Here is a 447,804-nt window from a genome sequence, read left to right on the forward strand (position 1 = left end):
CATCCCGCTGATCGGCGTTGCACCCCAAGCGTTGCGCGCCACGCCGACCCCGACCCAATCCCCCGCCAGCCTCGCCGCGCGCGGCACGGGCAGCGTCGCCGAAGCCGCCGCGCTCGCCGCGGCGGGCCCCGGCGCACGCCTGATCGCGCATCGCCATATCTCCCCCGACCGCATGGCCAGTTGCGCCATCGCCGAAAGACTCGATCCATGACCGTCCATTTTATCGGCGCCGGCCCCGGCGCGCCCGACCTGCTGACGCTGCGCGGGCGTGACCGCATCGCCGGGTCGCCGGTCTGCCTCTATGCCGGCTCGCTTGTCCCGCAGGCATTGCTCGACCATTGTCCGCCGGGCGCGCGGATCGTGAACACCGCGCCGTTGTCGCTCGACGCGATCATCGCCGAGATCGCGGCGGCGGATGCGGCGGGCCAGGACGTCGCGCGGCTCCATTCGGGCGATCTGTCGATCTGGTCGGCAATGGGCGAGCAACTCCGCCGGCTGCGCGCGCTCGACATTCCGTTCACGATCACGCCGGGCGTCCCCGCCTTCGCCGCCGCCGCTGCCGCGCTCGAGGCCGAGCTGACGCTGCCCGGCCTGACGCAATCGGTCGTGCTGACCCGCACCCCCGGCCGCGCGAGCACGATGCCGCCTGCCGAGCGCCTGACCACCTTCGCCACAACCGGCGCGACGCTCGCGATCCATCTGTCGATCCACGCGCTTGATCGCGTAGTCGCGGACCTGCTCCCCGCGTACGGGCCGGAGTGCCCGGTCGCGATCGTGTGGCGCGCGAGCTGGCCCGACGAGCGGATCGTCCGCGCGACGCTCGCGACGATCGCCGCGGCGGCGGCGGATGGCCCCGAACGCACCGCGCTGATCCTCGTCGGCCCCGTGCTCGCGGCGGACGATTTCGTCGAGAGCAGCCTCTACGCCCCCGGCTACGACCGCCGCTTCCGCCCGCCGAGCGCCACCTCCCCCTTCAGCGAGTCCAAGGCATGATGCCCGGCCTGATGATCGCCGCGCCCGCCTCGGGCACCGGCAAGACGACAGTGATGCTCGGCCTGCTCCGGGCGCTGCGCGACGACGGCTTGAACGTCCAGCCGTTCAAGAGCGGCCCCGACTATATCGATCCCGCCTTCCACCATGCGGCGAGCGGTCGGCGATCGTTCAACCTCGACAGCTGGGCGATGCCCGAGCCGATGCTCCACAGCCTCGCCGCCAGCGCGCGCGACGCCGATCTCGTGCTGGCCGAGGGATCGATGGGGCTGTTCGACGGCGTCGCGGCGGCAGGCGCGACGGGCAACGGCGCGAGCGCCGACGTCGCGCGGCGGATGGGATGGCCGGTCGTGCTCGTCATCGACGTATCGGGCCAGGCGCAATCCGCCGCCGCCACCGCGCTCGGCTTCTCGCGCTACGATCCCGATTTGCGGATCGCGGGCGTGATCCTCAACCGCGTGGCGAGCCCGCGCCACGACCGGCTCGCGCGCAGCGGGATGGAAGCGGCAGGCATTCGCGTGTTCGGCGCGCTGCCGCGCCGGACCGACCTCACGCTGCCCGAGCGGCATCTCGGCCTGGTACAGGCCGGCGAACATGCCGATCTCGACGCGCGCATCGCGCAGTATGCGACCTTCCTGCGCGAGCATGTCGATCTCGCCGCCCTGCGCGACGCCGCCAGCGCCAAGCCCGACACTGCCGCCGAAGCCTGGCGTTTCGCGCCGCCCGCGCAGCGCATCGCGCTCGCACAAGATGCCGCCTTTTCGTTCACTTACCCGCATATCCTCGATGCGTGGCGTAACGCCGGTGCGGAGATCCTGCCCTTCTCGCCACTCGCCGATCAGGCGCCCGATGCCAGCGCGGACCTCGTCTGGCTGCCCGGCGGCTATCCCGAACTCCATGCCGGTCGCCTCGCCGCCGCTTCGACCTTCCACGCCGGCCTTGCCGAGCATGCCCGCACCCGCGCAATCCATGGCGAGTGCGGCGGCTATATGGCGCTCGGCGAGGCGCTGATCGACGCCGACGGGACCAGTCACCGGATGGCGGGGCTGCTCGGGCTCGTGACCAGCTATGCGAAACGCAAAATGCATCTCGGCTATCGCCATGCCACGCTGCTCGCGCCGATGGCCGGGCTGCCCGGCGGCACGGCGCTGCGTGGCCACGAGTTCCATTATTCGACGATCCTCGACCAGCCCGATGCCGCGCTCGCGCATGTCGTCGATGCCGAGGGCAAGTCCATCGCCGAATCCGGATCGTATCGCGGGCGCGTCTCTGGCACCTTCTTCCACCTGATCGCGCCCGCGCAATGACGGGCTTCGTCTCCTTTGTCGGATCGGGCCCGGGCGATCCCGAACTGCTGACGCTGAAAGCCGTCGCGCGGCTGCAGGCGGCCGATGTCGTGCTGTTCGACGATCTCTCCTCGGGTCCGCTGCTCGGCCATATCCGCCCGGGCGCCGAGCTCGTCGCGGTCGGCAAGCGCGCCGGGCGCGCCTCGCCGAGCCAGGCGCATGTTTCGCAACTGCTGATCGATCATGCCGCGACCGGCGCGCGCGTCGTCCGGCTGAAGTCGGGCGACCCCGCGATCTTCGGTCGGCTCGAGGAAGAGATCATCGCGCTCCGTGCCGCCGGGATCGCGTTCGAGATCGTCCCCGGCGTCACCTCCGCCTCGGCCGCGGCCGCCGCGGCGGCGATCCCGCTGACTCGCCGGCTCAGCGCGCGGCGGGTGCAGTTCGTCACCGGGCATGACGTCACCGGCGGCCTGCCCGGCGCGCTCAACATGGCAGCGCTCGCCGATGCCGAGGCGACCACGGTGATCTTCATGCCCAAGCGGACTTTCGCCGCGCTCGTCGCGCGCCTCGTCGAGCACGGCCTGCCGCCAACCACCCCCGCGTTGCTCGCGGAAAATGTCGGGCATCCCGACCAGCGGCTAATCCGCTCGACGATCGCCGCGCTCGCGGAAAGCCTCGCGACCGACATCGGCACCGCGCCGGCGCTGATCCTCTACGGCCCGCTGATGGAGGAGGAGGCGCCGTGATCGATCTCGATCTGATCGGCATCGGCACGGGCAATGCCGATCACCTCACGCGCCAGGCGGAAGCGGCGATGAACGCCGCTGACCTGATCCTGCTGCCGCGCAAGGGCGACGCCAAGTCGGACCTGATCGACCTTCGCCGCACGCTCTGCGCCACCGCGCTGACGCGGCCGGTGCGAATCGTCGAGTTCGACCTGCCGGTCCGCGCGGCGACCGGCGCGTATCTCGCCGCGGTGGGCGATTGGCACGATGCGATCGCCGCGACCTGGGCGGCGCAGATCGCCGAGCATCTGCCGCAGGGCGGTCGGCTCGCGTTGCTCGTCTGGGGCGATCCTTCGCTCTACGACAGCACACTGCGCATCGCCGATCGGCTGCGCGCCGACGGCATGGCGCTGCACGTACGGGTCATCCCCGGCATCACCAGCCTGCAGGCGCTGACCGCCGCGCATGCGATCCCGCTCAACTTGCTCGGCGCGCCGGTGGTCATCACCACCGGTCGACGGCTGCGCGATCATGGCTGGCCCGAGGCGGCCGACAGTGTCGCGGTGATGCTCGACGGTGATTGTAGCTTCACCACGCTGGCGCCGCAGGGTGTCGCGATCTGGTGGGGCGCATATCTCGGCATGCCGCACGAGGCGCTGATCGCCGGCTCGCTTGCCGACGTCGCCGACGAGATCGTGGAGCGCCGTGCGGCGTTGCGGGCCGAACATGGCTGGATCATGGACATCTACCTGCTGCGCCGGCCAGCTCGGCCATGACGCCACCGGTCTTCGATGCCGCGTTCATCGCGCGCCTGGACGACCTGTTCCGCTGGCGGCGCGACGTCCGGCATTTCGACACGCGGCCGATCCCCGAGCGCGACCTGCACGACCTGCTCGCCACGGTCGCCTTGGCGCCGTCGGTCGGCAATGCGCAGCCCTGGCGGATCGTCCGCATCCGCTCGCAGGCGTTGCGCGGCCATCTTGCCGAGCATGTCGATACGGCCAGCCACGCCGCGGCCGATCGTCTCGCCGATCCGGCGCGCCGCGCGCACTATTCGACGCTGAAGCTCCACGGTCTGCGCGAAGCCCCCGAGATCCTCGCGGTGTTCAACGAGCTCGATCCGCTGGCCGGCCACGGCCTCGGCCGCGCGACGATTGCCGAGACGTTGCGCGACTCCACCGTCACCGCGATCCACACGCTCTGGCTGGCGGCGCATGCGCGCGGCTACGGCCTCGGCTGGGTGTCGATCCTCGATGCCGACGCGGTCACGGCGATGCTCGACGTGCCCGAGACCTGGTCGTTCGTCGCCTTGCTGTGCCTCGGCACGCCGCTTGCCCCCTCGGACATCCCCGAGCTCGAACGCCGCGACTGGCAGGCACGCGAGCCGCTCGCCGATCGCCTGTTCGAACGCTGACGCCGATGCGCGCTTGCTCGCGCGCGGTCGTTTCGATACGCCATCCATCGAGGCGAACGGTCCCAGGATCGCCCGTCTCGTGACTACGCTGGTGTCCCGCAAGGGACTTAAAAGGGAACGCGGTGCGGGGCTTGCCCCAAAACCGAGGCTGTCCCTGCAACTGTAAGCGGCGAGCGCGCTGCACATCGCTCCAGGTCCTTCGGACGGGAGCAGCCACTGGGACGGACACGCTTGCGTGATCGCCCTGGGAAGGCCGTGCAGCGAGGCGGTGACCCGTGAGCCAGGAGACCTGCCGGCGTGGGTCGCTCTTGCCTTGGTCCAGGGGATGGCCGCGGCACGGTGAAGTCCGTCGAGCGACGAAGGTGCGGGGGGCCGCACGAGCAGGCGTGCCGGTCGCGATGGCGTCCGAACGACACGACTGCCGCCGTTGACACGGAAGGCCCGCCGGTTTCGTCCGACGCCGGGGGACTTTTCATGCGATTTCGATCGTTCTGCGCGGATTGGGTAACGACCGCGCACCATTATGGGTCAAGCCAGCGAGCTGCCGGCCGCGCCTCGACGTCGGGAACCGTCCGATGACGGCGCGCGAGCCCCATCGCGGGCGCCGCCTCCGGGCGCGCATCATCGCCTTGTTCACGCTGCTGCTCGCGGCGAATATCGGCGCGTGGATCTGGGCCGGCAGCCTGTTCCACGCCGCCCCCGCGATGCTCGGCACCGCGCTGCTCGCCTGGACGCTGGGCCTTCGCCACGCGGTCGATGCCGATCACATCGCCGCGATCGACAACGTCACGCGCAAGCTGATGCAGGACGGCACGCGGCCGATCAGCGTCGGCCTGTGGTTCGCGATCGGCCACAGCGCGGTGATCCTGATCGCCTCGGTCGCGATCGCCGCCACCGCCAACGCGCTCGCGCAGTTCGAGACGCTCAAGGCGGCAGGCAGCGTCATCGCGACGATCTTCTCTGCCGGCTTCCTCTTCGCGATCGCGGCGATCAACCTCGTCATCCTGCGCTCGGTCTGGAAGACCTTCCGCCATGTGCGCGACGGCGGCAGCTATGACGCCGACGATCTCGACGTGCTGCTCGCCGGCAAAGGGCCCCTCTCCCGCCTGTTCCGGCCGTTGTTCCGCTTGATCACGCGGCCGTGGCACATGGCGCCGCTCGGCTTCCTGTTCGGGCTGGGCTTCGACACCGCGACCGAAGTCGCGATCCTCGGCCTGTCGACCGCGCAGGCGGCGCATGGTTTCTCGTTTGCCGCGGTGCTGGTGTTCCCCGCGCTGTTCGCGGTCGGGATGGCGCTGGTCGATACCGCCGACGCGATCCTCATGCTCGGCGCGTATGAATGGGCGTTCGTCCGCCCGATCCGGAAGCTCTATTACAATGTCACGATCACCGCGGTGTCGGCGCTGGTCGCGGTGATGATCGGCGGGATCGAGACCGCTGCCCTGCTGGCCGACAAGCTCAATTTGTCGGGCGGCGTATGGGACGTGGCGACCGGCCTGGGCAGCCATCTCAATCTGCTCGGCTTCTGGATCATCGGGCTGTTCGCAAGCGCCTGGATCGTCAGCTTCCTGATCTATCGCTGGATGCGCTTCGACGAGATCGCGGTCCGCGAGCCGCCCTCCGCGCTCGCCCCATAGCGAGGCGTCAGGCGGCCTCGCGCGGAACGGCCGCTTCGTCCGCCATCCACGGCGAAAGATGCTGCGCGGCGAGCATCGCTGCGGGCGTGATCCGATCGGCGACGAGCGCGAAGCGATCGCCGTCGACCAGCACCTCGGGCACCAACGCACGGCAATTATAGGTCGAGGCCATCGTCGCGCCGTAAGCACCCGCGGTGCGAAACACCGCCAGATCGCCCGCCGCCACGTCGTCGATGTCGCGACCCATCGCGAAGGTGTCGCCGCTCTCGCACACCGGGCCGGCGATATTGGCGGTCATCCGCGCGCCGCTCGGGCGGACCGCGACGAAGTCGTGATAGGCGTCGTAGAGCGCGGGGCGCGCGAGGTCGTTCATCGCGGCATCGACGATGACATAGGGATCGACCGCGCCGGGTTTGACCCACAGCACTTCGGTCAGCAGCACGCCGGCGTCGCCCGCGATGAAGCGGCCCGGTTCGAACAGCAGCGTCACGTCCCAATCGCGCGTCACGCGCGCGACCATCGCGCCATAGGCTGCCGGGCTCGGCATCACCTCCTCCGGCCGGTACGCGAGGCCAAGCCCACCGCCAAGATCGACATGCGTTATCGCGTGCCCCGCCGCGCGAAGCTCGGCGACGAGCCGGCCGATCCGCGCATACGCGGCTTCGAGCGGCCCCAGATCCGACAGCTGGCTGCCGATATGGATCGCGATGCCGCGCAGGTCGAGCCCGTGGAGCGTCGCCAGCCGCGCATAGATCGCGCCCGCATCCGCGATCGCGACGCCGAACTTGTTCTGCTTGCGGCCGGTCGAGATCTTGGCGTGGGTGCCGGCATCGACATCGGGGTTGACCCGCAGCACCGCCGGCGCGCGCTCACCGCGCGCCGCGGCCATCGCGGCAAGGACGACGCCTTCCTCTTCCAGCTCGAGGTTGAACTGCCCGATCCCGGCATCGAGCGCGGCGGCGAGCTCGCGCCGCGTCTTGCCGACCCCCGAAAAGATCAGGCTGCGCGCGGGCATTCCCGCCGCCAGGGCGTGAAGCATTTCGCCCGCCGAGACGATATCGGCGCCATAGCCTTCGGCGGCGAGCAGCGTCAGCACTGCCAGGTTCGGATTGGCCTTGACCGCAAAGGCAAGCTGCTTGCGCGGCACCGCCGCCAGCCCGGCGCGAAACGCACGCGCGGAGGCGCGCAATGCCGCGGTCGAATAGACATAGGTTGGCGTGCCGACCGCAGCCGCGATCGCGGGCAGCGGCACGTCCTCGACATGGAGGACGCCGTCGCGACAGTCGAAAGGGAGTGGCATAGGCATTCCATAGTGCAGAGGGGCCGCGATAGATCGCGCGGATCAGGCGTCGCCGTCGCCGGGGCGCCGGTGGCGGCGGTCGCGGATCGCCTGGGCAAGCAGGCGGTGGCGGCTGCGCTCGATGCGCAGTGCGGCGGGAACGCGCTTGCCCTGGACGATGAGTACGAGGCCGGCGAGCATCAGGATGAAGGCCGCGAGACCCGCACCGATCTGCGTCTCGAAGCCCTCCGTCATGCGGACGGCGCTGGCCACGACGACAAGCGCGACGCCGAGCCCGCGCCATAAGCGGTCGCGATGCGTCATGCTGCGCGCCGCGCCGAGGCGTGATCCGCAATCACGGCATGCCCTGCGCAGAGCGCCGCGCGTTCGGCGCGGATCGCAGCGTCGTCCGGTGCGCCGTCGGAGCCGTGCCACAGCACGATGTCGGCGGGAAACGCGCACTCCTCGCCCAGCGCCGCGATCGGCTCGCCGCGCTCGAAGACGATGCCAATCGCCGGATCGTGCACCGCGGCTGCCGCTGCGCGCGCGCGGCCGATCAGCGCCGGGGCCGCGTCGATCCCGCGCGCCTCGATCGCGGTGAACCCCAGCGCGCGGGCGAAACGTACCGCGCACAGCAGCAGCGTCCCCGCTCCGCAATCGGCATCGACAATCCGCACGCTGCAGCGCTTGGCGGCGCGTAATGCGGAGAGCGCCGCTGCCACCTCGGGCCAGCGCGTATCGCGGCAGCGCGGGCGGCGGGCGCCCTTGCAGCGCTTGGGCGAGGCCGGGCGTGCGCGGATCGGGGCGTCGATCCCATATTCGGCAACATAGGTCATCGCCCGGCACCCGGGAGCGGGCTGCGGATCAGCGGCGGGCGCATCAGGCGGCCCTGCGATAGTGCTGCGCGGTTTCCCACGGCTGGACCGGCGCGAAGGAGATCGTCGGGACCAGCGGCATTGCCGCCATCACGATCGTGCCGCCGGGAAAGGCATGGAGTTCGCCCCGGGCGAAGCCGATCGCCGCGGTGCGCGACACGAAGCGGCCCTCGAGCGTGCCGCCATCGTTCTGCACCAGCCAATGGCCGGCGCGATCCTGTCCGACCTTGAGGACCGGGCGGGTTGGGTCGGGCTCCGGGTCGAGTGACGCTATCATGGCTACGCTTCCTCATGCTGATCCGCCGTGCTCGCACCGTGAAGGTGTGACGGGGGGACGTGCTTGCAGCGAAGCAGATAGGGCTCGACCGCATAAAGGGGCGATGCGGATTGGCCGCGGGGGACATAGAATCGGCGTAAGGGCTCGCGCACGTCTCGCTGCCCGGCGGGGGCTTCAGCGACCGACCGGGCGCGGCTCACCGCTGGGACAGCCTCACCGCCGGCGCATCCTCGCTGGCCGCCACGGGCCGGTGCCACGCGACCACCGAGGCCAGCACCTGCGCACCGCCCGACGGCTCAGAATACCCGGTCGAAGCCCAGGCGAACGCTGCGCGGCTGCAGCGGGGTGATTTCGTCATGATCGCGCAGCAGGAAGGGCGAGCCAAAGGCGAAGCGGTTGCCGCGCGTGTCGAACAGATTGGTCACCGCCAGGCTGATCCCATGGCGCGGCGGGCCGAGGCGCAGCTCGGTGCCGGTATCCCAATAGCATCCCTGCGGCTTTTCGAGGATCGTGCCGACGCCGAGCGTCGAATGGCCGATATAGCGACCGAAACCCGACAGCTGGAGCGCCGTCGTACCCGCAAGGCGATGCTGGTAGGTCAGACCGATCCGACCGCTCGCATCGGCCACGTTGGGCAAACGGCTCGAATGCAGCGTGACGCCGTCTAAGCCGAGCGCAGCGGGCGAGAATTCGGTCACCCGGCTATCGTTGATATAGAGCGCGCCATCGAACTCGAGCCCATCGACCGGTCGCCATTTCGTCGCGACGCCGAGCGACAGGATGCGCCCGTCGCCGATGTTCGAGGTGGTCGGGAAGCCCAGCCCGTCGATCAGATCGGCCTGGATGCTGGTCCACCTCGTCCACGCCGCGCCAACGCTCGCATCGAGCCGGCGAGTGTGGCGCCGCACGCCCGCCTCCAGCGCGCCGAGTCGATCTCCCCTGAAATGCTCGATAAAATCCTCGCGCAGCCCGACCCCGCCGGGCCGGAAGCCCTGCTGATAGCGCGCGAACAGCGTCGCGCTGTCGTCGATGCGATAGCCGATCGCGGCCGATGGGAGAAAACGCGTCTCGCTGCGCGACGCCCCCGCCCCCGGATCGACGCGCAGCGCCACCAGATCGACGGCATCGAGCGATCTGCCCGACAAGCGTACCGTCGTCAGGCGCCCGCCGATCGTCACCGTCACGCGGCGCAGCGGCGCGACCGTTTTCTCGCCAAAGACCGTCGCTTCCTGTGCCGTGTTGCGGACCCCGGTCAGCGGCGCCGACGCGAAGGCCCCGCCAAGGCCGAGATAGGTCTGGCGATTGAGGCTCGCGCGATTGCTGAGCAGGCTCAGGCCGACGATCCAGCCGGTGCCGTCGCCGCTGTGGCGGACGATGCGCCCCTCGGCCGATATCAGCTCGATCTGGTTCGTCTGCCCGACCGCGGCGATCGTACCGTCGCTCCCGGGAGTGACCGTCGGCCTGGCGAGATCGGCCAGTTCCAGCGCGTCGAAAATCTCCGCCACGCTCTGTCTGCTATAGCTCAACGACGCCGACACATCGAGCGTGCCCGAGCGTCTGCGCGCAACCACCTCCGCCAGGCCGTAACGGTCGTGATAGGGCCGCGCGATCGCGCTGGCGCGGGTCAGGCCATTGCCGCCGCGGTCGGCATATTGCGCATCGTCGCCGTGGATCGCCTGGCCGACGCCGTCGACATCGACGGTCCACCCGTCCCCGGGCTCGATCCGGACGCCAAGCCGCCCGCCAAGCGTGCGCACGCGATTGGTGTTCTTTAGTCCGCGCTGCACGTCATCGATATAGCCGGCATCGCTCGAGGCGAAGACCAGCGCGCGCACCGCCGCGCGACCGGGCAGCACAGGGACGTTGAGCACGGCACCGCCATCGCCCCCCACCCCGCCATGCTGCACCGCCTGGACGCCGCCCCAGATCTGCCCGCCAAGCGTGCTGAGTTCGGGCGCGCGCGGCACGACGCGCACCACGCCGCCGAGCGACCCCGCCCCATAGAGCGTGCCCTGCGGCCCCTCGAGCACCTCCACCCGCTCGATATCATAGAGCCGCAAGCTCGGGTCGGGCGCACTGTAGGTGATGCGGCTGTTGCCCCAATATTGCCCGACGGTCGCCTGCGTCGGCCCGACGAAGCTCGAATCGGCGATGCCGCGGATGAACAGTTTGTCGCGCCCCGGGCCGAGATGCGTCGAGGCGACGCTGGCGAGCAGCGTCTCGAGCAAAGCGTTGCCATGCCCCGCCGCTGCCGCGCTCAGGCTGCGGCCGTCGATGATCTCCACGCCGCCGGGATAGGCACCGAGCGGAATGTCGCGCTTCGATCCCGTCACCACGATATCGCGCGGTTCGGATTCGGCCATCGCGGGCGCCACCGGCGGGCCGGCCACCGGCGCCGAAACGGCCACCACGGGCGCCGCCTCGACCAGATAGGTCGCGGGGGCGACGCGGCGCGCGCGCAGACCGGTGTTCTTCAGCATGCAGGCGAGCGCCTGCACCGCGGTCAGCCGCCCGCGTGCGCGCCGCACGACGATCGCCGCGAGGCGACTATCGTGAAAGCCGATACTGGTCCCGGTCTGGAGGCTCAGCGTGTGGACCGCCTGCGCCAGCGGTGCAGCGGGAACGTCGACCGAGGTGGCGCGGTCCTGCGCCAGTGCGGGGGTCGCGATACAGGCCGCGGCAAACGGCCAGAGCATATTACGGTGCCGCATCGGTCACGGTCATCGCCCATCCCGCTTTCGCGCGGACGAAGCGAACGCCGAGCAACGGGCCGGCCCGCTCGAGCGTCCGTTGCGCGGTGTCGGCCAGGGTCACGGTGCCGCTGAAACGCAGGTCGCGCGCCTGGTCCGACACGCGGATCGGCGCCCCGATATTGCGGCTCAAGTCCCGCGCCACGCGCTCGAGCGGCGCATCGTCGTACGAGAGACGACCGCTGCGCCAGCTCCCGATGCTCTCCGCGCTGGCCCGGCCGACCCGCGGCTGCCCCATGGCGGACGCCCGCGTCAGGCGCGCGCCGGCATCGAGCCGGATATGGTCGGTGTCGGGGGCGTAGACCACCACGCCCTGCGCCACCGTGACGTCGAGCGCGTCGCCGTCGCGGACGACATCGAACACCGTTCCGGCATCGACCAGGCGCGTCCCCCCCACCGTCACGACGAACGGGTCGCGCGGATTGTGGCGGATGGTGAACAGCGCCTCGCCCGCCGCGAGCGTCACCGCGCGTGGCCGGTCCGCGGCAAAGGCGACCCGCGTATTGCCGTTCAGCACGATCGTCGAGCCATCGGCCAGTGTGATGCTGCGACGCTGCCCCGGCCCCGTGGCGATCTCCTGTGGCGCGGCCGCGGGAGCGAGCCAGCTGCCGACGAGCGCGAGCGCAGCCGCGGCAGCCGCCGCCCCACCAACCATCGCCCAGCGCCGACCCGCTCGCGGCCGCGCAAGCGTTTCGACGGCGATCGGCAGCGGCGGCATCCGCAGCACCGCTTCCACCCACGCATCGTCCACCACCGCGGCGTCGTAAGCGGTGAGATGCGCGGGATCGCGTTCGAGCCAGTCGGTCAGGCCGTCCCAATCGGCGAACGCCGCAGCGTGGACGCGGAGCACCCACCGGCGCGCCGTTTCCTCGACCGTTGCGGAATCGGGCGCGCTCATGACCATCTCCCCCCTAAGACGGATTGGTGTCGCTCATTCCGCATCGAGTTTTACCTTTAATGCAGCGAGCGCCCGATAGGCCTTTTGCAGATCCTTCTCGACCGAACTCAGGCTCACCCCCAATGCCGTGGCGATCGACGCCTGGCTCTCGCCCTCGAGCCGGTAGCGCCGGAAGACGCGGTCGACGCGCGGGCCGAGCGCGGCGAGCACCGCTTCGGCCTCGCGCAACCGTTGTCGCGCGATCAGCGTGCGGTCACCGCCCGGGAGATCGGCGGGCGCATCGCCGGCGCTGTGCCAATCGTGGTGTCGGCGCTCGCGGCTGAGATCGGACAGGCGCCGGTCGCGCATCAGATTTTCGGCAGCGCGAAAGAGATACGAGATCGGGTCGGCGATCGGCTGCCCGGTCGCTACGGCGACGCGCCGCCACAGATCCTGGAGCACGTCCTCGGCCTCGTCGCCCGCGCCGCGCGCGGCGAGAAAGCGTAAGAGTCGGGCACGCTCATGGAGGATCAGGAGTTGCAGCCCGCTTTCCTGCCGTTCTGCATCCATTTCGAAAACCAGGGTCCATCGTCATGCTGCGCCGCGCGCCGCGCCAGCCGACGCGCAGCGGATCGGCGCCGACGCTGCCGTCCTGCGTCGGGTGTCCGCGCCTCTAGATCTGCGACACCCGGCTTGCCAAGTCCCTTGCATAACACAAGTCTATAACGAAAATTGGTTTGCTGCATCTGTAGCGAAAAATCTCATTCCTGGGCGGTTGCGCGTGGCGTTACGGGCTGCATGCCGAAGCTGCCGAGTTCACGAGCGCGATCACCGCCAGCGACATGTCGCTAGGACGGCACCCCCGCGTGCAACCCGTAACGCCGCGCCGCTCCGCAGAAGAACGCGACGCCACCAAAACGCTTACGGGTTCGCCGCCGACGCTCCGTCTTCGTCATATCAGCCACCTGCGGATCGAGAAGGATATCGCCTTGAGCATCACCGAAACCCGTATGCTCGCCATGCTGAAAAAGGGCCGCGATGCGTTCGGCGTCGCCATGGTCACGGCCGAATTCGAAGCCGGGACCGCGCAGCCCGGCGAATTTCCCCGCCTTCTCCACCGCGCGCGGCAGCGATGTGACGGATTGCTAGCCGTTTGCCCCCAAGCGCGCGGTCCATCCGCGGCCACCCGTCGCGGTCGGCGGTCGGCCGATGCCGATCGTGCCCGATACGGACGATCTGTCCGCGATGCCCGATGAATCGGTTGCGCACGCAGTAATGGTCCCCGTGCTCGACCCTCTGCCCGCTCCGCAATTATCCCCGGTCGATGTCGTGGACCATCAGGCCGCCTGGAGTATCGGGCGCGTCTACCGCGCGGATCGCGGCTGCTGCCGTGCGCGATCGGCGCCGGCGATCGAAAATCGGCGCCGCGCCGCATTGCAGCGCCTCGATCCCCTATTATATGTCGTCCATCATCTCAAAAATGAAGGACGATCATGAACGGAACCGTGATTGCAGGCTTCGCGCGCACCCCCTTCACCTTTGCGCGCAAGGGTGCGTTGAAAGACAGCCGACCCGACGATCTCGCCGCGCTGGCGATCAAGGCGGTGGTCGCGCGCTCGGGGATCGACCCGGCGCTGATCGAGGATATCCTGATGGGCTGCGCCTATCCCGAGGCGTCGCAAGGCAACAACATCGCGCGGATCGCGGGGCTTCTGGCAGGGCTGCCCAAGGAGGTGGGCGGTGCGACGATCAACCGCTTCTGCGGATCCTCGATGTACGCGATCCACGCCGCGGCGGGGCAGATCGCGATCGGTTCGGGCGACGCCTTCCTCTGCGCCGGGGTCGAGAGCATGTCGATGGTGCCGCAGGGCGGGTTCAATTTCTCGCCCAACCCGCGCTTCCACGGCCCCGATTATCCCGATGCCGAGTTCGTGACCGAGGCCTATGTCGCGATGGGCGTGACCGCGGAGAATGTCGCGCGCCGCTATGGCGTCACCCGCGCGCAGCAGGAACAGATCGCATTCGAATCGCAGCAGAAGGCCGCGGCGGCACAGGCCGCGGGGCGGCTCGACGAGGAGATCGTCCCCGTCACGCTCGCCGATGGCACGGTGGTCGATCGCGACGGCTGCCTGCGCCCGCTCACCTCGCTCGACGGGCTCGCCGCGCTGAAGCCGGCGTTCGGTGCCGACGGCACCGTCACCGCCGGGACCGCCTCGCCTTTGACCGACGGCGCCGTCGCGGTGCTGGTGACCTCCGAGGCGTTCGCGCGGGCGCACGGGCTCGACATTCTCGCGCGCGTGAAGAGCACCGCGATCGCCGGGGTCGAGCCCGAATATATGGGCATGGGGCCGGTTCCCGCGACGCTGAAAGCGCTGGCACGCGCCGGCCTTTCGATCGGCGATATAGACGTGGTCGAGATCAACGAAGCCTTTGGCAGCCAGGCCTTCGCCTGCATCGAGGAACTCGGCATCGACCGCGCGCGCGTCAACATCGACGGCGGGGCGATCGCGCTCGGCCATCCGCTCGGCGCCACCGGCGCGCGGATCACCGCCAAGGCGGCCCAGATCCTGCGGCGCGAGGGCAAGCGCTACGCGCTGGCCACGCAATGCATCGGTGGCGGCCAGGGAATCGCGACCATCCTCGAATCGGTCGAATAACAGCCATGCCCGACGCCGGAGCGGCGGCGGGACAACGACAAGGAAGCACGGTGTACAATCTGGGCACACCCCTCGAGTACGAAACGGCCAGCACGCCGCTCGCCGCGCCGACCCGCGCGGAAATCGCGCTGCTCGATATCTTCGCGCGGCGCTGGACGATGCTCGCGGTGCGCATCCTGCTGGCGGGGCCGCTGCGGTTCGGCGGGCTGTTCGATCAGCTGCCCGGGATCAGCCGAAACGTGCTCACCCAGCGCCTGCTGGAACTCCAGTCGGTCGGCATGATCCGCAAGCGAAGGGTGCCGCCGTCGGGCCGCGTGCAGGTCTATGAGCTGACCGAATGGGGGCATCGCGGCGTGGCGATGTTCCAGGCGCTCGCCGGATGGGCGGACCGGGGCGACGCCGCGCTGACCGAGGGCGTCGTCTCGCCGCAACACGATCCCGGCTGATCCCGCGACAGCGGCGTGGCGCGCTGGCGCAATGCACCCGGTCAGCGCCTTCAGCCGAATCGAGCGCCTCTGCGGCGCCGGCGAGCGGGCCACGCAGGCAGCGCTTCCCCGACGCCGGACCCGAGGGTGCACGAAACCTGAAGCGGAAGATGCAAGGGATCAGTCGGGATGCTGCGCGCTGGGCAGTCTCACCGAAACGCGGCGATTTATCGCGCGCTATGTATTGGAAATGGTGGAGCCGAGGGGGATCGAACCCCTGACCTTTCGCATGCCATGCGAACGCTCTCCCAGCTGAGCTACGGCCCCATCGTATTCTGGAAAGAAGCCCGAAACCGGAACCTCTTTGCGGGAAGGCGTCGCCCCTACCGAGGCGACGCGCCCTTGGCAAGCGATCTGAGTGTCGCTTGCCATAAAAACTTCAATTACCTGTGGATCAATGCTCGTCTTCGCTCTGCGGCGCTTCCACGCCGAGATCGTCGTCGCCGCCGAGATCGACCTCGTCGTCGGGCGAGGGCTCCTCGTCTTCACCGGTGTCGATATCCTCGTCGTCGCCGGCGAGATCGTCGTCCTTCTTGACCAGCTCGGGCTTGGCCTGCTCGAACGGCAGCGGCTGCTTCGACTTCAGGATCGGTTCGGGCTCCCAATGCGCACCGCAATTGATGCAGGTGACGGGATCGTCCTTGCCCAAATCGTAGAAACGGGTGGCGCATTTCGGGCACGTACGCTTCGTGCCCCATTCCGGCTGGATCATATGCCGATTGAACCTTTTTGTTGAGCCGGAGGGCGTTGCGGCCTTGGGCTGATAGGAATTGGGTCTCGCGACCCGCTGGGCCGCAAAGTGGTGCGCGCCTTGCCATAGCGCAAGCGCACTGTCAAAGCGCAGCCCCGATGACACACCCTACGCCTATCGCCCGCGAAATCCAACCATCCGGCCCGCTTACCGGCCGCGTCCGCGTGCCGGGCGACAAGTCGATCAGCCACCGTTCGCTGATGCTCTCCGCGCTGGCGGTCGGCACCAGCCGGATCGAGGGGCTGCTCGAGGGCGAAGACGTGCTCGCCACCGCCGCCGCGATGCGCGCGATGGGCGCGACGATCAGCCGCAGCGACGACGCCGTGTGGAGCGTCCAGGGCGTCGGCGTCGGTGGGCTGCTTCAGCCTGCGACCGCGCTCGAGATGGGCAATTCGGGCACTTCGACGCGCCTGCTGATGGGTCTGGTCGCGAGCCATCCGATCACCGCCACCTTCATCGGCGACGCCTCCTTGTCGAAGCGTCCGATGGGCCGCGTCATCACGCCGCTGTCGCAAATGGGCGCCGACATCACGTCGAGCCCGGGCGGCCGCCTGCCGCTGATGTTGCGCGGCATCTGCCCCGCGATCCCGATCACCTACACCCTCCCCGTCGCCTCGGCGCAGGTGAAGTCGGCAGTCCTGCTCGCCGGCCTCAACACGCCGGGCATCACGCGCGTCATCGAGCCGGTCGCGACGCGCGACCATAGCGAGCGGATGCTGCGCGGGTTCGGCGCGATCGTCACGGTCGAAGCATCACCACAGGGCCGCATCATCGAGATCACCGGCGAGGCCAAGCTCAAGCCGCAGCAGATCGTCGTACCGGGCGACCCCTCCTCCGCCGCCTTCCTCGTCGTCGCCGCGACGATCGTGCCGGGATCGGACGTGGTGGTCGAAAATGTCGGGCTCAACCCAACGCGCGCCGGGCTGTTCACTGCGCTGCGCCTGATGGGCGCGAGCATCGAGGAGCAGAACCCCCGCGAGGTCGGCGGCGAACCCGTTGCCGATCTGCGCGTGCGCCATGCGGCACTCACCGGCATTGAAATCCCGCCCGATCTCGCGCCGAGCATGATCGACGAATATCCCGTGCTGTTCGTCGCCGCGGCATTCGCCACCGGCCGCACGATCGCGCGCGGCGCCGACGAACTGCGCGTCAAGGAATCGGACCGCATTGCGGCAATGGCCGCCGCGCTCGGCGCCGCCGGCGCGCGCGTCGAGGAGGTCGAGGACGGCATGATCATCGACGGCACTGGCGGTGATCCGCTTCCCGGCGATGCGACGATCGCGACGCTGCTCGATCACCGCATCGCGATGAGCATGGCGGTCGCCGCGCTGCATTGCCGCAAGGGGAATGCCGGCGGCGCGATCACGCTCGACGACGCATCGCCGGTCGCAACGAGCTACCCCGCCTTCTTCGACCAGATCGCGCAGCTGCAGAGCGGCGGCGCATGATCGATTCGCATAGCGCCGACCTGATCGGGTTCGTCGGCGCGATCGTCATCCTGGCGGGCTTCGCCTACCAGACGCTGCGCAATGCCGCGCCGAACCTGTTGTCGACCGGCCTCAACTTTGTTGGGGCGTCGCTACTCGCGCTCTCGCTCGTGGTGAACTACAACCTCCCTGCGCTCGCCCTCGAACTGGCCTGGGCGGCAATTGCTCTTATTGGATTGGTACGTATCGTGGCGAGACGCCGATGATTATTGCTGTCGACGGACCCGCTGCATCGGGCAAGGGCACGATCGCGCGTGCGCTCGCCCGCCATTATGGCCTGCCGCACCTCGATACCGGGCTGCTGTATCGCGCGGTCGCGGCGAACGTGCAGCGCCTCGAACTCGACCCGTCGGTCGAGGCCGACGCGGTCGCCGCGTGCGACTTCGACGATTCGCTGCTCGACGATCCGATGCTGCGCAGCGATGCGATCGGCTCGCTCGCCTCGGTCGTCTCGGCGCATCCGCTGGTGCGCGCCTCGCTGCTCCAGCGGCAGAAGCGCTTCGCCCAGCAACCGGGCGGCGCGGTGCTCGACGGGCGCGACATCGGCACGGTGATCGCCCCCAATGCCGAAGCCAAACTGTTCGTGCGCGCCACCCCCAACATCCGCGCCAAGCGCCGCCACGCCGAGCTGCGATCGCACGGGTCGCCAATCAGCATCGACAAGGTGCTCGCCGACATCCGCGCCCGCGACCTGCGCGATTCGACGCGTTCGAACGCGCCGCTCGTTCCCGCCAATGACGCGGCGTTCCTCGACACGAGCTTCCTGTCGATCGAGGCCTCGGTCCAGCGCGCGATTGATATCGTCGAATCGAGAATCGCGCGCGATTGATCAGAGGGGGCTAGACGTCCAATCTTCGTGTCCGTGACGCACCCGCAAGATCAGGATCGCATCCGGCTCCAATCGATAGATCACGACATGCGACTTGTACCGATGCGCCCGCACCGGCGGCACGATCTCGGTTCGCTCCCTCGCTGCGCGCGGATAGGACGCCAAGAACGTGAGCGTCTGCGCCATGCCAGCGCTGTACTCGTCGGCCTGGGCCAAGCCGAATAGCTCCGCCCCTCGGATGTAGATTTCGTCGAGGTCGCGCCTCGCCTGATGCGAGAGCCTATAGGGCATCGCTGCTGCGGCGCGCGAGGAAACGCCCGCGAGCTTCAGCAAACACGTCTTCCGCTGTTAGGTCGGAAACGCCGCTTGCCAGCGCTTCGTCAACCATCCTCTGCATGTTGGCGATCTTATCTAAACGAACCTGCTCCCGCCGGATCAGGTCGCGCACGACATCGCTGCTGTTGCCGAAGCGGCCAGTCGCGGCCTGCGCCTCGACCCAGTCCTTCATCGCATCCGGCAGGGAAATGTTCATCGTCGCCATGTGAGTCTCCGATGTCGAAGGTCTCACATTGCCAATCTTTGTCAATGCCGACGCGACTTGATCGCCCTCTCACCCTAGGCTATAGACGCGCGGTCCGGCGAGCGGTGCTCGCGGAGGCTGGCGCGACAGGCATGTCCTCTCGCGCCCTTTTCGCATTTAGCGAGTTGCCCGCCCCCGCGAACGTCAATCGGCGGATGTCGGCCCGGCATTCGGCTGTTCCGACACATAGGCCAAGACCGCCGGAGACAACCGGCTGGCCGGAACAATGATTTAGGATCTGATCCCTTTATGGCCACTCAGCCAAACCCAACCCGCGACGATTTCGCCGCCCTCCTCGAAATGACTCTCGGCGGTGCCGACAGCTTCGAAGGCCGCGTCGTCAAGGGCACCGTCACCGCAATCGAGAACGACCTGGCCGTCATCGACGTCGGCCTGAAGTCCGAAGGCCGCGTTCCGCTGCGCGAATTCGCGATGCCGGGCCAGAAGGCCGATCTCAAGGTCGGTGACGAAGTCGAAGTGTTCGTCGACCGCGTCGAGAACGTGCACGGCGAAGCGATGCTGTCGCGCGACCGCGCCCGCCGCGAAGCCGCATGGGACACGCTCGAAACCGAATTCGCCAAGACCGCCCGCGTCGAGGGCGTCATCTTCGGCCGCGTCAAGGGCGGCTTCACCGTCGACCTCAACGGCGCCGTGGCCTTCCTGCCGGGTTCGCAGGTCGACATCCGCCCGGTGCGCGACGTCACCCCGCTGATGGATATCCCCCAGCCCTTCCAGATCCTGAAGATGGACCGCAAGCGCGGCAACATCGTCGTGTCGCGTCGCGCGATCCTCGAAGAGACCCGCGCAGAGCAGCGTTCGGGCCTCATCCTGTCGCTCGCCGAGGGCCAGATCATCGACGGCGTCGTCAAGAACATCACCGATTACGGTGCGTTTGTTGACCTCGGCGGCATCGACGGCCTGCTCCACGTCACCGACCTCAGCTACAAGCGCGTCGGCCATCCGTCGGAAGTTCTCAACATTGGCGACACCGTCAAGGTTCAGATCATCCGCATCAACAAGGACACGCAGCGGATCTCGCTCGGCATGAAGCAGCTCGAGAGCGATCCGTGGGAAGGTGCAGCCGCGAAGTACCCGGTCGGCGCCAAGCTCACCGGCCGCGTCACCAACATCACCGAATATGGTGCGTTCGTCGAGCTCGAGCCGGGCATCGAAGGCCTTGTGCACGTTTCGGAAATGTCGTGGACCAAGAAGAACGTCCACCCCGGCAAGATCGTCTCGACCTCGCAGGAAGTCGATGTCGTGGTCATCGAGGTCGATCCCGACAAGCGCCGCATCTCGCTCGGCCTCAAGCAGGCGATCAGCAACCCGTGGGAGGCCTTCGCAGAAGCGCATCCGATCGGTTCGACCGTTGAAGGCGAAGTCAAGAACGCGACCGAATTCGGTCTGTTCATCGGCCTCGACAACGACGTCGACGGCATGGTCCACATGTCCGACATCGCCTGGGGCGTTTCGGGCGAGGACGCGCTCAACCTGCATCGCAAGGGCGAGATGGTTCAGGCCATCGTGCTCGACATCGACGCCGAGAAGGAGCGTATCTCGCTCGGCATGAAGCAGCTTGAGCGTGGTGCCCCTGCAGCAGGCGGCGTTGCAGCCGGCGGCATCTCGGCAGCGGCATCGGGCCTCAACAAGAACGCCATCGTCACGGTCACCGTGCTCGAAGTCCGCGACGCGGGTCTCGAAGTACAGGTCGGCGACGACGGCGCGACGGGCTTCATCAAGCGCACCGACCTCGGCCGCGATCGCGACGAGCAGCGTCCTGAGCGGTTCCAGACCGGCCAGAAGTTCGATGCGATGGTCACCGGTTTCGACCGTTCGAAGAAGCCCACCTTCTCGATCAAGGCGATGCAGATCTCCGAAGAGAAGCAGGCTGTGGCGCAGTATGGTTCGTCCGACTCGGGCGCATCGCTGGGCGACATCCTGGGTGCAGCGCTCAAGGCGCAGGGCGCCGACGCAAAGAAGTAATATTCTGCACAACGGCGGGGCGTTTTCCTTCACAGGAAATCGCCCCGTTTTGCTTTTTTCCGTCGTTTTCAACCTATCCCCGTGCTAGCCTTGCTATAGATCAAGCCGAAGCGGCCATATCGTCCCGATCGGACGGGGCTTGGGGGTAAAGGAAGCGTACGATGATTCGATCAGAACTTGTGCAGACACTGGCTGCCGAAAATCCCGATCTGTCGCTGCGCGACATCGAGGCTCTGGTCACGACCTTCTTCGATGAAATCATCAAACGGCTCGCCTCGGGCGGCCGTGTCGAGTTGCGCGGCTTCGGCGCCTTCTCGACCCGCGCGCGCGACGCCCGCACCGGCCGCAACCCGCGCACCGGAGAACTCGTCGATGTCGACGCCAAACGCGTCCCCTATTTCAAGCCCGGCAAGGAAATGCGCGCCAATTTGAACGTCTGAGCGGGTTGACGCGACGCGTCGGGTGCGCTTGGACGGGCCCCACGCGGACGTGGCGAAATTGGTAGACGCACGGGACTTAAAATCCCTCGCCCTCAGGGTGTGCGGGTTCGAGTCCCGCCGTCCGCACCATTAGAGTTTGAAGGCAGCGGCCACGGATTTTTGCGTTGCCAATGCGTGGCCAGATCCACTGTCTGGCCGCACGAAGTGAGCCGCCATTTTTGTCGATTCCCACCGTGCTCGCAGCGCAGATCACACGCGGCAGGCCAAGGTACAGGCGGCTACCGCTCTCCTGTGGTACAGCGTGAGTGAGCGTGTCGATGTCGACGAGCGCCTTGCCAGAGGGCAGAGACTCGATTTGAACACAGCATATGCCGATCTTCAAGGCAGGACAGCAACGTCCTAGCCCGTCTGCGTGCGATCTCGCAGCCCGTTCCCGAGCGATCGACCGGACCGGCTGGCCATGAAACCCAACCCAATTCGATCGCGGGACAAAGCGGCGGAAAATCGCTTGCACCACAGGCGCGACCGGGCAGTAGGGAGGCTTCCCTCTCTCGCCGTGTCCAGGAGTTCCCATGCGCGTCCGTATCTATGCCGGCCCAAGCTGGAGCGCCGCGATCGAGCACGGCGACTATGAATTCGATCTGCTCCCGGCGATCGGCCACAAGCTCGCGCTCGCGGCGGGTCAGGCGTGGGACGTGGCCGTCGTCCGCGACATTGCGCACCGGATCGTCGATCCCGCCGAGGCCCCCGACATCGCGCTGCTGATGACACCGCCGGTCGCCGGCGGCAGCATGGACGAACCCCTCCCCCTCGCGCTGCTTGATCGAAACCCAGGCGCGGCGAGTGCGAGCAGCATCCCACGCACCGCGAGCCTCTGGGCCAGCGGCAGCTGAGCGACATGCCGCCACGCGACGCCCCGCCGGCGGGCTTGAGCGAGACCAGCCTGTATCCGCCGGTCAAGGCGTTCCTCGAAGCGCAGGGATTCACCGTCAAAGGCGAGATCCGCGGCTGCGATATCGTCGCGGTGCGCGACGACGAACCGCCGCTGCTGGTGATCGCCGAGCTCAAGCTGTCCTTCACCCTCGAGCTCGTGCTGCAGGCGGTCGATCGGCTGCGTGCGGCGGACCAGGTGTATCTGGCGGTGATCGCCAGCCGCCGCGGCCGTGACCAGGACAAACGCGTCCACCGCCTGTGCCGGCTGATGGGTCTGGGCTTGCTGCTGGTCGACCTCAAGCTCGGCAGCGTCGTCGTGGCAACCGAACCCGCGCCGTACAAACCCCGCGCGAACCTTCCGCTGCGCAAGCGCCTGCTCAAGGAGCATGCCACCCGCAAGGGCGATCCGACCAGCGGCGGCTCGACGCGCCAGCCGATCATGACCGCCTATCGCCAGCGTGCGTTAGCCTGTGCCGGCGCGATGCGGTCCGGTCCCGCCCGCCCCCGCGACCTCAAGCATCTCGCGGACGATGCCGGCGCAATCCTGTTGCGCAACGTCTATGGCTGGTTCGAACGCGTCAAACCGGGCGTCTACCAGCTCTCGGCAGCAGGCGCTGCCGCCGCGTCGGATGCGCAACCGCGCGATAGCTGACCGCCCTCCGCCGCCAGGCCTCGGCTTCGTGTTCGGCACCGACACCGCGCCGGCGACCAAACTTCCTCTGCTGGGCCGATCTTTGCGTGTGGGCGCATACCGGGCGAGACGCAGTGCAAAGACCGCGCCCGAATGCCGACCCAACGGACGGGTATGGCGATCGCGACGACGCCCCGCCACCTCAACCGCAGCGTCAACGCCCCCGCTTCGATCGGCGGCGCCCTGTTCAGCGAGGGTCGCGCCGGCTTGAACGCGGTAACCAGCAGCGAGGCCGCTGCGAGCCCCAACGCCCCGAACCAGCCATTCCGAGCAGTGTTGAGCTTCGGACACCCGCCAATACCGACATAGGTCACAATCTACTGCCCGATGTCGGGTGGCGCGCGAACGGCGGAAAAGGATCGAGACCCCGCCGCCACCGTTCTCCCCCCAGACAATCATTGGCGCCCACGGCTCGATGTCCTGCCCCCGAAGATTCACGCGCGGGGCAAGGCAAATATGAAATACGGGTTGAGCATGGGCGGAGCGCCAGCCGCATCGAGGCACGCCTGCTGATCCGCGATCAAGACGCTGCCAGAGGCTCATTGCTATGGGTTGACGCCCCCGATCGCCCGCATCGGCCAGCATTCCGGTCGCGAACCCGTTACCGGTCGAGCCCCGTGCCATCCCCCTCGCACGCCGCCAGCCAGATCATCCGCTGATAGAAATCGAGCGGCGGATCTACGTCGCGGAAGCCCAGCCGCAGATATAGCGCGCGCGCGCGGACATTGTCGTGCGCAACGTGCAGGTCGACCCCATGCGCGCCCGCCGCCACCGCGCAGGCCTTCGTCCAGTTGATCAGCGCGCCGCCAAAACCGCGCTTGCCCGGCAGGAATCCCATATCCATCGCGCGCCACATGCGACCGTGACGATCGAGATAATAGCGGCCGATGGGGATCGGCGCATCGGATCCAGACGCATCCTCGGGTGGATCCGTGCGACGCTCGACGATCCAGTAATCGGCGCGCGGATATTCGCGGAGCAGGTGGCGATGCTGCAGCGCGAACTGGTCGCGGATCACCGCCTCGCGCTCGACCTGACTCCACGGTGCGAGCGCGAAGTCGGGCGCCCGCAACGCCCGGTGGAGCGCGTGCAGAAACGGAAGATCGCCGCGGCGCGCGGCGCGCAAACGCACCCCGCCCGCGACCAGCGCAGGCGGCAGGGCCGGCGGTGCCCGGCGCGGCGCGGGAAAGGACGGCAGCGGCGCGGCGACGGGCTTCGAGATGGTTGCGTCCTTTACATCAGGCGGTACCATGCTCAAGTATCAAGACGTCATGGCGATGATAGGCGCCGCGCAGGGGGAGCATAGGATCATGTATCTGCCGACACCCGAAGATTTCACGCCTTGGCTAGGCAGGTCGGTGCGACTAGCGACAGTGCCCGCCCCAGTGGAAATCACATTGCTTCGGATCGATCGCAAGCCCCATCTTCTCAACGAATTTCGCGAGCCTTTCATCCTCATCTTCGAATCACCCGAGTCGGTGCTTCTGCTTGATGAGACCTATGCGATGGATTGCGGCAGAAACGGTCCCCACGACATCTTCATCAGCCAGCTACAGCCGAAGCCTGGCCATCCTCGGCTGTATCAGGCGGTGTTCGGCTAGGGACGCGTTGGAAAGATGCCCTGCGTCGCGATGATCGTATAGACCGCGACATAGGGATTGAGGACGTTGGTGGGCACGGTACCGCCTGCGGAGCCTATGGTCACCGAACCCTGCGGCGTGAACGGCCCGCCCGTGACGCTCAGTCCGCCGAGATTGACCGGCGTGCCGGCCACGCTGGCGGGCGCATAGAGCGTGATCGTGCTGCCGTTGCCGCTGGTGTCGTAGGCCGTTCCCAGACGGTCGCCGGTCACGGGTGCTTCGGTCTGCTGCGTCGAACCCGCCAGCGGAACCTGCACCGCTTGCAGCGTCCCGCTCGCCGTCGTCGTGCCCTGCTGGCCGACAAAGGTCGCGGGATGCGTGTGCGCGGGCATGTTCGCAGGCAGGATCGTCACGGTGGCGTTGCCGGCCTTTTCCCCCCAGGCGATCGGTTGGAGGCCGGGACCGGTGCCGACGCCCAGCATCACCCGGCCGCGTGTGTCAGGAAGCCCGAACGTCTGTTGGCCGTCGCCGCCAAACGTTATCCCGAGCAGCGTATACAGCGCCGCATTCTGCGAAATGGCCATCAACGACCCTTGCGCGAGCGCCCAGCCGATCGGCGCGAAGTTGAAGCCGACCTGCATGATCTGGCCCATGAATGGATCTGCCATCGTGATGTCCCCTGCGTGCGACTGGTAGCGAAGATCGTTCCCGCCGGACTCGCCGCCCTCGCCCGACGCGTAAATCTCGCATCTCTTCCGCGAACTGACAAGATACTTGCAAGCTCACACCGCAGTTCCGCGCCTTAACCTGCTATGTGTTTACTTTTATACTGTAGCTAAACTACAATTGTCCGAGATTACGAGTGCCGTTATATCGACATCCATGATCCCTTTATCACTCAGCTATGAATAGGATTATATCATATATTATTGACATAATTTTTATTGTTTTTCCTTCCATTCACGAGATGTTATTGATTACTCCTCAGGGTAATAAATGAAAGATTGCCAACAGACGTTGGAGGAAAGGCGTCGGACGAATTTATGAAAATTCCGCGGCGGTTTTTCGCGACGTCGTCTATGTTTGAAAGAGCACTTTAGTAACGCGTATGCGTCGAGCGCCATGAGACTGTCCGGATAAGCGGCAGCGCATGCTCTCAGGCGCGAAGTCGGTTCGGTACGGGCGCGCATCATGTCGCGCTCCGGGAGGGGCGATCGACGGACTGTCCGTCGGCGTCGTGCGGGAGGGGCTCGTGGCATGATGATTGCGGCGCGCGTGCGGGGGCGTTGGTCAGCGTCGACGATGTTTGCCCGCGCGCTGCGCGGTCGGCCTCACGCGCGGACCAGCGCGACGGAGATCAGCGAGGGAGACGTTGGCGGGACGCAACGGCGCCCTCGCCGCGGGCGGATGTCGCCGACCGCGTTCGCCATTGCCGCTGTCGCTGCCGCGGCCGGGTTCGGCGCGACGCCGGCGAGCGCATCGAACGGCTGCACGGCGGTCAACAACGGCACGCTCAGCCATACCTCGACTGTGTCCGATTCGACGTTTCAGGTCGTCACGCGCGCCGTCAGCGCAGGACTGACGACGCAGCAATTCACCGCCGGCGACGTCATCAATTACAGCTACACGATTTCCAATCCCAATGGCGGCGTCCATGCCTATTACCGGCCAACCAACGCCGCGGGCGGCAATGCGGCCTCGTTCGCCTTCGTCGGCACCAGCACGAACGTCTCCTCCGCGGGCGACGTCACGTCGAGCGGGTCGGGCTCCGTCACGCTCCCAGCCAACATCACCGATATCTTCCTGTACGACACGCAGCAAAATGCGGGCACGAGCGCGACGATCAGCTGGACGGTGTCCTGCATCCCGGCCGGGTCGCCGGCGATCACAGCAGTCAGCCCGACCAGCGGCCCCGTCGGCGGCGGCACGTCGGTGACGCTCAGCGGCACGGGCTTCACCGGCATCACCGGGGTCAAATTCGGCACGGTCGACGCCACCGGTTTCACCGTCAACAGCACGACATCGATCACCGCGACCGCCCCGGCGGCCGCGGCGGCGGGTGTGGTCAACGTCACCACGACCGGCACCGGGGGAACCAGCCCTACCGCGGCCGGCAACCAGTTCACTTATGCCGCGCCGACCGTGACCGGCGTCAGTCCGGCGGCGCTGGTCGCGGCGGCGACGGGGTCGATCACGATCACGGGCACCAACTTCGTGCCCGGCAGTACCAGTGTCAGCGTCGGCGGCACGCCCGCAACGGGGGTGAGCTGTGGGTCCGCGACGAGCTGTACCGCCACCGCCCCCGCCCGCAGCGCGGGGGTGTACGACGTGGTGGTGACGACGGGCAGCGTCGCCTCCGCCACCTCGGCGGCCGACCAGCTCGTCTATGTGTCTGCGCCAACGGTCGCGGCGGCGTTCAGCCCGGGCTCGATCACGACCGCGCAGACTACGACGCTCACCGTGACGCTGACCAACGGCAACACCGGCACTGCGCTGACCGGCGTGACGCTCGCGCCCTCGACGCTGCCTTCGGGGCTGACCCTGTCGGGGAGCGGAACCACCTGTTCGGGGACGCTGAGCGCGACGAGCACGGCGTTCGGGCTGTCGGGCGCCGGCCTCGCCGCGGGCGCGAGCTGCACCGTGACGATGACGGTGACCCCGGCGGGAGTCGCCGCGAGCTACCCGCTGACGACCGGCGCGATCTCCGCCACCGGCCCGACCACGCTGACCGGCACCACTGCAGGCGCCACGCTGACCGTCACCCCCTCCCCGCTTCAGACCACCCAAGCCACGCCGAGTGTCGCGGGCACGGTGGGCACCGCGCTGACCGCGGTCACCCCCGTCACCGCGAGCGGCGGCACCACGCCCTATGGCTTTGCGCTCTCGGGCCCGACGCTACCGACAGGGCTTGCCTTCAACGCGAGCACGGGTGAGCTGACCGGTACGCCGAGCACCGCGCTGGCAGCGTCGACATTCACCGTCACCGCCACCGACGCCACCACCCCGACCGCACAGACATCGGCGAAGACATTTGAGCTGACGATCGCGCAAGGCAGCCAGACGATCAGCTTTGCCGCACTCGCCAACGCCTCACTCTCGGCCTCACCGCTGACGCTTGCGGCGACCGCATCGTCGGGGCTGGCGGTCGCGTTCAGCTCGGCGACGACCGGCGTCTGCACCGTTGCTGGCAGCAGCGTCACGCTGCTCGCCACCGGCACCTGCACGATCAACGCCGACCAACCAGGCAATACCGACATCGCTGCCGCCCCGAAGGTCCAGCGCAGCTTCACCGTCACCCCGGCGAGCCTGTCGGTAACCCCGGGAGCCGTGTCCGGCGCCAGCGTGGGCGGCAGCTACAGCCAGGCCAACCCAGCCACAGGCGGCACCGCGCCCTACAGCTATACGCTGGCCGCTGGCGCGCTGCCGGCAGGCACGACGCTCGGGGCGAGCACCGGCACAGTTACCGGCGTTCCGACCAGTGCAGGCGCGTTCAGCTATGCGATCCAGGCAAGCGACAGCCAAGGCGTGCCAGCGACCGCGACCGGCGCGACGGTGTCGGGCAGCATCGCGCAAGGCACCCAGACGATCAGCTTTGCGGCACTCTTGAACGCCTCGCTCTCGGCCTCGCCGCTGACGCTTGCGGCGACCGCGTCCTCGGGGCTGGCGGTCGCGTTCAGCTCGGCGACGACCGGGGTCTGCACCGTTGCCGGCAGCAGCGTAACGCTGCTCACCACCGGCACCTGCACGATCAACGCCGATCAACCAGGCAACGCCGACATCGCCGCCGCCCCGCAAATCCAGCGCAGCTTCACCGTCACCCCCGCGAGCCTGTCGGTAACCCCCGGAGCCGTGTCCGGCGCGAGCGTCGGCGCGAGCTACAGCCAGGCCAACCCCGCCAGCGGGGGCACCGCGCCGTACAGCTATACGCTGGCCAGCGGCGCGCTGCCCGCGGGCACGACGCTTGGCGCAAGCACCGGCACGGTTACCGGCGTTCCGACCAGTGCAGGCGCGTTCAGCTATGCGATCCAGGCAAGCGACAGCCAAGGCGTGCCAGCGACCGCAACCGGCGCGACGGTGTCGGGCAGCATCGCGCAAGGCACCCAGACGATCAGCTTTGCGGCACTCGCCAACGCCTCGCTCTCGGCCTCGCCGCTGACGCTTGCGGCGACCGCATCATCGGGGCTGGCGGTCGCGTTCACCTCGGCTACGAGCGCGGTCTGCACCGTTGCCGGCAGCGGCGTCACGCTGCTCGCCACCGGCACCTGCACGATCAACGCCGATCAGCCCGGCAACACCGACATCGCCGCCGCCCCGCAGGTCCAGCGCAGCTTCACCGTTACCCCGGCGAGCCTATCGGTAACCCCAGGAGCCGTGTCGGGCGCCAGCGTTGGCGCGAGCTACAGCCAAGCCAACCCCGCCAGCGGCGGTACCGCACCGTACAGCTATACGCTGGCGAGCGGCGCGCTGCCCGCGGGCACGACGCTCGGCGCGAGCACCGGCACAGTTACGGGCGTGCCGACCACCGCCGGCGCGTTCAGCTACGCGATCCAAGCGAGCGACAGCAAGGGCGTGCCAGCGACCGCCACCGGCGCGACCGTGTCAGGCAGCATCACGCAAGGCAGCCAGACGATCAGCTTTGCGGCACTCTCGAACGCCTCGCTCTCGGCCTCACCGCTGACCCTTGCGGCGACTGCATCCTCGGGGCTGGCGGTGGGGTTCGCCTCCGCGACGACCGGCGTCTGCACCGTTGCTAGCAGCAGCGTCACGCTCCTAACCACCGGCACCTGCACGATCAATGCCGATCAACCAGGCAACGCCGACATCGCCGCCGCCCCGCAAATCCAGCGCAGCTTCACGGTCACCCCGGCGAGCCTGTCGGTAACCCCCGGAGCCGTGTCCGGCGCCAGCGTCGGCGGCAGCTACAGCCAGGCCAACCCCGCCAGCGGGGGTACCGCTCCGTACAGCTATACGCTGGCCAGCGGCGCGCTGCCGGCGGGCACGACGCTTGGCGCAAGCACCGGCACGGTTACCGGCGTGCCCACCGCCGCGGGCGCGTTCAGCTACGCGATCCAGGCGAACGACAGCCAGGGCGTGCCGGCGACCACGACCGGCGCGACCGTGTCGGGCAGCATCGCGCAAGGCACCCAGACTATCAGCTTTGCCGCACTCTCCAACGCTTCGCTCTCGGCCTCGCCCCTCTCTCTTGCGGCGACGGCATCCTCGGGGCTGGCGGTCGCGTTCACCTCGGCGACAACCGCGGTCTGCACCGTTGCTGGCAGCAGCATCACGCTGCTCACCACCGGCACCTGCACGATCAACGCCGACCGGCCAGGCAACACCGATATCGCCGCTGCCCCGCAGGTCCAGCGCAGCTTCACCGTCACCCCGGCGAGCCTCTCGGTAACGCCGGGAGCCGTGTCGGGCGCGAGCGTCGGCGGCAGCTACAGCCAGGCCAACCCCGCCAGCGGCGGTACCGCACCCTACAGCTATACGCTCGCCGCAGGCGCGCTGCCGGCAGGCACGACGCTTGGTGCGAGCACCGGTACCGTCACCGGCGTTCCGACCAGCGCTGGCGCGTTCAGCTATGCGATCCAGGCGAGCGACAGCCAGGGCATCCCCGCAACCGCGACCGGCGCGACCGTGTCGGGCAGCATCGCGCAAGGCAGCCAGACCATCAGCTTTGCCGCACTCGCGAACGCGTCGCTCTCGGCCTCGCCGCTCTCACTTTCGGCGACCGCATCGTCGGGCCTAGCGGTCGCGTTCAGCTCGGCGACGAGCACGGTCTGCACCGTTGCTGGCAGCAGCGTCACGCTGCTCACCACCGGCACCTGCACGATCAACGCCGATCAACCCGGCAACGCCGACATCGCCGCCGCTCCACAGGTCCAGCGCAGCTTCACGGTCACCCCGGCGAGCCTCTCGGTAACCCCCGGAGCCGTGTCGGGCACCAGCGTCGGCGGCAGCTACAGTCAGGCCAACCCCGCCACTGGCGGCACCGCACCCTACAGCTATACGTTGGCGAGCGGCGCGCTACCCGCCGGCACGACGCTCGGTGCAAGCACGGGCACGGTCTCCGGCGTTCCGACCAGCGCTGGCGCGTTCAGCTATGCGATCCAGGCGAGCGACAGCCAGGGCGTCCCCGTGACCGCGACCGGCGCGACGGTGTCGGGCAGCATCGCGCAGGGCACCCAGACGATCAGCTTTGCTGCACTCGCCCACGCCTCGCTCTCGGCCTCGCCGCTAACGCTTGCGGCGACCGCATCCTCTGGGCTGGCGGTCACGTTCACCTCCGCGACGACCGGCGTCTGCACCGTTGCCGGCAGCAGCGTCACGCTGCTCACCACCGGCACCTGCACGATCAATGCCGACCAACCCGGCAACGCCGATATCGCCGCCGCACCACAGGTCCAGCGCAGCTTCGCGGTGAGCGCCAGCGCGCCAATTGTCGCCGATCGGAGCGGGGTGACGATTGGATACGACAGCACCGGGACACCGATCGATCTCGCGACATCGGTGTCGGGCGCTTTCACGAGCCTAGCGATTGCCAGCCCGCCATCGCATGCCACGGCGACACTCTCCGGCACCGTCATTACCTATGCGCCGACGGCCGGCTATTTCGGGCCTGACAGCTTTACCGTGACCGCAACGGGCCCGGGTGGCACGTCGCCACCCGCCACGGTGCAATTGACGATAGCAACGCCGGCGCCGCCGATCACGACGCCCTTGGCGCAGTCGGTGCCGGTGACGAAGACGATCGACCCACAAGGCGCCGCGATCAACTTATCCGATCTAGTGGCCGGCGTGTTCTCGACGATCGAGATCTCGCAAGCCCCGCAAAACGGCACCGTTGTGCTGACCGCCAGCTCAGCCGCGTCGTCAGGGCTATCCGTACTCGCAGCAGCGTCGCTTCAATTCGTCGCGACGCCGATCATCGCGGTCTATACGCCGCGCCTCGGTTTTGTCGGTACCGATACGTTCCAGTTCGTCGCGGTAGGCCCTGGCGGGCGCTCGGCGCCGGCGACCGTGTCCCTGACCGTCATCGGCACCCGCCCAACCGCGCGTCCGAAGAAAGCCGACGTCGGCGACGGTCAAACGGTGCTCGTCGATTTGACCAGCGATGCCACGGAAGGCCCCTTTACCGGCGCAACGCTCGTGTCGGTCTTGCCAGCCGAGTCCGCCACGACCGCGCTGATCGAAGCGGGGCCTGCCGGCAACCGCACCTATCAGCTTAGCGTGACGACGAAACCCCGCTTTGGCGGCACGATCGCGATTGGGTACACGCTGACCAACGCCTCCGGCACCTCGGAACCTGCGATCGTAACGGTGACGGTAACCGCCCGCCCCGACCCCACCGCCGACCCGACGGTTCGCGCGATCAGCGACGCACAGTCCGAAGTGACGCGTCGCTTTGCACAGGCGCAGATCGGCAATTTCATGCGCCGCAACCAACAATTGCACACGCCATCATCGGGACGCAGCGATCCGCTCGGCTTCAGGTTCAACTCGCGCGATGGTCGGCGCAGGGCCTTCGATAACCGCTTTAATTCGAGCGAGCTTGACGTGCTCGATCGGTTCAGCGGCGGAAATGCAAGCAGAAGCGATGAAATTGGCGGCCCTTCTGCCTCCGGAGACCAAGGCAGCGGGAACTGGGGCACTGGCAGCATCGGCGGGGGCGGTCGCGCCGGGCTGATGGACGGGGCAGAGGGCATCGGTCCCGACAGCGCCCGTTCGAATGCGGCGCCGGCCTTTGGTGCGGTTGGTGATGGATCGGCCGGCCGTCCCGTCGGGGGGCTCGCATTGTGGACCGGCGGCGCACTCGATATTGGTACGCGCGACGCTACGACGCGACGCAGCAAGATCACGGCGTCGACGGCGGGGCTCAGCGGCGGCGTCGATATGCGGATCGGCGACGCCGTGACACTCGGTCTCGGCGGCGGTTATGGCAAGGATCTGAGCGAGATTAATGGCACGGCCGGACGTGTCCGCTCGAATACCAGCGCGATAGCCGCCTATGGCAGCGCACTCCCGATCCAAGGCGTCTTCGTCGACGGTGTATTCGGATATGGCGGTCTGAACTTCTCGACACGCCGCGTGGTGAGCAGCGGGTTTACGACCGGCGAGCGCGACGGATCGATGTGGTTCGGCGCCCTATCCGCGGGGATCGATCGCAACTCGGGGGCGCTGCTGTGGTCGGTCTATGGCAATCTCCAATGGCTCGATGCCGCACTCGGCAGCTATGTCGAGGCCGGTGCCGGTCGCCTGAATCTGCGCTTTGACGAGCGTCGGGTCAGTTCGCTGTCGAGCGTTCTGGGCGGGCGGATCGGCATCGTGCAGAAACTGTCATTCGGATCGGTAGCACCGCAGGTCAGGGGCGAGTGGCAGCATGAGTTCAATGGCGGCTCGGTCCAGTGGCTCGACTATGCCGATATCCTCGAGCCATCGCAGTATGGCATTTCGACCATCGGATGGCGGCGCGATGTCTTCACCCTGGCGCTTGGCAGCAGGTGGGTGCTGCCGAGCGATTGGGGGTTCGATCTCGAGCTCGGTCTCCGCGGTGCGTCGGGTGAGACTTCGGGACAGTTGCGGGGACAGATCACGAAGAAGTTTTAGCGCTGTTTAGGGTGGAGCGGGGCGGCTGGATCGGCTCGACAATATGGGCGGTGGCCCCGCGCAGGAGATGCGGTACGGTGTCGCCGTCGTGAGGTCGAGGCACCGTCTCCTGCCAGATCCGATCCTCAGCTATGTCCGCCGCGTTAGAACGCTGACAACTGGCTTCGACGGGTCGTCATTAAGCTGAAATCACGTCGTCGAGCTTCGTCAGAGCGCGAGGAGCCGCCGCGCCGCGAAATGGCCGTATCCACTTCGCGGCCATCGACGGCGTGTTGACGTTCCCCCGGGCGGCGAGCGCCCCCAGCGCGCGTAAAGCCCTATTTGACGGTCGGCTTGCGCTATCAAGTCGATGGTCGTGCGCCGCCCGCGCTCGCAAGCCTGTCCGGCAGCGGCTCCGGGCTGCTTGCGGACGGGGCGCTGCGGGCGCCCGTCGTCGCGACGGCCATGCTGGGCAGTGAGCTTCTGCTGTCGAAATCGGCCACGCTGTTCGGCGCCGTCAGCGCCGAGAGCGGTGATGCCGATCAACGCGCGGCGGCTCGCGTCGGCGTGAAGGTCGCTTTCTGATAGGGCTGCTTCACGAAAAGGCTGGGCAGCGCTCCGTTCGACACGGGCTGGATCGAGCCCATGATTATCGGGGGGCAACCCGCCCCTCCTAATCCGCTGCCCGTTCGCCGGGCGGCGCTATCGTAACAGTCGCCGCCAACCGTCTGTCAGTCTCTCGCCGAGCGTCGGGCGGAGACGCAGGGTCGTTCGGCGCGCCTGACGATCCAGTCGTTCCAGCTCGACGACAACCAATCGCAGATAGCGACGCTCCGCCAGCGACTCGGCGCCACGAAGTTCGCTGCGGACGGTCGCGATCGCGCCGATCCCTTCGCGTAGGAAGAGCGTCGCGCCCTCCTCTACCGCGAGCTGCCGCAGGAGCCGGTCCTGCTCTGCCGCCGAGCTGATCTGCGCATCGAGACTGAACATGCCGCTTCCCTAGCGGGTGACGCTCCGTGCTGCCACCACAAGCGTGCGCGCGCATTATCGCAGATGGCGGCTTGGCGGAATCTATTCGCCGCATTAAGGCGCGGGTTTCGAAAAGACGCCCGACACCCGAAAGCGCTTCACTTATGCAAATCATCGTCCGCGACAACAATGTCGACCAGGCGCTCCGTGCGCTGAAAAAGAAATTGCAGCGCGAAGGCGTGTATCGCGAGATGAAGCTGCGTCGCCATTACGAAAAGCCGTCGGAAAAGCGGGCCCGCGAGCGCGCAGCCGCGATCAGCCGCGCCAAGAAGGCCGATCGCAAGCGCGCAGAACGCGATAACTGATCGGCTGGGGTTACCCCAGCGCGCTAGGCGCAGGGCGTTCGCTTAGGCCGCCAGGCGTCCACTCCTATACTCGCCGGATGCCCCGAATCACGGCGGGCCGCGACTCCCTGCGCCCGCCGAGCGGGCGCTGACGACGATCTCCGGCCGCAGCGCGAGCGCGGCCGAGAGCGTTTTCGATGCGAAGAATGGTGGCGCCCTGGCTGCCGGTGCCGCCGCGGGCTCGCGTCAGAAGGCGTCCGGCCGGACGGCGGACGCGGCGATCGAGTCTGGCGACCCCGCCGCGCGCTCGCCGGCGTCGTTATACACCGCCTAGGCTCCGGCGCGCATCGCTAAACCTTCAGGAACGCCCTCGCCTAGCCTACGAAGGGCATTCCTCGGGCAATGGCGCCCTCGCCTCCTCCAAGCGGACAGCGCGCGCGATCGAAGCAGCCATTTGAAACCGCCAGTCCGAGCAGCCGGACGCTCGCAACCCCAGCCCTCAGAACGGCTTCACCAAGCCAAGATAGGCGGTGGTCAGCAACAGCAGATAGACCGTCCATACCCACCACCGCGTCCGGTTCATCGTGCGCAGCAGCGGCGCTTCGGTGGTGTCGCTCGATCCCTCGCCCACCAGTCGCACGAGCAGCGGGCCAACGGGCTTGAACGCCACGTCGATCATGATCGCCGCCGCGAAGATGAGCCCGAACATCAGCGCCTTCATCGCGAGCCACGGCGCGGCGAGCGGCGCGGCCTGCACCAACGACACGCCGCCGAGCACGAGGTAAAAGCCGGCCAAAGCGATCTTCAGATAGAATTCGATCCTGCGGTCGCGCTTGGCGCGCGGCGTCTGATCGTGGAGGTGCGCATCCCACACCAGCCAGATCCAGATCGCCCCGATGCCCCACGCGCCGACCAGCAGCGCGTCGGGCATCAGCCAGAATCCACCGAGCCGCACGACCGACAGCGAAATCGGGACCATCAGCGCCCAGGCGGTGCGTGGGACCATATCGACCTCGACCAGCAGCTTCAGCAGCGCGAGCCGCTGGTCGAGCGTGTAGACCGTACGCTTGCGGAAATGCTGCCCCAACACGAACACCCCGACATCGGCGCCGAGCCACAACACGAACAGCAGCAGGTGGACGAACAGCAAGGTGGGATAAGCGAGAGACATGATGTGCTTCCTGTGGCCCGATCAGGCGGGCGTCGCCGAGGCGGTGTCGACGAGTGCGAAACTTCCGGTGCGGGCGGGAAAGCGCGGCCCCGTGGCCGATGGCGGCGCGGCCACGTCCGCGAACTCGGCACCGTCGGCGGCGTCGAAGAAGGCGCGTGAGACCTGCTCGACATCGCCGGTATGCTGGTCGACAAAGCCATGCCCCCAGCCGGGCACGTCGAGGATCCGCGACCGCGCCGCGACACCTGCGGCACGCGGTGTCTGCTGATAGAGATCGTCACCGGTGTTAAGGATCAGCACCGCCAGCTCGACCGAAGCGAGATCGGCGGCGAGATCGTAATTGAAGGCGGCGCGATGCCCCCACCATTCGAGATTGCCGCCGAGCAGCGCCTCGCGGAAAGCATCGTTGACCTCAGCGATCGTCACGCCGGGGCGCAGATGATGATAAAGGAAGCCCTTCCAGCGGCGCAGGATGTGGCCGCCATCCGCCTCCGGCTCGCGGTGCCGGTAATAGGCGCGGAATTCGCGGCGCTCGTCTTCCGTAAAGATCGGCGCCGCCACCATCAGCACGCGCCGCACACGCCCCGGCGCGATCCGCGACAGTGCGACCGCGATCATCGAGCCGGTATGATAGCCCATCAAATCGACCTGACCGGCAATGCCGAGTGCGTCGAGCCCGGCGAGCAGATCGCGGGCATAATCCTCGATTTCCGGCGGCGCGGGTGGCGCATCGGACATGCCGAAACCCGGCGTATCGAACGCGATCGCGATCCGGTCCTCGCCCATCGCGGGGAGCAGGCGTTCGAAGACGCGGCCGCTCATCGGGCTCATATGGATGCACATCAGCGGAGTCGCGCTGGGCGCGTCGGGCAGCGCGATGCGGACATGCATCTGCCCGTGCCGCCCGTCTACATAGCTGCGGACAACCTTGCCCATATCGCCGGATCCTTTATTTGTCCGGACAACTTTGAGCAGCTTTGCTCCTGAGCCGCAACAGGATTCATCGCGGTCTTCGCGCGAGTTCCGCCGCGGCGCGACCGGGCACGCGTCGACCTCCCGCCAGACCTTCCCGGCGGGTAGGGGTCGAGACAGACGGGGCGTGCGGGGCCGCTTCGGCCGGGCGGCTAGCTATCGACGTCGATGTGCATCGAATAGGCGAAGCGATCGCCCGGATGATGGCTGACCGAGATCTCGAACAGCCGGTCGTCGACGTCGTAATAGCAGCGCAGTACGCGCAGGCAGGCGCTACGACGCGGTATACCCAGTTCGAGCGCCACTTCGCCGCTCGCTGGCACCGCCTGGATATCCTGCGTAACGCGCCCCACGGCGATGCCGGTGATCTGCTCGACCTGCCGAAACAGCGTCGCGCCCTCGAGATCGAGCTGCTCGGCCAGAGCGGCCTGGCTGGGATAGATATAGGCATCGACCGCGGCGATCGGCTTTTCCTCGCCCTCGCGCGTGCGCAGGCCGCGATAGTGGAGCCATTCGCCCTCGACCTTGCCCTCGATGCGATCGATCACGCGGCGCGGCACCTTGGTCATGCCGCACGGCGCGTAGCGATTGCGCGTGTCGCGGGCGTATTGCATGATCTCGGCGACGTTGGACAAGGGTTGGTGGAGCGTCCCACCGCGCGCCGAGGCGGCCTTGATCACCGTACCCGACCCGCGACGGCGCGAGATCAGGCCTTCGATCTCCAGCCGGCGCAACGCCTCGCGCACGGTGAAGCGACTGACGCCGTGCGCCTTGCACAGCGCGCTCTCGGTCGGAAAATGCGCGCCGGCGGTCAGCGCTCCCGAATAGATCGCGGTGCGGATCTCGTCTGCCAATTGGACGTAGCGCGGCCTGGATGGCGCGACGCCCGCTTTCGCGGGGCGCGGCTTGCCCGATTTTTGCGGTCCCATCGATTCCTCACCCCGTATAAAACGTTCCCGCCACCCTCAGCACGGTTGGCCGGCGCGGTCGCGCAGCGCGTTCGGAAACGTCGTAAGGTGCGGGGTAGATAACGATATTAAATGGATCAAGCGCAGCGTTGCTTATGCCAGCTCAAATGCACGCCAATCGCGCGAGATGCGGTGTTCCTCGATCGCGGTTCGCGTCTCGATGACCCCGTTGCGGATCCAGTGCCAGGTCCGGCAGCGCGATTGCCCGTCATCGGCGAGCTGGATCATTTCGTAGAGATAGAGGCTCGGATCGCCGGTGCGCTGCCAATAGAGCATCAGCGTGCGATTGTTCTGGTCGAGCTTCACTTCCGCGGCCCAGCCGGTGATCAGCGCGTTGTCCCACGAGATCCGCTGGTCGCGATATGCCGCGGGGAAATCGCGGATCTCGGTCCGTCCGTCTGGCCAGGTGTAATAGTTGGTCTGATGATAGGGATGTGCGCGCTCCTCGTCGATACGGCTGAGCAGCCGCGAGCTGTGCGCGTCGATCTGTTCGCCCGCCGCGTTGTAATGGATATAGTGGCCGTCCCACACGCCTTCGTGGCGCGCGAGCAGCGGCATCGCTTCACGAATTCCCATTGAACACCTCCATCGCGGCACGGGCGACGTGCCATTCGCGTGCCGCGCTCGAGCGAAGCAGCGCGCGATGCTCCAGCGCCAGCCGCGCGGGCACAAGCGTGGCCGGATCGAAATCGCGCGGCGACGCCGCGCTGGGTGCATACCAGGGCGAAAAGAGCCGTGCGGCGCGCACGATCGACCAGGCGCGGGTGAGATAGGCGCCGAAACGATCGGGCGTGAGATCGGGATACAGGCGCGCCGGGTCCCCCGCCGGGAGCGGTTCGTAGGTAACGGTGGTGGCGCCGAGTGTTCGCATCGCGGCGGCGATCACCGCCTGCCACGCCGCGGGATCGGTCGGCGCCGCGCCTGTCCACGCATCGGACAGGCCATGCCCCGGAAGGTCGATCGCCAGCGCCCGCTGCCCGAGCAATTCCAGTGCGCGACCGGGACCGTGCACCAGCAGCGGCGCACTGCGCTCACCGCGCCAGTGAAGGAGACCGTCAAAGCCCGGCGCCTGCACCGCGATGAACCCCTCGTCGGCCACTTCACCGAGCCGATCGGGCATCGGCTCGGGATAGGCGGCAAGGAAATCTAGGCTCGCCTGCTGGTGCGCCTCGGGCGTCGCGACCTTCTGCGCCGCTGAGCCGCTCGGCAGCGCGCCGAGCCGATCGATATGGTCCTGCAGCGGATCGCCGTCATAGGCGGTGATCAGCACCGGCCGGGTGGTGTCGCCGGGCTCGGGCATCTGCCGCGGCGCGCGCAGCACCGCGCCATAGCCGGCGCGATAGGCATCGCCCGAATCGAGCATTTCGCGCACCACCGCATCGACCTTTGTGGGGTCGTCATGCGGGCCCCGCAGGCGCTTGCCGGGCTCGACCGCGAACCATGGGAAGAACCAGCTCTGCTCCAGGATGCGGTTCCAAAGCCAGGTGAGATGCTCGCCGTAAGGCAGCGGCTGGAAGGCCGGGAGATAGGAGTCCGAGAAGGACTGCATCTCATCCGCCGTCCAGATCGCATAGCCGCCGACCGCCAGCGCCGCGAAACGCTCCGGGTGCCGCTTGAGCGCATTCACAAGGATGATGCCGCCCGAATGAAAGCCATAGGCCGGCACGCACTCGAGCCCGAGCGCATCGAGCAGATCGACCAGCGCGTCGGCGAAATCGTCGATCGACGGATCGCCCGGCAATGGATCGGACTGGCCGAAGCCAGGTGAATCCGGTGCGATGCAGGTGAACGTCTCGCCCCATTGCCGCATCAGCGCCGCATATTCGGCCGACGAGCGCGGGCTCTGATGGATCATCAGCAACACCGGCCCCGCCCCGCAGCGACGATAATGACAGCGGCGCGCACCGACATCGACGAAATGGCGGGTAATCTTCATGCTGATAACCAGTCCGGAGAATTGATCGCGACACGCCCGTGGCGCGGCGCCGAGGTGCGTCGCGCGGACCGGCTCAGCGGTCGAGTTCGACCAGCTCGTACCAGGTCTGCATATAGCCGCCGACGCCGCCCTGGACGAAGATCGAATCCTCGTCCGCCGTCACCCACATCTCGTAGGTCGGGTGCGTGACGCCGCCCATGCCGTGTTCGCTGGCATCGATATAGCGATAGTGTCGGCACGCGAAGGTGCCGGCCGCGACCGTGACGGTTTCCTCGCCGATATATTCCATGTCGATCACCACCTCGGCGATCATCGGCGGGGTCGCGCCACGATGATCGGGCGACGGCAGATAGGCGCGGATCGCGCGACGATGCGGGCCCTTCGACAGATCGATACAGCGCGTCATGAAGCCGTCGCTGACGATCGGGTGGGTGCCCATGCCGTCGATCGCACGATCGAACGTCACGGTTTGCGACAGGCGTCCGATCGACGGTCCGAAGCTCTCACATTCGATCGTGCCGCCGGTGTCGCTATGCGTGGCGTTGAACCAGCCCGAACCCATGAAGGTATCGCCGACCATCAAATGGACGTGCAAATTCTGCGGCTTGCCGTCGGGGCCAATCGCGTAGATCACATCGCGCAGCACGGTCGGTGCCGGTTCGTCGATCTCGCAATGCGCCCGGATCACCACCGAGCCGTCGCCATGATGCGTAAAGGCGAACCATTCGCGGCCCCGCTCCTGGTCGAGCATGTCGGGCTTCTTCGAGGTGTAGCGGATTTTGCCACGGATGCTGCGGTGCGCGATCATAGCTCTTTCAATTCCTTGCTGACCTGTTCGACAGGCTTGTCATCGGCCGCCATCGCCTCGACGGCTTGCTGCACGCCGCGCATCACGCGGGCGATATAGGCTTTGGTGGCAACGCCGCGTTCGTAACCGGCGTCGGCGTCGGGCGTGTAACGCTCGATCTCGTCGCGGGTGAGCACGCCCTTGGCTTCGAGCAGCCGCTCGAGCGTGTCGCCGCGCTGCCGCTGGACCGAGACTTCGGCGACCAGCGCCATCACGATCGACAGCAAGCGGTCGACCGCCGGGTCTTCGAAATACTCGGGGCGCTTGCCCTTGGCGCGCTTGCCGGCGAGCGCGATCCAGTCGATGCCATCATCGCTCATGCGTCGGTCCGATCGTTTTTCCACGCGCCATAGGCATGCCAGAAGGCGGCGCGGCCATGATCCTCTTCGCCCTTGCTCTCGACCTGTGGGAACACCTTGGTGTCGACCACGGCGCGCACGCCGGTGGTGAACAGTTTGTCGGGCGAAAAGCCCGCATCGACCATGATCTGCGGCACGTCGAGGCCGTGCATCGCCGACCAGAAGGGCTCATTGTTGTTGAACGCATCCCAGTCGCGGATGAACTGCTCGTAGAGCGGCATCGCGTCGGTGTAAGCGGGCTGCTCGAGGTGGAACATCAGCCCGCCCGGCGCGAGCACGCGATACCCCTCGCGGATGATCCGCGGCAGCGCGCTGCCCGACAGTTCGTGCAGGTACATCGTCGTCTGCACCCAATCGAACGTCCCGTCGTCGAACGCCGCCATGTCATCGGCATTCATCTGGCGGAAGGTCAGGTTAGTAGCGTCGAGCGCCTGCGCGCGGGCATGACCATAGCGCAGCGACGCCGCGGCGGTGTCGATCGCAACGACTTCGGCATCAGGGAAAGCGAGCGCGAGCGGGACGATATTGTGCCCGACCGTCGCGCCGAGATCGAGGATCCGGCGCGGCGTCCAGCCGGGGCGTTCGCGCTTGACCCATTCGACCAGCGCCTGCCCGCCGGCGTCCGACAGCGCACCGAGCCCGCCCGCCGTGGTGGCGAAAATCCCGCAATCGTAATTGGCACCGGCCGAGACGTCGCCCGGTCGCTCCTCGCCATGATAGCTGCCGGGCATGCAGTGGATGTCCACCGCGCGCTGGTAGCGCGGGACTTCGACGGTGGGGTCGAGCTGCAGCGTGTCGCGGCTCTCGTTGAACTGGCGTGCCTTGGCGTCGAGGTCGTCGAGCTGGCGCAACACCATCTGGCGGCCGTTCTGCTGGCGCATCTCCATCGAATTGCGCTTGAGCGCCGACCAGAAGCGATGCCACGGATCGCGGTTCATCGCATGGCGGATCTCGAACCGGTCGGCCGGATCGCGGCCCTGCTCGGCACGAAAGGCAGGCAGCACGCGCGTTTCGTAGGCGCGCGTGTTGCCGACCCCGAGCGTGCCCGAGAGATATTTGTTGAGGTTCGCCAGGAAATCGAAACGCGCGGCCTCGTCATGGCTCGGCTCGGGGAACACCCCGTGGCGCTCGACCGCGGTATAGGGTGGCGGGACGTCGTGCTTCATATCAGGGCCTCCTGAAATACGGTCGATCGTGCCGTGCCTGACGTGGGCGCGGTCACAATCCGAGCGATCCCGGGTTCATCAGATGGCCGGGATCGACCTGCGCCTTGATGCTTTCCAGCAGGGCCCAGGCGGCGGGGTCGCTGCGCGCCTTGAGCGGGTAGGAACGCCCGATCTGGAAATGCGCCGCCTCCATCTCGCCGAAGATTTCGAGCAGCGCGGCGCGCAACCGTACGACCAGCGCGCGCGCCTCGCGGTTGGCGGGGAAGCGCGTGAGCTTGGCGTAATGCGCGGGCTCGATCGCGCGCTCGTGCATCACGTCCATCGCATCGGGCCAGAAGAACACCGGCTCGATCAGGAAGGCCGTCGTGCCGGCGGTGAGGAAGAGATAGCCAGCGCCGATGTCGAAGCGCTCCATCTCGTCGCGGTTCGCCTCGTACAGCGCGATGATCGCCTCGAGCGTCGGCAGCGCGCGACTGTGGCGGACGGCGCCGTGCGTCGGCACCCAGCGCTCGCCCGATGGCCCGACCATCGAATTGACCGGCGGGAACGGATTGGCGCGCATGATCTTCGGGATCGTATTGTCGACCTGCTTGCCACCCGCTGCCTGGACGATCGCGACGATCGCCGCGAGATCGGCATCGGCCGATGCCTGGCTGCGGCCTTCGCTGATCGTGTGGATCGAGAAGCCCGCGTCATCGAGGAACGAGCGGCCCGCGGCGACGACCTTGGCGCCCTCCTTCAGGCCTTTCCAGAAGCCGCCCTGCGCCTTCATCATCCCGACCAGCGCCTTGGCGTCCTTCGTCAGGCTTTCGCGCTTCATGCGCTGCGCCTGCAGGAACGGATCGAAGCCGAAGCATTCGGTGGCGAGCCCCGCGCGCGCGATCGCGCTGGTTGCGGCGAGGAAGGCCGCAGGGTCGTCGAACGCGAAGCTGCCATAAGCGAGCGCGGCCGCTTCGGGGATCAGCGACAGCGTGATGTGCGCCTTGATCCCGAGCGCCCCGCAATCGGCGGAGAACAGACCGGTCAGGTCGGGCCCGAACGGGCGGATCGTGGCGTTGCCGGTCCTGAGGATCGTCCCGTCGGCGAGCACGACATCGAAGCTCAAGGCGCTCGCCGTGATCGTGCCGCGCCCGCCGCCCCAGAACAGCCCGTTCTGGCTCATGCCGCCGCCGACCGTCGCATGGACGCCCGACAGCGTTCCCTATTGCGGCACCCGCAGGCCGAGCGGGCGCAGCGCTGCCGACAAGCTGGCCCAGGTACAGCCGGCCTCGACCACGACGGTCATGTCGGTCGCGTTGATCGCGAGGATCCGGTTCATTCCGGCGGTATCGACCACCAGCGCCCCCGCCTCGGCCGGGAGGTAGCCGCTGGTATAGCTCATGCCCCCGCCGCGCGGGACAACCGGCACGCCGGCGTTGGTCGCCGCCGCGACGCCGCGCGCGAGCTCTGCGATATCGGTCGGGCGGAACAAAGCGAGCGGGGTCTCGCCGCGGCTGAACACGTCCTGCCCGAAGAAATCGAGTTCGGCGGCATCGGTGACGATCGCGTTGTGGCCGACCGCAGCGATGATCGCGGCGAGCGGGGCTTCGCGCGTGGCGAGGAGACTATCCATTCAACTCTTCCTTTACAGGGTAGCGGCCGAGCGTGAGCAGCAGCGCGCCGCCGGTTGCGAACAGGCCGATCGAGGTCGCCAGCATGAGATCGTAATTGCCGGTGCTATCGCGCACCATGCCGTAGAGGATCGGCGAGATCGACGAGCCGATGCCGTAGGGCATGTACAGCGCGCCATAGATCTTGCCGTAATGCCGCATCCCGAAATATTTGGCGGCAAGGAAGGCGATCACGTCCGATTCCGCGCCGGCGGCAAAGCCCAGCAGGAACCCGCCGACCATCAGCGACTGCAAAGCGGTGCCATTCCCCATCAGCAGATAGCAGGCGACCGCCGGGAGCAGCATCGCCGGAAAGGCGACACCCGGCGCCCAGAAGCGATCGAATGCGATCCCGACGAGCACGCGCCCGGCGAGGATGCCGAGCGCGACCACGCCGAGCACGCCCGCCGCGACGCCGGGGGTGAAGCCGTGCAGCACGATGATCTGCACCATATGGATATGCGCACCGCCATAGGCGATCGCGGTCAGCAGGATCGAGACGAGCAGCACCCAGAAGCGATAGCCGCGCGCCGCCTGGCGCAGGCTGAGCCCGACCAGATTGCCGCTCGCATCGGCAAGGCTCGCCGGCCGCTCCTCAGGCCGCGGCTCGCGGAACCATGCGAGCGCGACGGGCAGTGCGACCAGCAACGGCAGCAGCGCGACCACCGGGAAGGCCAGCCGCCAGCCCCCGGCCTGGATCGCGCGATTGGCAATCTGCGGGACGACCATCGCGGCGACGCTCGTACTGACCAGCATGATGCCGAGCGCCAGCCCGCGGTTCTTCTCGAACCACATGCTGACCGCGCGGCTCCAGGTGACCGGGGTCGAGCCGATCCCGATCAGCCCGAGCAGGAACCACGCCGACCACCAGCCGCCTTAATCGACCGCATTGCGCGCGATCTGCGTATCGAAGATGCCGTTGATCCCGCACCAGTGATTGCGCACCGAAAGCTCGCCCGCGCGTGGCGCTTCGAGCGGCAGCGTCGCGATGTCGGCGGCCTCGCGGAACGTTGCGGCAAAGCGTTCGAGCCGGATGGCGCGATACTGTTCGGTCATGAGCGGCTCCTGCGGCGCGATATTTGTCCGGACAAATAGCGGGTGCCCGCCACTCGCACTAGAGCTTTGTGAACACCCTGCGCGTGGCTGGCCGTAGCGCGATCACGCCCGCCCAGCGCGCGATCGCCGGGTACGCCGCCAACGGCTCTGGCCCCAACAATCGCACCGACGAAACGGCGATGGGATAGGCCAGGATGTCGGCCACCGTGAACGCGTCGCCAGCGAGGTACGCGCTTTCCGACAGGCGGTGCTCGAGCACAGCAAGCCCGCGATGCGCCTGATCGGTGAAATAGGCGACCGTCTCGCGAACCACCGGCCGGCCCGTCATCTCGAGCAGCAGTCCGCAATTGGACAGACCCGAAAACGCCGCGCCGATATCGCTCGCGACCAGCGCCATATAGTGCAGCGCGAGCGCGCGTTCGCGGGGGTCCTCCGGAAGCAGGCGGCCGCTCTTCTCGGCAAGGTACAGCACGATCGCCAGCGATTGGCCGAGCGCCAGCGGCGTGCCCCCCGGCCCGTCGGCATCGACGATCGCGGGGATCTTGCCGAGCGGATGCACCGCCAGGAACGCGGCTTCGAGATGCGCGCCACCGACCAGATCGACGTCGTGACGGCGATAGGCCAGCCCCGTCTCCTCGAGCATCAGCGCGACCTTCTGGCCGTTGGCGGTGTCGCTGGTGTAGAAATCGATCATCGCGCCAGGCCGATCAAAGCCGCGCGGCGTCGGGGATGAAGGGGCAATAGTCTTCCTTCTCGACCAGATCGTAGGCGAAGATGAACTTCGCCATGCCGACCAGCACCGCCATGACGAGCCCGAGCTCGACCAGTTCGCCGTCGCTGAAGCTGCGCTTCATGCGGTCGTACAGCGCCTTCGAGACGGCGCCCTTCGCATTGGTCAGCGCCATCACGTCGGCGAGTTCGAGCGCGGCTTTCTGGCGTTCGTCGAACGGACCAGCGCGATAGTCGGCGATGGCATCGATCTCCGCTTCGCTCAAACCGGCGGATAGCGCCGCGATCCGGTCGCTGCGGTTGCAGAAGGCGCAGCCGTGGATGTTCGCCAGCCGCAGCCGCACCAGCTCGAGGATCTTCTGATCGACCCGCCCCGAATGGAAGAGCTGGCGGTAGAACTGATCCATATACCAGCGCGTCGCCTCCGGCGCGTTGCCCATAACCTCGAAAAAGGTCGTGTCGCCGTGCAGCGCAGCCGAATGATCCCACATCGGCTGCAGGTTGGGCGCAAGCGCCTCGCGCGGGACGCGGTTGAACACTGTCTCTGGCTGCATACCGATAATTTGTCCGTACAACTCTAGGGCGTCAAGCCGTATCGCCCGCGCGCGGCGGATAGGCCCATGGCCGCCGCTCAGCATCGACCGCGCGGAAGCTGGCGATCGCATCGCGATGCGTCAGCGTCAGATCGATCGCGTCGAGCCCGGCCACCAGCATCGCCTTGGCCTCGCCGTCTATCTCGAAGGTCCACTCGACGCCCGCCGCAGTCCGGACGGTCTGGTGCGGCAAATCGATCGTCACCCGGCGCGCCTGCGGATCAGGCGACACGTCGGCGGCGATCGTTTCGATCGCGTCGCGCGGCAGTACGATCGGCACGATGCCGTTGCGCACGCAATTGCCGCGGAAGATCGGATTGAACGACGGCGCGATCACCGCGCGGAACCCGTAATCGGCGAGCGCCCAGGCGGCGTGTTCGCGGCTCGACCCGCAGCCGAAATTGTCGCCGCCGAGCAACAGCTCCGCGCCCGCATAGGCCGGCTGGTTGAGCACGAAATCGGGCCGCGGCGCGCGACTTCCGATCGCGACATAGCGCAGGCTGGCGAACAGCCCGACGCCCAGGCCCTGCTTCGACACCGCGGTCATCTCGCGCGACGGGATGATCGCATCGGTATCGATATTGTCGCGGACCAAGGGCGCGGCGACCGCGACGAGCGTATCGAACGGCTGGCTCATGCTGCGGCCCAATCGCGCGGATCGGCGATATGTCCGGCAAGCGCCGATGCCGCGACCGTTTCCGGCGAGGCGAGGTGCGATCGCGTTCCCGGCCCCTGCCGACTCTCGAAATTGCGATTGGTCGAGCTGATCACGCGCTCCTGCGCGCCGAAGCTTTCCCCGCCGGCAAAGAAGCACATCGAGCAGCCCGATTCACGCCACTCGAAACCCGCCGCGACGAAGATGCGATCGAGCCCTTCGGCTTCGGCCGCCGCCTTGACCTGGCTCGAACCCGGCACGCAGATCGCACGGACACCGTCCGCGACATGGCGCCCCGCGAGGATCGCGGCGGCGCGGCGCAGATCGGACAGGCGGCTGTTGGTGCACGAGCCGATAAAAGCCGCGTCGATCGGCAGGCCGATCATCGGGGTGGCAGCCGCCAGCCCCATATAGTCCAGCGCGCGGCCGTGCGCCTCAGCCGTATCGCGCGCGGCGATCTCGGCATGGGCCGGCACCGCGCCCGTCAGCGGCACGGCATGTTGCGGGCTGGTGCCCCATGTCACCATCGGCCGGACCTCGCGGGCATCGACGGTGTAGTCGACGTCGAACACCGCATCGGCATCGCTGTGCAGGCTGCGCCAATGCGCGACTGCCACGTCCCATGCGGCCCCGGCAGGGGCGAACGGGCGGCCGGCGAGATAGTCGAACACGACCTCGTCGGCGGAAATGATCGCCGAGAAGGCCGCGAATTCGGTGGCCATGTTGCACAAGGTCAGCCGCCCCTCGACATCCAGCGCGCGCACCGCCGGGCCGTCATATTCGACGACATGGCCCTTCGCCCCCGAAGCGCCGAACGTGGCGAGCAGATGCAGCGCGAGGTCCTTCGCCGTCACGCCGGGCGCGAGCGCACCCTCGATCGTGATCCGCATCATCTTGGGCTTGTCGATGCGCAGCGTCATCGTCGCGAGCGCATGTTCCGCTTCGGTCGAGCCGATGCCCCAGGCCAGCGCACCGAGCGCGCCTTGCGAACAGGTATGGCTGTCGGGACAGACCAGGGTCAGGCCGGGCAGCACGATCCCCTGCTCGGGCGACAGGACATGGACGATCCCCTGCCCCGGATCGCCGAGATCGAACAGGCGGATGCCCGCGGCGTTGGCGGCCTCGCGCGTCGCCGTGATGAAAGCGGTGCCCGTCGGCATGGTCGTGACGTCGGTGCGCCCGGGGCGCGTATCGACGACGTGATCCATCGTCGCGAACGCCTGTTCGGGGCAAGCGACCGCGCGGCCGGCCGCGGCGAGGCTTTGCAGCGCGACACCGCCGGTGCGCTCGTGCAGCAACACGCGGTCGATCGCGATCAAGGCGGTCGCGCCGCCGAGATCGAGCACGCGGTGCGCCTGCCAGATCTTTTCGAATACCGTCGACGCCATGCGCACCTCGTTTCCCGTCCCCATCTGGGGCACGGCATTTGATATACATGTATATCATAAAAGTCGACTGGCGGTTGCGCTATCTCGGTGTAGCGTAACGTGCGAATGGAGGATGCGTGAAGAACGGAACGACCACGATGCGGCGCGGCGATGCCGTCCCGCTGTATCACCAGATCTTTCTGGCGCTGCGCGACGAGATTTTGTCGGGAACGCGCGCTTATGGCAGCACGGTTCCGACCGAGCATCAATTGTCGGAGCGGTTCGGCGTCTCGCGGATAACGGCGCGGCGTGCGCTCGATGAATTGAGCGACATGGGGCTGGTCGAGCGGCGGCGCCGGATCGGCACGCGCGTCATCCACCGCGCGCGGCCCGCCGCGATCGACGCGGATATCGACCAGACGGTGGAGTCGCTGCTGGCGTTCGGGCGCGATACGGCGGTGCGCGTCCTGGCGTTTGGCGCGGTGCCGGCCGATCCGGGGGTGGCGGAGGCGCTGGGCATCGACCCCCAGATGGAGGTGCTGCGCGCCGTCCGGGTGCGGTACAAGGACGGCGAACCGCTCGGCCGGATCGTCAGTTACACGCCGCTGCGCTTCGCCGACGTCCTGACCGAGACCGCCTTGACCACCGCGCCCCTGCTCGAACTGCTGCTGCGCTCGGGCGCGCGGATCGGCAGCGGCAGCCAGACGATCTCGGCCTTGTCGGCCGATCCCGAACTGGTCGAAGCGCTCGCGCTCGAGCCGCGCGCCGCGGTGCTGCGCGTCGAACGCCACGTCCAGGACGATGCGGGCACGCCGCTGCTGCTCACGATCGCCGATTATCGCGCCGATCGCTACCGGATCAGCGTCGATCTCAGCGCGTCAGGCGGACGACGTTAGCGCCGCGATCTCGGCATCGTCGAAGCCGAGGTCGCGCAGGATCGCATCGCCGTCGCGGCCGATCGTCGGGATGTCGTGGTGCAGGCCCGGGCGTTCGCCATCGAATTCGAGCGGCAACGCCGGCAGCCGCGTCGCCGCTCCGCCGGGGATGGTGACGTCGAGCAGTCCGCCGGCCGCGTTGAGATGCGGATCGTCGAACAGGTCGTCGGGCCGCGCGATCGGCGCGAACGGGAGGCCGATCGCCTCCAGCTTTGCGACCAAGTCGTCGCGCCGCATGCCGGCAAACATCGCACGCACGCGCGGCAGGATCGCATCGCGCGCCAGCACCCGCTGATTGTTGAGCGCAAGCGCGGGATCGCCGCCGAGATCGTCGAGCCCGAATGCGGCGCAGAACGCCGTCCATTGCGCATCGCTGACCACGCCGACGAACAATTGCTCCTCGGGCTGCGCCGTCTCGAACACGTCGTAGATCGCCCAGGCGGAGATGCGCACCGGCATCGGCTGCGCGGCCTGCCCGGTCACCGCCATCTGCGCCATATGCTGCCCGACCAGGAAGGCGGTCGTCTCGAACAGCGAACATTTCACCTCGCCGCCACGCCCGGTGCGATGCCGCCGCTCGAGCGCGGCGAGCACGCCGATCACGCCGAACATGCCGCCGGTGATGTCGATCACCGACGATCCCGCGCGGAGCGGCCGGCCCGGCGGCCCGGTCATATAGGCAAGGCCGCCCATCATCTGCGTGACCTCGTCGAGCGCGGTGCGATTTTCATAGGGGCCGGCGAGGAAGCCCTTGGCCGAGCAATAGATCAGCCGCGGATTGGTTTCCGCCATCGCTTCGTAGCCCAGGCCGAGGCGCGCCAGCGTGCCCGGACGGAAATTCTCGACCAGGATATCGGCACCGGCGACCAGCCGCTTGGCCAGCGCGATGCCCTGTTCGCTCTTGAGATCGAGGCAGATGCTGCGCTTGTTGCGGTTGAACATCGGGAAATAGCCGGCGCCCGAGCCCAGCAGCCGCCGCGTCTGATCGCCCCCGATCGGCTCGACCTTGATCACGTCGGCACCGAGATCGGCGAGGATCACCCCGACAGACGGCCCCATCACCATATGCGTGAATTCGACGACCGTCAGACCCGTCAGCGGCAGAGTTTCCCGGTCCATTCCATTTCCCCGTTCGTACACGCCCTCGACCGGCGCAATTCATTTGATATAGTGTTATGACAATAAAGCCAAGCGGGGCTCGTAGCGGGCTGCGCGCGCAATCATCGCGGTCGATGCGGCGATCGCCAGTGGTGTGCCTGAAGACGACAGGCGGGCTGATCGCGGCGTCGCTCGGCACGCCGCATATCCTGCACGCGCCGGCAGGCTGGCGCCCGATCGCGCTCGCAAAGCTGGAATACGCCACGCCAGCACAGCGCGGAGCGCCATGCCGAACAGATCCACGGTGCCTATGCCTAGGTGGACGGCGAAATCGATTCACAGGGCGGCCGCAGGCTGGTGCTGCAAGTGACGCCTATGTGATGAGCCGGCACTATCCAATCGATGCGTTACAGGCGCTGCTGGCGTGGCTGGCGCGCAAAGCGGAACTTGGCTCGCCTCGACCGCCGATATCGTGTCGATGATTTCATGATACGCGCGGCACAACAGGCGTATGACGGGTCGTCTCACAACGGGCGACGACTTCGCGCGGCGCCCGTCTGGTAACCGACTTCGCGCCGTGGGACGAGTGTCGGGGTACGACACCTTGCGCAACAGAAAGCCGGTGATCGACCCGCCGATGACAAGGCCGAGACCGAGCAGACTATGGCCTTGCGCGACCGTAGCCAGTCAGGCCAAGCGCCTAGACAATCGTCCCATGTCCGACGCCTTGCTCAACGAGACGCGGTTCTTGACGGTACGCCTAGCGCGCTCGATCCTCGGGCACCGAGCGGCCGAGCTCCTCGCTCGACTACGCGGCCCGCCCCACAGCCGTCCGGTTCACAGCGGCAGCCCGACATAATTCTCCGCCACCGCGGTCTGCATCGCTGTCGATCCGGCGAGGTAGGCGAGCTCGGCCGATTGCATGCGGTGCTCGAACGGGCCGTCGTCGGGGAAGCGGTGCATCAGCTTGGTCAGGAACCAGCTGAAGCGTTCGGCCTTCCAGATCCGCGCGAGCGCCTTGGCCTGATAGCCGTCGAGCCCGCTATCGTCGCCGCGCCGGTAATGGCCGATCATCGCCTGGCTGAGATAGGCGACGTCGGACGCCGCGAGGTTGAGCCCCTTCGCCCCGGTCGGCGGCACGATGTGCGCGGAATCGCCCGCGAGGAACAGCCGGCCGTAGCGCATCGTCTCGAATACATACGACCGCAGCGGCGCGATCGACATTTCGAGCGCGGGTCCGCGCGTCACCGGCCCGGCGGCGAGCGGCGCGAAACGCTCCTCGAGCTCGTCCCACAGCCGCGCCTCGGGCCATTGCTCGATCCGGTCGGTCAGCGGCACCTGGATGTAATAGCGGCTGCGCGTCGGCGATCGCATCGAGGCGAGCGCGAAGCCCTTGGGGCCGTTCGCGTAGATCAGTTCGGGGTGGCACGGCGGGACATCGGCGAGGATCCCGAGCCAGCCGAACGGATAGACGCGCTCGAACTCGCGCCGCTCCGCCATCGGGATCGCTTTGCGCGAGGGGCCGTGGAAGCCGTCGCAGCCGGCGATGAAATCGGCCTCGATCCGCTGTTCGACACCGTCGACGCTGAAGGTCACCGCCGCGCGGTCGTCGGTCAGATCATGCAGCGCGACATCCGACGCACCATAGACGATCTCGATCCCGCGGGCCGGCGCCGCATCCATCAGGTCGCGCGTCACCTCGGTCTGGCCGTAGACGGTGACGCGCTTGCCCGTCAGCGCGGCGATGTCGATGCGGATCAGATGCTCGCCATCGGCAAGGGCGAAGCCGTCTTCGACCATCCCCTCGGCCGTCAGCCGCGCGCCGAGCCCGAGCTGGTGGAGCAGATCGGTCGTCCCGCGTTCGAGCACGCCCGCACGGATCCGCCCGAGGACGTAATCGGGCGTCTGGCGCTCGATCACGATCACGTCGATCCCCTCGGCGCGCAGCAGATGCGCGAGCAGCAGCCCGGCGGGTCCGGCGCCGATCACGGCGACCTGGGTGCGGCGCGTGCTCATGACGCGAGCTGACGCTCGAGCTGGTCGAGGATGCGGTAGCACGGCATGACCTGCGCGACGCTCGCATTGGGCTCGCGCCCCTCGCGGATCGCCGCGACGAATTCGCGGTCCTGCAGCTCGATGCCGTTGCTCGACACCGCGACACCCGACAGGTCGATCGGCTCCTCGCGGCCCGTCACGAGATCGTCGTAGCGCGCGATCCAGGTGCCGTTGTCGCAGATGTAGCGGAAGAAGGTGCCGAGCGGCCCATCATTGTTGAAGCTCAGCGACAGCGTGCAGATCGCACCGCTCTCGGCCTTCAACTGGATCGACATGTCCATCGCGATGCCGAGCTCGGGATGAAGCGGCCCGGCAATCGCATTGGCCTGGACGATCGGCCCCGCCTGATAGGCGAACAGGTCGACGGTGTGCGCGGCGTGGTGCCACAGCAGGTGATCCGTCCAGCTGCGCGCTTCGCCCTTGGCGTTCATGTTCTTGCGGCGGAAGAAATAGGTCTGCACGTCCATCTGCTGGACCGCCAGGTCGCCCGCGACGATCTTGTCGTGGATGAACTGGTGCGACGGGTTGAAGCGCCGCGTATGGCCGACCATCGCGACGAGACCGGTCTCCTCGGCTTTCGCCAGCACGGCTTCGCCGTCGGCGAGGCTGTCGCACAGCGGGATCTCGACCTGGACATGCTTGCCCGCCGCCATGCACTGGATCGCCTGCTCGGCATGCATTTGCGTCGGGGTGGCGAGGATGACCGCGTCGAGCCCGGGCTGTTCGAGCGCTTCGCTGAGCTCGGTGCAGGCATGCTGCACGCCATATTTGGCGGCGACCGCCTGGGTCGGCTCGAGCCGACGGCCGACGATCGAAACGACCTCGACTCCGTCGATCTTGGCAAGGGCGTCGAGATGCTTTTCCCCGAAAGCGCCGGCACCGGCGAGGGCGATCTTCATGGCAATGGCTCCAAAACGATGTGGCCGACGGCGGTGTTCGACGCCGGCACGTGATAATGACGGTGCAGCTCGCGCACCTTGGGCCCCAGCGCGCCGCGCATGATGAGCCACATGACGAGTTCGATCCCCTCGCTCCCCGCTTCGCGCAGATAGTCGATATGCGGCATGTGCCGCAGCGCCTCTGGGTCGGCGGTGAGCTTGTCGAGGAAGGCGGTGTCCCATGCCTTGTTGATCAGCCCGGCGCGCGGCCCCTGGAGCTGATGGCTCATCCCGCCCGTGCCCCAGATCTGCACGTTGAGATCCTCGGGGTAACTCGCCACCGCGCGCGCGATCGCCTCGCCGAGCAGCCAGCAGCGGTTGCCCGAGGGCGGCGGATAGGTGACGACATTGACCGCGATCGGCACGACCTTGACCGGCCAGGCGTCGACCTGCCCGAACATCAGCGACATCGGCACGGTCAGCCCGTGGTCGACCGCCATCGCGTTGATGATCGTCATGTCGAATTCGTCGAGGATGCAGCTCTGCGCGATGTGCCAGGCGAGATCGGCATGGCCCTGCACTTCGGGCACCGGGCGCGGCCCCCAGCCCTCGTCGGCGATCGGGAAGCTATCGGCGCACCCGATCGCGAAGGTCGGGATGAAGGTCATGTCGAACGCCGAGGCGTGGTCGTTATAGACCAGAATCACGACATCGGGCTTGGTGTCGCGCTCATAGGTCCGCGCGAACTCGTAACCGGCGAAGACCGGCTGCCAATAGGCCTCGTCTGCCTTGCCGTTGTCGAGCGCGGCGCCGACCGCGGGGATGTGGCTGGTCGTGATGCCGGCGGTGATGCGGGCCATGTCAGTTCTCCGCCGTCGGCGCATTGGGGATTTCGGAGGCGATCTCGGCCACCTCGGCGAGCGCCGCTTGCTCGGCATGCGAGCGCAAGCCCTCGGGCGAGCGCCCGCCGCCGAGCATCATCGCGGCATATTCCTCCTGGCTCATGCCGGTCATCGTGCCGGCGGCATATTGGAAGCTCTTGCCGTCGGTGGAGAAGATCTTCGCCAGGAAATAGATGTTGCCGCCCGCGTCGAGCATCGCATTGTAATCGCGCGCCAGCACCGCCGCCTTCTGTGCGTCGGTCAGCGGCCAGGCGTCGAGATAGGCGCGCTCGTCGGCCTTGAAGCGCTCGCGATTCTCGGCCTGCATCAGGCTGAAGGCGAACTGGTTGAGGTGGAAGCCCTTCCGCGCCCGCGCCGCGGTGTAGACGCGCGTGCCGGGGATCGTCTCGAGCTCGGCGAGATAAGCGTGGATGTCGCGCGGTGCCGTCATGCCCTTGCCTCCTCGGCGGCGATCAGGCGGCGGATGATCTGCCGCGCGCGCGTGCCGCCCTCGTCGATATTGTACGCGTTGAGCTTGAGATCGGGGTTGAGCGCGATTGCGCGCTGCTGCGCCTCGAGGATTTCCTTGTCCTCGGAAAACACCCCCCCCTGCGCGCGCTTGAAGCGCGCGGTGAAGCCGGGATCGTCGACGTCGAAGCTGCGCGCCATCCCCCAGAAATAGTGCATCGTGCCCTCGCTCTCCGGGGTCATGCAATCGACCACCATCCCGCGCACGCCCTGGTCATGGCTCTCGAGCGTCGCGCCCGCGCCGACCGGCGCCACGCCGACGTCGATCATCACCGAGGAGGGCGCGAGGAATTCGCAGATCTGCCAGCGGTCGACCGGCCCCGGCTGCTTGAGCGCGCCGCGCCAGAAGGGCGGCGCATCGACGCCGGGCATCCAGCGCGCGACATAGGCGCGGTCGCCCTCGACGCGGGTCTGGAGCGGCGCTTCCATCAGTTCGGGCTGGCCGATCGAGCCCGAATGGACGTGTGTCTCGTGCGTCAGGTCCATCAGATTGTCGATCATCAGCCGGTAGTCGGCTTCGACATGGTAATAGCCGCCGTCGAAGGTCCAGCCCGGGGTCGAGCATGGCCACAGATCGGGGATCAGCGATTCATCGGCGAGCGCCTTGTCGCCGACCCACAGCCACACGAAGCGATGCTTCTCGGCGACGACATAGGTCTCGGCGCAGACGCGCGTGTTCACGCGGTCGGTCTTGAGCGGCATTTCCTGCGCAACGCCGTCGGGGCCGAGCTTCAGTCCGTGATATTTGCAGCGGATCGAGTCGCCCTCGCGGATTCCCATCGACAGCGGCAGCAGCCGGTGCGGGCAGGCATCGCGCATCGCCACGACCTGCCGGTCGAGCTTGCGATAGAGCATGATCTGCACACCGCAGATCGTGCGCGCGAGCGGCGTGTGATCGACTTCGCTATCCCAGCCGGCGACGTACCAGGCGTTGGTGACCCAGGTGCTCACAGCCCGCGCGCCTTCAGCTTGGCGTCGAGCCGCGGGAAGACGCGGCGCGCATTGCCCGCGAAGATCGCCGCGCGATCCGCCTCGGGGATGGCGAGCGCGTCGATATAGCGCTTGGTGTCGTCGAAATAGTGGCCGGTCTGCGGGTCGATCCCGCGCACCGCGCCGACCATCTCGCTGCCGAACAGGATATTCTTGCTGTCGATCACCTCGGCCAGCAGGTTCACGCCGGGCTGGTGATAGACGCAGGTGTCGAAATACACGTTGTTCATCAGGTGCGTCGCCAGATCGGGCTGTTTGAGCATGTCGGCGAGCCCGCGATAGCGCCCCCAATGATAGGGCACTGCGCCGCCGCCGTGCGGGATGATGAAGCGCAGCGTGGGGAAATCGCGAAACAGATCGCCCTGAGTCAGCTGCATGAAGGCGATCGTGTCGGCGGCGATGTAATAAGCGCCGGTGGCGTGCATCGCCGGATTGCACGATCCCGAGACGTGGATCATCGCGGGCACATCGAGCTCGACCATCTTCTCGTAGAAGGGATACCAGAAGCGGTCGGTCAGCGGCGGCGCGGTGAAGTGGCCGCCGCCGGGATCGGGGTTGAGGTTGCAGCCGATGAAGCCACGCTCGACGACGCAGCGCTCGAGCTCGGCGATCGAGCCCGCCATGTCGGCCTGCGGGTTCTGCGGCAGCATGCAGACGCCGACGAAGGTCTCGGGGTAAAGATCGCAGACGCGCGCGATCAGGTCGTTCGACACCTGTGCCCATTGCAGCGCGATGCTCTCGTCGCCGACATGCGGCGCCATCGTCGAAGCACGTGGGCTGAAGATCGTCATGTCGGCGCCGCGCTCGCGGATCAGCTTGAGCTGGTTCGCCTCGATCGTAGCGCGGATCTCGTCGTCGCTGATCGCAGGGTAAGCCGGGACCGGGGTGCCCGCCTTGAATGCCGCGGTCTGTTCGGCGCGCCACGCGTCATGCTGGGGTGGCGCCGTGGTGTAATGGCCATGGCAGTCGATCACGAGGGTCATGCGGCACATCCGAAAGCAGGAGAAAGCCGCGCATTGAGCAGCGCGAGCGTGGAATCGAGGGTATCGGTGGGGGCGACGCCGAGCGCACCGATCGCGCGCTGCCGCTCGGTGGTAGCGCGTGCCATCGCCGAGCCGGTGCCGAGGGCGTCGAGCGTCTTGACGACTTCGGTCATTTCCTCGGCGCGGCGGCCGCCATGGACGATCATCCGTTCGAGATTGTAGGCGCCACGCTCGGCCCAGGGCCGCACGCGTTCGCTGGCGTCGAGCGAGGCGAGCACTTCTTCGCGCACCCCCGCCGCTTCGGCGGCGAGCAGGCATTCGGCGGTGAGCGCCTCGAGCCCCTTGACCATCACCGAGCGGATCATCTTGATCGCACTCGCCGCGCCGATGGTGGTGCCGACGATGCGGACGTTGGTGAAGCCGATCGCGGTCAATGCTTCGGCGCCAGCCTCGGCATGCGGGCCGGCCACGAGCAGCGGCACCTTGCGGCCGAGCGGATGGACCGGCGCCATCACCGCCACATCGACATAGCGGCCGCCGGCCTGCTCGATCGCCTGCGCGGCGTGGCGCTTGGTTTCGGGGGCGACCGAGTTGAGGTCGCAGAACAGCGCACCGGGCGCGATCGACAGCGCGGTTTCTTCTGCCGCGGCGCGCGCCTGGTCGGCGGTGACGAGCGACAGGATCACCGCCCTGCCCGCTACCGCCTCACGGTTGGTCATAGCGGGCTGCGTCTGGAGTGAGGCGAAGTCAGCCAGTTTGGCGGCGCGCGTCGCCGGACCGGCGAGCTTGCGATCATATCCCGATGCCGAGAGGCCGCCGGCGAAGGCCATCGCCGCCTCTCCAAAACCGATGAAACTGGGATCTTGCGTCGCCATGAGAGCAGGGTGGCGAAGACGCGCCCGCCCCGCCAATCACAATTGCCACCCGCTATCGGTTTTCCGGAAGTCTCGTTTCGCGGACTGCCGCGCGGAGCAGCTGGAGGAAATGCTCCTGCTCGGGCGTCGGACGCCAATTCTGCCGGACCGTCAGCCCGATCGTCCGCACAGCCTGCGCGATCGGATCGCCGATCTGGCGGAGCACGCCGGTCGCGAGCTCGGGCGCGACCTGGTCGGGCGACAGCAACGTCAGGAAATCGCTGTCGCGCAGCACGCCGCGGATCACCATCACCGATCCACATTCGATCGGCGCCTCGGGCACCGCGCCATCGGCAAACAGGCCCTGCCATAACGTGCGCAAGGGCGATCCATGGGGCGCGACGATCCATGGATAGCGCAGCAGGTCGGCGGGTTCGGGCGTGCGCCCGGCGAGCGGATGATCGACCCGTCCGACGATCACCAGGCGGTCCTCGAACAACGGGGCCTGTTCGAGCCCGGCAGGCGCGACCTCGCGCAACGCGCCGATCATCACGTCGATCTCGCCATCGAGCAGCGGCTCGACCAGTTCGCGCCACGATCCCTCGCGCACGTCGACCGTAACGCGCGCCTCGCTCCGCGCGAACGCCGCGATCGCATGCGGCAGGACGAGCGCGCGACACAAAGGCATCGCGCCGATCGCGATCCGCTCGGCAGCGCCCTCGGGCAGCGCCTCGACCAGCCCCGCGGCGAGTTCGAGCACCGCCAGCCGCGCGCCGCGCGCGAGGCGTCGCCCGGCGTGCGTCAATGCCACGCCCCGCCCGCGCCGCTCGACCAAAGGCACGCCATACAGGCTCTCGAGATCGCGCACCGCGCGGTGCACCGCAGGCTGCGACTGCCCTTGCTGGAGCGCCGCCGCCGCGAAGCTGCCGGCATTCGCCAAGGCGAGGTACGCGCGCAGCTGCGTCGCGGTGATCAGCCGTTCGGGCCGTGCAAACCCCCGCGCCCCGCTGCGCGCGCTCGCGCGCGACGCCTCGGCAAGCCGCGCGTAGGCCGCGCGGATCCGCACCACCAGCGCGGCGCCGGCCGCAGTCGCGCTCACCCCGTCGGCGCGTCGATCGAGCAAGGCGACGCCGAGCTGCCGCTCGACCTTGGCAATCCCCTGCGTCAGCGCCGGCTGCGACAGATTCTCCGCCTCGGCCGCAAGGCTGATGCTGCCAAGCTCGGTCGCGGTCGCCAGCGCGTGAAGGTGACGGAGATTGAGGTCGAGCGGATCGTGCGCCATACCCTCCCATAGTATAATCTTATGGCCGTGCACGAGATTTGATTTGGGGGTTTCGGCCGCGCCGGGCACTCCGACGCCGCAAGGAGAGTGAGCATGGCCGGACGCGTGGTACGCGAGATTTCGCGAGTGGAGCAGAGCGTGATCGATGGTCTCGCCCATGCCGGCGTGGCGACCGTGCACGAGGCGCAGGGGCGCATCGGCCTGCTCGCGCATTACATGCGGCCGATCTATTCCGGAGCGCGGATCGCCGGATCGGCGGTCACCATCTCGTCGCCGCCGGGCGACAATTGGATGCTCCACGTGGCGATCGAGCAATTGAAGGAAGGCGACATCCTCGTCCTCGCGCCGACCTCGCCGTGTGTCGATGGCTATTTCGGCGACCTGCTGGCGACCAGCGCGATGGCGCGCGGCTGTCGCGGGCTGGTGATCGACGCGGGCGTGCGCGACGTGCGCGACCTCAAGGAAATGGGCTTCCCGGTCTGGTCGAAGGCGGTGTTCGCGCAAGGGACCATCAAGGCGACGCTCGGCTCGGTCAACGTGCCGATCGTCTGCGCGGGCGCGGCGATCGAGGCGGGCGACGTGATCGTCGCCGATGACGATGGCGTCTGCGTCGTCAAGCGCGCCGATGCGCCAGCCGTGCTCGAAGCGGCGCGCAAGCGCGAGGCGAACGAGGAATCGAAGCGCCAGCGGCTCGCGGCGGGCGAGCTCGGGGTCGATATCTACGATATGCGCGGCAAGCTCGAAGCGCTGGGGCTGCGCTATGAGTGACCCCGCCACTCCGGGCGTGCGCTGCATGTGGATGCGCGGCGGCACGTCGAAGGGCGCGTTCTTCCTCGCCGACGATCTACCCGTCGATCCGGCGGCGCGCGACGCGTTCCTGTTGCGGATCATGGGCTCGCCCGATCCGCGCCAGATCGACGGCATGGGCGGCGCCGATCCGCTGACCTCGAAGGTCGCGGTCGTATCGAAATCCGCGCGCGAGGGCGTCGACGTCGATTATCTGTTCCTCCAGGTGTTCGTCGATCAGCCGCTCGTCAGCGACAGCCAGAATTGCGGCAACATGCTCGCCGGCGTCGGCCCCTTCGCGGTCGAGCGCGGGCTGGTGAGGCCGAGCGGCGACGAAACCCGCGTCGCGATCTTCATGGAGAATACGGGTCAGGTCGCCGTCGCCACGCTGCAAACGCCGGGCGACCACGTCCGCTACGACGGCGATGCGACGATCAGCGGCGTTCCCGGCACCGCCGCGCCGATCCCGCTCGCCTTCCGCGACACCGCCGGATCGTCGTGCGGCGCTTTGCTGCCGACCGGCAACGGCGTCGACACGATCGACGGGGTGCAGGTTACGCTGATCGACAACGGCATGCCCTGCGTCGTTTTCGCCGCCGCGGACGTCGGCGTCACCGGATACGAAGACCGCGAGACGCTCGATGCGAACGACGCGATGAAGGCAAAGATCGAGGCGATCCGCCTGAAGGCCGGCCCGCTGATGAACCTCGGCGACGTCACCGAAAAGTCGGTCCCCAAGATGATGCTCGTGGCAGCCCCCAAGGATGGCGGCGCGATCGCGGTGCGCTCGCTGATCCCGCACCGCGTCCACGCCTCGATCGGCGTGCTCGGCGCGGTCAGCGTCGCGACCGCCTGCCTGATCGAGGGCTCGCCCGCCGCCGCGCTCGCGCACGTGCCCGAGGGCAACACCAAGACGCTCGGCGTCGAGCATCCGAGCGGCGTCACCGAATGCGTCGTGACGATCGACGCTGATGACCAGCCGGTCGAGGCGGGCATGCTGCGCACCGCGCGCAAATTGATGGACGGAGAGGTTTTCGCATGAGCCGCACCAAGACCTGGGTCGATCAGCCGAGCACGCCAAGCTACGCCCCGCCCCCCGGCGCGATCGACGCGCACGTCCATGTCTTCGGGCCCGAGGCCGACTTCCCGTTCAGCCCCAAGGCGAAATACCACCCCGAGGACGCCACCCCCGAAATGCTGTTCGCGCTCCGCGACCAGCTCGGCTTCGCGCGCAACGTGATCGTCCAGGCGAGCTGCCACGGCACCGACAATGAAGCGACGCTAAACGCGATCGCAAAGTCGGGCGGTGCCGCGCGCGGCGTCGCGGTGGTGAGCCCCGACATCGACGATGCCGAACTGCAGAAGCTCCACGACGGCGGCATTCGCGGCGTCCGCTTCAACTTCCTCAAGCGCCTCGTCGACGATGCGCCCAAGGACAAGTTCCTCGACATCGCGCGGCGCATCGCCCCGCTCGGCTGGCACGTCGTCGTCTATTTCGAGGCCGATATCCTCGAGGAACTCGAACCCTTCCTCGCCGCGATCCCGACGACGATCGTGGTCGACCACCTCGGCCGCCCCGACATCGCGCAAGGCCCCGGCGGCGCCGACATCACGCGTTTCGTGCAGCTGCTCGACGATCACCCGAACATCTGGACCAAGGTTTCGGGCGCCGAACGGCTGTCGCCCCAAGGCCCGCCGTTCGACGATTTCGTCGCGGTGATCCGCCCGGTGGTCGAGCGCTTCCCCGATCGCGTGCTGTGGGGCACCGACTGGCCGCACCCCAATATGGAACATCGTATCCCCGACGACGGCACGCTGGTCGATGTCATCCCGCGGATCGCTCCGACTGCCGACTTACAGCGCAAGCTGCTGGTGGACAATCCGATGCGGCTGTATTGGCCCGAGCAACTGGGCTGACCCGCCCGTTGCATTCGGAGCTGCCATGACCTTGCCGACCCGCACGATCGGCCCGTTCACCGTCTCGGCGATCGGGCTCGGCTGCATGAACCTCAGCCATGCCTACGGCGTTCCACCGACCGCCGAGGACGGCGCGCGGTTGCTCAATCAAGCGCTCGATCTCGGCTACACGCTGCTCGATACCGCGGCGCTCTATGGCGGCGGCGAGAATGAACGGCTGATCGGGCGCGCGGTGATGCACCGCCGCCGCGAATTCACGCTGTCGTCGAAATGCGTACTCGACATGATCGACGGCAAGCGCAGCCTCGATGGCTCGCCCGCCGCGATCGCGCGCACGCTCGACGGCGCGCTGGAGCGGCTCGGCACCGACCATATCGACCTCTATTACATGCACCGGCTCGACCGCCGCGTCCCGATCGAGGAGTCGATCGGCGCGCTGGTCCGCGCCAAGGACGCCGGCAAGATCGGCGCGATCGGCCTGTCCGAAATGTCGGCCGCGACGATCCGCCGCGCGCACGCGGTTCATCCGATCGCGGCGGTGCAGTCCGAATATTCGCCCGCCGTGCGCAACCCCGAAGTCGCGGTGCTCGATGCGTGCGCCGAGCTCGGCATCGCGCTCGTAGCCTTCTCGCCGGTGGCGCGCGGGCTGCTCGCTGGCGCGATCCATGACGACACCTATGCCGCGGGTGACATCCGCCGCCCAATGCCCCGCTTCGTCGAGCCGTTGCTGTCGGAGAATCTGAAGCTCGTCGCGGCGTTCGACGCGCTCGCCGCACAGGCCGGCCTCACCCCGGCGCAGCTCGCACTCGGATGGGTGCTCGCCCAGCGGCCCTTCATCATCCCGATCCCGGGTACGACCGACGCACCGCATCTCGCCGAAAACCTGGCGGCGGCATCGCGCCCGCTGGCAGCGGACCTGGTCGATGCGATCGACCAGCTCTTTCCGCCAGGCGCGCTAAAGGGTCCGCGCTACACCGCGGCGATGCAGGCGCAGATCGATACCGAGCTGCTGCCCGACGAGGAAATCGCCGCGCCGGCGGCCTGACCGCCGACGCCGTGCCGCCATCGCTTAAAAGGTCTTGGTCAGCGAGAAGCGCGCGGAGCGGGGTTCGAGCGGATGCTGCTGGAAGCCGGCCACCCCCTCGCTCGGCTCGCCCGGCAGGCGGCTGGTGTAATAATAATCGGCGGCTGCATCGCGGCTGTTGAACAGGTTGAAGATGCCGACGCCGATCTGCCAGCCGTGCGGCAAGGCATAGCCGATGTTGAGGTTCCACTCGCTATAGCCGCGGTCGATCGGCAGCGCGTCGCCGTCGCTCAGATGATGCGTGCCGAGCCGGCGCCACACGAGACTGCCCGACCAGCCGCCGAGCTTGTCGACCAGAATGCCCGCCGAATAGATGAAGTTCGGCGCATCGGCGATGTACGGCCCGGCGAGCCCGTAGGCGGCGAGATCGGCGGTACGATAGCGCGGCTTGGCGAAGGCGAGGTCGGCATTGAGTTCGAGCCAGCGGAACGGATGATATTGGCCCGAAACCTCCAGCCCCGTGCGTCGGCTCGGCGCGCCCGCCTCGTCCTGCCCGGTATCGGCATTGTACCGCAGCTCCGAATCGAAATCCTGCTGGAACACGGCGAGCTGCAGCGACAGGCGCGGGATGATGTTCGACCGGATCCCGATCTCGAAGCCCGTCGTCTGCGCGAGCAACGGCGTGCTGCCGCTGGCGAGCGGCGTGCCGACGGCGGGCACCGTGCCGTACACCCCGCGCACGTCGTTCGAATGGAAGCCGCGGCCGTAGCTCGCATAGAGTTCGGTCTTGGCGAACGGCCCGACCGCGACGCTTGCCTTGGGCTGTGCCAGCCATTGGTCGCCACGCCCGCGCGTGCCGGTGACGAAGCTCACGTCGCTCGCCCGGTAATATTCCTCGCGCAGGCCGACGATGGTGCGCAGCCACGGCGTCCAGTGCAGCGTGTTCTGCACATATGGCGCGATGTCGAGCATGTGGACGCGGTCGGCGGTGCAATAGCCGTTGACCGCGGCATAGGTCAGGATCGGCCCATCGTCCTGCTGCAGGTTGCAATAGTCGAGCGTCGTGGTGCGGCCGCGCGTATGCTTACGATCGACGAACGCGGTGTCGTAGCGCGCCTGCAGCCCGACCACCGTCTCGCTTTGGAGCGTTCCGAAGCGGCTCTGAAAGGTATAGGCCGCCGTCCCGCCGAAGGTATTGCGATCCTCGCTCTGCGACGCCTGATCGCCGTTCACGGGATCATAGAGATAGTGGGTGAAGTTGTTCCACAGCGTCATCGTGCTGTGGATCGCATAGAGGCTGACGGCGAGTTGCCCGGCGCCGACCGGTTTGTCGAGGTGCGCCGACAGGCTGTAGCGGAGCGACTCGCTGTGGTCGGACGGATCGAGCGTGCCGAAGCGATCGATCAGCCCCCCCTCGACCGCGCGCAGCGGCTGATCGGTGATCAGGCCACCACCGCTCTGGTAGAACATTCCCGTCACGCTCAGGCCGTCGGTCGCATTGCCCTGGCTGTAGCGCAGCGTCGCATTGACCTTCTTGAAGTCCTGCGCGGGCTTCCACGGACCATCGTAATACGCGAGGTCGATCGCGGCGAGCAGCCGGCGGTCGTCGCCGAGCCGGACCGTGCCGCCGCCGAACAGCTCCTGATAACCATCGGTGCCGACCGTCACCCGCGCCTGGTTCGGGATCTCGTTGGCGATGCGCGTGTGGGCCGAGGCGACCGAGCCGAAATCGCCGATCCCGGCATAATAGGGCCCCTTGGTATAATCGATCGCGCTGACGATCTGGGGAATGAGGAAATTGAGGTCGGAATAGCCCTGCCCGTGCGTGTTGCTCGGCCGGTTGACGGGCATGTCGTCGACGAAGCTGGCAAAGTCGGTGCCGTGGTCGAGATTATACCCGCGGATGAGATATTGCTGCGCCTTGCCCTCGCCCGAATGGATCGTGACGACCAGCCCCGGAATGCTCTCGAACAGCTGTCCCGGACGGTATATCGGGCGCAGCGCGACTTCCTTCGCGGTGATCGTCCCTTGGCTTGCGGTCGCCGCGCGGCCGAGCAGGTCGAGCCGCGAGGCGGTGACGATGATATCGGTGTTCTGCAGAGCCGGCGTGGCGGGATCGGGCGCGTCCACAGCCGACGGTCCGCCCGCAACGGCCGTCGCAGGATCGACGATCAACGGCGATGCGGCGCGATCCCCGCCCCCTGCCGCGGATTGGGCGGATGCGGGACACGGGTCCAGCAGATACAATCCGGCTACCGATGCCAGCAGCAATGCGCGTCCTATCAAGTCCATCCCTCTCGGCGTCTCTGTTCTCGAGCAAGAGGCTAGCGCGACGGCGGCGATCGCCAAGTTATCAACGGTCTGGAGTACGTTACCGAACCGTACGCGTCCGTTACCGCGGCGCCAATACCGCCTGCGTAACGATGTCAAGGATGGCGCCGGCGCCCGTTCAGCCCGCGCGGACGCGACGCTCGCGACCGCCCAGCGTTCAGCACGACACAACTGACCGCATAGTGCAAATATGACTATCCATTCATTGGCGGCGCGGTATATTCGCGGACGTCCACCACGATCGTGCCGTGCATGCAGAAACGGCAGAACCCAGGGAGAGCATATGGTCGCGATAGCCGCCGACGACGATCGGCAATATAGCAGCGTGCAGATCGGCGATCACGCCCGCTACACGCGGGTGGCGATGTGGCTCCACTGGGCGATCGCCGCGTTCATTCTCTATAACCTCATCAGCGGCCTGCTCATCTGGGACGTCGCCAAGGATTTCTTCAAGACGCACCGCGCGTTTTACGGCTTCGGCATCACGACGCACCTCTCGGCGGGCATGACCGTGCTCGCGCTGAGCGTGGTGCGGATCGTCTGGCGCCTGGCGCACGAGCCGCCGGCCTATTCGGCGGGCATGAAGCCGGTGGAGCGCCATGCCTCGCATATCGTCCATTTCCTGCTCTACACTGCGATGGTCGTGATGCCGCTGCTCGGATGGGCGATCCTGTCCGCGCATCCGCCTGCCGGCTCGCCGGGCTCAAAGGTCGCCAAGCTGCCGATGGCGGCGTCGCCGATGGCCCGTCCCGCGGGTGGCGCGGGTGGCGCGCCCGGCGGTCCCGGCGGCCCGCCGGCACGTATGGGTCCGCCCGGTATCTGGTGGATCGTGCCGCTGCCGATGATCACGCCGATCACCAATATCGGGTTCGAACCGGGCGGCGTCAAACCGCAGCACGAGCTGCATGAGCAGTTTGCCGAATGGCACAAGATCGGTGGCTATCTGATGATCGTGCTGCTGCTGGCGCATATCGCCGGCGCGCTCAAACATCAGATCATCGACAAGGAGCCCCAGTTCCAGCGCATGGGGGCCGGCAGGCGCAGACCGCTCGTCTAAGCGGTCGCGAGAACCAGCAAAGGCCGTCGGCACCGCGCCGGCGGTCTTTTGCATGTGCGACGGGGCTTACTCGCCGGCGCGGTCGGGCTGCCAGATCTTGTCGGCATGGATCGGGCGCACCAGCACGAGCGAACTGCCGAGGTTGAGGTTGCCGAGCGTGCGCACCTCGAACAGCGCCTCGAACGCGCCGCCGCCGCTGCGGGCATCGATCGTGTCGAGCTGCTGCTTGTCGACCGAGACTTCAGCCATCTGCGCCACCGCGGCATCGCGCGTTCCCGCGACGATGATGATCCGGTTGCCCGCCGGACCGGGCAAACTGGCGAGATAGCCATAGTCGCGCTGCGGCACCTTGCCGTCCGCCACCAGCCCCCAGTCCGACTTGAAATGGCGGCCGCTGGCCTTGTCGATCAGCTCGTCATAGTTCGCGCCGATCTTGAAGCCCGAGGCGCGGAACAGCGGCGCCTGCAGCGGACCCAGCCCGCTGAGAAAGCCGACATAGACGACATTGACGGTCTTGAAGAGATCGGCCTCGAGCGTCGATATGGTGGAAATCCGCGGTCGGATGCCGCTCGACGCCGCCGCCGCATCGATGATCGGCAACAGGCTGCCCAGAGCGGGCCCGCTCGCGGTCGGCAGATAATGCAGGTTGAGATCGATGTAGCGCCCCATCTCCTCGGGGTGACTCATCAGATGCGCGTCGAGCTCCTCGCGCGAATTGATCGAGAAGTCGCGCACCAGCCGCGACACCGTGACGCCGTCACTGGCGTCGCCGAAGATATAATAGTCGCCCAAGCGCGATCGCGGTCGGCCGCTTGTTCTGCGCCAGCGGCTGCCACAATTTGTTGAGCACCGGACGGACTTCGGACGGGAGCCGATCGATGAAATAGACCCAGGTCGCGGCATTGACCGCCAGGAGCGCCACCACCGCCACGCCGATCCACGCGCGGCGTTTTGTGCGTCTCGGCTCGGGCGCGGCGACCGCAGGCAGATCGGGCGCCGGGGCCGGTTCCGGCGCGGCGATCCCCGGCTCGGCGAGCACCAGATGATATTCGCCGAGCGGGATCGAGATCCGATTGGCGGCCAGCGGCGCGGCGCGATAATGTTCCTCGAGCTTACGCCGCAGCCGGTGGATATAGACCCGCACCGAGGCGTCGAGCATCATGTCGAAATCGGTCGTCTTGTTGAAGACTTCCTGCGCGATCTCGATTTCCTTGGGGATGCGGCCGGCCAGCGAACGCTCGAGCAGAAAATCGAACAGCCGGATCAACGGCTCCGAGCGACCGAGGCTGCCGCTGTCGCGGATCGACGCGGCTTCGGCGGCCAGGCGCTCGCGATATTCGGTCGGGTCGGGTTTCATGAAATCTTGCAGTCAATCAACCAAGGGAAGGATCGCGCGCACACCACCATAGTTCCTCGCCGTTCGATCCTACGCGGCGTAACGCCAGCCGCAACATGTACGTTACCGTTCGCTGCTGGACCCGCAAAATGCGATCGGTCAAGCGAACAGCCATGATCGGCCACCGAAATTTCATCGCCCGCGTCATAGCGCGACCGCGGACCTGGGGGCTGATCGTCTTCCTGTGCGCGGCAGCCTTGCTGGCAACGCTGATCGTGCGCGCGCAAAGCTCGGCGAGCGTCGTTCGCGCCGACCCCGATGCGATCCTGGCAGACCCCCAGCTCCGCAGCGCCGCGCTCGCCGCCGGCAAGTCCGTCTTCGTGCAATATTGCGCCGGGTGTCACGGCGTGACCGGCAAGGGCGACAAGACGCTCGGCGCACCCGACCTGACCGACGACGACCATCTCTACGGCACCGGCACCGTCGCGCAGATCGAGGACATCGCGCGCTATGGCATCCGCGCGGGCAACAAGCATGGCTGGAACCTCGCGGTGATGCCGGCCTATGCGCAGAAGATCCCCGACGCCGCCGAGCCCTTGCCGCCGCAGACCCCGGCACAGATCGAGGGACTGACCCAGTTCCTGCTCAACTTCACCGGGCGCGCGACCGACCAGGCCGCGGTCGCGCGCGGGCGCGACGCCTATACCACGGCCGGCTGCTGGGACTGCCATGGCCGCGACCTTGCCGGCGACATCGCGATCGGCGCCCCCGCGCTGACCGACGATATCTGGCTCTATGGCGGCAGCCCCGACGACATTCGCCGCACGCTGACCCGCGGCCGCGCCGGGGTCAGCCCGGCCTTCGCCCACACGCTGACCGCAGCGCAATTGCGCAGTGTCGCGGTCTATGTCGCCGCGCTGGCGCCCAATCGACAGGACAGGAAATGATCGAGCAAGCCTCGTCCCCGCCGGCGTTCGACGGGCCGATCCGGGATATTCGCCAGCCGGTAAGCCGCCGCTCGATCCTGCTCGCCGCGATCGGTGCGCTGATCGGGCTCGCACTGGCGGGCTATGGCCTCTTCACCGCGCAGGGGACGCGCACCGCGTCGGTCCCGGCCGAGGATGCCGCGCTGGTCAACAACGTGCCGGTGCTGCGCGCCGACCTGATCGCGCAGGCGACCGCGCTCTACACCCTGCCCTACGGGCAGATCACGCAGGCGCAGAAGCAGAAGGTGCTCGACGGCATGATCCGCGAGGAGCTGTACGTCCAGCGCGGAGTCGAGATGGGGCTGCCCAATGACGATATCGATGTCCGCCAGGCGCTTGTTCAGGCGACCGAAGGACAGATCGCGCAGGACGCGATGACCGCCAAGCCGTCTGAGGCCGAACTCGCCGCCTGGTACGCCGCGCATCGCGGGCACTATGCGAGCGAAGGCATGATGACGCTGCACGAATGGCTGCTGCCGCGCGGCGCCGATGACGCGAAGGTCGTGGCGGCGTTGCGGAGCGGTGCGGCGCCCGCAGCACTCGGCCTCAAGACGACGGGTCGCGTCGACGACGGCGAGGAGTTCTACTTCGCCGCCGAAGAACATCTCGGCAAGCCGATCTTTGCGGTCGCGCGGCGGCTCGCCGACGGGGCGGTGTCCGATCCGATCGCCGCGCCCGACGGGCTGCAAATCGTGCAGATGGTCAAGAACACGCATCCGATCGCTACGCCATACGCCGACGCACGCGATCAGGTGTTGCGCGACTTCCTCGCCGACAAGGTCACGCGGTTGCAGGACGGCAACAAGCGCTTCCTCAAGAAACGCGCCGACATCAAGATCGCCACGGATCTGCGATGATGGCGCACATGATCGGCCGGTTCCTGGCGCTGGCGGCGGCGTTCCTCTCGCTCGCGACCGCGGCGGACGCGCATACGCGCTCCGAATCGCATACGACCTGGCTGGTCGATGGCAGTTCGGTCCACCTCACCTTCTCGGTCTCAGACCTCGAGGCGCGCCGCCTGACGTCCGACCGCCGACCGCCCAACAATCCGCAACTGATTGCCTATCTGGTGCCGAGGCTCGGCGCATCGGCTGACGGCAAGGCGTGCAAGCTGGCGGGCAAGCCTCGCCCGGTCGCGGCGGTCACCGGCTATCGGCGCGTCGAGTTCCTCTTCGACTGCCCCTCGACCGAGGGAATCGTGCTGCGCGACTCCGCATTCTTCGAACTCGTGCCGACGCATGTGAACCTGGCGCAAATCCAGACGGTCAAGGGTGACTTCGCCGAGGAAGTGCTCACCGCCGACGCGCAGACGATCGACATGAGCAAGGCGAAGGGCGGCGAGATCGAGGGGGCGGGCCTGCTCACCTTCGTCAAGATGGGCATCATGCACATCTTCACCGGCATCGATCATATGAGCTTCCTGCTCGGACTGGTGCTGATTTCGCGCCGCTTCAAGGACCTGATCTTCGTCATCACCGGGTTTACGATCGGCCACAGCCTCACGCTGGCGCTGGCCGTGACGGGGGTGATCCGCCCGCATGCCGAATTCATCGACGCGCTGGTCGCGCTCACGATCGCGCTGATCGGCGTGGAGAATCTCGCGGTGCAGGTGCAGCGCCCCAAGCTGTTCGCGCTGTGGACCGCAGGCGTGCTGTTCGCCATGGCCGGGCTCAAGCTGGTCGGGATCGGGCTGCTGCCGTTCACGCTGCTGCTCGGCGCCGGGCTGTTCGCGTCGAACTATCTGATGATCGCGGGCTATGTCCGCGACGCGGGGCGGCTGCGGCTGGTCATCACGCTGATCTTCGGGCTGATCCACGGCTTCGGTTTCGCCGCCGATCTGCTCAACGAAGCGATCCCGCCGGCCAAGCTCGCCGAACTGCTCGTTGGCTTCAATCTCGGGGTCGAGGCCGGCCAGCTCACCGTGGTCACGGTGTTGGTGGGAATCGTCACCGTGCTGCGCCGCCTTAAGCTCGCGCTACCGCGGCCGATCGTGGTCGATGTCGGCGCGTCGGGGCTGATCCTGATCGGCATGTACTGGTTCATCAGCCGCAGCTTTGGATGACGCTCACGAAAAGGCCGCCCGCGCTGGATAGCGCGGGCGGCTTCGAGTGTCAGCGATTGCGGCTATCCGATCAGGCCGGCTCGACCACGCGATGCGAGTTCATCGCGACCCCGATGCCGGGCCCGGTGAACTGCACCATTTCCGCATCGACATATTCGAGCACGTCGAGATCGGCGATGCCATTCACGATCTTGAACGACAGCGGCAGCTGTTCGAACGTGGCAGGGTGCCAGTTGAGCGCGCCCTTGCCGGTCCAGCGGCGGAATTCGAAATCATCGAAATTGATGTTCACCAGCGCACCGCCGCTGCCAGCCGGCGCAGCCGATGTGGTGACATGGGCAACGTCGGCGCCTTCGCGCCCGCCTGGGCTCGTGCGCGGGAAGTACTTATAATACATCTGCGCACCGCCGTCGGATCCGGGCAGCTGCTTCTTGGGGTTCTGCTCCTCGACGAGATCCGACAAGGTGATGTCGAATAAGGTGTGGTCGTACCACCCTGCATCGCAGCTCGCGCGGCCCGCCGCCTCGTCCCAGGCGATCTCGCTGAAGTTCGCGAACATCTTGGGGAAGCCGAGCTCTTCGCGGCCGGTCATGATCGCGTCGGGCAGCCCCTCCCAGATGATCGGGCACAAGGCGCCGTCGAGCTGCTCGGTCTTGCCCTGATAGCTGACCGGGAAATCGACCGAGAGGATGCCGTAGCCGCGCCCGGCGAGCCAATAGAGATCCTTGAACCATGCGCAGCTGACCGAGACGATCGGATCGCCGCGCAGGCTGAAACCGGCGGGCAGCAGCTTCTCGAGCTTCGCCGGATCGGTGCGATAGCTGAGCTTCATCCATTGCGCGGTCATCCGGCCGGCTTCCTCGGGGGTCCACATCCGTCCGTCGGGATGTTGGCGCGGGCCGGGGGCGGGACCGAACATGATCGGCATACGATAACGCGAACCAGGGTTAGGGATGAAAGGCATCGTTTTACTCCAGTGGAAACACGGTTGGTTAGGTCGAATCGTCAGGGCGGGCGGTGGCTGAAACACCGCCCGCGGGCTCAGGTCAGCGCTTGGTCACGCTGCACACCCGATCGGTCTTTCTCGCGCCACAGCGCCTGCAGCTCAGCGGGATCGCCCGTCCCGAAGATGTGGCGATCGGGTCGGATGAGCACGGCCTCGGTCCCGGCCGCCTCGAACCATTGCTCGAGCGGCTCGCTGAAATCGGCCAGCTCGGGCGATGCCAGATCCAGCGTGCGGACCTGCGATGGGGCGTCATCCCCGGAGGAGCGCCGGATCAGCACCGCATCCAGTCCGAACAGCGTATCGAGGTGCGTGCCATCGGCCGCGACTGGCTGCGGGAACAGCGCGCCCGCAAATGGCGTATCGGTCAAATGCCCGCTGACGAGGTCGGGATAGGCGACCGAGACGTCCTGTGCGCCAGAGGCCTTGCGCGCGAGCATGTCGCGATCGCGCGCCGCGGCGCCATGTTCGTCGAGCATGCAGACGATCTGCCCCATCGCGACCGCGGTGGCGATGATCGCGCGAACGTGTGGCTCGCGTTCCTGCTGATAGCTGTCGAGGATCGACTCCGCAGCCTCGCCGCGCACGATCGCGGCGATCTTCCACGCGAGATTGGCGGCATCGCGAATGCCCGAACACATGCCCTGCCCCGCGAACGGCGGCATCTGGTGCGCCGCATCGCCGGCGAGCAACACGCGGCCGTGGCGCCACTGCTCGGCGACCAGCGCGTGGAAGCGATACACCGCCTTGCGCTCGATCTGGACGCGGTCGCCGCATTTCCACGGCGCGAGCAGTTCCTGGATCATGGCGTCGTCCAGCATCTGTTCGGGCGTTTCGCCGGGCTTGAGCATGAACTCCCAGCGGAAGCGCTTGCCGCTCATCGCGAGGTGCGTGACCGGGCGCCGCGGATCGCAGATCTGCTGGCACAGCACCGGCAGGTCGGCGCAATCCTCGATGATCGTGTCGAGCACCAGCCACGGCTCGTCGAACTTGTAATCGTCAAGCTTGATGCCGAGCGCTTCGCGGACGGGGCTCCACGAGCCATCGCAGCCGATCACGTAGCGCGCGCGGATCTGCCGTGCCCCGGCTTCGTCGCGCACATCGACCGTGACGCCGTCCGAATCCTGCACGAGCCCCTCGAACGCTACGCCGAGATCGAGTCGCACCCCGAGTTCGCCGAGCCGATCGCGCAGCACCTGTTCGACCCCCGGCTGATGCAGCGCATAGGTCTCCGCCCAGCCGAAGCGCCCGACCGGCAGGACCGGGAAATCGAGCAGCACCTCGCCGCGGGCGGTAAGGAACTGATAGCTTTCGGGCACCCGGCACAACGGCGCGATCCGCTCGGCGACGCCGATCATCTGGAAAATCCGCATGATCTCATGATCGAACACCGCCGCGCGCGGCAGCGGAAAGAGCGTCGGCGATCGGTCGATCGCGATCACCGAGAGCCCATGCACATGCGCGAGCGCGGCAAGCGCGTCACCGACCGGCCCCAGCCCGACGACCAGCACGTCACAGTCGAACCTGTCGCTCATTCGCCAACGCCCATCAAAGGCCGCGTCGATCTGGCATCGACACGCGCTTTACGCTCACGCCGTGGGCGCGAGCCAATCGTCCTGTCCTGCATTATCCTCTCCACCGATAAACTTGTACTAGACAGTCATGTTTAGACGACTTAGTCAACTAAAATGCAGATGCAAGGCGGAATTGGATCGCTCCGCGAACCGGTCGAGCGACCTGCGCTGGCGCGGCGTTTTTCTGCGCTGCCAGGCAGCTGCAACAAGCAAACGTTGGAGAGAGATGATGACCGCAACGCAGCCCGAACTGACCCTGTTTCACACGCCAGGCGCCTGCTCGCGCGTGACGCTGAACGCGTTGGAGGAGCTGGGGCTCGCGTTCGACGATCGCCCGGTCGACATCTTCAAGGGCGCGCAGTTCAGCCCCGATTATCGCGCGGTCAATCCCAAGGCGAAGGTCCCGGCGCTGGTGGTGGGGGGCGAACTGCTCACCGAAACCCCCGCGATCATCCTCTGGCTGACCGAACGGGTTCCGGGCGAGACGCTGCTCCCCGGCCCGACCCCGCTCGCACGCGCCCAGGCGTTTGCCGATCTGGTGTGGTGCTCCAACACGCTGCATCCGCTCGCGCGCACGATCCGCATGCCCAATCGCGCGACAACCGGCGATCCCGCGCCGGTTCGCGAGGCTGCCATCGCCGCGATGACCCCGTTGCTCGCGTCGATCGATGCCCGGCTCGCACAGCAGCCGTGGTGGTTCGGCGATCGCTGGTCGATCGTCGACGTCTATCTGTCGTGGGTGCTCGGCATGTGCGAGGGCGGCGTCGATACGAGCCAGTTCCCGGCGCTCGTCGCGCATCGTGACGCGGTGCGCGCGCGCCCGAGCTTCGAGCGCGCGCTCGAACGCGAGACGCGCGCGCTTGCCGCCGCCAGGATCGAATTGCCGGGCGGTGGCCGGTTGTAACGCGGCGGAACGCTGTGCAGGGCGGAGTCATCCGCCCTGTACACCGTCGATGCGCCTATTCGAGCGTCGCGCGCGCCGCGGCCTTGGCCGCGATCCCGGCGCTCTCGCTATTGACCCCCAGCGCTTTGAGCACACCGGCCATCAGCGGGATCATCTTGGCGATGAGCCGTTTCACCGACTTTTTCCGGTCGATCGAATCCTGCAGCATGACCAGCATTGCCCCGACCACCAGCAACGTTGCGGAGTCGGCCGGGATCCCCTTGAAATGTCCGGTCTCCATCCCCTCGATCACGATCTCGCGCGCCTTCACGTTGAGCGGGGCCTTGTCTTCGAGCAACTCGGGCGACAGCTTGAGCAGCGCAGAGACGCTCTCGGGGTGGTCGATCGCAAAACGCAGGATGACGAAAGACCCGCGGACGAGCCGCTCAGGCGGGGCGATCCCGTCGTCGATCGCCGCATCGAGCAGTTCGGCGACATGGCTGCGCACCATCCGGAACAGTTCGTCGGCCAAGGCCTCCTTGCTGTCGAAATGATTGTAGAGGCTGCCCTTCGCGACTTCCGCCTCCTTGGCGATGTCGTCGATGCTGACGCCCTCGATCGACCGCTCGGCGAAAAGCCGCTGCGCCGCCTCGAGCAGCGCGAGCCGCGTTCGCGTCGAACGCCGGTCGGACTTCTCGCCAGGATTGCGCGCCGTTTCGAGCTGGCCCAACAGCGACTGCGGGGGTTTCGAACTTTCCGTCAGTCGAGGTCGAACCGCCATTCAAAATCCCATCTCATCTCGGCGACGGGCATGTCACGCCCGCGCCGAACGTCCATCGCCTAAAGTGACCGAACCGTTCAACTGATTTTGCACACTTTAGCCGATCGGTTCAAACGAGCGGATAGGCATAGCCGATCCATCGGCCGAGGAAGATGATGAGGATCCACAGCGAAAGCGAGGTGATCCCGGAGACCCGGACCATCATCGGCGTGGGCAAACGATCGTCCCAATCGACGATCTTGCGGTACGCGGTGACGTGGAAGATCGCCATGTTGATGCCGGCGATCAGGATCGTCAGCAGCTTGAAGCGGAACGGCATGCTTTCATAATAGCCGGTGGCATTCGACAGGAAGAGCAGACCGCCAGAGATGACCGCGAGCACGAACGCGACCCAGGTAAAGGGCAACATGTCGACAATCAGCTGGCGCGCGCCGCGGCGGTGCGCCGCCACGCCGATCAAGCGCAGATCGACGATAGCGATCGTGCCGACGACGACGACGATCATCAGCACATGGATGCTCTCGATCCACGGAAAGAGCGTTCCGCTCTCGCGGATCGCGGTTGCGATCGACGAGTCGTAAAGCGCCTGCATGAGGCCGCCACTGGCGCCTAGAGGTGGCATTCACAGTCTCCCAGATGATCGTATTATTGGTTGTACGCGATCCAGCGACCGCAGAAGATGATCGCGATCCAGATCGCCAGCGACGCCCAGGCGAGCGGCTTGACAAGCTTGGCCGCGCGCGCATGCTCGATGCGATATTCGGGGTGCAGGATCGGGTAACGGAACAGCAGCGTCAGCGTGAAGCCGGTGAGCACCAGCGCCATCTTGATCCAGAACACCGAATTGGTCAGCACGCGGTTGGGTTCGCCGATGCCGAGCACCAGGCCCGACACCAGCAACAGCGCCAATCCCGACCACATCCATGGCAAGTGCCGCTTCACGACGCCGCGCGGGCTCTCGTCGGTCGCCAGCACTCCGGCCAGCCGCAGGTCCATCACGATCGCCGCACCGACCACCGCGGCGATCGCGATGATGTGGATGCTCTGTACGGCCGGGATGATCCAGCTGACTTCACGGATCTCGGTGCTGATCGCGGTCCCATAAAGGCCCTGCGAGAATCTTTCGACGGACATGTCGGTAAATCCTTCGATTCGAAGCTGATTGATTTCCCTGCGGAACGGGCGATCCGCAGTCAGTAGCCGCTGCGATTCCCAGAAACCCGTAGCGAACGGTTCGATCGCATACGGGGCCGCGTTACAGCCACGTTACCGGGGCGACGCCGCGGCAGCGTTCGGCATTTGCGAAGGGCCGGGTGCACCGGGTGGGGGCATCGTCGGCGGGCCGCCGGGCGCGCCGCCCTGCTGCACGTCCCAATGCTCGACCAGGCGCCCGCCGCGCAGCCGGAACATGTTGAAGATGTAGGAGAGCGTGGGCGCACCCGCCCCCTCCGGCGGCATTTCGCGCGCGGTGAGCAGCATCACGCGGTCGCCCTCGGCCATCACCGCTATCGTCTTGGACGGGGGCAGCTTCATCGCCGGCATCGTCTGGAACATCCGCACCAGCCGGTCGCGCGGCGTGCCGGGGCCCGGCAGATTGGCAAAGGCCTCGGCGTGCTGGACATAGTCCGGGCTGATATAGCGCTCGGCGATGCCCTTGATCCGCGTGCTCATCGCGCCGGCAGCGCCGGCATCGTCCAACGCGCGATAGAAATCGAGCACGACCTGCTTGTTGGCCGCCTCGCTCGGCAGGTCATGCGCCAGAGCGGGGGTGGCCACCGCCATCGCGATCATCGCCAGCGCGGATGTGAGAAGTTGCCGCATGTCGATCAATCCTTCGGCTCGGGGACGAGGCCGGCATCGCCGCGCACGCTCGGGTCGCCGACCTGCTCCTCGCAATTATATTCGGCGAAGACCGCCTGATGCGGCGCCCAGGCGAACGAGCGGATCATCGACCAGGGTGCGGTGTAATAGGTCGGATCGATCACCGTGGTGACGATCTCGAGATATGGCACCGCGCCGCCATCGCTCACCTTGCGGATCCGCTGGACCAGCTTGCCGCTGGCCGAGAACGGCGTGCCATCGACATCGAGCCACAGCGCCTGCTTGAAGTCGCTCGTTTCGACGACGAGCGTCCCGCCGTCCCAATGCGCGACCGAGCGGCCCATATACGGGGCGCCTGCGGGCAGCGGCGTGCGCGTGCCGTCCAGCGCGATGTGCCAGCGGCCGTGATATTCCTCGAAGATGAATTCGGCATAGTCGCGCGTCTGGATCACCTGGAACGGGAAGTTCAGGTCGTGCTGCCACGGCGCACCCGGCGGCCGGCAGATCGCCGAGGCGTTGATGAAGGGCTTGCCGACCTTGAGCGAATTGACGCGGCGCGACAGGACCTTCGCGCCCTCCATCGTGTACGGCAGCAGCGCGCCGTACATGTCCTTCTGGTTGCGGAACTCGAGCGCCTTGTCATGCACCCAGGTCCCCTGCAGGTCGCGCGGATCGGCCGATGGCATCACCGCGTCCGCGGGCAGCGGTGGCCGCGGCGGGAGCCCGCCGGGGCCCGGCGGCGGCAAGGCCGCGACGATCTTCTGCGCGGGCGTCAGCTCGACCGGCGGCGGCGCCCCGGGCGGCGGACCGCCCGACGCGCCGGGCGGAAGCTGGAGCCCCGGTGGCGGCCCCTGCGGCGCGCCCGGGGGCGGCCCCGCCTGGCTCGACGCGAGGGTCGGCATGACGGTCAGCGTCACGGCAAGCGCCATCTGCCAGGTCGAGAACGGAATGCGGCGTGTCATTCGGGACGTGCTCCGAATCTGAGGGGAACCGCTCATTTGGGAAAGGCGGGCTGGTGTGCGGCGACCCGGTCGAGGCAGACATCTTCTGCGAAGATGGCGTCGGGCTGGCGCTTGTAGGTGACGACCGAGTCCCACGGCTTGCTGAAGTACGCCGGATCCTCGACCGTGATGCGATCCTCGAGCGTATCGGGATCGGTCAGGCGGAACCGCTCGGTCACCTTCAGGTCGAAGCCATGCGGCACGAGATCGTCGATCAGCGTGCGGTCCGACCCGCCCTCCATCACCGAGACGAGCGTGTCGCCCTCCCAATGCCCCTTCGACTTGCCGGTCATCGTCGGGACGAGCCCCTGCCCCATCAGGTCGGGCTGCAGGGGTACGCCGACATTGATCTGGCGGATCGCGCGGTTCCATTCATAATCGAAGGTCACCACGCCCTGGCGGTACCAGATCTTGAAGCGCATCGGCGTCAACGCCAACCGCGGTACGCCCGGGCTCGAACAGCGCGACAGCGTGATGTCATAGGCGTCGTATGTGCCTGCCGCCTTGAGCTTGCGGTTTGCATCGTAATCCTTGCGGCCCTCCGCCGTAAACGGGATCGGCCCGGACAGCGGCTTCAGCGTGGCGCTCGGCGTGACGATCTTCCATACGCCTTCGAGATTGGGCGCCGCCGTCTGCGCCAGAGCCGTGCCGCTGCCGCCAAGCGCCACCGCGGCCGCGATCGCCCCGATGGCGAGACGGGTTATCTTATGCTCGGTGCCCATGTCGTGCCCTTCAATTGCCGCCGACGCGGGCGGCCTCGGTGTCCGAGAAGGATTTGCCGCTCGCCAGCGTCACGCTTGCCATCGCGCCGCCCGGCTGGCCGCCGGTATTGGGGTGATAGGTGACCTTGACCTTCTCGCCGCGCTTGAAGTCGCGCGGGGTGAGGCCCTGCTTGGCGAACATCAGCGGGCTGCCGCTGATGATCGACATCTCCTTCGCCTTGCCCTTTTCGAGATAGATCAGGACCATCGAGGAGTGCGGTGCACCCCAGCGGAACTCCTTGAGCGTCCCGTCGGTCGCCAGCGTCCGGCTCATGTCATAGGCCGCGAACGAGTGGTGCGCGATCGCCGGCGCCACCGCGCCGCAGAGCGCCGCGACCGCCGCGATCGCCGCCAGCCTGGAAAAAGTACACGCTTTCATCACATCACTCCAAACGAACGGCGAACGGTCGGGATCGCCCGGCCGCCCGCGGATGCGGATCGACCGGACCGCCCGAGCCTCGGGCGCACGCCACATTTCAAAGGGAAAGCTATTGGTCCGGGGATCGTCGAGTTAGATGAATGAATTCATCGCCGTCCCCGCCGACCCCGGCATTACGCGACCGCGCAATAGCCCTCGATCGGCCGCTGCATCACGTCGAACTTCGCCTGCGCCAGGCTTTCCGCAGCCGCGACATCGCCCGCCTGGATCGCCTTGAGGATCCGGCGATTGAGCGCGATCGTCTCGCCGAGATGCGGCGGCACGAGCGGTTCCTTGGCCACGAAGACATTGGCGATCCCGAGCGAGCGCACGACGATCGCGAGCAGCGGATTGCCGCTGAGGTCGAGCAGCAAATTCTCAACCAGCAGCACCTCGATCGGGCCGACGTTCGACGACGGCGCGATCGGCGTGACCGACCCAAGATCGCCGGCGCGGACGCGCCGCGCCGCGAGGACGGGCGCCGCACTGACCAGATTGGCGATCGCTTCGCGCAGGTCGACCGCAACCGTCGCGCTGGCCACCAGACACGGCGCCAGCAAACGGATCGCCCCGGTCGGCGTCGTCGCGGGGGCGAGTTCGGCGCCCTTGCGGCCCTGACGGCAACGGATGATGCCGAAATCCTGCAGGATCCGCCGCGCCTGCCGCACGACCGAATCGGTATAGCCGAGCCGCTCGGCGGTTTCCCACTCGGCTTCCTGCGCGCCGCCGGGGCTGCTGAGTTCGTGCGCCATGCGTGCCGCCAGCGCCATCGCCGACTTGCGTCCCGACAAGGAGAAACTGCGTTCGGCGACGTCGAGCGCGATGGCCGGCGCGCCCTGCGTGACGACCCCCGCCAATGCATCGAGCCTGTCTAAGGCACGCCCCGGATCGGCATCGCGCACCGCCGCGTCGAGCGCCGCATCGTGGGCCGGCGCAGGCTGTCCGCCAAGGACGCGCACCAGCATCTCGGCCAGCCGCGCCAACAATCCCATCGTCGTGTTGCCGGTCTGCTCGGCCAGGTCGACCGCAAAGCCCCAGCCCGTCGCGTTTGCGCCGCAGGGTACCACCCGCCGCTGGATCGCCGCATGGGCGATCATCCGCCAGACCAGCAGCCGGAATTCGGTGACGCAACTATGGGTCTGCCCGTCGAGCGCGAGATACATCAGCACCGCACCCGCGACATCCTCGAGCGCGGGCGCCGCGACGAACAGGCCGCCGCCCGGACCGCGCCGCACATCGAGCATCCCGCGCGCCTCCAGCATGGTCACCGCCTCGCGCGACGCCGGCCGCCCCAGGCCAAGGCGCTTCTGGACCGCCGGCAAGGCGCCGAGCGAGCGTCCGACCGGCCAGCCCTGCCGCAGCAGATCGAGCTCCATCCCGAACACGGCGCCTTGCGCCAGGCTGGCCGGCGCGACCGCACCGATCATACAATCGCTGATGCGCTGCACGTCATCCGTGCCTGTCGTTGGGCGAGGCTTTGCCTTTATCACCGCTCGATATCCTCTCAGATCCGCTCACTCGGGCGAAGCGCCCACCGGCTCTAACGGCCGTTTTCTATCGTCTTATTGTCTGCACCATTCAGTCATAGTTGGACGAGTTGGTCAAGAACTATCGCGCGCGTTTTGCGGAACACGCGCGATAAATCCAGGCCGATCAGGCTTCGTCGACGAACCGATTCTCGATCGCGCCCAACCCTTCGACCGATACCCGTACCACATCGCCCGCCTTCATGAAGCGATCCCCTGCGATACCGACACCGGCCGGTGTCCCAGTTGCGATCAGATCGCCCGGTTCGAGCGTCATCACCTCCGACAGATACGCGATCTGGTCGTAGATGTTATAGATCATTTCGCCCGTCGATGCGCGCTGCCGCTCCTCGCCGTTGAGTTCGAGCGTGATGGTGAGCGCGTGCGGATCGGCGATCTCGTCATCGGTGGTGATCCACGGGCCGATCGGGCCGTGCGTGTCGAACGATTTGCCGAGCGTGAAGGTCGGCGAGCGGAACTGCCAGTCGCGCGCCGTGACGTCGTTGCATACGAGATAGCCGGCGATCACCGACCGCGCATCTTCGCGCGAGACGTGGCGGCAGCGCTTGCCGATGACGACGCCCATCTCGGCTTCGTAATCGACCATGTCGGGGCCGGACTTGGGAACATCGACGTCGGCGAACGGTCCGTTGATGCAGCTGACCTGCTTGTTGAACCAGATCTGCGTCTTGGGGGCGGTCTTGCCGGCGGCCTCGGCCTCGTCGACGTGCGACTGATAGTTCATGCCGATCGCGAGATATTTCAGCGGGTCGGCGATCGGCGCCTCGAGCACCACGTCGGAGAGCGCGAACGACGGCGCGTCCACCGCTTCGATCGCGGCGCGGGCCGAGTCGAGATGCTTGAGCAATACGCGCATCGAGCCCCCGGCTTCGGGGACCGCCGCGCTGATATCGACGACCGTCTCGCCGACGACCTTGCCGAGCCGCGTGCGGCCTTCAACGGTGAATCGCGCTAATTTCATCTGTCAGTCCTTCCAAAACGTCATCCACGCGGCGCTCGCCAACGCATCTTCGGTTGCCGCTGTTCGGTGACGTCGTCATCCTCGCCCGGTCGTAGCGCCTGCAGCAATATGACTAATTGGTTCAAAGATGACTGTCTAGTTTAGAATCTCGCCTGCAGTCGCGTGGCGGCGCTTCACGACGTCGCCATATGCCAAGGCTCGAGCACCTCGGGCGGCGGTCCGCTGATCTCGGCGATGCGGCCGTGATCGTCCAGCACGTAGAGGAGGCAGCCCCGGATCCGCTGAACCTCGCCCTTTTTCAAGGGCCGACCGAACAGCACGCGATCGTCGTGATCCGCGATGCAGCGCACTTCACTGATGACTTGCGCCGCGGCCCCGCTTGCGTCGGAGCAGAAGAAGAGGAGCTCAAGCGTCTCCTGGATGTAGGGACGCTGCGCGGCATAGAATTTCGCGACATTGTCCCTGCCGCGGATGTTCATCACGAAGCGGACGTCGTCGGCATAGAAATCGAGGAAGCGCGGATCGGCGGCATTCATCAGGGCGAGATAGCGCTGATACGCCGCGCGATCGAGCGGCGTCCCCGGCCGGGCGGCACGTGCGCCGAACGGGATCGTCGCGGTCGCGCCGAGCAGCGCCGCTCCTGCCAAGAGGGTTCGACGAGCGGGCTTTGACGGTCCGGAAAATGCCATTGCGATGTCCTCGATCTGCCGGGCCCAACGGTGGCTGGCGACCTCTACGTCGGAGCGCCCGCACGACCTAGGATGGTGGCGTGCCCGACACTGCTTGAGACCGGACCACACCACAAGCCCCGCCTGGTCGTCGACACCGGCGATCACGAAGCACGCGCGGTCACGATGCTGGAACCAGCTCCCGGCGGAAGTTGACGCCAATTCCAGCGCCCGTCGCAGCAGAATTGATGCACCTATCTTGCCGGTTGGAGAATGCTACATTCAGGTTCCATTGAGCCACCGCTATGTGCAACGGGGTCGTATTGCGTTTCCATCAAGGCGATCCGTACGTCACACTTAGACAAAGTTACTAAAACGAAGATCTCATCAGGTCGATACGTCTAAATAGGCGTTTCGACGGTTCTTATATCTCAATAAGTTCGTCTGACGAAAGACGACGTAGGGGAGGATAGATAATGTTCCGGAAACATCTTCTGCTGTCGACATCGCTCTTGGCGGGCATCATCGCCGCCCAGCCGGCCTTCGCGCAGACGACCACGACACCCGAGACGACCGAGCCGGCACCCCCGACGACGTCGAGCCCGATCCTGACCAACACAGGCGCGCTCGAAGACATCATCGTCACCGCCGAGCGTCGCTTCAACACCGCGCAAAAGACCGCCGCGTCGATCAGCGTTCGGTCCGGCGACGATCTCCTGTTGCGGGGCAAATACGAACTGAAGAACATTCTCGAGGATGTCCCCGGGATTTCGGGCGGCGCGTCGGGCACGGTGAACACCTCGCAGGCCGGCGGTACCGACAATCCCGCCGCCGGGTTGGTCATTCGCGGCATTCAGTCGAACTCGGGCGTCGGCGGCAGCGCGACCTCGACCTCGGCGGCAGCGGCGATCTATGTCGATGATGTCTATAACGGGGTCGGCGGCGGCTACGATATCGGCCGGGTCGAGGTGCTGCGCGGTCCGCAGGGTACGCTGTACGGTCGCAGCGCGACCGCGGGCGTCGTCGCCATCCACACCAAGGATCCCGATTCCAAGGATATCGCCGTCGAAGGGACGGCCGAACTCGGAAACTACAATCTGCGCCACTTCGTCGGCGAGGTGAACCTGCCGATCGTTACCGACAAACTGGCGCTGCGCGTGTCCGGCAACTATTTCGAACGCGACGGCTATTACGCCACCGACGGCGATGCGCGCTCGAGCACATCGTTCCGCGCGAAGCTGCTGTGGACGCCAAGCGACACGTTTTCGGCGATGCTCGGCTATGCGCAGGAATTCAACATCTCGCATTCGGGCGGCGTGGCGATCACGCAGGGCAATTCGCCGACCGACTTCGTCTACACGCCACAGGCGGTGGGCACCGGCCGGAACCATTTCCGGCAATATTGGGCCAATTTCAATCTCGATCTCGGCCCCGTCGCGATCACCTACATTCCCGCGTACCGCACCTGGTTCCAGAACGTGACGACCGTCGCCCGCGGTGCCGTCAACATCGACAATTTCGTCTCGACGCCCAAAGACAATTTCATGACGCACGAGTTGCGCATCCACAGCACCGACACCGACGCTAAGTTCAAGTGGCAGGCTGGGTTCCTGTATTACCGGAACGCGCTCAGTGAAGTGAACACGCTGTACAATTTCGATCTGCCCCCGGCCGGCGGATACCTGTTCAAATCGTCGACCCAAAAGACCACGACCGCAGAAGGCGGCTTTGCGGAGGGCACCTACGCCTTCTCGCCCGCGACCCGTCTCACCGGCGGCGTGCGCTACGATCATACCGAGATCGTGGTCGACCAGAATTATACCGGCTTCACCGGCATTACCGCGCCGCTGACCGGTGCAGACCGTTTGGCGACGTTCAATAACTTCACGTACAAGGTCCGCCTGGAACACGACCTCACGCCGCGCAACCTGCTCTACGCGCTGATCGCGACCGGCTTCTCGCCGGGCGACAAATCCCTGACGCAGAACGCGGCGGGTGTGCCGCAGGCGCAGATTCTGCAGGCCGAGACGCTGACGTCGTACGAGATCGGCGCCAAGAACCGCTTCCTCGACAACCATTTGCAGATCAACCTCGCCGCCTTCTACAACAATTATGGCGGGTTCCAGACGGCCGGCATCAACGTCGCACCGCCGGGGCCGCTGCGCATCTTCCAGACGATCACGATCCCCGTGAAGACCTATGGCGTCGAGTTCGAATTGCAGGCGCGGCCCTGGGCCAACGGCACGTTCGGGCTGAACGGATCGTACACGCACGCCCGCTATGGCGATTTCGGGGCCTATGCCGCGTTCTTCTCGACGCACGAGGTGTCCCCTGCCCCGCCGGTTCAGCTGACCGGATCGTATGACCACCGGCTCGAGATCGGCAGCACGACGCTGTCGCTCCGCGGGGTCGTGCGGTACATCTCGGCGCATGACAGCTCGCGCATCACCGTGCAGCAGGCCGCGGATGGGGCCACCCCCTATATCCGCGTGCCGTCGGTCGCGCTCGTCGATCTCAACGCGACCTGGCAGGTCGCGCCCAACCTGTCGATCACCGGCTATGTGCGCAACCTCACCGACAAGCGCTACCTGCCCGACAATTGGAACGTCGCGAGCGTGACCCCGCGCGCCGGCACCACGCCGAGCGTGGTCGTGTCGAGCAACACGCTGAGCGATCCCCGCACCTTCGGCGCGATCGTCAACGTCAAGTTCTGATACGTTTGCGATGGCGGCGTGGCCGGGAATTCCCGGCCACGCCGCCTTTTTGATTCCGACCGTAGAATAGCGCCTGCCCCGGTGCGGTCGGCTTCCCCGGAAAATCAGAGCTTGCGTGGCGAGGTGCTCGCGCCCGCCCACGAAAATGCCCGCGCCGATGGGTTAAACCATCGGCGCGGGCCGTGTTGCCTGCCGGCGACCGCATGCGCGGCCGCCGGATCGTGCTGGCGGAGCCTAGCGGTTCTGCGCCTTGTCCTTGACGTTGACCTCGAGCTTGCCCGTGGTCGGGTCGAGATAGTCGCGGTTATCGGTGCAGGCCCATTCCTGCGGCTCGTTGCGGCGTTCGATCCCGCGGAGGAAGCGACGCGGCGCCAGAGCGTACGGCGTCTTGAACAGCGTGTCGTCGTGCAGCGTCGTCTGGATCTCGAGCGTGTTGAAATCGACCAGCCGCATCCGCTCGACGAGGCGCAGATTGGGTCCGTGCGGGCCGAAGATCACGCTGGCGATCGGCGAATGGTCGCCCTCCTTGAGCGCTCCCTTGCTGAGCGTGCCGAGCTGAAAGACGGTGTCCGGGGCCAGCCCGGTCGTGTCGACGACCAGCGTGTCGCCTTCCCAGTGACCGATCGACTCGCCGAGGTAGGACGGGTTGGGCTGCGCGCTGTGCTGCCGCCCGTCGGTGTGGATGAAGCGCGTCACCCCCGACGATTCGACGTAGATCGCGATCATGCCGGGCGATTGGAAGAACTTCATCGGCATCCCGCCGATGTTCTGGACGAACGGCAGGCCGAGCGGCTTGCAGTTGGTGAACGGGCTGTCCTCGGCCGGCTTGTAGGCCTTGATATAGGCGAGCGCCGAAGGCGTGTAGTCGGGCGACTTGGAGAAATCATCGGCGATCGGGCTGATCGACTGCCAGGTGCCCTGCCAGAGATCGGGTTCCTGCGCGATTTCCTGCCAGGCGCGCGCCTGCTGCGCGGCGGTGCGTGGCACCGCCGTTTCCTGGGCCCGACCGACCTGGGCGATCGCGCCGACGCTGACCAGCAGCGCGCCGGAGACGAACTTCTTAAGCCGCGAGGCGGGTGTCTTGCTCATTTGTAGGGTTGTCCTTGCGGTTTGGCCGGAAGCTTGCCCGGTCCGCTGGCGAGCGCCTGTCCGGTCGAGCCGGCGGGATCGGCCAGCACCTTACCGTTGGCGAGGAAGACCGTCTGCATCGAGCCGATCGCGGTTCCGTCACGCCCCGGATGGACATCGACCGTGACCTTGTCGCCGGGCTTGATGTCGGCGGCGTTCCAGCCCCAGCGGCTGAGCATGTTGGGGCTCGAGGCGACCAGCGACCATTGCTCGGTCGTGCCGTTGGGCTTCTTGACCATGATGATCAGCCAGGTGTGCGGATTGGCCCAGGTGAATTCGCGCACGGTCCCGCTCACCGCGGTCAGCTTCGCCATGTCGAATTTCGCGAACGAATGGTGTGCGTCGGCAACGGGGCCAGACAGCGTCGCGAGCGCGACGAGGGCGAGCTTGAGGGCGGATAGCTTTGGTCTGCGCTGCTGATTCATGAGGAACTCGCTGTCAAAAACATGTTGGGTTTCGGGCGGATCACGGACGTCATCGCTTGACGTCTCCCGCTGGCCGCGACCGGATCGCGTAGCGGCCGGGCGACATGATCCCGTTCGGATCGATCGCGCTCTTCAGCGTGCCGAGGAAGTCGCGCAGCGCGTGATCGTTGTACGAATAGGTATCGAGGATCAGGTCGTAGAACGCGGGCGCGGTGCGATACTCGCCCCAGCCGCGCTCGGCCGACGCCGCGACGAGCTCGCGCACGATGTCGCGCAGCTTTGCATTGACCTTCGCCGAGCGCGTGACCGGCAGCCCGATCGCGAACAGGAAGGCGCGCTCGAAGATCGACGAGGGGACCTGCAGCGGCGGCCCCGGCAATTTATACTTGCGCGCGATGTCGGAGAAGACCTGCATAGCCTCGATCGCCGCCTCGCCCGTCCGCGGGATGACGGGCGAGAAGAAGACGTGGCCGACGACGTCCTCATCGTCGTAGGACACCATCGGCCCGAGGCTGAAGGTGCGCAGCGACGGGATGCCGAACGGCCCGGTGTCGAACATCTTCGCGAGGTCTTCGGCCGGCAGCGGCAGGCTTCGCGGCGGGTTGAGCGCGAAGCTCGCGCCCGGAATCACGCCGAGCGCATCGCGGATGCACTCCCATTGCGCCTCGATATATTTCTTCGGGCCGTAGAGATTGAACTCGCACGCCCAGAACGGCAGCCCGGCGGTATGCGCCGCGGCTTCGAGCTTGGTCATGTCGGTGCCGTGGGGATCGTTGAGGATCACCGCGACCGCCGGATCGATCGGCGGCGGCCCCGCGGCGATGTGTGCGGCATCGCCGCGCGTGCCGGTGGTCGGGCTCGACAGCGTCCACAGCCCCTGGACGATCTTGCTCTGCTCGAGCCGGTTGACGATATCGACCAGCGGGACGATGTCGCGATGCTTCGGCACGGTGACGACGCCGGTCGAGAACGCCTCGGGCGCGGGCAGCAGCCAGAAGCCCATCTTGGTGACGACGCCGTAGTTCGACTGTTTGAACAGCCCGTCGATCTGCGGACCGAAGCCGGGCTTGAACTGCTGCCACGTCTTGGCGCCGGGCATCGCGCCCATGCCGGTGCGCAGCATCCGCCCATCGGGCAGCACCGCCTCGAGGCCGCAATGCGCGTCGAAATGGTTGCGATACGACGCGAGCGTCACGCCCACACCGCCGTCGAGCGCATTGCCGATCACGCTGCCCCAGCCCGGGCTCGGACAATCGATCCAGAGCTTGAGGCCCTTTTCCTGGATATGCGCGTACAGGTCGAAATAGCTGACGCCGGGCTCGACGACGACATAGCCGTTGCGTTCGTCGATCTCGACGATCCGGTTCATCCGCTTGAGGTCGAACACCACACTACCCGCGGTCGCCGGCGCAGCGCCGCCATAGCCGAGGTTCTTGCCGGTCGAAATCGGATAGATCGGGATGCGATAACGGTTGGCGATCTTGACCAGCTCGACGACCTGTTCGGCGGTATCAGGCGCGACCGCGGCCGACGCGACGCGCTCCTCGGCCTCGTCCCACAGGATCGAGTAGGAATCGCGATACAGTTCGAGATCGTCGTCGCTGGTGAAGACCCATTGCGCGCCGACGATCGCGGCAAAGGCTTTGAGCGCTGCCGTAAAATCGGCCTGGCTGACATTCGGGGGGAGTTTCACGATTCAAGCCTTCCCGGCCGCGGAGAACCGCGTACGCGCCGATTTCTGGAGCACCCACAGGTGCAGCGCTCCGTCGCTGTGAGACGGCCGATAGGCGACGGCTTGCGGCGCCGTCGGACGGTGCGCGCCGGCGAGAAAGGCCGCGATGTCCTCGCGCGGCGCGCTGCCGTCGAGGATGCGGTCACTCGCCTCGCTGCGCCCGACGAGCCGGTAGCCGTGATCCCACGCGATCCGCTCGAGACAGAAGAGCGTCGCCCCGCTGCTCAGCCCGAGCACGACACGGCTGTCGGCGAAGACACGATTGAGGCCGGCATGCGATGCCGCATCGAGGTGAATGGCGACGACGGGCACGGTCGCGCTGTTTGCGCTCACGAACTCCGCGATCTGGCGCGGCAGCGCGATGTTGCGGTCAACCAGCAGGGCGTCGAACGCCCCACCCCTGCCCCGCGCCGCCGCGGCCTGGCTAAACCCAACAAGCCCTGTCGCGGCAACCGAGCTGGCGGCGAGGCCAGTGGCGAGGACGGTGCGTCGGTCGATCATCACCGCTTACTTCCCGCCAGCCTTGGCTTTGCCGGGTTTTGCATCACCCGCTGCCGGATGCGCGAGATAATCCGCGACCAGCGCCAGTTCGGCATCGCTGATCTCGGTCTTGCGGAACGACGGCATGAACGAAATGCCGTGCCGCACGACGAGCTTCACATAGTCGGGGTTGAGATCGGTGCGCTGCTCGAGGATGGCGGACGGGTTGCCGTGATACTTCCGCTCGAGCGCCATGCTCCCCGGCCGACCGGGAACGCTGTGGCAATCGCTGCACCATTTGGCGTAGATCCGCTGCGCTTCCGACCGCTGCACGGCGACCGGCCGCGCTGCGGGCGCCGGTGCGATCACCGCCGCCCCAAGCGCCAGGACCAGCACGCCACCGGCCGCGGCTACGCCCAGGCGCTGGAGGGTAGCAGCACCGCCATTACTTGCCGCCGATCACCGTCACACGCTGCAGGATCCGCCACTCGCCGTTCCGCTTTTCGAGCGTATCGGCATAATGGCCCGGCAGGCCGACCGTGGTGATCTTGGTCTTCAAATCGGGATAGACGCTGACGAAATAGCCATAATGCGTCGCCTTGGTCGGCGACTGGAACTCGAAATGATGGCTCAGCGACAGATGCCACGGCTCGGCCCCGGTGCCGATGCCGTTGGTCATCGGCGGTGCGCCGGCTGGACGCGGCGGCGGGCCCGCCGCGGCGGCACGGTACGGCATGGTGAAGCTCTTGCCCGGCTCGGGCTGCGCGACGATCGTCCCCTTGGGCCAGAACGCCCGGTCGAACCGCGCCATGTCGTGGAGCTCGAGCCCCAGCGTATAATTGTCGACCGCGTCGTTGACCGACACCCAGTCCTCGAGTGTCGGCTTGTAGGTCGATCCCGCCGCGCTCGCCGGCGCTGCCTGCGCCTGCGCGCCACCCGCCGCCATCACCGCGAACGCCCCGGCGATCACCGCCAGATATATATTGCTCTTGCTCATTCTCACGCCTCCCCAACCGCCTGCGCGGATTATTTCTGCTCGTTCTGCTTGAGGCCCTTGAGCACCTCGGCCGGGTCGCGCATCACCGACTGGTTGGACTTGGGGTCGAACTCGAGCGGATCGGCGGACGAGCCGCACACCCATTCGGCGGGCAGACCGGCATCGCCGCGGTTGCGCTTGAAGATCTGCGTGTTGGCGATGTACGGCTCGGTCCAGACGGTATCGTCATAGATCGTCAGCTTGATCTCGAGCGTGTCGGGATCGAGCAGATGCATCCGCTCGACCATCCGCAAATTCGGACCGTGCGGGCCGAAGATCGACTCCGGCGGCAGGACGAAGCGCTGCGTGCCCTTGCCGGGGAAGTTGGCGTATTGGAACAGGATGTCGTCGGCGAAGCTGATGCTCTCGACGACCAGCGTATCGCCTTCGTAATGCGCGATCGAATCCCCGAGATAGCTCGGGTTCGGCCGCTCGGCATGCTTCCCGTTGAGCTTGAGGAAGCGCGTCATGCTGCTGTTCTCGATGTACACGGCGATCATGCCGGGTTCGTAGAAGAACTTCAGCGGCGACCCGAGGCGCTGGATCGTCGGCATGCCCGGCGTCTTGCAGTTCGGCCCGGCGAAGGGGATGTCCTCGATCGGCTTGAACGCGTCGGCATAGGCCTTCGCCTTGGGCGTCAGCGGCGTCTTGGGCTCGCGGTCGAGGAACGACGTCACGCTCTGCCAATTGCCCGTGAAGAAATCGGGCAATTTGGTGACGTCGGCCCAGCTCGAGCCGATCGGCTCGGCGGTGGCGACCGATGGCAAGGCCAGCATGGCTGAACACAGCAAGGCCGCGAGCAGGGTTTTCGGCTTGGTCATCGTGCTCAGCCCCTTCACTTGCCGGGTGCCGGCGGAAGACCGAAACCGGGAGGCGGCGCGCCGGCCCCCGCGCTCAGGGTCTTGCCGTTGGGCAATTTGATTTCGCTCAGCAGGCCGACCGGCCGACCGTTGCGGCTCGGGCTGGCAGTAACCGTGACCTTGTCGCCCGGCTTCATGTCGCCCGAGTTCCAGCCGCTGCGCGCCAGCATGCCCGCGCTTCCGGCCTCGAAGCCCCAGATTTCCTGCGCGCCGCCCGGCTTTACGATGCGAACGTAGAGCCACGAGTGCGGGTTCGACCAAACCCACTTCTCGACCGTGCCGCTAACGGTGATCTTCTTCGCCATATCGAACGGCGCCGCCGAGTGGTGCGCGGTTGCGGGAATTGCGACCCCGACCAGCAGGAGTGCCGCCAAAACCCGTGAAATACGGGTCGATCCATGCCCATTCATTGCCATTCGCCTTTCGAACATCATCCTCTGTGCAGCACCCCCCGTTCGAGGTGGCACAGGCTCTGCATAGTCTTCCGTCGCGCAATGCGAGAGCGAAAGTTAGGTGCTACAATTCCGACCGATCGCGCTGGTGCTTGTCGTTAAAAGAAACCCGCGAAATCCGTCGGATGGCGCAGCGTCGTGATCGCCCGGCGCAGTCGGAACAGCGCTGCCGCGTGCTCGCTCCGACCCGGCCGAAGCCACGCTCAATCCTGTCCGGTGAGATGCAGCCCTATCGCCTGCAACGGGGCGATCGCCTGGAGGATCGGCGGCAGGATATGGACCATCTCGATCCCTGCAGTGTAGCGCAGGACGGGATCGGGATCGGTCGCCGCGGCGATCGCCGCGGTCACCACCGGCGTGACATCGTCGGGCGCCTTGGCCTCCATCGCGTCGAACGTGCGGTTGAACGTCTCGGCGATCACCGCGTACGGCGCGCTCGCCGCGCGATCGAGCGACTTTTGCGGGAGCGCGGTCTTGAACGGCCCCGGCATCACGCTGACGACGCGCACGCCGTAGCTGCGCGTCTCGATATCGAGCGCAGCGGTCGCGGCATCGAGCGCATGCTTGCTCGCGCAATAGGCGCTCATCAGCGGCGTTTTGAGCAGCGCGGCGACCGAGGTGACGTTGACGATCCGCCCCCCGCCCTGCACGCGCATCAGCGGCAGCGCGAGCCGGATCAGGTCAAGCGGACCGAACAGATTGGTCTCGAACATCGTGCGCCACTGCGCCTCGGGCGTGTCCTCGAACGTCCCCCGCGCGCCGACGCCGGCGTTGTTGATCAGCAGATCCAGGCTGCCGAAGCGCGTTATGACCGAATCGATCACCGCCTGCCGCATCGCGGCGTCGGTCACGTCGAGCGCCATCAGCGCAACGTCCGCCGGCCGTTCCGCCGCCAGCGCCTTGAGCGCCGCCGGCGCGGCATCGGGCTTTCGCATCGTCGCGACGACCTGATAGCCGCGCGCGGCAAAGGCCAGCGCCATCGCCTCGCCAAACCCCGAACTGCACCCCGTGATCAATGCCACCGGCATTCGCTGTCTCCTCGTCAAATTGTGGTAAGCCAGCGGACGCTGCGTGCGCCGAAGCCGGCTCAGATCGGGTAGTGCCCCGGCTGCGTCTCGATCGTGATCCAGCGGAGCTCGGTGAAGCTGTCGATGCCCGCCTTGCCGCCGAAGCGGCCGTAGCCCGACGCCTTGGTGCCGCCGAACGGCATCTGCGCCTCGTCATGCACCGTGGCGCCGTTGACGTGGCAGATGCCCGACTGGATCTGCCGCGCGACGCGAAGCCCGCGCGCGGTGTCGCGCGTGAACACCGCCGCCGACAGGCCGTATTGCGTATCATTGGCGAGCGCGATCGCCGCGGCCTCGTCGCGCGCCCGGGTGATGCCGACCACCGGGCCGAAGCTCTCGTCGCGGAACAGCCGCATCGCGGGCGTGACATGGTCGATCACATGCGCCGCCATCAGCACGCCGTCGCTCGCCTCGCCGACGACCTTGGTCGCGCCATGCGCCAGCGCGTCCTCGACCAAGGCCTGCACGGCATCGACCGTCTTGCGATCGACCACCGCGCCGAGCGGCGTCTTGCCCTCGCGCGGATCGCCGACGGGCATCGTCAGCACCTTGGCCTTGAAGCGCGCGACGAAATCGTCGGCAACCGCATCGACCACGATGATTCGCTCGGTCGACATGCAGATCTGCCCCGAATTCATGAACGCGCCGAATGCCGCCGCCTTCACGGCTTCGTCGAGATCGGCATCCTCGAGCACGATCAGCGGTGCCTTGCCGCCGAGTTCGAGCAGGCACGGCTTGAGATGCCCCGCGGCACGCTGTGCGATGATCTTCCCGACATGCGTCGAGCCGGTGAAATTGATCCGCTTGACCGCAGGATGGTCGATCAGCGCGCCGACGATCGCGGCGGCATCCTCGGGCGCGTTGCTGACGAGCATGATCGCGCCCTCGGGCAGTCCCGCCGCCTGGAACGCCTCGACGATCAGCGCATGCGTGCGCGGGCATTGCTCGCTCGCCTTGAGCACCACGGTGTTGCCGCACGCGAGCGGCATCGCCACCGCGCGTACCCCGAGGATGATCGGCGCGTTCCACGGCGCGATACCGAGCATCACGCCGACCGGCTCGCGCAGCGCCATCGCGATGCAACCCGGCTTATCGGACGGGATCACCTCGCCCTGGATCTGCGTGGTCATCGCCGCGGCTTCGCGAACGATCCCGGCCGCGAGCATCAGGTTGAACCCCGCCCAGCCCTGCGTCGCGCCGATCTCGGCCATCATCGCCTCGATGAACTGCGGCGCACGCGCCTCGAGCGCATCCGCCGCCTTGTTGAGCAGCGCACGCCGGGCGTTCGGTCCGACCGCGCTCCACGCCGGGAAGGCCGCTGCCGCCGCGTCGCAAGCGGCATTGGCGTCGGCCACTGTCGCGGCGGGCGAGGTCGAAGCGACCTCCCCGGTGAGCGGGTTCAGGCGGGTAAAGGTGGCGGCGTCCGACATGGCTTGGGCCCTCGTCATTTCAATGTTGCGAGATAGGCGATGACCGCCTTGCGCAGCGCCGGGTCGCCGAGTGCGAGCGGCATGCGCGATCCGGGAACGGCTTTTTGCGGATTGGCGAGATAGGTGTCGAGCTGCGCTGGCGTCCACACGATCCCCGAAGCCTTGAGCGCCGGTGAATAGGAGAACTTCGCCAGCGACCCGGCCTTGCGCCCGACGACGCCCGCCAGGCTCGGCGCGACCCCATTCTTGTCGGGAACGACGCTGTGGCACAGGCTGCAGCGTTGCTGGTACACCGTCGCCCCAGCAGGTGCGGCCTGCGCGATCGCAGGCGTGGACCCGAGCATGGCGACGGTGACGAAAGCCGCCGCGGACGGCAGCGCCGACGCGGCAAGGCGCAGAAAGGACATTACAGGTCGCTCCGTGAAACTGGGTACTCGCGGGCCTCGGCCGCCGTCGATCGCGTCGTGACGCGGGCGGCCCTTACGCCACGCTCATCGATCGGCGGGTTGATCCGCCGCCGCGACACGCGCCTCTTCCGATGCAGCGGCGAGCTCGGCGATCTTCGCGTTCTTCATTTCCTCGAGCACCGGATTGGGCGGCCCCCACTGCCCGCCGAGCAACTCGTCGAGCCCGACGATCCCGCCGCCATCGGCGGTGCGCAGCTGGTCGCCGTCGGTCCAATGCTCGATCTCATGGCCCCAGGGGTCGTTCCAATAATCGAACACCTGGCTGCCCAAGATATGCCGCCCGACGCCCCAATGCGCATGCCAGCCCGCGGCCATCAGATGCGCATGGCCCGCCATCAGATCGTCGACATCGGCGACTTCGAACGCCGAGTGCATGAACTGCGCGGGTGCACCGGGGCGCTCGAACAGGAAGACGGTGTGATGGTCGCACGGCTCGTCGCCGCGATCGGCGCGCATGAACGCCCCGATCGCGACTCCGGGCTCCGGCTGGACCTCGTCGGACGTGACGAAGCCGAAGCGTTCCTTGTACCATTGCTCTGACCGACGGAAATTCGAGACGCCGAGCACGCAATGCCCCAGCCGCAGCACGTGCGACGCGCCCTGCTTGACCCGCCGGAAGCGGGCGACGCGCGGGTGCTCGCCGCCATGGTTCCACGGCTCGGGAAAAGGCACCGCGCGGTCGACCGGCGGCTGCTTGGCCTGTTCGGCGACCGCCTCGATCAGGAAGCCATCGGGATCGGTCAGGCGCACGACCAGACCGCCGCCGGGCGCGTCCAGTGTCTCGACCGGAACGCCGTCATGCGCCGCGAGCCGCTCGAGATCGGCGCGATCGCGCACCCAGATGCCCAATGCGACGAAGGCAGGCTCGCCGCGCTCGGTCGCGTGGACGAACGGCCCGCGCCCCGTCCCGCGCATGAACAACCGCTCGGTCTCACCGTCCGGCGTGGCATCGACCATCCCGAAATCGGTGAGGAAGCGCCGCATCGTGTCGAGGTCCGGCACCCGAAAGCGGACGAACGCGACGTCATACGCCTTTGCAATACTCGTCACCGATGGTCCTTCCATAGCGTCCGCGACACGGTCGGGGCGCAGCGGGCGGCGTGGCGACCAGGGTTTTCCTGCAATGCCAACGCGCAACTCCTCTCGCCCCGGATACATCGTCCCGGATGTGTTTATTGAACGAGATAGTCATATCTAGTCGATGCAGTCAACAATAGGATCGCGCCGTGGAGGCGATTTCCGCGGCCGTCGTCGACCCGAAATTTTGCACCTAACTCGTCCCCCGCATTGCCACCAAAGGCGTCGAAACTCGGCTGATGTGTCGGAATTCCCACGCGTCACAAACGCACGGAATCGCGAGAAACCGACGCGATAGGCCTTCGACACGGAACGGTGACACGGCATGAAACTCGCGGCTCTCAAGACTGGCACACCCGACGGCGTGCTGCACGTCGTCTCGCGCGACCTCAGCCGCTCGGTCGCCGCGACGGGCATCGCGGAGACGCTGCAGGCGGCGATCGAGCAGTGGGACCAGGTCGCGCCGGCGCTCGAACGGCTCTACGACAGTCTCAACGCGGGGACCGCACCGGATGCGGCCGACCTCGTCATGACGGATGTCGCCGCGCCGCTGCCGCGCGCATGGCAGTGGCTCGATGCGTCGGCCTTCCACTCGCACGGCGACCTGCTCGAAAAAGTGTTCGGGCTCGAGCCGCCACCGGAGAAGAAGACGGTGCCGCTGATGTATCAGGGCGCCGGCGACGAGCTGCTCGGCGCGACCGACGACGTGCCGCTCCCGTCCGAAGCCGACGGAATGGATTTCGAGGCCGAGCTGGCGGTGATCCTCGACCGCGTCCCGATGGGAACGACCGCGGCACAGGGCGAGCGGCACATCCGGCTGCTCACGCTCGTCAACGACACCAGCCTGCGCGCGCTCGCCGCCAAGGATCTGAAGACCGGCTTCGGCTTCCTCCAGTCGAAGGGCGCGACGACCTTCGGCCCGGTCGCGGTGACGCCCGACGAACTCGGCGCGGCGTGGCGCGACGGGCGGGTCGACCTGCCGATGCACATCCATTGGAATGGCAAAGAATTCGGCCATCCGCACTGCGGCGCGATGGGCTTTTCGTTCGGCGAACTGGTCGCGCATGCGGCGCGGACGCGCAACCTGTGCGCCGGGACGATCATCGGCACCGGCACGATCTCGAACGACACCTTCCGCGAGGTCGGCTCGGCGTGCATCGCCGAGCGCCGCGCGATCGAGCTCACCGACGAAGGCCAGCCGCGCACCCCCTATCTGAAATTCGGCGATCGCGTGCGGATCGAGATGCTCGACGCCAATGGCGCGTCGATCTTCGGCGCGATCGACCAGAGGTACGTCCAGGCCTCCCCAGCGCCGCAGTGACCCTCACCCCCTACCCCACTCTATTCCGACAGGAGACGTTGCGATCGCACGATATCTGAAGCGCGGTGCCACCGCCGAAGCCAAAGCGACCGCCAATCGCCAGATCCGCGACACCGTGGAGACCATCCTCGCCGACATCGAGACGCGCGGCGACGCGGCGGTGCGCGACCTTTCGATCCGCTTCGATGGCTGGGATCGCGAAAGCTATCGCCTGTCCCCGGCCGAGATCCAGGCGTGTATCGATGAACTCTCGCCACAGGCGGTAAAGGACATCGAATTCGCCCAGACGCAGGTCCGCAACTTCGCGCAAATCCAGCGCGACAGCATGCTCGATGTCGAGGTCGAGACGCTCCCCGGCGTGGTGCTCGGCCACAAGAATCTGCCGCTCAATTCGGCGGGCTGCTACGTTCCCGGCGGCAAATATCCGCTGCTCGCCTCCGCCCACATGTCGGTGATCACCGCCAAGGTGGCCGGCGTGAAGCGCGTCGTGACCTGCGCGCCTCCGTTCAACGGCAAGCCCGCCCCGGCGATCGTCGCTGCACAGGCAATGGCCGGTGCCGACGAGATCTATTGCCTCGGCGGGATACAGGCCGTCGCGGCGATGGGGCTCGGCACCCCGTCGATCGCCCCGGTCGATATCCTCGTCGGCCCCGGCAATGCCTTCGTCGCCGAGGCGAAGCGCCAGCTGTTCGGCCGCGTCGGCATCGACCTGTTCGCCGGGCCGACCGAGACGCTCATCATCGCCGACGAGATCGGCTGCGACGGCGAGCTCGCCGCGACCGACCTGCTCGGCCAGGCCGAGCATGGCCCCGACAGTCCTGCGGTCCTGCTCACCACCTCCGAGAAGCTCGCGCACGACACCATGGCGTGGATCGACAAACTGCTCGAGATCCTCCCGACCGCCGACATCGCGCGGCGCGCGTGGGAGAGCTTCGGCGAGGTGATCGTCGCCGAGGACGATGCCGAGATGGTCCGCATCGCCGACGAAATCGCGTCCGAACACGTCCAGGTGATGACGCACGACCCCGATTATTTCCTGCAGCACATGACCAATTACGGCGCGCTGTTCCTCGGTGCGCGCACCAACGTCGCCTATGGCGACAAGGTGATCGGCACCAACCACACGCTGCCGACCAAAAAGGCGGCGCGCTATACCGGCGGGCTGTGGGTCGGCAAGTTCCTCAAGACCTGCACCTATCAGCGCGTGCTGACCGACGAAGCCTCGGCGATGATCGGCGAATATTGCAGCCGGCTGTGCGCGCTCGAGGGGTTCGCCGGGCATGGCGAGCAGGCCAATATCCGCGTCCGGCGCTATGGCCATCGCAACATCCCTTATGCCGGGCAAGCCGAGCCGCGCGAGCTCGCATGACGCTTCCGATCACGCCCAGCTTCCGGCTCGACGGCCGCCGCGCGCTGGTGACGGGCGCCGGCCGCGGGATCGGGCTGGCGTGCGCGGCGGCGCTGGCCGAGGCGGGCGCCGAGGTCGTGCTCGTCGCGCGCAGCGGCGTGGAAATCGCGGCGGCGGCGGTGCAGATCATCGCCGCCGGTGGTGCGGCGCGGGCTGTGACGCTCGACGTCGCCGACCTCGCCGCAGTCCGGCGGTTCTTCGACGAACGTCCCGCCTTCGACGTGCTGGTCAACAACGCCGGCACCAACCGCCCGATGCCGATGACCGACGTCGCCGAGGCCGATTTCGACGCCGTGCTCGATCTCAACGTAAAGAGCAGCTTCTTTGTCGCTCAGGCGGCGGCGCGGCGCATGATCGACGAGGGGATCGCTGGGTCGCTGATCCATATGGGGTCGCAGATGGGCCATGTCGGCGGCATCAACCGATCGCTCTATTGCGCCTCGAAATGGGCGCTCGAGGGGATGAGCAAGGCGTTCGCGCTCGATCTCGGCCGCCACCGGATCCGCTCGAACACGATCGCGCCGACCTTCATCGAGACGCCGCTCACCAAACCCTATTTCGAAGATGCCGCGTTCAAGGCGAGCGTGCTCGACAAGATCAAGCTCGGCCGCATCGGTCAGGTCACCGATCTGATGGGCGCGGTGGTGTTCCTCGCCTCGGATGCGTCGGCGCTGATGACCGGAACGAGCGTGGTGGTCGATGGCGGCTGGACCGCAGACTGAGCCGGCCGCGGTGAATCTTTACACCTAACTCGCGTTTCCGACGCGCAATAGCTTCGGGCCGGCGCCGGCTCCATCCGGCGGCGTCGCAGAAGGAAAGGCTATCGATGACCGTCGCGGAACGCCAAGCCGGCACGTTGCAGGGGGTATTGCTGCTCTTGCCGATCACGATGGCGGTGATGGGGCTGATCATCCTCGTGCCCGTGCTCCCCGGCATGATGGCGCATTTCCGCGACGTCCCCGGCGTCGACTATCTGATCCCGCTGATGCTGACGCTGCCCGCCTTGTGCGTCGCCTTGCTGTCGCCGGTCGCGGGCGTGGTCGTCGATTTCTTCGGGCGGCGGAAGACCTGCATCGGTGCGCTGGTGATCTATGCCGGGGTCGGCATCCTGCCGATCTTCCTGCAGAGCCTGATCGAGATCATCATCAGCCGCGTCGTGCTCGGCGCGATGGAAGCGCTGATCGTCATTTCGAGCACGACGCTGATCGCCGATTATTTCCACGGCCGCGAGCGCGAGAAATGGCTCGCCAACCAGACCGCGGTCGCCTCGCTCGCGTCGATCGTCCTAGCCTTGCTCGGCGGTGCGCTCGGCAGCTTCGGCTGGCGCGCGGCGTTCGCGGCGTATGGCGTCAGCATCCTGTTCGCGGTCGCGCTGATGCTGTGGACCTGGGAGCCGCGCAAGAGCGACGAACCGCTCGACGAAGCCCCCGTCCTGGGCGCGCGCTTCCCGTGGGCCACGATCGCGCCGATCTCGCTGCTCGCGATCTTCGGTGGGGCGATGTTCTTCACCATGCAGATCCAGGTGAGCAGCATGCTGAGCGGCTATTACGACATCCGCTCGCCCGGCGCGATCGGGCTGTACAGCGGCCTGGCCGGGCTCTCGGTCGCGGGCGGCACCTTGCTCTACCGGCAGGTCACCGCGCGCTTGATGATCCCGGTGCAGCTGCTGATCGCCTTCGCGCTGCTCGGTATTTCCTATGTCGCGATGAACCATGCGCCGACCGCGCAGATCTTCACGGGGACGCTGATCGTCAATCAGGTCGGCTCGGGCATGTTGTTGCCCGCGCTCGTCGTCTGGGCGATGGGCCGCCTGCCGTTCGAGGTGCGCGGCCGCGGGACCGGGCTGTTCATGAGCGGATGGTGGCTCGGCCAGCCGCTCGGCAGCCAGGCGGTCGCCTTCCTGCGCGGGCAGAACGACGGCAATCTGCCCGCGACGCTTCAGATCCTCGGCATCCTCTGCCTGATTGCTGCCGCCGTGGCGCTGGTCGGCGCGCTGCGCGGATCCCCGCGGCGCCAGCTCGCGTAAGTCCAGCCCGCCGTGTAGGCCGCGACACGGCAAGCACGCTCCCCGCACAGTTCGCTTGACGGCCAAGCCTGCACCGGCTTGGGTCGCACCTCCGCACCGCTACGGAAGCAAACGCTCATGACGCTGTCAGATCTCCTCGTGCCCACTTACGTGCAGATGCTCGGGGCGGTGTCGAATTGGCTCACCAAGGCCGAGACGCAGCGGCTGGACGGCGCCGCGGAGGCGCTGTTGGCCGCGCGGCTTTCGCCCGACATGTTTCCGCTCGCGACCCAGGTCCGTTTCGCCTGCCGTCAGGCACAAGAGGCGGTGTTCCGTCTTCTGGAACAGGATTTCCCCGCATCGTTGCAAGCGCTGCTCGACGAAGGCCGAAATGGCTGCGAGCAGCCCGGCACCCTCGCCGACGCAAAGGCCCGGATCGCGGAGACGCTCGCGGTAGTCGAGGCTGCTGCGACGACCGGCATCACCATCGACGGTTCGGCGCCGATCGCGCACGCGCTGCCAAACGGCATGACGCTCGACCTGACGGCCGAGCAATATGCGCGCGACTGGGCGCTGCCGCAATTCTATTTCCATGTCGTGATGGCCTATGCGATCCTGCGCGCCGAGGGCATCGACCTCGGCAAAGCCGATTACGCCGCGCACATGTTCGCCTATATCCGCCCGCCCGCGACGGCCTGATACGCGCGCCGGGCGGCTGCCGGGCACCACCCCCGCGGGCGTGAAGGGTAGCGCCGTCAATGCGCGCGCCGGGACGCATGTCGATCGCATCGCGCCCGACACCGTGCTACCCCCGCCGCCGCTGCTCACCCCCGCGCAGCCGGAGGACAAGATCATCGGATCCGCCCAACTCGACGCCGGCGTCTTCGGCCTCAGCCTCACCGCGCCGCGCCTCGGCGATCGATATCCCGCGATCGGCACCGACGGCCGCGAACATCTTGTCCACGCGAAGGGCGACGTCTGATGCCGACGGGAATCGTCAATTGGCGCGACGTCGGCGCGCGCGAGCTTGCCGGGATCGCGCCGGGGCGGATCTTCCGCTCGGGCCATCTGGCGGACGCAACGCCCGAGGATCTCGCCGAGCTCGCGGCGCACGGCATCACAACCATCCTCGACCTGCGCCGTCCGCGCGAGCGCGCGGCCTCGCCGACCCCGGCGCTTGGCCCGGAAGTGACGATCCTCACCTCCGATCTGGGCGACGAGCCCGAACCGATGCTCGTCACCTTCTTACGCGAAGGCGACGTCACCCCCGCCGGCCTCGATGCCTATCTGCTCGACTATTACAGCAACGCCGCCTTCCTGCCGCGGCACCTCGCCTTGTTCGGCGCGATGTTTTCGCGCCTGCTCGAAAGCGATGGCGCGATGCTGGTGCATTGCGCCGCGGGCAAGGATCGCACCGGACTCGCCATCGCGCTCCTCCAGACCGCGCTGGGAGTGCCGCGCGAGCCTATCCTCACCGAATATGCCGCGAGCAACACCGCGTTCGCCAACCCTGACGCGCTTGTCCGCGCGCGGACGCATCTGTGCCGCGTGCTGGGGGAGACCCCGCCCGATTTCGCGATCACCGCGTTTCTGGGGGTGTCCAGCCACCACCTCACCGCGGCGTTCGACGGGATCAACCGGCGCAGCGGATCGACCGACGCCTATCTCGAAGGCTTGGGCGTGGGATCGTCGGAACGCGCCGCGCTGCGGTCCAAATTGGCGGGATAGAGGCTCGAACCCGCGCTCTCGCCCGCGCCCTCGCCCGCACTGTCGCCGCCGAGCACCTGATAGAGCGTGACGCGGTTGCTGAGCGCGGAAAGATCGGTCGCGATCTTGGTCTGGCGCGCGGTGTAATAGGTCCGCTGTGTCACCAGCGCCGAGAGATACGTATCGATCCCCTCGCGATAGCGCGCCTCGGCGAGCACGTTCGCCTGGCTCGACGCGCGGAGCAGATCGGCTTGCGCCGCCTGCTGCCGCTCGATCGTGCCGGCGCGCGCGAGCGCATCGGCGACTTCGCGGAATGCGCTCTGCACCGCTTTCTCATATTGCGCGAGGTACAGGTCGCGCTGCGCCACGCTGTAGGCAAGATTGCCGCGATTGGTGCCGCCGAAGATCGGCACGCTCGCCGACGAGCTCCCCGACCACGAAAACGCGCCGCCGGTGAACAGCGATGACAGCGCAGTGCTGGCAAACCCGACCGCCGAGGTAAGCGTGATCGTCGGGAAGAACGCCGCACGCGCCGCGCCGATATTGGCGTTGGCGCCGATCAGCTGATGCTCGGCCTCGATCACGTCGGGGCGCCGCAGCAGCACCTCCGACGACACGCCGACCGGCACCTTGGCGATCCCAGCCTCCAGCGTGTCGAGCTTGCCCGGCAGCAGCGCCGCCTCGACTGGCGCACCGACCAGCAGTTCGAGCGTGTTGCGGTCCTGCGCGACCTGCGTCGTGGCATTCTCGACGTCGGAGCGCGATTGCGCGTTGGTCGTCTCGATCGAGCGGACATCGACCTTGCCGGTCAACCCGGCATCGTTGAGCGAGCGCGTCAGCCGGAGCGAGCGCGCGGTGCTGGCGACGGTGTCCTGCGCGACCGCGAGCAGATCCTGATCGGCGGCGAGCGTCGCATAGGCCGTGGCGGTCTCGGCGATCAGCGCGAGCCGCGTGTTACGCGCGCCCGCCTCGGTGCCGAGATACGTCTCGAACGCCGCCTTGCTGAGATTCTTCAGCCGACCGAACAGATCGATCTCGAACCCGCTCACCCCGACATCGGCCGAATAGCTGTCGATCCCCCCGGTCGTATTGCCGCCGCGTGACAGCGACGGGCCACCGCTCGCCGAGATCGTCGGCAGCTGCGACGCACGCTGCACGCGATATTGCGCGCGCGCCGAGGCGATATTGGCGACCGCGGCGCGCAGATCGCGATTGTTGGTGAGCGCACGGTCGATGATCGTCCGCAGGCTCGGATCGGTGAAGACATCGCGCCACGCCAGCGGCGTCTGCGTGCCCGATGCCGCGGGCCCATAGGCAGGCCCGGTCGGAAAGCTCGGCGCGACCGGCGGCGCCGGCCGGACATAGACCGGCGCGAGATTGCATCCCGACAGCAGCGTCGCGGTGGCGACGATAAGGAACGGCTGGCGCATCACTTGGTCTCCGGCGCGGGCAAGGCCGGCGCGTCGTCACGGTGGTCCGGATCGGTCTTGTCCATGCCGAACAGGCGCCCGACCAGGACGAAGAACATCGGCACGTAGAAGATCGCGATGGCGGTGGCGGTCAGCATCCCGCCGATCACCGCGGTGCCGATCGCGATCCGGCTCTGCGCCCCCGCCCCCGTCGCGATGGCGAGCGGAACGACGCCGGCGATGAAGGCGAGGCTCGTCATCAGGATCGGCCGCAACCGCACCTTGGCCGCCTCGAGCGCGGCGTCGAGCGCGTTCTTGCCCGCCTTGTGTGCATCCTCGGCGAATTCGACGATCAGGATCGCATTCTTCGCCGCCAGCCCGATCGTGGTGAGCAAGCCGACCTGGAAATAGATATTGTTGTCGAGCCCGCGCAAAGTGACCGCGACCACCGCGCCGATCACCCCGAGCGGGATCACCAGCAACACCGCGATCGGGATCGACCAGCTTTCGTACAATGCGGCAAGGCACAGGAACACGACCAGGACCGAAATCGCATAGAGTTTGGGCGCCTGCCCGCTGGTCAGCTGTTCCTGATACGACAGCCCGCTCCACGCATAGCCGGTGCCCTTGGGCAGCTTCTGCTGCAACGCGACGATCGCCTTCAGCGCATCGCCCGAGCTCGATCCGGAGGCGGCCTGCCCCTGGATTTCGTACGACGACTGCCCGTTGAAGCGCGACAGCGACGACGGCCCCTTGGTCCAGCTCGTCGTGGCAAAGGCCGAGAACGGCGTCATCGTGCCGGTCGACGCCGCGCGTACCATCCAATTGTCGAGATCGCTCGGCAGCGCGCGGAACTGCTGGTCGGCCTGCATATAGACGCGCTTGACGCGCCCGCGGTCGACGAAGTCGTTGATATAGGTGCTGCCCCAGGCCGAGCTCAGCGTCGCGGTCACGTCGCTTTCGGCAAGGCCGAGTGCGGCGAGCTTGGCTTCGTCGATATCGACATGGAGCTGCGGCGTATCGTCGAGCGAACCCGCGCGGACGCCCGCCAGCGTGGGGTCCTTCCCCGCCGCCGCGATCAGCTGATTGCGCAAGTCGAGGAAGCGCGCCTGGCTGAGCCCGCCGGTATTGAGCAGTTCGAAGGTGAAGCCGTTCGACTGGCCGAGCCCCGAGATCGCCGGCGGGGTCAGCGCGAAGACCTGCGCATCGCGGATCGCCATGAGCTTCATCGTCGCGCGCCCGGTAATCGCGTCGGCCGAATTGGCCTTGTCGCCGCGGTCCTTGAACGGCGCGAGATTGCCGAAGGCGAGACCGGCATTCTGGCCAGAGCCCGAGAAGCCGAACCCCTGGATGCTCAGCAGGCTGGCGACGTTCTTCTTCTCGTTGGTGAGGAAGTAGTTTTCCACCTGATGCGCGACCGCATCGGTGCGCTCGGCGGTGGCACCCGCGGGGAGCGTGAACTGCACCAGCGCCTGCCCCTGATCCTCGGTCGGCAGGAAGCCGGTCGGCAGCCGCACGAACAGCACGGCAAGCACGACGCAGATCACCGCATAGACGCCCAAGTGCAAGGCACGGCGCCCGACGACACTGCGAACCGCGCCGACATAGCGCCCGGTCGTGCGATCGAACCAACGGTTGAACTTGCCGAACGGACCCTTGCGCTCGAGCGGATCCTGATGGCTCGGCTTGAGCAACGTCGCGCAGAGAGCCGGCGTCAGGATCAACGCGACGAGCACCGACAGCAGCATCGCCGAGACGATCGTGATCGAGAACTGACGATAGATCACCCCGGTCGAGCCACCGAAGAACGCCATCGGCAGCAACACCGCGGACAGCACCAGCGCGATACCGACCAGCGCGCTGCCGATCTCGCCCATCGACTTGATCGTCGCGTCGCGCGGCGACAGCCCCTCTTCGGCCATGATGCGCTCGACATTCTCCACGACGACGATCGCATCGTCGACGAGCAGGCCGATCGACAGGACCATGCCGAACAACGTCATCGTGTTGATCGAATAACCGAACAGCGCGAGCACGCCGAACGTACCGAGCAGCACCACCGGCACCGCGATCGCCGGAACCAGCGTCGCGCGCCAGCTCTGCAGGAAGACGAACATCACGATCACGACCAGGACGATCGCCTCGAACAGCGTCTTGACGACTTCCTCGACCGACAGCTTGATGAAGTCGGTCGTGTCGCGCGGATAATCGATCACATAGCCGCTCGGCAGGCCGGCCTCGAGTTCCTTGACCTTGGCCTTGACCGCCGTGGCCGTCGCAAGCGCATCGGCGCCCGGCGCAAGCTGGATCGCGATCGCGCCGCCGGGATGTCCGTTGACGCGCGAAACCGTGTCGTAGCTTTCGTTGCCAAGCTCGATCCGCGCGACGTCGGACAGCCGCACGACCGACCCGTCGGTCTGCGCCTTGACGATGATGTTGCGGAACTGCTCGGGCGTCTGGAACCGCGACTTGGCAGTGACGGTGGCGTTGAGCCGCTGGCCGGCCGGCGCAGGCTTCTGCCCGATCTGCCCGGCCGAGACTTCGACGTTCTGCGCGCTGATCGCGGTCTGCACGTCCGACGGCATCAATTTGACCGCGGCGAGCTTGTAGGGATCGAGCCAGATGCGCATCGCATATTGCGACCCGAACACCTGACTCTGCCCGACGCCGTTCACGCGCGCGAGCGGGTCCTGATAGGTGTTGACGAGATAATCGGCGATCGCGGTCTGGTTGGCGCGGTCGGTCTTGTCATAGATCGCGACGATCATCAGGAAGTCGCTGTTCGACTTGGTGACGGTCACGCCCTGCTGCTGCACCTGGTTGGGCAGCCGCGACAATGCCTGCTGGACCTTGTTCTGGACCTGCACCTGCGCGGTGTCGGGATTGGTGCCCTTTTCGAAGGTCACCGTGATCGACGCGCTCCCCGCCGAGCTCGAACTCGAGGAGAAATACAACAGCCCGTCGATGCCGGTCAGCTGTTGCTCGAGGATCTGCGTGACGCTCGTCTCGACCGTCGCCGCCGATGCGCCAGGATAGGTCGCGCTGACCGAAACCGAGGGCGGCGCGACATCGGGATATTGCGCGATCGCCAGCGACATCGCCGAGGCGATGCCCGCCAGCATGATCCCGATCGCCAGCACCCAGGCGAAGATCGGGCGGTTGATGAAGAAATTGCTCATCGCTCAGTTCGCCTTGACGGCGACGGGCTTGACCAGCGCGCCCGGCTTGGCCTTGTCGACGCCCTCGACGATCAGCTTGTCGCCCGCCTTGAGACCGGCCGTGATCAGCCATTTGTTGCCGATCGCGCGGTCGGCGGTAACGGTCTTCTGCACCACCTTATTGTCCGCGCCGACCACCAGCGCGGTCGCGGCGCCGGTCGGATCGCGGCTGATCCCGTCCTGCGGCGCAAGGATCGCATTGGGCACGATCGCCTCGGGCGAGACGATCCGCACGAACATGCCGGGGAGCAGCAGATTGTTGGGATTGGGGAAGCGCGCGCGAATCGTCACGCTGCCGGTGTTCTGATCGACGGTAGCCTCGGCGAACTCGATGCGCCCGACCTGCGGATAGTCGGTGCCGTTCTCGAGCTTCAGCCGAATCGTCGCGCTCGCGGGCAGCGCGCCGCCCGAGGCGAGCGCCTGGCGCAAGGCGATGATCTTCGCCGAGGATTGGGTGATGTCGACGAAGATCGGGTCGAGCCGCTGGATCGTCGCCAGCGCATCGGTCTGGCTCGCCGTGACGAGTGCGCCCTGGGTATAGGCCGAGCGCCCGATCCGCCCGGTGATCGGCGCGGTGATCCGCGTGAAGGCGAGGTTGATCCGTGCGGTGCGCAGCGTCGCCTGTGCCTGCGCGACCGAGGCGCGGGCCTGCCCCGCCGCGGCGATGACGTCGTCCTTGTCCTGCTGGCTCACCGCCTCGATGTCGGTCAGCCGGCCATAGCGCGCCGCCTTCGCGGTCGCCGTCACCGCATTCGCCTGCGCGCTGGCGAGCGACGCGGTCGCCTGCTGGACGGTCGCGCTATAGAGCGACGGGTCGATCTGGTAGAGCGGCTGCCCCGCCTTGACCAGCGAGCCCTCGGTGAACAGCCGTGCCTTGATCAGCCCGGAAATCTGCGGCCGCACCTCGGACGACATGAAGGCGGACGTCCGCCCCGGCAGCTCGGTCGAGAGCGTCACCGAGCCCGTGCTCAAGGTCACGAAGCCGACCTCGGGCGTCGGGAAGGCGGGCGGGCCGGACTTCTTGCCGCATGCGCCGAGCGCGAACAGCAGCGGCACGGCAATCAGGACAGCCGACCGGGCTGGCATCGAACGAGGCATTGTAATCTCCGGGGCAGTCGACCGATCTGGCAATCTGCGCACTGTGCCCTTGCGCTTCCAATGTAGGCGCAAAAAGCCAAAGTTGGTGTCGTGCCTTGTGGATCGGTATTGCCCCGTAGCGCCGCGCAACGGCGTGTATCGACGTGTATCACGCACCCGGATCTGCAGGACTTGGCGAATGTGCGATGCTATCGACGCGCATGGTCCCAAGCCTCGACCCCGCTCCAAGCCGTGTGCTCGTCGTCGATGATGACGAGGATATCCGCGAGCTGATCATCGCGCAGCTCGTGCGTGACGGGCATGACGTGGTCGGCGTCGGCACCGTCGCCGATATCCGCCCGGCGCTCGCCGACCGGCCCGCAGACCTGATCGTGCTCGATCTCAACCTGCCCGATGGCGATGGCCTCAATCTGTGCCGCGAACTGCGCGCGCAGGGCATCACGGTCGGCATCATCATGGTCACCGCGCGCGACAGCGCGATCGACCGCGTGCTCGGGCTCGAGCTCGGCGCCGACGACTATCTGACCAAGCCGTTCGAACCGCGCGAGCTCGTCGCGCGCGTGCGCAACCTACTGCGCCGAACGCGCGACGAAGACGGCGCGAAATCGCGCAACGCGCGCACCGCGACCTTCGGCGGCTGGCGGCTCGATCTGGTGCAGCGCCGCCTCGTCGCGCCCGACGACCGGCTGGTGATGCTGTCCTCGGCCGAATTCCGCCTGCTCAGCCGCTTCACCGAGGCGCCCAACATCGTGCTGACGCGCGAGGAACTGCTCCCCGAACGCGCCGCGACGGTGACGTTCGACCGCTCGATCGACCTGCAGATCAGCCGCCTGCGCCAGAAGATGGCGAGCGTTCCCGGCGGCGACGCGCTGATCCTGACGGTGCGCAACGAAGGCTATGTGCTGGCGAGCGATGTCACCTACGCCTGACCGCCCGACCGCGCTTGTCCGCGCGCGCGCGTTCGTCGGGTCGATGGCCGGGCGGATCTTCCTGATCCTCGCGATCGGCATGTCGGCCGCCTCGATCGGATCGCTCTTCGTCGCCGAACAGGCCCGCCAGCGCGATTTCAAGCATGTCCGGCTCGAGCGCGTCGCGCTCAGCACGGTCGATGTCGTCAAACGCCTGCAGGATTCGCCCGAGGTCTTCGGCAAATTGCTCGCCGAGCGGCGCATCTTCGGCGCGATCCCCGCGCCCGCCACGATCGCGGTCAGCCCCAACCCCGAGCTGTCGGGCATCCTGCGGCAACGCCTGGGCGCAGCGGCGCGGCCCGAGGCCGGGCAGGTGCCGAGCCAGACGTGCCTGCCGCGCCGATCCACCGATATCGGGCGCCTCGCCGCCGGCATCGCCGACCTGCCCGAGCCCGATTGCTGGGTGATCCGCTTCGTCGATCGCGCCGGCGTCTCGCATTCGCTCGCAATCCTGCTGCCGGCGTTGATCCTGCCGCGCAGTTCGACGCTCGACCCGGCCTATCTCTCGATCGTGTTCGGTGCGAGCGCGTTGCTCGCGATGATCGTCGCGCGGCTCGCCGCGGCGCCGCTGCGCCGGCTTGCCGAGGCGGCGCGCGCGGTCTCGATCGCCAGCGAGCCCGAGCCCGTTGCCGAGCGCGGACCGACCGAGGTTCAAGCCGCGCTCCGCTCGTTCAACGTGATGCAGCAGCGCGTGCGCGACGGCGTGCGCGACCGCACGCAATTGCTCGCCGCGATCAGCCACGACCTCCAGACGCCGCTCACGCGCCTCCGCCTGCGGCTCGAGCAGGTCAGCGACGACGCTTTGCGCGAACGCCTCACCGCCGATCTCGTCGCGACGCAGACATTGGTCCGCGAAGGGCTCGAGCTCGCCCGCAGCAGCGAGAGCCGCGAACCGCTGTCGAGCGTCGACATCGATTCGCTGCTGTCGAGTATCGCCGAGGACGCCAGCGAATTCGGGTCCGACGTCACCTTCGTCGGCGGCTGCGGCGCGGTCGCGCGCGTAAAGCCCAATGCGCTGACGCGGACCATCGTCAATTTGGTCGAGAATGCGGTGAAGCATGGGGGCAGCGCGCAGATCGAATGCTTCAAGACGCCCGGCAAGGTGACGATCGCGATCCGCGACTTCGGCAGCGGCATCCCCGAAAGCCGGATCGAGGCGATGTTCGCGCCGTTCGAGCGCGGCGACGCCAGCCGCTCGCGCTCGACCGGCGGGACCGGCCTCGGCCTGACGATCGCGCGCGCGCAGGCGAAGACCTTCGGCGCCGAGGTGTTTCTGTCGAACCATCCCGCCGGCGGCCTGCTCGCCGCGGTGGTGCTTGCCGGGTAGCCGACGCGTCAGCCGCTCACATCAGCGTATCGATGACGCCGCCATCGACCCGCAAGGCGGCCCCGGTCGTCGCCGATGCCAGCGGCGAGGCGAGATAGACCACCATGTTCGCGACCTCCTCGACCGTCGCCGCGCGCTGGATGATCGAGCTTGCCCGATGTTCCTGCACGAACGCTGCGGCGACATCCTCGATCGATTTGCCGGTCTTGGCGCGTTCCGCCTCGAGCATCGCCTCGACGCCTTCGGACAAGGTTGGGCCCGGCAGCACCGAATTCACCGTCACCCCGGTTCCCGCCATCCGCTTGGCGAGACCGCGCGCGAGCGCAACGTCGGCGGTCTTGCTGACCCCGTAATGGATCATCTCGACCGGGATGTTGAACGCCGATTCGGACGCCAGGAACAGGAAGCGGCCCCAGCCGCTCGCTTCCATCCCCGGCAGATAGGCGCGCGCGAGCCGGACGCCGGCCATCACGTTAACCTGCCAGTGCCGGTCCCACGTCGCGTCATCGGTCTCGAAGAAATCCGACGGCTGGAAGATGCCGAGATTGCTGACAACGATGTCCGCCTGCGGCACCGCGGCGAGGAGTTCGTCATGCCCCGCCACACTCCCGAGATCGGCCGCCACCCCGCGCGCGCTGCCGCCGAGACGCGCGACCGCGGCATCGACCTTCGCCTGCGTGCGACCGTTGACGATCACCGTCGCGCCCGCGCTCGCCAGCCCTTGCGCGATGCCGAAGCCGATGCCTTCGGTCGAGCCCGTGACGAGAGCGGTCTTGCCGGTGAGGTCGATGCGCATCGGATGGTCCTTTGATCGAATATGGGCGGGGCGCCGCCAAGCGTGGGAGATACGGTTCAGCGAAATGGTGTCGGGCAGTGAGATCTTGAAGGGGCGATCGTCGCATGACCACCGTAACGCTCCAGGCCAGGGCAAAACCTCGCACTGAAACGGGTTCTGCCCCACTGTGGATCGCTCGACTTCACCCACCGTCTCGGTTAAAATGCCGGTGTTCAGCGTGCGTTAGCCCCGGAGACGACTATGCCAGACGATGTGAATGCAGCGATAGAGCGGTTTCAGACTTTTCTTGGGACTTTCCACGGCGATCTGGTCGACGAGAAAAGCGGTTTTACCGTGAGCGACGGAATGCTGCTTGTCGGGGAAGTCCAGTTATCGCACGCGCATCACGAACCGGACGAACGTCCGTTCGACTAAAGCTACGATCGCACACCGCACCGGCACGATGACCCGGTGGCGCTCCCCCCGGCCGCGTGGCAAGACGGAGCGATGATGCCCGCCCTGCCCCCGCTCGCGCCGATCACTAAGCCGTTCGGACTTGCCGCGCTGCTCGTGCTCGCCGCCTGCTCGCCGCGCGCCGATACTGGCCCGGTCGTGGTCAGCGCGATCGGCGGGGCGCCCGCGCTCGCCGATCCGGCCCGCGATGCGCTCGATACGCCCGCGCGCGTGATGCTCGATGCGACCGCGCAAGGGCTCGTCCGCTTCGACGCGACCGGCCAGGTCGAGCCGGGAATCGCCGAACGCTGGAGCGTGATCGACAACGGCACCAGCTACATCTTCCGCCTGCGCGAGAGCGAATGGGCCGACGGCCAGCCGGTGACCGCGTCCGAGGTCGTCAAGCTGCTCCGCCGCCAGCTCGCGCCGCAATCGCGCAACAGCCTGCGCCCGTTCCTCACCGCGATCGACGAGATCGTCGAGATGACGCCGGAGGTGATCGAGATCCGGCTCAAGCGCCCGCGCCCCGATCTGCTCAAGCTGTTCGCGCAGCCCGAACTCGCGCTCTTCCGCGTCCAGCCGCCGAGTGGCAGCGGGCCGTTTCGCGTCATCGCGCAGCGCCGCCGCAGCGTCACGCTGCGTCCCGCCTTCGATCCGTCGCGTGCGCTCGACGACGAGGTCGCCGAACCGTCGCCCGCTTCGACCGTCAAGCTGATCGGCGAGCGCGCCGCGCGCGCGATCGTGCGGTTCGAACGCGGCGAGGCGGCGCTCGTCACCGGGGGCAGCTTCGATGACTGGCCGCTCGTCATGACGACGCAGATCGCGCCCGCCAACCGCCGGTTCGATCCCGCCGCCGGGGTGTTCGGGCTCGCGGTGGTGAGCCGCGACGGCGTGCTGGCCGATCCCGGCAACCGCGCCGCGATCGCGCGGACGATCGACCGCGCGGGCTTCGTCGCGGCGATCTCGGCCGATTGGCCAGCCGATACGCAGCTCCTCCCCGAACAGCTCGATTCGGCCGCGCCCCCCGCGGTGCCAGCCTGGTCGCAACCGCCCGCCGAGGGCGAGCCGACGTCGCGCGCACGGATCGACCAATGGCGCGCCGCCAATCCCGGCGACCTGCGGCTGCGGATCGCAGTGCCGAGCGGACCGGGCGGGACGGTGCTGTTCGGCTATGTCGGCGCGGCCCTGCTGTCGCTCGGCATCCAGCCCGAACGCGTCGCACTCGATGCCGCCGCCGACTTGCGCCTGATCGACGCGGTCGCGCCCTACGACAGCGGCCGCTGGTACGTCGCCACCGCCTGTCAGCCGTGCAGCGAAGCCGCGACCAACGCGATCGAGGCCGCACGCGAGGCGGACTCACCGCGCCTGCGCGCACAACAGATCGCCGCCGCCGATGCCGCGCTGGCGAGCGACGTCGCCTTCATCCCGCTCGCGCGGCCACTCCGCTGGTCGCTGGTCAGCGTCGGGCTAAAGGCATGGACGGGGAACTCGCGCGCGTGGCACCCGTTGAGTCACCTGCGCAACGATTCCAATTGAGGTGACATGGCCAACACGACCCGCATGACTCCCCCGCCGCTCGGCGACTTTGCCGCACGGTATGCGAGCAAGGATCCCGTTGCGGTGCGCAAGCGGATCGAGGCGATGGAGCACCTGCTTGAGGGCCTGTTCACCATTCCCGGCATCAACCGCAAGGTCGGGCTCGACGTGATCCTTGACCTCATCCCGATCGGCGGCGACGTCGTCGGTGCGGCGATGGGCGCGTGGATGGTGTGGGAGGCGCGCAACCTCGGCATGTCGAAACTGCAGATGGCGCGGATGTTCGGCAATGTCGGGATCGATTTCGTGCTCGGCGCGGTGCCGTTCATCGGTGCGATCCCCGATCTGCTGTTCCGCTCGAACACGCGGAACTTGAAGATCATCAAGCGCCATCTCGACAAGCACCATCCCGCGACCGCGGTGATCGACGGCAACTGATGATGGCGCGGGGCGCCGACGCTCAGTAGCGCCGGCCCCGCCATACCTTGACGCTGTCGGCATCCGCCAGCCCGCCCGATCCGGCGACGCAGCGCGTATAGGCAAAGCGCGTGTCGAGACACAGCCACAGCTCGTCGAGCCAGCCCTTCTTGTTCGCGGTTACCCGTACAGCGCTGGCCGGTACGCCCGGATTGGCCGTGGCGAACGCGGCGGCGAGCTGCCCCGCGGTCAGCGGGCGGCGCGACAGGCGGTCCATGTCGGGATAGCGCAGCTTGCCGTACAGCCCGTTCGAACGCGCGAAATAGGCGTCGGGGGTGATCCCCATGCACGTGCCATGCTTCGACCATTCGTGCTGGAGAAATTGCGGCGACGGCGTCGCGCAGACATGGCGCTTGATCAGCTCGGGCGGCAGGATCGGCGTCGCGGTGCAATATTGCGGCCACTCCTGCCCGACGCCATCGGGCCACAGCCCGTGGAGCGTGAAGCCGAAGCGATTGCCGCCGCCGCATTCGAAGCTCTTCGCGGGATCATTGGCCTTGCTATGGCAATATTCGGGCGCCCAGGTCAGCGCGAGCGTATAGCCCGTGATCGGCCGCACCCGCTGCGGCTGGCTCGCCGAGGCGACATCGGGATGCGGGCTCGGCAGGCTCGCGGGCACGCTGCATTGCAACGCCTGAGCATTAACGACACCCGGCAGCGCGAGCGATGCGACCACGATCGCCTTCGACAGAAGTTTCATCCGACATTCCCCCAACCATATTCGTGACGGAACTCGCGGCACGATGCGCCACGAGTCCGCCCGCTTTTGAAGCGCTTACGCACCAGATTAGCGCGGCTAAATCCGCGCGCAATGCCTCATCCGATCGTCGTGAAATCGAGCCCGATATCGGCGGCCGGCGCCGACTGCGTCAGCCGCCCGACGCTGACATAGGTCACCCCCGTCTCGGCGATCGCGCGGATCGTGTCGAGCCGCACCCCGCCAGATGCCTCGGTCGGCATACGACCGGCGACCAGCGTCACCGCCTCGCGCAGCATCGGCGGCGCCATATTGTCGAGCAGCAGATGCGTCGCGCCCGCCGCGAGCGCGGGCTCGATCTGCGCGATCGCATCGACCTCGACGATGATCCGTTCGATCCCGGCGGCAACGGCGCGCGCCACCGCCGGCCCGACCCCGCCGGCCACCGCGACGTGGTTGTCCTTGATCATCGCAGCGTCCCACAGCCCCATCCGGTGGTTGGTCGCCCCGCCCATCCGCGTCGCATATTTCTCGAGCGCACGCAGTCCCGGGATCGTCTTGCGCGTGTCGAGCAAGGTGGCCCCGGTCCCCGCGATCGCATCGACATAGCCGCGCGTCATCGTCGCGATCCCCGACAGATGCTGCACCGTGTTGAGCGCCGAGCGCTCGGCGGTGAGCAAAGCGCGCGCCAGCCCCTCAAGCCGCAGCAGCGCGGTCCCGGCGGCCACGCGGTCGCCCTCCTCGACCAGCCGCTCAATCCCGATCGCAGGATCGAGCGCGCGAAAGAACGCCTCGGCGATCGGCAAGCCCGCCACCACGATCGCGTCGCGGCTGTCCATCACCCCGGTGAAGCGCGCATCGGCGGGGATCACCGCCGCTGAGGTGATGTCGCCGCCGGGGCCGAGATCCTCGGCGAGCGTGGCAGCGACAAAGGCATCGAGATCGAAGCGATCGAGGGTGAAGCGCATGGCGGCCTCCGGCAGCAGGGGGAAAGCGCGCCGCTATAGGGGCGCAGGGGCGATCATGCCAGAACCCCCGCCGCTATCCATCGGATGTTCCGGGGCCGGAGATGAAGGCGACCGCGTCGCTGAACGCGACGTCGAGCACTGCGACGCCGCGATCGTCGACAATCGAGAGCCGTGTATCGAGATACAGCACCCCGCTCGCTGCATCGGCTGCGATCAGGTCGCGCGCCACCGCGAGGGCACGGGCGCGCACGCCGGCGAGATCGGCAAGCTCGACGCCTTCGGGATCGATCAAGAGATCGCCGGCTTGATAGAGATGGAAATACCACCGAGGCATGTACGCTCCTCGAGTAAGACAGGGACAAATACACGTCCCCAGACGCCGCTGATCGTTGCGTCAGCGTTGGCCACGGCATACCACCGCCCGCTTGCGCGCCCTATCGGAAACTGCGCACGATACTCAAATTATTGATATTTGATAAGCTCAGCCGGAACGATCCACGCTAAAGCGCCCCACTCCGCACGCAGCTACACAGTCCTAGGCGACTGTGATCTGCTTACACCCCGCCCCAGCGGAGCGCCAATGCCTTTCGATCCAATCCTCGAAGCGATCATCACTCGCATGGAATCCCGCTCGATCCTGTTGGAGGACGACCGCAGCGCGATCCGCGCGCTCTCCTACACGCAACGTCAGGTCGAACCGTCGAGCTATCTGGTCCGCGAAGGGACGCAGCGCACGCGCTGCGCCGTCCTGCTGTCAGGCTTTTGCTACCGCCAGAAATTGACGAGCGACGGCGCGCGGCAGATCGTCTCGGTCGAAATACCCGGCGATTTCATCGACCTGCAGCACCTCTTCCTCAACGAAACCGACCATAACGTGCAGGCGCTGACGCGCGCCAGCGTCGCCGAGATCGATTCGGCCGCCTTGCGCACGCTCGCGCTGACACGGCCCGCAATCGGTGCGGCCTTATGGAGCGAAGTGCTGATCAGCGCGTCGATCTTCCGCGAATGGATCGTCAATGTCGGGCGCCGCGATGCGCACAGTCGCGTCGGGCATCTGCTGTGCGAGCTTGCGGTCAGGCTCGAAATCGCGACGGGCGCGAAAGACCGGCTTTACGACCTGCCGATGACGCAGGAGCAGGTCGGCGACGCGGTCGGGCTCACCCCGGTGCATGTCAACCGCGTGCTGCGTGCGCTGACGCAGCGCGGCTTCATCTCGCGCGACCGGCGTCAGATCGCGATCCTCGACTGGGATGCGCTGCGTGACGCGAGCGACTTCAACCCGCGCTATCTGCACCTCAAGCCGTAACCCCGCGCCCGCGCCCGCGCCTTAGCGCGTGGGCGCACCCGTCTCGACCGTCCCGACGACATGGACCGTCAGAACGCGCGCGCCACGGTCATCCTCGACCTGGACGTCGAAGACGATGTCGGTCTTGCCGTCGCGCAGGTCCGACGTCAGGATTTCCCCTGCCGCATCCGATGCCCGAGACCGTGCGACGGCGATCGAACTCAGCTCCGCGCCGACCTCATCGTGAACGTGGGAGGTCTGGTTCAGGACATGGAAGAAATAGCGTGGCATCCCCATGGTCTCGCATGGCCGCGCGGATGCTGCCATAAACTCAATCAGTCGCCGCTGACGCGCAGCGGGCCGAGATCGCCCATCCCCACCGTGCCGCTCGCCATCGCCAGCATCGCATCGAGGCTCTTCTTGGCGCGCAGCCGCAGGCCTTCCTCGATCTCGACGCGCGGCGTCAGGTCGCGCAGCGCGACGTAGAGCTTCTCCATCGTGTTGAGCGCCATGTACGGGCAGATGTTGCAGTTGCAGTTTCCGTCCGCCCCCGGCGCACCGATGAAGTTCTTGAGCGGCGCGGCCTTCTGCATCTGGTGGATGATGTGCGGCTCGGTCGCGACGATCAGCGTGTCGCCGGGCATCGTGTCGGCGAACGCGAGGATGCCGCTCGTCGAGCCGACATAATCGGCATGGTCGAGGATGTACGGCGGGCACTCGGGATGCGCGGCGATCGGCGCGCCGGGATATTGCAGCTGGAGCTTGAGCAGCTCGGTCTCGCTGAACGCCTCGTGGACGATGCACACGCCCGGCCACAGCAGCATCTCGCGCCCCGTCTTGCGCGCGAGATAGCCGCCGAGATTCTTGTCGGGGCCGAAGATGATCTTCTGGTCGAGCGGGATCTGGCTGAGGATCTTCTCGGCCGACGAGCTCGTCACGATGACGTCGCTGAGCGCCTTAACCTCGGTCGAGCAGTTGATATAGGTCAGCGCGATATGATCGGGATGCGCCGCGCGGAACGCCGCGAACTTGTCGGGCGGGCAGCTGTCCTCGAGCGAGCAGCCAGCATCCATGTCGGGCAGCACGACGATCTTGTCGGGGCTGAGGATCTTGGCGGTCTCGGCCATGAAGCGCACGCCACAGAACGCGATGACATCGGCATCGGTCGCCGCGGCCTTTTTCGACAGATCGAGGCTGTCGCCGACGAAATCCGCGAGATCCTGGATTTCGGGCTTCTGGTAATAATGCGCGAGGATGACGGCGTTGCGTTCGGTCCGCAGCCGGTCGATCTCGGCGCGCAGGTCCACTCCCGTCAGGCTTCCGCCGATCCCGTTGCGCGCGTCCATAGTCAGTTCCTCGTCGTGGAGGCCGTCAGATGGACGCACGCGCGCGCTGGATCAAGGCATTCCCGGGAATGGCGGGAAAGCATAGCCCGAGACCGCCGCGCCCGGTGTTCCAGCGACGACCGCCGCATAGAACGCCGCGCCGAGCGGACTGAAGGTGATCAGCTCGACCAGAACCGTCGACCCGACGATCGCCCCGAGCCCCCACCACCATGCCGGATGGACCGTACCCGAGCGACGGATATCGGCGACGATGCCGATCAGCGGGAAGACCAGGACCGCCAGAAAATCGGCCTCATAGGCATAGGGAATGAGCAGCGGCAGCGGCAGCAGGCGGCCGAGCGCAGGACCGAGCAACAGCGCCATGCCGCAATAATGCAGCCGGCGATGCCACTGCGTCGATCGCCGCAGCGCGATTGCAGCGGAGGTCAGTCCGGCGAAGGTCAGGACGAGCACCGGATCGAACACGAGAAACTGGACCGGCGGGAAAACGGGCGGCACACGGCCGAGCTGCGCCAGTCGCATCGTGACAAGCGTGCCGAGCACCACCATCGCGACCACCCAGCCCGCCGCGATCCAGCCGAGCCGTCGGTGCAGCGCAATCGACCCGCGCGCGACCAGCGTGTTCTGCGCGACGTACAGCACCACCCACCCCATGAAGACGAGCGCATGCGCATGCACGATCGGCGGCGCGGCAAAGCTCGACCGTCCCATCGCGAGCGCGACGGAAAAGCCGGTAAAGACGACCAGCGCCATCACATAGGACATGATCAGAAAGAAACGATCGTCGCTTCGCGCGATCGTCTGCGGCGGCGCGATAGTTGCCATGCTCATCCCCCGATGAAACCGACTCGTCGGGGCGGATATTAACACAGTTTTCGAAGCAAGACACGGTGAGTCCCGCCGCGATCCTGCGGATCTACCTAAACTAGATTAGGACCGATTGGCCAAGACCTCGGCGATCGACTTGGTCGTATCCCACACTTCGCTGTTGTCACGGGCTTCGTCGGCGAAGCGCACCTTGACGCTCGCGTCGAGCCCCGCGGCGCGCAGCGGCAGCGCGAAGCTGCGCTCGACCGCGCGGCGCGTCGCATCGCGCGCGAGCCGCATCGGCACCGGCTCGTGCGCCTGCCGCACCAGTTCGCGCTGTCCCGCCGCGCGATTGGCCTGTTCGAGCTTGGCATCGGCATCGGTGATCGTCGAGAGGATGCCGCCCTCGCCATATTCGCGGATCTGCGTCAGGTCGATCTGCGGCGCCGACGCCTCGACCGGCGGAAGCACGACGCCGAGCGTCCGCGTCTTCGCATCCCACGTCACGTCGCGCGCGCTGAGCTTGCCCATGTCGACATGATATTCGACCAGGCCCGGCATGATCAGCGTCTTCTTCGCCTGCAGCCCGAATTGCGATTGCGTCGAGGTCGACACCGCGACGAAGCGCGCGGCGAACGCCGACAGCCGGTTCTGCTCGCGCAACCCCTCGAGCGACCCGCTCGCGATGGTAACCGGATCGGGCCCGGCGAGCTTATGCTCGACCAGCGCGCCGATCCCCCACACCAGCCCGAGGATGAACAGGGCGATCAGCGCCAGCGCAGCGGCGAATTTGGCGACGAAACTCATGCCGTAACGCTCCACAATCCACCCTGCTCGGCGACCCGCGCGCGGTCGCGCAGGTCGATCAGATGCGCCAGCACTGATCGCTCGGCCGCCGGGAACAGCCGCGGGTCGATCCCGACATACATGCGCGAGACCATCTCGCCGATCGTCGCGGGGGCCGCGCGCAAGGTCCGCAGAATCTGCCCCTCGCGCTGCTTGCGATGCCCGAGCATCCCGCGCACCAGCCGCTGCGGGGTCTCGATCGGGTCGCCATGCGCGGGGTAATAGCGCCGCTCGGTCCGCGGCAGCAGCTTTTCGAGGCTCGCCATATAGGCGGTCATGTTGCCGTCGGGCGGCGAGACGATGCTGGTCGACCAGCCCATCACATGATCGCCGCTGAACAAGGCCCCCGCGCCGTCCTGTGCTTGCGGCAACACGAAGGCGATGTGGTTCGAGGTATGGCCCGGCGTCGCAAGCGCGGTCAGCGTCCAGCCCGCCCCGCTCACGCTGTCGCCCTCGGCGAGCACGCGGTCGGGCGCATAGTCCCGGTCGAACGAGGCATCGGCGCGGATCCCGGCGTCATCGAGCGCAAGCGGCGCACAACCGACGATCGGCGCGCCGGTCGCGGCGGCGAGTGGGCGCGATCCGGGGCTGTGGTCGCGGTGCGTGTGGGTGATGACGATCGCCCGCACCGGCCGCCCGTCGATCGCGCGGACGATCGCGTCGATATGCGCGGGGTCGTCGGGGCCCGGATCGATCACCGCGAGATCGGTCGTCCCGACCAGATGGACCTGCGTGCCCGTATGCGTGAAGGGCGACGGATTGGGCGCGAGCAGGCGGGCGACGAGGGGCTCGAGCTGCTCGGGCACGCCGGGAAGTTGCTCGCTCATCTGACCGAGATGGCGGGTCGCGCCGACGAAGGCAAGGGCGCGACCCGTGGTGCGTGCTGCCGGGAGTTACTGAGCGTGCGCGACATCCGATTCGAGTTCGGCGATCGCGGTATCGATTCCGGCCAGCGCGCGCGCTCGCTGTTCGGCGGTCATCGCCGCTGCCGCCATGACGTTCGCGCGCGACCGGCGCAGGCCATCGAGCGCATGCGCATAGGCGTTGCGCTGCATGTCCTTGCTGTTCGCGGCCATCGCGATACCCCGCGCCTTCGCGGCGGCGATCCGATCGCTGCAGATGATGATCCGCTGCTGGCCGGCCGTCCGCTCCTTGATCACCATCCGCCCGTCGGTCCCACGCGGACCGCAATTGCGCGAGGAAATCTGCGGCATCGGCGGCATGGCGGGCATGGCGGGCATGGCGGGCATCCGGGGCATCTGCGGCATCTGCCCGATCTCGCCGACCAATGTCGAAGTGCCGTCGCGGTTGAGCTTCACGTACCGCCCGTAGCGGACGATGCGCTTACCATCCTTGGTCACCGTGACCATCGTCGTCGTCATGCCCGTGCCGCGCGCGCCTGCGACGGGAACGGGTGGTGCGGGCGGTGCGGGCGGAACCGCATCGGCGATGCCCGATGGCGGCAGCGGCGGCTCGGGTGCTGGCGGCAAATCGGGTCCGGCGACGTCTGCCGCCTCGGCAGGCGCGCGGACCCGCGCCAGGCGCGACGGCGCGACGGGGACTGCCGGGGCTGCAGGCGCGACGGCCGGCGCAGGCGGCGCGGCGACAGCCTGGTCGAGCGCGGCGAGATCCATCCCGGTCGCGTCCTCGACAGTGCTGCGCACCTTGGCGGCGGCAGCCGTTCCCGATGCGGTCAGCCCGAGCCCGCCTGCACCGAGCAGGGCAAGCATCCCCGCCCCCGCGATCAACCGACCGCGCGAAGTCTTGTTGGTGGTCAACATCCGGAGTCTCCCTTTGAGGTCGTCGATCGTGTGGAGGTGGCAGGTCGCGGCAACGGTGCCGCCCATGAAGCTCGGATGCGCGGCCTTGAGGATCGCGCAGGCATAGGTGTGGCGGCGCATCGGGTTCATGCCGGCGAGCACGCGCGCGTCGTTGGCGATTTCCTGGTCGGCGCGGAACGCGCGGAAGGCGCGCCAGGCGATCGGGTTGAACCAGTGCAAGGCGAGCACGACCAACGCGACCCAATTGGCAAGCAGATCGCCGCGCGCATGATGGCCGAGCTCATGCGCCAGCGCGAGATCGCGCTCCTCGGCCTCGAACCGCTCGGCGAAATCGCGTGGGAAGGCGACGTAGCGGCGCAGGACCCCGAAGGCGAGCGGACCGCTCGCGGCGCTCGTCTCGATCACGCGGACGCCACCTTGCGCGTCGTGCGGCCCCGCCGCGTCGAGCAGCCGCCGGCAGAAACGGTGATGCGACACCGTATGCCAGACAAGAAACGCCGCCGCCCCGCCGATCCACAGCATCGCAAGCGCCGGGGCGATCCACACCGTGATCGGGCCCGAGGCGACGACGCTGTCGGCAGAGGGGTCGGTCAGCAGCACGCCGACCTGCTCGCTCACGCGCAGCATCGGCGCGACGGCCGCTTCGTGCCACGCGCTCGGCAGCGGCGGCAATGCGAGCCGCAGCACCGGCAGCAGCCATAGCGCATACGCCACGTCCGCCCCGAACGCCTTGCGCACCGGACGCCGCAACAGCAGCACCGCGACCATCAACACGCTCGAAGCGACCAGCGCTTCGATCAGCCAGCTTGGCGAGATCCAGTCGGTCATGCCTTGAGTTCCTTGAGCAGTGCTTCGATCTCGGCGATATCCTGCGCGGTGAGCGCGTCGCGGTCGGCGAGATGCGCGACCAGCGGGCTCAACCTGCCACCGAACAGGCGGTCCATCAATTTGCGCGATTCGCCGGCGACATAGTCTTCCCGCTTCACCAGCGGACGATACAGATAGCGCCGTCCCTCGGCTTCATGCGCAATGATGCTCTTGGCGAGCAGACGGCCAAGCAAGGTCTTGACGGTGTTGGCACTCCAGTCGCGCGTATCGGGAATACGCTCGGCCACGTCTTGCGCGGTGAGCGGACTCTCGTCCCACAACACTTCCATCACTGCATGTTCGGCATCGCTGATGCGTTCGGCCACGAGTCGCTCTCCGTAATGACTACGGATGTAATCGTATCGTTTACGCGTGTAGTCAAGTGCCCGCTTGCTCGCCCCTGCAGGAGGAATAGGCTGCCCGAAAAAACAGGAGCGGATCGATGACCTTCACCACCCTGGCGACCGGGCTGCGCTTTCCCGAAGGCCCCGTGGCGATGCCCGATGGCAGCGTCATCCTGGTCGAGATCGAAGCCGGCCGCATCACGCGCGTCCATCCCGACGGCACGAAGACGACGGTGGCCGAACCCGGCGGCGGCCCCAATGGCCTCGCGATCGGCCCCGACGGCAAGCTCTATTGCTGCAACAATGGCGGCTTCCAGTACGTCGAAACCCCGAGCGGCCTGCTCGTCCCGCACGGCCAGCCCGCCGATTATTCGGGCGGCAGGATCGAACGGATCGACATCGACACCGGCGAAGTCGAGGTGCTCTACAAGGACGGCGACTTCCACTGCACATTGCGCGGCCCGAACGACATCGTGTTCGACGATGCCGGCGGCTTCTGGTTCACCGATCACGGCAAGACCCGCGACCGCGAGCGCGACGTCACCGGCATCTTCTACTCGCACGCCGATGGCCGCCACCTCGCCGAGGTCATCTTCCCGAGCGAGAACCCCAACGGCATCGGCCTCTCGCCCGACGGCAAGCGGCTCTACGCGGCCGAGACCTATACCTGCCGGCTGATGGCGTTCGACATCACCGCGCCGGGCGAAGTCGATCTCACCGCCGGCCTCGGCGGTCCGGGCATCCCGCTCTACCGCCCCGCCGGCTACAAATTCTTCGATTCGCTCGGCGTCGAGGAATGCGGCAACATCTGCGTCGCGACGATCGGCGAGAGCGGGATTTCAGTGATCGCTCCGACTGGCGAGCTCGTCGATTTCGTGGCCACGCCCGATCCGTTCACGACCAACATCTGCTGGGGCGGGCCCGATATGCGCACGGCGTACATCACGCTGTCGGGCACCGGACAGCTCGTCAGCATGGAATGGCCGCGTCCGGGTTTGCGCCTGGCATATTGATCGCCGCCCCTGCGCCGCCTATCGCCTCCCAAAACAAGGAGTCGATGCATCATGAAGAAACTCTATCCCGATGCGGCAGCAGCGCTCGACGGGTTGCTCCATGATGGCATGACGATCTGCGCCGGCGGGTTCGGCCTGTGCGGCATCCCCGACCGGCTGATCGACGCGATCCGCGACGCCGGCACCAAGGATCTGACGATCGCCAGCAACAATGCCGGTATCGACGGCGAAGGCCTCGGCAAGCTGCTCCGCACGCGCCAGGTCAAGAAGATGATCAGCTCGTACGTCGGCGAGAACAAGGAATTCGAACGGCAATATCTGAGCGGCGAGCTCGAGGTCGAATTCTGCCCGCAGGGCACGCTCGCCGAGCGCTGCCGCGCCGGTGGCGCCGGGATCCCCGGTTTCTACACCAAGACCGGCGTCGGCACGCTCGTTGCCGAGGGCAAGGAAGTGAAGGTGTTCGACGGCGAGGAGTTCATCCTAGAGCGCGGCATCCGCGCCGACCTGTCGATCATCAAGGGCTGGAAGGCCGACGAGAGCGGCAACCTCATCTTCCGCAAGACCGCGCGCAACTTCAACGCGCCGATGGCGACCGCGGGCAAGATCTGCGTCGCCGAGGTCGAGGAGATCGTGCCGGTCGGCTCGCTCGATCCCGACTGCATCCATCTGCCGGGAATCTACGTGAAGCGGCTGATCGTCGGCAGCCCGTACGACAAGCGCATCGAATTCCGCACCGTGCGCGAGGCGGCGTGAGCCTAGCATCGACCGCCCCTCTTCTTGCTCCCCTCCCGCTCGCGGGAGGGGCTGGGGGAGGGCCTGAACCACACGCGGCGCTGGACCGGCACGCCCCTCCCCTAGCCCAGTTTCAGGTGAACGATGCCCCGCATCGTTCAGGTCGGTCCGGGGGACCGACCGACCTGAAACTCGCAAGCGGGAGGGGGATCTTGGGTGCGCTCGCGCTGCTGCTGTCGGGATGCGCTACGGCGCCTGCCGCCATGCCAGCGCCGCCACCGCCCGTGGCATCCACCCCCACAATCCCCCCCCGGCATGCAATTCCTCTACGGCTCAGGCGAAGCCGCAGCCCTCGATCACCAGGCCTACAACGTCCTGGTCGACGCCGTCCGCCGCCGCATCGCGAGCGAAAAGGCCGATCCCAAGGCGATGACCGATCGCACCTCCGCGGTCCTGCAACCCGGCACGACGCTCGACCAGCCCGCCACGCTCCCCTGCGGCGACCGCCCGCGCGCGGTGGTGTTCGACATGGACGAGACGCTCGTCCTCAATCTCGGCTTCGAATATGACGACGCCACCCATCCCGGCCTCCGCTACGACGACGCCCGCTGGCAGCAATGGGAACAAACCGGCGTCGATCAGGTCCAAGCCGTCCCCGGCGCGATCGCCGCGGTCAACGCATTGCGTGAGATGGGCGTGACCGTCGTCTTCAACACCAACCGCTCCGCCGCGACCGCCACCTTCACCGAGCAGGCGATCGCCCATGCTGGCCTCGGCGTCGCCAAACACGGCCAAACGCTGTGGCTCAAGGGCGATCTCGGCAGCGGCTCGGGCAAGGACACCCGCCGCCAGGCGATCGCCGCGCGCTATTGCGTCGTCGCGATGGGCGGCGACCAGCTCGGCGATTTCTCCGACCTGTTCACCGGCACCCCGCAGCAGCGCCGCGCCGCGGTGTCGTCGCCCGCGATCCACGGATATTGGGGCCGCTTCTGGTTCGTCCTGCCCAACCCCGTTTACGGCACCGCACTCAAAGGGGGGATCGACCAGGTCTTCCCCGCCGACAAGCGCTGGACGCCCACAAATTCTGGAGAGAAATAAGATGGCCTGGACTCGTGACGAAATGGCAGCCCGCGCCGCGCGCGAATTGCAGGACGGTTTCTACGTCAACCTCGGCATCGGCATCCCGACGCTCGTCGCCAACCACATCCCCGAGGGCGTCACCGTCACGCTCCAGTCCGAGAACGGCATGCTCGGCATCGGCCCCTTCCCGCTCGCGGGCGAGGAGGATGCCGACCTCATCAACGCCGGCAAGCAGACGATCAGCGAGCTCCCGCAATCGGCCTATTTCGGTTCGGACCAGAGCTTCGCGATGATCCGCGGCGGGCATATCGACCTAACCGTGCTCGGCGCGATGGAAGTCGCCGAGAATGGCGACATCGCCAACTGGATGATCCCCGGCAAGATGATCAAGGGCATGGGCGGCGCGATGGATCTCGTCGCCGGCGTCAAGAAGATCATCGTCGTGATGGAGCACAGCTCGAAGAACGGCGACCCCAAGTTCATTCCCGCCTGCACGCTGCCGCTGACCGGCAAGAACGTCGTCGACATGGTCATCACCGATCTCGCGGTGTTCCAGCGGCCCGACCATCAGTCGCCGTTCAAGCTGATCGAAATGGCGCCGGGGGTTACCGCCGACGAGATCGCCGGCAAGACCACCGCGCACTATCTGGTGTAAGGCGATGGGCTACACGCTGATCACCGCGAACCGGAATTATTCGAGCTGGTCGCTGCGGCCTTGGCTGCTGCTGCGCGCGCTCGATATTCCGTTCGAGGATCGGCTCGAGCCCTTCACCCAAGCCGTCAATTACGACGCCTTCCGCGCCTTCTCGCCGACCGGCCAGGTCCCCGTGCTGCTCGACGGCGACCGCACCGTGTGGGATTCGCTCGGGATCGTGCTGTATCTCGCCGAACGCCACCCCGGAATCTGGCCCGAGGACGCAGCGGCGCGCGCTTGGGCACAGTGTGCCACCGCCGAAATGCACGGCGGCTTCGACGCGGTGCGCAATGCCTATACTATGAACGTCGGCGTCCGGGTGAGCCCCCCCGCCCCGACCCCGGCGCTCGCGCGCGAGATCGCGCGGCTCGCCGAACTGTGGGCCGAGGGTCTCGACCGCTTCGGCGGCCCGTGGCTCGCCGGTCCGGCATTCACCGCGGTCGATGCCTTCTTCGCGCCGGTCGCCTTCCGCGTGCGCACCTATGGCCTCGATGTCGGCGCCGCCGGCGCGGCGTGGGTCGCGCGGCTACTCGATCATCCGGCGGCACAGGAATGGGAAAGCGCCGCGCTCGCCGAAAGCTGGCGCGAGGCGGCGCATGAGGCCGAACTCGCCGCAGCAGGCACGATCACCGCCGACTATCGCGCATGATCCGCTGGGTCCTGGCGGTAGTCGCGCTGCTGGTCGTCATCGCCGGTGGATTGATCTACGCGCTCGTCTCGCCACCGGGACAGCTCAGCTTGCTCGACGCTGCGATGGGCGGCAGCACGGGCACCGAACGCCCCGGCACCGCGATCCCCTTCGGCAGCGAAGGCCAGACGCTCGACGTGTGGCGCCCCGCCGGACCGGTGACCAAGCGCCCGGTGCTGATCTTCTGGTATGGCGGCGGCTGGGTAGCGGGCACGCGCCAGGGCTATGCCTTCGCCGCACGCGCCTTTGCGCGAAACGGCTTCGTCGTCGTGGTGCCCGATTACCGCAAGGTCCCGCAGATCCGCTTCCCCGCAATGCTGCATGACGGCGCGCAGGCGGTGAAATGGACGCGCGACCACATCGCTGAATTTGGCGGTGACCCCACGAGGATCGGCGTCGCGGGCCATTCGGCGGGCGCCTATACCGTCGCGATGCTGACGCTCGACCCGCGCTGGCTCGCGGCCGAGCACGTCGACCCCAAGATCATCAAGGCCGCGGTCGGCCTGTCGGGCCCGTACGATTTCTACCCGTTCGACAAGAAGCGCTCGATCGATGCGATGCAGGGCGCGAAAGACCCGCTGATGACGCAGCCGATCCACTTCGCGCGCGGTGACGCCGCGCCGATGCTGCTCGTCACCTCGACCGAAGACACAGAAGTCCGCCCGCGCAATGCGATCCATCTCGCGGCAGCGCTCAAGGCGCACGGCGGCACGGTCGAACTGCGCAATTATCCCGGCATCACCCACGAAAATGTCGCGATGGCGCTGTCGGTGCCGTTCCGCGGCAAGGCCCCGGTGCTCGCCGACAGCGTCGCCTTCCTCGACGCGGCGATGCCCGCGCGCTGACGATCGGCTCCATTTCGGAGCGATTGGCGGCGCCCTCCACTGGCGCAGTCACCCGCCCGGCGCCCATAACCCTCGTTTCGGATCCAACCCTGCGCGCACCGTCGCGCAAGGCCTGTACAGACGGCGCGTGGCTGCTGCAGGACCGTCAAACCCATCGCCGCCACGTGTCGCGTTCCCCGATTTTCAATCGAAGGAGAGTGCAGTGGCAAGCTCGGCAACGGTATTCATTCAGGTCTGGGTCGACATCAACGCGATCCAGAACGGTTCGACGAAAGGCGTCTACGCGGTCGACAATCGGGTCGGCCAGGGCAGCACGGGCGAAGGCTCGACCAGCCTGGCGACGCACGTGACCAACGGTACGACGATCCAATGGAACGTCTACAATATCGATCCGACCAGCACCGTGGTGCCGGCGATCACCGCGATCGGCAACGCCGCCGTGTTCGGCGCCGGTGGCCAGCCGCAGAACGATGGCACCGGCGCCTATGTCGGGCAGGTCCAGCAGACCGGGCAGTCGAGCTACCAGATCACCTTCAATGTCCAGAAGCAGCCGGGCAGCGCGGGGATCACGGTCAACTTCTCGCCGAGCCTGGTGGTGCAGTGATCGCTGCACTCCTCCGCTCGAACCCACTCGAAATCGCAAAGGAATCATCAAGATGATGAACGCATCCAACCTCGTGGTGCTCCAGGCGGCGCTGCTCCAGCCCCAGGCGTCGATCACGATCGCGGTCGATACCGCCTATGTCGCCTCCAAGGGCGGGCAGAACATCTCGAACGGCATCTACATGATGGACAATCAGGTGTCCTATGGCAGCACCGGCGAAGGCACGCTGGAATTGTCCACCGTCGTGCCGGTCGGCTCGCTGATCGGCTTCAACACCGTGCCGATCGACACCAATAGCGGTGACACCGTGATCATTACGGGCTTTACCGTGTCGCAGGGCTCGGTGTTCGGCTCGCAGGGCTATCCGCAACAGCAGCCCCCGATCAACGGAGAGCCGGCCGGCGCCTATTGGATCGGCCAGGCGATCAACGCCGGCAGCCAGACCTATCAGATCCAGATCAAGGTGACGGTCGGTCAGCTGCGGCCGATCTCCTATTACATCAATTGGGACCCCTTCATCACTGCGAAGTGAGGGGTGACGGCTGCGCGTGCCGAACGGCGCGCGCAGCTCCCCGTCGACACGGCATCTCCCCGACAGCGCAACATCCGGCATCCAAAGCTTTGCCTCGGCGCATCTTTCGGCTAGGGCGGCCGCCTTATGGCTAACCAACCCCGTACCTTGTACGAAAAAATCTGGGCCGACCATGTCGTCGAGCAACGCGACGACGGCACCTGCCTGATCTATATCGACCGTCACCTCGTCCACGAAGTGACCAGCCCGCAGGCCTTTTCCGGTCTCCGCGCCAACGGCCGCGCCGTGCGTCGCCCCGACCTCACGCTCGCGGTCCCCGATCATAACCTCCCGACCACCGCGCGCCGCGATGCGGCGGGCCGCCCGCTGCCGATCGCCGATCCCGAAAGCGCGGCGCAGCTCGACGCACTGACGCGCAACACCGCCGATTTCGGCATCGACTATATCGATGCGCTCGCCCCCGCGCAGGGTATCGTCCATGTCGTCGGCCCCGAACAGGGCTTCACGCTGCCGGGCACCACGCTCGTCTGCGGCGACAGCCACACCTCGGCGCACGGTGCACTCGGCGCGCTGGCGTTCGGCATCGGCACCAGCGAGGTCGAGCATGTGCTCGCGACGCAGACGCTGCTGCTCGGCCGGTCGAAGACGATGGAAGTCCGCGTCGACGGCACGCTCGGTTTCGGCGTGTCGGCCAAGGACGTCGCGCTGGCGATCATCGGCAAGCTCGGCGCCGCCGGCGGGACGGGCTACGTCCTCGAATATACCGGCTCGACGATCCGCGAGATGTCGATCGAGGGCCGCCTGACGATCGCCAACATGTCGATCGAGGCCGGCGCGCGTGCCGGCCTCGTCGCGCCCGACGAGACGACCTTCGCCTATTTGAAGGGCCGCCCGATGGCCCCCAAGGGCGCCGATTGGGACGAAGCCGTCGCCTATTGGCGCACGCTGCCGAGCGATCCCGGCGCGGTCTACGACGCCGTCGTCACGATCGACGCCGCCGAGATCGCCCCGCTGCTGACCTGGGGCACCAGCCCTGAGGACGTCGTGCCGATCACCGGCGTCGTCCCCGATCCCGACAGCTTCGCCGATCCCGCCAAGCGCGACGCCGCGCGCAAGTCGCTCGCCTATATGGGCCTCACCGCGGGCACCGCGATGCAGGACGTCGGCGTCGATTACGTCTTCATCGGCAGCTGTACCAACAGCCGCATCGAGGATCTCCGCGCCGCCGCCAAGGTCGCCGACGGCCGCCACGTCGCCGATGGCGTCACTGCGCTCGTCGTGCCGGGCTCGGGGCTGGTCAAGGCACAGGCCGAAGCCGAGGGGCTCGACCACATCTTCATCAGCGCCGGGTTCGAATGGCGCGAGCCGGGTTGCTCGATGTGCCTGGCGATGAACCCCGACAAGGTGCCGCCGGGGCAACGCTGCGCTTCCACTTCCAACCGCAATTTCGTAGGACGCCAGGGACCGGGTGCGCGAACGCATCTGGTTTCGCCGGCAATGGCGGCCGCAGCCGCGGTCACCGGGCGATTGAGCGATGTTCGTAACCTGGTTACGAATTCTTGAGGGGCATAGTATGAAGCGCGTTCTGGTTCTGCTCGTGATGGGCACCATTTTCAGCGGGATGGCCGCCTATGTCGCCGCCGCCAAGACCAACCCCGTCGGCACGCCGTCGGCCCCGACCAAGCGCTAACCGATGCAGCCGGTGACGCACGTTTCGGGCAAGGCCTATCCGTGGGGGCAGAAGAACGTCGACACCGACGTCATCATCCCCGCGCATTGGCTCAAGACGATCACCCGCGAGGGGCTCGGCAAGGGTGCGTTCGAAACGGTGCGCGCGGTCCCCGGCAACATCTTCGACGATCCGCGTTACGCTGGCTCGCCGATGCTGATCGCTGGCGATAATTTCGGCTGCGGGTCGAGCCGCGAGCATGCCGCCTGGGCGCTTGCCGACATGGGCATCCGCGTCGTGCTCGCGCCGAGCTTTTCCGACATCTTCTCGGGCAACGCCTTCAAGAACGGGATCGTCGCGGTCGTGCTGCCGCAGGACGCGATCGACCGCTTGATCGAGGTCGCGCAGGACCAGCCGATCACCGTCGATCTCGAGACGATGACCGTCACCACCCCCTATCAGGATCGCTTCGGCTTCGAACTCGACGCGTTTCGTCGCCAGTGCCTGATGGAAGGGCTGGACGAGATCGGTCTGACACTGGCAAGAGATACCCAGATTTCGAAATACGAAGCCGGGGTAAAAGAACACCGGCCGTGGATGAGCGGAGACCGGGCACATGCGAGCACTTCTGTCGAAAGCGGCGGGCGGACCTGAAACTCTAGTTCTCGACGAGCTGCCCGATCCGGTCGCGGCTGCGGGCCAGGTCGTGGTCGCGGTCAAGGCGTGCGCGATCAACTATCCCGACGTGCTGATCATCGAGGATAAATATCAATTCAAGCCGCAGCGCCCGTTCGCGCCGGGCGGCGAGATCGCCGGCGTGATCGAGAGCATCGGCGAAGGCGTCACCGGCTGGAACGTCGGCGACCGCGTGATCGGCATGACCGGGCATGGCGGGCTCGTCGAGAAGGTCGCGGTGCCCGCCGGCTCGCTCTACCCGCTCCCGCCCGAGCGCGATTTTGCCGAGGGCGCGGCGCTGCTGCTCACCTATGCCACCACCATCCATGCCCTGCTCGACCGCGGGCATCTCGTCGAGGGGCAGAGCCTGCTGGTGCTCGGCGCGGCGGGTGGCGTCGGTTTGGCGGCGATCGAACTCGGCAAGGCGTTCGGCGCGCGCGTCGTCGCGGCGGTGTCGTCCGAGGAAAAGGCGCAGGCCGCGCGCGAGGCAGGCGCCGACGAGACGCTGATCTACGCCCGCGCGCCGTTCGACAAGGACCAGTCCAAGGCGCTCGCCGAACAGTTCAAGGCGCTCGGCGGCAAGGCCGGATACGACGTGATCTACGATCCGGTCGGCGGCGACTATGCCGAGCCCGCATTGCGCTCGATCGGCTGGGAAGGCCGCTACCTCGTCGTCGGCTTCCCCGCGGGCATCCCTAAGCTCCCGCTCAACCTGACGCTGCTCAAGAGTTGCGACGTCTGCGGCGTCTTCTGGGGCGCCTTCGCCGCGCGCGACCCCAAGGCGAACGCCGCGCACATCGCGCGCCTCTTCCAGCTGTGGAAGGACGGCAAGATCGCCCCCCGCGTCACCGAAACCTTCGCGTTCGAAGATGGCGGCAAGGCGATCGCCAAGATGGCCGCCCGCGGCGCGATCGGGAAACTGGTGGTCAAGGTCGCCGACTGAGGCGCCGTCCGTCACCCCGGCCTCGTGCCGGGGTCCACCGGGCCGCATGCGCTTCGTCGGCAGCGCGCGCGGCACGGTGGACCCCGGGACAAGCCCGGGGTGACGACGGATGGAGTGCCGGCCCCAAGCCCTGTAGTTCTCTCTTCTTCTGCTCCGCGTCCTCCGCGCCTCTGCGCGAACCAATCTTCTTTTTTGCGCGCAGAGGCGCTGAGGACGCAGAGAGGTTGCTCTTCGTGTCTTCGCGCCTTCGCGTGAACCAACCTTCTTTTCCACGCGAAGACGCGAAGACGCGAAGACGCGAAAGCGGCTTACGAACTGGCGACGCGCCCCGCCGCCACCCGTCGCTCAGACACCCAAACATAGCCCGCGAACACCACCACCACCGCTGCCATCACCCCAACCCAAACCGGCCCGATCGTCTCCCACAGCAGATAGACGTTGAGCGCCGCGATCACGCTGCAGATCGCGTACCCAACGACCTTCACCCATAGCGGATTGGCATAGTCCCCCATCCGCGCACGGCTGCTCGTCACCATCATCAGCGGGAAGATCGCGAACGGCAGCTGCATCGACAGCACGACCTGCGACACCACCAGCAGCGCGACGGTATCCTTGCCGCCGGTCGCCGAGATCACCACCAGCGCCGGCACGATCGCGATCCCGCGCGTCACCAGCCGGCGGATCCACGGCGCGATGCGGATGCGAAGGAACCCCTCCATCACGATCTGCCCGGCAAGCGTCCCGGTAATCGTGCTCGACTGCCCCGAAGCGAGCAACGCCAGCGCAAACGCCGTCGCCGCCACGCCGCCCAAGGCCGGCCGCAGCAACTCGAACGCCTGCCGCAAATCATCAACGACGATCCCCGAGCGCCAGAATACCGCCGCCGCCAGCACCAGGATCGCCGCATTGACGAAGAACGCCGCCCCCAGCGCAAGCACGGTATCGACCGTATTGAACCACAAGGCCGCCTTGACGTCGCGCTCGCTGCGACCGAACGCCCGCGTCTGGACGATCGAGCTGTGCAGATAGAGATTATGCGGCATGACCGTCGCCCCGAGGATGCCGAGCGCGACCAGCAACGCCGCGGTATTGGGGATCGCCGGCGTGACCGCCCCCAGCGCGACCGCGCTCCAGTCGGGCTTGGCGAGCACGATCGTATAGGCAAAGCACGCCGCGATCGTCGCGATCAGCACCATCACCACCGCCTCGATCTTGCGGAACCCCAGATTGATCAGCAGCAGCAGCAACAGCACGTCGAGACCGGTAACGAGCACGCCCCACACCAACGGCAGCCCCAGCAGCAAATTGAGCGCCACCGCCGACCCGACCACCTCGGCCAGATCGCAGGCGATGATCGCGATCTCGCAGAGCAGCCACAGAGCCACCGCTACCGGCCGCGGATAATACTCACGGCACGACTGCGCGAGGTCGCGCCCGGTGACGATGCCGAGCCGCGCGCAAAGGATCTGCAGGAAGATCGCCATCAGGTTCGACGCGAGGATGACCCACAACAGGGCATAGCCGAACTGGCTCCCCCCCGCGAGATCGGTCCCCCAATTGCCCGGATCCATATAGCCGACCGACACCAGGAACCCCGGCCCGGCAAACCCCAGCCACTGCCGCCAGCCCGCGCGCCGCGCGTCGCCCGTCGCCCACACCTTGAGCGTACGATGCGCCTCAGGCAGCGAAGGCGCCAAATCGTGCTGCGGCGATCGTTCAGGCAAAGTGGCCATCGATGGTCAAAACCCCGGCGTTGACCAACCGGCGGTCGGTCGCGTCTCCCCTGTTCCGTGCCGTTCCAGCGCCGCCCAAGCAAGCGTTTCAGTCACGACAAAAGTGCTTTCGTCGGGCGCGGCGCCTGCGGGCGTTGCGCAAGTCCTGCGGCACGCTTATCTCGGACAGGCTATTTCGACAGGCCCAAGGGGACCGTATATGACCACTTTCGACGATCGCGAGCGCGCTTTCGAGACAAAATATGCCCGCGACGAGGAAGTTGCCTTCCGGATCGTGGCACGCCGAAACCGGTTGCTCGGACAATGGGCCGCGACGCAGATGAAGCTGACCAAGGAAGAATCGGACGCCTATGCCACCGCCGTGGTCCAGGCCGATTTCGAGGAAGCCGGCGACGAGGACGTGATCCGCAAGCTCGTCAGCGACCTGACCGCCGCAGGCGTAGAGATCGACGAGCCGGCGATCCGCCGCGCGATCGAGGAAAAGACCGTCGAGGCGCGTCGCCAGTTGATGGGGTCCGAATAATGCCGATGGCCGCCGACGAGATCGTGTCGTTGATCGTCGCGGGGATTCCCGACGCGCAGGTCGAGATGACCGATCTGGCGGGCGACAACAACCATTGGGCGGCGCGCGTCGTGTCCGAAAGTTTCCGGGGGCTTCCCCGCCTCAAGCAACAGCGCGCCGTCTACGCCGCGCTCGGTGACAAGATGGGGGGCGTGCTCCACGCGCTTCAGCTGACCACCGCAGTCCCAGTCCAGGAGTAAGTATCATGAGCACCGACCCCGACCAGATCCGCATCGCCGAGCTCGTCCAGAAGAGCGACGTCGTCCTGTTCATGAAGGGCAGCCCGCTCTTCCCGCAATGCGGCTTTTCGAGCCGTGCGGTCGCGATCCTTAATCATCTCGGCGCCGAGTTCGACAGCGTCGACGTGCTGCAGGACCAGGGCGTGCGCCAGGGGATCAAGCAATTCTCCGACTGGCCGACGATCCCGCAGCTCTATGTGAAGGGTGAATTCGTCGGCGGCTCGGACATCATGATGGAAATGTACGAGAGCGGCGAGCTCGCCGCGCTGCTGACCGAACAGGGCGTCACCGCCGAGAAGTGAGGATGCCGGGTCGGGCGGGCCGCGCTCTGTAGCGCTGGCCCGCCCTGCTGAAGCGATTACCGCTCGGCATGCACAGAGTGTTGCATCCCGCGTGCCAGTTTCATGAAAGCCCGGTTTCCGGCGGTTTATCTGGTTAACGTCCACAACCGCGATACCGGAGCTGTAAGAACTTCCGACAGATCTGCAGGGAATGCACGGAAGTACCGGATCCGCGGGGGCACGACGGTCACGGTGCCGCCTGCACCGACGGGGTTCGAATCTTCTTCTAAAAGCCCCTCCCCTTCAGGGGAGGGGTTGGGGTGGGGAAGTGACTACTGCCGTCAGTCTCGCTGAGCCTTCCTGGGTGGAGACCCAGGACACCACACGCGTCCCTCAGACCTACCCAAGCCGCCGCACCCCCGCTACAAAATGGGGATGACCACCTCCCCCACCCCCCGCACCGGCGGGCGCATCCTCGTCGATCAACTCGTCGCGCAAGGGTGCGACCGGATCTTCACCGTCCCCGGCGAGAGCTTCCTCGCGGTGCTCGACGCGCTCCACGACACGCCGCAGATCGATCTGGTGGTGTGCCGGCAGGAGGGCGGCGTCGGCTTCATGGCATGCGCCGATGGTGCGCTGGCTGGGCGCCCTGGCGTCGCCTTCGTCACGCGCGGGCCGGGCGCGACCAATGCCTCGATCGGCGTCCATGTCGCGATGCAGGATTCGCAGCCGATGGTGCTGTTCATCGGCGACGTCGACCGCGGTACCAAGGACCGCGAGGCGTTCCAGGAAATCGACTTTCCCGCGATGTTCACGCCGATCGCGAAATGGGCGGCGAAGATCGACGACGCGCGCCGCATCCCCGAATATATCGCGCGGGCGTGGAACGTAGCAATGTCCGGGCGGCCGGGGCCGGTCGTGCTCGCTTTGCCTGAGGACATGCTCCTCGACGAGGTGGTGGCGATCGACCGCCCGCCCGTCGAACGCGTCGTGCAGGCCTGCGATCCGATCCAGATGGGCACGCTCGCCGCAGCGCTGGGCGAGGCCGAGCGTCCGCTCGCGATCATCGGCGGCGCCGGTTGGACCGCCGATGCCGCGCGCGATTTCGCCGCCTGGGCCGAGCGATCGGGCGTCCCCGTCGCTTCGGCCTTCCGCCGCCAGGATGCGATCTCGAACGAATCGCCGGTCTGGGCTGGCAATCTCGGTTATGGTCCCAATCCAGCGCTCGTCGCCCGAATCCGCGAGGCCGATCTGCTGATCGTCGCCGGCCCCCGGCTCGGCGAGGCGACCACCGATGGCTACACGCTGATCACGCCCGATCATCCCGGCCAGCACATCGTCCACATCCACCCCGATCCGAATGAACTCGGCCAGACCTATCGCGCCGATCTGGCGATCTGCGCCGACATGACTTCCTTCGCCGACGCGCTGCTCGCGATCGACATGCCGATGCTCGATTCGGGCGCGGACGCCCATGCCGACTATCGCGCCTGGTCGACGCCCGTCCCGCGCGACGGGGTAACGCTCGACCTCGGCCCCTGCGTCGCCGCGATGCGCGAGCACCTCCCCACCGACAGCATCATCTGCAACGGCGCGGGCAATTACAGCGGCTGGTGGCACCGCTACTGGCGCTATGCCGGCCCCGGCACGCAGCTCGCGCCGACCGCTGGCGCGATGGGCTACGGTGTCCCTGCCGCGACTGCCGCAGCCCTGCGCCATCCCGACCGCACCGTCGTCGCACTCGCCGGCGACGGCTGCTTCCTGATGAACGGCCAGGAACTCGCCACCGCGGTCGCGCATGGCGCGAACATGCTCGTGCTGGTCGTCGACAACAGCACCTACGGCACGATCCGCATGCATCAGGAGCGCGAATTCCCCGATCGCGTCAGCGGCACGGCGCTCTGCAATCCCGATTTCGCCGCGCTCGGCCGCGCCTATGGCTGCTGGGCGGAGACGGTCGAGACCACAGCGCAATTCGCCCCGGCGCTCGCCCGCGCGATGGCCGAGACCGGCGTGCGGCTGCTCCACCTCAAGACCGATATCGAGGCGATCACCGCCGCGACGACGCTGACCGCCATGAAAGCGCGCATGAAAAAGGCCGCCCCGTAACCGGAGCGGCCTTTCCTTACGCTTTACGCAAATGATCCGAAGATCAGATATCGTCGCCGAGCGCGCCCTTGACCTTACCGGCAGTCTGCTGGGCCTTGCCCTTCAGTTCCTGCGCGGCGCCTTCGGCCTGCGTGTCAGGATTGTCGCTGTGCTGCTTGGCCTTGCCAATGGCTTCATTGACGTTGCCTTTGATCTTGTCGACGAACTCGCCCATGATTGTGTCCTTTCAGTGTGCGATGTCGCGAACCGACATCGTCTACTCACACAGGTTCAACGGACTAATCTCGCGCTGGTTCCATGACGTTTGTGTCATTCTGTGGCCGAAACCGTCAGATCAGCCCCGCCAGCGGGCTCGACGGATCGGCATACATCCGCCGCCCCATCCGCCCGGCGCGGTAAGCGAGCCGCCCCGCCTCGACCCCGGCCTTCATCGCCGCCGCCATCATCACCGGGTCCTTTGCTTCCGCGATCGCGGTGTTCATCAGCACGCCGTCGCAGCCGAGCTCCATCGCCTGTGCCGCCTCGGACGCGGTGCCGACTCCGGCATCGACCAGCACCGGCACCTTCGCACCCTCGACGATCAGCCGGATCGTGACGCGGTTCTGGATCCCCAGCCCCGAACCGATCGGCGCGCCCAGCGGCATGATCGCGACCGCACCGACATCCTCGAGCCGCTTCGCCGCGATCGGATCGTCGACGCAATAGACCATCGGCAGGAAGCCTTCCTTGGCGAGAATCTCGGTCGCGCGCAGCGTCTCGACCATGTCGGGATAGAGCGTGCGCGCTTCGCCGAGCACTTCGAGCTTCACCAGATCCCAGCCGCCCGCCTCACGCGCGAGCCGCAGCGTGCGGATCGCCGATTCGGCGTCGAAGCAGCCCGCGGTGTTGGGGAGATAAGTGACCTTCTTGGGATCGATGAAGTCGGTCAGCATCGGCGCATTGCGGTCCGACACATTGACGCGGCGCACCGCGACGGTGACGATCTCGGCGCCCGACGCTTCGAGCGCCGCGGCGTTCTGCGCGAAGTCCTTATACTTGCCCGTGCCGACGATGAGCCGCGACCGGAAGGTCCGCCCCGCGACGGTCCAGGTGTCGGCATCGACCGCGGCGGCATGATCGCCGCCCCCAACGAAATGCACGATCTCGAGCTCGTCGCCATCCTCGACCAGCACCTCGGCCAGCGTCGAGCGCGGCACGACTTCGAGGTTGCGTTCGATCGCGACCTTTTCGGGCATCAGCCCCAAATCCTGCGCCAGCTCGGCGAGCGTCAGCCCGCTGCGCACACGGCGATGCTCGCCATTGACCTGGATGCTGACGGTTCCATCGGTATGCGGCACGTTCGTTCCCCATTCGGGCTGAGCTTGGCGAAGCCCTGTGCTTCCCGCTCGGGAAGAACAGCCCTTCGACAAGCTCGGGGCGAACGGGCTATGGATCTGTCCAACTAGGCCCAGGCCAGGAAGCATTCAACCGCCCACAACCGGAAGTCCCGCGCGATGCCCGAAACCATTTTCGTCCTCAACGGCCCCAACCTCAACCTGCTCGGCACGCGCGAGCCCGCCATTTACGGCCACGAAACGCTCGACGACATCGCCGGCCAACTCGAGGATCGCTCGCGTGAGCTCGGCCTGTCGATCGACCTGCGCCAATCGAATCACGAGGGGCATCTGATCGACTGGCTGCACGAGGCGCAGGCGCTCCCCGCCAAGGCCGTGCTGCTCAACGCCGGCGCCTATACCCACACCTCGATCGCGCTCTACGATGCGATCAAGGCGATCCGCACCCCGGTGATCGAGGTCCATCTGTCGAACCCGCACGCGCGTGAAACCTTTCGTCACATGAGCCGTATCTCCCCCGTAGCGCACGGGACGATCTGCGGTTTCGGCGCGCTTTCCTATATGCTGGCGCTTGAAGCCGCCGCGCGTCTCTGACAGGACGCGCCCCAACAAGGGAGATAAGGGTCGTATGGCCGAAGATACACAGAAGGACGCAATGCGGATCGACGTCGATCTCGTGCGTCAGCTCGCTCAGTTGCTGGACGATACGCAGCTGACCGAGATCGAAGTCGAAGACGGCGGACGGAAAATCCGTATCGCCCGCAAGGCCGCGGCCGTCGCCGGCGCGGTGCAATATGCCCCCGCGCCCGTCGCCAGCGCACCGGCAGCCACCGCGCCCGTCGAGATCGTCGCGTCGCCGGCTGCCGCGTTCAACGCGGTCAAGTCGCCAATGGTCGGCACCGCCTATCTGTCGCCCAACCCCGAGGCGAAGGCATTCGTCAGCGTCGGCGACAAGGTCGCCGCGGGTGACACGCTGCTGATCGTCGAGGCGATGAAGGTGATGAACCCGATCCTCGCGCCGAGCGCAGGCACGGTGAAGGCGGTGCTCGTCGAGAGCGGCCAGCCGGTCGAGTTCGACCAGCCGCTCGTGGTGGTCGAGTAAGCACGTGGCCGAGATCAAGAAGCTGCTGATCGCCAATCGCGGCGAGATCGCGCTGCGAATCCACCGCGCCTGCCACGAAATGGGCATCCAGACCGTCGCGGTGCATTCGACCGCAGATGCCGATGCGATGCACGTGCGACTCGCCGACCAGGCGATCTGCATCGGGCCGCCCTCGGCGACCGAGAGCTATCTCAACATCCCGAACATCATCTCGGCGGCCGAAATCTCGGGCGCCGACGCGATCCATCCGGGCTATGGCTTCCTCTCGGAGAACGCCAAGTTCGCCGAGATCATCGAAGCGCACGGCATCATCTTCGTGGGGCCGAAGCCCGAGCATATCCGCACGATGGGCGACAAGATCGAGGCCAAGCGCACCGCCGGCGCGCTCGGCCTGCCGCTCGTGCCCGGCTCGGCCGGCCCGATCAGCGATCTCGCCGAAGCCAAGGAAATCGCGGCGCAGGCCGGTTACCCGGTGATCATCAAGGCCGCGTCGGGCGGCGGTGGTCGCGGGATGAAGGTCTGCACCTCCGAGGACCAGCTCGAGACGCTGATGCAGCAGGCCGGCAGCGAGGCGAAGGCCGCGTTCGGCGATGCGACGGTCTATCTCGAGAAATATCTCGGCAACCCGCGCCACATCGAATTCCAGGTGTTCGGCGACGGCGAAGGCAATGCGATCCACTTGGGCGAGCGCGACTGCTCGCTCCAGCGCCGTCACCAGAAGGTCCTGGAAGAGGCCCCCTCCCCCGTGCTGGGCGAAGAAGACCGCGCGCGGATGGGCGGCGTTTGTGCGAAGGCGATGGCCGACATGGGCTATCGCGGCGCGGGGACGATCGAATTCCTGTGGGAAAACGGCGAGTTCTATTTCATCGAAATGAACACCCGCCTGCAGGTCGAACATCCCGTCACCGAGGCGATCACCGGGCTCGACCTGGTGCGCGAACAGATCCGCATCGCGGAAGGGCACGGCCTGACGCTCCGCCAGGAAGACGTGCAGTTCCGCGGCCACGCGATCGAATGCCGCATCAACGCCGAGGACCCGCGCACCTTCGCGCCGTCGCCGGGGCTGGTGAAGGCGTATCACGCGCCGGGCGGCATGAACGTCCGCGTCGATAGCGGGCTCTATGCCGGCTACCGCGTCCCGCCTTACTACGATTCGATGGTCGCCAAGCTGATCGTCTATGGCACGACGCGCGCCGGTGCGATCCGCCGCCTGCGCCGTGCGCTCGAGGAAATGGTGATCGACGGCCCGACGACGACGATCCCGCTCCACCAGGCCTTGATCGAGGACCCCGACTTCCAGAAGGGCGACTACACGATCAAGTGGCTCGAGGAATGGCTCGCGCGGCAGGAAAGCTGATCGCACTCCCCCTTGTTATTCCTTGCGAAACCGTAATGATGCGGTGATCGGGGCCATGTCTCGGCGTCGGGGATGACAAGGGGAAGACGGTGCGGACACGCGTCCTCGGTGCAATCGCGGCGGCGATCTTCGCGTCGCTGTTCGTGGTCTTCCTCTACTTTCGCAGCCCCGACACCGATCCGCATGCGATGCGCGCAAAATACGGCGCGGCGCCGTCGCAGTTCGTCGATCTCGGCGGCGGGCTGACCGTGCATCTGCGCGACACCGGGCCCCGCGGCGCGCCGGTGCTTCTGCTGGTCCACGGCTCGAACGCCTCGCTGCAGACCTGGGAGCCTTGGGCGCAGCGGCTACAAGCCCGCTATCGCATCATCCGAATGGATCTGCCCGGCCACGGCCTGACCGGAGCCAGCCCCACCCAGGACTATCGCCCCACCGCTTATGCCGATGTGGTCGAGCGGATCCGTGCGCGGCTGGCGGTCGATCGGATGGTCGTCGTCGGCAATTCGATGGGCGGCGGGGTCGCGTGGCATTATGCGCTGGCGCATCCCGAGCATGTCCACGCGCTCGTCCTGATCGATTCGGTCGGCCAACCCGAACCGGGCGGATCGAACGATGCACCGCTCGCCTTCCGCATCGCGCGCACCCCGATCCTGCGCAACATCGCCGCGATGATCACGCCGCGCAGCCTGATCGCCGACAGCCTGCCGCAGGTGTTCGGGGATCCGCGCCGCGTCGATGCGGCGATGATCGATCGCTATTGGGAGTTGCTGCGCTATCCCGGCAATCGCGTCGCGACGCTCGACCGCTTCGCGCTCCCGCCCGACGTTGCGACCCCGGCGCAGCTCGCCGCGCTGAAGATGCCGGTGCTGATCCTGTGGGGCGCGGCCGATCACCTGATCCCGCTATCCTCGGGCGAATGGCTGCAGCGGCACATCCCGACGAGCAGGCTGATCGTCTATCCCGGGATCGGCCACGTGCCGATGGAGGAACACCCCGACCAAAGCGCCGCCGACCTCGACCGCTTCGTCGCGGGGCTGCGGGAAAAATAGAGATCGATTGATGTGCCCCACGCCGTCACCCCGGCCCTGTCCCGGGGTCCACCGCGACGCGCGTTCTGCTGCTTCCGCACAAGCGGCACGGTGGGCCCCGGACAATGCCCGGGGTGACGAAAAAAGATTGATCCTCCCGAACAGCGGATCACGCCCTGCCTAACCGATTCGGCTTTCGCCCCTAACGCCCTAAACTCGCCCCGATCGCTCCGGAGCCGCCATGACCATGCTCAAAGACCTGCGCCCTGCCCTCTCCGCGCTTATCGTCGGCCGACGGCAGATGAGAGAGTGGCAAGTAAAGCCCCAAACACGGTTCCTAGAAAGGAAAACGCGAACCAAACCGCCAACATCACGACGAGAAATCCGACGTTCATTCGATGATGCGCGGCCAAATCCGCACTTTTGACGCAATAGAAAGCGTAGATGGCCGCGCTGCTCGCGAAAGCCCAACTTACCGCTCCAACCGTCGCGCACCACTCGCGAGAGCGCTTGAAAACACGGTTGAGGCCAAAGGCGGTCAACCAGCAGCCGACCGACCCGATCACCGTCCAGCCCAGGAAATAGAGTGTCATCGTGTCCGGCATGACCTGCAAGCTACATCTGTTGCAACCATTGCTCGACCCCTAACCGCTTGGCCTCCCCCGCCCCGCCCCCTAAGCTCCCCCCGACCGCCCCGGAGCCGCCATGACCCTCATCGAAAACCTCCGCACCCTCACCCCCTCGCAACGCAATTCGATCTGGGCGAGCTATCTCGGCTGGACGCTCGACGCGTTCGATTTCTTCCTGCTCGTCTTCATGCTCTCGGCGATCGCCACCGAGTTCGGCACCGACGTCAAACACGTCGCCGAGGCGACCTTCCTCACGCTCGCCGCACGGCCGTTCGGCGCGTTCTTCTTCGGCTGGCTCGCCGACCGGGTCGGGCGGCGGCCGATCATGATGATCGTCATCCTGCTCTTCTCGCTCTTCTCGCTCGCCTCGGCCTTCGCCACCTCGTTGACGATGCTGCTGATCATCCGCGCGGCGTTCGGCTTCGCGATGGGCGGCGAGTGGGGGATCGGCGCGAGCCTCGTCATGGAATCGATCCCGGCCAAGCTGCGCGGCCCCGTATCGGGGCTGCTCCAGTCGGGCTATCCCTCGGGCTATTTCCTCGCCAGCCTCGTCTATTTCCTGCTGTTCGACCAGATCGGCTGGCGCGGCATGTTCGTCGTCGGGATCGCGCCGGCGATCCTCGTCTTCATCATCCGCTCGCACGTCGATGAAAGCCCCGCGTTCGAAGCGCGCAAGGACGAGGCCAAGCCCAATCCGTTCGTCGAGCTCGCACGCCATTGGAAGATCGCGCTGTATCTCGTTGTATTAATGACCGCGTTCAACTTCTTCAGCCACGGCACGCAGGATCTCTACCCGACCTTCCTGCGCGAACAGCACAAGTTCGACACGCGCACGATCGGCACGCTCACCGCGATCATGAACGTCGGCGCGATCGTCGGCGGGCTCGGCTTCGGCATCTGGTCCGAGACGATCGGCCGCAAGCGCGCGATCATCATCGCCAGCCTGCTCATCCTGCCGGTAATCCCGCTCTGGGCGTTCGCGCAGACGCCGCTGCTGCTCGGACTCGGCGCGTTCCTCGTCCAGGTCGCGGTGCAGGGCGCATGGGGGATCGTGCCGGTGCATCTGAACGAGCTGTCGCCGGCGCTGGTGCGCGGGATGTTCCCGGGGTTCGCCTATCAGCTTGGCAATCTCATCGCCTCGCGTAACGGGCCATTCCAGGCGGGAATCGCCGAGGCACATGGCGGCAATTACGGGTACGCGATGGCGCTCGTCGCCGGGGTCACCGCGCTCGTGCTGGTCGTGTGGACCTGGCTAGGCCCCGAACGCCGCGACGTGGATTTCGTGGCGGAGGCGAAGGCGTAATCCTAAATCCTCCCTCGCGCAGCGGGGGGGGAGGGGGACCCTGAGCATTCAGCGAAGGGTGGAGGGGGCCGCGCCGCAAGCGGAGCGCCCGCGGCTCCCCCCTCCACCACCAGCCTGAAGAAGGCTGGCGGTCCCCCTCCCCCGGTTCCCGGGGGAGGATTTAAAAGTGCTGTCCTACACGCCGCTGCTCTTTCATCTTCCAGACGGTTGCTGTTCAACGTCGCCGCAGGCCGAAGCGCAGGCCATTCCCGCCACGATGGTGCGACTTTCGCGTGACTTTCCGGCAAACCGCCGCGCCACGCGCAAAGATGACGCGACAAGGGTGACGGACGCGCAACCGCCCGCTAAAGGCACACACCATGAGCCAGATCACCCCCGAGATCGTTGCCCAGCACGGGCTGTCCGTTGAAGAATATGAGCGCGTGCTCGTCGCGATGGGGCGCGAGCCGAATCTCACCGAGCTCGGCATCTTCTCGGTGATGTGGTCCGAGCATTGCTCGTACAAATCCAGCCGTATCCACCTCAAGAAGCTCCCCACCACCGGCCCGCAAGTGATCTGCGGCCCCGGCGAGAATGCCGGCGTCATCGACATCGGCGACGGCCAGGCGGCGATCTTCAAGATGGAGAGCCACAACCATCCGTCCTACATCGAGCCCTATCAGGGCGCGGCGACCGGCGTCGGCGGCATCCTGCGCGACGTGTTCACGATGGGCGCCCGCCCGATCGCCAATCTCAACGCCTTGCGCTTCGGGCGGCCCGATCATCCTAAGATGCGCCACCTGATCGCGGGCGTTGTCCACGGCATCGGCGGGTACGGCAATTGCGTCGGCGTCCCCACTGTCGGCGGCGAGGTCAATTTCCACCCGGCGTATGACGGCAACATCCTCGTCAACGCGATGACCGTCGGCGTCGCCGAGCAGAACAAGATCTTCTATTCGGCCGCGAGCGGAATCGGCAATTCGATCGTCTATGTCGGCTCGAAGACCGGCCGCGACGGCATCCACGGCGCGACGATGGCCTCGGCCGATTTCGGCGAGGATTCCGAATCGAAGCGCCCGACCGTCCAGGTCGGCGATCCCTTCACCGAGAAGCTGCTGATCGAGGCCTGCCTCGAACTGATGGCCTCGGACGCGATCGTGGCGATCCAGGACATGGGCGCCGCCGGCCTCACCTCCTCGGCGGTCGAGATGGCGAGCAAGGGCGGCGTCGGGATCGAGCTCGACATGAACGCCGTGCCGCAGCGCGAGACCGGCATGACGCCGTACGAGATGATGCTGAGCGAGAGCCAGGAGCGCATGCTCATGGTGCTCAAGCCCGGCCGCGAGGATTTCGCCGAAGCGATCTTCAAGAAGTGGGAACTCGATTTCGCGGTGATCGGCAAGGTCACCGAGACCGGCCACATGGTGCTGAAGTTCAACGGCGAGACGGTCTGCGACATCCCGCTCGCCCCGCTCGCCGACGAAGCCCCGCTCTACGATCGCCCAGCCGCGTCGAAGGAAGAATATCAGGCCTGGGCCAAGGTCCCGCCGCTCGGCGCCACGCCCGAGGCGAGCGACATCGCCGCCGACCTGCTCAAGCTGATGGCCTCGCCCGATATCGCCTCGCGCCGCTGGATCTGGGAGCAGTACGACACCCAGGTCGGCGCCGACACCGTCCAGCGCCCCGGCGGCGACGCCGCGGTGGTCCGCGTCCACGGCACCCAGAAGGGCCTCGCGATGAGCACCGACTGCACGCCGCGCTATTGCTATGCCGACCCGTATGAGGGCGGCAAGCAGGCGATCGCCGAATGCTATCGCAACCTCTCCGCGGTCGGCGCGACCCCGCTCGCGGTCACCAACTGCCTCAACTTCGCCAACCCGCAGCGCCCCGAGATCATGGCGCAGCTCACCGGCTGCCTCGACGGCATGGGCGATGCGTGCCGCGCGCTCGACTTCCCGATCGTCTCGGGCAACGTCTCGCTCTACAATGAGAGCAAGGCGACCGGCGGTGGTTCGGCGATCCTGCCGACCCCCGCGATCGGCGGCGTCGGCCTGCTCGCCGACTGGTCCAAGTCTGCGACGATCGCCTTCAAGGGCACCGGCGACGTCATCGTCCTGATCGGCGACCGCCGCGGGCATCTCGGCCAGTCGCTGTGGCTGCGCGAAGTCCATGGCCGCGAGGAAGGCCCGCCCCCGCCGGTCGATCTCGAAGCCGAGCGCCGCAACGGTGAGTTCGTGCGCGCGCACATCGCCACCGGCGCGCTGACCGCAGTGCACGACGTGTCCGACGGCGGCGTCGCGGTGACGATCGCCGAGATGGCGCTCGCCGGCAATGTCGGCGCGATGCTCCACGCGCCGCTGCCGTGCGGCGTGGCGTGCTCGCTGTTCGGCGAGGATCAGGGCCTCTACGTCGCGACGATCGCCGACCACCTGCTGCTCGAGACGCTGACCGCGGCCGATGCCGCCGGGGTCGAGATCGAGCGGATCGGCCGCACCATCGCCAACCGGCTGATCTTCGAACTGCCCGACGACGACCATGTTGTCACGCTCGACGCGCTGCGGACGGCGCATGAAGGCTTCTTCCCCGCGCTGATGGGCGACGCCGCCGCGCTGGTCGCCTGATCGGGGGCGGCCGCTGCGGCCGCCCCTCACCCGGCGTGGATGATCGAGACGATGGTCCCCGGGCCGGCGTCGGCGGTCGCGACCTTGGCCCCGAGCTTTTTCGCGAGCGCGTCGACGATCGTCGTGCCGAGCCCGCTGCTCGTCGGGTCGGTGACGCCCGGCATGCCGATGCCGTCGTCGCGCACCGACAATGTCCAGTCAGCGCCGTCTGCAACATACGCCACCGTGATCGTCCCGCCGCGTGGCTCGGGAAAGGCGTGCTTCAGCGCGTTGATCACGAGTTCGGTGACGATCAGCCCGAGACTGACCGAGACCTCGGCCGCGGTCTTGCTGTCGTCGACCTCGACCGAGATCGCGATATGCGCGTGATCGCGGATCATTGAAGCGCCGATGCTGCGGCACAGATCGCCGAGATAGCCACGCAACCCGACCTCCTCGTCGCCCGCGACGGCCAGCTGGCGTTGCAGCGCGGCGATCGACATCACCCGGCTATGCGCATCACGGAGGTGCGTGCGGCTTTCGTCCGAACCGACCCGCTTGGCGCTTTGCAGCAGGACGCTGGCGATGATCTGCAGGCTGTTGGCGATGCGGTGCTGCAGCTCCTTGAGCAGCACCGCCTTGTCGCGCACCAGATCATCTTTGACCTGTTCGGCGATCCGCGCGTCGGTGACGTCGGCGATCGCAAGCAGGACGCGGACATTCGCCGGATCGGCATAATCGAGCTTGCGCGCCTTGAGCACAAGATCGCGCCGCGCGACCCCGACGCGAACGAGCGCCATCTCATAGGCATCGACCTGTGCCGTCCCGTCCGCGGTGGCGGCAAGCAACGCGGCCAGCTGCGGCACGTCCCATTCCCCGTCGCCAACGTCCTTGAGCGCATGCTGCGCGGCCGCCGCGGGATCGATCGCGAACGCCGCGCAGAACGAATCGCTCGCCACCAGGATCGTCGCATGCGCGTCGAGCAGCAGCAGCGGGGTGTCGGACGAAGCGATGACCGCACGCATCAGGCTGTCGGCCGCAGCCGTGTCGATGGAAGCTGCGGTGGGCATCAGGATCCCCTTTCTGGGGACCGGAGACTCGCGAAGCGAAAGCCATACCCGGACGGGGACGCGCCGGCAGCGCCGGAACGTCCACCCCATGCGGCGTAGCATGGACGCTCCGGCTTGCCTAACCGCCGGTCGCTGCGGGAACTACGCCATTGCGCCTTCGGGCAACGACTGCCCGTCCCGCATTTCGCTACGGCTCAGGCGGGTTTCGCCTCGCCCAGATGGTGCCACGCGACGACGGTCTGCCGCTGCGTTCCGAGCCCGGTGATGCCCAGCTCCATCACATCGCCGGCCTTCAGATAGATCGCCTCGGGCTTCTTGCCCTCGCCCACGCCCGGCGGGGTCCCGGTGATCAGCAGGTCGCCCGGGTAGAGCGTCACATATTCGCTGACATAGGAAATCAGCTGCTTGAGCGTGAAGATCATCGTCTTGGTGTTGCCGGTCTGCATCCGCGTTCCGTTGACGTCGAGCTGCATGTCAAGCGCCTGCGGATCGCCGACCTCGTCGGGAGTGACGAGCCATGGGCCGACCGGGCAGAAGGTGTCGTGCCCCTTCCCCTTCGACCATTGGCTGCCGCGCTGCTTCTGATTGAAGCGTTCGGACACGTCGTTGACGAGGACATAGCCGGCGATCGTGTCGAGCGCTTCATCCTCGGAGACGTAGCGGCACGTCTTGCCGATGATCACGCCGAGCTCGACCTCCCAGTCGCTATGCGTCGACCCTTGCGGCAGGACGACATCGTCGTTGGGCGCGTTGAGGCTCGACAGCGCCTTCATGAACATCACCGGCTCGGTCGGGATCGGCAGGTTCGATTCGATCGCATGGTCGCGATAGTTCAGCCCGACCGCGACGATCTTGCCGACGCCCGCGATCGGCACGCCGTAGCGCGGCGTCCCCTCCACCACCGGCAGCGCGGCGGGGTCGGCGGCGAGCGCCTGCGGCAGCGTCGCGACCGTCAGTTCGGCGATGACGCCCGACAGATCGCGGATCGCGCCGTCGGTGTCGACGATGCCGGGCTTTTCCTCGCCGGGCTGGCCATAGCGGCAGAACTTCATGAGCGGGCCTTTCGAACGGAATAGAAGAGGGCAACGTCGCGCCTGCACTTCCCTGGGGAAAGGCGCTGCGTTCGAATTATCGGATAAATCCGTACGGGCCGAGACCCGCCTCGTCAAACGCCAGCATCTGATCTGGTCGAAGGCTGCGTCAGGCCGTACCGGAAACAAGCGCGAGTGGTTTCGTTATGCGCCCGTCTTCCCACCGCTCGACAGGACATACGCAATGCAGACCCGCAAACTCGGCCAGCACGGCCTCGAAGTCTCGGCGCTGGGGCTCGGCTGCATGGGCATGTCCGATTTCTACGGCAGCCGCGACGAGGCCGAATCGGTCGCCACGATCAACCGCGCGCTCGATCTCGGCGTCACCTTCCTCGACACCGCCGACATGTACGGCGTCGGCGCGAACGAGGAACTGGTCGGCCGCGTTGTGCGAACGCGCCGCGAATGGGTCGTCGTCGCGACCAAGTTCGGGAATGTTCGCGGCGCCGACGGCAGCCATCGCGGGATCAATGGGCATCCCGATTATGTCCGCTCGGCATGCGATGCGAGCCTCAACCGGCTCGGGCTCGATGTAATCGACCTCTATTATCAGCACCGCGTCGATCCTGCCGTACCGATCGAGGATACCGTCGGCGCGATGAGCGACCTCGTGGCGGCCGGCAAGGTCCGCTATCTCGGCCTTTCCGAAGCGGCGCCCGAGACGATCCGGCGCGCGCATGCGGTCCATCCGATCTCGGCATTGCAGACCGAATATTCGCTATGGAGCCGCGATGTCGAGGCCGAGATCCTGCCGACGGTGCGCGAGCTCGGGATCGGCTTCGTGCCGTACAGCCCGCTCGGCCGCGGCTTCCTGACCGGACAGTTCGCGCGCCCCGAGGATCTCGTCGACGGCGACAGCCGCCGCGCGCATCCGCGCTTTCAGGGCGATGCGTTCGCGAAGAATCTTGAGCTCGTTACGGCGATCAAGACGATGGCGGCGGACAAGGGCTGCACCCCGGCACAGCTCGCGCTCGCCTGGGTCCTGGCGCAAGGCACGGACGTGGTGCCGATTCCGGGGACAAAGCGCCGCACCTATCTCGAGGACAATCTCGGCGCGGTCGATGTGATGCTCGACGCGGCCGATCTGGCGCGGATCGACGCGGTGCTCCCGCCGGGCAGCGCGGTGGGGCAGCGCTACCCCGAAGCATCGATGGCGACGGTCGACCGATGAGCGACGCTCGCCCACCGCTGTGCGTCGCGATCGGCACCTATCGCGGCGGCGGCGGCGCTGGGGTCGCGGCGCTGTGCCGACGCGAAGATGGAAGCTGGCAGCTCGGCGAATCCTATGCCGATGCGCCCAACGCCTCGTTCAGCGTCTATGGGACGCGCCACGGGCTGCATTACATCGTCGATGAGGCGGAAGCGGGGCGCGTCGGCGTCCATCGCCATGCCGACCAGCGCTGGTCGAAGCTCGCGTCGGTCGAAGTCGAGGGTGCCGCGCCATGCCACATCGCGCTCGATCCGACCGAGACGCTGCTGGCGGTGGCCAACTATGCCAGCGGCAGCGTCTCGCTGCTACGGCTCGACCCCGATACCGGCCTGCCCGCGGGCGCCGTTCAGGTCAGCGCCAATCACGGTTCGGGGCCCAACCCGGCGCGGCAGGAAGCGCCGCACGCGCATTGGGTCGGGTTCAGCCAAGACGGTCGCTGGCTCTACCAGACCGATCTCGGCACCGACGAGATCCTCGCCTTCGCGATCGATCCGGCGGGCACGCTGCAACCGCCGCAGCGCGCCTACCGCGCCGCACCCGGCTCGGGGCCGCGCCATCTGCTGCTCCACCCAAGGCTCGCGCACTGCGCCTATCTCATCGGCGAGCTCGACAATCGGCTGAGCGTGCTCGATCGCAACGACGCCAGCTTCACGCTGCGCGACAGCATCTCGACGCTCCCCGAAGGCTGGCACGGCGAGTCGATCCTCGCGCACGTCGCGATCAACCAAGCGTGCGACCGGCTCTACGTCTCCAATCGCGGGCATGACAGTATCGCCGTGTTCTCGCTCGACGATCGCGGTCTCCCGACATTGCTCGGCCACACCGCGACCGGCGGCGCCTCGCCGCGCCACTTCCTGCTGCTCGAGGCGGCACGCTGCGGGATCGTCGCGCATGAGAAAGCGCAGACCGTGACGACGCTCGCGATCGAGCCGGACGGGCGTCTTAAGCCGACCGGCGTGTCGATCGCGGTTCCGGGCGCGGCTTACGCCTTCTGCCCAGACCCGGCCGGCTAGCCGACGCGCCCGCGTCTCAGCGGTTGCGCCCGACGCCGAAGCTTTGAATAAGCGCGCCACGATGGCGCGCCGACCGACCCCCTCCCCCCGGCGTGCCGGTGCGCGCAGCGCGGCGCGCGATGCTGCCGCGGAAACGTGGCTGCTGCTGCTCGGCTGCGTCGCCGCGGTTCTCCTCGTCGCGACCTTCCTCTATCCCACGCCCCCGGCCGAACGCGACACCGGGCGCGCCAAGCGGCTGACCATGGCGCAGGCCCGCGCGTCCAACCGCGCTGTCCCGATAGAGGCGCGCCTGCGCGTGCCCGCCCCGCGCTACCGCTTCGCCGGCGGACCAGCCGAACGCGAGCAGGCGACCGAATGCCTGGCCACCGCTGCGCTCTACGAAGCGGGCGACGATCGCGAGGGGCAAAAGGCGGTGATTCAGGTCATCCTCAACCGCGTCCGCGCGCCGGGCTTTCCGCGGACGATCTGCGGCGTGGTCTATCAGGGCTATAGCCGCGCGATCGGCTGCCAATTCTCGTTCACCTGCGACGGATCGTTCGACCGGCGCCCGGTGCATACGGGATGGTCGGCAGCGCGCCGCGCCGCCCGGCGTGCACTGGCGGGCCGCGTCTTCGCCGATGTCGGCGGCGCGACGCATTATCATGCCGACTGGATGGTGCCCTATTGGCGCGATTCGCTCGTCAAGATCGCGCAGGTAGGCTCGCACATATTCTATCGGCGCCAGACCGGGCATGACGGGTTCCGCCGCGCCAGCTATGACGCCCGTCGCAATATCCGGACGCCGGTGGATAGCTGACGCGCCCCGAACGTTGCGCCCGCTCACAGCAAGGATATCCGGCATGAAGGCGATGGTTCTCAAGGCCCCGATCGGGCTCGATCGCATGACGTTCGAAGACCGCCCCGATCCCGGCGCGCCCGGCGCGGGCGAGATCCGCGTGGCGGTGCATGGCAGCTCGCTCAATTTCCACGATCTCGGGGTCGCGACGGGCCGGATGCCGACCGCCGACGGCCGCATCCCGCTCGCCGATGGCGCGGGGACCGTCGAGGCGGTCGGCGACGGCGTCACCGAGTTCGCGGCCGGCGACAGCGTCGTCTCGTGCTTCTTCCCCGATTGGCAGGACGGCACCGCGACGATCGGCGATTTCAGCCGCACCCCGGGCGACGGCATCGACGGCTTCGCCCGCGACTATGTGGTGTTGCCCGCCACCGCCTTCACCCACGCGCCCAAGGGCTATGACGCGGTCGAGGCCGCGACGATCACCACCGCTGGCCTCACCGCCTGGCGCGCGCTCGTCGTCGATGGCAAGCTAAAGGCAGGGGACACCGTTTTGCTGCTCGGCACCGGCGGCGTCTCGATCTGGGCGCTGCAGATCGCCAAGGCGATGGGTGCGACCGTCGCCATAACCTCGTCATCGGACGAGAAGCTCGAGCGGGCGAAGCGCCTGGGGGCGGATTTCACGATCAATTACCGCGAACAGCAGGCTTGGGGCCGCGCCGTCGTCGACTGGACGCAGGGCCGCGGCGTCGATCATGTCGTCGAGGTCGGCGGCCCGGGCACGCTCGCGCAGTCGATCGAGGCGGTGCAGGTCGGCGGGCATATCTCGCTGATCGGCGTGCTGACCGGCGCGTCGGGCGAGGTGCCGACCGCAGCGCTGATGGCCAAGCAGGCACGCCTGCAGGGCCTGATCGTCGGCAGCCGACGCGAACAGCAGGAGTTCGTGCGCGCGCTCGATGCCACCGGGATCCGCCCGGTGGTCGACCGCCGCTTCCCGCTCGAGGCACTGGCCGATGCCTTCCGCTACGAGATGGGCGCTGGCCATTTCGGCAAGATCGGGATCGAATGGTAGCCTGGGATCCGATCGCGGCGGTCCTATGACCGCCGCGATCGGATGGCGAGCAGCGCGCGATCGAGCACCATCAGCAGCAAAGCCGACGCGCCGAACAGCGGGAGCAGCAGGCCGAGCAGCACGAGCACCGCGACAAGCGACCGTGGCGGCGCCCCGGCCCGGGGCGGCGCGCCGACTTGACCGCGGGGTCGCCGCTTCAGCCACATCGCGACCCCAAGCGCGCTGATCGCAACGAGCGATATCGCCGTCGCGACGCCGATCAGTTGGTTCGCGAGGCCAAAGAGCTGTCCCTCGTGCCAGGCGACCCCGGTGTTGACGATCCGGTCGATCACATGCTGGTCGGCAAAGCCCGATCGCCCGGTCTCGGCCCCGCTCACCGGATCATAGGTCACGCGCCGGTCGAGCCAGCGATTCTGCGCCTCGGATTTCACCGTCCAGACGTTCGCGGTCGGCGGCCCGAACTTCTGCACCGCATGGGGCGGCAGCACCAGCACGGGAAACGCCATCCGCTCCGCCACCGCCTTGGCGACGAACGCCGACAGCGGCAGACCTGGCGGCTCGGCCCGGACCACCATCGGCATGGCGTCCATCGCGCCATGATGCCCGGCATGACCGCCCTCGGCGCCGATCCTCCAATCCTGCCGCCCCTTGACCAGCCCGAGCTCGGTGCGCACCCATTTGAACCTCCCGCCCCACGCCCCCGCCCAGGGCAGGCCGCTTGCTAGCATCACCAGCACGAGCCCGGCCACCCAAAAGCCGGTGACGCGGTGCAGGTCCCTCAGCAGCGGACGCCCGCGCAAGCCAAGCCGCGGCCACACCGTCCCCGCCAGCCGGAACGGGCGTGGCCACCACAAATACAGGCCCGACACGAGCAGCACGATCGTCCAGCTCGCGGCGAGCTCGACCAGCCGATCGCCGAGCGTCCCAATCAGCAGCGAGCCGTGGATCCGCGCGACCACCGCCTCGATCCGCGCCTCGGGGTCGAGGCTGCCGAGCACCCGCCCCTGCGGCGAGACATAGATTTCACGCGGCTTTGCGTCGCGACCGAGCAGCTGGATCATCGCCGCATCGCCAATCTGGCGCGGGAGCCGATAATGGTTGAAGCGCATCGCCGGGTTGGCGGCCAGCGCCGCCGTCGCCTGCCGCTCGGGCGACACCGCACCCTGCGTGCCAAGACCGCTGAACGCGCGCTCCTCCCATTGCTCGATCTGCGGCTTGAACAAATAGATCGATCCCGTGACCGACAGGATCAGGATGAAGGGCAGCACGAACAGCCCGGCATAGAAATGCCAGCGCCACACCCAGCGATAGCCACGCTGTGCGGAGTCCCCACGCCGCACCGTCTCGATCGCCGCCATCAGAAGGTCACCTTGACGTCGGCCGCGAAGCTGCGCCGCGGGAAGAGATGGAAGAGGAAGTATCGGTCGTTATTGACGTTATCGACGCCGATTCCGAATTCGATATGCTCGGCGACGCGGACCTGCGCACGCAGATCGACGACGAAATATTTGTAGAAGCCTTGATAGGTGTTGCCGACCACGTCGCTATTGTCGAGCGAGCCGTAATTGCGGCTGGCGTAGCGCGCGGCGGCGGTCAGCGCGACGCCATCGATGGGCCGCCACGTCGCCACCGCGGTCGCCTTCCAGCGTGGCACGCTCGGCAGCAGCTTGCCAACCGCGGCCGGAAGCACCGCATTCTTGCTGGTGATCGCGTCGGCATAGGTGACGCTGCCCGAGACGTCGATGCGCCGGACGATATTGGTCCGCGTCACAGAGACCTCGGCGCCGCGTGCGCGCGTCTCATCGACATTCTGGACGTAGGTGCCAACCTGGACCGGGGTCACCGCGAGCGGGCCGGTCTGCGAGATCAGCGCATCCTTGATCACCTCGTTGAACAGAGCCAGCCGCAGCGTTCCCCGGCTGTCCTGCCGTTCGAGCGCGAGTTCGAGCGAGCGCGCGCGTTCGGGCCGCAGGGTGGGATTGGGCACCGAAGCGACCGGCGTGGTGACGATCTGATAAAGCTCGCCGACGGTCGGAAAGCGCCACGCCTGGCCGAACGACAGCCGTGCCGTCAGATGCGGGTCGATCGCATAGGCCAGCGCCGCCTTGGGCGAGACCTTGTCGCTGCGCAGCGTCGGCTGAACGACCGGGCCGATCGCGGGTGACTGCGAGAAATTGACCCCGCCATAGGCGCGCCACCATTCGTAGCGGCCACCGAGGGTGAGCGTGAGCGGCGGCACGATCCTCCACGCATCCTGCGCCCATAGCGCATAGGTGCGCGTCTTGCCGCTGCCCTGCAGGTTCAACGTACCCTTCGGCCCGCTTACCCAGTCGGTCGTACTGTAGCGGTTGCTGTCGAGTTCGTACCAATCGGCGTGCGCACCAAAGCTGATCGTGTGCGTCGCCGCCGCATCGGAGCGCCACGCGCCCTTGGCGTCGAGCGTCTTCCATCCAGTCCCGGCGAGGTCCGTGATGTACCCCGCCCCGCCCGCCTGCCCGGCCGGCAGCGCCGTGTTCGAAACGCGCTGCTCGTCCTTGGCGACATCATAGAGCGTGCCGATCACCTGCCAATCGAACCGGCTGCCGCTGCCGGTCAGCGAGAGGCTGTGCGACCATTGCCGTTGCTCGGTGCGATAGACGCTCCCGGCAAAGGCGCTGGCGGCCAGCGTGTAGACCTGCCCACTGTTGCTCGTCGTCCCCGCGTAGAACGGCAAGCCCGTCGCGGCGTTGGTGAGGTAACTCTCGACGGTCGAATCGGTGGTGTTGCGGAACAGGCTGCCGACATAGGTCAGGCGCAGCGCCGCCGAGAGATCGAGCGCCGCCTTGAGCTTGACGCGATCCTGCACCTGATGCTCGAAGGCCGTCGCGCCGACCACGCGGATCGCGCCGCCGGTGCGGCTGAGATCGTCATAGCCGCCGGTGGTCGGCGTGCTGGTCGCGCTGCGTGTCGCGGTCGCGCTGGCGAAGCCGATCGGCTGGCTGCGGCTGTCGACGTGATCGACGCTGGCGAAGAGCGCCAACGGCCCGAACCGATCGCCGAGCGTGCCGCCGAGCTGATAGGCCGGCAGCGTGCGGTGCGTGCCGTACAGGTCGAACTGCTGGACGGTCGTTCCCGCGACCAGCGTTCCCTCGAACCGATCGGGCAGCCGGGTCGTGATGTTGACGACGGCGCCGATCGCATTGCCGGGATAGGCGGCGGAGAACGGCCCGTAGAGCACATCGACGCGCGCGATCTCTTCGGTCGAGACGAGGTTCCAGCGCGGACTGGCCGAGGTGTTGTTGTTGCCGATCAACGCCGAGAGGATCGCGCCATCGGCATAGATCAAGCTGCGCGCGCTGGCTCCGAGTCCCGAGGTGCGCGTCGCAAGCGGCGCCTGGCTGTCGCCGATATGGCGTTTGCGCACGACGAGGCTCGGCAGATATTTGAGCGTATCCTCGACATTGCGCGCGTTGATCGTCGTCGCGATCGTCGCGGCATCGATCGAGGCCCTGGATGCGGGCGCGTTCTCGATCGTCGCGGTGCGGCGTTGCGCGGTGACGAGAATGTCCTCCTGCTCCGCTTCGGGCGCGGGCGGCGGACGCTCTTCGGCGAAGGCCGGCGCGGTGGCGTATGCGAGGATCGAAATAAGCGAGGTGACGCCGAGCAGAGCTGTGCGGCCGTTCATGAAAATGTCCTGTTCGATGCGAAGAAGCGCAGCGGCCCGCACGGGTGCCCCCGGTGCGTCACGCTCGGCTTCGCGGTCCCGATGGCCGATCGACGCGCAGCGACGCGCCTCGATCGACGGCAACTCGCCACAGTAGGAACGGTGTCGGAAAGTCGGGCGCTATTGGCACCGGCCGCCAGTCGCTACGACCAGACGCCCGAAGATGCCACGCTTGCTATTCCTTGCGCCCAGAACCCGGTTCCGTCCGCCATCGCTCACCCGTTGGGCGAGGATTCAAGCCGATGCGGGTGGTCCCCGCAACGGCGGCCGGAGCGCATGACGATAGGGGACCACGACACGGCACAGCGCCACCCGCCCCAGCGCGAGCACGAACAGCACCGCGATCGCGAGCAGCGCAGCATCGGCTCCGGCGAGATGCGGCGCCGTGAGACCCGCAAAGGTGCAGGGGCTCTCGACCTTGCCGCCTTGCTGGCCATGATGTTGGCCCGCCATGTCGGGCCCGACCATGCCGTGATCGACCATGCCGGGCATCGCCATTGGCGACGGCATCGGCTCCATCCCGGAACAGAGTTCGAGCACCAACCCGTTGCCCGTAGCGACCGGCATGAAGCCCGTCGGAATCACGATCTTGGCGAACAGCACAAGCGCGAACAGCAGGGCGACAAGCCGCCGATGCGTTCGGAACAGGGTGCGAAGGGCGGCCATCGCGCGAAGGACTAGAGGCGCCTCGCCGTCATGTCATCCCCGATGCGGGGTCAATCGCCACCATATCGACCCAAACGCCTTAAGTGCCCGCAATCCCTCAGGGACGCTCGCAGGGAAACGCCGCCTTCAGCGCATCGCGAATGACGAAGGTCGGCGCGCTGCTCCAGCTTTTCTTGTGCGTGCGGAGATATTTGCGTGCGACCGTCACGACCTTGACGGTCGATGCGCTCGCCGCCGACGGGCAAATCTGGTGCGACAGCGACAGGGCGTCGAATGCGCCGAGAATGTATCCCGTGCAGAAGCTTGCGGTCGTGTCGGCGTCCTTGCCGCGGCAGGCATCGGCGATTTGCGCGGTCTCCAACGGGCTTACCACCACGGGTGGCGCGGCAGTTGCGGCGATCGCCGCGGCAAGCAAGATCATGGCACGTCCTTTATCCGGGGCCGACGAGAGTCTTAATCCTGAGCGGATGGCTGTGCAGACGGCGCTCCAGGCGCGAGATACGGCAACAGGCGCAGCCGCGGGAAGACGCTATCGAGCGGCTTGGTATCGGGCAAGATATAGACGACCCCGCCCGCCTTGAGGAAGCGCGAGCGGATCTGCTTGGTGTAGAAGCTCGTGCCGACATTGATGCAGCCAAAGCTGATGCGATTGTCGTCGGGCGTCGGCGACAGCAGCCGCTCGACGCGCCGTTCCTTCTTGTGCGTGGTGATCACCGCGTGGAGCGCGACCGAATTGGCATAATCGACCCACAGCACGCGCTGGTGCCCGAATGCGCGGCCGAACTTGGCGACGAAGCGCCCGGCGGGCGTCGTGCGTTCGGCCGGCCCGATCTCGGCCAGGTCCTTCGAGCCCACGCCCGGGGTCGAATCATCGCCGACGCCGATGCCGAGCAGCACCGGGGTTTCGCCAAGGAAGGTGCCGGCGGCATCGAACAGCGAGAGCGACGCCGCCTGCTTGTCGATGACGATATAGGGCAGCGTGCCATTGTCGTGCGACGAGGCGACCCAGGCGATCACGCGATTCGCCGCTTCGGACCGTACCGGCTCGGGAAGCGGTGGCGTGTCCTTCGCCTTGACCTTGGCCGCCGCGCGGCGCGCGGCGGCGGTTTTGGCCCCAGTTTTAGGCGGGGCCTTGGCCGAAGCCTTGGCCGGGATTTTACCCCCGGCCTTTGCGGGCTTCCGGCTGGACGGCTTCGCTACCGTGGACGACGTCGTCGCCTTGTCGGACAGCGGGGCACGGCCGAGCGCTGCCGAGGGTCCGATCGCACCTGCGATCAGACCCAGCACCGCTGCGGCCATGCCCACACCATGACGCAGAGAGAACGGCCTAGTTGGCACTTCGACTTGGTTCAGCAATGCGTCCGGTCACTATGAGAGGAATGCGGTAGTACGATCAGCCGCGCGGCCGGCGCTGCGCGCGCTGTGCCTGCTGCTGGAGTTGCTGGTCGAGCCCGTCGACGCGACCGCTGATCTGGTCGATCCGCTGCGCGTTCTGCTGTGCCTGGCCGGCAGCAGCCTGTGCCTGGGTGAGCGCCTGGCCCGACACGCCTTCGACCGTGCGGACGCGGCCGTCGATGCCGTCGATGCGCGTGTTCACGGTGGCGATCTGGCGGTTGACATAACCCTTGGTCGCGCAACCGCTGACGCCGATCGATCCGGCCAGGATCATGGCTACTGTTGCGGTCTTCACAAGATTCGAATGCATATACTTACCCTTTTGAAATGGCGTGGCGCGGTTCACAAGCGCAGCCCCGCCCGGATTGGCAACCGCTATCCGGCAGGCCGTGGCGGTTCCACGGCAGGGAGAATGCGCGCTATGCCGCAGAAATCCGCCAAAATGCCTATTCTGAACGCTTGCTGAAAGGCGGCAGGAAACACGACAGGCAGCGTTTGGCGCGCTGGTGCGTTGAGCTGGAGTGTTCCCCAAGGTGCAGACCACCAAGTAAAGGCGTTCCTATGCTACAGTCTCCGATCCGCTTCCGTCCCGACGTCGAGCAGCCGCAGCCCGATGAGCGAGCAACCATCACAGATCTCACCAAAACATTCGATACAATCCTCGAGCGGACCGCCGAGGAATATGGCCATGCGGTGCGATCGGTCCACGCCAAGTCGCACGGACTGCTCGAAGGCGCGCTGACGATCGATTCGGACTTGCCCGCCGAGCTGGCCCAGGGCCTGTTCGCGCACGGGGGAAGCCACAAGGTGCAGATCCGCCTGTCGACCAATGCCGGCGACATCCTGCCTGACGTGATCGGCCTGCCGCGCGGCCTCGCGATGAAGGTGTTCGATGTCGCGGGCGAACGGCTGCCCGGCTCCGAGGGCACCGCGCAGGATTTCGTGATGATCAACGGCCCCGTCTTCCAGGCGAAGACCGCCGATAAGTTCCTCGGCAACCTCAAGCTGCTCGCCAAGACCACTGATCGGCTCGAAGGGGCCAAGAAGGTCGTGTCGGCGGCGCTGCGCGGCGTGCGCCATGCCTTCGAAGCGGTCGGCGCCGAGCCCCCCGCCGCGGTCAACGCGCTCGGCGGCGCGCCCAATGTCGAGCCGCTCGGGGAAACCTATTACAGCGCGACCGCCTTCCGCTTCGGCGACTATATCGCCAAGTTCAGCATCGCACCCGTAGCGCCGGCGATGACCGCGATGACGGGCAAGGAAATCGCGATCGACGGTCGTGAGGACGCGATCCGCGAAGACGTCCGCACCGAGATGCGGACTCTCGACGCCGAATGGGAATTCCGCGTTCAGCTCTGCCGTGATCTCGAAGCGCAACCGGTCGAGGATGCGACCGTGCTGTGGGACGAGGCCACGAGCCCGTTCATCCGCGTCGGCACGATCCGCGCCACGGCACAGGACAGCTGGAGCGACGCGCATGTCCAGCAGATCAACGAAGAAACGCGCTTCAGCGTGTGGACCGGGATCACCGCGCATCAACCGCTTGGCAATATCAACCGCGTGCGGCGCGATACCTATCGCCACTCGGCCGACTTCCGCGCGCGGGTGAACGGTTGCCCGTATCACGAGCCGACCAACTGATCCGACGATATCGGGAGAGGGTCGCTTAAGCGCCCTCTCCCACCCCATCCGGCCTTGCCAGAAACCGTAGGCGCGGCTACCCGACGGCCTCGATGCAACCCTCCGATCACCGCCCCGCCTCGCTCATCCCGGGCCGCGCCGTGTTTCCGCACCGGCACCTCACCGGCATCGAGGGATTGCAGCCGCACGAAATCGTATTCCTGCTCGACGAAGCCGATGGCTGGGTCGCCGCCAACCGGACGCGCGCGATCAGCGACAAGCGGTTGGGCGGCCTCACGCTGATCAACGCCTTCTTCGAGAATTCGACCCGCACGCTGCTGTCGTTCGAGATCGCGGGCAAGCGACTCGGGGCGGATGTGATCAACATGCATGCGGCGCAAAGCTCGGTGAAGAAGGGCGAGACGCTGATCGACACCGCGATGACGCTCAACGCGATGCGCGCCGATGTCATCGTCATCCGCCATATGAGTTCGGGCGCGGTCCGGCTCATCGCTGGCAAGGTGGATTGCCCGGTGCTCAACGCGGGCGACGGGCAGCATGAACATCCGACACAGGCACTGCTCGACGCGCTGACGATCCGCCGCCGCCGCGGCACGATCGCCGGGCAGCGCGTCGTGATCTGCGGCGACATCCTGCACAGCCGCGTCGCACGTTCGAACATCCTCGCGCTGACCGCGCTCGCCGCCGAAGTGCGCGTCTGCGCGCCGGCGACCTTGATGCCAGAGGGGATCGAGCGGATGGGCGTGACGCCGTTCACCGATTTCGACACCGCGCTCGAAGGCGCCGATGTGGTGATGATGCTCCGCGTCCAGAACGAGCGGATGGCAGGCGGCTTCATTCCATCGAACCGCGAATTCCATCTGCGCTACGGGCTGACGCTCAAACGGCTCGAACGCGCCGGGCCCGATGCGCTGGTGATGCATCCCGGGCCGATGAACCGCGGCGTCGAAATCGATTCCGCCGTCGCCGACCATGCGCGCTCGGCAATCACCGAACAGGTCGAGATGGGGGTCGCCGTCCGCATGGCCTGCCTCGATGTACTGACGCGGCGCTCGCGCGGCGTGGCGGGCTGGGCATGAGCCGGATGCTCGCCTTGCTCAACGCGACCTTGGTCTGCCCGGTCGCGGGCGTGTCGCAGGGCGGCGTGCTGATCGAGAACGACCGGATCGTCGCGACGGGGCTGATCGACGTGCCCGCCAATAACGAGACTATCGATTGCGGCGGCGCGACGCTTGCCCCCGCGATCGTCGATCTCGGCGTGTTCGCGATCGACCTTCCCGCCTTCCATGCAGGCGGCATCGTCCGCGTCGGGCTGATGCCCGATCAGTCGCCGGTGCTCGATGATCCCGGCATCGTCCAGCGCGCTGCGCTGATCGGACGCCCTGGCCTATGGATCCATCCGATCGCCGCGGCCACGCGCGGTCTTGCCGGCACCGACCTCGCTGAAATGGCGATCAATCGCGATGCCGGTGCGCGCGCAGTCGGGACCGGCGCGCGCTGGATCGCCGACTCGGGCGTGATGCGCAAAGTGCTCGCCTATGCCGGCGACCTAGGCCTCGCTGTCATCACCCATGCCGAGGATGGTGGCGTCACGGCGGGCGCGGTCGCCACCGCCGGCGAGACCGCGACGCGGATGGGGCTTCCCTCAGCGCCAGCGATCGCCGAGGCGCTGGCGATCGCGCGCGACCTGATGCTCACCGAGGAGACCGGCGCGACGCTGCACATCCGCCAGGTGACGACCGCCGCCGGGTTCGAATTGATCCGCGCTGCCAAGCGCCACGGCGTGCGCGTCACCTGCGGGATCACCCCTGCGCACCTATTGCTGTCCGATATCGCGATGACCGATTTCCGCACCTTCGCGCACCTCTCACCGCCGCTGCGGAGCGAGAGCGACCGCCAGGCGGCGGTCGCCGCGATGGCCGACGGGACGATCGACGTGCTGTGCTCGGGCCACGATCCGCGCGGCCCCGAAGAGAAGCGCCTGCCGTTCGCCGATTCGGCCTCGGGCATGGCGGGCGCGGAAACGCTGCTCGCGCTGGGTCTGGGGCTGGTCCGCGACGAGACGATTTCGCTCCAGCGGCTGTTCACGCTGCTCGCCGCCAATCCGGCGAAGGTGCTCGGGGTCGATGCCGGATCGCTCAGCGTCGGCGCGCCTGCAGACCTGTTGCTGCTGGCGCCCGATGCGCCGTGGCAGATCGCGGGTGACCGGCTTTATGCCAAGGCCGGCAACACGCCGTTCGACGGGCTGCCGGTACAGGGCAAGGTGCTGCGGCTGTTCAAGGGCGGCACCGCCCTCCCCGTCCCCGCCTGACGTCGGCTTAGCGCGACGCCAGTTCGCGCCCCTTCGCCCACATCGCGACCTGATCGCCAGCGCCGGCGCGGACGAAGCAATTGCCGCCACGGCTACGATAGTTCTGGCACAGCGATACCGCGTCGGCGCGCGCGAAGCCGCCGACCGACAGACGGTAGAATTGCTTGCCGCCGCGCGAGACGCTCATGCCCTGCGGCGTGTGGCTCGCAAAACCGGCATAGCTGCGCGTCGCCCGCGTCCAGGCATCATGCGCAACGCCGGCCGTGTCATAGGCGCCGAGCTGGACGAAGAAGCTGCCGCGCGTGACCGGCCGGGCTCCGACCGGCGCCAGCACGGCCCGCGGTGGTGCGACGACGCTCGCGACCGCAGTCCGCGAAGTGACATTGCGCTGCTTCGTGGCGACCTTTGCATAGGCGACCGGCAACGGCTGGACGACTTCCCGGCGCTCTGCGAAGACCACCCCGGCAATCGTCGGTCCGACCGCAGCGACTTGCTGCGCAGCCGGCGCGGCGACGTCAGCCACCGCAACGGCCGCGGGCTGCGCCGCGGGTTGGGCGGAGGCCTGACCCGGCATGTACGTGTCGATCGGCGGCTCGGCCTGCGCAAGCGCGGTCGTGCCGCGGTTGAGCGCAAGCGCGACCGGGCGGCCGGGATCGACCGCCGGCGTCACGCCGAGCAAGGTCGCAACCTGATCCGACGCCGAGTTGGGCCGCGAGAAGGTCGACCAATCGAGGATGCGCCGCGCGACATCAGCCGGGGCGACGTCCATCGCCACCACCGTCTGCGCTTCGCGCCAGCGCCCGGCGAGCGCGAGGCTCAGCGCATAATTCTGGCGGACCTTGGCATCGGCATCGGGCGCACGCGCCGCAGCGCCGAGCATCTCGACCGCAGTTGCCGGGTCACCCGCCAGCGCCGTCGCGAGGCCGCGGTCGCTGACCGGGATCGTCGCGGCATTGGCGTCGAGCGTCTTGCGCGCGCCGGCCCAGTCGCCGGTGGCGATCTGCGCGAGCGCGAGGTTGAGCGCAGCCTTGCCATTGCCCTGCGCGAGGCTGAGCGTGTCGGCAAAGGCATCGCGCGCCGAGGCGAAACGCCCCGCCTTGAGATAGCTCTGCCCCAGGATCATGCGATAATCGGCAGCGTCGGGCTGATCCCCGACGGCGCGTTCGGCATGGGCGATCGCCTCGGCGAAACGGCCTGAGCGCAACGCCTGCTGCGCCGAGGCGGCTTCGGTACGTGCTTCCTTCTCGGCACGCGATTGCTCGCGGGCGCTGGCGGCGGCGATCGTCGAGACCGCGGTGGCCGCGATCGTGCCCCCCAGCATGAGGAGCGAAAGCCCCAGGGTCAGGGGGCCGAAAGTGATGGCGGACCGGGTCTTCATCGTAACGCCCTCCTCGGGGTCTATCGCTTCGCCCGCGTCGGCAACTGGCGCACCAGGTCGTCGACTTCGGGGAGAGTTTGCAGGAATTGGTCGAGCGCCTCGGTGACCAGCGACTGGGCCGAGGCATTGTGCAGCGCGCTGGCGAGGCGGAGCCGGAGGTGCCGGTCTTCGTCGAGCCGCAGCGTGAAGGCGGATTTGGGACGTGTCTTGTTGTGCTTCTTGCTCGTCTCGCGACCGATCCGGGTCGCGGTGGCGACCGATACGGATTTGGGCGCGGCGCGCACGGGTTCGGGCTCGTGTTCGGGTTCAGCGGCGGCCTCAACGGGCTCTTCCGCTGCGACGGGTTCCGGTGCGGCGACGGGCTGCGCGAATTCCTCACGCAGCACTTCGCGCTGGACCAGCACCGGCGGCATGGGGGCGACCGGCGCCACCTCGCCCATGTCGTTCCAGCCGAGATCGTCCTGCGCGCCCGGCATCGTGCCGAAGCCGCCAAAGCCCTGCGGCCGCATCGCGGGCTTCGCCATGCCCTTGCGCGCGAGCAGCGTCGAGGAGAGCGACGCAGTGGCCTTGGGGGCGGTCGGTTTGGGGTTCCCGAACATGCTCATCTCAGCTCACCACGCGGCGGCCGAAACCACCTCCCGCGGCGGGGCGCGGTGCGCCGAAGCCGTTGACCGAGGTGGGCGTCGCGAACACCGTGCGGCGGAAATTCTTCTCGAGCCGGTCGGAGATATAGGTCCACAGGTCGCGCACCTCCTGCGCCGAGCGGCCCTTGCCATCGACCTCCATCACCGTCCGCCCATCGATCATCGACGCGGCGAAATCGGTACGGTGGTGGATCGTGATCGGGGCGACCGTGCCATGCTGCGACAGCGCGACCGCGGCTTCCGAGGTGATCCGCGCCTTGGGCGTCGCGCCATTGACGACGAACAGCAACGGCTTGCCCGCACGCTCGCACAGATCGACGGTAGCGCCTACCGCGCGCAGATCGTGCGGGCTCGGGCGCGTCGGGATGACGATCAACTCGGCGACCGCGATCACGCTCTGGATCGCCATGGTGATGGCCGGCGGGGTGTCGATCATCGCCAGCTTGAAGCCCTGCTGACGCAGCACCTCGAGATCGGCGGCGAGCCGCGCGACGGTGGTCTGCGCGAAAGCGGGAAACTCGCTCTGCCGCTCGTTCCACCAATCGGACAGCGAGCCCTGCGGATCGATGTCGATCAGCACCACCGGCCCCGCCCCTGCGAGCTGCGCCTGTACCGCCAGATGGCCGGACAAGGTTGTCTTGCCCGAGCCGCCCTTTTGAGATGCCATCGCTAGAACGCGCATGAGCCCCTTTCGCCCCTTTAATCGAGGCAACCGACTGCCATAGGATCGGTCAAGGAACGGTTAACGCGGCGGCGTTAGCGTGCGCTGCGACCGATATGCATAACGAAATCTTTGCCAAACCGGCGATAGTCAGCATGGTTGGGCGATACAGCCGGACGAGACGGGACGATGATCATGCGCACGCGAGTATGGATGGCGCTGGCGGGAACGCTGCTTTTGATGAGCCCCGCGGTGGCGGACGTGCGCGACGGCGTCGATGCCTGGGGCCGCGGCGACTATAAGAAGGCGATCGCCGAATGGCGCCCGGCGGCGAATGCCGGCGACGCCGATGCGCAGTTCAACTTGGCGCAGGCCTATACGCTCGGACGTGGCGTACCGACCGATATTGCGGTCGCGGAAGGCTGGTTCCGCAAGGCCGCGCTGCAGGGCCATATCGCCGCACAGGCGAAATACGGGCTGATCCTGTTCGATCAGCACAAGCCGAACGACGCCGCACCCTGGCTCGAAAAGGCGTCGCTGCGCGGCGAGCCACGCGCGCAGCTCGTCTATGGCACGATGCTGTTCAATGGCGACGGCGGCGCGAAGGACTGGCCACGCGCGTATGCCTTTATCGTCCGAGCCGCCGCCGCCAACACGCCGCGGGCGTCGGAGGTCCAGGCGCAGATGGACAAGGCGATCCCGACCGACCAGCGCCAGCAGGGCCTCGAACTCGCCCGCCGCTACGAGGCCGAGGCGCAGCGGCCCGAGCTACCCCCCGAAATCACCGGCAAGCCGCGCAGTGTCGGCATGCGGGGCACCGATCTGCCGCCGTCCGATTACGACCCAGCCGCTCCGCGCAAGCCCGAGGTTATGGCCCTGGCGCCCGAACGGCAGCCGACACGCGCCCAGCCGCCCAGGGTGCGCGCACCCGCGCCGGCGCCGACCGCTCAGCCTGCCCGTTCGGCCGCGCCGACCGCTCAGCCGGCCCGCGCGCGCGCGCCCGCCGCGATCGCGACCAGCCGGGGCGGTTGGAAGGTGCAGCTCGGGTCGTTCGGCGACCCCGCCAATGCTCGGAAGCTGTGGGGACAGGTCGGCCGGCGGTTTGCCGGCGCCGACGTGCAATATGCCAAGAGCGGCGCAATGACGCGCGTGCTCGTCGGTCCATTCGCATCGAAGGGCGCGGCGCAGGCGGCATGCGGGTCGATCAAGCCCTGCGTGCCCGTCGCCCCCTAAGCGACGCGTCCGCCGTGCGTTACGCCGTCACCCAATCCGCGCGCGCGATGCCCTGCACATAGAGCAGCGCCGACAGATCGCCATGGTCGATCCGCGCCGCCGCAGCAGCGGCGACGATCGGCTTGGCGTGATAGGCGACGCCCAGCCCCGCTTCCTGCACCATCGCCAGATCGTTCGCGCCATCGCCCACCGCGAGCGTCTCTTCGGGCAGCAGGCCGAGCTCGGCGCGCGCCGCCCGCAAGGTCTGCAGCTTGGTGTCCGAACCGACGATCGGCTTGGCTACCGTGCCGGTCAGCGCGCCGTCGGCCAGCTCGAGCCGGTTGGCGATCGCCCGGTGGAAGCCGATCCGCTCGGCGACCGGATCGGCAAACCGCGTGAAACCGCCCGAGACGAGGATCGCGGTCGCGCCCCGCGCCCGCATCGTCTGCACCAGCGCCACGGCGCCGGGCATGATCGTCACGCGCTCGGCGAGACAGCGCTCGATCACGGCCTCGTCGAGCCCCTTGAGCAACGCTACGCGCGCATCGAGCGCACCCTCGAAATCAAGCTCGCCGCGCATCGCCGCCTCGGTGATCGCCGCGATCTGCGGCTTGATCCCGGCATAATCGGCGAGCTCGTCGATGCATTCGACGGTGATCATCGTCGAATCCATGTCGGCGACGAGCAGCTTCTTCTCGCGCCCCTGCGCCGCCTGCACGACGACATCGACGCCGTCGAACACGCCCTCGAGTGCCTTGCGTGCGGCGTCGGGTGAAACCCCGAACAGGATATCGACCGCCTTCTCGGGCTCGATCCACGCCGAGGTCGCCGGTGCGCAGCCCACCGCAGCGATCCGATCGATCGCTGCAGAAAGATCGCCTGCACTGAGCGTTTCCGATGCTATCAAGGTGGCAATGAACACTGTGAATCTCCCGCAGGTCGCGCTCATCGCAGGGCCGACCGCGAGCGGCAAGTCCGCACTCGGCATCGCGGTCGCCGAACGTCACGACGGAATCGTCATCAACGCCGACTCCGCGCAAGTCTATCGCGACCTGCGCGTGCTGACCGCGCGCCCGAGCGAGGCCGATGAAGCGCGCGTCCCGCACCGGCTGTTCGGGCATGTCGACGGGGCCGATAGCTATTCCGCCGCGCGCTGGGCGGACGAGGCGGGCGCCGAGATCGAGCGCGCCCAAGCGCTCGGCAAGCTTCCGGTGCTGGTCGGGGGCACCGGCCTGTACATGCGCACGCTGCTCGACGGGATCGCGCCGGTGCCCGAGATCGACCCGGCCGTCCGGGTAGAGGTCCGCGCGCTTCCCGTCGCGCAGGCGCATGCAGCCCTCGCCTCGGTCGATCCCGCCGCCGCCGCGCGCCTCGCCCCCGCCGACACGACGCGCGTGGCGCGCGCGCTCGAAGTGGTGCGCTCGACCGGCAAGTCGCTCGCGGGCTGGCAGGCCGAGCGCAGCGGCGGGATCGGCGAGCGGATCGCGCTCGCCGCAATCGTCCTGCTGCCCGATCGCGACTGGCTGATGGCGCGCTGCGACAGCCGCGCGGCTACGATGCTAGCCGGCGGAGCGCGCGAGGAAGTGCGCGCCTTGCTCGCGCGCAGCGACATCGCGCCCGAAGCGCCGATCCGTCGCGCGATCGGCGTCAGGGAAGTCGCCGCCACGTTGGCCGGAGAAACCTCACAAAAACAAGCGATTGATGCGGTCGCCCTGGCCACGCGGCAGTATGCCAAGCGTCAATATACGTGGTTCCGCAATCAGCCCCCGCCGAGCTGGACTCGCACCCCTGCGTTAGAAAACGGCGAAAGAAGCGACTATTTCGACACATTATTACGTCGATAGTCGTTGACACGCACATTTCGTTTCTCTAGCAGCGCCGCTCCAACGCTGCTAATCCCTGGCGGCGCGATGGGAGACGAGACGTGACCGAGAAAAGCGGAGCAGACATCCTGATCGAGGCGCTGTGCGATCTCGGCGTGGAGGTCGTCTTCGGCTATCCGGGCGGTGCCGTCCTGCCGATTTACGACGCCCTGTTCCGCTCCGGGCGGATCAAGCACATCCTGGTGCGCCATGAGCAGGCCGCGACGCATGCCGCCGAGGGCTATGCCCGCTCGACCGGCAAGCCCGGCGTGGTGCTCGTCACCTCGGGGCCGGGCGCGACCAACGCGGTCACCGGCATCACCGACGCGCTGATGGATTCGATCCCGATGGTGGTGATCACCGGCCAGGTGCCGACCGCCTTGATCGGCACCGACGCGTTCCAGGAGGCCGATACGGTGGGCATCACGCGCCACTGCACCAAGCATAATTACCTGGTGAAGGACCCCGCCAAGCTCGGCGACACGATCCACGAGGCGTTCTACATCGCCACCTCGGGCCGCCCCGGCCCGGTGGTGATCGACATCCCCAAGGACGTCCAGGTGGCGACGGCGCGCTACACCAAGCCTGGTCCCATTCGCCACAAGACCTATCGCCCGCAGATCAAGGCCGACCAGACCTCGATCGAGCAAGCCGTCGACATGCTCGCCGCGGCCGAGCGCCCGATCCTCTACACCGGCGGCGGCATCATCAATGCCGGCCCGGCGGCGAGCCAGTTGCTGCGCGAACTCGCGCGGATCACCGGCGCGCCCGTCACCTCGACGCTGATGGGCCTCGGCGCCTATCCGGCGAGCGGCGAGCAGTGGCTCGGCATGCTCGGCATGCACGGCACATACGAAGCCAATCTGGCGATGAACAAGGCCGATTTGATCGTCTGCCTCGGCGCGCGCTTCGATGACCGCGTGACCGGTCGGCTCGACGCGTTCAGCCCGTTCTCGCGCAAGATCCACGTCGATATCGATCGTTCGTCGATCAACAAGAACGTCCGCGTCGATCTGGCGATCGTCGCCGATGTCGGCCATGCGCTCGAGGACATGGTCCGCGTGTTCAAGGCGCGGCGCCATCCCAAGCCCGATCTTGCTGCCTGGTGGCAGATGATCGGCGAGTGGCGCGCCAAGAAAAGCCTCGATTTTCCAGAGGTCGATAGCGACATCATGCCACAGCGTGCGATCCGCGCCTTGTGGGAGGCGACGCACAAGCGCGCACCGATCATCACCACCGAGGTCGGCCAGCATCAGATGTGGGCGGCACAGCATTTCGGCTTCGACGCGCCCAACAAATGGCTGACCAGCGGTGGGCTCGGCACGATGGGCTATGGCCTGCCCGCCGCGATCGGCGCGCAGCTCGGCAATCCCAAGGCGCTGGTGATCGACATTGCGGGCGAAGCCTCGATCCAGATGAACATTCAGGAGCTGGCGACGGCGAGCCAATACCGGCTGCCGGTCAAGATCTTCATCCTCAACAACGAATATATGGGGATGGTCCGCCAGTGGCAGGAGCTGACCTATTCGAGCCGCTATTCCGAGAGTTACAGCGATTCTCTCCCGGACTTCGTGAAGCTTGGTGAGGCCTATGGCTGGAAGGGCATCCGGATCGAGGGGCTCGGCCAGCTCGATGACGGGATCGCCGCGATGCTCGACTATGACGGTCCGGTGATCGTCGATTGCCGCGTCGCCAAACTGGCGAACTGCTTCCCGATGATCCCATCGGGCGCCGCGCATACCGAGATGCTGCTCCAGGCGAGCGAAGTGTCGGGCGAAATGGACGACGAAGCGAAGGCGCTGGTGTGATGGGTGCAGTTTCCGTCGCCCCGGCGCAGGCCGGGGCCGCTACGCTATCGCGCGCATCCACCGTTTCACTCCCCAACGGAGCGGCCCCGGCCTGCGCCGGGGCGACGAGGTAATCATGCACATCACCAAGGAAAAAGCGTCGCGCCACACTCTGGCGGTGATGGTCGACAACGAGCCCGGCATCCTCGCCCGGATCGCCGGCCTGTTCACCGCACGCGGCTATAATATCGAGAGCCTGACAGTGTCCGACGTCACCGCCGACAAGGCGGTCAGCCGGATCACGATCGTGACCTCGGCGAGCGATGCGACGATGGAGCAGATCCTCGCGCAGCTCGACCGGCTGATCCCGGTCCATTCGGTGACCGATCTCACCGCGCTCGGCCCGCATGTCGAGCGCGAGCTGGCCCTGCTCAAGGTGTCGGGCGTCGGCGATCACCGGATCGAGGCGCTGCGCCTCGCCGACGTCTACCGTGCGCGGGTCGTCGATGCGACCACCACCAGCTTCGTGTTCGAAGTGACCGGCGGGCGCGAGAAGATCGACACCTTCGTCACGCTGATGCGCGAAGTCGGGCTGTGCGAGGTTGCCCGCACCGGGATCGTCGCAATGGCCCGCGGGAACGCGGCGATCTGACATCACGCGTCGCCCCGGCGGAGGCCGGGGCCGTCCCGTTACAGCGGACAGCGCCAGCAACGAAGCGACCCCGACCTCCGCCGGGGCGACGAATTTTGAAAAGGGAAATACCATGCGCGTTTATTATGATGCCGATGCCGACCTGAACCTGATCACCTCGAAGAAGATCGCGATCGTCGGTTATGGCAGCCAGGGCCATGCCCACGCCCAGAACCTGCGCGATTCGGGCGTCACCGACATCGCCATCGCGCTGCGCGAAGGCTCGCCTTCGGCACAGAAGGCGTATGGCGCCGGCTTCAAGGTGATGACCAACCAGGAAGCCGCCGCCTGGGCCGACATCACGATGATCCTCGCCCCCGACGAGCATCAGGCCGCGATCTACGCCGACGATCTCCACGCCAACCTCAAGCAGGGCGCGACCATCGCGTTCGCGCACGGTCTGAACGTGCATTTCGGGCTGATCGAGCCGCGCGCCGACCTCGACGTCATCATGATCGCGCCCAAGGGCCCCGGCCACACCGTGCGCAGCGAATATGTCCGCGGCGGCGGCGTGCCCTGCCTGATCGCGATCCACCAGGACAAGAGCGGCAACGCGCACGACATCGGCCTGGCCTATGCAAGCGGCGTCGGCGGCGGTCGCTCGGGCATCATCGAGACCAACTTCCGCGAGGAATGCGAGACCGACCTGTTCGGCGAGCAGGCAGTCCTCTGCGGCGGCGTAACCCACCTGATCCAGGCCGGGTTCGAGACGCTGGTCGAGGCCGGCTACGCGCCCGAAATGGCCTATTTCGAGTGCCTGCACGAGACCAAGCTGATCGTCGACCTGCTCTATGAGGGCGGCATCGCCAACATGCGCTATTCGATCTCGAACACCGCCGAATATGGCGACATCACCACCGGCCCGCGGATCATCACCGACGAGACCAAGGCCGAGATGAAGCGCGTGCTCGCCGACATCCAGTCGGGCCGCTTCGTCAAGAACTTCGTGCTCGACAACCGCGCCGGCCAGCCCGAGCTCAAGGCCGCGCGCAAGCAGGCCGAGGCGCATCCGATCGAGAAGGTCGGCAAGGAACTGCGCGCGATGATGCCGTGGATCGGCGCCAACAAGCTGGTCGACCAGACCAAGAACTGACCGTGCCTTAAGCCCCTCCCCTTCAGGGGAGGGGTTGGGGGTGGGGCCGTGCCTCGCAGAGAGCGCGGCGTTTGGAACTTCCCCACCCCAACCCCTCCCCTAAAGGCGAGCGGCTTTACCTTGCCCCGAAACGGTTCGTTGCCGAAACGGGGTTTGACGCTGCGGAGCGGGCATCGCACTTGGGTACATCTTAACAGGAGTGTCCCCATGCGCCTTACCCACCTCTACGCCGCCACTGCCGCAGCGCTGCTGATCGCCGCCCCCACGCTCGCGCAGACCACCCCGCCCGAAATGCTGCACGGCGCCGGCACCGCCGCCGAGGTCAAGGCCGGCACCTACAAGGTCGAGCCGAACCACACCCAGGTCACCTTCAGCGTCAGCCATTTCGGCATCTCGCCTTATGCCGGCACCTTCTCGGGTGCGTCGGGCAGCCTCCAGCTCGACCCGGCCAAGCCCGCCGCGACCAAGCTCGACGTGACGATCCCGATCGCCAGCGTCCAGACGACGAGCGATGTGCTGACGGGTGAGCTCAAGGGTGCCGACTGGTTCGACGCCGCCAAATTCCCGACCGCGACCTTCCGCTCGACCAAGGTCGCGCAGATCGCCCCCGACGCGGTTGAGGTCGATGGCACGCTCACGCTACACGGCGTGACCAAGCCCGTCAGCTTCCGCGCAAAACTGTTCGGCGCGGCGACCAACCCGATGAGCAAGAAGGCCTCGATCGGCTTTCTCGGCCGGATGGTGATCCATCGTTCGGACTTCGGCGTAACGAAGTACGTGCCCGTCGTGTCGGACGAGACCGTGCTCGTCATCAACGCGGCGTTCGAGCTGCAATAACGTGCCGTGCCGATGGCGACACACGTCGCCATCGGCGCCCGCCGTCAGGCCGGCACCAGCGCGCGAAAATACTCCGCTGTCTCGCGCGACACGCCCAGCAACAGGCCGTGCAGCCGCCGGTCGAACGAATCGACGCTCTCACGCCGCTCGCGATGCACCATCATCCAGTCGCCGAATTCCCGCTCGTCGGTCTGCCGGTCGATCAGGACGCGCAGGTCGCGATGGCGCGGATCGGCCTTCAGGCTTGCGAGCAGATCGGCAACGCTGTCGTCGGGGCCCTCGAGCGCCTGCAGAAATTCCGCATCCTGCGAATAGAGCAGGCCGGTAATCCCATCGAGTCCGTTCCGCACCGCCGCTTGCCGCAGGATCGGCACGCAGTCGTCCTGGGCACGACCGCTCGGATTGGTCGTGACGCTCGTATAGATCAGTTGTCGCATGTTCGCGTTTTACCCCAAGTTCGGCCTTCCGTAATTGATTTGGCTCAAGCGCTACCCCCGTTGCGGTTCGGGCTGGACAGGGACGCGACCCGCGCGCTATTCGCGGTGCGTGACTTGCTTTCTAGCCCTCGGCTCGCTTCGACTTACGCGCCCTTAGGCGTGTACACTGCCGCGCGCCGATCGAGGCCAGCGCGGCGCGCCTGAGGATCCTCCGCCCCTAGCGGACCGCGCCCCTAGAAAACCGCGCCGCTGTAAAACCGCGATTGCCGAGCGAGACCGATCATGCTGCGTGACCCTTCGACCAAATACCGTCCTTTTCCCACCATCGACCTGCCCGATCGCCGCTGGCCGTCGCAGACGATCACCAAGGCGCCGCGCTGGCTCTCGACCGATCTGCGCGACGGCAACCAGGCGCTGATCGATCCGATGGATGCCGAGAAGAAGACCCGGATGTTCGACCTGATCGTCAAGGTCGGGATCAAGGAGATCGAGGTCGGCTTTCCCGCTGCGGGCGCGACCGAGTTCGATTTCATCTCAGGCCTGGTGCGCGATGGGCGCATCCCCGACGACACGACGATCCAGGTGCTCACCCAGTCGCGGCGCGACCTGATCGAGACGAGCTTTGCGTCGCTGCGCGGCGCACCCAGGGCGATCGTCCATCTTTACAACGCCGTCAGCCCCGCGTGGCGCAAGATCGTGTTCGGCATGAGCCGCGCCGAAGTGAAACAGATCGCGATCGACGGCGCGATGATCCTGCGCGATCAGGCCGCCGCGCAGCCCGACACCGACTGGTTCTTCGAATACAGCCCCGAAACCTTCTCGACCGCCGAACTCGATTTCTCGCTCGAGGTTTGCGAAGCGGTGATGGACGTGCTGCGCCCGACGGCCGACCACAAGCTGATCCTGAACCTGCCCGCGACGGTCGAATGCGCGACGCCCAACGTCTATGCCGACCAGATCGAATGGTTCAGCCGCAACATTCGCAATCGCGACACCGTCGCGCTCAGCCTGCATCCGCATAACGACCGCGGCACCGGCGTCGCCGCCGCCGAGCTCGGCCTGATGGCGGGCGCGGACCGCGTCGAGGGCTGCCTGCTCGGCAATGGCGAGCGCACCGGCAATTGCGATCTGGTGACGGTCGCGCTCAACATGTACACGCAAGGCCTTGATCCCAAGCTGGATTTCTCGGACATCGATGCGGTCGTCAACACTGTGAACTATTGCACGCAGCTGCCCGTGCATCCGCGCACGCCCTATGCCGGCGACCTGGTCTTCACGGCGTTTTCGGGCAGCCATCAGGACGCGATCAAGAAGGGCTTCGCCGCGCAGGAAGCCAAGAACGACCCGCTGTGGGAAGTCCCCTATCTGCCGATCGACCCGGCCGACCTCGGCCGCTCGTACGAAGCGGTGATCCGCGTCAATTCGCAGAGCGGCAAGGGCGGCGTCGCCTGGGTGATCGAGCAGGACAAGGGCCTCAAGCTCCCCAAGCGGCTCCAGGCCGATTTCAGCCGTCACGTCCAGCGCCTCGCCGACGAGACCAGCCGCGAGATGAACGCGAGCGATATCTGGGGGCTGTTCGAGGCGACCTATCTCGCGCGCGGCGAGGATCGCTTCCGTTTGCTCGATTATACCGAGAGCGGCAGCGTTGGGGATCGCCTGTTCGTCGGGCATGTCGCGGTCGATGGCGAGGAACGCTCGATCTCGGGGCGCGGCAACGGACTGATCTCGGGCGTGATCGCGGCGCTGAGCGACACGACCGGGCCACAGCTCGATGTCGTCGACTATAGCGAGCATGCGATCGGGCATGGCGCCGATGCGCAAGCCGCCGCCTATGTCGAATGCCGTTCGGCCGATGGACGGACGGTGTTCGGGGTCGGGATCGACGCCGATATCGCGACCGCTTCGGTCCGCGCGGTGCTCAGCGCGGCGAATAGAACCTGATCCTCCCCGGCACGGCGAGGTGGCATGCGCAGCATGACGGAGGGGGGCCGCCGCGAGCGCTCGGTTTGCGGCCCGCCCCCTCCGTCAGCCTTTGGCTGCCACCCCCCCCCGTGCCGGGGAGAATAAGCATCACCGCTCGCGGACGATCTCGCACCCCACCGCCGCATCGGGATAAATATCGGGCTTCGACGTTCGCACCGTCACGCGCTCGACGCGCGAATCGCTAAGGCACAAGGCCGCGATCGCCTCGCACAGCGTCTCCTGCAGGTGGAAATGCCGCTCCGCCACGAGCGCATGGATCCCTGTACGCACGAAATCGTAATCGAGCACGGCGTCGATCCGGTCCTCGTTCGGCGGCGTGGGATAGACCACGTCCATCCGCACCGAGACGATCACGCGCTGCGCTGCGGCGAGTTCCGACGGGTGGATGCCGAGCCCCATCATGACCTCGAGCCCCTCGAGCACGGTCGTGAAGCGCGCGCTCATGCCCGGCCCTCGAACATCACGTCGCGGTCGCGCTTAAGAAAATGCTGGCCGCAATCGACGAACAGATTCTGTCCTTCGAGCCCATCGGCCTCGAGCAGGAACCCGACCGCGCGCGCGATATCGGCTGGATCGACAGGGCGTTGCAGCAGGTTTTTCGATGCTGCCGCGACGAATTCCGCCTCGCTCTGGTCGGCGCTCGGCAGCGACAGGCCGGGCGACACGGCATTGACGCGAACCCGCGGGCGCAGCGCCTGGGCGAGCATCGTCGTCGCGCCGGTTAGCGCGATCTTGCCACAGCTATACGAGAAGAAGTCGGGATTGAGGTTGGCGACCTTCTGGTCGAGGATGTTCACCACCGCCCCGGCAACGAGATCATCCTGCGCCGCAAGCGCGCTCGCGAGCAGGACCGGCGCCTCCAGATTGACCACGCCATGCGCGCGCAGCGATGCGGCGGTAATCTCGGGCGGCGTATCATAGTCGAACAGCGACGCGCTGTTGACGAGCGCCACCAACGGCCCACCGAACGCCGCACGCGCCGCTGCGACCAGCACCGCCGGCACCTCCGGATCGGCGAGATCGCCGGACAGGACGGTCGCGCCGGGGAGCTCGGCCGCGAGCGCGTCGGCATCGTCGGCAGAATGGTGGTGGTGGATCGCGACCCGCCACCCCTGCCCCGCCAGATGGCGCGCGATCGTCGCGCCGAGCCGGCGCGCGGCGCCGGTCACCAGAACGGTTCGCGCAGCGCTCATCCGCGCCCCATCAGCGCGAGCACTTCCTTGCGGCTGCGTTCGTCGTCGCGGAAGACGCCCATCATCCGGCTGGTCACCATCGTCACGCCTTGCGTGCGCACGCCGCGCGCGGTCATGCAGGCATGGCTCGCCTCGATCACCACCGCCACGCCGACCGGCTTGAGGTTGTTCCAGATACAGTCGGCAACTTCGGCGGTCAGCCGCTCCTGCACCTGCAGGCGCCGCGCAAAGGCCTGCAGCACGCGTGCCAATTTGGAGATGCCGACGACATAATTGCCCGGCAGATAGGCGATGTGCGCCTTGCCGATGATCGGCGCCATATGATGCTCGCAATGCGACTGGAACGGGATGTCCTTGAGCAGCACGATCTCGTCATAGCCACCGACTTCCTCGAACACGCGCGACAGATGCTTCGCGGGATCGTCGGTATAGCCCGCGCAATATTCCTTCCACGCCCGCGCGACTCGCGCCGGCGTATCGCGCAGCCCCTCACGCGTCGGATTGTCCCCCGCCCAGCGGATCAGCGTGCGGACCGCCTCGGCGACCGCATCGGGCACCACGACCTTTCCGTCGGCGCCGATCTCGGCAACGCCGAATTCCGTCTTATTCCGTCCGTCCACGCTGCTTCCTTCGCAATCCATCCATGCGGCAACCGTACGGCCGACCAGTTTCGCCGTACTGCAACATGGAATTAGTCCTAATTTATAACGCTACCGCCTTCGAATTATCCGGCACTAGTCCCAGTCCAAGGTAATTTAGCCCATTGACTATGCCCCATCATTTAACGAACCTGATCTTCGAAAACCGTCATCCGGCATAGACTGGAGGCGGCGGAGCTAGGGGATGCCATCATGAAGAAATTCGAACTGCTCGCTGCATCGGCGTTGGTTTCGCTCTACGCGTGTCCAGCGCTCGCGCAAGATACGCCGCCGACTACCCAGGCACAAGGCGCGCCCGCCGCGACCGCCGCCGCCGCGCAGCAGGTCGATTCGCGCAGCAGCGATGGCGACGACATCATCGTCACGGCGACCAAGCGCGAACAGACGCTGCAGGACGTCCCCGTCTCGGTCGCGGTGACCGGCGCCGATACGATCAAGAAGGCGCGTATCCTGGACCTGATCTCGCTCCAGGCGAGCGTGCCCTCGCTCAAGGTCTATCAGTTGCAGAGCTCGGGCCAGACCGGCTTCCAGATCCGCGGGTTCGGCAACGGCACCGGCAATATCGGCGTCGAGAGTTCGGTCGGCGTGTTCATCGACGGCGTCTATCGCTCCCGCTCGGCCTCGGCGATCGCGGATCTGCCCGATCTCGAGCGGATCGAGGTGCTGCGCGGTCCGCAATCGACGCTGTTCGGCAAGAACGTGTCGGCGGGCGCGATCTCGATCGTCACCAAGCGACCGCAATTCAGCTGGGGCGGCGGCGCCGAAGCGACGACAGGCAATTTCGGCAATATCGAAGCGCGCGCCTCGGTCACCGGGCCGATCTCGAAGACGCTCGCCTTCCGGCTCTATGGCAGCGTCAACCAGCGCGACGGGTATTACACCAACCTCGTCAACAAGGTGCAGGTCAACGGGCGCGACCGCTATTCGCTGCGCGGCGACCTGCTGTTCGAGCCGTCGTCGGACTTCTCGGTCCGCATCATCGCCGATCTCAACCATATCAACGAAGTCTGCTGCGGCGCGGTGACGATCTTCAACGGGCCGGTCACGCAGTTGATTGGCGCCCCGCGCGCGTTCGGCGGCGTCGGCGCGGTGATCGGCAACCCCGCGACCGCGTACAACCGCGAGGTCGTGTACAACACCTCGCCGAACAACCGACTGACCGGCAAGGGCATTTCGGGGCAGATCGACTGGAATGTCGGCTTCGCCAAGCTGACCTCGATCACCGCCTATCGCACGCAGACCAACGATACGACGCTCGACGTCGATTTCACCGGTGCCGACATCTCGAACCAGACGACGTCGGACAGCATCAAGACGCTGACCCAGGAATTCCGCCTGGCGTCGGACAATGCAGGGCCCTTCAACTGGCTGCTCGGTGCCTTCTATTCGGACGAGAAGATCCGCAGCGGGCGCAACATCCTCTACGGCGCCGATGCGCGTGCCTTTGCCGATGCGGTGACGATCACGCGCGGCGCCAACGGCGCGCCCGCGGCCGGCGCAGTGCCGCCGATCCTCACGCTCGAATCGCTGCAGCGCGCCGCCGGCAATACCAGTGTCGTGCCGGGCCAGACCTATTTCGCGCAAGGCACCGGGATCTTCGATAATTACACGCTGAACGACCAATCGTTCTCGGTGTTCGGGCAGACCGATTTCAAGCCGTTCGAGCGCCTCACGCTGACCGTCGGCGGCGCCTATCTGCACGATCGCAAGGCCGCGGTGTCGAACGTCGTGCTGACCGACCGCTTCTCGCAGCTCAACCTCAACAACGTGACCGAACTCGGCTTCCTGCCGCTGGCGATCATCGCGCCGGGCGCCCCGGCGGGCGCACGGATCCCGACCAATCTCTTCGCCGGCCTGAACGCGGTGCAGTTCTTCTATGCCGACACCGCCAATCACGGACCGGTCAACTTTCCCAATGCGACCGAGAACGGCATCCTGAAGGGCGACAAGTTCACCTATCTCGCCCGTGCCAAGTTCGACATCAACAGCAACATCAACGTCTATGCGAGCTACTCGACCGGGTGGAAGGCGGGCGCCTACAATCTGTCGTCGGACAGTCGCCCAGCGACCAACGGCGTCGGCCGCACCGCCAATCCGGAAAATGTCGAAGTCTATGAAATCGGCGCCAAGGCCCGATTCCGCGGCGGCTATCTCAACATCGCGGTGTTCGACGAGAAGATTAAAGGCTTCCAGTCGAACGCCTTCACCGGCACCGGCTTCGCCTTGGTCAACGCCGGCAGCCAGTCGGTCCGCGGCGTTGAGGTCGAGGGATCGTACAAGCCGTTCCGCGCGCTGGTGATCAACGCGTCGGGCACGTATCTCGACCCGAAATACGACTCCTTCACCCGCGCGCCGTGCTTCTCGTTCGATGCGCGCTGCCAGGTTCCGGCCGGATCGCCCGCCGGCACGCTCCCACCGCAATTCCGCGATCTGAGCGGGACGACGCCGGCGGGCATCTCGAAATGGTCGGCCAATGTGAACGCGATCTACACCCAGACGATCAGCGATCGGATCAGCGCCTATGTCCGCGGCGAGTTCGTCTATTCGAGCAAGACCCCGCTGACCGACACGGTGCCGGCGTCGATCGCCAGCGCCGAGGTCAAGACGGTCAACGCCAGCATCGGGCTCAACCTGCCCGACCAGTTCGAGATCCAGGGCTGGATCCGTAATCTCGGCAACGACAATTACTTCATCGGCGCCTTCGCCACGGTGGTGCAGAACGGCAGCTTCAGCGGCTATATCAATGAACCGCGGACCTACGGCGTGACGCTACGCAAGGCGTTCTGACGCTCCGCGGCCGCGGGCGACGGCCATAGTGATCACCGACCGCGGCAAAGCGATGCAACCGAAACGCCTCGCCATGCGCTCCTTCCCCGAACGACAGGAGCGCAGGATGAAGGATCCCAAGGCCGGTGACCATGTCACCTGGAAATCGCATGGCGGAACGGCGCACGGCGTGGTCGAGAAAAAGCAGACCAAGCCGACCACGATAAAGGGGCATAAGGTCGCCGCTTCGCCCGAGAATCCCGAGTTCATTGTTAGGAGTGACAATGGCGGAAAGGCAGCGCACAAGAGCGCAGCGCTAACGAAGGCGTGAAACCGATGTCGGTTTTAACGGCACACCAGGAAGGACTATTTATGGCCAAGACCCCAACCGCAAAGAGCGACGCACCCAAGACCGGCGGCATCTTTGCGCCCATCACCCCTTCGGCCGATCTCGCCGCAATCGTCGGTGCCGACAAGCTGCCGCGTAGCGAAGTGATCAGCAAGGTCTGGGCGTACATCAAGCAGCACGATCTCCAGAACCCGGAGAACAAGCGCGAGATCGTCGCCGACGAGAAGCTCAAGAAGATTTTCGGCAAGGACAAGGTTACCATGTTCGAGATGAACAAGCACCTTGCCGGCCACATGAAGGCCTGATCCGTTACGGGTATGTCGACACCATGACACCGGCACGCCTCGCGGCGTGCCGGTTTCGGGCGTTCTGATACCCTGGAATTACGCGGGCGTTCAGCCGGCGAGTTTCGCCGCAGCGTTCACCACTGCCCGTGCCGCGGTCGCCTCATTCGCCTCCGCCATGGCTTCCCACGCATAGGCCGACCGCTCGTGCATTTCGCGGCGATTGGCGAGCGTAGTCTTTTGCGCGGCTTCACGTTGCGCAGCGGCGTTGGCGCGGTAGGTTTCGCTGGGTGTCATAGGATTTCACGATTCCGCGGGCGGCGATCCGCCCGTCTCATTGGGTTGCGGCAAGCACGGGGAATATGGCAGGCATTCTGCTATCGCAGCATTTCCAATCCCCGTCGGACGACAATGGTGCCCCCGAGTGGATTCGAACCACCGGCCTGCGGTTTAGGAAACCGTCGCTCTATCCACCTGAGCTACGGGGGCTCCGGGGATGTCCGTAGTTTTGCATCGGCCCCAGGTCAATCTCGATGATGGCGGCATGCGCCAACTCTGCGGCGCAAGCAACGGCTTCAGCCGCTCAGTTGACCGATCGTGGCGGCACAACCGGCAGCGGTAGCGCCGCGATTCCGACGCCGTCTTCGAGCAACGCCTGCGCTTCGGCGAGCGTCGTCTCGCCGTGGATCGGTGCTGCGGCGGTTTCGCCGACATGCATCGCGCGCGCCTGGTCGGCAAATGCGCGACCGACCCACTGCGAGGGTTTGAGCATCTCCGCCTGCGCCGTGGCGAGCGCGCTGAGTGCCGCCTTGATCGCCTGCGGCGTCGTGGCGGGCGTCTGCGGATCCGGCCGGCTCGCGACCACCTCACTGCGGCTATTGCCCTTAGCACCAACATTGGGCGCCATCACCGCTTTGCCGATCGCGCGATCGCCGCAGATCGCACAGCTGAGCAATCCACGCTCGCGCTGCTCCTCGAACGCGCTGCTCGATCCGAACCACGCTTCGAAGACGTGCGCCTGCGAACAGCGCAGATCGAACACGATCACGCCGACGCGACCTCCGGGATCGCGCGGCGGTGCGCCAGGACCGGGATCCGCGCACGCACATCGGCGACCCGCGCCGGGTCGATCTCGGCATAGCCGAGGCCAGCCGCCTCGCCCATGTCGAGGATCACTTCGCCCCACGGATCGACCACGAGCGAATGGCCGTAGGTCGCCCGACCATCGGCATGGACACCGGTCTGCGCCGCCGCGACGACATAGGCCCCCGCTTCGATCGCCCGTGCGCGCAACAGGACATGCCAATGGGCAAGGCCGGTCGGGCGCGTGAACGCGGCAGGAACCGCGAGGACCGTGGCGCCGGCATTGCTCAAGGCGCGATAGAGATCGGCAAAGCGCAGATCGTAGCAGATGGACAGACCCAGCGCGCCCGCGGGGGTATCGACCACCACGGCGCCTTCGCCTGGCGCATAGCTCGCCGATTCCCGCCAGCTTTCGCCGCTCGGCAAATCGACGTCGAACAGATGGAGCTTGTCGTAGCGCGCGCGGATCGCGCCGTTATCGTCGATCACGAATGCCCGGTTGGCGAGCCGCCCATCGGCGCCATGCACCGCGAGCGATCCGAGATGCACCCACAGCCGATGCTCTGCCGCAGCCGCGCGGACCGCTGCAAGTACGATGTCGTCGTCCTCACCGCGCAGCACCTTGGCGGCACGATCGCGATCACGATCGACCAGACCCGACATTTCGGGCGTGAACAACATCGCGGCGCCGGCGCCAGCCGCTTCCGCGATGGCCGCGACGATCGTTCTGGCATTGGCGGCGGGGTCGATCCCGCTCGTCAGCTGCGCCAGCGCGATCTTCATGCCGCCAGCAGCGCGTCCAGCTTGCCCGCGCGCTCGAGCGTGGCAAGATCGTCGGACCCGCCGACATGCTGCCCGCCGATGAAGATCTGCGGAACGGTGGTACCGCCATTGGCGCGCTCGAGCATCTCGGCGCGCTTCGGCCCGCCCATCGTGATGTCGAACTCTTCGGGGGTGGCGCCCTTCGACGCGAGCAACTTCATCGCACGCGCGCAATAGGGACAAAAGGCTTTGGTGTAGATTTCGATCTTTGGCATCGATCAAAGATGTGGACGCAGGCGGCGCTTGTCAATCAGCCAGCGTCGAGCGCGTCGTCGAGTACGCGCACCCAACACAGGATCGAGACGCTGGCCGCACCTGCGCGCAGCAGCACGCGGACACAGGCGTCGGTCGTGGCGCCGCTGGTGTAGATGTCATCGACGAGGACCACCGCCTTGCCCTGCAACCGTTTCCGCGGATCGACGACGCGAAAGACACCGGCAACCGTGCGGGCGCGGGCTTTGGCGCCCATCCCGCGGAGCGGCGGCGTCGCCCGGATGCGCCGCAAGAGCAGCGGGTCGTTCGGCACGCCGCGTGCGCGCGTCACGGCCTGGGCGATCAACGCAGCCTGGTTGAAGCCGCGCGACCATAAGCGCCAGCGGTGCAGAGGCACCGGGACCAGCAGCTCGGCGTTGGGTGGCAAGAGCCGCGCCATCTGCCGTCCGACGGTCTCGGCAAGCGCCGTGCGGCCGCCATATTTAAGCCGCAGCGCGACCCCCCGCGCGACGTCGCCATAGGCGACCGCGGCATGGATCCCGGCATGGTCGGGCGGGTCGGCAAGGCATTGCGCGCACCGCGCGTCCTGCCCGCGGTCATGCGCGAACGGCACGGTGCAGCCCGCACACCAGGGCGGCGCAAGGAAGCGCAACTTGCCCCAGCAATCGGCGCAGAAGAGATGGTCTGCGCCGGTCACGCCGCCGCAGCCGGGGCAGCGCGGCGGCAGCGCGAAATCGGCGACGAAGCGCAAGGGAACGAGCCAGGGCGACACGCCGACCCTTGTCGCTTGGCCTCGCCAGCGGCACAAGCGCGACGATGAGCGTTCCAGACATCTTCGACCGCGAAGCGCGCCGCCGGCGCCGCGACCGCGCCGCCCCCGGCTTTGCCGAATTCGACTTCCTGCGCGCCGCCATGCTCGACGGGATCGCCGAGCGTCTGGCGAGCGTGACCCACCGCTTCACCGACATGCTCGACCTCGGCTGCTTCGACGGAGCGCTGGAGGTTCCGGCGGGAGCGACGGTCGTGCGCTGCGACGCCGGCGCGGCGTTCGCGGCGCGGGTCGGCGGCGTGCAGGCGGATGAGGATCGCCTGCCCTTCTCGGCCGGCGCGTTCGATCTGGTGGTTTCTGCAGGCGTGCTCGACAGCGTCAACGATCTGCCGGGTGCGCTGACGCTGGCGCGGCGGGCGCTGCGGCCCGACGGGCTGTTCCTGGCGGCGTTTTGCGGAATGGGGACGCTGTCGACGCTGCGCGCGGTGCTGCGCGAGGCGGAAGGCGACCGTCCTGCGGCACGGATCCACCCGCAGATCGACGTGCGATCGGCGGGCGACCTGTTGATGCGCGCCGGATTTGCGCTCCCCGTCGCAGATATCGAGCCGCTCAGCGTGCGCTATCGCGGCATCGGTGGGCTGCTCCGCGATCTGCGCGGCATGGGCGGCACCAACATCCTGCGCGACCGTACCCCGCTGCGGCGCGACACGCTCGCGCGGGCGGCCGATCTGTTCGCGGCGCGCGCCGATCCCGACGGCAAGACCGCCGAGCAGTTCGACATCGTCTATCTCACCGGCTGGTCCCCTGCCCCGTCGCAGCCCAAACCGGCGCGGCGCGGCAGCGCGACCGCATCGATGGAGGGTGTGCTCGGACGGCCGGCCGGCAGCGCGCGCTCAGCCGATCATCCCGTCGCCCAGCCCCTTGGCGAGCATCCGTCCGATCGCATCGAACAATGAATCCATCGCAACGGGCTTGAACAGCACTTCGTCGGCCCCCTCGGCCAGACACCGCTCGCGCAGATCGACCGCGGTATCGGCGGTCAGCACGATCACCGGCAGCGTTGCCTTGGCATCGCCGCGCGCGCGGATGTGCCGCAACGTCTCGAATCCGTCCATTCCCGGCATGCGCAAATCGAGCAGCACGATCACGAAATCCTCCAGCTCGATCAGCTCGAGCCCGGCCTCACCGCTCTCTGCTCCGGTCATGCTCGCACCGGCTACGTCGAGCATATCCTTCACGACGCGGCGATTCATCGGATCGTCTTCGATGAACAGAATATTCATCACACGGTCGCCAGACGTTTGAAGGGGAAGGACACATACGACATTACGGAAATCTCTATTTCATGCCGCTTGCGTGACACGGGTTAATAGGCTGCGATTATCATCGGGCGCGCTGTCGAACAACACCGCGGCGAGTGCAACGCCCGCAATCGGTTTGGCGACGAGCTGATCGATCCCCGCGACGGAAAACCGGGCGCGATCGGCGTCATCAGGCGCCGACCATAGCAAGGTCGATCGAATGGGATACGCGCCGAGCGTGGCGAGTGCCGCATCGAGATCGGGCTCGGCTTTGATCGTACTGTCGTCGATCAGCAAGCGCGCAATACCGCCCTCCCCAATCCGCGACACCGCTTCGTCGAGCGACGATGCGAACATGATCTCGCCTGCACGCGCTGCGAGCACGGCCCGCAACATGCTGCGGGAAATGGGGTTGCGGTCGAGGATGAGCAGCGCGGTGGCTGGCGCCGCATCGTCCTTCAAAATCGCTTCCGGAGCAGCCGCGAGCCGCAGCGGCAGTTCGAGCGTGAAGGTCGATCCGTGGCCGACCGTGCTTGTCACGACGACCGCGCCCTCCATCGCCTCCGCCAGGTTCTGGCAGATCGCGAGCCCGAGGCCCGTGCCGCCGAACTGCCGGGTCGTCCCGGCATCGACCTGCCGGAACGATTCGAAGATGATGCCGAGCTTGTCGGCAGGAATCCCGATCCCGCTGTCGCTGATCGCGATGGCAAGCGCCGAGCCCCGCGCCGATGCGGCCAGCCGGATCTCCCCGGCCGCAGTGAATTTGAGGGCGTTCGACAAAAGGTTGAAGGCGATCTGCCGTACGCGCGCGGCGTCCCCAACGACATGATCGGGGCACGTATCGAGATCGAGCACGAAGGTCAGCCCCTTGGCGCGCGCTTGCTCTTCCCACAGCCGCGACACCTCGCGCAGCGTGGCCTTGAGGTCGTACGGTACGTCTTCGAGCGTGAGGTTGCCGGTCTCCATCTTCGCGACGTCGAGAATATCGTCGACCAGCGCGCGCATCGTAACGCCCGCGCCGTGGACGACCCCGATCCGGTCGCGCAGGGCCTCGGTCAGCGTGCGGTCGGCGAGCATGACCTGCGTCATGCCGAGGATACCGTTGAGCGGGGTGCGGATCTCGTGACTGGTGGTCGCGAGGAACTCGGTCTTGGCGGCGAGCGCCTTGGCGAGCGCGGCGTTGGTCTTGCCGAGATCGACGTTGGCGGCGCGGACTTCGTTGCGGCTGCGGCGGATCGTGACCAAGCCAAAGGCGAGCAGGCCCATGATGATCAGCGTTGCAATCGCAGCACCACCGAAGATCGTCTGCTGCGTCCGCGCGCGCAGTTTGGCATCATCGATGTTGCGCTGGAGTTGCGCGCGCTTGAGCTTTTCGATGTTGAGCTCCTGCGTCGCGAAATCGAAACGCGCGGCGGCAAGTGCCGTGTTGGCCGAGGCTGCGAGCTCCGAGGTCTTATCGTCGAGCGCCTTGAGCGCTTCGAGATGGACGAGCGCCTGTGCCTGGTTGCCGGCCTGTTTGAAGATGTCATACGCGGTCTGATGCGCCTCGCGCACGTCGAGCGTCGGGGCATCGGGATCGACATTGGCAAAGGCACGCGTGATGAGCCGTTCGGCGAGCGGCAGATGATCGCGCAGCCGGGCGGACCAGGCCGAGAGGACGAGGAAGTGGTTCCGCACGGACGCCGCCTCGTCAACGTTCGAAACCGCCATTCCCTGCGCTACCGATCGGTCGGCCTCGATCGGCTGTCCCGCGAGCAACTGGCCGCGCGCGATGTTGCGGAGCGTCTGCGCTTGCATTGACGGGCTTGCCAATTGTCGCGCAATGGCAAGAGCCTTACGAAACTCGATCTGGGCCTCAGGAATACGCTGCAGTTCCTGCAGGGAAATGCCACGATTGTTGTAGACCGAGACGGAGATCTGCGGATCTCCCTGATAGACATCGAGCGATTTCGCGAAATATTTGAGGGCCTGCTCTTGATTGCCGGCCTCCTGATAGAGAACGCCGATAAGGACGATGGCAATTGCTTCGCTTCGTAACTCTCCCGTCGCATGAAACACCTCATGCGCGCGTTGATATGCTGCCAGGGCACCCGCGACATCGGCCTTAGCTGTCTTCAAGCCGCCGAGTGAGAGCAAGAGATCGCCGTAAAGCTTGGTCGGCGGACCACCCGTTGCCACGAGACCGATCGCGTGGGTGATGAGCGGCTTTGCCTTGTCCAGATCGTTCAGACGAACATAGGCCTCGCCCTGAAGCCATTGCGCTGTTGCCACCGCAATGATCTTGTCGCGCCCGACCATCGACGCGCTCGTCCGTTCGGCCGTCTTCGCCTGAAGGATCGCCTTGGGTGGATCCGTCATCATTTTGGCTTTGGCGTCGGCGATCAACGCCTCATAGCTGGCCGCTGGCGGTGATTGGCTTTGCCCCGACGCGGCATCGGCCGCCGCAAGCGGTGCCGAGCATGCGATCGCTATACAGGTAATTGTCCGAAGGAGCGTTCGCCACATGACGCTCTCTTGCAGCCGAACCTATTAAAGCGACGCTAACCCCGGGGTCGGGGAATGCCCTCAGGCACTCTTCCAGAATGCCGCCGGCCGCTGGAACATCGACTTGCGCGGATCCTCCGCCGGACGCGCGCGATAGTCGTGCAGGAAACGACGGAACGCATCGATCGAGATCGGACGGCTGATCAGATATCCCTGGATCATGTCGCAGCCCATCACCGAGAGCAGCGCCATCGCCGCCTGCGTCTCAACACCCTCGGCGGTGACCTCCATGTCGAGGGCATGCGCAAGATCGATCGTCGATCGCACGATCAACGGATCACGGTTGCTGCTGGTCAATTGCAGCACGAACATCTTGTCGATCTTGAGTTCGCGCGCGGGCAATTGCTTGAGATAGGCGAGCGACRACAGCCCCGCGCCGTAATCGTCGATTGCGATCACGATTCCCTGATCGGCCAGCACCTGCAGATTGGCGATCGCGGAATCGGGGTCGCGAATGACTGCGGTCTCGGTGATCTCGAAGCCGATCTTGACGTCGCCGGCGCGTACCGCTGCGCATGCCGCCTCGACGAAATTCCGGTCACCCAGCAATTGCCCGGAGATGTTGATGAAGATCGTAAGATCGTGGCCGTCGGCAGCGAGCGTCCGCTGATCGCGGATCACCTCGTCGATCGTCCACAAGGTCAGCGCCGAGATTTGCCGCGCCTCTTCGGCAACGGTGATGAAATCGCCCGGCAGGATCAACCCGCGGGTCGGATGCTGCCAACGAACCAGCGCCTCCGCGCTGTTGATTTCCTGCTTTCGAACATGGACTTTCGGCTGATACTGCAGGAACATCTCGCCACCGGCGATCGCGCGCGGCAATTCGCGCGTGAGTGTCAGCCGATCGAATGCGGCCGTACCTGCCGAGAGGTCACGCAAGACGGTATCCTGCTCGGCATGGGTATCATCCAGCGCACCCTCGGCTTCCTCGACCAGGCGCACATCTTCGGTCGTCCCGTGTGGCGCGCCGGCCGCCCCGACCAGGATTTCGAACGCGTGCAATTCCGTATCGATGTCGAACGGTCGCGCGGTCGCCTCGCGCACACGGGCAACCGCCGCCTCAAGTGCTGCAAAGCCGTCGCCGATGAAAGCAACCTCGATCGTTGCCCGGCCAATCGCTAAAGTCGATGCGTCGGGTAAGGTAACGGCAATCCGCGCTTCGAGTTCGCGCGCCAGGTCTTCGGCGCGCGTCGGGCCGAGATGCCGACGCAGTGCGGCGAAGTTCCCGATCTGCACCAGACAGACGAACTGCCAGACATTCCCGCCAAGGTCAGCGTTGCCCCGCTGTGAACTGCGTTGCGCAGTGGCACGACGCGACCGCGCCGGGGGCGGCAGGTTCGCGGCGCCATCGGCAGCAGCTCTTGCCGACATACCTCGCGCCGGGCGGCGGAGAGGGAACTGTGGTTGCAGGATACGCGCCATAGCACTGCGCTAACCGCCAGCATTGAAAGAACAGTTAAGGCGCGCGTGGCCATCGCCCCGCCCCCAAAAGCGCGATTGCTTCATGCTTAACAGTCTATTAAGGATGTTTGACACCCAACTGGGTGTAACATGGGAGAAAAGTAATGCTGCGTTTTGTCCTCGCATTGATCTACGGCGAATCGATGCGCCCTTTCTAAACCTCGATCCGGCCCGGCACGAACGAAAATAGCTCCGGTTTGGAGGCTGTTATCGGGAGTGTCGGGTCAAACTGTGGCGCACACCCGTCCAGGCGCGCGCGATTGAGCAGACGAGGTGGTCGCCCTCTCTGTACCCCGCTTGACTTCGACGCCCCAAATATTGCGCCCTGTTCCGCGGGACTTCGTACTGGCAACTTTTTTTCGCAGAGCCTTAGCGCATCGCCTCGATCAGGCGCCGCATGAACGCCGCGCCTCGCTCGAACTGAGCTATCCCCAGATACTCATCCGCCTGATGCGCCTGCTCGATCGAGCCCGGCCCGCAGATGATCGTCGAAAACCCCGCCCCCTGAAACTGCCCAGCCTCTGCCGCATACGGCACGACGCGCGCCGGTCCGTTGTCGCCCGCGAGGCGCCGAGCCAACGTCTCGGCGGCACCCCCCGGCTCGGGCGCGAACGACGGTGTCGCCGAACGTCGCGCGATCGCAACGCCGGCATCCGCAAAACGCCCCTTGAGCGCACGATCCTCGGCCGCACAGGCCGCGAGGAACGGCGCCATGATCTCGTCGGGGTCCTGCCCAGGCGGAGTCCGCAAGTCGAAGCTGAAGCCACATTCGCGCGCCAGGATGTTCACCGCGGTACCGCCATGCATCAGCCCGACCGTGAGCGTCGCATGTGGCGGATGATAGAGCGACGCCGGGTCGGGATGCCGCTCGAACGACTCGGCGAGAGCGCGCAGCTGCGCCATCAACCCGATCGCCACCATATTGGCTGAAACACCGAGATGCGTCAGGCTCGAATGCGCCTCATGCCCCGTCACGGTGACGCGCCAAGTTGAGATGCCCTTATGCCCGCTCACCACTTCCATCTCGGTCGGCTCGCCGACGATGACAGCGATCGGCGCGGGGAGTTCGGACACCAAGGCGCGGATCATCGAGGGCGCGCCGAGGCAGCCCACCTCCTCGTCATAGGAAAACGCCAGATGCAGCGGCCGCGCCGTCTCGCTGCGCGCGAACGCGGGAACCGCCGCCAGAGCCAGTGCGAGAAAGCCCTTCATGTCGCACGTCCCGCGACCGTAGAGCCGCCCCCCACGCCGCGTCAGCGCGAATGGATCACTCGTCCACGCCTGCCCATCGACCGGCACCACATCGGTATGGCCCGATAGCACCACCCCGCCCGGCACGGCCGGCCCAATCGTCGCATACAGATTGGCCTTCGACCCGTCGGCATTGGCGACTCGCCGCGACGCGACGCCGAAGTCGCCGAGGAACGCCTCGACATATTCGATCAGCTTGAGGTTCGAATCGCGCGATGTGGTGTCGAAGCCGATCAGCGCTTCGAGATGCGTCAGCGCGGCCGCGGGCAGATCATCGGGAAGGTCCATCACCCGATCTTAGACGCGCACGCCGCCGCTTGCCAATCACCCCGCTTTGGGCTGCTCCCAGCCACCGCCGATCGCCTTGAACAGCGCGGCGGTGTCCTGCCGCAGCTGCGCATCACTTGCGACGAGTTGTTCGCGCGCGCTGAGCACGGTGACCTGCGCGTCGATCAGCGAATTCTGCGCGACGAACCCCGTGCTATACTGCGCATAGACCGCATGGTTGGTGGCCTCGGCATCGGCGACCGCGCGGCGCAACGCCGCATTGCGCCGCCGCTCCGCATCGAGCCGCGCGAGCGGATCCTCGACATCGCGCAACGCGCCCAGCACGGTCGCCTGATATTGCAGATACGCCTGTTCGCGATCTTCCTTGCGGACGCCAACCGTTGCGCGCCGCCGTCCCCAATCGAGCAGCGGGAAGGTCACCCCCGCCACGCCGGTCGCCTGGATGCTGTCGCGCGAAATGAGCGAGGCGAGCGACGTCGATAGTAGCTCGGCCATCCCGGTGAGCTGGAATTTGGGATACAGATCGGCGACGGCGACGCCGATATCGGCGGTCGAGGCCGCCAGGTTGCGCTCGGCCATTCGGATATCGGGGCGGCGCCGCAGCAGATCCGATGGCAGCCCCGCGGGTACGATCGGCACCGCCTGGAGCGGCGGCAACGGTGCGGTCAGTTCGGCGGTAAGGCTTTCGGGCTGGGTGCCGAGCAGGATGCCGATCGCATGGATCCGCACGCGGGCATCGGCGCGCAGCGGCTCAAGCCGCGCCTCGAGCGTGGTGATCTGCTGCTGTTGCCGCGTCACGTCGATCTGCGGCGAGAGCCCGACCTTCGCGACATTGCCCGCGATCTGCAGCGAGCGGCGCTCGCGGCCGAGTTCGTCCTCGACCACTGCGATTTGCGCCTGGTCGAGCCGCAGCGCGAAATAGGCCTGAGCGACCTCCGCGCCGAGCGTCACCGCCGCATCGCGCTGCGACCAGATCGCCGCATCGGTCCGCGCGAGCGCACCCTCGACGCTACGGCGTCCGCCGCCGAACAGGTCGATCTCCCAGCTCGCGTCGAACCCCGCAGCATAAGTGGTGATCCCGCTACCGGGCAGCGCGATCCCGCCCGTGCTGTTCGAGCTGCCCGAGAACAGGCTGGCGAGTGACGACAAGCCGGAATTCTTGCTGAACTCGACATGCGTCACATTGCCCTTCGCATCGACCGTCGGCTTGCCGATCGCGTGCGCGGCGATCTCCTGCAGCCGCGCCTGGCGGACGCGCGATCCGGCGATCGCGATCGTCGGGCTGTCCTTCAGCGCACGCTCGACGAGCGACGTCAGCGTCGCGTCACCGAACGCGGTCCACCAATGCGCCGGGTCGATCGTCGCCCCCGGCGCGGCGGGCTGCGCTTCGGCAAACGCGGGCGGCACCGCCATTTCGGGCGCATGATAGTTCGGGCCGACGGTACAGCCGGCGAGCAGCGTCGCGCCAAGCAGCGCGGTCGTGACGAGAGAGCGGGTCAATGGGCCATGCCTCCACCGGAGCCACCGGACTTGCCGGAGCGCATAAAGAAGACGACCGGGGCAACGCACAGCACCACGATCATCAAGGAATGAAACACGTCGAGGAAGGCGAGCATCGCCGCCTGGCGCTGCACCGTCTGATACAGCACCGCGAGCGGCGTCGTCGTAGGGTCCCCAACCCCGCCGAACGCGCTGCCAGCCTTGGCGAGCCACTCATTGTAATTGGGGTTTAGCGGACTGAGCCCGTTGACGAGCTCCGACTGGTGCCGCTGCAAGCCCGAGGCGAGCAACGTCTGCGCCGACGAAATGCCGATCGAGCCACCTAAATTACGCGCGACGTTGAGCATGCTCGATGCCTGCGCGGTCTTGTTCTGCGGCAGCCCGACATAGGCGACCGCGCTGATCGGCACGAACAGGAACGGCAGCCCCATCGCCTGATAAAGCCGCGCCACCCCGGCATCGAGGAAGGTGATGTCAGCGTTGAGATGCGTCATGTTCCACAGCGCAAATGCCTGGACGAGCAACGCCGGGAACAGCAGCAGCCGGACATCGACCACCCCCGACAAGCGCCCGGCAAACGGCACCATGACGAGTGTCGCCACGCCGCCGAAGGTCAGCGCAAGGCCCGCCTGGAACGAGGTGTAGCCGAGCACCTGCTGCAGCATCTGCGGGATTAGCTGCGTCGTGCCGAACAGGATCATCCCGGTCACGCCCATCACCAGCAATGTCAGCGAAAAGTTTCGGTTCTTCAGAAGCTTGAGATCGAGCACGGGCTCGGGATGATTGGTTTCCCAGAATCCAAGCGCGATCAGCGAGAGCGCCGAGATCGTCGCTGTGGCGATGATCAGCCCGCTCGAGAACCAGTCCTCGCGTTCACCACGATCGAGCGTCAGCTCGAAGAAGCCGAGCCCGAGCGCGATCAGGATGATGCCGATATAATCGACGCGGATGCCGCGCTTGAGCAGCTTGGCGCGGTCGTCCTTGATCGCCTTGGGCTCGTCGACGAACAGATTGACGAGGAACAGCGACACGATGCCGATCGGCACGTTGATCAGGAAGACCCAGTGCCAGCTCGAATTCTCGGTGATGTAGCCGCCGAGCGATGGCCCGAGCACCGGCCCCACCACGACCACGATCGCGAACGCCGCAAACGCCATGCCGCGCAGCCGCGGCGGGAAAGTATCGGCGAGCATCGATTGCTCGACCGGCGCGAGGCCACCACCGCCGATCCCCTGCAGCACGCGTGCGATGACGAGGGTCGAGAGATTGGGCGCGAGGCCGCACATCAGCGACGACAGCGTGAACAGGCCGATCGAGATCATGAAATAGCGCTTCCGCCCGATCACGTCAGACAGCCAGCCGCTGATCGGGATGATGATCGCATTGGCGACGAGATAGCTCGTCAGCACCCACGTCGCCTGGTCGTTCGACACCGACAGGCCGCCCGCAATATGATCGAGCGCGACGTTGGCGATCGAGGTGTCGAGCACCTCCATGAAGGTCGGAATCGAGATGATCGCTACGATCAGCCACGGGCTATAGCTGCCCGCGGCCGAGCGTGTCGGATCCCATCCATCCGCGCGTTTGGCCGCGCTGGCCATCTCAGCGGACCTTGACCGTCGGCACGACCGACATGCCCGGCCCCAGCGGATATTTGCGCGGATCCGGCCCGTTCTTCAGATCGAACTCGATCCGCACCGGCACGCGCTGCACGACCTTGACGTAATTGCCCGTCGCATTCTGCGGCGGCAGCAGCGCGAAGGCCTGGCCGGCGCCACGCTGGATCGAATCGACATGGCCCTTGAACTTGACGTCGGGATAGGCGTCGACCTTGATCTCGACCGGCTTGCCGATCGTCATCAACTGCAGCTGGGTTTCCTTGAAATTGGCGGTGACCCAGATGTGATCGGGCACGATCGCCATCAGTTGCGTGCCCGGCCCGACATAGGAGCCGACATTGACCTGACGGTTGACGACCTGGCCCGCGACCGGCGCGATCAGGCGATTGTCGCCGAGCGTGACATTGGCCTGACGAACCGTCGCGCGACGCGCTTCGATCACCGCCTGCGCGGCCGTCACCTGGCGCCGGGCGACCGTAATATTGGCAGCGGCGCTGTCGATCTGCTGACGCGCGGCGGCGGCGTCGGCGGCGGTCGAGCGCGCGGTGGCGCGTGCCGCATCGAGTTGCTGCGCCGCGACGGCGTTCGGGTCGATCCGCGCCAGCGCAACATAGCGCGCAAGATCCTGCTGCGCCTTGGCCGCGGTGGCGAGCGGCGCGCGCGCCTGGGCGGCGGCCTGATCGCGTGTCGCTTGCGCCGCGGTGACCTGCGCGCGGGCCTGTTCGAACTGCGCCTGCGCCTGCTTCACATTGGCGTCGGCCTCGGCAACCTGCGCCTCGGGGCCCGATCGCTCGATCACCGCGAGCACGCGGCCCGCCTCGACATGGCGGTTGTCGATATCGGCGACCGCCTTGAGCGTGCCGGCGACCTTCGGCGAGATGCGCACGATATGCGCATCGACGAACGCATCGTCGGTCGACTCATACTGCCGCGCGTCGAGATAATAGAGCGTCCCGCCGATCACGAGCGCCGCGACGACGACGATCAGGATGATCCAGAACAGCGGCTTGCTGAAGAGCGACGGCTTTTTGGGCTTGTCGTCCGAATCGTCATCGCCCTTCGACTCGTCGCCGTCCTTGGACGCGCCATCGCGCTTGCCATCGGCGTCACCTTGCCCGTCCTTGGGCTTGCGATCCTCGGTGTCGTCTGTCTTGGCGGCGTTGCTCTGGTCTTCGCTCATGGAAGCTCCTGTCGTTCGGCAATCAGTTGGTCGAGAATGGCGTCGGTATTGGCGGCGATGCGCGCCGCCAGCAGCGCGATCGCTTCGGGATCGATATCGGGGCGCTGCAGCAATTTGAGCACCGTCGCGCGTGAGGCGCGCAGCACGATCACCTGCCCCATCAGCGTGATCGCGGCGACTTGCGCGGCGGTGGCGTCGCGCCGTCCGGTCGCGACGCAGATCAGTTCGACCAGAACGGAAAGCATCCCGCCCATCAGGCCGCCATAGATCCTCTCGAAGGCTTCGGTCGGCTCCATCTGCTCGCGCATGATGAACAGCGAAAACATCGCGCTCTTCCGCCCCGTCATCGTGTCGATGAAGCGCCGGACCATGTCATGCAGCAAGGCGCGCGCCTGTTCGGGGGTCGTCCCCGCAGGGACCCCATCGATCGGGCCGTCGGGGGCCATATCGCTGCCGATCTGCGCGGCGATATAGTCGGCGGCGGCGAGGTAGAGCCCTTCCTTACCGCCGAAATGATAGGTGATCGAGGACATCGCCGTCCCCGCCTTGGCCGCGATGCTGCGCGTACTGGCACCCTCCAGCCCCTTGCTGGCGAATTCCGCAATCGCGATTTCAAGGAGCTTTTGCTGCAGCACAGCGCGCGGTTAGTTCGTTCGAACGAACAGCGCAACGGCAAACTTTCGTTACATTAGAACTCGACCGATTGAATGCGGTTCCGGGCCTAGGCGGCGATTTTCGCGCCAGGCTTGGCCGGCGATGGATTGGAGAAGACCATCGCGTCATCGACCGAGCCGAAGCGCAGCGTGAGCAGATCGCGCGCATAGTTCTGATGGAGCCGCCACGGGGATTTGTCCCCCTGCTTCGGGAACTTCTCCATCGCGCGCGTGACATAGCCCGAGGTGAAATCGAGGAACGGCTTCGCCTCCGGACGGTCTCCAGCGAGCGTCGGTGTCGCCTGGCGCACGCCACGCTTGGTCATGGTGTTGAGCAGACGGCAGACATAGCCGCAGGTCAGGTCGGCCTTCAGCGTCCAGGATGCATTGGTATAGCCGAACGACGACGCCATGTTGGGGACGCCCGAATACATCATGCCCTTGTAATTGTACGTCTCGGCCAGATCGACCGGCGTGCCGTCGACGCTGAACGCGACATCGCTGAGCAGTTGCAGTTCGAGGCCGGTCGCAGTGACGACCACGTCCGCCGGCAATTCTGCGCCCGAGGCGAGGACGATACCGTCGCGCGTGAAATGCGCGATCGTATCGGTGACGACCGACGCCTGGCCCTGCTTCAACGCGGCGAACAGGTCGGCGTCGGGCACGAGACACAGCCGCTGGTCCCACGGATTGTATCGCGGGGTGAAGTGCGTCGCCACGTCATAGTCTGGCCCGAGTTCGGTCTGCACCATGTCGATCAGCCGCTGCTTGGTCTTGGCGGGGCGTTTGCGCGCCAGGTTGAAGAACGCCATGCCGAGCAGCACGTTGCGCCAGCGCACGAGCCGATAGGCCAGCATCGCCGGGAGCTTGCGCCGCAGCCAGTTCGCTGCCGCATCCTCGGCCGGGCGCGACACGACATAGGTCGGGGAACGCTGCAGCATCGTGACGTGCGACGCGGTCTGCGCCATCGCGGGGACGAGCGTCACCGCGGTCGCACCGCTGCCGATCACGACGACCTCCTTGCCGCTATAGTCGAGGTCGCTCGGCCAGAATTGCGGATGGACGATACGCCCGGCGAACTGTTCGGTCCCGGCCCATTCGGGCGTGTGGCCGCGTGCGTAATTGTAATAGCCGCTGCACATGAAGAGGAAATTGCAGGTCAGGCTGGTCGGCCCATCGGGTCCGTTGGCGGTCACCGTCCACCGCGCGTCCGACGTCGACCAGCTCGCGGTCTGGACGTGATGATCGAAGCGGATGTGTCGATCGATGCCATAGTCGCGCGCGGTGTCGCCGACATACTGTAAAATCGAGGGGCCATCGGCGATGGCCTTCGCTTCGGTCCACGGCTTGAACGCATAGCCGAGCGTGTACATGTCCGAGTCGGAGCGGATGCCGGGGTAGCGGAACAGGTCCCAAGTCCCGCCAAGTGTCGATCTACCCTCGAGGATGACGTAGCTGCGGTCGGGACACAGCGTCTGCAGGTGATACCCCGCGCCGATTCCCGATAGCCCCGCCCCGACCACCACCACGTCGAAATGTTCTGTGCGCATCGTCACTCTCCGGGATACCGGATATTCGATTTTTGCAGAGAGCGAAAGCGGAAGTGCGAGGCGGCGCGGGCGCCGCCTCAGAAGTCCCGCTTGTAGCGCACCGTCAGGTTCGATCCGCCGAACGACCCGGCCTGCGACAGCACGCTCAGCGCCTTGGTCAGCGACACTTCGAGCTGGGTGGCGGTGAAGCCGCGCGCATCGGTGATCACTTCGACATAGATGTTGTTGGTGATGTATTTGCCGGCCGCAAGCGAGGTGCTTTGCCCCGTCGCGGAGTCCGCCCCGAGGATCCGCAGCCGATCGATCCCGGCGACGCTGCGCAGCTTGCCGAGCGGATTGAGCCCGCCGCCCGATCCGCGCAGCGAGTTGAGCGCCGACGCCAGCTGGATCGCCTGGATCGCCGACAAATTCGTCACCGAGCTGCCGAACAACAGTCGGCTGAGCACTTCGTCCTGCGGCAGCGTCGGAGTCGAACTGAACGCGATCTGCGGCTTCTGGCCGGTGCCGGTGATGTCGATCACGACGGTGATGTCGTTGGTCGTCGTCGTCGCGCTGATGTTGATCTCGGGATCGACCAGCGCACCGCCGGCAAAGCGGACGTCACCCTTGGTCACGTCGAAGCGCTTGCCCGCGAACGAGTAGGTCCCGCGAACGATCTGCAACCGCCCAAGGATCTGTGGCGCGGCCGAGGTTCCGGCGACACGCATGTCGGCCTCCCACTCGGACTCGAGCCCCATGCCCGACACGAACAACTGGTTCTCGGCGCGCACGCGGATGTCGAGCTTGAACAGACCCACGGGAGCCTCGGCGGTGGGTTGCGTGGCGGCCTTCACCAAATCGCTCTTCCGGCGGACGCCGGTCAGTTCGGCGACTTCGGCCTGGCCCTGACGAATGATCTCGTAGCGTGCATTCGGGATGCGGATGTCGCCGGTGATCAGGCCGCCCTTGGCCTTCCTGTTGCTGACCGACACGGTGCCCGTCGCGGTCGCGCCGAGCGCGTCGCTGCTGGCGAGCCGCGCATTGTTGAGCGTCGCCTTGACGTCGATCGGGAACCCCGCCGCCGCCGAGAAGCCGACCGAACCCTGCGCCTGCACGGTTCCCTCGCCCGCCCGCGCCGACAATTGCGTCAGGTCGAAGCGATCGTTGGTGAAGCGCCCGGCGATCTTCATCTGGGTCAGCCGCGTGCCGTAGGTTTCATTGTCGTAGGTCAGCGCATCTGCACGGACCAGGCCGGTCAGTTGCGGCGCGTCGACGCGCCCGCTGAAATCGGCGGCGACCGCGATCGGCCCCGACAATTGCTGCTTGGCCAAACCAGCGAGCGAGAACAGCACGCTCGACGGACCGTTATACCGGATCCCGCCCGACAAGGGCGCGGCGAACAAGCGCTGCGTCCAGCTGTCGCCGCCGCCCAGCGGCTGCAAGGTTGCTACCAGCCGACCGACGGTCGTGCCGCCGCGCTGGATCAACGCACGCGCGTCGCCGCCCGCATTGGTCAGCCCGACCTGCGCGATCACATCGACCGGCTGCGACACGCTCGCCAGGCTCGATCGCGTGAAGTTCTTGATCCGGAACTGGCCAGCGATCTGCGGAACCGAGGCACCTTGCGGCTGGGTGTAATCCAGCGAACCCGTCGCGGTACCGCCGAGGCCCAGATCGGGAACGATCGCATTGGCCACCGACACGTCGAGCGAGTCGAGCCGCAGCTTCGCCGATAGCCCCTTGCCGTATTCGCCCGCGATCCGCGCACTGCCGCCCGCGCTGTTCGCGCCCGCGCCGAAATCGATCCGCGTCGGCTGCAGGCGATACACGCCGCTGCCGATGTCGATCCGTGCGGGATTGCCGGTCTTGAAGGCGATGCCATTGGCCTGCCCCTGCGTCGCGACGAGCCACATTTTGGGGCTGAGCCGCGCATTGGCGGCGACACGGAAAGGTACGCCGTTCGACCCCGTCGCAAGCAGCTGCGCGGTGCCGCTGCCGTTGACGTAATTGACCTTGCCGCGTGCTGCCGACAGCACGGCGGCGCCATAGCGCAAATCCGCGACCTGCGCGTCGGCGACGATTTGCGGCGCATTCGGATAGAGCACGGCCTGTGCATTGATGATCGCGCGCCCGATCGTGAAGTCGGTGGCGCCGGGAATCTTGGCGTTGCTCGCACGTGCGGCGACATCGACGCGCTGGACCTTGCCTTGCGCGGCGAGCAGCGCGGCGCCGCTGATGCCCGACCCGGCAAAGGTGATCCGCCCGCCGAACGGCCCGGCGGCAAGCTGCTCGACCCGCCCCTTGAAATCGACGCCGGCAAAGCGCGCGTTATGGATATCGGCGGTCAGGCGCGGCGACGGCGTCACCAGCACATCGGCGGTGAACGGCCCGTAATTGGTCCCGCCCTTGGCGAGCACCGCATAGGACGTGCCGTTACCGCGCACCTGCGCCTCGAGATTGACCAGACCGATGCCGACGCCCGGCCGCGCGGCGCGGAGCAGGACGACGGGCTTGGTCGCGGTCCCCGTCACGCGCGCGGTCAGCGGGCCGTATTGGTTCGAATAGGCGTCGGCATCGACCAGCAGCGGCCCCTTGGGATCGTAACGCCCCTGCCCGCGCGTCACGCGGAACTGCGGTGCTGCGAGCCGCAGGTTGCGGAAGGTGATGATGCCGTTGGGATCATAGCCGACATCGGCGGTGACCGCGGCGTTGCCGCCGAGGAAAGTGCGCGCGCCCTCGTTGAAGATCTGCGACGTCTTGGCGGCGACATGCGCGGTGATGCCGAAGCCACCGCTCGCGACCGTCACCAGCTTGGCGTCGGTGCGCAGCGAAACGATGCCGAAGCCATCGACCTTGTAATCGTTGACGCGCCCGTTGAGCGCACCGCGATACAGACCGGTCGCGAGATCGGCGACGACAACCGCGGTCGCATCGATCTTGCGCGACCGGATCTTGAGATTGTCCGACAGCAATTTGCCGTTGGCAATCGCGAAATCGCCATTGATCGCGACGTTGTCGAGCAGACCACCAGCGGCCGCGTTCAACCCGGTGACGCGGGCGGCGCGCGCCGAGACTGGCACGACGATATGATCGGCATTCACACGAGCCAGGCCCGACGCATAGAGCTTCTCGACGCGTGTCTCGCCAAAGCCGAGCACGCCGGCCGTGATGACGTAATTGACCGTGGGCGTCGCAAACTTGCCGTCGAGCACGACACGCGCGGCGACATCGCGCCCGTTGAGGTTAGGCGCGATCGCGCCGGGGGTCAGCAGCTTTGCGTCGACCGCGAACTGCCCGAAGCTGCTCTGCGCGAGATCGATCAGGCCCTTGGCGTCGAGCGCGAGCGCGTCCGACCGCAAGGTCGTCGTCAGATTGACCTTGCGCTGATCGAGCGTCGCATCGACCGCGACCTGCAGCGCCGGCGCGGCCAACCGCGCGATCGGGTTGACCGGCGTCGCCTTGTCCTTCGGCGCGCCGCCGGGATAGAGTCCCGGATTGGTCGTGCCGCGGACCTTGAAGGTGCCGCTATGCGCCTCGAGCGAAAGATCGGCGAGCGAGGCTCCGCCGAGCGTCCCCGTTGCCTTGCCGACCCAGGCCTTCCAGCCGCCCTTGCCGGCGACGGTGAACTCGAGCGGTGCTTTGAGCCCGCTCATCCCCGCGACGACGCCGTTCGCCGGCGCCGTCACGCGTGCGTCGAGATCGAGTTTGTCCTGATCGGGCACCGCGTCGAGCTTGACCGTCATCCGGTCGCCGCCAGCGATGCCGGGGCCGGTCAGCGCGGCGACATCGGCAGTCACCTGCGCGCGCTTATCGGCGATGTGCGTCGCGCCGTCGATGCGGATGATGTGCGGCTGGCCCGAAACGGCCTTGCCGATGATGAAGCGATCGATCGTCAGCTTACCGATGTCGACATCGAGATCGGGCAGGATCGGCGCATTGGGATCGGTCGGCGTCGGCGTGAAGGCGGGCGAACGCGTCATCGTGATCAGCGCGGCCTGCGCCGAGCGCACATCGATATGGTTATGCAGATAGTCGAACGGCCGCCAGTCGACCGCGATCCGCGGCGACGACAGGAACACGCCCTTGGGGTCGCTGACCCGCACGTCGGTCAGCACCATCGCGCCGTAGATCGATCCATCGATCCGCCCGACCTTGATGTTGAGCCCCGAGGCGGTCTTGTACTCGCCGAGATAGTTGGCGATCACCCGCCGCCCGGGCGCGGTGTTGAGCCCCAGCACGACCAGCCCGACGAGCACGATCAGCCCGACCAGCGTGATCGCCACCCATTTGAGAATACGCTGCCACAACGGACGACGCACGACGACGACCTCTTCCTCGGCCATCAAAAGGCTTGTCCGATCGAAATGTAGAGCGCGACCTTGCCGTCGCCCTTACGCGGGTTGAGCGGGGTGGCGACGTCGACGCGCAGCGGCCCGAAATTGGTGTAGAAGCGCCCACCGATGCCCGCGCCATAGCGCAGGTCGGTGCCCTTGGGGATCGGGCCTTCATAGGCGTTGCCGCCGTCGAAGAACGGCACGATGCCGTAATTGCCGAAGCGATAGCGCGCCTCGAGCGCGAATTCGTTGAGCGAGCGCCCGCCGACCGGATTGCCCTGCGGATCGAGCGGCCCCAGCCGCTGATAGCCGTAACCGCGCACCGATCCGCCGCCACCGCCATAATAGCGCCGCGACGGCGCGAGATCGTCGCGGCTGGTGCCGTCGATCGAGCCTGCGCGCACGCGCCCCGCGAGCACGATGCTGCTCCCGATCGGATAATAGCCGCTCGCCTCGATCAGCGTGCGGACATAGGGCTGCACCGCGCCACGCACCGACGTCTCCGGGCTGACGCTCAGCTTGAGGCGATAGCCCTTGGTCGGGTTGAGCAGGCTGTCGGAGCGGTCGAACAGCACCTGCCCGGGGAGCGCGACGATGAAATAGGTGCCGCGCTTGCGGTCGCCCAAGCCGAAATCATAGACGCTCTCGTTGGTGCCTACCAATTCGAAGCCATAGGCGTAGCTGAATTTCTTCTGCCACAGCGGCGTCGAATCGTACGAGACCTTGCCCGACAGCGTCGCTGTCAAAGCGTTGTACGCGTCATAGCTGGTGCGATCGGCCGACGCGGTGAGCGTCACAGTCCGGTCGCGCTTGCCGGCATTCGAGCGACGGAAGGTCGCGCTCGCCCCCTGCTCCTGCGTGCCCCCGACCGCGGTGACGATCAACGCACCCTCGGGCTGGAACAGGTTGCGGTTGGTGAACGAGCCTTCGAGCCGGACGCCCTGCCCCGTGCTGTAGCCGCCGCTGACGGCAAGCGACCGCTGCTTGCCGCGCTCCTGCTTGACCAGCAGGTTGACCTGCTCGGTGCCGTCGGGGTTGATATTGCCGGTTCGGACGGGCTCGACCGAGACGGTCGAGAACAGACCGGTCGCCACAAGCGCGGCACGAAGATCGTCGGTCAGGCGGTTGTCGTAGAGTTGCCCCGGCTTGAAGCGCGTCAGCACGCTGACATGTTCGGCGCCGAAGGCGAGCCGCCCCTCGGTGGTGAAGGTGCCGAACGACGAGCGCGGCCCGGTATCGACCGGCAGGGTATAATCCCCCAGCCCCGTCACGTCATCGAGCAGGATATCGCGCTGGCCGACCTTGGTGAAGGGATAGCCGCGCTGCGGCAGGATCAGCGCGACGTTCGCTTCGGCACCCTGCACGCGGTCAGCCTCGATCGCGTCGCCGACCTTGAGCGGAAGCTGGCTCTCGACTAGGCCCGGCGGGGTGGTCGGCTCGGCCTTCACGGTGATCGTGCCTAGCTTGTACTGCTTGCCCGGCGTCGCCGAGACGATCGCGCGCAGCTTGGTCGTATCACCCGGGATCGGCTCGATCGTCGAGACGGCGGTGCCATCATAATAGCCGAGCGACTTCATCAGCCGGATCGCCAGTGCTTCATCCTCGCGCCCACGCGCCGCCACGACCGTCGCGTTGGCAGCCTTCCCCTTGCCGCCGCGAAGCGCCGACAGTCCGTTGAACTGGCCCTTCACCTTGAGCGCATCGAGCCCGCGCACTTCGGTATCGTAGCGAATTTCCGGCGACTTGGTGTCCTTGAAGGTCGCATCGACCAGCGGAGTCGAATCGAACCCTTGCAGCGCCGGCAGAGGCTGCGTCAGTTCGGCCGGAGCGGTTTCCGCCGGCGCTTGTGCGGCGGGGAGCATCGGCTCGAGGGGGGCGTTGATATCGTTCGACAAAGCCGGGAGCGCCTTGTCGAACTCGGGGTCGGGAACGATCTGTGGCTCGGCCGCCTGTTGCGCCGAAACCGGCGCCGCAACGGGTGCAATCGGGGGCTGCGCCTGCTGCATTCCTGCGGCGGCGACAGCCAATATCCCACTCGAAAACCCCGATACGCTCAACGACCAAATTCCCCGCATTTTCGCGGGAATCTCGCGCGAACGGCCCCGACTTGCCCCACCAACGCACGAGACTGCATTGGTTTCCCTAGTTTTGTTTGAGCATCAAACGATAGGTGTGCAGCAGGGGTTCGGTATAGCCGTTGGGCTGCGCGCCGCCATCGAAAACCAGCGCGCGCGCCGCCTGCAGCGCGAGGCTTTCGGGGTGCCCGTGCATCGGCCGATACAGCGGGTCGCCGGCATTCTGCACATCGACCTTGGCCGCCATCCGGTCGAACGCAGCATCGACTTCGTCGGGCGTGGTCACGCCGTGGAGCAGCCAGTTGGCGATGTGCTGCGAGGAAATGCGCAGCGTCGCGCGATCCTCCATCAGCCCGATATCGTGGATGTCGGGCACCTTCGAACAGCCGACCCCCTGATCGATCCAGCGCACGACATAGCCGAGAATGCCTTGCGCATTGTTGTCGAGCTCGGCGCGGATTTCATCGGGCTTCCAGTTGCGCCCCGGCGCGACCGGCACCGTCAGCAAAGCGTCGAGCGACGGGATCGCTTCCCTTGCGATCTCCCCCTGGCGCGCAAAGACGTCGACCTGGTGATAGTGCATCGCGTGCAGCGTCGCCGCGGTTGGCGAGGGAACCCAGGCGGTGTTGGCACCCGCCTGCGGATGCGCGATCTTCTGCGTCATCATATCGCCCATCCGGTCGGGCGCGGCCCACATCCCCTTACCGATCTGCGCCTTGCCCGACAGGCCGGCGGCAAGCCCGATGCGGACGTTGCGGTCCTCATACGCCTTGATCCAGGCGCTGGTCTTCATCTCGCCCTTGGGGATCATCGGCCCGGCGCGCATCGCGGTGTGCATCTCGTCGCCGGTGCGATCGAGGAAGCCGGTGTTGATGAAGACGATGCGGTCCTTCACTGCCCCGATGCAAGCGGCGAGGTTGGCCGAGGTGCGGCGCTCCTCGTCCATCACGCCGACCTTGATCGTATGGCGATCGAGCCCGAGCAGATCCTCGACAGCGTCGAACAAAGCGTTGGTGAACGCGCATTCGGCCGGCCCGTGCATCTTCGGCTTGACGATATAGACCGAGCCCGTGCGGCTGTTCTGGAACGCGCCGAGCTTGCGCAAATCGTACAGCGCGATCGTGCTGGTCAGGATCGCGTCGAGGATGCCCTCCGGCGCATCGCTGCCATCGGAAAGGCGCAGCGCGGGCGTCGTCATCAGATGCCCGACATTGCGGACGAACAACAGGCTGCGGCCCGGGAGCGTCAGGCCATTGTCATAGACGCGATCGGCATTGAGCCGGCGCGTGATCGTCTTGCCACCCTTGTCGAACGATTCCTCGAGCGTGCCGGTCATCAGCCCGAGCCAATTGGCATAGGCCGCGACCTTGTCCTCGGCATCGACCGCGGCGATCGAATCCTCGAGGTCGCAGATCGTCGTCAGCGCCGATTCGAGGATGACGTCGGCGATGCCCGACGGATCGTCGCGTCCGATCGGGTGGTCGCGGTTCACCACAACTTCGATGTGCAGGCCGTTATGGACGAAAAGCCACGACTCGCCCTTGCGGCCGACGAGTTGCGCGGGATCGCGCAGCACCGGCTCCTTGTCGGCAAGCTCAGCCCAGGGGCGGTCGGCAAGCGGCACCGCCTGGTCGAGGAACGCCTTCGCGGCGACGACGACTTGGCGCCCGCGGACGGGATCATAGCCGCCCGGCACCGCCATCCCCGGCAGCGCGTCGGTGCCGTAATAGGCGTCGTAGAGGCTCCCCCAACGCGCATTGGCGGCATTGAGCAGGAAGCGCGCGTTGAGGATCGGCACGACGAGCTGCGGCCCGGCCATCGTCGCGACCTCGGGATCGACGTTCTCCGTGGTGATCGTGAAGGACGCAGGCTCGGGCACGAGATAGCCGATCTCGCGCAGATACGCCTCGTCGACCGCCCCGCCCGCCTGATAGCGTGCATCGATCTTGGCCTGGAGATCGTCGCGCACCTGCAGCAGCGCGGCATTTTGCGGCGCGAAGCGCGCATAGATCGCGGCAACCCCCGACCACCACGCGCCAGCTTCGATGTCGAGCCCGGGCAGGACGCGTTCCTCGACAAAGGCGGCGAGCGGTGCCGCCACCGAAAGGCCGGCGCGGTCGAGCATGTCGGGCATGAAGGTCCTCCTGGAAAAACACGGTTCGCCTGGGGAGGGCCGAGTCCGCTTAGGCCAGGGAAGGCCCTGCTATCAACCCTGCTCCGGGTCGAACGGTGCGGCAGATGCCTCGATCCGGTCAAGCATCGCGCGGAAGGTCGCGATCTCCTTTGGCGAAAACCCCCCGAAAACGCGCGCTTCTAGTTCGAGCGCCTTGGGCGCGACATCGTCGTACAGCGCCCGTCCGGTCGTGGTCAGCGCGAGCATGTGCGAGCGCTGATCGCCCGGATTGGGCTGGCGCGCAACCAGCCCGCGCTCGACCAAGGCGGCGGCCGCGCGGCTGACGGTGACCTTGTCCATGCGCGTCGCGAGGCCCAGCGCCTGCTGCGTCATCCCCGGCCCTTCGGCGATCACCGCGACAAGCCGCCACTCCGAAATCTTGAGCCCGAACAGCGCCTGATAGGCGCTGGCGATCGCGGCCGAGACACGGTTCGACGCGATCGACAGGCGATAGGGCAGGAAGTCGTCGAGTTTGAGCGTTGCCATGGACAATCGATACGGGATGGACCGCGGTGCGCAAGCCCGCTATATCGTTTCATCTGAAACCAGTTGGAGCCGACCGATGACCGCGCCAGACACCAAGCCTGCAAACCCGATGGGCCTGAACGGCTTCGAATTCGTCGAATTCACTTCGCCCAACCCCGAGGCGATGGCCGACCTGTTCGTCAAGATGGGCTTCACGCACGTCGGCAACCACAAGTCGAAGAACGTCCGCCGCTATGCGCAGGGCGACATCAACTTCCTGCTCAACATGGACGACGCCGGCCAGGTCGCCGGCTTCCGCGACACACACGGCCCATCGGCCAATGCGATGGCGTTCCGCGTCGCCGATGGCGAAGGCGCACTGAAAATGGCGGTCGAGCGCGGTGCGGTCGCGGTGAAGGGCGCAGTCGGCCCGGACGAGCTCGACCTTCCCGCGATCGAGGGCATCGGCGGCGCGAACCTGTATCTGGTCGACGAGAAGTCGCGGATTTATGAGACCGACTTTACGCCGGTCGAAGGCGCGGGCGTCGACGACCACAGCGTCGGCCTCCACACGCTCGATCACCTCACGCACAATCTGCAGCGCGGGCGGATGAGCTATTGGGCGGATTATTACGAGCGGATCTTCAACTTCCGCCAGATCCGCTATTTCGACATCGAGGGTCAGGCGACGGGTCTCTTCTCGAAGGCGATGACTGCGCCCGACGACAAGATCCGCATCCCGCTCAACGAAAGCCAGGACGAGCATTCGCAGATCGAGGAGTTCATCAAGGACTATAAGGGCGAAGGCATCCAGCATCTCGCGCTCGCGACCGACGACATCTTCAAGACGGTCGACACGCTGCGGGCGAACGGCGTGCGCTTCCAGACGACGCCGCAGACCTATTTCGACCTGATCGACAAGCGCCTGCCCGGCCACGACCACGACGTCGAGGAAATGCGCAAGCGCGACATCCTGATCGACGGCGCACCCGAGACCGGCGGCGGGCTGCTGCTGCAGATCTTCACCGAGAATATGGTCGGGCCGATCTTCTTCGAGATCATCCAGCGCAAGGGCAATGACGGCTTCGGCGAGGGCAATTTCAAGGCGCTGTTCGAGAGCATCGAGCTCGACCAGATCCGCCGCGGCGTGGTGCCGGGCGCGGTCGAGGCGTAAGGCAACAAAGCCCCTCCCCTTCAGGGGAGGGGTTGGGGTGGGGCTGTAATGGACTCAAGTCTCTGCGAGGCTCCCCCCACCCCTTACCCCTCCCCCGAAGGGGAGGGGCTGGAGAGCGAGATGAGCGACGTCCCTTACATGACCGGCTTCGGCAACCATTTCGCCAGCGAAGCCGTCCCCGGCGCGCTCCCGATCGGCCGCAATTCACCGCAGCGCCTGGCGTTCGGCCTCTACGCCGAGCAACTCAGCGGCACCGCCTTCACCGCACCCCGGCACGAGAACAAGCGCTCGTGGCTCTACCGCCTGCGCCCGTCCGCCGCGCACCCCGCCTTCACCCCATATGAGGGCGCCCCCCTCTTCGCGCCCGGTGTCGCCACCGCGCCGCTCGCGCCCAACCGTTTGCGCTGGAAGCCGCTCGACACGCTCGCCGAGGCTGACTGGCTCGACAGCCTGACGACGATGGTCGTCGCGGGCGACGGCCCCAAGACGCAGACCGGCGTCGCGATGCATATCTACCGCGCCACCAAGGACATGGAAAACCGCGCCTTCGCCTCCGCCGATGGCGAACTGCTGATCCTTCCAGAGCAGGGCGCGCTCACGCTGCTCACCGAGTTCGGCCGGATCGACGTCAAGCCCGGCGAAGTCGCGCTGATCCCGCGCGGCGTCCGCTTTCGCGTAACCCTGCCCGACGGCACCGCACGAGGCTATGTCGCGGAGAATCACGGCCAGCCCTTCCGCCTTCCCGATCTCGGCCCGATCGGCGCCAACGGCCTCGCCAACCCGCGCGACTTCGAGACGCCCGTCGCCTGGTTCGAGGATGTCGAGGGCGAGTATGAGCTGGTCCAGAAATTCCTCGGCAGCCTGTGGACCACCGAGCTCGGCCGTTCGCCGCTCGACGTCGTCGCGTGGCACGGCAATTACGCGCCGTGGAAATACGATCTGAAACGCTTCAACACGATCGGCAGCATCAGCTTCGATCATCCCGACCCGTCGATCTTCACCGTGCTGACGAGCCCAAGCGACGTGCCCGGCACGGCCAATGTCGATTTCGTGATCTTCCCGCCGCGCTGGCTGGTCGCCGAAGACACTTTCCGCCCGCCCTGGTTCCACCGCAACACGATGAGCGAATGTATGGGCCTGCTCTACGGCGCCTACGACGCCAAGGCGGACGGTTTCGTGCCCGGCGCCTTGTCGCTGCACAACCAGATGAGCGGGCACGGCCCCGACGTGGCGAGCTGGCAGGGCGCGAGCGCGGCGGACCTCAAACCGCACAAGCTCGACGGCACGATGGCGTTCATGATCGAGAGCCGCTGGGTCTTCACCCCGACGGATTTCGCTTTGGAAACGAGCGCGTTGGACGCCGACTATGATCAGGCATGGAGCGGTTTTCCCAAGGCACAGCTTCGCTAAATGCTTGATTAGGATCAGCGAGGAATCTTGGAACCTTCGGCCGATGGAACCGTCTTGTCGGACATGCCCATGCCCGCGACCCCGCTCTTCCCTTGGCGCCACCGCGCGCAAGGCGATTTCCAGGCCCTGCTCGACGCGCATGTCGCGGCGGCAGACTTTCCGTGCGTCGGCGCCAAGGCGGCGCTCGCCAAGGGGACGCTGTCGGTGCTCGCCTGCGACAGGATCGACAGCGCATGGGACGATCTGCGCATTCATGACGGGCTGATGCATTTTGCCGCCGACTATCGCGCCGATCCGGGGCTGTTCCGCAGCTTCGCGGTGATCTTCGACGGCCCCGACGGGCTGAGCGAGGACGCGTTCGAAACGGCGCTGTGGCAGCGCGCGCAATCGATCTCGGACAAGGACGTGTGGCGCGGCCAGGGTTATGACAAGGGCGTCAGCGCCGATCCGGAGAGCCCGCATTTCTCGCTGAGCTTCGGCGGCGAGGCATTCTTCATCGTCGGCCTGCATCCCAATGCCAGCCGCCCCGCGCGACGCTTCGCGCAGCCGACGATGGTGTTCAACCTGCACGACCAATTCACCACGCTGCGCGATCAGGGCCGCTATGAGGGGATGCGCGAGAAGATTCTGGTACGCGACGAGGCGCTCGCAGGCAGCCGCAACCCGATGCTCGCGCGCCACGGCGAAATGAGCGAGGCGCGCCAGTATAGTGGGCGCGTCGTTGGCGCCGAGTGGAAGTGCCCGTTCAATTACGCTGGTACGCCCGAGTGAGCGATACGATCGAGATCCCCGAGCGCAGCGGCACCGCGTTCCGCCTGGCGCGGGGCGAGACCCTCACCGTGATCGACCCGCGCGGCCGCCAGGTCGCCGATCTGCTCGCATTCAATGCCGAGGATATCGACGAGGTCATCTCGTCGGGCCGGACGCTCGATTATGCCGAGACGATCTTCCTGACGACCGGGCACCAGCTTTATTCGAACCGATCGCACCCGATGCTCGAGATCGTCGCCGACACCGTTGGGCGGCACGACTTCCTGCTGACGCCGTGTTCGTACGACACCTTCCACCATTTCTATCCCGACCTGCCGCCGCATCGCGGCTGCTTCGGCAATCTGGCGGCGGCGCTCGAACCCTATGGCGTGACGCCAGACCGGATCCCGGTGGCGTTCAACTGTTTCATGAATGTGCCCGTCGATGCCGCGACCGGCAAGCTGTCGGTACTCCCGCCGATCAGCCAGGCGGGCGACCATATCGTCTTCCGCGCGGCGATGGACCTGGTGATCGGCCTCACCGCCTGCTCGGCGCCGGCGAGCAATGGCGGGAGCTTCAAGCCGATCCACTATCGGATTGATGCGGCCGATCAGGGCAAGATCTGACGGTACAACCTTTTCGTCACCCCGGACCTGTTCCGGGGTCCACCGTCACGCACACGCTACTGCCGCAGTGCTTGCGGCCCGGTGGACCCCGGGACGAGCCCGGGGTGACGGTTAGAGGGGGAAGCTTCTCCCCGCCTATTTCATCTGCCGCTTGATGCTCGTCCACGTCGCCTTGCCATAAGGCGGCTTGAGCCCTGCGAGCTTCGCGACGTCGAGCTTGGCCTGTTTGAATACAGCCTTGGCGTGGCTGAAGGTCTTGAAGCCGTCGCTCCCGTGATACGACCCCATTCCCGAAGGTCCGATCCCGCCGAAGGGCAATTCCTCCATCGAGACGTGAAACACCACGTCGTCTAGCGTCACGCCGCCCGAGATCGTCCGGTCGAGCACGCGCCGCCGTTCGTCCGCATCGGGCCCGAAATAGTAGAGACCGAGCGGCCGGTCGCGGCGATTGACCTCGGCGATCGCCGTGTCGATCCCGCTATAGCGGCGCACCGGGAGGATCGGCCCGAACAGTTCCTCCTGCATCACGATCATGTCGTCGGTCGCGTTCCGGACGATGTGGAGCGGCATCTTGCGGCTGTTCGAGCCCGCGAAATCCTCACCCGCCGGATTGACCGTTTCGACCGTCGCGCCCTTGGCACGCGCATCGGCGACCCAGTCCTGCAGGCGCTGGTGATGCCGGTCGTTGATGATCGCGGTGTAATCGGGATTGGCGAGCAATGTCGGATACATTGCCGACACCGCCGCCTTGAGACCATCGACGACCGCCTGCTCCTGCGCCTCGGGCACGAGCATGTAATCGGGCGCGAGGCAGATCTGCCCGGCGTTGAGCATCTTGCCGATCGCCACGCGCTCGGTCGCCTTGGCGATGTCGGCATCCTTGCCGACGATCACCGGCGACTTGCCGCCGAGTTCGAGCGTGACCGGCGTCAGATTGTCGGCGGCGGCGTGCAGGATGTGGCGCCCGATCCCGGTCGCGCCGGTGAAGATCAGATGGTCGAAGGGCAGTTCGGAAAACGCCTTGCCGACCTCTGCCCCGCCACTGAAGAAAGCGAGCTCGTCCGGCGCGAAATAGGTGCCGCAGACAGCTTCGAACAGCGCCGCCGTGCGCGGGGTGAATTCGCTCGTCTTGACCATCGCGCGGTTGCCCGCGGCGAATATCCCGGCGATCGGCCCCATCACCAGATTGACCGGAAAATTCCACGGCGCGATCACGCCGACCACGCCCTTGGGCTGATATTCGACCCAGGCGCGCGCGCCCAACAGCCCGAGCGGAAATTGCACCGGCCGCGTGTCGCGGCGCATCCAGCGCTCGACCGATTTGAGCGCGTGGCGGATCGGCGCGATCGACGATGCGATGTCGGTCAGCATCGACTGCTCGCGGCTGCGATGCCCGAAATCCTCGCTCAGCGCGTCGCAAAAGGCGTCGGCATTGTCGGCGATCATCGCCGCGGCACGATTAAGGCGATCCTTGCGAACCGCAAGGCTGACGGGAAGCTCGGCCATGAAGGCAGCGCGCTGGCGGTTCAACACGTCGTGCATCGTCATCGCAATCCCCTCAAACGCAGCCGATCAGCCCCGCCACCGGCACTATCACCGAATCCTGCCCTGCCTGGTCGATCTCGAGCAAGCCCTCGGGCACGACCGCGCCCGCGCTGATCGACTCGCGCGTCTCGACCTTCATCGTCAGTTTGGCGACGAGGCTGCCGCTGCGATATTCGGCCTTTTCGGGAAAACCGAAGCCGCTCGCGCCGACCTGCGCGGTGCGGTCGAGATCGGTGATCTTGCCCTGGAGCGACACGCGCAACCGTGCCGGATCGGCCCCCGCCATCGCGATCAGCGCGCGCGTCCCGCTGGCGGTCCAGAGATAGGCGGCGCACCCATGTGCCGGCAGCTGCTGCTTGGGGATCGCACCGATCGGCAGGCCATCGACCGAAACCAGCGGCGGCGCGGGCGCGACCGGCGTCGCCTGCGGGGCAGCGGCGAGCAGCACGGGCGCGAACAAGAGGAGCGCTTTCATGGCAGCGAGCCTAGCAGGAACAGCCAGGCCGGGTAAGCTGCGATCGCGAGCAGCGCCCCGAACGGCATGCGATCCCCCAGCCCCGCACCCCGCCCGCGCAACAGCCCGGCCAGGACGATCGCCAGCCCGGTCAGCGCGGCAAGGAAGACCACCGCCGGCAGCAACCGCCAGCCGAGCCACAGCCCGATCGCGCCGAGCAGCTTCGGATCGCCCCCGCCCAGCCCCTCGCGATGCCGAAGCCGTTTGTACGCCGCACCGATCGCCCACAGCACAGCAAAGCCGCCGACGCCGCCAATTATCCGATCGCCAATCGACGGCGCGACGCCGAGCACTCCCGTGACCACCCCCGCCCCGGCCAGCGTCGCGGTCAGCGCATCGGGCAACCAGAATTCGGCGATGTCGAGCGCGGCGAGGGCCAGCAGCAGCCAGCCGAACACGGCGCCCGCCAGTCCGACCGGCCCCGGCACCGCCCACCCCGCCAGCACGCCGATCACGATGCACCCAAGCTCGATCTGCCAATGCCGCCCGTCGATCGCAACTCCGCAGGCCCGGCAGTGCCCGCGCGCCAGTGCGGCGCTCAACAATGGCACCAGATCGCGCGCGCCGAGCGCAACGTCGCAGCCGTCGCAGTGCGAGCGCCCGCGCATCACCGATCGCCCCTCGGGCCAGCGGATCACCAGCGTCGCGAGAAAACTCCCGATCACCGCGCCGAGCAAGCCGAGCAGGCTCGGCCAAAGGAGCAACTCTACCATGCGCCCCCTTACCGCCATTCGCGCAGCAGCGAGAAGACCCGGAACCGCCACCGGTTTGTAAATCGGCCGACTCCGTCCTAGATCGCACGCATCCGTTTGCTATGCGAAAGTGCGCCCGTGTCCGCTGATCCCGTCGTCATCGTTTCCTATGCCCGCACGCCGATGGGCTCGTTCCAGGGCGCGCTGACCGGCGCCACCGCGACCGAACTCGGCGCCGCCGCGGTCGGTGGCGCGGTCGAGCGCGCGGGCGTTTCGGGCGAGGCGATCGAGCGGATCTATATGGGCTGCGTGCTCCCCGCTGGACTCGGCCAGGCCCCTGCCCGTCAGGCCGCGCTCAAAGCCGGTCTACCCGATCATATCGAGGCGACCACGGTCAACAAGATGTGCGGCTCGGGCATGATGGCGACGATGCTCGCCGCCGATGCGCTCGCCGCCGGATCGGCCGACCTGATCGTCGCGGGCGGGATGGAGAGCATGACCAATGCGCCGTATCTCTCGCTGCGCCACCGCAGCGGTGCGCGGATCGGGCACGACGTGCTCAAGGATCACATGTATCTCGACGGGCTCGAGGATGCGTATCAGCCCGGCAAATTGATGGGCAATTTCGCCGAGGATACCGCGGCGGTCTATCAGTTCACGCGCCAGCAGATGGACGATTACGCGATCGAATCGCTCCACCGCGCGCAGCGCGCGCAGCAATCGGGCGCGTTCGACCGCGAAATCGTCGCGGTCGAGGTGAGCGGTCGCAAGGGCCCGACCACCGTCAGCCTCGACGAGCAGCCCGCCAAGGGCGACGTCGCCAAGATCCCCACGCTCAAGCCCGCCTTCTCGAAGGACGGCACGATCACCGCGGCGAACGCCTCGTCGATCTCGGATGGCGCCGCGGCGCTGGTGATGACGCGTGCCTCGGTCGCCGAGAAGCTCGGTCTCACCCCGATCGCGCGGATCGTCGCACAGGCAGCGCACGCGCATGCCCCCGAACTGTTCACCACCGCGCCGGTGTTCGCGATGCGCAAGGCGCTCGCCAAGGCGGGCTGGTCGGTCGGCGATGTCGACCTGTTCGAGGTCAACGAAGCCTTCGCCGTCGTCGCGATGATCGCGATGCGCGATCTCGGCATCCCGCATGACCGGCTCAACGTCCATGGCGGCGCGTGCGCGCTCGGCCATCCGATCGGCGCGAGCGGCGCGCGGATCCTCGCAACGTTGCTGTCGGCGCTGCAGACCAGCGGGCAGAAGCGTGGCCTCGCCTCGCTGTGCATCGGCGGGGGCGAAGCGACTGCAGTCGCCATCGAACTGATGCACTAAACCGCGCAGACCGTTGCAACCCTTCCCCGAAGCCCGGGGAAGGGTGTCAGGCGAGCGCCAGCGTGTAGTACCGACTGAACGTACGGTCGCTATAGTCTGCGAACTGGTCGCATTCGACGAACCCTGCGCGCTCGTACAGCGCGTGCGCCGCCGCGAATGGCGCGTTCGATCCCGTCTCGAGGCTCAGGCGCCGGTACGCGCGATCGCGCGCCTCGGCGATGAGATAGGCCAGCATCGCGCCCGCCACGCCGCGCCGGAGTTGCCCGGGCGCAGTGCGCATCGACTTGATCTCGCCATGCGTCGCATCGAGCTGCTTGAGCGCTCCCATCCCGAGCACGGTCGCGCCTTCCCACAAAGTCCAAAGCGTCACCGCCGGATCGCGCAAACCGCTGAGGTCGAGCGCAAAGACGCTGCCCGGCGGCGAATTCTCGTGCGCGCTGCGCAAATGCAGGTCGAGCAGCGCGACGACCGCGGGATGCGACAGATCGTCGCGGACGATCCGCCACTCGCTCACGGCAACTCTTCGGTTGGCTCGACGCCCCACAGATGGTTCGCCTCGACGAAGCCGCCGCGCCCGCGCACGTCGAAATGGCACCAGCCGCGCGAACATCGGCTCAGCCGCCCGACGACGCCCGGTGCCGCACGCCACAGGATCCGCCCGCCGTCGCGCGGCGAATCACGCAGCTCGGCGACCATTCCCATCACCACCGCGGTGCGTTTCTCGCTCACCAGCGTGCCCATCATCCAGCCCTGCGTACCGCCCGGATCCTCGACCTTGTACCACGCGCCATGATCGTAGACGTCGAGCACCTTCACCGGCAGGTCGGCGCGCTGGTACAACCAGCTCGACGGATAGGTGCGCGCAGGGCCGGTCCGCATCCGCGCCTTGCCCGGCGAGATCGAGGCGAAATAGGGCGGCTTTTTCTGGACGAGCCCCGCCAGCGCCGGCGCCACCGCGCCCACGCCGAGCGTGATCGCCATTGCCGCCAGCAAAATCCGCGCCCTGTTACGCATACTCTTTCCCCGTCTGTAAACGCGCTCGTTTATCGCGGTTCGCGCCGTCGCTTCAACACCGTTGACGAGGCCAAAGCGCTCGGCCAAGCCATGTCCATGCCCGAAACGAGACGCGTGCCGAACCCGAAAGTTGCCGTGACGCGCGAATTGCCCGACGCGGTGATGGAGCGCATGACGCAGCTGTTCGACACGCAGCTCCATCGCGGGCCGGTCGGCATGACGCGCGAGCAGCTCGCCGCCGCGATGGCGGAGTGCGACGTGCTCGTTCCCACCGTTACCGACGAGATCGATGCCGAGCTGATCGCCGGCGCCGGTCCCCGGCTCAAGCTGATCGCCAATTTCGGCGCGGGCGTGAACCATATCGCGCTGAAGGCGGCGCGCGCGCGCGGCATCATCGTCACCAACACCCCCGGCGTGCTGACCGAGGACACCGCCGACATGACGATGGCGCTGATCGTCTCGGTCCCGCGCCGCCTCGCCGAGGGCGAGAAACTGGTGCGCTCGGGCGCGTGGCAAGGCTGGTCGCCGGGCGGGATGCTCGGCCACCGGATCGGCGGCAAGGCCCTCGGCATCCTTGGCATGGGCCGGATCGGCCAGGCGGTCGCTCGGCGCGCGCGCGCCTTCGGGCTGTCGATCCATTATCATAACCGCCACCGCCTGCCGAAAGTGGTCGAGGCGGAATTGCAGGCGCAATGGCATCCCAATCTCGACGAGATGCTCGGCGCGATCGATATCCTGACGATCCACACCCCGCGCAACGCCGATAGCGAGGGCTTGTTGGATGCGGACCGGATCGCGCTGCTGCGTCCGCACGTCTATCTCATCAACGCTGCGCGCGGCGGGATCGTCGACGAGGATGCGCTGATCGATGCGCTCGAGGGCCAGCGGTTGGCGGGCGCTGGGCTCGACGTGTGGAAGCACGAGCCGCAGATCGACCCGCGGCTGCTCGCGCTGCCCAACGTCGTGATGACGCCGCATATGGGATCGGCGACCTATGAGGGGCGGATGGCGACCGGCGAGAAAGTCATCGCCAACATCCGCATGTGGGCCGATGGGCATCGCCCGCCCGACCAGGTGCTCGAGGGCTGGGCCTAGCTCCGGCCTACCCCCATTCTACCACAGCACGCCCTGCGCATCGGCGCGGAGCGGCTCGGGCGCGGGATCACCGATCGCCTGCAGCAGATCGATCTCGATCGTCCGGCACATCGCCGACAACGGAACGTCGTGAACGGTATTAGCGAACGGATCGACCAGATCGTCGCCGATCGCGAGCACGACGAGGAACATCAGGCCGGCGATGCTCGACCCGAGCGGCGTCGCGAAGCCGAGCGTGTCGACCAGCCCGATCGGCAGCAAGATGCACAGCAGATGCGTGAAGATCGTCGGGAAAAAGCGGTACTGGCTCGGCAGCGGCATGTTCTTGAGCCGCTCCATCCCGCCCTGCGCATTGGCGATATCGACGAGGATGCTCTCCATCGACGCCTGCTGGATCGTGTCGATCCAACCCTCGGCGCGCGCGCCGTTGATCCGGCGGCCGGTGCCATCGACGATCCCGTTGGCGACATTGACGCGACCGAGCGCGAAATCGGCCTCGCCGCGCGACAGGAAGCGCAGCACCTCGCCGTCCGACGGCTGGCGCCGCAACTGGCAGCGCAGCGCGTTGACATAGGCGATCTGCCGCAGGACGATCGTGCGCTTCAGGTCCTTCGCTTCGTCGGGCAGGTAATTGCGCGCCTGCCGCGCGAGGCTGCGACTTGCGTTGATCATCTGCCCCCACAGCACGCGCCCTTCCCACCAGCGCTGATACGCCGAGTTACTCCGGAACCCGAGGAACAGCGCGAGCGCCGTGCCGAACAGCGTCAGCGGAAGCGATGGCGCGGTGAACGGCACGACGTAATAGGTGACCGTCACGATCACGTCCCAGACGAACAGCAAGGCAGCAGGCCGCCAGATCTCGCGGAAGATGTGGCGATAGCCGGGCGTGTTGGTGACGATCATCGTATCTCGGGGCTTTCAAGGACGCGATTGCGCGATAGGGCCGAATCGTGCCCTCGGCAAATGGAAGCGGTTACGGCGTGATGTCCGCCGCGGCTGCGCCGACCCGCGCCGTCTCATGCGTATCGACCGGCTTTACCGATGCCTTGGCCAGCGCAGCAGCCGTGCCCGATGCCGGGCGTAGGACGAACCATTGCGGGCGATCGATCGCGATCAGGAATGCCAGCAATGCCAGGCCAAAGCCCAACAGGGACAGCGATGCTTGCGCCGTCGGGCTGATCTTCGAACGCTTGGGGGATTGCGGCGTCTGCATAACGGAACTCCTTCTTTCCAACGCCGCCAAGCTGGGAAATGGCCACATCTCGCGTGTTAGCGGACGATGACATATTATTGCTGCAACGCACCATGAAAGTGAGAGCCAGCAAAGACAAAGGGATAGCGCGCCGCCGTCGCCGCGAAAAAATCCAGCTTTCGCGCCTTGAACTTTCCGATTGACGCCTACGCGGCGACGTTGCAGCTTCATGACAATTAAAAAAAGGTGGAGAGTGATAATGGATCGAATGGGGTCGTTTGCCGTGGTCGCGGCGCTTGTCTTGGTTTCGGCTTTGCACATCATTAGTGCGCCGGCCTATCTGAACATCGTTCCTGCCATGCTGCTTGTCGTCGGTTTCATCCGCCTGGTCAGCCATTCCGAGCCTGCCGAAGCCGTCGCGAGCGACGATCTCTCGCTCGCCCCCACCGCCGAAGCCTGATCCCGAATTCGCAAGGCGGCGGCGCGGTCGATCCGACCGCCCGCCGCCTTCAGCGTGCGTGGAAGAAATCGTAGAGCTGCTGCGCCACTGCGGCACTCACCCCCGGCGCCTTCTGCAGATCCGCCAGGCTCGCCCCCCGCACCGCGCGCGCGGTGCCGAAATGCATCAGCAGCGCTTTCTTGCGCGCCGGGCCGATCCCCGGAACATCGTCGAGCGGTGACGCGCCGATCGCCTTCGAGCGCTTGTCGCGATGCGCGCCGATCACGAAGCGGTGGACCTCGTCGCGCAGGCGCTGGAGGTAGAACAGCACCGGCGCGTTGACCGGCAACTGAAACTCGCGCCCGTCGAGCAGGTGGAACACCTCGCGCCCATCGCGGCCATGCATCGGCCCCTTGGCGACGCCAACCAGGCACACGTCCTCGATCCCCATCTCCTCGAGCACCGCCTTGGCGGCATTGAGCTGGCCGCGCCCGCCGTCGATCAGCACGAGATCGGGCCAGTCTCCGGCATCGCGATCGGGGTCTTCGCTCTGCGCGCGCGCGAAGCGGCGCTGGAACACCTCGCGCATCATGCCGAAATCGTCGCCGGGGATCGTGTCGGGGTTCTTGATGTTGAACTTGCGATACTGGCCCTTGCGGAAGCCCTCGGGGCCCGCGACGACCATCGCGCCGACGGCGTTGGTCCCCTGGATGTGGCTGTTGTCGTACACCTCGATCCGGTCTGGCGGTTCGGCCAGATCGAACAGTTCGGCAACCTCGCGCAGCAGCTTGGCCTGCGTCGTGCTCTCGGCGAGGCGGCGGTCGAGCGCTTCCTCGGCATTGCGCTTGGCCTGGTCGAGCAGCCGCCGCCGCGTGCCACGCTGCGGCATCGACAGCGTCACCTTGAAACCGACCCCGGCCCCAAGCGCCTCGCCGAGCAATTCGCCCTCCTCGAGCTCGCGATCGAGGAAGATCGTCTTCGGCGGCGGCACTTCCTCATAAAATTGCGCGAGGAAGCCGGTGAGGATCTCGTCCTCGGGCACATCGGCGGTGTGCGCCGGGAAGAAGCTGCGATGCCCCCAATTCTGTCCGCCGCGGATGAAGAAGGCCTGGATGCCGATCACGCCGTTCTTGTTGGCCATCGCGAAGATGTCGGCATCGCCCAGCCCCTCGGCGTTGATCGCCTGGCTGCCCTGGATGAAGGTCAGCGCGCGTAACCGGTCGCGCAGGATCGCCGCGAGCTCGAAGTCCATCGCCTGCGCCGCGGCTTCCATCTGGCCGCCGAGCTTGGTCTGCACCTGCGTCGATTTGCCGCCGAGGAACGCCTTGGCGTCGCCAACCAGCTCGGCATAGCCCGCCTCATCGATCCGCCCGACGCACGGCGCCGAGCACCGCTTGATCTGATAGAGCAGGCACGGCCGGTCGCGGTTGCGGAAGAAGCTGTCGGTGCATGAGCGCAGCAGGAACAGCTTCTGCAGCGCGTTGAGCGTATTGTTGACCGAGCCCGCGCTGGCGAACGGCCCGTAATAATTGCCCTTGGCGCGTCGCGCACCACGATGCTTCTGGATCCGCGGGAATTCATGGTCGGCGCGCAACAGGATGAAGGGGAAGCTCTTGTCGTCGCGCAGCAGCACGTTGTACGCCGGGCGATAACGCTTGATCAGCTGCGCCTCGAGCAGCAGCGCCTCGGCCTCGTTATTGGTCGTGACGATCGTCATCGAGCGTGTCTGCGCGACCATCCGCTGGAGCCGCTTCGAAAGACGATCGACCTGCGTGTAATTGGTCACGCGGTTCTTGAGCGCCTTGGCCTTGCCGACATACAGCACGTCGCCGCGCGCATCCTGCATGCGATACACCCCGGGACGGATCGGCAGCGTGGCGAGCACGTTGCGGATCGCGGCGACTCCCGCGGCGAGATCGGGCGTGTCGCCGCCACCGCGGACGGCAAAGGTGGATTTCTCTTCGTTGAAACGATCAGGCGCATTGGGCGAGGACATGCGATTGATCTAGGGAGTCCGCGCGGCGGATGCCACGGTTTTGCGCATCCCCGCGCACGCGCCCGCGATGGAGAAGATCCGCAATGTATGTCTCGATCACCGGCCTGAAGCCGAAAAGCCTGTTCCAGGCCCCGCGCTTCTGGTGGCACGCGATCCGTTCGATGCAGCAGGCGCAGCGCGCACCGGGCAATCTGTCGGTCGAGGCGCGGACGATCGCCGGCACACACCACACGATGTCGCTGTGGGAGGATCGTGCGGCGATGCGCGCCTATCTCGCCGCCGGCGCCCATCTGGGCGCGATGCGCGCGTCACGCAGCATCGGAACCGGCGCGGTGCATGGGTATGAGAGCGATGCGGCGCCCGCTTGGGCCGACCTGCCCGCTTTGCTGCGAGCGCATGGCCGAATCATCTGATGCTGCGGTGGCGGTGCGCGAGCACCGCCACCGTCCGCGCCTTACTTGATCGCTTCGAGGTCGGCCTTGACCTTGGCGAGCGCAGCGTCGGTCAACGCGCCCTGTGACATCGGCTGGACCTGCGCGAGCGACATCGACTTGAACTGGTCGTACATCGGGTGCGCGGTGATGTTCTGGAGGTCGGTGTCGAGCACCGCCTTGCCCTTGGGATCGGCCGCGATCGTCTCGATCGGCGTGTCGAGCGTGAATTTGGCTGTGGAGGCGGTCGTGGTCGTCGGGATCGCGGTTGCGGCGGGCGCAGGCGCGGTCTGGGCAGCGAGCGGCGCCGCGGTCAGAGCGACCAGCACGGGCAGAAGGACAGACTTCATGGGAGAGCCTCTTTCGAAAGCGAAAGCGGCGCGAATCGCCGCTGACCAAGCTCTACCCCGGCCAGTGGCGAAACGAAATGGATTGGATCAAGCGGACCCACGCGGAATTGCTCCGCGTGTCTCCGACGGACGCTTAGTTGAGCCGTCCGAGCCCGGCGATCGTGCGATCGACCAGTGCCTTGTCGGCATCGACGCCATGACGCTCCGCCAGGATGGTCGCTGCGGCGCGCGTCGCGGCATCGGCCGCCAGCGCACGAACTTCGGCAATCGCACCGCGCTCGGCGGCAGCGATCTTGTCCTCGGCCATCGTCTGACGACGCGCGACCAAATCGGCGAGATCAGCCTCGGCCTTGACCAGCATCGCTGCTGCCTCGGCTTGCGCATGCGCGACGATCGCGGCGGCATCGCCGGCGCTCGCCGCATTGCGCGCCTTGGCTTCGGCGAGCTGCGCCTCGGCTTCGGCACGCAGTTGCGAGGCTTCGTCGAGCTGGGTGCGGATCGTCGCGATGCGCGAATCGAGCGCGCCCGCGATCATCTTGGGCACCTTTTTCCAGATCATCAGGCCGATCACGACCAGCATCGACAATGCGACGAAGCCCGGGGCGGTGATGCCGAAGACGGAGGGTTCGTGATGGAGTTCGACCACGCCGGTATGCTCCACGGTCTTGACTGCGCTTGCCTCAGCCATGTGCCAGTTCCGCCTTCACGCGCGTTTCGATCGTCGCACGATCGACCGCCACGCCCGAAAGCTTGGCGACGATCTGCTCGACCGCGTCGGTGGTCGCGGTCTCGATTTCGGCGAGCGCCGCGGTCTTGGAGGATTCGATCCGTCCGGTGGCCGCGTGCAATTGCGCGGCCAGACCTTCGTCGCTCGTCTTGAGTTTGGCCTCGGTGCTGGCGGTTGCCTGCGCCTTGGCTTCGCCGATTGCGATCATCGCCTGCGACCGGGCTGCTTCGAGCCCGGCCTGATAATCGCGCTCGGACGCCAGCGCGGTCGCCCGCGCCGCCTCCGCCGCGGCGAGGTCGCCCGTGATCCGGCCGTTACGATCTTCGATCGTCGCCTCGATCTTGGGGACCATCGCCTTGCCGATCCCGAAATAGATCAGCGCGAAGACGATCGCGAGCCAGAACAGCTGCGACGCGTAGATCTCGCCAATTTGGGATAGCTGCGGCATTGGCTGGTTTCTCTTCTTACTTGACGACGAAGAGGATGAGGATCGCGACAACGAACGCGATCAGGCCGAGCAGCTCCGATGCCGCGAAGCCGATGAACAGGCGACCCTGCTGGCCGTCTGCTGCGCCCGGGTTACGGAGTGCGCCTTCGAGGAACGAGCCGAACACGTTGCCCACGCCGAGCGCGGCGAGACCGACACCGATCGCTGCCAGGCCGGCACCGATGTACATTGCACCAAGATCAGTCATGATAAGCTCCCTAGGAATACGTAGATTGGGTTATGGAAATTCTAGTGCAGATGCACTGCGTCGTGCAGGTACAGCGACGTTAGCAGAGCAAACACATAGGCCTGGATCGCGCACACCAGCAACTCGAGCGCGCTGACGCCGATGATCATGATGAAGCTGAGCACGCCGACCACCGTGCCGAGACCGCCGCCGGCGGTGAAGCCCTGGACGACGAAGCTGCCGAACACTTCGAGCAGGATGTGCCCTGCGGTCATCGCGACGAACAGTCGCAGTGCCAGCGAGAAAGGCCGCACCATGAACGAGACGAACTCGACCGGGATGATCACCGGCATCAGCCACGCCGGCGCGCCGTGCGGCACGAACAGCGTGAAGAACTTGAGGCCATGCTTCCAGAAGCCGACCGCGAGCACGATCGCGAACGAAAGGAAGGCGAGGATCGCGGTCACCGTGATGTGGCTCGTCACCGCGAAGGTGTGGAGCCCCGGCAGGATCGCCAGCGGCATCACGCCGATCAGATTGGCGAACAGGATGAAGTAGAAGAGCGAGAAGATGTACGGCGCGAACTTCTTGCCGCCGCTGCCGATGTTGACCGACACCATATTGTCGATGAAGCTCACCGCGTCCTCGGCGGCAACCTGCCAGCGACCGGGCACGAGCTGGCGCTTGAGGCCACCCGAGATGAAGAGCGCGAGCAGCACGAACACGACGACCATGAACAGCGCCGAGTTCGTGAAGGACACGTCATAGCCGAACAGGTTCAAATGGCGGCCCAGGACGGGCTCCACCATGAACTGTTCCATCGGATCGATTTTGCCGGCGCTCACTCTGCGCGCTCCTTCGAAATCTTCATGATGTTGAGGAACGCCCCGATGATCGCAAGCGTAAGCACGATCAACAGCGCCCAAGGCGACGTGCCGAGCCACTGATCCAGCGCCCAGCCCATGACACCGCCACCAAACAGCGCGCCGAGCAGCAGCGCAAGGACCTTCGATCCCTGGCCATAGCCCTTCGCCTGCGCGACCGGACCGGACCCACGCGACTGGCCAGCCGCCTTTGCCGAAGCAATGCGGGCATCCAGATCGTCGTTGGGGCGATTCTCAGCCAAGCGGCGTGTATCCTGATAAGAAAACGCCGCCGTGCATTGAGCACCGCGACGATGAACGGCGGGGAATTGGAAGCAAGCCCCCGCTTCACGGGCCGTTTAGGAAGCTGTCTTGAGAGTGTCAACTCTTGTGGCCAAAGCGGCCGTGCTGCGCCGTTGCGCGCGGGCGATACGGGGATTATCCCGTACTGTGATGAGCGCGCCCCTCCCCGATCACGCCGGACACCGCGCGCGGCTTCGTCAGCGGCTTATCGAGCAAGGCGGCGACGGGCTGCTCGATTATGAACTCGTCGAATATCTGCTGACGCTGGCGATCCCGCGCCGCGACACCAAGCCGCTCGCCAAGGCGCTGCTGGCCGAATTCGGCGGATTGGGCGGGCTGTTCAGCGCCGACGCCGCCGCGCTGATGCGAATCCCCGGCATGGGCGAGACCAGCGCGGCGGCGATCAAGATCGTCCAGGCCGCGGCGCTGCGCCTGCTTCAGGTCGAGGCGAAGGCGCAGCCGGTGCTGGCGAGCTGGCAGGCGCTGATCGACTATCTCCATGCCGACATGGCGCATCGCGGCACCGAGCGGGTGCGCGTGCTCCATCTCAACACGCGCAACATGCTGATCCGCGACGAGGTGATGAGCGACGGGTCGATCGACGAAGCCGCGGTCTATGTCCGCGAGGTGATCCGGCGCGCCATCGATCTCGGCTCGGCGGCGATCATCCTGGTCCACAACCATCCGAGCGGCGACCCGAGCCCGAGCCGCGCCGACATCGACATCACGCGCAAGGTCGCCGAGGCGGGCCGGCGACTCAACATCGCGCTGCACGACCATATCATCATCGGCGCGAACGGGCATTCGAGCTTGCGGGCGATGGGGCTGCTCTAGCCTTCTCGCGCCGACAATGCGGGCGCGGTCAGCCCTGCTGCGAGAGGAACGCCGTCAATTCGGCCTTGGTCACCGTCTTGCTCTTATCGGCATCGGCCTGCGCGAAGGCTTCGGCGAGATAGGTCTTCATTGCCGGCGAGGCCGCATCGGTCGTCGGGTCGCTCGCCTTCTTGAGCGCGACCATCCAGGCATCGAATTCGGCCACATTCAGAACGCCGTCGCCATCCTTGTCATAGCTCCCGAACTCGGCGTTGATGATGTCGGCCGCTGGCGTGCCGGCAGCTGCAGGCTTGGCGGCAGCCTCGGCCTCGGGCGCGACGATCGATGCCGGGATCGCGGCATCGCGCGCGGCATTGCTCTCCGGCGCCGCCACCGGCCCGGCCCGATCGACCGTCGTCGGCGCGGATTGCGGTGCGGGCGAGGTGGCGGGTGGTGCGTCCTGCGCCAAAGCGGGGCTGGCGAGCGCGATCGCGCTCGCGAGCAGGGCAAATTTCACCATCGGTTTCTCCTATACGAATCGATCGCGTCGTTTCCCCAACGCACCGAACCGCGCGACGCTCCACGCGTGTCCGTTTGAAGGGGCGGCTGGTCCCTGCTAACGCGCGCCTCATCGTCGATCGCGGCGATTCCGTGCTCGCCCGATCTCAGCTTTTCGAGGAATTCCCATGGTCCCCCGCTATTCCCGCCCCGACATGACCGCGATCTGGACGCCGGAGAATCGCTTCCGCATCTGGTTCGAGATCGAAGCGCACGCGACCGACGCGCTCGCCGAGCTCGGCGTCGTGCCGAAGGAAGCCGCCGCAGCGCTGTGGGCGTGGTGGAACACCAACCCGGCGATCGACGTCGCCGCGATCGACGCGATCGAGGCGGTGACCAAGCATGACGTGATCGCCTTCCTCACCTGGGTGGCGGACAATGTCGGCGACCAGGCGCGCTTCATGCACCAGGGGATGACCAGCTCGGACGTGCTCGACACCGCGCTCGCGGTGCAGCTGGCGCAGGCGAGCGACCTGCTGATCGCCGACATCGACGCATTGCTCGTCGTGCTCGAGCGCCGCGCCCGCGAGCACAAGATGACGCCGACGATCGGCCGCAGCCACGGCATCCATGCCGAGCCGGTCACCTTCGGGCTCAAGATGGCGCAGGCGCATGCCGAATTCGCCCGCAACCGCGCGCGGCTGGTGGCGGCGCGCGAGGATGTCGCGACCTGCGCGATCTCGGGCGCGGTCGGAACGTTCGCCAATATCGATCCGGTGGTCGAAGCGCATGTCGCCGAGAAGCTAGGCCTGACCGTCGAGCCCGTCTCGACCCAGGTCATCCCGCGCGATCGCCATGCGATGTTCTTCGCAACGCTCGGCGTGATCGCCTCGTCGATCGAGCGGCTCGCGACCGAAGTGCGCCATCTGCAGCGCACCGAAGTGCTCGAGGCGGAGGAATTCTTCTCGCCCGGCCAGAAGGGCTCGTCGGCAATGCCGCACAAGCGCAACCCGGTGCTGACCGAGAACCTCACCGGCCTCGCCCGCATGGTGCGCGGCTATGTCACCCCTGCACTCGAGAATGTCGCTTTGTGGCACGAGCGCGACATCTCGCACTCCTCGGTCGAGCGGTACATCGGCCCCGACGCGACGATCACGCTCGACTTCGCGCTGCAGCGGCTGACCGGCGTGATGGACAAGCTCGTCGTCTATCCCGCGCGGATGGAGAAGAACCTCAGCAAGATGGGCGGCCTCGTCCATTCGCAGCGCGTCCTGCTCGCGCTCACCCAGGCGGGCGTGAGCCGCGAGGATTCGTATCGCCTCGTCCAGCGCAACGCGATGAAGGTGTGGGATTCGGACGGCGCGCTGTCGCTGATGGAGCTGCTCAAGGCCGATCCGGAAGTCACCGCGGCGTTGTCGGTCGCGGAGATCGAGGACAAGTTCGACCTCGGCTATCACCTGAAACACGTCGACACGATCTTCGCGCGCGTGTTCGGCAACAGCTGATCGACAAATTTGCACAACTCAACGTGCAAATGCTGCACCTGCGAATGCGCGTAATAAAATTGCGCGCATAAGCAACAATCTCCACATGCCTCCTCGCCGGGACAAGCCCGGTATCGGAGACACCTACCATGCGCATCCTTCAAAGCCTTGCCGGCGGCCTTTTTGCCGTTGCGGGCGTCGCGCTGGTGGTCGAGGTTCTCATCCTCTGACCCATCGGCCCACCCGCCCCTTCTTATGACGGGGCGGCCAGGGCTGTGGGGGTTTAGCGTATAGCGTTGCCCAGTTGCGTATTCCGGCGTCATCCCAAGCCGCGAGGACGTTATGGAAGCCTGCATCGCCGCGCCGACCCATGTGCCGATCTTCGAATCCCCGTCCGGAGCGCCATCCGTCATGGCGATGCTCCGCTACGCGATCTCCGACCCCGCACGGGTCATCCCGGCCAGCATCTTCGACGACTGGTCCTATGCCTTGCCCGGACCGCGCTCCCCGATCGTGATCGCCGAGCCCGACGCCGTCCGCCAGGTCCTGCTCGACACCGGCGAGACGTTCGGTCGCAACCGCCCGTTGCAGACGCTGATGCGACGAGCCTGGGGCACGGGGCTCGCCGCGGCCGAAGGCGAATCCTGGGCCGCGCAGCGCCGCGCCGCGGCGCCGGCCTTCAGACCCAAGGCGATCGACGCCGCTACCCCCATCATGGCCGCCGCCGTCAGCAGTGCCGCCGAGCGATGGCCGTGCGGGGACAGCGTCGACCTGCAACCGGTGATCGGCAAGATCGTCGCGAGGATCGTGCTGGAGACGTTGCTGTCGGGTGTCCGGAGCTTCGATACCGACGCCATCGCGGCCGACATCCCGGAGGTAATGCGCGACGTCGCGCGCTTTGGTCTGCTCGAAATCGCCCCCATCCCCGCCGTCTGGCTGGATCGCCTGCGCCGAACCGGACGCAGTAGCGCCGAGATGCGGCTGCGCCACATCGCCCGCGACATTGCGGGGCGCGGCGCGACAGAGGACCATCAGCTTGCCGCCTTGCTGCGCGATAGCGGGCCGCTGGCCGACAACATCTTCGGCTTCATGATCGCAGGGTTCGAAACGAGCGCACTCGGCGCGGCATGGGCCCTGTACCTGCTGGCGCTGCATCCCGAATGGCAAGCGGCGGTCCGGGCCGAGGCGGCAAATGCGCAGGACGAAACGAGCAGGCCGGTCGCCCGCGCTGTGGTGCAGGAGGCGCTGCGGCTCTACCCGCCGGGCCCCCTGCTCGTCCGCGCCGCAACGCGCGATACCGAGCTCCTGGGGCACCGGATCCGCCGGGGACAAGCGGTGATCATCCCGGTTTACGCCATCCATCGCCATCGGCAGCTGTGGGAGCGGCCCGACATTTTCGACCCTGGCCGCTTTCAAGCCGGGCGAACTTACAATCGCGGCGCCTATCTGCCGTTCGGTGCTGGCCCGCGGCTGTGCATCGCCGCGGGGTTCGCGACGGCAGAGATCACGACGATCGTCTCCGGGCTGGTACGCGGCTTGAGCTTCACGCCCACGGACCCCGCACCCGAGGTCAGCCTCAAGGTATCGACGCATTCGCCGACGGGGCTGCACGTCGTCGCGCATCGCGTGACTTAGCGTCCAGCCATGTCCGCGGACGTCGGTTGCATGTGCACGCGCCTTCGTCGCCCCGGCGGAGGCCGGGGCCGCTCGAGTGCCGGGCAAACGGCCAGCCGCGCACTTTACACCCTAGCGGCCCCGGCCTTCGCCGGGTCGACGTGGAGGCTTAGCCCCAGGCGCTCTTCATCTTCTTGAAGAAGCCGCTTGTCTGCGGGCATTCCTTGCCCGTTTCGGTCGCGCGGAATTCCTCGAGGAGTTCGCGCTGGCGGGACGTGAGGCTGGTCGGCGTCTCGACCTCGATCTGGATGACGAGATCGCCACGACCGCGCCCCTGCAGCACCGGCATCCCCGCGCCGCGCTGGCGAAGCTCGCGCCCACTCTGCGTGCCCGCCGGGATCTTGATCTGGTGATCGACGCCGTCGGGCCCCGCGATATGGACTTCGCCGCCAAGCGCGGCGGTGGTGAAGCTGATCGGCGTACGCGCGAACAGCGTCGTGCCATCGCGCTCGAACAGCGGATGCCGCGCCACGTGGAGGAAAATGTAGAGATCGCCCGCCGGCGCCCCGCGCAGGCCCGCCTCGCCCTCGCCGGTCAGACGAACGCGCGTGCCCTCGTCAACGCCGGGCGGAATGTTGACGGTGCGCGTCTTGGTCTTTTCGACGCGGCCCTCGCCATGGCAATTGCCGCAGGGATCGGCGATCGTCTGGCCGGCGCCGTGGCAGGTCGGGCAGGTCCGCTCGACCACGAAGAAGCCCTGCTGCGCGCGGACCTTGCCGTGGCCCTTGCACATCTGGCAGGTCTTGGCCGCGGTGCCCTTGGTCGCGCCCGAGCCGTCGCACACCTCGCAGACGCCCGACACGTCGATCGTGATGTCGCTCGCCTTGCCGTGGAACGCTTCCTCGAGCGTGATTTCCATGTCGTAGCGCAGATCGGCGCCGCGCTGCGGTCCGCGCGAGCCACCGCGCTGGCCGCCCATGAATTCGCCGAAGATGTTCTCGAAAATGTCGGAGAAGCCGCTGAAATCCTGCGCGCCGCCACCGCCGCCGCCCTGCTGCTTGAACGCGGCATGGCCGTAGCGATCGTACGCCGCGCGCTTCTGCGGATCCTTGAGGCAGTCATAGGCCTCGCTGATCGCCTTGAAGCGCTCCTCGGACTCGCCGCAGCCCGGATTCTTGTCAGGGTGATAGCGCATCGCGAGGCGGCGATAGGAGGATTTGAGCGTGCCATCGTCGGCAGTGCGCTCGCATTCCAGCAATTCGTAGAAATCGACTTCGGTGCTCATCTTGCGCCTCTAGGCCCCGTCCCGAAGCGGGAGAGGTTTGGGAGAGGGGAATGATGAGGAGGCCGCGATGCGCTTTTCAGCACGGCACGGCCCCTCTCCCCGACCCTCTCCCCGCCAGCGGGGAGAGGGAGACTTTAGCTTACGCCTTGTGGTCGTCGACTTCGGAGAATTCCGCGTCGACCACGTCTTCCTTGGGCGCATCGGCTTCGGCGGTGGGCGAGGCATCGGCCTGCGCCTGCTTCTCGTAGATCGCCTGGCCGAGCTTCATCGCGACCTGCGCGAGCGCCTCCGACTTGGTCTTCATCGCCTCGGGATCGCCACCTTCGACCGCGGTCTTGGTCTCGGCGATCGCCGCTTCGATCTCGCCCTTGAGCGACGCGTCGACCTTGTCGGCATTGTCGGCAAGCTGACGCTCGGTCGTGTGGATCAGCGATTCGGCGTTGTTCTTCGCCTCGGCCGCTGCACGGCGCTGCTTGTCGTCCTCGGCAAACTGCTCGGCATCGCGCACCATCTGCTCGATGTCGCGATCCGACAGGCCACCCGAGGCCTGGATGCGGATCTGCTGCTCCTTGCCGGTGCCCTTGTCCTTGGCCGACACGTTGACCAGGCCGTTTGCGTCGATGTCGAAGGTGACCTCGATCTGCGGCACGCCACGCGGTGCCGACGGAATGCCGACCAGATCGAACTGGCCGAGCATCTTGTTGTCCGCCGCCATTTCGCGCTCGCCCTGGAAGACGCGGATGGTGACAGCCTGCTGGTTGTCGTCCGCGGTCGAATAGGTCTGCGACTTCTTGGTCGGGATCGTCGTGTTGCGATCGATCATGCGGGTGAACACGCCACCCAGCGTCTCGATGCCTAGCGACAGCGGGGTCACGTCGAGCAGCAGCACGTCCTTCACGTCGCCCTGCAACACGCCGGCCTGGATCGCTGCACCCATCGCGACGACCTCATCGGGGTTGACGCCCGAATGCGGCTCCTTGCCGAAGAAGTCCTTCACGACCTGGCGGACCTTGGGCATGCGCGTCATGCCGCCGACGAGGACGACTTCGCTGATCTCGCTCGCCTGGACGCCGGCGTCCTTCATCGCCTTCTTGCACGGCTCGAGCGTGCGCTGGATGAGATCCTCGACCAGACGCTCGAGATCGGCGCGCGAGATCGCCTTGACCAGATGCTTCGGACCGGTTGCGTCGGCCGTGATGAACGGCAGGTTGACTTCGGTCGTGGCAGCCGACGAGAGCTCGATCTTCGCCTTTTCGGCCGCTTCCTTCAGACGCTGGAGCGCCAGCTTATCCTTGGTGAGGTCGATGCCCTCGGCCTTCTTGAAGTCGTCCGACAGGAAGTTGAGCAGCTTGTTGTCGAAATCTTCGCCGCCGAGGAAGGTGTCGCCGTTGGTCGCCTTCACTTCGAACACGCCGTCGCCGATCTCGAGGATCGAGATGTCGAAGGTGCCGCCGCCGAGGTCATAGACCGCGATCGTCTTGTTGGTGTCCTTGTCGAGGCCGTACGCCAGAGCAGCAGCGGTCGGCTCGTTGATGATGCGAAGCACCTCGAGGCCGGCGATCTGCCCGGCGTCCTTGGTCGCCTGACGCTGCGCGTCGTTGAAGTAGGCCGGAACGGTAATGACCGCCTGCGTGACCGTCTCGCCGAGATAGGCCTCGGCGGTTTCCTTCATCTTCTGCAGCGTGAACGCCGAGATCTGCGAAGGCGAATATTCCTTGCCGCCGGCGCCGACCCAGGCGTCGCCATTGTTGCCGCGCACGATGTGGTACGGGACCAGCTCGGTGTCCTTCTTGGTGATCGGATCGTCGAAACGACGGCCGATCAGACGCTTCACCGCGAAGATCGTGTTCTCAGGGTTGGTCACGGCCTGGCGCTTTGCCGGCTGGCCGACCAGTCGCTCGCCATCCTTGGCGAACGCGACGATCGACGGCGTGGTACGCGCGCCTTCGGCATTCTCGATCACCTTGGGCTTGCCGCCCTCCATCACCGAGACGCAGCTGTTGGTCGTGCCGAGATCGATTCCGATTACTTTTGCCATTGGTCCTCTGGGGCCCCCGTCTGTCAAAAAATTGCCATTCAGCCGCGCCCTTAGGATAAGCAACGCGACACTTCACTCCGGCGATATAGGGGGGCTTTCGCTTGTCGCAAGATTGCTCCGCACGTACAGCGTCACAAGTTGTTCCCGAAGCAGGTGAGTTTCGTATGCGCAGGTCTTGGGTTCTGGTTGCGGCGCTTGCGCTGGGCGCGTGCAGCGATGGCCCGCCCAAGCTTTCGGTCGACAAGGCCTATATCCGGCTCGCCGCGGTGCCGAGCCGACCGGCAGTGGCCTATTTCACGATTCATGGCGGCACCGCCGACACCGCGCTGATCGCGGTGAGCAGCGAGGTCTCGGTCAAGAACGAGCTCCACGAATCGATGCAATCGGGCGGCCTGTCGGCGATGAAGCCGGTGGGCGACGTGCCGATCCGCTCGGGTTCGACCGTGGTGTTCGCGCCGGGCGGCAAGCATCTGATGCTGTTCGACATGAATCCGGGGATCAAGCCGGGTCGCGCCGTCACGCTGACCTTCACCTTCGCTAACAATCAGCGGATCGCCTTCGACGCGCCGACGATCGCCGCGGGAGCGCCCGCGCCGGCGCCGTAAGAGAAACGGGCTAAGCCGCCAGCGTCTGCTCGGCCTTGGGCGCGAGCGCGAGTGTCAGCAGGGCATAGGCCCCCTTCCCCACGCCTTCGCTTTCGAGCCGCAGCGATCCGTGCATCGCCGCCATCGAATTGGCGCACCAGTGCAGCCCCAGGCCGCCCGATTTGTGCTTGCGCGTCGAAAAGCCGCGCTGGAACAGCGTCGGCGCGTGCTCGGCGGCGAAGCCCTCGCCATCGTCGCGGATCGCGATCACCGCGCTGCCCTCGGTCTCGGTGATCGAGACGGTGATCGATCCGCTCGCCGTGCCCGTCGCGGCGATGGCATCGGCGGCATTCGAGAAGAGGTTGCCGATCACCTGGCTCAGGATGATCCGGCTCGCCAGCACATGGCACGGGTGCGCCGGGAAGCTGAACGCGATCGACACGCTGCCCGAATAGCGCGCGATCGTCGCATTCTTGGCGAGGATCTCGGTCACGTCGCAAGGCGCGACCTCGGGCCGCTCGTGCGCCGCACTTTGCTGCTCGCCGATGATCTCGAGCACATGGCTCATCGCCTCGCGGCCGATCTGCAATTCGCGCTGGCGGTCGGCGCGGTCCTGCGCTTCGGCCTCGACCGCCGCCGCCACGAAGGCGAGCAGCTTGGCCTGCCGCGCCGCGGGCAAATCGTCCTTGCCGAGTTCTGCGATCGCGCGGTCGAGCACCGTGCGATCGATCGGCGGGGCCTGCGCGATTCCCTTGCTGAGGATCGTGCTGATCGGGTTGAGCGCGTTGCGGACATTGTGCATCACCGCGACTGCACTCTCGCTCTTGCCGAGCGCGAAGCTCTGCACCTCGAGCTGTTCGCGCAGATCCTTCAATTGCTCGAGCATCGCGTTGAAACTGCTGCGCAATGATCCGATTTCATCCTTGCGCGGTTCGTCGGGCAACAGCCCCAGCGAGCCCGACGTGCGCACCATCTGCATATGGCTTTCGACGCGTGCCAGCGGGCGCAGCACGAGCATCGAGATCATCCGACGCAGCATCGCGAGCACAATCAGCAGCAACAGCGTCGATCCGGCGACCGCCAACAGCAGCATGCGTTGGCCAAGCAGCGAGAGATCGCGCGTCACGCTGAACGCGGCGCTGGCGACGGCATGGCCGTCGGCGCCGCGGATCGGAACCGCGATCCGCATCGTCGAGCGTGCCGAGACGATCGCATCGGTATCGGGACGGTTGGTGAAATCGATCGCCGCGGGAAGCTGCAGCACATCCGACAGCGTCTTCGAGGTGATTCGCCGCGCCATCAGCACATAGCCGCGCGGATCCCCCGTACCGTCGCTGCGCCGCACTTCGGCGACACCGACCGCGACGAGCTCGTTGCCGAGCCGCAGATAATAATGCCCCGAGCTTTGCCGCCCGAGCACGCGCTTGAAATCGGTCTGGCCAAGAGAGGCCACGAACTCGGTGCGCCCCGGCGGATCCCGCCAGCGCGCGATGACAATCCGACCGTCCTTGCCGACATAGGCCATGCCGTCGACGTTGAGATTGACCATCGCGAGCGTCGAGAAGCTCTCCTTCTCGAACTCGGGCGTGGGGTGCGCCATATAATCGTAGCTGGCGGTCCAGTCGCCATAGTCGCGCACCGCGCCTTCGACCTTGGCGGCGAAATCCCCGAGCGCGGCGCGCGTCCGCTCGACATGCGCGGCGACCGACTTGTCCTCGAGCTGGTTGAAGCTCGGCACGATCAGCGCGGCAAGCAACGCGGTCAGCGCGACCGAGCCGATCAGCCCGATCCCCATCAGGATCACGACGAGCTTGGCGCCGAGCGAGCTCGGCTCGCGCAGCGCCTCGATCCGGCCGCGCGCGGTGCGCGAGGGCCGGCGCATCAGCCGTGCGTCCCGTTACCCGGTTCGACGGCGTCGGCTGCCGCGGGATCGAGCATGTAGCGCGCCTGCGCGATCTCGCACGCGACGTCCTGCGTCACTGGCCGCGAGAAGAAATAGCCCTGCATGTGGCTGCAGCCGGCGACGCGCAGCGCCTGCAGCTGCGCCTCGGTCTCAACCCCTTCGGCGATCACGCCGAGCCCGAGCGCATGGCCGAGATGGATGATTGAATGGACGATCGCCGCCGATTCGCGCTCGCGGCCCATGCCGTCGATGAAGCTGCGGTCGATCTTGAGGCAATCGAGCGCGAACTTGCGAATGTTGTAGAGGCTCGAATAGCCCGTGCCGAAATCGTCGAGCGCGATGCGGAAGCCCATCTGGCGCAATTTGTAGAGCGTGTCGGCGGCGCGATCGGCATCGTCGAAGATCGCGGTCTCGGTGATCTCGATCTGGACGCGGCGCGGGTCGATCCCGGCGCGCTGCACCGTCTCGACCAGCCGCGCGACGAAATTATGGCGGCGGAACTGGCGCGGCGAGAAATTGACCGAGACGTACTGGCTCGGCCATTCGGCGAGCACCTTGAGCGATTCGCCGAGCACCCAGTCGCCGAGTTCGTGGATGAGGTTGGTTTCCTCGGCGATCGGGATGAACACCGCCGGGCTGATCGGCCCGTGATCATTGGTGTTCCAGCGCAGCAGCGCCTCGAAACCGATGACTTCGAGTTCCTCGCGCGCGACGATCGGTTGATAGACCAGGCTCAGTTCGCCCTTGGCGATCGCCTGCGACAGGCCGCCCTCGATCGCGCGGCGCAGGCGGATATTCTCGTCCATGCCTTCGTCGAACAGGCGCACGACACCGCGGCCCTCGCGCTTGGCGTCGTTGAGCGCGAGATCGGCGCGACGCATCAGGTCGGTCGGGTCGCGCGTCTCGCCGGGCTCGGTGACGATCAGGCCGAACGACGCGCCGCCCTGGACAGAATTGCCGAGCACCTTGAAGGTGCCCGTGCAGGCCTTGAGGATGCGCTGGCATTCCATTTCGGCGGCTTCGGCGCCGGGCGTGTCGAACAGCAACCCGAACTCGTCGCCCCCGAGCCGCGCGACGAGGCCGCCCGCCGGGATCGAGGTCTGCAGGATGTCGCAGATCGTGCGGATCAGTTCGTCGCCGGCGAGATGGCCGAGCGTGTCGTTGACCAGCTTGAAGCGATCGAGATCGACCATCGCCACCGCGAACTGCCCCGAAAGCTGCGCGCGATCGGTCAGCGCGCGGCGGAAGGCGAGCCGGTTGGGTGCCTCGGTCAGCGAATCGTGGTTCGCCATGTGGATCGCGCGGCTTTCGTTCGCGGCGAGCTCATGACCCTGTTCCTGCAGCTGGACGACCTGCGCGGCGAGCGTCTCGCGTGCTTCCGCGAGTTCGCGGTCGCCACGCCAGCGATGCGCGAGCGCGGTCGCCATCTGCGTGACTTCGGCGACTTCGAACGGCTTGGCGATGTAGAAGATCTTGTCGGCGGGGCCGGCCGCCTTGGCGATCTCGATCGGCGAAAAATCGGAATAGCCGGTGACGATGACGAGGTTGATATTGGGATCGAGCTTGCGGATCCGCGTCGCGGTTTCCTTGCCGTCGATGCCGGGGGGCATGCGCACGTCGATGAAGGCGACGGCATAGGGCTCGTCGGACGCCAGCGCGGCCTCGACCGCCGCGACGCCGTCGAGCCCCTGCATCGCATGCGTCAGCGCGAAGTCGATCGCGTCGTCGGGTGTCGCATCGGCCGAGTCGTCGCCGAACAGTTCGGCCGCCATCGCCTCGAGCGCGCCGGTATCCCCCGCCGCCGGTGCGAAGCTGCGCCGATAGCTGTCGTGCATGGCCGGTTCGTCGTCGACGATCAGAATTCGCATAGCCACCCGCCCGTAAGATATTTGGCATTTAAGCCCGTTGCGAACTCGTATGCCAAGGCGGTTAATGCGTCGTAAACGACGATCTGAAACTCAGCCGCGTTCGAGTGCCAGGACCCCGAGCTGCACCGCACCGAGCGGCCCCGCCATCCCCCCGAGCCCGGCGGGCACGACGAAATCGTCGATCGGCAGCAGAGCCGGGGCCGCGACATAGCCGCCGAGACTCGCGACCAGCCGGGTGCGAATCTCGGGCAGCAGGTGCGGCACGCCGACCACCACGCCGCCGCCCATCACGATCCGTCGCGGAATGCCGGTCAGCACGAGCGTGTGGCAAAGCTGCGCGAGGGTGTGTGCGACGGTCTCCCATACCGGATCGCGCGCCGCCAGATCCTGCGCTGCGGTCCCGGTGCGGGCGCGGATCGCCGGCCCCGAGACGAGGCCTTCGACGCAATCGCCATGGAACGGGCAACTCCCGGCCCAGCCGTCACCCGCCATTCGGACCGGGCGGACATGGCCGAGCTCGGCATGCGTCATCCCCGAGACCGGTGCCCCGCCGAGCACCAGCCCGACGCCGACGCCGGTGCCGACGGTCATATAGGCATGATCCGCGACATCATGCGCCGCACCCCAGCGCCCCTCGCCGAGCGCCGCGCCGTTGACGTCGCTGTCGAAGCCGAGCGGCACGCCTGCGACCGTCGCCAACCGCATCGCGACATCGGTGTCGGACCAGCCGGGCTTGGGCGTCGAGGTGATGAAGCCGTAGGTCGCGGCGCTGCGGTCGAGCGACACCGGGCCGAAGCTGGCGATGCCGAGCGCATCATAGCCCGACCAGCGCCGCAGCACGTCCTCGACCGCGCCGAGCGTCTCGTCGGGCGTGGTGGTCGGGATCTGGACGCGGTCGCGGACGTCGTTGGGTCCGCTCGCGAGGACGCAGATGACCTTGGTCCCGCCGAGCTCGACGCCCGCGATCAGCGGTGCGCTCACTCGACCGTCACCGACTTTGCGAGGTTGCGCGGCTGGTCGACATCGGTGCCCTTGATCACCGCGACATGGTAGGCCAGCAGCTGCACCGGCACCGCATAGACGAGCGGCGCGATCAGCGGGTGGACCTTGGGCATGGTGATCGTCGCCATACAGCCGTCGCCCGCCGCCTGGATGCCGTCATAATCCGAGATAAGCACGACCTTGCCGCCGCGCGCCTGGACCTCCTGCATGTTGCTGACGGTCTTGTCGAACAGCGGGCCCGAGGGGGCGATGACGATGACCGGGACGTTCTCGTCGATCAACGCGATCGGGCCGTGCTTCATCTCGCCCGCGGCATAGCCTTCGGCGTGGATGTAGCTGATTTCCTTGAGTTTGAGTGCGCCTTCGAGCGCGAGCGGATAGTCGGTCCCGCGGCCGAGATAGAGCACGTCGCGCGCGCCCGCGATGTGGTGCGCCATCGCCTCGATCGCCTCGTCATAGGCGAGCGCGCCGTTGAGCGCGGCGGGGGCTTCGGCGAGATGCTTGACGATCATCTTCTCCTCGGCGGCGGAGAGCTTGCCCTTGGCGCGCGCGAGGTTGGCGGCGAGTGCCGCGAGCACGGCGAGCTGACAGGTGAACGCCTTGGTCGAGGCGACGCCGATCTCGGGGCCAGCATGCGTCGGCAGCAGAAGATCGGCTTCGCGCGCCATCGAGCTGGTCGGCACGTTGACGACGACCGCGATGATCTGCCCCTCCGAGCGCGCATGGCGGAGCGCGGCGAGCGTGTCGGCGGTCTCGCCCGATTGGCTGATGAAGAGCGCGAGCCCACCCTCCTCCATCACCGGCGCGCGGTAGCGGAATTCGGACGCGACATCGAGGTCGACCGGCACGCGCGCGAACTGCTCGAACCAATATTTGGCGACCATGCCGGCGTAGAAGCTCGTCCCGCACGCGACGATCGTGACACGCTTGATCGTCGAGAGGTCGAACTCGGGGATCGGCAGCGTGACGCGCTCCTCCATCCGCTGCAGGTACGAGCGCAGCGTCTGCGCGACGACGATCGGCTGCTCGTAGATCTCCTTGAGCATGTAATGCTTGTGGTTGCCCTTCGACACGAGGTCGCCGGTGACGCCCGAGATCGTGATCGCGCGTTCGACCGGCGTATTGGCGCGGTCATAGACCTGCGCGCCCTCGCGGGTAAGGACGACCCAGTCGCCTTCGTCGAGATAGGCGATGCGCTGCGTCAGCGGCGCGAGCGCGAGCGCGTCGGAGCCGAGATACATCTCGCCCTCGCCATAACCGACGACGAGCGGCGAACCGAGCCGTGCGCCGATCAGCAGGTCGGGATGCTGGCGGAACAGGATCGCGAGCGCGAACGCGCCGTGCAGGCGCGGCAGGACCTCGCGTACGGCATCCTCTGGCGCGAGCCCGGCTTCGACCTTCTCGCTGATGAGATGCGCGACGACCTCGGTGTCGGTCTCGCTGGTGAAGGTGCGGCCGCGGGCAATGAGTTCGTCGCGCAGTGGCTTGAAATTCTCGATGATGCCGTTGTGGACGACCGCGACCTCGCCGGTCGCATGCGGGTGGGCGTTGTTGGTGGTCGGGCCGCCATGCGTCGCCCAGCGCGTGTGCGCGATGCCGGTCTTGCCGGGCAGCGGATGCGCGGCGAGTTCGTTGGCGAGGTTGACGAGCTTGCCCGAAGCACGCCGCCGCTCGATCGCGCCGTCGAAATCGGTGGCGATGCCGGCCGAATCATAACCGCGATATTCGAGCCGCTTCAAACCGTCGAGCAGACGGTCCGCGACGTCTTGGGTGCTCAGGATGCCAACGATGCCACACATGGAATGTCGTCCGAATTAGAGGTAATAGGGTACACGGACCCCCGGCATGTTCGCCGGAAAATCCTTGGTGTTGCGGGTCACTAGCACGCGGCCGTGAACTTGGGCTGACGCGAGGATGATCGCATCAGGGGATTTGAACCGCGGGCGCTCTCGCCGCAACGCCGCCGCGCGTGTTGCGATCGCTTGGTCGATATCGTCGATCCCGAAGCCCGCCATGAACAATTCCGCATTTTTCAGGCGGTTTCCCGCGCCCTTCGACAAGACTTCGATCCAGACCATTCGGCTGATCCAGGCGCGCGATCCATCGCTCGCGGCGCGTCGGATCTCGATGAGCGCGGGTTCGAACCCGGCGAGCGCATCAATGATGATGTTCGAGTCGAAGGTGTAGCTGCTCACCGGTTTGGAGAATATTTGGGCTCGGGATATTTACCCACGAGCATATCGAGATAGATCTGCCGCTGCCGATCGTCCTCCGCATCGAACAGATCGGGGAATTCCGCTTTCGTGTCCTCATAATCATCGTCCCACGGACGGGTCGAGGATGCGCGTTCGCGGCGCTGCCACTCGACCGAATCGCCGATATCGACACGATCCTTCCAGGCCCCGAAACCCGCCTCGAGCCAATCCTTGGGCGCCTCCGCACGATAGGCGGACACCGCCTCGCGCAAAACCGACGCGCGCGACTTCCCTTGTTCAGCAGCGCGCGCATCGAGCCACCGGATGTCATCATCGGGAAGATCAGCAAGAATCCGCGCCATCCGAAAATGATATCACGCAGGTATATCACGTCAAGCCTTGGCCTTCTTCGCCTTCATCGCGTCGCGGAAGCGCTTGGCCCAGCCGGCGCGCGCCTCCTGCTTGCCGCGGCCGAGCGCCAATGCATCGGCCTCGACATCGGCGGTGATCACCGATCCCGCACCGACAATCGCGCCCGCGCCGATCGTCACCGGCGCGACCAGCGCCGAGTTCGATCCGATGAAAGCGCCTTCGCCGATGATCGTCTTGGCCTTGAAGAAGCCGTCGTAATTGCAGGTGATCGTCCCCGCGCCGATGTTCGCCCCCGCGCCGATCTCGGCATCGCCGAGATAGGTCAGATGGCTCGCCTTGGCGCCGGCGCCGAGCACGGCCTTCTTCATCTCGACGAAATTGCCGATCTTCGACTTCTCGCCCATCACCGCGCCGGGGCGCAGGCGGGCGAACGGGCCGACTTCGGCCTTGGCGCCGATCTTGGCGCCCTCGATATGGCTGAAGGCGTGGAGCACCGCGCCGTCACCGACGGTCACGCCGGGGCCGAAGACGACGTTGGGCTCGATCACGACGTCGCGGCCGATCGCCGTGTCGTGCGCGAACCAGACGGTTTCGGGGGCGATCAGCGTTGCGCCGTCGGTCATCGCCTGCGCGCGGCGCTGCGCCTGCCACGATGCCTCGACCACGGCGAGTTCGCCACGGCTGTTGACGCCCGCGACTTCGGTCGCGCCGGTCTCGATCACCGCCGAGCGGCGGCCGTCGGCGGCTGCGAGCATGACGATGTCGGGCAGGTAATATTCGCCCGCGGCATTGTCGTTGCCGACGTGCGCAAGCAACGCGAACAGATCGGCGCTGCGGACCGCCATCAGCCCAGAATTGCACAGATCGACCGCGCGCTCGGCGGGGGTCGCGTCCTTATATTCGACCATCTTGGCGATCACGCCGTCCTCGGCGATGATCCGGCCATAGGCACCGGCATCGGCGGGGCGGAAGCCGAGCACGACCGCCACCGGCGCGTCTTCCGCGTTCAGCCGGTCGAGCATCGCCTGCATCGTCTGCGAGGAGACGAGCGGGACATCGCCATAAAGGATCAGCACATCGCCGACGAACCCGGAGAGCGCCGCCTCGGCCTGCGCCACAGCGTGCCCGGTGCCGAGCTGTTCGGCCTGCAGTGCGGTCGCGATCCCGAGCGGCGAGACCGCCGCCTCGACCTGCTCGCGCCCCGCGCCCGTCACGACGACGGTCCGCACCGGAGCGAGCGCGGCGACGCTTGCCGCCAGGTGCAGCAGCATCGGTCGCCCGGCGATCGGGTGGAGCACCTTGTGCAGGTTCGATTTCATCCGGGTGCCCTTGCCGGCAGCAAGGATGATGGCGGCGATGGGGGGGCGAGAGAGGCTATCCATGGCGTCAGCCCTGCCACGCCGGACTTGCCTTTTCCATACCAACCCTGCCAGGCGGGAGCGCATGACGACGAATTCATTCAAGATCGTGGGGTTCGACCTCGACGGCACCTTGGTCGACAGCAGCGGCGATCTCACCGCCGCGGTCAACGATGCACTCGCCTCGGCCGGGCGCCCTACGCTCACCGTCGCGCAGGTCAGGACGATGGTCGGCGGCGGCGCGAAGCATATGCTGGCACAAGGGCTCGAGGCGACCGGCGGCTGCACGCCTGAGGAATTTCGTCCGATCTACAAGCGGATGCTGGCCTATTATGCCGCGCACATTTCGGTCCACACACGCCCCTTCCCGGGCGTAATCGAGGCCCTCGACCAGCTCGACGCGCGCGGCATCAAGAGCGCCGTCGTCACCAACAAATTCGAGAGCCTCGCGCTCACCTTGCTCGCCGATCTCGGGCTGACCGAGCGCTTCGCCTGCATCATCGGCGGCGACACGATGGGGCCCGGCCTGTCCAAGCCCAACCGCGCGCCGATCGACGAGATGATCCGGCGCTGCGGCGGCGGGAAAGCCGCGTTCGTCGGCGACTCGATCTACGACATCATGGCGGCGAAGAACGCCGAGATCCCCGGCATCGCGGTCAGCTTCGGCTTTTTGCTCGAGCCGATCGAGCAGATGGGCGCCGACGCTATCATCGATTCGTTCGATCAGCTCCTGCCGACGCTCGAGCGCCTCTCAGCCTGAGGCGGGCCCGGCGCCGCCCTTGCGCCACTTGGTCCACAAATGCCGCGCGAGCATCGCGGGCGGCATCCGCAGCCAGTGCGAGCGGATGTAGAACGCCATCCGCGTTACCGGGCGTGTCGCCCGCCCCCATCCATCGCGCGCTGTGACGCGGCGAAGGTAAAGGCGGTCGGACCAGCGCTTGTTCAGATCGATCCTGATCGGCGAGGTGTAACCGACAGCGGGCGTATCATAGAGCTGCCAGCACAGCCGCAGCGCGCGCTGGACCTGAGCGGACAAGCCCTCCTCCGAGGCGCGCTCGTAGAGACTCACATAAAAGTCGGGCTGCGTCACCGCGAACTGGCGGCAAAGCTGATCGATATCCCACAGGTTGCGGATCCCGCCCGCCAGATCGCCATCGGCGAACAGATGCGCGGCGGCATGGACAACCATGTCCTCGGGCGACAGCGCCCACAGCCCCGGCGCGACCTCGACCGCATCGGCGAGCAGCGCCGCCGCATTCGGGGTGATCCGCGCGGTGAGCGGGAGGATCGTGTGATGGACGTCGATCATCCGGTCGCGGTCGCGGTGGATCAGCGGGGGGAGCTCGTGCATCCACTGCCGGTAGTAAGCGTCGTCATACGGGTCGGGCTTGACCCACTCCCATCCCGCGTCGAGCAGCGCCGCCTCGACCCTATCCAGCGCTGCGCGCGGCACCAGGATGTCGAGATCGCCGATCGACCGCCCCTGCCCTGCCCGCAAATCGGCAGCGACGAACGCGGTGCCCTTGAGCAGGACAATCCGCTCGCCGAGCGGCGCCAGCGCGCGCCGCGCGGCCTCGGCCTCCCACAAAGCGACGACGCGGCCCTGCTCGGCCGAGCGCGCCGCATCGCCGAGGATCCGCCCGACCGCGGGCGGGACCGCCACCTCGCCAAGCCGCCACGCCAGCGTCCCGAGCATCTGCTCGGCGCGCGCGATCGCGAGCAAGGCGGTCCAGCCTTCGGCGTCCAGCTCGAGCGTGCTTTCGGGCAGGCGCAGCGCACGCGCCAGCAGCCGGCCGTCGGGCGCGCGGAACATCAACGCGCGGCCCACGCCGCCTCCACTTGCGCGATCGCGCTGGCGGTATCGGGATAATCGATCGCCCGCGCCGGGACCGAGGTCACGAGACGCGTCAATGCGTCGAAGCCTCGCTCGCCAAGCGCGACATAATTGGTCGAGGCCTGGGTCAGCCGCACGAACACCTCGCTCGGCGACACATCGCGTGCGGCGGGTTCGAAGCCGAAGCTCGGAAACAGGATCAGCGCCGGGCACGCCGGCTGCGTCATCGTCGTGATCGCCTGCGCATCGGGGACGAAATGCCGGATCGTGCCCTTAGGGGTTCCCTCCAGCAGCGGGCCGAAGCGATCCTCTGCCGCCTCCGCCGCGACGGTCGCGATGCTCGCATTCTTGAGGCTGACGAGGCGCGGAAAGGCATAGAGCTGTCCCGTTTCGGGATCGAGCAATGCAAATTCATCGCCCATCAGCCGCCATCCACGCAGCGACAGCAACGCCGCGAGTGTCGATTTGCCCGCGCCCGACACACCCGTCATCACCAGCGCCTCACCATCGCGCTCGACCACCGAGGCGTGGAGCAGCAGATAGCGGCGCTGCCCGAGCGCCATCTGCAGGTTCATCCCCATCTCGGCGGCGAGCAGCCCCTGCGCGAGCGGAAGCGGCGCCGCTTCGGGCAGCACGAAATCGCCGCCGATCATCACCGACGGACGCAGCACGCGCCGCCACGGCCGCGCGGCAAACAACCGCACGGTAAAATCGGGAACGTCGCCGGCGGGCTTGGGATAGGCGCCATACAGCGTCTCGAGCTGCGCGATCGGCGCGCGCCAGTCCGAGCCGATCCGGAACCCAACCGGCCCGATCGCGACACTAAAGACATGCTTCATGCCCGCGACACCAAGCCGGTCGCGACGAGTTCGTCGAGCCGCTCGCGCAGCACCTCGGCATCGGCATCGCCCAGCGCATAGTCGCGCGCGAGCCGCTCGAGCAGCGCGACGCGCGTCATCCCCGCCTCGCCCAAAGTCGCGAGAATCTCGGGCGCTGGCGCGGTGATAAGGTGGGTGATGCCAGACGCGCGGTGATACACCGCGGCGAAACTGTCGAGATGGACGATGCTCAGGCTTTCGGCCCGCGCCATGCGGTAGAGGACGGTGTCGTCCGCCGGATCCACGGCCTCAGCCGCGCGGCATCTGCAACGACGCGAAGCAGGTGAAGCCGCTCGTCCCCGATTGCAGCCGCCGGATGTAATTGGTGTAGGCGCGGCTCTGCTGGTAGTTCGTCCCCGGCAGCTGCCCGCCGGCGAGCGCAGTCTTGACCTCTTCGCCCTTGAACGGCCGCCCCGGCGGCGCGAACGCGCCCGGGGTCCGCGCGGGCACGGTGGTGCCGTCGGCGGCGATGTAACTGCCCGCCCGCCCCGGATCGGGCACCGGGATCTCACAGGTCGAGATCGACGCGGTGGTCGCGGCGAGCGCCGGACGGATCGAAACCACCGCGGCGGCACCGGCCGCGCCTAGCATGAGCGCGCGGCGACGCGTTGCATTGGGGCTTTCGGGCGGAACGTCGGTCATGGTGACAGCCATTTCACATTCGCAAATCGCTGGCAAGCAAGGCTATCGAGCTTAAGCATCTTTGGGCTAAGGCAGCCAAATGCTCCAAGGTTTCGGTTCTCGTACGATCACGGCGATCGGCCTCATCGTCGTCGCAGCGATCGCGGTGTTTCTGCTCGCGGGCGATCTGCAGCCGGCATTGGTCACGCTGGTCGGCGGGATCGCGGCGGCGCTCGTCGCGACGGGAACCGGCGACGGCCCGATCGAGACGCCCCGCCCCGTCCCCGCACCCGCCGTGCTCGTGCCGCCCGAGACCCAGGACGTGATCGAGGCAATCGTCGAACCCGTGCTGATCGTCGCCGAAGGCCGCGTCACGCACGCCAATGCGGTGGCGCTCGGGCTGCTCGGCAAGCATATCGTCGGCGAGGATGTCCGCGTCGCGATCCGCCACCCCGGCGCCGCCGAGCGGCTCGCAGGCCCCGCCGGAGAGACGTCGCAAGGGCCGATCAACCTGGTCGGACTCGGCACGCTCGACCAGCATTGGGAAATGCACGTCAGCCCGGCAGCGCGCGGGCAGCGCATCGTCCAGCTGGTCGATCGCACCGGCAATTACGCCGCCGAGCGGATGCGGGTCGATTTCGTCGCCAATGCCAGCCACGAACTGCGCACCCCGCTCGCCTCGATCCTCGGCTATATCGAGACGCTCGGCGACGACAAAGCGGGCGAGGACGCGCAGGTCCGCGGTCGCTTCCTCAAGATCATGTTCGACGAAGCGCGGCGGATGCAGCGGCTGGTCGAGGATCTCATCTCGCTCAGCCGGATCGAGGCGGAGAAATATCGCCTGCCCGATCGCGCGGTCGATGTCGGCGCGCTGATCGGCGAAGTCCGCTCCGAACTGCTCGACGCGCAGGACAAGCGCAGCAGCGACATCGTCGCCGATATCGACCTGAGCGTCCCCGCAGTCGCCGGCGACCGCGCGCAGTTGAGCCAGGTGCTCCACAATCTCATCGGCAACGCGATGAAATATGGTCGCGCTGGCACGCCGGTGACGGTCAAGCTTTGGCGCGATCCGGCGGGGATGGTGCGGATCAGCGTGACCGACGAGGGCGAAGGCATCGCGCCCGAGCATCTGCCGCGCCTCACCGAGCGCTTCTATCGCGTCGATCCCGGCCGCAGCCGTGCGGCCGGCGGGACCGGGCTCGGCCTCGCGATCGTCAAGCATATCATCGAGCGGCACCGCGGCCGCTTCGACGTGGCGAGCGTCGTCGGCACGGGAACAACCGTGACAATTCTGCTTCCTGCACACGGTCAGACGGGCACTGTCATCAAACGGTAACGACAGTGTCACACAGGCTGCCTGTCGCACTGCTATCGCGACTCTACGGACCATCCGGTCCGAGGGGAGATTCCATGAACCGGAAACGCGCGATCATCGCTCTTGCCGCCTGCGGTGCGGCAGCGTTGGCACTGAGTGCCTGTCAGGATCAGGCGAATGGCGGGGGTGCGGGTTCGCGCGACCATATCACCGTCGTCGGTTCGTCGACGGTGTTCCCCTTCACCACGATCGTCGCCGAGCAGCTGATCAACAAGACGCCGGGCATGAAATCACCCGCGATCGAATCGACCGGCACCGGCGGCGGGATGAAATTGTTCTGCGCCGGAGTCGGTGCGGCGCATCCCGACATCGAGGACGCCTCGCGCCGGATGAAGGCGAGCGAATATCGGCTGTGCAAGGACAATGGCGTCGATGCGATCCTGGAGGTCCAGGTCGGGCTCGACGGCGTCGCCTTCGCCGAATCGAAGAACGGCCCGAAGCTGCAGCTGACCGCGGTCGATCTCTACAAGGCGCTCGCCGCCAGCCCGATGGGCCAGCCCAACACCGCCAAGACGTGGAAGGACGTCAATCCGGCGCTCCCGGCGATCCCGATCCAGGTCTACGGCCCGCCCTCGACCAGCGGCACGCGCGATGCGCTGGCCGAGCTGATCCTCGCCAAGGGCTGCGACGCGATCAACCCGGCGCTCGCCGAAAAGAAGGAGAACGATGCCGCTGGCTATGCCAAGAGCTGCACCGCGATCCGCGAGGACGGCGCCTATATCGATGCCGGCGAGAACGACAATCTGATCGTCCAGAAGCTCCAGTCGAACCCCAATGCGATCGGCATCTTCGGCTATTCGTATCTCGAGCAGAACAAGGACAAGCTCAACGGCGTGCCGATCAACGGGGTCGAGCCGACCTATGAGACGATCGCGCGCGGCGCCTATCCGGGCTCGCGGCCGCTCTACCTCTACGTCAAGAAGGCGCATCTCACCGCGATCAAGGGCCTGCGCGAATTCCTCGCAGTCTATGCGCAGTCGTGGGATCCCAAGGGTCCGCTTGTCGCCAAGGGGCTGATCGCCGCGCCCGACGACGTCCGCAAGCGCAGCGCGCAGATCATCAAGGCCGAAGCGACGCTGGATCCCTCCAAGCTGCTCTGATCGCCTTTTCCTCACCTCGAACACGAAGTCGAAACACCCGCTTTGTCGATTCTTACTCTATCCCTCGTCATCGCGGGGCTCGGCCTGATCGGCTGGCTGACGGCGCGGATGCGCGCCGTCGGCTTTCGCCGCGGCAGCACCGCGCGGTTCAGCTCGCTGCCGTCGCATTTCGGCGGCTATGTCGCCTTGTGGACGGTGTTGCCCGCCGCGTTGTTCCTGTGCGTCTGGGCGTCGACCTCGCCCGCGCTGGTGACCGACCGGGTGTTGCACGACCCCGCCGCAGCGCAACTGCCGCCGCCGGGGTTCGATCGCGCCGCGATCCTGTCCGAAGCGCGCAGCCTGGCCGCGGGCAACAGCTTCGGTGCGTTCAACCCGCTGTCGCAGAAGCTCGCCCCGGCCTATGCCGCCGCGCAGAACCGCAACGACTGGATCGGGTCGGCGGTCGCCTTGCTTCTCGTCTTCGCGACGGGCGGATTCGCCTATACCCGCGTCCGCCCCGATTTCCGCGCGCGCAGCAAGATCGAGCGCGTCGTGATGGCGTGCCTGCTCGCCGCCTCGCTGATTGCGATCGTGACCACGATGGGGATCGTCGCGTCGCTGCTGTTCGAATCGTGGCGCTTCTTCAGCGTCGTGCCGATCGGTGATTTCCTGTTCGGAACGCACTGGAGCCCGCAGGTCATCGACCCGGCCGATCCGGGCAAGACGCTCGGCGCGGTGCCGCTGTTCTGGGGCACCTTCTTCATCGGCGCGGTGATCGCGATGCTCGTCGCGATCCCGTTCGGGCTGATGAGCGCGGTGTACCTCACGCAATATGCGACGCCGCGCGCGCGCCGCTGGATGAAGCCGATTCTCGAGGTGCTCGCGGGCGTGCCGACCGTCGTCTACGGCTATTTCGCCGCGCTGACGGTCGCGCCTGCGGTGCGCGACGTTGCGGTGTCGCTTGGCATTACCTGGGCGAGTTCGGAAAGCGCGCTCGCCGCAGGGCTGGTGATGGGGGTGATGATCATCCCGTTCGTCTCCTCGATGGCCGACGATTCGCTTGCCGCGGTGCCGGGTGCGATGCGCGACGGGAGCCTCGCGATGGGCGCGACCTCGTCCGAGACGATCCGTCGGGTGCTTCTCCCCGCCGCCCTGCCGGGCGTCGTAGGCGGCGTGTTGCTGGCGGTCAGCCGCGCGATCGGTGAGACGATGATCGTGGTGATGGCCGCGAGCGGAGTCGCAACGCTGACGCTCAACCCGTTCGCCAGCGCGACCACCGTCACCAAGCAGATCGTCGATCTGCTCACCGGCGAGGCCGAGTTCGACAGCCCGAAGACGCTCGCCGCCTTTGCGCTGGGGCTCACGCTGTTCGTCATCACCCTGCTCCTCAACATCGTCGCGCTGACGGTCGTGAAACGGTATCGCGAAGCTTATGAGTGACGCCCCCACCCTGAGCGGACTCGTCCCCGGCGTCGCGACCACCGCGCCCGCCCAGCCCGAACGCGCGCCGACCGATTGGCGCACGCAGTCGATGCAGCGCCGCATCCGCAAGCGCTACGCATCCGAGCGCCGCTTCCGGCTGCTCGGGCTTGCCGCGGTCGTGCTGTCGGCGGGGTTCCTCGCGGTCTTGCTCGTGACGATGGTCTATAACGGCGCGAGCGGGTTCCTGCAGACGCGGATCGCGCTGCCCGTCGATTTCGCGCATTCGGGCCTGCTGCTGACGCCGGCCGAACTGCGCGGACCCGGCGCCGATCTCGCGCTGTCGACCGCCAATATCGAGGGCCTGACCGACAGCTCGGCCCGGGCCGCATTCGGCCCCGACGGCGATCGCTGGGTGTCCGACGGCGGCTGGCTGCGCGTGCGCCAAGCGTTGAAGCACGACCCGGCGCTGCTCACCGCGCGCACGACGATCTGGGTGCCCGCCGCGGATACGCTCGACGTCGCCGCCAAGCGCCAGGGCGATCCCGCAGCTGAAGCGATCGTCGCGAAGTTGCAGGCGCGGCACGCGATCTCGACTGGTTTCAACCTCCCCTTCCTCACCGCGTCGGATTCGAACGATCCGACGCGCGCAGGGATCTGGGGCGCGTTCAAGGGGTCGCTGTTCACGATGCTCGTGACGCTGCTGATCGCCTTCCCGGTCGGCGTGCTCTCGGCGCTCTATCTCGAGGAATATGCGCCGCGGAACCGCTGGACCGATCTGATCGAGGTCTCGATCAACAATCTCGCCGCGGTGCCCTCGATCATCTTCGGCCTGCTCGGGCTCGCGGTGTTCCTCGGCACGTTCGGTCTGCCGCGCTCGGCGTCGATCGTCGGTGGCCTGACGCTCGCGCTGATGACGATGCCGGTGATCGTCATCTCGGGCCGCAACGCGATCAAGGGCGTCCCACCCTCGATCCGCGATGCAGCGCTCGGCGTCGGCGCGAGCCCGATCCAGGTCGTCTTCCACCACGTTCTGCCGCTCGCTTTGCCCGGCATCCTCACCGGCACGATCATCGGCATGGCGCGCGCGCTCGGCGAGACCGCGCCGCTGCTGATGATCGGCATGCGCGCCTTCATCGCCTCGCCGCCCGCGCGGCTGACCGATCCGGCGACCGTGCTGCCGGTGCAGATCTTCCTATGGTCCGATCAGATCGATCGCGGCTTCGTCGAAAAGACCAGCGCGGCGATCATCGTCCTGCTCGCCTTCCTGCTCGCGATGAACGGCTTCGCGATCTACCTCCGCAACAAATTCGAGACCCGCTGGTGACCCTGACCAACCATCCCAAGATATCCGCGCAGCACGTCACCGTCTGGTACGGCGCGAAGAAGGCGATCGACGACGTGTCGCTCGATTTCGGGTCGGATCACGTCACCTCGCTGATCGGCCCTTCCGGCTGCGGCAAGTCGACCTTCCTGCGCACGCTCAACCGCATGAACGACACGATCGCGGCGGCGAAGGTCGAGGGCGACATCACGCTCGACGGCGAGGACATCTACGCCCCCGAGATGGACGTCGTGCAACTCCGCGCCCGCGTCGGCATGGTGTTCCAGAAGCCCAATCCGTTCCCCAAATCGATCTTCGAGAACGTCGCCTACGGTCCGCGCATCCATGGCCTCGCCGGCAACAAGAGCCAGCTCAGCGCGATCGTCGAGCAATCGCTGCGCCGCGCCGGCCTATGGGACGAGGTCAAGGACCGCCTCACCGACAGCGGCACCGCGCTGTCGGGCGGCCAGCAGCAGCGGCTGTGCATCGCGCGCGCGATCGCGGTCGATCCCGAAGTGATCCTGATGGACGAGCCGTGCTCGGCACTCGATCCGATCGCCACCGCCAAGATCGAGGAACTGATCCACGAACTCAAGGGCCGCTATGCGATCGTGATCGTCACGCACAACATGCAGCAAGCCGCGCGCGTTTCGCAGCGCACCGCTTTCTTCCACCTCGGCAGCGTGGTCGAATATGGTGCGACGTCGGACATCTTCACCAATCCTCGGCAGGAACGTACCAAGGATTACATCACCGGCCGGTACGGTTGAGAGGACATGCCATTGAACGATCATACGGTTAAGGCTTTCGACGCCGATATCGGCCAGCTCCGCGGTCTCATCGCGCAGATGGGCGGAATGGCCGAGCATGCCATCGCCGGCGCGATGGAAGCGCTGCGTCGTCACGACCTCGAAGGCGCGCAACGCATCATCGCGGGCGACAAGAAACTCGACGCGCTCGAGCTCGAGGTCGAACAGCTCGCGGTGCGGATCATCGCCTTGCGCGCGCCGCTCGCCGACGATCTGCGCGAAGTCGTCGCCGCGCTGAAGATCGCCGGCGTGATCGAGCGGATCGGCGACTATGCCAAGAACATCGCCAAGCGCATCCCGTCGATCGAAAGCCATGGCGAGATCGAGCCGCTGTCGGTGCTCCCCGCGATGTCGGCGCTGGCGGTGCGGATGGTGCACGACGCGCTCGACGCGTTTGCCGCGCGCGATGCCGATGCCGCGGTCGAAGTCTGCCGGCGCGACCGCGAGGTCGATGATTTCTACAACAGCCTGTTCCGCGTCCTCGTCACCCACATGATGGAGAATCCGCGGACGATCGGCCAGGTCACGCAACTGCTCTTCATCGCCAAGAATCTCGAACGCGTCGGTGACCACGCAACGAACATCGCCGAGATGATCTACTACGCCGCAACCGGTACGCACATGGTCGAACGTGACCGTGGCGCCCTTCCCAGCCTGACGGAGTAAACGATATGGCCCGCGCCAAAATGCTGCTGGTGGAAGACGATGCGGCGCTCGCCGAGCTGCTGATCTGGCACTTCAAGCGCGAGGATTTCGAAATCGCGCAGACGCCCGACGGCGAGGAGGCGTTGCTGCTCGCCAAGGAGAACACGCCCGACATCGTGCTGCTCGACTGGATGGTCGAGGGCCTCTCGGGGATCGAAGTGTGCCGCCGCCTGCGCCGGATGCCCGAGACCGCCAACGTGCCGATCATCATGCTGACCGCGCGCGGCGAGGAAGAAGATCGCGTCCGCGGGCTCGAGACCGGTGCCGACGACTATGTCACCAAGCCCTTCTCCCCGCGCGAACTCGTCGCGCGTGTCGGCGCGGTGCTGCGGCGCGTGCGGCCCGCGCTGGCGGGCGAGCAGCTCACCTATTCGGACATCGAGATGGACACGGTCGGCCACAAGGTCCGCCGTTCGGGCGAGGTCATCCCGCTCGGGCCGACCGAGTTCCGGCTGCTCAAGCATTTCCTCGAACATCCCGGCTGGGTGTTCTCGCGCGAGCGGCTGCTCGATGCGGTGTGGGGGCATGACAGCGACATCGAGAGCCGCACCGTCGACGTCCATATCCGGCGGCTGCGCAAGGCGATCAACCGTGGCGACCGGCCCGATATCATCCGCACGGTGCGCTCGGCGGGGTACGCACTCGATTCGGGAGCGTAAAGATTATTGGGACCCATGCGGCACAATGTGCGTTGGACCGGACGAGCAGCACACAAGGCTGCCCGTTCGCAGGAGACCCCGTATGAAAATCATGATGTTCGCGGCGCTCGCCGCTGCCGTCGCCATGCCCGCTCTGGCGCAGACCACGCCCGCCCCGGCGACCCCCGACACTTCGATGAGCCAGCCGGCGCAGCAGCCCGCCCCCGGCCAGCCCGCTCCGGCCGCCGACCCCGCAATGGCACAGCCCGCCGCCCCGGCCGCTGATCCGGCAATGGCGCAGCCCGCGCCTCAGGCCGCGCCGGCTGCTCCCGTAGCGGCAGCGCCGATGGCCGCGACCGGCGACTATCCGCCCTGCTCGCGGACGCTGAAGGATGGCTGCACCGAGCGTTCGAACGCGGCTGGTGCGCGCGTCCATGGGAAGCGCATGCACAAGCGCTGAGGCCGCGCCGGATTCTTCCGGCAGCAGCCTGTAAGACTTGACGTTACGGCCGGCGTGCAGAAGCTCTGCACGCCGGCCTTTTCGTATCTGCAGTATGCCGATCGCGGCTTGCACGCGCCGCGCAAATGCCTAGGACGCGCCTCAAACCACCTAGAGGAGTCCATCCATGTCCATCCGTTTCGATGATAAGGTCGCCATCGTCACCGGCGCCGGCGGCGGTCTCGGTCGCGCCTATGCGCTCGAGCTGGCGAAGCGCGGCGCGAAGGTCGTGGTCAACGATCTCGGCGGCTCGCGCGATGGCACCGGGCATAGCGACGCGGCGCTGAAGGTCGTCGAGGAAATCAAGGCCGCCGGCGGCGAGGCGATCTCGAACGGCGGCAGCGTCACCGAATATGAGCAGATGGTCGAAATGGTCGCCAAGGCCAAGGAGACCTGGGGCGGCGTTCACATCCTGATAAACAATGCGGGCGTGCTGCGCGACAAGAGCTTCGCCAAGATGGAGCCGGCAGATTTCAAGTTCGTCATCGACGTGCATCTCAACGGTTCGGCCAATGTCACCAAGGCGGTGTGGGACACGATGCGCGCGCAGAATTACGGCCGCATCCTGATGACCGCGTCGTCGACCGGGCTCTACGGCAATTTCGGCCAGGCGAATTACGGCGCGGCCAAGCTCGGCCTCGCGGGTCTCACCAAGACGCTCGCGATCGAGGGCGCGAAGAACAACATCAAGGTCAACACGATCGCGCCGACCGCGGGCACGCGGATGACCGAGGATCTCTTCCCGGCAGAAGCCTTCGCCGCCTTCGCACCCGAGAAGGTCGCCCCCGCTGCGCTCTATCTCGTGTCGGAAGAGTCGCCGACCAACATGATCATCGGCGCTGGCGCTGGCGTGTTCCAGGCGGCCTATGTCACGCTGACGCAGGGCAAGCTGCTCAGCGGCGACGATCTCTCGCCCGAGGGCATCGCGGCGCATTGGGCCGAGATCACCGACCGTGCGGGCGAAATGACCCCGCAGAACGGTGCCGAGCAGTCGATGAGCATCCTCAAGAAGCTGCAGGGCGGCTGACCGTACTGTCGCCTCGGCCGTCGTGGCCGGGGCGACATTTGCCTGCCCCGCGATCGGTTAGTCGACGATCTTCATCAGCCGCCGCTCGACCGGGGCGAGTACCGGCCCCAGTTCGGGGCCGCGCTTGAGCACCATGCCGTGCTCGCCGATCAGCGCCCACATCCCCTGCTTGTTGCGCAGCGCCGGGCGCTTCTCGATCCGGAACTCGGGGCGCTCGGCGGCGCGGCGGAACGCCGCAAAGACCGCCGCTTCATAGCCGAGATCGATCGCATAATCGCGCCACAGCCCGGCGGCGACCATGCGCCCGTAAAGATCGAGGATGCGGTTGAGTTCGAGCCGTTCGAAGCCGATCTGCAGCGGCGCGCCGCGCGGCCCCGGAAAGGGCGTGATCGTCCCCATCAAGCCCGATCGCGCACGTCGTGATTTTCCACCAGCAAGGCGTCGAGCCGCTTGCGCATCGTCTCGAGCTCGCAGCGCAGCAATTCGACCTTCTGCGTCGCGGGGTCGAACATGTCGCGGCACGGCGTGCCGTACGCCAGGAACTCGACGGGCTTCTGCCCGCCCTCGACCATCGTCGCGCGGGCGGGGATGCCGACCATCACCGCACCCTCGACCACGTCGCGCGTCACCACCGCATTGGCACCGACCCGCGAGCCCTTGTTGAGCGTGATCGGCCCGAGCACCTGCGCGCCCGAACCGATGATGACATTGTCGCACAAGGTCGGGTGGCGCTTGCCGGCCACGCCATTGTCGGGGCTGGTGCCGCCGAGCGTGACGCACTGATAGATGGTGACGTTGTCGCCGATATCGGCGGTCTCGCCGATCACGACGAAGCCGTGGTCGATGAAGAAATTGCGGCCGATCGTCGCACCGGGGTGGATGTCGATCGCGGTCATGAAACGCGAGAAATGATTCACCGCGCGCGCCAGGAAGAACAGCCGCGCCTTGAACAGGCGGTGCGCGATACGGTGATAGCCAAGCGCCCACACGCCGGGATAGGTCAGGATCTCGAGCCGCGAACGCGGGGCGGGATCGCGGGCCTTGATCGAATCGAGATAGGCGATCAATCGTCCCATCATTGCGGTTTCCCCTTCATCTGCGCGGTATCTAGTCCTTCGATCGGTCGAATTAAAGGCGCATCCGGTCGCCAACTTTATCGAACAAAACCCCATCTTTCTTGTGGGATTTGGAAAAAGGCGCGATCTGCTGATGATGCCAGACCTTGCGACCCTAGATTTTCCCGCGATTTTCGCGACCATGTTGCCCTTTATCCTGATCGGCTTCGCCGCGCAGGTGGTCGATGGCGCGCTCGGCATGGCGTTCGGGGTGATCAACAATACGCTGCTCGTCGTGCTGCTCGGGATGCCACCGGCGCTCGCCTCGGCGAGCGTCCATGCGGTCGAGACCTTCACCACCGCGGCTTCTGGGATCAGCCATATTGCGCATCGCAACGTCGATTGGCGGCTGTTCCGGCGGCTGGTGATCCCGGGGATGATCGGCGGCGCGCTCGGCGCCTATGTGCTGAGCAATATCGACGGCGCGGTCGCGCGGCCGTTCGTGATGGCCTATCTCTCGCTGATGGGGCTGTATCTGCTCTACCGCGCCTATCGCGGGCCGGTGACGCCCAAGCGGCCCAAGATCATCGAGCCGCTCGGCCTGGTCGGCGGTTTCCTCGATGCCGCGGGCGGCGGCGGCTGGGGTCCGGTGGTGACCTCGAACCTGCTCGTCCAGGGTGCTGCGCCGCGCACGACGATCGGCACGGTCAATACGTCGGAATTCTTCCTGACCGCGACGATCTCGGCGACCTTCATCGCGACGCTCGGGCTGAAGGCCTTCACGCTGCAGACGCTCGGCATCCTTATCGGCGGGCTGCTGGCGGCGCCGATCGGCGCGGTGGTTGCCAAGCGCGTGCCCGCGCGCAAGCTGATGGCGATGGTCGGCGGGCTGCTGACGGTGACGAGCGCCTATTCGGTGTGGTCGGCGCTCGCAAAATGAGGAGCAAGCCCCTCCTTTAGGGCAGGGGTTGGGGTGGGGCTGGAACGGGCACCCCATCTCTGCGAGGCACTTCCCCACCCCAAACCCCTCCCCTGAAGGGGAGGGGCTTAAGAACGGTCAGTTGATCGCCGAATGGACCGTCGCGACGGCCTTCATCACCGCACCGATCCGCACCGCGGTCTGGATCGCCTCGGCGGTGGCGCCGGCTTTCTTGAGGATCTGCTCGTGGCTGTCGATGCACATGCCGCAGCCGTTGATCGCCGAGACGGCGAGGCTGAACAGCTCGAAATCGACCTTCTCGATGCCCGGCTGGCCGATCACGTTCATCCGCAGCTTGGCAGGCATCGTCTGATATTCGGCATTCCCGGCGAGATGCGTGAAGCGATAATAGACATTGTTCATCGCCATCACGGCAGCAGCGGCGCGGGCGGCGTTGGCGGCCTCGGGCGACAGCTTCGAGGCGACTTCCGCTTCGGTCACGTCGACCAGCGGCTTGTAGCCGGTGGCGTGCGCGCAGCACAGGAACAGGCCGAACTTCTGCTGGTCGGGCAGATGCGCCTCGTTGAGCAGCGAGCCGACGTTGAGGCGGATGTCCTTGGCGAAATCCGGGAGCGTCCCGGCGAAATCCTTGAGCGACATTGGGTTCTACTTTCTTGCTCCCCTCCCGCTTGCGGGGGGGGGCTGGGGGAGGGCCTGACATAGAAAAAGGGGCGTCCGTATCGCGGCACGCCCCTCCCATCGACCACCATGCGGGGGTCGAGATGCGCCCCGCGCATCTCTAAATCATGCGGGGCATGATTTACCCCCGCATGGCGGTCGATCCCCTCCCGCAAGCGGGAGGGGAATTTGGATCGCTTACGCTGCGACCTGGAGGACGTCGTCGCCCTTGTTCCAGTTGCACGGGCAGAGCTCGTCGGTCTGCAGCGCGTCGAGCACGCGGAGCGTCTCGGCGGGGTTGCGGCCGACGTTCAGGCCGTTGACCTGGACCGCCTGGATGATGTTGTCCGGATCGATGATGAAGGTCGCACGGAACGCGACATGCTCGTCCTTGTCGAGAATGCCGAGCTGCGACGCGAGCACGCCACCGTTATCCGCCAGCCACGGGAAGTCGGCTGCGGCGAGATCGTGGTCAGACTTGCGCCAGGCGAGGTGGACGTGCGCGGTGTCGGTCGACGCGCCGATCAGCACGGCGTCGCGATCCTCGAAGTCACCCTTGAGGCCGGCATAGCCGACGATCTCGGTCGGGCAGACGAAGGTGAAATCCTTCGGCCAGTAGAACAGCACCTTCCACTTGCCCGGGAACGCATCCTGGCTGAGCGTCTCGCCGGCGGGGAGCGCGGACACGCCCTGCTGGACGGGAACGGTAAAGTCGGGGAGCTTGTCGCCGATGGTCAACATGTCTTGGGCCTCCTGGAAGAAATGGGGCCTCGTCGGACATCCTCACGCGCGGCGTTGCATGCCGTCTCGTTACGCTCCCCATATAGGGACTGTTCTTATCGATCCAATGGGTTATTTAGCGCCCAGTGATCGATTGGAACGATGAATGGCGACCTACCTCCCGACCTTGAAGCAGTTGCAATATCTCGCGGCGCTGCAGGACCATGGCCATTTCGGCCGCGCGGCCGAAGCGTGTTTCGTCACGCAATCGACGCTGTCGGCGGGGATTCGCGAGCTCGAGACGCTGATCGGCGTGACGCTGGTCGAGCGCACCCGCCGCGTCGTGCGCTTCACACCGCTCGGCGATCGCATCGCCGACAAGGCGCGGCGCGTGCTGCGCGAGGCGGAAGAGCTGGGCGACATGGCGCGCGCCGCGGGGCGCCCGCTGTCGGGCGAGATGCGGATGAGCGTGATCCCGACGATCGCGCCGTTCATGCTGCCGCGCATCCTCCCGCGGCTGCGGCGCGATTATCCCGATCTCAAGCTGTTCCTGCGCGAGGAGCCGAGCGGCGCGGCGTGCGAGGGGCTGCATCATGGCCGCGCCGATTGCGTGCTGCTCGCCCTTCCCTTCGCCTGTGGCGAGGTCGCCTCGCAGGCGCTGTTCGACGATCGCCTGTTCGTCGCGGGGCAGCCGGGCGAAATGGGCAATATCGACCGTGCGATGCCGCCATCGGAGATCGACGAGACGCGGCTGCTGCTGCTCGAGGACGGGCATTGCCTCAAGGATCATGCGCTGTCGGCCTGCGCACGGCCCGAACTGCGCGCCGAGGCGACAATGCTCGGCACCTCGCTCCACACCATCGTGCAGATGATCGACAATGGCCTGGGGCTGACGATGCTGCCCGAAATGGCGCTCAATGCCGGCATTCTCGACCATACCAGCCTCGTCGCGCGGCCGCTCGACGCGGCCAATCCGTCGCGCAAGATCGCGCTGGTCTGGCGGCGCGGATCCCCCCGCGAAAAGGACTTCCAATTGCTCGCCACGGCGCTCGCCGAAGCCGTGTGACGAAACCATTTCGGCTCTGAACCGTATTTATGACACGCCGTTCATCGAGCGCGCGTCCCAATCGAGTGGAGAACCGGGATGACCTTCAAGACCAACCTTTATCTTTCGGCGATGGCCGGAGCACTGATCGTCGGCGCTGCGGCAACCGCACAGACCGCCCCAGCCCCTGCCGCCCCTGCCCCCGCAACGGCCGGCACGCAGACCGCGCCGACCGCGGGCATGCCCGCAACGGGCCAGACCGCCCCGGCAACCGCCGCACCCGCAGCGGGTGCCAACCCGACCGTCGGCGGCGCCGTGATGGATGCGACCAAGCCGATCGCCGTAAACGCCTCGGCAGCGCCGAACCTCAGCACGCTCGTCACCGCGGTCAAGGCCGCCGGTCTCGCGACGACGCTGTCGGGCCCCGGTCCGTTCACGGTATTCGCGCCGACCAATGACGCCTTCACGCGCCTCGCGCCCGGCACCGTCGCCACGCTGATGAAGCCCGAGAACAAGGCGACGCTCGCCAAGGTGCTGACCTATCACGTCGTCCCCGGCACGCTCACGCTCGCCGATCTGCAGGCTAAGGTGACGGCCGGCGGCGGCAAGGCCTCGCTGGTCACGGTCGAGGGCGATCCGCTGGTGGTCGAGACGGTCGGCAGCGCGGTGCAGCTGACCGACGTCAACGGCAACAAGAGCTATATCGAGACGGCGGACGTCAAGCAGTCGAACGGCGTCGTCCACGTCGTCAACGGCGTCGTGCTTCCCAAACTCGGCTAAGAACGTGCGCGCGGCATCGATCCGTCGATGCCGCGCGCCGATCGCTCAATCCATATATTTCAGACCGGCGCGCAGATAGTCCCAGCCGGTCATCACCGTCAGCACGGCGGCGAGCCACAGCGCGACCAGACCGACCTGCCCGACGAACGCATATTGCGGAACCGCGCCGCCGAGAATCAGCGCGCCGAGCGCGACGAGCTGGATCGTCGTCTTCCATTTCGCGAGCTTCGACACCGGCACCGAGACTTGCAGCTGCGCCAGAAACTCGCGCAACCCCGACACCGCGATCTCGCGGAGCAGGATGATCAGCGCAGCGATCTGATGCACGCCCTGGATCATCGCGGGATTGCCGTCGCGCGTGCCGACGAGCAGCAGGATGACGGCGGCCACCATGATCTTGTCGGCGATCGGATCGAGGAACACGCCGAGCTTCGACACCGTGCCCTGCGCCCGCGCGAGATAGCCGTCGAAATAATCGGTGATCGCCATCAGGCAATATAAGGCGAACCCGGCACCATAGCCGTCGGCCCAGCCTGGCCACCACAGGAACCAAGCGAGCAAGGGCACCGCGACGATCCGCGACAGGGTGAGCAGGTTGGGCAAGGTCAGCACCACCTCGCTCTACCCGTCGGATCGCCGCCTTGAAACCCCATCCGAACGCCCCAAAAACCAGAAGCAGGTTGCTGGCGCCATACCGCCTAGTCTATGGGCGGCCCTTATTCTGCCACATCGAGGCCGTGAACACACCATGCTCAACGCGCTCGGCTTGCTGAAAGAGCGCCGATTTCTGCCCTTGTTCGTCACCCAGTTCCTGGGCGCGTTCAACGACAATCTCTTCAAGACCGTGATGGTGCAATTCGCGATCTACAAGATTTTTGCAGACCCCAAGCTCGAACAGAATTTCACCGCGTTCGCCACCGCGATCGGGATCCTGCCCTTCTTCCTGCTGTCGGCGCTCGCCGGCCAGTTGGCGGATACGCACGACAAGGCCAAGATCATCCGGATCGTCAAGCTGGCGGAGATCGGCATCATGATCATCGGCGCGGCGGGCCTGATGATCGCGTGGGGCGGCTACACCATCCCCGGCCTGATCCTGATGCTGGCGGCGGTCCTGTTCCTGGGCGTGCATTCGGCGTTCTTCGGCCCGATCAAATATGCGATCCTGCCGCAGCATCTGCATGAAGACGAAGTGCTCGGCGGCACCGGGCTGGTCGAATCGGCGACCTATATCGCGATCCTGATCGGCACCGTGCTCGGCGGCTTCATGGCGGTGCAGCATGCCGCGATCGTCGTGCTGATCGTCGCCGTGATCGGCTGGATCGTCTCGCTCCAGGTCCCGCCCGCCTTGCGCGAAGGCAAGGAACTGGTGGTAAGCTACAACCCCTTCACCTCGTCGTGGCGGCTGATCTCGGGCACGATGCACATCCGGCGCCTGTTCCTGGCGATCTGCGCGATCAGCTTCTTCTGGACGATGGGCGCGGTCCTCATCATCGTCTTCAACCCGCTCGCCAAGAACGTGCTGACCGCCGACAAGCACGTGCTCACGCTGATGATCGCCCTGTTCTCGATCGGCGTCGCGGTCGGCTCGGTGCTGATCAACGCGCTGCTCAAGGGCCATACCTCGGCAAAATACGGGCCCGCCTCGGTGCTCGCGATGGGCGGCTTCATCGTCGCCTTCTCGTTCCTGTGCCGCTCGTGGCCCGCGGCGCCTCCGGGGACGCTGTACGACGTCATCACCTTCATCGAGACGCCACGCGCCGCGCTCGTCATCGCCTCGTTGATCGGGATCGCGGTGACCGGCGGGATGTTCGTCGTGCCGCTCTACGCCTTCCTCACCACCACCGTGGCCAAGGACCAGACCGCGCGCACCGTGGCAGCCAACAACGTCGTCAATGCCGGTGCGATGACGCTCGGCGCGATCGGCGTGCAGGGTCTCGCGATCGCGGGCGTGTCCCCCGAGAACACGCTGTTGGTGGTGGCGGCAATGTGCCCGATCTCGGCCTGGCTCGCCTACAAGCTCCATCTCGCCTGCGACTGAGTCGCCGCGCGGCGAACCTTCAGAAGATGAAGGTGTAGAAGCAGATGAAGAAGGCGGCGAAGCTCAGCGCGAACAGCCGCACGTCGCTATCGTCGCGAGTCCGCGCGCGCGCGATCCGCGATTCGACAAAGGCCTGACGGAAGGGATGGCGTGCGCTGGGCGCGACGAGACTCGTATCGTGCATGACGGTAGTTAACGCGCCGTTTACGATTCCGACGCACGAATCTTATGGTTAGCAGTGTCTAAATGCGGGACGCCGCGCCAGTCCTGACTACCGCGTCTCGTAGAGTTCGAGCGGCAGTCCGTCGGGATCGCTGAAGAAGGTAAAACGCTGATCGGTATAGGGATCGATGCGGATCGGCTCGACCGCGACACCGGCCGCCTCGAGCCGTGCGACGACCGGGTCGAGATCGGCGACGCTGAACGCCAGATGCCGCAGACCGCTCGCTTCCGGGTAGGATGGCCGCGCGGCGGGTGCCGGGAACGAGAAGAGTTCGAGCTGCGCCGTGCCGATCCGCAGATCCGCCTTCCACGACTGCCGCTCGGCGCGATACACTTCGTGGATCAACTCGAGCCCGAGCAGTTCGACATAGAAGCGGCGCGACCGATCGTAATCGGTGCAGATCAGGGCGACATGGTGGAGCGCATCGAGCATGCGCGGGCTCTACGCCGGGTGATGGTGAGCACCAAGCCTGGAGTGTGGCGACGGATGGTGGGCCGGCCGGACGCTTCCTGCCGCTATGCGTCCCGTTCTGTCACGCCGGAAGCGCCTTGACCCGCCGCATTCCGCCACCGCCCACGTAGAGGCCGTTGGGCTCGGTCGGGCGGCTCACGACAGTCCCCGCGGCGATGACGCAGCCGGGTGCGATGTCGCAGCCGGGCAGGATGGTGCATCCCGCGCCGACCCACGATCCGCGACCGATGACGACCTGCAAGACGGTGTTGCGCGAATGATCCGACCGACGGTCGGGGTCGCTGCCAACGGCGTGCGTCTTGGTGATGATCGTCGCGCGAACGGCCACCCGCGCGCCTTCTTCGAGGACGAGCCATTCACTTCCATCGACGAAGGCATAGGCGTTGAGGATCGTGCCCGCGCCCATGCGCAGATTGCTGCCGAGATGACATCCGCGCTCGACGATGGCGGTCGGATGGATGTCCGCCCCCGCAAGGTTGAGCATCAGCCGCCGCAGGCCCGGCCGGATCAACGACGTCCCTTGCAGACGCAGAAGGAGGATGGTCAGCCCACGCCGCGCGATATTGGGCATTACCGCTCAATCCGATACGGCTCGGCGATCGTGGCCGCGTGATCGGTGTGGGTACCACCCGAGCGCAGGCCGATGTCGCAACCCCGTTGACCAACCGACCCCGCATCGCCGCGTGCGGTGATCGATGACGATAAGCAAGATGGGTTTGCAAACGAGATACGGTGGTGTTGGTTCGTCATATCCTCGGCGACAGACGCTATGACCGTCATACTGGTGTGAGTGTAGCCGGTGCCGAGACCTGATAGGTCGCATCGCAACGCTTGGCGTGAATGCCTCTATTGGGGATGTAGACTTAAGTAACCAACATCGCTTCGAACACGCCAGCTGAATCCGCTGGCGCTCCCGTTGAGCACGCTGTCGATCCCGTTGTCAAAATGTATTTGGGCACCCGTGCTGCCTCATATCCGCTTTTAAGGTCGGTTATACTTAATTTCGCTATCGATATGACCTCCGAATGGGTTGTTCGTATACTTAGCAGATATCAACCTGCCGACACCGCGGTGCGAACCCAGCCTGTGTCGTCTTCGGTCATGCGGCTTCCGTACAGCCGGTCGCTGGAAGCGGATACGCCTTCGGCTGGTCTGCACAGGCGCTAGTCAGCGCGACAGATTGTCAGTAGGGGGCGCCTTCCATTTCAGAATGAAGGTGTCGATCCATGAACAATTCCGACCTCGTAGAGAAGATCGCCGCGTCGAACGACCTGAGCAAGGCCGATGCCAAGAGCCTGGTCGATGCCGTGTTCGCGGCAATCGCGGATGCAGCCGTTGCCGGCGAGGAAATCTCGCTAAACGGCTTCGGCAAGTTCAAGATCAAGGACAGCGCCGCGCGCGAGGGCCGCAATCCGTCGACGGGCGAGACGATCCAGATCGCCGCATCGAAGAAGATCGGCTTTACGCCGGCAAAGGCGCTCAAGGACCGCGTCAACGGCTGATCGCCACTCCTACGGTGATAACCATGCCCCTTGCGACGGCCACCCTCCCATAGGGTTGGTGGCCGCCGCAAGGCTGGCGGATGACGTGACGCGGCATCCTGCCTGCGGACTCGATCAGGCCCGGCAAACCTAAGGTACTGCGCGAACAGGCCAAACATACGGATGCACCCGAGCGGTGCTCATCGTTGCACCAAAGCTCCTGCACCGCAGCGACATCCAAACATGGGCCTACAACGTCAACAATATTGCCCGGCTATGCTGGTGCGGGCGCCGTCCAAGTCATTACGTAATTCTTCTGATCGGATCGTAGCCACCGCAATAGCTGGCGGCCGGATGCCCATACCTAGGTATTGGGTCGTATTTCTCCGCTAGCTAAGCGCCGCCAATAGCGTCATTGATCGAAGGAAGCCTTGCAGCGCGGAGCGGCGATCTCTCGTCTTTCTCGTTAAGCACGTCAGCCTGAACCGCATTTCGGACGCGAAGGAAGGGACTGTGCAGCAGACATCCGCAGCCCCTAAAGCGCAAACCGTTATCGGAATCATCGACGACGACGCGGACGTGCGAAGTGCCGTTGCGGCTTTGGTCGCGAGCATCGGGCTCAAATCGGAGATGTTCGAGACCGCCGACGCCTTGATGGCGTCAGGCCGCCTGAGCTGTCTCGACTGTGTCGTAACCGACCTGCAGATGCCCGGAATGAACGGGCTCGCGCTCGCTCGCCATATCCAGTGCACGCGGCCACTGCCGGTTATCCTGATCACCGCATTTCCGGCTCCCGGGCTCGACGACCAAGCAGCGACCGCTGGGGTCCGCTGCCTTCTCCGAAAACCGTTCGACGCTCTAGCCCTTATCGATGCGCTCGAATCGATCGCACGCGGCCGCAGCTAAAGAGCGCACGAACCGCCACGAAGCCCCCCCTATCCCGTGCCTCGGCACAGGGATGGGCAGACCTCCGTATTGTTCCCTCGGCCGCAGCCTCGGACCAGAGTGCGATCGATGGAGGATCTGCGCGATGATGATTTTAAACGGTGAAGGCGCCGGACGTCGCCCGGCTCCGTCCGGACACGAAGGCGTCGGGCACCGCGAAGCCGATCATCGGATCGCAAACAGCCTTCAACTGCTGTCGTCGCTGCTGTCGGCGCAGGGCCGCGAAACCACCGATCCCGACGCGAGAGCCGCGATCGAGACGTCGGTCCAGCGCATTGGCGCCATCGCCGGCGTCCACCGGCACCTGTACGGGTCGGATGGCGCGAACGGCGTCGATCTGCGCGCCTATCTCATGGATCTGCTCGGCGGGTTGCGGGGCAGCTTCAGCTGCGAGAACCGCGACATCCACCTCGAGGCCGAGCCGGTCGCCGCGCCGAGCGATTTTGCCGGTGTCATCGGGATCATCGTCACCGAGATCGTCATCAACGCGTGCAAGCACGCCTATGCGCCGGATCAGCCGGGCCCGATCGAAATTGTGCTGGGCAGCGATGCCGCGCGCGGCTTCACCCTCGAGGTTCGCGACCGAGGCCGCGGTCGGTCGGACGACGGGCAAAGCGGGCAAGGCCTCGGATCGCGGATCGTCGACCTGATGTCCCGCAAGCTCAACGCAGATGCGCGGTATGTCCCGGTCGCGATCGGCACGTCGTTCGTGATGACGGGCGAACTGCCGGCGGCATGAGCGCAGCATGCCGCGAGCGCCATTGCCGCTAGTCGGCGACGGGCATGGCGATTCGCTCGGGTTCGACGATCGCGGGGATCGCACCCGCCTTTCCGGATACGGCGCGCGGAGCCGCCTCGTGGGGGCAATCGCCCTGCAGCGCCGGCAGGTCCTGCTGCTCGCGTCGGTAGCGCTCGCCCCAGTCGCGCAGGCTGAGCATGACCGGCGCCAGGGTCTTGGCAAGCGGAGTCACCGTATACTCCACCTTTGGCGGCACCTCGGCATAGACATGCCGCGTCAGGAGCCCATCGGCTTCCAGCTCGCGCAGTTGCAGCGTCAGCATCCGCTGCGTCGCGCTAGGGATAAGCCGCGACACTTCCATGAAGCGCTTCTTACCGCCGAGCAGGTGGAAGAGGATCAGGGGTTTCCAGACACCACCGATGATCGACAGCGTGAGCTCCACGGCGCACCCACTTTTGGGATCGAGACGCTTCGGCCGCATCGGACTGCTCCAATTCCAATAGTATCATCAATGATAGTATCAGCGATACTTGTGCGTTCTTACGAAGATCGCCAGTCGCTCCTATTCCACACGACAGACGTCTTCAAGAAAGGAGCCCGTCCTGTGGCATTTCGAGCGATTCTCGCGACCCGAACCGACGGCGCGATCAGCGCCTCCGTTACGACCGTCGAGGACGATGTTTTCCAAGACGGCGATGTTTCGGTCGCGGTCGAATGGTCCAACGTAAACTATAAGGACGCGCTTGCCTTCGTCAGCCCGCAGATCATCCAGACCTTCCCGTTGATCCCCGGGATCGACTTTGCCGGAACGATCGAGCGGTCGTCCGATCCCCGCTTCGTTGCTGGCGACAAGGTCGTCGCCACCGGATGGGGGCTGAGCCACACGCACAATGGCGGCTACGCGCAGCGTGCGACGGTCAAGGCTTACTGGCTCGTCAAGCTGCCGGACGCGATCGGCACGCGCGATGCGATGGCCATCGGCACGGCTGGCTTTACCGCCATGCTCAGCATCCTGGCGCTGGAAGACGGCAAGATCACCCCACAGCGCGGTGACGTCCTCGTCACCGGAGCCTCTGGCGGCGTCGGATCGATCGCGATCGCCGTCCTGGCCAAGTTGGGATATCGCGTCGTCGCGTCCACCGGCAAGACGTCCGAGGCGGCGTATCTGCAGAGCCTTGGCGCCGCGGAGATCCTCGACCGCGAGACCCTCTCTGGCGAAGCCAAGCCACTGGGCCAGGAGAGATGGGCGGGCGCAGTCGACAGCGTCGGTGGCCGGACGCTGGTCAACGTTCTGGCGCAGACCCAATATCGAGGCGTGGTCACGGCGTGCGGCTTCGTCGGTGGGTTCGAGCTGTCCGCGACCGTGCTGCCGTTCATCATGCGCAACGTGACGCTGGCCGGGATCGACTCGGTCAACGCGCCGCAGGTCGTGCGTGAACGCGCGTGGCAGCGCCTGGCAACGGATCTCGATCTCGACAAGCTCGCCCTGACGGTGAACGAAATCGGCTTGGACGATGTCCAGGCCGTCGCCAGCGCCATGCGCGCTGGCAAGACCAAGGGGCGGTCATTCGATCAACGGCTGCAACGGACCGGTCGTGATCAGCGACGTGGCGTAACAGCAGTTTCCGACACTGCGCGTATAATCGCCGATCAGATGGATCGAGACAGAAGGTGCGGGGTCGAGCAGCAGCTGGACCTTGGCCGCCCGCGTCGTGTCGTCGTTCACGCGGCGCCCCCGCGTCACATCGCGGAAGAAGCCGTCGGTATGGGTTATCACCCCGGCAACGCGGATCGCCGCCCTTTCGGAAAGCGGGATGTTCTCGGCGGCACGAAGGGTGAGCGCGTTATAGCTGCCATAGCTCGCGTCCACGAAGCCGGCCGAACGGTCGGTCGATGGACGTTCCGACGACAGCAGCACCGCGCCGCCGGTCGTGTTCTTGCCAAACAGCGTTCCCTGCGGTCCGCGCAGCACCTGCACCTCGCCGATATCGACGAAGGTCTGCAGGGCGGCAGCGGCGCGTGTGCGATAGACGCCGTCGATAAACACGCCGACCGACCCCTCGAAGGTCCGATTGCTGCCCGTTGTCCCAAGACCGCGGACGATCAGATTGGCGGTCGAGCTACCGATATTGGCGGCACTGAACGTGACGGACGGGTCGATCGCGCCAAGATCGGCGATCATATCGACATGCGTTCGCGCCAATGCGGCGCCATCGACGGCCGTGAGCGCGATCGGGGCGGTCTGCCGACTCTCATCGCGCCGCCGCGCCGTCACCAGGATCTCGTCCGATGCCGGTTCCGGAGGAACGGCCGATCCGAACGGCAACGCTTCCGGGCGAGCGACCTGCGCGAACGCCGCCCCCGCCGGCAGCGCGCCGGCGCAGGTTGCCAGAGTGATAAGACTCGCGTGCCACTTCCCCATCAGCACTTCCCCGTCGCCCTCGTGCGTCCCCGATCAGCCCGTCACTTGCCCCGCGCCCTGCTGCGTTCAAGGCATGACGGCCGGCAGGCTGAACGTGAAAACGGCACCCCCGCCCGCCCGGTTGGCTGCCCGCATCTCGCCGCCCAGTCGCTGGATTGCCGAGATACAGATCTGCAACCCCAGACCGATGCCCCCCGCCTTTGTCGTGAAGAACGGCTGAAAGAGCTTGTCGAGATCGTCGGGGGCGATCCCGGTGCCGCGATCGGCAACCGAGACTTCCACCTGTCCGCCCGACCTTTGCACCATCACGGCGATCGACTTGCCCGCGCCATCCATGTCGCGCATCGCATCGCGCGCGTTGTTCATCAGGTTGATCAGGATCTGCTGGACGTCGACGAAATCGCCGAGCACCAGCATTGCGGGCGCTTCGTGTTCGAGCGTGACGTCGATCCCATTGGCGCGCATCTCGCGATCGAGCAGATCGCAGGTTTTGCGGGCAAGCACGGCGAGATCGATCTGCTGCGAGTCGCGCTGCCCCCCGCTGATCTGGTCCCGGGTGTGCTGGACGATCGTCGTGATCCGCTGGATGGTCGACGAAATGCGCTCGAGTTGGCGGATCCCCGCCTCGATGTCGGGCTGATCGCGCCGCAACAGCCGCAACCCGGTCCCCGCATCCATCTGCGCCGAAGCGATCGGCTGGCTCAGCTCATGCGCGATCGATGCGGAAAAGGCCCCCACGGTCGCGACGCGATTGGCGCGCGCCAGTTCCTCCTGCACCGCCAGCCGCATTTCTTCGATGCGATCCTGGCGGCTGATGTCGATCATGCTGGAGAGCTGACGCTCGTCGGCCAGCCTGGTGACCGAATAGAAGGCCGGCACGCGGCGGCCGTTGCTGCCGATCAGGACGACGCGTCCCTCGACATTGTCCCAACCATAGAAAATCATCTCGAACTGGCGCAGCAACACGCTTTCGATATCGTCCGCCGTCCGTTCGACCGGCCGATCCACCGCCCCATCGACGGTGTCGAAACCGAGCATCCGCACGCAGGCCTCGTTGACCGACACGGTCTTCACGGCCGCCACGCACCGCGTCAGCAATTCGGGATGGTCGGCCATATGGCGCGCAAGATCGGTCACGCCGTTGATCTTCAGCGCATGGAGGATCCGCGCCGCGTCCGCCATTTCCTGCTCGGCAAAGGCGATCTTGCTCACCGCGAACAGGCTCGCATAGCGTGTTTCGGTGCGCGACAGTTCGGCGGTCTGCCGATCGACGCGCTCTTGCAGCGTCGCATTGAGGTCACGAACTTCCGCTTCCGCGATCACCTCGGCATGGATGTCGGAGGCGCCGCCATACCAGCTCGCTGCATCGTCCCCGTCGGCGGCGTCCGGGCGCCGCGCAACCAGCAGCATCCATCGAAAGGTGCCGTCGGCATGCCGCAAGCGGATCTTGCTGCGTACCTCGGTGCCGGCGCCGCGCGCAGCGGTGAAATCGTCGCGAAGCCGCGCCGTATCGTCGGGGTGAAGCGCGTTGAGCCAGCCTTGCTCCACGCCCAGTTCGACGGGATCATGTCCGGTAAGCTCGGCAAACCTGCGATTGAGGAACTCGAACCGACCGTCCGGCGCGGCACGGAACAACAAATGCGGAACGGCGTCGGCGAAATTCGTAGACTGAGCCGCCGCGCCGTCGGAAGTCGCGGGCAGACGCGACACGCGCTCGGGTGTCGGTCTCAATGCCGCTCGCTTCGAAGCGGGGATCACGTCACCGATACTCCCCAGTGCGGACAGCGCATGCAAGACCCACCGTCTCGATACCGCCATCCGGATCCATCTGGCGTGCCTGAAGGCAGGCTATAGGGGTAAGTCGCAGAGGCACAAGCGATGGAGTACATGAGTTCGCGCTCTAAGACTTTGATCTGATTTAATCGATAGGCCGCGATGAAGCAGAGATTTTCTGCTAAAGAGCGCGCAGCAGCGCTTAGTCTTAGGGCTGAAGGATCAGATCCAGTTGTGACCTGCCGTGGACAAGACAGTCGCGATCGCCCGCCTCCCTTTCTTTGGGACGAGGGACCGCTGGAATTCCAGCGCAGGGTCGTGATGGTGGGCCCGGCAGGACTTGAACCCGCAACCTAGCCGTTATGAGCGGCCAGCTCTAACCAGTTGAGCTACAGGCCCCCCGCCCGCTCGTTAGCGCCCTGCCCCCGAAGCTGGCAAGCCCGCAGCGACAATCACCGCGTCGAGCGACGCGGGCTGGACGCCGCGCCGCGCCAGATCCGCGAACACAGCGTCCCACCAGGCGTAGAACCGCGCGAGATCGGCGGCATCGCGGACATAAGGGGTATGGCCGGGTGCCAGCGAAGGGGAATGAAAGGCGAAATTGAGCAAGCGCAGCCCCTCCCCGATCGCCACCGCGATCGCCTCGAGCGCATCGCGCAGCGGCATGTCCTCGGGCGTCAGCGCGACGCGCGACAAGAGACCCGCGCGCGCGAACAGCCCACGCCCCTTGGGCAGCGCCCCCAGCGTGCGATACAGCCGGGTCCCGCCACGGCGCAGCCAGCCGGTATGGATCGTCGTCAGCGGCAGTTCGAGGATCCCGCCGCCGGGTCCGGTGCGGAACGCGGCATTGCCGATCTCGGCGAAATCCGGACCGCCGTCACCCGAATAGGCATAACGCGACCGCATCGAGCTATCGACACGGTACCCGCGCTCGGCGAGCAACCGCAGCGTGTTCGGCCCGATCCCGTAGCGCCCCGCGCGATAGGCGATCGGCCGCGTGCCGATCCCGCGCGTGATCGCGTCGGTCAGCGCGTCGATCTTCGCAGCCTCGAGCTCTTCGGGGAGATTGCCGGCATAGCTGTTCGCCGGACTGAGCGTCTCGTCGAACGGCGGATTGACCCACGGATGCAATTGCGTGCCGACCGCCGACACGCCGTCTTCGAGCACCGCTGCCAATGTCGCGATCGCACGCGGATCGGTCGCGATCGGATAATCGACCATATAGGTCAGCGGAACGCCGTGCTCGGCAAAGCGTCGATGCGCCGCGGGCAGCGCGGATATCGCCGACACGCCGTGCGCATCGCGCGCCAGCGGCGCGTGCCAGTCGAATTCTTCCTCGGTATCGACGAGGACGACGAAACGCGTGCCGAACGCCGCGGGCCACGCCACCAGGTCGCGCGGCTCTGGCGCGCGCGGGCGATGCGCGGTGGGTGGCATGGGTGCAGCCACGGTCAGTTGCTGGACGCCTGCTCCATGTCGGCAGAAAAGGCGACCGGCAGCCGCAAAGTCAAGCTCTGCTCGCCGATCGTCAGGCTCCCGCGCAGTTCGACGGCGAGATTGCGCGCGAGGCGGAGCGCGAAGCCGGTGCCGAGCAGCGGCCCCCCGCCGGTCTCGTCGGCGCGCTCGGCCTCGGATTCGGCGTCGATCGTCAGCAGCGTTTCCTCGGCATACGCCGCGAGCGCGCGGGGACGGTCGAACCCGATCACGACCGCGCCCTCCTCGCGCCGGACGGCGACACCGATCCGCTCGCGCGCGCCGCCTGCGGCCACCAGCGTCGCGAGCAAGCGCGCGATCAGCCGCTCGACCGCACGATCGTCGCCGCGGATCGCGACTGCGGGGTCGGCCACCGCCAGATCGAGGACGACCCCGCGCAGCGTCGCGAGCGGCGCGAGATCCTCGGCGATCCGCACGAGCAGCGGCTCCAGCGGCACGTCGCCAGCGCGCAGGTCGAGCGCATGCGTCTCGATCCGCGCGGCCATGTCGATATCGTCGATCGCGGTGAGCAGGCTGCTCGTCTGGGTGCGGATCACGCCGGCCTGCTCGCGATACGGCGCGGGGACCGGGCCGAGCATCTGCGATTCGATCATCTCGGCGAAGCCCGCGATCGCGTTGGTCGGCGTGCGCAGTTCGTGGGCGAGCTGGCGGAGCGCGTCGGCGGCGGGACTGCGCATTTCACGCGCCGGTGCCGCGGTCTCGTCGGCGCGCGGGCGCCGCGCGCTGCCGCGATAGCCGGTGAAGCGGCCGGTCGCGCGGTCGAACACCGGGATGCCGGTGATCCGCCACTGCCCCGCCGCGTCCGAAGTCCCATCGACCACCAGCCGCGCATTGGTGAACTCGGCGCGGCGCCGGAAGGCACCCGCGGCACCGCCATCGACCGGCGACCCCAGCGCACCATGATCGAGCGTCAGCCCGATCAGCGGCGCGCGCGCGGCACCCTCGACCCAGCGGACCACGCCGCCGGCATCGGTTTCGAAGCGGAAGCTCTCGGCGTGGCGCGGCTCGATGACGAAAAGCTCGGGCTGGATAGCGGGCGGCGGCGTCGGCGCCTCGGCGCGCTGGCGCTGATAGGCGTCGATCCGCGCGACGAGCTCGGCGATCGGGAAAGTCCCCGACTGCGATTTGGCGGATTGCGGCGTGGCAGGCGTCGCTGCGCCGGTCGTACCATCTGCCGCCTGTTCGGCGCGACGTCGCGCCTCGGCGACGACCGGCATCGACGCCGCGACCGATGCGATCGACAGGAAGGGCGAGACGGGCGCGATCGTCTCGGGAATGACGAAGGGCTCGGGCTCTGCGATCGGCGTGGCGGGCGTTTCCACGACAGCCGCGGTTACAGGCACCGCGACTTCGTCCACGACGGGCTCGTCCACGAAGACCTCGGATGCAACGGGCTCGGGCGCGCCGAGCACGAAATCGACGCTGCCAAAGCTCTCGAGCGCGCGCGTCACCCCGTCCGCCAGGTCGCGCCGATGGCGCAACACCGAACGTCCGGCGGGCGAAAGGCCGGGCAAAATCGCGACCCATTCGGCGATCGACAGGGTCGCACTGCGCAACACCGGTGCGGCGATGGCGAGGTCGTCCTGCGCGAAGAAGGCGACGAGCGCGGCTGGCGGTGTGGCGAAGGCGAGCGCGCGGGCGCTCGCGGCGCGGATCGGCGGGGGAACGTCGCGGCGGATCTGCGCAAGCCGCGCGATCGCCGGCGCGTCCGCCGCAGCCCGTCCGCGGCCGATCAGATCGACCAGCTGCCGCCAGGCCGACTGCGCGCCGAACGCGGTCGACATGTCTGCCGAAAGCACCGTGTCCAGGCTATCGTCGAAGCGCACGTCGCGTCGTCCCCTTGGTCGCCCATCGCGCCGTAAGATTTTCTTAACTGGGCACGCGACTCCGTGGAAGCCCAAGATTTCGAGACGTCGCATTGTGGGACAATTGCGTTCGCCGGCAATTATCTTATGCTGGGGGCAGAGCATGCGACGCGAAAGACGCGTCGTAGGGGAGCTGCACGTAATGAGCTTTGATTCGATCGACCGGCGGATTCTGGAACTGCTCCAGGACGACGGACGGATGACCAACGTCGAACTGGCCGAACGCGTCGGGCTGACCGCCCCGCCCTGCCTGCGGCGGGTCCGCGCGCTCGAGGAAGCTGGTGCGATCCGCGGCTATCACGCCGAAATCGACGCGGCAACGCTCGGCTTTCCGATCACGGTGTTCGCGATGGTTTCGCTCCGCAGCCAGGCCGAGCATGATCTTGCCGCGTTCGAGGAGCATGTCGCGACGATCCCCGAGGTCCGCGAATGCCATATGCTCAATGGCGAGATCGACTTCATTTTGAAGATCGTGGCGAGCGATCTCAAGAGCTTCCAGGAAATCCTGATGACGCATCTGACGCCCGCGCCCAACGTGGCAAGCGTCAAGACATCGCTGACGATCCGTACCGCCAAGGCGCTGCCGGGCATCCCGATCCGCGGGGCGTAAGCGGGGCGTAAGAGAAGCGGGGGACCTGCCGGCGGTAAAATGAACGGATGGCCTTGCGGACCTGTTCGGCCTAGTCGGCAGCGATGCCTGATACATCGACCGCCCGGACCATGTCGCAACGCGAATTCGTCGCCTTCGTCGCCGCGCTGATGGCGGTCAACGCGCTCGGCGTCGATCTGATGCTCCCCGCGCTCGCCGATATCGGCCACCGCCTGGCGATCTCCACCGCCAACCAGCGGCAGTGGATCATCACGATCTACATGCTCGGCTTCGGCTCGGGGCAGCTCGTGTACGGCCCGCTCGCCGATCGCTACGGGCGGCGGCCGATCTTGCTGATCTCGCTCGTCGGGTTCGTCGCGGCGAGCATCTTCGCGGGTGGATCGCAGACCTTCGCGGCGCTGCTCGGCGCGCGCTTCCTGCAGGGGCTGATGTCGGCGTCGACGCGCGTGCTCGCGGTGGCGATCGTGCGCGATCGCTTTTCGGGGCGGCAGATGGCGCGGACCTTGTCGGTCGCGCAGATGATCTTCTTCCTCGTGCCCATCCTCGCGCCGAGCCTCGGACAGGTATTGCTCGCCTTCGGGCCGTGGCGCTTCATCTTCTATGCGCTCGCCGCCTTCGCCGCGTTCGTGCTGAGCTGGACCTTCTTCCGGCTCGGGGAATCGCTGGCGGTTTCGCGGCGCTCCCCGCTGTCGCTCGCCGCGCTCGGCCAGGCCTATCGGCTGACGCTGACCAACCGCTTTTCGGCCGGCTATGCCGTAGCGGCGTCGATGACGTTCGGCGCGATCATCGCGTTCGTCTCCTCGTCGCAGCAGATCTTCGTCGAGGAATTCCATGCCGGCGAACGCTTCACGATCCTGTTCGCGATCTGCGCTTTCTCGATGGGCTGCGCGGCGTTCGCCAACAGCCGGCTGATCGAGCAGCTTGGTACGCGGCTGATCTCGCAGACCGCCCTGCTCGTGCTGATCGCGCTGTCGGTGCTGCACATCGCGGTGATCGCTGCGGGGGCCGAGTCGCTCGTCACCTATATGGTCTTCCAGGCGCTGAGCATGACCTGCATCGGCCTGTGCGGATCCAATTTCGGCGCGATGGCGATGGAGCCGGTCGGGCATATCGCCGGGACGGCCTCGTCGATCCAGGGCTTCATCACCAGCGTCGGCGCGGTCGTGGTCGGGTCGCTGATCGGACAATCGTATAACGGCACGACCTATCCGCTCGCGATTGGGTATCTCGCGATCGGGCTGGTCGTTCTGGCGATCGTCTATTGGGTCGAAGGCGGCCGGCTGTTCCACGCGCACCACGCGCGCTGACACCGGCGCCAGGGATCGGTCGGCGCAGCAATGCGTCGGGCCGAGCCGGTTGCGCTTGCGGTGACCCAAAAAGAGCAGAGGATGGACACCCAAACGGGCGGCCGCTGCGGCACGACCCAAGCATAGGAGCATCACGATGGACGCGAGAGCCGGTAAGGAAGTCCATGACCTCATCAGTTTCGTCGGATTGCGCGCGCATGCCACCGCGGTCGGCTTGCTCCAGTTGTCCGCCGAACTGGTCAAGGCCGGCGTGCTGAAGGAGGATGCAATTACGCGGATCAAAGCGGCGATCGCCGACGAGCTCGAACTCTCGCGCCCGTCGACCGTGTCGAAGGCGGAATTCGATCGCACGACGCGCCGGCGGCTCGACCGGCTCTTCTCCGGCGAGGAAAAGCTCGCGCCCGGGCCCGATCAGGACGACGCGGCAGACACTGGCGCCCACGCGGCCGAACGTTCGTCCTGATCGAAGTTAATCGCCGAAGAAAGCTGTGCTTTTCGCGGGACCAAAATCGCGTTTCCGCCCGTTAGGACCCACCTGACGCCGGGAGAGACTGCTGCGATGACGTGCCGATCATGAGCGAAGACGAGCGTGCGGCCTCCACCGCGAAATCCGGATTGGGACACCGCCGTGCTGCTCGCTGACGCCGCACCGCCCGCCGGCAGCCGCACGACGCCGCGCGACGCTACGATCGGGGTCGTCGCGACCAAGCTCGCCGAAGCCGCCGCCACGCACGACATCCTCTACATCGCCACCGACGAACAGCGCGCTGAGGCCGTCGCCGCCGCACTGGCGTGCGCCGCGCCCGACATGCTGGTGGTGCACAGCCCCTCAAGCGACGCCCTGCCGGGCGACACCGCTCCCGCCTCGCCGACCAATGTCGGGCGCCGCATCGCCGCGCTGCGACGGCTGCGCGTCGCGCTGACCGAGCGCCAGCGGGTCGCCTTCATCACCACCGCCGAGGCTGCAGCGGCCGCCTACCCGCGTCCCGCCGCCTTCGACGACGCGCCCCCCACGCTCGCCGTCGGCGACCCGGTCGACATGGCGGTGCTCGCCGAGATGCTCGGCGAGATCGGCTACGCCGCCGACGACCGGGTCGACGAACCCGGTGAGATGGCGCTGCGCGGACAGGTCGTCGACCTGTTCCCGGCCGACGCGGTGGCGCCGGTGCGGATCGAGATCGTCGACGCGGCGATCGCTGCGATCCGGCTCTACGATCCGATCTCGCAGCTCGGCACCGAAGCGATCGACACGATCCAGATCGGCCGCGTCTCCGAGCCGCCGCTCGGCGCCGACTGGGTATCGGTGTTCGACCATGCGCCCGACGCGGTCATCGCGGTCGACCCCGAAGGCGATACGCGCCGCGACCGCTATGTCGGTCTGGCCGTTGCTGCGGCCAAAGCGCGCGGGATCGACACGCTGCCGATCGTCGATCGCAAGCGCCAGAGCAAAGCGCTGAAGGACCGTAAGACGATCGACGTCGCGAGCGCCGACGAACAGCCAGTCCCGCGGTTCGTCGAGCGCAAGGCGCCGGGGCGGGCGTTCGCGCGCTTCGCCAAGGCCGCGCTGGCGCAGGGCGATCGGCTCGTGCTGCTCGGTGCGGCGCGCGACGTGCGCTTCCTCGCGCCGCGGCTCGCCAAGGCACAGGGGATCGCCTTTACCAGGATCAGCCACTGGACCGAGGTGGCGGCGCTCGATCCGGGCAGTGCGGCGATGCTCGACATGCCGATCGAACACGGCTGGCAGGCGCCGGGCCTCACCGTCATCGCCGCCGCCGATCTGCTCGGCAGCCGCGTCCAGGCGACGCACGCCACGAGCGATGCCGCGGCGACCCTGCTCGGCGACATGGGCGACATCCGCATCGGCGATGTCGTCGTCCATGAGGATTTCGGGATCGGGCTCGTCGCCGGGGTCGAACCCGTCGGCGTCGATGCCGATGGCGGCGATGCGATCGTGCTCGAATATGCCAATGCTGGCCGGCGGCTGGTGCCGGTCGAGGATGCCGATCGCATCTGGCGTTACGGCGCCGATCAGGACGCGGTCGCGCTCGACAAGCTCGACGGGTCGAGCTGGGAGAAGCGCCGCGGTGCGATCGACGCTGCGGTCGCCGAGAGCGCCCGCGGGCTCACCGCGCTCGCCGCCGAACGCGACCGCAGGACCGCGGTCGTGCTCGAGCCCGAAGTCGATGCCTATGAGCGCTTCGCCGCCGAATTCGCCTTTACCGAAACCCCCGATCAGGCGCGCGCGATCGCCGCGACGCGCGCCGATCTGGCGGCGGGCAAGCCGATGGATCGCCTCGTCGTCGGCGATGTCGGCTATGGCAAGACCGAGGTCGCGCTGCGCGCTGCCGCGCTCACCGCGCTCGCCGGCAAGCAGGTCGTGATCGCCGCGCCGACGACGGTGCTCGTGCGCCAGCATATCGAGCTGTTCGCCAAACGCTTTGCCGCGACCGGCCTCGCGGTGGCCGGACTGTCGCGGCTGTCGAGCCCGGCCGAGAAGAAGGCGGTCAAGGCCGGCCTCGCCGACGGATCGATCGCGATCGTGATCGGCACCGGCGCGGTGGCGGCCAAGGGCGTCGCCTATCGCGATCTCGCGCTGGTCGTGATCGACGAGGAGCAGCGCTTCGGCGCGGCGGACAAGGCGAAATTGCGCGCGCTCAAGCCCGACAGCCATGTCCTGACGCTCACCGCGACGCCGATCCCGCGCACGTTGCAGGGCGCGCTGGTCGGGCTGCAGCAGGTCTCGGTGATCGCCACCCCGCCGGCGCGGCGCCAGCCGATCCGCACCAGCATCGACAGCTTCGATCCGGTAACCGTCCGTACCGCGCTGCTGCGCGAACGCGAGCGTGGCGGGCAAAGCTTCGTCGTCGTCTCGCGGATCGAGGATATCGCGCCGATGGCCGAGCGGCTGGCCAAGCTCGTTCCCGATCTCACGATCCGCCAGGCGCACGGCAAGATGCCCGCGGCCGAGATCGACACCGCGATGGTCAGCTTCGCCAATGGCGATGGCGACGTGCTGCTCGCGACCAATATCGTCGAGGCGGGGCTCGACGTGCCGCGCGCCAATACGATGATCGTGTGGCGCGCCGATCGCTTCGGCCTGTCGCAGCTCCATCAGCTGCGCGGTCGTGTGGGGCGCGGCGGGCGGCGCGGGCAGATCCTGCTGCTCACCGATCCCGACACCAAGGTCGCCGAGGCGACACTCAAGCGGCTGCGCACGCTGGAGGCGCTCGATACGCTCGGCGCCGGCTTTGCGATCAGCGCGCGCGATCTCGACATGCGGGGCGCGGGCGACCTGCTTGGCGATGCGCAGGCCGGGCACATGAAGCTGATCGGCGTCGATCTGTACCAGTATCTGCTCGAATCCGCGTTGCGCACCGCGCGCGGCGAACATGTCGAACGCTGGACGCCCGAACTCCATCTCGGCATCGCGGGCAATCTCCCGTCCGACTGGATCCCGGAGGACGATGTCCGCGTCGCGCTCTACGGTCGATTGTCGCGGCTGAACGACATGCCCGCGCTCGACGCGTTCGAGGCCGAGCTCGAGGATCGCTTCGGCAGCTTGCCGCCCCAGGCGCACGCGCTGGTCGCGGTTGCGCGGCTGCGCGTGCTCGCGCTCGGCGCACGGATCGCGCGGATCGATGCCGGGCCCGCGGCAATCGCGCTGACCCCCCGCCCCGATTTTGCAGGCGACACGGCAGGGCTCGAAGCGAAGGGCGATCGGCTGTTGCTGCGGGCCGCGCATGACGACGCGATCGAACGGCTGGGCGTCATCGAAGCGCTGCTCGAAGGGCTGGCCACCGACGCCTGACGCCGATCCGAATCCTCCGCTCGCACCGGCCCTGCCTATTCCGTTCGACGCCGTGAACCAAAGCGACCAGTTGAGCGTTCGGATGCGACGGATTATAGGTTGGCGCGTCAATTCGGCGCCGGCGGGGCAATGGCCGGAAGGCCGTTTCAAACAGAGGACGTTCGGTGGATATCAAGAGCGAGACAGCGGTGTCGCGGCGCGGCGTTCTGGTGGGCGGGGCGATGACGGCCGGGCTTGCCGCGATCCCGGCAGCGGCAGCACCAGCGCCGGCACAACAGGAGCGGCCCATGACGATGCCCGTGACCCTCACCGTCAACGGCAAGAAGCAGACGCTCGAGGTCGATACGCGGACGACGTTGCTCGACACGTTGCGCGAGCATCTGCACCTGACCGGCACCAAGAAGGGCTGCGACCATGGCCAGTGTGGCGCGTGCACCGTAATCGTCGACGGCAAGCGGATCAATTCCTGCCTCAGCCTGGCGGTGATGCATCAGGGCGACAAGATCACGACGATCGAGGGGCTCGGCACGCCCGACCATCTCCATCCGATGCAGGCGGCGTTCGTCAAGCATGACGGCTATCAGTGCGGCTATTGCACCCCCGGGCAGATCTGCTCGGCGGTCGCCGTTCTCGCTGAGATCAAGGCCGGCACGCCGAGCCACGTCACCGCCAGCCTCACCGACGCGCCACGCGCCACCAATGCCGAGATGCGCGAGCGGATGAGCGGCAATATCTGCCGCTGCGGCGCCTATTCGAACATCCTCGACGCGATGACCGAAGTTGCGGAGACCAACGCATGAAGCCGTTCAGCTATGCGCGCGCAACGTCGCCCGCCGAAGCGGCCGCCGCGGTTGCACGCACCCCGAATGCCAAGTTCATTGCGGGCGGCACCAATCTGCTCGACCTGATGAAGCTGCAGATCGAGACCCCGGCGCATCTGATCGATGTGCAGGATCTCAAGCTCGACCGGATCGAGGAGACCAAGGACGGAGGCCTGCGCATCGGCGCGTTCGTCAGCAATTCCGATCTAGCGTCGGACGCACGGGTGCGGCGCGATTACGGCGTGCTCAGCCGTGCGATCGTCGCGGGCGCGAGCGGACAGCTGCGCAACAAGGCGACCACCGCGGGCAATCTGCTCCAGCGGACGCGCTGCCCGTATTTCTATGACACCAACCAGGCGTGCAACAAGCGCAAGCCCGGCTCGGGCTGCGCCGCGATCGGCGGGTTCAGCCGCCAGCTCGGCATCATCGGCACGAGCGACGCGTGCATCGCCACCTATCCCGGCGACATGGCGGTCGCGATGCGGCTGCTCGATGCGACCGTCGAGACGGTCCGACCCGATGGTGCCGCGCGCGCGATACCGATCGCCGATTTCTACAAGCTGCCCGGCAGCACGCCGCATATCGAAACGGCGCTGGTGCCCGGCGAGCTGATCACCGCGGTCACGCTGCCCAAGCCGATCGGCGGCACGCACATCTATCACAAGGTGCGCGACCGCGCGTCCTACGCCTTCGCGCTCGTCTCGGTCGCCGCGATCGTCCAGCGCGATGGCTCGGGCCGCGTCGCAGTCGGCGGGATCGCGCCGAAGCCGTGGCGGGTCGAGGCAGCCGAAGCGGCATTGCCGCAAGGCGCCGCCGCGGTGACGCCGAAGCTGCTCGCCGGCGCCAAGCCGACGCATGACAATGCCTTCAAGGTCACGCTGGTCGAGCGTACGCTCGCCGCGGCCCTGATCGAAGCGAAGGGCTGAACGCCATGAAGTTTGATACACCCGCCGGCCAGAACCCGATCGATCAGCTCAAGCATGTCGGCAAGCCGATCGATCGCATCGACGGCAAGTTCAAGACCACCGGCACCGCCCCCTACGCCTATGAGCGCCACGACGTCGTCGCCAATCCGGCGTACGGCTATGTCGTCGGCGCGGCGGTTGCCAAGGGGCGGATCAGCCGGATCGACATGGCCGCCGCCAAGGCCGCGCCCGGCGTGCTGACGATCGTCACCGCCGAGAGTGCAGGGCCGCTCGGCAAAGGCAATTTCAACACCGCCAAGCTGCTCGGCGGGCCCGAGATCGACCATTATCACCAGGCGATCGCGCTGGTAGTCGCCGAGACCTTCGAGCAGGCGCGCGCCGCCGCGGCGCTGATCGTGATCGACTATGCGCGCACCGCGGGCCGCTTCGATCTCGCGAAGGAGCTGAAGGGCGCGCCGCTCCACAGCGAAAAGGGCAAGCCGCCCGTCACCAAGATCGGCGATTTCGACGCGGCGTTCGGCACCGCTCCGGTCAAGCTCGACGCGACCTACACCACGCCCGATCACAGCCATGCGATGATGGAGCCGCACGCCACCACGGCCAAGTGGGACGGCGACAAGGTCACGCTGTACACCTCGAACCAGATGATCGCCTGGAGCAAGGGCGACGTCGCCAAGACGCTCGGCATTCCCAAGGACAATGTCCGACTGGTCTCGCCCTATGTCGGTGGCGGCTTCGGCGGCAAGCTGTTCATCCGCGCCGACGTGATCCTCGCGGCTTTGGGCGCGAAGGCAGCAGGCCGTCCCGTCAAAGTCACGCTCACGCGCCCGATGATGTTCAACAACACGACGCACCGCCCCGCGACGATCCAGCGGATCCGCATCGGCGCGGGCCGCGACGGCAAGATCACCGCGATCGCGCATGAGAGCGGGTCGGGCGATCTGCCCGGCGGTGGCCCCGAGACCGCGGTCAGCCAGACGCGCCTGCTCTACGCCGGCGCCAATCGCCTGACCTCGATGCGGCTCGCGGTGGTCGATCTGCCCGAGGGCAATGCGATGCGCGCACCGGGCGAGGCGCCCGGGCTGATGGCGCTCGAGATCGCGATGGACGAAATGGCCGAGAAGCTCGGCATGGATCCGATCGCCTTCCGCGTCGCCAACGACACGCAGGTCGATCCTGAAAAACCCGAGCGCCGCTTCTCGCAGCGCCAGCTCGTCCAGTGCCTCGAACAGGGCGCCGATCGCTTCGGCTGGAAGCAGCGCAGCGCCAAGCCAGCGCAGCGACGCGACGGCCAGTGGCTGGTCGGCATGGGCGTCGCGGCGGGCTTCCGCAACAGCATGGCGATGAAGTCGGCCGCGCGGGTCGCGCTCGACAAGAAGGGTATCGTCACCGTCTCGACCGACATGACCGATATCGGCACCGGCACCTACACCATCATCGCGCAGACCGCGGCGGAGATGATGGGGGTCGATATCGACAAGGTCGTCGTCCAGCTCGGCGATTCGGACCACCCGGTCTCGGCCGGGTCGGGCGGACAATGGGGCGCGAACAATTCGACCGCGGGCGTCTATGCCGCATGCGTCAAACTGCGCGAGGCGATCGCGCAGAAATTGGGCTTCAATTCGGCCGACGTCACCTTCGCGGACGGCAAGGTGCGCTCGGGCAATCGCAGCTTCGCGCTGACCGAAGCCGCGGGCGATGCCGGCCTCGTCGCCGAGGACGCGATCGAATATGGCGATCTGGGCAAGACGTACCAGCAATCGACCTTCGCCGGCCATTTCGTCGAGGCGGCGGTCCACAGCCTGACGGGCGAGGTGCGCATCCGCCGGATGCTCGCGGTCTGCGCGGCGGGCCGCATCCTCAACCCGAAATCGGCACGCAGCCAGGTGATCGGTGCGATGACTATGGGCGCGGGTGCGGCGCTGATGGAGGATCTCGCGGTCGACACGCGCTTCGGCTTCTTCGTCAATCACGATCTCGCGGGCTACGAGGTGCCGGTGCATGCCGACATCCCGCACCAGGAGGTGATGTTCCTCGACGAGGTCGATCCGACGTCGTCGCCGATGAAGGCCAAGGGTGTCGGCGAGCTCGGCCTGTGCGGGGTCGGCGCGGCGATCGCCAATGCGATCTACAATGCGAGCGGCGTGCGCGTGCGCGAATATCCCGTCACGCTCGACAAGCATCTCGCGCACCTGCCTCCGGTGGCGTGAGATATCGGGTCGCTGGCGGCATGGCATTCGTGCCGCCGGCGTCCTAAATGGTGTCGCGTACCGTCGTCTGTTCCCGTTCGCCGTCTTTCATGAGTTGCCGCTGTCCGATGTCGAACCTCCGTCCCGACACTGCCCCGCCCCGCCCGCTGACCGACAGCTTCGGCCGCCGGATCACCTATCTGCGCCTGTCGGTGACCGATCGCTGCGATCTGCGCTGCCGCTATTGCATGAGCGAGGCGATGACCTTCCTGCCGCGCAAGGAAGTGCTGACGATCGAGGAAATGGGCGCGGTCGCCGATGCCTTCATCGCGCGTGGCGTGCGCAAGATCCGGCTGACCGGCGGCGAGCCGCTGGTGCGGCGCGGGATCGACGAGCTCGCGCGGCACATCGGCCGGCATATCGAAACCGGCGCGCTCGACGAGATGACGCTGACCACCAATGCGACGCGACTGTCGCAGCATGCCGAGACGCTGTTCGCGGCGGGCGTGCGGCGCGTCAATGTCAGCCTCGACAGTCTCGATCCCGACAATTTCCGCCACATCACGCGGACGGGCAATCTTTCCGAAGTGCTCGACGGGATCGCCGCGGGCAAGGCGGCGGGCCTTTCGATCAAGATCAACATGGTCGCGCTGAAGGGCGCGAACGAGGACGAGATCGAACCGATGATCCGCTGGTGCGGCACGCATGGCTTCGACCTTACGCTGATCGAGACGATGCCGCTCGGCGTGGTCGATGAGGACCGCACTGACCGCTACCTCCCGCTCGACGTCGTCCGCCGCCGGCTCGAGGCGCGCTTCACGCTCGACGCAGACGATCACCGCACCGGCGGCCCGGCGCGCTACGTCAGTGTGCGCGAGACGGGAACGCGGCTTGGCCTGATCACCCCGCTCACCAACAATTTCTGCGAAGGCTGCAACCGCGTGCGGCTGACCGCATCGGGGCGGCTCTATATGTGCCTCGGCCATGACGACAAGATGGACCTGAAGCAGGTGCTGCGCGAGGGCGGCCCGACGGCGCTCGACGCCGCGATCGATGCGGCCTTGCTCACCAAGCCGCTGCGCCATGCCTTCGAGATCGTCGACCGCAACGCCGCGCCCGCGGTCGGGCGGCACATGAGCGTCACCGGGGGCTGAGACGCGATGGCTGACAACGAAACCGCGCTCGCCGCGTTCCGGACCTGGCAAGGGGCGCCGCTCGCACTTGCCACCGTGATCTCAACCTGGGGATCGGCACCGCGTCCGCGCGGCAGCCATATGCTCGTCCATGCCGATGGTCGGCTCGAGGGCTCGGTCTCGGGCGGGTGCGTCGAGGGCGACGTGCTCACGCTCGCCGCCGAAGTGCTTGCGAGCGGCAAGCCCGAGCGCCGCCAATACGGCGTTGCCGACGGCTCGGCCTGGGAAGTCGGCCTGCCGTGCGGCGGGACGATCGAAGTGCTCGTCCAGCCGGTGTCCGACGCTGGCTTCCCACCCGCCGTGTTCGACGCGATCGAGCATGCCCAGGCGTGCGGCCGCGGGGTAACGGTCTACACCGACCTGGCGACCGGACGCAGCAGCCTCGCGCCGATGACGGGCGACGGCATCTTCGCCAACACCTATGCCGCGCCGCGCCAAGTGCTGATCGTCGGCGCGGTGCAGATAGCCCAGGCGCTTGCGCAGATCGCCGCGACGCTCGGCGTCAAGGCGACCGTGATCGACCCGCGCACGCGCTTCCTGACCGAGGAGCGCTTCCCCGGCGTCACGCTCGACGATCGCTGGCCCGACGAAGCGGTCGCGGCGTACAATCCCGGCCCGTCGACCGCGGTGATCACGCTCAGCCACGATCCCAAGATCGACGACCCGGCGTTGATCGCGGCGCTGTCGGCCGAGACCGGCTATATCGCCGCGTTAGGCTCGCGCCGCAGCCATGCTGCGCGGCTCGAGCGCTTGGCCGCGGCGGGCTTCGGGCAGGAAGACCTGGACCGGATCGACGGGCCAGCCGGGATCGACATCAACGCGATCGGCGCGAGCGAAATCGCGCTCTCGGTCGCCGCGGGTATGGTCAAGGCGCTGCACGACCGCGGATAGCGATGCAGGACGTCCGCCTGCGGGGAAAGTTTTTCGAAGCACCCCGCCCCGCATGCCCGTGTCTTTGGTTTAGGGCGGCCCCACGATAATTTCCGTTCGTCACCCCGGCCTTGTGCCGGGGCCCACCGTGCCGCGTTCGCAACGGGCGTAGTACGCGCATCCCGGTGGACCCCGGGACCAGCCCGGGGTGACGGCTTGGGGACGAAGGCGCGAGACTGGAAGCCGGGGGATCGCGGCAAGAGACCGTAGAAACCCGCCCCCAGGCCCGTCCCTACAGCAGCTTGTCGAGCGTGATCGGCAGATCGCGAACGCGCTTGCCGGTCGCGTTGAACACCGCATTCGCCACCGCCGCCGCGACCCCAGTGATCCCGATCTCGCCGATGCCGTGTGCGCCCATCGGGGCGTGCGGGTCGGGAATGTCGGTCCAGATCACGTCGATCTCGGGCACGTCCATGTGCACCGGCACATGATATTCGGCGAGGCTCGGGTTCATCACGCGTCCGGTCCGCTCGTCGAACTGCGTCTCCTCCATCAGCGCCATGCCGAGCCCCATGATGATCCCGCCGCGGAACTGGCTCGTCGCGGTCTTGGGGTTGAGGATCTTGCCGCAGTCGAACGATCCGAGGAAACGGCTGACGCGGACTTCGCCGGTCACCGCATTTACGCGCACCTCGGCGAACATCGCGCCGTACGAGTGCATCGACCAATGCTGCGTCTCGAGCGGTGCCGAGCCCGCCGCCTCGACGCTGACCGCATCGCGCTGCGCGCGCGACAGGATCGACACATAGCTTTCGCAGGCGCTCGGATCGTCGAGCTTGCATAGGCCGCCCTCATAACCGCCGACCTCGCTCGGCTTTAGCCCGGCGAGCGGCGAGTCATTGCCGGCCAGCTTGAGCAATTCGGTGAACAGCGCATTCTGCGCCGCGATCACCGCAGCGCCGATCGACGCGGTCTGCTGCGATCCGCCGGCGAGCACGACCCCGGGCATCTTCGAATCGCCATAGAGGAAACTGACCTTGTCCATCGGCAGTCCGAGCCGTTCGGCGAGCACCATGGTGTGCGTCGTCGCGGTCCCCATCCCCATTTCGTGCGCGGCGATCTCGACCGTGGCGTGGCCGTCCTTGGTCAGCGTGAGGCGCGCCGCGCCGCCGGGCATGCGGTAATAGGGATAGGTCGCGGTCGCGCAGCCCATGCCGACCAGCCACTCGCCCTCGCGGCGCGTGCCGGGCGTGGCGTTGCGCTTGTCCCAGCCGAAACGCTCGGCGCCGCTGCGATACGCCGCGACGATGTTGCGCGAGGAGAAGGGCGTGCCCGTCGTCGGGTTGGTCTCGGGCTCGTTGGTCTCGCGCAGCGCGATCGGATCGACGCCGAGTTCGACCGCCAATTCATCGACCGCGCTTTCGAGCGCGAAGGTCCCGACCGATTCGCCCGGCGCGCGCATGAAGGTGTTGGCGAGCATGTCGAGCTTCACGGCATCGACATTCAGGAGGAAGCTGCCTGCCGCATAGGCGGACTTGGACGGCAGGATGAACGGCTCGGGCATGCTGTTGTGCGGCGTCATCGCCACCACGCCGGTGTGGATCAACGCATCGAAATGCCCATCGGCCTGCGCGCCGATCGCGACGCGCTGCTCGGTCAGCGTGCGCCCGCCGACCATCCGGTACACGCCTTCGCGCGACAGCATGATGCGCACCGGCCGCCCGGCGAGCTTGGCGGCGGCGGCCGCGAGGATCTGGTGGTTCCACAGCGTCTTGCTGCCGAAACCGCCGCCGACATAGGGCGAGGTGACATGGACCTGCGCCTCATCGACGCCGAACACCTGCGCGAGCGTCCAGGCGACGTGCGCGACGCATTGCGACGCGTCGTGGAGGATCAGCTCGTCGCCCTGCCAGAACAGCGTCGCGCCGTGGAGCTCGATCGGATTGTGGTTGTGGCGCGGCGTGCGATAGGTGCGGTCGACGCTGTGCGGAGCGGCGGCGAGCGACGCCTCGGCATCGCCGATCTCGATCAGCATCGGCGCGCCCATGAACGACGCGGCCGCGCGATCGGGCTTGGCGTCCTCGAACCGCGTCATCGCGATTTCGGTCTCATAGGTGACCGCGATCAGCGACGCGGCATGATCGGCCTGCTCCTGCGTCTGCGCGAGCACCACGGCGACCGGCTCGCCATTCCAATGGATACGGTCGTCCTGCATCACGGGGAGCTGGTCGCCGCCGATCGCCTTCGGCGCGGTCAGCATCGCCGGCGTCGGGTTCAGCCGCGGCGCATTCTTGTAGGTCATGACCAGCACGACGCCGGGCAACGCTTCGGCTGCCGCAACATCGATCGTCGCGATCCGGCCCTTGGGGATCGTGCTGTAGGTCAGCGCGGCATAGACCATCGTCTCGAGCGGAAACTCGGCGGCAAAGCGCGCCGCGCCCGTCACTTTCAACGGCCCGTCGAGCCGCGCCACCTGCGTGCCGACCAGCCCATGCTTGTGCTGGATCAGCGGATCGGGGACGCCGCCGGGGATCCAGCTGTCGGGCGCGAGTTCGACCGCTTTCTTCATCACTGCCTGGAGCGCGCCTTGCGCAAGCTGCGTGGCGTTTTCGACGATGCTCATGCCTGCTCTCCGCTCAGTTCGGCGAGGGTCGCGACGATCGCGCGCTTGGCCAGTTCGATCTTGAAGCCGTTGTCGCGAAGGCCCGCGGCATCGGCCAGTTCCAGCTCTGCCGCGGCGCGGACGTTGGCTTCGCTCGGCGCCTGGCCGCGCAAAGCGGCTTCGGCCTTGAACGCACGCCACGGCTTGTGCGCCACGCCGCCGAGCGCGATGCGCACGTCCTTGATCGCGCCGTTCTCCAGCTCGATCCCCGCGGCAACCGAGATCAACGCAAAGGCATAGCTCGCCCGATCGCGGACCTTGCGGTAGGTCGAGTGCGCCGCGAACGGCAGCGCGGGCAGCTCGACCGCGACGACCAGCTCACCCGGATCGAGCACCGTGTCGCGCTCGGGGCTGCCACCCGGCAGGCGATGCAGATCGACCAGCGCGATCGTCCGCTCGCCGTCCGGCCCCGCAACGCGCACTTGCGCATCGAGCGCCGCCAACGCGACGCACATGTCGGAGGGATGCGTCGCGACGCACGACGGCGACGCGCCGAGGATCGCATGGATCCGGTTGAACCCGTCGATCGCATCGCAGCCCGCACCCGGCTCGCGCTTGTTGCAGCGCGCCGCGTCGTCATAGAAATAGCCGCACCGCGTCCGCTGGAGCAGATTGCCACCAACAGTCGCCACATTGCGAATCTGCGCGCTCGCGCCCGCCAGGATCGCGCGCGACAGCATCGGATAGTGCGTACGGATCGTCCGATCGGCGGCGAGCGCGGTGTTGGTCACCCCCGCCCCGATCACCACGCCGCCATCGGCACCGACCGTGATCTCGCGCGACAGGCCGGTCACATCGACCAAAGCCGCCGGCCGCTCGATCGTCTCGCGCATCAGATCGACCAGATTGGTCCCGCCGCCGAGATATTTCGCGTCCGGTGTCGCCACCGCGAGCGCGATCGCGCCCGGAACATCATCGGCGCGCGCATAGCTGAACGGCGTCATGCCGCTTCCTCCTGCCGCGCCGGCGCCGAGGCATAGGTCTCCGCGATCGCCGCGACGATGCCGTTATACGCGCCGCAACGGCACAGATTGCCGCTCATCCGCTCGCGCAATTCGTCATGGTCGAGCGCGATCGTCTCGGCGGTGAGGTCGCCGGTGACATGGCTCGGAATCCCGCGCGCCATCTCGTCGGCCATCGCGACCGCCGAGCACAGCTGGCCCGGCGTGCAATAGCCACACTGGAAGCCGTCATGCTCGATGAACGCGCGCTGCAGCGGGTGGAGCCCTTCGGCGTCGCTCAGCCCCTCGACCGTGGTGATCGAGCGCCCCTGATATTGCACCGCCAGCGCCAAGCACGAATTGATCCGCTCGCCCTCGACCAGCACGGTGCAGGCGCCGCACGCGCCCTGGTTGCAGCCCTTCTTGCTCCCCGTCAGGCCGAGATTTTCGCGGAGCAGATCGAGTAGCGAGGTCCGGAGATCGACCTCGACCTCGACGGGCCGGTCGTTGATCGTAAATTGCATGCAGCACCTCGCCTCAGGATCCGGGCGACGGCTGTTCCGCCGACGCCCGGCCGATCGGGATCACCGCGTCGGGCGCAGCGAGTCATCGGCAGCGCCTCTGTACGGCATCGGACTCGCTCCCGTCACGCAATCTTGCAGCGCGTGTGACGGATGTAGGCTTATTTCGGACCGGGCGCGCGCCATGCCGCTGCGGCGGCGTCATCGGCGGCGCGTGGCTCGACCCAATGCGCCGCGCCATCGCCATGCCATTCCTTCTTCCAGAACGGCGCTGCGGTCTTTGCCCAGTCGATCAGGAAGGCGCACGCCTCCATCGCCGCGCCACGATGGCGCGAGGCGGTGGCGACCAGCACGATCCGCGCACCGACCGGCAACCGCCCGTAGCGGTGGATCATCGTCACGCCGAGCAGCGGCCAGCGTTCGGTCGCGGTCTGCGCGATCGCGCGCAGCGCCTGCTCGGCCATCGCGGGATAGGTTTCGAGCTCGAGCGCGACGGTGTCGCTCGCATCGGCGCGAACGATGCCGGTGAAACTCGCCACCGCGCCGCCGCCGAGCGCCTCTAGCCGTTCGAGTTCGGTCGAGAGCGAAAAGTCCGCCTGCTGGACGCCGATCAGGATGCTCATCCGCCCGTCACCGGCGGGAAGATCGCGACTTCGCGCGCGCCCGCGATCGACGTCGAGAGCGGGGCGAAGGTCTGGTCGATCGCGCAGCGCAGCCGCCCGGTCTCGGCGAACACGGCGTAGCCCTCGCCGCGCGCCGCAAGCCAGGCGAGCAGATCGTCGACCGTCGCGACGTCGCCCGGCACTTCGACGACTTCGCCGTCATGGCCGACCGCTTCGCGCACCCAGGAAAAATATAACAGATCGAGTTTCATGCCAGTCCACCACCAGCGCCGCATCATCGGCACGGCGCGTGCCCAAGGCGCTCACCTAAGCACGAAGGCGGCGTCATGCCACTGCCTTCGACAGAAAGCGCGCGCCCCGGAGAAATGGGTTTCGCTCACTATATTCGACGGTATACAGAGAGTCGAAATCGCGGGAACGGCTGCGTGTTGGGGATTATCGCATGCGACTGTCGATCTTGGCCGCGACCATCTCGATGACGGCACTGTGTGGGGCCATGCCGACCGCCGCTTGGGCGGCTGACGACGCCCCCGCGGCCAACAGCAGCGCAGATGGCGCGCCCGACATCACCGTTACGGCGCGCCGCCGCACCGAGGATCTCGAGAAGGTCCCGCTCGCGGTCTCGGTGGTCGACAGCGCGCTGCTCGGACGGTCGTACACCGTCAACACCAACCAGCTGAGCTTGCTCGTCCCGGCGCTCAACTACAGCTCGGCCAATCCGCGCAACACCGCCTTCACGATCCGCGGGCTCGGCAGCAGCGTCGTCGCGGTGAGCCAGGCGAATGACGGGCTCGAACCCGGCGTCGGCTTCTATGTCGATCAGGTCTATCACGCCCGCCCCGCCACCGCCGCGTTCGACTTCTCCGACATCGCGCAGATCGAGGTGCTGCGCGGTCCGCAAGGCACGCTGTTCGGCAAGAACACGACCGCAGGCGCGATCAGCATCACCAGCAAGGCGCCGACCTTCACCCCCGAGGCGAGCGAGGAGCTGTCGGTCGGCAGCTACAATTTCGTCCAGGCCAAGGCATCGGCATCGGGCCCGCTGATCGGCGACACGCTCGCCTTCCGCATCTCGGGGCTGACGACGCGGCGCGACGGCGTGATCGACAATGTCCGCACAGGCGCGAAGGAAAACGGCATCGGCAACCAGGCGGTGCGCGGCCAATTGCTGTTCAAGCCGACGACCGATTTCCAGCTCCGCCTCACCGCCGACTTCACCAATTTCGAGAGCGAATGCTGCACCCAGGTCTATCTCCGCGTCGGCCAGAGTCTCCGCGCCGCGACGCGGCAATATGCCGGGCCGACCGGGCTCGCCGCGCAATTCGGCTATGCGCCGCCGAGCACCAATCCGTACGACCGTAAGACCAACATCGACGCGCAACTCGGGGTGAACACGAACGAGGGCGGCGTCTCGGCGATCGCCGACTGGAACCTCGGGAAGATCGGCACGCTCACCTCGGTCAGCGCGTGGCGCTTCTGGAACTGGGACGCGGCGAACGACCGCGACTATACCGGCATCCCGGTCCAGATCACGCAGCACATCCCCTCGCGCCAGGACCAGTTCAGCCAGGAATTGCGGCTCGCCTCGAACGGCGACCACGCCCTCGGCTATGTCGCCGGCCTGTACTTCTTCGACCAGAAGATCACCGGCGAGCCGATCAGCATCTACGGACCCGCCGCGGCGCGCTATCTGATCGGCACGACCACCGGAACCGGCGCGGCGGCCGTCGCGGTGCCGGCGAACCTGCTCGACGGCTATGGCACCGACGGAAGCACCCGACTGAAGGAAGACAGCTACGCCGCCTTCGCCGAGCTCAACTACAAGCTCCTGCCGCGCCTGACGCTGACCGGAGGCTTGCGCTACACCTATGAGGTCAAGGACGGCAGCTACAGCGCCTACACCTTCGGCGGGCCGACCGTCACCAACGCGGCGCTGCTTGCGGCGCAGCTCGGCGTGCTGCGCGGGCAGAGCTATTCGGGGCACGACAAGGAAAGCAACCTGTCGGGACGCGCGAATTTAGCCTGGCAGGCGACCGACCAACTGCTCGCCTATGCGAGCTATGCGCGCGGTTTCAAATCGGGCGGGATCAACCTGTCGGGGCTGCCGCTCAACACCGCCAACCAGCCGGTGCTGACCACCGCAGTGATCCGGCCCGAGCTCAACACCACCTATGAGGCCGGGCTCAAGACGGCGCTGTTCGACAGGCGCCTTACTCTCAATCTCGCGGGCTTCTACACCGACGTCCACGATTTCCAGGCGACGATCGTCGACAGCTCGCAGACAGTAGCGCTGCGCGGCTATCTCTCGAACATCCCCAAGGTCACCGTGAAGGGCGTAGAGGCCGACGTCACCACGAATCTGACGCCGCGCTTCCAGCTGCGCGGCAATCTCGCTTATGCGCACGGCACCTATTCGAACTATCCCGCCGGCCCCTGCCCGCTCGAGGTGCAGACCGCGGCGACGACCGCGTGCAATCTCACCGGTCGGCCGCTCGCCGGGCTGCCGAAATGGTCGGAGACGATCGGCGGCGACTACACGCTGCCGGTCGGCAAGCTGGCGGTCATCCTCCATGCCGATTCGAGCTGGCGGACCAGCTATTACGGCGACCCCAGCCTGTCGAAATACACGCTGATCGACGGCTACAACGTCACCAACGCGAGCCTGGGAGTGCGAACCCGTACCGGCCTCGAAGTCGCGATGTTCGTGCGCAACCTGTTCGACGCCAACTACATCCAGAACCTGACGATCCAGGCGGGCAATTCGGGCCTCATCCTCGGCACGCCGAGCGATCCGCGCGTGATCGGCGTGACCCTGCGCGCGCACCAATAGATGGCTCAGGTCAGCGGATAGACGCGGCCACGCTCGCCCTCGGGCGTCGCGTCGGCGACGACCCAGCAGTTTGCCGCGATCAGCGGGCGCAGCGTGTGCGATCGCTGATCGGCAAGGATGCGGATCGTGCCACCGGGCTCACGGACGGCCTTGAGGAACACCGTCGTATCGGGGCGAGATTCGGTCTCGATCGCGACCGTCTCGCCCCGCTCTGCCGGCAGACCACTCATCGCGCGCAGCGCCGCGCCGACGAAAAACCGCGCGCCGAGCAACGCCGCGACGGGATTGCCCGGCAGACCGAAGAACAAGGCCCCACTCGGCAGCGTCGCGAACAGCAGGGGCTTGCCCGGCCGCATCCGCACGCCGTGAAAATGCACTGTGGCGCCGAGCCGCGCCAGCGCCTGGCCGAGATGGTCATGGTCGCCGCCCGACGCGCCGCCCGTCGTCACGACGATCGCGCTGTCCGACGCCGCCGCGATCGCATGCTCGAGCTGAGCGGCATCGTCGCTGACCGGCGCAGCGCGCAGCGGCTCGAGCCCCTGCGCGCGGAGCAATGCCGTGATCATCACGCTGTTGGCATCGAAGATCGCGGCAGGTCGGTCAGCGCTCGGCTGCGCCAGCAGTTCGTCGCCGGTCGGCAGCAGCGTGATCGAGGGCCGCCGCGCTACCTCCAGCGTCGCGACCCCATAGCAGGCGAGCGCCCCGATGATCTCGGGCGTGACCCACGTCCCCGACGACAGCACGCGCGCACCGGCGGCGGCATCCTCTCCACGACGCCGGACGTTCCGCCCGGCGGCTAGCGCTTGGTCCAGGGTCAGACGGTCTTGCTCGACCCGCGCTTCCTCATGCGGCAGGACATAATCGCACCCGGCCGGGACCGGCGCGCCGGTGCTGATCCGGCTAGTCGTGCGCGGCGCATGAGCGGTCGGATGGATGCCCGCCCGTACCGATCCCACGATCGGCAATCGCGACGGCTGCTCCGGCGTGGCGTCCGCCGTGTCGGCCGCGGCGAACGCAAAGCCGTCCATCGCGGCGGCATCGAAGCGCGGATAGTCGCTCGCGGCGGTTACGTCGCCCGCCGTCACGCGGTGCAACGCATCGAGCAGGCCGACGGTCTCGCGCCCGAGCGGCGCAGACCGCTCGCGGATGATCGCCAGCGCCGCATCGAAACTCGGCCGCTCGGGGCGTGGTGCGCCGCTCATTCGGCCCGGTCCGCCAGCCGCGCGAGATCGGCGACGTGATTGATATTCGGCAGATCGCCCCCCGCGTCGATTGCAACCGCACCGGCACGCGATGCCCAGCGATAGACGGCGCGATCCGCGCCCTGCGCCAGATGCTGCGAGAGTCCCTCCGCAAGCGCGACGGGCCAATAGCCGATGATCGGCGCTTGCCGCAGAAACCGTGCCTCGCCGCCCGCCACCAACCGCTCAACTAGCTCGCTCGGCAGAAACGGCGTATCGCACCCGATCGACAGCACGCCGTCATGCCCATGCGCCTCGGCATGACGCAACGCGGCGCACAGGCCACCGAGCGGCCCGAGGTCTGGTGCCGGCCAGTCGGGCACCGCAGCGATCCCCTCGGGGCCCGCCGCGCGCCCGCAGACGATCACCGCATCGGTCGCCGCCCGCAATGCCGCCGCCGCATGCGCGATCAACGTTTGCCCGTCGAGCAGCGCCAGCGCCTTGTCGCTCCCGAAGCGCGTCGCCTGTCCACCGGCGAGGATCGCACCGAGCACCGTCATGACGTTTCGGGATCGCCTTGCGCCGCAAGCACCGCATCGCTGCGCGCTAGCATCACCACGCGCAGGCCGCACGAGGCCGCACGCCGCAACGCGAGGTCGGTCGCCGCCGAGATCGTCACCAGCAACGGGCAATTCGCCAACGCCGCCTTCTCGACCAGTTCGTACGAGCAGCGCGACGAGAGCAACGCAAACCCGCCATCCCAGTCCCGCCCCTCGCGCGCCATCGCGCCGATCAACTTGTCGAACGCATTGTGCCGCCCAACATCCTCGCGGACGAGCAGCACCTCGCCCTCCGCCGAGCACAACGCCGCGGCATGGACCGCGCCGGTCGCGCGATTGAGCGGCTGGAGCGGGCGCAGGGTGTTCAAGCCGCGGAACAGCGCAGCGCTATCGGCGCGGCTCTGCGCTGTCACGGTGGGCAACGGGCGCAGCGCCTGTTCGAGATTCTCGATCCCGCACATCCCGCACGACGATTCGGAGACGCGGTGCCGCACACGCTCGAGCAGACCCGGCGCGCACTCGGGCGTCAGCGCGACGCGCACGACATCGCCGTCGGCGCGCGAATGCACGTCGATCCCGAGCACCGCCTCGACACCCGGGATCAGCCGCTCGCTCAAGGCGAAGCCCGTCGCGAAATCCTCGAGGTCGGTCGGCGACGCCATCATCACGGCATAGCCGATGCCGCTGAATTCAAGCGCGATCGGCCGTTCGACCGCAACCGCGCGGGTGATCGCGCTGTGCGTGCCATCAGCGCGGATCTGCGCGAACGTCTGGTCGAGGGCGGCATCCGTCATCGCACCGCCCTAGCCGATCCGTCCCCATCGCCAAATGCGCAATCGCGCACGGCAAGACCGTTTCGCCCGATCGCATGCCTCCCAAATTTCTGCGTGAACCAATTGGTTGGGCTATCGTTCAGCAGCGAAGCCCGCATCGCTACGCGGGTCATATGCGGGAACGATCATGGTCAAGCAAAAGTCGGACGCCCCTGAAATCGAGCCGTTCGAAGGGCCCGCCGGAGGCTGGGGATCGGTCCGGTCGCTCGCCGAGATCCTGCCGCGCGAGCGTGTCGGCCCCGAGGCGCTGCGCGAGCTCGTCCGCCAGAACAAGCCCGACGGCTTCCAGTGCGTCAGCTGCGCCTGGCCCAAGCCAAAGCATCACCATCCCGCCGAATTCTGCGAGGAAGGCGCCAAGGCGACCGCGTGGGAGCTGACCAGCTATCGCACCACGCCCGATTTCTTCCAGCAGCACACGCTAACCGAATTGCGCGACTGGAAGGATTACGACCTCGAGCAGAACGGCCGCCTGACGCATCCGATGCGCTACGACGCCGCGACCGACAAATATGTCGCGTGCAGCTGGGACGAGGCGTTCGCCGAGATCGGCGCGACGCTCCGGCCGATGGATCCCAAGTCGGTGGTCTTCTATTCGTCCGGCCGGACCAGCCTCGAGGCGTCGTACATGTACGGCCTGATGGCGCGGATGTACGGCAACCAGAACCTGCCCGACAGTTCGAACATGTGCCACGAATCGACCTCGGTCGGGCTCAAGGCGGCGATCGGCGTGCCCGTCGGCACGACGCGGCTCGAGGATTTCGAGACATGCGACATGATCCTGTTCTTCGGGCAGAATGTCGGGTCGAACGCGCCGCGGATGCTCCATGACCTGCGCAGCTGCCGCAAGCGCGGGGTCGAAATCGTCACCTTCAACCCCTTGAAGGAACGCGGGCTCGAGCGCTTCACCGATCCGCAGAACCCGATCGAGATGGCGACGCTCGGCGAGACCAACATCTCGACGCAATATCACCAGGTGAAGGCGGGCGGCGATCTCGCGGCGATGATGGGGATCGCCAAGTTCCTCGTCGAATGGCACGACGCCGCGATCGCCGCGGGCCAGCCGCCGGTGCTCGATACCACCTTCATAGCCGAGCATACCCACGGCTTCGACGCGTTCGTCGCGTCGGTGCGTGCCGCCGATTGGGATGCGATCGTCCAGGAATCGGGCCTGCCCAAGGCGGAACTCGAGGAATCGGCGCGGCTCTATGCCAAGGCCAAGGCGGTGCTCGCGATCTACGGCATGGGTCTGACCCAACACGTCAAGGGCGTCGAGAACGTCCGCATGGTCGTCAATTTGCTCCTCATGCGCGGCAATATCGGCAAGCCCGGCGCGGGCCCGACCCCGGTGCGCGGCCATTCGAACGTGCAGGGCCAGCGCACCGTCGGCATCACCGAGAAGACCGAGCTCGTGCCCGTCGAGCGACTCGAGAAGCAATACGGCTTCACCGCGCCGCGCGAGAAGGGGCTCAACACCGTCGAGGCGTGCCGCGGGGTGATCGACGGGTCGGTCAAGGCGTTCGTCGCGCTCGGCGGCAACTTCCTGCGCGCGGTGCCCGAGACCGAGCCGATGGAAGCCGCCTGGACCAAGCTCGACGTGTCGGTTCAGATCGCGACCAAGCTCAACCGCAACCACCTCTTCCCCGGCAAGGTGACCTATCTCCTGCCCTGTCTCGGCCGGATCGAGAGCGACGTGCAGGCAAGCGGCCCGCAGATCGTCACGGTCGAGGATTCGACGAGCTGCATCCACGCCTCGCGCGGCAAGGCGCATCCGGCGAGCGACCATCTGCTGTCGGAACCCGCCATCGTCGGTGCGCTCGCCAAGCAGCTCCTGCCGCCCAATCCCAAGATCGATTGGGACGCCTGGGTCGCCGACTATGCGTTGATCCGCGATGCGATCGAGGAAACCTATCCAAAGATATTTCCCGACTTCAACAACAAGCTGTTCAAGCCCGGCGGGTATTGGAAGGGCAACAAGGCGTCCGAGCGGATCTGGCTGACCGAGAGCGGCAAGGCCGAATTCCTCGCGCCGAGCGGGCTATGCGCAACGGGCTTCGACGATGCCGAAGGGCGTTTCCGCCTAATGACGCTGCGCTCCAACGACCAGTTCAACACGACGATCTACGGCTATCACGATCGCTTCCGCGGCGTGAAGGGCACGCGCGACGTGCTCTTCATCCATACCGAGGACATGACCGCCGCCGGGCTTTCGGACGGTCAGATCGTCGCGCTCGAAAGCGATGCCGGCGACGGGATCACCCGCCGCCGCGACGGACTGATCGTCACGCCGTACGACATCCCGCGCGGCTGCCTCGGCGCCTATTACCCCGAGTGCAACGTGCTGATGCCGGTCGAGCATTATGCAGAGGAAAGCTTCGTCCCCGCGGCGAAATCGGTGCCGGTAAAGATCGTCGCGGGCTAACCCTCCCCCGTCACCCCGGGCTCGTCCCGGGGTCCACCGCGACCCGAGTGCTGCCGCCGAAGTGGGCGGGGCATGGTGGGCCCCGCCACAAGGCCGGGTGACGAATTCGCTTCAAGCGAGGATCGCTTAAACCGACCCCATCTCCACCACAGTCGTAGCCAACCGATCGACCTCGCCCCGATCATGGCTGACATACAAAATCGGCAGCCCCACCTCGTCGCGCACGCGCTCGATCAACTCCATGATCTCGCCCCGCCGCGGTCGATCGAGCGAAGCGAGCGGTTCGTCCATCAGCAGGAACGCCGGGCCCGACAGCAGCGCCCGCCCGATCGCGACGCGCTGCGCCTCGCCGCCCGAGAGCGTGCGCGGCCAGCGATCGAGCAGGTGCGCAATCCCCAGCAACGCGCTGACCTCGTCGAGCGTCATCCCCGCCCCCGCCGCACGCCCAGCGCCGTACAACAGGTTGGCGCGCACGCGGTAATGCGGGAAGAGCCGCGCATCCTGGAAAATATAGCCGCAGCGGCGCTGCTCGGCGGGAACATTGGTGGTGCGATCGAACAGGGTCCGACCCGCGACACGGACATGCCCGGCATCGGGCCGCAGCAACCCGGCGATCATCGCCAGCGCGCTCGTCTTGCCCACGCCCGACGGCCCGAACAGCGCGGTCAGCCCGGCCCCGCTCTGGAACGCCAGCGCCGCCACGGTGCCCGAACGAAAGCGATGCCGCACATCGACGTCAAAAGACATGATCGACGCCCCCACGGCGGCTCAGCCATTCCGACAGCAAAAGTGCGGCGAGCGACAGCAGCACCGAGATCACCGCCAGCCGCGCGACCATCGGGTCCGACCCCGGCACCTGCAGCGCCGAATAGATCGCGATCGGCAGCGTCTGCGTCTCGCCCGGAATGTTCGAGACGAAGGTGATCGTCGCGCCGAACTCGCCGAGCGAGCGCGCGAAGCCGAGCACCGCTCCCGCCGCGATCCCCGGCAGCGCGAGCGGGATCGTTATCGTCCGCCACACGCGCAGCCGCGACGCGCCGAGCGTTCGCGCGGCGCCCTCGAGCCGCGGGTCGACCGCTTCGATCGACAGCCGGATCGCGCGGACCATCAGCGGCAGCGCCATGATCCCCGCCGCCACCGCCGCCCCGGTCCAGCGAAACAGCAGCGACACGCCGATCGCGGCAAGTGGCGCGCCGAGCGGGCCGTTGGGTGCGAAGGCCAGCAGCAGCAACCAACCCGTCACCACCGGCGGCAACACCAGCGGCAGATGGACCAGCCCGTCGAGCAGGAACTTGCCCGGAAAGCGCACCCGCGCCAGCAACATCGCCAGCACAAACGCGATCGGCAGCGTCACCAGCACCGCCACGAGACTGATCTTGAGCGACAGCCAGACGATGGTCCACAGGTCAGGCGTCATCGATCCGCTCAGCGCGCCACGAAGCCGTAATGCCGGAAGATCGCCTTGCCCGCACTCGACACCAGGAAACGCCGGAACTGCTCACCCGCCGCCGCCGAGGGCGCCGCCTTGAGCAACGCCACCGGATAGGTAATCGGAGGATGGCTCGCCGCAGGGAACACCCCGACGATCCGGACCGCCTTCGAGGCAAAGGCGTCGGTCGCATAAACGATGCCGTACGGCGCCGCGCCCCGCTCGACCAGGGCGAGCGCCGAGCGCACGCTGTCGCCGCGCGCGACCTTCGGCGCGACGGCACCCCAGACGCCCAGCGCCGTCAGCGCCTGCTGCCCGTATTTCCCCGCCGGGACCGCACTGTCCGCCATCGCGAGCCGTCCGCTGCCGAGCCACTGCGCCAGCGCGAAACCGCGCCTGATCGTCACCGGTTTCGCCGCCGCCGCAGGCGCGACGAGCACCAGCCGGTTGCCAAGGAACGTCACACGGCTCGCCGGCACGATCGCGCCCTTCTTGGCCAGCGCGTTCATCCAATCCTCGTCGGCCGAGACGAACAGATCGGCGGGCGCACCCGCCTCGATCTGCCGCGCGAGCGCCGAGGAGGCGCCGAACGAGATGACCGGCCGCTCATGATGCCGCGCCGCCCAGGCATCGGCGGCGGCGTTCATCGATTCCTGCAGGCTCGCCGCCGCGAGCACGAGCGGCCCGCGCGCGAGCGCCGGAGCAGCGGCAAGCAGCGCGACAGCCACGGTGATCGCTCGAAAGAGGGGGCGCATCGTCAAACTCCTACGGCCGAAATCGTGCATGGCGCGCTCCGTGCGGCAGAGCAACCCGGTCCGGCACCCGCCTAGAAGTCGATCACCGAGACCATGCTGCCAGCCGGCGCCGCAGCGGCATGGGGGAGCCGTCGGATCAGCACATCGGCCTCGGCCAGCGCGCGTTGCAGCCCCGAATCCTGGTTGCCGAGCGGCGCCACCCCGTCGCCATCGAAGCGCGCGCGCACGAAGGTCTCGCGCGCGCTCACCGCCTCGAGCGGCGCGGTCAGCTCTGCGCTACGCCAGCGCAGCGCCGCGGACGGCGCGCGCCCGCTCAGCCCTGCGAGCAACGTCGTCAGGAACAGCCGCGCGGTGACCATCGCCGAACTCGGATTGCCCGGCAGCCCGAGCACGAATTGCGCGCCGCGTCGCCCGAACCAGACCGGCTTGCCCGGCATGATCGCGATCCGCGAGAACAGGATCTCGGTCCCGAGCGACACGAAGATCTGCTTGGCATAATCCTTCTCGCCGACAGACGCGCCGCCGGTGACGACGACCACATCGGCTTCGTCGAGCGCCCTGGTCGCGCCCGCGGTCAGTTCGGCAATGTCGTCGCGGAGCCGATAGCGGTCGATGATCTCCGCACCCCACGCTTCGCCAAGCGCCGCCGCGCCATAAGACGCGCTTTCAGGGATGCTGCCGGCGCGCCCGCGCGCGTGACCCGGCTCGGCCAGTTCGTCGCCCGTGCTGATCACGCTAAGCCGCGGACGCCGCCACACCGGCACCGTCGCGACATCCGCCCCCGCCGCGGCGACCAGCGCACGCGGGCCAAGCACGGTCCCCGCCTCGAGCAAGACCTCGCCGACGCGGAAGTCCGAACCATGCGGACGGATATAGCGTTTGCCCGAAAGCGTCCCCACGACGCGCATCGTGTCGCCCTCGCGCGCGACGTCTTCCTGCACGACCACGCGGTCCGCGCCTTCCGGCAGCGGCGCCCCCGTGAAGAGCCGCACGCACGCGCCTTGTTGCACCACGCCGTCGAACCGCGTGCCCGGATAGGCCACGCCGATCACGCGAAACGGCGCGCCGAGCGCAAGGTCGGCATCGCGCAATGCATAGCCGTCCATCACCGAGATATCGCTCCGCGGCGCATCGACCTGCGCGACACACGGCTCGGCCAGCACGCGCCCCTGCGCCGCGCCGAGCGTAACCGTCTCCGCCGCAAGCGGCTGCGCCTCGGCGACGACGATCGCCAGCGCTTCGTCGAACGAGATCACGCCGCGTCCGCCTGCCAGACGCCCGAGCGGCCACCCGACTTCGCCGTCACCTGGATCCCCTCGATCCGCATCGTGCGATCGACCGCCTTGAGCATGTCGAACAGCGTCAGGCAGGCGACGCTGACCGCGGTCAACGCTTCCATCTCGACCCCCGTCTGGCCCTTGGTCTTGACGATCGCTTCGACGCGGAAACCCGGCAACGTCGCATCCGCTGTAATCCGCACCTTGATGCTCGTCAGCAGCAGCGGATGGCACATCGGGATTAGCGTGCTGGTCTGCTTGGCGCCCATCACGCCGGCAAGCTCGGCGGTCTGCACCACCGCGCCCTTGGGCGCTGCGCCGCGCTCGACGATGTCGAGCGTCTCGGCGGTACAGAGCAGCCGCCCCTCGGCGGTGGCGACGCGCGCGGTGTCGGCCTTTTCGCTGACATCGACCATATGCGCACGGCCTGCGGCGTCGATATGGGTCAGCCCGTCCGCAGTGTCAGCGGTCGGAGTTTCGGGATCGGGCATGGTCTGTCCCACTGCTGGCGTCGATGGCACCGCTCAGCCCTCGTCGATGTCGAGGAACGGCACGACGTCATTGTCGGTCGCGAACCACAGCCCCGCCTGGACATCCTCTGGCTGCTGCCGCGCGACCACGATAGCCTCGGCCAGGGGGCCGTAGAACAGCGTCTGGGCGACGGGATCGCTCTCGTCGAGATGATAGAGCCGCACGCTCGCGGTCGAGGAAGTGGTGCGCATCGCACTGCTTTGCCGCCGCCGGACGGCGGCGGCAAGGCCTCACGGTGTCACCCGTCTAGCGTTGCACGCGGCCCAGGCCGCTTGCCTTGGCCATGCCCGATCGCACGACGCTATAGTCGGCGGCGGTCATCGGATAGGAATCGGGCAGCGACCATTTCGCGCGATACGTTTCGGGCGTCAGCCCATGTCCCGACAGATGGCGCTTGAGCGCCTTGAACCGCGCACCGCATTCCAGGCAGGCGATCGAATCGGGGCGAACACTCGCGCGAACCGAAACCGCCGGCGTCGGTGCTTCCTCTGCTGCAGCAGGCGCTTCGCCAAGCTGCGTCATCGAAGCATAGACCGACTTGATCAACTCTGGCACTTCGCCGGTGCCGACACGATTGGCGCTGACCTGCGCGATAACGATATCCCCAACGAGCCGTAACATCTTCAAATCCACGAACATCTTTCCTTATATACGCTCTTTTCGGGCCGCGGCTTGAAACGAGCAGGCGAATAAAAAGGATATAGTCCCAGAAAAGCCAAAAGGTTGCGCGAGTGCAGCAAATAGAGTTGGGACGGCGATCGTGGCGGACCGTGGAACAACTGGCTCCGTCGCCACTTCCCGCTATAGGTCGCGCGGATATCGTGATGCGGCAACGGCGTTAGATGGACCATGATCGACCACATTCCCTCCCGGCAACGTTCGATCGATCCCGCAAGCCCGACGGCCATCGCGTGATCAAGGTCGTCAGCTACAATATCCACAAGGGCATCGGACTCGATCGCCAGCGCGACCCGCGCCGCATCCTCGATGTGCTGCGCGAGATCGACGGCGACGTCATCGCCCTGCAGGAGGCCGATCGCCGGTTCGGCACCAAGGCGCGCGTCATCCCGCAGCATCTGATGGACGAGCACAGCCCATGGGCGCCCGTGACGATCGGCCATGACCGCGCGAGCATGGGGTTCCACGGCAACGCGCTGCTGGTCCGCAAGGGCAGCGCGGTGCAAAGCTGCGCAACGCTCCACATCCCAGCGCTCGAACCGCGCGGCGCGATCCGCGCCGATGTCGTCGCCGGCGGCACGCCGATCCGCGTGCTCGGGATGCACCTCGATCTCTCGGGCCTGTGGCGCCGCAAACAGGCGCGCGCGATCCTCGCGCATATCGACGCCTGCCCGGCACGCCTGCCGACGGTGTTGATGGGCGATCTCAACGAATGGACCCCGGCAGGCGGATGCCTGCACGATTTCGGGCGCGACTATCCGAGCGTCCCGACCGGCCCGAGCTTCCACGCGCGCCGCCCGGTCGGGCGGCTCGACCGGATCATGACGCGCGGCTTCCGCGTGGTCGAATACGGCGTCCATGCGAGCGCCACCGCCCGGCGCGCCTCGGATCATCTGCCGATCTGGGCGGTGCTGGAACCCGAGTGATGCGCGAAAAGGAACTGCGCCTCGCGCTCGTCTGCTATGGCGGGATCAGCCTTGCGGTGTACATGCACGGCATCACCAAGGAGATCTGGCGCCTCGCGCGCGCCAGCCGCGCGTTCCACGCGGGCGACCCTGCAGCGGCGACTGGCAGCGAGGCGGTCTATTTCGCCTTGTTCGAGGAGATCGAGGCCGAGACCGGGCTCCGCTTGCGCGTGCTGGTCGATATCATCGCCGGCGCGAGCGCGGGCGGGATCAACGGCATTTTCCTGGGGCAGGCGATCAGCACCGGGCAGAGCCTCGAACCGCTCACCCAGCTCTGGCTCGATTCGGCGGACATCGAGGCGTTGGTCGATCCCAAGCAAGCGCCGACGCATCGCTTCACCAAGGTCTGGGCGCTGCCGCTCGCCTGGATGGCGGGGCGGCGCGACGGCGATGATATCGACCAGACCGTCGAGCCCGGCGAGCGCGAGGAAGTCCGCGCCAAGCTCTCGCACTTCATCCGCTCGCGCTGGTTCGAGCCGCCCTTTGGCGGCGAGCGCTTCACCGGTCTGATCCTCGACGCGCTGGCGGCAATGGCGGCGTCGCCGCGCGCGCCACGTCTGCTCCCCGCCGGCCAGCCGCTCGACCTGTTCGTCACCGTCACCGATTTCCGCGGCCATCCCGAACGCCTGACGCTCCATTCCCCGCCCGAGGTGATGGAGACCGAGCACCGCGTCATCGTGCCGTTCAGCGACCATGGCATCGCCGGCGAGACGCTCGCCGACCCAGCCGAGCTCGCCTTTGCCGGACGCGCGACGTCGAGCTTCCCGGGCGCCTTCCCGCCCTTCATGGTCGGCGAGCTCGACCGCGTGCTCGAAACCCGCAAGTCGAGCTGGCCCGGCCGCGCCGCCTTCCTCAAACGCATCCTGCCGCGCCAGTTCGCCGCCAATGCCGCCGAGAGCGCGGTGCTGATCGACGGTTCGGTGCTCAACAACGCGCCCTTCCGCCCCGCGATCGAAGCGCTGCGCGAACGCCCGGCGCGTCGCCAGGTCGATCGCCGCTTCGTCTATATCGACCCCAATCCGCGCGGCGCGCTCGTGTTCGGCGCGACGCGCAGCGAAGTCCCCGGCTTCTTCCAGACGATCCTCGGCGCGGTCACCGAACTGCCGCGCGCGCAGCCGATCCGCGACAATCTCGAGGAGATCGCCACGCGCTCACGCCAGATCGAGCGGATGCGCGCGATCGTCGCCGGAATTCGGCCCGAGGTCGAAAAGCAGGTCGAGGGGCTGTTCGGCTACACGCTGTTCCTCGATTCACCGACCGCGGCGCGGCTCGCGACCTGGCGCCGCCGCGCGCAGGCCGCCGCCGCCAAGAGCGCGGGCTATGGCTATGCCGCCTACGGCCATCTCAAGATCAACGGCGTGGTCGAGGGGATCACCGACCTGCTCCACCATGCCGGCGGCGAGCCCGGCGGGCAGCGCTGGCGCCGCATCCGCGGGCACATCGCGCAAGCGGTCAGCGCGCGCGGGTTCGACGAAATGCAATCGAGCTTCGCCGGCGGCGCGAGCCGCGCGACGATCGGCTTTCTGCAGACCTTCGACCTCGGCTTTCGCCTGCGCCGGCTGCGCCTGCTCGCGCGCCGCATCACCGATCTCGAAGGCGACCAGCCCGAGGCCGAGCTCGCCCCGATCCGCGAGGCGATCTATGAGAGCCTCGCCGCATATCTCGAATGCAAGCGGACCGATCGCTACGCCGCGCTCCGCGACGCCGTCCAGTCGCTCAGCGGCGATGCCGGACCGCTGCTCGATACGCTCGGCGCGGCGATGGACCTGAAGGCGCTCGACATCCGCACCGAGGAGCGGCTGGCAGGGGCGTTCGCCCGGCTCAGCCGCGACATCAAGCGCCCGATCCTGCTGACCTATCTCGGCTTCCCCTATTTCGATGTCGCGACGCTGCCGCTGTTGCAGGGCGAGGGGCTCGACGAATTCGACCCGATCAAGGTCGACCGGATCTGCCCCGACGATGCCGCGAGCATCCGCAGCGGCGGTGCCGAGGCGAGTTTGAAGGGCATCCAGTTCAACAGTTTCGGCGCCTTCTTCAGCCGCGCCTATCGCGAGAACGACTATCTCTGGGGCCGGCTGCACGGTGCCGAACGGATGATCGACATCGTGCTGTCGGCGCTCGAACCGGGGATGACGCTCAAGGCCGGCCGCACCGCCGCGATCAAGCGCGCGGCGTTCCTTGCGATCCTCGACGAGGAAGCCGAGAAGCTGACCGCGGTCCCCGGCCTGTTCGAGACGCTGCGCCGCGAGATCGGCTGACGCGGGGACGACGCGGCAGGTTGGCAACCCACCGCATTGCCATTACGCTGCCGTCATGCAGTTCCTCAAAATCCTCTTCTGGTGTCTCCTCGCGTTCATCGCGGCGGTCTTCACGCTCGGCAACTGGACCAGCGTGCCGATCAAATTGTGGGGCGGGATGGAGGCGCTGGTGAATCTGCCGCTGCTGCTGCTGCTCACCTTCCTCGCCGGATTGGTGCCGACCTTGCTGTGGCATTCGACGCTGCGCTGGCGGCTGCGCAACCGCCTCGCCGCCGCTGAGCGGGCGTTGCACGATCTGCGCGTCACCGCCGCCCCCGTGCCGGTCTCGACGCTAAGCCCGGATCCGGTCATCGTCACTCCGCATGCGGTCGACCCGGCATGAGCAACCGCATCTACGTCGCGCTCGACACGCCCGATCTCGCCAAGGCCCATGCGATGGCGGGCAAGGTCCGCCGCCATGTCGGCGGGATCAAGCTCGGGCTCGAATTCTTCATGGCCAATGGCCGCCCGGGCGTGCGCGAGATGGCCGAGCTCGGCCTGCCGATCTTCCTCGACCTCAAGCTGCACGACATTCCCAACACCGTCGCCAAGGCGATCATGGCGCTGCGCGAACTCGCCCCGGCGATCCTGACGGTCCATGCCGCAGGCGGGCGCGCGATGCTCGAGGATGCCAAGGCCGCCGCACCCGCAGGCACCAAGGTGGTCGCGGTGACGACGCTGACCAGCCTCGACGGGACCGACCTCAAGTCGATCGGGTGCATGGGCGATCCGCACGAACAGGTGCTGCGCCTGACCGAACTCGCCCGCGATTCGGGTGTCGATGGCGTGGTCTGCTCGGGCGAGGAAGTCGCCGCCGCGCATAAATTCTGGCCCAAGGGCTTTTTCGTCGTGCCCGGCGTCCGGCCCGCCAATGGCGTGATCGGCGACCAGAAGCGCGTCGTCACGCCGCGCGCCGCGATCGACGGCGGCGCGTCGATCCTGGTGGTCGGCCGCCCGATCACGCAAGCCGAGGATCCCGACACCGCGGCGCGCGAGATTGCCGCGACGCTTTAGAGCAGAAAGTTTTCGATGCACAAAACGATCGTTTTGCTGATGTCCCTGTTGCTCGCTTCCGCGATCCCGGCTGTTGCGCATGCGAGCGAGGATACGGCGCCGGTGTCTGCCTCGGTCGATCAGGATGTGTTGAATTTTCTGAATCTGCTACGGAGTGGTAATGGGTCAGACGCCGTAACCGGTTTGCTGTCGTCGCCATTATGGGCCTCCAAGGCGGGAGCCCGCGAGTCGATGATCGGCCAGATTGACGCAGCAATCCGTGCGTATGGTCCCGTCCAATCATACGAAAAGCTTTCGACGAACCGTCTCGGGACGCTGGTCGTTCGGGAGTACTACCTGGTGCAACATCGCGATATGGTCGTCAGATGGGAATTTGACCTCGTGAAGTCATCGAGCGTTTGGCATGTGGGGTATTTCGGATTCACCGACCAGCCGAACGCGTGGTTTTAACACTTCGCGGGTGGCAGCATCGTCATGAAAGCAGCATAGCAAGATCATGACCACGACTGCCAAGATCTGTGGCCTGTCCACCCCCGAGACGCTAGACGCCGCGATCGACGGCGGGGCGAGCCATGTCGGCTTCGTCTTCTTCGCGCCTTCGCCGCGCACGCTGTCGCGCGACCGCGCGGCGCAGCTCGCCGCGCGGGTGCCGGCGCATGTCCAGCGCGTCGGCGTGTTCGTCGATCCCGATGACGCGCTGCTCGATCGCGCGATCGCCGCCGGGCATCTCGACGTGCTCCAGCTCCACAAGACCGCGCCGGCCCGCAGCGCCGCGATCAAGGCTCGCACCGGCCTGCCGATCTGGAGCGCGGTCGCGGTGCGCACGCGCGCTGATCTCGCCGAGACGGCAACGTACAGCGGCGTTGCCGACCGGATCCTCTACGATGCCAAGACGCCGCCCGGCGCGGCGCTTCCCGGCGGGATGGGCGTGCGTTTCGACTGGAGCCTGCTCGAGGGCTTCCGCCATCCGCTGCCGTGGTTGCTGTCAGGTGGGCTCGATCCGGTCAATCTGCGCGAGGCGGTAGCGATGACCGGCGCGACGCTGGTCGATGTATCCTCGGGCGTCGAGAGCGCACCGGGGATCAAGGACGCAACCAAGATCCGCGCATTTCTCGAGGCGGTGCGAGACATCTAATCGTGCGCAAGCCCTCTCCCATCCTTCATGGGAGAGGGTTGGGTGAGGGTCTTCTTTCTGCTTCTGCCGCGCATCAGCAATGAAGAAGAAGGCCCTCACCCAACCCTCTCCCGCGAAAGCGGGAGAGGGCTTTACGCCGCATCCGCTCGACACGCCCGACCGAGATGCTAAACGCCTCCCCATGAACGCCCCCAACTCCTTCCGCACCCAGCCCGACGACCGCGGCCATTTCGGTGACTTCGGCGGCCGCTATGTCGCCGAGACGCTGATGCCGCTCGTGCTCGAGCTCGACACCGCCTATCGCGCCGCCAAGGCCGATCCGGCCTTCAAGGCGCAGTTCGACGATCTGCTCGAACATTATGTCGGTCGCCCCAGCCCGCTCTATTACGCCGAACGCCTCACCGAAGCGCTGCGTGAAGGCGCGCCCGAAGGCAAAGGCGCAGAGATCTGGTTCAAGCGCGACGAACTGAATCACACCGGCGCGCACAAGATCAACAATTGCATCGGGCAGATCCTGCTCGCGATGCGGATGGGCAAGACGCGGATCATCGCCGAAACGGGCGCCGGCCAGCACGGCGTCGCCACCGCGACGGTCTGCGCGCGCTTCGGGCTGCCATGCGTGATCTATATGGGCGCCAAGGACATCGAGCGGCAGGCGCCCAACGTGTTCCGCATGAAGCTGCTCGGCGCCGAAGTCCGCCCGGTGACGAGCGGTTCGCATTCGCTCAAGGATGCGATGAACGAGGGCATGCGCGACTGGGTCGCCAACGTCCACGACACCTTCTACATCATCGGCACCGCGGCGGGCCCGCATCCCTATCCCGAAATGGTGCGCGATTTCCAAAGCGTGATCGGCATCGAGGCGCGCGCGCAGATGCTGTCGCGGATCAACCGCCTGCCCGATCTGCTGGTCGCCGCGATCGGTGGCGGATCGAACGCGATCGGCTTGTTCCACCCCTTCCTCGACGATGGTGACGTGATGATGCTCGGCGTCGAAGCGGCGGGTCGCGGGCTCGACAAGGAACATGCGGCCTCACTCGCGGGTGGCGCGCCGGGCATCCTCCACGGCAACAAGACCTATCTGCTGCAGGACGAAGACGGCCAGATCACCGAGGCGCATTCGATCTCGGCGGGGCTCGATTATCCCGGTATCGGGCCGGAGCATAGCTGGCTGCACTCGATCGGCCGGGTGGAATACACCTCGATCACCGACACCGAGGCGCTCGACGCGTTCCAATTGCTGTGCCGGACCGAAGGCATCATTCCCGCTTTGGAACCGTCCCACGCGATTGCCGCCGTGGCGAAGCGCGCGCGGGAGATGGACCGCGATCAGATCATCCTCGCCAATCTGTGCGGGCGTGGCGACAAGGACATCTTCACCGTCGCCGAAGCGCTGGGGGTAGCGATATGATCACTTCCCGTCGCCCCGGCGAAGGCCGGGGCCGCTGCGCTATGACGCGCATCGTCCGTCTCGCGAACACCCAGCCGGCCCCGGCCTCCGCCGGGGCGACGCTTGTGGTGGGAGCGACCGCATGACCCGCCTCGCCGCCGCCTTCGCCAAGGGCCACCCCGCGCTCGTCGCCTTCGTCACCGCGGGTGACGGCCCCACCGCCGCCATCCTCGACGCGCTCGTCGAAGGCGGCGCCGACGTGATCGAACTCGGCATGCCCTTCACCGATCCGATGGCCGACGGCCCCGCGATCCAGGCCGCCAACATCCGCAGCCTGCTGGCCGGCACGCGCACCGCCGACATTCTCGCGATCGCCAAGAGCTTCCGCGCGCGCCACCCGGAAACCCCGCTCGTCCTGATGGGCTATGCCAATCCGATGACGATCCGCGGCGGCGACTGGTTCGCGAACGCCGCGCACGACGCCGGCGTCGATGGCGTGATTTGCGTCGATATCCCGCCCGAGGAAGACCCCGAACTCGGCCCGGCACTGCGCGAAAAGGGCATCGCGCCGATCCGCCTCGCCACGCCGACCACCGACGCAGCGCGTCTGCCGACGGTGCTCGATGGCGCGAGCGGGTTCCTTTATTACGTCTCGGTCGCCGGCATCACCGGCCTGCAGCAAGCCGCGCAGACCTCGATCGACGCCGCGGTCCAGCGGCTCAAGGCGCATACCGACCTGCCCGTCGCGGTCGGCTTCGGCGTGCGCACGCCCGATCAGGCCGCCGCGATCGCCAAGGTCGCCGATGGCGTCGTGGTCGGCTCGGCAATCGTCGAACTGGTCGCGCAGCACGGCGCGGCTGCACCCGACGCGGTGCGCACCTATATCCAGTCCCTGTCGGCGGCGATCCACACCGCCCGCGAAGGAATTCCCGCATGAGCTGGCTCACCAGCGTCCGCAACGCGCTCGCCTATGTCGTCCCCGCCAAGAAGGAGACGCCCGACAATCTCTGGCACAAGTGCAAGGGCTGCGGGACGATGACGTTCCACAAGGAGCTCGAGGACAATCTCCACGTCTGCCCGCATTGCGACCATCATGATCGCATCGGGCCGCTGCTGCGCTTCGCATATGTCTTCGACAAGGGCAGCTACACGATCGTGCCGCTCCCCAAGGTGCCCGACGACCCCCTCAAGTTCCGCGACACCAAGCGCTATGTCGACCGCATCAAGGCCGCGCGCGTCGCGACCTCCGAGGGCGACGCGCTGATCACGGCGCGTGGGACGATCGAGGGCCGCAAGGCGGTGATCGGCGTGCAGGACTTCGCCTTTATGGGCGGATCGATGGGTCTTGCGGTCGGCGAGGCGTTCATCCGCGGCGTCGAGACCGCGATCCAGGAGAATTGCCCGTACATCATCTTCACCGCCGCCGGTGGCGCGCGGATGCAGGAGGGCATTCTCAGCCTGATGCAGATGCCACGCGCGACCGTGGCGATCGCGATGCTGCACGATGCCGGCCTGCCCTATATCGTCGTGCTGACCGATCCGACGACGGGCGGTGTGACGGCGAGCTATGCGATGCTCGGCGACGTGCAGATCGCCGAGCCCGGCGCGCTGATCGGCTTTGCCGGCCAGCGCGTGATCGAACAGACGATCCGCGAAAAGCTGCCCGACGGCTTCCAGCGTGCTGAATATCTGCTCGAACATGGCATGATCGACATGGTCAAGCACCGCCGCGACATGCGCGCGACGCTGGCCAGCCTGATCGATTATCTGGGCGGCGAAAGAATCGCTGCGTAACTTCTTCTTCCCCTCCCGCTTGCGGGAGGGGACGAGGGGTGGGCTCGCGCCCTCAACACGTGTTGCGCTATCGGATAGCGCGCGCCCACCCCCTAACCCCTCCCGCAAGCGGGAGGGGAGGAGTTGAAATGCCCGATCACGCAACTTCACAGAACCCCGCCGTGCAAACCCAGCTCGACCGTCTCTGGTCGCTGTCCCCCGGCGCCGACATTCTCGGCCTCGAGCGCATCACGGCACTGCTCGACCGGCTCGGCAACCCACACCACCGCCTACCCCCGGTGATCCATGTCGCGGGCACCAACGGCAAAGGCTCGACCTGCGCCTTCCTGCGCGCGACCGTGGAAGCTGCGGGCCTTACCGCGCATGTCTATACCAGCCCGCACCTCGTCCGCTTCAACGAGCGGATCCGGCTCGCCGGCACGCTCATCACCGATGACGCGCTCGCCGCCTTGCTCGAAGAGGTGCTCGACCACGCGGCCGACCTGACGGCGAGCTTCTTCGAAGTCACCACCGCCGCCGCCTTCCTCGCGTTCAGCCGCACGCCCGCCGACCTGTGCATCATCGAGGTGGGGCTCGGTGGCCGGCTCGATGCGACCAACGTGGTGGCGGCCCCGCTCGTCACCGGCATCGCGCAACTCGGGATCGATCATCAGAGCTTTCTCGGCGACACGCTCGGGGAGATTGCGGGCGAAAAGGCCGGGATCGCCAAGCCCGGCGTCCCGCTCGTGACGATGCGCTATCCCGAGCCGATCGCGGCACGCGTCGCGGCGGTCGCTCGCATGGCCGGCGCCGAGCCAGCGCCCGCCGGTGACGATTGGCGCTTCACGGTCGAAGCCGATCGCCTGCTTTATGCCGACGCCAGCGGTACGATCGAAACCCCGCTCCCGCGCATGGCCGGCCCGCACCAGCCCGAAAACCTTGCGCTCGCCATCGCGCTGCTCCGCCACCAATCCGCGGTGACGATCCCGGCCGATGCCTATCGCATCGCCGCCGAGACGACGCACTGGCCCGCGCGGATGCAGCGCCTCCACCCCGGCCCGTTGCTCGATCAGCTTCCCGCGGGCAGCCAGCTCTGGCTCGACGGCGGTCACAACCCCGCCGCGGCACAGGCGATCGCCGCAGCGCTCGACACGATCGCGCATCCCGGCGTCGGGCGCAGCGAAGTGCATCTCGTGCTCGGCATGCTCGCGAACAAGGATCCGGTCGGACTCCTCACGCCGTTCGCGCGGTTGGCGACGACGCTCCATGCGGTGCCCGTCCCGAATCACGAGCATCACGCTCCGGCAATGCTCGCAGCGGTCGCGCATGACCTCGGAATCGCAGCGCACACCAGCGGCGACATCGCGGGCGCGTTGCGCGATATCGCGACGATCGCGGACCCGGCCGAACCGCCGATCGTGCTGATTCTGGGCTCGCTCTACCTCGCGGGCGAAGCGCTTTCGGCCAATCACGAGGCACCCGACTGACACCGAAACCGACTCAACTTATTGCGATTGACTTGCAATAGCGAATACCAGAGGATGCCGTCAGCAACGGAGCATCCCTAATGAATCACACGCCCGCCCCTTCGCCCGCCCCCGCACAACGTCCCTCGGCGCTCGCGAGCAGCCTGCCGAACGCGATGCCGGAAGATCCCAACGCGCGCCTGCTGCTGTTCGCGTTCCGCCGGCTCGGCGCGCACGGGCTCAACGATGCGCATACGGCGCACGCCTTGCTCCAGGCGTTTGGCGGTGGATTCCGACGCCCCCTGCTGCTGCTGCGCGCGATGATGGCCGATCTCGCGCACACCGCGACCTGCCCGATCGCGATCGCGCCGTGCTGCTGCATGCGGATGACCGGCGCGGAGGCAACGATGCTGACGATCGTCGCGCGCGCCGAGACCGCCCCCGACTCGGCGCGACTACTGCTCGGCGACTTGATCGGCGTGCGCCAGCCCGACGGCGTGCTCGCCAGCGTCACCGCGCTGGCGCAGGCGTTCGCCGATGCCGGGCGACCGATCGTGGCGTAGCGCGCCGGGCGCTCACCGCTTGGCGCGCAACTCCGCGAGCCGCGCCATCGCCCAGCGATACATCTCCGCCTCGGCCGCGCGCTGGTGGCGATTGAGCAGCTTCATCCGCGCCTCGACTTCCTCGAGCACGGTTCGCGCCTCGCGCTCCGCGCCCTGCTCGAGCAACAGCGCGGCATAGCGGCACCGCCCCTCCTCGCCCGGCAGGCGGGTAACGAGATCGGCATACAGCGCACGCGCTTCATCGCTGCGCCCGACGCGATCAAGGATGCGCGCGCGTAGCAATCCGATCCGGTCGCGATCGCTCTGCGCCGACGTCGCCGGCGCGGCGTCGAGCGTCGCCAGCGCCGCCGCCGCATCGTCGGTTTCGAACTGCGCGCGCGCCAGCTTCTCGGCGCTGCGCAGATCGACCGGGCCAAGCGTCGTCGCCTCGCGATACAGGGGCAAGGCCTCGCCATGCTTCCCCTGTGCGACCAGCGCATCGGCCAGCCGCATCCGATTGGCGATGGTGTCGGCAAGCTCGAGCGCGGCGCGGGCAGCGCGGACGTCCTTGTCGGGATCGAGCGTCGCGACGACATTGGCGTGCGCCGACCGTACATGGCGATTGCTTTGGAAGCGCGGCAAGACCTCGATCACGACCTAGGCGATCGTGCTCGCGACCGGCAGGAAGATCAGCGCCATGATCCACAACTGGTTGCGCCCGTTGCGGATCACGTCGATCACGCACACCGCTTGGATGGCGATCGTCAGCAGCCAGATCATGCCGGCTGCACCGTGTCCCCGGTCTCGCCGACCGAGGCATCGATCAGCCCGGCGCGGCTCATCCACCAGAACAGCAGCACGCCCGGAAGGGCTGCCACCGTCGTCATCAGGTAGAAGTTCACATAGCCCATCGCGTCGATCAGGCTCCCGGCGGTAGTGCCCGTAACCGCGCGCCCGACGATGCTCGTCGCGGCCGAGATCAGCGCATATTGCGCCGCGGTGAAGCGCGAATTGGTCAGCGCCGAGAAATAGGCGACGACGGTCACGCCGCCGATACCGCTCGAGAAATTCTCGAAGCCGATCGCGCCCGCCATGCCGAGGTTGGAATGCCCCGCCATCGCCAGCCCGGCAAAGCTGAGGTTCGACACCATCATCAGCACGAGCGAGATCAGCACCGAGCGCTTCATCCCCAGCCGCGTGTAGAGCAGCCCACCGATGAAGATCCCGACGAGATAGGCGAGGAAGCCGACCCACACGTCGTAAAAGGCGATCTCGTCATTGGTGAATTTGAGCGAATCGAACAGCAGTCGGAAGGTGAGATTGGCGAGCGTGTCGCCGATCTTGTGGATCAGGATGAACAGCAGGACGAGCAGCGCGCCCTGCCGCTGGAAGAACTGCACGAACGGCCCGATGATCGATGCGCCGAGGTTGGCCATCCCGCCGCGCTTGTCGGGCTCACGGTGCCGCTCCGGCTCGCCGTAGAGCAGGCCGGCCAGCATCGCCGGCAACGCGAACAGCCCGCACAGCAGATAGGCGTTCGACCAGCCGAAACGCGCCGCCACGACCAGCGCAAGCGCGCCTGCGCCCGCCGAGCCCAGCCGCCAGCCATATTGCGACATGCCCGAGCCCACGCCCAATTGCCGCGGCTCGAGGATCTCGATGCGATACGCGTCGATCACGATGTCGAAGGTCGCCCCCGCCGCGCCGACCAGGATCGCCGCGATCGCGGTGGCATAGATGTCGGCCGTGGGATCGACCAAAGCGAGGTTGGCGACCGCGGCCATCACCAGCAGCCCGGCGACGATCAGCCACGACACGCGCTGCCCGAGCCGCCCGATCAGCGGCAGATGCACGCCATCGACCACCCACGCCCAGATCCATTTGAGATTGTAGACGAGGAAGGCGAGGCTGAACGCGGTGACGGTCGATTTGGTGATGCCGCTCTGCGCCAGCCGCGTCGTCAGCGTCGCGCCGATCATCGCGAACGGGAAGCCCGACGAAATCCCCAATGCCAGTGCGGCGAGCGGTGCCTTTTCAAGATACGGCCGGACACCGTCCCACCAATTCGGGTCGCGCCCGGTCACCGCATTCATTCGTCACTCGCCCTTTGGTCGTTCGGGCGCAGGGTAGCGGCAAATTACCGCAGAGGAAGCGCTTTGCGGCTAAAAAGGCTCAGGTTGTCGTCGCGAACAAACTGAACCCGGGCGGCATCCGCTTGGGCTTCTTGCCCTCGAGCACCGCCTCGATCGCCGCGATCGCGGCGAGCAAGTCGCGCTGCGCATAGGGTTTGGCGAGACAGCCCACCGCGACCTCGCGCCCGCCCTCGGGGCACGATCCGGTGACGAACAGCACCGGCACGCCGGCCCCGTGCGCGGCGCGCGCCACGTCGAGTCCGCTGCCATCGGCCAGACTGATGTCGACCAGCACCAGATCGATCTCGCGATCGCCCCCGATGACGCTGAGCGCATCGGCGACGCGATCGACCGTCGCGATCACCGCATATTCGGCATCGCGCAGGAAGTGTTCGGTGTCGAACGCGACCAGCGGCTCGTCCTCGACGAGCAAGAGGTTGGAAATCCGCCGCTTCTTCTTCGCGAAAAGCATCGCAGGAAATACCTGTCTGTTCTGTCTCTGCCGGAATAGCAGCGTGCGCACCGCCCTCGTTACGCACCCGCGCCTTAACGCGCGGCTACGAGATTGGGCACACATTATTTTGTGCGCACAATCTAGCGTAAATTGGGTATCAGGGCACGGTGTCCACGCCCCCTACCCCAAAAGACCGCTCGAACGAGCCCCCGCGACCTTCGACGCGCCCCAAAGACGACCAGAGGATCGCCAAGCTGCTCGCGCGCGCCGGCGTCGCGTCTCGACGTGAAGTCGAACGCATGATCGCCGAGGGCCGAGTCGCGCTCGACGGTGTCGTGCTCGATACCCCCGCGACGATACTGCAATCGCTCAACGGCGTGACGGTTGACGGCGAGCCCGTCGCCGCGCCCGCCGCCGCGCGATTGTTCCTCTATCACAAGCCGCCGGGCCTGCTCGTCACCGAGCGCGACCCCGGCGGGCGCAAGACGATCTACGACCAGCTGCCCGACGATCTGCCGCGGCTTGTGCCGGTCGGCCGGCTCGATCTCAACACCGAGGGCTTGCTCCTCATGACCACCGACGGCGAGTTGAAGCGCCAGCTCGAGCTGCCCGCGACGGGCGTCGAGCGCGCCTATCGTGCCCGCGCGTACGGCCCGATCACGCAGGAGCAGCTCGAGGAGCTGATCCACGGCGTCGAGATCGAAGGCATTCGCTACGGCTCGATCAACGCCAATCTCGAGCGCCGCACTGGCGCCAACGTCTGGATCGAGATGATCCTGACAGAAGGCAAGAACCGCGAAGTGCGCCGCGTGCTCGAATATCTCGGGCTCAAGGTCTCGCGGCTGATCCGCACGCGCTACGGCCCGTTCCTGCTGGGGGATCTCGCGGTCGGCGAGATTGGTGAGGTCAAGCAACACGACGTCGTCAGCTTCCGCAAGGACCCGACGCGCAAGGGCGGCGGCGAAGCCCCCAAGCTGGTCGAGAAGCCGCGCCCGCAACAGCGCGGAATGCAGCAGATTCCGTCCGCGCCCAAAGCCCCGATACCCAAGCCGCAGCCCGCGCGCCGCATCACCAAGACCTCGGCCAACCGCGCGGACAAGGCGGCGTTTGCCGAACCGACGCGCCAAGCGCAGCCCGGCCGCGATCCGGTCGTGCTGACCAAGGCCACCAAGGTGAAGCGCTTCTACGACGCCAAGCCGAAAGCTGGCACTGGGGCCGGCACCGAGCCGGTCGCGCCGCGCGCGATCGCGCCGGGCCAGCGCCCCAAGGTGTTCAGCCCAGAGCTCGGCCGCAACGTGCGCGCCAAGCCGGGCCGCACCGCCACGCCGACCGAGGCCGCCGAGCGCAAACCCGCCAAGGCGACGCCGCGCACCGCGGGCAAGGCGCGCGCCGCGCCGTCCAAGCCTGCGCGCGTGAAGATCCACAAGAGCCGGACCAGGAAGTAAGATGCGCATCATTGCCGGAAAATGGCGCGGCCGCCCGCTGGTCGCGCCCAAGGGTGAAGCGACTCGTCCGACTGCCGACCGCGTGCGCGAGGCGTTGTTCTCGATGCTCGCCAGCCGCGTCGGGAGCTTCGAGGAGTTGGCGGTCGCCGATTTCTTCGCGGGGTCAGGCGCGCTCGGGATCGAGGCGCTGTCGCGCGGTGCCGCGTCGTGCATCTTCGTCGAGCAGGACAAGCCCGCGCTCGACGCGCTGCGCGTGAACCTGACGAAATTGGGCGGCGCGAAGGAAATCGGCGCCGATGTGCGGGCGCAATCGGTGCTCGCGCTGGGGCTTGCCGCCAAGCCGCTCGACCTGATCCTGATGGACCCGCCCTATGACAGCGGCGCGGGCGCGGTGGCGCTCGACAAGCTCAACCGGCTCGGCTGGATCGGCGAAGCGACGTGGATCAGCATCGAGACCGCCAAGCCCGAGCTGGTGGAAGTGGCCGGGTTCGTCGAGGATGTCAGCCGCGTCCACGGCAAGGCGCGGATCACGCTGCTGCGGCGGGGCTAACGCCACACCTCCCTGGCCGAGACTCCCCTCCCTGGAAGGGAGGGGTTGGGGGTGGGTTGCTCTCAGGGGGAACGTCACGCTCGACCAACGGGCCGACCCACCCCCAGCCCCTCCCTTTCAGGGAGGGGAGCAACACTAACGCCGCGCCGCGGTAAACCTCAAACGTGGTGCGAAAGCCCGAACAGCGTCAGCATCAGCCAATACAGCCCGCCCGACAGCGCCATCGCCGCGGGGAGCGTCAGCACCCACGCCAGCGCCATATTGCGCAGCGTGGCGATCTGCAGCCCCGCGCCATTGGCGACCGAGGCACCCGCCACGCCGCTCGTCAGGATGTGCGTCGTCGACACCGGCACCGCGATGAAATCGGCCCCCGCGATCGTCGCCGCCGCGACGATCTCGGCGGCAGCGCCCATGCCATAGGTCAGGTGCGTCTTGCCGATCCGCTCGCCGACCGTGACGACGATCCGCTTCCAGCCGATCATCGTGCCGAGCCCGAGCGCGATCGCGACGATGATCTTCACCCAATACGGAATGTAGCGCGTGCCATGCTCGAGATTGGTGGCGTAGCTGTTGATCGCCTTGAGCTCGGCCGGCGCGAAGGTCTTGGCCGCCTTGTCCTTGTCCTTGACCGCGAGCTTGATCGTATCGAGCGCGAGATACATGTCGTTGCGCAGATTGGGCGTCGCCGCGGCGGGCACCTTCTGCAGCGTGCCATAGCCCTCGATACGCTGGCTGACGTCGCGCGACAGCGTGTCGATCGCGCCGAACACCTGCGGCGAGGCGACATCGCGCGCGCGCAGCGCCGTGGTCAGCGTGGTCCGCGCCGCCTCGACCGATCCGCCCGGGCTGTCGCCCGCATGGGCGCGAAACGCGCCGGCCGCCTGGTTGGCCGTCTGGACGAACGCGGGCATGTCGCGCTCGGGCATCGTGCGATTGAGCGCATAGGCGGTCGGCGCGCAGCCGATCAGGATCAGCATGATGAGACCCATGCCCTTCTGCCCGTCATTGCTGCCGTGGAAGAAGCTGACCGCGGTGCAGGTCCCGATCAGCAGCGCGCGGATCCCCGGCGGCGGCGGCGTCTGGCCCTCGGGCTCGGAATAGAGCTTCGGGTTACGGATCACCCGCTTCATCACCCACAACAGCGCGAGCGCACCGAAAAAGCCCATCAGCGGGCTGAAGAACAGGCCCTTGAAGACGTTGAACGCCTGCGACCAGTCGACCCCCGACGTGCCGCCGGTGCCCGAGGCGATCAGCTGGTTGGCGAAGCCGACGCCGAGGACCGAGCCGATCAGCGCATGGCTCGACGAATTGGGGAGGCCGACATACCAGGTGCCGAGGTTCCACAGCACAGCCGCGAACAGCAATGCGAAGATCATCGCGAAGCCGGCATTGCTGCCGACGTGCAGGATCAGATCGACCGGCAGCAGCGTGACGATCGTATAGGCGACCGCCCCGCTCGACAGCAGGACGCCGAGCAGGTTGCAGCACCCCGACCAAACCACCGCGACCGGCGCGGGCAGCGAGTGCGTATAGATCACGGTGGCGACCGCATTGGCGGTGTCGTGGAAGCCGTTGACGAATTCGAAACCGAGCGCGATCAGCAGTGCGAGCGCGAGAAAGGCGAAGGTGCCGAGCGCGAGCCCCTCCCCCACGTTCGCGGTGTCGGAGACGATGCTGTACCCCGCATAGACCAACCCAGCGAGCAGCACCGCGAAAAAGACCCAGGGGCCCGCGGGATGCAGTTTATGGTCGAGCCGTGGCCCATGCGATGCGTCCGTCGCCGAGTCGGGGGACGCGAGTAAGGTGGTAGCCATGCCGTTTAGGGCCTTCGCTGGGTTCTGTTACGGTATGATGACATTTCGGTCGCGTCATGTGCCGTCGGCGTCTCGCCGTGGCGGGCCCCCTGTCAAAGAAAGCGCTTCACTTCAAGCGCCACGTCGCGGTGGCGGCCCTGGTGTGGGACGGGGAACGCGGCCGCATACGCGCCGACACCGCCCGAATCCGTTACCGCTACCGAAGGCGCCACGCGGTCAGCGTGAAAAGCGCGCGCAGTGCGGCCGCGGCATCGGCTATGCACGGCCCCGGTATCGTCGCGGCCCAGCGCCCGCCGGAAATAAAATTCCGCAAAATCATGCCGCTGCCCGCGGCGTGGCACCGCATCGATCGACCGCTTCGGCGCGGCCGCAGCGATCGCGCCCGCCACGAGATGCGAATTGCGTGCGACAGCCCGTCCCTCTAAGACACATCGGCCGTGACCGGGGGGCGCGCAGGAGAGATACGGGTGGGGACGGCATTCATCGCTGCGCGGCAAATCGACGGTGTCGAGCCTCCGCTGATCCCCGTCTCGCTTGCGCCGATCCAGAGTCCGCCCGCACCCCGGCCGCTGCGAATTCTGACCTATCTCTATAGTTTTGCGCCGGGCGGCGTCGAACGCGTCGCGGCGCGGCTGCACGCCGCGTGGAGCGGAGCGGGCGTCGATACGCAGATCGTCCTCGCCGATGCCAGCGTCGCGCCGCCGCAACCGGTGCGTGCGATGCGACAGGTCGGCCCGCGCGCCCGGAAGAGCCGTTTCGCCGGCTTCGTCGCGCTCGCGCGCGGGCTCCCCGCGGTGATCGACGCCGACCGGCCCGATGCGCTGTTCTGCGCTGGCAACACCTATACCGCGCTCGCGGTCGTGCTGCGGCTAATGCTGGGTCGGGCATGCCCGCCGATCGTCGCGAAGATCAGCAATTGCCTCGTGCGCCCCGACATGCCCCCGCTCCTGGGCCTCTTCTACAAGATCTGGCTGCGCATCCAGGGCCGCTATATCGACCATTTCGTCGCGATGGCGCCCGCCATGCGCGCCGAAATCGCGCAGCGCACCGGCGTGACGCGCGACCGTATCAGCGTGATCCCCGATCCGGCGCTGTCCGCGGGCGATCTTGTTCGGCTCGCCAGCGCGCGCGACGCTGTGGTGCGCGATCGCCCCGGTCGGCACTATCTCGCGGTCGGCCGGCTCGCCCCGCAGAAGAATTTCTCCTTGCTGCTCCAGGCGTTCGCGCAGGCGGCAGTCGAGGGCGACACGCTGACGATCCTCGGTGACGGCGTCGAACGCGCGATGCTCGAACAGCGCGCGGCCACGCTCGGGATCGCGCATGCGGTGCGACTGCCGGGCCATACCGACCCGCTCGACAATTGGCTGGCGCAAGCCGACGTGTTCGTGCTGTCCTCGATCTATGAGGGCGTCCCCGCGGTGGTGATCGAGGCGCTTGCCGCCGGCCTGCCGATCGTCGCGACCGATTGCTGCGTCGCGATGCCCGATCTGCTCGGTCACGGCGCGCTGGGGACGATCGTGCCGAACGGCGATTGCGCGGCGCTCGCGCGCGCGATGACGACGATCGCGCTCGACGACGCCGTGGTCGTCGCTGCGCGGCGTGCGTCGGCTGCGGCGTTCACGGTCGAGCATGCCGCGGGCGCCTATCTCGACGTGATCCGCGCGCTTGCCAGCGCGCGCCAAGCGTCGGCACGCGACGCGATCGCAGTACGCGCGCTCGCCGCGCCATAAGCGAAACGCTTGCCCGCACGCGCGCCGTTCCCTACCTGTTCACCGATGAGTCTCCCCGTTCCCCAAGACGCGCTTGCGCCCGCCGATCCGCCCTATCTGCGCGGCCTCAACGAACCGCAGCGCGACGCAGTGCTCACCACCGAGGGCCCCGTGCTGGTCCTCGCGGGCGCGGGTACCGGCAAGACCGCCGCGCTCACCGCCCGCCTCGCGCACCTTTTGAACACGCGGAAGGCCTGGCCGAGCGAGATCCTCAGCGTCACCTTCACCAACAAAGCGGCGCGCGAGATGCGGCACCGCGTCGGGATGCTCGTCGGCGACGTGGTCGAGGGGATGCCGTGGCTCGGCACCTTCCACGCGATCGGCGCGAAGATGCTGCGCCGCCATGCCGAATTGGTCGGGCTGCAGAGCAATTTCACGATCCTCGACACCGACGACCAGCTGCGCTTGCTGAAGCAGCTGATCCAGGCCGCCGATCTCGACGAGAAACGCTGGCCGGCGCGCTCGCTCGCCGGGCTGATCGACGGCTGGAAGAACAAGGGCCTCGTCCCTGCGCAGATCGATGCCGGCGAGAGCGAGCTCTACGCCAACGGTCGGGGGCAGGAACTCTACGCCGCCTATCAGGCGCGGCTGGTCGCGCTCAACGCCTGCGATTTCGGCGATCTGCTGCTGCACATGCTCGTCATCCTGCAGCGCGACCGTCATGTGCTCGCCGATTACCAGCGCCGCTTCAAATACATCATGGTCGACGAGTATCAGGACACCAACAGCGTCCAATATCTCTGGCTCCGCCTGTTGGCCCAGGAGCGCAAGAACATCGCCTGCGTCGGCGACGACGACCAGTCGATCTATTCGTGGCGCGGCGCGCAGGTCGAGAACATCCTGAAATTCGAGAAGGATTTCCCGGGCGCGAAGATCATCCGGCTCGAGCAGAATTACCGCAGCACGCCGCACATCCTCGGCGCCGCCTCGGGCGTCATCGCCAACAATAGCGGCCGCCTCGGCAAGCAGCTCTGGACCGAGCTCGACGCGGGCGAGAAGGTCAAGGTGCTCGGCGTGTGGGACGGCCCCGAGGAAGCCCGCCGTGTCGGCGAGGAAATCGACAGCTGCCAGCGCACCGGCAAATCGCTCGACGAGATCGCGATCCTCGTGCGCGCACAGCACCAGACGCGCGAGTTCGAGGACCGCTTCATCGCGACCGGCATCAACTACCGCATCGTCGGGGGTTTCCGCTTCTACGAACGCGCCGAGATCCGCGATGCGCTCGCGTACCTGCGCGTCGTCGCACAGCCCGCGGACGATCTCGCCTTCGACCGCATCGTCAACGTGCCGAAACGGGGCCTCGGCGACAAGGCGGTCGCCAAGATCCACCAGCTGGCGCGCGCACAAAACGCCCCGCTCGTCACCGCCGCCGCGCGACTGCTCGACACTGACGAGCTGAGCGGCGCAGCGCGCAAATCGCTCGGCAATCTCGTGATCGACATGGCGCGGTGGCGCGCGCAGGTGACCGAGCTGCCGCATGGCGAGCTCGCGCGCATCATCCTCGACGAGAGCGGCTATACCGCCGCGCTCCAGGCCGAGAAATCGGTAGAGGCGGCCGGCCGCCTTGAGAACCTCACCGAACTCGTCCGCGCGATGGAGGAATATGAGACGCTCGGCGCCTTCCTCGAGCATGTCAGCCTCGTGATGGATAATGAGGCCGCCGCCGAGGAGCCCAAGGTCACGATCATGACGATCCATGCCGCCAAGGGCCTGGAATACGATACGGTCTTCCTGGTCGGCTGGGAGGAAGGGCTGTTCCCCTCGCAGCGCTCGCTCGACGAGGGCGGCACCAAGAGCCTCGAGGAGGAACGCCGCCTCGCCTATGTCGCGATCACCCGCGCACGGCGCCGCGCGATCATCCTCCACGCCGCCAACCGCCGCATCTACGGCCAGTGGACGAGCAGCATCCCGAGCCGCTTCGTCGGCGAGCTCCCGCCCGAGCATATCGAGGCCGAATCGAGCATGGCGGGCGGCGAGAGCCTGTGGCGCGCCAATTGGTCCGAACGCGCCGATCCCTTCGCCGATGTCGCCCGCGGCACGGGTCGCGGCCCCGGCTGGCAGCGCGCGGCGGGCGTCGATACCGCGAAGCCCGGCGGCGGCTACACCAGCCGCACCTTCACCCGCGAGCCATCGCGCGTCCAGGAGTCCCGTGCCTCGGCGGTGAGCCTCGGCAACAAGGGCCGAGCGGACGTTTCGGTCGGGATGCGCGTGTTCCACCAGAAGTTCGGCTATGGCGCGATCGCCGAGATCGAGGGCAACAAGCTCGAGATCGACTTCGAGAGCGCTGGACGCAAGCGCGTGATGGATACTTTCGTGACGGTGGAGGCTTAGGCGGGAACCCCAGCGTCAATGCCGAACGGTCGACGCAAACCTAGCCGCCGGGGCCTCCGGATTGGGCGCGAGACGCTCGAATAGAGCGAAGCAGTCAGCGCCCTACTTCCAGCCGTTCCATCGCATTGGCCCGAGCCCGCCGCTTCACACGGACCGGGCAAGCACCGCGCAACAGCGCCTAGCGCGCCACCGCCCGCACCGGCACCATCACGTTACACAGATCCGTCGCGCCCGCCGGCACCGTGAAGAACGGCCCGCCACGATTGGCCCGCGCCTCGAGCGTCGCGGCAAAGACCGGCGCGTTAGGGCGCAGATATTCAAACGCCGGCCGCTCCGCTGCCGGCAAATCCGCCACGATCGCGATCCGCTTGATCGGCACGCGCTGCTTGGGATCCTCGTAAAGGCCAAGCCCCCCGCCCGTCCCGCGCGGCAAGGCCGACAGCGCGCCCATCCCGTCGATCACGCGCCCGACCAGCGCGATATTGCGGTCGAGATGGCGCGGTGCATGGCCGATCACGGTATAGAGATCGCCCCCCGTCCCGGTATCGGGCGCCAAATCGCGCGCCACGCCGACCATGCCATAGCAATGCGGCAGCCATTGCCGCGTGCCATCGCCCGCCACCGCCCAGCCGTTCGGCGTGAAGCCGGTCCGGCTGGCATAGGCATCGCGGTACGGATTGGCGACGGCCACGCCATGCGCGTCCCACGCCCATTCATATTCGGCCGGCGGTCGCCGATCGATCCCGGCGGCGGGCGCCTTCTTCTCGGTCGCATCGCCCCATTGCGTGACGTAATTGTCCTGCACGCGGTAGACGGTCGCGTCGTTCCACCAGCCGCTGCGCGCGATCGTGCGGATATTGGCGACATGCGCCGGCGCGAAGGCGGACGCGAGCCAGATCACGCTGCGATGCCCGTCGGCAAAGTCGATCAGCAGCAGATCCTGCGCGTCGATCAGCCCCCAGGCCGACGCCGGCGCGGCAGCCGCCAATTGCGCCGCGGTCGGCTTTGGGGCGGGCGCAGGCGCGGCCTGTGCGGCGGCGAGCAGGGCGAAGAACGGGAGGAGCATCGGCATCGTGCGAGACTGCCCGCTCGCGCCGGGATCGGCAATCCCCTCGCCGACGCAGCAGAGTGCTTGCGCAGCGGACGACGACGCTCTAGGGCGACCCTCCTGTCCAGGACATGCGGAGCGGTGGCCGAGTGGTCGAAGGCGCTCGCCTGGAAAGTGAGTATACGTCAAAAGCGTATCGAGGGTTCGAATCCCTCCCGCTCCGCCACTACCATCACCCCCGCGCGCCCATCACGCCTCACCCCCGCCGGTGCCGCCACAGCGCATGCACGCCCGCCACCATGTCGTACGGAATCGCTGCCAGCTCGCGCGCCCACATCTTCGCCTGGAGCGGCTTTGGACCGCGCGCGACCATGCGCACCGGGCGGCTGGCAAAGCCCATCACGCCGAACAGCATACGCACGCGCGGCTGGTGATAGGCATCGGTGCAGGTCCGGATCGCGGCATAACCGTGACGACGCGCATAGCTCGCTGCCGCCCGGACCGTCTGGAGCGTATCCGCGCTGACCTCGTCGAGGATGAGCCGATCGGGCGAAACCGCGTGCTGCAACAACTGCGCCATCACCGCCGCCTCGGAGGGTGGATGGGTCCCCACCCCGCCCGACAGGAACAGATCGACGCGCGGATCGGCCTGGGCGTCCGCGGCGGCATATCCGACGCGGCGTGCCAGCGCCGGGCTCGCGCTCCCGTCAGGCCGTACCGCCGCGCCGAACACGACGAGCAGGGTGCGACGGTTCGTCACAGCTTTATCGGGGGTCATCGATCCTCCGCTCCTGCTCCGCGCGCCCATCCGTCCGCCGCGGGCTCGAGCGTCGCGAGGAACATCCGCGCACTCGCGCGATAGGCATCGCGCACTTCGGGCTGCATCCGGTTCCACGTCGCATACATGTTGGCCATGCGGCGATTGCGACCGAAACGCGCTTCGTGCCGCGCCAGGAAATCCCAGTAGAGCGCATTGAACGGGCATGCGTCGGGGCCGACCTTCTTCTTCACGTCGTAGCGGCACTTCGCGCAATGGTCGGACATGCGGTCGATATAGGCCCCGCCCCCGGCATAGGGCTTGGTCGCAAGCCGCCCGCCGTCAGCGTGCTGGCTCATGCCGATGACGTTGGGCAGTTCGACCCATTCATAGGCATCGGCATAGACGACGAGGAACCAGTCGGCGACTTCCTGCGGGCGCACCCCGGCGAGCATCGCGAAATTGCCCAGCACCATCAGCCGCTGGATATGGTGGGCGTACGCGTTGTCGCGCGTGTTGCGGACCGCCTCGGCCAGGCACAGCATCGGCGTGTCGCCACTCCAGTAGAATTCGGGCAGCGGCCGCGTCGCGTCGAGCGCGTTGGCGCTGGCGACATCGGGCATCTCGAGCCAATAATAGCCGCGGACATATTCGCGCCAGCCGATCACCTGACGGATGAAGCCTTCCGCGGCGTTGAGCGGCACGGTGCCGGCGGCATAGGCGTCGGCGGCGGCCTGGGCGACCTCGAGCGGGGTCAGCAGGCCGAGATTGAGCGCGGGGCTTAGCCAGCTATGATAGAGCCAGTCCTGCCCCGTCACCATCGCGTCCTGATAGGTGCCGAAATCGGGCAAGGCCGTCGCGACGAAATGCGCGAGCGCGCTTCGCGCCTGCGCGGCGGTGACCGGCAAGGCGAACTTCTCCAGCCGCCCGAAATGGCCGGCGAAGCGCTCGACGACCAGCGCCATCACCGCCTCGGTCGTCGCGTCGGGCGCGAAATGCAGCGGCTCGGGATAGTTGAGTCCGCGCTTGGGCGGCGCGCGATTGTCCTTGTCGAAATTCCACTGGCCGCCCTCGGGCTTGCCGTCGGCGGTCATCAACAGCCCGGTCTTGCGGCGCATCTCGCGATAGAAATATTCCATCACGAGCTCGCTGCGCGCCTGCGCCCAGGTCTGGAACTCGAGGATCCCGCAGACGAAGCGGTCGTCGATCAGCATTTCGACCGGGAGACCGAAACGCTCGGCCCAGCCATCGATCATCCGACGGACGCGCCACTCGCCCGGCTCGACGATCCGGATCGCCCGCGGGCGATGCCGCTCGATCGCACGCGCGACCTCTCCGGAGAAGCTGCCGGTGTTGGCGGGATCGTCGAGCGCGACGTACTCCACGCTCCAGCCCGCGGCGCACAATTCGTCGGCGAAGTGGCGCATCGCCGAGAAGATCAGCGCGATCTTGCGTTTGTGGTGCCGGACGTAGGTCGTCTCGTCGGCGACCTCCATCAGCAGAATGACGGCGTCGCCTTTCGCGACGCCCTGGAGCGATGCGAGGTCGTGCGAAAGCTGGTCGCCGAGGATCGGAATGAGGATGGTCATCGCGCTCCAACGCCCGGCGTCGCGCCGGGATGCACCGCGGCTAGAACAGCGTCGTCAGCAGGTAGAACGCTGCCCCGACCAGCGCCGAGGCCGGGATCGTGATGATCCATGCGACCAGCACGTTCTGCGCCACGCCCCAGCGCACCGCCGACGCACGCCGCGCGACGCCCGCGCCGATGATGCAGCCCGTGATCGTGTGCGTCGTCGATACCGGAATACCGAGCAGCGACGCCGCGAACACCATCACCGACCCGCCGAGCGAGGCGCTGAACCCCTGATGCTGCGACAGCTTGGTGATGCGCGATCCCATCGTCTCGATGATCTTCCACCCGCCGGTCAGCGTGCCGAGCCCCATCGCGATGTAGCAGCTGATCGCCACCCAATGCGGCACTTCGAATTCGCCGTGCAGATAGCCGGTCGAAAAGAGCAGAACGGTGATGATCCCCATCGTCTTCTGCGCATCGTTGAGCCCGTGGCTAAGCGAATAGGTGCCCGACGAGATCAAATGCAGCGCGCGGAACGATCGCTCCGCGGTGCGATGCGTCGCGCGACGGAACAGCCAGCTCGAGACCAGCATGATCAGCATCGACAGGATCATGCCGAGCACCGGCGACAGCACGATCGCGATCAGCGTCTTGTTGAGGCCGCTCCACTGCACGCCGGTAATGCCCGCATGCGCGACCCCCGATCCGATCATGCCGCCGACCAGCGCGTGGCTCGACGAGGAGGGAATGCCCTTGAGCCAGGTCACGACGTTCCAGAACATCGCGCCGACCAATGCGCCAAACACCACCGCCGGCGTCACCAGTTCCTGCGCGATCAGCCCCTTCCCGATCGTCGATGCAACCGCGTGCAGGCTCGGAAAGGTGATCGTCAGGAAATAGGCAGCGAAGTTGAAGAAGCCGGCGAACAGCACGGCATGGACGGGCTTGAGCAACCGCGTCGAGACGACCGTCGCGATCGAATTCGCCGCATCGTGCAACCCGTTGAGGAAATCGAACGCGAGCGCGACGGCGATCAGGCCGATCAGCAAGGGCAAGGCTAAGGTGTACATCGCTCTGGTCAGGCGTGATCGATGACGATGCCATCGATTTCGTTCGCGACATCCTCGAACGCGTCGATGATCCGTTCGAGATGCTTGTACACCTCGCGCTGGACGATGAAGCCGAGCGTATCGCTCGCGCCGAGCTCCTTGAAGGCACGCTTGACGCCGTTGGTGTGGATCTCGTCGGCCTGGCTCTCCATGCGGACCATCCGTTCGGTCAGCTCGTGCAGCCGCGCGCCGTTGCGTCCGACATCGCGCAGCAGCGGCATCGCCTCGGCGGTGAGCCGCGCGGCATCGACGATGATCGCGGCCATGTCCTGCATTTCCGGGGTGAAGCTGCGCACTTCGTACAGGTCGATCGCCTGGACCGCGGCCTGCATCTCGTCGATCGAATCGTCCATCGCGCCGATCAGGCTGGTGATCGCACCGCGATCGAACGGCGTCAGGAACGTGCGGCGCACCGTCAGCAGCATTTCGCGGTTGATGTCGTCGGCATCGTGCTCGCGCTCGATCACCTCGCGGATATGGTCTGCAGCGGCGCCGGGGCCGGTCTGCAGCAACCGCGCGACCGCGTCGGCGGCGGCGCCGATCGCGACGGCATGCGCTTCGAACAGTTCGAAGAAGTTGCCGGTGCGGGGCAGGAGGCGCTGGAACCAAGCGAACATCGGGCTGACTTTCGTAGTTTTGGCGACGGCCGCCAGCACACCCTTGCGCTGTGCGGCGGTTTTGAATTCGGCGGGGCCGAACGATCGGATGAGATCGCGCAGGTCGCTCTCATCGACGGCCTTTGCCGCATCGGGGAGCGAGAACCAGCGGCGCTCGCGCTGCGACTGTTCCTTCCACGCGCTCAGTTCGTGGGTCACCGCCAGCGGGAAGACGTCGACATCGAACATCAGCGACGCGCCGTTGCCCTTGCGCTTGCGATAGCGATACGATCCGAGCGGCGTCGGGCAGACGAGCCCGCTGACGCCGGCCTCTTCCTCGGCCTCGACCGCGGCCGCGGTGTGGGAGGCCATGCCCGCCATCGGATTGCCCTTGGGAATGACCCATCGCTTGCTCTCCCGCGACGTGACCAAAAGCACGCGGACGGGTGCATCGATTCTGGTCCCCTCGGTGCGATAGGGCAGTGCTGCGATCTGGCGGATGATATGGCTCCCTGTATCGCCCTCCCGTATCGGAGCGGCACCGCGCCGCCAATACCCCTGTTCGGGCATGGTGCCTCGACCACTGCTGCACCGGTATGCGATCGGAGGCTTGCGTCGCGCGCCCGGTCCGGCGATGTCAGGGCAAGCCGTTGGTCGGAAGCGGTGCAGGATCAGAGCAGCGAACGATGCGAATCTTATGACGGCGCGTCCCCTATCGCCTTCTGAACCTGCCATATTGTTTCGGTCTCGCGCGGAATGGCCCGACGAGATCGAGCGCTCCGTGCGCGAACAAATCGGCGACGGGCCGTTGGCCAAGATGGTGCGCATCGCGATGACCGATCCCGACGACGAGCTGTGGCGCTATTCGATCAGCGTTGCGGGGCATGTGATTGCCGGCAAAGCGATCGGTGCGCTGGCCGTAAAATAACCTGCGTAGGTCGGTGTCGGCTAGTCACGTGCGCTAGCGCCGTGTTTGCAGATTGACGCAGTGCAGCATCGCACCTACCAGCGCGCGCTCCAACCCCCGCTAAGCCCGATCAGGCGCAGCTTTGCTCAGCGCCGGAGGCGCCGCGTGCCCATGACCATGACTTTCGCCGATCTCGCGCTTGCGCCCTTCCTGCTGCGCAGCCTCGCCGACCTCGGCTATGCCAAGCCGACGCCGATCCAGGCGGGCGCGATCCCGCTGTTGCTGCAGGGGCGCGACATGCTCGGCATGGCGCAGACCGGCACCGGCAAGACCGCCGCCTTCGCGCTGCCGCTGCTCCACCGCCTCGCCGAGGCGCCCCGCCCTGCCCCGGCGCGCGGCGCGCGCGTGCTCGTTCTCGCACCGACGCGCGAACTGGTGTCGCAGATCGCCGCCGGGTTCGAGAATTTCGGCGGCGAGCTGTCGCCGCGAGTCACGACGATCTTCGGCGGGGTCAGCGCGTTCCACCAGATCAAGGCGCTTGACGCGGGCGTCGATATCATCGTCGCGACGCCGGGCCGCTTGCTCGATCTGATCGAGCAGGGCGAATGCGACCTCTCCACGCTCGAGGCGCTGGTGCTCGACGAGGCCGACCAGATGCTCGACATGGGCTTCGCCAAGCCGATTGCGCGGATCGTCGCGACGCTGCCGGTCGAGCGCCACACGCTGCTCTTCTCGGCGACGATGCCGGCATCGATCACCGCGCTCGCCGACAGCCTGCTGCGTGATCCCGCGAAGGTCGAGATCGCCCCGCCCTCGACCACCGTCGAGCGGATCGCGCAATCGGTGATGTTCCTCGATGCGGCAAACAAGAAAGCCGCGCTGCTCGAACTGCTGCGCACGCCCGACATGGGCCAGGCGGTCGTCTTCACGCTGCAGAAGAACATCGCCAACGAAGTCTGCGCGTTCATCACCGAGGGCGGGATCACCGCCGAGGCGCTGCACGGCAACAAGTCGCAAGGGCAGCGCGAGCGTGCGCTTGACGCGTTTCGTGCGGGCACGGTCCAAGTTTTGGTGGCGACCGATATCGCCGCGCGCGGCATTGACGTCGATACGGTCACGCACGTCTTCAACCACGATCTGCCGAGCCTGCCCGAAAGCTATGTCCACCGCATCGGCCGCACCGGCCGCGCCGGGCGCAGCGGCCACGCGATCACGCTGTGCGACGCCGAGCAGCGCGCCTGGCTCCACGATGTCGAGCGCGAGATCGGCCAGACGCTGACCGTCCAGGACGATCACCAATGGCATTGCGAACTCGCCCGCCACTCGACCAAGCGCGCGCCCGTGCTCGGCGGTGGCCCGGTCAAGCAGGTCAAGGCGCCCAAGGAGCGCGAGCGCAAGGTCTGGACCGAAGAGGAAAAGGCCGCCGCGCGGATGGCGGCAAAGGCCGCCTGATCCGGAGGGCTCGTCCGGCACTGTGTGCCCGGACAGAGCGCAACGCCCCCGGGATGCGCCCGGGACCCAGATCCCAATCGATGCGATTCACGCCCCAGGCCGCGCCAGCCATGGCACATTTGACCGATGCGGACCCTTTCTGTCTGAACTCGTGTTTAGTCGACGCCAACGCCCGCGTCGCTAACGGGGGCGGCTCGGACTGAAGGAGCGATCATGCGGAATCTTGCCCTGGCGGTGGCGCTCGCTGCCACGCCGACGATCGCGGCGGCGCAGGAGGCGACGGGCCTGTCGCTCGACCGGCTCGCGCAGGACGTCATCACCAACAATCCCGAGCGGCAATTCTACCAGCGCCAGATCGAGACCGCCGGCGTCGAACGCGCTGCGGCGGGACGGTGGGCGGATCCCGAAGCGGTGGTCGAGTTCGGTCAGCGGAATGCCAACGACCGCAATACCGGGGCACTGCTCGGCGACGGGCAGACCTATGCCGTGTCGATCGTCCAGCCGATCGAGTTCGGCGGCCGGATCGCGCTGCGCCGCGCGATCGCCGAACGGCAGATCGACCTCGCCAAGATCGGCCTCCAGCAATTCGACGCTACACTCGCCGCGCGGGCGCGGTCGCTCGGCTACGGATTGTTCGCCGCCGACGAAAAGGCCGCCACCGCGCGGACCGTGGCGGCGCGGATGCGGGACCTTTCGCGCGTCCTCGTCGCACGCGATCCCGCCGGCCCTGCCCCACGGCTCGAAGCGGCGTCGCTCCAGGCCGGCGCGATCACCGCCGAGCGCACCGCGGCGATGGCCGACGCGGAGGCGAATTCGGCACTGTACGAACTCAACCAGTTGCGCGGGGCGCCGTTTACGTCGCGGATCCGGATCATCCGCCCCGACATGCGCTTGCCCGATCTTCCCTCGGGTGCAGCGCTCGCGGCGAGTGCGACCGCGAACAATTTCGAACTGAAGTCGCTGCGCGCGCAGTTCGAGCAGCAGGGCCTGCGCGTCGATCTCGCGCGCAAGTCGCGGATCCCGATCGTCGGCGTCGGCCCCTATTACGACCGCGCCCGCTCGGACATTCGCGAGACCAATTACGGGCTTCGCCTGTCGACCACGCTGCCGGTGTGGAACCGTCAGGCGGGCGACGTCGCCGCCGAGCAGGGCCGTCAGGCGCAGGCCAATGCCACGCTGATCAACGCCGAGCGCCGGATCGAGCGCGACGTGTTCGACCAGGCGGCGCAATATGAGGCCAAGCGCAAGGCGCTCGGCCAATGGTCGGGCAGCACCCCGCAGGGCTTTGCCGACGCCGCCGCCGATGCCGATCGCAACTATCGCCTCGGAGCGATTCCGCTGCAGGTCTACATGCAGATGCAGCAATCCTATATCGAGGCGACCAACGCCGTGCTCGATACGCGGCGCGAGGCACTCGAGGCGTTGCTCCAGCTGCGCGCGCTCAACGGCGGGGCCGCGCTCGCGCGATGATCGGCTGGTTGCTCGCCGTGGTGACTCGTCACCGGCTCGCGGTGGCGGTCGTCACCGCCGTGATCGCCATGATCGGCATGGGCGCTTATTCAGCGCTCAAGATCGATGCGATCCCCGACATCACCGGCGTCCAGGTCCAGATCAACACGATGGTCCCCTCGCTCGCGCCCGAGGAGATCGAGCGGCTCGCCACGCTGCCGATCGAACGCGCGATGGCGGGCCAGCCGGGCCTGCAGGAAACGCGTTCGCTGACCAAGACGGGGCTGAGCCAGGTCACCCTGCTGTACAAGGACGGCACCGACCAGTTGCGCGCGCGCCAGCTCGTCTCCGAGCGGATCCAGGCGGTGCGCGATCAGCTCCCGCCGGGCGCCTCGCCGCAGCTCGCGCCGATCACGACGGGCCTGGGCGAAATCTATTATTACACGCTCGAATGGAAGACCCCGCCGAAGGACTATGACGCGCAGCGCCAGCTGATGGAGCTGTACGAGGCGCAGGAATATACCGTGCGCCCGATGCTGCGCGCAGTGACTGGCGTCGCCGACGTCAATTCGAACGGCGGGATCGAGCAGCAATTCGTCGTCCAGCCCGACCCCGCACGCCTCACCATGCATGGCGTGACGGCTGGCGAGCTCGCCGATGCGGTCGGCAAGAATGTCGAGAATGCCGGCGGCGGGATTATCGTGCGCGGACCCGAGCGCTTCACCGTCCTGACCAAGGCGCGCGTCACCAATGCGACCGAGATCGGCTCGATCCCGGTGAAGTTCGCGGCCGGCGTGCTCCCGCTGCAGGTCCGCGATCTGGCGAACGTCGTGATAGGCTCTGCGCCGCGCCAGGGTGCCGCGACGCAGAACGGGCGCGAGACCGTGCTCGGCACGGTGATGATGCTCGTCGGGCAGAACAGCCGCGAGGTCGCGCTGCGCGTGCAGGATGCGCTGCCCGACATCCAGGCGGCGCTGCCCAAGGGCATGGTGCTCGACCGGCAGTACAGCCGCGCCGATCTGGTCGACCGCGCGATCTCGACGGTCGAGCATAATCTCGGCGAAGGTGCGCTGCTCGTCGCGCTCGTGCTGCTCGTCGTGATGTGCAATTGGCGCGCGGCGCTGATCGTCGCGCTGGTGATCCCGCTGGCCTTCCTTGTCACCGTCTCGGGCATGACCGCGATCGGCGTTTCGGGAAACCTGATGAGTCTGGGCGCGCTCGATTTCGGGCTGATCGTCGACGGGGCGATCGTGGTGGTCGAGAACAGCCTGCGCCTGCTCGCCGAGCGTCGCGGCGACAAGGGCGAGGATCTCACGCCCGAGGAACGCCGCCAGACCGTCGCCGATGCGGCACGGATGGTCGCGCGCCCGACGCTGTTCGGGATCGTGATCATCGCGCTGGTCTATGTGCCGGTGCTCAGCCTCGGCGGGGTCGAGGGCAAGCTGTTCCAGCCGATGGCGCAGGCGGTGATGCTTGCGATCTTCGCCGGGCTGATCTGGACCTTCACGATCGTCCCCGCGCTCGCCGCCTGGCTGCTGCGCGCATCCGCTGGCGAAGCTGGCGACGGCCGCAAGACGGGGCTGATCGGTTATGCCGAACGCGGTTACGTGCCCGTGCTCGAGCGCGCGCTCGCGCATCCCAAGCTGCTGGTACTGGGCGCGCTGATCCTGCTGGCGGGGACGTTCCTCGTGTTCCGCACGCTCGGTTCGCAATTCACGCCTCAGCTCGACGAAGGCTCGATCACCGCGATGGTCTATCGCCCGGTCGGCATGTCGCTCGACCGCAGCCTCGCGATCGAAGCGGAGACCGAGCGCCAGATCCGCCGCCAGTTTCCGCAGGTGACGCACACCTTCTCGCGGATCGGCACGAGCGAAGTCGCGACCGACCCGATGCCCCCGAACGAGAACGACCTCTACATCTTCTATGCGCCGCTGAAGGATTGGCCGACCGGCGAGGGCAAGCCCAAGACCAAGGAGGAGCTGGTCGCGGGGATCGAGAGGATCGGGCGGAAGGTCTATAAGGGCCAGACGTTCGAATTCGCGCAGCCGATCGAGATGCGCTTCAACGAGATGCTCGAGGGCGTCCGCGCCGACGTCTCGGTCAAGGTGTTCGGCGAGGATTACGACGTGCTCGAAAAGGCCGCGAAGCAGGCCAAGGCGATCCTCGAGAAGCAGCCGGGCACGGCGGGGGTCGAGTTCGAGACCGCCGGGCGCCCCAAGAGCATCGTGGTCGAGCTCGACCATGCCGCGCTCAACCGGCTCGGGCTCGACACCGCCGAGGTCAACAAGGCGATCACCGATGCGATCGCGGGCACCGAGGAGGGCTTCATCCCGCACGAGGAAGCGCGCCACATGATCGTCGTGCGGATGAAGGAGGATCTGCGTGCGGATACCGCTTCGATCCTCGCCCTCCCCCTGCGTGTCGGCGAATATGGAATGGTGCCGCTGTCGCGCGTCGCGCACCTGCGCACGATGCGGGCGGTCGAGCCGATCTTGCACGATGGCGGCAAGCGCCGTGCGGCGTTGATGGTCAATCTCAAGACCAGCGATCTCGCCGGTTACGTCAAGAAAGCGCGCGCCGAAGTCGAGCAGCAGGTCAAGCTGCCGCCGGGCTATCGCATCGAATTCGGCGGGCAGTTCCACCAGCTCGAGGCAGCGCAGAAGCGGTTGTCGATCGTCGTGCCCGCCGCGCTGATCCTGATCTTCCTGTTGGTCTATGCCGCGCTCGGCAGCGTCAAGGAGGCGGCGATCGTCTATACCGGTATCCCGTTCGCGGTGACCGGCGGCGTGCTGGCTTTGTGGCTGCGCGGAATGCCGTTTTCGATCACCGCGGCGATCGGGTTCATTGCGCTGTCGGGGATCGCGATGCTCAATGGGCTGGTGCTGATCGACCATATCAACAGCCTGCGCGATGGGCGCGACGGCGATGTGCTCGAGGTCGACGACGCGGTCCGCCAGGGCGCGCACGACCGGTTGCGGCCGGTGCTCTCGACCGCGCTGGTGGCCTCGATCGGCTTCGTGCCGATGGCGATCGCGAGTGGCGCAGGTGCAGAGGTTCAGCGCCCGCTGGCGACCGTGGTGATCGGCGGGATCGTCACTTCGACGCTGCTGACGCTGGTGCTGCTGCCGAGCCTGTATCGCTGGCTGGTGCGCGATGATGGCACGGCGAAGCGGAAGGACGAGGTGGCAGCCGACTGATCCCACCCCCCGGCCGTCACCCCGGCCGTCACCCCGGCCTCGTGCCGGGGGCCACCGTGATCCACATACTGCCGGTTCAGCGTACGCGGCACGGTGGGCCCCGGCACAAGGCCGGGGTGACGGCGGCGATGGCTACATCTCATCCCGCCGCGTCGGGAACACCGGGCCGCGGACCGTCATCCGCTCCGCCGGATACGGCCGCTGCAGCGCGACGACATCCTCATAGCTCCCGCGCAGCCAGCGCTCGTGATCCTCGGGCGCGAGGATCGTGACCATTGCCTTGGGATGGATCGGCGCGACCAGTGGATTGGGGTCGCACGTCACCATCGTGAAGCCGTTGCCCTTCGCTGTGCGCTGCCAGAAGCCCGCAACGCAGAACAACGGCTGGTCCGTCACCTGAAACCACATCTCGCCCTTGAGCGGCTTCTTGCCGTCGCCGAGATCGTGGGCATCCGGCGTCCATTCGCAGATTTCGGTGAGCGGGACGAGGCAGCGGTTCTCCGGCTGGGCGGCGAGCGCGCGCCATTGCGACATCCCGAGATTGCGCACGTTGGTCATCGGCCACGCCGCAGCGCCGCCGAGCACATCCCACGCCATGATATCGAGCCCGCGCCGCCCGTCTTCCTCGCGAACGACATAGGCCCGCCCCCGCGGCATCAGCTCGCGCGGGTTGAAGCGATTGTCGAGCGGCCGCTCGGTCTCGAACACCGTCGCGAGATCGGTGCGGAGCGTTTCAGGCTCGTAGCTCAGGCGCGCGCGGTTGCACATCGCCGGTCAGCTGGCCGGGCTGCCAGGCTTGGCGCGCCACTCCGCGCTGCGTTCGGGCGAGGCCCGATCAAGCGCCTCGCGCAAACCGGCCTTGGGCAGGTCCGCGCCATACGCCGGCGTGCCGGGCTGCTGGCGCCACGACCGCGCGATCGTGCCCGTGTCGACCGCGTCGAAGCCAAGTTCGTCGATCACCGCGATGACCGTAGCCTTGGTCGCGGCATCATCACCCGAGACCGGCAGCGCGATCCGGTCCGGCGTTCCGGCGGCCGCGCCGCTGCCGAACAGATGCTCGGCATGGATCGAGTTGAACGCCTTGATCACCGGGTGTCGCAGATGCCGCTCGACCCAGCCGCTCTCGGGCTCGCCCGCCTCGATCTCGGCGATCAGGCCGTCGCGCTGCTGCGGGTAGTAATTGCTCGTATCGACCAGCACCGGCACATTGGCGAAGATCGCAGGGTCGAGATCGGGGATGCTGCGCAGCGGGATCGCGACGATGACGAGCTCGCGATCCTGCGTCACCGCCCCGATCGCGACGGCGCGCGCTCCGGTTTCGACGGCGAGGTCGGCAAGCGATTCGGGCCCGCGCGAATTGGCGACCAGCACGTCATGGCCGAGCGTGCGCAGCCGCCGCGTCAATGTGCCGCCGATATGTCCCGACCCGATAATCCCGATACGCATGACGATACTCCTTCAGGACGAATGTAGGGAGCCGGCGCGCGCGATAAAGCCCGATCGCCATTCACCTCATCGGCAAACACCGGGCGTGCCGGCGCGCAACGTCCCTTTTCATATCAGGGCCGAAACATCCTCGCGTCCGCCGCGCTTTTTTTACCCGATCGTTACGGATGCTGTACAAGAGCGAGCTATGGCCGATCTCACCTCACCGCGCGAATCTCTCGTCGTGCCGCGCGCGTCGCACGCAGAGGCGTCGCCCGAGTGGTGCGTTCGCGCCGATCAGTTGGTTGCTGCGCAGCGCAGCGTGACGATCGCGTTGCCGATCAACATCTTGCTCACCCTCGTCTGCGCGGCCGTCGCCTGGCACGCAGGCAACACGCGTGTGGCGCTGTTCTGGCTGCTAGCGTCCGCGAGCGTGAATGCCGCCCGGGCGCTGCTACAATGGTCGACGCGCGGCCACCGCAGCGCAGCAACCTCACCCGTCGAGCCCGCCGCGGTCGAGCGGCAGCTGCGCGATCTGTGGCGGATCACGCTGGCATCCGGGTGCGTCTGGGCGATGCTGCCGCTGCTCTGCGGCTTGTATACCGCGCCCGAAGCGCTGTTCTTCCTCGCGGTCGGTTGCGGCATCACCGCCGGCGCGGTGTCGCATGGCGGCGCCTATGCGCGCGTGCCGATCGCGTTCATCACCCCGCCGATCGTCTCGAGCGCGGTTGCCCTGATCGCGGTCGGCGGGTTCGATCGTTCCATGCTCGCCGCGACGATGGCGATCTATCTGGCGGCGTTGGTCCTCACCGCACGCCGCGCCGAGGCCGCCTTCCGCCACGCCAGCGCGCTCGGCCATTGCATGGCGGTGCTCAACACCTCGCTCGAAACCGCGCATGCCAGCGCCCAGAGTACCGCCGAGGAAATGCGGTATCACGCCGATCATGACCATCTGACCGGCTTGCTCAACCGCGCCGGCTTCCTGCGCGCCGCCGCGGGCAGCACGCGGGACACGCGCGCGCCGACCTGCCTGATGCTGCTCGATCTCGATGGGTTCAAGGCGATCAACGACGTGTTCGGCCATACCATCGGCGACGAAGTACTGGTCGAAGTGGCGCAGCGCCTGCGCCGCGAATTGCCCGACGACGTGCTGATGGGCCGCTGGGGTGGCGACGAGTTCGCCGTGCTGCTTGCGGCGACCCCGGACGACATTTCGACGGTCGACCTCGCCGATCGGCTGATCGCCGCCGTCGCCGCGCCCTACCCGACCTTCGGGACGGTCGCGCGCGTTGGGATGAGTGTGGGGGTACATGTGTCACACGCCAGCGACATGCCCGAAATGCTGGCATGCGCCGACCTCGCGCTCTACGCCGCCAAGTCGGCGGGGCGGAACCGCTGCACCGTATTCGGCGACGATCTGCGCGATGCGCTCGACCTGCGGCGCGATATCGAGCGCGATCTGCCTGCGGCACTCGGCACGGCCGAGGTGTCGGTCTGGTTTCAGCCGATCTTCGGCGATGGCGGAACGCGCATCTTCGGGCTCGAGGCGCTCGTGCGCTGGCAGCATCCCACGCTCGGCTGGATCATGCCCGCCGACCTGATGGCGACCGCCGCTAAGGCCGGTTTCGCGCGGCCGCTGATGGACCTGATCCTCGACCGCGTTTGCGCGATGATCACCGCGCTCAGCGTGCGCGGGCTCGACCACATCACCGTTGCGATGAACGTCTCGCCGCGCGAAATGTCGCAGCTCCCGGTCGATCAAATGGTCCTGGCAGCACTCGCCGAGCGCAATCTCCCGCCTGCCGCGCTAGAGATCGAGATCACCGAGGAGACCGCGCTCGACACCGCCGATTGCGCGCGCAAGCTGCAGGCCTTGTCGCAGGCCGGCATCCGCATCGCGATCGACGATTTCGGGATCGGCTATTCGTCGCTCTCGCTGCTGCGCACGCTCAAGGTCGACAGCCTCAAGATCGATCGCTGCTTCGTCTCGGGGCTGACCGATTCCGCCGGTGATCAGGTGCTGGTCAAGGCGGTGCTCAATCTCGGCCAGTCGCTCCGCATCGACGTGACCGCGGAAGGGGTGGAGAGCATCGAGGATCTGCGGATGCTGCGGACCTTCGGCTGCCAGATGATGCAGGGGTATCACCTCGCCCGGCCGATGCCGATGACCGAGTGCCTCGCCTTCATCGCCGATGCCGAAGCGCAGTCGCTGCCACCGGGCACTGACGGCTTCCAGCGGGCCGCCGGGTAACGCGCTAGGCGACCTCCGCCTCGGCGGTCGCGAGAACGCCGACCAGATGCTGCACCGTCGCCCGCAGGTCGGCGAGTTCGTCCGCGGACAGACCGAGCCCGCCCGCCAATGTCGCCGGAACGGCGCGCGCGGCGTCCTTGAGCGCCGCGCCCTGCGCCGTCACGCCGACCAGCACGCGGCGTTCGTCGGTCGCGTCGCGCTGGCGCGTCACCAGTCCGGCCGCCTCCATCCGCTTGAGCAACGGCGTCAGCGTCCCGCTGTCGAGATGCAGCCGCTCGCCGAGTGCGCCGACGCTTTGCGGCGCCTGCTCCCACAGCACGAGCATCACCAGATATTGCGGATAGGTGAGCCCGAGCCTGGCGAGCACCGGGCGATAGAGCCGGCCGAACAGGTTCGAGGCGGCGTAAAGCGGGAAACAGACCTGCAGATCGAGCCGCAGGAAATCCATGTCGTCGCGCATTGCCGCCCCTTCCCCGCTCACTTGGTGGTGACGGTGATCTTGACGTCGATATTGCCCTTTACCGCGTTCGAATAGGGGCACACCGCATGCGCTTCTGCAACGAGCGCCTCGGCAGCGGCCTGGTCGAGTCCGGTGATAGTCACGTCGAGCGCGACCGACAGCACGAAGCCACCCGAAGCATTGGGCGACAGGCCGACTTCGGCGACGACGAGGATGTCGTCATCCTTGATCTTTTGCGGCTTGCTGCGGCCGACATGGATCACAGCATTCTCGAAGCAGGCAGCATAGCCCGCGGCGAACAGCTGCTCGGGATTGGTCGCCCCGCCTTTGCCGCCGAGTGCGGTCGGCATGGCGAGCTGCAGATCAAGCAGGCCGTCGTCGCTGCGGATCGTGCCGCTGCGGCCGCCGACCGCGGTTACCTTGGTGCTGTAGAGCGTGCTCATCATGGTTCTCCTGAAACGAGGATCGAAGGGAGCTTTTATATTGTGCGCAATTTAATTGAAAACAAGTAGTTCCCGACCCGTGTATTTCCGGCGCCCAACCCCCACATCGCTCTCCGACCCAATAGCTGCAGGTGATGCCTCATGCCCAAGCCGATTAAGATCGATTTCGTTTCCGACGTGTCCTGCCCGTGGTGCATCATCGGCCTGCGCGGGCTCGAGGAAGCGCTCGCGCGGACCAGCGACGTGGTCGCTGCCGAGATCACCTTCCAGCCGTTCGAGCTCAACCCGCAAATGGGCAAGGACGGGCAGAATATCGGCGAACATATCGCCGAGAAATATGGCGCGATGCCCGAGCAGTCCGCCGCCAACCGCGCGACGATTCGCGAACGCGCGGCCGATCTCGGTTTTACGATGGCGACGGGCGCTGACAGCCGCATCTACAACACGTTCGACGCGCACCGCTTGCTCCATTGGGCCGAGCTCGAAGGCAAGCAGGCCGCACTCAAGCGCGCCTTGTTCCAAGCCTATTTCACCGATCAGCAGGATCCGTCGGACCATGACGTCCTGGTCGCGCTTGCCGAGAAGGTCGGGCTCGATCCCGTGCGCGCCGCCGAGATCCTGGCGAGCGACACCTATGCGCACGAGGTCCGCGCCGCCGAGCAGCTCTGGCAGTCGCGCGGCATCACCTCCGTCCCCGCGATTGTCATCAACGATCGCCACCTGATCTCGGGCGGCCAGCCGCCCGAACTGTTCGAGCGGGCGCTGCGCGAAATCGCCGCCGCCTGATCCCCTCACCGACCGAAAGAGACGTCCCTATGACTACCCTGTTCGACAGCTACACGCTCGGCGCGATCCCGCTCGCCAACCGCATCGTGATGGCCCCGCTTACCCGCAACCGCGCCGCGGCGGGTTTCGTCCCCGGCCCATTCGCCGCCGATTACTACGCGCAGCGCGCCACCGCCGGCCTGCTCATTGCCGAGGCGACGCAGGTCACGCAGCAGGGCCAGGGCTATCAGGATACGCCCGGCATCTACACCGAGGCGCAGGTCGAGGGCTGGCGCGTCGTGACCAATCGTGTCCACGCCGCAGGCGGCAAGATCTTCCTGCAATTGTGGCATGTCGGACGCATCTCGCATGTCGATCTGCAGGAAAACGGCGGCGCCCCCGTCGCGCCCTCCGCGATCCGCGCCGAGGCGAAGACCTTCGTCGGCAACGCCTTCGTCGACACCTCGACGCCGCGCGCGCTCGACCTCGACGAGATCCCCGGCGTGGTCGAGGATTTCCGCCGCGCCGCCGCCAATGCGATCCGCGCTGGCTTTGACGGGGTCGAGGTGCACGGCGCGAACGGCTATCTGCTCGACCAGTTCGCCAAGGACGGCGCCAACCACCGCACCGACGCTTACGGTGGCAGCATCGAGAACCGCGCACGGCTGATGCTCGAGGTGACCAAGGCGGTCGTCGCCGAAGTCGGTGCCGATCGCACCGGCATCCGCATCTCGCCGGTCTCGCCCGCGAGCGGCATCTCGGACAGCAACCCACAGCCGCTGTTCGATTACATCGTCGATGTGCTGAGCGCGCTCGACCTGGTGTATCTGCATGTGATCGAGGGTGCGACGGGGGGCGATCGCGATTTCGCGCCGTTCGATTATACGTCGCTGCGCCGCCGCTTCGCCAACACCTATATGGCGAACAACGGCTACACGCTCGAGCTCGCGACCACGGCGATCGAGTCGGGTGCTGCCGATCTGGTCGCGTTCGGGCAGCCGTACATCGCCAATCCCGATCTGGTCGAGCGCTTCAAGCAGCACGCGCCGCTCAACACGATCGATCAGGCGACGCTCTATGGCGGCGGGGCGAAGGGGTACACCGACTATCCGGCGCTCGCCGAGCAGACCGCCTGATCGGTGGCGGGGCCGGCCCAGTGCCGGCCCCGTTTGCGTTTAGGAGAGCGAGCCGGTGCGGATCAGGTCGCAGACGTCGTCCGCGACCTGGTTGTTCGCGCCGAGCCGCTCGATCAGCTGCGCCGCGCGGCTGCCGCGCAGGCCCGCGATGGTGAGCGTCTTGTCGCGGACATAGGTATAGACTCCGCTCACGGCGAATGCCGAGGCATAGGCGATATGCGCCTTCTGACCGTCGATCGTCGCGCGGAACGCCTCGGTTTCAAAGAACGCGCGCCGCGTCATCGGTGTCTCGAAGGCGATCTCGACCACGGCAATGAGCGACCGCTCGGGCGGGACGAGATGGTCGACATTGGGCGCGGGCGGTGCCGGCTCGGCATTGTCATAGGCCTCGGGCAGATGCAGCCGCAGCTTGAGCACCGCTGGCTCCGCCGCGAGCGCCTCTGCAAAGCCCGTCATGAAAGCGCCGAACGCCTCCGCGTCGGCCCCCGCCGCTCCGAGATGCACGTGGATGCGATCGATCCCGTCATTGCCATTCGGGACCGGATCGGGCGAGCGATCGACCAAGGTGCGCGAGCCGTCGGGCAGCGCATAAGCGACCGTCGCCGCGAACATGTTCTGCTCGTCGGCGAAGAGGATCGAACTCGCGTCGTTGAACACGCTCTGGTCGTCCGCCGAGGCGAAGCCGATCTCCACGCCACCGTCGAGCTCGTAGTCGGGGAACGAAGCAATCCCCTCGATCGCGGGCCAGAGATGTGCATCCTGCTCGCGGTCGAAATGGTTCTGGACGTACCAGGCGAGCCCATGAATGCGCGAACACAGCGGACCGTGGACGTCGCGCCAATAGGTCGCGAACACGTCGTGCGGCACGCGGGGGCGGCGCAGCACGGTGGTGTAGCTGTTGATCACGATGCTGGCATCGCGCGCGGCGTAATCGGTGGTGATCGAAACTTTGCTCATGGGAAACTCCTATAACGGGCAAACGCGCAAGGACGCGATATGGCTAGGCGGCGGCACTCACGGGCTTGAGCCGACCGACCAGCGCCGCGACGATCGCGGCAAGCACGGCGATCGCGGCGGCGACATAGCCGACCGTGCCGAGCCCCAAATGCTGGATCACCGACCCACCGATGATCGCGCCAAGCCCGATCCCGGCATTGGCCATCGACACGTTGAGCGTTCCGGCGAGCGCCTGCGCATGGCTCGCCGACTGCATCACGCGCACCTGGCAGATCGGATAGAGCGCAGTATTGGCGATACCCCACACCGCGATCGCCACCGCGAGCCAGATATGCGTGCCGGCGACGAGCGTCGTCGCTGCCATGCCGATCGCGAGCACCAACGACGTCACCGCCGTCACCATCAACGGCCCACGCCCGACGAACTGCCCGCCGAGCCAATTGCCGCCAAGCCCGACGATGCCGAAGCCCATCAGCCACCAGCCGACCTGCCCGACCGGGATCCTGGCGACCTGCTCGAGCGTGTCGGCGAGATAGGTGTAGGCCGTGAACATCGCGGTGAAAACGATCACCGACAGCACGACGTTGCCGAGGAAATACGGGTCCTTGAGGATCCGCGCCTGCTCGGCGAGCTTGACCCGCGCCGGCCGGGCGAGCGTAGGCATCACCACGAACAGCAACACCGCCATCACCAGCGACAGCCCGGCCAGCCCCCAAAAGGTCCCGCGCCAACCAAATGCGGTCGAAGCGAGCGTGCCGATGGGAATGCCGAGCACCATCGCACCCGAAATCCCGAGATAGACATTGGCAACCGCCTTGCCGGCCTTTTCGGGCCCGGCGAGCTCGCCCGCGGTCTCGCTCGCCGTACCCCAGAACACCGGCAATGCGAGGGCCGGAAGGAAGCGCGCAAGACCCAGCACCCAGATATCGGGCGCCGCCGCCGCCAGCGCATTGGCGCCCGCGAAGATCACCAGGATCGTGACGAACAGCCGCTTGCGCTCGAAATGCGACAGCAACGCCGTCAGGAACGGTCCCGCCAGCATCACGGTGAAGGCGAACAGCGTGACGAGCTGCCCCGCGGTCGAGATCGAGATGCCGAGGTCACGCGAGAGGCTCGGCAGCAGCCCGACAATGATGAATTCGGTCGTGACGATCACGAAGGCGGAAATCGCCAGCAACAGCACCGCGAGCCCGCGCCCCGCGGTTCCGGCGGCCGGCGGCGCGGCATGAAGGGGATGGACGGACGACATAGATGGGGCTCCTGTTGAGCCGCCTGTAACGCACGACGGAATTTCGGGCCGCACGGCATTTTTTCGCCTATGGTGCGACATAAATTCCAGAATGGAGCGCCAGCGTGATCCCATCCGAACGCCTCAAGGGCATCGAAGCCTTTGTCTGTGCGGCCGATGCCGGCAGCTTCACCGCCGCCGGCGCCCGCCTCAACCTGACCAACTCGGCGGTCAGCAAGAGCGTCGCGCGGCTCGAGGCGCGGCTCGGCAGTCGCCTGTTCGACCGCACGACGCGGCGGCTCGCACTGACCGATGCCGGTGCCGCCTTTTACGAAACCTGCGCACGCGTGCTCGGCGACCTCGCCGACGCCGAGGCGGTGCTCGCCGCGCAACGCTCGGAAATCGTCGGGCGGCTCAAGCTCGATGTGCCCGTGGCGTTCGGGCGGATGCAGGTGATGCCGGTGCTGCTCGCCTTTGCCGAGCAGCATCCCGGTGTCCGCCCGGTCGTGACGTTCACCGATCGCGTCGTCGACATCGTCGAGGAAGGCGTCGACGTCGCGATCCGGATCGGCGGGTCGGAGGCCTGGGCGGACAATCTCGGGCATCGCTATCTCGGGCGCGAGCGCGTGATCTTCTGCGCCGCACCCGGCTATCTCGAGCGCCGCGGGACGCCGGCTTCGGCCGAGGCGCTCGCCGCGTTCGACTGCATTCTCTACGGCCGCACCGATGGCAGCACGATCGACTGGCGCTTCGCCGATGCCGCGGGCGCGATCGCGCAGCGCACGATGGACGGGCGGATCGTGCTCGGCAGCGCCGAGGCGCAAGTCGGCGCGGTCAAGGCGGGGTTCGGGATCGCGCAGCTGGCAACCTGGCTGATCAAGGACGAGCTCGCGCGCGGCGAGCTGGTCGAGATCCTGCCCGGGCTGGCGACGGCCGGGCTCCCGCTGCACCTCGTCTGGCCGCGCAGCCGCCAGCTCAGTCCAAAGGTCGATGCGCTGCTCGAGGCGCTTACGACGCGCCTCGAGATTGCGTGACCGGCGCAAGCCGCGCCGCCAGGAAATCGACGAACACGCGCACCCGCGCGGGCAGATTGCTGCCACCGACGAACACCGCATGGATCATTTCGACATCGCCGGGATTATAGGGCTCGAGCAAGGCGACCAGCCGCCCCGCCGCGATGTCCTCGACCACGCTGAACGCCCCCACCCGCGCGATCCCGACCCCCGCCGCGGCGAGTTGCCCGAGCGTCTCCCCATTATTGGCCTCGATATTCCCCTTCACCGACAGCGCGAAATCGCGTCCGTCGCGACGGAACGGCCAGACCGGTTCGACGCGGCGGAAATTGAAATTGAGGCAATTGTGCTCGTGGAGCTGTTCGGGCACGATCGGGGTGCCGTGTCGCGCGAGATAGTCGGGCGAGGCGACGATCCTGCGGCCGGTTTCGCCCAGCTTGCGCGCGGTCAACGCGCTGTCGGCAAGCGGACCGAAGCGGATCGCGACATCGGCCTGCCCCGCCGCCACGTCGATCAGCGCATCGGACAATGCGATGTCGATCAGGATCTGCGGATAGGCCTGCGCGAAGTCGCCCAGCAGCGGAACGATGCACAGCCGCCCATGCGACAGCGCCGCACTGATCCGCAGCCGCCCACGCGGTGCGCCCTGATCGGCGATCTGCTGCTCGGCATCGTCGAGATCGGCGAGGATCCGCCGCGCCGTCTGGAGATAGGCGACTCCCTCGGCGGTCGGCGTGAGGGCGCGCGTCGAGCGCAGCAACAGGCGCACGCCGAGCCGCGCCTCGATCCGATCGACCGCGCGCGCCACCGCCGACGGTGTCAGGCCGAGCGCCCGTCCCGCACCTGAAAAACTGCCCTCGCCCATAACCGCAGCGAACACTTCGAGCGCGCGGGCACGATCGGCACCGGCAGCCATCTTTGCTTCCATGTCAAAAATCCTTCGCGACATCTGCTCCTAATCAACTGCCCCCGCCGGGTCCACTTAGGCGGCTCACACAACAGGGACACGGACATGGCCAATCGGCACGCCGCAGTATCGGCTCCGCACGCCACATCCGCTTTGGGACTTTGATCCGATGAAATACAATCTCGGGCTACTCGCTCTCTCCGTCGGTGCGTTCGCGATCGGCGTGACGGAATTCGCGCCGATGGGGCTGCTGCCGGTGATCGCCGGCGATCTCGGCGTGTCGATCCCGTCCGCGGGTCTGCTGATCAGCGCCTATGCGCTCGGCGTCGTGATCGGCGCGCCGATCATGACGCTGACGACCGGGCGTTTGCCGCGGCGCACGCTGCTGATCGTGCTCGCCGGGATCTTCACGCTCGGCAACCTGCTCGCGGCGCTGTCGGACAGCTATGGGATGTTGATGGCGGCGCGGGTGCTCACCTCGTTCAACCATGGCGCGTTCTTCGGGGTCGGGTCGATCGTCGCGGCGAGCCTCGTTGCACCCGAGCGCCGCGCGGGCGCGGTCGCGGCGATGTTCATGGGGCTCACGATCGCCAATGTCGTCGGCGTGCCGCTGGCGACCTGGGCGGGTGCTGCACTCGGCTGGCGCGCGGCGTTCTGGGGGATCACCGGGCTCGGCGTGGTGACGATGGTCGCGCTGCGGTCGACACTCCCCGCTTTGCCTGCGCCCACGGGTGGCAACGCAATGGCGGAGCTGCGCGTGCTGCGCCGCGGTGTCGTGCTCGGTGCGCTCGGCCTTACCGTCGTAGGGGCGAGCGCGATGTTCACGGTATTCACCTATATCACGCCGATCCTGCGCGATGCGACGCATGCCTCGCTCGGCTTCATCACCGCGATGCTCGTCACCTACGGCGTCGGGCTGACGCTCGGCAATTGGCTCGGCGGGCGCTTCGCCGATCGCTCGGTCGATCGGACGCTGATCGTCACGCTCGCCGCGCTGACGCTGATCCTGATCGCCTTCGCGCTGCTGATGCCGTTCAAGGCCCCCGCCGCGATCCTGATCTTCGCGTGGGGCGTCGCCAGCTTTGCGCTCGTGCCGCCGCTGCAAGTGCGCGTGATGCACGCGGCGGCCGATGCGCCCAACCTCGCTTCGGCGGTCAATATCGGCGCCTTCAACCTGGGCAATGCGATCGGCGCGGCGCTGGGCGGTGGGGTGATCGCGCTCGGGCTCGGCTATCCCGCGGTCGCGCTGGCAGGCGCTGCGTCATCGGCGCTGGGGCTGATCGCGGTGATCGTCAGCGTCCGCCAGAGCGGCGGCGTGGCGGATGCCGGCCCCGCGATCGCACGCGGTTAGCAACGCCGCAAAGGTCTGCTTGCCGCGATCGTAGCAATTCTTTCATACCCTATCCGAATGATAGGATATGCTCGGTCGTGGAGGCAGCAATGACGACCAGGTCCGCATTTTCGTATCCGCCTCAGGCCGTGCCGGCCGCATCGTCACCGGTCGGTGACGCTGTCGCCGATCTGCGCGCCGCGCGCGATGCGTGGCGCGGGCGGCAGGACGAAGCGCGCGACACGGCGAGCTTCCCGTCGCGCGCCGCGCTCGAACAGGTCGTCGCTTTGTTGTCGGCCGCGCTCTATCCGCGCCGGCTCGGCCAGTTCCGCGGGACCGCCGACGCGGAAGACGGATTCGTCGTCGCCAAGCTGCTCGCCGCGCTGACCGCGCTCGAACGCGAGATCGGCGCCGAAATAGGCTATTGGCAGCACGAAGCCGGCGCGTTCGAGCCCGACCATGCCGCGACGATCGCGCGGCTGTTCGCCGCCACGCTCGGCGATATCCGCCGCCTGGTCGATAGCGATGTCGAGGCCGCGTTCCTCGGCGATCCCGCGGCGCGCAGCGTCGATGAGATCCTCGTCTGCTACCCCGGCGCGATCGCCAGCCTCCACCACCGCATCGCGCACGAACTCCACAATCTCGGCGCACCGATCGTCGCGCGCGTCCTTTCGGAGATCGCCAACGAGCGCACCGGGATCGACATCCACCCCGGCGCGACGATCGGCGAGAGCTTCTTCATCGATCACGGCACCGGCGTCGTGATCGGCGAGACCGCGATCGTCGGCGCGCGCGTGCGGCTCTATCAGCATGTCACGCTCGGCGCGCGCAGCCCGGTCGGGCTGACGCACGACGATGTCCGCCAGCGCCACGCCCGCCACCCGATCATCGGCGATGACGTCGTGATCTATGCCGGCACGACGATCCTCGGCCGCGTCACGATCGGCGCGCGTTCGACGATCGGCGGCAATGTCTGGCTGCTGTCCGACGTGGCCGAGGACAGCGTCCTGGTGCAGCCCGAGGCGGTCCGGCTCGATCACGCTGCGGGCCTCGACCTGCGCGACGTGCTCCAGCGGGCAGCGGCACAGTGACCCTGCCACGACCCCAGAGCGGCCTGCCCCGCCCGGCCCCGCGTCCCGTCATCGGGCTGCTATGCTGTAACGAGGCGCTTGGTCGGCCGGTCCAGACCGTCGCCACACGCTTCATCGCGCCGCTGTCGCGCTTTTCCGAGGCTGCGGTGATCCTCGTCCCCGCAGTGCGCGACGATGCGACGATCGCCACGCTGACGCCGCTGCTCGACGGGCTGTTGCTGACCGGTTCCCGCTCGAACGTCTCACCCGAACGCTATGGCGGCGCGCCGCTCCCCGCCGATCAGTCGAGCGACCCCGATCGCGACGCGGTCGCGCTCGCGCTGGCCGAGGCGATGATCGAGGCGGGCAAGCCCGTGTTCGGCATCTGCCGCGGACTGCAGGAGATCAACGTGCTGTTCGGCGGAACGCTGTCGAGCGCGGCATGCCGTGGGGAGCATCATCGCGGCTCGTGGGATGGCTGCTACAAGGAGATGTTCGGGCATTGCCACGATGTCGAGCTCAGCGCCGGCGGCCTGCTCGCGGAGTCGCTTGGGCGGCGGCGGATGTCGGTCAATTCGGTCCACGAACAGGGCATCGACCGACTCGGCGCCGGGCTGCAGGTCGAGGCGACCGCCGACGATGGGCTGATCGAAGCGGTGCGGGCCCGACCATGCGGCGCCGACGTGCTCGGGGTGCAATGGCATCCCGAATGGGACGTCGAGCAGTCACGCGAGAGCCGCGCCTTCTTTTCCCTGATCGGTACGTCGCTGCGCAGTGCGGCGGCTGCCCGATGAACGCCTTACCACCAAAGAAAGGGTAATAATGCGCAAGTCTCTCCTGCTGGTTCCCATGCTCGCCACAGCACTTCTGGCGGTCTCCGCCTGCGCCAAGCATGACGATGCCGCGAACACCGCGATCGTCAACGAAACCGACCTGAACGCCACCGCGCTCGACGCCAATAGCGGAACGGTCGACGGCTTCGGCAACGATTCGCTCGCCAGCAACGGATCGGCACCGCTCGACGCCGCCGATAACGGGAGCAACGCGCTCTAGAGATTCCACGCCACCGTGGACAACCGACACGCAGGGTAAGCTCCCGCGCGCACCTCGGCCCGGCACTTCGGTGTCGGGCCACTTTTATTAAACCGCCACAACGCATTTCTTTGCGCCACACGCGCGCGTGATCTGCCAGAGGGCCGTCACAAAAGCGTCATAACGCTGTGTAGCTTCGCATTGACCAAAGGGACCCGACCATGACCAATCTCCGGCCGCTCTTCGCCGTAGCCGCCTCCACGCTCGCCATCGCCACGGCGGCATCGGCGCACGCGCAGGCCGCCCCGACGCCCGCCGCCGCGGACGCGACACCCGCCGCAAGCGAGCCGAGCGACATCGTCGTGACCGGCACGCGCACCAGCGGCCGCACCCGGCTCGGCAGTGTCTCGCCGATTGACGTGCTCAGCGCGACCACGCTCCAGCGCCAGGGCACGACCGAGCTCGCCGCCTCGCTCGCCGCGGTCGTCCCGTCGATCGATTTCCCGCGCTCGGCCGCGGTCGATGGCACCGATTCGATCCGTCCCGCGACGCTGCGCGGCCTGTCGCCCGACCAGACGCTCGTGCTGATCAACGGCGTGCGCGCGCATACCTCGGCGCTGCTCAACACCAACGGCTCGGTCGGCCGTGGCTCGGCGGCGGTCGATCTCAACACGATCCCCTCGGTCGCGCTCGACCGGATCGAAGTGCTGCGCGATGGCGCGGCGGCGCAATATGGCTCGGACGCGATCGCCGGCGTCGTCAACCTGCGGCTGCGCGAAGCGCGCACCGGCGGCGGCGCGACGGTCACCTATGGCCAGACGATCACCGACGTGACGACCGCGCGCGGACAACGCAGCGAGCATGACGGCAAGACCGTGACGGCATCGGGCTGGCAGGGCATCGGGCTGGGCTCGGACGGCTTCCTCACCGTCTCGGCCGAATATCTCAACCGCGGCGCGACCAGCCGTGGTGATTTCGATCCGCGCAAGACGCCGATTCGCGTGCGCTCGCGCTTCGGCGATCCCGCGGTCGAGCAATATACCGGCTTCGTCAACGCAGCGAAGCCGCTCGGCGACAGCGGCTGGACGCTCTACGGCTTCGGCGGATACCAGCATCGCGACAGCGTCAGCGCGGCAACTCCGCGCATCAATGGCGGGACCGATGCCAATGCCAGCGCCGCCGCGCTCGCCAGCCTCTATCCCGACGGCTTCACCCCGCTGATCGCAGTCGAATCGAACGATCTCACCGCAACCGGCGGCATTCGCGGCGAACTGTCGGGCTGGAAAGTCGATTTCAACGTCTCGTACGGCCGCAACCAGCTCAATTTCGAAACGCGCAACTCGGGCAACGCGACCTACGGCGCCGCGTCGAAGACCAGCTTCTACGACGGTAAGCTGACCTACGACCAGTTGGTCGGCGGGATCGACGTGTCGCGCGAGCAGCCGCTCGGCCAGGGCACGATCAACATCGCCTGGGGCCTCGAATATCGCCGCGAGGGCTTCCGCATCGGCGCGGGCGAGCCGGCCTCGTACAACCGCGCGCCCGGCGCGAGCTCGACGCTCGGCGGCGGCGCGCAGGGCTTTCCCGGCTTCCAGCCGTCGAACGTCATCAGCAAGCACCGCGACAATGTCTCGGGCTATCTCGATCTCGAGGCCAAGCCGATCGACCAACTGACGATCGGCGCGGCGGTGCGCGGCGAAAGCTATTCGGACTTCGGCGAGACCGCGACCGGCAAGCTCAGCGCGCGCTATGATTTCGCGCCGTGGATCGCGCTGCGCGGTGCGGCCTCGACCGGCTTCCGCGCACCGTCGCTCCAGCAGCAGTTCTTCACCTCGACCTCGTCGGTGCTCAACACCGGCGGGGCGATCGTCGAGACCGGGCTGTTCCCCTCGACCAGCGCGGTCGGCCTCGCGCTCGGCGGCAAGCAGCTTCAGGCGGAGAAGTCGCGCAACCTGTCGGCGGGCATCGTGCTGCGCAGCGGCGGGTTCGATCTGTCGGTCGATGCCTATCAGATCAAGCTGCGCGACCAGATCGCGCTGTCGGAAAATCTCAGCGGCACCGTCGTCGCGGCGCTGCTCGCGCCGTACAACGTGTCGGCCGGGCGCTTCCTGCTCAACGGCATCCGTTCGACCACCAAGGGCATCGATATCGTCGCGCACTACCGCAAGGCGACCCCGTCCGCGGGCACGTTCGACCTAACCGCCGCGGCGAATTTCAACGACATCAAGGTGACCAGTTTCCCGGGCAACACCACGATCACCGCGCTCGTCAACGGCGTCTCGACCAGCTCGACCCAGGCGCTGTTCACGCGCCAGCGGATCGTCTCGATCGAACAGGGCACCCCGCGCGAGAAGGTCGTCGGCACGATCGACTGGTCGCTGGCGAAGCTCGGGCTCACCGCGCGCGCGTCTTATTATGGCGACGTCACGCAGCCGAGCAGCGGCAATGGCCTGGCAGCGAACGACATCCATACCGGGCGTCACACGATCTTCGATCTCGAGGCGCGCTATCAGGTGATCCGCAACCTCAACGTGGCGGTCGGCGCGAACAATCTGTTCGACACCTATCCCGACTATGTGAAGGTGACATCGTCGGTCGGAACGGCGCTCAACAGCACCGGGCTGGTTGGCTTCCCCTATTATTCGCCGTTCGGCTTCAACGGCCGCTACGTCTACGGGCGCATCGGCCTGACTTGGTAACCCGCTGGCCGGGGAGCGGCGATCCGCTCCCCCGGTTGGGCCGGGCGCCATCTACGGCGCAAACAAAAAGGGCGGCCCGCGGGCCGCCCTTTTCGCTTCACGTCTTGGACGTCGTTATGCAGCCGTAGGCGGCGCATCGACGAACACCGTCCACAACCGCGCGATCGCCTTGTTGGGCTCGGCCGAAACCTTGGCGAGCGTCGTCTTGGCAGCGGCACGATCGCCCGACAGCGCAAGCGCCATGCCGAGGTGGAGGTTGTTGCGGTCGGCGTCAGGCGCGCCCTTGGTCTCGCACAGGCGATACATCTCGATCGCCTTGGCGTAGTTGCGCGTGCCGAAATAGGCATCGCCCGCCTGCTGCGCGAGATCGCCCTTCGGCGCGCCCATCGCGTTCTTTTCCTTGATGGCGAGCGAGGAGCTGCCCGCGATCCCGGTCTTGGCGCGCGTCAGCAGCTCGGTCCCGGTGACGTTGCCCTTGGGGATCACGCCCGATGCGAAGCCTTCGTCGATCACGGTCTTCGCTTCGTTCGGCAGGCCGATCGTCAGCGCGGCATCGGCATAATCGATATATTCGCGCTGACCGGCCTGGCTCTTGGTCGCCCACAGCAGGCGGAACAGATCGATCCGGTTCTTGCTGTACTTGACCGCCGCCGGGCCCTGGAAGCCGAAGGTGTAGATCGCGCCGCGCCAGTTCGGGGCGGTGCCATATTCGGTCAGCCAGGCCGCGGTCCAGGCATCGGCCTGCTCGGTCAGGCCGGCCTTGGTCAGGCGCGTGAAGGCGTATTTGTACCAGGCTTCAGGGGCCTTTTTACCCGCGGCCTTCTCGGCCTTGACCGCGGCTTCGAGATCGTTGGCGCCGCCCGCGACGTCACCCGATTCGACCTTCGAGCGGGCGATGTTCAGCTGCAAATCCTCGTTGGTGAAGCCGAGGTCGCGCGCCTTGGTGTAATATTCGACCGCGCGCTTATAATCCTTGGTCGCATAAGCGAAGCCGGCGCGCTCTTCGTAGCGGATGCCGAGTTCGGTCTTCGGCGTCGCCGGGTTAGCGATGATCGCGTCGAGCGGCGGCGTCAGCGCGGCGACGCGCTGCGTCTCGGGCTGGCCGGCAGTCTGCGCATTGACGAGCGAGAGGCGCAGGCCCGAGGCGAGATACTTTTCATAGTCGCTCTTGGCGGCGGCATCGAGCGCGTCGAGCGCGGCGGCGGCCTTGACCAGATCCTTCGGCGTCGCGCCAAGCGCGGTCTGCGCATCGACGGCGGCGGCGCGCGCTTCCTTCGACAGGCTCGGCGTAGCTGCCTCGGCAGCCTTTTCCTTCTTGGCGAACGCGGGTGCGACGAGCGCGGCGCCGTTCATGCCGACGACGAGCGTGGCAGCCAAAGCGATTTTCGAGACCATCTTCATTGTCGAACTCTCCTATTGTCGCGCGGCCCCGCGCGGCGGATTGCTGCCGCCGCTCTAACGCCACGCATCATACCGTCAAGCGACGGCGATAGCGTCACCGCGACTGAACACCGCTTGAACCCGATATATCCCTGTCGCGAGACTCTTTGACGCATTCGCGGCGGAGGCTTAACGGCGGGGGCGATGATCGCCCTGCTCTCCCCCGCCAAGACGCTCGATTACGAGAGTCCGCTTCCCGCCCTCACCCCGACGACGCCGCGCTTTGCGGCCGAGGCCGAAAGCCTCGCCAAATCGGCGGCGAACCTGTCGCAGAAGCGGCTGTCGGAGCTGATGCATATCTCGCCCAAGCTGGCGAAGCTCAACGCCGACCGCTTCGCCGGTTTCGCCGACGCGCCCGAGCGGCCGGCTTTGTTCGCCTTTGCGGGCGACGTCTATACCGGGCTCGAGGCGCAGACGCTCGACGAGCCCGCGATCGCCTTCGCGCAGGATCATGTGCGGATGCTGTCTGGGCTGTACGGCCTGCTCCGCCCGCTCGACGCGATGAAGCCGTATCGTCTCGAGATGGGCACGCGCTGGGCGCCACGCCGCTCCAGCCTCTACGAATGGTGGGGCGACCGCATCGCCGCTGCCGTGCGCGAAGAGGTCGCCGAGGAGGGATCGGGCGTCGTGCTCAACCTCGCGAGCCAGGAATATTTCGGTGCGGTGCTCGGCAAGCTCGACGGCGTGCGCGTGATCGACGTCGATTTCCGCGAGCCCGGCCCAGACGGCCCGCGCTTCGTCAGCTTCCACGCCAAGAAGGCGCGCGGTCTCGTCGCACGCTGGCTGTGCGAGCATCGCATCACGCAGATCGAGGACATGAAGGGCTTCGACACCGACGGCTATCGCTTCGACAAGGCCGAGAGCACGCCCGATCGCTGGCGGTTCGCGCGGTCATGAGCGGCGCGGCGGTCATCATCGGCGCGTCGGGCGGGATCGGCGCGGCGTTCGAGGCGGCGCTGATCGAGGAAGGGGCGTATGACGTCGTCCACGGTTTCGCGCGGTCACGCTCGGGCGCGCAGCATCTCGACCTCACCGACGAGGCGAGCATCGCGGCGGCGGCAGCTTATGTCGCCAAGGGCCCTGCCCCAACGCTGGTGATCGTCGCGACCGGCATCCTGCATGACGATGCGCACGGCCCCGAAAAGGCGTTGCGCGAGCTCGATCCGGCGTGGCTGGCGCGCGTCCATGCGATCAACGCGATCGGTCCCGCGCTCGTCGCCAAGCATTTCCTGCCGATCACGCCCAAGACCGGGCGCAACGTCTTTGCCGCTTTGTCGGCGCGGGTTGGCAGCATTTCGGACAACAAGATGGGCGGCTGGCACGGCTATCGCGCGTCGAAGGCCGCGCTCAACATGCTGGTGCGCACCATCGCGATCGAGGAGAAGCGCCGCAACGACCGCGCGATCGTCGTCGCCTTGCATCCCGGCACGGTCGACACCGCGCTGTCCAAGCCGTTCCAGGGCAATGTCCAGCCCGGCCGGCTGTTCGATACCGAGCGCGCCGCGTTGCAACTGCTCGACGTGATCGAGGAACTGAAGGCCCCCGATACCGGCAAGCTGTTCGACTTCGAGGGCAAGGAAGTCCCCTTCTGAGCACGGCTCGATGACGAACTTGTCATCGTCAAACCATTGAAACGGTCGCAGATCGGCCGCATCCTTTCCGCCATCGCGCATCAAGCCCGAAGGTTTTTTGAGGGGATCGTCATGATCAGACACGCATTCGCCGCCATCGCCCTGTTGTCGGGCACCGCTGCACTCGCGCAGACGCCGATCGCGACCAAGACGACGACCAAGACCGCCGCCGCGCCGACCAGCAAGACCGTGGTGACGACCATCAAGACCACCCCGCCCGCCACGACGGTCAAGGCCACCACCGTCGCGCATTCGCGCACCACCAAGACCACCACGACAGGCGGACGGATGGTCCAGGCGAAACTCGCCAACGGCAAGACGGTTACCTACAATTGCTCGCTTGCCGGCAACAAGACCAAGACCGCCTGCAAGTAACCCTTTTTCCCGCCCCTGCGCGCGCCATCGGAACATGCGCAGGGGTGGCATTTGCCGCCGCGCCGGGCTAGGGTTGTCACGACCCCGTAACACAGCCGAAGGCACCGCACATTGACCGACGAGACCGTCCTCGCCGACCCTTCCGATATTGCGCCGATCTCGATCGTCGACGAAATGAAGTCGAGCTATCTCGACTATGCGATGAGCGTGATCGTCGCGCGCGCGCTGCCCGACGTTCGTGACGGCCTGAAGCCCGTCCACCGCCGCATCCTGTGGTCGGCGAGCGAAAGCGGCTTCGTCTACAATCGCCCGTACCGCAAATGCGCGCGCATCGTCGGTGATGCGATGGGTAAGTATCACCCGCACGGCGACAGCTCGATCTACGACGCCTTGGTCCGCATGGCGCAGGATTGGTCGATGCGCGTCACGCTGATCGACGGCCAGGGCAATTTCGGCTCGATGGACCCCGACAAGGCCGCGGCGATGCGCTACACCGAGGCGCGTCTCGCCAAGGTGACGAATTCGCTGCTCGAGGACATCGACAAGGACACCGTCGATTTCACGCCGAACTACGATGGCTCGGAGCGCGAGCCGTCTGTGCTCCCGGCGCGCTTCCCCAATCTGCTCGTCAACGGCGCCGGCGGCATCGCGGTCGGCATGGCGACCAACATCCCGCCGCACAATCTCGGCGAAGTGATCGACGCGACGCTCGCGATGCTCGACGCGAAGACCGGTGCGCGCGAGCCGCTCACCACCGAGGAACTGCTCGAGATCGTCCCTGGTCCCGATTTCCCGACCGGCGCGATCATCCTCGGTCGCTCGGGTGCGCGCTCGGCCTATGAGACGGGCCGCGGCTCGGTGATCATCCGCTCGCGCTACGTCGTCGAGGAAGGCCGCGGCGATCGCCGCTCGATCGTGCTGACCGAAATCCCCTACCAGACCGGCAAGAACGGCCTGGTCGAGAAGATCGCCGAAGCCGCCAAGGACAAGCGCATCGAAGGTGTCAGCGACATTCGCGACGAATCGAGCCGCATGGGCGTGCGCATCGTCATCGACCTCAAGCGCGATGCGACCCCCGACGTCGTGCTCAACCAGCTGTGGCGCCACACCCCGGCGCAATCGAGCTTCCCGGCGAACATGCTCGCGATCCGCGGCGGCCGTCCGGAACTGCTCAACCTGCGCGACATCCTCGAGGCGTTCGTCGGCTTCCGCGAGGAAGTGATCACGCGCCGCTCGAAGTTCGAGCTCGCCAAGGCGCGCGAGCGGGCACATCTGTTGCTCGGCCTCGTCATCGCGGTCAGCAATCTCGACGAGGTCGTCAAGATCATCCGCGGTTCGTCGAGCCCCGCCGCGGCGCGCGAGGCTTTGCTCTCGCGCGACTGGCCGATCGCCGACATCGCGCCGTACATCCGGCTGGTCGAGGCGGTCGATACCGAGGTCACTGGCGCGACCTACCGTCTCTCGGAGCTGCAGGTCCGCGCGATCCTCGACCTGCGCCTGCATCGCCTGACGGCGCTCGGACGCGACGAGATCGGCAACGAGCTCCAGGGCCTCGCCGATTCGATCGCCGAGCTGCTCGAAATCCTCGCCAACCGCGCCAAGCTGTACGCCGTGATGCGTGAAGAGCTGGTCGCGGTCCGCGCCGAATTCGCCACGCCGCGCAAGACCGAGATCGCCGCTGCCGCCGACGGCATCGACGACGAGGATCTGATCGAGCGCGAGGACATGGTCGTCACCGTGACGATGCAGGGCTACATCAAGCGCACCACGCTCGACACCTTCCGTGCGCAGGCACGCGGCGGCAAGGGCCGTGCTGGCATGGCGACCAAGGACGAGGACGCGATCACCAACCTGTTCGTGACCTCGACCCACACGCCGGTGCTGTTCTTCTCGACGCTCGGCAAGGTCTACCGGATGAAGGTCTGGAAGCTGCCCGAGGGCGGTGCCGCAACGCGCGGCCGGCCGATGATCAACCTGCTTCCGCTGGCCGAGGGCGAGGTCATCTCGACCGTGCTCGCGCTGCCCGAGGACGAGGCTGAATGGGCCAAGCTGCACGTGATGTTCGCCACCGCGAACGGCAGCGTACGCCGCAACTCGATGGACGCCTTCGCCAACATCCCGACCGCGGGCAAGATCGCGATGAAGTTCGAGGGGATCGACGAGGACGATCGCCTGATCGGCGTCGCGCTGCTCAGCGAAGAGGACGACGTCCTGCTCGCGACGCGCGCGGGCAAAGCGATCCGCTTCGCGGGCCACGAGGTGCGCGAGTTCCAGAGCCGCAACTCGACCGGCGTGCGCGGCATGGCGCTCAAGGGCGACGACAAGGTGATCTCGCTGTCGATCCTCCACCGCGTCGGCGCCACGCCCGACGAGCGCGAGGATTACCTCCGCTTCGCGCCGTGGAAGGGCGAGAAGGACGGCGAACCGACGATGGAGCCCGCGCGCTATCAGGAGTTGATGGAGCGCGAGCAGTTCGTGCTGACCGTCTGCGAGAACGGCTATGGCAAGATCTCGTCGGCCTATGACTATCGCCGCACCGGCCGCGGTGGCCAGGGCATCACCAACATCGACAACATCCCGCGCAACGGCCCCGTCGTCGCCAGCTTTGCCGCGACCAAGGGCCATCAGCTGATGCTCGTCACCGACCAGGCGAAGGTGATCCGCACCACGCTCGGCTCGATGCGCGTGATCGGCCGCAACTCGGCGGGCGTGAAACTGTTCGACGTCGGCAAGAACGAGCATGTCGTCTCGGCCGCGCGGATCGAAGAGTCCGAGGGCGATGCCGAGGCCGACGTCCGCGACCTCACCGCAGTCGAGATCGCGCCCGACGATACCGCCGATACCGGCGATGACCTCGCCGCGGGCCCGGAGAATGGCGAATGAGCGACATGCCGCTGACCGCGTACAAGGTGCTCACCGCCGAACAGATGGCGACGCTGGAGACCGAGGAATCGTTCGCCGGCGCGCCGGTCGATCTGGCCGATGGCTATATCCACCTCTCGACCGCCGAGCAGCTGACCGAGACGGTCGACAAGCATTTCGCTGGGCAGAGCGACCTGCACGTCGCTGCGGTCGATCTCGGGTCGTTCGGTGCGGGGCTGAAATGGGAAGAGTCGCGCGGCGGGCAGCTTTTCCCGCATCTGTACGGCGGCCCGCTGCTGCTCGAGACGGTGATCGCCTACGGCCCGCTCGAGCGGGATGCCGACGGAACGGTCAAACTCCCGGTCGCCGGCTGACCCAGGGTCAACCGCGCATCGCGACGGCTTTGGTCAGCGTGTTGCGATTGGGCAGATAGGGGTTGCTGCGAACGACCGCGAGCGGCGCGATCGGCTTGTGGAAGTTGATGCCGCACGACGTCCCGTCGCTCCACACCACCGTCCCGACCACTTCGAGCTCCTCCGCCAGGAGGACGATCTCCTCGCCGCGCTTGGGCAGATCGACGCCGCGCACGCAGGCGCCGACGCAAGAAATATCCGCAATCTCGACCGGATGCGGTCGGCGGTCGACAATCACCGTGCCGGCGAACCGGGTCGGATAGCGCTGTTCGCGTCGGGCAGTCTGAAGATCCTTGATAGTAGGCACGCCCATAATCCCAAGTGTCCGGCTATCGGCACTAGGAAGATAACAGATACGACTTCGCTTCGTTCCTAATTTTGATCGCTAACGAAGCGTTACGGCGATCAGGCATACAGGTCGATAACTTCGGCATCGGCAGCTTCGGCGTCGAGCAGCAGCGTGCGATGGCAATGCGCCGGGTCGCGCTCGAAGCAGAGCAAGGCGCTCGGCTTCTCCGCCGCGAGCTCCAGCATCAGGGTGGTTTGCGCCTGCGCTTCGGGCAGGATGAGCTGCTCGGCATAGACCGCCTCGAGCGTCGCGACATCGCCCTTCTTCGCCGCATCACGCCCGCGCTTGGGCGTGCCGAGGGCTTTCAGATGGACATAGTCGATCCCCGCCTCGGCGAGCGATGCGGCAAGCGACGTCTTCGAAAACCCCGGCCGACGCGACAAAGGCAGCGCACGAACGTCGATCACACGGGCAACGCCCGCCTTGGTCAGCGCGTCGATGAACGCGCCCATCGTCGTGGCTTCATAGCCGATCGTATAGATTTTCATGGCAGCTCCTCGCCCGCTATGTCGGGACGAGCCCTCGCGCGATCAACGCGCGGCGTGCTGCGCCGATCCGGCCGCCGCCAGCAGCGTCTGCGCGACGGTCTTTTCGGGCGAATCATAGCCGCCGTAAAGCACCGGAATCAGCACCTGCCGCGCGAGATCGGCATGGCCCTGCCGCAGCAATTCGCGCGCGAGTGCGACCCGGGGCCCCGGCGCGGCGGGCACGGCTTGCGTCACCTTGACCAGCCCGAGCACCGCTTGGTCCGGAACGGGATCGCCCGCCTCGGCATAGCTGTTGAAGAAAGCGAGCAGCGGAAGCGGCGTGTCATTGTCGATCCGCAGCGCGCGGACGATCGGCACACGCGCCGCCTTGAGCCCGCGCACACGATCGCTCGCCGGCCCCGCCAGCGCCTGGTGCGTCAGCGCGATGCCCTTCCACGCCAGCGCGCGGATATTGTCGGGCGTCTTGGCGAGCACGCGCTCGGCCGAATCAAGACACGCGTCGTTCTGCCCGGCACGGCATTCGACCTCGGCCTCTGTCAGCAGCGCTTCGGCATTATAGGGCAGGTCCGCGACGGTGTCGTGGAGCTGCGCCACCCAGGCACTGTCCGCCGCACCGCCGGCGAGGCGCGTGCCAAGCTCGAGCCGCGCCTCGATCACCGCCGCACTGCTGCGCGATACGACGTTGATCGTAGGATCGCCGCCCGGTGGCGGCACGGCGTCGGCGCGGGCATATTCGGTGCCGCGTTCCTGATAGACATCGAGATCGTGCTGGACCCGCTTGAGATCGCCGAACACCTTGGCCGCCTCGGCCAGCGGCACGCCGCGCCCGATCTCTGCCATGTAGCGCTGGAATTGCTGGCTGCGCTCGGGCTTGAGCTGCGAGAAGAGGAAGAAATGCGTCAGCAGCCAGGCATGATACGGCGTCCAATGCGCCTTGCCCGCGTCCCCTTCGAGATATTCCCCGGTCAGGATCGGCCGCACCCGAAGCGAGCCATACGCGTAGAACACCTGTCGATAATCGAGCGGATCGCGCGCATAGTCGACCTTGCCGTCGCGCCGGACATCGAACGTCGAGAATAACGCGCCAACGCCGTCGAGATACCAGCGCGGATAGGCGGCGGGCATGTAGGTCAGCAGGAAATGCTGCGCGAACGCCGAATAGAGCACCGCCTCCCATTTCCGCGCGATCGGCGGGCGGTTGGCGGTCTCGGCCATACCGGTGCCCATGCTTCCTTCGGAATCGATCGATCCTGAAGCGTCCTCGACATCGCGATCCTCGGCGAGCGCGGTGGAGAGCTTGATCACCTGGTCGGTCCGCGCGACGGCGAGGACGGGACCGTCCTCGCGCGGATCGTAATAGCGCTCGCCCGCAAACGTCGCCGCATAGGGGCCTTCTTCCGAGCGCAGGTTGCGCAGCTTCATCGCCTGGAAGAAATCGGCCGAATCGACGAGCGTCACTTGCAGCTTGACGGTGTCGTCGGCGGCATCGGTGCGGTGATAGAGCCGCGCCATCAGGGCGTAGAGCCGCTCGAGAGCGTTGGTGACGCGCTTGAGCTCCGCCTCGCTCCCCTTGCTCGTGACGATGACATGCGCCGACTCGGCGCGCCGCCACGCGCTCGGCGCATCGACCGCACCCTGGACGACGATGTCGGGCCCGGTCTTGGCCTGGACCGGCGGCTGTTGTGCCGCTGCGGGTGTCGCGACACTCCACCATATCGCCGCTGCAGCAAGATACCGGCCGATCGCCATGACACGACTCCGTAGGTGGCAGGAAATGTTTGCCAAGCGCAACCATATCGCGCGGCGGACGCGGGTGGTAGAGGGCGAGCGCACTAAGCCTCTAAATTCATGTGTGAAGTTTATGTCATGTGGCCGAGGCATCCGCGGTGGCACGGGTCCGCCGATCGCTCCGAATGCACGCCCTTTGCCACCCCGCGCCGCACCCGCTATCAGCCAGCGCATGACACATGACGTACACATTATCGGCGGAGGCCTAGCGGGCTCCGAAGCCGCCTGGCAGCTCGCCGAGGCTGGCTTCAAGGTGAAGCTTTCGGAAATGCGCGGATCGGGCGAGATGACGCCGGCGCACCAGACCGACGGCCTTGCCGAACTGGTCTGCTCGAACAGCTTCCGCTCGGACGATGCGACGAGCAACGCGGTCGGGCTGATCCACCAGGAGATGCGCACGCTCGGCTCGCTCATCCTGCGCGAGGCGGACGTCCACAAGGTGCCCGCTGGCTCCGCGCTCGCGGTCGATCGCGATCGCTTCTCCGAGGGCGTCACCGACTCGCTGATCGCGCACCCCAACATCACGGTGGTGCGCGAACGCGTCGATGCCCTGCCCGAGACCGGCATGACGATCGTCGCGACCGGTCCGCTCACCGCGCCCGCGCTCGCCGAGACGATCGGCACTGCGACCGGCAAGGACGCGCTCGCCTTTTTCGACGCGATCGCGCCGATCGTCCATTTCGACAGCATCGACATGGAGACCGCCTGGATGGCGTCACGTTGGGACAAGGGTGATACGAAGGATTACATCAACTGCCCGATGACGAAGGACGAATATCTCGCCTTTCACACCGGGCTGATCGACGGCGAGAAGACCGAGTTCAAGGAATGGGAGGACGTCCCCTATTTCGAGGGCTGCATGCCGATCGAGGTCGCGGCGTCGCGCGGGGTCGACACGCTGCGCTACGGGCCGATGAAGCCCGTCGGGCTCGACGATCCGCGCACCGGGCGCTGGCCCTATGCGGTCGTGCAGCTGCGCCAGGACAATGCCTCGGCCACGCTGTGGAACATCGTCGGCTTCCAGACCAAATTGAAGCATAGCGAGCAGGTCCGGCTGTTCCGCACGATCCCCGGGCTGCAGAATGCCGAGTTCGCGCGGCTCGGAGGTCTGCACCGCAACACCTTCATCCGCTCGCCCGAACTGCTCGATCCGACGCTGCGACTGAAGGCACGGCCGAACATCCGCTTTGCCGGGCAGATCACCGGCTGCGAAGGCTATGTCGAGAGCGCGGCGATCGGGCTGCTCGCCGGGCGATTCGCCGCGGCCGAACTCGGCGGTGCGGCGATGCCCCCGCCCCCGGTGGAGACCGCGCTCGGCGCCTTGCTGCATCACATCACCGGTGCGGCGGTGGCCGAGACGTATCAGCCGATGAACGTCAATTTCGGCCTGTTCCCGCCGATCGCTGGCCGCACCAAAAAGGCCGATCGCAAGAAGATGTACACCGATCGCGCGCGCGACGCGCTCACCGCCTGGATGGCCGCGTAACGCCAGCGATCAGCTGTCCTCACCGTTCGCCGGCGCCTCGTCCTTGGCCGCCGGCGGACAGTCGCGCCGCACGCGTGGCGGCTTGCGCTTGACCGCGGTCTTGGCAAATTCGACCGGCGTCATCGCGCCCGATTTGTCGGCATCGGCAAGCGCAAACTTGCCCTCGGCCTTCACCGCCCATTCGTCGAACGCCAGCGTGCCGTCATGGTTGACGTCGAGCTTGGCGAACGCCTTGCGCCGCGCGGCGAGATATTCCTCGCGCGTCACCGTGCCGTCGCGGTCCTTGTCATAGCGGTCGAAGCGCTTCTGCTCACGCGTGGCATCGCTCGCCTCTGGAACGCTGTCGGGGAGCGCCGCCGCAGCGCCCGCCTGCGCCGACGCGGGCGGCGCCAGCGGCAACGCGGCGACCGAGCGCGCGTTGCGATTGAACACCAGGATCCCCGCTGCGACCAGCGCCAACGTCGCCAGCCCACCCACCAGATAGCGCCACATATCGTCCCCCCACGACTGTCGCAGCAGGATAACCCATTCTAACGCATTGTGAAAGTCTATCGTCCGGTGACGCGGTGCAACGCCAGACGCGCAACCCGCCGCGGCGCGCCATGCGCGATCGGCGTATCGAGCGGCACCGCCAGATCCATCCGCGCAAGCTGCGCCAGCGCACCGAGCGCGCGTCCGGCACGGCTCCAGCGCACCGCCGTCGCCGCCGCGATCGCGCCGGACGCGGCGGTGGCGATTCGGCGCGCGCTCTCGGGGTCGCGCACGTTGCGCGCGAGATCGGCCAGCGCCCATCCCTCCCCCGCGGCTTCGACCGGATCGCGCGGCGCGCCACCCACCAGCGCCTGCGCTGCAACGAACAGGCCACGGCCGCGCGCCGCGGCATGAAGCTGCAGCGCGGTCGTGTCGATCGCCTCGGCCTCGAGCAACGCCTCCCAGCCATCGATCATCGCGGCGAGCCGCGCCCCACTGACACCGTTTCGAACCACGTTGTCCGCAAGCGCCTGCAACACCGGCTGCGCGGGCGGCGGTGCGCTATCGAGCGCGCTCAGCGCGCTATGCCACCACGTCAGCCGCATCTGCCCGACCATCGGCTCGCGCGTCGTGCGCAGGATCTGGCCAAGCGTATCGTCGAGCGCGAACAGCGCGGCGAGCGAAGCCCGCGCGGCTTCGGGCGCATAGCTTAACGCCAGCGCCCGTTCGGGGCCGGTTTGATACGTAACCATGTTATTAACCTAGCAGCTTTAATGGACATTACAGGATGGCGCGGCATGCGCGACGTTTGAGGTCGGAAGCGAGCGATGCGGGACGGGTGGATGGCGAAGGCAAATAGCGTGCGCACGATGGGAATCGCGCGTTTGCTCAGATGTCTCTCGTGCCTGCGCCGCGACGTCGCCGGCAACGCGCTCGCGATCATGGCGGCCGCGCTGATTCCGATGGCGGGCATGGTCGGCGGCGCTATCGACATCAGCCGCATGTATATCATCAAGACCCGCATGCAACACGCCTGCGACGCCGGCGCGCTCGCTGGCCGCAAGCAGATGGGCGGCGGCATTTGGGGCACCGACGACAATACGGTCGCGGAGAAATTCTACGACGCGAACTTCCCGGCGAACGGCTATGGCAGCACCGGGACGACCCGGTCCTTTGCGGAAAGCGGCGGGACGGTAACCGGCACCGCCACCGCAACGGTCCCGATGACGCTGATGCGCGTGCTCGGCGTCAACACGCAGTCGCTCGCGGTGTCGTGCGATTCGGAAATGCGGCTTCCCAATACCGATGTGATGTTCGTGCTCGACGTGACGGGTTCGATGAACTGCACCGCGACCTCCACCACCTGCACCAACAATAACGGCGTCCCGGCGACGGGATCGAAGATCGACGGACTCAAGACGGCGGTCAAATGCTTCTTCGAAATCGTCGCTCGCCTAAAGACCAACGCGACCTGTGCGACCACCAACGCGACGGGGGGTACCGGGAACCAGGTGCAGATCCGCTTCGGATTCATGCCCTATGCCAGCAACGTCAATGTCGGCTACCTACTGCCACCGGCCTACCTCGCCGACAGCTGGAGCTACCAGTCGCGCAAGTTCGTCAGTTCCTCCTGGAGCGCATGGAGCGCCTATAGTCAGTCGAACAGCACCCAGAATGGCACCTGCACCGTCGCCAGGTCGGATACCGCGACGACGCAATATAAGGTCGATAAAACGAGCTCGTCATCGTACTCCGGGACGAACTATTATTGCACCCAATCGTACAGAACGCTGACAGTCACGTGGCATTACGGCAAGATTGCCCAGCCTGTCAGCGCGCTGAAAAGCGGTTCCACTTGGAATACCAGTCTCACCCTTCCAATCGGTGCGGGTGGCGCTGATCGGTCGATCACGTGGGATGGCTGCATCCAGGAACGCCCGACGGTCGCAACCACCAATTACACGCCGATCCCCAGCACCGCCTACGATCTCAACATCGATCTCGTCCCCACGGCGGGCAACAGCAACTCGCTATGGGGTCCCTCGCTGCCTGACGCGATCTACCTTCGCAACATCTCCAATAGCTACAATCAGGCGACGAACACGGAAAGCGACTCGACCAACGACTATTACAACTCGAGCGACGATTATTGCCCGACCGCTGCGAAAAAGCTGCAGAGCTGGAGCGATGCGGCTTCGTTCGACCAATATGTCGACAGCCTGGTCGCCCAAGGCAACACCTATCACGACATCGGCATGCTGTGGGGCGCGCGCTTCATGTCGCCGACGGGAATCTTCGCGCCGGAAAATGCCGTTACCCAGCCAAACGGGAGCTATAGTGGCGGCGCTGACATCCAACGCCACATGATCTTCATGACCGACGGCGATTCGACATCGAACCCGTGCGACTACAACGCCTATGGCGTCCCCTTCTACGATCAGAAGCAGACGACCGACGTCGGCCTGGCGCAGAATTGCGGGACCAATCGACAAACCTTGATCGACCAGATCAACCTGCGCCTCGCGGCGTTGTGCACGTCGGTGAAGAACAAGAACATCACGCTGTGGGTGATTTCGTTTGGTAACGGCACCAACACCGATACCGAGAGCCGCCTGCAAACCTGCGCGACATCGCCGTCCTACTATTTCAAGGCGGCCGATTCGGCCGCGCTGCAAACGCAGTTCGCCGCGATCGCGAACAAGATTTCCGCGCTGAGGCTCACCAAATGACGCCGCGGGCTCTACGTGCGCCTTGCCTGTATCGCGACACCCGTGGTGCGGCGCTGATCGAGTTCGCGATTGTCGCGCCGGTCCTGTGCCTGCTGTTAATCGGTGGGTTCGATATTGCCCATACGCTGTACACGCGCGCCATCCTGCAGGGCATCGTGCAGAAGGTCGCACGCGACGCGAGTCTTGAAACGGGAACCGACGCGCAGGTCTCCGCCGCGCTCGATGCCCGCGTCACCGCGCAGGTCTCCGCGCTGACCAAGAATCCGCAGATCGTCTTCACGCGGCGCTTCTACCGCACCTTCAGCCTGGCGGCCGCCGCACAGGCCGAGTCGTATACCGACACCAACAAGAACGGCACCTGCGACGCGGGCGAGCCGTATGTCGATGCCAACAACAATACGGTGTGGGACTCGGACGGCGGCGACGCTGGGCAAGGCGGTGCGAAGGACCGGACGCTCTACACGGTGACGGTCGCCTATCCGCACATGTTCCCGCTGTGGAGGTTCCTCGGGACGTCCAGCACCACCAATCTGGTGGCGACGACGATCCTCCAGAACCAACCGTATTCGGACCAGGCAAGCTATGCCGCCGCGACCGTGAGAAACTGCCCATGACCCGCTTCTCGTCTTTCGTGATCGAGCGCGCGAAGCGGCTCGACCAGAATCGCAGCGGCGTTGCGCTGATCGAATTCGCGCTGCTGCTGCCGGTCTTCATCGTTCTCAGCCTGACCGGCGCCGAGATCACGAATTTCATCACCACCAAGATGCGCGTCAGCCAATTGGCGCTGCAGCTCGCCGACGATGCCGCGCGGATGGGAACGGGCAGTCAGCTCTCGGCCAAGACGATCAGCGAATCCGACATCAACGACGTCTTTATCGGCGCGAACCTGCAATCGGGCGAACTGAAGCTGCAGACCAACGGGCGAGTCATCCTCACCGATCTCGAGCCGACCGCGAACCCGAATACGGCGAACACCTACAAGATCGGGTGGCAGCGCTGCTACGGCGCGCAGACCAGTTACGTGCCGCTCTATACGACCAGCACGAAAACGGGCCTAACCGGACTCGGCCCAACGGGGCGGCAAGTCATAACGCCCGACAACAACGCGACCATGTTCGTCGAGGTCTATTATCTCTACACACCACTCGTGAAGACGTCGCTGTCGCCGAGCACGTATATCGTCGAATATGCCTCGATGCTCGTCCGCGACGCGCGCGATCTTACCGGCGGCAATAGCGGGGTCTATCCGGTGGCCGGGGTGACCGCCTCGAACTGCTAACCTACGAAAAGGGCCTCTTTCCACTAGGAAGAGGCCCTCTTTGCTTTAGCGGTACGTCACCTGCTTCACGGCGGCGACGATCTTGTCGGCGTTGACCAGCATCAGCTTCTCGAGGTTCGCCGCATAAGGCATCGGCACGTCCTCGTTGGTGACGCGCAGCACCGGTGCGTCGAGGTCGTCGAAGCCCTGCTCCATGCACAGCGCCTGGATTTCCGACGCGATCGAACAGGTCGGCCAGCCTTCTTCCGCCACAACGAGGCGGTTGGTCTTCTTGAGGCTCTTGAGCACCGACTCGGTGTCGAGCGGGCGGAGCGTGCGCAGGTCGAGCACTTCGGCGTCGATGCCTTCCTCGGCCAGCTTCACCGCGGCTTCGAGCGCGAGCCCGACGCCGATCGAATAGCTGACGATCGTCACGTCCTTGCCCTCGCGCATGATCCGCGCCTTGCCGATCGGCAGAACGTGATCGTCGAGCTTGGGCACGTCGAACGTACGGCCGTAGAGCAGCTCGTTCTCGAGGAACACGACGGGATCCTCGGTGCGGATCGCTGCCTTGAGCAGGCCCTTGGCATCGGCCGCGTCATACGGTGCAATCACGATCAGGCCGGGCACGCTCGCATACCACGGCGCATAGTTCTGCGAATGCTGCGCACCGACGCGGCTTGCCGCAGCGTTGGGGCCGCGGAACACGATCGGGCAGCGCATCTGGCCACCCGACATGTAATTGGTCTTGGCGGCAGAGTTCACGATGTGGTCGATCGCCTGCATCGCGAAGTTGAAGGTCATGAACTCCACGATCGGACGAAGCCCGCCCATCGCCGCGCCCGTGCCGATGCCGGCAAAGCCATATTCGGTGATCGGCGTGTCGATTACGCGCTTGTCGCCGAATTCCTCGAGCAGGCCCTGGGTGACCTTGTAGGCGCCCTGATACTGCGCGACTTCCTCGCCCATCACGAAGATGCGCTTATCGCCACGCATTTCCTCGGCCATCGCGTCGCGCAACGCTTCGCGCAGCGTCAGCTTGACCATCTCGGTCCCCTCGGGGATCGCGGGATCGCTGACTTCGGCCTTATGCTCGGCGGCCTTCTCGAGCTGGTGCGTGCCGGTGTCGACCTTCTTGGCCTCGGGCTCGGGCGTCGCCTCGGCCTTCTGCTCAGCGGGCTGATCGGCCGCGGGCGCGGCGGCTTCGGACTTGCCTTCGCCGGTCGCGGCGGGCTCTTCGCCCTCGGCGGTCAGCGTCGCGATGACGGTGCCGACCTTCACATTGTCGGTGCCCTCGGCGACGAGGATCTTGCTGATCGTCCCTTCGTCGACGGCTTCGAATTCCATCGTCGCCTTGTCGGTCTCGATCTCGGCCATGATGTCGCCGGACTTGACGACGTCACCTTCCTTGACGAGCCATTTGGCGAGCGTGCCCTCCTCCATCGTCGGGGAAAGCGCGGGCATCTTGATTTCGACGGACATCAGTATTTTTCCACCAGAATGTCGGTGTAGAGTTCGGCGGCCTCGGGTTCGGGCGCCTGCTCGGCAAAGTCGGCGGCTTCGTTGACGATCTTGCGGATCTCCTGGTCGACCGTCTTGAGCTCGGCCTCGGTCACGCCCTGCGCGTCGAGCAGCTTCTTGACGTGGTCGATAGGGTCCGACTTGTCGCGCACGGCCTGGACTTCGTCGCGCGAGCGGTACTTGGCCGGATCGGACATCGAGTGGCCGCGATAGCGATAGGTCTTCATCTCGAGGATGATCGGACCCTTGCCGGCGCGGACCCAGGCGAGTGCTTCCTCGGCGGCACCGCGGCACGCCAGCACGTCCATGCCGTCGACCTGGATGCCCGGGATGCGGAACGATTCGCCGCGGCGGAAAAGCTGGTCCTCGGCCGACGAGCGATTGACGCTCGTGCCCATCGCGTATTCGTTGTTCTCGATCACATAGATGATCGGCAGCTTCCACAGCTCGGCCATGTTGAAGCTCTCGTACACCTGGCCCTGGTTCGACGCACCGTCGCCGAAATAGGCCATGGCGACGCCGCCATCCTCGTTATATTTGTGCGCGAAGGCGAGGCCCGTGCCGAGCGACACCTGCGCGCCGACGATGCCGTGCCCGCCGTAGAACTTCTTCTCGGTCGAGAACATGTGCATCGAGCCGCCCTTGCCGCGGCTGATGCCCGCGCCACGTCCGGTCAGTTCGGCCATGATCACCTTGGGATCGATGCCATAGGCGAGCATGTGGCCGTGATCGCGATACCCGGTGATGACCGAGTCCTTGTCGCCATCGAGGCCCGACTGCAGGCCGACCGCCACGGCTTCCTGGCCGATATAGAGGTGGCAGAAGCCGCCGATCAGGCCGAGGCCGTACAGCTGGCCGGCTTTCTCCTCGAAACGGCGGATCAGCAGCATCTGTTTGTAGAATTCGAGCAGTTCCGCCTTCGATGCCTCGTACGCTTTGGGCTCGTCGGGGCGCTCGCGGTTGGGCACCGGGGGTAGTGCCTTTACGGCAGCGGGGGCTTTTGCCACGTCTGGAAGACCTCATGACCTAGGGAGAGGGACGCGAGCCTATAGGCGCGATGTTGCGCCGATATCAATCGCTGCTGTCAAAAGGATGCGTGGCGGCGATGTTTCCCGCAACCCTGCTCCGTCATGCCGGACCTGATCCGGCATCCATGCGAGCGGCTTCCCACCGAGTGACGGGATCCCGGATCGAGTCCGGGATGACACGGGAACAGTGCAAGTTTCTGCGTACCAAGCACATCCTCGATTGCCCCGCCCGCCGCGCACCGCTTAAGGCTGACCGCGATGACCGCTGCCCCCCACCCGCTCCGCATCGCGCAATTCCGCTCCTATTGGGCGGCGCGTTTCGCGATGACGATCGCGCAAAATGCGATGATCATCGTGATCGGCTGGCAGACCTACACCATCGCCCGCACCACCATGTCGCCCGCCGGAGCCGCCGCGCAGCTCGGGCTGATCGGGCTGCTGCAATTCATTCCGCTGTTCGTCACGACGCCGGTCAGCGGCTGGGTCGCCGACCGATTCGACCGGCGGTTGATCACGCGCTGTACGGTGACGTTGCAGGCGCTGTGCGCGCTGACGCTCGCGCTGGTGACATATAGCGAAGGGATGACGCTGCCGGTGCTGTTCTCGGTCGCGGTGCTGCTCGGGCTCGGTCGTGCCTTTGCCGGGCCGGCGTTCGGCGCGCTCGCCCCCAATCTCGTGCCCCGCGAAGTGCTGCCGACCGCGATCGCGCTCAGCTCGATCTCGTGGCAGGTCGGGACGATCATCGGGCCCGCGGTCGGCGGCTTCGCCTATGCAGCCGCGCCGTGGGGCGCCTATGCGCTGGCGACGGTCCTTTTCTGTATCGCCCTGGCAGGGTTGCTGACGATTCCCCCCGTCCCGCGGACGATCGTGCCGAGCAAGGCGCATCCGATCCGCCAGATCATCGATGGGCTCGCCTATGTCGGTGAGAACAAGCTCGTGCTCGGCGCGATCACGCTCGATCTGTTCGCCGTGTTCCTGGCAGGGACGAGCGCATTGCTGCCGATCTACGCGCACGACATTCTGAAGGTCGGTCCGCAGGGTCTGAGCCTGCTCGCCGCCGCGCCTGCCGCCGGGGCTTCGGTGGTGGCTTTGTTCTTCTCGTTCCGCCCGATCAAGACCAATGTCGGGCCCAAGATGCTCGGCGCGGTGCTGGTCTATGGCGTGGCGACGGTGGCGTTCGGCCTGTCGCAGATCATGGCGCTGAGCCTCGCCGCGCTGGCGGTTGCGGGCGCGGCGGACATGTTCTCGGTTTATATTCGCCAGTCGCTGATCACGCTGCACACCCCCGACGACAAGCGCGGGCGCGTCGGCGCGGTGTCGCAGCTCACCATTTCGGCATCGAACGAGCTGGGCGAGGCCGAGTCGGGCTTCCTCGCCGCGGCGCTCGGGCCGGTCGGTGCGGTGCTCGTCGGCGGCGGCGGCGCGATTGTGGTAACGATCCTGTGGACCTATCTCTTCCCCAGCATCCGCAATGCCAAGACTTTCGATCTGCCCAAAAGCGCGCAAGATTCCCGCGATCTCGAACTGGAGGCCACGCCATGAAAGCCAACACGATCCTCGACACGATCGGCAACACGCCACACGTCCGCGTCCAGAAGCTGTTCCCCGGCGCCGAAGTGTGGATCAAGTCAGAACGCTCGAACCCCGGCGGCTCGATCAAGGACCGCATCGCGCTGGCGATGATCGAGGCGGCCGAGCGCGACGGGCATCTCCAGCCCGGCGGTACGATCATCGAGCCGACCTCGGGCAACACCGGCGTCGGCCTGGCGATGGTCGCCGCGGTCAAGGGCTACAAGCTCGTGCTCGTCATGCCCGAGAGCATGTCGCTCGAACGCCGCCGCCTGATGCTGGCGTACGGCGCGACCTTCGACCTGACGCCGCGCGAGAAGGGCATGAAGGGCGCGATCGAGCGCGCGCTCGAGCTCGTCGAGCAGACGCCGAACGCGTGGATGCCGCAGCAGTTCGAGAACCCCGCCAACATCAACGTCCATGTCCACACGACCGCGCTCGAGATCCTCAACGATTTCCGCGATTCGCCGATCGACGTGATCATCACCGGCGTCGGCACGGGCGGGCACATCACCGGCGTGGCCGAGCGGCTCAAGCAGGATTGGCCGAACCTCAAGGTCTACGCGGTCGAACCCGCCGCCTCGCCGGTGATCTCGGGCGGCTCGCCCGGCCCGCATCCGATCCAGGGAATCGGTGCAGGCTTCGTGCCGGCGAACCTCCACACCCAGGCGATCGACGGCGCGATCAAGGTCGATGCCAGCGTCGCCAAGGACATGGCACGTCGCTCGGCGGCCGAGGAAGGGATGCTCGTCGGGATCAGCTCGGGCGCGACGCTCGCCGCGATCCTGCAGAAGCTGCCCGATCTGCCCGAGGGCGTGCGCGTACTCGGCTTCAACTACGACACGGGCGAGCGCTATCTGTCGGTGCCGGACTTCCTGCCCGAGAGCTGAGCGCGATCGCGATACGCGCGCCCGACACGTCACAAACACTAGTTCGTCACCGCGGGCTTGTCCCGAGGTCCACCATGATGGACGCGCTCGCGTCGTTAGGAGTGCGGCACGGTGGGCCCCGGCACGAGGCCGGGGTGACGGATGGGGGACTGGCTCCCAACAGCGCTCGATCGCCGATGGCGCTGCCAGGGCAGTCATTTCGCATTCGCGCGGGATTGGGGTAAAGGCGCTGGCCCAATTCGGTCAGGAGCCGTTCGTGCCCCCGTTGCCTCTAAATCCCCGACCTTGATCGCATGACCCCCGTCCGCCCTCCCAGCGCCACGTTGCGCGCGATCGTCTTGGCGATCGCACTGCTGGCGATCCTCCTCCCCCTGCTGCTGATCCGCTTCGCCCCTCCGCTCGTGCGCCACCATGTCGCGCGCGCACCGGCGCAACGCGTCGTTCCCGCCGCCGAGCTGCCGCCGGTCGAGCCGGTCGCCTTCCAGGATCTCGACCCCGACGATGCGCGCGCGTTCAACGCGAGCGTACCGTTCGTCGATGGCCCCAACCCCGCCGCGCGGCCGTTCAAGCTCGCCGGCGATCCGATCCAGCGCGCGCGCGCGATCGACTGCATGGCCGCCGCCGTCCTCTACGAAGCAGGCGACGATCCGGTCGGGCAACGCGCCGTCGCGCAGGTGGTGATCAACCGCGTCCGCCACCCCGCCTTCCCCAAGACGATCTGCGGCGTGGTGTTCCAGGGCGCCGAGCGCTCGACCGGCTGCCAGTTCACCTTCACCTGCGACGGCGCGCTGGCCCGCCATGGCTGGCTCGACGTGCAATGGACGCGCGCGCGAGAAACCGCGACCGCGGCGCTGACCGGCGCGGTGTTCAAGCCGGTCGGCTATGCGACGCATTACCATACCAATTGGGTCGTGCCCTATTGGCAGTCGAGCCTCGACAAGATCGCCGCGGTCGGAACGCACCTGTTCTTCCGCTGGACCGGCTGGTGGGGCACCCCGCCCGCCTTCAATCGCCAGGTCTCGCCCGACGAGCCGATCATCGCGCAACTCGCCACCTATTCGGACGCGCACCGCGACGGGCCTTCGATGGTCGCGACCGAGGCGATGTATGTCGATCCGGTGGCGGCGGCGACTCCACTGCCGACCGAGCTTGCCAGCGACGACGGAAGCTTCCTGCTAACGTTGGATGCCAAGAAGATGACGCCCGACGGCTTCGCCCAGCTCGCCACGCGGACCTGCGGCGACCGCGCCTATTGCAAGGTGATGGGATGGAGCGACAAGGCCAAGCCCCCCACTGCGCTGCCGCTGCAGCCGACGCAGATCGCCGCTCTGTCGTTCAGCTATCTGCGCGACCGGGCGCGGGGCTATGACAAGGCGCTATGGAACTGCACCGAGTTCAAGCGCGCCGATCTGTCGCAGTGCATGAAGCAGCAGGTCTATCTGCCTGCGCAGCGCGTGTCAGATGGGCTGAAGCCGGAGGCTCTGCCGGCTGCGACGCGCACGCCTGGGGCGGTCCAGACCGTCCCCGATGCGTTGGTCGGGGTGCGGCGCAAGGCAGACGCCGCGCCGCCGGCCCAGACGTTCGAAGCACGATAAACGCGAACGCCCCCTCCCGCGTGATGCGGGAGGGTGCGAGCGCAACGATCAGGCCGCTACGAACATCTCGGGCGGGATCGCCATCAGAGCTTCGGCACCAGCCTCGATCTTGCGGCGCAGCGCGCCCGCCTCGGGCATGATCCGCTCGGCGAAGTAGCGCGCGGTCATCAGCTTGGCGTCGAGGAACGCGGCATCGCCCTCGCCCGCTGCCTTGAGCTTGTTCGCGGCGGTCGCCATCCGCAGCCACATCACGCCCAGGCCAACGATGCCCATGATGTGCATGTAGCTGTGCGCGCCGGCGCCGACATTGTCGGGGTTCTGCATGCCGTTCTGCATGAACCACATGGTCGCTGCCTGCAGTTCGCCATTGGCCTTTTCGAGCCGGGTCGCGAAATCGGCGGTTGCCGGATCGGCCTTGCCCGCGGCCACGTCGTCGGCGACGACCTTGAAGAACGCCTGCACCGCGCGGCCACCGTTCTGCGCGAGCTTGCGCCCGACCAGATCCATCGCCTGGACGCCGTTGGTGCCCTCATAGATCATCGCGATGCGCGCATCGCGAACGTACTGCTCCATGCCCCATTCGGCGATGTAGCCGTGGCCGCCATAGACCTGCTGCGCGTTGGTCGCGACGTCATAGCCCTTGTCGGTGCCGTAGCCCTTGATGACGGGCGTGAGCAGGCCGATCAGGTCCGAGGCGAGCTGGCGCTCTTCCTCGGTCGCACCGGCATGTTCGAGATCGACTTGGAGTGCGCCCCACAGGCACAATGCACGAAGGCCTTCGGTCAGCGCCTTGGCTTCCATCAGCATGCGGCGGACGTCGGGATGGACGAACAGCGTGTCGGCCTTTTCGTTCGGCTCCTTGGCGCCGGTCAGCGCGCGGCCCTGGCGGCGGTCGTGCGCGTATTGGACGGCATTCTGATAGGCGACTTCAGCGACGCCCAAGCCCTGCAGGCCGACGCCGAGGCGCGCGGCGTTCATCATGATGAACATCGCGGCGAGACCCTTCATCTCCTCGCCGACGAGCCAGCCGATCGCGCCGTCATAGTTCATCACGCAGGTCGAATTGGCGTGGATCCCCATCTTGTGCTCGATCGAGCCGCAAGTGACGGGGTTGCGATCGCCGAGCGAGCCATCGTCGTTGACGAGGAACTTCGGCACGACGAACAGCGAAATGCCCTTCGAGCTTTCCGGCGCGCCCGGCGTCTTCGCCAGCACGAGGTGGATGATGTTCTCGGTCAGGTCATGCTCGCCCGACGAGATGAAGATCTTGGTGCCGGTGATCGCATAGGAGCCATCGGCCTGCGGCTCGGCGCGGGTGCGGATCAGGCCCAGATCGGTGCCGCACTGCGGCTCGGTCAGGTTCATCGTGCCGCCCCATTTGCCGCTGACCATGTTCGGGACGTACTTCGCCTTCTGCTCGTCCGAGCCCTTCGCCAGCAGCGCGGCGATCGCGCCGTGCGACAGGCCGGGATACATGGCGAACGCCATGTTCGACGAAATCATGAACTCCTGGAACGCGGTCGAGACGACGTGCGGCATCGCCTGGCCACCGAACTCTTCCGGCGCGCTGAGCGTGCCCCAGCCCGATTCGACGAACGCGTCATAGGCTTCCTTGAAACCCTTGGGCGTCGTCACCGAACCGTCGTCGTGGCGCGTGCAGCCTTCCTGGTCGCCCGAGGCATTGAGCGGGAACAGCACTTCGGCGACGAACTTGCCGCCTTCGTCGAGCACGGCATCGACCACGTCGGGGGTCGCGTTCTGGAAGTCGGGGTGGTTGGCATAGTTTTCGAGGCCGACGACATGCTCGAGCACGAAGCGGACGTCGCGAACGGGGGGCGTATATTGGGGCATCAGGCTTCCTTCGGGTGAGTCTGTTCGACGAGCTCGATGAACTCGTTCAATTCGGCGATGGCGGCGTCGATGTCGCGCTTCTGCGCGTCGAGCAGAGCGACTCGGCTGCGGCAGCGCTCGATCGTGACGGCGCGCTGCGCGCGGCGTCCGTCGCCGATATCGTAAAGGTCGATCATCTCGCGGATCTCGGACAGCGAGAAACCGACGCGCTTGCCGCGCAGGATCCAGGCGAGCCGCGCACGATCGCGCTGCGAATAGATCCGCGCGGTGCCGCGGCGTTCGGGGGCGATCAGCCCCTCATCTTCGTAGAAGCGCAACGCACGCGCCGTGACGTCGAACTCTGCCGAGAGATCGGAAATCGAGAAATGATCGCGGTCGGGATGACGCTCGATCAGGGCATAGGCGGGACCGGTAGACATGCCACACAAATAGTTGCCGCTTACGTGAACGTCAAGCCTATCCACCGCTCCCGCAGAGCAATCGACCGCGCGCATCGCGCAGCGTCGCGGCCTCGGCCGCCGACTCGCTCAACCGCGTGACGTCGAGCGCTGCGATCGAGGCGCGCCCGCGGCAGATTTGCTGACAGGCGTCAGGCACGCGCGCCGGAAAAACGATGCGATCGCCTTCGAAGCGGGCGTCGAAGCTGCACCCCGACGCATCGCCGCCCGCGCCGAGCGTAACGCGAAGCGTATCCCCGCTGCGCGACACCTCGCCCGATCCACCACAATTCTGCGTTTCGTCATAATCGACGAACACGCCGATGCGATACGCCTTGGCGCTGGGAACGATGCACAGTCGGTCGTTCTCGGTGGCGTACACGCCCGTCAGATCGGTGCTCGCCGGATCGGGAATCACGCCAGCCTGGATCGCTGCGGCTTCGAGCCCCTGCGGCGTCGGCGAGGCGGCCGGGTCGGGTGTTTCGCTATGGCATGCGGCCAGCGCGACCAAGGCGAGCAGCGCGCAAGCCATCTGCCCCCGCCCCCGCACGGCGCGACCGGGCATGGCGGCGTGCGGCGTCATTCCGCTGGGACCAACCGATCGCCCGCGATGCGGCGGTAGAAGCAGCTCCGCTCGCCGGTGTGGCAGGCGGGGCCGGCAGGATCGACGATCAGCCACACCGCATCCTGATCGCAATCGATCCGGATGTCGGCGACGTGGAGCACATGCCCCGAAGTCTCGCCCTTCTTCCACAGCGCCCCACGGCTGCGCGACCAGAAATGCGCTTCTTTGGTCTCGACCGTCAGCCGCAGCGCTTCGGCATTCATGTGGGCCAGCATCAAAACCTCGCCGGTCGTGCGGTCGGTCGCGACGGCGGTGATCAGGCCAGAGGCGTCGTATTTCGGGTCCAGCGCTAGGCCGGTTTCGCGGGGATCAGGCATGCCCTGCCAATAGCGCCGCTCCCCCCATCCGTCACCCCGGCCTTGTGCCGGGGGTCCATCGCGCCGCACGCGTGGCGCCAGAAGCCAGAGCCTGCGCTCGCCGCCTGGTGGACCCCGGCACAAGGCCGGGGTGACGGACCGGATTTTAAGCCAGCTCCCTCAACCCTTTCGGATTGCCTTCGCCAATTCGGCCTTGGTCATTTTCGAACGCCCGGCGATGCCGATCCGGCGCGCCTCCTTCATCAGATCGTCCTTCGTGCGATCCTCAAGCTCGGTCGAGCGATGATCGAGCGTCCCTGCCGCCTTGGCATTGGCGATTCGCGCCGCTTTTCCCTTGGAAGCACCGTCGCGGCGCAAATCGTCGTAAAGCGTGTCGTCCTTGACGCTCGGCCCATGATCCTTCGCCATCGCCACCTCCTGCAATCCGCCGAAAACGGGCGATGCGACCAAACGCTCCGCCTCTTGTGACAAAAGCGCGACAAACCGACGCGTGGTCCCTATATGCCCCGCGAGCGCTACCCCCGAAGGGCGATATGCTGACCACGAATCCACATGAAGACGACACGCTGCACGAAGAGTGCGGCATTTTCGGCATTTCCGGCGCGACCGACGCGGCGCGACTGGTGGCGCTGGGGCTGCACGCGTTGCAGCACCGCGGCCAGGAGGCGGCCGGGATAACCAGCTTCGACGGGGTGGAATTCCACACCCATCGTGCGATGGGCCATGTCGCGGGCAATTTCGACCGCGAGGACATCATGGTCCCGCTGCGTGGATCGGTCGCCTGCGGCCACGTCCGCTACTCGACCACCGGCGAGACGGCGCTGCGCAACGTGCAGCCGCTCTATGCCGATCTCGCCTCGGGCGGGTTCGCGATCGCGCATAACGGCAACATCTCGAACGCGATGCGGCTGCGGCGCGATCTCGTCCGGCGTGGGTCGATCTTCCAGTCGACCAGCGACACCGAGACGATCATCCATCTCGTCGCGACGTCGAATTATCGCACCACCGTCGACAAGTTCATCGACGCGCTGAAGCGCGTCGAGGGCGCCTATTCGCTGATCGTGATGACGCCCGAGGGCATGATCGCCTGCCGCGATCCGCTCGGCATTCGGCCGCTGGTGATGGGCAAGATCGATGGCCCCGATGGCGGGTCGATCATCTTCGCCTCGGAGACCGTCGCGCTCGACGTGGTCGGCGCGACCTTCGTCCGCTCGATCGATCCGGGCGAGCTGGTGATGGTCAAGGGGACCGAGATCACCTCGCACCGCCCCTTCCCGCAGGTCGCGGCGCGGCCGTGCATCTTCGAATATGTCTATTTCTCGCGCCCCGATTCGATCTCGGAGGATCGCAGCGTCTATACCGTGCGGAAAGCGATCGGCGCGCAGCTGGCGATCGAGAGCCCGGTCGATGCCGATCTCGTCATCCCCGTCCCCGATTCGGGCACGCCGGCGGCTTTGGGTTACGCGCAGGAGTCGGGCATTCCGTTCGAGCTCGGCATCATCCGCTCGCATTATGTCGGGCGCACCTTCATCCAGCCGAGCGACAAGGTCCGCCACCTCGGCGTCAAGCTTAAGCACAACGCCAATCGCGCGCTGATCGCGGGCAAGAAGATCGTGCTGATCGACGATTCGATCGTGCGCGGGACAACCAGCCTCAAGATCGTCGAGATGATGCGCGAGGCGGGCGCGGCCGAGGTTCATATGCGCATCGCCAGCCCGCCGACGCGGCATTCGTGCTTCTACGGCGTCGACACGCCCGAGCGCGCGAAACTGCTCGCCGCGACCAAAAATCTCGAGCAGATGGCGGATTATATCAAGGCCGACAGCCTCGCCTTCATCTCGATCCACGGCCTGTACAAGGCGCTCGGCGAGCCGCAGCGCAACGCAATCAGGCCGAGCCACTGCGATGCCTGCTTCACCGGCGATTATCCGACCAGCCTGACCGACCAGGACGACGTGTCCTCGGTCGATCAGTTCGCTTTGCTGGCGGAACGGGTCATTTAAGAGACTTAGCCCCTCCCCTTTAGGGGAGGGGTTGGGGTGGGGCAGTAACGGGCGCTCGTTCTCTGCGAGGCACTCCCCCACCCCCAACCCCTCCCCTGAAGGGGAGGGGCTTTAAGGAGAGAGAGCCCCGCATGACCGACAAGCCCCTCGCCAACCAAATCGCCCTCGTCACCGGCGCCAGCCGCGGGATCGGCGCCGCCACCGCGCTCGCGCTCGGCGCGGCCGGCGCGCACGTCGTGATCACCGCACGCACCGCCGCGGGGCTCGAGACGGTCGAGAACGCCATTTTCGACGCCGGCGGTTCGGCGACGATCGCCCCGCTCAATCTGACCGAAACCGACAGCATCGCGCGCCTCGGCACCGCGATCGGCGAACGCTGGCCCGCGCTCGACATCATGGTGCTCAACGCCGGGATGCTCGGGCAGCTGTCCGCCGTCCCCGCGATCGACCCCAAGGAAATGGCGCAGGTCCTCACGCTCAACGTCAGCGCGCAGGCCGCGTTGATCGCGGCGTTCGACCCGATGCTGCGCAAATCGGCGCACGGCCGGGTGATCGGCCTCACATCGAGCGTCGGGCGCAAGCCGCGGGCCTATTGGGGGATGTACGGCGCGTCGAAGGCGGCGTTCGAGACGCTGCTCGCCGCCTATGGCGACGAGATGGAGCTGATCAGCAAGGTCCGCACCGCGATCATCGACCCCGGCGCCACGCGCACCGCGATGCGCCACAAGGCCTATCCGGGCGAGGACCCCAAGTCGGTCAAGGATCCTTCGGTCGTGGCGGACCGGATCGTCGCGCTCCTGACCGAGGATTTCGCGACAGGGCACTTCGAACGCGTCGACTAAAATCTCCCCTCCCGCTTGCGGGAGGCAGCACTAAAAACTCCCCTCCCGCGTGCGGGAGGGGCTGGGCGAGGGAAGTGCCGGAGAGCGCGGCGTCCGCGGCACGCCCCTCCCCTAACCCAGTTTGAGGTGAACGATGCCCTGCATCGCTCTCCTCAAACTCGCAAGCGGGAGGGGGGACTCTTAACCAGCGTCACATGCGCGACATCGATCCCGCCGCCGCGGAAGCCCCCTTCGCAATACATCAGATAATAACGCCACAAGTGGATGAAAGATCGGTCGAACTTAGCCGGCAAGCGTCCTCCCGCCACCGCCGCATCGAACGTCTCGCGCCAGCGCCGCAGCGTTTCGGCATAGTGCAGCCCGAAGGTGTAATTGTCCTGCCACTCGAGCCCTTCCGCTTCGGCCAGCGCGCGAAAGCGGCTCTCCGACAGCAGCATCCCGCCGGGAAAGATGTAGCGCTGGATGAAGTCGACATTCTCGGCATAGGCCGGGAAGATCGCGTCATCGATCGTGATATATTGCAGCGCCGCGCGGCCGCCGGGCTTGAGCGCGCGCGCGACCGCGGCGAGATAGGCTGGCCAATATTCCTGCCCGACCGCCTCGACCATCTCGATCGACGCTACCGCGTCATATTCGCCGGTGATGTCGCGATAGTCGATCCGCGACACCGTCACATCGCTCAGCCCCGCTCGCGCGATCCGCTCCTGAACCGCCAGCTCCTGCTCGGCCGACAGCGTGATCGCATCGACCGTGAGCCCGCGCCGCGCCGCCGCCTCGGCAAACGCGCCCCAGCCACAGCCGATCTCGAGCACGCGCGCGCCCGGCGCCACCGCCAGCCGGTCGAGGATCGCGTCGATCTTGGTCGCCTGCGCCGCCTCGAGGCTCTCCGCATCCGAGACGGGCTCCGCGAACAAGGCGCTCGAATAGGTCAGGCTCGGGTCGAGCCAGACGCGGTAGAAATCGTTGCCGAGATCGTAGTGAAACTCGATGTTGCGTCGCGCGCCGACGCGCGAGTTGCGCCGCCGGCTGTTGGCGACACGCCGCAGCGCACGGATCACCCCGCCCGATCGCGCGGTCCCGCCGAGCGTCACGCGGTTGCGCATGAACAGCTCGAACAGCACGGTCGGATCGGGGCTCGACCACTCCCCCTTCGACCAGGCCACATACCAACCGGCCGAGCCGCCCGTCGCGAGCCGCAGCAACGCGCGCCAACTGCGCAGATCGACCACCGCTGCCGGCCCCGGTACACGCCCGCCGAGCAGCCGATCGCGCCCGTCGGGAAGCCGCGCGGCAAGCGAACCCGCGACCAGACCAGCATCAATCCGGTCGAGCAGGCGGTGAAACAATTTCGAGAAGACCCCAAGCATCGGGCGCCCCCTCGCATCCATGCCCGTGCGCCGCAACGCTATTTTCAGCGCGCCTGACGCGCCGCCTCGAGCGCACGCTCGCGCGCCTCGCGATGGCCGATGATTTTTGCGGGGTATCCGCGCGGACGGCAGCCGGCCTCCTCGGGGTCGTGAATCGCCTCGCCGGTGATGTCGGCAAGCTCTGGCACCCACTCGCGGATATAGGCGCCCGCGTCGAACTTGGGCGACTGCACGAGCGGCGCCATGATCCGGACGAACATGTTGGCGTCGATCCCGGTGCCGGCGGTCCATTGCCAATTGACCGAATTCGAGCCGTAATCGGCGTCGACCAGGCAATCCCAGAACCAGCGCTCGCCTTTGCGCCAGTCGATCAGCAGATGCTTGATCAGGAAGCTCGCGGTGATCATCCGCACGCGATTGTGCATCCAGCCGGTCGTCCACAGCTGGCGCATCCCCGCATCGACGATCGGATAACCGGTGCGGCCCTGCTGCCACGCCTCGAGGTCGGCATCGGCGGCCTTGCCCGTCCGCCACGCGAGCGTATCGAGCGCGTCGCGGCCGTTCTTGGTGCCATAGTCAGGATATTGCCCGATCACGGTCTGCGCATAATCGCGCCAGCCGATCTCGCTGAGGAAGACATCGACCGAGCCCCCCGCATCGGCGACCGCGTGCCACACTTGCGCGGCCGAGACTTCGCCGAAATGCAGGTGTGGCGACAGCCGCGAGCTGCCCTCGACCGACGGCAGGTTGCGCGTCTCGTCATAGCGGTCGGCGTGTTCCTCGAACGCCTTCAGGCGTTTGTGCGCGCCCTTTTCGCCGGGCGTCCATTCCTTGCCGAACCCTGTCGACCAGTCAGGCTTGGTCGGCAGCAGATCCCAGTCGGCGAGCGAATCGCTCTTCGGCCAGTGCGCCGGCGCCGGGATATGCGCCGGCACGCGCGTCGGCTCGGGCGGCGGCAGCGTCGCCTTGAGTGCGCGCCAGAACGGCGTGAAGATCTTGTACTGCCCACCCGAGCCCGTCGTCACCGAGCCCGGCGGCGCGAGATAATTGCCGTCGTGGCACTCCAGGTCGAGCCGCTTGGCCACCGCGCGCTCGGCATTGCGCCACCACGGCTCGAAATGGCGGATCGCATGGACCCGTTTTGCGCCGGTTTCCTCGGCGAGCTTGGCCAGTTCATCCGCGCTCTCGCCGCGCCGCAGGATCAGCCGCGATCCCTTCGCGCGCAACGAAGCATCAAGGCTCTCGAGGGTGTGGTGCAGCCACCAGCGCGACGCGCCGCCCATCGCATAGTGTTTCGGCGTGTCGTCATCGAGGATGTAGACCGGGATCACCGCCCCGTCCTCGATCGCGGCGAGCAAGGCGGGCTGGTCGGCAAGCCGCAGGTCGCGGCGCAGCCAGAGAAGAACGGGATCGGTCAAGCGCAGCCTCACAAACGAACGGGAGCGGCGCCTCTTTAGGCACCCTGCCCCGCTTCCGTCATGCTCAACTTGAACCGGCCGCCATCGTTCCCGGAGCGAGCAGCTGAGCGCGTGCCGCATGATACGCCCGCCCCAAGGTCAGGATCACCTCGACATGCGTCGCGGCGAGCGCGCGGACGTCATCGCCGTAGCCGCCCCCAACCGTGCTCGCGAGCGCGATCCCGCGCGTCGCGGCGGCTTCGGCGATGAAGCGGTCGCGCGCGACGAGACCGTCGGGCGTCAGCGCGAGCCGCCCCAGCCGGTCGCCCGCCAGCGGGTCGATCCCCGCCTGATAGAGGATCAGCTCGGGCCGATAGTCGTCGATCAGCGGCAGCAACGTCGCGGCGAGCGTCGCGAGATAGGCAGCATCGCCGATCCCGTCGGCGAGCGGCACATCGAGGCTCGAGCGGGCTTTCCGCGCCGGGAAGTTCTTCTCGGCATGGATCGAATAGGTCGCGATCCCCGGACGCCCAGCGGTGAGCGCCGCGGTACCGTCGCCCTGATGCACGTCGCAATCGACGATCAGCACGCGCGCGACATCGCCCTCTTCGACCAGCCGCACCGCCGCGATCGCCAGATCGTTGAACACGCAATAGCCCGCCCCGGTCTCGGCCAGTGCGTGATGGCTCCCACCCGCACTGTTGGCGGCAAACCCACGATCGAGCGCGAGCCGCGCCGCGAGCCATGTCCCCGCGGGCACCACTTGCGCACGGGCGGCCACTGTCGGCGTCACCGCAAAGCCGATCCGCCGCTCTTTCTCCCGCGGCACGCGCGCTTCGAGCACTTCGGCGACATAGTCGGGATCATGCGTCGCCTCGAGCCAGTGGAGCGGCATCGGCTCCGGTTCGTGCCAGTCGATCGCCGCGCCGTGCGTGCGCAGCAGGTCGCGGATCGCGGCGTTCTTGCTGAGCTGGCTGGGGTTGGTCGCTTGCCCGGGCGCGACATAGGCTGGGTGATGGACGACCGCGATCATCCTCCCTAGGTAGGAGCAAACACGGCATAGACCAGATGGAGAGACGCGTGACCGATCCGTATGTCCGCCCCGATGTCGCGGGCTTCCTCGCCTTTCTCAACAGCGTCCCCGGCCCCAAGGTGCACGAACTCGCGCCGCCCGCCGCGCGCGCGACCTATGCCGCGATGAAGGACATCGCCGATCCGCCGGTGGGCGATCTGGCGACGATCACCGACCTGACGATCCCCGGCGCGGCGGGCGATATTCCGGCGCGGCTGTTCGACACCGCCGCGACGCGCGCGGCGGGGCCGCTGGTCGTGTTTTTCCACGGCGGCGGCTTCGTGATCGGCGATCTCGATACGCATGCAAGCTTCTGCGCCGAGGTCTCGCGCACGCTGGACCTGCCGGTGCTGGCGGTCGATTATCGTCTTGCGCCCGAACATCGCTGGCCCGCCGCGCCCGACGATTGCGAGGCGGCGGCACGCTGGGCGGCAGCAAGCCCCGCCTCGCTCGGCCGAACCGTCACCGGCATCGTCGTCTGTGGAGACAGCGCCGGCGGCAATCTCGCGATCGTCACCGCGATGGCGCTGCGCGATGCGCCGGCCGCGGTGCCGGTGATCGCGCAGCTGCCTTTCTATCCCGCGACCGACACGAGCCGCGAATATCCCTCCTACTCCCAGTTCGCCGATGGCTTCCTGCTCACGCGCGACAGCATGGAATGGTTCAACGCCGCGTATCAGGCCGAGGCCGAGCATATCCGCACCTCGCCGCTCAAGGGCGATCTCGCCGGGATGCCACCCGCGGTGGTGGTGACCGCGAGCCTCGACCCGATCCGCGACCAGGGCCGCGCGTATGCGGCGGCGCTGGCGCAGGCGGGGGTGCCGGTGGTGTTTCGCGAGGCGGTCGGCAACATCCATGGCTTCATCACGCTGCGCAAGGCGATCCCGTCCTCCGCGGAGGATGTGGCGGGTGCTCTAGCCGCTGCCAAAACGCTGATCGCAGAAGCCCCTTAATCCTCCCCCGGGAACCGGGGGAGGGGGACCGCCCGGCTTCTTCAGCCGGGTGGTGGAGGGGGCCGCCACAAGCGTAACGCCCGTGGCGGGCGCCCCCTCCACCCYTCGCTGAATGCTCAGGGTCCCCCTCCCCCGCTTCGCGAGGGAGGATTTTATAACGAAAGCTCCCCAATGACCGACCCCAAGACCCTGCCCTATCGCCCCTGCGCCGGGATCATGCTGCTCAACGCCGACGGCCTCGTCTTCGTCGGCCAGCGGATCGATGCCCAGGTCGAGGCCTGGCAGATGCCGCAAGGCGGGATCGACGATGGCGAGGACCCTGAGGCCACCGCGATCCGCGAGCTCGGCGAGGAAACCGGTATCGCGCCCGAGCATGTCGAGCTGATCGCCGCCGCGCCGCACGAACTGTTCTACGATCTCCCCGAAGAGCTCGTCGGCCGCGTCTGGAAGGGCAAGTGGCGCGGGCAGCGGCAGCGCTGGTTCCTCTACCGCTTCCTCGGCAGCGACGCCGATATCGACATCGCGACCGAGCATCCCGAATTCAAATCCTGGCAATGGATCCGCCCCGAGACGCTCCCCGAGGTCATCGTCCCCTTCAAGAAGGTCCTTTACGAGGAAGTCCTCGCCGCCTTCGCGCCGCATCTGTCCTGACGCGGCGGCGGGGGTGGAGCGTGCCGCGCAGACCGGCTAGACCCAGCACATGGTCGGAATGACAGAAATAGACCGCGCGGCCGTCGCCCATGTCGCGACGCAGCCGATGGTGGCACAGGTCGAGGCCTGGTCGGTGATCAACAGCGGCACGCGCAACCTCGCGGGGCTGGCGGCGGTGGCGGAACAGCTCGCCGCGGCGTTCGGCGCGCTGCCGGGCGACCTCGCGCTCGTCACGGGCGACACCGCCGAGAGCGTCGCGGCCGACGGGACCGTCACCACGCTCGATCACGGCAAGCATCTGCATCTCGTCGTCCGCCCGGAAGCACCGGTACAGCTCCTGCTGACCGGCCACATGGACACGGTCTATCCGGTCGATCACCCCTTCCAGACGCTGACCTTCCTCGACGATGGCACGCTCAACGGCCCGGGCGTCGCCGACATGAAGGCCGGGCTCGCGGTTATGCTCGCCGCATTGAAGGCGGTCGAGGCGAGCCCGCTCGCGGCGCGAGTCGGCTATGAAGTCGTCATCAACTCGGACGAGGAAACCGGCTCCTTCTCCTCCTCCGCGCTGATCGCCCGCGCCGCGCGCGGCAAGCTCGCCGCGCTGACCTACGAGCCCGCCCTGCCCGACGGAACGCTGGCGGGCGCCCGCGGCGGGACGGGCAATTTCTCGATCGTCGTTACCGGCAAGAGCGCGCACGCCGGCCGCAATCCCGAGGAAGGCCGCAACGCAATCGTCGCGGCGTCGGACCTCGCCGTGCGCCTGTTCGCGGTCCGCTCGCCGACGCTGGCGGTCAATCCCGCGCGGATCGAGGGTGGCGGGCCGAACAATGTCGTCCCCGATCACGCCGTGCTGCGGATCAACTTCCGTCCCGCCGACCATGCCGAAATCGCGCGCGCCCAGTCCGCGATCGACCAGATCGTCGCCGAAGTCGCCACGGCACACGACGTGACGATCGCGGTCCACGGCAGCTTCAACCGCCCGCCCAAGCCGATCGACCCAGGCGCCGCCAAGCTCTTCGCGCTCGTCAAGGAATGCGGCGCCGCGCTCGGCCTCGATATCGCGTGGCGCGCGACCGGCGGGGTGTGCGACGGCAACACGATCGCGGCGTGCGGCGTCCCCGTGGTCGACACGATGGGCGCGCGCGGCGGCGCGATCCACTCGACCGACGAATTCCTGATCATCGACTCCCTCCCCGAACGCGCCGCGCTCTCGGCGCTGACGATCCTGCGCCTTGCCGAAAAGGGCTCGCTTTGACTCAGTTTGCCGCGACTCACGTGATCCGCGCCGCGCGCGACAGCGATCTCCAGCCGCTCTACGAGATGGCCAAGCTCACCGGCGGCGGCTTCACCAACCTCCCGCCCGATCGGACCGCGCTCAAGGCCAAACTCGATCGCAGCGCGGCCGCCTTTGCCCGCGTCGAGGACGACAAAGCCGACGATCTGTTCGTGCTCGTGCTCGAAAACGTCGCAACCGGCGAAGTGCGCGGCACCTGCCAGATCTTCACGCATGTCGGGCAGAGCTATCCCTTCTACAGCTACCGCCTCGGCACGCTGACGCAGCACAGCAAGGAACTCGGTCGCACCTTCCGCGCCGACATGCTCGGGCTGACCACCGATCTAGAGGGCTGCAGCGAAGTCGGCGGGCTGTTCCTCCATCCCGGCGAGCGCGCCGGCGGGCTAGGCATGCTGCTCGCACGCAGCCGCTATCTGTTCATCGCGCAACACCGCGCGCGCTTCGCCGACCGTGTGCTCGCCGAGCTGCGCGGGATCATCGACGAAGCCGGCGGCTCGCCCTTTTGGGACGGGCTGGCGGGGCGCTTCTTCGGGATGAATTTCCAGGACGCCGACCAGTTCAACGCGGTGCGCGGCCATCAATTCATTGCCGACCTGTTCCCCAAGCACCCGGTCTATATCGCGATGCTCCCCGAAACCGCGCGCGCGGTGATCGGCCTGCCGCACCCATCGGGCCGCGCGGCGATGCGGATGCTCGAGAATGAGGGCTTCGCCTACGAGAACTATGTCGATATTTTTGACGGTGGCCCGACGATGATCGCCAAGACCGATCAGGTCCGCACCGTGCGCGACGCGCAATCGTCGCGGATCGTCGCGCTCGACGACGATGGCGGCGAGCCCGCGCTGATCGCGCACGGCCGACTCGCCGACTTCCGCTGTGCCTATGGCGGAGTGCGCGGCTGCGAGGGCGGCGTGGTGCTCGATCGCGTCACGGCCGAGGCGCTGCGCGTCGGCGAGGACGCCATCGTCAGCCATGTCGCGCGGACCTGACGCCACCGGTCCGAATGGTGTCAGAGGGTGGTGCAACCGTCGGGTTAACTAACAGATAACCATATATGGCAACGAAAACCCCAGCAAATCCGGGCTTGGCCCGGCCCTTGCTTAAGGGTTCTGCATGTGGACCAAATTCTCAAGTCTGTTCGTCATCAAGACCAAGTTCGAGGCGTTTGCAGTCATTTATGCGCTCGCGCTCGGCGCGGTCGAGCGTGGGGTGCATTATCTCACGCAATATCCCGGCGTCGGTGGCTGGCTATTGTTCGCGGTCTGCCCGATCGCGGTGTTCATGGCGGGGGCACGCATTCTCGATTCGGTCGAGCGCAACGCGGAGCTGTGAGCGCGCTTTAGACGCCAACAGGATAAGTTGATCGCGCGCTCGCGTTTCTGCACTATCTGCAACGCAGCATGACGACCCTGACCCATCTCCAACGGCTTGAGGCCGAGAGCATCCACATCCTGCGCGAAGTCGTCGCCGAGGCCGAGCGCCCGGTGATGCTCTATTCGGTCGGCAAGGATTCGGCGGTGATGCTCCACTTGGCGCGCAAGGCCTTCTTCCCCGGCAAGCCGCCCTTCCCGCTGCTCCATGTCGACACGACCTGGAAATTCCGCGCGATGTACGATTTGCGCGAGCGCGCGGCGGCCGCGGCGGGGATGGAGCTGATCGTCCACAAGAACCCCGACGCGGTGGCTCAAGGCATTAACCCGTTCGACCATGGCAGCCGCCACACCGACATGTGGAAGACCGAAGGACTCAAGCAAGCGCTGACGGAGGGCGGCTATGACGTCGCCTTCGGCGGCGCACGCCGCGACGAGGAGAAGAGCCGCGCCAAGGAGCGGATCTTCAGCTTCCGCTCGGCGAGCCAGCGCTGGGATCCCAAGGCGCAACGCCCCGAATTGTGGCACCTCTACAACGCCAAGAAAGCGAAGGGTGAGAGCATCCGCGTTTTCCCGCTGTCGAACTGGACCGAGCTCGACATCTGGCAATATATCCTTGCCGAGCAGATCGAGATCGTCCCGCTTTACCTCGCCGCCCCGCGCCCGACGGTCGAGCGCGACGGGATGCTGCTGATGGTTGATGACGAGCGCTTCCGGCTCGAACCCGGCGAAGTCCCGGTCGAGCGCTCGATCCGCTTCCGCACGCTCGGTTGCTATCCGCTGACCGGCGCGGTCGAGAGTGAAGCGACGACGCTGCCTGAGGTGATCCAGGAAATGCTGCTCACCACCACCTCCGAACGCCAGGGCCGCGCGATCGATCACGATCAGAGCGCCAGCATGGAGAAGAAAAAAGCCGAGGGGTATTTCTGATGGCGACCAAACCAGACCTCGTCGCCCCGGCGAAGGCCGGGGCCGCCGCGTTGGAGCGCCAAACGCCAGCCACCACGCCGCCGTCCGGCGACCCCGGCCTTCGCCGGGGTGACGAATACGCTCCCGACGCGCTGATCACATCGGACATCGACGCGTACCTCCTGCAGCACCAGCACAAATCCCTGCTGCGCTTCATCACCTGCGGCTCGGTCGACGACGGCAAATCGACCCTGATCGGCCGCCTGCTCTACGATTCGCGCGCGATCTTCGCCGATCAGCTCTCCGCGCTCGAGGCCGACAGCAAGCGCGTCGGCACGCAGGGGCAGAACATCGACTTCGCGCTGCTCGTCGACGGCCTCGCCGCCGAGCGCGAGCAGGGCATCACGATCGACGTCGCCTATCGCTTCTTCGCGACCGAAAAGCGCAAGTTCATCGTCGCCGACACGCCCGGCCACGAGCAATACACGCGCAACATGGTGACCGGCGCCTCGACCGCCGACGCCGCGGTGATCCTGATCGATGCGCGCAAGGGCGTGCTGCCCCAAACCCGCCGCCACAGCTTCCTCGTCCAGCTGCTGCGGCTGCGCCATGTCGTGCTCGCGGTGAACAAGATGGACCTGATCGATTACGACCAGTCGGTGTTCGACACGATCGTCGCCGACTATCGCGCCTTCGCCAGCGCGATCGGGATCGAGCAGTTTACCGCGATCCCGATCTCGGGCTTTGCCGGCGACAATGTCGCAAGCCCGTCGGCGGCGATGCCGTGGTACGACGGCCCGACACTGATCGAGCATCTCGAAACGATCGACGTCGAAGCCGACGCCGCGCAGGCGCGCCCGTTCCGACTGCCGGTGCAATGGGTCAACCGCCCCGACCTGGATTTCCGCGGCTTCTCGGGCCTGATCGCGAGCGGCAGCGTGCGCCCGGGCGATGCGGTCCGCATCCTGCCCTCGGGCCGCACAACCACGGTCGCACGGATCGTGACGATGGACGGTGACCTGCCCGAAGCCGTGGCCGGCCAGTCGGTTACGCTCACACTCGCCGACGAGGTCGATTGCTCGCGCGGCGACGTGATCGCGCTTGCCGATGCGCCGCCTCAGGTCGCCGACCAGTTCCGCGCGACGCTCGTCTGGATGTCCGAAACGCCGCTGCTGCCGGGGCGCAGCTATTGGCTCAAGCTCGGCACGCAGACCGTCGGCGCGACCGTCCAGGAACCGCGCCACGCGATCGACGTCAACACGCTCGCCGAGCTCTCGGTCAAGACGCTCGGGCTCAACGATATCGGCGTCGCCGAGGTCTATACCGACCGCGACATCGTGTTCGAACCTTTTGCCGATGGCGCCGATCTCGGCGGTTTCATCCTGATCGACCGCGCGACCAACGCGACGGTCGCCGCCGGAATGCTCGATTTCGCGCTGCGCCGCGCGCAAAACGTCCATTGGCAGGCGGTCGACATCACCAATGCCGCGCATGCCCAGCAGAAGGGGCAGGTGCCGCGGCTGCTGTGGTTCACCGGCCTGTCGGGCTCGGGCAAATCGACGATCGCCAATCTGGTCGAGAAGAAGCTGTTCGCGCTCGGCCGCCACAGCTTCCTGCTCGATGGCGACAATGTGCGGCACGGGCTCAACAAGGATCTCGGCTTCACCGACGCCGACCGGGTCGAGAATATCCGGCGGATCGGCGAGGTCGCCAAATTGATGACCGATGCCGGGCTGATCGTCCTCACCGCCTTCATCTCGCCGTTCCGCGCCGAGCGCGACATGGTGCGCGCGATGCTGCCCGAGGCGTTCGTCGAGATCTTCGTCGACACCCCGCTCGCCGAAGCCGAGGCGCGCGACGTGAAGGGTCTGTATGCCAAGGCGCGCGCGGGGACGATCGCCAACTTCACCGGCATTTCGAGCCCGTATGAGGCGCCCGAACACCCCGATATCCGCGTCGATACGACCCGAGAAAGCCCCGAGGCGGCCGCCGAGCGCATCGTCGAACATATCATGGGCGTCTGGACCCACGACCTGTGAGCGACCAGACCGACGCCCAACTCGCCCGCTCGGTGGCGCTCGCCGCGGCCGAGGTCCTGCGCGACCTGTGCGTGGCGGGCGCCTGCCCGGATACCGAACTGGGCGACCGCGGCGACAAGGATGCCAATGCGCTGATCCTCCGCCTCCTCCATGCGGCACGGCCCGACGATTATGTCCTGTCGGAAGAAGCCGCCGATGACGGCCTGCGCTGCGCCGCGCGACGCGTCTGGGTGGTCGACCCGCTCGACGGCACGCGCGAGTTCCGCGAACGGCGCGAGGATTGGGCGGTGCATATCGGCCTCGCGATCGACGGCGTGCCCGTCACGGGCGCTGTCGCGCTACCTGCGGCGCACCGCGTCTTTGCGACCGACGATGCGCCACCGGCGTTCGCCCCTGCCCCCCAGCGCCCGCGGATGGTCGTCAGCCGCTCGCGCGCGCATCCGATCGTTCTGGCGGTCGCCGAGGCGATCGGCGCCGAGCTGGTGCCGATGGGTTCGGCCGGCGCCAAGGCGATGGCGGTGGTGCAAGGCGATGCCGAAATCTACCTCCACGCCGGCGGGCAATATGAATGGGACAATTGCGCGCCGGTCGCGGTCGCGCTGGCGGCCGGCCTGTTCGCGTCGCGAATCGATGGCAGCGCGCTGGTCTATAACTGCCGCGACCCGCTGCTGCCCGATCTGCTGATCTGCCGCCGCGAATATGCCGAGCAGGTGCTGGCGGCGGTCGCCGCGGCGACGCACCTGCTGCCCTAACCCCGCTACGTCACCCGGGGGTCGTCCCGGGCGCCGCCGAGACACACGGCGGGCCAGCGAAGCCCGCGCTTTCGTAGCGCTACACCTCACCCAACTTCGTCACCCCGGGCTCGTCCCGGGGTCCACCGTGCCGCACAGCATGCCCGCGAAGCTCGCGTGGCACGGTGGACCCCGGCACAAGGCCGGGGTGACGGTCGTAAGCGCTGCACGGAGCCGACACCCCCAAAACGCAGAAAAGCCGGGACATTTCTGTCCCGGCTCATCGCCCGCCATTCGGCGGAAAAGGTTGGTGCACCCAGAGCGATTCGAACGCCCGACCCTCAGATTCGTAGTCTGATGCTCTATCCAGCTGAGCTATGGGTGCAGTGGAGTGGCGCTGTTAGCGGCGTCTTTCGGGGGACGCAAGGGCGTTGCGTCACCTTTCTTGCCAGCATAGAGAAATTATCGATGACCCAGCCGCTTTTGCCCGCCCGCCCCGCCGCTTTTGCGCTGGTCCTGACCGCGATCCTCGGGGGGTGCGCCGCGCAGACCTCGATGCGCTACCCCTCGCTGCTGCCGCGCGCGATCGAATCGCGCAGCGATGCCGAGCCCGAAACGGCGGTCGCGCTCGCCGATCCCGAGCCCTCGACCGATTCGGCGCTGGCCGAGCTGCACAAGACGCTCGACCGCACCGCCGCCGATTTCACCCCCGCTGCGGCACGCGCCGAGCGGCTCGCCGATGCCGCAAAGGGTGACGCACCCGGCGGCGAGCGCTGGATTGCCGCGCAGACCGCGCTCGCCGAGCTCGACGGCTATCGCGCGACGACTTCGGCCACGCTCTCCACGATCGATACGATGGCCTCGGACCGCATCACCGGCGGCAAGCCCGACTATCCGGCGATCGCGACGCTCCAGAGCGCGGCACAGGCCGCCTTCGAGGCGCAGAGCGCCCGCATCGCCGCGATCGGCGCGAAGCTGCCCGGCGCCTAGTCCCTGCCGCTAGCGCACGCCCCTCGAACCTAGCGCAGCCCTTTGAGCAGCGGCAGGATCGTCGAATAGTCGTCGCTCCATGGCGTGAAGCCCGGACGCAGGGGCACGGCGCGCCACGCAGCATTGCGCTGCTGCAAGGCGGCGATCACGCCCGCATCGTGCGACAGCGCGACCCATTGCGACTTGGTCGCGACGGCGCTGTCGGCCCCGGCCGGATTGTAGAAGAGCTGTACCGCGTGCCATCCGCCGCCCGCCGCCGCTGCCGCGACGACAGGCTCGAGATCGAGAAAGCGGTTCGAGATGTGGACCATCAACAGGCCGCGTGGTGACAGCACACGCGCGTAACTGGCGAACGCCTCGCGCGTCATGAGGTGCATCGGCACCGAATCGGACGAGAAGGCATCGAGCGCGAGCAGATCGAGCGATCCGCCGGCTGCGCGCGCGAGGTTGAGCCGCGCGTCGCCGAGCACCACCGTGGCACCCGGCAGGCAGCGCGACAGGAAGCTGAACCGCGTCCGCGCGATCTGGACGATCGCCGGATCGATCTCGTAGAAGCGCCAGTCCTGGCCGGGCCTGGCATAACAGGCCAGCGTTCCCGCCCCCAACCCGACCACGCCGATTCGCGCGCCGGGCCCATAGAGCGCGGGAGCCGCCAGCATCGCCTGGCCGACGCCCGAACCCGGCACGTAATAGGTCGTCGGCGTGCGCTCCCGCGCGGGCGAGCCGAGCACCTGCATGCCGTGGACCGTCGTGCCGTGCGCGAGTTGCCGCTCGTGCGGATTCCCGCGGACGGTATAGATGCCGAAATAGCTGCGTGTACGCGCATGCGGTTCGAGCGAGATCACCACCGCGCGATAGCCCCCGAACGCGATCAGCGCGCCGAGCACGGCGATCCCGAAGGCGCGGCGCGAGCCCATCGCAAGCACGCCGACGCCCACCATCACCAGCAAGGCGACCTGCTGCATCGGCCCGGGCCGTTCGACCGAGCTCGGATAGCTGAGCACGAGCGCGACGAGCGCCAGCACCGCGATCGCGACGACATACAGCAGGATCCGCTGACGCTGCGCATTGCCGTCCCACAGCCGCGCGATGATGCCGAGCACGGCCTGTTGCGGCGTCAGCAGCGCGGCCGCGAGCAGCAGGATCGGATATTCATAGGTCCAGTCGAACAGCAGCGGCGCGAGCAGCGCCGAGAATACGCCGCCGAGCGCCCCGCCGACCGACATCGCCAGATAGAAGCCGGTCAACCGGTCGGGGTCGGGCCGCAACCGATACAAGGCGGTGTGCAACGCGACCGACACGAGAAACAACAGCGCCAGCGCCATGATCGCGCCGAGCATCGGCATCCCGGCCATCCCGCCGACGAGCAGCCCGCCGAACAGCAGGATCGCCACCGGTGCGATTCGCGTCTGGAGGTCGGCGGTGGTGCGGTCGCTGGCAAAGGCGATCGTGAAGCTCAGCAGGTACAGTCCGAGCGGGAGCACCCACAAGAGCGGCATCGCGACGATATCGGTGGTGATCAGCGTCGACGTCGCGAGCATCAGCCCCGACGGCACCATCGCCAGCGCGATCCAATGCACGATGCGCCACCGTCCCGGCGCGGGCGAGGTCGCGCGCGGCGCGGCCTCGACGCTCGGGCCGCGCTGCGGCATGGTCGCCGCGCACAACGCCACCAGCAGGCCGACCAGGATATAGCCGCTGCTCCACAGCGCGCGCTGGCCGTATAAAGCGAGGCCGGGCTCGACGAACAAGGGGTACGCGATCAACCCGGCAAAGCTCCCGAGGTTCGACGCGGCATAGAGCGCGTAAGGGTTGTCGCCGTGGCGCGTCAGGCTGAACCAGCGCTGCAGCAGCGGCGCCTGTGCCGAGATCGCGAAGAACAGCGGCCCGATCGACAGGCCGAGCAGCCACGGCACCCAGATCGCGGGCTGCGCGGTCGGGCTCGGCTGGAGCGACGTCAGGCCGATCGGCAGCCATAGCCCCGCGACGAGCAGAACGCCGAGATGCGTCATCGCCTGCCCGCGCGGGGTCAGCCGGCCGAGCCAGTGCGCATAGCCGTACCCCGCCAGCAGCAGCGCCTGATAGACGAGCATCGCCGAGTTCCACACCGCCGGCGCCCCGCCGAGCCGCGGCAAGGCCATCCGCGCAACCATCGGCTGAACGAGGAACAGCAGGAACGAGCTCGCCAGGATGGTCAGCACGAACAAGGGCCGCGCAAAGCGCGCGGGAGCTCGGAGGGTCGTCATGCGGTCGGCCGATCGATGCGATAGAGGATGTGGCGCCGGAGCGGGTCGCCCGCGGCCAGGTCGGGATGGTCGAAATCGGCGTCGGCGACGCGCGTCATGCCGAGGCGTTCCATGAGGCCCCAGCTTCGCGTATTGGAGGGGACAGTGATCGCGACGATTTCGTCGAGCGGCGTATGCGTCCACGCCCAGTAAAGACACGCCAGCGCGGCTTCGCGCGCATACCCTTGCCCCCACCGTGCATGAGCGAGCCGCCAACCAATATCCGTTCGGCCAGCGATCGGCATCGGCGGCCGCTGCAGTTCGAGCCCGCAAAAGCCGATCACCTGCGCCGTCGCGCAATGCTCCATCGCCCAGTAGCAATAGCCGTACTGCGCCTGATCAGCCTGCTGGCGCGCCATCGCGGCCGCGACCTGGGCCTCATCCTGCGGTGGTCCAATCGTTGCCATCACGCGCGGGTCGCGGCAGATCTCTAGCAACTCCGGTAGGTCGTCCCGACGCCAAGGCCGGAGGATCAGTCGCTCGGTTTGGATCATGGCCGGTCGATCGCATAGACGATCATGTCGCCGATCGGATCGTCGCTCTCGAGAAAGCGCGGATGGCGAAAGTCGAGATCGGGCCGGCGCGTCATGCCGATCCGAAACATCAGTCCCCAGGACGGCGCATTGCCGGGATTGGTCCAGGCGGCGATCGTCCGCGCCGGCGTGTTCGCCCAGCCCCAGTCGCGGCTCGCCTCGGCCGCCTCGCGCGCGATGCCCTGCCCCCAATAGCGCTCGGCGATCCGCCAGCCGAGTTCGTACATGCCGTCGACCGGCGTGTCGGGATGGCCCCCGATCCGCAGCCCGCAAATCCCGACAAGCGCGCCGTCGCCCCTGGTCTCGACCGCCCACATACAATGGCCGTCCGCGGACTGCTTCGCCATCTGCGCGTCGATCAGCGCATCGATTTCGACGCGGGGACGGACACCGCCGAAATGCGCCATCATGGCAGGCGTGTTGACGAGACCCGCGAACGCCGGCTTGTCGTCCTCCCGCCAGGCGCGCAAACGCAGACGCGGCGTCTCGATCATGCGCGCGGACGGTCGATCACATACACCACGCTGTCGCGCAGCCGATGTCCCTCGGCAAAGGCGGGATGCTCGAAATCGAGCGCAGGCACGGCGTGCATGCCGATCCGCTCCATCAGGCGCTGGCTCGCGATATTCACCCGCGCGGTGATCGCGACCACCTGAGCGTCGCGGCAGTTCGGCCACGCCCAGGCGAGCACCTCGGCGGCGGCCTCGCGCGCATAGCCCTGCCCCCAATGCGCCGCGCCGAACATCCAGCCAATCTCGAGCGCGCCTGCCAGCGGCGTTTCCGGGTTACCGCGTTTCAGCCCGCAAAAGCCGAGCGGCACACCGTCCAGTGTGCGCTCGACCAGCCAGAAACCGAGACCTTCGCTCCGATAGCCATCGTGCCGTGCGATCGATGCGTCGGCTGCGGCTTCGTCCATATCGGGGGCGAGATCGGCCATCACCTGCGGATCGCCGAACCAGCCATGCAGCGTCGCGCGGTCGCCCGCGCCGGGGACGCGCAGCCGCAACCGCTCAGTCTCGACGACCGCGTCGATCACGCGTTCAGCAAGCGCGCCGCATGCGCCGCATGATAGGTCAGCACGCCCGAGCAGCCCGCGCGCTTGAACGCCATCAGCGTCTCGAGCACCATCGGGTCGCGCTCGGCGGCGCCGGCCGCGACCGCGGCCTCGATCATCGCATATTCGCCGCTAACCTGGTACGCGAACACCGGCACTTCGAACGCCGCTTTCACGCGCGCGACGATGTCGAGATACGGCAGCCCGGGCTTGACCATCACGCTGTCGGCGCCCTCGGCAAGATCGAGCGCGACCTCGCGCAGCGCCTCCTCGGCATTGGCCGAGTCCATCTGGTAGGTCTTCTTGTCGCCCTTCAAAAGCCCGCGCGAGCCTACCGCATCGCGGAACGGACCGTAGAAGGCGCTCGCATATTTGGCCGCGTAGGACATGATCTGAACGTTGTGGTGCGAGTCTCCTTCGAGCGCCTCGCGGATTGCGCCGATGCGCCCGTCCATCATGTCCGACGGCGCGATGATGTCCGACCCCGCCGCCGCCTGGTTGAGCGCCTGCCCGACAAGCGCGTCCGAGGTCGCGTCGTTAAGCACATAGCCTGCCGCATCGAGCAGCCCGTCATGGCCGTGGCTGGTATAAGGATCGAGCGCGACATCGGTCAGCACGCCGATCTCGGGCACCGCATCTTTCAGCGCGCGAACGGCCCGGCACATCAGATTGTCGGGGTTGAGCGCTTCCTCGCCCATCTCGCTGCGCAAATGGCCCGGCGTGTTGGGGAACAGCGCGATGCACGGGATGCCGAGATCACGCGCTTCACGCCCCCGTGCGACGATCCCGTCGACCGACCAGCGCGACACGCCGGGCAGCGAGGCGATCGGCTCCTCGACGCCCGAACCCTCAGCGATGAACAGCGGCCAGATCAGATCGGCCGGGGTAAGCACGGTTTCGGCATAAAGCCGCCGACTCCAGTCGGATGCACGAGTGCGACGAAGGCGAAGCGCAGGATATTGAGCGGTCATGCCCCGCGTTCTGGAACCTCGCGCGGACGGGTGCAAGCGCCTAAGCGCGCCCAGCGTTCTGCACGCCCGGCCTTGCGGCGCAGCACCAGCCAGAGCCCCGCGATCCCGACCAGGAACAGCGCCCAGGTGGCTGGCTCGGGGATCGCCGTCGGCGTTCCGCTTGAGGGTGCGGTGTTGGCCGGCGGGTAATAGGTGCCGGTATAGGTGCCCTGCTGCATCGCGCCGTTCTGCACGAGATTGCCGAACACCGCCGATCCCTGGACCGCGTTCGACATCGTGGCGTTGGCCTTGGGCGCCAGCACCGACCCGCCCCAGGCGGTCGTCAGCGCCAGCGCCGTCGCATCGGCGAAATTCCAGATGACGTGCTCGCCCAGCCCCTGCGTGCCGCCAAGGAAATTGTCGTTGAGCGTGACCGCGCTGCCGCTGACGTTGACGATCGCGGTGTCGGCACCGTTCAGATTGAAGGCGATCTCGCCGATTTTATCGAGCTGCGCCGAGGTGATGTTGAACACCGCGACGCCGCTCGCATCGGGCGTCGCCGAGAACACGCCCTTGTTGCCGCTGATCGTCATGGCGCTGTTCGCCGTAAGCCCGGCGAGCGATCCCGACAGATCGGTCAGGCTGCTCGCGAGCACGCTCTTCTGCTGGTTGAGATCGGCCGAAAAGCTGCCGCTCGCGCTGAGCCCCGACGTCACGGTGTTCTGGTTGACGTTGGTGTTGCTGATCGTCCCGCCGACCTGCACGCTTTGCACCGTGCCGTTCAGGTTGAAGCCGCTCGTGACGTTCCCGCCGACCACCGCGCCCGCGCCGTTGTTGAGGTTCTTCGTGCCGCCGGTGACGTTCCCAACCACGATCAGCCCCGGCGTATCCGCCGCCGGGCTCGTCGGCGTGGCGTTCTGATAGTTGGACGAATTGCCCGTGAGGTCACCCCCGACGAAGGTCCGCCCCGCCACTTCCGACGACGATTCCAGATTACCGAGCACGACCAGATTGTAGGTGCGCAGCGCATCGGTGCCCGTCACCGTCTTGGCGATTGCCGCGGCGGACAGGCACAGCAGCGATGCGCCCACCATCAGGCGGGCGGCAGAACATGGGGTGCGCATCGCGTTTCCTTGTTGAAGGAGTCGTGCGTGGACCCTGTTGGACGCGATAGATAGGCGTAATATGGACCAATCAGCCCGACGGGTGCAGCCGCCCCGCCGGTTCGGCCGAGCTCGGCACCTGCTCTTCGGCACGTTCGGCCGGCACGACGAGCCGCTCGCTGCGCCAGCCACCATAGCGATAATACCACAGCCCCATCACGAAATTGGCGCACGAACCGAGCGGGAAGCTCCACCACAGCGCATCCGCCCCCATCGTCGGCTGGAACAGCAGCGCAAAGCCGATCCGCACCGGATACATCGCGACGAACAGCATGATCAGCGGCGCCCACACCGCGCCGTTCGCGCGCACCGTCGAGAACAGCACCATCGTCATGCCGAAGACGATGAAGTTCCAGCTCGCCAGCACCTGGATATGCCGCGCGATCGGGATCGCCGGGCTCTCGCTGCCGAGGAACAGCCCCATCACCGGCCGGTCGAACGCGATGATCGCGACCACCATCGTCGAGGTCAGCACCGCGCTGAAGATCAGCCCCGCGCGCGTGATCCGGTCGACCCGGTCCCAGAAGCCCGCGCCGATATTCTGCGCCGCCATGCTGCTCACCGCCGCGCCGACTGCCAGCGCCGGCATCTGGATATAGGCCCATAGCTGGAGCGACACGGCGTACGCAGCCGTCGTCTCGATGCCGTAGCGGTTGACGAGGCCGGTCATCGTCAGCGCGGCGACCGACATGACGAGCATCTGCGCCCCCATCGGCAGGCCCTTCGACAGGATCGTCCGCGTCAGCGCGAGGCTTGGGATCAGGTAGGACAGCTCGTGCCCGCGCAACCGGATCGGCAGGTCGCGCAGATAGACATAGGCGAGCAGCCCGAGTGCTGCGACATGCGCCGAGATCAACGTCGCGGTCGCCGAACCGGCGATCCCCATCGCGGGCATGCCGAACCAGCCGCGGATGAATACGGGGTTGAGCCCGCTGTCGAGCAAAACGCTGAGCAGCGTGAACCAGAGCGGCGTGATCGAATCGCCGATCCCGCGCAGCGCCATGCTGAGCAGCACGAGCAGCATCGAGGCGGGCAGCCCGAGGAAGATCACGCGCAGATAGGCGAGCGCGAGCGGCATTACGGTCGGCGGCGTCGCCAGCACGCGCAGGATGTCGGGGGTGAAGATCCAGCCTAGCGCCGCGACCACCACCGCGCCGCCCATCACCAGCCCGATCGACGCACCGAACGCGCGGCGCGCCGCCTCGACGTCGCGCCGGCCCATGCTCTGGCCGATCAGGATGGTCGAGGCCATACCGAAGCCGAACACCAGCGCGAACATCAGGAACATGATCGTGTTGGCATTGGCGGTCGCCGCGACCGCGCCCTCGCCGAGGAAGCGGCCGACCCAGATCGTGTTGATCGAGCCGTTGAGCGACTGGAGGATGTTCGAGCCGAGCGTCGGCAGCGCGAAGGCGAGCAGCGTCATCGCGATCGGCCCGGTGGTCAGGTCGCGCTGACCGCGGCGCGTCGGGGAGCTTGCCATCGTCGTCTCTACTCCCCTTCGTCACCCCGGCCTTGTGCCGGGGTCCACCGTGCCGCGAGAGCAACGCTGCCCGCTCGTGCGTCACCGTGGACCCCGGCACAAGGCCGGGGTGACGACTATCCGATTTCAGCCCAGCCGGTGCAGCGCCGCCGTCAACCGCTCGGCCTCGGCGGACTTCTCGGCATGATCGGCCCGCGCCTTCTCAACCGCCTCGGGCTTCGCGCGTTCCACGAAGCTCGCATTGCCGAGCCGCCCGGCGAGCGCATCGCGCTCCTTGGCGGCCGCGGCGATCGCCTTGGTCAGGCGGTCACGCTCGGCACCGAGATCGATCACGCCTTCGAGCGGCAGCACGAAGGTCGCGCCATCGACCACCACCTGCAACGCGCCACCACCGGGCGCATCCTGCACCACGCTCGCCCGCGCCAGCCGCGCGATCGCCGGCGCCTGCCGCTCGAGCCGCGCGAGCGTTTCCGCATCGGCGTCCCGGACATGCATCTGCATCCGCGTGCCCGGCGCGATGTTGACCTCGGTCCGCGCCGCGCGGATTTCCGACACCAATCGGATCAGCCAGTCGATCTCCTTGCTCGCCGCCGGATCGAGCGAGCGCGCATCCGCCATCGGCCATTTGGCGACGATTAGATCGTTCTCGCGCGGGCCCATCGCGTGCCAGAGTTCCTCGGTGATGAACGGCATGAACGGGTGGAGCAGCACGAGGATCTGGTCGATCACCCAGCCCGCGACCAGCTTGCTCTCGGGGTCGATGCTGCCCTTTTCGTCGCCGTCGAACACCGGCTTGATCAGCTCGAGATACCAGTCGCAGAAGCGGCTCCACACGAACTGATAGACCGCATTCGCCGCACCATCGAAGCGCAGGTCGGCAAGCGCGAGGTCGACCGCCTGGACGCACGCGATCGTCTCGGCGATGATCCACTTGTTGACCGCGAGCTCGGCCGCGGGCGCTTCCATGTGCGTACTCGCGACGATGCCGTTCGACTGGGCAAAGCGGCACGCGTTCCACAGCTTGGTAGCGAAGTTGCGATAGCCCTCGACGCGCTTCTCATCCATCTTGATGTCGCGGCCCTGGCTCTCCATCGCCGCCATGAAGAAGCGCAACGCATCGGCGCCGTACTGGTCGATCAGCCCGAGGGGGTTGACGACATTGCCCTTCGACTTGGACATCTTCGCGCCATCGGCAGCGCGGACCAGACCGTGGAGGTAGAGCTTCTTGAACGGCACATCGCCCATGAAGTGGATGCCCTGCATCATCATGCGGGCGTCCCAGAAGAACAGGATGTCGAAGCCGGAAATGAGGACGTCGTTGGGATAGCGGCCGTGCAGCGTATCCCTCCCCTCCCGCNATCCATCTTGATGTCGCGGCCCTGGCTCTCCATCGCCGCCATGAAGAAGCGCAACGCATCGGCGCCGTACTGGTCGATCAGCCCGAGGGGGTTGACGACATTGCCCTTCGACTTGGACATCTTCGCGCCATCGGCAGCGCGGACCAGACCGTGGAGGTAGAGCTTCTTGAACGGCACATCGCCCATGAAGTGGATGCCCTGCATCATCATGCGGGCGTCCCAGAAGAACAGGATGTCGAAGCCGGAAATGAGGACGTCGTTGGGATAGCGGCCGTGCAGCGTATCCCTCCCCTCCCGCWMGCGGGAGGGGAGAAGAAGAGTCGGGCCAGCCCATCGTCGCGAACGGCCACAGCGCAGAGGAGAACCAGGTGTCGAGCACATCGCTATCCTGGCGCAGCGCTACGCCCTCCCCGGCCTGCGCCTGTGCTTCGGCCTCGGTCAGCGCGACATAGATCGAGCCATCCTCGGCGAACCACGCCGGGATCCGATGCCCCCACCAAAGCTGCCGCGACACACACCACGGCTGGATATTCTCCATCCAGTTGAAGAAGGTCTTCTCCCACGTCTTGGGCACGATCTGGATCGCGCCCGAGCGCACCGCCTCGATCGCCGGCTTCGCCAAGGTCACCGCATCGACATACCATTGGTCTGTCAGCCACGGCTCGATCACCACGCCCGAGCGATCGCCATACGGCGTCTGGATCGTGCGCGGCTCGGCGTCGTGCTCGACGCCGTCCTTGTCGACATGCGCGATGAGGAAGCCCTCGGCGTTCAGCTGCGCGACGACCGCCTTGCGCGCTTCCGCGGTCGTCAGCCCGAGCAGCTCGGCCGGGATCAGCCCGTCGGACACCTGCACGACCTGCGCCTTGGCATCGAGCATGTTGAGCATCTCGCCCGCCTTGATCCCTGCCCGCTTGCCGACCTCGAAATCGTTGAAGTCATGCCCCGGCGTGATCTTGACCGCGCCAGACCCCAGTTCGGGATCGGCATGGTCGTCGGTCACGATCGGGATCAGCCGCCCGGTGATCGGCAGCTTGATCTGCTTGCCGACCAAATGCGTGTAGCGCTCGTCCGAAGCGTTCACCGCGACCGCCATGTCGGCGAGCATCGTCTCGGGCCGCGTCGTCGCGACCTCGATGAAACCCGATCCATCCGCCAGCGGGTAGCGCAGGTGCCAGAAGCTGCCCTTGATCTCGCGCGTCTCGACCTCAAGGTCGCTGATCGCGGTGCCAAGGCCCGGATCCCAGTTCACCAACCGTTTGTCGCGGTAGAGCAGGCCTTCCTTGTGCAGGTCGACGAACACCTTGAGCACGGCCTTGGAAAAGCCCTCGTCCATCGTGAAGCGCTCGTTCGCCCAGTCCATCGAGCAGCCCAGCCGGCGGAGCTGCTGCGTGATCTCGCCGCCGCTCTCTTCCTTCCATTCCCAGACCTTCGCGACGAATTCCTCGCGGGTGAAGTCGGTGCGCTTCTGTTGGGCGGAGGCCATCTGGCGCTCGACCACCATCTGCGTCGCGATGCCGGCATGGTCGGTGCCGACCACCCACAACGCGTCCTTGCCCTGCAGCCGGGCATGGCGCGCGAGGATGTCCTGCAGCGTGTTATCGAGCGCATGGCCGATATGGAGCGAACCCGTCACGTTGGGCGGCGGGTTGACGATCGTCCACGGCTCGGCACCGGGGCGGTCGGGGCGGAACAGCCCGTTGGTTTCCCAATGCGCGTACCAGCGCTGCTCGAGTTCGGCGGGGTCGAAGGTTTTGGAGAGCTCGGTCATAGCCTGCAGGCTTTAGCCGCGATGCCGCAAAAGAAAAGGGCGGCCCGTAAGGACCGCCCTCTCCGCTGCATCGGGACGCGCGTCAGACCGCGTCGTGCGGGACGGTCTTGGGCGCTTCGATCGCCTTGGCGGGCTTGGGCGCGGCCTGGAGCTGCCCCGCCTTGCTGCAATCGCCGCTGGTCTGCGAGACGACCTTGGGCTCGGCATTGCCGTAGGCGGTCATCTGGTAACTCTGCGTGCAGCCGCCGTTGCTCGAGCTGTACGAGGTGACCGAATAGCTGCTGCCGGCCGGCATCGACTTGAGTGCGGCCTGGTCGATCTTGCCGCCCGCCGGCGCCGCCGCCTGCAACGCCGCGGCCTGCTGCATCATGACCGCCGCCTGGCGATCCATCTCGGCGAACATCTGGTCGAACCCGCCGAAGGGCGAATCGAGCAGCGCGACGGGGATGGTGCGCTCGACCGGCACGAGTTCGAGCTTGGGCGCGACATCGCCCTGATAGATCACGTGCGCGACCGAGCCGTCGGGGAGCGCGACGTTCATCCGGTGGAATTCGCGATCCGCGGCATAAGCGGTCCCGGCAAGCGTGCAGGCCGCGGCACCGGCCAGCGCGATCTTGGACATCAAACGCATGGGTTTCCTCCTCGTGGCAGTGAATGAGGAGGGGAAATCTACGCAGCGAAGCTGAACGGCAGATGAAAGCCTTACCCCTCTCCCTTTGGGAGAGAGCGCCGGGTCGGTCATGCCCCCGGCATGACCTGGACAGCGCGGGGCGCTGTCCACCCGCCGCTGGGCCCGCTCGGCGGAGCCGAGTGGGAGGGTGAGGGCAGCATCCAACCACCGCCCTGCCCTCACCCCGCGGCGCATCCGCGCCTGCCCCTCTCCAATAGGGAGCGGGGAATAGGGTCACCCGCCCTTTCGGCCCGATGCGCCCACCACGGGCTCCGCCACGTCGCGCCCGGTCCACTTACCCATCCACCCCAGCACTTCGCGATACCATTGCCGGCTCTCATTGGGCTTCTGCACCCAGTGGCTGCCGCCCGGATACACCACCAGCCGCGAGGGAATGTCGCGCCGCTGCAGCGCGGTGAACGCTGCGATCCCCTGCGTGTACGGAATGCGATAATCGCCCTCCGAGGTGATGACGAGCTGCGGCGTCTTCCACGCGGTCACATGGTTGACCGGGTTCCATTTCTCGAACGCCGCCGGGTCCTCGAAATAGGCCTTGCCGCCATGTTCCCACTCGTCGAACCACAATTCCTCGGTCTCGTACGCCATCGCGCGGGCGTCGAACACGCCGTCATGCTGGACGATGCACTTGAAGCGGTCGGGCCAATTGCCCTCGATCCAGTTCATCATATAGCCGCCATACGAGGCACCGAGCGCGCAGGCATTGTCGGCGTCGAGCCAGCCGAACTTGGCGGTCGCCGCGGCGAGGCCTTTCTGCAGATCCTCGAGCGGCCACCCGCCCCAATTGTTCCGGATCGCATCGGTGAAGGCCTGGCCATACCCGGTCGACCCATGGAAATCGACCGCGACGAGGCCGTACCCCGCCCCCGCGAACACCGCCGGGTTCCAGCGATACGACCAGCTGTTGTTGCTCGACCCCTGCGGCCCGCCATGCACCATGTACGCGACGGGGACCTTGCCGGTGCTGCCCGCAGGCTTCACCGCATAGCCCCACACGGTGTCGGCGTTCGCGCCGGTGAAGCTGAACTTGGTCACGCTCGGCATGTCGATGCCGGCAAGCTTGGTCGCGTTGACAGAGGTCAGCCGCGCGGTCTTCTTGCCCGTCAGCATGTAGAAGTCGTCGGGCGCGGTCAGCGAGTTCATCGCGAAGACAATGCCCTTGGCGGTCGGCAGCACCGCGGTGACGTTGCCCGCCTGCGTCAACCGCGTGACCTTGCCGCTGACCGGGGAGACCGACCAGATCGGGTTCTCCTGCGTATCCTCGGCCGTGACGAGGATCGCCTTGCCGTCGAGTGCCCAGGCGATCGATCCGATCGAGCGATCCCAATCCTCGGTCAGCGCCCGCACCTGCCCGCTCGCCAGATCGCGCAGCATCAGCACCTGGCGGTCGGCTTCGTAGCCAGCGCGCTTCATCGCCACCCAGGCGAGCGACTTCCCGTCGGGCGAGACGGTCGGGAAGGTGTCGGTCCCTTTGTTCGCCGCAGTCAGATTGGTCGGCGCGGCCGACCCATCCGCAGGCGCCGCGAAGATGTCGAGATTGGTCGAGAGCGGCTCGATTCGCCCCGCCTCGCGCAGCGCAAAGAACACCGTCTTGCCGTCCGCGCTCCACGACACTTCCTCGCCGCCACCGAACGGCTTGGACGGCGCATCGCCGACGAGCGCGCCTTCGATCGGAACGCCGTTCCCCGTCGCGCCCGTCGCGCTCAGCGGCAGCACGAACAGTTGCGAGCGGGTCCCGTCGGACCAGCTCGCCCAATGCCGCACGAACATCTTGTCGAACACGCGGCCGTTGCCCGCATTGGCATCCTTCTTGACCATCGCCGGCTCGAGGCTCGGCGCGCCGGGACGGCGATCGGCCCAGACGAGCAATTTGTCGTCCTGTGGCGAGACCTTGAAGCCGCCCATCCCGCCCTTGAACTGCGTCAGCCGCGTCGCAGCACCGCCCGCGATCCCGATCGACCAGACCGCATCGTCGCCGCCCTTGTCCGACTGGAAATAGACGGTCTTGCCGTCGCTCGAGAATTGCGGCGCGGTCTCATTGACCTCGGCCTCGGCGGCGAGCCGCTCCGGCGCGGCGCCCTTGCGCGCGAGGTCAAGCCGCCACAAGTCGAAGCGCCCACCATCGATCGTGAGATCGGTCTCGCGCTGCTGCCACACGAGCCAGCGCCCGTCGGGCGAAACCGCGGGCGCCGAGACGCGCGACAGCGCGACGAGATCGTCGATGGTGAGTTGGCGGGCAGCTGCGGGAACAGCAACGAAAGCGGCGCTCAGGGCGGTCGCGGCAAGAAGCATCTTCATGGCCGCAGGTTACAGCAGAAGCCGCAAGCTGCCGCAATCGGTCTTACCGGGCAGTCTTACCGGGCGATGTTACTTGCCCGTGATCCGATCGATCTCGCGCGCGACCATTGCCTCGACCATCGTCGGCAGATTGGCATCGAGCCAGTCGCGCAACATCGGCCGCAGCATCTCGCGCACGACGCCCTCGAGCGTGTCCGACCCGGTCACCTCGGGCTTGACGACGAGCCGCGACAGCGCGTCGAGCGGGCTGCGCGAAGCTTCGGCGGTACGCGCCGACAGCAGCGATTCGGGCGTCGGTTCGGGCGCGACGGGCGCAGGCGCAGGCTTGGCGGCCACGGCTACAGGCTCCGCTGCGGGTGCAGCCGCAGCTGCAGGACGGGGGGCAGGCTCGCGTGCATATTCCGGCTCATGGACGGGCTCGCTTAGCTCGAGGATGTCGTGGTCGAAGGGTTCCGAGTCGGAGCGCGGCGGAAGCTGACGCGGCGGGCGCTTGCTGCGACCCGGCGTTGCGTCATTTTCCTCGGCGATGATGCGCTTAATCGACGAAAGGATGTCTTCCATCGATGGCTCCGCGCTCAGATCACCCATTGCCGCTTCCTAAATTATGCGTCGATCCGATGGTTAACGGTTCTTCGTCGCATTACCTGCAGTGATCGGCGCACTTCTGTCAACTGGTGCATCGAGAATTGGATCGAGTGGCTGCGTCATCTTCGCATTTTGCGGGCGCGTGGCGTTGGTCCGGGTGCCGGTGATCGCGGGGTCGGGATCCGACGACCAGTCCCAGATCCGGTGCCGGACGCTGGTATAATGCGCGACCGGATCATAGAGCGCGCCACCGTCGAGCCCGAGATTGCGCGCTTCCGCCTCGCCCATCGCAGCCAGCAAAGCGAAGCCCGCGACATAGGCGTCGCGCTGCGCACTCACGAGCGTGACCTGCGAGTTGAGCAATTCCTGCTCGGCATTGAGGATGTCGAGAATCGTGCGGTTGCCGACGCTGTTCTCGGCGCGGACACCCTCGAGCGAGAGCTTGTTGGCGTTGACCGCGACTTCGCTCGACGCGATCGTCTCGAGCGAGGATTTCCACACCGCATAGGCCGAGCGCGCCTGCGCGATGACGGCGCGTTCGGTCTCGGTCACCTGCTCGATCGCTTGCGCGCGCGCATCCTGTGCGCGGCGGATCTGCGCGGCGGGACGCCCGCCCTGATACAGCGGCAGCGTCAGCCCCAGTCCGACCGTTGCCGACTTGCCGCTTTGCCCGACCGCAACCCCGGTACCCGAGCCCAGCGACCCGAGATAATTGTAATAGTTGCCGCCGAGATTGACGGCGAGCTGCGGCAAGCGGTTCGCACGCGCCACGCCGATATCGTACCCCGCCGCATCGCGCGCTTTGGCCGCAGCGAGCAAGGTGGGGTTGTTCTTGAGCGCGACGTCGACCGCGGCATCGGGTTCGGCGGGCAGATTGGGCAGTTCGGGCGGCGTATCGAGCCGGCCGGGCTCGGTGCCGACATAGCGGATATAGCTTTCGCGGCTGGTGATCAGCTGCGCCTGCGACGATTGCAGCTGGCTGCGCGCGACCGCTAGCCGCGCCTCGGATTGCGCGACGTCGGTGCGCGTCAGGTCGCCGACCTGGAAGCGATCGCGGCTGGCCTGGAGGTTGACCTCGAGCACGCGGACGTTCTGCGTGTTGAGCCCGACGATCGCCTCGTCGCGGATCACGTCCATATAGGCGCCGACCACGGTGGTGAACAGGCTCGCCTCGGTGCCGCGCAGGCTGAGCTGCCCACTCTCGACGCGCGTCTGCGCCGCACGAACGCCGTTGCGGACCGCGCCGCCACTATAGATCGGCACGGCGAGCGACACGCTCGCCACCGCCTGGCGGTCGGGCGAGACGAAGCTGTTCGCCGCCTTCACCGCGTTTTCGGTATAGCTGCTTTGCAGCTGGACGCTCGGCAGCCCCTGCGAGCGGGTGATCGGCACGTTCTCGTCGATCCCGCGCAGGCTGGCACGCTGCGCCGCCAGCGTCGGGTTGGTATTGTACGCCTTGACCAGCGCCTCGCGCAGCGTCTCCGCCGATAGCGGCGCGGCCACCAAAGCGAGCAACGCTGTACCGGTGACGAAAACGTATGCGCGCATGGATCGGCGTTTCTTTCTGGTCAGAACGTGAAGCTGCGCGGCCGCGCGAAACCCGGCAGCGGAACGCAATCGATGTCGGCAAAGTCGAGCAAGGCGAATCCGCCCGCGGTCTTGCGGCCCGAGGTCAGCCGCGTGACGCCGCGATCGGCGATCCCGGTGACGACCCGCCCGCCAACCGCAAGCTGTGCGATCAGCGCGTCCGACACCGCCTCGACAGCACCGTCGATGACGAGGACGTCATAGGGTGCGCCCGCGTCGTGACCGGCCTCGAGCGGCCCCTCGACCACGGTGACCGTGGGGATGTCGGCCAGCGCGGTGCGCGCCGCGGCGGCGAGCGCCGGTTCGGATTCTAGCGCGACGACCGAGGCGACGAGATGCGACAGCACCGCCGCGGTGTACCCGCCTGCCGCGCCGACGAGCAGCACGCGGTCGGTCGCGCGCAGTTCGGCCTGGGTCAGCAGGCGCCCGGTCGCGATCGGCACGTTCTGCGCGCGGCCATGGCCGAGCGGCACGGCGGTATCGCGATAGGCGATCGCCTGCGCGTCGGCGGGCACGAAGGCCTCGCGCGGAACGCTGTCCATCGCCGCCACCACGCGCGCGTCGCTCACCGCATTGGTGCGCAGCTGGCTGGCGACCATTGCGTGGCGCATCGCCACCATTTCGGATTCATGCGTCATCACTGTCATCGAGCCACACCCTTGTCGGACACCAGCTTTGCACAGCTGTTGTAGCTGTGCAATACACTTGTTTGCTGCGCTTGCTTCTATCGTGATGGAAAGCCTACGCCAAGCGACGCGTATCGGCATTTTTGCATGCGCGCGGTTGACAGCGCGCCCCCACCCTTGCATCAGCGCGCCTCCCCGAAGCGCTGACACGCGTCTCGTGGCCCGATGGCGGAGTGGTGACGTAGAGGACTGCAAATCCTCGCACCCGGGTTCGATTCCCGGTCGGGCCTCCAACCCTTCTTGAAAGACGCGGCGCTTTCAGCGCTCGAGCACGATCTGCTCGAGCGCGGTGATGAACGGCAGATCCGCCGGTGGCATCGCCAGGCTGCGCAATTCCGTCGGCGCGTGCCAGGCGAGCGCGGTCGCGTCGAGCGCCTGCGGCACCCCACCCCATTCGCGACAGACATAGAGCAACAGCAGCAGATGGCGGCCGGGCAAGCCGGCGCTGGCGAAGGTCAGCGGCGACAGCGAATTTTCGGCAACCAATATGCCCAGTTCCTCGGCCAGTTCGCGCACCAGCGCCGCCTCGGGCGTCTCGCCCGGCTCGATCTTTCCGCCGGGAAACTCCCACAGTCCCGCCATCGCCTTCCCAGGAGCGCGCAATTGCACCAGCACACGCCCGTCGCGATCGATCATAGCGGCCGCGACGACCGGCATCAGCGGCTTTACGGGGGCATCTTCGACACACTTAGCCATTCGTTAACGATCCTCAGGTATTGCAGAATCTGTATCAGGCTCGGGGGATATCGCCATGATCGTCCGACTGCTGAAATCTGTGCTTGGCGACAACCGCGGTGCCACCGCCGTCGAATATGGGCTGATCATCGCGCTCATCGTCATTGCGATGGTCGTGTCGCTCACGGGGCTTGCCAATACCACCATCGGCATGTGGGGCAACGTCAATACCAAGGTCACCACCGCAACCGCGGCGAAGTGACCCGCTTTCACCCGCGCCAGCCTTAAACTTTTATCAACTCTGGTCTTCTACAAGGTGAGCGTTGGTCCGGGGTCCCGGTCCGACCGGGTACTGAAGCATCATCCACGGAGACCGGAATCATGAAGACCATCCGCAATTTCATCAAGAACTCGAAGGGCGCGACCGCCATCGAATACGGCCTGATCGCAGCGCTGATCGCCGTCGCCGCGATCGCCGCGATGCAGGGCCTCGGCAACTCGCTCAAGACCACGTTCACCAACGTGTCGGGCACGCTCGGTAAGGCTGCTACGTAAGCTTTAGCGCGTATCGACGAAAGGCGGGCGGCAAGACGATGGTCTTGCCGCCCGTTTTCGTTTGGCTCCAGCGACGATGCGTTGCCGGGCTATGCGCGATTTTTCTGGCCCCGCATCCGCCTCGTACTCCGTCCAATCTATAAGGATTGTCAGGGAGACGTGCGATGCGACTGCTGGGCAGGCTATGGCATAATACAAAAGGCGCGACTGCGATCGAATATGGTCTCATCGCCGCACTGATCGCGGTTGCCGCGGTCGCCGCGATGTAAGGCCTGGGCAATCCGCTTGCCGTGACCTTCACCACCGTGTCGGGCATATGAAATCCAATTGACGCCGGGGGGCGGACGCGCCGCCTAGAGCCGCCCCATCGCCAGAAACTTCTCGCGCCGGCTGCGGCGCAATTCTGCCGCGGTCTTGCCGTCGAGCTTGACCAATGCCGCCTCGATCGCATCGCCCAGCGCGGCGATCGCCGTGGCCGGATCGCGCTGCGCGCCGCCGAGCGGCTCGGGCACGATCGTGTCGATCACGCCGAGACCCTTGAGATCCTGCGCGGTGATCTTCATCGCCTCGGCCGCCTCGGGCGCCTTGTCGGCGGTGCGCCACAGGATCGACGCGCAGCCCTCGGGCGTGATCACCGCATAGATGGCGTGTTCGAACATCATCACGATATTGCCGGCCGCAAGCGCGATCGCGCCCCCGGATCCGCCCTCGCCGACCACCGCCGCGACCATCGGCACGCCGAGCGCAAGGCACGCCTCGGTCGAGCGCGCGATCGCCTCGGCCTGGCCGCGCTCCTCGGCCTGGATGCCGGGAAAGGCGCCGTTGGTGTCGACCAGGGTCACGACGGGCAGGCCGAAGCGATCGGCGAGCTGCATCAGGCGAATCGCCTTGCGATAGCCTTCGGGCTTGCCCATCCCGAAATTGTGCTTGAGTCGGCTGGCGGTATCGTCGCCGCGCTCGTGACCGATCACGAGGATGCGGCGCCCTCTGAACGTCGCGAAGCCGCCGAGGATCGCCTGGTCGTCGCCGAACGCACGGTCGCCCGCGAGCGGCATGAAATCCTCGAACAGCCCGGCGACATAGTTCTTGAAATGCGGCCGGTCGCCGTGACGCGCGACTTGCGCCTTCTGCCACGGGGTCAGCCTGGCATAGGTGTCGCGCAGCAGCTTGTCGGACTTTGCCTGGAGCTTGCCGACTTCCGCGGCGATATCGACGGTGCCTTCGGACGCGGTCTCGCGCAGCTCGTCGATCCGCCCCTGGAGCTCGGCGATCGGTTTTTCGAAATCGAGGAAACTTGCCATAGCCAGCGGCGGTTAAGCCCCGCGTCGCTTGGCGTCAACGCGCGCCGCCAAACGATCTTGCGCCTCGCCCAGCGGATGCCGGGCATTGACGAGCTCGACCAGCCGGCTCGCATCGACATGCGTATAGATTTCGGTGGTGGCGATGTCGGCGTGGCCGAGCATCGATTGCAGCGCGCGCAGATCGGCCCCGCCCGCGAGCAGATGCGTCGCAAAGGCGTGCCGCAGCACGTGCGGGCTGACCCGATCGGGCGGAATCCCCGCCTCCGCCGCCAGGCCCTTGAGCAGTTGATAGAGCCGGATCCGGCTGAGATGGCTCTTGCCCGAGGGGAAGAGCCACGGGCTCTCCTCGGCAACATGCTGCCGCCACACCGCCACCGCCGCGCGCGCGCGATCGGACAGGGGGACGAGCCGCTCCTTGCCGCCCTTGCCGCGCAGGATGAGGTACGGCCGGTCGGGCGCCACCGCGCGCCGCGGCAGCGACATCAGCTCGGTCGCACGCAGCCCCGACCCATAGAGCAGCTCGACCAAGGCCGCGAGCCGCAGGTCGTTGGGATCGGGCGGGTCGCGCGCGATTCGCGCGGCGATCGCTTCGAACAGCCGGTCGATATCGGCATGGTCGAGCACCTTGGGCAGGCCGCGCGATGCGCCGGGACGCGGCAGCGCGGCCCCGGGATCGTCGCTGCGAAACCCCTCCTCCGCCAGGAAGGCGAAAAAGCGCCGCAACGCCGCCGACTTGCGCGCCACGCTCGCCTTCGACAGCGCGAGCCATTCCGCACCGAGCCGCGCGAGATCGTCGGCGCCGGCATCGCACAACCGCCCCTCGAGAAAACGCGAGGCGAGCTCGAGATCGCTGCGATAGGCGAGCACGGTATTCTTCGCCGCGCCCGATTCGGCGGCCATCATCTCGAGAAACCGCCCGATCAGCGCGCGATCCCCGCCCGCTGCGGACACTTCGGTCAAAGCCGGCTCATCGCCTCGACGGCGACCATCTTGGCCTCGCCCGGCAAACCGACCGCGCGCAGCGCCCGCACGATGTGATACAGCGCTTCGGGCGAAACGCCCCGCCACAGCCGCGTCTGCATCCCGACCGCCGACAATAAGGCGACCGTCCCGGGCTCGCGATCGACCGCCGCCGTGTTGAGCGCACGCGTCCAGCTGTCCTCCCGCCCGACGCGCACGCCGAGCGTCCGCGCGCCGCGCTCGACTTCGCTCGCCGACATCCGGCCGAGCCCCGCGAGCCCGGCAAAGAACATCCGCCGCTTGAGCCCGTCCGAATCGTTCGCGCCGGCATAGGCGCTGACCTCGTCATAGCTCGTCACCGGCTCGGACGGGTCGACCAACGTCAGCAGCGCCCAGGCGTTGCTGCCGCGCTCGGCCTTCTCGCGCCAGCGCATCGCGCGCGGGTCGAGCCCGGCGCTCAGGATCGACGCGACGATCCGGTCGGTATCGGGCTTTTCGAGCGTCTGCGGCAACCGTGCCGCCGCACCCGCGGTCAGCACGAGCCGAGCGTAGCGGCCTTCATAGGTCTTGGGTTCGTCCCACAGCCGCTTGAGCGCATCGGCGCGCGCCGCGACATCGCTCGCGTCGTAACCGGCGCGCAGGTCGCGGGCGATGCCGGCCTCGGCGATCGACTGGTCGTCGCCCGCGTCGATCGCGCTGTACAGGTCGATCAGCGCCGCGCTCGACAGGATGCCGCGCGCCGTGGCGAGTTCGGCCGCCGCCGCGCGGACGCCCGGCGCGAGCGTCGGCGCCAGCGCACGCCAGCCATCGACCGCAGGCGTGCCCGTCGCGAGCAACGTCGCGGGGATCTCGACCCCCGACGCCATCGCGAGACCGTAGCGCCACGACGTCAGTTGCGAGACATCGTCCCACTCGATCGTCACCGCCTGGCGGCCGCTCTGCCCCGCCCCAGCGACCTTCTGCGCGAGCAGCAGATCGACGCCACCGGCCAGCCGCGAGCGCCGCGCCTGGGTCAGCAACGGCTGCACCTTGGCGGGCATCCCCGACAGCCCCGCGCAGATGGCCCGCGCGAGGATCCAGCCACGCTCTGCACCGAGAGTCGCGCCCGCCTCGACCGCTGGGCACAGAGCTGCGGGATCGCCCGCCGCAAGCGCGGCCTGCATCGCCGCGACGAACATCTTGGGCGTATAATCTTCGGTATCGACCGCCTGGACCATCGCGCGGGCAGCAACCGATTCGCCCATCCGCACCAGCAACCACGCGCGTTCGGCGGCGAAATCGGCGCCGTTGACGCCGCGCGGGGTATCGACGCGCGCGAGCAGGGCGCGGCGCAGCGCGATCGAGACCCAGCGCGACGCGACCGGCGGGTTCAACCGTCGCATCAGCGTCTCGAGATAGCGACCATCGGCGCGACCGAACGCATCGGCCGCCATAGCGCCCTGTGCGGGGCCGACGACGCCGACCTGCGCCAGCGAGCGGCGGGCATACGCCGGCATGTCGGCGCGAACGAATGCGGCGAAATCGGTCGCGGCAGGCGGGGTTGCGGTCGGGGTCGGCGTTTCGAGCGGCGTCGGCTCGGCATCGGGCGCGTCAGGCAACGTCGGCGCGATGACCGGCCCGACCGGACGCGCCACCGGCGTGGCGGCCGCCTCGGGCCGAATCGGCTGGACGGCGCGCGGACGCGGTGCGCTCGGCGCCGGCGTCGGATCACCGAAGCCGGGCGGAAGAATCGATTCGGGCTTGTCCTGGCCTAAAGCCGGGATCGCCAATGCTGCGGCAAGCGCAGCCAGCGCGACCTTACTTCTGGAGATTCGCAAGCGGGACGGCCTTCTCGACATGCTTCAGCGGCTTTTCGTGCGACAGGCGCGACAGGCCGAACAGCAAAGCGACCACCACCACGAGGACGACGATGAGAGCGACGATCGAACGGGGCATGGGCTCACAACCTGCAACAAACTGAAAATGGGCAACGACCAAGCTTTTGCCCGAGACGCAGGTGCGCTGTATAGCGCTCGCTTCGATGTTGCAAAGCCCCGCCCCCACCCCGCCCGAACCGCCCCGCTGGAACGGCCAGCCGATCGTGCTGGTCGGATTGATGGGGGCTGGCAAATCGACCGTCGGACGCAGGCTTGCGACCCGCCTCGGCCTGCCCTTCGTCGATGCCGACACCGAGATCGAGATCGCCGCCGGGATGGCGGTGGCGGAAATCTTCGAGCGATTCGGCGAAGCGCATTTCCGCGACGGCGAACGCCGCGTCATCGCGCGGCTGATGGATGGCGAGCGCCGCGTGATCGCCACCGGCGGCGGTGCCTTCGTCGATCCCGAAACCCGCGCCGCGATCCTGTCGAACGGCTTTGCGATTTGGCTCGATGCCAAGCCGGCGGTGCTGGTCGAGCGCGTTTCGCGCCGCGACACGCGCCCGCTGCTGCGCAACCGCGACCCGCTCGCGGTGCTCGAAGAACTGGCGCGCGTCCGCAACCCGTTCTACGCGACCGCGCATCTCCGCGTCTCCAGCCACCGCGCGCCGCATGACGCGACGGTCAACACCATCCTGAAAGCGCTCGGCAAGATATGACGACCATTCCCGTGGCGCTCGGTTCGCGCAGCTATGACGTAGTGATCGAAGCCGGCGTGCTGGCGCGCGCCGCCGAGTGGCTGAAACCGCTGTCGCGCGGGCGGCGGATGGCGATCGTCACCGACGAGAACGTGCTGCAGCATCTGGCGACGCTACAGGCATCGCTCACCGCGGCCGGCGTCGAAAGCGAGGCGATCGTGCTGCCGCCGGGCGAGGGCACCAAGAGCTGGGCGATGCTCGAACAGCTCACCGACCGGCTGATCGACCTCGGCATCGAGCGCGGCGATCATGTCGTGGCGCTGGGTGGCGGCGTGATCGGCGATCTCGTCGGCTTCGCGTGCAGCATCCTCAAGCGCGGCTGCGGCTTCGTCCAGATCCCGACCACGCTGCTCGCGCAGGTCGATTCGTCGGTCGGTGGCAAGACCGCGATCAATTCGCGCGCCGGCAAGAACCTCGTCGGCGCGTTCCACCAGCCCGCTTTGGTGCTGATCGACCCGGACGTGCTCGACACGCTGCCGCTGCGCCACGTCCGCGCCGGCTATGCCGAGGTCGTCAAATACGGTCTGATCGACGATCCCGCTTTCTTCGACTGGTGCGAGGCCAATGCCCCGGCACTGCTCGCTGGCGACTCCGCCGCGCGCGCCTATGCCATCGCGCATTCGGTCGCCGCCAAGGCGCGGATCGTCGCCGAGGACGAGCGCGAGACGACCGGCAAGCGTGCGCTGCTCAATCTCGGCCACACCTTCGGCCATGCGCTCGAGGCCGAGGCCGGCTTCTCCGATCGGCTGCTCCACGGCGAAGGCGTCGCCGCCGGGATGGCACTGGCGTTCGGCTATTCGGCCGCGCACGGCCTCGCGCCGGCGATCGACGCCGAGCGGGTCGCGGCACATCTGCGCGCGATCGGCCTGCCCGACGACGTGGCAACGGCGGGGATCGCGGCGGACGGCGAGACGCTGGTGGCGCACATGCTCCACGACAAGAAGATGGACGCGGGCACCCTCCCCTTCCTGCTCGCACGCGGGATCGGCGCGACCTTCCTCGACACATCGGTGGATCTGGCCGACGTGCGGGCGTTCCTCGACGCCTAAGACGTAAAAAGGAGGCGTCCCCAATGCCCCAAGGCATCGCCAAGGCGAACCTGCCCGAGAAGATCTGCCCGGTCTGCCAGCGCCCCTTCGCGTGGCGCAAGAAATGGGCGCGCGACTGGGACAACGTCGTCTATTGCTCGGACCGCTGCCGCCGCGCCAGCAAGAGCGGGTGAGCGCGCGGGACGATCGGGGTGACGTGCTGGAGATGCGGGGGGCGGCACCAGGTGCGCGTTTCCGTCGTGTCCGCCTTCGACACGGCAGGTCGCGATAGGCGACGCCGCAGGCCATTTCCGACTTTCCCGAAAAGGATGCTCGAACGGGACGTTTAACCACAACCGGCCGTTGACGAGCGTACGCTCGGACGACATATGCGCACCAACGGCGATGGATTTCCGCCGGGCCATTCGGCCGAACCGCCCTCGCAAGGGCCGATGATTCCTACCAGGCGCCGTAAGGCAGCAAGGAGGAAACGTGCGCGCGACATTTCGCAATCTCTTCGACGACCTGAATGTGGCGGCGTTCGTCCGCAATCGGCACGGCCATGCCGTATCGGTGCTGCGCTGGGCGCTTATCCTGGTGCCGATGGCAGCCACGGTCGGCACGCTGTGCGCCGCCTTCCTGTGGAGCCTCGACGCCGTGACACGGGTGCGGTTCGCCGCTCCGTGGCTGCTGTACCTGCTGCCCGTCGGAGGCTTTGCGGTCGGGCTGCTCTATCACTTGAGCGGCCGCTCGGTGGAGGGCGGCAATAACCTGATCGTCGAACAGATCCACGAACCGGGGGGCGGCGTGCCGCTGCGCATGGCGCCGCTGATCTTTTTCGGCACGGTGGTGACGCATCTGTTCGGCGGATCGGCCGGGCGCGAAGGCACCGCCGTCCAGCTCGGCGGGAGCATTGCCAGCGGCTTCGGCCGCGCGCTGAAGCTCGATGCCGAGAATACGCAAGTCCTGCTGATGACCGGGATTGCTGCCGGGTTCGGTGCCGTGTTCGGCACGCCCATCGCTGGCGCGGTGTTCGCGCTCGAGGTGCTGGCGATCGGGCGCGTCGAATATCGCGCGCTGGTGCCGTGCTTAGTCGCCGCACTGGTCGGGGACTGGACCTGCCTTGCCTGGGGCATCCACCACGGCGTGTATCGCATCGATGCGGTGGTGCCAGTCGATGCGCTGCTCGTCGCCAAGGCGGGGATCGCGGGCGTGGCGTTCGGACTGGTCGGCCTTGCCTTTGCCGAAGCCAATCATGCGCTCGGCGGATGGCTCAAGCGGATCGTGCCCTATGGTCCGTTGCGTCCCGTTATCGGCGGCGTTGCGGTCATTGCGCTCGTCTATCTGGTCGGCACGCGCGATTACCTTGGCCTCGGCACGCTGGCGGCGACGCCCGGCGGCCTCACCATCTTCAGCTTTTTCGGCCCCGACACGCATCCGTGGAGCTGGGCGCTCAAGCTGCTCTTCACCGTCGTCACGCTGAGCTCGGGCTTCAAGGGCGGCGAGGTCACGCCACTGTTCTTCATCGGCGCAGCGCTCGGCAACGCGCTGGCCCCGATGTTCGGCGTGCCGACCGGCGTGTTCGCCGCGATCGGTTTCGTGGCGCTGTTTGCGGGCGCGGCCAACACCCCGCTCGCCTGCACCTTCATGGGGATCGAGCTGTTCGGCGCGGCCTATGCCGTCCCGATCGCGGTCGCCTGCTTCGTCGCGTACCTCTGCTCGGGTCACACCGGCATCTATTTGTCGCAGCGCGTCGCCGTGCCGAAGGTGCCGGGGGGTGGCCTTGCCCCCAACGCTACGCTGCGCGACGCGCGGACCGATCGTGCAGCGCGCCGTCGCACGCGTCCCTGATCCCCATCCTCATCGAAAGCACGCCCGAGGCGCGATCGCTTCCCAGCGAAGGCAGATGGCATCATCAATGCCGTCCCGCAGCACATCCATCTCCGCTTCAGCCACCACAGACCGATCGCACGTCGGGAAGGTCGATCGGGTCAACCGACCCGCGCGCTGCTCAGCCCCGCGCCGCCCATGCCAGCCACAGCCAGCCGGCGATCAGCGCCGCGCCGCCGATCGGCGTGATCGCACCGAACCAGCGCGGCGCGCCGAGCGCCATCAGATAGAGCGACACCGCGAACACCGCCCCGCCGACGAGAAACAGCCACGCCGGCCCGCGCGCTTCCATCCGCAGCGCGACCAGCGCCGCGACCGCGTGGATCAGCTGGTAATGCGCGCCGGTCTTGAGCCACTCGGCCGCTTCCTTGCCAGCACCATGCGCCCCGAACGCCCCGGCACCGATCGCCAGCGCACCCGACAGCCCCGCGATGATCGCGATCCAGTTCATCGCGGTTCCTCCACCGATGCTTCATCCTCGGGCAGCGCCGATTCGCGCTCGTCCTGCGTGATGATCGTATCGCGCGCGACGCGGATGTCGCCCGCGGCGACCTGCGCGCGCAGCCGCTCCTTGTCCTTGCGGCGATAGGTTTCCTCGGTGCGATCGATCTCGGCCTGGTCGACGCCGATGCTCTTCAGCGCCATCCGTCCCATCTTCACCGCCGATTCGAGCACTTCGCGCACCACGCCATCAAGCGGTGCGCCCTTGAGCTTGATCACCGCGCGGCGATCATAGGCGCGGACGTAGATCGAGGCTTGCGGGAACGCTTCCTTCACGCCTTTGACGAGATCGGCAGAAATCTGGTCGCCGTCCATGCAGAACATGATGAGCTCAGCCTCGCCTGCCCCCGCCTGGCGCAGCAGGTCCATCCGCGTCCCGTCGCCATAATAGACCTTCGCGCCGAACTCGGAGGCGATGTCGATCATCTCGATATCGGTATCGATCAGCGTCACCGGCACGCCCTGCGCGATCAGCATCTGCGCGACCGTCTGGCCAAAGCGCCCATAGCCGACGATCAGCGCGTTCGCACCGTCGGCGGTCGGCCCGTCGCGCTCGCCGGCGATGATCGGCTCCTCGCGGATGCGCTGCGTGATCATCATCAGGAACGGCGTCGTCGCCATCGACAGCGTGACGATCGCGCCGAACAGGCTTGCCGCCTCGGGTGCGATCAGGAAGGCGTGCTGCGCCTGCGCAAACAAGACGAAGCCGAACTCACCGCCCTGGCTCAGCAACAGGCCGAGCGCGAGCGCGGCGCGCCACTTCATCTTGAACAGCATGCCGATGCCGAAGATGATCAGCGCCTTGGTCGCGATCAGCGCGAGCGCCATGCCGATCACGAAGAACGGCCGCTCGGCGATCGCGTGGAGATCGAGCATCATCCCGACCGCGAGGAAGAACAGCCCGAGCAGGATCGAGCGGAACGGCTCGACATCGGCCTCGAGCTCATGCCGATACGGGCTGTCGGCGAGCATCACGCCCGCGACGAACGCGCCGAGCGCGGTCGACAGGCCGAGCGATTCCATGATCGCCGCCGCACCGATCACGGTGAAGAGCGCGGCGAACACGAACATCTCGCGCTCGCCGAGATTGCCGATGATGCGGAACAGCGGCCGCAACAGGAAACGCCCGGCGGCGACCAGCCCTGCCACCGCACCGACGGTGTAGAGAAAGAGCAGCCATCCCGGCGGTCCGCCGGCGTCGGCTGGATTGCGCGACAAGACGGTCACGAGCGTGATCAGTGGGACGATCGACAGATCCTGGAACAGCAGGATCGAAAAGGCGCGCTCGCCGAACGGCGTGCGCAGCCGCCCGGCGGACTGCAGCATCGGCAGCACCTGCGCGGTCGATGACAACGCCAGCGGCAGGCCGAGCACGAGCGCGGCGGCCCAGGTGAAATGCGCCGCCGATCCGCCGAGCCGCGTCGAAAGCCATACAACCCCCGTCACGGCGAGCCCGCACAGCACGACCTGCATCAGGCCGAGCCCGAAAATCTCCTTCTTGAGCGCCCACAGCCGCGTCGGATTAAGTTCGAGCCCGACGATGAACAGCAGCAGCGTGATACCGAGCTCGGCGATCCCCATCTTCGATTCGGCATTGCCGACGAGATGCAGCACCTGCGGCCCGACCACCGCGCCCGCGACGAGATAGCCGAGCGTCGCACCGAGCCCGAAGCGACGGAAGATCAGGACGAAGACGAGCGCGAAGCCGCCGAGGATGACCCCGTCGAGCAGCAGCGACTCGTTCATGCCGGCGCCTTTGCGGCGGCGGTCTGTGCGGCTTCGGCGGCGGCCTCGAAGGCGAGCCGGATCGACGCGTGCCGCGCGCTGTGCGGCAAGGCCGGGGTGAAGAGCTCGAACCCCGGCCAGTCCGGAAGCGCGCCGTCACCCGCCAGCCAGGCGGCAAGCGCATCGCGCGCCGCGGCGATCTCGGCGGGGGTCTTGCCGATCACTTCGGCGCCCATCAGCGACGCTGATGCCTGCCCCAGCGCACAGGCGCGCACGAGCATCCCGAGCTCGGCGATGCGGCCGTCGCGATCCATATTGACGTCGACCGTCACCCGGCTGCCGCAGATCGGCGAGCGCTTCTCGGACGTGCCCATCGGATCGGGCAGGCGCGCGTGATGCGGGATCGTCGTCGAGAGGCGGAGGATCTCGGTGGTGTAGAGCGGCGCGGTCATGCCGCCTATGTAGGCAAGACCGCCGCGCGCGTCACCCCGCCGCGCTCAATCGGATGCGGTGTTCGTTTCGGCGTCGCGCTTGGGGGAGGCATAGTTCGGGCCGAACACCGGCTCGCCCCGGCGGCGGCGATCGACGAAATCGGCGATGCTCGCGCTGGTCGTGTTGAGCAACGGATAGACCTTGGCCTGGGTCAGCCATTCGGGCCGGTGCGTCGGGCCGCCGCTCATCGTGTCGGTCATCAGCACGACGAGCAGGAAGGCGAGGCTCGCGAGGATCAGCCCTTTCAACGCGCCGAAACCGAAGCCGAGCGCGCGGTCGACCGGGCCGAGGATCGAATCGCGCGTCCGCGCGCCGATCGCATTGGCCACCATCCGCCCGCCGAAATAGGTCACGCCACCGAGGATCGCGAACGCCAGCACCGCGGCGCCGGTCGTCGTGCCGACCATGCCGGTCAGCGCGTGCGTCAGCGGCAGATGGAACAGCTTGACCGCGAAGACGATCGCCACCCACGCGAACAGCGACAGCACCTCGGTAACGAACCCACGCACCAGCCCAAGCGTGGCCGATCCGCCGACGGTGAGCAGGACGAGGATATCGAGCGCGGTAAGATGCATCTTCGCGCCTTATCCGCGAGCGGTGGCAGAAGTCGAGGGTCTGTTAGCGCCCGAGCATATGCTCGACGAAACTGCCGAGCGTGCGGAAGCCGGTCAGCTTCAACCCGCTCTTGTCGTCCTGCACCGCAGCGGGCAGCAACGCGCGCTCGAAACCGAGCTTGCCCGCCTCCTTCAAGCGCAACGCACCATGCGCGACGGGTCGCACCTCACCCGACAGCGCAAGCTCGCCGAACACCACCGCATCGGCGGGCACCGGCCGTTCGGACAAGGCCGAGATCAACGCCGCCGCAACCGCGAGATCGGCCGCGGGATCCTGCACGCGGTAGCCACCGGCGATGTTGAGATAGACCTCACTCGTCGAGAAACTGAGGCCACAGCGCGCCTCGAGCACCGCGAGCACCATCGCCAGCCGACCGCTGTCCCAGCCGACCACCGCGCGCCGCGGCGTCGCGCCGCTTGCGAGGCGCACGACCAGCGCCTGGATTTCGATCAGCACGGGCCGCGTTCCCTCGAGCGCGGGGAACACCGTCGTCCCCGTCACGCCCTCGTCGCGCTGCGTCAGGAAGAGCGCCGAGGGATTGCCGACCTCGGACAAGCCTTCCGCCACCATCGCGAACACGCCGATCTCGTCGGTGCCACCGAAGCGGTTCTTGATCGCGCGGAGAATGCGATATTGGTGGCTGCGCTCGCCCTCGAAGCTCAGCACGGTGTCGACCATATGCTCGAGCACGCGCGGCCCGGCGATCGACCCGTCCTTGGTGACATGGCCGACCAGCACCACCGCCGTCCCGCGCTCCTTGGCGAAACGGATCAATTCCTGCGCCGACGCGCGCACCTGGCTGACCGTGCCCGGCGCACCTTCGATCAGGTCGCTGTGCATCGTCTGGATCGAATCGATCACGAGCAGAGCGGGCGGCTGCCCCTGCCCCAGCGTCGTCAGGATGTCGCGCGTCGAGGTCGCCGCGGCGAGCTGCACCGGCGCGTGCCCCAGCCCGAGCCGCCGCGCGCGCAGCCGTACCTGGTCGGCCGCCTCCTCGCCCGAGACATAGGCGACGCGGAGGCCCGCGAGCGCCATCTTCGCCGCCGCCTGGAGCAATAGCGTCGATTTGCCGATGCCGGGATCGCCCCCGATCAGCGTCGCCGAGCCCTCGACGAACCCGCCGCCGAGCGCGCGGTCGAGCTCGGCGATCCCCGACGTCATCCGCTCGGGCAGCGCGATATCGGCGTCGAGCCCGACCAGCGTCATCGTCCGCCCGCCCGACTGGAGGTTATGCTTGGCCTGGAACGGCGTGACGGTTCCGCCACCGGCCTCCTCGACCAGCGTGTTCCATTCGGCGCAATCGGCGCACTGCCCCTGCCAGCGGTGCGAGACCGATCCGCACGCCTGGCAGACATAGCGTTTCTGAGGTTTGGCCATGCGTCAGCCCATAGCCAATTCGGAACGAGAGGGGAACAGACTTTCGGTACCGCGGCGCTTGATCGCGCGTTCGCTCAGCAATTAGATGATCGAGATCAATCACCCAGCAATATTAACCCGCTCTTTGCATCTGTCGCGGGAAGAAGGGACGTCCCCCGGAGTTCCCTTATGCGCCGCCTCATCTACATCAGCAGCACCCGAACCACCTTCACGGCCGGTGACCTGGAAGAGATCCTCCGCATATCACGGCGCAACAATGCCGCGGTCGGTGTGACGGGCTTGCTGGTCGCCGGCGGCAGACGCTTCCTGCAAGTACTCGAGGGCGCCGAGGGCGCGATCGACGCGGTGTTCGAGCGGATCAAGCAGGACCCACGGCATCACGCCGTCGTCGTCCTGTCGCGGACCGACATCGCGGCGCCGAGCTTCGGCGAATGGTCGATGGGCTATGCGCGCGGCGGTGCGGTGCGCGGCGACGCGACGCTCCCCGAAACCGTCGCGCAACTGCTCGCGCCGGTCACCGACCCAAGTCTGCGCGGCTATTTCGAGGGCTTCGCACAGGTCCACGCCGCCGCATGATGGCTATGGCCGCGCGGGAATATGCAGCCCGCGCTGCACCGCCGGCCGCGCGAGCCCGCGCGCCAGCCACGCCTTGACGTTGGCGAACGCGTCGAACCCGACAAGCTCACCCGCGCCGTAAAAATTGACCAGCCCGTTGACCCAACCAAGCATCGATATGTCGGCGATCGTATAGGCGTCGCCCAGGAACCAGGTCTTGCCGGCAAGCGCGGCGTCCATCACCCCGAGCAGCCGCTTGGCCTCGGCAACATAGCGATCGCGCGGGCGCTTATCCTCGAAGTCCTTGCCGGCGAACTTCACGAAGAAGCCGACCTGCCCGAACATCGGGCCGACGCCGCCCATCTGGAACATCACCCACTGGATCGCCTGCAGCCGCGCGACCGGATCGCTCGGCAGGAACTGTCCGGTCTTCTCGGCGAGATAGAGCAGGATCGCGCCCGATTCGAACAAGGCCAGCGGCTGGCCGCCGGGGCCGTTCGGATCGAGGATCGCCGGGATTTTGCCATTGGGGTTGAGCGATTCGAACTCGGGACTTTTCTGATCGTCCTTCGCGAAATCGACCAGATGCGCTTCATAGGGCAGCCCGGTCTCTTCGAGCAGGATCGACACCTTCACGCCATTCGGGGTCGGCAACGAATAGAGTTGCAGCCGCTCGGGATGCTCAGCGGGCCAGCGCTGGGTGATCGGGAAAGCGGAGAGATCGGACATAGGGAAATCCTTGAGCGCGGCGCGATGCGGTACGGGAGATAGTCACGAGCCCCGCGCTTCGCTATGGCGCCATCCGATGCAAGCTTCCGATCTCCGTGTGGCGCTGTTCAGCGGCAACTATAATTATACGCGTGATGGTGCCAACCAGACGCTCAACCTGCTCGTCGGCCATCTGCTCAGCCGCGGGGTCAAGGTCCGCATTTACGCACCCACCAGCCGCACCCCGGCCTTCCCGCCGACCGGCGATCTGGTCAGCGCGCCGTCGATCAAGATCCCGCTGCGCGGCGAATACAAATTGACCCGCGGCATGGGCAATCGCGTGCGGCGCGATCTCGCGGCGTTCAAGCCCAACCTCATCCATCTCTCGGCACCCGATCGGCTCGGCCACAAGGCGCTCGACTATGCCGAGAAGCACAATATCGCGTGCGTCGCCTCGTACCATACGCGGTTCGAGACCTATATGAGCTATTACGGGCTCGGTTTCCTCGTGCCGATCATGATCCGCGCGCAGGCGCGCTTCTACAGCCGCGTCGACGAAGTGCTCGCGCCGAGCCAGATGATGGGCGAGATCCTCCAGGACTGGGGTGTGCCGACGCCGGTCACGCGCTGGTCGCGTGGGGTCAATCACGATCGCTTCAACCCGGCGCGGCGCGATCTCGCCTGGCGGCGCAGCCTCGGCATCGGCGATGACGAAATCGCGGTCGGGTTCCTCGGCCGGCTGGTCAAGGAAAAGGGCCTCGATGTGTTCGCGCAGGCGCTGCGCGTGCTCGACCAGCGCGGCGTCAAGTATCGCACCTTCGTCGTCGGCGAAGGGCCCGCGCGCGACTGGTTCGCGCAGCAGGCGCCCAATGCGGTGTTCGCGGGCTATCTGACCGGCGACGATCTCGGCCGCGCGGTCGCGTCGATGGACGTGTTCTTCAATCCGAGCCTGACCGAGACCTTCGGCAACGTCACTTTGGAAGCAATGGCGGCGGGCGTGCCAGTGGTCGCGGCGCGTGCCTCGGGTGCGGTCGGGCTGATTGCCGATGGCGTGACCGGGCTGATCGTCCCGCCGACCGATATCGAAGGCTATGCCGACGCCTTGCAGCGCTTCTGCGAGGATGACGCTTTCCGCCGCAGTGCGGGCGCGGCAGGTCATGCCGAGGCGGCGACCTATCAGTGGGAGCGGATCAACCAGGTCGTGCTCGACACCTATCTCAAGGTGCTGGAACGCCGCGCTGGGACGGCTCAGACCAGCGTTGCGCAAGCCGCCTAGGGCGCAGACCCATAAAATGCTCTCTACTTACGCGTGGGCTGAACGGCGAAACGTGGTGGGAAGAAGTTGTTAAACTTTTTCGGTCAGCACCTTGCGTCAAAGGGACCGAGCAATGTCGTTTACTGAAGCTGAAAAGAGAAGATCGCACGCCGACAGGCGGGAAGGACGCGTAGCCGAAACTGGCGATCGAAACGCGCCTTCGGCAACCTGCGCCCACTGTGTCATCGCTCTTCCTTCGGGATCGGGTGATAGCAGTTTTCCGCTATGCGATGCGCGCGACGAGTGACGGCTTGGCGGATGCCCAGCCATAAACGCCTGCGCTCTCTGGACGAGTTTGAGCCACCAGCTTGGCACCGAAGGCCAAAGCCGAGAGTGCTGACGGCTCCGATGATGCTTGCAATCTTATCGATGACAGTCATCGGCGTGGCTCTTGGCTTAAGCGTCTAACGGGCCGCTGCCACAGAAACGAGTGGCGGTGATTGGGCGTAAGCGGAATAGCCGCCTTTTGAGTCTACGACCTCGCAGGGTCGCTTGCGGCTACTTGTCCGGAGACGAAAAGAGGGAGGCGATACAGGCCTCCCTCCATCCAGTACCCGCTGGTGATCGGCGCAATCAGCCCCAGTCGTATGCCAAAGGCGCCTCACGGAACGCGAAGCGATCGACATGGCGCGCGACCGCGCCCTTCAGTCCCTCGAGCTGCGCCTCCGACGTCGCGTCGATCCGCACCTCGAGCGTATCGGGATGCGCATCGAAGGTGACGGTGGCATCGCCGGGATGATCGGCGCCGCGCGCGTCCTTGGGGAAGACGATCGTCCCGTGTTCGGGGGTGAACGTCACCGCCAGATTATGCTCCCAATGCTTGCACGTCTGCTGGAGGTATTTGCTCGCCGACGCGGTCGGCACGCGCGCTGTCGCCACATACGCCATCACAGCCGCTCGATCCTCTGCGCGGCGTCGTCGATCAGTGCGACGAGCTGGTGGAGCGTTTCCTTGTCGAGCTCCTCGGCGCGCAGCTTGTGCATCAGCACCTCGCGCAGATTGCCCATCGCGCGACGGACCGAAGCGCTGTCGGTCCGCGCCCGCTCGGCGCCGACCTCGGCGAGCCGGGCGAACAGCGCCTCGACCAGTTCGGCATTGTCCGCGAGATGCGCGGTGCCGGTGGCGGTGATCGCGAAGCGCTTCTTGGCGCCCTCGGCCTGGCCGACCTCGATCAGCTCCATTTCGTCGAGCAGGGTGAGCGTGGGATAGACCACCCCCGGGCTCGGCGCATAGGCGCCGCCGGTCAGCTCCTCGATCGAGCGGATCAGGTCATAGCCGTGACGCGGCTCGTCGGCGATCAGCTTGAGCAGCACGAGCCGGAGCTCGCCGCCGTCGAACATGCGCCGGCCGCGGGGACCACCACGGCCCTCGCCCTCGCCTCGACCATGGCCACGCCCGCCGCCGAAGCCGCGATGCATGCCCATGTGATGATGCCCGTCCATACGGTGACCGGCGCGTTTGTGCATTCCAAACATATCGTTCCTTTCTAGTGATTCGATAGCGCTAAGATATATCTTCGTTTTGATCGTTCAAGATATATCTTGGAAAAAAGTTCGTCGCCCCGGCGCAGGCCGGGGCCGCTCGATGTCCCTGCGCTGCCCCCGCGCTGCCAACGCCTCAAACCGCAGCGGCGCCGGGGCGACGCGTGACTTCCGCTCCGCACACCCTATCTTCCAGACATGCCCGATCTCTTCGCTGCCTTCGATCCACCCGCCGCCGAGGCGGTGAGCGCCACAGCGCCACTCGCCGACCGCCTCCGCCCCACCACCCTCGCCGAGGTGGTCGGACAGGAGCACATCACCGGGCCGGAAGGCGCGATCGGGCGGATGGTCGCCGCCGGGCGGCTGTCGTCGATGATCCTGTGGGGCCCGCCCGGCACCGGCAAGACGACGATCGCGCGGCTGCTCGCCGATGCGGTGGGCCTGCGCTTTCTGGCGATCTCGGCGGTGTTCTCAGGGGTCGCCGATCTTAAAAAGGCGTTCGCCGAGGCGCGCGACCATGCGCGGATCGGCAAGCGCACCTTGCTGTTCGTCGACGAGATCCACCGCTTCAATCGCGCGCAGCAGGACGGCTTCCTGCCCTATGTCGAGGACGGCACCGTCACGCTGGTCGGCGCGACCACCGAGAACCCGTCGTTCGAGCTCAACGCCGCGGTGCTCAGCCGCGCGCAGGTGCTGATCCTCCACCGGCTCGACCACGCTGCCCTCGGCAAATTGCTCGATCGCGCCGAGCAGATCGAGGAGCAGCCGCTCCCGCTCACCCCGCAAGCGCGCGATGCGATGATCGCCAGCGCCGATGGCGACGGCCGCTTCCTGCTCAATCAAGCCGAAACGCTGTTCGCGGTGAACCTGCCCGAGCCGCTCGACCCCGCCGGCCTCTCCGCCTTCCTGCAACGCCGCGTCGCGGTGTACGACAAGGATCGCGAGGGGCATTACAACCTCATCTCCGCGCTCCACAAAGCCGTGCGCGGATCTGACCCGCAGGCGGCGCTCTATTATCTCGCGCGGATGCTCACCGCGGGCGAGGAGCCGCTCTATCTGCTGCGGCGGATGATCCGGATGGCGGTCGAGGATATCGGCCTCGCCGATCCGAACGCGCTGACGCAATGCCTCGCCGCCAAGGATGCCTATGATTTCCTCGGCAGCCCCGAGGGCGAGCTCGCGATCGCGCAGGCGTGCCTGTATCTCGCGACCGCGCCCAAATCGAACGCCGCCTACAAGGCGCAGAAGGCCGCCTGGAAATCGGCGCGCGAGACCGGATCGCTGATGCCGCCCGAGAACATCCTCAACGCGCCGACCAAGCTGATGAAGGACATCGGCTACGGCAAGGGCTATGCCTATGACCACGATACCGCGGAGGGCTTTTCGGGGTCGAACTATTGGCCCGCCGAGATGGAGCCGCAGACCTTCTACGTGCCGACCGACCGCGGCGTCGAAAAGCGCATCGCCGAGCGGATGGCGTGGTGGGCGAGCCTGAAGGACGGGCAATGAAGGATTGGGACTCGCTCGTCGCCTTTGCACTGACGTTACCCGACACGATCGCCGCGACCTATTATGGTGGCCCGGCGGTCAGCGTCGCGTCGAACGGCCGGGCCTTCGTCTCGACGGGCCGTGAGGCGGGATCGTTCGTCCTGTCGATCGACACCGATACCAAGGCGCTGCTGCTCGAGACCGACCCCGCCACCTTCTGGCAGACGCCGCATTACGAGGGTTGGCCCGCTTTGCTCGTCCGCTACGACAACGAAGATCCGACGCGCGTCGCCGAGATGGTCGCACGCGCGCGCGACCAGGCAGCCGCGCGCAAGCCGAACAAGCCGCGCAAAAAGGCGTGATCCCGACCCATTTCACCCGCTTCGCCGCGATCGACTGGTCCGGGGCCAAAGGCGCGCGCCACCCCGGCATCGCGCTGGCGCTGTGCGAAACGGGCACGGCGGCGCCAATTTTGGTCACGCCGCCGCGCGGGCTGTGGTCGCGCGCCGAGATCCTGCAGTGGCTGCGCGACCAGTCGGATACGCCGCTGCTGGTCGGCTTCGACTTCAGCTTCGCGCCGCCCCACATCGCGCGCGGCGCCTATCTTCCCGGCGAGCCCACGCCGACGACGGCGCGCGCCTTCTGGGCCTATGTCGATGCGCAGAGCGGCGATGCCGATCTCGGTGCCGCCTCGTTCCTCGAGGCGCGCCGCGGCACGCATTTCTATCTCGGCGCGGCCGACGGCACCAAGGCCGATTTCCTCCACTTCCGCGCGTGCGAGGCGCACCACACCGCCGCCGGCTTCGCCAAACCCTCGACCGTCTATGACGCGATCGGCGCGGCGCAGGTCGCCAAAGCGAGTTTCGCCGGAATGCGGCTGCTCCATCATCTCGGCCCCGCCCTCCCCGTCTGGCCGATCGACCCTGTCCCGCACAGCGGCGCCTGCGTCGTCGAGATCTACACGACGATCGCCGCGCGCGCCGCTGGCGTGCGCAAGGGACGGAGCAAGCTGCGCGACGCCGCCGCGCTCGACGCGGCGCTCGCTGTGCTCGGCAGCCGGGCGCATCTCCCGCTCGCCCGCTATAGCGACCATGCGACCGACGCGATCCTCACCGCCGCCTGGCTCCGCGCGAATGCCGCGCGCGCCGATTTGTGGCAGCCAAATGCGCTGACGCCCGAAATTGCCCGCACCGAGGGCTGGACCTTCGGCATATCCTGACGCATTTAGCGTCCAAGTGCCGGCTTAGCTCAGTTGGTAGAGCGCCAGTTTTGTAAACTGGATGTCGCGGGTTCGATTCCTGCAGCCGGCACCACTTCGAATCCTCGAGATTCGGACCGTAACGCATTGATCCGGAAATCTTAAAGTCGGCTGAAGGGTTCGCCCGATTTAGATCCGGCTAGACTCACTTGGACAGGTCTTGTGACCTGTTTTGGCTTGTTTGTGTCCCGATTTGTGACCTGGTTATTCAGCGTGTCGGCTGTTCGCCGGAAACTGCGCGCCTCTGCAACGGCAGCGGAGGCAGTAAGTTCGGCAAACTCCGATGGACGAATCATTCGTGAACCACTCTCAGCAGCGACCGTCCACGAGCTCCGCTCTTGGAACAAGGGCGGCGTCCTGGGTACAAAGCGCGCACGTAATCCGCAGCAAGTTTAGGCAACTCGCTGCTGGCTTGACCAACACCGGCACCTGCGAAATCGAGCGCTCTTCGATTTCGCGGTCGACAGCAAGCTGCGCAGTTTCGATGTCGTGAAGGATCGCATTGGCGACATCGGCGCCGGAGGCCGCAATCGGGATCGCGCGATCGTGATGCAGCAGAAGACGAAACCAGATGGCCGAACGCGCCTGTGTCTGAGACGACCCAAAAGGCGACATCTGATCCGACATCGCCGCTCCCCGAAACCGGAAATTCGTTCAGGTCCAAAGTTCTTGCCAAACCGGCCCTAGGGCGACCGAAGGGTTTCGGGGATCGGCGCCGGTATGGCCGCCGCCTCTGCCACACAGAAAGCACTGACCGTCCGGTGGAAGCGAAAATGTGGTGGCCGCCGAGGCGCTTGACCCATAAACGCTGAGACCCTGTAAGGGGGGAACACGAAGGGGTCCGCGAAGACTCTCGGCAATTCTGGAGGGACGGCATGACACAGGCACATCAGATCACGCGACGCACCCTCATGGGCTCCGTCGCCGCGTTCGGCGCCGTAGCCGCCCTCCCCGCCTTTGCGAAGGATTTCGGTTCAGCGACCACTGTCGTCGCGACGTCCAACGGGCCGGTGCGTGGCCGGTTCGAAGCGGATGGCGTGCAGGCGTTCAAGGGCTTGCGCTATGCCGCACCGCCGCTCGGCCCGCTGCGGTTCCGCGCGCCACAGCCGTTGGCGAAATGGTCCGCGGTGGTCGATGCCGCCACGTTCGGCAATGCCGCGATCCAGAGCGCGGGCCAGCCCGACGCGCCGTTCGATGAGACCCAAAGCGAGGACTGCCTGTTCCTCAACGTGTGGACCGCAGGCGCCTTGACCGCGAAGCGGCCCGTGATGGTGTGGCTGCACGGCGGCGGATTTGCGAGCGGGGCGGCCGGTCGACCGACCTATTGGGGCGACCATTTCGCGCGCGACGGGGTCGTGCTGGTGTCGCTCAACCATCGCCTCAACGTGTTCGGCTTCACCCAATTGCCCGACAGCTGGGGCCCCGACTATGCGTCCTCGGGGCTGGCGGGAATGCTCGACATCGTCGCCGCGCTCGAGTGGGTCAAAACCAATATCGCGCAATTCGGCGGCGATCCCCACAATGTCACGATCTTCGGCGAAAGCGGCGGCGGCGCGAAGGTCTCGCTGCTGCTCGGCATGCCCGTCGCCAAGGGGCTGTACCACAAGGCGATCATCCAGAGCGGCGCGGCGCTCGATGCCGCCCCGCGCGCCTATGCCCAGGCGTTGGGCGGCGCGCTGACCGAGGAACTGGCCGTCATACCGGGCGACGTCGCCGCGCTCGCTGCGGTGGCCCCGCAGAAGGTCTTCGCCGCGCAGGATGCGGCGATGGCGAAGGTCAGCAAGCGTGCGTCGCACGGCTTCCTGATCGACGGCTTCGTGCCGAGCATCGACCGGCGCGCGCTTCCGCGCGGGCCGTTCAGCCCCGATGCGCAGGACATGGTCGCCGACGTCCCGCTGATCATCGGCACCAATCGCGACGAGGGCACGATGTTCGCGCTCGGCAATACGGCGCTCGCCAGCGAGACCGACGCGGGTTTCGAACAGTTCGTGAAAGAGAAATATGCTAAGCAGCCCAACAGGATCGCGGCGGCGCTGCGCGCGACCTACCCCGGCTACGCGCCGGGGGACCTGGTGACCGCCCTCAACGGCAACCAGATGTTCTGGGTCGATTCGATCAAGCTCGCCGAGCGCAAGCTGCGCCAGCGCGCGCCGGTGTGGATGTACCGGATGGACTGGGAAGCGCCGGCCGCCGGCGGTCGGCTCAAGGCCGGGCATGCGGTCGAGCTGTCCTTCGTCTTCGGCACCTATGCGAACGTTCCCGATTTCGTCGGGACCGGGCCCGGTCCGGCGCGGATGGCGGCGCAGATGCATCCCGCCTGGGTCGCATTCGCCAAGACCGGCAATCCGCAAACCGCCGCGACGCCCGCCTGGCCGCGCTACGACCTTGCCCGGCGCCAGACGATGATCTTCAATTTGGAGAGTCGCGTGGAGAGCGATCCGCACGCCGACCTCCGCAAACTGCTGGTCGCGTAACCGTCACGCGGCGCGCGGTATCGCACCGGCGCGCCGCGGAATCACCGCACCGTATCGTTCGCCATGATGGCGATACGATTGTCGCTCGCTGAGCCCAGCCAAAGGCTGTCGCCGACCTCGAGCGCCGTCGTCGCATCGGTAAAACCAGTGCCGTCGCCCCTCGCGAGTTCGACGACTTTCATGCGCTTCACGTCCAGCCGCGCGACGGTCCACGCCACGCGGCAGGGCGCGGGCTGGCAGGGCTCGAGAAAGTGGGCGAGGTCGCGTCGCTGGCCGGCGATCAGGATATTGCCGTTCGCGTCCCAGCGTAGATTGTCGGGCAGGAAATCAACCGGCACCGACGTGGTGCACATATGCTGGCCGCACCGACGCAGCCGGATAATGGCATGTCCGCCCCACGCCGCGACGAACATCGTGCCGCGCGGATCGACCAGAATGCCGTTGTCGCCCGCAAATTCAGTCTCGGGAACCGCGCGAATGCCCTGCCCCGGCGCCCAGCGATACACGCGCCCGGTCGGCCTGCCCGAGCGCATCTTTGGCCAGCGTTCGGGATCGGTACGGTCGAGCAGATTGGTGACGACAAAGCCGCCGTCGGGGGTTGCGGCGACGCTGTTCAGGAACAGCTTCGACGCAAAGGTCACACATCCGAGCCAGCGTAGCCCCACCCTGGCGCGCGTCGCCGAGATTTCGAACATCTCGACCGATTCGCGCACAGCATGATTGACGGCGTAAAGCGTCGGCTTTCCCTGCCGCCCCGGCCCGATCGCGAGACCGTGCGCGCCAAATTGGGTGGGCGGCGCCGGGCACTCCGCCGTCGCGCGATGGGCGGGCGCGGCGAGATCGACTGCGATCTGCTGAACCGACCGCGTCGTGACATCGATGGCGTAGAGCGGCGCGGGCTGCCCGCCGTTCGGCGAGACGATGAAGCTGCTCGCGATCACCCAGCGCGTGCCAGGCACGCGGACCAGATCCTCGGGATGGGTAATGCCGCAAACGAAGGTAAGCCCGTCGCGCGGCGCACACGCTGCGGGCGAGGCACGGCGTTCGTGCACGGGCGCGGGCTGCGCGCCGACGGACGCACCCGTCGCCATCGACAGCAAACCAATTCCGGCGATCGCCACAACGGTCGAGGCTCGGACGGCGTGTCCCATGGCGCTCTTCCTTCGATCCCGCGCGATTACGCTCGATGGCACAGCGCTATGGGTCCCTTGGATACTTTCGCGTGCAGCCAGTCGCTTCAGAAGGCCAATTCCGGTCGCCCACAAAGCGGATCGACCGGCGACCGCCCGGGAAAACCCGCTTCTCCCGTCAAGGCCGCGACCAGCGCCCGCTGCACGGGCTCGATCGCGCTATAGGCGTTGACGAAGGTGCCGATCCACGGCGCGTCGTACAGCAGATACGGATGGCCGAACGCCACCATCAGCGTGGGGATGCCGAGGTGCCGCCGCATCGCCTTCTTCGCCGAGCCGTGCAGCGACGCCCAGTCGATCTGCGCCGATGCAATCACCGGCGTCGCCTCGCGCCCGACGACGTAGAGCAGCAGGTCGCTATCCTCCCCCGTCGGCGGCTGATCGGGGTCATAGGCGCGCACGTCGAATCCGGCCCGGACCAGCGCATCGTGAAGCGGTGCGAACGAGCGGGGTGGAGCGCCATCGATGAAGACCGCCTGCTCGCGCTCGGCCGCAATGACGATCCGTCGATGGCGCACCGGCGACAGCGGCAGCAGGCCCGGCACGTCTTTGACGAGCGTCAGCGATTTCGCCGCGGCTTCATCGGCCGATGCCCGCGACCCAGCGCTGCGCAGCGAGACATCCGGCAAGCGATCGTCGATCTCGCTCCGGTGCAGACCCAACAGCGCCTTCAGCGACAACACGCGCGATACCGCTTCCTCGACACGCGCTTCGGACAGGCGACCGGTGCGCAATCCGTCGCGCATCAGCGCGACGTCGCCCACGGGATCGCGACTGAACAGCAGCATGTCGCAGCCATTCTCGATGATCGCCGGAACGGCTTCGGCGCGGTCCATCCAGCTGGTCAGCCCGCCCATCACGCTCGCGTCGCTGACGAGCAATCCGCGAAAGCCGAGCTCGCCGCGGAGCAGATCGATATTGAGCGCGGCGCTGACCGAAGCCGGCGCATAGGCGCTGCGATCCCGCACCGCGGCATAGGCCGGCAGCGCGATATGGCCCGCCATGATCGTCATCACGCCGCGCTCGATGAGTTCGTGATAGATGTGCCCGAAGCTGGCGCGCCAGGCGTCCATGTCGAGCGGGTTTACGGTGGTGAGCAGATGCTGGTCGCGGTCGTCAAAGCCCTCGCCGGGCCAGTGCTTGGCGCAGGCGGCGAGGCCCGCATCCTGCGTCGCGGCGATGTGCGCCGACGCATGGGCCAGGATGCGCGGTACGTCCGACCCGTAGGAGCGCGTGCCGACCACCGTGCTGCGGAATGCTGCATTGATATCCACCACCGGCGCAAACGACCAGTCGCAGCCGATCGCCCGCGCTTCCTCCGCAGCGATACGGGCGAGTTGGTAGGTCAGCGCGGGATCGTCCGCCGCCGCGATGCCGAGCTGGTTGGGCAGCGCCGTTGCGAAGCCGAAGCTGACCTCACCCCCCTCGATATCGCCGCTGAGCAGCGGCGGGATCGGCGATTGCTCGAGCAGCGCACGGGTGACGTCGCGCGCATGGGCCAGATCGGCGCCCGGAAAGCGATGGAAGGCACCCGCGCCAAGGCCGCGCACCGCCTCGATCGCTTCGGGATCGTCGTTCACCGCGAAATTGAACAATTGCCCGATCCGCGCCTCCGCACTCAGCGACGCGAGCGTCCGGTCGACCCACGCCTGTTCCTCCGTGGTCAGGTCACGCCAACGCGGCGCGGGAATGTGGGGGTCAAGCATGCAAAGTCTCTGCGTGTTCTGTCGCTTCGAGGCGGGCGAGCGAGGCGGGATGGCGCTTGAGCGCGACGGCGATGCACAGCAGCGCGAGCGGCGACGCGACGCCGGCGACGATCGCGATCGACTTGTACAGCGCCTGCGGATCGCCGAAGCCGCGATCGGTGATGAGCGCGATCGCCGTCGGCCCGATCCCCGCGCCGATCAGGTTAACGCCGAGCATGTAGCAGGCGGCGATCTGCGCGCGCATCCGATTGGGCGTGATCTCCTGCAGCGCCGCAAATCCCCCGCCGAACGGAAAACCGGCGAAAAAGACCATGAACGCGATCGTCACCAGCGCGGATTGGCCGGTCGGCATCAGCGGGAAGGCGATCGTCAGGGGGATCAGGATGACAAATCCGAACGTCGCCGCCAGCAGATTGGCGCGCACCAGCCCGCGGCGGCGCAGCGCGCTGGCGGCGAAGCCCCCCGCAAGCGTGCCCGCAGTGCCGCTGACCAGCATGACGAGACCGTAATTGAGCCCGATCTCGCTCGTCCCCCACCCGAACTTGCGCGCGAAGAAGGCGGGGATCCACGCCGCGCTGCCCTGCCCGACCAGAATCATCAGCGACAGGCCGAGGATGATGCCGACATAGCTGCCGAGCGAGCCACGGACATGCGCCCACATCGCACCCAGCGGCATCGTCGCGGACTGGCCCGCTACGCCGTGGCGCTTGGGCTCGCGGATCGTCAGCGCCAGCGACCCGAGCAGCACGCCCGGCGCGCCGACGATGAAGAACGTCGCCTGCCACGGCTGCACCACGCCGATGATCGGCAGATCGATCAGGACCAGCTTGGTGAGTTCGTAGATCACATAGCCGCCCAGAATCAGCGCCATGCCGTTGCCGAGATAGATGCCCATCGAGAAGATGCCGAGCGCGATCGGCAGCTTGTCCTTGCCGAAATAGTCGGCGAGGATCGATTGCGCGGACGGCGTCAGCCCGGCCTCGCCCGCGCCGACGCCGACGCGCGCAGCGAACAGCATGGCGGCCGAGCGCGCCACGCCGCAGATCATCGTCATGACACTCCACACCACGATCGAGCCGACGATGATGTTGCGCCGGTTCGATCGATCCGCGAGCCGCGCCATCGGCAATCCGATCAGCACGTAGAACAGGGAGAAGCTGAAGCCGTGCAGCAGGCTGATCGTCGTGTCGGAGATATGCAGGTCGTTCTTGATCGGCTGCACCAGCAGCGCCAGGACCTGCCGATCGACAAAGGCGAACGAATTCGCCAGCGTCAGTACGATCGCGACATACCAGGCGTAGCCCGCGCTGAAGGACGGCGCGTCACTCGTTTTCATGGCTTTACCTCGACGAGCACCCGGCGATAGCGCGTGATCGGCATCGTGCCGGAATCGGTCGCTTCGAGGATGAGATGATAGGTGATCGGGACCGAACCCTTGGGAACGGTGAAGGCCGCTTTCGCGTGCGTTGCATCGGCCACCGGCGACGCCGCCATCCAGGGGGACCCGGAAGGCTCGGGATACTGCCACCAGCGGTAGGACAGCGTATCGCCGTCGGGATCGCACGAGCCCGCCGCATCGAGCGCCACGGTTTCGCCCGGTCTGGCCGCCACGCGCACCGGCGCGAGGCCGCCCTGCCCGTTTACGCGGAGCACGGGTGCGTGATTGGCGCGCGTATAGTCCGGGGTCAGCGTCCAGCCGATCCGTGCCGCAAAATCGCGCTGGAACGCGTCGCGCCAGCGAAAGACGCCGGCCTGGTTGCTGCGATAGGAACGGCCGTCGGGGAATGTCACGGAATCGACCGCATCGGCGCGTGACCCGGCGCCGGGCTGGGCCTCGACATAGCGTCCACCCCAGCTGCCATAGTCTGGATGTTCGGTGTCACCCAGCCCGTTGGGCATGAGATACAGCAACGCGGGCGTATCGCCCTCCATGATATACGTCCGCTTGGGATAGACCGCGCCGAGCGGTCCGCGCTCGATATGCTCGGCGCGCCAGGCGTCGCTGACCATATCGGCATACGGCCATTTCGGTTCGCGGTTCAGATCCCCGGAAATGCCGTACCAGCTCGCCATCTGATACTGGTTCCAGCCATGCAGGCTGGCGATCCAGAACAGTTGCGGGAAGGTTCGGCGCAACCACGGCCCGGCATCGTCCTGGTCCGAGATCGAATAGACGCGCAGCTTTGCCAGAAACGCAGCGAGCTCGGGCTGCGTGCGCGTCGCCCGCACCGACCAGATCGCCTGGGCGAGATCGGCCGCGCCACCCCAGACCGAGATCTGCAACGGCCGCGCGTCGGCTTTGTCGACGGCCGCCACGATCAGCCGCGAGGCTTCGGTATCCTTCCCGTCGCCGACCCCGGCCATGCCATAGGCGGCGACACCGCTGCGGATCAGCCCGGCGAGCTTCGCTGCCTCCGGATAGCCGGATGCGTGCTGCTTCAGATTGGGCAGCGCTACGCGGTACGCCTTGACCCGCTCGGCAATCAACGCGGGCTGCACCGTGTTACGCTGCCAGACCGAGGTCGTCGCCACCAACCCTTCGATATCGAGATCGTTGGCATAGCTCAGCAACCGCACCATCGATTGCGAATCGTCGGGCTCGTTCCCGATGTCGCTCAACACGATCACGCGGGGTTTATGAAACGTCGGAGCGGCGCACCGAGCCGGCGCCGGTGCTGGCGTGGCGAGGGCGGCTGCGGCCAGGATCAGGAAGCTCATGCGATGCGTCACCCGGCGTGGAAGGAAGAGTCCGGAACCACCGCTGGCAGCCCCGGACAACTCGTCGTCAGAACTTCGCGCCGACGCGAATACCGCCGTAGCGATGCGCATCGCGGCTATACCAGCCGGTGATCGCCGCCTGATTGCCCCAGCGGCCGCTATAATCGGTGATGTTGGACACGTAGCTCTTGTTGGTCACATTGTTGACGAACGCGGTGATCGAATAGCGCCCGTTCTGATTGTTGAGCCCCGCCGACAGATTGAGGATGCCATAGCCGGCCTGCACCGCACGCGGGCTGTGGTTAGGATCGAAATTCGTCTTGCTCTGATAGTTGAACGTCGCGTTCAGATCGAGGCCCCAATCGGTGCTCAGATCCAGCGTCTTGTCGACGGCGGCATTGAATTTCCAGTGCGGCGACCGCGGCAGATCGACGCCCGACAGATCCTGCGACGACGCGCCGTTCACCGTCGTGCAGCCCTGCGCTGCCGTCTGGCCCGAATAGCAGACCGCGCCCTTGAAGTCGTTGAAGTGCGAATTGACGTACGCACCGCTGAACGTGATGTTCAGCCCTGCCGCGGGGCGCAGCGTGCCATCGACTTCGACACCGCGCGTGGTCGCCGCCGCCGCGTTGCGCACGTCGAAGGTCGTGGCGCCCAGCGGGTTGCTATAGTCGAGCGACTGTACCTGAAAATTGTTGTATTTGGTGTAGAACGCCGCGACGTTGAGCGTCAGGAAACGATCGAAGAAATCGCCCTTCATGCCGAGTTCGAAGCTGTTGACCTTCTCCCGGCCGACCGGCTTAAAGGTGTTGGTCGGGGTGACGGCGCCGTCCAGGTTCCAGATCTCGGGCTTGTAGCCGCGCGAATAGGTCGCATAGATGTTCGCGCGCCGACCGATCTGCTGCTTCAGCGTCGCGTCGCCGACCAGCGTGTTCTTGCTGCTGCTGTCGCTGCGCGTGAAGTCGATCAGGTTCGGGCCGTTCGGCTGGGCGATCTGCTTTTGATACGTGTAGGCAATCACGTCGCGGTTGATGCGCAGCCCGGTGATCAGCGTCGTGCCTTCGGTCAGCTTCCAATTGACGCGCGCATAGGCGGCATAGGTCTTGTTGTTCGGCGGGCGATAGGCCGAGAACAACAAGGGGTTGAAACCGAAGGTCTTGCGGTCGAACTGAAACCCCGATTTCTGCTGGTCGAAATACAGGCCTGCGATGAAGCGCGCGATCCCCAGATCGGGCGACGCGACCTTGAATTCCTGGCTGTAGCCCGAAATGTCCAGGTCCGAGGTCTGGATGTTGTTGAACGTGTTGGTGCCGCCCGAGACGACCTTCACGAAATCCGCCGCTTCGATGTACAGATCCTGGCGGTAAAAGCGCTTCTCGGCCTGGTGCGCGGTGATCGAGCTGAGCGTGAAGTCGCCGACCCGCCAGTCGACCGTCATACTGTACAGCTGGTCCTTCACGTCCTGCCCGGGGGTGGTGATCGTCGCATAATCGGTGTTCCCACGCTGCGCGGTAATGCCGGGCAGCGCCGCCGATTGCGCGATGATCCCGCGGAACTGTGCGGTCGGCGCCACGCCGATATAGGCCTGGAACGCGCCGTCATCCTTTGTGTGGACGTAGGTGGCGGCCAGCGTGATGTCGAGATTGTCGGTCGGCTGCAGCAGCAGCTTGCCGCGCACACCCTCGGAGGCAGAGGTATCGTGCTTGCCGGTGGTCAGGTTGCGCGTGAGGAACGTCGTCTTGCCGGCAAAACCGGACAGCGCGAACGACACGCCCTTGGTGATCGGGCCGGTGATGAAACCGGATCCGCGATATTCGTTGTCCGTGGTCGCGGTCGCGGAGACATTGCCCTCGAGACGGTTGGCGTTCGGCTTTCTGGTGACGATGTTGATGACGCCGATCGAGGCGCTACGGCCGCCGAGCGTGGACTGCGGCCCGCGCAGCACTTCGACATTCTGGACGTCGGAAAGCTGCTTGGCGGCAAACGATTCGGGCGCGATCGTGACGCCGTCGACCATCACCGCCACGCCGCTCGGCGTACCGATGCTGAGCACGTCGGTGCTGACGCCGCGGATCGCGAAGCTGGGGCGCAGCGTCGAGTTCGACGGCAGCGCGGTCAGCGAGGGAACGGTCTTGCCCATGTCGTCGAGCGTGGTGACGCCGGACTTCCGCAAGCTGTCGGAGGTGACGACCGCGACCGAGACCGGCGATTCACGCAGCGACGTGGTCTGCTTCTGAGCGGTGACGACGATGTCGTCGCCTTGCGTTTCGACCTGCGCCTCGACCGCGGCCGTCGTGGGCGCAGCGACATTGGGGCCAGTCGTATCAGCTGCGCCGAGCGGCGTGGTCTGTGCAAACGCGGGCGAAGCGAGGCCCAGCAGAAGGGCCGGCGCACTGACCATCACGGTCGAAATCGTCTTCTTCATCAGTCATCCTCCGGAAGAGAGCGGGCCTGCCAGCCCGTCGAGCAAAACCGAAACTCCCGTCCGGCTTGGTTTAGCGTTAATCTTAGCAGCTCCGTTATGTCAATCGCAGCCCGACAGATTGTCGATAATGTGGTTTTTGAGTAACACTCGGCCACTCCCGAGGTCGCGCAAGCTCATATTCCTTCGGCGGAGCGACAGAGGATACCGCTAAACCGCCAGCAAGCTCGTTTGCGGGCGAGGTCGCATCAGCCCCGTCTGGCGCAAGACGAGGCGGCCGAGCACATACGCTCGGCCACTCACGGCAGGCGCGCAGTCGACTCCCGCTCGATGAGTTCATACGGCAGATATTCGGCCTGAGGCAGCGTCGTGTCTGCGTTCGCAGTTCGGAGACCCTGCAGAACCAAGGTCGCCGCGCGCGCGGCGATCCGCGCGACGGGTTGGCGCATCGTCGTCAGCGGTGGCCAGATCTTCACCGCGATCGGACTATCGTCGAAGCCCGCGACCGACAGATCCTCGGGCACGCGGATGCCGCGACGATGCGCGAGCGACACGACCGCCGCCGCCATGTCGTCATTGCTCGCGAAAATCGCCGTCGGCCGTTCGGCGAGCCCCAACAGATGCTCGGCAGCCACCAGCCCGGATTCGAAGGTCAGGTCGCCATAGGCCGCCAGATCACGATTCCAGCTCAACCCCGCTTCTTCGAGCGCGGCGCGATAGCCGGCCTGCCGGGTGTGGCTGATGATATGCGTTTCCGATGCGCGGATGAAGCCGACCCGCCGGTGCCCCAGGCCAATCAGGAACCGCGTCATGTCGCGCGCCGCCGCGAAATCGTCGATGCCGACCGAGGGCATGTTGGGTAAGGCGTCGCCCGGCGACATCGCCATCAGTGGTACCTGCGTAGTGCTGACGAACCCACTGCGGCTGATCGCCTCGCAATACGGCGGCGCGATCAGGATCGCACTGACACCGCTGGCGGCGAGCCGCTCGATCTCGTCGAGGATCTCGTCAGACCGGTCCACCGGCACGCGCCGCAACAGCACCTGCGCACCAAGTGCGGTGGTCGCATCCAGCACCCCGACGAGAATCGAACTGAGAAAGGCGCTTTCGGTTGTGCTGCATAGCAAGCCGAGCCGGATATTGCCCGCGCTCGCCAGCGCCTGGGCAGCGACGTTGGGCGTGTAGCCGAGCTCCTGCACCGCCGCGAGCACTGCCTCGCGCGTCGTTTCGCGGACCTTTCGCCGGCCACTGACGACGTTTGAGACCGTCATCGCCGATACGCCGGCGCGTTCGGCGACCGCCTGGATATTGACGCCCTGGTTGGCGCGCCGTGATGCTCGTGCCATGCGGACTCTCGTTCCCTCCGCGGGCCACAGGGGGATAGTCATCGTGGCCGCCTGCATCCCCATATAAGGCATCGCGAAACTTGACAGCCATTTCGCGAGATGATTTAGCGATAAACAAGATTTCTAGCCCGCAATTGCCGGGACATAAGAAACACTGGAGAGCAAGCGTGGCGCATTCGATGCAGAATCTCCGCGCATGAGCCGGCCGTTGCGCATGGCGCTGATCGGCGGTGGGCTTGGCTCGTTCATCGGCAAGATTCATCAGATGGGCGCCGCGCTCGGCGCCGGTATCGATCTCGTCGCCGGCAGCTTCAGCAGCGATCCGGAGCGCAGCCGCGCCGCCGGTGCCAGCTACGGGGTTACGACCGACCGTTGCTATGCCGATCACGACGCGCTGTTCGCTGGCGAGGCCGCACGCGACGACGGGATCGACCTCGTCGCGATCGCCACGCCGAACCATCTCCACCTTCCCGCGGCGCTCGCGGCGATCAAGGCCGGCGTCCACATCATGTCCGACAAGCCGGCGACCGCGACGCTCGCCGAAGCGCTCGACCTGCAAGCCGCATTGCGGCAGGGCACATCGCTCTATGCGCTGAGCTACAGCTATTCCGGCTATCCGATGGTCCGCGAAGCGCGCGCCCGCGTCGCCGCCGGTGAGATCGGCACCGTCCGCAAAGTCGTCGTCACCTATCAGCAGGGCTGGCTCTCGGCACCCCTGGAACAGAACAATGCGCGCGCCGCCTGGCGAACCGACCGTTCCAAGTCGGGCGTCGGTGGCGCGAGCGCGGACATTGGCGTGCACGCATTTCACCTCGCCGAATATGTCAGCGGCCAGCGTGTGGCGGAGCTGCTCGGCGACGCCCGCGGGCTGGTTTCGGGCCGCGCGCTCGACGACGATTGCAACGCGTTACTGCATTTCGACAACGGCGCCTCTGGCGTGCTGGTCGTGTCGCAGATCGCGTTCGGCGAACGCAACGGCCTGTCGATTCAGGTGTTCGGCGACGCGGGTGCGCTGCACTGGGCGTTCGACACCGCCGATGTGCTGACGATGATCAACGGCGACGGTAGCACCGTGATCCTTCGCCCCATGTCTCCGGGCCTGCTCAGCAGCACGCCGCTCGCGCCCGGCCTCGGCAACGGGCTGATCGTACCGTTCGCCGTGCTCTATCGCGATTTCGCCGCGGCGATCGGCGGCGACATGACCCGAATCGGCAGCGTTCTGCCCGGCATCGACGAAGGCGTACGCAGCATGCGCTTCATCGAACGGGTCGTGGACAGCAGCGCGAACCCCAGTGGCTGGACGACGCTCGCCTGAACTACCGACATCGGAGAAGATCATGACGGACAGGCTGACGATCGGATTCCTCGGCGGTGGCCCAGTGACGCAGGCGATCCATCTGCCGGCGCTCGCCACGATGGGGGATCGCTGGCGCGTCGCCAAGGTGATGGACATCGATCCCGTCACCGCGGCGGCGGTCGCCGATCGCTGCGGCGCGCAAGGCGTCACCAGCGCCAAGGCCGTCATCGACGATCCGGCGATCCATGTCGTCGCGGTGTGCAGCCCGAACGGCTTCCATGCCGAGCAGGTGATCGCTGCCTGCCGCGCTGGCAAGAAGGCGGTGTTGTGCGAAAAGCCGCTCGCCGTCTCCCGCGAGGAAGGCGCGCAGATCCTGGCGGTCGCGCGCGAAACCGGCACCGCGATCATGGTCGGGACGATGCATCTCTACGATCCCGGCTTCCGCGCCGGGCTCGACGCGTGGACCGCGACGGGCGACACCGTGCAATCGGTCAAATCGCGCATCTTTCTGCCCGCCAATGCGATCTTCACCGACTACGCCACGCAGGACGTGCCCTCGGACAAGCCGCCCGCCGGCCCGCCGCCCCCCGCCCCCAATCCGGTGCGGCTGCGCAACACGATCCTCGGCCTCGCGATCCACCACGTGCCGCTCGTGCGCGCCTTCTTCCCCGATGTCGGCCAGGTCCTGTCGGCGCGCCACGTCCCCGGCTTCGGCTATACGATGTTCCTCGCCGACGGCGCGAGGTCGGCAGATCTGCAGGCATTCATGCCGGGCAATTGGCCGCCCGCCTGGACCTTCGCGGTACAAGGCGCCGACCATCGGCTCGAGGTGGATTTCCCGCCATCCTATGTGATGGCGGGTTCCGGCAGCGCTACGATCGCCGACCGATCGGGCACGCGCGGCTTCGTCTATGACGAGAATGGCTACCAGGCGCAGTGGCGCAACCTGCACGACGTGCTGACCGGCAAGGCCGCCCCGCTCGCCTCGCTCGAGGATGCCGTCGCCGATCTCGAATTCGCGCTCGACCTGGTCGACCGCGCCGTCGCCTGCCTGGAGGCCACCGCATGACGCTCAAGACCGTCTCGATCGTCGGCAGCGGCCCGGATGCGCAGACGCAGCGCGCGATCCTCGCAACGCTTCCGAATGCATACCGCATGGTCGATGGCGAAGCTGATGTAGTGCTCGTCTCGGGCAAAGACGGGAATGCCGATGCAGCGCTGGATCGTGCGGCGCGCGGGTCCAAGACGGTGTTCGTGACGTCGCCCAGCTTCCTTGACGCCGCGCAGCTGACGCGGCTCGACGATCCGGCGTGGCGTGTCGCGATCGCGCTTGCGTACGGGGCTGCGTCGTTCGCCACGCACCTCGCGCATGACGAGCCGCCGGCGATCCTCGATTTCAGCGCGACCGTAGCGAATGCCGGCATTGACGATCTCCGCGAGGCGCTGCTCGCGCAGCTAGCGCTGAGCCGGGTGATCATGGGGGAGCCCGCCAAAGTTCGGACGTTGCTGAATTCGCCCGCGACCCTTGTTCTCGAGCTGTCGGCCCCATCCGGGCTCGCGTGGCGCCTGTCGGCGCATCGCGGTCTTCGCAACAGCCTCGCGATCGACCGGGTCGCGCGCGGCGTGCGCCACCACGTCGCCATCGCCTCCGGCGCACACGCACGCCCGGCCACCGTCAGCACCTACACTTCAGACGGATCCGCCACCGCCTGGCCAATGTACCAGGATCATTATCGCAGCATGTGGGCCGCGCTTGCGGGGATTGGCAAGGTCGCGCCCTATACCTTGGCGATGCTGGCGCACGATGTGGCGGCATTGCCTGGAACCAGAACGATTCTGCCAAAGCCAGGCGGTAGTCAAACCATAGCATCAGAGTTCGAGGCAACGCGAAATTTATAAAGGACGATCTTTGTGGGCGGCCCCCTGCGTTGCAGGGTCAATTGGATTTCTGACGCCGGTGAAGACCAGCTGGCCCGGTCGTTGGCCCCCACTCTCTTCACCAGGCTGTGACACTTCGGACCGACAGCAGCTAGGGCTGCATACTCATCCGCTCAACACGCCTGCCGTCCGATCCAGGCGGCGACCCCGTCCAAAGTCCTAAACTCATCGACACTGCGCGCGTCCAGAGCGGGGTACGCCCCGCGCGCCATGTCGGCGATCGCGCTGCCCGGGCCGAGCTCGAGGACCTGGCGGACGCCGCGCTCCACCAGCGCTTCGAGCGTAGCCGCCCAGTCGATCGTCGTGGCGATCTGTGCGGCAAGACCCGGCACGCCGCGCATACCGCTGACGATCGATGCGTCGGCCGCGCCGATCAGCGTGACGCCGGGATACGGCCGTCGGGGCGCCGACGCATCGAGCGCAGCGCGAAACGGCGGTACCGCGCCCGACAATCGCGGCGTGTGCGAGGCGATATTCACCGCGATCGGACGGGCCGCCACCGCCCCCTCGTCGAGCGCCGCCGCGCAGCAGCGCGCGACCTGCGCGCGCGCGCCGCCGATCACGAAGAGCAGCGCCGGATTGATGATCGCAACCGCACACTCGAACCGCGCGACCAGCGCATCGACGCGCTCGCGCGCAAGCCCGCGGACGAAACCGAGCCCGTCCTCTGCGCCGCTCGCCGCGTCCATCGCCTCGGCGCGGGCCGCGGTCAGCCTGAGCGTCTGCTCGGGTGTCCAGACCCCCGCCACGCCCCACGCCGCCATTTCACCGACGCTATAACCTGCGACGAGGTAAGGCCTGGGGGGCGCCAAGCACGCCGCTGCGACCAAGGCGCGCGCGACGCACAGGATCTGGCTGGTGCGATTGGCATAGAGCTCCGCCTCAGATGCGTCGCGCAGGAGCGCCCCCACCTCCTGCCCGAGCAACGCGCCAGCTTCGGCGAGGATCGGCGCCGCCGCGGGCTGGCCGGCGAACAGGTCGAACATCCCCCGATCCTGCCGCCCCTGCCCCGAGCACAGCAAGGCGAGCGTCATGCCGCGAGCGCCTCGGCGAACAGCGCCATCGCCAGCAAGTCCGCGCAGCCTCCCGGGCTCAACCGCCGCGCCGTAAACGCCGCGTGGATCGCGATCGCACGCGGGCGCCAGTTCGCCGCCGCCACGCTTCCCGCAGCAAGGAACGCGCGCGCCTCTGCCTGCGCGAAGGCGAGCCCCTCGGCTCCGCCGCGATACAGCAGGTTGGTATCGGCCACGCCGACGATCAGCGCCATCAGCGCGTGGACGCGCCGCGCTTCCTCCCCCGCAGCAAGGCATCGCCCCTCGATCAGCGCAGGCAACGCGATGCGGTACAGCGACGGAAAACCGGCCGCGGCCTCCGCCCGGGCGCCCCCGGTCGCATGGCGACGCGCGACTGTGCTGCCGTGACTGTGCAACGCGACCGGACCGCGCAAAATCTCGGCACCCCAGCGATGCGCGACGATCGCACCTAAAGTCTGCGGCACCGCATAGCGCGCGCGGAACCCCGCGGCGGCGCAGAGCAGGCCCATCCCGAAGATCGCGCCGCGATGCGTGTTGATCCCGCCGGTCGCCGCCATCATCGCGGCTTCCGCCGCAATGCCGATCGCGCGCAGCCGGTCCATCCCTGCCCCTGCGGCCCCCGCCTCCGCCAGAGCCGTCAGGAACGGCGCCAGCGCGTCGGCACTGCGATCCATCAGCGCCGCATCCATGTCGTCGTGCGCGCCGCTGTCGACCGGGCTGACCAGGCCGGGCTTGGGATAGGTGGCGATCTCGAGCTTGAGACAGGCGGCGGCGGTGCGCCCGATCTTGGCGCTCGTCGCAACCGGCGCGGCGCGGACGAGCGCGCTCACGCGAACACCGCCGCGCGCGCGATCAAGCGGTTGCCGTCGCTGGCCTTCGCCAGCAGTTCGGGCGCGTCGGACGCCCATTCGCGCCACTGAATCGCGAACCCCGTCGGGGTGACGAACTCGCCATCCAGGCGCATCGGCGCCGCCGCATCGATGTGCGCCAGGGCCCCCAGACGCGCCGCCTCCGCCGCGTTCGCCACCGGCCACACGAGATCGAGGTCCGACGTAGCCGACAGATAGGGCAACCCCGTCAGATAGCCCCACGCGAGACTGCCGAAGCAGCGCGTCTCGGGCGCGAGCGTAAGGATTGCGGCGATGGTGGGCTGCCAGGACGCCGGGGCGCTCTGCAGCGCATCGGCAAGCAAGGGCGGCGGCGTGTCCGAGACGATCGCCTCAGGCGCGACAGCGAACGCCAGGCGCTGCTTGCCGAGCGACGGCGGCAGCGGCAGGCCCAGCGGGACCAGCCCTGCCCCATCGCCACACGCCGCGCGCCGCGCGACGAGCGGACGCCCCGCATCGACCCACCCGCTGATTTCGGAGATGCCTCGCGCTGCCGGATGCGACGCGAGGATCTCCGGCCAGCGCGCCGGGTCGAGCTGGACCATGCGATGCCGCTCGAGCTGCATCAGCGTTGCGCGGTTGCGAGGATCTCATCGGCGATCGCAGCCGCCTTGGGCCGCCCGCCGCGCGCTGCGCCGACCGTCGCGCGATCGTCCCCGCTCCGCGAATGCGCTAGCAGCGCGGTGAGCTGGTCACCCAGGCTCCGCCCAACGTCCCACACTTCGGCAATCCCGCCGACGCGGACGAGATTGTCGAGCCCCGGCGCGAAGACTGGGGTCGCCTTGGCCTTTTCCTCGAGCAGTTCGATCGGCAGCTTGGTGACCCGCGCCATCGACGGCAGGTCCATCACTTCGGGATGCGCGCCGGGAAGCGCCACCAGCGTCCCGCAGGCAAGCGCGGTCGCGATGAACGCACCCGCCGCGCTGCCGCCGTAGAGCAGCCCGATCGTGCGATGCCCCTGCGCCTCGGCCAGCAGCAGCGTTTTGGCCAGATGCGCGAGATATTCGCTGAGGCCGAGCAATTCGTCGCGCCGGCTCATCCGCTGGCTCGCGGTATCGACCAGGAACAGGAGCGGCGCGGCATCGTCGGAACCCGCGACTTCGAGCACACGCGCGGACAGGCGGATCGCCTGATCGATCCCGATCGGCGCGCCGCCGGTGGCGCCGATGACATGGACCATGCCGTCCCCCAGCGTCGCGCGGCCGAACAGCAGATCGCCTTCGCTCGTCACGGCATGGCCGGCGGGGAACAGCGAATCGAGGATCTCAGCGGGCGTCATCGGCGCTCTCCCGGTACTGGGCGGCAAGGTCTGCGAAGCCGGCGGCGGGCATGTCGGGGATCGCCTGCGGATCCGCGATGCCGAGGCCGCGCCAGATATCGGTCGCGTCTGGCGCATCGCCGAACCGCGCGATGCGCCGCTCCAGCCGCGCCTGTTCGGCCGAAAGCATCGCCGCATCGAGCCCGGCCGGCCGCGCGAGGGCGGCACGCGCCGCTTCGCGAAACGCCGTGGCGTCGTCATCGACGAACACGTCCGCGCCGCCAATCAGCGTGCGATGCTTGCCCCCCATCGTCCGCCAGACGAAGCCGCGATCGCGCGAATCGAATTCCTCGACGCCCTTGTTGGTCTCGATCACTTCGGGGCCGCTGACGCTGATGCGCCCCTGTTCCGACACGATCAGCGTCGAACAGCACCCCGCGATCAGCCCGCCGCCGCCATAGCAGCCGGCGCGCCCGCCGATCAGCCCGACGACGCGCGCCCCCGCCATCCGCGCCTCGGCCACCGCGCGCATGATCTCGGCGATCGCGATCTCGCCGGCATTGGCCTCCTGCAACCGGACGCCGCCGGTATCGAACGCGATCACGACGTCGCGCCCGAGCGCCTTGGCGGCGCGGAGCAGCCCGGTCAGCTTGGCGCCGTGCACTTCGCCGAACGCGCCGCCCATGAAGCGGCCCTCCTGCGCAGCGACCAGCACCGGCGTGCCGTCGATCGCCGCGGCGCCGACCACGATGCCGTCGTCGAACTGCGCGGGCAGGTCGAAGATGCTCAGATGCGGGCTGATCTCGCGGCGTTCGGGGCCGATGAACTCGGCGAAGCTCGCGGCATCGACCAGCGCGGCGATCCGCTCGCGTGCGCCGGCCTCATACCAGCTTTGGCGGACGTTGCTCATGCCTCGGGCTCCTCGATCATCCGCACGCCTTGCGCCAGACGCAGCGACACCGTGTCGGGCCGCGCGCCGCCATCGTTGATCGCGATCCGCAAGCCCCCCGCCGCACGCCGCGCGACGAAATCGGCGGTCACCGCATCCCACAGATCGCGAAAGCCATGCGCCGCGGTGGTGACCTCGATGACGCACCGGTCGCTCACGTCGCTGCGTTCGAGCAGCACCTCGAGATTGCCCGAGGCGACGACGCCGACCAGCGCCATCGCGCGCGTGCCGGTCGCCGGCGTCGGCGCGGCGATATCGAAATGGAGAATTTCCATGGAAGCGTCTCCTTACCAGTTCCGGAACCGGCTCGGCGGCCGGTACAGCCCGCCCGACGCGAGCATGAGATCCTTGATCGAGCGCGCCGCCAGCATGTTGCGGTTCGCGTCGAGCGGATCGATGCCGAGATCCTCGGGCCGCTGGATGATTTTCCGCGCGCGCAGGCGCTCGACCATCGCCGTGTCGCGACCGCGACCGATCTCGGTGAACCCGGCGACTCCGCGGATCGCCTGTTCGCGCTCGTCCGCAGTGCGGCAAAGCAGCAGGTTGGCGATGCCCTCCTCGGTGACGATGTGCGTGGTGTCGTCGGCATAGACCATGATCGGCGCCAGATCGAGATCGAGCTTCTCCGCCAGTTCGAGCGCGCCGAGCTTCTCGACGAACAGCGGGGCATTGCCCTCGCCGAAGGTCTCGCCGATCTGCACGACGAGTTTCCGTCCGCGCCGCAATGGCGCCGCGGTGTCGGGATCGGCCTCCGCGCCCGCCTGCAACCACGGTGCGCTCGGATGGCGCCGACCGCGCGCGTCCGAGCCCATATTGGGCGCGCCGCCAAAGCCCGCGATGCGGTTCGCGGTAATTGTCGAGCTGTGCCCCGCCAGATCGATCTGCAGCGTCGAGCCGATGAACATGTCGCAGGCATACAGCCCGGCGGTCTGGCTGAACGCGCGGTTCGACCGCAGCGAACCGTCGGGGCCGGTGAAGAAGATGTCGGGCCGCGCCGCCAGATAATCCTCCATCCCGACCTCGGACCCGAAGCAGTGGACCTGCTCGACCCAGCCCGCCTCGATCGCGGGGATCAGCGTCGGGTGCGGGTTGAGCGCCCAATGCGTGCAGATCTTGCCCTTCAGGCCGAGCTTCTCGCCATAGGTCGGCAGCAGCAGTTCGATCGCCGCGGTGTTGAAGCCGATGCCGTGGTTGAGGCGGCGCACGCCGTACGGTTCGTACAGCCCCTTGATCGCCAGCATCGCGGTCAGGATCTGCGTTTCGGTCATCGCGGCGGGGTCGCGCGTGAACAGCGGCTCGACATAGAAGGGCCGCCCGGCATCGAGCACGAAATGGACCTGGTCGCCCGGGATATCGACGCGCGGCAGCGTATCGACGATCTCGCCGACCTGCGCGATCACCAGCCCGCTGCCGAAGCTCGTCGCCTCGACCACGGTCGGCGTGTCCTCGGTATTGGGGCCGGTATAGAGATTGCCGTGGCGATCCGCGCTCACCGCCGCGATCAGCGCGACCTGCGGCGTCAGGTCGACGAAATAGCGCGCGAACAGCTCGAGATAGGTGTGGATCGCGCCGAGCTCGATCTTGCCGCCGAACAGCATCTTCGCGATCCGCGCCGATTGCGGCCCCGAATAGGAAAAATCGAGCCGCTTCGCGATGCCGGTTTCGAAGATGTCGAGATGTTCGGGCAGCACGACGCCCGACTGCACCATGTGGAGATCATGGATCCGCGCCGGATCCACCGCGGCAAGCCCGCGCGCGAGCACGTCGGCCTGTTTCTGATTGTCGCCCTCGATGCAGACGCGGTCGCTCGGCCGCAGCACGGCCTCGAGGAAATCGACGAGTCGCGCGGGATCGATCGTCTTGCCCGTGGCGAAGGCGCCGCCGGCCGCGATCCGCTCCTCGCGCAGCGTTTTGCGCGTATTCCATTGCCGCATAGCATCGTCTCCTGACGCTCATTTTCGGAGCCCCTTGTATTCCCTATTGCCCTGAATGCAAGCCTGTGCATACTTAAAGGCAGAAACGGCGACAGACCGAATACATTGAGAGGATCTACGATGGCCGTCCTGCTACCCTCCTCCCGCTTCGCAACGGATCCCCGCGCATGATCGCCGGCGTTGCCCTGCTCGCGATCTGCACGCTGATCGGTCAGCTGCTCGGCGAATGGCTCGGCGTCCTGCTGGGCGTGAAGGCCAATGTCGGCGGCGTCGGTATCGCGATGATCCTGCTGATCGTCGCCCGGATGTGGCTGAAGAGCCGCGGACGGTATCAGGAGGGCGTGTCGCGCGGGATCGGCTTCTGGGCCGCGCTCTATATCCCGATCGTCGTCGCGATGGCGGCGCAACAGGATGTCGTCGCCGCGGTTGAAGGCGGGCCGGTCGTCCTGATCGCCGGCGTCGGTGCGCTGCTGGTCTGCTTCAGCGCGGTCGCGCTGATCAGCCGGCTGTCGGGCACATCGGAGACGATGGACGAGATCGAGGCACGCGAAGCCCGCGAGGCCGAGCGTGCCGCGCTCGCGGCCAACCCCATCGTCCACCCCGCCCCCCACCCCGCCCCGCAGCGCTGAGGATCAAGACATGGACATGATCACCAAGGTCCTCACCGCCAATGCGCTGGTCACCGCGTTCGCGGTCATCGGGATCGTCATGTGGCTGTCGAACCAGCTCTCGGCCAAGCTCACCATGGGCCGCGTCCATGGCTCGGCGATCGCGATCCTGATCGGCCTCGCGCTCGCTTTCTGGGGCGGCCTGGCGACGGGCGGGCACAAGGGTCTGGCGGATCTGCCGATGCTCGCCGGGATCGGCCTGATGGGCGGCGCGATGCTGCGCGACTTCGCGATCGTCGCGACGGCGTGCGAGGTCGATGTCGCGCAGGCGAAGAAGGCCGGCCTGATCGGCGTGGTCGCGTTGCTGCTCGGCACGCTCTTGCCCTTCATCGTCGGCGCGGTCGTCGCGGCGGCGTTCGGCTATACCGACGCCGTCTCGATGACGACGATCGGCGCGGGCGCGGTGACCTATATCGTCGGCCCGGTGACGGGCGCAGCAATCGGTGCGTCGTCGCCGGTGATCGCGCTGTCGATCGCGACCGGCGTGTTCAAGGCGGTGATGGTGATGGTCGGCACGCCGCTCGTCGCGGGGCTGATCGGGCTCAACAACCCGCGCAGCGCGATGGTGTTCGGCGGCTTGATGGGCACCGTCAGCGGCGTGTCGGGCGGGCTCGCGGCGACCGACCGCCGGCTGGTGCCGTACGGCGCGCTGACCGCGACCTTCCATACCGGACTCGGCTGCCTGATCGCCCCGTCGCTGCTATACCTCATCGTCCGTGCGATCGTAGGAGGCTGAGCATGGCTGACACCGACCTCGACGATACCGGATTGCTCTCCGACCGGATCCGCAACGCGCTGACCGACGCGATTTCGTCGGGCGAGCTCGCGCCCGGCACGATGCTCGA

General features: G+C 67.0%; 440 protein-coding genes, 8 tRNA genes, 4 pseudogenes and 2 riboswitches (2 of these 454 cut by a window edge). Of the genes and pseudogenes, 200 read left to right on the forward strand and 252 right to left on the reverse strand.

The genetic code is table 11. The annotated features are described in order from the left end of the window. The 7 genes from EAH76_RS05905 to EAH76_RS05935 all read left to right on the forward strand — a co-directional run. Positions 1 to 211, forward strand: the 3' portion of a protein-coding gene (locus tag EAH76_RS05905; RefSeq protein ID WP_241659571.1) for a cobalamin biosynthesis protein. 170 nt of this gene lie to the left of the window's left edge; only the last 211 of its 381 coding nucleotides appear in the window; its start codon lies off the left edge, out of view; the stop codon is at positions 209 to 211. Beyond that, on the forward strand, positions 208 to 993 hold the full coding sequence (gene cobM / locus EAH76_RS05910) for a precorrin-4 C(11)-methyltransferase (RefSeq protein ID WP_140849117.1): 786 nt from the start codon (positions 208 to 210) through the stop codon (positions 991 to 993). Before EAH76_RS05905 ends, cobM begins: the two co-directional genes overlap by 4 nt. Further along, positions 990 to 2,297 (forward strand): cobyrinate a,c-diamide synthase, encoded by a 1,308-nt coding sequence (locus tag EAH76_RS05915; protein WP_140849119.1) that lies wholly within the window; start codon positions 990 to 992, stop codon positions 2,295 to 2,297. The genes cobM and EAH76_RS05915 overlap by 4 nt, the downstream gene beginning before the upstream one ends. Continuing rightward, the gene (cobA, locus tag EAH76_RS05920; protein ID WP_140849121.1) at positions 2,294 to 3,022 is read left to right on the forward strand and encodes a uroporphyrinogen-III C-methyltransferase; all 729 of its coding nucleotides are present in this window, start codon (positions 2,294 to 2,296) and stop codon (positions 3,020 to 3,022) included. Before EAH76_RS05915 ends, cobA begins: the two co-directional genes overlap by 4 nt. Continuing rightward, on the forward strand, positions 3,019 to 3,777 hold the full coding sequence (cobF, locus tag EAH76_RS05925) for a precorrin-6A synthase (deacetylating) (RefSeq protein WP_140849123.1): 759 nt from the start codon (positions 3,019 to 3,021) through the stop codon (positions 3,775 to 3,777). Before cobA ends, cobF begins: the two co-directional genes overlap by 4 nt. Continuing rightward, entirely contained in the window at positions 3,774 to 4,415 is a 642-nt protein-coding gene (gene bluB / locus EAH76_RS05930) for a 5,6-dimethylbenzimidazole synthase (RefSeq protein WP_140849125.1), read from the forward strand. Before cobF ends, bluB begins: the two co-directional genes overlap by 4 nt. A 72-nt stretch (positions 4,416 to 4,487) precedes the next feature. Then, a riboswitch (cobalamin riboswitch) is annotated at positions 4,488 to 4,726 on the forward strand. A gap of 264 nt (positions 4,727 to 4,990) precedes the next feature. Continuing rightward, positions 4,991 to 6,052, forward strand: coding sequence for a HoxN/HupN/NixA family nickel/cobalt transporter (locus EAH76_RS05935; protein WP_140849127.1), 1,062 nt, complete (start codon positions 4,991 to 4,993; stop codon positions 6,050 to 6,052). 7 nt (positions 6,053 to 6,059) lie between these two features. Here the strand turns inward: EAH76_RS05935 and lysA are convergent, their stop codons facing one another. From lysA to EAH76_RS05975, 8 genes are all read right to left on the reverse strand, one after another. Beyond that, complete coding sequence (lysA, locus tag EAH76_RS05940; RefSeq protein WP_140849129.1) at positions 6,060 to 7,352, reverse strand: diaminopimelate decarboxylase; 1,293 nt, start codon at positions 7,350 to 7,352, stop codon at positions 6,060 to 6,062. 42 nt (positions 7,353 to 7,394) lie between these two features. Beyond that, a complete protein-coding gene (locus EAH76_RS05945) occupies positions 7,395 to 7,655 on the reverse strand; it encodes a hypothetical protein (RefSeq protein WP_140849131.1) in 261 nt (86 codons plus the stop codon). Continuing rightward, entirely contained in the window at positions 7,652 to 8,167 is a 516-nt protein-coding gene (locus EAH76_RS05950; protein WP_140849133.1) for an SAM-dependent methyltransferase, read from the reverse strand. Before EAH76_RS05950 ends, EAH76_RS05945 begins: the two co-directional genes overlap by 4 nt. A gap of 43 nt (positions 8,168 to 8,210) precedes the next feature. Beyond that, positions 8,211 to 8,483, reverse strand: coding sequence for a hypothetical protein (locus EAH76_RS05955; protein ID WP_140849135.1), 273 nt, complete (start codon positions 8,481 to 8,483; stop codon positions 8,211 to 8,213). Between the two features lie 296 nt (positions 8,484 to 8,779). Then, a complete protein-coding gene (locus EAH76_RS05960) occupies positions 8,780 to 11,194 on the reverse strand; it encodes a TonB-dependent receptor domain-containing protein (protein ID WP_140849137.1) in 2,415 nt (804 codons plus the stop codon). Then, positions 11,181 to 12,131: a FecR family protein gene (locus tag EAH76_RS05965; RefSeq protein ID WP_161988977.1), complete on the reverse strand. Its 951-nt coding sequence runs from the start codon at positions 12,129 to 12,131 to the stop codon at positions 11,181 to 11,183. The genes EAH76_RS05960 and EAH76_RS05965 overlap by 14 nt, the downstream gene beginning before the upstream one ends. Positions 12,132 to 12,164: 33 nt before the next feature. Beyond that, on the reverse strand, positions 12,165 to 12,680 hold the full coding sequence (locus EAH76_RS05970) for an RNA polymerase sigma factor (RefSeq protein ID WP_140849140.1): 516 nt from the start codon (positions 12,678 to 12,680) through the stop codon (positions 12,165 to 12,167). 278 nt (positions 12,681 to 12,958) lie between these two features. Further along, the gene (locus EAH76_RS05975; RefSeq protein ID WP_140849142.1) at positions 12,959 to 13,228 is read right to left on the reverse strand and encodes a hypothetical protein; all 270 of its coding nucleotides are present in this window, start codon (positions 13,226 to 13,228) and stop codon (positions 12,959 to 12,961) included. 91 nt (positions 13,229 to 13,319) lie between these two features. Between EAH76_RS05975 and EAH76_RS05980 the strand changes: the two genes are divergently transcribed. From EAH76_RS05980 to EAH76_RS05990, 3 genes are read left to right on the forward strand one after another with little or no spacing between them, the layout of a single operon-like run. Continuing rightward, positions 13,320 to 13,607: a hypothetical protein gene (locus tag EAH76_RS05980; RefSeq protein ID WP_140849144.1), complete on the forward strand. Its 288-nt coding sequence runs from the start codon at positions 13,320 to 13,322 to the stop codon at positions 13,605 to 13,607. Continuing rightward, a complete protein-coding gene (locus EAH76_RS05985) occupies positions 13,604 to 14,767 on the forward strand; it encodes a thiolase family protein (RefSeq protein ID WP_140849146.1) in 1,164 nt (387 codons plus the stop codon). The genes EAH76_RS05980 and EAH76_RS05985 overlap by 4 nt, the downstream gene beginning before the upstream one ends. A gap of 5 nt (positions 14,768 to 14,772) precedes the next feature. After that, a complete protein-coding gene (locus tag EAH76_RS05990; protein ID WP_161988978.1) occupies positions 14,773 to 15,213 on the forward strand; it encodes a winged helix-turn-helix transcriptional regulator in 441 nt (146 codons plus the stop codon). A gap of 230 nt (positions 15,214 to 15,443) precedes the next feature. Here EAH76_RS05990 and EAH76_RS05995 read toward each other — a convergent pair. Together EAH76_RS05995 and EAH76_RS06000 are read right to left on the reverse strand one after the other, a co-directional pair. Then, positions 15,444 to 15,519, reverse strand: a tRNA-Ala gene (locus EAH76_RS05995). A 127-nt stretch (positions 15,520 to 15,646) separates the two neighbouring features. Beyond that, positions 15,647 to 15,964 (reverse strand): FYDLN acid domain-containing protein, encoded by a 318-nt coding sequence (locus tag EAH76_RS06000; RefSeq protein ID WP_133191968.1) that lies wholly within the window; start codon positions 15,962 to 15,964, stop codon positions 15,647 to 15,649. A gap of 137 nt (positions 15,965 to 16,101) precedes the next feature. Here EAH76_RS06000 and aroA point away from each other — a divergent pair, with 137 nt between their 5' ends. Genes aroA through cmk form a run of 3 tightly spaced genes read left to right on the forward strand, consistent with a single transcriptional unit; the run spans position 16,102 to position 18,319 of the window. Next, a complete protein-coding gene (gene aroA / locus EAH76_RS06005) occupies positions 16,102 to 17,451 on the forward strand; it encodes a 3-phosphoshikimate 1-carboxyvinyltransferase (protein ID WP_140849150.1) in 1,350 nt (449 codons plus the stop codon). Continuing rightward, the gene (locus EAH76_RS06010; RefSeq protein ID WP_194150942.1) at positions 17,448 to 17,696 is read left to right on the forward strand and encodes a CBU_0592 family membrane protein; all 249 of its coding nucleotides are present in this window, start codon (positions 17,448 to 17,450) and stop codon (positions 17,694 to 17,696) included. Before aroA ends, EAH76_RS06010 begins: the two co-directional genes overlap by 4 nt. Further along, positions 17,693 to 18,319 carry a (d)CMP kinase gene (gene cmk / locus EAH76_RS06015; protein ID WP_140849152.1) on the forward strand — a complete coding sequence of 209 codons (627 nt, stop codon included), beginning with the start codon at positions 17,693 to 17,695 and terminating at the stop codon, positions 18,317 to 18,319. Before EAH76_RS06010 ends, cmk begins: the two co-directional genes overlap by 4 nt. On the opposite strand, the gene EAH76_RS06020 is transcribed toward cmk, so the two are convergent. Together EAH76_RS06020 and EAH76_RS06025 are read right to left on the reverse strand one after the other, a co-directional pair. After that, positions 18,320 to 18,652, reverse strand: coding sequence for a type II toxin-antitoxin system RelE/ParE family toxin (locus EAH76_RS06020; RefSeq protein WP_241659572.1), 333 nt, complete (start codon positions 18,650 to 18,652; stop codon positions 18,320 to 18,322). It lies immediately after the preceding gene. Then, a complete protein-coding gene (locus EAH76_RS06025) occupies positions 18,600 to 18,860 on the reverse strand; it encodes a type II toxin-antitoxin system ParD family antitoxin (protein WP_140849156.1) in 261 nt (86 codons plus the stop codon). Before EAH76_RS06025 ends, EAH76_RS06020 begins: the two co-directional genes overlap by 53 nt. A 288-nt stretch (positions 18,861 to 19,148) precedes the next feature. On the opposite strand from EAH76_RS06025, the gene rpsA reads away from it, so the two are divergent. From rpsA to EAH76_RS06050, 5 genes are all read left to right on the forward strand, one after another. Continuing rightward, the gene (gene rpsA / locus EAH76_RS06030) at positions 19,149 to 20,882 is read left to right on the forward strand and encodes a 30S ribosomal protein S1 (protein WP_133188650.1); all 1,734 of its coding nucleotides are present in this window, start codon (positions 19,149 to 19,151) and stop codon (positions 20,880 to 20,882) included. Between the two features lie 161 nt (positions 20,883 to 21,043). Beyond that, positions 21,044 to 21,322 (forward strand): integration host factor subunit beta, encoded by a 279-nt coding sequence (locus tag EAH76_RS06035; protein WP_140849158.1) that lies wholly within the window; start codon positions 21,044 to 21,046, stop codon positions 21,320 to 21,322. 43 nt (positions 21,323 to 21,365) lie between these two features. Further along, a tRNA-Leu gene (locus EAH76_RS06040) sits at positions 21,366 to 21,451 on the forward strand. Positions 21,452 to 21,894: 443 nt separating this feature from the next. Continuing rightward, complete coding sequence (locus EAH76_RS06045; protein ID WP_140849160.1) at positions 21,895 to 22,215, forward strand: hypothetical protein; 321 nt, start codon at positions 21,895 to 21,897, stop codon at positions 22,213 to 22,215. A 5-nt stretch (positions 22,216 to 22,220) separates the two neighbouring features. Beyond that, positions 22,221 to 22,907, forward strand: a complete 687-nt coding sequence (locus EAH76_RS06050) for a DUF2161 family putative PD-(D/E)XK-type phosphodiesterase (protein WP_140849161.1) — start codon at positions 22,221 to 22,223, stop codon at positions 22,905 to 22,907. A gap of 640 nt (positions 22,908 to 23,547) precedes the next feature. Here EAH76_RS06050 and EAH76_RS06055 read toward each other — a convergent pair. Then, positions 23,548 to 24,198 carry a GNAT family N-acetyltransferase gene (locus EAH76_RS06055; protein ID WP_140849163.1) on the reverse strand — a complete coding sequence of 217 codons (651 nt, stop codon included), beginning with the start codon at positions 24,196 to 24,198 and terminating at the stop codon, positions 23,548 to 23,550. Between EAH76_RS06055 and EAH76_RS06060 the strand changes: the two genes are divergently transcribed. Further along, positions 24,197 to 24,547: a DUF6916 family protein gene (locus tag EAH76_RS06060; protein ID WP_241659573.1), complete on the forward strand. Its 351-nt coding sequence runs from the start codon at positions 24,197 to 24,199 to the stop codon at positions 24,545 to 24,547. The two genes, EAH76_RS06055 and EAH76_RS06060, sit on opposite strands and share 2 nt — an antisense overlap. On the opposite strand, the gene EAH76_RS06065 is transcribed toward EAH76_RS06060, so the two are convergent. After that, the gene (locus EAH76_RS06065; protein WP_140849165.1) at positions 24,544 to 25,194 is read right to left on the reverse strand and encodes a phage tail protein; all 651 of its coding nucleotides are present in this window, start codon (positions 25,192 to 25,194) and stop codon (positions 24,544 to 24,546) included. The genes EAH76_RS06060 and EAH76_RS06065 overlap by 4 nt on opposite strands. Positions 25,195 to 25,933: 739 nt before the next feature. On the opposite strand from EAH76_RS06065, the gene EAH76_RS06070 reads away from it, so the two are divergent. Further along, positions 25,934 to 33,136 (forward strand): putative Ig domain-containing protein, encoded by a 7,203-nt coding sequence (locus EAH76_RS06070; RefSeq protein ID WP_140849167.1) that lies wholly within the window; start codon positions 25,934 to 25,936, stop codon positions 33,134 to 33,136. Positions 33,137 to 33,457: 321 nt separating this feature from the next. After that, positions 33,458 to 33,700, forward strand: a complete 243-nt coding sequence (locus EAH76_RS06075) for a hypothetical protein (protein WP_140849169.1) — start codon at positions 33,458 to 33,460, stop codon at positions 33,698 to 33,700. A gap of 117 nt (positions 33,701 to 33,817) precedes the next feature. Here the strand turns inward: EAH76_RS06075 and EAH76_RS06080 are convergent, their stop codons facing one another. Further along, entirely contained in the window at positions 33,818 to 34,105 is a 288-nt protein-coding gene (locus EAH76_RS06080) for a hypothetical protein (protein ID WP_140849171.1), read from the reverse strand. A 143-nt stretch (positions 34,106 to 34,248) separates the two neighbouring features. Here EAH76_RS06080 and rpsU point away from each other — a divergent pair, with 143 nt between their 5' ends. Then, the gene (gene rpsU, locus EAH76_RS06085; protein ID WP_140850385.1) at positions 34,249 to 34,449 is read left to right on the forward strand and encodes a 30S ribosomal protein S21; all 201 of its coding nucleotides are present in this window, start codon (positions 34,249 to 34,251) and stop codon (positions 34,447 to 34,449) included. Positions 34,450 to 34,927: 478 nt separating this feature from the next. Here the strand turns inward: rpsU and EAH76_RS06090 are convergent, their stop codons facing one another. The 16 genes from EAH76_RS06090 to EAH76_RS06160 form a co-directional block, all read right to left on the reverse strand. Next, positions 34,928 to 35,599 (reverse strand): hypothetical protein, encoded by a 672-nt coding sequence (locus tag EAH76_RS06090; protein WP_140849173.1) that lies wholly within the window; start codon positions 35,597 to 35,599, stop codon positions 34,928 to 34,930. 21 nt (positions 35,600 to 35,620) lie between these two features. Beyond that, positions 35,621 to 36,535 (reverse strand): alpha/beta fold hydrolase, encoded by a 915-nt coding sequence (locus tag EAH76_RS06095; RefSeq protein WP_140849174.1) that lies wholly within the window; start codon positions 36,533 to 36,535, stop codon positions 35,621 to 35,623. Positions 36,536 to 36,723: 188 nt separating this feature from the next. After that, complete coding sequence (locus EAH76_RS06100) at positions 36,724 to 37,500, reverse strand: GntR family transcriptional regulator (RefSeq protein WP_140849176.1); 777 nt, start codon at positions 37,498 to 37,500, stop codon at positions 36,724 to 36,726. A 132-nt stretch (positions 37,501 to 37,632) separates the two neighbouring features. Then, a complete protein-coding gene (locus EAH76_RS06105; protein ID WP_140849178.1) occupies positions 37,633 to 38,115 on the reverse strand; it encodes a DUF3598 domain-containing protein in 483 nt (160 codons plus the stop codon). After that, positions 38,102 to 39,475: an alpha/beta hydrolase gene (locus tag EAH76_RS06110; protein ID WP_140849180.1), complete on the reverse strand. Its 1,374-nt coding sequence runs from the start codon at positions 39,473 to 39,475 to the stop codon at positions 38,102 to 38,104. The genes EAH76_RS06105 and EAH76_RS06110 overlap by 14 nt, the downstream gene beginning before the upstream one ends. A gap of 73 nt (positions 39,476 to 39,548) precedes the next feature. Next, entirely contained in the window at positions 39,549 to 40,283 is a 735-nt protein-coding gene (locus EAH76_RS06115; protein WP_241659574.1) for a hypothetical protein, read from the reverse strand. After that, entirely contained in the window at positions 40,280 to 40,642 is a 363-nt protein-coding gene (locus EAH76_RS06120; RefSeq protein WP_140849182.1) for a hypothetical protein, read from the reverse strand. The genes EAH76_RS06115 and EAH76_RS06120 overlap by 4 nt, the downstream gene beginning before the upstream one ends. After that, positions 40,639 to 41,847: a class I SAM-dependent methyltransferase gene (locus EAH76_RS06125; RefSeq protein ID WP_140849184.1), complete on the reverse strand. Its 1,209-nt coding sequence runs from the start codon at positions 41,845 to 41,847 to the stop codon at positions 40,639 to 40,641. Before EAH76_RS06125 ends, EAH76_RS06120 begins: the two co-directional genes overlap by 4 nt. Before the next feature lie 52 nt (positions 41,848 to 41,899). Next, the gene (locus EAH76_RS06130; RefSeq protein ID WP_241659575.1) at positions 41,900 to 43,009 is read right to left on the reverse strand and encodes an FAD-binding oxidoreductase; all 1,110 of its coding nucleotides are present in this window, start codon (positions 43,007 to 43,009) and stop codon (positions 41,900 to 41,902) included. A gap of 39 nt (positions 43,010 to 43,048) precedes the next feature. Then, positions 43,049 to 43,459 (reverse strand): FAD-binding oxidoreductase, encoded by a 411-nt coding sequence (locus EAH76_RS24420; RefSeq protein WP_241659576.1) that lies wholly within the window; start codon positions 43,457 to 43,459, stop codon positions 43,049 to 43,051. Beyond that, positions 43,452 to 44,348: an MFS transporter gene (locus tag EAH76_RS06135; protein ID WP_140849186.1), complete on the reverse strand. Its 897-nt coding sequence runs from the start codon at positions 44,346 to 44,348 to the stop codon at positions 43,452 to 43,454. Before EAH76_RS06135 ends, EAH76_RS24420 begins: the two co-directional genes overlap by 8 nt. 24 nt (positions 44,349 to 44,372) lie before the next feature. Further along, the gene (locus EAH76_RS06140) at positions 44,373 to 44,552 is read right to left on the reverse strand and encodes a hypothetical protein (protein WP_140849188.1); all 180 of its coding nucleotides are present in this window, start codon (positions 44,550 to 44,552) and stop codon (positions 44,373 to 44,375) included. Positions 44,553 to 44,610: 58 nt separating this feature from the next. Next, entirely contained in the window at positions 44,611 to 45,246 is a 636-nt protein-coding gene (locus tag EAH76_RS06145) for a glutathione S-transferase family protein (protein WP_140849190.1), read from the reverse strand. 13 nt (positions 45,247 to 45,259) lie between these two features. Then, a complete protein-coding gene (locus EAH76_RS06150; protein ID WP_161988979.1) occupies positions 45,260 to 45,835 on the reverse strand; it encodes a carboxymuconolactone decarboxylase family protein in 576 nt (191 codons plus the stop codon). Positions 45,836 to 45,866: 31 nt separating this feature from the next. Next, entirely contained in the window at positions 45,867 to 46,511 is a 645-nt protein-coding gene (gene leuD / locus EAH76_RS06155; RefSeq protein WP_140849194.1) for a 3-isopropylmalate dehydratase small subunit, read from the reverse strand. Next, positions 46,508 to 47,923, reverse strand: a complete 1,416-nt coding sequence (locus EAH76_RS06160; protein WP_431357984.1) for a 3-isopropylmalate dehydratase large subunit — start codon at positions 47,921 to 47,923, stop codon at positions 46,508 to 46,510. Before EAH76_RS06160 ends, leuD (EAH76_RS06155) begins: the two co-directional genes overlap by 4 nt. A 110-nt stretch (positions 47,924 to 48,033) precedes the next feature. Here EAH76_RS06160 and EAH76_RS06165 point away from each other — a divergent pair, with 110 nt between their 5' ends. Next, the gene (locus tag EAH76_RS06165) at positions 48,034 to 48,792 is read left to right on the forward strand and encodes a GntR family transcriptional regulator (protein WP_241659577.1); all 759 of its coding nucleotides are present in this window, start codon (positions 48,034 to 48,036) and stop codon (positions 48,790 to 48,792) included. Here the strand turns inward: EAH76_RS06165 and EAH76_RS06170 are convergent. The 9 genes from EAH76_RS06170 to EAH76_RS06210 form a co-directional block, all read right to left on the reverse strand. Then, positions 48,775 to 49,950, reverse strand: coding sequence for a CaiB/BaiF CoA transferase family protein (locus tag EAH76_RS06170; RefSeq protein WP_140849198.1), 1,176 nt, complete (start codon positions 49,948 to 49,950; stop codon positions 48,775 to 48,777). The two genes, EAH76_RS06165 and EAH76_RS06170, sit on opposite strands and share 18 nt — an antisense overlap. Before the next feature lie 816 nt (positions 49,951 to 50,766). Further along, positions 50,767 to 51,945: a 4-hydroxybenzoate 3-monooxygenase gene (gene pobA / locus EAH76_RS06175; protein WP_140849200.1), complete on the reverse strand. Its 1,179-nt coding sequence runs from the start codon at positions 51,943 to 51,945 to the stop codon at positions 50,767 to 50,769. Continuing rightward, complete coding sequence (locus tag EAH76_RS06180; RefSeq protein WP_140849202.1) at positions 51,942 to 52,883, reverse strand: Gfo/Idh/MocA family oxidoreductase; 942 nt, start codon at positions 52,881 to 52,883, stop codon at positions 51,942 to 51,944. The genes pobA and EAH76_RS06180 overlap by 4 nt, the downstream gene beginning before the upstream one ends. Beyond that, positions 52,880 to 53,722 carry a class III extradiol dioxygenase subunit beta gene (locus EAH76_RS06185; protein ID WP_140849204.1) on the reverse strand — a complete coding sequence of 281 codons (843 nt, stop codon included), beginning with the start codon at positions 53,720 to 53,722 and terminating at the stop codon, positions 52,880 to 52,882. The genes EAH76_RS06180 and EAH76_RS06185 overlap by 4 nt, the downstream gene beginning before the upstream one ends. A 1-nt stretch (position 53,723) precedes the next feature. Then, positions 53,724 to 54,194, reverse strand: coding sequence for a protocatechuate 4,5-dioxygenase subunit alpha (gene ligA, locus EAH76_RS06190; RefSeq protein WP_140849205.1), 471 nt, complete (start codon positions 54,192 to 54,194; stop codon positions 53,724 to 53,726). After that, the gene (locus EAH76_RS06195) at positions 54,191 to 55,222 is read right to left on the reverse strand and encodes an aromatic ring-hydroxylating dioxygenase subunit alpha (RefSeq protein WP_140849207.1); all 1,032 of its coding nucleotides are present in this window, start codon (positions 55,220 to 55,222) and stop codon (positions 54,191 to 54,193) included. The genes ligA and EAH76_RS06195 overlap by 4 nt, the downstream gene beginning before the upstream one ends. Then, positions 55,219 to 56,244 carry an amidohydrolase family protein gene (locus EAH76_RS06200; RefSeq protein ID WP_140849209.1) on the reverse strand — a complete coding sequence of 342 codons (1,026 nt, stop codon included), beginning with the start codon at positions 56,242 to 56,244 and terminating at the stop codon, positions 55,219 to 55,221. The genes EAH76_RS06195 and EAH76_RS06200 overlap by 4 nt, the downstream gene beginning before the upstream one ends. Then, on the reverse strand, positions 56,241 to 57,119 hold the full coding sequence (locus EAH76_RS06205; protein WP_140849211.1) for an NAD(P)-dependent oxidoreductase: 879 nt from the start codon (positions 57,117 to 57,119) through the stop codon (positions 56,241 to 56,243). Before EAH76_RS06205 ends, EAH76_RS06200 begins: the two co-directional genes overlap by 4 nt. 52 nt (positions 57,120 to 57,171) lie before the next feature. Continuing rightward, complete coding sequence (locus tag EAH76_RS06210; RefSeq protein WP_140849213.1) at positions 57,172 to 58,380, reverse strand: LysR family transcriptional regulator; 1,209 nt, start codon at positions 58,378 to 58,380, stop codon at positions 57,172 to 57,174. 93 nt (positions 58,381 to 58,473) lie between these two features. Between EAH76_RS06210 and EAH76_RS06215 the strand changes: the two genes are divergently transcribed. The 4 genes from EAH76_RS06215 to EAH76_RS06230 are packed head-to-tail and all read left to right on the forward strand — an operon-like array spanning position 58,474 to position 62,128. After that, the gene (locus EAH76_RS06215; RefSeq protein WP_140849215.1) at positions 58,474 to 59,148 is read left to right on the forward strand and encodes a 4-carboxy-4-hydroxy-2-oxoadipate aldolase/oxaloacetate decarboxylase; all 675 of its coding nucleotides are present in this window, start codon (positions 58,474 to 58,476) and stop codon (positions 59,146 to 59,148) included. Continuing rightward, positions 59,141 to 60,208, forward strand: a complete 1,068-nt coding sequence (locus EAH76_RS06220) for a 4-oxalomesaconate tautomerase (protein WP_241659578.1) — start codon at positions 59,141 to 59,143, stop codon at positions 60,206 to 60,208. The genes EAH76_RS06215 and EAH76_RS06220 overlap by 8 nt, the downstream gene beginning before the upstream one ends. Next, positions 60,205 to 61,083 (forward strand): amidohydrolase family protein, encoded by an 879-nt coding sequence (locus tag EAH76_RS06225; protein ID WP_140849217.1) that lies wholly within the window; start codon positions 60,205 to 60,207, stop codon positions 61,081 to 61,083. Before EAH76_RS06220 ends, EAH76_RS06225 begins: the two co-directional genes overlap by 4 nt. Positions 61,084 to 61,108: 25 nt before the next feature. Continuing rightward, positions 61,109 to 62,128: an aldo/keto reductase gene (locus EAH76_RS06230; protein WP_140849219.1), complete on the forward strand. Its 1,020-nt coding sequence runs from the start codon at positions 61,109 to 61,111 to the stop codon at positions 62,126 to 62,128. Between the two features lie 24 nt (positions 62,129 to 62,152). On the opposite strand, the gene EAH76_RS06235 is transcribed toward EAH76_RS06230, so the two are convergent. Next, positions 62,153 to 64,237 (reverse strand): TonB-dependent receptor, encoded by a 2,085-nt coding sequence (locus EAH76_RS06235; protein WP_241659579.1) that lies wholly within the window; start codon positions 64,235 to 64,237, stop codon positions 62,153 to 62,155. A 484-nt stretch (positions 64,238 to 64,721) separates the two neighbouring features. Here EAH76_RS06235 and EAH76_RS06240 point away from each other — a divergent pair, with 484 nt between their 5' ends. Beyond that, complete coding sequence (locus tag EAH76_RS06240; protein ID WP_161988980.1) at positions 64,722 to 65,495, forward strand: cytochrome b; 774 nt, start codon at positions 64,722 to 64,724, stop codon at positions 65,493 to 65,495. A 66-nt stretch (positions 65,496 to 65,561) separates the two neighbouring features. On the opposite strand, the gene EAH76_RS06245 is transcribed toward EAH76_RS06240, so the two are convergent. Together EAH76_RS06245 and EAH76_RS06250 are read right to left on the reverse strand one after the other, a co-directional pair. After that, on the reverse strand, positions 65,562 to 66,287 hold the full coding sequence (locus EAH76_RS06245) for a hypothetical protein (protein ID WP_140849225.1): 726 nt from the start codon (positions 66,285 to 66,287) through the stop codon (positions 65,562 to 65,564). After that, on the reverse strand, positions 66,253 to 66,852 hold the full coding sequence (locus EAH76_RS06250) for a helix-turn-helix domain-containing protein (RefSeq protein WP_140849227.1): 600 nt from the start codon (positions 66,850 to 66,852) through the stop codon (positions 66,253 to 66,255). The genes EAH76_RS06245 and EAH76_RS06250 overlap by 35 nt, the downstream gene beginning before the upstream one ends. A 152-nt stretch (positions 66,853 to 67,004) precedes the next feature. On the opposite strand from EAH76_RS06250, the gene EAH76_RS06255 reads away from it, so the two are divergent. Genes EAH76_RS06255 through EAH76_RS06265 form a run of 3 tightly spaced genes read left to right on the forward strand, consistent with a single transcriptional unit; the run spans position 67,005 to position 69,879 of the window. Then, positions 67,005 to 67,778: a c-type cytochrome gene (locus EAH76_RS06255; RefSeq protein WP_140849229.1), complete on the forward strand. Its 774-nt coding sequence runs from the start codon at positions 67,005 to 67,007 to the stop codon at positions 67,776 to 67,778. Further along, complete coding sequence (locus tag EAH76_RS06260) at positions 67,775 to 68,674, forward strand: peptidylprolyl isomerase (RefSeq protein WP_140849231.1); 900 nt, start codon at positions 67,775 to 67,777, stop codon at positions 68,672 to 68,674. Before EAH76_RS06255 ends, EAH76_RS06260 begins: the two co-directional genes overlap by 4 nt. 8 nt (positions 68,675 to 68,682) lie before the next feature. Then, positions 68,683 to 69,879: a HupE/UreJ family protein gene (locus EAH76_RS06265; RefSeq protein WP_241659580.1), complete on the forward strand. Its 1,197-nt coding sequence runs from the start codon at positions 68,683 to 68,685 to the stop codon at positions 69,877 to 69,879. A 70-nt stretch (positions 69,880 to 69,949) separates the two neighbouring features. On the opposite strand, the gene EAH76_RS06270 is transcribed toward EAH76_RS06265, so the two are convergent. Together EAH76_RS06270 and EAH76_RS06275 are read right to left on the reverse strand one after the other, a co-directional pair. Next, complete coding sequence (locus EAH76_RS06270) at positions 69,950 to 70,798, reverse strand: acetoacetate decarboxylase family protein (RefSeq protein ID WP_241659581.1); 849 nt, start codon at positions 70,796 to 70,798, stop codon at positions 69,950 to 69,952. 122 nt (positions 70,799 to 70,920) lie between these two features. After that, positions 70,921 to 72,417 (reverse strand): bifunctional 3-(3-hydroxy-phenyl)propionate/3-hydroxycinnamic acid hydroxylase, encoded by a 1,497-nt coding sequence (locus EAH76_RS06275; protein WP_140849237.1) that lies wholly within the window; start codon positions 72,415 to 72,417, stop codon positions 70,921 to 70,923. 268 nt (positions 72,418 to 72,685) lie between these two features. Here EAH76_RS06275 and EAH76_RS06280 point away from each other — a divergent pair, with 268 nt between their 5' ends. After that, positions 72,686 to 73,360, forward strand: coding sequence for a glutathione S-transferase family protein (locus EAH76_RS06280; protein ID WP_161988981.1), 675 nt, complete (start codon positions 72,686 to 72,688; stop codon positions 73,358 to 73,360). A 55-nt stretch (positions 73,361 to 73,415) separates the two neighbouring features. Here the strand turns inward: EAH76_RS06280 and EAH76_RS06285 are convergent, their stop codons facing one another. From EAH76_RS06285 to EAH76_RS06330, 10 genes are all read right to left on the reverse strand, one after another. Further along, positions 73,416 to 74,120: a TetR/AcrR family transcriptional regulator gene (locus EAH76_RS06285; RefSeq protein ID WP_140849241.1), complete on the reverse strand. Its 705-nt coding sequence runs from the start codon at positions 74,118 to 74,120 to the stop codon at positions 73,416 to 73,418. 109 nt (positions 74,121 to 74,229) lie between these two features. Then, complete coding sequence (locus EAH76_RS06290) at positions 74,230 to 74,742, reverse strand: DUF6644 family protein (RefSeq protein ID WP_140849243.1); 513 nt, start codon at positions 74,740 to 74,742, stop codon at positions 74,230 to 74,232. 23 nt (positions 74,743 to 74,765) lie between these two features. Continuing rightward, entirely contained in the window at positions 74,766 to 75,254 is a 489-nt protein-coding gene (locus tag EAH76_RS06295) for a DUF6644 family protein (RefSeq protein WP_140849244.1), read from the reverse strand. A 132-nt stretch (positions 75,255 to 75,386) separates the two neighbouring features. After that, positions 75,387 to 75,941 carry a nuclear transport factor 2 family protein gene (locus EAH76_RS06300; protein ID WP_140849246.1) on the reverse strand — a complete coding sequence of 185 codons (555 nt, stop codon included), beginning with the start codon at positions 75,939 to 75,941 and terminating at the stop codon, positions 75,387 to 75,389. Positions 75,942 to 75,946: 5 nt separating this feature from the next. Then, a complete protein-coding gene (locus EAH76_RS06305; protein WP_140849248.1) occupies positions 75,947 to 76,903 on the reverse strand; it encodes a hypothetical protein in 957 nt (318 codons plus the stop codon). Between the two features lie 32 nt (positions 76,904 to 76,935). Further along, entirely contained in the window at positions 76,936 to 77,664 is a 729-nt protein-coding gene (locus tag EAH76_RS06310) for a hypothetical protein (protein ID WP_140849250.1), read from the reverse strand. Positions 77,665 to 77,674: 10 nt separating this feature from the next. After that, entirely contained in the window at positions 77,675 to 78,082 is a 408-nt protein-coding gene (locus tag EAH76_RS06315; protein WP_241659582.1) for a DUF6152 family protein, read from the reverse strand. 173 nt (positions 78,083 to 78,255) lie between these two features. After that, positions 78,256 to 79,569, reverse strand: coding sequence for a hypothetical protein (locus EAH76_RS06320; protein WP_140849251.1), 1,314 nt, complete (start codon positions 79,567 to 79,569; stop codon positions 78,256 to 78,258). 205 nt (positions 79,570 to 79,774) lie between these two features. Then, positions 79,775 to 80,629 (reverse strand): fumarylacetoacetate hydrolase family protein, encoded by an 855-nt coding sequence (locus EAH76_RS06325; protein ID WP_140849253.1) that lies wholly within the window; start codon positions 80,627 to 80,629, stop codon positions 79,775 to 79,777. A gap of 173 nt (positions 80,630 to 80,802) precedes the next feature. Then, positions 80,803 to 81,318, reverse strand: a complete 516-nt coding sequence (locus EAH76_RS06330) for a nuclear transport factor 2 family protein (protein ID WP_140850390.1) — start codon at positions 81,316 to 81,318, stop codon at positions 80,803 to 80,805. 455 nt (positions 81,319 to 81,773) lie between these two features. Here EAH76_RS06330 and EAH76_RS06335 point away from each other — a divergent pair, with 455 nt between their 5' ends. Then, entirely contained in the window at positions 81,774 to 84,011 is a 2,238-nt protein-coding gene (locus tag EAH76_RS06335; protein WP_140849255.1) for a TonB-dependent receptor, read from the forward strand. Between the two features lie 234 nt (positions 84,012 to 84,245). Here EAH76_RS06335 and EAH76_RS06340 read toward each other — a convergent pair whose 3' ends face one another. From EAH76_RS06340 to EAH76_RS06395, 12 genes are all read right to left on the reverse strand, one after another. After that, on the reverse strand, positions 84,246 to 85,100 hold the full coding sequence (locus tag EAH76_RS06340; protein ID WP_140849257.1) for a hypothetical protein: 855 nt from the start codon (positions 85,098 to 85,100) through the stop codon (positions 84,246 to 84,248). Continuing rightward, a complete protein-coding gene (locus tag EAH76_RS06345; protein ID WP_194150943.1) occupies positions 85,097 to 85,564 on the reverse strand; it encodes a DUF6152 family protein in 468 nt (155 codons plus the stop codon). The genes EAH76_RS06340 and EAH76_RS06345 overlap by 4 nt, the downstream gene beginning before the upstream one ends. 49 nt (positions 85,565 to 85,613) lie before the next feature. Beyond that, positions 85,614 to 87,257: an FAD-binding oxidoreductase gene (locus EAH76_RS06350; protein WP_140849259.1), complete on the reverse strand. Its 1,644-nt coding sequence runs from the start codon at positions 87,255 to 87,257 to the stop codon at positions 85,614 to 85,616. Positions 87,258 to 87,260: 3 nt separating this feature from the next. Next, on the reverse strand, positions 87,261 to 87,797 hold the full coding sequence (locus tag EAH76_RS06355; protein WP_140849261.1) for a hypothetical protein: 537 nt from the start codon (positions 87,795 to 87,797) through the stop codon (positions 87,261 to 87,263). A gap of 6 nt (positions 87,798 to 87,803) precedes the next feature. After that, complete coding sequence (locus EAH76_RS06360) at positions 87,804 to 88,172, reverse strand: c-type cytochrome (RefSeq protein WP_206667847.1); 369 nt, start codon at positions 88,170 to 88,172, stop codon at positions 87,804 to 87,806. Positions 88,173 to 88,221: 49 nt separating this feature from the next. Then, entirely contained in the window at positions 88,222 to 88,773 is a 552-nt protein-coding gene (locus EAH76_RS06365; protein ID WP_161988982.1) for a nuclear transport factor 2 family protein, read from the reverse strand. Between the two features lie 29 nt (positions 88,774 to 88,802). Continuing rightward, entirely contained in the window at positions 88,803 to 89,633 is an 831-nt protein-coding gene (locus EAH76_RS06370; protein ID WP_140849265.1) for a hypothetical protein, read from the reverse strand. A 14-nt stretch (positions 89,634 to 89,647) separates the two neighbouring features. Continuing rightward, positions 89,648 to 90,046, reverse strand: coding sequence for a DUF6152 family protein (locus EAH76_RS06375; protein WP_241659583.1), 399 nt, complete (start codon positions 90,044 to 90,046; stop codon positions 89,648 to 89,650). A gap of 281 nt (positions 90,047 to 90,327) precedes the next feature. Beyond that, the gene (locus EAH76_RS06380) at positions 90,328 to 91,152 is read right to left on the reverse strand and encodes an SDR family NAD(P)-dependent oxidoreductase (RefSeq protein ID WP_140849269.1); all 825 of its coding nucleotides are present in this window, start codon (positions 91,150 to 91,152) and stop codon (positions 90,328 to 90,330) included. Between the two features lie 59 nt (positions 91,153 to 91,211). Further along, positions 91,212 to 92,621 carry an aldehyde dehydrogenase gene (locus EAH76_RS06385; protein ID WP_140849270.1) on the reverse strand — a complete coding sequence of 470 codons (1,410 nt, stop codon included), beginning with the start codon at positions 92,619 to 92,621 and terminating at the stop codon, positions 91,212 to 91,214. Positions 92,622 to 92,635: 14 nt separating this feature from the next. Further along, a complete protein-coding gene (locus EAH76_RS06390; RefSeq protein WP_194150944.1) occupies positions 92,636 to 93,028 on the reverse strand; it encodes a c-type cytochrome in 393 nt (130 codons plus the stop codon). Positions 93,029 to 93,112: 84 nt separating this feature from the next. Then, positions 93,113 to 94,138, reverse strand: a complete 1,026-nt coding sequence (locus tag EAH76_RS06395) for a VOC family protein (RefSeq protein WP_241659584.1) — start codon at positions 94,136 to 94,138, stop codon at positions 93,113 to 93,115. Positions 94,139 to 94,490: 352 nt separating this feature from the next. Here EAH76_RS06395 and EAH76_RS06400 point away from each other — a divergent pair, with 352 nt between their 5' ends. From EAH76_RS06400 to EAH76_RS06430, 7 genes are all read left to right on the forward strand, one after another. Next, positions 94,491 to 95,486 (forward strand): fumarylacetoacetate hydrolase family protein, encoded by a 996-nt coding sequence (locus tag EAH76_RS06400; protein ID WP_140849274.1) that lies wholly within the window; start codon positions 94,491 to 94,493, stop codon positions 95,484 to 95,486. Between the two features lie 55 nt (positions 95,487 to 95,541). Next, positions 95,542 to 96,855, forward strand: a complete 1,314-nt coding sequence (gene hisD / locus EAH76_RS06405; RefSeq protein ID WP_277754275.1) for a histidinol dehydrogenase — start codon at positions 95,542 to 95,544, stop codon at positions 96,853 to 96,855. Further along, on the forward strand, positions 96,852 to 97,616 hold the full coding sequence (locus tag EAH76_RS06410) for an SDR family NAD(P)-dependent oxidoreductase (protein ID WP_140849276.1): 765 nt from the start codon (positions 96,852 to 96,854) through the stop codon (positions 97,614 to 97,616). Before hisD ends, EAH76_RS06410 begins: the two co-directional genes overlap by 4 nt. A gap of 104 nt (positions 97,617 to 97,720) precedes the next feature. Next, a complete protein-coding gene (locus tag EAH76_RS06415; protein ID WP_140849278.1) occupies positions 97,721 to 98,920 on the forward strand; it encodes an MFS transporter in 1,200 nt (399 codons plus the stop codon). A gap of 117 nt (positions 98,921 to 99,037) precedes the next feature. Continuing rightward, positions 99,038 to 99,598: a DUF1993 family protein gene (locus tag EAH76_RS06420; RefSeq protein WP_140849280.1), complete on the forward strand. Its 561-nt coding sequence runs from the start codon at positions 99,038 to 99,040 to the stop codon at positions 99,596 to 99,598. 40 nt (positions 99,599 to 99,638) lie between these two features. Beyond that, a complete protein-coding gene (locus EAH76_RS06425) occupies positions 99,639 to 99,881 on the forward strand; it encodes a hypothetical protein (RefSeq protein WP_140849282.1) in 243 nt (80 codons plus the stop codon). Beyond that, positions 99,881 to 100,627 carry a tyrosine-protein phosphatase gene (locus EAH76_RS06430; protein ID WP_140849284.1) on the forward strand — a complete coding sequence of 249 codons (747 nt, stop codon included), beginning with the start codon at positions 99,881 to 99,883 and terminating at the stop codon, positions 100,625 to 100,627. The genes EAH76_RS06425 and EAH76_RS06430 overlap by 1 nt, the downstream gene beginning before the upstream one ends. On the opposite strand, the gene EAH76_RS06435 is transcribed toward EAH76_RS06430, so the two are convergent. The 3 genes from EAH76_RS06435 to EAH76_RS06445 are packed head-to-tail and all read right to left on the reverse strand — an operon-like array spanning position 100,561 to position 106,331. Beyond that, positions 100,561 to 102,036 (reverse strand): efflux transporter outer membrane subunit, encoded by a 1,476-nt coding sequence (locus EAH76_RS06435; RefSeq protein WP_140849286.1) that lies wholly within the window; start codon positions 102,034 to 102,036, stop codon positions 100,561 to 100,563. The two genes, EAH76_RS06430 and EAH76_RS06435, sit on opposite strands and share 67 nt — an antisense overlap. Beyond that, positions 102,036 to 105,194, reverse strand: a complete 3,159-nt coding sequence (locus EAH76_RS06440) for an efflux RND transporter permease subunit (protein ID WP_140849288.1) — start codon at positions 105,192 to 105,194, stop codon at positions 102,036 to 102,038. The genes EAH76_RS06435 and EAH76_RS06440 overlap by 1 nt, the downstream gene beginning before the upstream one ends. Before the next feature lie 3 nt (positions 105,195 to 105,197). Further along, positions 105,198 to 106,331, reverse strand: coding sequence for an efflux RND transporter periplasmic adaptor subunit (locus tag EAH76_RS06445; protein WP_140849290.1), 1,134 nt, complete (start codon positions 106,329 to 106,331; stop codon positions 105,198 to 105,200). A 200-nt stretch (positions 106,332 to 106,531) separates the two neighbouring features. On the opposite strand from EAH76_RS06445, the gene EAH76_RS06450 reads away from it, so the two are divergent. Together EAH76_RS06450 and EAH76_RS06455 are read left to right on the forward strand one after the other, a co-directional pair. Further along, positions 106,532 to 107,260 (forward strand): response regulator transcription factor, encoded by a 729-nt coding sequence (locus tag EAH76_RS06450; RefSeq protein WP_140849292.1) that lies wholly within the window; start codon positions 106,532 to 106,534, stop codon positions 107,258 to 107,260. Then, complete coding sequence (locus EAH76_RS06455; RefSeq protein ID WP_140849294.1) at positions 107,244 to 108,626, forward strand: ATP-binding protein; 1,383 nt, start codon at positions 107,244 to 107,246, stop codon at positions 108,624 to 108,626. The genes EAH76_RS06450 and EAH76_RS06455 overlap by 17 nt, the downstream gene beginning before the upstream one ends. Before the next feature lie 16 nt (positions 108,627 to 108,642). On the opposite strand, the gene EAH76_RS06460 is transcribed toward EAH76_RS06455, so the two are convergent. After that, on the reverse strand, positions 108,643 to 109,422 hold the full coding sequence (locus EAH76_RS06460; RefSeq protein ID WP_140849296.1) for an SDR family NAD(P)-dependent oxidoreductase: 780 nt from the start codon (positions 109,420 to 109,422) through the stop codon (positions 108,643 to 108,645). Positions 109,423 to 109,662: 240 nt separating this feature from the next. Here EAH76_RS06460 and EAH76_RS23895 point away from each other — a divergent pair, with 240 nt between their 5' ends. The 3 genes from EAH76_RS23895 to EAH76_RS06470 all read left to right on the forward strand — a co-directional run bounded on the left by EAH76_RS23895 (position 109,663) and on the right by EAH76_RS06470 (position 111,828). Further along, positions 109,663 to 109,836: a hypothetical protein gene (locus tag EAH76_RS23895; protein WP_161988983.1), complete on the forward strand. Its 174-nt coding sequence runs from the start codon at positions 109,663 to 109,665 to the stop codon at positions 109,834 to 109,836. A 75-nt stretch (positions 109,837 to 109,911) separates the two neighbouring features. Beyond that, entirely contained in the window at positions 109,912 to 111,390 is a 1,479-nt protein-coding gene (locus EAH76_RS06465) for an ABC transporter substrate-binding protein (protein ID WP_140849298.1), read from the forward strand. A gap of 24 nt (positions 111,391 to 111,414) precedes the next feature. Then, positions 111,415 to 111,828, forward strand: a complete 414-nt coding sequence (locus EAH76_RS06470; protein WP_140850394.1) for a DUF4112 domain-containing protein — start codon at positions 111,415 to 111,417, stop codon at positions 111,826 to 111,828. A gap of 22 nt (positions 111,829 to 111,850) precedes the next feature. Here the strand turns inward: EAH76_RS06470 and EAH76_RS06475 are convergent, their stop codons facing one another. From EAH76_RS06475 to EAH76_RS06485, 3 genes are all read right to left on the reverse strand, one after another. Beyond that, positions 111,851 to 112,567, reverse strand: coding sequence for a ribonuclease T2 family protein (locus EAH76_RS06475; protein WP_140849300.1), 717 nt, complete (start codon positions 112,565 to 112,567; stop codon positions 111,851 to 111,853). A gap of 116 nt (positions 112,568 to 112,683) precedes the next feature. Next, complete coding sequence (nadC, locus tag EAH76_RS06480; protein WP_140849301.1) at positions 112,684 to 113,532, reverse strand: carboxylating nicotinate-nucleotide diphosphorylase; 849 nt, start codon at positions 113,530 to 113,532, stop codon at positions 112,684 to 112,686. 73 nt (positions 113,533 to 113,605) lie between these two features. After that, positions 113,606 to 113,866 (reverse strand): DUF6894 family protein, encoded by a 261-nt coding sequence (locus EAH76_RS06485; protein ID WP_140849303.1) that lies wholly within the window; start codon positions 113,864 to 113,866, stop codon positions 113,606 to 113,608. Positions 113,867 to 114,112: 246 nt separating this feature from the next. Between EAH76_RS06485 and EAH76_RS06490 the strand changes: the two genes are divergently transcribed. After that, on the forward strand, positions 114,113 to 114,838 hold the full coding sequence (locus EAH76_RS06490; protein WP_140849305.1) for a Crp/Fnr family transcriptional regulator: 726 nt from the start codon (positions 114,113 to 114,115) through the stop codon (positions 114,836 to 114,838). A 21-nt stretch (positions 114,839 to 114,859) separates the two neighbouring features. Here EAH76_RS06490 and EAH76_RS06495 read toward each other — a convergent pair whose 3' ends face one another. From EAH76_RS06495 to EAH76_RS06525, 7 genes are all read right to left on the reverse strand, one after another. Next, on the reverse strand, positions 114,860 to 115,108 hold the full coding sequence (locus tag EAH76_RS06495) for a DUF6894 family protein (protein ID WP_140849307.1): 249 nt from the start codon (positions 115,106 to 115,108) through the stop codon (positions 114,860 to 114,862). Between the two features lie 44 nt (positions 115,109 to 115,152). Then, positions 115,153 to 116,163, reverse strand: coding sequence for a quinolinate synthase NadA (nadA, locus tag EAH76_RS06500; protein WP_140849309.1), 1,011 nt, complete (start codon positions 116,161 to 116,163; stop codon positions 115,153 to 115,155). 51 nt (positions 116,164 to 116,214) lie between these two features. Then, entirely contained in the window at positions 116,215 to 116,988 is a 774-nt protein-coding gene (locus EAH76_RS06505; protein WP_241659586.1) for a hypothetical protein, read from the reverse strand. A 105-nt stretch (positions 116,989 to 117,093) separates the two neighbouring features. Next, positions 117,094 to 117,777, reverse strand: a complete 684-nt coding sequence (locus EAH76_RS06510) for a DUF4230 domain-containing protein (RefSeq protein WP_140849311.1) — start codon at positions 117,775 to 117,777, stop codon at positions 117,094 to 117,096. Beyond that, complete coding sequence (locus EAH76_RS06515; protein ID WP_140849313.1) at positions 117,774 to 118,643, reverse strand: MBL fold metallo-hydrolase; 870 nt, start codon at positions 118,641 to 118,643, stop codon at positions 117,774 to 117,776. The genes EAH76_RS06510 and EAH76_RS06515 overlap by 4 nt, the downstream gene beginning before the upstream one ends. Positions 118,644 to 118,709: 66 nt before the next feature. Continuing rightward, positions 118,710 to 120,425 carry a M56 family metallopeptidase gene (locus tag EAH76_RS06520; protein WP_140849315.1) on the reverse strand — a complete coding sequence of 572 codons (1,716 nt, stop codon included), beginning with the start codon at positions 120,423 to 120,425 and terminating at the stop codon, positions 118,710 to 118,712. Next, positions 120,422 to 120,790: a BlaI/MecI/CopY family transcriptional regulator gene (locus tag EAH76_RS06525; RefSeq protein ID WP_140849317.1), complete on the reverse strand. Its 369-nt coding sequence runs from the start codon at positions 120,788 to 120,790 to the stop codon at positions 120,422 to 120,424. The genes EAH76_RS06520 and EAH76_RS06525 overlap by 4 nt, the downstream gene beginning before the upstream one ends. 116 nt (positions 120,791 to 120,906) lie before the next feature. Here EAH76_RS06525 and EAH76_RS06530 point away from each other — a divergent pair, with 116 nt between their 5' ends. The 11 genes from EAH76_RS06530 (at position 120,907) to EAH76_RS06580 (ending at position 130,283) form a co-directional block, all read left to right on the forward strand. Further along, on the forward strand, positions 120,907 to 121,821 hold the full coding sequence (locus EAH76_RS06530) for an SMP-30/gluconolactonase/LRE family protein (protein WP_140849319.1): 915 nt from the start codon (positions 120,907 to 120,909) through the stop codon (positions 121,819 to 121,821). A gap of 51 nt (positions 121,822 to 121,872) precedes the next feature. Further along, positions 121,873 to 122,574, forward strand: coding sequence for a CoA transferase subunit A (locus tag EAH76_RS06535; RefSeq protein ID WP_140849321.1), 702 nt, complete (start codon positions 121,873 to 121,875; stop codon positions 122,572 to 122,574). A 294-nt stretch (positions 122,575 to 122,868) separates the two neighbouring features. Further along, positions 122,869 to 123,651 carry an HAD family acid phosphatase gene (locus EAH76_RS06540; RefSeq protein ID WP_241659587.1) on the forward strand — a complete coding sequence of 261 codons (783 nt, stop codon included), beginning with the start codon at positions 122,869 to 122,871 and terminating at the stop codon, positions 123,649 to 123,651. 1 nt (position 123,652) lies between these two features. Beyond that, on the forward strand, positions 123,653 to 124,288 hold the full coding sequence (locus EAH76_RS06545; protein ID WP_140849323.1) for a 3-oxoacid CoA-transferase subunit B: 636 nt from the start codon (positions 123,653 to 123,655) through the stop codon (positions 124,286 to 124,288). A gap of 4 nt (positions 124,289 to 124,292) precedes the next feature. Beyond that, positions 124,293 to 124,976, forward strand: coding sequence for a glutathione S-transferase (locus EAH76_RS06550; protein WP_140849325.1), 684 nt, complete (start codon positions 124,293 to 124,295; stop codon positions 124,974 to 124,976). After that, the gene (locus tag EAH76_RS06555; RefSeq protein WP_194150945.1) at positions 124,973 to 125,860 is read left to right on the forward strand and encodes an alpha/beta hydrolase; all 888 of its coding nucleotides are present in this window, start codon (positions 124,973 to 124,975) and stop codon (positions 125,858 to 125,860) included. The genes EAH76_RS06550 and EAH76_RS06555 overlap by 4 nt, the downstream gene beginning before the upstream one ends. A gap of 202 nt (positions 125,861 to 126,062) precedes the next feature. Next, a complete protein-coding gene (locus tag EAH76_RS06560) occupies positions 126,063 to 126,464 on the forward strand; it encodes a hypothetical protein (RefSeq protein ID WP_140849327.1) in 402 nt (133 codons plus the stop codon). Between the two features lie 52 nt (positions 126,465 to 126,516). Beyond that, entirely contained in the window at positions 126,517 to 126,996 is a 480-nt protein-coding gene (locus EAH76_RS06565; protein ID WP_140849329.1) for an AidA/PixA family protein, read from the forward strand. A 126-nt stretch (positions 126,997 to 127,122) separates the two neighbouring features. Then, on the forward strand, positions 127,123 to 128,559 hold the full coding sequence (gene leuC / locus EAH76_RS06570) for a 3-isopropylmalate dehydratase large subunit (protein ID WP_140849331.1): 1,437 nt from the start codon (positions 127,123 to 127,125) through the stop codon (positions 128,557 to 128,559). A 130-nt stretch (positions 128,560 to 128,689) separates the two neighbouring features. Further along, complete coding sequence (leuD, locus tag EAH76_RS06575) at positions 128,690 to 129,319, forward strand: 3-isopropylmalate dehydratase small subunit (protein ID WP_140849333.1); 630 nt, start codon at positions 128,690 to 128,692, stop codon at positions 129,317 to 129,319. Continuing rightward, the gene (locus EAH76_RS06580; protein ID WP_140849335.1) at positions 129,282 to 130,283 is read left to right on the forward strand and encodes an NADPH:quinone oxidoreductase family protein; all 1,002 of its coding nucleotides are present in this window, start codon (positions 129,282 to 129,284) and stop codon (positions 130,281 to 130,283) included. The genes leuD (EAH76_RS06575) and EAH76_RS06580 overlap by 38 nt, the downstream gene beginning before the upstream one ends. A gap of 308 nt (positions 130,284 to 130,591) precedes the next feature. Here the strand turns inward: EAH76_RS06580 and EAH76_RS06585 are convergent, their stop codons facing one another. Then, a complete protein-coding gene (locus EAH76_RS06585; RefSeq protein ID WP_140849337.1) occupies positions 130,592 to 132,016 on the reverse strand; it encodes an Nramp family divalent metal transporter in 1,425 nt (474 codons plus the stop codon). A gap of 199 nt (positions 132,017 to 132,215) precedes the next feature. Between EAH76_RS06585 and EAH76_RS06590 the strand changes: the two genes are divergently transcribed. From EAH76_RS06590 to EAH76_RS06605, 4 genes are all read left to right on the forward strand, one after another. Continuing rightward, on the forward strand, positions 132,216 to 132,539 hold the full coding sequence (locus EAH76_RS06590; protein ID WP_140849339.1) for a DUF1476 domain-containing protein: 324 nt from the start codon (positions 132,216 to 132,218) through the stop codon (positions 132,537 to 132,539). Beyond that, positions 132,539 to 132,778, forward strand: a complete 240-nt coding sequence (locus EAH76_RS06595) for a BolA/IbaG family iron-sulfur metabolism protein (protein WP_133188702.1) — start codon at positions 132,539 to 132,541, stop codon at positions 132,776 to 132,778. The genes EAH76_RS06590 and EAH76_RS06595 overlap by 1 nt, the downstream gene beginning before the upstream one ends. Positions 132,779 to 132,783: 5 nt before the next feature. Then, positions 132,784 to 133,119, forward strand: coding sequence for a Grx4 family monothiol glutaredoxin (gene grxD, locus EAH76_RS06600; protein ID WP_140849341.1), 336 nt, complete (start codon positions 132,784 to 132,786; stop codon positions 133,117 to 133,119). A 414-nt stretch (positions 133,120 to 133,533) separates the two neighbouring features. Further along, positions 133,534 to 135,207: a thiamine pyrophosphate-binding protein gene (locus tag EAH76_RS06605; protein WP_140849343.1), complete on the forward strand. Its 1,674-nt coding sequence runs from the start codon at positions 133,534 to 133,536 to the stop codon at positions 135,205 to 135,207. Between the two features lie 43 nt (positions 135,208 to 135,250). On the opposite strand, the gene EAH76_RS06610 is transcribed toward EAH76_RS06605, so the two are convergent. Continuing rightward, positions 135,251 to 135,421 carry a CsbD family protein gene (locus EAH76_RS06610; RefSeq protein WP_010187197.1) on the reverse strand — a complete coding sequence of 57 codons (171 nt, stop codon included), beginning with the start codon at positions 135,419 to 135,421 and terminating at the stop codon, positions 135,251 to 135,253. Positions 135,422 to 135,536: 115 nt separating this feature from the next. After that, the gene (gene thiS, locus EAH76_RS06615) at positions 135,537 to 136,544 is read right to left on the reverse strand and encodes a sulfur carrier protein ThiS (RefSeq protein ID WP_140849346.1); all 1,008 of its coding nucleotides are present in this window, start codon (positions 136,542 to 136,544) and stop codon (positions 135,537 to 135,539) included. A gap of 156 nt (positions 136,545 to 136,700) precedes the next feature. Here thiS and aroQ point away from each other — a divergent pair, with 156 nt between their 5' ends. From aroQ to EAH76_RS06635, 4 genes are all read left to right on the forward strand, one after another. Further along, positions 136,701 to 137,135, forward strand: a complete 435-nt coding sequence (gene aroQ, locus EAH76_RS06620) for a type II 3-dehydroquinate dehydratase (RefSeq protein ID WP_140849348.1) — start codon at positions 136,701 to 136,703, stop codon at positions 137,133 to 137,135. A 34-nt stretch (positions 137,136 to 137,169) separates the two neighbouring features. Then, a complete protein-coding gene (gene accB / locus EAH76_RS06625; protein WP_140849350.1) occupies positions 137,170 to 137,643 on the forward strand; it encodes an acetyl-CoA carboxylase biotin carboxyl carrier protein in 474 nt (157 codons plus the stop codon). A gap of 4 nt (positions 137,644 to 137,647) precedes the next feature. Beyond that, positions 137,648 to 139,000 carry an acetyl-CoA carboxylase biotin carboxylase subunit gene (gene accC / locus EAH76_RS06630; protein WP_140849352.1) on the forward strand — a complete coding sequence of 451 codons (1,353 nt, stop codon included), beginning with the start codon at positions 137,648 to 137,650 and terminating at the stop codon, positions 138,998 to 139,000. 89 nt (positions 139,001 to 139,089) lie between these two features. Continuing rightward, the gene (locus EAH76_RS06635) at positions 139,090 to 140,049 is read left to right on the forward strand and encodes an alpha/beta fold hydrolase (RefSeq protein WP_140849354.1); all 960 of its coding nucleotides are present in this window, start codon (positions 139,090 to 139,092) and stop codon (positions 140,047 to 140,049) included. Between the two features lie 260 nt (positions 140,050 to 140,309). Here EAH76_RS06635 and EAH76_RS06640 read toward each other — a convergent pair whose 3' ends face one another. After that, entirely contained in the window at positions 140,310 to 140,633 is a 324-nt protein-coding gene (locus EAH76_RS06640) for a hypothetical protein (RefSeq protein WP_140849356.1), read from the reverse strand. Between the two features lie 100 nt (positions 140,634 to 140,733). Between EAH76_RS06640 and EAH76_RS06645 the strand changes: the two genes are divergently transcribed. Continuing rightward, positions 140,734 to 141,960 (forward strand): MFS transporter, encoded by a 1,227-nt coding sequence (locus tag EAH76_RS06645; protein ID WP_140849358.1) that lies wholly within the window; start codon positions 140,734 to 140,736, stop codon positions 141,958 to 141,960. A 359-nt stretch (positions 141,961 to 142,319) separates the two neighbouring features. After that, on the forward strand, positions 142,320 to 144,560 hold the full coding sequence (purL, locus tag EAH76_RS06650; RefSeq protein ID WP_140849360.1) for a phosphoribosylformylglycinamidine synthase subunit PurL: 2,241 nt from the start codon (positions 142,320 to 142,322) through the stop codon (positions 144,558 to 144,560). Positions 144,561 to 144,586: 26 nt separating this feature from the next. Here purL and EAH76_RS06655 read toward each other — a convergent pair whose 3' ends face one another. Together EAH76_RS06655 and EAH76_RS06660 are read right to left on the reverse strand one after the other, a co-directional pair. Next, a complete protein-coding gene (locus EAH76_RS06655) occupies positions 144,587 to 145,609 on the reverse strand; it encodes a sensor histidine kinase (protein ID WP_140849362.1) in 1,023 nt (340 codons plus the stop codon). A 194-nt stretch (positions 145,610 to 145,803) separates the two neighbouring features. Beyond that, positions 145,804 to 146,661, reverse strand: a complete 858-nt coding sequence (locus tag EAH76_RS06660) for a fumarylacetoacetate hydrolase family protein (protein ID WP_140849364.1) — start codon at positions 146,659 to 146,661, stop codon at positions 145,804 to 145,806. A gap of 223 nt (positions 146,662 to 146,884) precedes the next feature. On the opposite strand from EAH76_RS06660, the gene EAH76_RS06665 reads away from it, so the two are divergent. From EAH76_RS06665 to EAH76_RS06680, 4 genes are all read left to right on the forward strand, one after another. Next, positions 146,885 to 147,871, forward strand: coding sequence for an aldo/keto reductase (locus tag EAH76_RS06665; protein WP_140849366.1), 987 nt, complete (start codon positions 146,885 to 146,887; stop codon positions 147,869 to 147,871). After that, positions 147,868 to 148,923: a lactonase family protein gene (locus tag EAH76_RS06670; protein ID WP_140849368.1), complete on the forward strand. Its 1,056-nt coding sequence runs from the start codon at positions 147,868 to 147,870 to the stop codon at positions 148,921 to 148,923. The genes EAH76_RS06665 and EAH76_RS06670 overlap by 4 nt, the downstream gene beginning before the upstream one ends. Before the next feature lie 61 nt (positions 148,924 to 148,984). Then, positions 148,985 to 149,719 carry a cell wall hydrolase gene (locus EAH76_RS06675; RefSeq protein WP_140850397.1) on the forward strand — a complete coding sequence of 245 codons (735 nt, stop codon included), beginning with the start codon at positions 148,985 to 148,987 and terminating at the stop codon, positions 149,717 to 149,719. A gap of 43 nt (positions 149,720 to 149,762) precedes the next feature. Continuing rightward, positions 149,763 to 150,770, forward strand: coding sequence for a zinc-dependent alcohol dehydrogenase family protein (locus tag EAH76_RS06680; protein ID WP_194150946.1), 1,008 nt, complete (start codon positions 149,763 to 149,765; stop codon positions 150,768 to 150,770). 23 nt (positions 150,771 to 150,793) lie between these two features. Here the strand turns inward: EAH76_RS06680 and EAH76_RS06685 are convergent, their stop codons facing one another. From EAH76_RS06685 to EAH76_RS06710, 6 genes are all read right to left on the reverse strand, one after another. Beyond that, a complete protein-coding gene (locus tag EAH76_RS06685; protein ID WP_140849370.1) occupies positions 150,794 to 152,128 on the reverse strand; it encodes a PepSY-associated TM helix domain-containing protein in 1,335 nt (444 codons plus the stop codon). Then, positions 152,128 to 154,434, reverse strand: coding sequence for a TonB-dependent receptor (locus EAH76_RS06690; RefSeq protein WP_140849371.1), 2,307 nt, complete (start codon positions 154,432 to 154,434; stop codon positions 152,128 to 152,130). The genes EAH76_RS06685 and EAH76_RS06690 overlap by 1 nt, the downstream gene beginning before the upstream one ends. A gap of 273 nt (positions 154,435 to 154,707) precedes the next feature. After that, positions 154,708 to 155,139, reverse strand: a complete 432-nt coding sequence (locus tag EAH76_RS06695; RefSeq protein WP_241659588.1) for a hypothetical protein — start codon at positions 155,137 to 155,139, stop codon at positions 154,708 to 154,710. 97 nt (positions 155,140 to 155,236) lie between these two features. Continuing rightward, on the reverse strand, positions 155,237 to 155,560 hold the full coding sequence (locus EAH76_RS06700; RefSeq protein WP_140849373.1) for a Rap1a/Tai family immunity protein: 324 nt from the start codon (positions 155,558 to 155,560) through the stop codon (positions 155,237 to 155,239). Positions 155,561 to 155,592: 32 nt separating this feature from the next. Continuing rightward, a complete protein-coding gene (locus EAH76_RS06705; protein ID WP_140849375.1) occupies positions 155,593 to 156,438 on the reverse strand; it encodes a hypothetical protein in 846 nt (281 codons plus the stop codon). Between the two features lie 94 nt (positions 156,439 to 156,532). Then, positions 156,533 to 156,844 carry a hypothetical protein gene (locus tag EAH76_RS06710; protein ID WP_241659589.1) on the reverse strand — a complete coding sequence of 104 codons (312 nt, stop codon included), beginning with the start codon at positions 156,842 to 156,844 and terminating at the stop codon, positions 156,533 to 156,535. A 251-nt stretch (positions 156,845 to 157,095) separates the two neighbouring features. On the opposite strand from EAH76_RS06710, the gene EAH76_RS06715 reads away from it, so the two are divergent. From EAH76_RS06715 to EAH76_RS06725, 3 genes are all read left to right on the forward strand, one after another. Further along, complete coding sequence (locus EAH76_RS06715; protein ID WP_140849377.1) at positions 157,096 to 158,172, forward strand: catalase family protein; 1,077 nt, start codon at positions 157,096 to 157,098, stop codon at positions 158,170 to 158,172. Between the two features lie 92 nt (positions 158,173 to 158,264). After that, positions 158,265 to 159,251 (forward strand): aspartate carbamoyltransferase catalytic subunit, encoded by a 987-nt coding sequence (locus tag EAH76_RS06720; protein ID WP_140849378.1) that lies wholly within the window; start codon positions 158,265 to 158,267, stop codon positions 159,249 to 159,251. Then, positions 159,248 to 160,483: a dihydroorotase gene (locus EAH76_RS06725; RefSeq protein ID WP_140849380.1), complete on the forward strand. Its 1,236-nt coding sequence runs from the start codon at positions 159,248 to 159,250 to the stop codon at positions 160,481 to 160,483. Before EAH76_RS06720 ends, EAH76_RS06725 begins: the two co-directional genes overlap by 4 nt. A gap of 7 nt (positions 160,484 to 160,490) precedes the next feature. Here EAH76_RS06725 and EAH76_RS06730 read toward each other — a convergent pair whose 3' ends face one another. The 3 genes from EAH76_RS06730 to EAH76_RS06740 are packed head-to-tail and all read right to left on the reverse strand — an operon-like array spanning position 160,491 to position 163,187. Further along, the gene (locus tag EAH76_RS06730; protein WP_140849382.1) at positions 160,491 to 161,861 is read right to left on the reverse strand and encodes an SPOR domain-containing protein; all 1,371 of its coding nucleotides are present in this window, start codon (positions 161,859 to 161,861) and stop codon (positions 160,491 to 160,493) included. A 20-nt stretch (positions 161,862 to 161,881) separates the two neighbouring features. Further along, positions 161,882 to 162,466 carry a hypothetical protein gene (locus tag EAH76_RS06735; RefSeq protein WP_140849384.1) on the reverse strand — a complete coding sequence of 195 codons (585 nt, stop codon included), beginning with the start codon at positions 162,464 to 162,466 and terminating at the stop codon, positions 161,882 to 161,884. A gap of 1 nt (position 162,467) precedes the next feature. Then, a complete protein-coding gene (locus EAH76_RS06740; protein ID WP_140849386.1) occupies positions 162,468 to 163,187 on the reverse strand; it encodes a ParA family protein in 720 nt (239 codons plus the stop codon). Between the two features lie 174 nt (positions 163,188 to 163,361). On the opposite strand from EAH76_RS06740, the gene EAH76_RS06745 reads away from it, so the two are divergent. Continuing rightward, a complete protein-coding gene (locus tag EAH76_RS06745; RefSeq protein WP_241659590.1) occupies positions 163,362 to 164,399 on the forward strand; it encodes an SPOR domain-containing protein in 1,038 nt (345 codons plus the stop codon). A 19-nt stretch (positions 164,400 to 164,418) separates the two neighbouring features. On the opposite strand, the gene serB is transcribed toward EAH76_RS06745, so the two are convergent. Further along, positions 164,419 to 165,300: a phosphoserine phosphatase SerB gene (serB, locus tag EAH76_RS06750; protein WP_140849388.1), complete on the reverse strand. Its 882-nt coding sequence runs from the start codon at positions 165,298 to 165,300 to the stop codon at positions 164,419 to 164,421. On the opposite strand from serB, the gene miaA reads away from it, so the two are divergent. The 5 genes from miaA (at position 165,293) to EAH76_RS06780 (ending at position 170,648) form a co-directional block, all read left to right on the forward strand. Beyond that, complete coding sequence (gene miaA, locus EAH76_RS06755) at positions 165,293 to 166,222, forward strand: tRNA (adenosine(37)-N6)-dimethylallyltransferase MiaA (RefSeq protein ID WP_140849390.1); 930 nt, start codon at positions 165,293 to 165,295, stop codon at positions 166,220 to 166,222. The two genes, serB and miaA, sit on opposite strands and share 8 nt — an antisense overlap. 80 nt (positions 166,223 to 166,302) lie before the next feature. Continuing rightward, positions 166,303 to 168,048 (forward strand): acetolactate synthase 3 large subunit, encoded by a 1,746-nt coding sequence (locus EAH76_RS06760; RefSeq protein ID WP_140849392.1) that lies wholly within the window; start codon positions 166,303 to 166,305, stop codon positions 168,046 to 168,048. A 115-nt stretch (positions 168,049 to 168,163) separates the two neighbouring features. Next, complete coding sequence (gene ilvN / locus EAH76_RS06770) at positions 168,164 to 168,679, forward strand: acetolactate synthase small subunit (RefSeq protein WP_140849394.1); 516 nt, start codon at positions 168,164 to 168,166, stop codon at positions 168,677 to 168,679. Positions 168,680 to 168,791: 112 nt separating this feature from the next. Beyond that, positions 168,792 to 169,811 carry a ketol-acid reductoisomerase gene (gene ilvC, locus EAH76_RS06775; protein WP_140849396.1) on the forward strand — a complete coding sequence of 340 codons (1,020 nt, stop codon included), beginning with the start codon at positions 168,792 to 168,794 and terminating at the stop codon, positions 169,809 to 169,811. Between the two features lie 207 nt (positions 169,812 to 170,018). Then, positions 170,019 to 170,648: a YceI family protein gene (locus tag EAH76_RS06780; RefSeq protein ID WP_140849398.1), complete on the forward strand. Its 630-nt coding sequence runs from the start codon at positions 170,019 to 170,021 to the stop codon at positions 170,646 to 170,648. 44 nt (positions 170,649 to 170,692) lie between these two features. Here EAH76_RS06780 and EAH76_RS06785 read toward each other — a convergent pair whose 3' ends face one another. Then, positions 170,693 to 171,085: a BLUF domain-containing protein gene (locus EAH76_RS06785; RefSeq protein ID WP_140849400.1), complete on the reverse strand. Its 393-nt coding sequence runs from the start codon at positions 171,083 to 171,085 to the stop codon at positions 170,693 to 170,695. Between the two features lie 282 nt (positions 171,086 to 171,367). Here EAH76_RS06785 and leuA point away from each other — a divergent pair, with 282 nt between their 5' ends. Then, positions 171,368 to 173,026, forward strand: a complete 1,659-nt coding sequence (leuA, locus tag EAH76_RS06790) for a 2-isopropylmalate synthase (protein WP_140849402.1) — start codon at positions 171,368 to 171,370, stop codon at positions 173,024 to 173,026. 129 nt (positions 173,027 to 173,155) lie between these two features. Here the strand turns inward: leuA and EAH76_RS06795 are convergent, their stop codons facing one another. Genes EAH76_RS06795 through folE form a run of 3 tightly spaced genes read right to left on the reverse strand, consistent with a single transcriptional unit; the run spans position 173,156 to position 174,902 of the window. After that, complete coding sequence (locus EAH76_RS06795) at positions 173,156 to 173,512, reverse strand: dihydroneopterin aldolase (protein WP_140849404.1); 357 nt, start codon at positions 173,510 to 173,512, stop codon at positions 173,156 to 173,158. Beyond that, positions 173,509 to 174,261, reverse strand: coding sequence for an SDR family oxidoreductase (locus tag EAH76_RS06800; protein ID WP_140849406.1), 753 nt, complete (start codon positions 174,259 to 174,261; stop codon positions 173,509 to 173,511). The genes EAH76_RS06795 and EAH76_RS06800 overlap by 4 nt, the downstream gene beginning before the upstream one ends. Further along, positions 174,258 to 174,902, reverse strand: a complete 645-nt coding sequence (gene folE, locus EAH76_RS06805) for a GTP cyclohydrolase I FolE (protein WP_431357975.1) — start codon at positions 174,900 to 174,902, stop codon at positions 174,258 to 174,260. Before folE ends, EAH76_RS06800 begins: the two co-directional genes overlap by 4 nt. Before the next feature lie 210 nt (positions 174,903 to 175,112). Here folE and EAH76_RS06810 point away from each other — a divergent pair, with 210 nt between their 5' ends. From EAH76_RS06810 to EAH76_RS06820, 3 genes are read left to right on the forward strand one after another with little or no spacing between them, the layout of a single operon-like run. Next, positions 175,113 to 177,707, forward strand: a complete 2,595-nt coding sequence (locus EAH76_RS06810; RefSeq protein WP_140849410.1) for a TonB-dependent receptor — start codon at positions 175,113 to 175,115, stop codon at positions 177,705 to 177,707. Positions 177,708 to 177,735: 28 nt separating this feature from the next. Then, positions 177,736 to 178,017 (forward strand): DUF2945 domain-containing protein, encoded by a 282-nt coding sequence (locus EAH76_RS06815; RefSeq protein WP_241659591.1) that lies wholly within the window; start codon positions 177,736 to 177,738, stop codon positions 178,015 to 178,017. Positions 178,018 to 178,058: 41 nt separating this feature from the next. Further along, entirely contained in the window at positions 178,059 to 178,340 is a 282-nt protein-coding gene (locus EAH76_RS06820) for an SWIB/MDM2 domain-containing protein (protein ID WP_010186189.1), read from the forward strand. 90 nt (positions 178,341 to 178,430) lie between these two features. Here the strand turns inward: EAH76_RS06820 and EAH76_RS06825 are convergent, their stop codons facing one another. The 6 genes from EAH76_RS06825 to EAH76_RS06850 form a co-directional block, all read right to left on the reverse strand. Further along, a complete protein-coding gene (locus EAH76_RS06825; RefSeq protein ID WP_010186188.1) occupies positions 178,431 to 178,616 on the reverse strand; it encodes a hypothetical protein in 186 nt (61 codons plus the stop codon). Between the two features lie 115 nt (positions 178,617 to 178,731). Further along, positions 178,732 to 178,808, reverse strand: a tRNA-Arg gene (locus tag EAH76_RS06830). Positions 178,809 to 178,902: 94 nt separating this feature from the next. Then, on the reverse strand, positions 178,903 to 179,367 hold the full coding sequence (locus tag EAH76_RS06835) for a DUF1178 family protein (protein ID WP_140849412.1): 465 nt from the start codon (positions 179,365 to 179,367) through the stop codon (positions 178,903 to 178,905). After that, positions 179,364 to 180,185, reverse strand: coding sequence for a carbon-nitrogen hydrolase family protein (locus tag EAH76_RS06840; RefSeq protein ID WP_140849414.1), 822 nt, complete (start codon positions 180,183 to 180,185; stop codon positions 179,364 to 179,366). Before EAH76_RS06840 ends, EAH76_RS06835 begins: the two co-directional genes overlap by 4 nt. Then, positions 180,182 to 180,439, reverse strand: coding sequence for a glutaredoxin 3 (grxC, locus tag EAH76_RS06845; protein ID WP_140849416.1), 258 nt, complete (start codon positions 180,437 to 180,439; stop codon positions 180,182 to 180,184). Before grxC ends, EAH76_RS06840 begins: the two co-directional genes overlap by 4 nt. Before the next feature lie 35 nt (positions 180,440 to 180,474). Then, positions 180,475 to 181,209: a ComF family protein gene (locus EAH76_RS06850; RefSeq protein WP_140849418.1), complete on the reverse strand. Its 735-nt coding sequence runs from the start codon at positions 181,207 to 181,209 to the stop codon at positions 180,475 to 180,477. Positions 181,210 to 181,253: 44 nt separating this feature from the next. Here EAH76_RS06850 and EAH76_RS06855 point away from each other — a divergent pair, with 44 nt between their 5' ends. Next, positions 181,254 to 182,162 carry a methyltransferase domain-containing protein gene (locus EAH76_RS06855; RefSeq protein ID WP_194150947.1) on the forward strand — a complete coding sequence of 303 codons (909 nt, stop codon included), beginning with the start codon at positions 181,254 to 181,256 and terminating at the stop codon, positions 182,160 to 182,162. Here EAH76_RS06855 and EAH76_RS06860 read toward each other — a convergent pair. From EAH76_RS06860 to EAH76_RS06920, 13 genes are all read right to left on the reverse strand, one after another. Next, positions 182,100 to 182,489 (reverse strand): response regulator, encoded by a 390-nt coding sequence (locus EAH76_RS06860; protein ID WP_140849422.1) that lies wholly within the window; start codon positions 182,487 to 182,489, stop codon positions 182,100 to 182,102. The two genes, EAH76_RS06855 and EAH76_RS06860, sit on opposite strands and share 63 nt — an antisense overlap. A gap of 60 nt (positions 182,490 to 182,549) precedes the next feature. Next, on the reverse strand, positions 182,550 to 184,865 hold the full coding sequence (locus tag EAH76_RS06865; protein ID WP_241659592.1) for an ATP-binding response regulator: 2,316 nt from the start codon (positions 184,863 to 184,865) through the stop codon (positions 182,550 to 182,552). A 207-nt stretch (positions 184,866 to 185,072) separates the two neighbouring features. Beyond that, positions 185,073 to 186,287 (reverse strand): EAL domain-containing protein, encoded by a 1,215-nt coding sequence (locus EAH76_RS06870; protein ID WP_241659593.1) that lies wholly within the window; start codon positions 186,285 to 186,287, stop codon positions 185,073 to 185,075. Positions 186,288 to 186,881: 594 nt separating this feature from the next. Further along, entirely contained in the window at positions 186,882 to 188,051 is a 1,170-nt protein-coding gene (argE, locus tag EAH76_RS06875) for an acetylornithine deacetylase (RefSeq protein WP_140849426.1), read from the reverse strand. A 36-nt stretch (positions 188,052 to 188,087) separates the two neighbouring features. Then, positions 188,088 to 189,551: an efflux transporter outer membrane subunit gene (locus EAH76_RS06880; protein ID WP_140849428.1), complete on the reverse strand. Its 1,464-nt coding sequence runs from the start codon at positions 189,549 to 189,551 to the stop codon at positions 188,088 to 188,090. Next, on the reverse strand, positions 189,548 to 191,152 hold the full coding sequence (locus EAH76_RS06885; protein WP_140849430.1) for a DHA2 family efflux MFS transporter permease subunit: 1,605 nt from the start codon (positions 191,150 to 191,152) through the stop codon (positions 189,548 to 189,550). Before EAH76_RS06885 ends, EAH76_RS06880 begins: the two co-directional genes overlap by 4 nt. Position 191,153: 1 nt before the next feature. After that, entirely contained in the window at positions 191,154 to 192,350 is a 1,197-nt protein-coding gene (locus EAH76_RS06890) for an HlyD family secretion protein (protein ID WP_140849432.1), read from the reverse strand. Beyond that, the gene (locus EAH76_RS06895) at positions 192,347 to 192,985 is read right to left on the reverse strand and encodes a CerR family C-terminal domain-containing protein (protein ID WP_140849434.1); all 639 of its coding nucleotides are present in this window, start codon (positions 192,983 to 192,985) and stop codon (positions 192,347 to 192,349) included. The genes EAH76_RS06890 and EAH76_RS06895 overlap by 4 nt, the downstream gene beginning before the upstream one ends. An 86-nt stretch (positions 192,986 to 193,071) precedes the next feature. Then, entirely contained in the window at positions 193,072 to 194,553 is a 1,482-nt protein-coding gene (locus tag EAH76_RS06900; protein ID WP_194150948.1) for a flavin-containing monooxygenase, read from the reverse strand. A gap of 77 nt (positions 194,554 to 194,630) precedes the next feature. Beyond that, positions 194,631 to 198,875, reverse strand: a complete 4,245-nt coding sequence (locus tag EAH76_RS06905) for a translocation/assembly module TamB domain-containing protein (protein WP_140849436.1) — start codon at positions 198,873 to 198,875, stop codon at positions 194,631 to 194,633. Further along, complete coding sequence (locus EAH76_RS06910; RefSeq protein ID WP_140849438.1) at positions 198,875 to 200,941, reverse strand: autotransporter assembly complex protein TamA; 2,067 nt, start codon at positions 200,939 to 200,941, stop codon at positions 198,875 to 198,877. The genes EAH76_RS06905 and EAH76_RS06910 overlap by 1 nt, the downstream gene beginning before the upstream one ends. A 67-nt stretch (positions 200,942 to 201,008) precedes the next feature. After that, entirely contained in the window at positions 201,009 to 203,075 is a 2,067-nt protein-coding gene (locus EAH76_RS06915; RefSeq protein WP_194150949.1) for a malate synthase G, read from the reverse strand. A 72-nt stretch (positions 203,076 to 203,147) separates the two neighbouring features. Continuing rightward, on the reverse strand, positions 203,148 to 203,600 hold the full coding sequence (locus EAH76_RS06920) for a MarR family winged helix-turn-helix transcriptional regulator (protein ID WP_140849440.1): 453 nt from the start codon (positions 203,598 to 203,600) through the stop codon (positions 203,148 to 203,150). Between the two features lie 76 nt (positions 203,601 to 203,676). Between EAH76_RS06920 and hppD the strand changes: the two genes are divergently transcribed. The 4 genes from hppD (at position 203,677) to EAH76_RS06940 (ending at position 207,539) form a co-directional block, all read left to right on the forward strand. Continuing rightward, the gene (hppD, locus tag EAH76_RS06925; RefSeq protein WP_140849442.1) at positions 203,677 to 204,753 is read left to right on the forward strand and encodes a 4-hydroxyphenylpyruvate dioxygenase; all 1,077 of its coding nucleotides are present in this window, start codon (positions 203,677 to 203,679) and stop codon (positions 204,751 to 204,753) included. Between the two features lie 120 nt (positions 204,754 to 204,873). Next, positions 204,874 to 206,163 carry a homogentisate 1,2-dioxygenase gene (hmgA, locus tag EAH76_RS06930; protein WP_140849444.1) on the forward strand — a complete coding sequence of 430 codons (1,290 nt, stop codon included), beginning with the start codon at positions 204,874 to 204,876 and terminating at the stop codon, positions 206,161 to 206,163. Between the two features lie 63 nt (positions 206,164 to 206,226). Further along, on the forward strand, positions 206,227 to 206,934 hold the full coding sequence (gntA, locus tag EAH76_RS06935; protein WP_140850406.1) for a guanitoxin biosynthesis heme-dependent pre-guanitoxin N-hydroxylase GntA: 708 nt from the start codon (positions 206,227 to 206,229) through the stop codon (positions 206,932 to 206,934). Further along, positions 206,931 to 207,539: a DUF1989 domain-containing protein gene (locus EAH76_RS06940; protein WP_140849446.1), complete on the forward strand. Its 609-nt coding sequence runs from the start codon at positions 206,931 to 206,933 to the stop codon at positions 207,537 to 207,539. The genes gntA and EAH76_RS06940 overlap by 4 nt, the downstream gene beginning before the upstream one ends. Before the next feature lie 135 nt (positions 207,540 to 207,674). Here EAH76_RS06940 and EAH76_RS06945 read toward each other — a convergent pair whose 3' ends face one another. From EAH76_RS06945 to EAH76_RS06955, 3 genes are read right to left on the reverse strand one after another with little or no spacing between them, the layout of a single operon-like run. Then, complete coding sequence (locus EAH76_RS06945) at positions 207,675 to 209,087, reverse strand: coniferyl aldehyde dehydrogenase (protein ID WP_140849447.1); 1,413 nt, start codon at positions 209,085 to 209,087, stop codon at positions 207,675 to 207,677. 10 nt (positions 209,088 to 209,097) lie between these two features. Continuing rightward, positions 209,098 to 209,559 (reverse strand): hypothetical protein, encoded by a 462-nt coding sequence (locus EAH76_RS06950; RefSeq protein ID WP_140849449.1) that lies wholly within the window; start codon positions 209,557 to 209,559, stop codon positions 209,098 to 209,100. Then, a complete protein-coding gene (locus EAH76_RS06955; RefSeq protein ID WP_140849450.1) occupies positions 209,556 to 210,311 on the reverse strand; it encodes a prepilin peptidase in 756 nt (251 codons plus the stop codon). The genes EAH76_RS06950 and EAH76_RS06955 overlap by 4 nt, the downstream gene beginning before the upstream one ends. A gap of 117 nt (positions 210,312 to 210,428) precedes the next feature. Between EAH76_RS06955 and EAH76_RS06960 the strand changes: the two genes are divergently transcribed. Then, positions 210,429 to 211,616: an acetyl-CoA C-acyltransferase gene (locus EAH76_RS06960; protein WP_140849452.1), complete on the forward strand. Its 1,188-nt coding sequence runs from the start codon at positions 210,429 to 210,431 to the stop codon at positions 211,614 to 211,616. Positions 211,617 to 211,662: 46 nt separating this feature from the next. Here the strand turns inward: EAH76_RS06960 and EAH76_RS06965 are convergent, their stop codons facing one another. Continuing rightward, positions 211,663 to 212,130 carry a GNAT family N-acetyltransferase gene (locus EAH76_RS06965; protein ID WP_140849454.1) on the reverse strand — a complete coding sequence of 156 codons (468 nt, stop codon included), beginning with the start codon at positions 212,128 to 212,130 and terminating at the stop codon, positions 211,663 to 211,665. Continuing rightward, entirely contained in the window at positions 212,127 to 212,630 is a 504-nt protein-coding gene (locus EAH76_RS06970) for an SH3 domain-containing protein (RefSeq protein WP_140849456.1), read from the reverse strand. Before EAH76_RS06970 ends, EAH76_RS06965 begins: the two co-directional genes overlap by 4 nt. Positions 212,631 to 212,726: 96 nt before the next feature. Here EAH76_RS06970 and EAH76_RS06975 point away from each other — a divergent pair, with 96 nt between their 5' ends. Further along, on the forward strand, positions 212,727 to 213,725 hold the full coding sequence (locus EAH76_RS06975; protein ID WP_140849458.1) for a 2-hydroxyacid dehydrogenase: 999 nt from the start codon (positions 212,727 to 212,729) through the stop codon (positions 213,723 to 213,725). 18 nt (positions 213,726 to 213,743) lie between these two features. Here the strand turns inward: EAH76_RS06975 and EAH76_RS06980 are convergent, their stop codons facing one another. Next, entirely contained in the window at positions 213,744 to 214,628 is an 885-nt protein-coding gene (locus tag EAH76_RS06980) for a bestrophin family protein (protein ID WP_140849460.1), read from the reverse strand. 70 nt (positions 214,629 to 214,698) lie between these two features. Beyond that, positions 214,699 to 214,938, reverse strand: coding sequence for a hypothetical protein (locus EAH76_RS24085; RefSeq protein ID WP_140849462.1), 240 nt, complete (start codon positions 214,936 to 214,938; stop codon positions 214,699 to 214,701). Between the two features lie 247 nt (positions 214,939 to 215,185). Between EAH76_RS24085 and EAH76_RS06990 the strand changes: the two genes are divergently transcribed. After that, positions 215,186 to 215,377 (forward strand): hypothetical protein, encoded by a 192-nt coding sequence (locus EAH76_RS06990; RefSeq protein WP_241659594.1) that lies wholly within the window; start codon positions 215,186 to 215,188, stop codon positions 215,375 to 215,377. Between the two features lie 49 nt (positions 215,378 to 215,426). Here EAH76_RS06990 and uvrC read toward each other — a convergent pair whose 3' ends face one another. Next, positions 215,427 to 217,352, reverse strand: coding sequence for an excinuclease ABC subunit UvrC (uvrC, locus tag EAH76_RS06995; RefSeq protein WP_140849464.1), 1,926 nt, complete (start codon positions 217,350 to 217,352; stop codon positions 215,427 to 215,429). An 83-nt stretch (positions 217,353 to 217,435) separates the two neighbouring features. On the opposite strand from uvrC, the gene EAH76_RS07000 reads away from it, so the two are divergent. Continuing rightward, entirely contained in the window at positions 217,436 to 217,765 is a 330-nt protein-coding gene (locus EAH76_RS07000; RefSeq protein ID WP_140849466.1) for a hypothetical protein, read from the forward strand. A 41-nt stretch (positions 217,766 to 217,806) separates the two neighbouring features. Here the strand turns inward: EAH76_RS07000 and EAH76_RS07005 are convergent, their stop codons facing one another. From EAH76_RS07005 to EAH76_RS07030, 6 genes are all read right to left on the reverse strand, one after another. Next, on the reverse strand, positions 217,807 to 218,133 hold the full coding sequence (locus EAH76_RS07005; RefSeq protein WP_140849468.1) for a hypothetical protein: 327 nt from the start codon (positions 218,131 to 218,133) through the stop codon (positions 217,807 to 217,809). 133 nt (positions 218,134 to 218,266) lie between these two features. Beyond that, the gene (locus tag EAH76_RS07010) at positions 218,267 to 218,821 is read right to left on the reverse strand and encodes a hypothetical protein (RefSeq protein WP_140849470.1); all 555 of its coding nucleotides are present in this window, start codon (positions 218,819 to 218,821) and stop codon (positions 218,267 to 218,269) included. Next, on the reverse strand, positions 218,814 to 219,308 hold the full coding sequence (locus EAH76_RS07015; RefSeq protein ID WP_140849472.1) for an ATPase: 495 nt from the start codon (positions 219,306 to 219,308) through the stop codon (positions 218,814 to 218,816). Before EAH76_RS07015 ends, EAH76_RS07010 begins: the two co-directional genes overlap by 8 nt. 16 nt (positions 219,309 to 219,324) lie before the next feature. Further along, positions 219,325 to 219,537 (reverse strand): F0F1 ATP synthase subunit C, encoded by a 213-nt coding sequence (locus EAH76_RS07020; protein WP_010164404.1) that lies wholly within the window; start codon positions 219,535 to 219,537, stop codon positions 219,325 to 219,327. A 59-nt stretch (positions 219,538 to 219,596) separates the two neighbouring features. Continuing rightward, complete coding sequence (locus tag EAH76_RS07025; RefSeq protein ID WP_140849474.1) at positions 219,597 to 220,379, reverse strand: F0F1 ATP synthase subunit A; 783 nt, start codon at positions 220,377 to 220,379, stop codon at positions 219,597 to 219,599. Beyond that, entirely contained in the window at positions 220,376 to 220,660 is a 285-nt protein-coding gene (locus EAH76_RS07030) for an AtpZ/AtpI family protein (RefSeq protein ID WP_140849476.1), read from the reverse strand. Before EAH76_RS07030 ends, EAH76_RS07025 begins: the two co-directional genes overlap by 4 nt. A 190-nt stretch (positions 220,661 to 220,850) precedes the next feature. Here EAH76_RS07030 and radC point away from each other — a divergent pair, with 190 nt between their 5' ends. Next, on the forward strand, positions 220,851 to 221,534 hold the full coding sequence (gene radC / locus EAH76_RS07035; RefSeq protein ID WP_140849478.1) for a RadC family protein: 684 nt from the start codon (positions 220,851 to 220,853) through the stop codon (positions 221,532 to 221,534). Between the two features lie 28 nt (positions 221,535 to 221,562). On the opposite strand, the gene EAH76_RS07040 is transcribed toward radC, so the two are convergent. Next, entirely contained in the window at positions 221,563 to 222,033 is a 471-nt protein-coding gene (locus EAH76_RS07040; RefSeq protein ID WP_140849480.1) for an EF-hand domain-containing protein, read from the reverse strand. 166 nt (positions 222,034 to 222,199) lie between these two features. Between EAH76_RS07040 and purB the strand changes: the two genes are divergently transcribed. Both purB and EAH76_RS07050 read left to right on the forward strand, forming a co-directional pair. Next, positions 222,200 to 223,516 (forward strand): adenylosuccinate lyase, encoded by a 1,317-nt coding sequence (purB, locus tag EAH76_RS07045; protein WP_140849482.1) that lies wholly within the window; start codon positions 222,200 to 222,202, stop codon positions 223,514 to 223,516. Positions 223,517 to 223,837: 321 nt separating this feature from the next. Beyond that, entirely contained in the window at positions 223,838 to 225,130 is a 1,293-nt protein-coding gene (locus EAH76_RS07050) for a cytochrome P450 (RefSeq protein WP_140849484.1), read from the forward strand. 148 nt (positions 225,131 to 225,278) lie between these two features. Here the strand turns inward: EAH76_RS07050 and dnaJ are convergent, their stop codons facing one another. Further along, positions 225,279 to 226,394 (reverse strand): molecular chaperone DnaJ, encoded by a 1,116-nt coding sequence (gene dnaJ, locus EAH76_RS07055; RefSeq protein WP_140849486.1) that lies wholly within the window; start codon positions 226,392 to 226,394, stop codon positions 225,279 to 225,281. A gap of 139 nt (positions 226,395 to 226,533) precedes the next feature. Then, positions 226,534 to 228,432, reverse strand: a complete 1,899-nt coding sequence (dnaK, locus tag EAH76_RS07060) for a molecular chaperone DnaK (RefSeq protein ID WP_140849488.1) — start codon at positions 228,430 to 228,432, stop codon at positions 226,534 to 226,536. A 164-nt stretch (positions 228,433 to 228,596) separates the two neighbouring features. Here dnaK and EAH76_RS07065 point away from each other — a divergent pair, with 164 nt between their 5' ends. Beyond that, positions 228,597 to 229,037, forward strand: a complete 441-nt coding sequence (locus tag EAH76_RS07065) for a copper chaperone PCu(A)C (RefSeq protein WP_140849490.1) — start codon at positions 228,597 to 228,599, stop codon at positions 229,035 to 229,037. 10 nt (positions 229,038 to 229,047) lie between these two features. Here EAH76_RS07065 and EAH76_RS07070 read toward each other — a convergent pair whose 3' ends face one another. The 7 genes from EAH76_RS07070 to glmU form a co-directional block, all read right to left on the reverse strand. Continuing rightward, positions 229,048 to 230,898: a CHASE4 domain-containing protein gene (locus EAH76_RS07070; RefSeq protein ID WP_140849492.1), complete on the reverse strand. Its 1,851-nt coding sequence runs from the start codon at positions 230,896 to 230,898 to the stop codon at positions 229,048 to 229,050. Beyond that, a complete protein-coding gene (locus EAH76_RS07075) occupies positions 230,898 to 232,787 on the reverse strand; it encodes a putative bifunctional diguanylate cyclase/phosphodiesterase (protein WP_140849494.1) in 1,890 nt (629 codons plus the stop codon). The genes EAH76_RS07070 and EAH76_RS07075 overlap by 1 nt, the downstream gene beginning before the upstream one ends. Before the next feature lie 90 nt (positions 232,788 to 232,877). Continuing rightward, positions 232,878 to 233,768: an ROK family protein gene (locus EAH76_RS07080; RefSeq protein WP_140849496.1), complete on the reverse strand. Its 891-nt coding sequence runs from the start codon at positions 233,766 to 233,768 to the stop codon at positions 232,878 to 232,880. After that, a complete protein-coding gene (gene glmS, locus EAH76_RS07085) occupies positions 233,765 to 235,588 on the reverse strand; it encodes a glutamine--fructose-6-phosphate transaminase (isomerizing) (protein ID WP_140849498.1) in 1,824 nt (607 codons plus the stop codon). The genes EAH76_RS07080 and glmS overlap by 4 nt, the downstream gene beginning before the upstream one ends. 15 nt (positions 235,589 to 235,603) lie before the next feature. After that, positions 235,604 to 235,984, reverse strand: a complete 381-nt coding sequence (locus tag EAH76_RS07090; RefSeq protein ID WP_140849500.1) for a type II toxin-antitoxin system VapC family toxin — start codon at positions 235,982 to 235,984, stop codon at positions 235,604 to 235,606. Then, positions 235,981 to 236,346, reverse strand: a complete 366-nt coding sequence (locus tag EAH76_RS07095) for a ribbon-helix-helix protein, CopG family (RefSeq protein ID WP_140849501.1) — start codon at positions 236,344 to 236,346, stop codon at positions 235,981 to 235,983. Before EAH76_RS07095 ends, EAH76_RS07090 begins: the two co-directional genes overlap by 4 nt. Positions 236,347 to 236,376: 30 nt before the next feature. Beyond that, on the reverse strand, positions 236,377 to 237,738 hold the full coding sequence (glmU, locus tag EAH76_RS07100; protein WP_140849503.1) for a bifunctional UDP-N-acetylglucosamine diphosphorylase/glucosamine-1-phosphate N-acetyltransferase GlmU: 1,362 nt from the start codon (positions 237,736 to 237,738) through the stop codon (positions 236,377 to 236,379). Positions 237,739 to 237,799: 61 nt separating this feature from the next. Between glmU and EAH76_RS07105 the strand changes: the two genes are divergently transcribed. Then, a complete protein-coding gene (locus EAH76_RS07105; RefSeq protein WP_140849505.1) occupies positions 237,800 to 238,474 on the forward strand; it encodes an HAD-IA family hydrolase in 675 nt (224 codons plus the stop codon). Here EAH76_RS07105 and EAH76_RS07110 read toward each other — a convergent pair. The 4 genes from EAH76_RS07110 to EAH76_RS07125 are packed head-to-tail and all read right to left on the reverse strand — an operon-like array spanning position 238,466 to position 241,068. Beyond that, the gene (locus EAH76_RS07110; RefSeq protein WP_140850408.1) at positions 238,466 to 239,527 is read right to left on the reverse strand and encodes a nucleotidyltransferase domain-containing protein; all 1,062 of its coding nucleotides are present in this window, start codon (positions 239,525 to 239,527) and stop codon (positions 238,466 to 238,468) included. The genes EAH76_RS07105 and EAH76_RS07110 overlap by 9 nt on opposite strands. Continuing rightward, positions 239,527 to 240,387 carry an HprK-related kinase A gene (locus tag EAH76_RS07115; RefSeq protein ID WP_140849507.1) on the reverse strand — a complete coding sequence of 287 codons (861 nt, stop codon included), beginning with the start codon at positions 240,385 to 240,387 and terminating at the stop codon, positions 239,527 to 239,529. Before EAH76_RS07115 ends, EAH76_RS07110 begins: the two co-directional genes overlap by 1 nt. Continuing rightward, positions 240,384 to 240,671, reverse strand: a complete 288-nt coding sequence (locus EAH76_RS07120) for an HPr-rel-A system PqqD family peptide chaperone (RefSeq protein WP_241659595.1) — start codon at positions 240,669 to 240,671, stop codon at positions 240,384 to 240,386. The genes EAH76_RS07115 and EAH76_RS07120 overlap by 4 nt, the downstream gene beginning before the upstream one ends. Positions 240,672 to 240,675: 4 nt before the next feature. Next, positions 240,676 to 241,068 carry a hypothetical protein gene (locus tag EAH76_RS07125; protein WP_140849509.1) on the reverse strand — a complete coding sequence of 131 codons (393 nt, stop codon included), beginning with the start codon at positions 241,066 to 241,068 and terminating at the stop codon, positions 240,676 to 240,678. Between the two features lie 79 nt (positions 241,069 to 241,147). On the opposite strand from EAH76_RS07125, the gene EAH76_RS07130 reads away from it, so the two are divergent. The 9 genes from EAH76_RS07130 to EAH76_RS07170 all read left to right on the forward strand — a co-directional run bounded on the left by EAH76_RS07130 (position 241,148) and on the right by EAH76_RS07170 (position 249,922). Next, positions 241,148 to 242,383, forward strand: coding sequence for an ATP-binding protein (locus EAH76_RS07130; RefSeq protein ID WP_140849511.1), 1,236 nt, complete (start codon positions 241,148 to 241,150; stop codon positions 242,381 to 242,383). 74 nt (positions 242,384 to 242,457) lie between these two features. Beyond that, the gene (locus tag EAH76_RS07135) at positions 242,458 to 243,522 is read left to right on the forward strand and encodes a substrate-binding domain-containing protein (protein ID WP_140849513.1); all 1,065 of its coding nucleotides are present in this window, start codon (positions 242,458 to 242,460) and stop codon (positions 243,520 to 243,522) included. 42 nt (positions 243,523 to 243,564) lie between these two features. After that, positions 243,565 to 244,941: a phosphate ABC transporter permease subunit PstC gene (pstC, locus tag EAH76_RS07140; protein WP_140849515.1), complete on the forward strand. Its 1,377-nt coding sequence runs from the start codon at positions 243,565 to 243,567 to the stop codon at positions 244,939 to 244,941. Between the two features lie 91 nt (positions 244,942 to 245,032). Further along, a complete protein-coding gene (gene pstA / locus EAH76_RS07145; protein ID WP_431357985.1) occupies positions 245,033 to 246,247 on the forward strand; it encodes a phosphate ABC transporter permease PstA in 1,215 nt (404 codons plus the stop codon). Then, entirely contained in the window at positions 246,244 to 247,014 is a 771-nt protein-coding gene (gene pstB / locus EAH76_RS07150) for a phosphate ABC transporter ATP-binding protein PstB (protein ID WP_140849521.1), read from the forward strand. The genes pstA and pstB overlap by 4 nt, the downstream gene beginning before the upstream one ends. A 6-nt stretch (positions 247,015 to 247,020) precedes the next feature. Then, positions 247,021 to 247,719 (forward strand): phosphate signaling complex protein PhoU, encoded by a 699-nt coding sequence (phoU, locus tag EAH76_RS07155; protein WP_140849524.1) that lies wholly within the window; start codon positions 247,021 to 247,023, stop codon positions 247,717 to 247,719. Between the two features lie 5 nt (positions 247,720 to 247,724). Further along, complete coding sequence (gene phoB / locus EAH76_RS07160) at positions 247,725 to 248,417, forward strand: phosphate regulon transcriptional regulator PhoB (protein WP_010187105.1); 693 nt, start codon at positions 247,725 to 247,727, stop codon at positions 248,415 to 248,417. 82 nt (positions 248,418 to 248,499) lie between these two features. Further along, positions 248,500 to 248,856 (forward strand): hypothetical protein, encoded by a 357-nt coding sequence (locus EAH76_RS07165; protein ID WP_140849526.1) that lies wholly within the window; start codon positions 248,500 to 248,502, stop codon positions 248,854 to 248,856. Positions 248,857 to 249,022: 166 nt separating this feature from the next. Then, a complete protein-coding gene (locus EAH76_RS07170; protein ID WP_140849528.1) occupies positions 249,023 to 249,922 on the forward strand; it encodes an SDR family NAD(P)-dependent oxidoreductase in 900 nt (299 codons plus the stop codon). A 57-nt stretch (positions 249,923 to 249,979) separates the two neighbouring features. Here the strand turns inward: EAH76_RS07170 and EAH76_RS07175 are convergent, their stop codons facing one another. Both EAH76_RS07175 and epsC (EAH76_RS07180) read right to left on the reverse strand, forming a co-directional pair. Further along, positions 249,980 to 250,321: a DUF2794 domain-containing protein gene (locus EAH76_RS07175; RefSeq protein ID WP_140849531.1), complete on the reverse strand. Its 342-nt coding sequence runs from the start codon at positions 250,319 to 250,321 to the stop codon at positions 249,980 to 249,982. After that, entirely contained in the window at positions 250,321 to 251,001 is a 681-nt protein-coding gene (gene epsC, locus EAH76_RS07180) for a serine O-acetyltransferase EpsC (protein ID WP_194150950.1), read from the reverse strand. The genes EAH76_RS07175 and epsC (EAH76_RS07180) overlap by 1 nt, the downstream gene beginning before the upstream one ends. 133 nt (positions 251,002 to 251,134) lie before the next feature. On the opposite strand from epsC (EAH76_RS07180), the gene EAH76_RS07185 reads away from it, so the two are divergent. Further along, the gene (locus EAH76_RS07185) at positions 251,135 to 251,917 is read left to right on the forward strand and encodes a sulfite exporter TauE/SafE family protein (protein WP_140849535.1); all 783 of its coding nucleotides are present in this window, start codon (positions 251,135 to 251,137) and stop codon (positions 251,915 to 251,917) included. 117 nt (positions 251,918 to 252,034) lie between these two features. On the opposite strand, the gene EAH76_RS07190 is transcribed toward EAH76_RS07185, so the two are convergent. Then, positions 252,035 to 252,556 (reverse strand): carboxymuconolactone decarboxylase family protein, encoded by a 522-nt coding sequence (locus tag EAH76_RS07190; protein WP_133188905.1) that lies wholly within the window; start codon positions 252,554 to 252,556, stop codon positions 252,035 to 252,037. Between the two features lie 216 nt (positions 252,557 to 252,772). Next, positions 252,773 to 253,315 (reverse strand): peroxiredoxin, encoded by a 543-nt coding sequence (locus tag EAH76_RS07195; protein WP_140849537.1) that lies wholly within the window; start codon positions 253,313 to 253,315, stop codon positions 252,773 to 252,775. A 145-nt stretch (positions 253,316 to 253,460) separates the two neighbouring features. Between EAH76_RS07195 and EAH76_RS07200 the strand changes: the two genes are divergently transcribed. Further along, positions 253,461 to 254,360: a hydrogen peroxide-inducible genes activator gene (locus EAH76_RS07200; RefSeq protein ID WP_140849539.1), complete on the forward strand. Its 900-nt coding sequence runs from the start codon at positions 253,461 to 253,463 to the stop codon at positions 254,358 to 254,360. Positions 254,361 to 254,438: 78 nt separating this feature from the next. Beyond that, the gene (locus tag EAH76_RS07205) at positions 254,439 to 255,119 is read left to right on the forward strand and encodes a fasciclin domain-containing protein (protein ID WP_140849541.1); all 681 of its coding nucleotides are present in this window, start codon (positions 254,439 to 254,441) and stop codon (positions 255,117 to 255,119) included. A 45-nt stretch (positions 255,120 to 255,164) separates the two neighbouring features. Here the strand turns inward: EAH76_RS07205 and pgsA are convergent, their stop codons facing one another. After that, complete coding sequence (pgsA, locus tag EAH76_RS07210) at positions 255,165 to 255,731, reverse strand: CDP-diacylglycerol--glycerol-3-phosphate 3-phosphatidyltransferase (RefSeq protein ID WP_140849543.1); 567 nt, start codon at positions 255,729 to 255,731, stop codon at positions 255,165 to 255,167. A 136-nt stretch (positions 255,732 to 255,867) separates the two neighbouring features. On the opposite strand from pgsA, the gene EAH76_RS07215 reads away from it, so the two are divergent. Then, positions 255,868 to 257,157 (forward strand): MFS transporter, encoded by a 1,290-nt coding sequence (locus EAH76_RS07215; protein ID WP_140849544.1) that lies wholly within the window; start codon positions 255,868 to 255,870, stop codon positions 257,155 to 257,157. Between the two features lie 19 nt (positions 257,158 to 257,176). Here the strand turns inward: EAH76_RS07215 and EAH76_RS24140 are convergent, their stop codons facing one another. The 3 genes from EAH76_RS24140 to EAH76_RS07225 form a co-directional block, all read right to left on the reverse strand. Next, complete coding sequence (locus tag EAH76_RS24140) at positions 257,177 to 257,341, reverse strand: hypothetical protein (RefSeq protein WP_170208004.1); 165 nt, start codon at positions 257,339 to 257,341, stop codon at positions 257,177 to 257,179. A gap of 87 nt (positions 257,342 to 257,428) precedes the next feature. Then, a complete protein-coding gene (gene gloA2, locus EAH76_RS07220; protein WP_140849546.1) occupies positions 257,429 to 257,812 on the reverse strand; it encodes an SMU1112c/YaeR family gloxylase I-like metalloprotein in 384 nt (127 codons plus the stop codon). A 100-nt stretch (positions 257,813 to 257,912) separates the two neighbouring features. Further along, complete coding sequence (locus EAH76_RS07225) at positions 257,913 to 258,422, reverse strand: acyltransferase (protein WP_140849548.1); 510 nt, start codon at positions 258,420 to 258,422, stop codon at positions 257,913 to 257,915. A gap of 655 nt (positions 258,423 to 259,077) precedes the next feature. Here EAH76_RS07225 and EAH76_RS07230 point away from each other — a divergent pair. The 3 genes from EAH76_RS07230 to EAH76_RS07240 all read left to right on the forward strand — a co-directional run bounded on the left by EAH76_RS07230 (position 259,078) and on the right by EAH76_RS07240 (position 261,016). Then, positions 259,078 to 259,353: an HU family DNA-binding protein gene (locus EAH76_RS07230; protein ID WP_140849550.1), complete on the forward strand. Its 276-nt coding sequence runs from the start codon at positions 259,078 to 259,080 to the stop codon at positions 259,351 to 259,353. A gap of 492 nt (positions 259,354 to 259,845) precedes the next feature. Then, entirely contained in the window at positions 259,846 to 260,238 is a 393-nt protein-coding gene (locus tag EAH76_RS07235; RefSeq protein ID WP_161988984.1) for a response regulator, read from the forward strand. Between the two features lie 124 nt (positions 260,239 to 260,362). Continuing rightward, complete coding sequence (locus EAH76_RS07240) at positions 260,363 to 261,016, forward strand: sensor histidine kinase (protein ID WP_161988985.1); 654 nt, start codon at positions 260,363 to 260,365, stop codon at positions 261,014 to 261,016. Between the two features lie 28 nt (positions 261,017 to 261,044). Here the strand turns inward: EAH76_RS07240 and EAH76_RS07245 are convergent, their stop codons facing one another. Then, positions 261,045 to 261,497 carry a winged helix-turn-helix transcriptional regulator gene (locus EAH76_RS07245; protein ID WP_140849556.1) on the reverse strand — a complete coding sequence of 151 codons (453 nt, stop codon included), beginning with the start codon at positions 261,495 to 261,497 and terminating at the stop codon, positions 261,045 to 261,047. A gap of 30 nt (positions 261,498 to 261,527) precedes the next feature. Between EAH76_RS07245 and EAH76_RS24830 the strand changes: the two are divergent. Further along, positions 261,528 to 262,523, forward strand: a pseudogene (locus tag EAH76_RS24830) (MDR family oxidoreductase); the annotation flags it as partial. A gap of 57 nt (positions 262,524 to 262,580) precedes the next feature. Here the strand turns inward: EAH76_RS24830 and EAH76_RS07255 are convergent. The 5 genes from EAH76_RS07255 to EAH76_RS07275 form a co-directional block, all read right to left on the reverse strand. Next, positions 262,581 to 263,438, reverse strand: coding sequence for a TonB-dependent receptor plug domain-containing protein (locus EAH76_RS07255; protein ID WP_140849557.1), 858 nt, complete (start codon positions 263,436 to 263,438; stop codon positions 262,581 to 262,583). Positions 263,439 to 263,504: 66 nt separating this feature from the next. Next, on the reverse strand, positions 263,505 to 265,148 hold the full coding sequence (locus EAH76_RS07260; protein ID WP_161988986.1) for an ATP-binding protein: 1,644 nt from the start codon (positions 265,146 to 265,148) through the stop codon (positions 263,505 to 263,507). 385 nt (positions 265,149 to 265,533) lie between these two features. Beyond that, positions 265,534 to 265,610: transfer RNA gene (locus EAH76_RS07265), tRNA-Ile, on the reverse strand. 12 nt (positions 265,611 to 265,622) lie between these two features. Next, positions 265,623 to 266,648 (reverse strand): polysaccharide deacetylase family protein, encoded by a 1,026-nt coding sequence (locus EAH76_RS07270; protein ID WP_140849561.1) that lies wholly within the window; start codon positions 266,646 to 266,648, stop codon positions 265,623 to 265,625. Positions 266,649 to 266,662: 14 nt separating this feature from the next. After that, the gene (locus tag EAH76_RS07275; RefSeq protein ID WP_431357976.1) at positions 266,663 to 268,531 is read right to left on the reverse strand and encodes a sensor histidine kinase; all 1,869 of its coding nucleotides are present in this window, start codon (positions 268,529 to 268,531) and stop codon (positions 266,663 to 266,665) included. Between the two features lie 181 nt (positions 268,532 to 268,712). Here EAH76_RS07275 and EAH76_RS07280 point away from each other — a divergent pair, with 181 nt between their 5' ends. The 9 genes from EAH76_RS07280 to EAH76_RS07320 all read left to right on the forward strand — a co-directional run bounded on the left by EAH76_RS07280 (position 268,713) and on the right by EAH76_RS07320 (position 280,315). Further along, entirely contained in the window at positions 268,713 to 269,180 is a 468-nt protein-coding gene (locus EAH76_RS07280; protein ID WP_140849563.1) for an Lrp/AsnC family transcriptional regulator, read from the forward strand. A gap of 110 nt (positions 269,181 to 269,290) precedes the next feature. Further along, positions 269,291 to 270,487 carry a multidrug effflux MFS transporter gene (locus tag EAH76_RS07285; RefSeq protein ID WP_140849565.1) on the forward strand — a complete coding sequence of 399 codons (1,197 nt, stop codon included), beginning with the start codon at positions 269,291 to 269,293 and terminating at the stop codon, positions 270,485 to 270,487. A gap of 136 nt (positions 270,488 to 270,623) precedes the next feature. After that, positions 270,624 to 270,950, forward strand: coding sequence for a hypothetical protein (locus tag EAH76_RS07290; protein WP_241659597.1), 327 nt, complete (start codon positions 270,624 to 270,626; stop codon positions 270,948 to 270,950). A 165-nt stretch (positions 270,951 to 271,115) separates the two neighbouring features. After that, a complete protein-coding gene (locus EAH76_RS07295; RefSeq protein WP_140849567.1) occupies positions 271,116 to 274,295 on the forward strand; it encodes a helicase-related protein in 3,180 nt (1,059 codons plus the stop codon). A gap of 164 nt (positions 274,296 to 274,459) precedes the next feature. Next, positions 274,460 to 275,095 (forward strand): aldehyde dehydrogenase iron-sulfur subunit PaoA, encoded by a 636-nt coding sequence (gene paoA, locus EAH76_RS07300; RefSeq protein WP_140849569.1) that lies wholly within the window; start codon positions 274,460 to 274,462, stop codon positions 275,093 to 275,095. Continuing rightward, positions 275,092 to 276,042: an FAD binding domain-containing protein gene (locus EAH76_RS07305; RefSeq protein ID WP_140849571.1), complete on the forward strand. Its 951-nt coding sequence runs from the start codon at positions 275,092 to 275,094 to the stop codon at positions 276,040 to 276,042. The genes paoA and EAH76_RS07305 overlap by 4 nt, the downstream gene beginning before the upstream one ends. Before the next feature lie 5 nt (positions 276,043 to 276,047). Beyond that, the gene (gene paoC, locus EAH76_RS07310) at positions 276,048 to 278,252 is read left to right on the forward strand and encodes an aldehyde oxidoreductase molybdenum-binding subunit PaoC (protein ID WP_140849573.1); all 2,205 of its coding nucleotides are present in this window, start codon (positions 276,048 to 276,050) and stop codon (positions 278,250 to 278,252) included. A 107-nt stretch (positions 278,253 to 278,359) separates the two neighbouring features. Continuing rightward, the gene (moaA, locus tag EAH76_RS07315) at positions 278,360 to 279,385 is read left to right on the forward strand and encodes a GTP 3',8-cyclase MoaA (protein WP_140849575.1); all 1,026 of its coding nucleotides are present in this window, start codon (positions 278,360 to 278,362) and stop codon (positions 279,383 to 279,385) included. Positions 279,386 to 279,391: 6 nt separating this feature from the next. Continuing rightward, the gene (locus EAH76_RS07320) at positions 279,392 to 280,315 is read left to right on the forward strand and encodes an XdhC family protein (protein WP_140849577.1); all 924 of its coding nucleotides are present in this window, start codon (positions 279,392 to 279,394) and stop codon (positions 280,313 to 280,315) included. A gap of 271 nt (positions 280,316 to 280,586) precedes the next feature. On the opposite strand, the gene EAH76_RS07325 is transcribed toward EAH76_RS07320, so the two are convergent. The 5 genes from EAH76_RS07325 to moaD all read right to left on the reverse strand — a co-directional run bounded on the left by EAH76_RS07325 (position 280,587) and on the right by moaD (position 285,292). Continuing rightward, on the reverse strand, positions 280,587 to 282,917 hold the full coding sequence (locus EAH76_RS07325) for a xanthine dehydrogenase family protein molybdopterin-binding subunit (RefSeq protein ID WP_140849579.1): 2,331 nt from the start codon (positions 282,915 to 282,917) through the stop codon (positions 280,587 to 280,589). Beyond that, positions 282,914 to 283,900 (reverse strand): FAD binding domain-containing protein, encoded by a 987-nt coding sequence (locus EAH76_RS07330; protein WP_140849581.1) that lies wholly within the window; start codon positions 283,898 to 283,900, stop codon positions 282,914 to 282,916. The genes EAH76_RS07325 and EAH76_RS07330 overlap by 4 nt, the downstream gene beginning before the upstream one ends. Continuing rightward, positions 283,897 to 284,421 (reverse strand): 2Fe-2S iron-sulfur cluster-binding protein, encoded by a 525-nt coding sequence (locus EAH76_RS07335; RefSeq protein ID WP_140849583.1) that lies wholly within the window; start codon positions 284,419 to 284,421, stop codon positions 283,897 to 283,899. The genes EAH76_RS07330 and EAH76_RS07335 overlap by 4 nt, the downstream gene beginning before the upstream one ends. A gap of 158 nt (positions 284,422 to 284,579) precedes the next feature. Further along, a complete protein-coding gene (locus tag EAH76_RS07340; RefSeq protein ID WP_140849585.1) occupies positions 284,580 to 285,041 on the reverse strand; it encodes a molybdenum cofactor biosynthesis protein MoaE in 462 nt (153 codons plus the stop codon). Beyond that, entirely contained in the window at positions 285,038 to 285,292 is a 255-nt protein-coding gene (moaD, locus tag EAH76_RS07345; protein ID WP_140849587.1) for a molybdopterin converting factor subunit 1, read from the reverse strand. The genes EAH76_RS07340 and moaD overlap by 4 nt, the downstream gene beginning before the upstream one ends. A gap of 191 nt (positions 285,293 to 285,483) precedes the next feature. On the opposite strand from moaD, the gene EAH76_RS07350 reads away from it, so the two are divergent. Beyond that, positions 285,484 to 287,871: a TonB-dependent receptor gene (locus EAH76_RS07350; RefSeq protein WP_140849589.1), complete on the forward strand. Its 2,388-nt coding sequence runs from the start codon at positions 285,484 to 285,486 to the stop codon at positions 287,869 to 287,871. 5 nt (positions 287,872 to 287,876) lie between these two features. Here EAH76_RS07350 and EAH76_RS07355 read toward each other — a convergent pair whose 3' ends face one another. From EAH76_RS07355 to fdhD, 3 genes are read right to left on the reverse strand one after another with little or no spacing between them, the layout of a single operon-like run. Continuing rightward, on the reverse strand, positions 287,877 to 289,073 hold the full coding sequence (locus EAH76_RS07355) for a molybdopterin molybdotransferase MoeA (RefSeq protein ID WP_140849591.1): 1,197 nt from the start codon (positions 289,071 to 289,073) through the stop codon (positions 287,877 to 287,879). After that, positions 289,070 to 289,612 (reverse strand): molybdenum cofactor guanylyltransferase, encoded by a 543-nt coding sequence (locus tag EAH76_RS07360; RefSeq protein WP_140849592.1) that lies wholly within the window; start codon positions 289,610 to 289,612, stop codon positions 289,070 to 289,072. Before EAH76_RS07360 ends, EAH76_RS07355 begins: the two co-directional genes overlap by 4 nt. Continuing rightward, on the reverse strand, positions 289,609 to 290,406 hold the full coding sequence (gene fdhD, locus EAH76_RS07365) for a formate dehydrogenase accessory sulfurtransferase FdhD (protein ID WP_140849594.1): 798 nt from the start codon (positions 290,404 to 290,406) through the stop codon (positions 289,609 to 289,611). The genes EAH76_RS07360 and fdhD overlap by 4 nt, the downstream gene beginning before the upstream one ends. 166 nt (positions 290,407 to 290,572) lie before the next feature. On the opposite strand from fdhD, the gene EAH76_RS07370 reads away from it, so the two are divergent. Continuing rightward, positions 290,573 to 292,864, forward strand: coding sequence for an FdhF/YdeP family oxidoreductase (locus EAH76_RS07370; protein ID WP_140849596.1), 2,292 nt, complete (start codon positions 290,573 to 290,575; stop codon positions 292,862 to 292,864). A gap of 126 nt (positions 292,865 to 292,990) precedes the next feature. Here the strand turns inward: EAH76_RS07370 and EAH76_RS07375 are convergent, their stop codons facing one another. The 7 genes from EAH76_RS07375 to EAH76_RS07405 all read right to left on the reverse strand — a co-directional run bounded on the left by EAH76_RS07375 (position 292,991) and on the right by EAH76_RS07405 (position 297,477). Further along, on the reverse strand, positions 292,991 to 293,611 hold the full coding sequence (locus EAH76_RS07375) for an ATP-binding cassette domain-containing protein (RefSeq protein WP_140849598.1): 621 nt from the start codon (positions 293,609 to 293,611) through the stop codon (positions 292,991 to 292,993). Continuing rightward, positions 293,601 to 294,281, reverse strand: a complete 681-nt coding sequence (modB, locus tag EAH76_RS07380) for a molybdate ABC transporter permease subunit (RefSeq protein ID WP_140849600.1) — start codon at positions 294,279 to 294,281, stop codon at positions 293,601 to 293,603. The genes EAH76_RS07375 and modB overlap by 11 nt, the downstream gene beginning before the upstream one ends. 8 nt (positions 294,282 to 294,289) lie before the next feature. Beyond that, entirely contained in the window at positions 294,290 to 295,048 is a 759-nt protein-coding gene (gene modA / locus EAH76_RS07385) for a molybdate ABC transporter substrate-binding protein (RefSeq protein WP_140849602.1), read from the reverse strand. 71 nt (positions 295,049 to 295,119) lie between these two features. Beyond that, positions 295,120 to 296,304 (reverse strand): molybdopterin molybdotransferase MoeA, encoded by a 1,185-nt coding sequence (locus EAH76_RS07390; RefSeq protein WP_140849604.1) that lies wholly within the window; start codon positions 296,302 to 296,304, stop codon positions 295,120 to 295,122. After that, positions 296,301 to 296,816 (reverse strand): cyclic pyranopterin monophosphate synthase MoaC, encoded by a 516-nt coding sequence (gene moaC, locus EAH76_RS07395; RefSeq protein ID WP_140849606.1) that lies wholly within the window; start codon positions 296,814 to 296,816, stop codon positions 296,301 to 296,303. Before moaC ends, EAH76_RS07390 begins: the two co-directional genes overlap by 4 nt. 33 nt (positions 296,817 to 296,849) lie before the next feature. Further along, the gene (locus EAH76_RS07400; protein ID WP_140849608.1) at positions 296,850 to 297,047 is read right to left on the reverse strand and encodes a hypothetical protein; all 198 of its coding nucleotides are present in this window, start codon (positions 297,045 to 297,047) and stop codon (positions 296,850 to 296,852) included. Positions 297,048 to 297,102: 55 nt separating this feature from the next. Then, entirely contained in the window at positions 297,103 to 297,477 is a 375-nt protein-coding gene (locus tag EAH76_RS07405; protein WP_140849610.1) for a MucR family transcriptional regulator, read from the reverse strand. Between the two features lie 290 nt (positions 297,478 to 297,767). On the opposite strand from EAH76_RS07405, the gene EAH76_RS07410 reads away from it, so the two are divergent. From EAH76_RS07410 to EAH76_RS07460, 11 genes are all read left to right on the forward strand, one after another. Next, positions 297,768 to 298,460, forward strand: coding sequence for an endonuclease/exonuclease/phosphatase family protein (locus EAH76_RS07410; protein WP_140849612.1), 693 nt, complete (start codon positions 297,768 to 297,770; stop codon positions 298,458 to 298,460). Beyond that, positions 298,460 to 300,757 carry a patatin-like protein gene (locus EAH76_RS07415; protein ID WP_194150951.1) on the forward strand — a complete coding sequence of 766 codons (2,298 nt, stop codon included), beginning with the start codon at positions 298,460 to 298,462 and terminating at the stop codon, positions 300,755 to 300,757. Before EAH76_RS07410 ends, EAH76_RS07415 begins: the two co-directional genes overlap by 1 nt. Positions 300,758 to 300,812: 55 nt before the next feature. Continuing rightward, positions 300,813 to 301,139, forward strand: coding sequence for a DUF1049 domain-containing protein (locus tag EAH76_RS07420; RefSeq protein ID WP_140849616.1), 327 nt, complete (start codon positions 300,813 to 300,815; stop codon positions 301,137 to 301,139). Continuing rightward, positions 301,136 to 301,810, forward strand: a complete 675-nt coding sequence (gene pyrF / locus EAH76_RS07425) for an orotidine-5'-phosphate decarboxylase (protein WP_140849618.1) — start codon at positions 301,136 to 301,138, stop codon at positions 301,808 to 301,810. Before EAH76_RS07420 ends, pyrF begins: the two co-directional genes overlap by 4 nt. A gap of 39 nt (positions 301,811 to 301,849) precedes the next feature. Further along, positions 301,850 to 302,260: a hypothetical protein gene (locus tag EAH76_RS07430; protein ID WP_140849620.1), complete on the forward strand. Its 411-nt coding sequence runs from the start codon at positions 301,850 to 301,852 to the stop codon at positions 302,258 to 302,260. A gap of 46 nt (positions 302,261 to 302,306) precedes the next feature. Further along, positions 302,307 to 302,945: a phosphoribosylanthranilate isomerase gene (locus EAH76_RS07435; protein WP_140849621.1), complete on the forward strand. Its 639-nt coding sequence runs from the start codon at positions 302,307 to 302,309 to the stop codon at positions 302,943 to 302,945. Between the two features lie 181 nt (positions 302,946 to 303,126). After that, positions 303,127 to 304,356: a tryptophan synthase subunit beta gene (gene trpB / locus EAH76_RS07440; protein ID WP_140849623.1), complete on the forward strand. Its 1,230-nt coding sequence runs from the start codon at positions 303,127 to 303,129 to the stop codon at positions 304,354 to 304,356. A gap of 121 nt (positions 304,357 to 304,477) precedes the next feature. Beyond that, positions 304,478 to 305,272: a tryptophan synthase subunit alpha gene (gene trpA, locus EAH76_RS07445; RefSeq protein WP_140849625.1), complete on the forward strand. Its 795-nt coding sequence runs from the start codon at positions 304,478 to 304,480 to the stop codon at positions 305,270 to 305,272. Continuing rightward, positions 305,269 to 306,129: an acetyl-CoA carboxylase, carboxyltransferase subunit beta gene (gene accD / locus EAH76_RS07450; protein ID WP_140849627.1), complete on the forward strand. Its 861-nt coding sequence runs from the start codon at positions 305,269 to 305,271 to the stop codon at positions 306,127 to 306,129. Before trpA ends, accD begins: the two co-directional genes overlap by 4 nt. 128 nt (positions 306,130 to 306,257) lie before the next feature. Next, positions 306,258 to 307,595, forward strand: a complete 1,338-nt coding sequence (locus EAH76_RS07455) for a bifunctional folylpolyglutamate synthase/dihydrofolate synthase (protein ID WP_140849629.1) — start codon at positions 306,258 to 306,260, stop codon at positions 307,593 to 307,595. A gap of 80 nt (positions 307,596 to 307,675) precedes the next feature. Beyond that, positions 307,676 to 308,137: a DUF6628 family protein gene (locus tag EAH76_RS07460; protein WP_140849631.1), complete on the forward strand. Its 462-nt coding sequence runs from the start codon at positions 307,676 to 307,678 to the stop codon at positions 308,135 to 308,137. 12 nt (positions 308,138 to 308,149) lie between these two features. On the opposite strand, the gene EAH76_RS07465 is transcribed toward EAH76_RS07460, so the two are convergent. The 4 genes from EAH76_RS07465 to EAH76_RS07475 form a co-directional block, all read right to left on the reverse strand. Beyond that, entirely contained in the window at positions 308,150 to 308,770 is a 621-nt protein-coding gene (locus EAH76_RS07465; protein ID WP_140849632.1) for a tetratricopeptide repeat protein, read from the reverse strand. Between the two features lie 3 nt (positions 308,771 to 308,773). Next, the gene (locus tag EAH76_RS24720) at positions 308,774 to 308,896 is read right to left on the reverse strand and encodes a hypothetical protein (RefSeq protein WP_277754262.1); all 123 of its coding nucleotides are present in this window, start codon (positions 308,894 to 308,896) and stop codon (positions 308,774 to 308,776) included. Then, complete coding sequence (locus EAH76_RS07470) at positions 308,893 to 310,209, reverse strand: AmpG family muropeptide MFS transporter (RefSeq protein ID WP_140849633.1); 1,317 nt, start codon at positions 310,207 to 310,209, stop codon at positions 308,893 to 308,895. Before EAH76_RS07470 ends, EAH76_RS24720 begins: the two co-directional genes overlap by 4 nt. A gap of 79 nt (positions 310,210 to 310,288) precedes the next feature. Beyond that, the gene (locus EAH76_RS07475) at positions 310,289 to 310,720 is read right to left on the reverse strand and encodes a response regulator (protein ID WP_140849634.1); all 432 of its coding nucleotides are present in this window, start codon (positions 310,718 to 310,720) and stop codon (positions 310,289 to 310,291) included. A gap of 149 nt (positions 310,721 to 310,869) precedes the next feature. Here EAH76_RS07475 and EAH76_RS07480 point away from each other — a divergent pair, with 149 nt between their 5' ends. Continuing rightward, positions 310,870 to 312,147 (forward strand): pseudouridine synthase, encoded by a 1,278-nt coding sequence (locus EAH76_RS07480; protein WP_241659598.1) that lies wholly within the window; start codon positions 310,870 to 310,872, stop codon positions 312,145 to 312,147. A gap of 1 nt (position 312,148) precedes the next feature. Continuing rightward, on the forward strand, positions 312,149 to 312,697 hold the full coding sequence (rsmD, locus tag EAH76_RS07485) for a 16S rRNA (guanine(966)-N(2))-methyltransferase RsmD (protein ID WP_140849635.1): 549 nt from the start codon (positions 312,149 to 312,151) through the stop codon (positions 312,695 to 312,697). 158 nt (positions 312,698 to 312,855) lie between these two features. Here rsmD and EAH76_RS07490 read toward each other — a convergent pair whose 3' ends face one another. Further along, positions 312,856 to 314,511 carry an inorganic phosphate transporter gene (locus EAH76_RS07490; RefSeq protein WP_140849636.1) on the reverse strand — a complete coding sequence of 552 codons (1,656 nt, stop codon included), beginning with the start codon at positions 314,509 to 314,511 and terminating at the stop codon, positions 312,856 to 312,858. Between the two features lie 77 nt (positions 314,512 to 314,588). On the opposite strand from EAH76_RS07490, the gene EAH76_RS23900 reads away from it, so the two are divergent. From EAH76_RS23900 to EAH76_RS07505, 3 genes are read left to right on the forward strand one after another with little or no spacing between them, the layout of a single operon-like run. After that, positions 314,589 to 314,936, forward strand: coding sequence for a hypothetical protein (locus EAH76_RS23900; protein ID WP_161988987.1), 348 nt, complete (start codon positions 314,589 to 314,591; stop codon positions 314,934 to 314,936). Positions 314,937 to 314,978: 42 nt separating this feature from the next. After that, positions 314,979 to 316,241: a glycosyltransferase gene (locus EAH76_RS07500; protein WP_140849638.1), complete on the forward strand. Its 1,263-nt coding sequence runs from the start codon at positions 314,979 to 314,981 to the stop codon at positions 316,239 to 316,241. A gap of 45 nt (positions 316,242 to 316,286) precedes the next feature. After that, positions 316,287 to 318,611, forward strand: a complete 2,325-nt coding sequence (locus EAH76_RS07505; protein WP_140849639.1) for an ATP-dependent helicase — start codon at positions 316,287 to 316,289, stop codon at positions 318,609 to 318,611. Between the two features lie 178 nt (positions 318,612 to 318,789). On the opposite strand, the gene EAH76_RS07510 is transcribed toward EAH76_RS07505, so the two are convergent. Beyond that, entirely contained in the window at positions 318,790 to 319,683 is an 894-nt protein-coding gene (locus EAH76_RS07510) for a peptidylprolyl isomerase (protein ID WP_140849640.1), read from the reverse strand. A 111-nt stretch (positions 319,684 to 319,794) separates the two neighbouring features. Between EAH76_RS07510 and EAH76_RS07515 the strand changes: the two genes are divergently transcribed. Beyond that, positions 319,795 to 319,885 (forward strand) — tRNA-Ser (locus EAH76_RS07515). Positions 319,886 to 319,915: 30 nt separating this feature from the next. On the opposite strand, the gene EAH76_RS07520 is transcribed toward EAH76_RS07515, so the two are convergent. Genes EAH76_RS07520 through EAH76_RS07535 form a run of 4 tightly spaced genes read right to left on the reverse strand, consistent with a single transcriptional unit; the run spans position 319,916 to position 324,132 of the window. Continuing rightward, positions 319,916 to 320,419, reverse strand: coding sequence for a YdcF family protein (locus EAH76_RS07520; protein WP_161988988.1), 504 nt, complete (start codon positions 320,417 to 320,419; stop codon positions 319,916 to 319,918). A gap of 14 nt (positions 320,420 to 320,433) precedes the next feature. Beyond that, entirely contained in the window at positions 320,434 to 322,005 is a 1,572-nt protein-coding gene (locus EAH76_RS07525; protein WP_140849642.1) for a cryptochrome/photolyase family protein, read from the reverse strand. A 40-nt stretch (positions 322,006 to 322,045) separates the two neighbouring features. Continuing rightward, entirely contained in the window at positions 322,046 to 323,059 is a 1,014-nt protein-coding gene (locus tag EAH76_RS07530) for an inorganic phosphate transporter (protein WP_140849643.1), read from the reverse strand. An 8-nt stretch (positions 323,060 to 323,067) separates the two neighbouring features. Next, on the reverse strand, positions 323,068 to 324,132 hold the full coding sequence (locus EAH76_RS07535) for a DUF47 family protein (RefSeq protein WP_140850412.1): 1,065 nt from the start codon (positions 324,130 to 324,132) through the stop codon (positions 323,068 to 323,070). A gap of 259 nt (positions 324,133 to 324,391) precedes the next feature. Here EAH76_RS07535 and EAH76_RS07540 point away from each other — a divergent pair, with 259 nt between their 5' ends. The 4 genes from EAH76_RS07540 to EAH76_RS07555 all read left to right on the forward strand — a co-directional run bounded on the left by EAH76_RS07540 (position 324,392) and on the right by EAH76_RS07555 (position 330,699). Then, complete coding sequence (locus tag EAH76_RS07540; RefSeq protein WP_140849644.1) at positions 324,392 to 324,622, forward strand: hypothetical protein; 231 nt, start codon at positions 324,392 to 324,394, stop codon at positions 324,620 to 324,622. Positions 324,623 to 324,772: 150 nt separating this feature from the next. Then, positions 324,773 to 326,053, forward strand: coding sequence for a DEAD/DEAH box helicase (locus tag EAH76_RS07545; RefSeq protein ID WP_140849645.1), 1,281 nt, complete (start codon positions 324,773 to 324,775; stop codon positions 326,051 to 326,053). A 213-nt stretch (positions 326,054 to 326,266) separates the two neighbouring features. Continuing rightward, the gene (locus tag EAH76_RS07550) at positions 326,267 to 327,523 is read left to right on the forward strand and encodes a TolC family protein (protein WP_140849646.1); all 1,257 of its coding nucleotides are present in this window, start codon (positions 326,267 to 326,269) and stop codon (positions 327,521 to 327,523) included. Continuing rightward, positions 327,520 to 330,699, forward strand: a complete 3,180-nt coding sequence (locus EAH76_RS07555; protein ID WP_140849647.1) for an efflux RND transporter permease subunit — start codon at positions 327,520 to 327,522, stop codon at positions 330,697 to 330,699. Before EAH76_RS07550 ends, EAH76_RS07555 begins: the two co-directional genes overlap by 4 nt. Before the next feature lie 132 nt (positions 330,700 to 330,831). Here EAH76_RS07555 and EAH76_RS07560 read toward each other — a convergent pair whose 3' ends face one another. Next, entirely contained in the window at positions 330,832 to 331,467 is a 636-nt protein-coding gene (locus EAH76_RS07560; protein ID WP_140849648.1) for an SOS response-associated peptidase family protein, read from the reverse strand. A gap of 6 nt (positions 331,468 to 331,473) precedes the next feature. Then, positions 331,474 to 332,145 (reverse strand): NADPH-dependent F420 reductase, encoded by a 672-nt coding sequence (locus tag EAH76_RS07565; protein ID WP_140849649.1) that lies wholly within the window; start codon positions 332,143 to 332,145, stop codon positions 331,474 to 331,476. A gap of 187 nt (positions 332,146 to 332,332) precedes the next feature. Between EAH76_RS07565 and EAH76_RS07570 the strand changes: the two genes are divergently transcribed. After that, positions 332,333 to 334,375, forward strand: a complete 2,043-nt coding sequence (locus EAH76_RS07570; protein ID WP_140849650.1) for a putative bifunctional diguanylate cyclase/phosphodiesterase — start codon at positions 332,333 to 332,335, stop codon at positions 334,373 to 334,375. Positions 334,376 to 334,379: 4 nt separating this feature from the next. Here the strand turns inward: EAH76_RS07570 and EAH76_RS07575 are convergent, their stop codons facing one another. After that, on the reverse strand, positions 334,380 to 334,835 hold the full coding sequence (locus EAH76_RS07575) for a MarR family winged helix-turn-helix transcriptional regulator (RefSeq protein ID WP_140849651.1): 456 nt from the start codon (positions 334,833 to 334,835) through the stop codon (positions 334,380 to 334,382). A 17-nt stretch (positions 334,836 to 334,852) separates the two neighbouring features. Then, on the reverse strand, positions 334,853 to 335,278 hold the full coding sequence (locus tag EAH76_RS07580; protein WP_140849652.1) for an organic hydroperoxide resistance protein: 426 nt from the start codon (positions 335,276 to 335,278) through the stop codon (positions 334,853 to 334,855). Between the two features lie 141 nt (positions 335,279 to 335,419). On the opposite strand from EAH76_RS07580, the gene EAH76_RS07585 reads away from it, so the two are divergent. Both EAH76_RS07585 and EAH76_RS07590 read left to right on the forward strand, forming a co-directional pair. Further along, the gene (locus EAH76_RS07585) at positions 335,420 to 336,064 is read left to right on the forward strand and encodes a DsbA family oxidoreductase (protein ID WP_140849653.1); all 645 of its coding nucleotides are present in this window, start codon (positions 335,420 to 335,422) and stop codon (positions 336,062 to 336,064) included. A 29-nt stretch (positions 336,065 to 336,093) separates the two neighbouring features. Further along, positions 336,094 to 337,179, forward strand: a complete 1,086-nt coding sequence (locus tag EAH76_RS07590) for an alkene reductase (protein ID WP_140849654.1) — start codon at positions 336,094 to 336,096, stop codon at positions 337,177 to 337,179. A gap of 39 nt (positions 337,180 to 337,218) precedes the next feature. Here EAH76_RS07590 and EAH76_RS07595 read toward each other — a convergent pair whose 3' ends face one another. Together EAH76_RS07595 and EAH76_RS07600 are read right to left on the reverse strand one after the other, a co-directional pair. After that, complete coding sequence (locus EAH76_RS07595) at positions 337,219 to 338,136, reverse strand: hypothetical protein (protein ID WP_140849655.1); 918 nt, start codon at positions 338,134 to 338,136, stop codon at positions 337,219 to 337,221. 43 nt (positions 338,137 to 338,179) lie between these two features. Further along, positions 338,180 to 339,385, reverse strand: coding sequence for an MFS transporter (locus tag EAH76_RS07600; RefSeq protein WP_140849656.1), 1,206 nt, complete (start codon positions 339,383 to 339,385; stop codon positions 338,180 to 338,182). Positions 339,386 to 339,489: 104 nt separating this feature from the next. Here EAH76_RS07600 and EAH76_RS07605 point away from each other — a divergent pair, with 104 nt between their 5' ends. Continuing rightward, on the forward strand, positions 339,490 to 340,398 hold the full coding sequence (locus EAH76_RS07605) for a LysR family transcriptional regulator (RefSeq protein ID WP_140849657.1): 909 nt from the start codon (positions 339,490 to 339,492) through the stop codon (positions 340,396 to 340,398). Here EAH76_RS07605 and EAH76_RS07610 read toward each other — a convergent pair. After that, positions 340,373 to 341,305: a LysR family transcriptional regulator gene (locus EAH76_RS07610; protein ID WP_140849658.1), complete on the reverse strand. Its 933-nt coding sequence runs from the start codon at positions 341,303 to 341,305 to the stop codon at positions 340,373 to 340,375. The genes EAH76_RS07605 and EAH76_RS07610 overlap by 26 nt on opposite strands. A 148-nt stretch (positions 341,306 to 341,453) precedes the next feature. Here EAH76_RS07610 and EAH76_RS07615 point away from each other — a divergent pair, with 148 nt between their 5' ends. The 5 genes from EAH76_RS07615 to EAH76_RS07635 all read left to right on the forward strand — a co-directional run bounded on the left by EAH76_RS07615 (position 341,454) and on the right by EAH76_RS07635 (position 347,415). Continuing rightward, positions 341,454 to 342,635, forward strand: a complete 1,182-nt coding sequence (locus EAH76_RS07615; RefSeq protein ID WP_140849659.1) for an MFS transporter — start codon at positions 341,454 to 341,456, stop codon at positions 342,633 to 342,635. A gap of 89 nt (positions 342,636 to 342,724) precedes the next feature. Then, positions 342,725 to 343,705 (forward strand): serine O-acetyltransferase EpsC, encoded by a 981-nt coding sequence (gene epsC / locus EAH76_RS07620; RefSeq protein WP_140849660.1) that lies wholly within the window; start codon positions 342,725 to 342,727, stop codon positions 343,703 to 343,705. Continuing rightward, positions 343,702 to 344,478 (forward strand): gamma-glutamyl-gamma-aminobutyrate hydrolase family protein, encoded by a 777-nt coding sequence (locus EAH76_RS07625; protein ID WP_241659599.1) that lies wholly within the window; start codon positions 343,702 to 343,704, stop codon positions 344,476 to 344,478. Before epsC (EAH76_RS07620) ends, EAH76_RS07625 begins: the two co-directional genes overlap by 4 nt. Before the next feature lie 28 nt (positions 344,479 to 344,506). Next, complete coding sequence (locus EAH76_RS07630) at positions 344,507 to 344,737, forward strand: hypothetical protein (RefSeq protein WP_140849661.1); 231 nt, start codon at positions 344,507 to 344,509, stop codon at positions 344,735 to 344,737. 200 nt (positions 344,738 to 344,937) lie between these two features. Further along, on the forward strand, positions 344,938 to 347,415 hold the full coding sequence (locus EAH76_RS07635; protein WP_140849662.1) for a TonB-dependent receptor plug domain-containing protein: 2,478 nt from the start codon (positions 344,938 to 344,940) through the stop codon (positions 347,413 to 347,415). Between the two features lie 114 nt (positions 347,416 to 347,529). Here EAH76_RS07635 and EAH76_RS07640 read toward each other — a convergent pair whose 3' ends face one another. After that, entirely contained in the window at positions 347,530 to 348,816 is a 1,287-nt protein-coding gene (locus EAH76_RS07640; RefSeq protein WP_140849663.1) for a tetratricopeptide repeat protein, read from the reverse strand. A gap of 183 nt (positions 348,817 to 348,999) precedes the next feature. On the opposite strand from EAH76_RS07640, the gene yaaA reads away from it, so the two are divergent. The 5 genes from yaaA (at position 349,000) to EAH76_RS07665 (ending at position 354,097) form a co-directional block, all read left to right on the forward strand. After that, complete coding sequence (gene yaaA / locus EAH76_RS07645) at positions 349,000 to 349,752, forward strand: peroxide stress protein YaaA (protein ID WP_140849664.1); 753 nt, start codon at positions 349,000 to 349,002, stop codon at positions 349,750 to 349,752. After that, positions 349,749 to 350,447: an SDR family NAD(P)-dependent oxidoreductase gene (locus EAH76_RS07650; RefSeq protein ID WP_140849665.1), complete on the forward strand. Its 699-nt coding sequence runs from the start codon at positions 349,749 to 349,751 to the stop codon at positions 350,445 to 350,447. The genes yaaA and EAH76_RS07650 overlap by 4 nt, the downstream gene beginning before the upstream one ends. Positions 350,448 to 350,558: 111 nt before the next feature. Then, positions 350,559 to 350,861: a hypothetical protein gene (locus tag EAH76_RS07655; RefSeq protein WP_140849666.1), complete on the forward strand. Its 303-nt coding sequence runs from the start codon at positions 350,559 to 350,561 to the stop codon at positions 350,859 to 350,861. Positions 350,862 to 350,972: 111 nt separating this feature from the next. Then, positions 350,973 to 353,744, forward strand: coding sequence for a DNA gyrase subunit A (gene gyrA / locus EAH76_RS07660; RefSeq protein WP_140849667.1), 2,772 nt, complete (start codon positions 350,973 to 350,975; stop codon positions 353,742 to 353,744). Then, positions 353,741 to 354,097, forward strand: coding sequence for a DUF952 domain-containing protein (locus tag EAH76_RS07665; protein WP_140849668.1), 357 nt, complete (start codon positions 353,741 to 353,743; stop codon positions 354,095 to 354,097). The genes gyrA and EAH76_RS07665 overlap by 4 nt, the downstream gene beginning before the upstream one ends. A gap of 7 nt (positions 354,098 to 354,104) precedes the next feature. Here the strand turns inward: EAH76_RS07665 and EAH76_RS07670 are convergent, their stop codons facing one another. The 3 genes from EAH76_RS07670 to EAH76_RS07680 form a co-directional block, all read right to left on the reverse strand. Then, on the reverse strand, positions 354,105 to 354,443 hold the full coding sequence (locus tag EAH76_RS07670) for a PilZ domain-containing protein (protein WP_161988989.1): 339 nt from the start codon (positions 354,441 to 354,443) through the stop codon (positions 354,105 to 354,107). Between the two features lie 98 nt (positions 354,444 to 354,541). After that, the gene (locus EAH76_RS07675) at positions 354,542 to 354,973 is read right to left on the reverse strand and encodes a DUF488 domain-containing protein (protein ID WP_140849670.1); all 432 of its coding nucleotides are present in this window, start codon (positions 354,971 to 354,973) and stop codon (positions 354,542 to 354,544) included. Positions 354,974 to 355,015: 42 nt separating this feature from the next. Next, the gene (locus EAH76_RS07680) at positions 355,016 to 356,722 is read right to left on the reverse strand and encodes a tetratricopeptide repeat protein (protein WP_140849671.1); all 1,707 of its coding nucleotides are present in this window, start codon (positions 356,720 to 356,722) and stop codon (positions 355,016 to 355,018) included. Positions 356,723 to 356,933: 211 nt separating this feature from the next. On the opposite strand from EAH76_RS07680, the gene trmFO reads away from it, so the two are divergent. Beyond that, positions 356,934 to 358,247, forward strand: a complete 1,314-nt coding sequence (gene trmFO, locus EAH76_RS07685; RefSeq protein WP_140849672.1) for a methylenetetrahydrofolate--tRNA-(uracil(54)-C(5))-methyltransferase (FADH(2)-oxidizing) TrmFO — start codon at positions 356,934 to 356,936, stop codon at positions 358,245 to 358,247. 9 nt (positions 358,248 to 358,256) lie between these two features. Here the strand turns inward: trmFO and EAH76_RS07690 are convergent, their stop codons facing one another. After that, the gene (locus EAH76_RS07690; protein WP_140849673.1) at positions 358,257 to 358,739 is read right to left on the reverse strand and encodes an EF-hand domain-containing protein; all 483 of its coding nucleotides are present in this window, start codon (positions 358,737 to 358,739) and stop codon (positions 358,257 to 358,259) included. A 56-nt stretch (positions 358,740 to 358,795) separates the two neighbouring features. Next, positions 358,796 to 359,470 (reverse strand): squalene/phytoene synthase family protein, encoded by a 675-nt coding sequence (locus EAH76_RS07695; RefSeq protein ID WP_140849674.1) that lies wholly within the window; start codon positions 359,468 to 359,470, stop codon positions 358,796 to 358,798. A 90-nt stretch (positions 359,471 to 359,560) separates the two neighbouring features. Here EAH76_RS07695 and EAH76_RS07700 point away from each other — a divergent pair, with 90 nt between their 5' ends. The 3 genes from EAH76_RS07700 to EAH76_RS07710 are packed head-to-tail and all read left to right on the forward strand — an operon-like array spanning position 359,561 to position 362,726. After that, positions 359,561 to 361,447 carry a TadE/TadG family type IV pilus assembly protein gene (locus EAH76_RS07700; RefSeq protein WP_161988990.1) on the forward strand — a complete coding sequence of 629 codons (1,887 nt, stop codon included), beginning with the start codon at positions 359,561 to 359,563 and terminating at the stop codon, positions 361,445 to 361,447. Further along, on the forward strand, positions 361,444 to 362,061 hold the full coding sequence (locus EAH76_RS07705) for a TadE/TadG family type IV pilus assembly protein (protein ID WP_140849676.1): 618 nt from the start codon (positions 361,444 to 361,446) through the stop codon (positions 362,059 to 362,061). The genes EAH76_RS07700 and EAH76_RS07705 overlap by 4 nt, the downstream gene beginning before the upstream one ends. After that, positions 362,058 to 362,726: a TadE/TadG family type IV pilus assembly protein gene (locus EAH76_RS07710; protein WP_140849677.1), complete on the forward strand. Its 669-nt coding sequence runs from the start codon at positions 362,058 to 362,060 to the stop codon at positions 362,724 to 362,726. The genes EAH76_RS07705 and EAH76_RS07710 overlap by 4 nt, the downstream gene beginning before the upstream one ends. Positions 362,727 to 362,771: 45 nt before the next feature. Here EAH76_RS07710 and EAH76_RS07715 read toward each other — a convergent pair whose 3' ends face one another. Beyond that, positions 362,772 to 364,187: a pyruvate dehydrogenase complex E1 component subunit beta gene (locus tag EAH76_RS07715; protein WP_140849678.1), complete on the reverse strand. Its 1,416-nt coding sequence runs from the start codon at positions 364,185 to 364,187 to the stop codon at positions 362,772 to 362,774. Next, on the reverse strand, positions 364,187 to 365,233 hold the full coding sequence (gene pdhA / locus EAH76_RS07720; RefSeq protein ID WP_140849679.1) for a pyruvate dehydrogenase (acetyl-transferring) E1 component subunit alpha: 1,047 nt from the start codon (positions 365,231 to 365,233) through the stop codon (positions 364,187 to 364,189). The genes EAH76_RS07715 and pdhA overlap by 1 nt, the downstream gene beginning before the upstream one ends. A 279-nt stretch (positions 365,234 to 365,512) precedes the next feature. Between pdhA and EAH76_RS07725 the strand changes: the two genes are divergently transcribed. The 3 genes from EAH76_RS07725 (at position 365,513) to EAH76_RS07735 (ending at position 369,308) form a co-directional block, all read left to right on the forward strand. Next, complete coding sequence (locus EAH76_RS07725) at positions 365,513 to 366,796, forward strand: MFS transporter (RefSeq protein ID WP_140849680.1); 1,284 nt, start codon at positions 365,513 to 365,515, stop codon at positions 366,794 to 366,796. Then, on the forward strand, positions 366,793 to 367,713 hold the full coding sequence (gene cysK, locus EAH76_RS07730) for a cysteine synthase A (RefSeq protein WP_140849681.1): 921 nt from the start codon (positions 366,793 to 366,795) through the stop codon (positions 367,711 to 367,713). Before EAH76_RS07725 ends, cysK begins: the two co-directional genes overlap by 4 nt. Positions 367,714 to 368,006: 293 nt before the next feature. Continuing rightward, positions 368,007 to 369,308: a cell wall hydrolase gene (locus EAH76_RS07735; protein WP_194150952.1), complete on the forward strand. Its 1,302-nt coding sequence runs from the start codon at positions 368,007 to 368,009 to the stop codon at positions 369,306 to 369,308. A gap of 48 nt (positions 369,309 to 369,356) precedes the next feature. Here EAH76_RS07735 and EAH76_RS07740 read toward each other — a convergent pair whose 3' ends face one another. The 5 genes from EAH76_RS07740 to EAH76_RS07760 all read right to left on the reverse strand — a co-directional run bounded on the left by EAH76_RS07740 (position 369,357) and on the right by EAH76_RS07760 (position 372,946). Further along, a complete protein-coding gene (locus EAH76_RS07740; protein ID WP_140849682.1) occupies positions 369,357 to 371,159 on the reverse strand; it encodes an acyl-CoA dehydrogenase C-terminal domain-containing protein in 1,803 nt (600 codons plus the stop codon). Continuing rightward, on the reverse strand, positions 371,159 to 371,578 hold the full coding sequence (locus tag EAH76_RS07745) for a MerR family transcriptional regulator (protein ID WP_140849683.1): 420 nt from the start codon (positions 371,576 to 371,578) through the stop codon (positions 371,159 to 371,161). Before EAH76_RS07745 ends, EAH76_RS07740 begins: the two co-directional genes overlap by 1 nt. Before the next feature lie 37 nt (positions 371,579 to 371,615). After that, entirely contained in the window at positions 371,616 to 372,128 is a 513-nt protein-coding gene (locus EAH76_RS07750) for a hypothetical protein (protein WP_140849684.1), read from the reverse strand. Between the two features lie 47 nt (positions 372,129 to 372,175). Further along, positions 372,176 to 372,538, reverse strand: coding sequence for a phosphoribosyl-AMP cyclohydrolase (hisI, locus tag EAH76_RS07755; RefSeq protein WP_140849685.1), 363 nt, complete (start codon positions 372,536 to 372,538; stop codon positions 372,176 to 372,178). 159 nt (positions 372,539 to 372,697) lie between these two features. After that, positions 372,698 to 372,946, reverse strand: coding sequence for a Rho termination factor N-terminal domain-containing protein (locus EAH76_RS07760; RefSeq protein ID WP_140849686.1), 249 nt, complete (start codon positions 372,944 to 372,946; stop codon positions 372,698 to 372,700). A gap of 125 nt (positions 372,947 to 373,071) precedes the next feature. On the opposite strand from EAH76_RS07760, the gene purF reads away from it, so the two are divergent. Next, positions 373,072 to 374,541 (forward strand): amidophosphoribosyltransferase, encoded by a 1,470-nt coding sequence (gene purF / locus EAH76_RS07765; protein ID WP_140849687.1) that lies wholly within the window; start codon positions 373,072 to 373,074, stop codon positions 374,539 to 374,541. A 131-nt stretch (positions 374,542 to 374,672) separates the two neighbouring features. Further along, the gene (locus EAH76_RS07770; protein ID WP_140849688.1) at positions 374,673 to 375,383 is read left to right on the forward strand and encodes an SDR family NAD(P)-dependent oxidoreductase; all 711 of its coding nucleotides are present in this window, start codon (positions 374,673 to 374,675) and stop codon (positions 375,381 to 375,383) included. Between the two features lie 152 nt (positions 375,384 to 375,535). Here EAH76_RS07770 and EAH76_RS07775 read toward each other — a convergent pair whose 3' ends face one another. The 3 genes from EAH76_RS07775 to EAH76_RS07785 all read right to left on the reverse strand — a co-directional run bounded on the left by EAH76_RS07775 (position 375,536) and on the right by EAH76_RS07785 (position 379,180). Continuing rightward, positions 375,536 to 376,750 carry an SAM-dependent methyltransferase gene (locus tag EAH76_RS07775; protein ID WP_140849689.1) on the reverse strand — a complete coding sequence of 405 codons (1,215 nt, stop codon included), beginning with the start codon at positions 376,748 to 376,750 and terminating at the stop codon, positions 375,536 to 375,538. A 44-nt stretch (positions 376,751 to 376,794) separates the two neighbouring features. Next, complete coding sequence (locus EAH76_RS07780; RefSeq protein WP_140849690.1) at positions 376,795 to 378,168, reverse strand: cryptochrome/photolyase family protein; 1,374 nt, start codon at positions 378,166 to 378,168, stop codon at positions 376,795 to 376,797. A 64-nt stretch (positions 378,169 to 378,232) separates the two neighbouring features. Continuing rightward, on the reverse strand, positions 378,233 to 379,180 hold the full coding sequence (locus EAH76_RS07785; protein WP_140849691.1) for a histone deacetylase family protein: 948 nt from the start codon (positions 379,178 to 379,180) through the stop codon (positions 378,233 to 378,235). 35 nt (positions 379,181 to 379,215) lie between these two features. Between EAH76_RS07785 and EAH76_RS07790 the strand changes: the two genes are divergently transcribed. The 8 genes from EAH76_RS07790 to EAH76_RS07825 all read left to right on the forward strand — a co-directional run bounded on the left by EAH76_RS07790 (position 379,216) and on the right by EAH76_RS07825 (position 387,190). After that, positions 379,216 to 380,172: an alpha/beta hydrolase gene (locus EAH76_RS07790; RefSeq protein WP_140849692.1), complete on the forward strand. Its 957-nt coding sequence runs from the start codon at positions 379,216 to 379,218 to the stop codon at positions 380,170 to 380,172. A gap of 171 nt (positions 380,173 to 380,343) precedes the next feature. Then, entirely contained in the window at positions 380,344 to 380,823 is a 480-nt protein-coding gene (locus EAH76_RS07795; protein WP_140849693.1) for an RNA pyrophosphohydrolase, read from the forward strand. Between the two features lie 49 nt (positions 380,824 to 380,872). Further along, positions 380,873 to 382,081, forward strand: a complete 1,209-nt coding sequence (locus EAH76_RS07800) for a hydrolase (RefSeq protein ID WP_194150953.1) — start codon at positions 380,873 to 380,875, stop codon at positions 382,079 to 382,081. Beyond that, positions 382,078 to 383,109: an arginine N-succinyltransferase gene (locus EAH76_RS07805; RefSeq protein WP_277754264.1), complete on the forward strand. Its 1,032-nt coding sequence runs from the start codon at positions 382,078 to 382,080 to the stop codon at positions 383,107 to 383,109. The genes EAH76_RS07800 and EAH76_RS07805 overlap by 4 nt, the downstream gene beginning before the upstream one ends. 124 nt (positions 383,110 to 383,233) lie before the next feature. Beyond that, positions 383,234 to 383,452, forward strand: a complete 219-nt coding sequence (locus tag EAH76_RS07810) for a hypothetical protein (RefSeq protein WP_140849695.1) — start codon at positions 383,234 to 383,236, stop codon at positions 383,450 to 383,452. Positions 383,453 to 383,520: 68 nt separating this feature from the next. Continuing rightward, positions 383,521 to 384,420 carry a sulfate adenylyltransferase subunit CysD gene (cysD, locus tag EAH76_RS07815; protein ID WP_140849696.1) on the forward strand — a complete coding sequence of 300 codons (900 nt, stop codon included), beginning with the start codon at positions 383,521 to 383,523 and terminating at the stop codon, positions 384,418 to 384,420. After that, the gene (gene cysN, locus EAH76_RS07820; protein WP_241659600.1) at positions 384,420 to 386,438 is read left to right on the forward strand and encodes a sulfate adenylyltransferase subunit CysN; all 2,019 of its coding nucleotides are present in this window, start codon (positions 384,420 to 384,422) and stop codon (positions 386,436 to 386,438) included. Before cysD ends, cysN begins: the two co-directional genes overlap by 1 nt. After that, a complete protein-coding gene (locus EAH76_RS07825; protein ID WP_140849697.1) occupies positions 386,435 to 387,190 on the forward strand; it encodes a 3'(2'),5'-bisphosphate nucleotidase CysQ in 756 nt (251 codons plus the stop codon). Before cysN ends, EAH76_RS07825 begins: the two co-directional genes overlap by 4 nt. Positions 387,191 to 387,477: 287 nt before the next feature. Here EAH76_RS07825 and EAH76_RS07830 read toward each other — a convergent pair. Beyond that, positions 387,478 to 387,554 (reverse strand) — tRNA-Arg (locus tag EAH76_RS07830). 83 nt (positions 387,555 to 387,637) lie between these two features. On the opposite strand from EAH76_RS07830, the gene EAH76_RS07835 reads away from it, so the two are divergent. Next, complete coding sequence (locus EAH76_RS07835; RefSeq protein WP_194150954.1) at positions 387,638 to 388,159, forward strand: hypothetical protein; 522 nt, start codon at positions 387,638 to 387,640, stop codon at positions 388,157 to 388,159. A 29-nt stretch (positions 388,160 to 388,188) separates the two neighbouring features. Here EAH76_RS07835 and EAH76_RS07840 read toward each other — a convergent pair whose 3' ends face one another. From EAH76_RS07840 to EAH76_RS07905, 14 genes and pseudogenes are all read right to left on the reverse strand, one after another. Then, complete coding sequence (locus EAH76_RS07840; RefSeq protein WP_140849698.1) at positions 388,189 to 390,405, reverse strand: spermidine synthase; 2,217 nt, start codon at positions 390,403 to 390,405, stop codon at positions 388,189 to 388,191. Next, the gene (locus EAH76_RS07845) at positions 390,402 to 390,938 is read right to left on the reverse strand and encodes a GNAT family N-acetyltransferase (protein WP_140849699.1); all 537 of its coding nucleotides are present in this window, start codon (positions 390,936 to 390,938) and stop codon (positions 390,402 to 390,404) included. The genes EAH76_RS07840 and EAH76_RS07845 overlap by 4 nt, the downstream gene beginning before the upstream one ends. Beyond that, positions 390,935 to 391,471 carry a GNAT family N-acetyltransferase gene (locus EAH76_RS07850; RefSeq protein ID WP_140849700.1) on the reverse strand — a complete coding sequence of 179 codons (537 nt, stop codon included), beginning with the start codon at positions 391,469 to 391,471 and terminating at the stop codon, positions 390,935 to 390,937. Before EAH76_RS07850 ends, EAH76_RS07845 begins: the two co-directional genes overlap by 4 nt. After that, positions 391,468 to 392,013 (reverse strand): GNAT family N-acetyltransferase, encoded by a 546-nt coding sequence (locus EAH76_RS07855; RefSeq protein ID WP_140849701.1) that lies wholly within the window; start codon positions 392,011 to 392,013, stop codon positions 391,468 to 391,470. Before EAH76_RS07855 ends, EAH76_RS07850 begins: the two co-directional genes overlap by 4 nt. Continuing rightward, positions 392,010 to 393,002: a porphobilinogen synthase gene (gene hemB, locus EAH76_RS07860; RefSeq protein ID WP_140849702.1), complete on the reverse strand. Its 993-nt coding sequence runs from the start codon at positions 393,000 to 393,002 to the stop codon at positions 392,010 to 392,012. Before hemB ends, EAH76_RS07855 begins: the two co-directional genes overlap by 4 nt. After that, positions 392,999 to 394,105: a choice-of-anchor A family protein gene (locus tag EAH76_RS07865; RefSeq protein WP_347233090.1), complete on the reverse strand. Its 1,107-nt coding sequence runs from the start codon at positions 394,103 to 394,105 to the stop codon at positions 392,999 to 393,001. Before EAH76_RS07865 ends, hemB begins: the two co-directional genes overlap by 4 nt. Before the next feature lie 70 nt (positions 394,106 to 394,175). Continuing rightward, complete coding sequence (locus tag EAH76_RS07870) at positions 394,176 to 395,627, reverse strand: MATE family efflux transporter (RefSeq protein WP_140849703.1); 1,452 nt, start codon at positions 395,625 to 395,627, stop codon at positions 394,176 to 394,178. A gap of 126 nt (positions 395,628 to 395,753) precedes the next feature. Then, positions 395,754 to 396,953, reverse strand: a pseudogene (locus tag EAH76_RS07875) (class I tRNA ligase family protein); the annotation flags it as partial. A 77-nt stretch (positions 396,954 to 397,030) separates the two neighbouring features. Next, positions 397,031 to 398,756: pseudogene (locus tag EAH76_RS07880) on the reverse strand (valine--tRNA ligase); the annotation flags it as partial. Positions 398,757 to 398,838: 82 nt separating this feature from the next. After that, the gene (locus EAH76_RS23905) at positions 398,839 to 399,387 is read right to left on the reverse strand and encodes a hypothetical protein (protein WP_161988991.1); all 549 of its coding nucleotides are present in this window, start codon (positions 399,385 to 399,387) and stop codon (positions 398,839 to 398,841) included. A gap of 273 nt (positions 399,388 to 399,660) precedes the next feature. Next, complete coding sequence (locus EAH76_RS07890) at positions 399,661 to 401,742, reverse strand: alpha/beta hydrolase family protein (RefSeq protein WP_140849704.1); 2,082 nt, start codon at positions 401,740 to 401,742, stop codon at positions 399,661 to 399,663. 69 nt (positions 401,743 to 401,811) lie between these two features. Next, positions 401,812 to 402,330 (reverse strand): DUF2497 domain-containing protein, encoded by a 519-nt coding sequence (locus tag EAH76_RS07895; RefSeq protein WP_194150955.1) that lies wholly within the window; start codon positions 402,328 to 402,330, stop codon positions 401,812 to 401,814. A gap of 33 nt (positions 402,331 to 402,363) precedes the next feature. Then, complete coding sequence (locus EAH76_RS07900; protein ID WP_170208005.1) at positions 402,364 to 403,875, reverse strand: TolC family outer membrane protein; 1,512 nt, start codon at positions 403,873 to 403,875, stop codon at positions 402,364 to 402,366. Positions 403,876 to 403,895: 20 nt separating this feature from the next. After that, entirely contained in the window at positions 403,896 to 404,561 is a 666-nt protein-coding gene (locus EAH76_RS07905) for a protein-L-isoaspartate O-methyltransferase family protein (protein WP_140849705.1), read from the reverse strand. A 198-nt stretch (positions 404,562 to 404,759) separates the two neighbouring features. Here EAH76_RS07905 and EAH76_RS07910 point away from each other — a divergent pair. Further along, positions 404,760 to 404,833, forward strand: a tRNA-Cys gene (locus EAH76_RS07910). A gap of 25 nt (positions 404,834 to 404,858) precedes the next feature. Here the strand turns inward: EAH76_RS07910 and EAH76_RS07915 are convergent. Then, positions 404,859 to 405,296 carry a (deoxy)nucleoside triphosphate pyrophosphohydrolase gene (locus tag EAH76_RS07915; RefSeq protein ID WP_277754265.1) on the reverse strand — a complete coding sequence of 146 codons (438 nt, stop codon included), beginning with the start codon at positions 405,294 to 405,296 and terminating at the stop codon, positions 404,859 to 404,861. A 55-nt stretch (positions 405,297 to 405,351) separates the two neighbouring features. Here EAH76_RS07915 and EAH76_RS07920 point away from each other — a divergent pair, with 55 nt between their 5' ends. From EAH76_RS07920 to EAH76_RS07930, 3 genes and pseudogenes are all read left to right on the forward strand, one after another. Next, positions 405,352 to 405,537 carry a Flp family type IVb pilin gene (locus tag EAH76_RS07920; protein WP_140849706.1) on the forward strand — a complete coding sequence of 62 codons (186 nt, stop codon included), beginning with the start codon at positions 405,352 to 405,354 and terminating at the stop codon, positions 405,535 to 405,537. Positions 405,538 to 405,656: 119 nt separating this feature from the next. Beyond that, complete coding sequence (locus tag EAH76_RS07925) at positions 405,657 to 405,830, forward strand: Flp family type IVb pilin (RefSeq protein WP_140849707.1); 174 nt, start codon at positions 405,657 to 405,659, stop codon at positions 405,828 to 405,830. A gap of 164 nt (positions 405,831 to 405,994) precedes the next feature. After that, positions 405,995 to 406,096: pseudogene (locus EAH76_RS07930) on the forward strand (Flp family type IVb pilin); the annotation flags it as partial. Between the two features lie 87 nt (positions 406,097 to 406,183). Here EAH76_RS07930 and EAH76_RS07935 read toward each other — a convergent pair. The 4 genes from EAH76_RS07935 to EAH76_RS24145 are packed head-to-tail and all read right to left on the reverse strand — an operon-like array spanning position 406,184 to position 410,026. Continuing rightward, on the reverse strand, positions 406,184 to 407,131 hold the full coding sequence (locus tag EAH76_RS07935) for an acetyl-CoA carboxylase carboxyltransferase subunit alpha (protein WP_140849709.1): 948 nt from the start codon (positions 407,129 to 407,131) through the stop codon (positions 406,184 to 406,186). Between the two features lie 12 nt (positions 407,132 to 407,143). Continuing rightward, positions 407,144 to 408,091 carry a tyrosine-type recombinase/integrase gene (locus tag EAH76_RS07940; RefSeq protein WP_277754266.1) on the reverse strand — a complete coding sequence of 316 codons (948 nt, stop codon included), beginning with the start codon at positions 408,089 to 408,091 and terminating at the stop codon, positions 407,144 to 407,146. Beyond that, a complete protein-coding gene (locus EAH76_RS23910) occupies positions 408,088 to 409,908 on the reverse strand; it encodes a hypothetical protein (RefSeq protein ID WP_161988992.1) in 1,821 nt (606 codons plus the stop codon). Before EAH76_RS23910 ends, EAH76_RS07940 begins: the two co-directional genes overlap by 4 nt. Next, positions 409,889 to 410,026: a hypothetical protein gene (locus EAH76_RS24145; RefSeq protein ID WP_165954491.1), complete on the reverse strand. Its 138-nt coding sequence runs from the start codon at positions 410,024 to 410,026 to the stop codon at positions 409,889 to 409,891. Before EAH76_RS24145 ends, EAH76_RS23910 begins: the two co-directional genes overlap by 20 nt. Positions 410,027 to 410,111: 85 nt before the next feature. Between EAH76_RS24145 and EAH76_RS07950 the strand changes: the two genes are divergently transcribed. From EAH76_RS07950 to EAH76_RS07965, 4 genes are all read left to right on the forward strand, one after another. Next, the gene (locus EAH76_RS07950; RefSeq protein WP_140849710.1) at positions 410,112 to 410,666 is read left to right on the forward strand and encodes a shikimate kinase; all 555 of its coding nucleotides are present in this window, start codon (positions 410,112 to 410,114) and stop codon (positions 410,664 to 410,666) included. Beyond that, positions 410,663 to 411,754 carry a 3-dehydroquinate synthase gene (gene aroB, locus EAH76_RS07955; protein ID WP_140849711.1) on the forward strand — a complete coding sequence of 364 codons (1,092 nt, stop codon included), beginning with the start codon at positions 410,663 to 410,665 and terminating at the stop codon, positions 411,752 to 411,754. Before EAH76_RS07950 ends, aroB begins: the two co-directional genes overlap by 4 nt. 23 nt (positions 411,755 to 411,777) lie before the next feature. Continuing rightward, a complete protein-coding gene (locus EAH76_RS07960) occupies positions 411,778 to 411,927 on the forward strand; it encodes a DUF2256 domain-containing protein (RefSeq protein WP_140849712.1) in 150 nt (49 codons plus the stop codon). 198 nt (positions 411,928 to 412,125) lie between these two features. Then, a riboswitch (Fluoride riboswitch) is annotated at positions 412,126 to 412,202 on the forward strand. A 23-nt stretch (positions 412,203 to 412,225) separates the two neighbouring features. Beyond that, positions 412,226 to 413,584, forward strand: a complete 1,359-nt coding sequence (locus EAH76_RS07965; protein ID WP_140849713.1) for a voltage-gated chloride channel family protein — start codon at positions 412,226 to 412,228, stop codon at positions 413,582 to 413,584. A gap of 160 nt (positions 413,585 to 413,744) precedes the next feature. Here EAH76_RS07965 and EAH76_RS07970 read toward each other — a convergent pair whose 3' ends face one another. The 5 genes from EAH76_RS07970 to radA are packed head-to-tail and all read right to left on the reverse strand — an operon-like array spanning position 413,745 to position 418,333. Next, positions 413,745 to 414,074: a DUF423 domain-containing protein gene (locus tag EAH76_RS07970; RefSeq protein ID WP_140849714.1), complete on the reverse strand. Its 330-nt coding sequence runs from the start codon at positions 414,072 to 414,074 to the stop codon at positions 413,745 to 413,747. Continuing rightward, positions 414,071 to 415,870, reverse strand: coding sequence for a cation:proton antiporter (locus tag EAH76_RS07975; protein WP_140849715.1), 1,800 nt, complete (start codon positions 415,868 to 415,870; stop codon positions 414,071 to 414,073). Before EAH76_RS07975 ends, EAH76_RS07970 begins: the two co-directional genes overlap by 4 nt. After that, entirely contained in the window at positions 415,867 to 416,301 is a 435-nt protein-coding gene (locus EAH76_RS07980) for an iron-sulfur cluster assembly scaffold protein (protein WP_140849716.1), read from the reverse strand. The genes EAH76_RS07975 and EAH76_RS07980 overlap by 4 nt, the downstream gene beginning before the upstream one ends. Positions 416,302 to 416,346: 45 nt before the next feature. Next, the gene (locus EAH76_RS07985) at positions 416,347 to 416,916 is read right to left on the reverse strand and encodes a CvpA family protein (RefSeq protein ID WP_140849717.1); all 570 of its coding nucleotides are present in this window, start codon (positions 416,914 to 416,916) and stop codon (positions 416,347 to 416,349) included. Between the two features lie 43 nt (positions 416,917 to 416,959). Then, positions 416,960 to 418,333, reverse strand: a complete 1,374-nt coding sequence (radA, locus tag EAH76_RS07990) for a DNA repair protein RadA (RefSeq protein WP_140849718.1) — start codon at positions 418,331 to 418,333, stop codon at positions 416,960 to 416,962. 168 nt (positions 418,334 to 418,501) lie between these two features. On the opposite strand from radA, the gene EAH76_RS07995 reads away from it, so the two are divergent. After that, positions 418,502 to 418,909: a BLUF domain-containing protein gene (locus EAH76_RS07995; protein WP_140849719.1), complete on the forward strand. Its 408-nt coding sequence runs from the start codon at positions 418,502 to 418,504 to the stop codon at positions 418,907 to 418,909. Positions 418,910 to 418,912: 3 nt separating this feature from the next. Here EAH76_RS07995 and EAH76_RS08000 read toward each other — a convergent pair whose 3' ends face one another. Beyond that, the gene (locus tag EAH76_RS08000; RefSeq protein WP_140849720.1) at positions 418,913 to 419,617 is read right to left on the reverse strand and encodes a glutathione S-transferase N-terminal domain-containing protein; all 705 of its coding nucleotides are present in this window, start codon (positions 419,615 to 419,617) and stop codon (positions 418,913 to 418,915) included. Between the two features lie 76 nt (positions 419,618 to 419,693). Between EAH76_RS08000 and EAH76_RS08005 the strand changes: the two genes are divergently transcribed. After that, positions 419,694 to 420,872 (forward strand): glycosyltransferase family 4 protein, encoded by a 1,179-nt coding sequence (locus EAH76_RS08005; protein WP_140849721.1) that lies wholly within the window; start codon positions 419,694 to 419,696, stop codon positions 420,870 to 420,872. A gap of 612 nt (positions 420,873 to 421,484) precedes the next feature. Here EAH76_RS08005 and EAH76_RS08010 read toward each other — a convergent pair. Together EAH76_RS08010 and EAH76_RS08015 are read right to left on the reverse strand one after the other, a co-directional pair. After that, a complete protein-coding gene (locus tag EAH76_RS08010; RefSeq protein WP_140849722.1) occupies positions 421,485 to 421,799 on the reverse strand; it encodes a DUF2218 domain-containing protein in 315 nt (104 codons plus the stop codon). Beyond that, entirely contained in the window at positions 421,799 to 422,377 is a 579-nt protein-coding gene (locus EAH76_RS08015) for a PadR family transcriptional regulator (protein ID WP_194150956.1), read from the reverse strand. Before EAH76_RS08015 ends, EAH76_RS08010 begins: the two co-directional genes overlap by 1 nt. 213 nt (positions 422,378 to 422,590) lie before the next feature. Here EAH76_RS08015 and EAH76_RS08020 point away from each other — a divergent pair, with 213 nt between their 5' ends. The 4 genes from EAH76_RS08020 to EAH76_RS08035 all read left to right on the forward strand — a co-directional run bounded on the left by EAH76_RS08020 (position 422,591) and on the right by EAH76_RS08035 (position 425,193). Continuing rightward, complete coding sequence (locus tag EAH76_RS08020) at positions 422,591 to 423,901, forward strand: replication-associated recombination protein A (protein WP_140849723.1); 1,311 nt, start codon at positions 422,591 to 422,593, stop codon at positions 423,899 to 423,901. After that, positions 423,898 to 424,242, forward strand: a complete 345-nt coding sequence (locus EAH76_RS08025) for a hypothetical protein (RefSeq protein WP_140849724.1) — start codon at positions 423,898 to 423,900, stop codon at positions 424,240 to 424,242. The genes EAH76_RS08020 and EAH76_RS08025 overlap by 4 nt, the downstream gene beginning before the upstream one ends. Beyond that, entirely contained in the window at positions 424,239 to 425,099 is an 861-nt protein-coding gene (locus EAH76_RS08030) for a hypothetical protein (protein WP_140849725.1), read from the forward strand. The genes EAH76_RS08025 and EAH76_RS08030 overlap by 4 nt, the downstream gene beginning before the upstream one ends. 18 nt (positions 425,100 to 425,117) lie before the next feature. After that, a tRNA-Thr gene (locus EAH76_RS08035) sits at positions 425,118 to 425,193 on the forward strand. A 254-nt stretch (positions 425,194 to 425,447) separates the two neighbouring features. On the opposite strand, the gene EAH76_RS23915 is transcribed toward EAH76_RS08035, so the two are convergent. Next, positions 425,448 to 425,765, reverse strand: a complete 318-nt coding sequence (locus tag EAH76_RS23915) for a hypothetical protein (RefSeq protein ID WP_161988993.1) — start codon at positions 425,763 to 425,765, stop codon at positions 425,448 to 425,450. A 248-nt stretch (positions 425,766 to 426,013) separates the two neighbouring features. On the opposite strand from EAH76_RS23915, the gene EAH76_RS08045 reads away from it, so the two are divergent. Next, complete coding sequence (locus EAH76_RS08045; RefSeq protein WP_140849726.1) at positions 426,014 to 427,612, forward strand: carboxylesterase/lipase family protein; 1,599 nt, start codon at positions 426,014 to 426,016, stop codon at positions 427,610 to 427,612. A gap of 41 nt (positions 427,613 to 427,653) precedes the next feature. On the opposite strand, the gene EAH76_RS08050 is transcribed toward EAH76_RS08045, so the two are convergent. From EAH76_RS08050 to EAH76_RS08075, 6 genes are all read right to left on the reverse strand, one after another. Beyond that, a complete protein-coding gene (locus EAH76_RS08050; RefSeq protein WP_140849727.1) occupies positions 427,654 to 428,763 on the reverse strand; it encodes a hypothetical protein in 1,110 nt (369 codons plus the stop codon). A gap of 86 nt (positions 428,764 to 428,849) precedes the next feature. Next, positions 428,850 to 430,508: a glycoside hydrolase family 3 protein gene (locus tag EAH76_RS08055; protein ID WP_140849728.1), complete on the reverse strand. Its 1,659-nt coding sequence runs from the start codon at positions 430,506 to 430,508 to the stop codon at positions 428,850 to 428,852. Continuing rightward, a complete protein-coding gene (locus tag EAH76_RS08060; RefSeq protein ID WP_140849729.1) occupies positions 430,501 to 431,844 on the reverse strand; it encodes a spinster family MFS transporter in 1,344 nt (447 codons plus the stop codon). Before EAH76_RS08060 ends, EAH76_RS08055 begins: the two co-directional genes overlap by 8 nt. Next, positions 431,841 to 433,136: a DUF1593 domain-containing protein gene (locus EAH76_RS08065; protein ID WP_206667851.1), complete on the reverse strand. Its 1,296-nt coding sequence runs from the start codon at positions 433,134 to 433,136 to the stop codon at positions 431,841 to 431,843. The genes EAH76_RS08060 and EAH76_RS08065 overlap by 4 nt, the downstream gene beginning before the upstream one ends. Before the next feature lie 157 nt (positions 433,137 to 433,293). Further along, positions 433,294 to 435,651: a TonB-dependent receptor gene (locus EAH76_RS08070; protein ID WP_140849731.1), complete on the reverse strand. Its 2,358-nt coding sequence runs from the start codon at positions 435,649 to 435,651 to the stop codon at positions 433,294 to 433,296. Between the two features lie 296 nt (positions 435,652 to 435,947). After that, positions 435,948 to 436,994 (reverse strand): LacI family DNA-binding transcriptional regulator, encoded by a 1,047-nt coding sequence (locus EAH76_RS08075; RefSeq protein WP_161988994.1) that lies wholly within the window; start codon positions 436,992 to 436,994, stop codon positions 435,948 to 435,950. Between the two features lie 196 nt (positions 436,995 to 437,190). On the opposite strand from EAH76_RS08075, the gene EAH76_RS08080 reads away from it, so the two are divergent. Genes EAH76_RS08080 through EAH76_RS08090 form a run of 3 tightly spaced genes read left to right on the forward strand, consistent with a single transcriptional unit; the run spans position 437,191 to position 440,190 of the window. Further along, positions 437,191 to 438,309 carry a Gfo/Idh/MocA family protein gene (locus tag EAH76_RS08080; protein WP_161988995.1) on the forward strand — a complete coding sequence of 373 codons (1,119 nt, stop codon included), beginning with the start codon at positions 437,191 to 437,193 and terminating at the stop codon, positions 438,307 to 438,309. Between the two features lie 22 nt (positions 438,310 to 438,331). Beyond that, positions 438,332 to 439,360 carry a Gfo/Idh/MocA family protein gene (locus tag EAH76_RS08085; protein ID WP_140849733.1) on the forward strand — a complete coding sequence of 343 codons (1,029 nt, stop codon included), beginning with the start codon at positions 438,332 to 438,334 and terminating at the stop codon, positions 439,358 to 439,360. Further along, positions 439,357 to 440,190: a hypothetical protein gene (locus tag EAH76_RS08090; RefSeq protein ID WP_140849734.1), complete on the forward strand. Its 834-nt coding sequence runs from the start codon at positions 439,357 to 439,359 to the stop codon at positions 440,188 to 440,190. Before EAH76_RS08085 ends, EAH76_RS08090 begins: the two co-directional genes overlap by 4 nt. Before the next feature lie 152 nt (positions 440,191 to 440,342). Here the strand turns inward: EAH76_RS08090 and EAH76_RS08095 are convergent, their stop codons facing one another. Genes EAH76_RS08095 through mdcA form a run of 7 tightly spaced genes read right to left on the reverse strand, consistent with a single transcriptional unit; the run spans position 440,343 to position 446,291 of the window. Beyond that, positions 440,343 to 441,263 carry an acyltransferase domain-containing protein gene (locus EAH76_RS08095; protein ID WP_140849735.1) on the reverse strand — a complete coding sequence of 307 codons (921 nt, stop codon included), beginning with the start codon at positions 441,261 to 441,263 and terminating at the stop codon, positions 440,343 to 440,345. Beyond that, positions 441,260 to 442,093, reverse strand: coding sequence for a triphosphoribosyl-dephospho-CoA synthase MdcB (gene mdcB, locus EAH76_RS08100; protein ID WP_241659601.1), 834 nt, complete (start codon positions 442,091 to 442,093; stop codon positions 441,260 to 441,262). The genes EAH76_RS08095 and mdcB overlap by 4 nt, the downstream gene beginning before the upstream one ends. After that, positions 442,090 to 442,695 carry a malonate decarboxylase holo-[acyl-carrier-protein] synthase gene (gene mdcG / locus EAH76_RS08105; RefSeq protein ID WP_206667853.1) on the reverse strand — a complete coding sequence of 202 codons (606 nt, stop codon included), beginning with the start codon at positions 442,693 to 442,695 and terminating at the stop codon, positions 442,090 to 442,092. Before mdcG ends, mdcB begins: the two co-directional genes overlap by 4 nt. A gap of 20 nt (positions 442,696 to 442,715) precedes the next feature. Beyond that, positions 442,716 to 443,429 carry a biotin-independent malonate decarboxylase subunit gamma gene (locus EAH76_RS08110; RefSeq protein ID WP_140849738.1) on the reverse strand — a complete coding sequence of 238 codons (714 nt, stop codon included), beginning with the start codon at positions 443,427 to 443,429 and terminating at the stop codon, positions 442,716 to 442,718. Further along, a complete protein-coding gene (locus EAH76_RS08115; protein ID WP_140849739.1) occupies positions 443,416 to 444,318 on the reverse strand; it encodes a biotin-independent malonate decarboxylase subunit beta in 903 nt (300 codons plus the stop codon). Before EAH76_RS08115 ends, EAH76_RS08110 begins: the two co-directional genes overlap by 14 nt. Further along, on the reverse strand, positions 444,315 to 444,632 hold the full coding sequence (mdcC, locus tag EAH76_RS08120) for a malonate decarboxylase acyl carrier protein (protein ID WP_140849740.1): 318 nt from the start codon (positions 444,630 to 444,632) through the stop codon (positions 444,315 to 444,317). Before mdcC ends, EAH76_RS08115 begins: the two co-directional genes overlap by 4 nt. A gap of 12 nt (positions 444,633 to 444,644) precedes the next feature. Beyond that, a complete protein-coding gene (gene mdcA, locus EAH76_RS08125) occupies positions 444,645 to 446,291 on the reverse strand; it encodes a malonate decarboxylase subunit alpha (protein ID WP_140849741.1) in 1,647 nt (548 codons plus the stop codon). Positions 446,292 to 446,458: 167 nt separating this feature from the next. On the opposite strand from mdcA, the gene madL reads away from it, so the two are divergent. The 3 genes in view from madL to EAH76_RS08140 are tightly spaced (at most 10 nt apart) and all read left to right on the forward strand, a layout consistent with a single transcriptional unit that may run on beyond the window. After that, a complete protein-coding gene (gene madL / locus EAH76_RS08130; RefSeq protein WP_140849742.1) occupies positions 446,459 to 446,920 on the forward strand; it encodes a malonate transporter subunit MadL in 462 nt (153 codons plus the stop codon). A gap of 10 nt (positions 446,921 to 446,930) precedes the next feature. Then, positions 446,931 to 447,695, forward strand: coding sequence for a malonate transporter subunit MadM (gene madM, locus EAH76_RS08135; RefSeq protein WP_140849743.1), 765 nt, complete (start codon positions 446,931 to 446,933; stop codon positions 447,693 to 447,695). Positions 447,696 to 447,697: 2 nt separating this feature from the next. After that, positions 447,698 to 447,804: the start of a GntR family transcriptional regulator gene (locus EAH76_RS08140; RefSeq protein ID WP_140849744.1), read on the forward strand. Its footprint extends 595 nt past the window's final position; 107 of the gene's 702 nt are visible here — the first part of the coding sequence; it begins with the start codon at positions 447,698 to 447,700; its stop codon lies off the right edge, out of view.

This window comes from Sphingomonas glacialis, from assembly GCF_006439055.1.
In the GTDB taxonomy this organism is placed as follows: Bacteria; Pseudomonadota; Alphaproteobacteria; order Sphingomonadales; family Sphingomonadaceae; genus Sphingomonas; species Sphingomonas glacialis_A.

Excerpts from the sequence above, each read along its gene's own strand:
- cobM (WP_140849117.1), top strand. The coding sequence starts at position 208 with ATGACCGTCCATTTTATCGGCGCCGGCCCCGGCGCGCCCGACCTGCTG.
- EAH76_RS05915 (WP_140849119.1), top strand. The coding sequence starts at position 990 with ATGATGCCCGGCCTGATGATCGCCGCGCCCGCCTCGGGCACCGGCAAG.
- cobA (WP_140849121.1), top strand. The coding sequence starts at position 2,294 with ATGACGGGCTTCGTCTCCTTTGTCGGATCGGGCCCGGGCGATCCCGAA.
- bluB (WP_140849125.1), top strand. The coding sequence starts at position 3,774 with ATGACGCCACCGGTCTTCGATGCCGCGTTCATCGCGCGCCTGGACGAC.
- EAH76_RS05935 (WP_140849127.1), top strand. The coding sequence starts at position 4,991 with ATGACGGCGCGCGAGCCCCATCGCGGGCGCCGCCTCCGGGCGCGCATC.
- lysA (WP_140849129.1), bottom strand. The coding sequence starts at position 7,352 with ATGCCACTCCCTTTCGACTGTCGCGACGGCGTCCTCCATGTCGAGGAC.
- EAH76_RS05945 (WP_140849131.1), bottom strand. The coding sequence starts at position 7,655 with ATGACGCATCGCGACCGCTTATGGCGCGGGCTCGGCGTCGCGCTTGTC.
- EAH76_RS05950 (WP_140849133.1), bottom strand. The coding sequence starts at position 8,167 with ATGACCTATGTTGCCGAATATGGGATCGACGCCCCGATCCGCGCACGC.
- EAH76_RS05955 (WP_140849135.1), bottom strand. The coding sequence starts at position 8,483 with ATGATAGCGTCACTCGACCCGGAGCCCGACCCAACCCGCCCGGTCCTC.
- EAH76_RS05960 (WP_140849137.1), bottom strand. The coding sequence starts at position 11,194 with ATGCGGCACCGTAATATGCTCTGGCCGTTTGCCGCGGCCTGTATCGCG.
- EAH76_RS05965 (WP_161988977.1), bottom strand. The coding sequence starts at position 12,131 with ATGAGCGCGCCCGATTCCGCAACGGTCGAGGAAACGGCGCGCCGGTGG.
- EAH76_RS05970 (WP_140849140.1), bottom strand. The coding sequence starts at position 12,680 with ATGGATGCAGAACGGCAGGAAAGCGGGCTGCAACTCCTGATCCTCCAT.
- EAH76_RS05980 (WP_140849144.1), top strand. The coding sequence starts at position 13,320 with ATGCCGATCGTGCCCGATACGGACGATCTGTCCGCGATGCCCGATGAA.
- EAH76_RS05985 (WP_140849146.1), top strand. The coding sequence starts at position 13,604 with ATGAACGGAACCGTGATTGCAGGCTTCGCGCGCACCCCCTTCACCTTT.
- EAH76_RS05990 (WP_161988978.1), top strand. The coding sequence starts at position 14,773 with ATGCCCGACGCCGGAGCGGCGGCGGGACAACGACAAGGAAGCACGGTG.
- EAH76_RS06000 (WP_133191968.1), bottom strand. The coding sequence starts at position 15,964 with ATGATCCAGCCGGAATGGGGCACGAAGCGTACGTGCCCGAAATGCGCC.
- aroA (WP_140849150.1), top strand. The coding sequence starts at position 16,102 with ATGACACACCCTACGCCTATCGCCCGCGAAATCCAACCATCCGGCCCG.
- EAH76_RS06010 (WP_194150942.1), top strand. The coding sequence starts at position 17,448 with ATGATCGATTCGCATAGCGCCGACCTGATCGGGTTCGTCGGCGCGATC.
- cmk (WP_140849152.1), top strand. The coding sequence starts at position 17,693 with ATGATTATTGCTGTCGACGGACCCGCTGCATCGGGCAAGGGCACGATC.
- EAH76_RS06025 (WP_140849156.1), bottom strand. The coding sequence starts at position 18,860 with ATGGCGACGATGAACATTTCCCTGCCGGATGCGATGAAGGACTGGGTC.
- rpsA (WP_133188650.1), top strand. The coding sequence starts at position 19,149 with ATGGCCACTCAGCCAAACCCAACCCGCGACGATTTCGCCGCCCTCCTC.
- EAH76_RS06035 (WP_140849158.1), top strand. The coding sequence starts at position 21,044 with ATGATTCGATCAGAACTTGTGCAGACACTGGCTGCCGAAAATCCCGAT.
- EAH76_RS06045 (WP_140849160.1), top strand. The coding sequence starts at position 21,895 with ATGCGCGTCCGTATCTATGCCGGCCCAAGCTGGAGCGCCGCGATCGAG.
- EAH76_RS06050 (WP_140849161.1), top strand. The coding sequence starts at position 22,221 with ATGCCGCCACGCGACGCCCCGCCGGCGGGCTTGAGCGAGACCAGCCTG.
- EAH76_RS06060 (WP_241659573.1), top strand. The coding sequence starts at position 24,197 with ATGCTCAAGTATCAAGACGTCATGGCGATGATAGGCGCCGCGCAGGGG.
- EAH76_RS06055 (WP_140849163.1), bottom strand. The coding sequence starts at position 24,198 with ATGGTACCGCCTGATGTAAAGGACGCAACCATCTCGAAGCCCGTCGCC.
- EAH76_RS06065 (WP_140849165.1), bottom strand. The coding sequence starts at position 25,194 with ATGGCAGATCCATTCATGGGCCAGATCATGCAGGTCGGCTTCAACTTC.
- EAH76_RS06070 (WP_140849167.1), top strand. The coding sequence starts at position 25,934 with ATGTCGCCGACCGCGTTCGCCATTGCCGCTGTCGCTGCCGCGGCCGGG.
- EAH76_RS06080 (WP_140849171.1), bottom strand. The coding sequence starts at position 34,105 with ATGTTCAGTCTCGATGCGCAGATCAGCTCGGCGGCAGAGCAGGACCGG.
- rpsU (WP_140850385.1), top strand. The coding sequence starts at position 34,249 with ATGCAAATCATCGTCCGCGACAACAATGTCGACCAGGCGCTCCGTGCG.
- EAH76_RS06090 (WP_140849173.1), bottom strand. The coding sequence starts at position 35,599 with ATGTCTCTCGCTTATCCCACCTTGCTGTTCGTCCACCTGCTGCTGTTC.
- EAH76_RS06095 (WP_140849174.1), bottom strand. The coding sequence starts at position 36,535 with ATGGGCAAGGTTGTCCGCAGCTATGTAGACGGGCGGCACGGGCAGATG.
- EAH76_RS06100 (WP_140849176.1), bottom strand. The coding sequence starts at position 37,500 with ATGGGACCGCAAAAATCGGGCAAGCCGCGCCCCGCGAAAGCGGGCGTC.
- EAH76_RS06105 (WP_140849178.1), bottom strand. The coding sequence starts at position 38,115 with ATGGGAATTCGTGAAGCGATGCCGCTGCTCGCGCGCCACGAAGGCGTG.
- EAH76_RS06110 (WP_140849180.1), bottom strand. The coding sequence starts at position 39,475 with ATGAAGATTACCCGCCATTTCGTCGATGTCGGTGCGCGCCGCTGTCAT.
- EAH76_RS06115 (WP_241659574.1), bottom strand. The coding sequence starts at position 40,283 with ATGATCGCGCACCGCAGCATCCGTGGCAAAATCCGCTACACCTCGAAG.
- EAH76_RS06120 (WP_140849182.1), bottom strand. The coding sequence starts at position 40,642 with ATGAGCGATGATGGCATCGACTGGATCGCGCTCGCCGGCAAGCGCGCC.
- EAH76_RS06125 (WP_140849184.1), bottom strand. The coding sequence starts at position 41,847 with ATGAAGCACGACGTCCCGCCACCCTATACCGCGGTCGAGCGCCACGGG.
- EAH76_RS06130 (WP_241659575.1), bottom strand. The coding sequence starts at position 43,009 with ATGAGCCAGAACGGGCTGTTCTGGGGCGGCGGGCGCGGCACGATCACG.
- EAH76_RS24420 (WP_241659576.1), bottom strand. The coding sequence starts at position 43,459 with ATGGATAGTCTCCTCGCCACGCGCGAAGCCCCGCTCGCCGCGATCATC.
- EAH76_RS06140 (WP_140849188.1), bottom strand. The coding sequence starts at position 44,552 with ATGACCGAACAGTATCGCGCCATCCGGCTCGAACGCTTTGCCGCAACG.
- EAH76_RS06145 (WP_140849190.1), bottom strand. The coding sequence starts at position 45,246 with ATGATCGATTTCTACACCAGCGACACCGCCAACGGCCAGAAGGTCGCG.
- EAH76_RS06150 (WP_161988979.1), bottom strand. The coding sequence starts at position 45,835 with ATGCAGCCAGAGACAGTGTTCAACCGCGTCCCGCGCGAGGCGCTTGCG.
- leuD (WP_140849194.1), bottom strand. The coding sequence starts at position 46,511 with ATGAGCCAGCCGTTCGATACGCTCGTCGCGGTCGCCGCGCCCTTGGTC.
- EAH76_RS06170 (WP_140849198.1), bottom strand. The coding sequence starts at position 49,950 with ATGGACCGGGAAACTCTGCCGCTGACGGGTCTGACGGTCGTCGAATTC.
- pobA (WP_140849200.1), bottom strand. The coding sequence starts at position 51,945 with ATGAGCACGCGCCGCACCCAGGTCGCCGTGATCGGCGCCGGACCCGCC.
- EAH76_RS06180 (WP_140849202.1), bottom strand. The coding sequence starts at position 52,883 with ATGAAGATCGCCCTCGCCGGTGCCGGCGCTTTCGGGGAAAAGCATCTC.
- EAH76_RS06185 (WP_140849204.1), bottom strand. The coding sequence starts at position 53,722 with ATGGCCCGCATCACCGCCGGCATCACGACCAGCCACATCCCCGCGGTC.
- ligA (WP_140849205.1), bottom strand. The coding sequence starts at position 54,194 with ATGACGGCACCGCGCGACATCCACGCTTATCTCGCCGAGCTCGAGACG.
- EAH76_RS06200 (WP_140849209.1), bottom strand. The coding sequence starts at position 56,244 with ATGACCCTCGTGATCGACTGCCATGGCCATTACACCACGGCGCCACCC.
- EAH76_RS06205 (WP_140849211.1), bottom strand. The coding sequence starts at position 57,119 with ATGGCGACGCAAGATCCCAGTTTCATCGGTTTTGGAGAGGCGGCGATG.
- EAH76_RS06210 (WP_140849213.1), bottom strand. The coding sequence starts at position 58,380 with ATGGCGCACGATCCGCTCGACCTCAATCTCCGTCACCTTCACGCGCTG.
- EAH76_RS06215 (WP_140849215.1), top strand. The coding sequence starts at position 58,474 with ATGGCCGGACGCGTGGTACGCGAGATTTCGCGAGTGGAGCAGAGCGTG.
- EAH76_RS06220 (WP_241659578.1), top strand. The coding sequence starts at position 59,141 with ATGAGTGACCCCGCCACTCCGGGCGTGCGCTGCATGTGGATGCGCGGC.
- EAH76_RS06225 (WP_140849217.1), top strand. The coding sequence starts at position 60,205 with ATGAGCCGCACCAAGACCTGGGTCGATCAGCCGAGCACGCCAAGCTAC.
- EAH76_RS06230 (WP_140849219.1), top strand. The coding sequence starts at position 61,109 with ATGACCTTGCCGACCCGCACGATCGGCCCGTTCACCGTCTCGGCGATC.
- EAH76_RS06240 (WP_161988980.1), top strand. The coding sequence starts at position 64,722 with ATGGTCGCGATAGCCGCCGACGACGATCGGCAATATAGCAGCGTGCAG.
- EAH76_RS06250 (WP_140849227.1), bottom strand. The coding sequence starts at position 66,852 with ATGAAACCCGACCCGACCGAATATCGCGAGCGCCTGGCCGCCGAAGCC.
- EAH76_RS06255 (WP_140849229.1), top strand. The coding sequence starts at position 67,005 with ATGATCGGCCACCGAAATTTCATCGCCCGCGTCATAGCGCGACCGCGG.
- EAH76_RS06260 (WP_140849231.1), top strand. The coding sequence starts at position 67,775 with ATGATCGAGCAAGCCTCGTCCCCGCCGGCGTTCGACGGGCCGATCCGG.
- EAH76_RS06265 (WP_241659580.1), top strand. The coding sequence starts at position 68,683 with ATGATCGGCCGGTTCCTGGCGCTGGCGGCGGCGTTCCTCTCGCTCGCG.
- EAH76_RS06270 (WP_241659581.1), bottom strand. The coding sequence starts at position 70,798 with ATGTTCGGTCCCGCCCCCGGCCCGCGCCAACATCCCGACGGACGGATG.
- EAH76_RS06275 (WP_140849237.1), bottom strand. The coding sequence starts at position 72,417 with ATGAGCGACAGGTTCGACTGTGACGTGCTGGTCGTCGGGCTGGGGCCG.
- EAH76_RS06280 (WP_161988981.1), top strand. The coding sequence starts at position 72,686 with ATGACCGCAACGCAGCCCGAACTGACCCTGTTTCACACGCCAGGCGCC.
- EAH76_RS06285 (WP_140849241.1), bottom strand. The coding sequence starts at position 74,120 with ATGGCGGTTCGACCTCGACTGACGGAAAGTTCGAAACCCCCGCAGTCG.
- EAH76_RS06290 (WP_140849243.1), bottom strand. The coding sequence starts at position 74,742 with ATGCCACCTCTAGGCGCCAGTGGCGGCCTCATGCAGGCGCTTTACGAC.
- EAH76_RS06295 (WP_140849244.1), bottom strand. The coding sequence starts at position 75,254 with ATGTCCGTCGAAAGATTCTCGCAGGGCCTTTATGGGACCGCGATCAGC.
- EAH76_RS06300 (WP_140849246.1), bottom strand. The coding sequence starts at position 75,941 with ATGCGGCAACTTCTCACATCCGCGCTGGCGATGATCGCGATGGCGGTG.
- EAH76_RS06305 (WP_140849248.1), bottom strand. The coding sequence starts at position 76,903 with ATGACACGCCGCATTCCGTTCTCGACCTGGCAGATGGCGCTTGCCGTG.
- EAH76_RS06310 (WP_140849250.1), bottom strand. The coding sequence starts at position 77,664 with ATGGGCACCGAGCATAAGATAACCCGTCTCGCCATCGGGGCGATCGCG.
- EAH76_RS06315 (WP_241659582.1), bottom strand. The coding sequence starts at position 78,082 with ATGAAAGCGTGTACTTTTTCCAGGCTGGCGGCGATCGCGGCGGTCGCG.
- EAH76_RS06325 (WP_140849253.1), bottom strand. The coding sequence starts at position 80,629 with ATGAAATTAGCGCGATTCACCGTTGAAGGCCGCACGCGGCTCGGCAAG.
- EAH76_RS06330 (WP_140850390.1), bottom strand. The coding sequence starts at position 81,318 with ATGGCATTTTCCGGACCGTCAAAGCCCGCTCGTCGAACCCTCTTGGCA.
- EAH76_RS06335 (WP_140849255.1), top strand. The coding sequence starts at position 81,774 with ATGTTCCGGAAACATCTTCTGCTGTCGACATCGCTCTTGGCGGGCATC.
- EAH76_RS06340 (WP_140849257.1), bottom strand. The coding sequence starts at position 85,100 with ATGAGCAAGACACCCGCCTCGCGGCTTAAGAAGTTCGTCTCCGGCGCG.
- EAH76_RS06345 (WP_194150943.1), bottom strand. The coding sequence starts at position 85,564 with ATGAATCAGCAGCGCAGACCAAAGCTATCCGCCCTCAAGCTCGCCCTC.
- EAH76_RS06355 (WP_140849261.1), bottom strand. The coding sequence starts at position 87,797 with ATGATCGACCGACGCACCGTCCTCGCCACTGGCCTCGCCGCCAGCTCG.
- EAH76_RS06365 (WP_161988982.1), bottom strand. The coding sequence starts at position 88,773 with ATGAGCAAGAGCAATATATATCTGGCGGTGATCGCCGGGGCGTTCGCG.
- EAH76_RS06370 (WP_140849265.1), bottom strand. The coding sequence starts at position 89,633 with ATGACCAAGCCGAAAACCCTGCTCGCGGCCTTGCTGTGTTCAGCCATG.
- EAH76_RS06380 (WP_140849269.1), bottom strand. The coding sequence starts at position 91,152 with ATGCCGGTGGCATTGATCACGGGGTGCAGTTCGGGGTTTGGCGAGGCG.
- EAH76_RS06385 (WP_140849270.1), bottom strand. The coding sequence starts at position 92,621 with ATGTCGGACGCCGCCACCTTTACCCGCCTGAACCCGCTCACCGGGGAG.
- EAH76_RS06390 (WP_194150944.1), bottom strand. The coding sequence starts at position 93,028 with ATGTCCTTTCTGCGCCTTGCCGCGTCGGCGCTGCCGTCCGCGGCGGCT.
- EAH76_RS06400 (WP_140849274.1), top strand. The coding sequence starts at position 94,491 with ATGAAACTCGCGGCTCTCAAGACTGGCACACCCGACGGCGTGCTGCAC.
- EAH76_RS06410 (WP_140849276.1), top strand. The coding sequence starts at position 96,852 with ATGACGCTTCCGATCACGCCCAGCTTCCGGCTCGACGGCCGCCGCGCG.
- EAH76_RS06415 (WP_140849278.1), top strand. The coding sequence starts at position 97,721 with ATGACCGTCGCGGAACGCCAAGCCGGCACGTTGCAGGGGGTATTGCTG.
- EAH76_RS06420 (WP_140849280.1), top strand. The coding sequence starts at position 99,038 with ATGACGCTGTCAGATCTCCTCGTGCCCACTTACGTGCAGATGCTCGGG.
- EAH76_RS06430 (WP_140849284.1), top strand. The coding sequence starts at position 99,881 with ATGCCGACGGGAATCGTCAATTGGCGCGACGTCGGCGCGCGCGAGCTT.
- EAH76_RS06435 (WP_140849286.1), bottom strand. The coding sequence starts at position 102,036 with ATGCGCCAGCCGTTCCTTATCGTCGCCACCGCGACGCTGCTGTCGGGA.
- EAH76_RS06440 (WP_140849288.1), bottom strand. The coding sequence starts at position 105,194 with ATGAGCAATTTCTTCATCAACCGCCCGATCTTCGCCTGGGTGCTGGCG.
- EAH76_RS06445 (WP_140849290.1), bottom strand. The coding sequence starts at position 106,331 with ATGCCTCGTTCGATGCCAGCCCGGTCGGCTGTCCTGATTGCCGTGCCG.
- EAH76_RS06450 (WP_140849292.1), top strand. The coding sequence starts at position 106,532 with ATGGTCCCAAGCCTCGACCCCGCTCCAAGCCGTGTGCTCGTCGTCGAT.
- EAH76_RS06455 (WP_140849294.1), top strand. The coding sequence starts at position 107,244 with ATGTCACCTACGCCTGACCGCCCGACCGCGCTTGTCCGCGCGCGCGCG.
- EAH76_RS06460 (WP_140849296.1), bottom strand. The coding sequence starts at position 109,422 with ATGCGCATCGACCTCACCGGCAAGACCGCTCTCGTCACGGGCTCGACC.
- EAH76_RS23895 (WP_161988983.1), top strand. The coding sequence starts at position 109,663 with ATGCCAGACGATGTGAATGCAGCGATAGAGCGGTTTCAGACTTTTCTT.
- EAH76_RS06465 (WP_140849298.1), top strand. The coding sequence starts at position 109,912 with ATGCCCGCCCTGCCCCCGCTCGCGCCGATCACTAAGCCGTTCGGACTT.
- EAH76_RS06470 (WP_140850394.1), top strand. The coding sequence starts at position 111,415 with ATGACTCCCCCGCCGCTCGGCGACTTTGCCGCACGGTATGCGAGCAAG.
- EAH76_RS06475 (WP_140849300.1), bottom strand. The coding sequence starts at position 112,567 with ATGAAACTTCTGTCGAAGGCGATCGTGGTCGCATCGCTCGCGCTGCCG.
- nadC (WP_140849301.1), bottom strand. The coding sequence starts at position 113,532 with ATGCGCTTCACCCTCGATCGCTTCGATCTCGATGCCTTTGTCGCTGCC.
- EAH76_RS06485 (WP_140849303.1), bottom strand. The coding sequence starts at position 113,866 with ATGCCTCGGTGGTATTTCCATCTCTATCAAGCCGGCGATCTCTTGATC.
- EAH76_RS06490 (WP_140849305.1), top strand. The coding sequence starts at position 114,113 with ATGCCTTTCGATCCAATCCTCGAAGCGATCATCACTCGCATGGAATCC.
- EAH76_RS06495 (WP_140849307.1), bottom strand. The coding sequence starts at position 115,108 with ATGCCACGCTATTTCTTCCATGTCCTGAACCAGACCTCCCACGTTCAC.
- nadA (WP_140849309.1), bottom strand. The coding sequence starts at position 116,163 with ATGGACGCGCGCAACGGGATCGGCGGAAGCCTGACGGGAGTGGACCTG.
- EAH76_RS06505 (WP_241659586.1), bottom strand. The coding sequence starts at position 116,988 with ATGGCAACTATCGCGCCGCCGCAGACGATCGCGCGAAGCGACGATCGT.
- EAH76_RS06510 (WP_140849311.1), bottom strand. The coding sequence starts at position 117,777 with ATGAGTTTCGTCGCCAAATTCGCCGCTGCGCTGGCGCTGATCGCCCTG.
- EAH76_RS06515 (WP_140849313.1), bottom strand. The coding sequence starts at position 118,643 with ATGAGCGAGCAACTTCCCGGCGTGCCCGAGCAGCTCGAGCCCCTCGTC.
- EAH76_RS06520 (WP_140849315.1), bottom strand. The coding sequence starts at position 120,425 with ATGACCGACTGGATCTCGCCAAGCTGGCTGATCGAAGCGCTGGTCGCT.
- EAH76_RS06530 (WP_140849319.1), top strand. The coding sequence starts at position 120,907 with ATGACCTTCACCACCCTGGCGACCGGGCTGCGCTTTCCCGAAGGCCCC.
- EAH76_RS06535 (WP_140849321.1), top strand. The coding sequence starts at position 121,873 with ATGAAGAAACTCTATCCCGATGCGGCAGCAGCGCTCGACGGGTTGCTC.
- EAH76_RS06540 (WP_241659587.1), top strand. The coding sequence starts at position 122,869 with ATGCAATTCCTCTACGGCTCAGGCGAAGCCGCAGCCCTCGATCACCAG.
- EAH76_RS06545 (WP_140849323.1), top strand. The coding sequence starts at position 123,653 with ATGGCCTGGACTCGTGACGAAATGGCAGCCCGCGCCGCGCGCGAATTG.
- EAH76_RS06550 (WP_140849325.1), top strand. The coding sequence starts at position 124,293 with ATGGGCTACACGCTGATCACCGCGAACCGGAATTATTCGAGCTGGTCG.
- EAH76_RS06555 (WP_194150945.1), top strand. The coding sequence starts at position 124,973 with ATGATCCGCTGGGTCCTGGCGGTAGTCGCGCTGCTGGTCGTCATCGCC.
- EAH76_RS06565 (WP_140849329.1), top strand. The coding sequence starts at position 126,517 with ATGATGAACGCATCCAACCTCGTGGTGCTCCAGGCGGCGCTGCTCCAG.
- leuC (WP_140849331.1), top strand. The coding sequence starts at position 127,123 with ATGGCTAACCAACCCCGTACCTTGTACGAAAAAATCTGGGCCGACCAT.
- leuD (WP_140849333.1), top strand. The coding sequence starts at position 128,690 with ATGCAGCCGGTGACGCACGTTTCGGGCAAGGCCTATCCGTGGGGGCAG.
- EAH76_RS06580 (WP_140849335.1), top strand. The coding sequence starts at position 129,282 with ATGCGAGCACTTCTGTCGAAAGCGGCGGGCGGACCTGAAACTCTAGTT.
- EAH76_RS06585 (WP_140849337.1), bottom strand. The coding sequence starts at position 132,016 with ATGGCCACTTTGCCTGAACGATCGCCGCAGCACGATTTGGCGCCTTCG.
- EAH76_RS06590 (WP_140849339.1), top strand. The coding sequence starts at position 132,216 with ATGACCACTTTCGACGATCGCGAGCGCGCTTTCGAGACAAAATATGCC.
- EAH76_RS06595 (WP_133188702.1), top strand. The coding sequence starts at position 132,539 with ATGCCGATGGCCGCCGACGAGATCGTGTCGTTGATCGTCGCGGGGATT.
- grxD (WP_140849341.1), top strand. The coding sequence starts at position 132,784 with ATGAGCACCGACCCCGACCAGATCCGCATCGCCGAGCTCGTCCAGAAG.
- EAH76_RS06605 (WP_140849343.1), top strand. The coding sequence starts at position 133,534 with ATGACCACCTCCCCCACCCCCCGCACCGGCGGGCGCATCCTCGTCGAT.
- EAH76_RS06610 (WP_010187197.1), bottom strand. The coding sequence starts at position 135,421 with ATGGGCGAGTTCGTCGACAAGATCAAAGGCAACGTCAATGAAGCCATT.
- aroQ (WP_140849348.1), top strand. The coding sequence starts at position 136,701 with ATGCCCGAAACCATTTTCGTCCTCAACGGCCCCAACCTCAACCTGCTC.
- accB (WP_140849350.1), top strand. The coding sequence starts at position 137,170 with ATGGCCGAAGATACACAGAAGGACGCAATGCGGATCGACGTCGATCTC.
- EAH76_RS06640 (WP_140849356.1), bottom strand. The coding sequence starts at position 140,633 with ATGCCGGACACGATGACACTCTATTTCCTGGGCTGGACGGTGATCGGG.
- EAH76_RS06645 (WP_140849358.1), top strand. The coding sequence starts at position 140,734 with ATGACCCTCATCGAAAACCTCCGCACCCTCACCCCCTCGCAACGCAAT.
- purL (WP_140849360.1), top strand. The coding sequence starts at position 142,320 with ATGAGCCAGATCACCCCCGAGATCGTTGCCCAGCACGGGCTGTCCGTT.
- EAH76_RS06655 (WP_140849362.1), bottom strand. The coding sequence starts at position 145,609 with ATGCCCACCGCAGCTTCCATCGACACGGCTGCGGCCGACAGCCTGATG.
- EAH76_RS06660 (WP_140849364.1), bottom strand. The coding sequence starts at position 146,661 with ATGAAGTTCTGCCGCTATGGCCAGCCCGGCGAGGAAAAGCCCGGCATC.
- EAH76_RS06665 (WP_140849366.1), top strand. The coding sequence starts at position 146,885 with ATGCAGACCCGCAAACTCGGCCAGCACGGCCTCGAAGTCTCGGCGCTG.
- EAH76_RS06670 (WP_140849368.1), top strand. The coding sequence starts at position 147,868 with ATGAGCGACGCTCGCCCACCGCTGTGCGTCGCGATCGGCACCTATCGC.
- EAH76_RS06675 (WP_140850397.1), top strand. The coding sequence starts at position 148,985 with ATGGCGCGCCGACCGACCCCCTCCCCCCGGCGTGCCGGTGCGCGCAGC.
- EAH76_RS06680 (WP_194150946.1), top strand. The coding sequence starts at position 149,763 with ATGAAGGCGATGGTTCTCAAGGCCCCGATCGGGCTCGATCGCATGACG.
- EAH76_RS06685 (WP_140849370.1), bottom strand. The coding sequence starts at position 152,128 with ATGGCGGCGATCGAGACGGTGCGGCGTGGGGACTCCGCACAGCGTGGC.
- EAH76_RS06690 (WP_140849371.1), bottom strand. The coding sequence starts at position 154,434 with ATGAACGGCCGCACAGCTCTGCTCGGCGTCACCTCGCTTATTTCGATC.
- EAH76_RS06695 (WP_241659588.1), bottom strand. The coding sequence starts at position 155,139 with ATGGCCGCCCTTCGCACCCTGTTCCGAACGCATCGGCGGCTTGTCGCC.
- EAH76_RS06700 (WP_140849373.1), bottom strand. The coding sequence starts at position 155,560 with ATGATCTTGCTTGCCGCGGCGATCGCCGCAACTGCCGCGCCACCCGTG.
- EAH76_RS06705 (WP_140849375.1), bottom strand. The coding sequence starts at position 156,438 with ATGGCCGCAGCGGTGCTGGGTCTGATCGCAGGTGCGATCGGACCCTCG.
- EAH76_RS06710 (WP_241659589.1), bottom strand. The coding sequence starts at position 156,844 with ATGCATTCGAATCTTGTGAAGACCGCAACAGTAGCCATGATCCTGGCC.
- EAH76_RS06715 (WP_140849377.1), top strand. The coding sequence starts at position 157,096 with ATGCTACAGTCTCCGATCCGCTTCCGTCCCGACGTCGAGCAGCCGCAG.
- EAH76_RS06720 (WP_140849378.1), top strand. The coding sequence starts at position 158,265 with ATGCAACCCTCCGATCACCGCCCCGCCTCGCTCATCCCGGGCCGCGCC.
- EAH76_RS06725 (WP_140849380.1), top strand. The coding sequence starts at position 159,248 with ATGAGCCGGATGCTCGCCTTGCTCAACGCGACCTTGGTCTGCCCGGTC.
- EAH76_RS06730 (WP_140849382.1), bottom strand. The coding sequence starts at position 161,861 with ATGAAGACCCGGTCCGCCATCACTTTCGGCCCCCTGACCCTGGGGCTT.
- EAH76_RS06735 (WP_140849384.1), bottom strand. The coding sequence starts at position 162,466 with ATGAGCATGTTCGGGAACCCCAAACCGACCGCCCCCAAGGCCACTGCG.
- EAH76_RS06740 (WP_140849386.1), bottom strand. The coding sequence starts at position 163,187 with ATGCGCGTTCTAGCGATGGCATCTCAAAAGGGCGGCTCGGGCAAGACA.
- EAH76_RS06745 (WP_241659590.1), top strand. The coding sequence starts at position 163,362 with ATGCGCACGCGAGTATGGATGGCGCTGGCGGGAACGCTGCTTTTGATG.
- miaA (WP_140849390.1), top strand. The coding sequence starts at position 165,293 with ATGAACACTGTGAATCTCCCGCAGGTCGCGCTCATCGCAGGGCCGACC.
- ilvN (WP_140849394.1), top strand. The coding sequence starts at position 168,164 with ATGCACATCACCAAGGAAAAAGCGTCGCGCCACACTCTGGCGGTGATG.
- ilvC (WP_140849396.1), top strand. The coding sequence starts at position 168,792 with ATGCGCGTTTATTATGATGCCGATGCCGACCTGAACCTGATCACCTCG.
- EAH76_RS06780 (WP_140849398.1), top strand. The coding sequence starts at position 170,019 with ATGCGCCTTACCCACCTCTACGCCGCCACTGCCGCAGCGCTGCTGATC.
- EAH76_RS06785 (WP_140849400.1), bottom strand. The coding sequence starts at position 171,085 with ATGCGACAACTGATCTATACGAGCGTCACGACCAATCCGAGCGGTCGT.
- leuA (WP_140849402.1), top strand. The coding sequence starts at position 171,368 with ATGCTGCGTGACCCTTCGACCAAATACCGTCCTTTTCCCACCATCGAC.
- EAH76_RS06795 (WP_140849404.1), bottom strand. The coding sequence starts at position 173,512 with ATGAGCGCGCGCTTCACGACCGTGCTCGAGGGGCTCGAGGTCATGATG.
- EAH76_RS06800 (WP_140849406.1), bottom strand. The coding sequence starts at position 174,261 with ATGAGCGCTGCGCGAACCGTTCTGGTGACCGGCGCCGCGCGCCGGCTC.
- folE (WP_431357975.1), bottom strand. The coding sequence starts at position 174,902 with ATGGATTGCGAAGGAAGCAGCGTGGACGGACGGAATAAGACGGAATTC.
- EAH76_RS06810 (WP_140849410.1), top strand. The coding sequence starts at position 175,113 with ATGAAGAAATTCGAACTGCTCGCTGCATCGGCGTTGGTTTCGCTCTAC.
- EAH76_RS06820 (WP_010186189.1), top strand. The coding sequence starts at position 178,059 with ATGGCCAAGACCCCAACCGCAAAGAGCGACGCACCCAAGACCGGCGGC.
- EAH76_RS06825 (WP_010186188.1), bottom strand. The coding sequence starts at position 178,616 with ATGACACCCAGCGAAACCTACCGCGCCAACGCCGCTGCGCAACGTGAA.
- EAH76_RS06840 (WP_140849414.1), bottom strand. The coding sequence starts at position 180,185 with ATGAAGATCGCGCTGGCGCAGCTGACGAGCGGGATCGACCCCGCCGCC.
- grxC (WP_140849416.1), bottom strand. The coding sequence starts at position 180,439 with ATGCCAAAGATCGAAATCTACACCAAAGCCTTTTGTCCCTATTGCGCG.
- EAH76_RS06855 (WP_194150947.1), top strand. The coding sequence starts at position 181,254 with ATGAGCGTTCCAGACATCTTCGACCGCGAAGCGCGCCGCCGGCGCCGC.
- EAH76_RS06860 (WP_140849422.1), bottom strand. The coding sequence starts at position 182,489 with ATGAATATTCTGTTCATCGAAGACGATCCGATGAATCGCCGCGTCGTG.
- EAH76_RS06865 (WP_241659592.1), bottom strand. The coding sequence starts at position 184,865 with ATGACGGATCCACCCAAGGCGATCCTTCAGGCGAAGACGGCCGAACGG.
- argE (WP_140849426.1), bottom strand. The coding sequence starts at position 188,051 with ATGGACCTTCCCGATGATCTGCCCGCGGCCGCGCTGACGCATCTCGAA.
- EAH76_RS06885 (WP_140849430.1), bottom strand. The coding sequence starts at position 191,152 with ATGGCCAGCGCGGCCAAACGCGCGGATGGATGGGATCCGACACGCTCG.
- EAH76_RS06890 (WP_140849432.1), bottom strand. The coding sequence starts at position 192,350 with ATGAGCGAAGACCAGAGCAACGCCGCCAAGACAGACGACACCGAGGAT.
- EAH76_RS06900 (WP_194150948.1), bottom strand. The coding sequence starts at position 194,553 with ATGCGCACAGAACATTTCGACGTGGTGGTGGTCGGGGCGGGGCTATCG.
- EAH76_RS06905 (WP_140849436.1), bottom strand. The coding sequence starts at position 198,875 with ATGGCCGAGGAAGAGGTCGTCGTCGTGCGTCGTCCGTTGTGGCAGCGT.
- EAH76_RS06910 (WP_140849438.1), bottom strand. The coding sequence starts at position 200,941 with ATGCGGGGAATTTGGTCGTTGAGCGTATCGGGGTTTTCGAGTGGGATA.
- EAH76_RS06915 (WP_194150949.1), bottom strand. The coding sequence starts at position 203,075 with ATGCCCGACATGCTCGACCGCGCCGGCCTTTCGGTGGCGGCACCGCTC.
- EAH76_RS06920 (WP_140849440.1), bottom strand. The coding sequence starts at position 203,600 with ATGGCAACGCTCAAACTCGACGACTTCCTGCCCTATCGCCTGTCGATC.
- hppD (WP_140849442.1), top strand. The coding sequence starts at position 203,677 with ATGACCGCGCCAGACACCAAGCCTGCAAACCCGATGGGCCTGAACGGC.
- hmgA (WP_140849444.1), top strand. The coding sequence starts at position 204,874 with ATGAGCGACGTCCCTTACATGACCGGCTTCGGCAACCATTTCGCCAGC.
- gntA (WP_140850406.1), top strand. The coding sequence starts at position 206,227 with ATGCCCATGCCCGCGACCCCGCTCTTCCCTTGGCGCCACCGCGCGCAA.
- EAH76_RS06945 (WP_140849447.1), bottom strand. The coding sequence starts at position 209,087 with ATGACGATGCACGACGTGTTGAACCGCCAGCGCGCTGCCTTCATGGCC.
- EAH76_RS06950 (WP_140849449.1), bottom strand. The coding sequence starts at position 209,559 with ATGAAAGCGCTCCTCTTGTTCGCGCCCGTGCTGCTCGCCGCTGCCCCG.
- EAH76_RS06955 (WP_140849450.1), bottom strand. The coding sequence starts at position 210,311 with ATGGTAGAGTTGCTCCTTTGGCCGAGCCTGCTCGGCTTGCTCGGCGCG.
- EAH76_RS06970 (WP_140849456.1), bottom strand. The coding sequence starts at position 212,630 with ATGCGTAACAGGGCGCGGATTTTGCTGGCGGCAATGGCGATCACGCTC.
- EAH76_RS06975 (WP_140849458.1), top strand. The coding sequence starts at position 212,727 with ATGCCCGAAACGAGACGCGTGCCGAACCCGAAAGTTGCCGTGACGCGC.
- EAH76_RS06980 (WP_140849460.1), bottom strand. The coding sequence starts at position 214,628 with ATGATCGTCACCAACACGCCCGGCTATCGCCACATCTTCCGCGAGATC.
- EAH76_RS24085 (WP_140849462.1), bottom strand. The coding sequence starts at position 214,938 with ATGCAGACGCCGCAATCCCCCAAGCGTTCGAAGATCAGCCCGACGGCG.
- EAH76_RS06990 (WP_241659594.1), top strand. The coding sequence starts at position 215,186 with ATGGGGTCGTTTGCCGTGGTCGCGGCGCTTGTCTTGGTTTCGGCTTTG.
- uvrC (WP_140849464.1), bottom strand. The coding sequence starts at position 217,352 with ATGTCCTCGCCCAATGCGCCTGATCGTTTCAACGAAGAGAAATCCACC.
- EAH76_RS07000 (WP_140849466.1), top strand. The coding sequence starts at position 217,436 with ATGTATGTCTCGATCACCGGCCTGAAGCCGAAAAGCCTGTTCCAGGCC.
- EAH76_RS07005 (WP_140849468.1), bottom strand. The coding sequence starts at position 218,133 with ATGAAGTCTGTCCTTCTGCCCGTGCTGGTCGCTCTGACCGCGGCGCCG.
- EAH76_RS07010 (WP_140849470.1), bottom strand. The coding sequence starts at position 218,821 with ATGGCTGAGGCAAGCGCAGTCAAGACCGTGGAGCATACCGGCGTGGTC.
- EAH76_RS07015 (WP_140849472.1), bottom strand. The coding sequence starts at position 219,308 with ATGCCGCAGCTATCCCAAATTGGCGAGATCTACGCGTCGCAGCTGTTC.
- EAH76_RS07020 (WP_010164404.1), bottom strand. The coding sequence starts at position 219,537 with ATGTACATCGGTGCCGGCCTGGCAGCGATCGGTGTCGGTCTCGCCGCG.
- radC (WP_140849478.1), top strand. The coding sequence starts at position 220,851 with ATGAGCGCGCCCCTCCCCGATCACGCCGGACACCGCGCGCGGCTTCGT.
- EAH76_RS07040 (WP_140849480.1), bottom strand. The coding sequence starts at position 222,033 with ATGGTGAAATTTGCCCTGCTCGCGAGCGCGATCGCGCTCGCCAGCCCC.
- purB (WP_140849482.1), top strand. The coding sequence starts at position 222,200 with ATGGTCCCCCGCTATTCCCGCCCCGACATGACCGCGATCTGGACGCCG.
- EAH76_RS07050 (WP_140849484.1), top strand. The coding sequence starts at position 223,838 with ATGGAAGCCTGCATCGCCGCGCCGACCCATGTGCCGATCTTCGAATCC.
- dnaJ (WP_140849486.1), bottom strand. The coding sequence starts at position 226,394 with ATGAGCACCGAAGTCGATTTCTACGAATTGCTGGAATGCGAGCGCACT.
- dnaK (WP_140849488.1), bottom strand. The coding sequence starts at position 228,432 with ATGGCAAAAGTAATCGGAATCGATCTCGGCACGACCAACAGCTGCGTC.
- EAH76_RS07065 (WP_140849490.1), top strand. The coding sequence starts at position 228,597 with ATGCGCAGGTCTTGGGTTCTGGTTGCGGCGCTTGCGCTGGGCGCGTGC.
- EAH76_RS07070 (WP_140849492.1), bottom strand. The coding sequence starts at position 230,898 with ATGCGCCGGCCCTCGCGCACCGCGCGCGGCCGGATCGAGGCGCTGCGC.
- EAH76_RS07075 (WP_140849494.1), bottom strand. The coding sequence starts at position 232,787 with ATGCGAATTCTGATCGTCGACGACGAACCGGCCATGCACGACAGCTAT.
- glmS (WP_140849498.1), bottom strand. The coding sequence starts at position 235,588 with ATGTGTGGCATCGTTGGCATCCTGAGCACCCAAGACGTCGCGGACCGT.
- EAH76_RS07095 (WP_140849501.1), bottom strand. The coding sequence starts at position 236,346 with ATGGCGCGGATTCTTGCTGATCTTCCCGATGATGACATCCGGTGGCTC.
- glmU (WP_140849503.1), bottom strand. The coding sequence starts at position 237,738 with ATGGATAGCCTCTCTCGCCCCCCCATCGCCGCCATCATCCTTGCTGCC.
- EAH76_RS07105 (WP_140849505.1), top strand. The coding sequence starts at position 237,800 with ATGACGACGAATTCATTCAAGATCGTGGGGTTCGACCTCGACGGCACC.
- EAH76_RS07110 (WP_140850408.1), bottom strand. The coding sequence starts at position 239,527 with ATGTTCCGCGCGCCCGACGGCCGGCTGCTGGCGCGTGCGCTGCGCCTG.
- EAH76_RS07115 (WP_140849507.1), bottom strand. The coding sequence starts at position 240,387 with ATGAAGCATGTCTTTAGTGTCGCGATCGGGCCGGTTGGGTTCCGGATC.
- EAH76_RS07125 (WP_140849509.1), bottom strand. The coding sequence starts at position 241,068 with ATGACCGACGTTCCGCCCGAAAGCCCCAATGCAACGCGTCGCCGCGCG.
- EAH76_RS07130 (WP_140849511.1), top strand. The coding sequence starts at position 241,148 with ATGCTCCAAGGTTTCGGTTCTCGTACGATCACGGCGATCGGCCTCATC.
- EAH76_RS07135 (WP_140849513.1), top strand. The coding sequence starts at position 242,458 with ATGAACCGGAAACGCGCGATCATCGCTCTTGCCGCCTGCGGTGCGGCA.
- pstA (WP_431357985.1), top strand. The coding sequence starts at position 245,033 with ATGCAGCGCCGCATCCGCAAGCGCTACGCATCCGAGCGCCGCTTCCGG.
- phoU (WP_140849524.1), top strand. The coding sequence starts at position 247,021 with ATGCCATTGAACGATCATACGGTTAAGGCTTTCGACGCCGATATCGGC.
- phoB (WP_010187105.1), top strand. The coding sequence starts at position 247,725 with ATGGCCCGCGCCAAAATGCTGCTGGTGGAAGACGATGCGGCGCTCGCC.
- EAH76_RS07165 (WP_140849526.1), top strand. The coding sequence starts at position 248,500 with ATGAAAATCATGATGTTCGCGGCGCTCGCCGCTGCCGTCGCCATGCCC.
- EAH76_RS07170 (WP_140849528.1), top strand. The coding sequence starts at position 249,023 with ATGTCCATCCGTTTCGATGATAAGGTCGCCATCGTCACCGGCGCCGGC.
- EAH76_RS07175 (WP_140849531.1), bottom strand. The coding sequence starts at position 250,321 with ATGGGGACGATCACGCCCTTTCCGGGGCCGCGCGGCGCGCCGCTGCAG.
- epsC (WP_194150950.1), bottom strand. The coding sequence starts at position 251,001 with ATGATGGGACGATTGATCGCCTATCTCGATTCGATCAAGGCCCGCGAT.
- EAH76_RS07185 (WP_140849535.1), top strand. The coding sequence starts at position 251,135 with ATGCCAGACCTTGCGACCCTAGATTTTCCCGCGATTTTCGCGACCATG.
- EAH76_RS07190 (WP_133188905.1), bottom strand. The coding sequence starts at position 252,556 with ATGTCGCTCAAGGATTTCGCCGGGACGCTCCCGGATTTCGCCAAGGAC.
- EAH76_RS07195 (WP_140849537.1), bottom strand. The coding sequence starts at position 253,315 with ATGTTGACCATCGGCGACAAGCTCCCCGACTTTACCGTTCCCGTCCAG.
- EAH76_RS07200 (WP_140849539.1), top strand. The coding sequence starts at position 253,461 with ATGGCGACCTACCTCCCGACCTTGAAGCAGTTGCAATATCTCGCGGCG.
- EAH76_RS07205 (WP_140849541.1), top strand. The coding sequence starts at position 254,439 with ATGACCTTCAAGACCAACCTTTATCTTTCGGCGATGGCCGGAGCACTG.
- EAH76_RS07215 (WP_140849544.1), top strand. The coding sequence starts at position 255,868 with ATGCTCAACGCGCTCGGCTTGCTGAAAGAGCGCCGATTTCTGCCCTTG.
- EAH76_RS24140 (WP_170208004.1), bottom strand. The coding sequence starts at position 257,341 with ATGCACGATACGAGTCTCGTCGCGCCCAGCGCACGCCATCCCTTCCGT.
- gloA2 (WP_140849546.1), bottom strand. The coding sequence starts at position 257,812 with ATGCTCGATGCGCTCCACCATGTCGCCCTGATCTGCACCGATTACGAT.
- EAH76_RS07225 (WP_140849548.1), bottom strand. The coding sequence starts at position 258,422 with ATGCCCAATATCGCGCGGCGTGGGCTGACCATCCTCCTTCTGCGTCTG.
- EAH76_RS07230 (WP_140849550.1), top strand. The coding sequence starts at position 259,078 with ATGAACAATTCCGACCTCGTAGAGAAGATCGCCGCGTCGAACGACCTG.
- EAH76_RS07240 (WP_161988985.1), top strand. The coding sequence starts at position 260,363 with ATGATGATTTTAAACGGTGAAGGCGCCGGACGTCGCCCGGCTCCGTCC.
- EAH76_RS07245 (WP_140849556.1), bottom strand. The coding sequence starts at position 261,497 with ATGCGGCCGAAGCGTCTCGATCCCAAAAGTGGGTGCGCCGTGGAGCTC.
- EAH76_RS07255 (WP_140849557.1), bottom strand. The coding sequence starts at position 263,438 with ATGGGGAAGTGGCACGCGAGTCTTATCACTCTGGCAACCTGCGCCGGC.
- EAH76_RS07270 (WP_140849561.1), bottom strand. The coding sequence starts at position 266,648 with ATGCCACCCACCGCGCATCGCCCGCGCGCGCCAGAGCCGCGCGACCTG.
- EAH76_RS07280 (WP_140849563.1), top strand. The coding sequence starts at position 268,713 with ATGAGCTTTGATTCGATCGACCGGCGGATTCTGGAACTGCTCCAGGAC.
- EAH76_RS07285 (WP_140849565.1), top strand. The coding sequence starts at position 269,291 with ATGTCGCAACGCGAATTCGTCGCCTTCGTCGCCGCGCTGATGGCGGTC.
- EAH76_RS07290 (WP_241659597.1), top strand. The coding sequence starts at position 270,624 with ATGGACGCGAGAGCCGGTAAGGAAGTCCATGACCTCATCAGTTTCGTC.
- EAH76_RS07305 (WP_140849571.1), top strand. The coding sequence starts at position 275,092 with ATGAAGCCGTTCAGCTATGCGCGCGCAACGTCGCCCGCCGAAGCGGCC.
- paoC (WP_140849573.1), top strand. The coding sequence starts at position 276,048 with ATGAAGTTTGATACACCCGCCGGCCAGAACCCGATCGATCAGCTCAAG.
- moaA (WP_140849575.1), top strand. The coding sequence starts at position 278,360 with ATGTCGAACCTCCGTCCCGACACTGCCCCGCCCCGCCCGCTGACCGAC.
- EAH76_RS07320 (WP_140849577.1), top strand. The coding sequence starts at position 279,392 with ATGGCTGACAACGAAACCGCGCTCGCCGCGTTCCGGACCTGGCAAGGG.
- EAH76_RS07325 (WP_140849579.1), bottom strand. The coding sequence starts at position 282,917 with ATGAGCATCGTCGAAAACGCCACGCAGCTTGCGCAAGGCGCGCTCCAG.
- EAH76_RS07330 (WP_140849581.1), bottom strand. The coding sequence starts at position 283,900 with ATGACGCCGTTCAGCTATGCGCGCGCCGATGATGTTCCGGGCGCGATC.
- EAH76_RS07335 (WP_140849583.1), bottom strand. The coding sequence starts at position 284,421 with ATGCAATTTACGATCAACGACCGGCCCGTCGAGGTCGAGGTCGATCTC.
- EAH76_RS07340 (WP_140849585.1), bottom strand. The coding sequence starts at position 285,041 with ATGAGCATCCTGATCGGCGTCCAGCAGGCGGACTTTTCGCTCTCGACC.
- moaD (WP_140849587.1), bottom strand. The coding sequence starts at position 285,292 with ATGAAACTCGATCTGTTATATTTTTCCTGGGTGCGCGAAGCGGTCGGC.
- EAH76_RS07350 (WP_140849589.1), top strand. The coding sequence starts at position 285,484 with ATGCGACTGTCGATCTTGGCCGCGACCATCTCGATGACGGCACTGTGT.
- EAH76_RS07355 (WP_140849591.1), bottom strand. The coding sequence starts at position 289,073 with ATGAGCGGCGCACCACGCCCCGAGCGGCCGAGTTTCGATGCGGCGCTG.
- EAH76_RS07360 (WP_140849592.1), bottom strand. The coding sequence starts at position 289,612 with ATGACGGTGCTCGGTGCGATCCTCGCCGGTGGACAGGCGACGCGCTTC.
- fdhD (WP_140849594.1), bottom strand. The coding sequence starts at position 290,406 with ATGACGGATGCCGCCCTCGACCAGACGTTCGCGCAGATCCGCGCTGAT.
- EAH76_RS07370 (WP_140849596.1), top strand. The coding sequence starts at position 290,573 with ATGGTCAAGCAAAAGTCGGACGCCCCTGAAATCGAGCCGTTCGAAGGG.
- EAH76_RS07375 (WP_140849598.1), bottom strand. The coding sequence starts at position 293,611 with ATGTCTTTTGACGTCGATGTGCGGCATCGCTTTCGTTCGGGCACCGTG.
- modB (WP_140849600.1), bottom strand. The coding sequence starts at position 294,281 with ATGACGCCTGACCTGTGGACCATCGTCTGGCTGTCGCTCAAGATCAGT.
- modA (WP_140849602.1), bottom strand. The coding sequence starts at position 295,048 with ATGCGCCCCCTCTTTCGAGCGATCACCGTGGCTGTCGCGCTGCTTGCC.
- moaC (WP_140849606.1), bottom strand. The coding sequence starts at position 296,816 with ATGCCCGATCCCGAAACTCCGACCGCTGACACTGCGGACGGGCTGACC.
- EAH76_RS07400 (WP_140849608.1), bottom strand. The coding sequence starts at position 297,047 with ATGCGCACCACTTCCTCGACCGCGAGCGTGCGGCTCTATCATCTCGAC.
- EAH76_RS07405 (WP_140849610.1), bottom strand. The coding sequence starts at position 297,477 with ATGTTACGGCTCGTTGGGGATATCGTTATCGCGCAGGTCAGCGCCAAT.
- EAH76_RS07415 (WP_194150951.1), top strand. The coding sequence starts at position 298,460 with ATGCGCGAAAAGGAACTGCGCCTCGCGCTCGTCTGCTATGGCGGGATC.
- EAH76_RS07420 (WP_140849616.1), top strand. The coding sequence starts at position 300,813 with ATGCAGTTCCTCAAAATCCTCTTCTGGTGTCTCCTCGCGTTCATCGCG.
- pyrF (WP_140849618.1), top strand. The coding sequence starts at position 301,136 with ATGAGCAACCGCATCTACGTCGCGCTCGACACGCCCGATCTCGCCAAG.
- EAH76_RS07430 (WP_140849620.1), top strand. The coding sequence starts at position 301,850 with ATGTCCCTGTTGCTCGCTTCCGCGATCCCGGCTGTTGCGCATGCGAGC.
- EAH76_RS07435 (WP_140849621.1), top strand. The coding sequence starts at position 302,307 with ATGACCACGACTGCCAAGATCTGTGGCCTGTCCACCCCCGAGACGCTA.
- trpB (WP_140849623.1), top strand. The coding sequence starts at position 303,127 with ATGAACGCCCCCAACTCCTTCCGCACCCAGCCCGACGACCGCGGCCAT.
- trpA (WP_140849625.1), top strand. The coding sequence starts at position 304,478 with ATGACCCGCCTCGCCGCCGCCTTCGCCAAGGGCCACCCCGCGCTCGTC.
- accD (WP_140849627.1), top strand. The coding sequence starts at position 305,269 with ATGAGCTGGCTCACCAGCGTCCGCAACGCGCTCGCCTATGTCGTCCCC.
- EAH76_RS07455 (WP_140849629.1), top strand. The coding sequence starts at position 306,258 with ATGCCCGATCACGCAACTTCACAGAACCCCGCCGTGCAAACCCAGCTC.
- EAH76_RS07460 (WP_140849631.1), top strand. The coding sequence starts at position 307,676 with ATGAATCACACGCCCGCCCCTTCGCCCGCCCCCGCACAACGTCCCTCG.
- EAH76_RS24720 (WP_277754262.1), bottom strand. The coding sequence starts at position 308,896 with ATGATCTGGCTGCTGACGATCGCCATCCAAGCGGTGTGCGTGATCGAC.
- EAH76_RS07470 (WP_140849633.1), bottom strand. The coding sequence starts at position 310,209 with ATGAATGCGGTGACCGGGCGCGACCCGAATTGGTGGGACGGTGTCCGG.
- EAH76_RS07475 (WP_140849634.1), bottom strand. The coding sequence starts at position 310,720 with ATGCTTTTCGCGAAGAAGAAGCGGCGGATTTCCAACCTCTTGCTCGTC.
- rsmD (WP_140849635.1), top strand. The coding sequence starts at position 312,149 with ATGCGCATCATTGCCGGAAAATGGCGCGGCCGCCCGCTGGTCGCGCCC.
- EAH76_RS07490 (WP_140849636.1), bottom strand. The coding sequence starts at position 314,511 with ATGGCTACCACCTTACTCGCGTCCCCCGACTCGGCGACGGACGCATCG.
- EAH76_RS07505 (WP_140849639.1), top strand. The coding sequence starts at position 316,287 with ATGAGTCTCCCCGTTCCCCAAGACGCGCTTGCGCCCGCCGATCCGCCC.
- EAH76_RS07510 (WP_140849640.1), bottom strand. The coding sequence starts at position 319,683 with ATGCCGATGCTCCTCCCGTTCTTCGCCCTGCTCGCCGCCGCACAGGCC.
- EAH76_RS07525 (WP_140849642.1), bottom strand. The coding sequence starts at position 322,005 with ATGACCATCCTCATTCCGATCCTCGGCGACCAGCTTTCGCACGACCTC.
- EAH76_RS07530 (WP_140849643.1), bottom strand. The coding sequence starts at position 323,059 with ATGTACACCTTAGCCTTGCCCTTGCTGATCGGCCTGATCGCCGTCGCG.
- EAH76_RS07540 (WP_140849644.1), top strand. The coding sequence starts at position 324,392 with ATGACGGCGCGTCCCCTATCGCCTTCTGAACCTGCCATATTGTTTCGG.
- EAH76_RS07545 (WP_140849645.1), top strand. The coding sequence starts at position 324,773 with ATGACCATGACTTTCGCCGATCTCGCGCTTGCGCCCTTCCTGCTGCGC.
- EAH76_RS07550 (WP_140849646.1), top strand. The coding sequence starts at position 326,267 with ATGCGGAATCTTGCCCTGGCGGTGGCGCTCGCTGCCACGCCGACGATC.
- EAH76_RS07555 (WP_140849647.1), top strand. The coding sequence starts at position 327,520 with ATGATCGGCTGGTTGCTCGCCGTGGTGACTCGTCACCGGCTCGCGGTG.
- EAH76_RS07560 (WP_140849648.1), bottom strand. The coding sequence starts at position 331,467 with ATGTGCAACCGCGCGCGCCTGAGCTACGAGCCTGAAACGCTCCGCACC.
- EAH76_RS07565 (WP_140849649.1), bottom strand. The coding sequence starts at position 332,145 with ATGCGTATCGGGATTATCGGGTCGGGACATATCGGCGGCACATTGACG.
- EAH76_RS07570 (WP_140849650.1), top strand. The coding sequence starts at position 332,333 with ATGGCCGATCTCACCTCACCGCGCGAATCTCTCGTCGTGCCGCGCGCG.
- EAH76_RS07575 (WP_140849651.1), bottom strand. The coding sequence starts at position 334,835 with ATGCGCGACGACATGGATTTCCTGCGGCTCGATCTGCAGGTCTGTTTC.
- EAH76_RS07580 (WP_140849652.1), bottom strand. The coding sequence starts at position 335,278 with ATGAGCACGCTCTACAGCACCAAGGTAACCGCGGTCGGCGGCCGCAGC.
- EAH76_RS07585 (WP_140849653.1), top strand. The coding sequence starts at position 335,420 with ATGCCCAAGCCGATTAAGATCGATTTCGTTTCCGACGTGTCCTGCCCG.
- EAH76_RS07590 (WP_140849654.1), top strand. The coding sequence starts at position 336,094 with ATGACTACCCTGTTCGACAGCTACACGCTCGGCGCGATCCCGCTCGCC.
- EAH76_RS07595 (WP_140849655.1), bottom strand. The coding sequence starts at position 338,136 with ATGAGCAAAGTTTCGATCACCACCGATTACGCCGCGCGCGATGCCAGC.
- EAH76_RS07600 (WP_140849656.1), bottom strand. The coding sequence starts at position 339,385 with ATGTCGTCCGTCCATCCCCTTCATGCCGCGCCGCCGGCCGCCGGAACC.
- EAH76_RS07610 (WP_140849658.1), bottom strand. The coding sequence starts at position 341,305 with ATGGAAGCAAAGATGGCTGCCGGTGCCGATCGTGCCCGCGCGCTCGAA.
- EAH76_RS07615 (WP_140849659.1), top strand. The coding sequence starts at position 341,454 with ATGAAATACAATCTCGGGCTACTCGCTCTCTCCGTCGGTGCGTTCGCG.
- epsC (WP_140849660.1), top strand. The coding sequence starts at position 342,725 with ATGACGACCAGGTCCGCATTTTCGTATCCGCCTCAGGCCGTGCCGGCC.
- EAH76_RS07630 (WP_140849661.1), top strand. The coding sequence starts at position 344,507 with ATGCGCAAGTCTCTCCTGCTGGTTCCCATGCTCGCCACAGCACTTCTG.
- EAH76_RS07635 (WP_140849662.1), top strand. The coding sequence starts at position 344,938 with ATGACCAATCTCCGGCCGCTCTTCGCCGTAGCCGCCTCCACGCTCGCC.
- EAH76_RS07640 (WP_140849663.1), bottom strand. The coding sequence starts at position 348,816 with ATGAAGATGGTCTCGAAAATCGCTTTGGCTGCCACGCTCGTCGTCGGC.
- yaaA (WP_140849664.1), top strand. The coding sequence starts at position 349,000 with ATGATCGCCCTGCTCTCCCCCGCCAAGACGCTCGATTACGAGAGTCCG.
- EAH76_RS07650 (WP_140849665.1), top strand. The coding sequence starts at position 349,749 with ATGAGCGGCGCGGCGGTCATCATCGGCGCGTCGGGCGGGATCGGCGCG.
- EAH76_RS07655 (WP_140849666.1), top strand. The coding sequence starts at position 350,559 with ATGATCAGACACGCATTCGCCGCCATCGCCCTGTTGTCGGGCACCGCT.
- EAH76_RS07665 (WP_140849668.1), top strand. The coding sequence starts at position 353,741 with ATGAGCGACATGCCGCTGACCGCGTACAAGGTGCTCACCGCCGAACAG.
- EAH76_RS07675 (WP_140849670.1), bottom strand. The coding sequence starts at position 354,973 with ATGAAAATCTATACGATCGGCTATGAAGCCACGACGATGGGCGCGTTC.
- EAH76_RS07680 (WP_140849671.1), bottom strand. The coding sequence starts at position 356,722 with ATGGCGATCGGCCGGTATCTTGCTGCAGCGGCGATATGGTGGAGTGTC.
- trmFO (WP_140849672.1), top strand. The coding sequence starts at position 356,934 with ATGACACATGACGTACACATTATCGGCGGAGGCCTAGCGGGCTCCGAA.
- EAH76_RS07690 (WP_140849673.1), bottom strand. The coding sequence starts at position 358,739 with ATGTGGCGCTATCTGGTGGGTGGGCTGGCGACGTTGGCGCTGGTCGCA.
- EAH76_RS07695 (WP_140849674.1), bottom strand. The coding sequence starts at position 359,470 with ATGGTTACGTATCAAACCGGCCCCGAACGGGCGCTGGCGTTAAGCTAT.
- EAH76_RS07700 (WP_161988990.1), top strand. The coding sequence starts at position 359,561 with ATGGCGAAGGCAAATAGCGTGCGCACGATGGGAATCGCGCGTTTGCTC.
- EAH76_RS07705 (WP_140849676.1), top strand. The coding sequence starts at position 361,444 with ATGACGCCGCGGGCTCTACGTGCGCCTTGCCTGTATCGCGACACCCGT.
- EAH76_RS07710 (WP_140849677.1), top strand. The coding sequence starts at position 362,058 with ATGACCCGCTTCTCGTCTTTCGTGATCGAGCGCGCGAAGCGGCTCGAC.
- EAH76_RS07715 (WP_140849678.1), bottom strand. The coding sequence starts at position 364,187 with ATGTCCGTCGAAATCAAGATGCCCGCGCTTTCCCCGACGATGGAGGAG.
- EAH76_RS07725 (WP_140849680.1), top strand. The coding sequence starts at position 365,513 with ATGACCGCTGCCCCCCACCCGCTCCGCATCGCGCAATTCCGCTCCTAT.
- cysK (WP_140849681.1), top strand. The coding sequence starts at position 366,793 with ATGAAAGCCAACACGATCCTCGACACGATCGGCAACACGCCACACGTC.
- EAH76_RS07735 (WP_194150952.1), top strand. The coding sequence starts at position 368,007 with ATGACCCCCGTCCGCCCTCCCAGCGCCACGTTGCGCGCGATCGTCTTG.
- EAH76_RS07740 (WP_140849682.1), bottom strand. The coding sequence starts at position 371,159 with ATGCCCCAATATACGCCCCCCGTTCGCGACGTCCGCTTCGTGCTCGAG.
- EAH76_RS07745 (WP_140849683.1), bottom strand. The coding sequence starts at position 371,578 with ATGTCTACCGGTCCCGCCTATGCCCTGATCGAGCGTCATCCCGACCGC.
- EAH76_RS07750 (WP_140849684.1), bottom strand. The coding sequence starts at position 372,128 with ATGGCTTGCGCGCTGCTCGCCTTGGTCGCGCTGGCCGCATGCCATAGC.
- hisI (WP_140849685.1), bottom strand. The coding sequence starts at position 372,538 with ATGCCTGATCCCCGCGAAACCGGCCTAGCGCTGGACCCGAAATACGAC.
- EAH76_RS07760 (WP_140849686.1), bottom strand. The coding sequence starts at position 372,946 with ATGGCGAAGGATCATGGGCCGAGCGTCAAGGACGACACGCTTTACGAC.
- purF (WP_140849687.1), top strand. The coding sequence starts at position 373,072 with ATGCTGACCACGAATCCACATGAAGACGACACGCTGCACGAAGAGTGC.
- EAH76_RS07770 (WP_140849688.1), top strand. The coding sequence starts at position 374,673 with ATGACCGACAAGCCCCTCGCCAACCAAATCGCCCTCGTCACCGGCGCC.
- EAH76_RS07775 (WP_140849689.1), bottom strand. The coding sequence starts at position 376,750 with ATGCTTGGGGTCTTCTCGAAATTGTTTCACCGCCTGCTCGACCGGATT.
- EAH76_RS07785 (WP_140849691.1), bottom strand. The coding sequence starts at position 379,180 with ATGATCGCGGTCGTCCATCACCCAGCCTATGTCGCGCCCGGGCAAGCG.
- EAH76_RS07790 (WP_140849692.1), top strand. The coding sequence starts at position 379,216 with ATGGAGAGACGCGTGACCGATCCGTATGTCCGCCCCGATGTCGCGGGC.
- EAH76_RS07795 (WP_140849693.1), top strand. The coding sequence starts at position 380,344 with ATGACCGACCCCAAGACCCTGCCCTATCGCCCCTGCGCCGGGATCATG.
- EAH76_RS07800 (WP_194150953.1), top strand. The coding sequence starts at position 380,873 with ATGGTCGGAATGACAGAAATAGACCGCGCGGCCGTCGCCCATGTCGCG.
- EAH76_RS07810 (WP_140849695.1), top strand. The coding sequence starts at position 383,234 with ATGTGGACCAAATTCTCAAGTCTGTTCGTCATCAAGACCAAGTTCGAG.
- cysD (WP_140849696.1), top strand. The coding sequence starts at position 383,521 with ATGACGACCCTGACCCATCTCCAACGGCTTGAGGCCGAGAGCATCCAC.
- cysN (WP_241659600.1), top strand. The coding sequence starts at position 384,420 with ATGGCGACCAAACCAGACCTCGTCGCCCCGGCGAAGGCCGGGGCCGCC.
- EAH76_RS07835 (WP_194150954.1), top strand. The coding sequence starts at position 387,638 with ATGACCCAGCCGCTTTTGCCCGCCCGCCCCGCCGCTTTTGCGCTGGTC.
- EAH76_RS07840 (WP_140849698.1), bottom strand. The coding sequence starts at position 390,405 with ATGACGACCCTCCGAGCTCCCGCGCGCTTTGCGCGGCCCTTGTTCGTG.
- EAH76_RS07845 (WP_140849699.1), bottom strand. The coding sequence starts at position 390,938 with ATGATCCAAACCGAGCGACTGATCCTCCGGCCTTGGCGTCGGGACGAC.
- EAH76_RS07850 (WP_140849700.1), bottom strand. The coding sequence starts at position 391,471 with ATGATCGAGACGCCGCGTCTGCGTTTGCGCGCCTGGCGGGAGGACGAC.
- hemB (WP_140849702.1), bottom strand. The coding sequence starts at position 393,002 with ATGACCGCTCAATATCCTGCGCTTCGCCTTCGTCGCACTCGTGCATCC.
- EAH76_RS07865 (WP_347233090.1), bottom strand. The coding sequence starts at position 394,105 with ATGCGCACCCCATGTTCTGCCGCCCGCCTGATGGTGGGCGCATCGCTG.
- EAH76_RS07870 (WP_140849703.1), bottom strand. The coding sequence starts at position 395,627 with ATGGCAAGCTCCCCGACGCGCCGCGGTCAGCGCGACCTGACCACCGGG.
- EAH76_RS23905 (WP_161988991.1), bottom strand. The coding sequence starts at position 399,387 with ATGCGTTTGATGTCCAAGATCGCGCTGGCCGGTGCCGCGGCCTGCACG.
- EAH76_RS07890 (WP_140849704.1), bottom strand. The coding sequence starts at position 401,742 with ATGAAGATGCTTCTTGCCGCGACCGCCCTGAGCGCCGCTTTCGTTGCT.
- EAH76_RS07895 (WP_194150955.1), bottom strand. The coding sequence starts at position 402,330 with ATGGGTGATCTGAGCGCGGAGCCATCGATGGAAGACATCCTTTCGTCG.
- EAH76_RS07900 (WP_170208005.1), bottom strand. The coding sequence starts at position 403,875 with ATGCGCGCATACGTTTTCGTCACCGGTACAGCGTTGCTCGCTTTGGTG.
- EAH76_RS07905 (WP_140849705.1), bottom strand. The coding sequence starts at position 404,561 with ATGACAGTGATGACGCATGAATCCGAAATGGTGGCGATGCGCCACGCA.
- EAH76_RS07915 (WP_277754265.1), bottom strand. The coding sequence starts at position 405,296 with ATGGCTAAGTGTGTCGAAGATGCCCCCGTAAAGCCGCTGATGCCGGTC.
- EAH76_RS07920 (WP_140849706.1), top strand. The coding sequence starts at position 405,352 with ATGATCGTCCGACTGCTGAAATCTGTGCTTGGCGACAACCGCGGTGCC.
- EAH76_RS07925 (WP_140849707.1), top strand. The coding sequence starts at position 405,657 with ATGAAGACCATCCGCAATTTCATCAAGAACTCGAAGGGCGCGACCGCC.
- EAH76_RS07935 (WP_140849709.1), bottom strand. The coding sequence starts at position 407,131 with ATGGCAAGTTTCCTCGATTTCGAAAAACCGATCGCCGAGCTCCAGGGG.
- EAH76_RS24145 (WP_165954491.1), bottom strand. The coding sequence starts at position 410,026 with ATGCCCCGTTCGATCGTCGCTCTCATCGTCGTCCTCGTGGTGGTGGTC.
- EAH76_RS07950 (WP_140849710.1), top strand. The coding sequence starts at position 410,112 with ATGTTGCAAAGCCCCGCCCCCACCCCGCCCGAACCGCCCCGCTGGAAC.
- aroB (WP_140849711.1), top strand. The coding sequence starts at position 410,663 with ATGACGACCATTCCCGTGGCGCTCGGTTCGCGCAGCTATGACGTAGTG.
- EAH76_RS07960 (WP_140849712.1), top strand. The coding sequence starts at position 411,778 with ATGCCCCAAGGCATCGCCAAGGCGAACCTGCCCGAGAAGATCTGCCCG.
- EAH76_RS07970 (WP_140849714.1), bottom strand. The coding sequence starts at position 414,074 with ATGAACTGGATCGCGATCATCGCGGGGCTGTCGGGTGCGCTGGCGATC.
- EAH76_RS07975 (WP_140849715.1), bottom strand. The coding sequence starts at position 415,870 with ATGAACGAGTCGCTGCTGCTCGACGGGGTCATCCTCGGCGGCTTCGCG.
- EAH76_RS07980 (WP_140849716.1), bottom strand. The coding sequence starts at position 416,301 with ATGACCGCGCCGCTCTACACCACCGAGATCCTCCGCCTCTCGACGACG.
- EAH76_RS07985 (WP_140849717.1), bottom strand. The coding sequence starts at position 416,916 with ATGCATCTTACCGCGCTCGATATCCTCGTCCTGCTCACCGTCGGCGGA.
- radA (WP_140849718.1), bottom strand. The coding sequence starts at position 418,333 with ATGGCCAAACCTCAGAAACGCTATGTCTGCCAGGCGTGCGGATCGGTC.
- EAH76_RS07995 (WP_140849719.1), top strand. The coding sequence starts at position 418,502 with ATGCGCCGCCTCATCTACATCAGCAGCACCCGAACCACCTTCACGGCC.
- EAH76_RS08000 (WP_140849720.1), bottom strand. The coding sequence starts at position 419,617 with ATGTCCGATCTCTCCGCTTTCCCGATCACCCAGCGCTGGCCCGCTGAG.
- EAH76_RS08005 (WP_140849721.1), top strand. The coding sequence starts at position 419,694 with ATGCAAGCTTCCGATCTCCGTGTGGCGCTGTTCAGCGGCAACTATAAT.
- EAH76_RS08010 (WP_140849722.1), bottom strand. The coding sequence starts at position 421,799 with ATGGCGTATGTGGCGACAGCGCGCGTGCCGACCGCGTCGGCGAGCAAA.
- EAH76_RS08015 (WP_194150956.1), bottom strand. The coding sequence starts at position 422,377 with ATGCACAAACGCGCCGGTCACCGTATGGACGGGCATCATCACATGGGC.
- EAH76_RS08020 (WP_140849723.1), top strand. The coding sequence starts at position 422,591 with ATGCCCGATCTCTTCGCTGCCTTCGATCCACCCGCCGCCGAGGCGGTG.
- EAH76_RS08025 (WP_140849724.1), top strand. The coding sequence starts at position 423,898 with ATGAAGGATTGGGACTCGCTCGTCGCCTTTGCACTGACGTTACCCGAC.
- EAH76_RS23915 (WP_161988993.1), bottom strand. The coding sequence starts at position 425,765 with ATGTCGGATCAGATGTCGCCTTTTGGGTCGTCTCAGACACAGGCGCGT.
- EAH76_RS08045 (WP_140849726.1), top strand. The coding sequence starts at position 426,014 with ATGACACAGGCACATCAGATCACGCGACGCACCCTCATGGGCTCCGTC.
- EAH76_RS08050 (WP_140849727.1), bottom strand. The coding sequence starts at position 428,763 with ATGGGACACGCCGTCCGAGCCTCGACCGTTGTGGCGATCGCCGGAATT.
- EAH76_RS08055 (WP_140849728.1), bottom strand. The coding sequence starts at position 430,508 with ATGCTTGACCCCCACATTCCCGCGCCGCGTTGGCGTGACCTGACCACG.
- EAH76_RS08060 (WP_140849729.1), bottom strand. The coding sequence starts at position 431,844 with ATGAAAACGAGTGACGCGCCGTCCTTCAGCGCGGGCTACGCCTGGTAT.
- EAH76_RS08070 (WP_140849731.1), bottom strand. The coding sequence starts at position 435,651 with ATGAAGAAGACGATTTCGACCGTGATGGTCAGTGCGCCGGCCCTTCTG.
- EAH76_RS08075 (WP_161988994.1), bottom strand. The coding sequence starts at position 436,994 with ATGGCACGAGCATCACGGCGCGCCAACCAGGGCGTCAATATCCAGGCG.
- EAH76_RS08080 (WP_161988995.1), top strand. The coding sequence starts at position 437,191 with ATGAGCCGGCCGTTGCGCATGGCGCTGATCGGCGGTGGGCTTGGCTCG.
- EAH76_RS08085 (WP_140849733.1), top strand. The coding sequence starts at position 438,332 with ATGACGGACAGGCTGACGATCGGATTCCTCGGCGGTGGCCCAGTGACG.
- EAH76_RS08090 (WP_140849734.1), top strand. The coding sequence starts at position 439,357 with ATGACGCTCAAGACCGTCTCGATCGTCGGCAGCGGCCCGGATGCGCAG.
- EAH76_RS08095 (WP_140849735.1), bottom strand. The coding sequence starts at position 441,263 with ATGACGCTCGCCTTGCTGTGCTCGGGGCAGGGGCGGCAGGATCGGGGG.
- mdcG (WP_206667853.1), bottom strand. The coding sequence starts at position 442,695 with ATGGTCCAGCTCGACCCGGCGCGCTGGCCGGAGATCCTCGCGTCGCAT.
- EAH76_RS08110 (WP_140849738.1), bottom strand. The coding sequence starts at position 443,429 with ATGACGCCCGCTGAGATCCTCGATTCGCTGTTCCCCGCCGGCCATGCC.
- EAH76_RS08115 (WP_140849739.1), bottom strand. The coding sequence starts at position 444,318 with ATGAGCAACGTCCGCCAAAGCTGGTATGAGGCCGGCGCACGCGAGCGG.
- mdcC (WP_140849740.1), bottom strand. The coding sequence starts at position 444,632 with ATGGAAATTCTCCATTTCGATATCGCCGCGCCGACGCCGGCGACCGGC.
- mdcA (WP_140849741.1), bottom strand. The coding sequence starts at position 446,291 with ATGCGGCAATGGAATACGCGCAAAACGCTGCGCGAGGAGCGGATCGCG.
- madL (WP_140849742.1), top strand. The coding sequence starts at position 446,459 with ATGATCGCCGGCGTTGCCCTGCTCGCGATCTGCACGCTGATCGGTCAG.
- madM (WP_140849743.1), top strand. The coding sequence starts at position 446,931 with ATGGACATGATCACCAAGGTCCTCACCGCCAATGCGCTGGTCACCGCG.